Below are 461,373 nucleotides of genomic sequence, written 5' to 3' on the forward strand. Positions count from 1 at the left end.
GAAAGTTTGCCAGTAATAAGAGAGCAGTTTCTGGTAGGAGCTATTGAGGGAAGGATAAACAGTGAAAAGTGGAATGAACAGATTGATAAATTAAACATAGATCTAAAAAAAGAATATTTATCTGTAGCACTTATTCGTTCTGAAGGAAGCTTGAAATTAAAGGATATAAACAATAATATTAATGAAGATTCAGTGCTTACTAATATATCAATAAAAAAGACTGTAGATGAAAATATGCACAAATATTGTAGCTTCACAAGTTTTATTTATTCTGATATTGTGGTAGTAATAGGAGGATTATCTTCTAAAGATGAGATAGGTCATTTTATAAATGGTATAAATGAAGTATGCAAGGTTTATGAGCGTATCACAAATTTAAAAATATCAGCTGGAATTGGATATGTTTATAATGATCCATGCGAGATAAAATTTTCATATAGAACTGCCTTAAATGCATTAGAGTATAAGTTGATACTTGGATTAGGAAAGGCTATATATATTGATGATGTAGAACCAGATAATTCTATTGAGCTTCAATTTCACGATCAAGAAGAAAACTTAATGTTAAATGCAATAAAGATTTCAACAAAAGATGAAATAAAAGATGTTATTAATGGTTTATTTGATAAAGTTCAGCATTTACTTTTACCATTTAATAAGTATAGAATTTATATTATGGAGATAATGACTGCTTTACTGAAGCTTATACAAACTTATGAACTAGATATGGATTATATATTTGGTGAAAAATTTAATTGCTACGAACACTTAGACTCCTTTGGGTCAATAGATGAGGTAAAGGAATGGTTTATAAACAAGTCTATTACGGTAAACGTTTTGATTAAAAAAGAACGTGTAAATTCATCTATAGTACTTGTTGAGCAAGCAAAACAATATGTATTAGAAAACTACACAGATCCAGATTTATCTGTAGAACAAGTTTGTTCTAAACTTCATGTAAGTTCTACTTACTTTTCTACAATATTTAAACGTGAAACACAAAACAATTTTGTAAATTTTTTAACTACAGTACGTTTAGAACAAGCTGTAAAACTCTTAAATACAACAGATTATAAGACTTATGTTATAGCTGAAAAAGTAGGATATCCAGAGGCTAATTATTTTAGTTATGTATTTAAAAAGAAGTTTGGTGTATCACCTTCAAAATATAGAAAGAATTGAGTTTGATCTGTAATGATAAATTTTATAAAGAAAAAAGTTGAAAAAGTATTAGATAAAAGTAAAAATACAAGCATACAGCATATAATATCTATTTCCTTTACTGTAATATCAGTTGTAGGGATGATTATGGTTGTTGGGGCAGTTTATTTAAGATTTATAAACTCAGCAGAAAATATGGTATCTGAAAATAATAAAGCCATACTAGAACAAGTTAATTTAAACTTAGATAGTTACTTAAGAAATATGATGAAGGTATCGGATGCTAGTTATTATAGTGTTATTAAGAAAAAGGATTTAGCAGTAGACAGTATAAGTAAGGATATGGATCTATTATATGAATCAAATAAAGATTCTCTTATAAGTATAAGTGTGTTTACGGAGTATGGCGAGCTTATAGGAGCATCTCCAGTAGGGAAATTAAAAGACTCTGCTAATCCTACAAGAAGTGAATGGTTTTTAAAAGCTATAAGTAGAAAAGAAAACCTTCATTTTTCAACTTCACATGTTCAGAATTTATTTATAGATCCAGATTATAAATATCGTTGGGTTATTTCTTTAAGTAGAGCTGTAGAGCTTACTAACAATGGGAAAATAACTCCAGGTGTACTGCTTGTAGATATGAATTTTAGTGAAATAGAGCAAATATGTAAAAATGTTAACCTAGGAAAATCGGGTTACGTTTATTTAGTAGATGGAGAGGGAGAGATAATATATCATCCAAGACAACAATTGATATATTCAAACTTAATAAATGAGAATAATAGAATGGGATCTACATATGAAGACGGAACTAATATAGAAACCTTTAATGGGGAGAAAAGATTAGTTACAGTAAAAACAGTAGGATATACTGGGTGGAAAATCATAGGGGTCACTCCAATGGTTGATATAACCTCTGACTATAGACAAATAAGTTTATTTGCAATATTTATTATGTTTTTTGCGATATTTATTCTAGTGTTTCTCAATATGTTTGTTTCTTCTCGTATAGCAAATCCTATAAAAGCACTTGAAAAATCAGTAAAAAAGCTTGAGAATGGAGACAAAGATGTAGATATAGCAATAAGTGGATCTTACGAAATTCAGCATCTAGGGAAAGCTATAAAATCCATGGTAAATCAGTTACATGTACTTATGGACAATATAGTAAGAGAACAGGAGTCAAAAAGAAAAAGCGAGTTAAATGCCCTTCAAGCTCAGATTAATCCACATTTTTTATATAATACATTAGATTCTATTGTTTGGATGATAGAAAATGAAAATTATGATGGAGCTATTACAATGGTAACAGCTTTAGCAAGACTTTTTAGAATAAGCTTAAGTAAAGGTAAAAATATAATATCAGTAAAAGATGAAATTGAACATGCACGTAATTATTTAACAATACAAAACATAAGATATAAAAACAAATTCACATATAATATTGATATAGATGAAGAAACATTAAATTTATCAACTATTAAATTAATAATTCAACCTTTAATCGAAAATGCCATTTATCATGGTATGGAATTTATGGGTGGAGATGGAGAGATATTAATAAAAGCGTACTTGAAAGACGAAGATTTATATATTGATGTTATAGATAATGGACTTGGGATGGAGCAAGAAGTTGCAGATACTCTTCTTACAAGAAAAAATAATGGAAAGAAAAAGAGTTCAGGTATTGGATTAAAAAATGTTCATCAAAGAATACAGATATATTATGGTGTAGAATACGGACTTAAGATTTATAGTGAGCCTGATGAAGGGACAACAATTAGAATACATGTTCCTGCTATTGATTTCAGTGAAGCACAGAAGAGGGAGGAAGGTAAATAGTGAAAAGTAAAAAAACAGTTGCATTTATAATTTTATTTTTACTATTAATTATATCCTTTTCAGTACTTTTAGATGATACATTATCAAATCAAAAAAACAGAAAAATACATAATATTTCTTTGATAACAAGTGGAAAAAATAATGAAAGCTTAATGATAATGAAGCAGGGTGTAGAGCAAGCAGCATCAGAACTGAATATAGATGTAAGTTTCATAAATCTTTCGCAAGATAATAATATAGATGAGCAAAAAGAGTTAATTGATAGAGAAATAAAAAATGGAGCAGATGCTATAATATTATCTCCAGTAGATTATGAAAAGATGGCTAATACAGTAGAAGAAGCTATGAAAAAAGTACCTATTATTCTTATCGAGTCTAATGTTGATTTAGAGAAACCTCCGCCAATAATTTGGAATGATAATTATGAGCTTGGGGAACTTTTAGGAGAACAAATGATTGAGATGGGAGATATGGGGAAAAAGGTTGCAATTATAAAAAATAATTTAGAGTGCAAAAGCATAGCGGACAGGTACGAAGGATTTATGAGTGTTATGAATAAAATTAATAACACCTATCTGTTCTGGGAAATTCCAAATGAGAGTCAAGCAAATTACTATACTGAGATAAAGAATCTATTAGAGAACAATGATGTAGATGTAGTAGTAACTCTCAGTACAGGTATGTTAGAGTATGTTGCCGAAGTAAAAAAGGACTCTAATATAATAGATAATGAAAAAAGTTCAATAAAAGTCTATGGTACAGGAAGTACGAGTAAAATAATTTCAGCTTTAGAGGAAAAAAACATTAATGCAACAGCTACGCAGAATGAATTTAATATAGGATATCTTGGGGTAAAGGCTGCTGTAGATAAGTTAGAGGGTAAGAAGATAAGTAATAGCACTATATCTTCAACCATTGTTAATACAGATAATATGTATTCAAAGGAGAATCAAAGATTGCTATTTCCGCTTATTAGGTAAAAATAATGTCTTAAATATATGAGAATTTTGAGGTGTTTATAATGAAAATACTTAAAAAAATATCCTTATGCCTATTAACCGTTACAATTGGTACTTCATTATCAGCATGTAATTATAATAATAATGGAACTAATAAAGATAGTATTAAAAATATAAAAATAGGAGTTACATTATATAGGCAGGATGATGCTTTTATTTCTGCAATTACAAAAGAAATTGAAGATGTAGCTAAGGAAAAAGAGGGCGATAGCAATTATAAGATAACAATTAATGTTGTAGATGCTAAAGGAAGCTTGACGAATCAAAATAGTCAGGTAGAACGGTTTGTTTCTCAAAATTACGATGTTATATGTGTAAATATAGTAGATAGAACTGCTGCCTCTATGATGATTGACAAAGCTAAGTCTGCAAATATACCTATGATTTTCTTTAATCGTGAACCTGTGGAAGAAGACATGGAAAGATGGGATAAGCTATATTATGTAGGCGCAAAGGCAGAACAGTCTGGAGAAATACAAGGTAAAATAATTTTAGACGCCTATAAGAGTAACAAAAGTTTGGTGGACAAAAATGGAGATGGAAAAATTCAATATGTAGTACTTGAAGGGGAACCAGGGCATCAGGATACATTAATAAGAACAGAGCACTGTATAAAACCCTTGATAGAAAATGGTGTTGAATTAGAAAAATTATCTGATGAAATTGGTAACTGGCAATATGCCCAAGCAACTACAAAAATGAATCAATGGATTAAGGAATTTGGAGATAAGATAGAAGTTGTATTTAGCAATAATGATGAAATGGCTTTAGGTGCTTTAGAAGCATTAAATAATGACAATACAATAAAAAGACATCCCCTTGTTGTTGGAATTGATGGAATTCCTGAGTCATTAACCCAAGTTAAAAATGGGGCAATGATAGGAACTGCTATAAACGATTATAAATATCAAGCTAAGGTAATATTTAATATGGCTTATTTATTATCAACAAATGGAGATATAAATTCAGTAGAGGGATTAGAAAAAGGTAAATATGTAATGGCTGATTATTCAGAAGTTACAAAGGATAATGTAGATATATACATGAAAAGCAAATAAATTTAAATTAGAAATGTTATTAGCTTACTACTATAAATTAGTAGAGTAAGTTTATAGCATTTTTATTTTTGTTTAGATTTAATTTCTAATATTTAACTAAGAAATTCGATAAAAGTGTGAAGAATTTTGTATGGAGAGTAGAGAGAAAAGTCTATATAATAAGAAATGTAAACGAATAACAAACCAAAATCATATAAAATAATAAGATTTGATTACGGAGGGGTATTATGAAAAGGTTTAAAGGATTATTAACAATCGTTATGTCAGCTGTTGTAATTGCTGGTGCAATGGCAGGATGTAGTTCAAAAGGAAATGATTCTAGTTCAGGCGGAAAGAAAGATTCTAAAGTTTTAATCGGTTCTGCAATCTACAAATTTGATGATACTTTCATGACAGGGGTTCGTGGTGCTATGGAAGGTCAAGCTAAAGATAAAGGAACAGATATAGAATTAGTGGATTCACAAAATAAACAACCTACTCAAAATGAACAAGTAGATACATTTATTACTAAAGGGGTAACTGCTTTAGCAATAAATCCAGTTGATAGAACAGCTGCTGGTCCAATAATAGAAAAAGCAAAAGCTAAAAAGCTTCCTATAGTATTCTTAAATCGTGAACCAGAAAAAACAGATATGAATAGCTACGATAAAGTATGGTATGTTGGAGCTAAAGCAGAACAATCAGGAACTCAATCAGGAGAAATTCTAGTTGATTACTTTAAAGCTCATCCAGAAGCAGATAAAAATAAGGATGGAGTAATTCAATATGTAATGCTTCAAGGAGAACCAGGACATCAAGATGCTACTCTTCGTACAGAATACTCAATAAAAGCTATAGAAGCTGGCGGATTCAAAACTCAAAAACTTGCTGCTGATACAGCTATGTGGGACAAAGCTAAAGCAACTGACCTTATGAAAGCATTTATAACTGGTCAAGGTCTTGATAAGATAGAAGCAGTTTTAGCAAATAATGACGATATGGCTCTAGGTGCAATAGAAGCTTTAAAAGCTGAAGGATATAACAAAGGTGATGCTTCTAAATACATTCCAGTAGTTGGAGTTGATGCTACAGCACCTGCATTACAAGCTATGAAAGAAGGATCTCTTCTAGGAACAGTTCTTAATGATGCAGAAAACCAAGGTAAAGCTACAGTTAATATAGCTATAGCAGCTGCAGAAGGTAAAGAAATTAACGAAGCAAACATTGGCTACCCTGTAACTGATGGAAAATATGTATGGATTAACTATGTAAAAGTTACTCAAAACAACTATAAAGATTATATAAAATAATTTAAATTAATATAGAAAAGATGCTACCTAAAATAGCATCTTTTTTATATACTTATTTATTACCTAATAATTTAACTAATACAGCTTTTTGAGCATGAAGTCTATTTTCAGCTTCATCAAAGATTTCTTCTGAGTGTTTTTCAAAGGTTTCAGTAGATATCTCCTCATCTCTATGAGCTGGAAGACAATGAAGAACTAAAGATTTTGGATTAGTGTAAGACATTAAATCTTCATTAATTTGATAACCTTTAAAAGCTTCAACTCTTTCTTTAGCTTCAGCTTCTTGGCCCATACTAGCCCAAACATCAGTAATTACAATATCAGCAGATGTAACTGCTTCAACTGGAGAATCTGTAAGAATAAACTTAGCGTTAGTCTTTTCAGCTAATTCTTTTCCAAGCTCCAAGTAATAATTATCTGGAGTATATCCAGACGGAGATGCTATAGACACATCCATACCTAGAGTTAATGCACCTACTATTAAGGATTGAGCCATATTATTACCATCACCTATAAAAGCAAGCTTTAATCCATCAAAGCTCTTTTTATACTCCCTTATGGTCATTAAATCGGCTAAAACTTGACATGGATGTTCATCATCAGTAAGTCCGTTTATTATAGGAATATCAGAATATTTAGCTAAATCATCCACTTCTTTTTGTTCAAAGGTACGAATCATTATACCATCTAGATACCTAGATAAAACACGTGAGGTATCACAAACAGGTTCACCTCTTCCTATTTGTAAATCCTTTGAGCTTAGGAATAAAGCATTTCCTCCAAGTTGATACATACCAACTTCAAAGCTTACCCTAGTTCTTGTAGAAGCCTTTTGAAATATCATACCTAGGGTTTTCCCCTTTAAATGGTGATGTTCTATCCCGTGTTTATGTTCATATTTTAGTTGATCTGCTATATTTAATATATCTAAAATCTCTTCTTTTGAGAGATTTTCCATCTTTAATAAATCCTTTTTCATAATAACCCCCCTCATAAATTAAATGTTATTTATTATATCTACTAATATCTCTAATCCAATCTTTAAGTCTTCCTTAGAAATTACTAATGGTGGTAGAAGTCTAACAACGTTAGGCCCAGCAGTAAGAACTAAAAGACCTTTTTTCAAAGCTTCTTTTTGAACTTTAGCTGCTTCTCCATTTATCTCTATTCCAATCATTAGCCCTTTTCCTCTAACTTCAACTATATTAGAAGTAGAAGAGTTTTCTAAAAATTCTTTAATAAAGTTACCTTTATCAAGAACTTCATCCATAAATCCTTCACTAGATACTGCATTTAAAACTTCAATTGCTCCAGCAGTAGCTACAGGGTTTCCTCCAAAGGTTGAACCATGGTCGCTAAATGAGAAGGTGTCTTTTAGTTTTTCATTACAAAGAATACCACCTATAGGAAGGCCAGCACCTAAACCTTTTGCAATAGTTACAATATCAGGATTAACATCAAAATGATTGAAACCAAATAATTTACCAGTTCTAGCTATACCACATTGAATCTCATCGAATATAACTAAAATATCCTTTTCTTTAGCTATTTCAAATATTTTATCTATAAATTCTGGGTTTAAAGGTCTTATACCACCTTCACCTTGAATAGCTTCTATCATAATTGCGCAGACACTATTATCAACAGATTCTTCTAAAGCGGATAAATCATTAGCATCTACATATTTGAAACCTTCAGTAAATGGATAGAAATATTTATGGAACTTTTCTTGGCCAGTAGCTTTTAGGGTAGTAATAGTGCGTCCATGAAAGCTATTGTTTAAGGTGATTATAGTACTTCTTCCTTCACCATATTTATCGTAGCTATATTTTCTAGCAAGTTTTATAGCACCTTCATTAGCTTCAGCTCCAGAATTAGAGAAAAATACCTTGCTCATTCCAGATAGAGAAGTTATTTTTTTAGCTAATTTTAAAGTTGGTTCTGACATAAATATATTAGATACATGAGTTATCTTATTTAGTTGAGCAGTAACTGCATTTACCCAAGCCTCGTCTCCATAACCAAGAGAAGAAACACCTATACCAGATGTAAGATCTAGATATTCTTTTTCATCAGTATCAAAAAGTTTTACTCCCTTTCCATGAGAAAAAACTACAGGAAGGAAAGGGTAGGTGTTCATAAGATATTCTTTTGCCCCAATTAAATCATTCATTTCAACATCCTCCTAATAAATCATTGTTCCTATGCCATCTTTTGAGAATAACTCAAGTATAAGTGCATGTGGAACTCTTCCATCAATTATTTGAGCCTTTTTAACTCCCATTCTAACTGACTCTACACAACAGTTAACCTTAGGAATCATTCCTCCCTTTATAACATTATCCATATAAAGACGAGGGATTTCATGTAATCTTAATTCTGAAATCAAAGTTGATGGTTCTTTAGGATCAAGCATAACTCCAGGTACATCTGTAAGAAGAATTAAATTTTCAGCCTTTAAAGCAGAGGCTATTTTAGATGCACAAGTATCTGCATTAATATTATAAACTTTATTTTCCTCACCTGTAGCTATACTACCTATTACTGGAATATATCCGTTAGCTATAGAGTTTTTAATGATTTCAGTATTAATTTTTGTAATTTCACCTACATTACCAAGATCTACTTCTGAAGAGATTTTTTTAGCTTGAATCATGGAGCCATCCATACCAGATAGACCAATAGCTTTTCCACCAGAAGCTTCAATCAACTTTACTAAGTCTTTGTTTACTTTTCCTCCTAAAACCATTTGAACTATATCCATGGTTTCATCATCTGTGTATCTTAATCCATCTATAAAAACACTTTCTTTGTTTATTTTCTTTAGATAAGAGGAGATATGAGGACCGCCACCATGCACTACCACAACATTAATTCCTACATAGTTCATAAGAACTAAATCAGCTATAACTCCTTCACGAAGTTCATCACTAATCATGGCATTACCGCCATATTTAACAACAACAGTCTTTCCTTTATACTGCTGGATGTAAGGTAATGCTTGCACTAAAATATTGGCTCTTTCATTGTAATTCAACTCTAGGTTCCTCCTTTAGGATCTGTAATCTCCATTGATTTTTACATAGTCATAAGTTAAATCGCATCCCCAACAAGAAACAGAGTGGGAACCAGATTTCATATCAACTAATATTTTAATTTCTCTTTCTAATAGTATTTCTTTTGCTAGTTCCTCTGAGAAGTTTACAGGAAAAGCATTTTCACATACCTTTATAGTTCCTTTAGCACTTTCAAAGAAGATATCTATGTTTGATAAATCAACTGGAGCATCAGCATATCCAAGAGCACATAAAACCCTTCCCCAGTTAGCATCACTGCCGAATATAGCTGCTTTAACTAAGCTTGAAGATATAACTGATTTAGATAATTTTTCTCCAATTTCTTCACTAGAAACATTAGAAACAGTACATTCAATTAACTTTGTAGCACCTTCACCATCTTTAGCAATCAATTTAGCTAAAGTTATGTTTAAAGTTTTTAAAGCCTCTACAAATACTAGATAATCTTCATTTTCACTATCTATAAGAGTATTTTCAGCAAGACCGTTAGCTAATATAATAACCATATCATTTGTAGAAGAATCTCCATCTACAGATATTCTGTTGTAACTTATATTAACAGTATCTTTTAAAGCTTTGTCTAATAGAGCAGAGCTTATATTAGCATCTGTAGTTATAAAAGATAACATGGTTGCCATATTAGGATGAATCATCCCAGAGCCCTTTGCCATTGCACCTAAGGTAACTTCTTTACCTGATAACTCAAACTTAATTGAGAGTGACTTTGAGAAGGTATCAGTAGTCATTATAGCCTCAGCAGAAGATAGAGAACCTTCTGGGCTTAGTTCATCTATTAGAGAAGTCATAGAGTCTTCTATAGGCTTAACATTAAGCTGAACACCTATAACACCTGTAGAAGCAACTAATACATCTTCGGTTTGATAGTTTAAAGAGTTAGCCACAAGAGAACACATAGTTTCAGCAGCTATAAGACCTTTTTCCCCAGTACAGGTATTAGCGTTTCCGCTATTAATTATTACTGCTTGAGCCTTATTATCTATCAAATGATCTTTAGTAACTAAAAGTGGAGCACCTTTAACCTTATTTTTTGTGTAAACTCCAGCTGCATTACAGATTTTTTCTGAAACTAATAATGCAAGATCTTTTTTGTTTTTATCTTTTTTTATTCCAGCATGTATGCCAGAAGAAAGAAATCCTTTAGGAGAGGTTACCCCTCCTTCTATAATGTTTATATTCAATTAAATAACCCCCTTAGTCATATGCAGATGTCTAAAATGCTGGTGCTATAGTATTTAATCCTTCTTTTTCATCAAAACCTAAGAGGATATTCATATTCTGGATTCCTTGTCCAGCGGCACCTTTAATCATATTATCAATACAAGATATTAATATTAATTTATTGCTGTCTTCATCATAATGAAGAGATATTTGGCAGTAGTTAGATAATCTAACATTATTAATTTTAGATACTTCACCGAGTGGAAGTACATTCACAAAAGGTTCCGTGCTATAAAATTCACTAAATTCCTTGTGGATATCTACAAGATCTATTTTCTCCTTTGGAGTAGTATATATCGTAGATAATATACCTCTATTAATAGGTAGTAGGTGAGGTGTAAAAATTAACTTTACCTTTTTATCTAAAGAAGCAGAATTTAAAACTTCTTCAATTTCAGGTGTATGTCTATGATTAGCTATTTTATAAGCACTTAAGCTTTCATTACAGTCTGTAAAATGAGAGCTTTGACTAAGAGCTCTTCCCGCTCCAGACACACCAGATTTAGAATCAGCTATAATTCCATTTTCTTCGATTAGTCCTTTTGAGATAAGAGGAAGTAGTGCAAGCTCTATAGAAGTTGCATAACACCCTGGATTTGCAACAAGCTTTGTTTCTTTAATCTTAGCCCTATTAAGCTCAGGAAGTCCGTATACTTCGCTGCCATGTAATTCAGATAAATCAAAGCTTTTGCCATACCATTTCTTATATACACTTTCATCAGAAAGTCTAAAATCTGCCCCCATATCTATGCAGATTTTGTTTTTATCTAATACTTTTTTTGCTATATGTTCACTTAAGCCATGAGGAAGAGCAGCAAAAATAACATCACTTTTTTCTATTACCGCATCTTCATCTGTACATATAAGTGAAGTTATATTATAAAAGCTTGGGTATATGCTAGATATATCTTGCCCACTAAAGCTTACAGAGGATATTCCTGAGATTGTAACTTTCTTATGATTCATAAGAAGTCTTATTAGCTCAGCGCCTACATATCCTGTTCCCCCAATTATTCCGACCTTTACCAAAATAAATACCCCCTTTTTCGCCTTTGAAAAACTATACTATTTTATTACTATCTATGAAATTCTTTAAAGCTTCTAATTGAATCTTAACTGATTTAGAACTTGGTCCTCCAATAACCTTACGTTCTTCAACACAGGTTTCAAGAGAGATAGCATTATAGATGTCTTCTTCAAAGTAAGATGAAAATTCTTTTAAAGCTTCTAAAGAAAGCTCTTCTATATTTATTCCTTTATTAATGCAGTGAAGTACGATGGCCCCAACAACCTCATGTGCATTTCTAAAAGCAACACCTTTTTTAACTAAGTAATCAGCTACATCAGTAGCATTTGTGAATCCACCTAAGGCACCTTTTCTCATATTATCTTTTTTGATTCTCATGGTTTTTAACATTCCATTGAAAGTCTTTATAGATAAAAATACTGTGTCTAGTGCATCAAATAAAGCTTCCTTATCTTCTTGCATATCCTTATTATAAGCAAGAGGAATTCCCTTCATTAGAGTAAGAAGAGTGATTAAATCCCCATAAACCCTTCCAGTTTTACCCCTAACTAACTCAGCAACATCAGGATTTTTCTTTTGAGGCATTATAGAGCTTCCAGTAGAGTAGGCATCATCCAATTCAATGAAGCTAAACTCGTGAGTACACCATAATATAACTTCTTCAGAAAATCTTGAAAGATGCATCATTATCATAGAAAGAGCAGATAAAGTCTCTATAACATAGTCTCTATCAGAAACAGCATCTAAACTGTTTAAACTAATAGAGGCGAAGTCGAGTTCTTTTGCAACCATTTCTCTATCTATAGGATAAGTGGAAGTAGCAAGTGCACCACTTCCTAAAGGCATTTCATCCATTCTTTTTAAAGTATCTTTTATTCTACCTAAATCTCTTTTAAACATTTCACCATAAGCTAGTAAATGATGAGCAAAAGTTATAGGTTGAGCCTTTTGCATATGAGTATAGCCAGGCATTATAGTATCTATATTTTCTTCTGCTTTTATTAAAAGAGTTTCTTCAAATGATAGGATTACATTAATTAAGTTCTTTAGTTCCTTTTTTAAATATAATCTTGTATCTAAAGTAACCTGATCATTTCTGCTTCTTCCAGTATGAAGCTTCTTACCTTCATCCCCAATATAATAAGTAAGAGTTGCCTCTATAAAGGAGTGTATATCCTCAGAAGAAGGATCAATTTCAATAACACCATTTTCAATTCTTTTACTTATTTCAGTAAGACCTGAGATGATTTTTTCACCATCTTGTTTTGGGATGATGTCTTGTGCTATAAGCATTTTTACATGAGCTAAGCTTCCATCTATATCTTCCTTAAACATTCTTCCGTCTGTTCTAATAGAAGAGTTAAAGTCATTTACTAAGTTATCAACTGCCTTCTGGAATCTTCCACCCCAAAGTTTCATAATTATTTCACTCCATTCACTTTTGCGTCCATTTTTGCTTTAACTGTTACTGGTAATCCAAATAGATTTATGAATCCTGCTGAATCATTTTGATCATATACTGAATCTTCACCAAAAGTTGCATATTCTTCTGAATATAATGTATATGGAGAAGTAGAACCAGCAGAAACTATATTTCCTTTATATAACTTAAGCTTAACATCTCCAGTTACTGTTTCTTGAGTTTTATCAACAAATGAAGAAAGAGCTTCTCTAAGTGGAGTAAACCATTGACCGTTATAAACTAAGTCAGCAAATTTTAAAGCTATTTGTTCTTTATAATGTAATGTTTCTCTATCTAAACATAAATATTCTAATTCTTTGTGAGCATAGTAAAGAATTGATCCACCTGGAGTTTCATATACTCCTCTTGATTTCATTCCTACTAAACGATTTTCAACCATATCTATAATTCCAACGCCATTTTCTCCACCAACTTTGTTTAGAGCTTTTATTATAGATACGCCATCCATTTTTTCACCATTTACAGCTACAGGAATTCCTTTTTCAAAGCTAACAGTAACGTAAGTTGGTACATCAGGAGCTTTTTCAGGAGAAACTCCCATTTCTAATATTTCATCATATTTTGGTTCATTAGCTGGATCCTCAAGATCTAAACCTTCATGACTTAAATGCCATAAGTTTTTGTCTTTAGAATAGTTTGTTTCGTAAGTTATTTTTATAGGAACATTTTTTTCAATTGCATAAGCTATTTCTTCTTCTCTTGATTTAAGATCCCATATTCTCCAAGGAGCAACAACAGGAAGCTCTGGAGCAAAAGCTTTTATAGTAAGTTCAAAACGTACTTGGTCATTACCTTTACCAGTACATCCGTGAGCTATAGCATCTACTCCTTCAGCTTTAGCTATTTCAACCATTCTTTTTGCAATTACAGGTCTTGCAAAAGAAGTTCCAAGAAGATATTTTCCTTCATAAGTTGCACCAGCTTTTAAAGTTGGGAATATATAATCCTCAACAAATTCTTTTTGTAAGTTTTCTATATATATTTTAGAAGCACCAGTTTTGATTGCTTTTTCTTCTAAACCTTCAAGTTCATCATCACCTTGTCCTACATCTCCAACAACAGCTATTACTTCTTCACATCCATAAGTTTCCTTAAGCCATGGAATGATTATAGATGTATCCAATCCACCAGAATATGCTAATAAAACTTTATTGTACTTTTTCATTTTACAACCCCCGTAATTTCCATATTTAAGATATTTAATATTATAAGACTTGATGAATAAATATGCAATATTTATTTATAAAAATTAATTATTTTTATATTTATGCACAGAAGTATAGGTTTACAGATAATAATATACATTTAAATTCATAATTTTATTGATAAATAAACATAAGAAAAGTAGTATAAACTTGCATAAATAGAGGGAGATTTATTTAGAAAGAATTTATTAATATTTTTTATGAAAGATGAATAATGAGTAGGAAGAAAAGCAGACTACCCTATGTCAAAATGTCGTTATATTGTTGTGTCGTACTTAGAAGAAATTTAATGAAGACCTTAGAAGAAGAGCCTGTTGAAGAAAGCAAGAAAGCAAAATAAAAAAGATGGCCTAAGCCATCTTTCTTTAGAAATTATTTCATAGAATCAATTGATCCTAAAACTTCATCTATTTTAGATTCTACTGTGCTTTGTACAGCATTTCTTCCAGCTCCAAGATATGCTCTTGGATCAAATTCTTTTGGTTTATCTCCAAAAGTTTTTCTTACAGCAGCTGTGAAAGCTAATCTTAAATCTGTATCCATGTTTATTTTACATACAGCCATTCCAGAAGCTTTTCTTAACATATCAACTGGAATTCCTTTAGCTCCAGCTATGTCTCCACCATATTGGTTACAAGTTTCAACTGCTTTTGGATCAACAGCTGAAGCTCCGTGAAGAACTATTGGGAAACCTGGTAATTTAGCTTGGATTTCTTCTAATATATCAAATCTTAATTGTGGTTTGAAATCTAATGGGAATTTGAATGCTCCGTGAGATGTTCCTATAGCGATTGCTAATGAATCAACTCCAGTTCTGTTAACAAAGTCAACTGCTTGTTCTGGATCAGTGTAGATATGTTCTGCAGCAACTACATCATCTTCTACTCCTGCTAAAACTCCTAGTTCAGCTTCAACAACAACTCCTTTAGAGTGAGCGTATTCAACAACTTCTTTAGTTAGTCTAACATTTTCTTCATAGTCATAGTGAGAACCATCAAACATTACTGATGTAAATCCAGCATCTATAACTTCTTTAACAGCATCTAAACTTGGACCGTGGTCTAAGTGTAATGCAACATCTATACCAGTTTCTTCTATAGCAGCATCAACCATTGCTTTAAGGTATGCAGCTCCAGCATATTTTATAGCTCCTGTAGAACATTGAAGTATAACAGCAGAATTTTTAGCTTTAGCTCCTCTTAAAACTCCTTGAATGATTTCTAGGTTGTTGATATTGAAAGCACCTATTGCGTATCCGCCTTCGTAAGCTTTTTTGAACATTTCTTTTGTAGTAACTAATGCCATGATTTTACCACCTTTCATTTATTTACTGGAGAAATATTAATATCTCTCCAAGATATCATTTTTGTTAGTGGACTTGTTACGTCCCACTGGGACTAATCCCTTTATATTAATTATACTAAATGTACAAGCTATTTTCTATATGTAAATCAAAAAAAATGATATTTTTAGAAAATATTTTTAAGTCGTATCTCTTGAAGCTTTAACATTGTCTCAGCAGAAAACTTTATAAGGTGTATGGATGCAAGTGAATCTTCCTCATCTGTAGTCTCTATATATTGAGTTAATTTAATTGCTTCAGAGCTTATATTATCAAATTCTGTATGATTTATATATAAGGATAAAGGCGTAGAGCTTTGAGTTACAGAGTCTATAAGCTCAATGGCTTTAGTGTATCCACCTTCCCAATCTTCGTTATTAATTAATTCCTCTAAATTTTCACTAATATTTATTATTTCGATGCAGGCCTTATTTAATTTAATGTGTGAGTAAAACATAAAACTTATCAATGCTAAAAATAGTGCCAAGGATGTTAATATATTTTTCATGTATTCTCACCATCCAATTTTTCAAATTCTCCTTTTGCTTGGTATTGAAGTTTACCAGAGCTATCCATTATTATTATAAATACTTCGTCCATACTTAGATTTTTTGATGAAACTTTGTCTTGTAGCCATTTAACGTCTTTATGTAATTTTTTTAGAGAGTCTTTATTTACCTTTCCATTGTATAACAAAACTAAAGGTAAATGACGGTTTTCATTATTTTCTTTAGACATTATAGATAACTGACCATTGCTTTCTAATATGGCATATTTAATTGAAGAGATATCAAAATTTCCTGTTAATCTTAATTCTTCAAGAAGGTCTTCTATATGAATTCTTTGACTTTTTAATGCTTTTTCATTAATTTTACCATCTCTTATAAGAACAGAAGGATCCCCATCTATTAGTTTTCTCATGAATTTACTTCTTATTTGAAGTTCAGTAAAAAAGACTTCTAAAATAAGTAAGGTTATTATAGGAATTATTCCTAAAATTAAAGGTAATCTTACATCTTGCATCGGTACAGTAGCCAAATCAGAAATTACTATAGTTATTACAAGTTCGTAAGGCTGTAATTCTCCTATCTGCCTTTTTCCCATTAATCGAATAACTAAAACTACTAAAATATACAATATACAAGTTCTAATTAAAACTATAAACATAAAAAACACCTCCCAAATAATTTATCCAAATAAAGATAATTATATGTAGTAGTTATCAAGTTTAAGGTTTGTTATATAATAGTAATGAATAGTTAATTGTTTGGAGGGTTATGTGACATGAGTAAAATTCAATTAAATTTATGTAGTGGTCTTAAGGTAGAAGTTGATAGAGGAATAGAATTCACTGAAATTATAAATAAATATTATAAAGAGAGTAACTTACCTATAATGCTAGGGAGATTAAATAAAAAGTATATAGAGTTAAGTAGGAAAGTTGAGGAGTCTGGAGATTTTGAGGTTATTTATAACAATAATCCTATTGGAACAATGGCTTATGGAAGAACTGTAACTTTTTTATTTATAAAAGCAGCTTTAGATATTTTCCCAGAATCGAAAATAACTATGGAGCATTCAATTAGTAAGGGGATATTTGGGGAAATCCACAAAGAGGAAGTTTTAACGGAAGAGGATGTTAATAAGATTAAAATTAGAATGCAGGAACTAATTGATAGAAAAATTCCTATAAGTAAAAATAAATTTTTAAAGGAAGATGCTATAGAAATTTTTAAGGATTATGGAATGATTGACAAGGTAAAATTGCTTAATCATATGAATCTAGAAACAGTTAAGTTATATGAGCTAGATGGAAGATATGATTATTTCTATGGTCATATGGCAGTTAATACTAAAGAAATAAAGGTATTTGATGTTATTTATTATGATAAAGGTTTTATTCTAAGGTATCCAGATGATAAGAAACCATTAGAGATACAAGAGTTTAAGGAACATAAAAAGTTATCAAATATATTTTATGAAAATGAAACATGGCTTGATATTTTAGGTGTTGGAGAAGTAGGCTCTTTAAATGATAAGATTGAATCTAGTGAGATTATAGATATTATACAGGTTTCAGAGGCGCTTCATGAGAAGAAGATAGCTAATATAGCAGATATGATTTCAGAAAGAAAAGATGTAAAAGTTATTTTGATAGCAGGCCCAAGTTCTTCAGGAAAAACCACTTTTTCAAAGAGATTAGGAGTTCAATTAAGGGTAAATGGATTTATACCTACTCCAATATCTTTGGATGATTATTTTGTAGATAGAGAGAAAAACCCTATAGGGGAAGATGGAAAACCTGATTTTGAGTCCATAAATTCTTTAGATTTAGATTTATTTAATAAGCATTTAGAGTTACTATTAAAAGGTAAAAAAGTTGAGATACCTAGTTTTAACTTTGTTAAGGGGAAAAGAGAATGGCATGGGCATGAACTTGTATTACCTCAAAATGGTTTGTTAATAATAGAAGGTATACATGGATTAAATGATCAATTAACAGCTTCTATTTCAGATGTGAATAAATTTAAAATTTATATAAGTGCATTGACACAACTGAACCTAGATAATCATAATAGAATTGCAACCACAGATGTTAGAAAAATTAGAAGAATAGTTAGAGATTATCTAACTAGAGGGTATGGTGGAGAGGATACTCTTTTAATGTGGAACTCTATAAAAAGAGGAGAAGAAAAGAATATATTTGTATTCCAAGAAGATGCAGATGTTATGTTTAATTCAACCCTTGTATATGAGCTTTGTGTGCTTAGAAAGTATGCACTTTTTGAACTAGATAAGATAAAGGAAGAAAGTGATGTTTATTACGAGGCTCAAAGATTAAAGTCCTTTTTAGGATTCTTTAAAGATATAGATACAGAAATGGTTCCAGGTAATTCTATATTAAGAGAGTTTATAGGTGGAAGTTGTTTTTATAAATATTAGTTTAACAAAAAGATAAAAAGGTGGTAATTATGAAAAAGTATGGAGTGTTTGATATAATTGGGCCTATTATGATAGGGCCCTCTTCCTCCCATACGGCAGGAGCTGCTAGAATTGGGAGAATTGCAAGAGTTATAGCTGGGGAGGAATTAAAAGCTGTTAAGTTTATCCTTCATGGATCTTTTGGGAAAACTTATAAAGGTCATGGAACAGATAGAGCTCTTACTGCAGGTATACTAGGAATGAATCCTGGGGATATACGTCTAAGGGATGCTTTGGGTATAGCAGAGGATTTAGGTATAAAGATAGAGTTTGAAGAAGGGGATTTAGGAGATGTACACCCTAATACTGTAAAATGTATAATGAATGGAGTAAGTGGTAGTAACTATTCTATAACAGGCTGCTCAATAGGTGGGGGAAGTATAGTTATAAAAGCTATAAATGATCAAGAAGTTGATTTTACAGGAAGTTATCCTACCTTAATTGTAAATCATAAGGATGTACCAGGAGCAGTATCGAAGGTAACATCACTTTTGTATGAAGATACAATAAATATTGCTTTTATGAAGGTTTTTAGAAGCCAAAAGGGTAAGGAAGCAACTATGATATTTGAAGTTGATAATGAAATTTCAGATAAGGTTTTAAATGGAATAAAAAATATAGACTACATATCAAAAGTTATAAGGATAAATCCTATTAAGGAAGGAGAATAAAAATTGTTAGCAAAAACAGGTGAGGAGATTCTAAGTATATGCGCTGATAAGGGCATTTCACTAAGTGAATATGCTATTCTTTATGAAATGGAAACCTCAGAATTAACTAGAGAAGAAGTAATTAAAATGATGGAGAAAAGTTATGATGTCATGCTGGAAGCTTGCAGACAAGGAATGGAAGAAGAAGTTTTCTCTGTAAGTGGGTTAATTGGTGGAGATGGATATAAAATAAATAAATACTTAAATAGTGGAAAATCCCTTACAGGAAATGTTATTATAAAAGCAATGGCAAGAGCTATGTCCTGTGCAGAAGTAAATGCTTCTATGGGAAAAATAGTGGCATGTCCTACGGCTGGATCTTGTGGTATATTGCCAGCGGTTATTATTACAGCCGTAGAGCAGTTAGAGCTTGATTATGAAGGTGCTATAAAAGGATTGTTTGCAGCTTCTGCGTTAGGAATTATAATAGCTCAAAATGCAACTTTAGCAGGTGCAGAGGGTGGATGTCAGGCAGAGTGTGGTTCAGCCTCTGCTATGGGGGCTGCTGCTGTAGTAGAAATGATGGGGGGAACTCCAGAAATGAGCCTTAATGCTGCGGCTATAGTTTTTAAAAATATCATGGGACTAGTATGTGATCCAGTTGCTGGATTAGTAGAGGTTCCATGCGCAAAAAGAAATGTAGCGGGAGCTGTTAGTGCTCTATCAACAGCTGATTTAGTTATGGCAGGAGTAAACAGTAAGATTCCATTTGATGATGTTTTAAGTGCTATGTATGATGTTGGAAAAAATATGCCTAGTGAACTTAAGGAAACTGCTATGGGTGGAATAGCTATTACAAAAACAGGAAAAAAATTAAATGAACAAGTTTTCGGGAAATAAGCTTAAAGGTTTTAAGGAGATATGAAAATGAATTTTGTTGAAGAAGTTAAAAAATTTGATTTAATTAGAAATACTAAGGTTTATGAATTAGCTAAGCTTGAGGTTTTACTTAAGTTAGAGAAGGTTTATATATGGACTAAAGATGGGCATATAGCTGTTTTATCTTCAAATGCAGGAGAAAAATCTATATACATTTATACTGACAGAGAATTGATAACTTCAGATTATAGTAATTATGAAGAGTTTTCCTTATCTAAGTTTATAATTGTGCTTAAAAATAGAGACAATAATTTTAATAGTTGTTTTATTAATAAAGATACAGAAAGTTCTTCTATTTTATCAGAGAATATTCAATATCTTATAAATAGATATGAAGAGATATATACAAATACAAGTTTTAGAAATACTAATTCCTTAGAGCTTAAGGAAAGAACTTATATAGTTGCTAGAGAAGCTACTGATGAAAATAATATAGATGTTTTAATAAGAAACTCAGGTAATGATAAATACATATACATATATACTGAGGCTGATTTAGCTAAAAACAAGGTGCATATGGAACAATTAAGTGCGTCAAAACTTGTGGGACTAAATAAAGAAAAACTAGGGAAATTAATAACTAATCTTAATAGTAACGGTATTAATAAGGTTATAGTTAATTTTGGAACAAACAATGGTATGGTTGTTGGTATTGAAGAGATAATTAGTTCATTAGCTTAAAACAAGGTTACAGCAATTGCACTATAAATAATTAAATGGTATATTAGATATAGATTAAATTTTAATATTTAGCTAGGGGGGCTGGTGTTGCCAGCTGAGATAGAAAACAAGATTTTCTGACTCTTATAACCTGATCTGGGTAAATCCAGCGTAGGGAAGCATTAGTTTTGTACTAAAATTAGTGTAGCTCTTGCTACACTTTTATTTTTTCTTTTTTATTTATGTACAAAAATATGGCGGATATAAGTCTCCTTGGCTAATTTTTAGGGGGATTAACGATGGAAAAAAGAATTAATGTATCAAGCACTTCAAAAATAGCAATAAGTGGAGTATTAATAGCAATAGGTACAACAACAAGTACTTTATTAACGATTCCTGTACTAGGCGCTAAAATGGCTCCGGTTCAGCATTTTATAAATGTGGTTTCAGCAGTATTATTAGGTCCTTATTATGCAGTATTAAATGCTTTTTCAATATCCTTGCTTAGAAATGCCCTAGGAACAGGTACCTTATTAGCATTTCCAGGAAGTATGGTTGGAGCATTTCTAGCAGCATTAATGTATAAGTACTTTAAGAATATATATGCGTCAGCTTTAGGAGAAGTAGTAGGTACTGGTTTATTAGGTGCATTACTAGCTTACCCAATATATGCCTATATTTTAGGTAAACAAGCTGCATTGACCTTTTTTATAGTGCCTTTTTCGATTAGTTGCGTAGGAGGAGCTATAATAGCATTAATATTTTTAAATATACCTGCCATAAAAAATTTATTAATTAAAGGAAGGGAGTAAATATTATGTTTAAAGCCTTAACTATTGCAGGTTCTGATTCTTGTGGAGGAGCAGGTATTCAAGCTGATATAAAATCATTTTCGGCAAATGGCGTTTATGGAATGAGTGTAATTACGGCTATAACAGCTCAAAGCACTCAAGGAGTTTTTGGAATTCAAGATATAAGCCCAGAAATAATATCAAAGCAAATAGAGGTGCTTTTTGACGATATCTATATTGATGCTATAAAAATAGGAATGGTTTCAAAGATAGAATCTATAAAAGCTATAGCAGAGTCTTTTAGAAAAGTAGATAAACTACCAGTAATAGTATTGGATCCAGTTATGATTTCAAAAACTGGTTTTAAACTATTATCAGAGGATGCTAAGGATACTTTAATTAAAGAGCTGTTTCCTTTCGCTACATTAATAACACCTAACTTACCAGAGGCTGAAGAGATTTTAGGAGTTGAGATTAAGGATATGGATAGCATGAAGGAAGCTGCTACTAAATTATATGAATTAGGTCCCAAATATGTTTTGGTAAAAGGTGGTCACTTAGAAAGTGAAGCTGATGATTTATTATTTGATGGAAAGAACTTTACTGTATTTAAAGGTAGAAGAGTAAATACTATACATACACATGGAACAGGATGTACTTTATCTTCTGCTATTGCAGCAAATTTAGCTAAGGGTATGAATGTAGTTGAAGCTGTTGAAGAAGGAAAAAGATATATAACGGTTGCTATAGAAAATGGATTTGAGCTTGGAAAAGGTGTAGGACCAACTCATCATTTTTACGAATTATATGAAAAAAGTGGATTAAATAAAAAATAATTAATAAATGTACCTATAAATTTAGTATTATAGGTACATTTATTTTTTCTTAAATACTAATAATAAGTTATTATAGGAGGTGAATAGTATATGGAAACTTTAAAAAATTGGAGCAAGTGGAAAGATACTCTTGGCAAAGCTGTTGATTTAGGAGAAACTGTAGGAATGTCAGATGGAACAATAACTAATATTGCTGAAAAGGTTGGAACCTTTTTAGCAAATAATGTTGATCCAAAAACAGAGGAAGAAAGACTTCTTAAAGAGTTATGGGATTCTGCAGATTCAAATGACAAAGAAGTTTTAGCAAAACTTATAGTAAGAATTGCTGATAAATAATTTTTATATTTTAAAGAGCGTTACATATAAATTGTAATTGCTCTTTTTTTGTTGATAAGTTTAATAGGATTTTAATTAAAAATCTTAAAAGTCGATTTTTTTATTAAAATAAGGCAAAAATGATTTAATGAAGCACTGGGTGACGTGCTAAAGGATTAATGTTAAAATAAATCTAATGAAGTCTCTGAGAGACTTCTAAAGTATAGAGGTTAAGAATGAGTTTAGTGTTGGGTGAAGGTATGTTTGAGAAAAATAGGATAGAAGAAGTTTTAAATAAGGTTTATGGATATAATAGCTTTAGAACTGGGCAGTGGGAACTAATAAATAACATATTAAATGGAAGAGATACTTTTGGAATACTTCCAACGGGAGCTGGAAAGTCTATATGCTATCAGATTCCTGCGCTTATTTTTGAAGGTATAACCATAGTAATTTCTCCGCTAATATCTCTTATGAAAAATCAGGTGGACTCTTTAAGAGCCCTTGGAGTGGACAGCATTTATATAAACTCTTCTATGAGTATAGATGAAATTAGAAAAGTTGAGATAGATGTAACAAAAGGTAAATATAAAATAATATATATAGCTCCAGAAAGATTGTCTTCTAACTATACTATTAAATTATTTAATAGCCTAAAGATTTCTCAAGTTGTGATAGATGAAGCACACTGTGTATCACAATGGGGACATGATTTTCGAAAAAGTTACAAAGACATATCACCTTTTATTAAAAGTTTAAGTTCAGATCCTGTAATATCAGCTTTTACAGCAACTGCAACAAGAGAAGTTAGGGAAGATTCTGTTAATCTTTTAGAATTAAGGAATCCATATATTTATATAGGCAGTTTTAATAGAGAAAACTTAATTATAAATATATATAAAGAAATAGATAAATTAGAGTTTATAAAAGATTGTTTAAGAGATATAGATGAAAGTTCAATTATATATTGTTTAACTAAAAAAGAAGTTGATAGATTATACATATATTTAAAAGATTTAGGTTTCTCTGTTTGTAAATATCATGGTGGTATGAGTGATAGTGAAAGAAATAGGAATCAAGATGAGTTCCTGATGGACAATTATAATACTATGATAGCAACTAACGCATTTGGTATGGGGATAGATAAATCTAATATAAGGAATATAATACATTTTTCAATTCCTAAAAATATAGAAAGCTATTATCAAGAAATAGGACGAGGTGGAAGAGACGGTGAAAGATGCAATTGTAACTTACTATATTCTAGAGAGGATATTTATTCAGTAGAATATTTGATTAATACAACCAGCCTTATTAATAGGAGAGAGATTGAACTTAGAAAACTTAATGAGTTATTGTCTTTATGTGAATATGATGGATGCTACAAGTCTTTTATATTAAATTATTTTGGGGAAAAAGATATAAAAAGTTATTGTAATAGCTGTTCAAATTGTTTTAATAATGAGGAGCTAATAGACTTTACCCTTGAGGCTCAAAAGATACTTTCATGTGTATACAGAACTAAAGAAAGTTATGGTATATCTGTACTTGTAGATATTTTAAGAGGGGTTAGGGGACCTAAAATAGTCCAAAATCAGCTGATTAATATATCTACTTTTGGAATAATGAAGGAATATTCTAGTGGATATATAAAAGATATAATAAATAAACTACTTGAAGAGAAATATGTTTTATTAAAAGAAGGGACTTATTCAATTCTAAAGCTTAATGAGCAATCAGTAAAGATATTAAAGGGCGTTCAGAAAGTAATGCTTAAAATAGAAAAAAGAGAGCTTACTGTATGTCAGGATGAAGAATTGTTTAAAGTACTTAGACTATATAGAAAAGATAAGGCTAAGTTAGAAAATGTAAAGCCATACATATTATTTAGTGATAAAACATTAATTGAAATAGCTAATAGAAAACCAAAAAGTTTTGAACAACTACTAGAAATTCAAGGTATTGGGGAGCGGAAAATAAAAAACTATGGTAGAGATATTTTAAATATCGTTAATAGAAGAGAAGTTCATTAATTTAAGGGGAGTGAGTGGATGTTTGGTTTTGGAAAAAAGGAAATGATAGCGCTTATAAATTCATATTGGCCCAAAAGTCATAAATCGTCTAGAAATATGGAGAAAATCATTGAAGATTATAAGATAATAAAAGATCGAGAAAAAGAAGATTTCTATTTGACTGAACAAATTTATGAAGACTTATCGATTAGTGAAGTTTATAAACAGATTGATAGAACTAATAGTTCTCCAGGAGAGAGTATGCTTATGCATATGATTAATACTCCTACATTTAATAAAGAAGAGTTGTTTAAAAGAGATAAACTAATCGATTCAATAAAAAATAATAATAAATTAAGAGACGAGTTAAATTATTTATTTTTTGATTTAAATAGAGAAGGGAAAAGAGAACTTTTATCTTTTTTATTAGAGGATAAGAAGATAAATAAACTAAAAGAAATATTGTATTTTATAATTGGTAGTTTACCTGTGTTATTTTTAATATTAGGAGTTTTATTAAATCCTACTTACTTAGTTGGCATACCAGCAGTATATATATTTAATATATACATACATTATGAAGTTGAAGCTAAATATGAACTTGCAAATATACCTTATTTAAACAGCATGATGAAGACTATAAAAAAACTTTCCAATATAAAACATGAAGAGTTTAAGGAACTTAGAGAAGAAGCTGAAATAATATATAATAAAGTAAGAGATTTAAATAAAGAACTATTTTTTATGGTGAGAAATGATAGTATAGATTCCTTAGTTGACTTAGTATTTTTAATTTTTCTATTGCAGGAAAGACAGTATTATAAGTTTATAAAAAAACTTCCTAGATTTAGAGAGGGATTATATGAGGTTTATAAATTTATAGGAAAAGTAGACGCATATTGTTCCATAGCAGCGTTAAGAGAAGATTTAGAGTACTATTCAAAGCCTGTTTTTAAAGATAAAAAAGAAATTGTTATTGAAGACGGATATCATATATTGTTAGAGAAACCGATAGCTAATTCCATAAAAGTTGATAAAACAGGTGCTATAATAACAGGCAGTAATATGTCAGGAAAATCAACTTTTCTCAAAATGATTGCTCTTAACTGCTTGTTCGCACAAACTATTTATACATGTACAGCTAGAAGTTATGAAGGAGATTTATTTTATATTATGACTTCGCTTAATCCTAAAGAAGATATATTTAATAATACAAGCTATTATCTAGGAGAAGCGAAAGCTATTTTAAATATTATTGAGCAGCACAAACAAGGTAAAAATATAATTTGTTTTATTGATGAGATATTTAGAGGTACGAATCCATTAGATAGGATAAGCGCATCAAGGGCACTACTTAAGTATTTTCACAAAGAAGATATGTTATGTCTAATATCTACTCATGATATAGAAATAACTCAATCATTTGAAGGAATATATAACTTCTATCATTTTGAAGATGATGTAAGTAAGGAAAAAGGATTGATATTTGATTATAAAGTTAAAGCAGGTATTGGAACTAAAAGCAATGCAATAAAACTTTTAGAATATTTAGGTTATCCTGAGTATATAACTAATGAATCAAATAATACGTTGAGAGAATTAAGGAATAAACTTATTAAAAAGGAGAATATAAATGGATAAAGATTTAATTGTTGGATTTATTGGCACTGGGGTAATGGGAAGAAGTATGGCAAGTAATATTCTAAATGGAGGATATAAGCTTCTAGTTAATAATAGAACTAAAGAGAGTGCAGATACCTTGGTTGAAAAAGGCGCTGTATGGAAAGTGAGTATAGCTGATTTAGCTAAAGAGGCGGATGTTATTATTACTATAGTTGGATATCCAAATGATGTGGAAAATATTTATTTTAGAGAAGATGGAATATTAAATAATTGTAAAAAGGGTACTATAGTAATTGATATGACAACATCTAAACCAAGTTTAGCTCAAAGGATTTTTAATGAAGCTAAAGCAAAAGGAATATCTGCATTAGATGCTCCAGTTTCAGGCGGAGATGTAGGTGCAAGAGATGGAAAATTAACCATAATGGTAGGTGGCGAGAAAGAAGTTTTTGAAAAAGTTTCACCACTATTTAAGCTTATGGGAACTAGCGTAAACTTATTAGGGGCAGCAGGAGCAGGTCAACATACAAAGATGAGTAATCAGATAGCTATTGCATCTAATATGATAGGGGTTTGTGAAGCTATGGTTTATGCTAAAAGAGCAGGATTAGATCCGGAAAATGTTTTATTGACTATAGGTGGTGGAGCCGCTGCCAGTTGGTCATTAAGTAATTTAGCCCCAAGAATGATTAAAGGAGACTTTGAGCCAGGATTTTATGTTAAACATTTTGTTAAGGATATGAAGATAGCCTTAGAAGAGGCTGAAAATATGGGAATAAAGCTTTTAGGTCTTGAACTTGCAAAATCTTTATATGATGAATTAATGGAAGATAAAAAAGAAAATAAGGGTACTCAGGTTTTATATGAGTTACTAGATAAATAAATAAAACACCCTATAAACGTTAGTTTATAAGGTGTTTTTGTTTTGTACGATTATTTTATAAAATTTTTTTGTAATAAGATGTTTATATAGGTGAATATATTTAAACAAAGGAGGGGATGTCTTATGAACTTCAAAGAAATGATACAAAGTGATAGAGAAAAGCATAATAAGAAAAAGTTTCAGGGAACATTTCTAGATTATTTGGAATTGGTTAAAGAAAATCCAGATATAGCTAAATTGGCTCATAAAAGAATGTATGATATAATCCTAAATCAAGGGTTTGAGATTTTAAAGCCAGAAGATAATCCTAGGATAAAAAAGCTATATGGTAGTGAAGGGATAAAAAGATTCAACTTTTTTAAAGATAGCTTTTTTGGAATTGATAGGGTTGTTATGAAACTTATGAATTATTTAAATTCAGCATCAATGAAAGGCGAAGAAGCAAGGCAAGTATTGTATTTAGTAGGACCAGTAGGAGCTGGTAAGTCGTCTTTAGTTGAATCTTTAAAAAATGCTTTAGAAACAGCTGATCCAATATATGTTTTAGATGGATGTCCAATGCAAGAAGAACCACTTCATTTAATTCCTAAACATATTAGAGGGGATTTTGAAGACAATTTAGGAGTTCAAATTGAAGGGGATTTATGTCCTGTATGTAAGTATCGATTGATAAATGAATTTAAAGGTAAATATGAGGAGTTTCCTGTAGTAACTAAGGATTTTTCCATTAGAAGCAGAAAAGGTGTAGGGGTAGTACCACCAGTAGATCCAAATAATCAGGATACATCTATTTTAACGGGTTCAGTAGATATATCTAAAATGGATATGTATCCAGAAGATGACCCTAGAATATTCTCACTAAATGGAGCCTTTAATGTTGGGAATAGAGGTATGGTGGAATTTATAGAAGTATTCAAAAATGATGTTGAATATTTACACACAATTATAACAGCAACACAAGAAAAGTCTGTACCATCACCAGGAAAGGGCTCAATGATATATTTTGATGGACTTATAATAGCTCACTCAAATGAAGCAGAGTGGAATAAGTTTAAATCAGATCATACTAATGAAGCTATACTGGACAGAATTGTTAAGATTGAAGTTCCATACTGTTTAGAGCTTAATGAAGAGGTAAAGATATATGAAAAAATCTTAGGGAAGAGTAATTTTAAAGCCCATATTGCGCCACATACTATAGAAATGGCTGCTATGTTTGCTATATTATCTAGATTAACAGCCTCTGCTAAAGTTGATCCTATAACAAAACTAAAAATATATAATGGTGATGACATAGTAGAAAAAGGAAGTACCAAGAGAATTGATATAGGCGAACTTAGAGAAGAAGCGGGCCCTATGGAAGGTATGAAGGGAATATCAACAAGATTTATAGTTAAAGCTATCGATAATGCTTTATCTAATTCAGAGCATAACTGTATAAATCCATTATCAATTATGGAAAGTATGATTAAGTCTGTAAAAGAAATGGATGTTTCTCAAGAAGAGAAAAAGAGATTATTAGGTTATATTCAAGATAATATTAGAAAGGAATATAATAAAACATTAGAAAAAGAAATAACTAAGGCATTTATCCATTCATTTAGAGAACAGGCAGAAAGCTTGTTTAATAATTATATAGATAATGCCGAGGCTTATGTTAATAAGAGTAAACTTAAAGATTTGGCAACAGGAGAGGAATTAAATCCAGATGAAGGTTTCATGAGAAATATAGAAGAACAAATATCTATATCAGATGCTTCAGCTAAGGGATTTAGATCAGATGTAACTTCTTATATGTTCTATGTAGTGAGAAATGGTGGGAAAATAGATTATACTTCTTATGAGCCATTAAAAGAAGCTATAGAAAAGAAATTAATGGCATCAGTTAAAGACTTATCTAGAATAATAACCAAATCGAGGGTTAGAGATAGGGAGCAAGATGAGAAGTATAGTTCTATGGTTGAAGAAATGAAATCCAATGGATATTGTGCACATTGCTGTGATGTTGTACTAAAATACGCAGCAAACAACCTATGGAAGGACTGATATAATGTGTGCAATATTTAGAGATAATGCTGAGACACCAGTTGAACATGATAGAGCTATAGAAGATAGAAGAAGACATCGACAATTAGTTGAGAAATCTATAAAAGAGAATTTAGGGGATATTCTATCTGAAGAAAGTATTATAGGGGAAAGTAAAAATAAGAAATTTAAAATACCTATTAGAGGAATAAAAGAATATCAATTTATATATGGAAAAAACAACAAAGGTGTAGCAACAGGGAACGGACAGGAGAAAAGGGGACAAAAAGTAGGACAGGATGATGGTTCAGGTAAAGGGAAAAGCGGAAATGGAAAAGCAGGGAATGGTGAAGGGGAAGATGTATACGAAACAGAAATCACTTTAGAAGAACTCCTTGACTATATAATAGAAGATTTAGATTTGCCAAATCTTGATAGAAAGAAATATTCAGAAATAATTACAGAAAGTGCTGGAAGAAAAAGAGGATATCAAAGATATGGTATAAATCCTAGATTAGCTAAAAAAAAGACAGTTGTTTCTAAAATTGCTAGGCAGCAAGGGAAAAAAAGAGCACTAAGAGAATTAGGCGAGAATGGAGAAATGGAAAGATTTCCATTTAGGGAAGAGGATTTAAGATATTATAGAGTTAAGAAAAAACCTAAAAAAGAGAGTAATGCAGTATTGATATTCATAATGGATGTATCAGGATCTATGGATGTAGCTAAAAAATACTTAGCTAGAAGTTTCTTCTTTGTTCTTTCAAGATTTATAAGAAGAAAATATAATAATATTGCATTTGAATTTATCTCTCATACCACATCTGCTAAAAGAGTTAATGAATATGAATTTTTCCATAAAGCAGAATCAGGAGGAACTTATATTTCATCTGGACTTAACCTAGCGCTTCAGTTAATAAATGAAAAGTATCCACCAGATATGTGGAATATATACCCCTTTTATGCATCTGATGGTGATAACTGGAGTGAAGATAATGAGAGGGCTATAAAAGCAGTTAATGAATTAAGTGATATATCTAATATGGTTGGATATGCTGAATTATTGCCATCCACTTATTCTACAACTATGTATTATAGATTTGAAAAAGAGATAAATAGAAAAAACTTTTTATCTGTATTAGTAAAAGAGAAAAAAGATTTATGGCAGGCTTTAAAGCTTATGTTAAAGAAGGAGCTTAAGGAGGAATCTTATGGATTATAACTTAAGAGATTTAGAAAAATGGAATGAAATTATAGAAAAGAAAGCAAGTGAATTAGGATTAGATTATTATCCACAAGAATTTGATGTAATAGGTCATAATGATATGATTGGGTATGAGGCGTATGTTGGAATGCCATCTAGATACCCACATTGGAGTTTTGGAAAGTCCTATGAAAAGACAAAAACTTTATATTCATTAAACTTAACAGGGCTTGCATATGAGATGGTTATAAATTCTAATCCTTGCTTAGGATATCTTATGAGAGAAAATACTTTACTCCTTCAAATTCTGACCATGGCTCATGTATATGGTCATAATGACTTTTTTAAGAATAACAGATTGTTTAAAGATGGAACTAAGGCCAATTATACAATAGAAATGTTTAAAATAGATGCTGAAACCATAAGAGGGTTTATTAGTCATCCATCAATCGGATATGAAAAAGTGGAAAGAATAATAGATGCAGCTCATGCTATTAGATTTCAGATTTCTAGAGTTATAGGTGAGAAGACAGTTAGTAGGCAAGCAGCTCAAAAAGCCTTAATAGATGACTATAATAAAAAAGTTGAGAATAAAGGTATATTGGATTTAGATGTAAAAATAGATGTACCTAATATAAGTAAAATTCCATTAGAACCTGAAGATGACCTAATGGGATTTTTGATACAATATGGTGATCTACAAGAATGGGAAAGAACTATATTGAAAATAATCAAGAGAGAAACAGAGTATTTTATGCCACAGATAGAAACTAAGACAATGAATGAGGGATGGGCAAGTTTTTGGCATTACAATATACTAAAAGAACTAGATTTACCTCAAGGACTACACTTAGAATTTCTAAAAAGGCATAATGATGTTGTTGCACCTATGGTAGGTGGATTAAATCCATATTATATTGGATTTAAAATGTTTCAAGCAATAGATGAAGTTTATGGTAGAGACAAGATATTTGAAGTAAGAGCATTGGAAAGAGATGCATCCTTTATAAGAAGATATTTAACTGAAGATTTATGTAGAGAATTAAATCTGTTTGAATATGGGAAAAAAGGTTTTGATTATGTTATTGAGAATGTTCCAGATGAAATAGGTTGGAAGAGTATTAGGGATCTCTTAGCACATCATACTGGCGTAGGATCGATTCCATATATAAGAGTTTTAGATTACAATACTAAAGATGGAACATTGACCATAGAACATGTTTTTGATGGAAGAGAGCTTGAAATAAGTTATGCAAAAGAAACATTAAAATATATTCAAGAACTTTGGGGAAGAAAAGTTATTTTAAATACTAAAAGTAAAGATGATAATACTATAGTTATTACTTGTGATGAGGATAAAAAAATATCTATAAGATAAGGAAAAGACCATCTAGAATTTTCTAGATGGTCTTATTTAGATAGAAGTAACAATGGATAAACAAATGAATACTTTATTATATGAAGAAATAAAAAATACATATGATTAGGAAGTAAGGATTAAGGAGTGAGACAGAAGATGTATATAAATTACTTAAAGAAAAAAAACTTATATAATATTATGATATTTACATTTCCAATCATTACATTGTTTTTGAATTTAAATAACTATATTTTAAATATAATTATATTTTCTTTAGCCATAATACCATTAGCTATAAGACTCGGAAATATTACGTCAGACCTTTCAAGCACTATTGGAGAGAAAAAAGGAGGATTAATTGCAGCGACTATAGGGAATATGCCAGAAATAATGATGGGGGTATGGTCTATAAAAGTTGGACTTATATCTATGGCAAAGGCAGCTCTTATAGGATCTATAATTAATAACATGCTTTTGGTTTTAGGTATCTCGGTTATATTAGGTGGAGTTAAATATAAAGAGCAAAAATTTAATAAAAATATTGCAAAGACTAACTTTAATATGCTCCTTTTAGCAATGGCTTCTTTCACAATTATATTTTCAATTAGTAATTATACTAGCTTAAGCGAAACTACTTTAAATTCAATAGGTTTTAAAATTTCAATAATATTAATAGGTATATATCTTTTAGGATTAATATTTTCTTTATATACACATAAAAATTTATTTATATTAGGAGATATAGATGAAGAAATAGAAGAAGTTAAATGGCAAGATTCCTATAAGAATTTAGCATATATAGTAATCATTTCAGTTTTGTTGTATTTCATTTCAGAAAAGTTAATAACTAACATAAGTTTGTTTACAGAAGAAAAAAACATTTCGCCTGAGTTTATAGGAATAATACTTTTACCTATACTTGGGAATATAGGAGAGAATATCTCAGCAATAATGTGCGCGATAAAAAATAAAGTAAATGCATCACTAGAAATAGCTATAGGATCCTCGATACAAATAGCATTGTTTGCAACACCAGTGTTAATTACTTTTGGATATTTTTTAGGGATAAATATGAATATGATTTTTTCATCAATACAGATGGTAATGTTATTTATAGCGGTAATAATGAGCTATATAGTTTTTGTGGATGGAAAAACATATTGGTTTGAAGGATGTATACTAGTAGCTATATATGTCATTGTTACTATTTGCTATTTTTATGTTGCATGAAACAGATAGCTTAGTAATATAATTGAATGAAAGCAGTTGTAAGGGTGATGGTATGGGATATAATAAGATTATGAGCTCATATTATTCAGAGCTAACTAATTTAGTTTTTTTATTAGAAAAATACGTTAATTCATATAGATTACTTATAGGTGGAGCAGGCGAATTAAATGGAATTGCTCTAGCAAAAAAGAAAGAAGTAAAAGATGCATTAAAGAGAGTAGATAAAGTTGGAGATTTGATAGATGATTTAATAGATATTTTAGAATGTTGCCAAAATACTTATTTAAACTATGTTAGATTAAAAAGTGACGTATTAATAGTAAAAACTGAAAAGGACTTAATATTAACTGAAATAGATAATGAATTATTATTCCAAAATAACACAAGAGGAATTGGACCAGGGGAAAATATAAGAAGAAAGGGACCAGGAAGAATAGATATTGATGTAAATGTTGAAAACAATGACAGTTTTCCACTAGGATTTCTTGAAAATATTGGAGACAATACTTAAACATATAAAAAAATGTGTTTTTCAAAAGAAAAACACATTTTTTTATAACTTATTAAAGTTTTTTTAACTTAAAAGTACTAATCATCAGATAAGAAAGTGCTATCATAAAGATTATAGGAATAATTTGAGCACTAGGCGAATTAACAGTAATTAAATCAAATAATGCAATTACTGATCCAGCGATAGTTATAGGGATTCCTGTAAACACTCCATCAAAAGTAGATAAATTATATCTTGCTAATCTAAAAGCACCACAAATTGGGAATATAATAACTAACATGTATCCAATTAAGCCAACAGGACCTAAATTTTGAAAATCATACATTACAAAAGTTAAAAATGCAGGTGCAACACCAAATGAAACTAAATCAGCTAAAGAGTCTAATTCTTTACCTAATTCAGATGATACTTGAAGAAAACGAGCAATTCTTCCATCATATCTATCTACTAAGCCTGCAATTATAATGAATATAGCGGCAAAAGAATAATTATTATTATATGTAGCTAATAATGATAATACGCCAAAACCAAGATTAGCAAATGTAAATATGTTAGGTATACTGCTTTTTCTCATATGATCACTCCTAAAAATTTTAAAATATCAATACCATGGATATTATACTCTATAAAGTTAGAAAAATTAAGAGGTAAATCACTATAAAAGATAAATTTAAGACAAATATAAGGTTATTTACATAATTTGAAAGTGAATATATTAACACTTTGTAATACAATATAAATAAATGGATAAAATAAAAAGAATTATAAATTTTAAACATACAAAATATCTAATATTTGGATTTTTGAACTAGTATACTCGACAACATTTGGTAATAGTGTTATAATTCTTTTGATTCTATTGGAAATATAAGAGGAGGGAACTTCATGAAAAAGGTAAAATTTATTTATAATCCCTTTTCAGGAGAAAATATTATTCTTTCAGAATTAGACAAAGTAATTTCAATTCATCAAGAATTTGGATATCAGGTTTTGCCATTTAGAATAGAAAAAGGAGTAACTATAGAAGAAGCTTTAGATGAAATAGATGATTCCTATTACTATATATTGGTAGCTGGTGGAGATGGAACTGTCGATTCTCTAGTTAATGCAATGAAAAATAGAAATATAAATATTCCTATTGGAGTATTACCAGTAGGAACTGCAAATGACTTTGCAAAATTTTTAGGCATGCCTCATGATGTAAGCACTTGCGTAAGACAAATATTGTCATCTGAACCTAAAGGTGTAGATATTGGTCAAATAAATGATAAATATTTTGTCAATGTAGCAAGTACTGGATTATTTACAGATGTTTCTCAGAAAACAGATGTAAATCTAAAAAATACTATAGGCAAGTTAGCGTACTATTTAAAGGGGCTAGAGCAATTGCCTAATTTTAGAAAACTTAAAGTAAATTTAAAATCAAAAGAAGCTGAATATGATGGACATATGTACTTATTATTGGTATTTAATGGACAAACTGCTGGTAATTTCAAGCTTGCTACTAGGGCAGATGCTATGGATGGATTTTTAGATGTTATAATGTTTAAAGCTACTCCTATAAAAGAGTTAATACCACTTTTTATAAACGTGTTAAAAGGAGAACATTTAGATAACAATAATGTGCTTTATTTTAAGACTAATGATTTAATGGTTTATTCTGACGAAGATATAGTTACTGATATAGATGGTGAAAAAGGTCCTGATTTTCCTTTAAGGATAAGATGTATTAATGAAGGAATAAAAGTTTTAGGCATAAAATAGAAATTAATTTAATAATTATAAGTAGCATTAATAAGTGTTAGGGGTGTTTATGAGAAGAGAGTTCTTACACTATTTTATATTGTTACTTATAATTTTTTCATTTTGTGGCATATTAACGTCTTTAAAAAAATATTGTCCTAAAAAACTCAAGAATTATGTTTTAATAGCTAGTGTTTTAGGTATGGTTTCATTTGGAGTCCAATTTTATATGTCTTTGGCTGTAACGCAAGGGTATATAAATTATTTAAAACCATTAGTTTTTGTAAGTAATTTGGTGGATATATTTTTAATTCTGATAAGTCTTTACATTTTTTTAAGAAAAGAAGGATTAGAGTTTAAGTGGGCATATCTTTATATGTTTTTAATGAGCATAAGTTTTGTTATAGCCATGGTATTTATAAAATCTATTGTAAAAGTAGATAAAATATATGGATATAAGATAATATTAGCTAATGATTTCTTATATAGGATAGTTTTTATAGCAATATTAGTTATGTTATCAGTAGTCATGATAATTTATATGGGGTATAGATATACATTAAAGGTGCCGTTTATTTTATTACTATTTTCTACTCTAATAATGATTGTAGAAAATGTTGCATATATGGCAGAAATAAGTATATTTCCCTATCCATTAATATCAGAACTGATGATAGTTATTTTATTTCTTTATGCAATGTATAGAAGTCGAAAAATTAATTAAAAAAAACAGTATGATTTAATTATATAAAATAAGATCATACTGTTTTTTAGTTATCTTTTTATAGATTTCTTTTTTATAGGGTTTTTAGGTGGAACTGGTGGAATTAGATATTTTGGACCATTTCCTATTAAATCTTCTCTTCCAGCTTTTATTAAAGCATTTTTTACTAATTTATAATTTTTAGGAACCCTATATTGAATAAGAGCTCTTTGCATATCTTTTTCTTCTTGAGTTTTAGGTGTATAAACTTTCTTACCAGTTAATGGATTTACCCCTGTATAGTATATTGTTGTAGAAAGTGAGCCAGGAGTTGGGTAGAAATCTTGAATTTGTTCAGGGTTATATCCCATTTCTTTTACATAAAGAGCTAATTCTATAGCTGCATTTAAGTCAGAACCAGGATGAGAACTCATTAAATAAGGAACTAAAAATTGCTTTTTACCAATAGCTTTATTTATACTAAAATATTTATTAACGAACTTATCATAAACATCTCTGCCTGGCTTACCCATTTGAGTTAATACTCTTGGAGATACGTGTTCAGGAGCAACTTTTAGCTGACCACTTATATGATGTTCACATAATTCTTTGAAAAATTCACCATTTTTGTCTTCTATTAAATAATCATATCTTATTCCAGAACGAATAAATACCTTTTTCATTCCAGGTAATTTTCTAACTTTTCTTAGGACGCCTAAGTATTCTTTATGATCAACAATTAAATTTTTACATGGTTTAGGGAACATACATTGTTTGTTTTTACATGTTCCATGTTCTTCTTGAAGTTTACAGGACTTATGTCTAAAATTAGCAGTAGGTCCTCCAATATCATGGATATATCCTTTGAAGTCATCTAAAGTAGTAAGAAGTTTTGCTTCATCAACAATAGAGTCGCCACTTCTGTTTTGAATTATTCTTCCTTGGTGGAAAGTTAAGGCGCAAAAGGAGCAAGAACCATAACATCCTCTATGAGAAGTTATAGAGAACTTAACCTCAGTTATAGCAGGAATACCGCCTAAAGAGTCATACATTGGATGTGGTATTCTTGTAAAAGGAAGATTATATGTTAAATCCATCTCTTCTTGAGTTAAGGGAAGCTGAGGAGGATTTTGAACTAAATATCTATCCCCGTGAGGTTGAACTATAGTTTTTCCTCTAATTGGATCTTGTTCTAGAGATTCAAGTTTGTAACTTTCCCCATAAGCAGACTTATTACTAGCACAGTCTTCAAAAGAAGGTGTTTCAACATAATTTCTTAAGTTAGAAATATCCTTAGTTAAATAGCAGGTTCCTTTAACATCATTTATTTTAGAAATATCCATTCCATAGCTAAGTAGATCTGCTATTTGAATTATAGTTTTTTCTCCCATTCCGTATATAAGAAGATTAGCCTTAGAATCTAACAATATGCTTCTTCTAACCTTATTGTCCCAATAGTCATAATGAGCAAATCTTCTAAGTGAAGCCTCAATACCACCTATTACAATTGGTATATCCTTAAAAGCCTCTCTAATTCTATTACAATAAACAATTACAGCTCTATCAGGTCTATATCCAGATTTACCTCCAGGAGAATAAAAATCATCACTTCTTTTTCTTTTGGCAGCAGTATAATGATTAACCATAGAATCTATATTACCTGAATTAACTAAGAAACCATATTTAGGTCTACCTAATTTTTTAAAATCATCAGCATTATTCCATTTAGGTTGAGGGATTATCCCTACAGAGTAACCTTGGGATTCGAGGGTTCTTCCGATAATAGCAGTACCAAAAGAAGGGTGATCAACATAGGCATCTCCAGTAACTATAATAAAATCTAATTGTTTTATATTATTTTTCTTTAAATCTTCCGTAGAAACAGGTAAAAATTTCTTATGTAAATTCATTAATTAAACTACCTTTCGTTTTAAGTTTTATAATTAATATATAATAACACAACAAGTTAAAGTTTTTCAACTTTAAAGCAATGAAATGAAAAGTTTTTAGTTGCTTTTTTAGAAGAAAAGAATATAATAAAGTAGGGAATTAAATATTATATTTTTGTGAGGCTCCTACATAGACACACGCTACTGCCCAGAAACATCGAGAGATGCCAACGGGTCAGGAGGTATTATCGAAAGAAGGTATTACCTAATGTAGCTAGAGAATTAACTCTTAAGCTTTGTAGTGCTAAAACTCTGAATTAAAGTTAATATCTTTAATTGAATTTTAGAGCCTTTTAGGCTCTTTTTATTTTTTAAATTTTAAGGTGGTGAAAGAAAAGATGGAGGCTGGACCTCAAGGTGATACGTATAATAATTTGATGATTTTACAAAAGCTTGAAGGGATGGTTCTCTTAAATTTTCTTTAACTGAATCCATTCCTTCAAAAAGGAAAAACTAAATAAGGAGGAATGGATATGATAAAACTAAACGTATTTCTTTATAGTTCCATAATAGATAGAAAGGTTTATGATGAATTTGGAGATGTTTTAGGTGTACTAAAAGATGTTTATGTAACTGCTGAAGAGGGATATCCAAGAGCAATTGGTTATAGGGTAAAAAGAGGCAGTGTTATGTATGAATATGAATTCAGAACAATAGAATTTTATCTAAATGACTCTAACAAGGTTTTAATAAAAACTAAAGGAAGTAAGGAAATACTTCCTAGAAGTTATAGCTTTTTATTATCACAAAACTTGCTAGATAAAAGCATAGTGGATGTTAACGGTAAAAAGGTAGTTAGGGTTAATGACTTAAGAATTGCAGAGATAGCTGGAGAGTATAGAGTAATAGCTGTTGAAACTGGTTCTTCAGCCTTATATAGAAGAAAAGGATTAGAATCAGTAGCAAGGATTATTACAAAGTTTATGAAGAAAGAAATGGAAGATCAAGTTATCATGTGGGATGATGTTGAGTCTTTAGAATTAATTAAGGATTCTTTACAAATTTCTGTACCATATAAAAAACTGTCTACTCTACATCCAGCAGATTTAGCAGATATCTTAGAGACATTGGACTCTAAGAATAGAAGAAAGATATTTGAAACGTTAGATGAGGATTTAGTAGCGGATACATTAGAAGAAATGGAACCAGAATATAAGGGTACAGCAATTAAAGAACTCTCAGAGTTAAAACAAGCAGAGATTTTAGAGAATCTACCTAACGATGAAATAGCTGATATTTTAGATGAGTTAGATGATGAATCTAGAGAAAAAATTCTCTTCAACCTAGAAAAAGAAGATGCAGATGAGGTTAAAGAATTACTATCTTATGAAGATGAAACTGCAGGTAGTATAATGAATAAGGACTTTATTGCATTAAATATAGATATATCTGTAAAAGAAACTATTGAAATATTTAAGGAAACAGAACCGGATGAAGAAGTTATGTATTCAGTTTACATTATAGATAGCGAAGAAAGGCTTTTGGGGAGTGTTTCTTTAAAAGATTTAGTTATGAATGATTCTGATGTTAAATTAAAAGATATAATGAATGATAAAATTCAAACTGCAAATTATAAGGAATCTTTATCTGAACTTGTGGATAAGGTAACTAAATATGACCTTTTATCTATTCCAGTTTTGGACGAAGAAAATAGGTTGTTAGGAGTCGTATTGACTCACGATGTTGTAGATGAAATATTACTTCCAGCATGGAGAAAAAAATCAAAGAAAAATGTTTAATATATTAAAAGACTATGAACTTAACGATTTCATAGTCTTTTAAGTTTTATAAATATTAGAATAGTTTTTATAAAAACATATTGACTTTTAATTTTAATAGAATATAATTATATTATACAAACCATATCAGATTAGTGGGAATTTTAGCGATGATAAAGTAGAGTATCATAAATAGTTAGTTTAAGAGAGAAGACGGTGGTGGAAAGTCTTTACTAAAGTTTTTGAGAAGTGCACTTTTGAGCTGATACCTGAAATTTATAGTAGGGTTATCCGGGAGTCAGCCGTTATAATGACAAAACACGAGGGTGTTTAAAAGCTGAGGCATTATTGTCTAATTAGAGTGGAACCGCGGGATATCTCGTCTCTTTATTTTATAATTGAGATTGAGATTTTTTTTATTAGTAGTAAAATAAAAAGATATAAATATATATTAATATGGAGGGAAAATTATGATTTATAACAGTGCATTAGAATTAGTAGGAAATACACCTATACTAAAAGTAAATAGTTTAGTTGATGAAAATTCAGCAGAGGTTTATGTTAAATTAGAGAAATTTAACTTAGGGGGAAGTGTTAAGGACAGAGCTGCTTTAGGAATGATTGAAAAAGCAGAAGAACTAGGGTTAATAAAAGCTGGTGATACTTTGGTTGAACCAACCTCTGGTAATACAGGAATAGCCTTAGCTCTAATAGGAAAATTAAAAGGATATAAAGTAGTTATTACTATGCCTGAAACAATGAGTAAAGAAAGACGAGATCTTTTAAAAGCTTATGGTGCAGATTTAATATTAACAGAAGGCGCTAAAGGTATGAAAGGTGCTATAGCAAAAGCTACTGAATTAGTTGAAGAGTTTGGCTACTTTATGCCACAACAATTCTTAAATTTAGCGAACCCAGAAAAACACTATGCAACAACAGCAGAAGAAATATTGAAAGATCTACCAGAAATAAATGCATTTATTTCTGGAGTAGGAACTGGTGGAACAATTACTGGAGTAGGTAAAAATATTAAAAGCAAAAAAGCTGATGTTCAAATAATAGCAGTTGAACCAGCCAAGTCTCCAGTTTTAGCAGGTGGAAATCCAGGACCACATAAAATCCAAGGAATTGGAGCAGGATTTATTCCAGATATATATGATAGTTCAGTTGTGGATGAAATAATTTCAGTAACAGAAGAAGACGCATTTAAAACTGCAAAAGAATTTGCTGAAAAAGAAGGCGTGTTAATTGGAATTTCTGCTGGTGGAGCCTTATATGTAGCTTTACAAGTTGCTAAAAAACTTGGCAAAGGTAAAAAAGTATTAACAGTTGCTCCAGATGGAGGAGAAAAATATATTTCTATGGGTCTTTACGAATAAAAAATAGATTAAATTAAATATGTAAAAGCAAGAGAATGCTATAGATAATTGGCATTCTCTTTTTTTATATTAAAGTATTAAGTATATAATGTTATAATAAATTATTAGAGTTTGCAGTTTTTAAGTAGAAGTAGTAAGGAGAATAGAAAATGATATCAACAAGATTTGCAAAAATATTAAGAATTCTTCCAGAAGGGTTATTTATAGCTTTAGCAAAAAGAATTGCTTATGGATATATAAAAAAGTATGCTAATATACACATAATGGGACAGGAGAATATTGATAAAGTTAGTGGTTCAAAAATCTTTGTTTGCAATCATCTAAGTAACTCAGATGGACTAATTTTAAGTAAAATACTTAAAGATAAATATGATCCGTATTTTATTGCTGGGGTAAAACTGTCAAATGATCCAGTAACAAGTTTAGGAACTAAAATAGTAAAAACTATAAATATAAAGCCGAATTCAGCAGATAAGGAGGCTTTAACTAATATAATTAAAGTAGTTAAGGAAGGGGACAATATTTTTATATTTCCAGAAGGAACTAGAAGCAGAACAGGATCAATGATAGAGGCGAAAAAAGGTATAATTTTAATAGCAAAACTAACTAAAGCTCCAATAGTTCCTATAGGAATTTGGGGAAGTGAAAAACTTCTGCCTATTAATAAAGATGGGGATATGGCTAAAGAAAAATGGAATCATGCTGATGTACACATAAAAATTGGAGAAACTATAGTTATTCCAGAGAAAGAGAAAAATGAAGATAAACACCAATATGAAAATAGAATACTAAACTCTATAATGACAAGTATAGCTAAGCAGCTACCTAAAGAATATAGAGGGTTTTATTCATAAAAAAGAGGCGATGTAATGAAAAAGAAAACAAGAGAAATATTAGAGAAATTAAAAGAAGAATATCCAGATGCTTCATGTGAATTAAATTATAAGTCACCATTTCAACTTTTAGTAGCAACTATACTATCAGCTCAAACTACCGATAAAAAAGTGAATGAGGTAACAGAGAGTATGTTTGAAGAGTACCCTGACTTGGAGAGTTTTCTAAATTTAACTCAGGAAGAAATAGAAGAAAGAATAAAAAAGATAGGTTTGTATAGAAATAAAGCTAAAAATATATACATAATGTGTAGGCAGTTAAAAGAAACCTTTAATGGAGAAGTACCTAAAACTATGGAGCAAATAGTTTCTTTAGCTGGTGCAGGGAGAAAGACTGCAAATGTAGTTTTGTCTAATGCTTTTGGTGTTCCAGCTATAGCTGTAGATACACATGTGTTTAGGGTATCAAATAGAATAGGCCTAGCTAAAGCAAAAGATGTTCAAGAAACTGAAAATCAGTTAATGAAGGAGTTACCAAAAAAAGAATGGAGTTTAGCCCACCATCTTTTGATTTTTCATGGAAGACGTTGTTGTTATGCTAGAAAGCCTAATTGTTCTGAGTGTGCTATTAATGATAAATGTAATTATTATAAAGAAAATAAAAAGGTTGTGTTATAGGCACAACCTTTTTTATCTTTACTCAGTGAATTTTAAATAAAATTATAATGATTTGTCAGAATATACATAATTGTGATTATTTATGAAGAAAAACGATTAAAAAGACTTTATTTTGTAATAAAATAAAAGATTAATGCATACAAAAAATATAGGAAATAATGTAATAAAATACTATAATATAGACTATAAGGAAAAAAGCCTAAATATTTAAAGTCAAGTTTATATATAGGAAGGAACTGAGTATGATTACATTATTAAAAAGATTATTCCAATCGTATAAAGTGAGAAAAATATTTAAAAGTGTTTACAATATAAATGAATTAAATGATTCAATAGTTATTGAATTGGATAATAAGTTTCATATAAAATATGTCAATGACAAAGGTATTAATGTACTTGATAATACCTGTAAAGGGCATATTAGGGATGTATTTAAAAGGGGCAATTCTGAGCTTTTGACTTCTGATATAATAAAAAAAATTAAAAGTGATTTAGAGCAGTATCATATATGGAAAGGGAAGGCTTTAATTAAAAAAAAACATGAAAAGAATTCAAAGGGCTATAGTGGGATAATATATAAAATAGAGAAAGAAAATAAATATGTGGCTGTTTTTAAAGAGGATGGTATAACAATGAGTGATAGTTTTGATAACGAAGATCATGATTGTTTTATAAATGAAGCTAGGTATTCTAAGATATTTAACTTATGTACGGACTTAATATACATGGTTAAAGTTGAAGGATTAGAGATTGTAGATGCAAACTTAGCAACTTGTAGATTTTTAGAGGCTGAAAAGAAAAATGTACTAGGGAATACACTAAGTGATGTGTTTGATAAAGAATTTATGATTAATGAGAACTTAATGGAAAGTATAAAGAAAAATAGATCTCCTCAAAGACAAGCTATCTGTACAATAAATAATGGAGAAAAAGTGTACTTTGAAATTAACTACTCTCCAATCTGTGAAGATGATGGGAATGTCTCAGGAATTTTATGTTTAGCTAGAGATATAACGGAAAGAAATAAGATAGTAAAATTAGAAATGGAGAAAGAAAAAAGCAAGAGATTGTTAGAAGAAATAAAACAATATGATAAAATTAAGACTGAATTTTTTGCTAATATATCTCATGAGCTAAGAACCCCAATTAATGTGATTTTTTCTGCAATTCAGGTCATGGACATATATAAAAATAACCTTGATTATTCCAAAACTCAATTTATTAAGTATAGTAAAATGATGAAACAAAATTGCTATAGATTACTAAGAGTAGTAAATAATCTAATTGATATTACAAAAATTGATTCTGGTTACTTTAATGTTAATATAGGAAATTATGAAATAGTAAAAATATTAGAAGATATTACATTAGCAGTTGTAGAGCATGCATCATATAAAGGAATTAGTATAACATTTGATACGTTCACAGAAGAAAAAATGATTGCTTGTGATCCAGATAAAATAGAGAGGATAATGTTGAACCTTTTATCTAATGCTATTAAGTTCACAGATTTTGGTGGGAATATATATATTAATATTAAAGAAAAAAAGGATGGATATATTTATATACATGTAAGAGACAATGGTAGAGGGATACCTAAGGAAAAAGTTGATGTTATTTTTGAAAGATTTCTTCAAGTAGACAAATCTCTAGCAAGAGACCATGAGGGGACTGGTATAGGGCTATATTTAGTTAAGCTTTTGGTTGAGTTACAAGGTGGAAAAGTAGATGTTAAATCTGAACTGAATAAAGGAACCGAGTTTATAGTTATGTTACCAGATAGAAGAGGTAAAGATATAAAAGAAAATTTTCATAAAAAAAATATTGAAGAAAAGTATGAAAAAATAAATATGGAGTTTTCGGATATATATGATATAAATATAAATTGATTTTAATAAACTTCAAATTGCATAATTAAAGTGATATAATAAACAAAGATTTCAGTTATTATGCGGAGGGAAAATTATATGAAAGTTGGAGTTATAATGGGGGGAGTATCTTCAGAAAGAGATATTTCTTTAAAGAGTGGTAATTCGGTAGTTGAAAATTTAGATAGAAGTAAGTATGAAGTTGTTCCAATTGTCTTAGACAGTAAGGAAGATGTTATAGATAAGGTTAAAGGAATTGATTTTGCGTTACTTGCACTTCATGGAAAATTTGGTGAAGATGGAACAATACAAGGTGTTCTTGAGACTCTTGGAATCCCTTATTCAGGATGTGGACTTTTAAGCTCATCAGTTTGTATGGATAAGGATATGACTAAGAAGGTACTTAAAGCATGTGATATAAGAACTGCAAGATGGTATACTGTAATGTCAATTGATGAGATAGATTATAAGTTAATAGAAGAGTACACTTATCCTGTGGTTGTAAAACCTAATAGTGGAGGATCATCTGTAGCAACTTTTGTAGTTCATTCAAAAGATGAGATTGAAAATTGTGTAAGTGAAGCTCTTAAATGGGACAAAGAGGTAATGATAGAAGAGTACATTAATGGAGATGAAATAACTTGTCCAGTTATTGATGGAAAACTCTTGCCAATAATAGCTATTAAACCCAAGTCAGCATTTTTCGATTATACATCTAAGTACACAGATGGTGGAGCAGATGAATTTGTAATAGAGCTAGAGAAAGAACTGCATAAAGAAGTAGAAAAAATGGCTCTTGCAACCTATAAGGCTCTAAAATGCGCTGTTTACTCTAGAGTAGATATGATAATAAAAAATGGTATACCATACATTTTAGAGGTGAATACATTACCTGGAATGACTAAAAATTCATTAATTCCAAAAAGTGCAGCAGGGGTTAATATAAACTTCAGCGAGTTACTAGATATCATAATAGAAAAGTCTATTAAATTAAGAGGATAAGTTAAATTCTAAGGATAACAGAGTAAAATCTATTATCCTTTTCCTATTCTTTAGGAAAACTTAAGAATTTATTGTATATTTATAAAGATTTCAGAAGTAAAATATACACATAAGGCATATAAGGAGAGGATTTGAAATTTATGGATAAAGAAGTAGTGCTTATCGTGGATGATGAAAAAGAAATACGAGATTTAGTTGAGATATATTTAAAAGGTGAAGGATATATAACTATAAAAGCAGGAGATGGAGAAGAGGCTTTAGAGATTTTAGAAAAAAACAAGGTGGATTTAATAATTTTAGACATAATGATGCCAAAATTAGATGGAATAGAGATGTGTTTGAAAGTTAGAGAAACAAGAAACATTCCTATAATTATGCTGTCAGCAAAAACACAAGATATGGATAAGATATTAGGATTAAATACAGGTGCAGATGATTATGTGTCAAAACCATTTAATCCTTTAGAGTTAATTGCTAGAGTGAAGTCTCAATTAAGGAGATTTAAAAGATTAAACCAATCAAGTAATAATTCCAATCAGTCAATAGAAGCTGACAAAACTAATATATTAGAAGTTGATGAAGTTGTTATAAACCTGGAAAGTCATCAAGTTTTTTTAGCTAATGAGGAAATAAAATTTACTCCAATAGAATTTGATATTCTTGCATTACTTTCTAAGAACAAAGGAAAAGTATTTTCTATAGAAAATATTTATGAAAGTGTTTGGAATGAGCAATTCATACAATCGGATAATACTGTAATGGTTCATATAAGAAAAATACGAGAGAAACTTGAAGAAAATCCAAGAAAACCAAAGTATATAAAAACTGTTTGGGGAGTAGGTTATAAAATTGATAAATAAGATTAAGAGATTATTTAATTGGATATTAAATCTTAAAATAATGAAACCAATAAAGATAGCTTATAGAATCTTTAACAGCAAAATGGAGAAAAGCATAAGGTTTGAGTTGGTTGTTGTATTCGGAATATGTTTTTTGATAGCATTTTTTTCTTATGGTATATTAAATAAAAAACTTTCTAGAAATGTATCTTATCAGACAATAAAATATAACTATAGATATGATGAAGATTATTATAAGAGAATAGTTTCAGATCTAAAAAAGGATAATATTAATGTTGAAAACAAGGAAAAAGTAGATGATTTTCTTGATAATTATACTATGAGCAATGCAAGCTTGATCATATGTAACATAGACGGGAAGATTTATTACAAAACTAAGGACATAGTGTATGAGAGCATAAATTTAGAAAGTATATTTACGAATTCTATAGATAGCGTTAGTAGCGAAAAAGAGAAAACTTATATTTATCCGACCAAGACAAATAATGAAAATTTATTTATTATATTTCAAATTAAGGCAGAAATTGCGCAATCACCAATAAGCTATGAAGAGACTAACCCGTTTTTAGCTTTAATAGGATCAGTAATAATATTTGTGTTCGCATTTATGAGAATTACAAATAATAAAATGAAATACATAGAAGAAATATCAAAGGGATTAAAAGTTATAGCATCTGGTGATTTGAATTATAGAATAAATGAAAAAGGAAAAGATGAGCTTAGAAATTTAGCTCAAAATATTAACCATATGGCAGATGAGATAAATAGTAAAATAGAGAAAGAAAGACTAGTAGAAAAAACTAAAAATGAGCTCATTACAAATGTTTCTCATGACCTAAGAACACCACTAACTTCGATTATGGGATATTTAGGATTAGTTAAGGAGGAGAAATATAATAGTGAAGAGCAGAAAAGAGAATACTTAAATATAGCATTTTCAAAGGCAGAAAGGTTAAAGATACTAATAGAAGATTTATTTGAGTTCACTAAACTTACTAACGAAGAAATTAAACTTAATCTAACCGAAGTGAATATAGTTGAGTTTATATCACAATTAACTGATGAAATGTTACCACTATTTGAAGAAAAAGAATTAAAAGTTATCCAATCATATCCTCAAGAAAAAGCAATGGTTCTTTTAGATAGCGATAAAATGTTGAGAGTGTTTGAAAATTTATTAACTAATGCCATAAAATATTCATACAAAGATAGTGAGGTAAAAATTTCTTTATGGATGGTTAATAAAGAGGTCTTTATTTCTGTTAAAAATAGGGGAGACCATATGGATAGAAATAAATTAAAAAATGTATTTGATAGATTCTATAGGACTGACGAGTCAAGAAACTCTAATACCGGAGGAAGTGGTTTAGGATTAGCAATAGCTAAGAATATAGTTACCATGCATAGTGGGAAAATATGGGCAGAATCATTAGGTAATAATATAACTTTTGTGGTGAAATTAAATGTGAAATAGCTGTAACTATTTTACAATGCAGATTATATTATAGTAATAAAGTAATAAATGTGGAGGCAAAAGATGCAGGATAGAAATCCTCGTAGTCTTTTTGGACTTGATATTAATGAGTATACACAAGGTGTAAACTTTCAAGTTCTGGCTAGTACAGTTGATTTTTTGTACTTAAGGTCGTCGGGATCAGCTACAGGTAGATTTAGAGTAGATTTAAAGTTTTTACAGTTTGCAAAAGGTGCAAGGGAGTTTGGAATACCAGTAGGGGCTTATCATTACGGAGTACCATCTTATGATTTGACAACTGCTGATAATCAATGTGATGACTTTATAAATACTCTTCAACAAGGATTTGGAAATAAGGATTATGGTGATTTATTTCCAGTTTTAGATGTAGAAACGCCGCAAGATGATTCAATGACAACTGCAGCAATTGTAAATTGGATAGACAGATTTAGAAAGAGATTTGAAAGCAAAACTAATCGAAGACTTATGTTTTACACAGGGTTATTTTTTATAAATATTCATGATGACTTTAAAGTTAATGGAAGATATCCATTGAGTGATATGCCGCTATGGATAGCTATGTATAAAGAAATCCCTGGAAATCCTCCTTATCCAACAGATGCTGGTGGATGGAAGAGATGGAGAATATGGCAGTGGACAGAAACTGGAACTGTAAGAGGGGCTAATCCTCCTAGTGATTTAAACTGGGGACCTGATAATATAGCATACTTAATGCAACCAGCTGTGGTACAAGGTTTGTTTGCGAGCATGGATAGAAACAATATATATGTTACTTGGACTAAAAACAGAGAACCTGATTTAGCTGGATATAATATTTTTATTAATGGAGAATACTATACTACAGTGGATAAAAATACTACAAGATTGGTTATTCCAAGAAGAAATTTAAAGATATCTCAAAGTGAGCCTATAGAAATATCAATACATGCTTTCGATACAGATAGAGAAATATCTAAGAGAAGGGCAAGATTTACAATAAACCCTAATCAAAGAAAAGAGCTTTTGGATGAAGACAGAATTTATTTTAATGATTCAGATTTATTTTTTTAAGAAACAAGGTTTGCCATTAGGTAAACCTTGTTTTGTTATTGGAATAATAAATTAAGATTTTTGTAAAACTATTTTAGTTTAATGAAAAATAAATTTGTAGTATAATGTATTGACAGGGAGAAAGGAGAGATTAAATGGAGGAAAAGAAGAAAAAGAAAAGTTCTAAAAGTAAGGCAAGAAGAAATATACTTTTTACAGTAGCCACTGTAGTTATGTTAGGAGTTTTTGCTACCTCAGCATACGCTATAGCATCTAATAACAGGGTTAAACAGTGGGAAGATAAAATCTATCCTAACATTAAAGTTAATGGAGTTGATCTTTCAGGAAAAACTAAAGAAGAAGCAGTAGAAATGCTTAAAAATAGTTTTGAAGAAAAAATAAACTCCAAGAAAATAAATGTTAAAGTTAATGATAAGATTTTTACTTTAGGATACTCAGACATTAGTCCTGAATTTAATATAGAAGAAACAATAGATAAAGCTATTTCTATAGGTAAAGGTTCTAATTTTTTCAGTAAAAAATCTTGGATTGACGGCAAACACAATGAGGACTTATCATTAGAATTTAATTATGATGAAACCAAGTTAGAACCATTTAAAACTTCAATAAAAGATAGTGTTAAAGCAGGATCAAAAAATGCATCAATATCTATAAGTAATGGCAAAATATCAATTACTCCAGAAGTTGATGGTACAAAAGTAAATGAAGATGAACTTAATAATAAGTTAAAAGATGTTATAGATGGAAGTATAGATAAAGACATAGAAATAGTAGTTGCTACAGAGATAGATAAACCTTCTATTACTAAAGATCAGCTATCGAAAATAAATTCTAAGATTTCAACTGCACAGACAAATTTTTCTAGTTCAACTTCAGAAAGAGCTTCGAATGTTGAATTAGCAACAAAGTTTTGTAATGGCAAGCTTTTAATGCCAGGAGAAGTATTTAGTTACAATGAGGTTGTAGGAGAAAGAAGTGCTGCTAGAGGATTTAAAAATGCAGCTGTTTTTGTAGGAGATAGAGTTGAACAAGATGTAGGTGGTGGGATATGTCAAGTATCTACGACCTTATATAGAGCTGCTATGGAGGCGAATTTAAAATCCACAGAGAGATATAATCACTCTATGCTTCCAGGTTATTCACTTCCAGGTCTTGATGCAACTGTAGCTTGGGGACTTTTAGATTATAAATTTAAAAATTCATATGATTTTCCTGTATATATTGAATCATATACATCTAATAGAAATGTAATATTTAATATATATGGAAGCAAAGAAGGTATGGCTGGAAAGACATATAAATTAATTGCTGAGACTACAGAAACTTTACAACCTACTGTCACAACAAAAGAGGATGCAACTTTAAATGAAGGAACAACTCAATGGGAGAAGAGTCCAGTAGTAGGTTATAGAGCAAAAAGTTACTTAATAACTTATGAAAATGGAAAAGAAATAAATAGAGAAACTGTTTCAACAGACAAATATACTAAGGTTGATGGAGTAGTTATAAAAGGTACTAAAAAGGCAGTACAAAATAAAGTGCCTTCAACTGAAACTCCAGCAACTCAAACTACAAGTGGACAAAATTCTAATACGTAACAATAGAGAACAAAAAAAATCATCGGTTTAGAGCTGATGATTTTTTTGTTTTCTAAATGAGTATAATAAATTTGCACACTAAAAATATAAAAAATATTAATTTTATAGTAAATTAAGTGGATAACATATGAATTAATTATTATAATTTTAATAATGATGTAAAAAAGTATGGAGTAATTAAGGGAGGATTAAATATTGGATTATAAACTTGTATGTATAGATATGGATGGAACGCTCTTAAATAGTAATAAAAAGGTGACAGAAGAAACTAAAAAGGTATTGCTAGAAGCAAGAAATAAAGGTGTGAAAATAGCGATTTCTACAGGGAGAATATATAATAATGCCGCTTTTTATTCTAAATACATTGGATTGAATTCTCCTGTAATAGCAGCTAATGGAGCTATTATAAAAGATGTCAACGATAAAGAGATTTATAAAGGTGTAATAGGGTATGAAACTTGTAAGAAAGTCTTAGCGGTTCTAAAAAAGTATAAAATGAAACCTAATTTCCACACTCATAATTCTATTTTTTGTGGTGGAATTTTAGAAAAATTATTTATATATTTATTTATAACAAGAGGAATACCATCAGATTATAAAGTTAAATTATATTCTGTAAAAGATAATGAATGGGATAAAGTATTGCTTGATAATCAATCTGAAATTTTAAAGTGTATAAGCATACATACTAGCAAAGAGGTTGTTAAAAATGTAAGAGAAGAGTTAAAGCAAATTAAAGGAATAGAAGTATCAAGCTCTAATATGCTTAATCTAGAAATAAATGCTGAAGGTGTTTGTAAAGGCAAAGGTGTAGAAATTTTAGGCGAGAAGTTAGGTATAAAAAAAGAAGAGATAATAGCAATAGGCGATAATGAAAATGATTTAACAATGATAGAATATGCTGGATTGGGTGTAGCAATGGGAAATGCACCTCAATTTATAAAAGATAAGGCTGATTATATAACTTCTACTAACAACCAAGAAGGTGTATCAAAAGTTATAAGAAAATTTATATTAAAAGAAAATATATAATTCAATAGTAATACATACTACTACTGAGGTGATAAAAATGTTTATTCCAAGTAGAGTAATAATAGAAGAAAAGGCTCTAGAATATAAGCTAGGCGAGGAACTACTAAATAGATTTCGTAAAGAAGATAAAGAAATAATAATATCAAAAGGACGAGTAAGTGGAATTCCAGGTAATACGCCTAGAGAAATGTATGTAGAAGGTAAAAGCACACTGGTAGTAGGAGTAAGGAAAACATTAGAATTTCAAAGTTGTAAGCCTTCTGCTCATTATCAGTTACCCTTAGTAAGCGGGTGTATGGGAATGTGTGAGTATTGTTATTTAAATACTCAATTAGGTAAAAGACCATATACAAAAATTCATGTGAATTTAGATGAGATATTTGAGAAAGCACTAAAGTATGTTGAAGATAGGAAACCAGAGGTAACAATATTTGAAGGGGCAGCAACATCAGATCCAATACCGGTAGAACAATATACTGGAGCCTTGGAGAAGGCTATAGAGTTATTTGGAAGTAACGAATACACTAAGTTTAGATTTGTAACTAAATATGGGGATGTTGACTCTTTACTTAACCTAAAACACAATGGAAGAACTACAGTAAGATTCTCTATAAATACAGATAACATTATTAGGAAGTTTGAACATAAAACAAATGGAATAAATGAAAGAATAGAAGGAGCCTATAAAATTGCAAAGGCAAACTATCCGTTAGGATTTATTATAGCGCCTGTGTTTCTTTATGATAATTGGCAAGAGGATTATAAAGAACTTATAAACAAAATTGGGGAATTATTTAAAGGTCATCAAGTAAATTTTGAAATAATATCTCATAGATTCACAAAAAGAGCAAAAGAAAATATTTTAAGCGTTTACCCAAAAAGCTTGCTTCCTATGGATGAAGAAATAAGAAAATTTAAATATGGACAATTTGGATATGGTAAATATGTTTATACTAATGAAGAAATAAATAATATGAAAGGTTTCTTTTATGAAAATATTACGAAATATTTTGATGAGAAAAATATAAATTATATAATTTAGTGTTTTGACTAATATATTTCTATAGTGTAATATAAATTTAAGATGGATTAGCTTTACCATCTTATTTTCTTGAATAATAAAATTTTATTATTCAAAATGGAGGGACAAAAGAGTGAATCTTAACATAGTTTTGTATCAACCTGAAATACCGCAAAATACAGGAAATATAGCTAGAACTTGCGTACTTACTAATTCTAAATTACACTTAATAAAACCTATGGGCTTTTCTATAGATGAGAAAAGTGTAAGGCGGGCAGGATTAGACTATTGGAAAGATCTTGATTTAGAAGTGCATGAAAGTTTTGAAGACTTTATGGCTAAGTATGGACATAATACCATATATTTATCATCTACACATGCAGATAAGTATTATAATGAAATAAAGTTTCAAGCTGGAGATTTTATTATGTTTGGAAGGGAATCATCAGGGGTTCCTAAGGAGGTTCATGAAAGAGTACAAGGTATGAGAGTGCCTATGATAAATACTAGCACTAGAAGTCTTAATTTATCTAATACAGTTTGCGTAATAGCGTATGAAGCATTAAAACAGTTGGACTTTCCTCAGATGAAGTAAATTTCTTTTTGGAATTATAGATATTTATTTTGTAGAGTAATATATTAAGATGAGTGAGGGAGAGTAAATTATGAATAAAATAAAAATAGTTACTGATTCGACGGCGGATTTGCCTAATAATATTATTTTAGAGAAGAGTATTGAGTCATTGCCATTATTAATAAATTTTGGGGAAGAAAGTTATTTAGATGGAACTGAAATTACTAGAAATGTTTTATTCCAAAAAATAAGAGAAGGGAATGTATTTCCTACTACAGCTCAAGTTACACCTCAAAGATTTTATGAAACATATAAGAAGTTATTAGAAGATGGTTATAAAATTATATCTATTCATTTATCTTCAGATATGAGTGGGACTTATCAATCAGCATGTATTGCAAAAGAAATGTTAGATAGTGAAGATATAGTTGTAATAGACTCTAGAAATGTTACGGCAGGACTAGGATTATTAGTTTTAAAAGCTGCGGAATTAGTTGAACAAGGATTAGAAATACAAGATATAAAAAATGAAATTGAAAGAAGAATACCTCACGTAAGAAGTTCTTTAGCTTTTGAATCTTTAGAATATCTAGTTAAAGGTGGACGTTTATCTAAAACAGCAGGGACTATAGGAAGTGTTTTAGGCATTAAACTTATATTAGAAGTTAAAGACGGTAAAATGGCTGTTAAGGATAAGGTTAGAGGAAGTAAAAAGGCAGTTAAAATAATTCTTGAAGAGTTAGAAGAATACGGATATGAGTCTGGGGAACCAGTTATGATTTTAGATGCGGAAAATAAAGAGATTTACGGAGCGCTTAAAGAGAAGCTAATAGAGAAAAATATTAATTTTGTAGAAGCTGAGGTAGGATGTACAGTTGGTATACATTCTGGACCAGGAGCTGCAGGAATATTTTTCATTCCAAGAGGAAGTATTAATTAAAGAAAAGACTACTTAGATTAAATTGACTCTAAGTAGTCTTTTCCTTAACTATGATTTAAAAATAATTTAATATTTTTCGGATAAACTAACTCTAAAGGAGGTTTGGTTTAATGAAAAATAGGCGGTTAAGTTATTTTATAATTATAATTTTGATTTCTGGTAATTTATGTTCTTGCAATATAATTGAAAATACTTTTCTTAGAAAAACTACTAAAGTAGGCTTCTTATCAGATAAGGGAGTATTTAAAGAAAATAATTTTAATGAACAATCCTATAAAGGTGTATTAGAAGCGGTTCAGGATTTTAATATAAAAAGTGTATCAGTAGAAAATGATAGTAAAGAAACGATAGAAAAAAACTTAAGAAAACTTGCTAATAAGACTGATTTAATTATAGTAACAGGAGAAGACATGAACGTAGCATTAAATAAAATCTCAAAAGACTTCTCTGATAAGATTTTTGCAATAATTGATGGGAAAAGTGACAACGAAAATGTTAAAAGTGTAAAATTTAAAGAGCAAGAAGGTGCCTTTCTTGTAGGTGTATTAGCTGGAAGACTTACAAAAAGTAATAAAGTTGGTTTTATAGGTGGAGATATGGATGATGTTTTAGAAAGGTTTTATACAGGATATGCAGCTGGAGTAAATAACGTAAATAAAATCGCATCAGAATCTTTATTAAATGGAGAAACCGCAAGATATACAATGGATTTTAAGGATAAAGATAAAGCCTATAATATAGCTAAAGAACTTTATGAAGATGGATGCGATATAATTTTTCAAGCAGTAGGAGAAGCAGGTGAAGGCGTTTTTAAAGCTGCAATGGAAGAAAATAAATATGTTATAGGAGTGGATCAAGATCAAGCAGAAATATATAAGGAATATAGTTCGGTAATAATGTCATCTATGATAAAAAGAGTAGATAAGGCTACCTATGAAGTATGCAAGGAAGTAGCTACTGGAACATTTAAAAGTGGTAAAAACTACATCACAACTTTAGGGCTAAAAGATGGATATATAGATATTGCACCTTCAACAGAACAAAAGATTTCAAAAAACTTAATGAATGAAATAAATGATTATAAAAATAAGATAATAGAAGAAAAATTTATAGTGCCTGAAAAGACGATACAAATTAAAGAATATTTAATAAAATAATAAAAATGAGCAAATAAATTCCATTTACTGTAAACCTTTTATTAAAATTAATAATATTGTTGTCGTAGGTTGATTTTTTATAGTAATAACAGTTAAAATAGTTAATATATAAAGGAATTAAGGGTGATGGAATGAATATGAATTTTAATATGACTCTAACACAAGAGCAAAAGCTTATTATGACACAGCAGATGCAACTTTCAATTAAGCTCTTACAGATGTCATCAAGTGAATTATTAGAGTATATAAATAAAGAATTTGCAGAAAACCCAGTTATTGAAACCAATTATGAAAAGGATTTAGACGAAGTAAAAATACAGGATAGATATGATTATAAAGAGATGATAAAATACTTTGAGTCAGATAACTACGGATCCCAAAGTTATGGTAGCTATGATGAGGATGAGGTGTCACCTTTTACATTCATATCAGCTCAAAAGTCATTAAAGGACTTTTTAATTGAGCAGATTATAGACTTAAACATAGATGAATTTCATAAGAGTCTATGTATTTATATAGCAGAGAGTTTAGATAATAAAGGGTATTTAGATATTTCTACACAAGACATAAGTAAGGAATTAAAAGTTCCCTTAGATACTGTTGAAAAGGCTTTAAAAACTCTACAATCTTTGGAACCAGATGGGATTGGAGCTAGAGATTTAAAAGAATGTTTAACAATACAACTAGAGAAGCAATATTTTGATGATGAAAATCTTTTTGAAATAATAGAAAATCATTTAGAAGACATTGCAGATAATAGATATAATCAAATAGCTAAAGCTTTGAATATTACGCCTAAAGAAGCTCAAGAGTATGGGGACATTATAAAGGAATTAGAACCTAAACCATCAAGAGGCTTTTATACAGGGGATGATGTAAAGTTTATAATTCCTGATGCTACAATAAGAAAGATTGATGGAGAATACTTTATACTTATGAATGATGACGTTTTACCTAAGTTATCAATAAATTCTATGTATAAAGAAATATTGAATAATTCTAAGGATGCATTTGCAACAGACTACGTAAAACAAAAAATTAATGGTGCAATGTTTTTGATAAAAAGTATAGAGCAAAGAAAAAGCACATTATACAGAGTTTTAGAGAAAATTTTAGAGAAGCAAATGGATTACTTTGAAAAGGGAGAAAGTTACCTAAAACCAATGACATTAAAGGAAATAGCTGAAGAATTAGGTATTCATGAATCAACAGTTAGTAGAGCCATAAAAGAAAAGTTTATTTTAACATATAGAGGAACAGTTAAAATAAAAAATCTATTCACTACAGGGCTAACAGTAACAGATGGTGGAGAAGACACAAACATATTAAACATTAAAAATGAAATAAAAAGTCTTGTAGATAAAGAAAACAAAGAAAAACCTATATCTGATCAAGTTATTTGTAATGAACTTAATAACAAAGGGTATAATATATCTAGAAGAACCGTTGCAAAATACAGAGAAGAAATGGGAATTAAATCATCAAGTAAAAGAAAAAGATTTTAAAATAAATAGCAATAAAATACTATAGAGATATAATATTTTATTGCTATTTGAGTAATAATAATAATTTTTTAGAAAAATTTTCACAAAATCTCTTTCAAATTTAATTATAGTGTTTTATAATAATAGATGTGGGACATAAAAGTTTCAAGTGGGACATAGGCGTACCAAAGGAGTGTTGGAATTGCAAAACATTTTAAAGTTACTTAAAAGTATTGTCCCTGAATTAGTTGAAGTTCTAGAAAAAAGGTACAATATATTAAGAACTATATATTACTATCAGCCTATAGGGCGTAGAATTTTAGCCAACAAGCTAAATTTAAGTGAAAGAATAGTTAGGACAGAAGTGAATTTTTTAAAGGCACAAAATCTTATCCAGATAAACACTCCCGGAATGAGCGTTACAGTTGAGGGAGAAACAGTAGTGGAAGAGCTAAAAGATTTTCTCCATGAAATTAAGGGCTTAGCTGAACTAGAGGATGAGATATGTAAGATTCTTAAGCTTAAAAAAGTCATCATTGTCCCAGGTGATATAGAAGAAGATGCTTCTATAATTAAAGAATTAGGTAAAGCAGCAGCTAACTACGCAAGAGAAATAATAAGAAATAAAGACGTAGTGGCCATAACTGGAGGAAGTACAATAAAGGAAGTTGTACATAACTTCCCAAAAGTAAATAATCTAAGTGATGTCTTAGTAGTTCCAGCAAGAGGCGGAATGGGTAAAAAAGTTGAAACTCAAGCTAATACCTTAGCAGCGGAACTAGCACATAAACTAAACGGAAGCTATAAAATGCTTCATATTCCAGAGAATATTAGTGGAAATGCTCTAGACACTTTACTTAAAGAAAAAGAAATAAAAGACATTATTCAAAACATTCATAAAGCTGACGTTCTTATATATGGAATAGGAATAGCAGATGAAATGGCTGAAAAAAGAGGTTTATCACAAAAGGATAAGCAAAAATTAAAATCATTAAAAGCAGTAGGTGAAGCTTTTGGATGTTACTTTAATAAAGAAGGTGAAGTAGTTTTTGTATCTAATTCTATAGGTATAAATTACGATGTTGCCAAAAAGATAAAAACTCATATTTCAGTAGCTGGTGGAAATAATAAAGTTGAAGCTATACTTGCTACAGAGAATTGTAATGAATATGGGGTATTAGTAACAGATGAAGGTGCAGCGTTAGGACTGCTTGAATATTTTAGAGCTAATGAATAATACTCACTTAGCTTAAGCAAACTTAAATGGTATAAAATATTTTTTATAAATATTTTAAATAAATCTATATCTTTTAGGAGGAAATTTCAATGGCAAATGTTAAAGTAGCAATTAATGGATTTGGTCGTATTGGACGTCTTGCGTTCAGACAAATGTTCGGAGCAGAGGGATATGATGTTGTTGCAATCAACGACTTAACTGATCCTAAAATGTTAGCACACTTATTAAAATATGACTCATCTCAAGGTAGATACGAAGGAACAGTAGAAGCTAAAGAATCTTCTATCGTTGTAAATGGAAAAGAAATCGAAATATATGCAAAAGCTGATGCTTCTACACTTCCATGGGGAGAATTAGGAGTAGACGTAGTTCTTGAATGTACTGGATTCTATGTATCTAAAGCAAAATCTCAAGCACACTTAACTGCAGGTGCTAAGAAAGTTGTTATTTCAGCTCCAGCTGGTAATGACCTTCCAACAGTTGTATACAATGTAAACCATGATATATTAACTGCAGAAGATAACATAATTTCTGCTGCTTCATGTACAACTAACTGCTTAGCTCCAATGGCTAAAGCACTTAACGAATATGCAGAAATCCAAAGTGGTATAATGTCAACAATCCACGCTTACACTGGAGACCAAATGTTATTAGATGGTCCACACAGAGGTGGAGATTTCAGACGTGCTAGAGCTGGAGCTGTAAACATAGTTCCTAACTCAACTGGTGCTGCAAAAGCAATCGGATTAGTTATTCCAGAATTAAACGGAAAATTAATCGGTTCAGCACAAAGAGTTCCAGTTCCAACTGGTTCTACAACAATCTTAATATCAGTTGTTAAAGGAAAAGATGTTACAGTTGAAGGTGTTAATGCTGCAATGAAAGCTGCTACAACTGAATCTTTCGGATACACTGAAGATCAGTTAGTATCTTCTGATATAATCGGAATCAAATTTGGATCATTATTTGATGCAACTCAAACAATGGTTTCTAAAATAGGAGAAGATTTATATCAAGTTCAAACAGTTGCTTGGTATGACAACGAAAATTCATACACTAGCCAAATGGTTAGAACTATAAAACATTTCGCTAACTTCTTAAAATAATTTAAGTATTTAGTTTTAAGTTTTTAAAGTTAAAAATAAGTCTGGTTTTGTAGTATAAGGCTATAAACCAGACTGTTTTAAAATAAAGAATTATTATGAGGTGAAAAGAATGAGTTTTAATAAGAAAACTATTGAAGATATCCAAGTTAAAGGTAAAAGAGTATTAGTAAGATGCGATTTTAACGTTCCACTAAAAGATGGCGTTATAACTGATGAAAATAGATTAGTTGGAGCACTACCAACAATAAAATATTTAATAGAAAATGGTGCAAAAGTTATTCTTTGCTCACATTTAGGAAAAGACGCTTCTAAATCATTAGCACCAGTTGCTGTAAGATTAAGCGAAATGTTAGGAAAAGAAGTAGTATTTGCAAGAGATGAAGAAGTAGTAGGAGAAAATGCTAAAGCTGCTGTTGCAAAAATGAATGAAGGAGACGTTGTTCTTCTTGAAAACACAAGATGCAGAAAAGAAGAAACTAAAAACGTTGAAACTTTCTCAAAAGAATTAGCTTCATTAGCTGACGTATTTGTAAATGATGCATTCGGAACTGCACATAGAGCTCACTGCTCAACAGTTGGAGTTACTGAATTTGTACCAGTTTCAGCTTGTGGATACTTAATTCAAAAAGAATTAAAATTCTTAGGAGAAACAGTTAATGCTCCAGTTAGACCTTTTGTTGCTATATTAGGTGGAGCTAAGGTTTCAGATAAAATAGCTGTTATTAACAATCTTTTAGATAAAGTTAATACACTAATAATCGGTGGAGGAATGGCATATACATTCTTAAAAGCTCAAGGATATGAAATCGGAACATCTTTAGTAGAAGTTGATAGAGTTGAATATGCTAAAGAAATGATAGATAAAGCTGCTGCTAAGGGAGTTAATCTATTATTACCAGTAGATAACATAGTTGCAGATAAATTCTCAGCTGATGCTACACCAGTAGTAACTGAAGATCAAAATATTCCAGAAGGACATATGGGATTAGATATCGGACCTAAGACTGCAGCAATATATGCTGATGCTGTTAGAGAAGCTAAAACAGTTATCTGGAATGGACCAATGGGAGTTTTTGAATTTGAAAACTTTGCAAAAGGTACAGTTGAAGTAGCTAAAGCTATGGCTGAATCAGATGCTACAACAGTTATAGGTGGAGGAGACTCAGCTGCTGCTGTAAATATATTAGGATTCGGAGATAAGATGACTCACATATCTACAGGTGGTGGAGCATCATTAGAATTCTTAGAAGGTAAAGAATTACCAGGAATAGTTGCTTTAAACGATAAATAATTAAATATTTAGAGGTGAATAGAATGAGAAAAGCTATAATAGCAGGAAACTGGAAAATGCACTACACTCCAGCTGAGGCTGTAAAAGTTGTAGAAGAATTAAAACCATTAGTAAAGGATGCTACTTGTGATGTAGTAATCTGCCCAACTTTTGTTTGCTTAGATGCTGTATTAAAAGCAGTAGAAGGTTCAAACATCAAAGTTGCTGCACAAAACATGCACTTTGAAGAAAAAGGAGCATTCACAGGAGAAATAGCTCCAGGAATGTTAGAAGCTATGGGAGTTAGCTATGTTGTTTTAGGACACAGCGAAAGAAGAGAATACTTCAATGAAACTGATGAAGCTTTAAACAAAAAAGTTAAAGCTGCATTTGCTCACAACTTAACTCCAATTCTTTGTTGTGGAGAAACTTTAGAACAAAGAGAAAATGGAACAACTAATGCAGTAGTTGGAGCACAAATAAAAGCTGACTTAGAAGGTTTATCAGCTGATTTAGCAGAACAAGTTGTTATAGCTTACGAGCCAATCTGGGCTATAGGAACTGGTAAAACTGCTACAGATGAACAAGCAAACGAAACAATAAGTGCTGTAAGAGGCGTTGTTGCTGAAATGTTTGGAAAAGAAGTTGCTGATAAAGTTAGAATACAATACGGTGGATCAGTTAAACCAAATACAATAAAAGCTCAAATGGCTCAATCAGATATAGATGGTGCTTTAGTAGGTGGAGCTAGTTTAGTAGCTACAGATTTTGCAGCAATAGTAAACTACTAATCTGCAAATGAAAATAACAATGGCGACAATCAATCTTATGAAAGAGTGGTTGTTGCTATTGTTTTTTTAATATCAGTAGAATATAATTAATTTAGAAAAAATAAAGAGAATATTTGTTTCTTTTTATAATAATAAGTACTATTTTGGAGGTAGTTATGGCAAAGAAACCTGTTTTATTAATGATATTAGATGGTTTTGGAATCGCACCAAAGTCAGATGGAAATGCTGTTGAGATTGCTAATAAACCAAATTATGATAGATTGTTTAGCAAATATCCACATACTACTATACAAGCATCAGGATTAGATGTTGGACTTCCTAGTGGACAAATGGGAAACTCAGAAGTTGGACATTTAAATATTGGTGCAGGAAGAATAATTTATCAAGAATTAACAAGAATAACAAAAGAAATAGAAGAAGGTAACTTATTCAAAAATGAAGCTTTATTAAAAGCAATAGAAAATGCTAAGAAAAATGATTCTGCATTACATCTTTTAGGATTACTATCTGATGGTGGAGTTCATTCACATATAGATCATTTAAAAGGTCTTTTAAAATTAGCTAAAGATAATGGATTAACAAAAGTTTACCTACATGGATTTATGGATGGTAGAGATGTACCTCCATCATCAGGAAAAGTCTTTGTAGAAGAAATCGAAAGCTACATGAAAGAAAACTCTATTGGTAAAATAGCTACAATAAGCGGTAGATATTATGCTATGGATAGAGATAACAGATGGGAAAGAGTTCAATTAGCTTATGATGCTATGGTTAACGGTAAAGGTGAAACTGCAAAATCAGCAGTAGAAGCTATGGAAAACTCATATCATGATAACAAAACTGATGAATTTGTTTTACCAACTGTTGTATTAGAAGATGGCCACCCAACAGCTAGCATAAAAAATGGAGACTCAGTTATATTCTTTAACTTTAGACCAGATAGAGCTAGAGAAATAACTAGAGCTATAAATGATAAACAATTTGATGGATTCCAAAGAGAGACATTAGACCTTACATTTGTAACTATGACTCAATATGATAAAACTCTTGAAGGTGTAGATGTTGCGTATAGAGCTGATGGAATTAATAATACATTAGGTGAATATGTAAGCAATAAAGGATTAAATCAATTAAGAATTGCAGAAACTGAAAAGTATGCACACGTAACATTCTTCTTTAATGGTGGAGTAGAAAAGCCATATGAAGGTGAAGACAGAGCACTTATTGCATCACCTAAGGTTGCAACTTATGATTTAAAACCAGAAATGAGTGCTTATGAAGTAACAGATGAATTACTTAATAGATTAGATACTGATAAATATGATATGGTAATTCTAAACTTTGCAAATCCAGATATGGTAGGTCATACAGGGGTAATAGCAGCTGCTGAAAAAGCTGTTGAAACTGTAGATACATGCCTAGGTAAAATTGTGGATAAAGTTTTATCTAAAGATGGAACTGTATTTATAACTGCGGACCATGGAAACTCAGAAAAGATGATAGACTTTTCAACAGGAACACCATATACAGCACATACAACAAATCCAGTACCATACCTTTGGGTAAGTAATGAGTCAGAAGGAAAAGAGCTTAGAGAAGGCGGAAGACTTTCAGATATAGCTCCAACTATCCTTCAAGCAATGGGATTAGAAAAACCTTCAGAAATGACTGGAACAAGTTTAATAAAATAATATACAAAAAAGCCATTACGATTTAAAGTGATGGCTTTTTTATTTTTAAGCTCCCATCTAATCTCACTAACCTAATTTAATAAAAGCAGCACCCTATATAATATTTAAATACTAGGAATATTGCTACTATACTAATGAAAAAATAAAAATTTAAGCAGAAAGTGAATAAAGAGTAGGCAGAAAAAGTAGACTACCTATTGAATGTCGTAATGTCGTAATGTCGTAATGTCGTAATGTCGTAATGTCTGAATGTCTGCACTTATTTTTGGTAGAAGCGTCCCTCAGCTTCAGTCTAATCCTACTATATAGAATAAAAGGGAATCTAATGAAACTCTTGAAAAGAAGAGCTTCTACAGGGCAGAAGTTAAAAGGAATTTAATGAGGCTTGGGAAGAAGCCTCTACAGGGCAGGGGGGCGTAATGTCGCAATAGCATAATATCGCAATGTCCTAATGTCACAATATCTTAATATCACAATGTCGCAATACATTATGTTGAAATAAAAATGAATCTAATGAAGCTCTTGAAAAGAAGAGCTTCTACAGGATAGAAGTTAAAAGGAATTTAACGAGACTTGAGAACAAGTCTCTACAGTATATATGTTAAAAGGAATCTAATGGAGCTTGGAAAGAAGCTCCTACAGTATAGAAGTGTGTAAATGTATACTTATTAAAAACAAGGATATTAATAATAAAAATGTTAAAAAATATACTAAAAGATATTGAAAATTATTATCTATAGGTGTATTATTTAACTATTGAAAAGAATTTTCATTTGCATATAGATAAAAGGCTATGGATATTTATTTTAAATGAAAAGGGAGTGAACGGTATGCCAATTACAATGATAAAAGTAGGCGAAACAAATATTATAAAGAGAATCACAGGTAATGATGAGACTAGACGTCATCTAGAACATCTTGGTTTTGTTATAGGGGGAAATGTAACAGTGGTTAACGAGATGGCTGGAGATTTAATTGTTAATGTAAAAGATGCTCGTATAGCATTAAGTAAGTCTATGGCAAACAGAATAATGGTGTAATAAGTAGAATGTTTATATAGAAAGGGGATATATAATATGAAGACATTAAAAGATGTTAAGTGTGGTGAATCAGTTAAGGTTGTTAAGCTACATGGACAAGGCGCTATTAAGAGACGATTTATGGACATGGGTATTACTAAAGGAACTGAGGTTTATATAAGAAAAGTAGCTCCGCTTGGAGATCCTGTAGAAATAAATGTAAGAGGATATGAGCTTAGTTTAAGAAAAGAAGATGCATTAATGATTGAAGTAGATTAAGGACGCTAATTTTTAGTAATATATAAACTTTAAAGAATATACCAATAGGAGGGATATAAATGTCAATTAAAATTGCTCTTGCCGGAAATCCTAACAGTGGTAAAACCACAATGTTTAATAGTTTAACCGGTAGTTCACAACACGTAGGTAACTGGCCTGGGGTAACTGTAGAGAAAAAAGAAGGTAAACTTAAAGGATATAAAGATATAATTATACAAGATTTACCTGGAATATATTCACTTTCACCTTATACTTTAGAGGAAGTTGTTTCGAGAGAATATTTAGTTAATGAAAAACCAGACGCTATTATAAATATTATTGATGGTACTAATATAGAAAGAAATTTATACTTAACTACACAACTTAAAGAAATAGGTTTACCTATGGTTGTGGCAGTAAATATGATTGATGTCGTTAGAAAAAATGGCGACGTTATAGACATAAAAAAATTAAGCCAAGCTCTTGGCTGTGAAGTTATTGAAGCATCAGCTTTAAAAGGTATAGGATCAAAAGAAGTAGCAGAGAAAGCTATAGAACTTGCTAAAGCTAAAAAAACTACTCAAGTTGTTCATAAGTTCTCAAAGGATGTTGAAAGTTCAATAGAACAAATAGCTGAAATTATAAAAGTTCCATTAAATAATGAAAATGTTCATTGGACTGCTATAAAATTATTTGAGAGAGATGAAAAAGCTAAAGAAAAAGTAATACTTTCAAGTGAAGTTAAAAATAAAATCGAAGAGATTATAACAGCTTGTGAAGCTAAACTTGATGATGATAGTGAAAGTATTATAACTAGTGAGAGATATGATTATATAACTGAGGTTATAAAACAATCAGTTAATAAGAAAAATAAAACTAATCAAACAACTTCGGATAAAATTGATAAAATTGTAACAAATAGATGGCTTGCTTTACCTATATTTGCATTAGTAATGTTTGGAGTTTATTACGTATCTATATCTACGGTGGGAACATTAGCTACTGATTGGGTTAATGATGTATTGTTTGGAGATATTATACCAACAGCAGTAGGAAACTTCTTAACTTCAATTGGAACAGCGGAGTGGCTTAACTCATTAATATTAGATGGTATAATAGGTGGAGTTGGGGCTGTATTAGGTTTCGTACCTCAAATGATGGTACTATTTTTATGCCTAGCTATAGTAGAAGATTGTGGATATATGGCACGTATAGCCTTTATAATGGACCGTATATTCAAAAAGTTTGGACTATCAGGTAAGTCATTTATTCCAATACTTATTGGTACAGGTTGTGGTGTTCCAGGGATTATGGCATCACGTACAATTGAAAATGAAAAAGATAGAAGAATGACAATTATGACAACTACATTTATTCCATGTAGTGCTAAGTTACCTATAATAGCTCTTATAGCAGGAGCTTTATTCCCAGAATCAACTTGGGTTGGACCATCTGCTTATTTCTTAGGAATAGGAGCAATAATCACATCAGGTATTATGCTTAAGAAAACAAAACTTTTTGTTGGAGATCCAGCACCATTTGTTATGGAACTTCCTGCATATCATGTACCTGGAATTAAGAATCTTCTTATTCATACATGGGACAGATCAAAGGCGTTTATTAAGAAGGCAACTACTGTAATACTTCTTGCTACTGTTGGTGTATGGTTCTTAAGCTCATTTAGCTGGAGCATGGAAATGGTTGATACTACTGATTCTATACTTGCTAGTATAGGACGTGTTATAGCACCTATATTTGCACCACTTGGATGGGGTGAATGGCAAGCAGCTGTAGCAACATTTACTGGATTAATAGCAAAAGAAAATGTAGTAGGAACATTTGGTATTCTTTATGGATTTGCTGAAGTTGCTGAAGATGGTGCAGAGGTTTGGGGAAATCTTCAAGCTGCATTTACACCACTTGCTGCATACTCATTCCTTGTATTTAACTTAATTTGTGCTCCATGTTTTGCAGCTATAGGTGCATTACGTGGTGAAATGAAATCAGGAAAGTGGACAGCTTTTGCTCTTAGCTATCAAACAATATTTGCATATGTACTTGCATTAATTGTATTCCAAGTAGGATCATTTATTTCAGGCGGAAGCTTTGGAGTAGGAACTGCTGTAGGGTTTGCATTAATTGCAGGAATAATATATTTATTATTTAGAAAACCAAGTAAAGTTTCTTCAAAAATTATTGAAGGATCAATAGAAAAAAAGGCGGCGATGTAATATGGCTACATTTATAGTTGGAGCTGTTGTATTTGGCATCATAGGTTTTGCAGGATATAGAACTTATAAATCCTCTAAAAGTGGAGGAAGTTGTAGTGGATGCTCTGGTTGTAGTAAAGCATCTAGTTGTAAACACTAAAATATATTGTTTTAAAAGGTACAGGCTATATAAAAATAGTCTGTACCTTTTATTATTTAAACACTATAATTAGAATATTAAAAATTGTAGGAGAAGATATGGGAGAATTTATTAAACCACAAGAAAAATATTTTGAAAGCTTTATAAGTGCAATTAATGATAGCAAAAATAATAAAGAAGATAATGAACTAAATTATAGCGTTAGTAACTTTGAAACATTTATGGAAGAAGTTTTAAAGGTTTGGGAAAGTGAAGAATACTATTGGCTAGTAGATAGAGAAAGATTTTTAGGTGATGTGGTTTTAAGAAAAAAACCATCAGTAGAGCAGCTAGTGATTGGAGGGAATATAAGTTATTTTGTTTCTATATCTGAAAGAAACAAAGGGTATGGAAAGATGTTATTAGAATATGGAATAAAAAGAGCAAAGGAATTAGAGTTAGATAAAATAATAATAACTTGCTATGAAGATAATAAATACTCAAAGAGGCTTATAGAAGGTGCTGGGGGAGTTTTAGTAAATAGCTTTTTCTTAAAAAGTATGGATAACTTCCTTTTAAGATATTTATTACGATTGTCAAAATAAGGGGGTATTGCATAGTATAAATATAAAGCAATGTATTTGGGTATAAGTATGGATAAAAAATATGATGTCAGCTTAGATTTTGATGAAGAAGTTGAAAAGCTCTTTAGACAAGGCGAGTATTTGGACAGAGGACATAATGGAGTTGTGTATCTACTGCCTGGTAAAAAAATCATAAAGATATTTTATGATAAAAAAATCTGTTTAAAAGAAGCCTATACCTTAAAAAAGGCTAAAGGATCTAAATATTTTCCTAAAATGACGAAGTACGGAGATTACTATATAATAAGAGAAATGGTAGATGGAATCAGATTAGATAAATACATCAAAAAGGTAGGCTTAACTAAAGATATATCTAGGCAGTTATATGATTTGATTAAGGAGTTTAAAAGGCTAAAATTCACCAAACTGGACATAAGATGTAGAGATATATACGTTGATGATAAAGGGAACATAAGAGTAATTGATCCAAAAGATAATTACGTAAGAAGAAGAGAATATCCTAGACATTTAATGAAGGGGTTAGAAGGAGTAGATGCATTAGAAAGCTTTCTTGAAAATATAAAAGAGTTTGATAGAAATGTGGCCAAAATGTGGAAGAGTAAAATTGATAAATACTTTAAACTTAATATTAAATGATTAGTTAAAAAAGAAGCTGTTAAAAATCTGAGATAGCTTCTTTTTTATTTTTTTGTACTAATATAGAAAGTAGATAATATAATTTTTAGAAAGGATTAATAGAAAAATAAATGATAATTGATTTCAATTGGTTGAATTTATGTAAAATAAAAGGTATAATATAACTGTAAAGAGGAAAAATACTATTATTATAGTAATAATTAGTACTAAAAATGTTTTAAAATTAACATAGCTGTATTATTATTATTACAAAATGAAATAATAAAATGAGTATTTAAATTTAAGGAGGTAATTTCTTATGAAACAATACGTTGAGATTGTAGACGTAGTAGCTAGACAAATATTAGATTCAAGATGTTTTCCAACTGTAGAGGTTGAGGTAGTACTAGAAGATGGAACAGTAGGTAGAGCAGCAGTTCCTTCAGGAGCTTCAACTGGTATATATGAAGCAGTTGAGTTAAGAGATGGAGATAACAGCCAATACTTAGGTAAAGGTGTTTTAAAAGCAGTAGAAAATGTTAATGAAGAAATCGCTACAGAATTAATAGGAATGAATGTTTTTGATCAACCTTTAATAGATAAGGTATTAATAGATTTAGATGGTACAGACAATAAAGGTAAATTAGGAGCAAACGCTATATTAGGTGTTTCTTTAGCTGTAGCTAAAGCTGCTGCAAACTATCTTGGATTACCTTTATATCAATATATAGGTGGAGTAAATGCAAAAGTTCTTCCAGTTCCTATGATGAACATTATAAACGGTGGTAAACATGCTGATAACTCAGTTGATTTACAAGAATTTATGATAATGCCAGTTGGAGCTGCAAGCTTTAGCGACGCATTAAGAATATCTGCTGAAGTATATCATGCATTAAAGAAGATCTTAAATGATAAATCTTATGCTACTGGTGTGGGCGATGAAGGTGGATTTGCACCTAACCTAAAGAGCAACGAAGAAGCTTTAGAAGTTATTATAGAAGCTATACAAAAAGCTGGTTATGAACCAGGAAAAGATGTATTTATAGCTATAGATGCTGCATCTTCAGAATTCTATAAAGATGGTATGTATGTATTAGAAAACGAAGGAAAAACTTTAACAGCAGCAGAAATGGTTGATTTCTATGCTAAATGGGTAGAAAAATATCCAATAATATCTTTAGAAGATGGAATGGCAGAAGAAGATTGGGAAGGTTGGAAGCTACTAACTGATAGATTAGGAAGCAAGATTCAATTAGTTGGGGACGATTTATTTGTAACTAACACTAAGAGATTAGAAGATGGTATAAATAAAGGAGTTGCAAACTCAATTTTAATTAAACTTAACCAAATAGGAACTTTAACTGAAACATTAAACTCAATAGAAATGGCTAACAGAGCTGGCTACACAGCAGTAGTATCACACAGAAGTGGTGAAACAGAAGATGTTACAATAGCTGATTTAGTTGTAGCTGTTAATGCAGGACAAATAAAAACAGGAGCTCCAGCAAGATCTGAAAGAGTTGCTAAATACAATCAATTATTAAGAATTGAAGAAGAATTAGGAGAAGTTGCAGAATACAGAGGTAGAAAAGCATTCTTCAACGTAAAATAGTTTTTCTTAAAGGTAATGGGGTTAATCTCATTACCTTTTTTTAAGTCTAGGATTAACATTAATAATTATTGTAATAATGGAAGCATTATGTTATTATATATTAAGGTATTTTAAACGGAAAGTAGGAGGTGCTCAATGGAGACACTATTGATGGTATTAGAATCGCTATTAGGATTAGGAATAATTATAACGATATTACTTCAACCTAGCAAATCTGATGGATTAAGTGGATTAATTCAAGGTAGAAGCGAAACATTTTTTTCAAAGAATAAAGGTAGAACAAAAGAGGCAATGTTAGCCAGAATAACGGTTGTTTTAATGGCAGGATTTGCAGTTAATACCATAATTTTAAATTTAATAAAGTAATTAACTCAGCCATATTGGCTGAGTTTTGTTCTAATGTACATAATATAACAAATGATTACAAGAAAGGTGGGGGTAATATGGATAATTTAAAAATTAGTAAAAAGATAAGAATACTATCTATTGGTTCAATTATAATAACGCTTCTATTTGGGGGAATATCTACTGTTTTTTTGAAAGTTGCAGATAATAAAATAGATGACCTTTATAATAACAATGTAGTATTCTTACAAAAGTTAGTACAAATAAACAATAGCTCTAGAGATCTAAGAGTAGCACTTTCATCGGCGGGACAAAATTATAAGGATAAAAATGTTTTAACATCCCTGCAAGAAGACTATAAGAGAAAACTTAAACAACTAAATGATGAGATTAAAGATGTTACGGATAATAATTATGGTATAAAGGAAAGTTATATCGGATTATTGCAAACACGTTCACAAACATTAAATAACATAAATATTGATTTAAAAGATTATGTTACAAATGAGGACAAGGTTAAAAAAGATATAATAACGGCGACAGAATCCTTAGGCGCAATAGATGGTACTTTAGATATAATATCCAAAAGTAAAACCGAAGAAGTAGCAACTCTTAAAGCGAATAATAAAAAAGAAATGGGATTAATAATAAAAATAATAATTGGATTAGTTTTATTATTTGCAGCTTTAAATGTAGCGATTACGAGAGCGGTTACTCAAGGAATAGTTAAATCAATAAAAGAATTTGTAGAGTACATAAAAACTATATCCTCAGGAGATTATAGAAAAGAAATTCCAGAAAAATTAAAAACTAGAAAAGATGAAATTGGGACTATGTATTTAGCACTAGACGAGATGCAGAAAAACACTAAAGCAGTCCTTTCTAAGGTTAAAGAAAGTTCAGATGTAACAGTGGAAACATCTAGTTCAGTAAATAATCTAGTGAATAACCTTCATGACAAAGTTAAGGATATGAGCGAAACTACAGAGCACATAGCAGCAGGTATGGAAGAGACAGGTGCATCTACGGAAGAAATGAGTGCATCATCTCAAGAACTTGAAAAGGCCCTTGAAGGTATATCTGATAAGGCTAACCATTCACTTAATATAGTTCATGATATAACAAAGAGAGCAAATTCATTAAAAGAAAAATCCTTACTTTCAAAGGAAACAGCATCAGAGATAGGTAGAAAGCACCAAAATGACTTAACTTCTGCTATAGAAGATGCAAAATCAGTTGAGAAAGTTAAGATACTAACAGAATCTATATTAGAAATAACATCACAAACTAATCTTTTAGCCTTAAATGCAGCTATAGAAGCAGCTAGAGTAGGGGAAGCAGGAAAAGGTTTTGCAGTAGTTGCAGATGAAATAAGAAAACTTGCGGAAGATTCTCAAGAAGCTGTAGTAAAGATACAAAGTGTTACATCTGGAGTAACAGGTACAGTTAATAGATTAGTGGAAAGTTCAAAGGCTCTTATAGATTTCATAAACAATATAGTTATAAAAGATTATGAAACTTCTGTTGTAACGGGTGAGGATTACGCTAAAGATGCTGATTTCATGCAAGAGATAATAACAGATTTCTCTAGCACATCGGAAGAAATATTAGCTTCTATTAGAAATTTAAATGAAGTTATCACAAATATAGCTGAAGCTTCAAATCAAGGAACCATAGGAATAACTAATATCACAGAAACAACATCTTATTTATTACAAGATGCTAATGAAATATTAGAGATGGATGAAAAATCACAAAGTGCTAACGATAATTTAGTAAAAGAATTAGAAATGTTTAAAATATAAATAAAAAACCATTATAGCTACAGGTCGTACAAGCTATAATGGTTTTTTCTATTTTAAATCTTCTAGATTAAACGGAGTCTTTTGATATACACAATAATTCAGCCAGTTAGAAAAAATAATATTAGCTGATGCTCTCCAAGTAACGTAAGGAAGTTTTGATGGATCGTTATTAGGGAAATAGTTATCAGGAATATCTATATCTAAACCTTTGTTTACGTCACGTAAATATTCATCTCTTAGAGTAGACCTTTCATATTCTAGATGACCAGTTATAAATATCTTTCTTCCAGACTTTTCAGAAACTATAAATACACCAGATTCCTCAGATTCAGAAAGAATTTCTAACTCAGGAATTTTTGCTATATCTTCTCTTAATACTTCTGTATGCCTTGAATGAGGAGCATAGAAAATATCATCTAATCCTCTTAAAAGTTCATGATTATTTTTATATACTACATGAGGGTAAACCCCAAATACTTTATTACTTAGTTTATATTTTGGAACTCCATAGTGATAATATAATCCAGCTTGCGCTCCCCAACAAATATGCAGAGTTGAAAATACATTATGACTGCTCCATTCTAAAATTTCTTCAAGCTCATTCCAATAGTTTACTTCTTCAAATACCAAATGTTCAACTGGAGCTCCAGTTATAATTAATCCATCAAACTTTTGATCTTTTACATCTTCAAAATAATTATAGAATTTATCTAAATGTTGAGAGGAAGTATGGGAAGAAGTATGAGTACGAGTTTGAAGTAATGTTATATCTACTTGCAATGGTGAATTAGCTAAATGCCTAAGCAGTTGAGTTTCTGTTGAAATTTTTGTAGGCATTAGATTTAAAATAGCTATTTTAAGAGGTCTTATATCTTGAGACTCAGCTCTTGAATCACTCATTACAAATATATTTTCCTCTTTTAATATATTAAAAGCAGGTAAATCGCTAGGAATTTTTAAAGGCATTTCTTTGCACCCCCATTTTATTATTAAGCTGATGACTCAAGTACTCAGGTAGTCATGTACTTAAGTACTCAAGTAGTCAGGTTTTAATTTTTATTAGTTTTTAAATGAATGTATAGGAGCTGGTATCCTTCCACCTCTCTGAATGAAATCAAAAGAAGAAAATTTATTTGTAGGCATTACAGGAGCGTAACCAAGTAATCCACCAAAATGAACTATATCTCCAACTTTAGTTCCAGGAGCAGGGATAAGTCTAACGGCAGTTGTTTTATTATTTATAACCCCTATTGCAGATTCATCAGCAATCATTGCAGCTATAGTTGAAGCAGAAGTATCACCAGGAATTGCTATCATATCTAATCCAACTGAACAAATAGCAGTCATAGCTTCAAGTTTTTCAAGATTTAAAGAACCCTTCATAACTGCATCAATCATTCCAGCATCTTCAGAAACAGGAATAAATGCGCCACTTAATCCACCAACGTGGCCACAAGCCATAACTCCACCTTTTTTTACTGCATCATTTAAAAGTGCAAGAGCAGCTGTAGTTCCATGAGTACCAACAACTTCTAAGCCCATCTCTTCTAATATATGAGCAACAGAATCTCCTATAGCAGGTGTTGGAGCTAAAGATAAATCTACTATTCCAAATGGAACACCTAATCTATTTGAAGCTTCAAGAGCAACTAATTGGCCCATTCTTGTTATTTTAAAGGCTGTCTTTTTGATTGTTTCAGCAACCACATCAAAAGATTCACCTTTTACTTTTTCTAAAGCAATTTTAACAACTCCAGGACCACTTACACCTACATTAATTACTTTATCAGCTTCACCAACTCCGTGGAAAGCTCCAGCCATAAATGGATTATCCTCTACAGCGTTAGCAAATACAACAAGCTTAGCGCATCCTAAACCTTGAGTATCTTTAGTAAGTTCAGCAGTTTGTTTAATTATTTCTCCCATTTGTTTAACAGCATCCATGTTAATTCCACATTTACTTGAACCAACATTTACAGAGGAGCACACTTTTTTAGTTTTTGCTAAGGCTTCAGGTATTGATTTGATAAGTATTTCGTCTCCTTTGGTGTAGCCTTTATGTACAAGAGCAGAGAAGCCACCTATAAAATCTACTCCTAAAGTTTCAGCAGCCCTATCTAAGGTCTCAGCAAACTTAAGATAATTATCTGCATCAGTTGCACCACCTATGATTGAGATAGGAGTAACTGATATTCTTTTATTTACTATAGGAATACCAAACTCTGTTTCGATTTCATTACCAACCTTAACTAAATCTTTGGCAGAGCTAGTTATCTTATCATATATTTTAGAGCATGCTTTATCTATATCTGGATCTATGCAATCAAGTAAAGATATACCCATAGTTATGGTTCTTATATCTAACTTTTCTTCTTCAATCATTTTTATGGTTTCTAAAATATTATTAACGTTCATTAGTTACCCCCCAATTATAGTGTGTGCATGGAATTAAAAATTTCTTCTCTTTGGATTTTTACATTAACTCCTAGAGATTCACCTTTTAAAACTAAAGAATTTTTTATGTCTTCGAAAGATTTTTCGCTTTTTTCTAGGTCTAACATCATTATCATAGTAAAATATCCTTGCATTATTGTTTGGTTAACATCAAGAATATTTATATTTAATTCTTGAAGCTCATGACTTATTCCAGCTATAATTCCTACTTTATCTTGTCCTAGTACTGTTAAAATTGCTTTCATTGATATCTACTCCTATCTAAAATTTAATAAACAAAAAGGACCTTACCAATAAAGGGACGAAATAATCCGCGGTTCCACCCTTCTTAGCAAATGCCCAACTTAAAAGATAAATACTCCAAAGTTCCCTTCATAATATTAACCTAGTTGTTTCCACCAAACACAACTTCTCTGTAAGGATTATATTATTACTTTTCTTTTTCATCGCATAAATATTTAATTATATTGATTATTTTATATTGTATATGTAAAATTGTCAATTTGTAAAGAAATAAATTAATAATAAATATATTATTTAATAATTCAAAGAAATAAATTAGAAATAGTTAATTGTTATTTTAGGGTATTTCATGAAAGAAGTATCCTTTTTTTAAGTATTCTACATCGTATTTATTAGTAAGTTTAAATAGATAATCTTTAGCATTAGAAAACTTTTTTTCACTCATCATTTTTGTGAAATGATTTTTTTCCTGAGTTTTTGAGATGTCTTTAAAGTATCCCCATACATGATGTAAAGTATTTATATAGTTTCCTTCATCCAAAGGATTTTTTAAGGTTTCATCTATAAATTTATATAAAGACAATATATCTCCATTATCTTTTATTATTTTCCTACATGTTTTATAAGCTTCATAATTATATGCCATAACAACATATTTATATTTAGCCCATTCTTCTGTTATTGTGGATTTAGCATTAATCCCTTTAAGAGAATTTAGGGAATTTATAACCTTTATAGATGATATGTCTTTATCTTTTACCTCAAGCATTATATCAGGATCAAAGTCTTTTGATTCTTTAAAATATTCTAAAAAGTCCTCAATATTAATTGTTGTGGAGTGAGAGCCTATTTTTTTATTTTCAGCTTGCTGGGAATAATGAACTTTCATATTTCCATCTTCTTTTTTCCAAGTTTTATGTACTAATTTATAAATATCTTTGACACTTAAGTCATTACTACCATAACAAGTATTATGAAGATTATCATATACCACTGGAATATTTATTTTTTCACTTATTTCTAAAACGTCTTCTAAAGAATAATTTTTTTCATCATTTTCTATAATCATTCTTTTTTGTGCAGAAGAGGAGAGTCTTTTGAAATTTTCTATAAAGCGTTTTTTAGCAAGAGGCTTATCACCATAAACTCCACCTATATGTAAAATTAATTTATGAGTGTAGTCAAGATCTAAAGAATCTAAAAAATCTGTGTGATATTCAAAGTCTCGTATGGATTTATTTACTATATCTTCACTTGGAGAATTTATAATGGTATATTGACCAGGATGCATGGATACTCTAATAGAATTTTCTTTTATGTAATTTCCTATAGAGGTTAGCTCAGATTTAAATATGGATTTCCAAGGTAAATCATTAATTTCATGGCTTCCTAGAGGAATTATATCTGAAGATATTCTAAAAAGGTCAATATCTCTTTTTTTATTATATTCTAGTATTTTATGTAAATCTGAAAGATTACTTTCTATAATTTCTGAAGCTTTTTCATATGTAAAGTCTTTAAGTAATAGTCTTCTATTGGTTCTAAAGGGGATAGTTAAAGGGATACATGCATAGCCTATTTTCATAAAAAGTTTCTCCTTAATTTTATAAAGTAAATTTAGTATATATTTTAAACATAAAAGTATTCCTTATAAATTTTTTTAATAATATAATAATATAATATAACATTTTTTAAAGAGGTGATTTTTATGAAAAAAATAGTTTTAGCTGGAGGATGCTTTTGGGGAGTTGAAGAGTATTTTTCTAGAATTGATGGAGTTAAGGAAACTAAAGTAGGTTATGCTAATGGACATAAAGAAAATCCAACCTATGAGGAGGTATGTACAGGATTAACTGGTCATGCCGAGGCAATATACATAGAGTATGCACAAGAGGAAGTAACTTTAGATAAGATTTTAGAAAAATATTTTGGAATAATAGATCCAACTGTTTTAAATAGACAAGGGCCTGATATAGGTCATCAATATAGGACTGGAATATATTATATTGATAAAGAAGATTTAGCGGTTATAAATAAATATAAAGAAAAAGAACAGTTAAAATATGATAAACCAATAGTTACAGAGATAGAACCATTAAAATGTTTTTATGATGGAGAAGAATATCATCAAAGTTATTTAAAAAAGAATCCAGGTGGATATTGTCATATTAATTTAGACGCTTAAGATATGTAACATATAGCCTTTCTAAATTTTTAAGGCATAACAATTTTTTGCTAGGAGGAAGATATGAAAGGTATTGAATATGTAGAATCGGTATTAGATATAGTTAAAAAAAGAAATCCAGGGGAGATAGAATTTTTTGATGCAGTAAGAGAGGTATTAACTTCTTTAGCACCCGTATTTGATAAAAATCCTAATTTTATTGAAGCTGCTTTATTAGAAAGGATAACTGAACCAGAAAGATTAATATATTTTAGAGTTCCTTGGGTAGATGATACAGGAAAAGTTCATGTAAACAGAGGATACAGAGTTCAGTTTAATTCAGCTATAGGACCTTATAAAGGTGGTATTAGATTTCATCCTACAGTAAATCAAAGTATTATAAAGTTTTTAGGTTTTGAGCAGATTTTTAAAAACTCACTAACTGGGTTAGCTATAGGTGGAGGAAAAGGTGGAGCAGACTTTGATCCTAAGGGGAAATCAGATAATGAAATTATGAGGTTTTGCCAAGCTTTTATGTCAGAATTGTATAAGTATATAGGCTCAGATATGGATATACCAGCAGGAGATATAGGCGTTGGTGCTAGAGAAATAGGGTATATGTATGGATATTATAAAAAAATAAAAAGCATGAGTGATCAAGGTGTATTTACTGGAAAAGGTCTTACCTTTGGAGGAAGTTTAGTTAGAACACAAGCTACAGGATATGGGCTTGTATATTTCACAGAAGAAATGCTAAAGAATAAAGGACTAAGTTTTAAAGGGAAAAAAGTCATTGTTTCAGGATCTGGGAATGTAGCAATTTACGCTATGGAAAAAGCCATAGAACTAGGTGCTAAAATTGTAGCTTGTTCAGATTCTAGTGGATATATATATGATGAAAATGGTATTGATTTAAAGATACTTAAGGACATAAAAGAGATAAAAAGAGCAAGAATTAAGGAATATATAAAAGATAAACCAACAGCTAAGTTTGTAGATAATTATAAGGGGATTTGGAGTAATAAATGTGATATAGCTCTTCCTTGTGCAACTCAAGGTGAGATAGATGAACATGGAGCAAGTGAACTTATAAAAAATGGTGTTATTGCTGTTTCAGAAGGGGCTAATATGCCATCTACACTAGAAGCTATAGATTTATTTTTAGAAAATAATATATTATTTGGTCCATCGAAAGCTGCAAATGCTGGTGGAGTAGCTTGTTCAGCGCTAGAGATGTCTCAAAATAGTATTAGATATGCTTGGAGTTTTGAAGAAGTTGATGAAAGATTAAAAGAAATAATGAGCAATATATTTAATAACATAAAAAAAACTGCAAAAGAGTATGGTGAAGAAGATAATTTAATTATTGGAGCCAATATAGCAGGCTTTATAAAAGTGGCTAACGCCATGTTAGCACAAGGGGTAGTATAAAATTTTATGCTGTATCTTTAAGTTTAAAGATACAGCATTTTTTATTCGATAAAAAATCTTAAGAAATTTGTAGTGGAATTTAATAAAATTTTAGCCTATCCTTAAGAGAGAAGGAAGAATAAATTATTTCGTTTATAGAGAGGTATTGTTTTGAATAAATATATTTATATATATTTTTTTGTATTAAATTTAATAGGATTACTTATAATGTGGAAAGATAAAAGAGCAGCTATAAAAAAGAATTGGAGAACTAAAGAAAGTACTTTATTTTTAATAGCTATGTTTGGAGGAAGCTTAGGCATAATAGGCGGAATGAACTTCTTTAGACATAAAACTAAACATAAAAAGTTTACATATGGGATTCCCAGCATTCTTATTGTTCAAATACTAATATATATGTATTATATTAATTTTTAACTTATCAAAAATATAGAGCGTATTTTATTATTTTTGATTTAATCTGTATAAATTTTAAAAATATTATCATATTTTAATTAAATTGCAATAGTTTTTTAAGAAAAATATAAGAAAAATAATACATACTTGAGAGTAAGAGAGCACTTGATTTTTTTTATACTATGCAATATATTAGTAGGGGTACATAAATGGAATAGACAATTAATTTTTTTAATGAAAATAAAATTGGATGTACATGAATTTAAATATAATTTTAGGAGTGAGTAGGATGGAATACTACATTTCAGTCATTACTGGCATATTTCAAATATTTGTATTTTGTATTACTGGATACTATTTGATAATAGCGGTATTTGGTCTTTTTAGAAAAAATAAGGAGAAGGATTATACAGCAAATAAGAAATATGCGTTAATAGTTGCAGCTCACAATGAAGAAGTTGTTATTAGTAATTTGCTGGACAGCATGGGAAAGCTTAATTATCCAAAAGAGCTTTATGATGTATTTGTAATTGCAGATAACTGTACAGATAAAACAGCTGAAATTTCTAGAGCACATGGTGTTAAAGTTTTTGAAAGAAATGACAAAGAAAAAAGAGGTAAAGGTTACGCTCTTGAATGGATGTTTGATAAAATATTCAAAATGAAAGAGAACTATGATGCAGTTGCTATATTTGATGCGGATAATTTAGTTTCAACAGAGTTCTTAAGAGAAATAAATGCTAAGATGAATGAAGGTTTTAAAGTTGTCCAAGGCTATCTTGATTCAAAAAACCCAGAAGATTCATGGATTGCAAACTCTTATTCTATAGCATTTTGGTCACAAAATAGAATGTTCCAATTATCAAGAGAAAACTTAGGTTTATCTAACCAAATTGGTGGAACAGGTTTCGCAATAGACATAAATATCCTTAAGAAGCTTGGATGGGGTGCAACTTGTCTAACAGAGGATTTAGAATTTAGCTGTAAGCTTATTTTAAATAATGAAAGAGTTGGTTGGGCTCATGATGCAGTAATATATGATGAAAAACCACTTACTTTAAAGCAATCTTGGAATCAAAGAAAAAGATGGATGCAAGGATTTGCAGACGTTGCAACAAGATTTTTCACAAGGCTTGTTAAAAAAGCTATAAAAGATAAAGACTTTAGAGCTCTTGATTGTGCTTTATATGTTGCACAACCTTTTGTAGTTTTACTTTTAGGAATATCGCTAATACTATCTTTCTTGCAAGCAAATGTGGAAAGTGGATTGAATATATTTGAAATGAAGAGTCTATTTGGTAGTACAATATGGGGAATTTTCTTGATGGTACAATTTTTATTTACTCCATTTGTTTTATTTAAAGACAAAAAGGTTTCAGGGAAATTACTTGCAGTATTTGCAGCATATTCACTTAATGCGTTTATTTTTCCAGTATTATTAGATGGTGTTAAAAATATGTATATTATTACTGGAGTTCATGCGCTTTATACAATAGGATTTTTTATTATTTCTTTTGTATTGTTAGGCAAAAAGGGTTTCTTAGCTTTCTTTAGATACTTATTGTATGCCATTTACAGCTTAACTTGGATACCTATAACTATTCAAGGTATCTTAAATAAGAACAATAAAGAATGGAGTCATACAAAACACGTAAGACAAATAGGCATTTATGATGTTTAATTGATTATTAACCCAATGTAGATCATTGGGTTTTATTTTGCAAATAAATAAAATAACATAATTTTACAGAACATCCGTTTGACAAAGAGGAGAAAATTAGGTATATTTTTTACTATCTAGTGAACATATTATAAATAAACCAATAAAAAATTCGAATATCTTAAAGTGTAGATAATAATTTAAAATATAAATTTATGACTTAATGAGGAAGTACGGAGGGGAAGAATGAGTAAAGAAAGTAGTATGCATAAGTATGATGTGACCTCTTTAACATCTTTAGAGAAATTGGAACCGGTTAGAGTAAGACCAGGAATGTATATAGGTTCTACAGGAAGCAAAGGCTTGCACCATTGTGTATGGGAGATACTAGATAATGCTATTGATGAAATATCAAATGGATATGGTGATAAAGCTACTGTAGTTTTAAATAAAGATAAAAGCGTTACAATAATAGATAATGGGAGAGGTGTTCCTACAGGAATACATCCTATAAAAAAGAAGTCAGGTGTGGAGATGGTGTATACAGAGCTTCACACAGGAGGAAAGTTTGATAATGAAAACTATAAAACATCAGGAGGACTTCATGGAGTTGGTGCAGCTGTAGTAAATGCACTATCAAAATGGCTAGAAGTTGAAGTTAGTCAAAAGGGTAAAAAGTATCTTCAACGATTTGAATACACCTTTGACAAAGAATTAAAAAAGGATATGCCTGGAACTCCAGTTCATCCTTTAAAAGAAGTAGGAAAAAGTAATGTAACTGGCACTAAGGTAACTTTTTTACCAGATACAGAGGTTTTTACATCTACAGATTTTAAATTTGATGTAATAGATGAAAGATTAAAAGAATTAGCCTTCCAAAATAAAGGAATTAGATTAGAGTTTAGAGATGAAAGAAAAGATGAGGCTGTAGTAAAAGAATATTACTCTGAAAGAGGACTATTAGATTTTATAGAATACTTAAATGAGAGTAAAACTCCACTTCATCCATTACCAATAATATTCGATGGAGAAAGAAGTGCTCAAAGCATTAATATGTATGGAGAGATATGTATTCAGTTTACAGATTCTACAACAGAATATATAGCTAGCTATGTTAATAATATACCTACAACAGAAGCTGGTACTCATGAGACTGGATTTAAGACAGGAATGACTAGGGCCTTTAAGGAATGGGCTAAAAAACTTAATTTAGTTAAAGAAAAGGATAAGGATTTTGAAGGTGATGACCTAAGAGAAGGTATGACTGCAATTGTAAGAATAAAAATAACAAATCCTATATTCGAAGGACAAACAAAAACTAAGTTAGGTAATAATGAAGCTTATACCATGATGAATGATTTAGCTTATACTAAGCTTTGTGAATGGATAGAGGATAATAAAGAGATTGCAACCTCTATTATTAATAACGCTTTAGATGCGGCAGCTAGAAGAGAGAAAATAAAAAAGATTAATGAAGCTGAAAGAAAGAAAATAGGAAAAGGTACAGCTCCATTAGCAGGAAAAATAGCTGTATGTACAATGAGAGACAAAACTGTTAACGAGTTTATTGTAGTTGAGGGAGATTCAGCTGGTGGCTCTGCTAAGCAAGCAAGAGATAGAAGATTCCAGACTATTATGCCATCTAAAGGTAAAATAATGAATACAGAAAAGCAGAAACTAGAGAATGTTTTAGCTTCAGAAGAGCTTAAAATATTTAATACAGCAATAGGAACAGGAACTTTAGATAATTATAAAGAAGAAGATATGAAATATGATAAAATCATAATCATGAGCGATGCTGATGTAGATGGATATCATATTAGAACCTTGTGGATGACATACATTTATAGATATATGAGACCACTTATAGCAAACGGGCATTTATATTTAGCACAACCTCCATTATATAAAGTATATAAAAATACTAGAAGTGGAGAAGTTCATAAATATGCCTACTCAGATGAAGAACTAGAAAAAGCAAAAAAAGAAATAGGTAAAGGAGCTCTTATACAAAGATATAAAGGATTGGGTGAGATGAATCCAGAGCAATTATGGCAAACAACCTTAAATCCTGAATCTAGAACCCTTTTACAAGTTACTATAGATGATGCAGCAAAAGCTGAAAAAATGGTTTCATTGCTTATGGGTGATGTAGTTGAACCAAGAAAGAAATATATGTATAAGTACGGAGAGTTTTAAGAAAGGGTGACGGGAATGGCTAAAAAGAAGACAGAAATACCTCAAGATAATAATATAGTTAGAGTACCTTTAGAAGAAGCAATGCCAGATAATTACCTGCCATATGCTATAGAAGTAGCCAAAGACAGAGCTTTACCAGATGTTAGAGATGGTTTAAAGCCTGTACATAGAAGAATATTATATGGAGCATATTTATTAAAAGCATATCCAGATAGACCTTACTACAAATCAGCTAGAATAGTTGGAGATATATTAGGTAAATTCCATCCGCATGGAGATTCGTCTGTATATGATGCAATGGTAATACTTGCTCAGAACTTTACTACTAGAGAGCCATTGATTGATGGACAAGGAAACTGGGGTTCTATAGATGGTGACGGGGCAGCTGCAATGCGTTATACAGAAGCTAGGCTAGCACCAATTGCTATGGAAATGTTAAGAGATATTGATAAAGATGTTGTGGAAATGGTTCCTAACTATTCAGATAGTGAAATGGAACCAAGGGTATTGCCTGCAAAATATCCAAATCTTTTAGTAAATGGAACATTTGGTATAGCTGTAGGACTTGCAACCAATATACCACCACATAACTTAAAAGAAGTAATTGATGGAACTTTAGCCTATATCGATAATAATGAAATAACAACAAAGGAACTTATGAATTACATTAAAGGACCAGATCTTCCAACTGGAGGAGTTATCATAGGGAGAGAATCTATACAAACTGCCTATGAAACTGGAGAAGGAAAGGTAGTTCTAAGAGCTAAAACTTCTATTGAGAAGCTAGAGAATGGAAGAGTAGGAATTGTAATAACAGAATTCCCATTTAGAAGAAATAAGGCTAAATTACTTCAAACAATATCTGAAATGACCGGTGATAAGAGACATGCTAAAGCCTTAGAGGCTATAACAGATATTAGAGATGAATCAGATAGAACTGGTATTAGAGCAGTTGTAGAACTTAGAAAAACAGCAGACGAAGACGCAGCTGATAAAGTGCTAAAATATTTATTTAAGAAAACAGATCTTCAATGCAATATAAGCTTTAACATGGTTGCATTAGCAGATGGAAAACCAGAAACCTTAGGAGTTAAATCTATAATTACTCATTATGTTAATCACCAGAAAGAAGTAATAACTAGAAGAACAACAAAGGAACTAGAAAATGCAGAAAAGAGATTCCACATAGTTGAAGGGTTTATAAAAGCAATTAATGTTTTAGATGAGGTTATCGCAACAATAAGAGCTTCCAAGTCTAAAAAAGATGCAGGAATAAATCTTATAAATAAATTTGGATTTACAGAACCTCAAGCTGAAGCTATATTAGAATTGATGTTGTATAGATTAACAGGGCTAGAAATAAATATATTTGAAAAAGAATATAAAGAGCTTGAAAAAACAATAAAGAAATTAAAAAAGATTCTTGCAGAAGAAAAAGAATTATTAAAAGTAATTAAAGCAGAACTTTTAGAAGTATCAGAAAAGTTTGCAAATCCAAGAAGAACTCAAATTATCCATGATGAAAATGAAGGTAAAATAGATATAGAAGAGTTAATTGTGGTAGAGGATGTAGTTATAACACTTTCTAAGGATGGATTTATTAAAAGGATTCCTTTAAAAACCTATGCTAGAATTAATGCTGATCCAGAGGATATAGAGTATAGGGAAGGCGACTTCTTAACATATACTTTAAATGGTAATACCAGAGATTCATTAGGTGTATTTACGGACACTGGATACATGTATCAAATAAAAATAAATGCAATTCCAGATATGAAGTGGAAAGATAAAGGCGTTAGAATAGATGAAATCATAAAAACCATAAATTTAGATAAAGAAAACATAGTAGGAGCTTTTTCAATAGATAACTTTACACCTAATAATTTATTTAAGTTCATAACAACTAACGGTGGAATAAAAAAGAGCACTTTAGATAAATTTATAAGTGGATATACAAAACTTCAAGCTCTTAAATTAAAAGATGGAGATAAACTTTTAAATGTAACTCTTATAGAAGAAAATAAACAAGAAGAGTTTTTAAAAATTGAAACCAAAAACGGATTAGTTTTCACAGTTGAAGAACCTAAACTTGAAGCAGCTGAGAGAAATATTGTTCCTCAAGCACTGTGTTTACTTCCGGGAAAAGATGAGATAGTTAAAACTGAATATGTAAGTGAATATAATATTTTAGACTTTATTGTTGGAATAGATAAAAAAGGTAATATAAAAATAAATAAAGATGGTAAACTTCCAACATCACTAATGAAAACTCGCACTAATACAAATGAGGAGATATTAATTTTCTCAAGCCTTGGAAAAGTCTTTAAACTAAAAGCAGCACAGATTCAAGAGATAAATGAAATACATCTTGATAAATTAGTAGATTCCTTTGACAAAGGGGAGGAAATAATTAATATAGTATCTGTAAGTGAATATTATGAACAAGAATATGTATACTTCTTCTCTAAAAATGGATTAATTAAGAAAACTTCTTTAAAAGAATTTAAAGGAGATTATAATAATGTGCAAGGATACAAATTAAAAACGCCTAAAGATAGTATTGTATCAACCTCAATAGATGGGGAAAATCCTAATATACTTATAGTAACGAAAAAAGCTATGGGAATATTGTTTGAAGGTAATACAGTAAATGCCATGGGAAAACTAGCATCAGGAGTTACAGGGATATCCTTAAAAGATGAAGATGAGGTAGTAGCAGGAAAATGTTTATCAACCCTAATTGTAAATGGAGAAAAATGTGGGTATAATTATATTAAAAAGCTGATTATTACTTCAAAAAATAAGGAAAAGAAGGAAGTAGCCTTAGAAGAGTTAAAACTTCAAAACAGAGCAGGAAGAGGAAATAGCTTAATGCTCATAGTACTAGAAGATAGCGTTAAAGAGGTTGTTTTCAAATAAGAGGAGGTTTTTATGAAAAAACTTATAATTATGTTAGCTGATGGATTCGAAGAAATTGAGGCATTAACAGTTGTGGATGTTTTAAGAAGAGCAGATTTCGAATGTCATATGGTAGCATTAGGGGAATTAGAAGTTAGAGGATCTCACGACATTGTAGTAAAAGCAGACAAAAGTATTAAAGAAGGTAATTTCTTTGATTATGATGGAATTATCTTACCAGGAGGAATGCCTGGTGCTAAAAACTTAAGGGAAGATATTAAAGTTATAGAATTAGTTAAAGAGTTTTATGCCTCTGGTAAACTAGTTGCAGCTATCTGCGCTGCACCAATAGTTTTAGAAAAGGCTGGCATAGTTAGTGGTAGAAGTGTAACTTCATATCCAAGCTTTAAAGACGAATTAGAACATAGCTTATATAAAGAGGACTTAGTTGTTAGAGATGAGAATATTTTAACTAGTAGAGGTCCTGCAACAACATTAGCTTTTGCATATGAGATATTAAATTACTTCGGTGCAGAAGATAAGGCAGAAAACTTAAAAGAAGGCATGGTTTATAACTTGCTTAAAGAAAAAATATAGTCATAAAAGAAACTTTGCTAAAGCAAGGTTTCTTTTATTTAATAACAGGAGATATGTTATGGAAAGATTTAAATTAGATAATGGTGTTAGGGTAATATATAATCAAATACAAGGAGATATGACTTCATTTTGTATAGGCTTTGAAGCTGGTGCAAATAATGAGAGTGGTTATAATTATGGTGTAGCTCATGCATTAGAACATATGTTGTTTAAAGGAACTAAAAACAGAACTGAAGCAGAAATAAACATAAGTTTAGATAAGATATTTGCTTTTAATAATGCTATGACCAATTATCCTTATGCAATTTACTATGGAAGTTGTTCTTCCTATGATTTTAAAGAAGGATTTAGTATTTTTAGAGATATAATTATTGAGCCAAGCTTTAAAAAGGAAGGCTTCAAGGAAGAAATGGATGTAATACTTCAGGAGTGGAAAGAGTGGAAGGAAGATTTCGAGCAATATTGCGAAGATGAACTATTTTATAATTCCTATAATCAAAAAAGAATTAAAGAAATGATTATAGGAAAAGAAGAATCTATAAAAAATATTACCTTACAAGAACTTAAAAACTTTTATGAAGAATATTACGTAGGAGATAATTGCGTAATAACCATAATATCCTCACTAGGAATTGATGATATAAAATCTATATTAAAAAACTTCACTATTAAAAGTAGTAAATATAATAAGCCAAAGTTTCCAGAGGAAAGTAATAAGTCAGGAACCTATTATAAAGAGGTTCAAGGTTTTAATGGAGCTAAAATACAATATATTTTTAACATAAATGACTTAACTTACAAAGAGTTAGAAGCATTAAGCCTATATTCACTTTTTATAGGGGAAGGAATGAGTTCTTTACTTTTTGAAGAAGTTAGAACTAAAAATGGATATGCTTATGATATATCTTCATCTGTTAAAAAAGAAAAAGGGATAGAAGTTTTTTCTATAAATACGTCTACTTCAAAAGAAAATATTCATAAAACCATTTCCTCAATAAATGAGACCTTAAATAAATCTGTTGAAAACTTAGAAAAGCTGTCTCTAAAGGATATTGAGGTTTTGAAAAAAAGATTAATATTAAAAAGAGAGTTTTGGTTAGAACGTTCAGTTGAATTAGCAAAGTATATAACCACAAATGAGGTTATGTTTAATAACGGAGTAGAAAGTCTAAACTTTAAATATAACCTAGAAAGCATAAATCAGGTAGATGTTGTTAGTGTAGTTAAAAAGGTTCTTAATAAGCCGTCTATTGAGATTTTATACTAAAGGAGAAGAAATGAAAGAAAAATGGATAATGAGAGAGGGAAAAAAGATAGAAGATTCTACTTATAAGGAACTAGGTTTAAATCCTATTATGGGGAAGATTTTATCGAATAGAGGTATAACAACCAGTAAAGAGATTGATTTATTTATAAATGGTTCTATAGAGGAGCTTCAAGATGGGTTTATGATGAAAGATATGCACCTTGCCATTGATATAATAAAGAAGTATGTTCTTGAAAAGAAGCCTATACTGATTTATGGAGATTATGATTGTGATGGAGTAAGTTCCACATATATATTATTAAAAGGACTAAAAGAGTGTGGAGCTAAGGTCTCATACCATATACCTCACAGAGAAAATGAAGGTTATGGTATGAATGAAAAACGAATAGGTGAGCTATATAAAGAAGGTTACGAGATAATTTTAACCTGTGATAATGGTATATCAGCTTTTAATGAAGTTAAATATGCAAAAAGTCTTGGAATGAAAGTTGTAGTTACGGATCATCATGATATACCTTTTGTGGAGTTAGAAGATGGAAGAAATGAAGAAAAAATACCTCCAGCAGATGCTATAGTAAATCCTAAGCAAAAGGATTGTTCCTATCCCTTCAAAAGTCTTTGTGGGGCAGGAATTGCATATAAATTTATATTGTGTTTGTGTAAGGAACTAAGGATAGATACCTCTAGAGTTGAAGATTTAGTTGAAATTGCAGCAATAGCTACAGTTTGTGATGTTGTTGATTTAGTTAATGAAAATAGAATAATAGTAAAAGAAGGTTTAAAAAGATTAAATAACACTAAAAATTTAGGACTTAAATCATTAATTAAAGCAAATAATCTACAGGATAAAATATTAAATGAATATCATCTAGGTTTTGTTATAGGTCCTTGTATAAATGCCACAGGAAGATTAGAAACAGCAGATTTGGCATTAGAATTATTAATGTCAGACAGCGAAAAATCAAGTAATGAATTAGCACAGAGATTATTGACTCTTAATAGAGAAAGACAAGAGATGACCAATGTAAGTTTAGAAAAAGTTATAGATATTATTAGAGAAAATGGTTATGAAAAAGATAAGGTGCTTTTTGTATATGAGCCTAGTATACATGAAAGCTTAGCTGGAATTGTAGCTGGAAGAATAAGAGAGCGGTATAATGCTCCAGCTATAGTAATGACTTCAGGAAAAGAGATGCCTAAGGGATCTGGTAGAAGTATTGAAAAATATAATATGCACAAAGAGTTAACTAAGTGTAGCTACCTTATAGAAAAATTTGGTGGACATCCTATGGCAGCAGGATTATCTGTACGAGAAGAAAACTTACCTAAGCTTAGAGATGCTTTAATTAATAACTGTGAGTTAACCGAAGATGATATGCTTCCAGAAATAAGAATAGATATGCATCTTCCTTTTAGAAATTTAAATTATGAACTTATAGAAGAAATTGAAGCTTTAGCTCCTTTTGGAAAAGGAAATCCTAAACCCTTATTTGGAGAAAAGGATGTCTACTTAAAAAGAGTATGGTTTATAGGAAATGAGCGTAATTCAATCAGAGTTTCCTTCTCTTTTGACACTACAACTATAAATGGGATAGCATTTAATGTTGGAGATGAATTTAGAAAACTTTTAAATAAACACTTTGGAGAAGTTAAAGCATTAGAAATTGAAACTAGTAGTTATTGCAATATAAAGTGTGCTTTAGTTTATTATCCATCAATTAATGAATATAACGGAAACAAAACCATTCAAGCTAAAATTGAATCACTAAGATTTATAAAGTGAAACTTTTCAGGTGGAGTTTTATGCTCCAGCTGAATTTAGTTGAACTAATCCAGGAGCTAGCTATCGGATTAAGTAAAAAATAATTGAGACTTTATGCTAAACATTTAGTATAAAAGTCTCTTTTTATTTAGGTTAAGTTTAAAAAATCATAGGAACAGCGCTATTTGGGAGAGTGAAACAGCAGAATTGAGGAAAAGAGGAGCATCGTTACGCAAAAGCATAAAAACACAAAAGCAGTGCAAAAGCGGTGAATAGGAGCATTACAAAAGTGGTGAATAGGAGCAGTGGAACATAGGTAAGATTTTAAATAATGATATAGCAATAAAGAAAGAGGAGCCATTAAAGCTCCTCTAAAACTAATGTATGGTAGATTTTAAGTGTATAATTATATTAAAAATTTAATATAATTTTATAGCACTTATTATAAGTTTTGTTTAAGGAATTAAGATAATTCTCTTCGAGAATTATAAGTTTTGTTCGTACTTTTCTACCATTCTTTTAACCATTTCACCACCAATAGATCCTGCTTCTTTAGAAGTTAAGTCTCCATTGTAGTCTTTTAGTTGAACACCAAGTTCACCTGCTACTTCGTGTTTGAATTTTGATAATCCATTTCTTGCTTCTGGTACTAATTTTTTATATGCCATAATTGACACCTCCTAATAAATTTGATTGTGATTATATGTTGTCCTTATTGGTGAGAATTATATTATAAAAATAAAGGGTAAAGAGGAAAAGCTTTCAAAAACTTGTATTTAATATTGACTTTTTATTAAAAAAAGTTGAAAATTCATAGAGTGAAGTTTAAAAAAGGGGATGATTTATTTGTATAAAATAATAATGACAGGTGGAGGAACTGCAGGTCATGTAACTCCAAATTTAGCGCTAATACCTAAGCTTAAAGAGAAGGGCTTTCAAATAAAATATATAGGAAGTAAAGATGGAATAGAAAAAGAGATAATTACAAAAGAAAATATAGAATATTATTCTATAAGCTCAGGAAAGCTTAGAAGATATTTTGATTTAAAAAATTTCTCTGATCCATTTAAAGTGGTTAAAGGCTTATTTCAGGCGTTTATAATAATGACAAAAGAAAAACCAGATGTAGTTTTTTCAAAAGGTGGATTTGTTGCTGTACCTGTAGTTATGGCGGCAACCATGAAAGGAATACCAGTAATAGCTCATGAATCTGATATAACTCCTGGTCTTGCAAACAAATTAAGTGCACCTTTTTGCAATAAGCTTTGTGTAACGTTTCCAGAAAGTATTAAGTATATAAAAAAAGACAAGGGAATATTGACTGGATCTCCTATTAGAGAAGAAATTCTAGAAGGAAACAAAGAAAAAGGTAAAAAAATAGCAGGGTTTACAGATGATAAAGAAATTATATTAATTATGGGTGGAAGTTTAGGTTCTCAAATAATTAATAATGCTGTTAGAGGAAATCTATCAAAACTTCTGAATGAATTTAATATAATTCACATATGTGGCAAGGGAAATATAGATAAATCTCTAGAAAATTATAGAGGATATAGTCAGTTTGAGTATGTTTCTGATGAACTTCCTCATCTTATGAAGGCTTGTGATTATGTTATATCAAGAGCTGGATCAAACTCTATTTTTGAATTTTTAGCTTTAAGAAAACCAATGCTACTAATTCCTCTATCTAAAAAAGCAAGTAGAGGGGATCAAATACTTAATGCAAATTCATTTAAAAAGTCTGGATTCTGTTTAACCTTAGAAGAAGAGGAGTTAAATGAAACAACTCTTATTAACTCAATAAATGATTTAAAAAATAATAAGACTAAGCTAATATCCACTATAAAAAATAGTTCTATGGAAAGTGGAGTTAATAATGTAATTAAGGTCATATTGGGTAGTATTAAAAAATAATATAGTGGTTTATGTAGATAAGAAAGTAGATTTTATTTCCTGGGAAAAGTTTGTGAATTTAGTATAATAGGAATAATTAAAATATTAAGAAAATTAGAATAATCTAGAGATATACAATAAATTTTAGCTATAAAGACAAATTATCGAGCAATATAGAGTATATTGGAGAAATATCCGTAAATATAAGGCTAATACCCAAATACTTTTAATTATGAACTAATTTTTAACTTAACTGATAATATGAAACTTGCAAAATAAATCCTTTGTTATATAATATTTATGTAAGCTTTAAGAAGGCATAAATTAGCAAAATACAATCTTGTTAACATTTTAACAAACCAAGAGGTGATTAAGATGAAAAAAATTAGCATTATTTATTGGAGTAATGGTGGAAATGTTGAGGTTTTAGCTAATGCTATAAAAGAAGGTGCAGAGAAGCTAGGAGCAATAGTAAATATAAAACTAGTTTCAGAAGCTAACATATCAGATGTTATTGAAGCAGATGCAGTAGCTTTAGGAAGTCCTTCTATGGATAGTAATAGAATAGAACAAAAGGAAATGGAACCGTTTGTTAAAGAACTTAAACTAATACCTAATGATAATAAAAAAGTTGCTTTATTTGGATCATATGGTTGGGATGATGGAGAATTCATAAATGAATGGAATTTAAGAATGAAAGATTATGGATTCAATGTTATAGGAACACTAGCTGTAAAAGAATCGCCAGAAGATAGTGAGCTAAAAATTGCAATAGAATTAGGAAAAAAGCTTGCGGAAAACTAGTCTGTTTATATATATTTCAGAATTAATGTGTATTTTGAGGTATATTAAATAAATATCTAAGTTGAATAGAAAGAGGGGTCAACACGATGAGAAAAATGAAAACTATGGATGGTAATGCAGCAGCAGCTCATATAGCTTATGCATTTACCGAAGTTGCAGCGATTTACCCAATAACTCCTTCATCACCTATGGCAGAAAATGTTGATGAGTGGGTTGCCCAAGGAAGAAAGAATCTCTTTGGACAAACAGTTAAAGTTATGGAAATGCAATCAGAAGCAGGAGCTGCTGGAGCAGTTCACGGTTCACTACAAGCTGGTGCATTAACTACTACTTTCACTGCTTCTCAAGGTCTATTATTAATGATTCCTAATATGTATAAAATTGCAGGAGAATTACTTCCAGGAGTACTTCACGTATCAGCTAGAGCATTAGCTACATCAGCTCTTAACATATTTGGTGATCACCAAGACGTTATGGCAGCTAGACAAACTGGTTTTGCTATGCTTGCAGAAGGTTCAGTTCAAGAAGTTATGGATTTAGCAGCTGTTGCCCATTTAACAGCTATTAAAACAAGAGTACCATTCTTAAACTTCTTTGATGGATTCAGAACATCTCATGAAATTCAAAAAATTGAAGTTCTTGAATATGATGAATTATCTAAGTTAGTAGATTGGGAATGTGTAGACAGTTTTAAAAGAAGAGCTTTAAACCCTGATCATCCTGTAACAAGAGGTACAGCTCAAAATGCTGATATCTATTTCCAAGAAAGAGAAGTAGTTAACAACTACTACAACAACTTACCAGATACAGTTGAAAGCTACATGGCTGAAATAACTAAATTAACTGGTAGAGAATATCACTGTTTCGATTACTATGGTGCACCAGATGCTGATAGAGTTATCATAGCTATGGGTTCTGCAACAGATGTATGTGAAGAAACTATAGATTATTTAACAGCAAAAGGAGAAAAAGTTGGTTTAGTTAAAGTAAGACTATTCAGACCTTTCTCAAATGAAAGATTATTAGCTGTTATTCCAAAAACTGCTAAGAAGATAGCTGTTTTAGATAGAACTAAAGAACCAGGATCAGCTGGGGAACCATTATACTTAGACGTTAGAAATGCATTCTTTGGAAAAGAAGATGCACCTGTAGTTGTTGGTGGTAGATTTGGTTTAGGATCTAAAGATCCAAATCCAGCACATATTGCTGCAGTTTATGCAAACTTAGCAAAAGCTGAACCTAAAAATGGATTCACAATAGGAATTGTTGATGACGTTACTAACTTATCACTAGATGTAACTGAAGATATCGATGCTACACCAGTAGGAACTACAGCTTGTAAGTTCTGGGGATTAGGATCAGACGGTACAGTTGGTGCTAATAAGAGCGCTATTAAAATCATTGGAGATCATACAGAAATGTATGCACAAGCATATTTCTTCTATGATTCTAAAAAATCAGGTGGTATAACTGTATCTCACTTAAGATTTGGTAAAAAAGCAATTAAGTCACCATACTTAATAAACAAAGCTGACTTCGTTTCTTGTTCTAACCAATCATATGTTAATAAGTACAATGTACTTGATGGATTAAAACCAGGTGCAACTTTCTTATTAAACACTATATGGTCTCCAGAAGAATTAGAAACAAAATTACCAGCTTCATATAAGAAATTTATAGCTGAAAACAACATTAAGTTCTACACTATAAATGCTGTTAAAATAGCTCAAGAAATAGGTCTTGGTGGAAGATTCAACATGATAATGCAATCAGCTTTCTTTAAGCTTGCTAGCATAATACCAGTTGAAGATGCTGTTAAGTACTTAAAAGATGCTGTTGTTAAGTCATACGGCAAAAAAGGTGAAAAAGTTGTTAACATGAACTATGCTGCTATTGATAGAGGAATCGAATCAATCGTTGCTATAGATGTACCTGAAAGCTGGAAATCAGCTGTAGAAGCAGAAGCTGCTGTAACTGCTGTACCAGAATTCATAAAGAAAATAGTTGAACCAATGAACAGACAAGAAGGAGATAAACTTCCTGTATCTGCATTCTTAGGAATGGAAGATGGTACATTTGAAAATGGTACTGCTGCTTACGAAAAGAGAGGAATAGCTATAAACGTTCCTGAATGGCAAGCAGATAAATGTATTCAATGTAACCAATGTTCATATGTTTGTCCTCATGCTGTAATCAGACCATTCTTATTAAACGAAGAAGAAAAGAATGCAGTACCAGAAGGATTAAAATTAGTTCCAGCTAAGGCATTAAAGACAGAAACTCCATTATCATACACTATGGCTGTAAGCCCACTAGATTGTACTGGTTGTGGAAACTGTGCTCAAGTATGTCCAGCACCTGGAAAAGCATTATTAATGAAACCACAAGAATCTCAACATGTTGAGATCGAAAGATGGGATTTTGTAACTAAGAAAGTAGCTGCAAAACCAAACCCAATGAATAAATTAACATTAAAAGGAAGCCAATTTGAGCAACCATTACTTGAGTTCTCTGGTGCTTGTGCTGGTTGTGGAGAAACTCCATACGCTAAGCTTGTAACTCAATTATTTGGTGATAGAATGATGGTAGCTAATGCTACTGGATGTTCATCAATTTGGGGAGGATCTGCTCCTTCAACTCCATACACTAAGAATCATCAAGGATATGGTCCAGCTTGGTCTAACTCATTATTTGAAGATAATGCTGAGTTTGGATTAGGTATGTTCTTAGGAGTTAAAGCTCAAAGAGAAAGATTGGAAGAACAAGCTAAGAAAGCAATAGAAGCTGGTGTATCTGAAGAAGCTAAAGCTGCTTTAGAAGACTGGTTAACTAATGTTAACAGTGGAGAAGGAACTAGAACAAGATCAGAAAGAGTTGTTGCAGCTCTACAAGGTGAAACTAACGAATTCGCTAAAGAATTATTAAAGAATAAAGACTACTTAACTAAGAGATCTCAATGGATCTTTGGTGGAGACGGTTGGGCTTACGATATAGGATTTGGTGGATTAGACCATGTTATTGCATCAGGAGAAGATGTAAACATACTTGTATTTGATACAGAAGTTTACTCAAACACTGGTGGTCAATCATCTAAGTCAACTCCAACAGCTGCTATAGCTAAGTTTGCTGCATCTGGTAAGAGAACTAAGAAGAAAGATCTTGGAATGATAGCTATGAGCTATGGTTATGTATATGTTGCTCAAATTTCTATGGGAGCAGACAAGAACCAAACTCTTAAAGCTATAGCTGAAGCTGAAGCTTATCCAGGTCCATCATTAATCATAGCTTATGCTCCATGTATAAACCATGGATTAAAAGCTGGTATGGGTAATTCTCAATTAGAAGCTAAAAAAGCTGTTGATTGTGGATATTGGGGTATGTATAGATTTAACCCAACATTAAAAGATGCTGGTAAAAATCCATTTACCTTAGATTCTAAAGAACCTAAAGAAGACTTTAAAGAATTCTTAATGGGTGAAGTTAGATACTCATCTCTTGCTAAGGCATTCCCAGAAGCAGCTGATGCTTTATTTGAGAAAACTTACCAAGATGCTATGGAAAGATTAGAATCTTACAAGAAATTAGCTAATCAATAATAAATAATCAATAAAAGGGGTCTAGAGTTTCTAGATCTCTTTTTTTAATTTTTAAATGTTAAGAATATGTTAAGTAAGTAAATGGAATTTAACTTAAGAATGCAAAAAAATATGCACAAATACTAAAAAAAAGCATTTATATAGGCTAAAAAATAACAAATAGATAAATGTAAATGTTTTTTAACGCAAGAATAACAAACTTATACCAAGCTTAATATTCTTAATATAGATTTAACAATGGAGGATTATTATAAGATAGTATTACTATATACATAAGGAGAGGACAGATATCATGTTTAATTTTTCACCTAAAAATGATAAGTTTTATGATTTATTTATCGAGTTTACTAGTATTATAGAAGAGGCCTCAAATGAACTTACGTTATTGTCAAGAAACGTAGAGAATGCAGAAGATATAAGCTTAAGATTAAAGGATATAGAACATAAAGGTGATGACTTAGTTCATAAGATTTTAGAAGAACTAAATAATAGTTTTATAACTCCACTTGATAGAGAGGATATATTATTAATAGTTAAAAGACTAGATGATGTCGTTGATAATATAGAGGACATAGCTGGAAGATATCTTATGTACGATATAAAAACTAGTAGAGAAAAAAGCTATACTATAGTGGACCTTATAGATGAATCTTGCAAAAAGATGAAGGATTTATTTATAAAGTTACAAAACTTTAAAACTGATGACAGTATTTATAAGGTAATATCAGAATTAAATCTTTTAGAAACAAAAGGTGATTATGCATACAGAGATGGTATGAGAGAACTTTTTACAACAGAAGTAAATAATATTGAAATTATAGTTTGGAAAGATTTATATGAAAAGCTAGAAAAAACATTAGACTCCTGTGAAACCTTAGCTAATGTTGTTGAAGGAGTTGTAATGAAGCATGCTTAATTCTACTCAACTAATAACTATAATAATAGTTATATTAGCGTTAGCATTCGATTTTATAAATGGATTTCATGATACAGCTAATGCAATAGCTAGTTCAGTAACTACAAGAGCACTTTCTCCACAGAAGGCAATTTTAATGTCAGCAGGCTTAAATTTTATAGGAGCGCTTGTTAGCACAAAGGTTGCAACAACTATTGGTTCAGGAATAATACATGATGGTGGAGCACCTATAAAAGTAGTTTTAGCAGCCATTATTGCAGCTATCATATGGAATTTAATTACTTGGTATGTTGGTATTCCAAGTAGTTCTTCTCATGCTCTTATAGGAGGATTAATAGGAGCAGCTATAGCATTTTCAGGAAGTATACATACAGTAAATTGGGCTACTTTCTTTATTAAAGTAGTTTTGTGGTTATTTTTATCACCTGTTATAGGATTTATATTTGGATACATAGTCATGACCACGATAAACTGGATTTTTAGAAAAACTAAACCTGCAAAAGCTACAAGAGGATTTTTAAAAGCTCAGGTTTTATCAGCAGCTTTCCTTGCATTTAATCATGGAAGTAATGATGCTCAGAAATCAATGGGAATAATATCTTTAGCACTGTTTAGTGGTGGTGTGATAGGAAGTTTCCATGTTCCATTATGGGTTAAATTAGCCTGCGCAACTGCAATGGCATTAGGAACCTCTGTAGGTGGATGGAGAATTATTAAGACCATGGGAAGTGGGATGGCAAAATTAACTCCGGCTTCAGGGTTTTCAGCTGATTTAACAAGCTCAGCGGTAATATTTACTGCTACCATGATGGATGCACCAGTAAGTACTACACATATAGTATCTACCTCTATTATGGGAGTATCAGCAGCTAAAAGACTTTCAGCTGTAAGATGGGGAGTAGCAAAAAATATTGTTACAACTTGGGTGGTAACAATACCATCTTGTGCTCTAGTTGGAGCTATAGTTTCATTAATTGTAAATCACATATAAGATTATTTAACTCGGTAGAAATGCCGAGTTTTATTATACCTAAATAAAAAAACTCAGCCTAAGCTGAGTTTTTCATTTATCAGGAAGCTTTCTAAATTACCCATATAATTTAGAGCTTTAACATCTCTTCTATTTATAATAATTTTGAAGTTTGGATTTATGTTTAAAATTTCTTCAATCAATGAAAAAGTTTTTTCACCGCCATTGCCACCTTGAGTACAAAAAAGGCTAATTGAATTAATATCTTCTTTGTATTTATTAATAAAAGTTCTAATAGCTGGTGGTATGTGTGAAGCCCATACTGGAAATCCTAATATTATATGATTAAAGTGTTTTGGATTATTTGAAATAGGAGCAATTTTTGTTTCTTTTCCAGTTATAGCTTCATAACTATTAGTTAAAAAACTAAAAATTCCTTTTCTTTTTTTCCAATCTATAATTTCTTCAATGGGACAGTTTAATAAGTCCGATAGGTCTTGGGCTACTGATGCAGTATTTTTTGTCCTTGAGTAATAATAAATGATACTACTGGCACTTTCCATTTCTTTCCCCCTAAAATATTAACTTAAATACTATTATAACAGAGATTTTTAAGAAGTAAATGATATAATTAACTACTTAAGTTTTATATCCATGGAAAATTTAGTATAATTTAATAAAAGAAATTTAGGTGGTGGTTGAGATTTATAGAATAAATGTTGTATTGTTTAATGACTTTGAAACTTTAGATGTATTTGGACCAGTAGAGATTTTTGGATGTGTTAAAGAAGAGTTCAAAATGAATTTTATATCTATGGATTCAGGTATAATAACAAGTTCACAGGGTGTAAGAATCCAAACAGATAAATATGAGTATTCTACAAAATATAAAGAGATATTGTTTATTCCAGGGGGAGCTGGAACTAGAAAAGGTGTTGAGGACTATAAACTACTAAAATATATTAAAGATATATCACTTAACTCAAAATATATATTAACTGTTTGTACAGGTTCTGCATTATTAGCTAAGTCAGGCTTACTAGATGGAAGAGAAGCAACTTCTAATAAAAGATCTTTTAATTGGGTTAAGGAGCAAAGTGATAAAGTATTGTGGATAAAAGAGGCCAGATGGGTAAAGGATGGTAATATATATACATCTTCAGGAGTTTCAGCAGGTATAGATATGAGTTTAGGGTTTATAGGTGATATCTTAGGAAGAGATGTAGCTTTAAATATATGTAATAGAATTGAATATATATGGAATGAAGATCCTAAAAAAGATTTATTTAAAGTTGAATAATAGAGAAAAAATTAATGACTTAATTATAAATGTATGCTATATTATTTTATATGTAAAATATTTTGATTATCAAAGTTTATTAAAAGAAAAGTAAGTTGGAGGATTAAAATATGAGGATTGAACCTAAGTTTAGAGGTTTTATATGTACAGCAGCTCACCCGATTGGCTGTGAAGAAAATGTTAGAGAACAAATAGAGTATGTGAAATCAAAAGGTGAAATTGAAGGAGCTAAAAACGTACTAATAATAGGAGCTTCTACTGGATATGGATTAGCTTCAAGAATAGTTGCAACTTTTTCAACAGGTGCTAATACTTTAGGAATAAGTTTTGAAAAAGAAGCTAGTGAAAAAAGAACAGCAACACCTGGCTGGTATAACAATAAGGCATTTGAGAAATTTGCAAAAGAACAAGGTGGGTTTCACAAAAGTATAAATGGAGATGCTTTTTCAAATGAAATAAAAGCAGAAGCTATTGAAGAAATAAAAAATAATATGGGAAAAATAGATTTAGTTATATATTCATTAGCATCACCTAGAAGAAAAGATCCTGTATCAGGAGAAGTTTATTCTTCAGTATTAAAGACTATAGGAGAAGACTTTAAAAGTAAGACTTTAGACTTCCATAGTTTTAAGATAAGTGACGTAGAAGTAGAAAGAGCAACAGAAGAAGAAATTCAAGGAACTATTAAAGTTATGGGCGGAGAAGATTGGAAGCTATGGATGGAAGCTTTAAAAGAAGCTGATGTATTAAAAGAAGGAGTAAGGACATTAGCTTACTCTTATATAGGTTCTGAATTGACTTATCCAATGTATAATAACGGAACTATTGGAATGGCTAAAAAGGATTTAGATGAAAAAAGCAAAGAAATAAACCTTATGCTAAAAGATCTAAAAGGTGAAGCCTATGTGTCTGTAAACAAAGGATTAGTAACTCAAGCATCTTCAGCTATACCTGTAGTTTCACTTTATATATCTATAATGTTTAAGGTTATGAAGGAAAAAGGAATACATGAAGGTTGCATAGAGCAATGTTATAGATTATTCTCTGAAAGATTATATGGAGGAGAATTAGCTCTAGATGAAGCAGGTAGAATTAGAATAGATGATCTAGAAATGAGAGAAGATGTTCAACAGGAAATCAAAGATATATGGGATAAAATTAATAGTGAAAATGTAAAAGAGTACTCAGATGCAGAAGGCTTTAGAGAAGATTTTCTTAAACTGTTTGGATTTGGGTTTGAAAATATAGATTACACTAAAGATGTTGAGATATAAAATAAAAAAAGTTGATTTGTTCTTAAAAATAATATAACATAAAGTTAAAAGAGAATATAACTTCAGTTCGTATATGCATGGAAATATGGTCCAAGTGTCTCTACCGGGAGCCTTTAAACTACCCGACTACGAACGTTATTTTGGTGTTTTTAACTTATGCCTATGAACTGAAGTCTTTTTAGTTCATAGGTTCTTTTTATTTTAGGAGGAAAAGTAATGGAATTATTAAAAAACAAAATAAGAGAAGAAGGAAAAGTTTTACCAGGAAATATACTAAAGGTTGATTCCTTTTTAAATCATCAAATGGATGTGAAACTTTTTAATGAGATGGGAAAAGAGTTTAAAAAAAGAATGGAAGGTAAGAAGATAGATAAGATACTTACTATAGAGGCTTCAGGTATAGGTATAGCTACTATATTATCGCAACACTTTGACTATGTTCCTGTAGTATTTGCTAAAAAGATAGCATCAGCTAATATGGATAAAGAAGTATACCATTCTAGAGTTCAATCTTTCACTAAAAATAAAATTTATGATGTAGTTGTTAATAAAAGATTTATAAATAAAAAAGAAAGAATACTTATTATAGATGACTTCTTAGCTAATGGATGCGCTGCTTGTGGATTAATAGATGTTGTTAGACAAGCTGAGGCTGAACCAGTAGCAGTAGGTATAGTTATAGAAAAGGGCTTCCAACCTGGAAGATCTGAAATAGAAAAGCAAGGAGTTCCAGTGGAATCTTTAGCAATAATAGATAAGTTAGAAGAGGGACAAGTTTACTTTAAATAAAAAGGAGACTTGTTCTCTTTTTTATTTAAAGTTATTAGGTTAACAAAATTTGTTTATTTATATAAATGTGTACATGTAGTTATTTAAAAAAATATGAATAATATAGGGGATTTTATAACATAATAAATATAATTACTAGTAAATAAGAATTATTTTCTGTTAAATTAGTAATGCTAAATAAATATATATCAGCATTATTCCTTAGAATATGTGGATATATCTAAAAACAATTAAAATAGTGCCATTAATAATATGTTATCTCGTTAAATATTTATTTAACAAATCAATATAAAATACCTATGTTAAATAATTAATTAATAAAATATAGTTGATTTTATTAATGATATAGCATATAATTATATTAAGAAGTAACAGATGAATAATAATATTTAAAAGGAGTTGAGAGTATGAACGTAATAAAGTATATGATCTCTAGGGAGTTTAGAAACGGATACTCCAAAGACTTGAGAGATAAGGTTAACAGCGAATTAGATTCTAACGAAAAGATATATAAAAAAAGATAGCCAGTCTAGGCTATCTTTTTTTATTCATAATAATACTAAAAGGGTAAATACTAGAATAGAAAATATTCAAACTTTTAGGAGGTTAGTATGAAAGTTACAAATGTTGAGGAACTAATGGAAAAACTAAGATTAGTTAGGGAAGCACAAAGAAAATTCTCATCTTTTTCTCAGGAAAAGGTTGATGATATTTTTAGGGCAGCAGCTATTGCAGCAAACAATGCAAGAATTAAATTAGCGAAAGCGGCTGTAGAAGAAACTGGAATGGGTATTGTAGAGGATAAGGTTATAAAAAATCATTTTGCATCTGAATACATATACAATCAATACAAAGATATGCACACCTGTGGTATTTTAGAGCATGATGCTTCTTTTGGAATAACTAAGGTAGCTGAGCCTATAGGTGTTGTTGCGGCAATTGTACCAACTACAAATCCAACTTCAACAGCTATTTTTAAAGCATTGATTTCATTAAAAACTAGAAATGGAATAATCTTTTCCCCTCATCCAAGAGCTAAAAATGCAACTATACAAGCTGCAAAAATAGTTCTAGAAGCAGCTGTAAAGGCAGGAGCACCAGAGAATATAATTGGGTGGATAGATGAGCCTTCTGTAGAGCTCTCACAGCTTGTAATGAAGGAAGCAGATATAATATTAGCTACTGGAGGTCCAGCCATGGTAAAGGCAGCTTATTCCTCTGGAAAACCAGCTTTAGGAGTAGGTGCAGGTAATACACCAGCAATAATTGATGAAACAGCACACATCAAAATGGCTGTAAATTCAATATTATTATCTAAAACCTTTGATAATGGAGTTATATGTGCATCAGAACAATCAATTATAGTTATGGAATCAATTTATGATAAAGTAAAAGCAGAATTAAAGGAACGAGGAGCATACATATTAAAGGGAGAAGAAGTAGAAAAAGTAAGGAATATAATTTTAAATGATAAAGGTGGATTAAACTCAAACATAGTAGGTCAAAGTGCTTATAAGATAGCAGAAATAGCTGGAGTTAAAGTTCCAGAAGAAGCTAAGGTATTAGTTGGAGAAGTTGAATCTGTAGAAATGGAGGAGCCATTCTCTCATGAAAAGTTATCCCCAATACTAGCTATGTACAAAGTTCAAAATTTTGAAGAGGCATTAATAAAAGGGGCAAGACTTATAGAACTTGGAGGGTTTGGTCATACATCAGTTTTATATACAGATCAGTTAAGATCACAAGATAGAATAGAGAAGTTTGGAATAGCAATGAAAACTGCTAGAACCATAGTAAATATGCCAGCTTCACAGGGGGCCATAGGAGATATCTATAACTTTAAACTAGCGCCATCTCTAACTTTAGGCTGTGGTTCTTGGGGAGGAAACTCTGTTTCTGAAAATGTTGGACCTAAGCACCTATTAAATATAAAACATGTGGCTGAGAGGAGAGAAAATATGCTTTGGTTTAGAGTTCCAGATAAGATTTACTTTAAATATGGTTCTCTAGGAGTTGCATTAAGAGAACTTGGAGACATGGGTAAAAAAAGAGCCTTTATAGTTACTGATAAGGTGTTATATGATTTAGGATATACTACTAATCTAGTTAGGATATTAGAAGAAGGTAAAATAGATTATAAAATATTTTTTGATGTTGAGCCAGACCCAACTATAGCTACAGCTAAAAAAGGTGCTGAAGAGATGGAGAGATTTAAGCCAGATGTAATAATAGCCTTAGGTGGAGGTTCTCCAATGGATGCTGCTAAAATAATGTGGGTATTATATGAGCATCCATCAGTTAAATTTGAAGATTTAGCCATGAGGTTTATGGATATTAGAAAGAGGGTATATAAGTTCCCAACCATGGGTGAAAAAGCTTATTTTGTAGCCATTCCAACCTCAGCAGGAACAGGGTCAGAAGTAACTCCATTTGCAGTTATAACTGATGAAAAAACAGGAGTGAAATATCCTTTAGCAGATTATGAGTTAACACCAGATATGGCTATAATAGATGCAGAACTTATGATGAACATGCCAAGAGGACTTACTGCAGCTTCAGGAGTAGATGCCCTAACTCATGCTATAGAGGCTTATGTGTCTGTATTAGCATCAGAATATACCAATGGATTAGCATTAGAATCCATAAGGCTTATATTTAAGTACCTACCTTTAGCTTATAATGAAGGAAATGATAATGTAAAGGCAAGGGAAAAGATGGCACACGCAGCAACAATAGCTGGCATGGCATTCGCAAATTCCTTTTTAGGAATATGCCATTCAATGGCACATAAACTTGGATCTATGCACCATGTTCCACATGGAGTTGCCAATGCACTGTTAATAAATGAGGTAATTAGATTTAATGCTGTGGATGATCCAAGAAAACAAGCTGCTTTTCCACAATATAAATATCCAAACGTTAAATGGAGATATGGAGTAATAGCAGATTATCTAAACCTTGGAGGAAATACTCAAGAAGAGAAAATAGAGAGACTAATAGAAAAGATAGATGAATTAAAGGCTCAAGTTGGAATGCCAAAAACAATCTCAGAATTTGGAGTGTCAAAAGATAAATTCTACTCAAGCTTAGATGAAATGGTAGAGCAAGCTTTTGATGATCAATGTACAGGAGCTAATCCAAGATATCCACTTATGAGTGAAATAAAACAGATGTACATAAATGCATTTGAAGGAAAGAAATAATAGTTAAGGACAGCAATAAGGCTGTCCTTTAATTTAAAATTAAGCTGTGTATATCTTTTTCAAAAGGGTCTAAGCTGTTATATAAGTGATACCTTATTTCACCATTGTCATTAGTTCTAAATAACATAAGATATTTATTGGGATTTCCTAAACTTGGACATATATCTATGTTTTCAATATAAGGTAGGTTATAACATAGAGTTTCGTAGCTAGAGTCTAAGGGATTATAACTAATTATCTTTCCAGAGGAATCATAAGAACTAAAAACTATCTTAGTTCCAGCATAGGTTTTATAACCTGATGCAATAGGAGTTTTAGTACTTTCTATACTTAAAGAATCTGTAGGATTATCTGAAAAAAGCTTAAGGCTATAAAGGTTGTTTTCTTCTTTAGAAATACTTAATAAACCTCTTGAATAATTATCGCTAAATAGCTCTGAAGAATAATATATGTTTTCATGAAGTTTGGTTTCTTTTCCCAGGGGACTAAGAGTATAGCTTGTATTTAGGGGATAGCTATACAGGTTCATACTGCCACTTTCAGGTTTATTATAGTAAATAGTAGTATTATTTAAAGTATCAATAGAAACTATATTATGAATGTTTAATATAAAATTATTATCATCTTTTGGCGTAAGTATATATTCTATGTTAAAATCCTTAGAGTTTGATTTTAATATGTTAGGAGAAGATTCATAAACAAAAAAGTTATAATAAGATGTTGGATATAAATCTTTATAAGGTTCATTAAGGGATGACACATTAATATTTCCCGGACTAAAAGTTGGTATAGTTATAATGTGAGTTGAATTAAATAAGTAAACATTAGACATAGGAAAATTAGAAACTCTTATTTTGAAAGGTTTGTCATCGGATATATAACCTAGATTGTTATCTAAAATGTACGATGATTTATTAAAATCATAAACTCTAACATTAACATTCTCTTGATCTTCAGTTAAAATCAAAAGTTTTGGCTCTTCTTCTGAATTAATTAGTTTTGTATATACTTTTTTATTATCTATAGTAGAAAATAAAGAATCGCTATCTAAATATTCATAATTTAGTTGGTTTTGTTTCATTGTATTTGTAGTTATTAACGAAATAATAGAGATAATTAATAATAAGGGCAAAACAAATCTCTTCATAAATTCTCCTTAAGACTATGGTAAATATATGGTATAATAACATTATATACTAAAAAATAGAAATAAAAAAGGATGCTAATTTATGAGTAGATATGTAAAAGAGGGATTTGAAGAGTTAAAGGATAAGATATTAATTATTATTTGTATACCTCTGTTCGTAGATATATTAGGTTTGATATTATATGGAAAAATATTTAATGAAAAGTTTGAAAGTAATATAAACTTAATTAATTTTAAATTTGGTGTTATAGGAGTACCACCTTCTGCATCATATCTAATTGATGGATTTCCAAGTGAACTTGGTATATATTTATCAACTACTTTAAACACAGAGTTTCTTCTTACATATCTCATTTTTATACTCATAATGGCATTTATAATAAGTGGATACGGAAGTTTGTTGGTTAATTCTCAAAAGGCATCTATAAAAATGTTTTTTAAAGATGGATTTAAAAATTGGAATAAATTTTTTATAGTTTATTTTCCTAATTATATTATTGGGATATTATATACGATTGAAAGTCCATATAAGTGGTTAGCATTAGTAGTATCTTTTATATATAATATAGTTATATTTTACATAGTGCCAGTCCTTATACTAGATTATGAAAATATAGCTAAAAGCTATTCTAAATCTTTTAGAATGTTAATCAATAATTTAAGCAAAACCATAGGGTTGTTATTTGAAATGAGTGCATGCTTTTTAGTATTAAACATACCCGTATCAATTTTGGTGAATAGTTTTGGATACATAGGAGTATATATTTCAATAATTCCAATAATAACATTAGGAGTAATATCAAATAAAAGTTTTATTAAGATATATGAATTGCACAAGGGGGATATAAATGATAACTAAACTTAAAAGAATATTTGGCATATTAGGTGAATTTGAGAAGGGCAGACTTAAGGTTGAACGTATAGGTTTCTTCAAAGCTTTAGGGGTATTAGTTATTTGGCAGCTATTTGCAATGGTACCTGAGCTTATTTCAACAGGAATTTATGCAATAAAAAAAGAATACTACATGATACCTGTAAGTTTTATACTTCAATTTATATGTAATTTATTTTTTGTATATATAATTTTTAGAATTTTTACTCTGCCTAATACAGAAGAAGTAAGGAAGAAGGCAGTTAAAACAAAGAAAATGATACTTTTTAGTATTTTAATATTATTTGGATATAGAATTTTTTACGTTGGAACATTAGAGCATATAATGAATATACTTCCTATGCCACAGTTTATAGAAGACATATTTAATATGCTACAAATAGATGATATTCAAGCCTGGGGATTTTTACTTAGCAGCATATTTATAGCGCCTATAGTTGAAGAGGTTGTATGTAGAGGGATAATATTTAATGGTCTTAGAAAGCGTTACTCAGACCTATGGGCCATATTAATATCCTCATTTTTATTTGGGTTTATACACCTAAACTTACAACAAGGAATTAATGCTTTTATTATTGGTGTATTGTTCTCGTGGGTGTATGTTAAAACAAATTCACTATATCTTTGCATAGCGCTTCATGCTTTTAATAATTTCATTATAAATCCTATGTATTATGTAATAGGTGAAGATGCAAAGGGAGTTATTGTATCAATAATATTTGCTGTCTTTGGATTACTAATATCAGTTATAGGTATTAGATATTTTATAAAAGAAACAGAGAAAATGAAAGAAGAAGATTCCATAGAAATAATTGAATTTTAGATAAATCAAAAATCTTGTTATTTTAGCAAGATTTTTTTTGTTTGTAACCTTAGTTACCGAAAATATCTTTTATACCCTCTATAATAAAATTGTCGATAGGGACAAGTGATTAAGAAAAAAGAATAATTTATATAAATGGAGGAGTTTTAAAAGATGAGTATGTTTTGTTATCAATGTCAAGAAACAGCAGGATGCAGCGGATGTACAGTAAGAGGAGTTTGTGGTAAATCACCAGAACTTGCAGGTCTACAAGATCTACTAATATATACTACTAGAGGTTTATCAGAAATTACTACAAAAGCTAGAGAACAAGGGATAGAAGTATCTCAAGATGTAAATCATTATATAACAATTAACTTATTTACAACAATTACAAATGCTAACTTTGATAATGAAGTATTTTATGGCAGAGTTAGAGAAACTCTTAAGATAAAAAATGAATTATTAGCTAAATTAGCTAACAAAGAAGGTTTATCAGAAGCAGCACTATGGACAGCTGAAACTAACGAAGAGTTTGAAGCAAAAGCTCCTAGCATAGGTGTACTAGCAACTGAAAATGAAGATGTAAGAAGTTTAAGAGAACTTGTAACTTACGGATTAAAAGGTATGTCAGCATACATGAAACATGCTAACGCATTAAACTACAATAATGAAGAAATAGATGCTTTCCTACAAAAAGCCTTAAGCAAAACTTTAGATGATAGCTTAACAGCAGATGAGTTAGTAGCTTTAACTTTAGAAACTGGTAAAGTTGGAGTAGATGCAATGGCATTATTAGATGGTGCTAATACTGGAACTTATGGACATCCAGAATTAACAAAAGTTAATATAGGAGTTGGAACTAATCCTGGAATATTAATTTCTGGACATGATTTAAAAGATATAGAAGAATTATTAAAACAAACAGAAGGAACTGGAGTAGATGTTTATACTCACTCAGAAATGCTACCAGCTCACTACTACCCAGCATTCAAGAAGTATTCACACTTTGTAGGAAACTACGGAAATGCATGGTGGAAACAAAATACAGAATTTGAAAGCTTTAATGGACCAATCCTTATGACAACAAACTGTATAGTACCTCCAAAAGCTTCATACAAAGATAGATTATTTACAACTGGTGCTTCTGGATTTGAAGGATGTAAACACATAGAACCAGGTAAAGATGGAGCAGCTAAAGATTTCTCAGAAATAATTGAATTAGCTAAAAAATGTGCAGCACCAACAGAAATAGAAACTGGAGAAATAATTGGTGGATTTGCACATAACCAAGTATTTGCATTAGCAGATAAGGTTGTAGATGCAGTTAAATCAGGAGCTATAAAGAAATTCTTCGTAATGGCAGGTTGTGATGGAAGAGCTAAGTCAAGAAATTACTACACTGACTTTGCAAAAGCAATTCCAAGTGACACAGTAATCCTAACAGCTGGTTGTGCTAAATACAAATACAATAAGTTAGATTTAGGTGATATCGGAGGAATTCCAAGAGTATTAGATGCAGGTCAATGTAACGATTCTTACTCATTAGCATTAATCGCTCTAAAATTAAAAGAAGTATTTGAACTTGAAGATATAAATGAATTACCAATAGCATTCAACATTGCTTGGTATGAGCAAAAAGCTGTAATAGTATTATTAAGCTTATTATACTTAGGAGTGAAGAACATTCACTTAGGACCAACATTACCAGCATTCCTTTCTCCAAATGTAGCTAAAGTTTTAGTTGAAAACTTTGGAATCGGTGGAATAACAAACGTTGAAGATGATGTTAAAATGTTCATGGAAATGTAATTAATATAGAAGGAGCTATCGTAAGGTAGCTCTTTCTTTTATTTTATAGAAAAGCTAAACAGGCTAAAGATTAGGTTAAAATAAGATAAGGCCCAAGATAAGGTGCAAGACAGGGCCCAAGATGAGGCCTAAGAAGAAGCTAAAAGGAATTTGATGGAGCTGCACTACTGTTTTGTAGAGACTGTCATTTAGTCTCGCTAGATTCCTTTAAGAAGAAGCTCCTACAGTGCAGAAGCTAAAAGGAATCTAATGGAGCTGAGAAGAGCTCCTACAGTGCAGAAGTTAATAGGAATTTAATGAGACTTGGGAAGAAGTCTCTACAGTATAGCAGTGCAGAAATTCAGAAAATCAGAAACATAGAAATTTAGAAAATCAGAAATTTAGAAACGTACAAAATTAGAAAATTAGAAAATTAGAAAGATATTGAAAAGAAGAACCCCTATCATGTAGTGAAATTTAAAACAGGCTGAGTCTCCTTAATAATGAGTTATCATAAAGGAGGCACAGCCTATTTTATTAATAAATTTAATTCGGCTCTGAAGTCCAATTTTCAATATTATCATTAATATTAAAAACTAGTTTTTTATTTCTTATAAAGATTTTGTTCTCATCAGGATATATGGCAACATCATCTTTATCTCTGTTGCCTACATCGAGTATTTGTAGTATTTCAGAACTGTTATTAATAAATTGATGAGCAATATTTTTACCAGCGGGTTTTGAAATTACATCACCTGTTTTTACTGGAATTTCTTCTTCGTTTATTCTTAATAAACCTTTTCCACTCATTATAAGGAAGAATTCTTCTTGTCTTGAATGAGAATGATACATTGTGCTTTTTCCACCTGGTTTTACAAAATCTATATTTACATAAATCTTTTCGCTGCCAAGAGCATCACCTATTAATAGAGATTTCATTTTAGATTCAAAATTAGGGTCATCAATGTACTCATCAGGTATAGTATTGATATTAGATATTTTATACAAATTTACTCCTCCTATTATAAGCAATTTAGTTTTGAATAGGTTTTACATATACTAAATTTATTATATCATAGGAGGAGATTAAAAATATTTAAGTTATTTCTCCTTAACAGGTATCCAAACTTCACTTATATAATCTTCTGATTTAATGTCGCCTTCAGTGTAATATTCTATAGCAAAGGTTGGGATTAATTCATAGGAGGATTGAGGAAGCCATTCGCTATATACTCTTTTCCATAAATCTTGTATTGAGTTTGGCATTGCTCCCACACATTTAAAAACAGCCCAATCATAGCTTGGAACTTCAAGAATTTCAAAACCTTCTGGAATTTCGGAAGATTCATTGTAGAATTCTCCAATACCATACTTAAACTTCGTATCTCCAATATTTTCTTGTATACTTATACCTATTTCACCACATACAACCTTACCTAAGCCAGCTTTAAAATATTCATCCCAAAATAACGGAATATCAATTAGATTACTATCCATGTTGAATTTTTTTGACTTTATAACTAGCTTAAAAACATCTTTTTTGATTATTTTATAATCCATAACACTACCACCTATCAATTGAATTTTTATTATGAGACGATTAAAGGATTTTAGATTTTCACCTTTTCTTTTTGCTTGGTTAGGAGTTATTCCATGAAATCTTTTAAAAGCTTTTGAGAAACTTTCAGGTGTTTCATATCCATACTTTAATGCAATATCTATAATTTTTACATCTTCCTTAATTAATTCTTGGCCGGCTAAAGAAAGACGTCTATTGCGAATATATTCTCCTATTGTTAAGTCTGTTAAAAGGTTAAAGGTTCGTTGAAAATGAAATGATGAGATACAAACATGGGCTGCAATTTTGCTGCAGTCTATGTCTTCAGATAAGTTTTCTTCGATATAATCAATTGCATTATTTAAAGTTTGTATCCATTCCATTTAATCATCTCCTTGAAATAATCATATCATGAGGTATAATTGCAATCCTGTTTTTAAGTGCTTAGTTTTGTCCAGAATAATATCTAATTTTCAGATTTTAGTGTGAAGTTTTCTTCTTTATCATTCCATTTTACAGTGAAGTTAATTTGATCTGTATTTTTAAGAGGTAGACCAGTTCCACCACTAATGCCAAGTGGTTCAGCATAACCTTCATTATTTAGTGTTGCACCATTAGAACTGCCTTTTTGACTACCAGCGTCATACTCAAATGTAAGTTCATCAATGTTATTTATATCAGAGTTTTTATATTTAAGGGAAGGATAGATATTTTTATAACTATCATAATGAGAAACTCCATTTTCGTCCTCAAACCAATTTTCATAATATTTTACTTTAAAAGTTCCTTCCCAGTTTTCACTTTCACCAGTAAAATTTAGTATTTTTCCATCATTTAGATATTTAAAAACTGTGTCATCTATTAAGTTTAGGGTTTTAAGTAAACCATTAATTTCATCTTCTGCTTCAGGTGTTTTTAAAGTTTTGTATACTAAAAAAGAATTATTTGCTTTATAAGAAATATACTTAAGAGAAGGTATATAATCATTCTTAATATCTTTATCTACTATATTTTGACGTATTACAAAGGAATCAAAAATATATATTAAAAGTTTATCTGATGTATTATCTACATTATAAACAGTTGGTTTAATTCCACCTATATAATCTTCATCATCTATTGGTGAATTATCTTTACTTAATATTATACCTTGATCCTTAAAAGTTTTAACTATAGATTTTGAAGTTAAAAGTTTATTCTTAGAGTTTTCTCCTATTTTGTATCCAATTGTTCCGATAGCTATAAAAATAATTAATACTATAGCCACAACAGCTATACTCCACTTCTTAAGCCTTTTTATAAGTTGCTTAAATGTATTAGGATTAGGGAGAGTATCTTCAAAACTTCCTATTTCTATTTCTTCTTTTGAATACTCTTGGAGTAAGGAGTTACAGTCCTCACACTCATCTAAGTGAGTTTCAATTATTTCTTTTGTTTCATAACTTACATCATCTTCGATATATAGAGGGAGTAAATCTTCAATTAAATTACAAGGAATTTTATTCATTTATATTACCTCCTTCACTATAGATTTTTTTAAAAGCCACTCTTCCACGGTGTATATTTACTTTTACCCAAGACAGAGAGTGGTTAGTTATTGCAGCTATTTCTTCATAGGAAATGCCTTGCCAGTCCCTAAGCCAAAGCACTTCACGCTGATTTTTTGGTATTTGTTTTAGACAATTTTCAATCATCTCATATTGTTCTTTTTTGTTATATTCATCTTCAGGTGTACTTTTGTCAGGAATGTTATAAACTTCTTCACTAATAGAACTTGTCTTTAGGTTTGCTTTTTTATAATGTTGGCTGAAGACATTTCTAGCAATTTTATATATCCAAGTAGATACATGAGAATCACCTCTAAATCTGTGAAAAGATCTTACAATCTGAAAAAAAGTTTCCTGAGTAAGCTCCTCAGCCAAATGGAAATCTAAAGTTAATCCATACAAATATTTAAAAATAAACTTCTCATAAGATTCATAAAGCTCCCTTACCCTCTCCAAAAAATCACCCCCTAAACATATAGTGGAAAAGTCCGGGAAAAAGTTACACACCTTGTTGCTGTAGAGGCCGTTCCTCAGGCCTCATTAAATTCATTCTAATCTTAATTCTGTAGTGAACCACGCAGTGGTCACATTAGATTCCTTTTTAGATCATTCCTGTAGGAGCTTCTTCTCAAGCTCCATTAGATTCCTTTTAGCCATAATCATGTAGAAGTCTCGCAGAGACTTCATTAAATTCCTTTTAATTAATCCTGTAAAAGTACGAATATACTTGTCCAAATTCACTAATTAACCCATTTCAGCTATCTCTATTTTTCTATAAATTGAACCATACCTGCACCATAATTGTCAGTTGGTCTTGTCCAAAAACCAAATTTTTTATAAAACTCTTCTTTACCTTTAACAGACATCAAACCAACAACAGCTTCATTACAGGCATTTTCGTATATGTAGTTCATTATTTTTTCCATGATTGAAGCTCCAATCCCCTTTCTTTGGTGATCAGGATGAATTATCACATCTTGTATATAAAAGCAGGTGCTATTATCACCAACAACGCGTGCAGTACCTACTACATCTCCATTCAAAAGAATACAAACACCGTATAAGGAGTTATCCAAGCCTAGCTTTAGAGAATTTTCATTAATTTCTCCCCATCCAACTAAAGTTCTTAATTGATTTAATTCATTTACTGCAGGAAGTTTTTCTATTAATTGATAGTTTTTCATATTTACATCCCCTTTATTTAAAAGTAATAGATTATTTAAGAAATTATAGCATAAATAATTACAAATAGGAGGAAGATTATTGGGCTAGAAGCGTTTATCAGATTAAAGAAATTCAGTAGAACTTGACATAAAGAGCTAAATATAGGTGGATGAATACTTCTTTTTCCTATGGAGAACTATACTTAATAAAGGAAGTGAAGAGAATGAAATTATTAATATCTATGATTATTGCTTTCAATTTAATAACTAATAATAGTACATTAACTGAACCTAACACTACTAAATTTTCTAATCTCATAGATGTATACATATTAGCCTATGATACTATGCTTACAGGAATTAATGAACCTATATTGGATTACATTATATTATATTAGATATGGAGTCGATATACTTTAAGTATATTACTTATTAAGATAGACAGAAAGCTATACAATATTTTCAAAAGTACAATAAGCCAGTTTTAAATGCTTCAGTGGTTACTTTGCAACAAATTGGTTTAGCAGATTCTGTAGGAGAGCTTAAAATAAATGCTCACTTGTTAATGCTAACAAAAGTTGATTCAGTATCTTTAGGAAATTTAGTTATAGGGGGATACAAGTGGTTTAGTCCTAATTCATATACTCATTTTAGAGTAGGTATAGAAAAAGTAAATAATAAATGGAAAGTTACAAAGGTTGATATACTTAAATAATTTATCAGAAGAAAAATTTTATACATATTTAACTAATAAGCAAAACTAAAAAGCTACTATTAGATTTTTAGTTTTGCTTTATTTTTTTATTGGACTAGTCAATTCTTTAGGAATATATATAGATATATTCTTTTCTATATAGCTATATAACTATATATAGTGTTTATGCGGCTTTACAGGGTTTTATCAATAAAGGTGAACACTACATGGATAGGGTGAATACTATGTAGTGAGTAGTAATAATAATATTGATAAAGGTTGTGATAAGCAATAGTATCTTAAAGGAAGCTATAAGAGAGTAATTTCCTCGGCTGAAAGAAATTATTAGTGAAATTTAAGGGAATGCAGCTTTGAACTCTAAGCAGAAATTTTAGTAAGCAAAAGCAGGAGTGCCTGTTATAGCACTAGAGCATTAATGTGCTTTAAATGGAGATAAACTTATCACTTGATAGGTTTAAGAAGAGTGGAATCGTGGACTTACTGCCTCTTTAAGGTAGGAGGTCTTTTTTTATTTATTTATTAATGAATAACTGTGTCTAGAGAAGAGGCACAAGGTAAATTTTAATTTTATAGGAGGAAATCATATGAAAAAAGATTCTTTAGTTATACATGGGGGAGAGCCAATAGATAAATTTACTGGAGCTGTTAATGTTCCTGTATATCTATCATCAACTTTTAAACAACCAGAGTTTGGAGTTAGTTTGGGATATGAATATGCAAGAACCAATAACCCTACAAGAGAAGCTTTAGAAAAGTTAATTGCAGATTTAGAAGGTGGTAGTAGAGGATTTGGATTTTCTTCTGGTATGGCCGCCATATCAACCATCTTAAATCTTTTTAAATCAGGAGATAAAATACTTATAAATAATAATGTGTATGGAGGAACTTTTAGAGTAATAAGTAAGGTGTTTTCTAACTATAACCTAAATTATGATATTATAGAGGACTTTAATGAACTTGATTTTTCTACAGTAAGTGAGGAGGTTAAAGGAATATTTATTGAGACTCCCACAAATCCATTATTATCAATAACTGATATAGAAAAAATCTCAGAAGAAGCCCATAAGAAAAATATTTTAGTTATAGTAGATAATACCTTTATGAGTCCATATTTTCAAAATCCATTAAACCTAGGAGCAGATATAGTAATTCATTCAGCCACTAAGTATTTGGCAGGACATTCTGATATTGTAGCTGGACTTGCAGTTGTAAAAGATAAGGAGTTGGGTGAAAAAATAGGTTTTTTACAAAATGCTATTGGAGCTATATTATCTCCCTTTGATTCTTATATGTTAATAAGAGGAGTTAAAACCTTAAGCGTAAGATTAGAAAAACATGAGGAGAATGCTAAAAAAATATCTAGGTATTTAAATAATCATGAACTAATTGAAAAAGTTTATTATCCTGGACTAAAAGAACACTTAAATCATGAAATTCAAAAAAAACAGGCTAGTGGGTTTGGTGGAATAATTTCCTTTAAATTAAAAGAAGGTTGTGATTTTAAAAAGTTTATAAACTCATTAAACTTAATAACTTTTGGAGAAAGTTTAGGAGGAGTTGAGTCCCTTTTATGTCATCCAGCAACAATGACTCACGCATCGCTGCCTAAGGATCTAAGGGATAGGATTGGCATTGATGAAAGACTACTGAGACTTTCTGTTGGAATAGAAAATTCGGAAGATTTGATAGAGGAAATAGCAAGAGCTTTAATTATTAGCAAAGGAGAGGATTAATTTGAAATATGCTAATGGAATTAGAGAGTTAATTGGAAATACTCCTATTATAAAGCTGAATAACTTTGAGGTGAAAAGTGGGATAAATATATTTGGAAAATTAGAAGGACAAAATCCAGGAGGAAGTTGCAAAGATAGAATTGGCTTGTATATGGTAGAAAAAGCAGAAAGGCAAGGTAACTTAAAAAAAGGATCAACTATAATAGAAGCAACTGCAGGTAATACAGGGATAGGGATAGCCTTGGCAAGTTTAAATAAAGGTTATAGAGTTATATTTGTTATTCCTGAAAAGTTTTCTACAGAAAAGCAAACTTTATTAAAGGCATTAGGAGCAGAACTTATAATAACACCTAAAGAAAAGGGAATGATGGGGGCTTGTGATAAGGCAGAGGAGCTTTTAAAAACTATTCCAGATAGTATATCACTAAAGCAGTTTGAAAATGATGCTAATCCCTTGGCCCATTATGAAACTACGGGAAAAGAGATATACGAACAATTAGACGGGGAAATTGATTATATTGTTGCAGGTGCTGGAAGTGGAGGAACTATTACAGGAGTTTTAAAATATTTAAAGGAACGTAATTCTAAGATAAAAGGTGTACTTGGTGATCCATATGGGTCTACTATTGGTGGAGGAATTGAAGGCTGTTATAAAATAGAAGGGATAGGCAATAACTTTATACCTAAGACTATGGACTTAAGCTATATAGATATAGTAAAAAAGGTTAAGGATGAGGAAGCTTTTTATTATGTTAAAGAACTTGCTAGAAGAGAGGGGATTGTGGTTGGCTCCTCATCTGGTGCAGCAATGGCAGCTGCTATGGCTTTAAGTAAAGATATAGATAGTGGAAATATAGTTGTTATTTTCCCAGATAGAGGTGATAGATATTTTTCTAAAAATATATTTGATTAGATAATAAGTACTAGATTTACTAGAATATATGAAAAACTGTTGAAGGTAAAAGACTCAACAGTTTTTTTAATTTATATTTTCTCAGACAAACTAATTAAGCTTTTTGAAGAAGCATTTAATTCTTCAATAGATGCAGCAATTTGTTCAAGAGTTGCCACTTGATCTTCAAATATTAAGTTTGATTCATTTATATTGCTACTTATGTTATTTATAGATGAGCTGATACTTTTTAATACCTCATCAATTTGTTTTACTGATTCACTTGTTGAGGAAGATAATTTTCTGATTTCAGAGGCAACTACTGTAAATCCTTTTCCAAGTTCACCAGCACGAGCAGCTTCAATGGCAGCATTTATACCTAGCATATTTGTTTGAGTTGATATACCTTGTATAAATTTTAAAATATCATCAGTTTTTTTAGAAGATTCATCTGCTACTTGAACTTTTGTATAAATATCATTATTCATATTTAAAACATTCTGAACACCAGATGATAAGGCGCTGATTGCTTTAGATATCTCACTTAGAGAAATAGTTAGGTTTTGAGATAAGGAAAGTATCTCATTTCTATTAGCCAAACTTCTCCCCATAAGTATAGAACCAACAACTTCATTATATTCATTTTTTATTGGAATTGCATAGGATTTAAATGGAACTCCGTAGACTTCTTTAGGAACAATCTTCACAATTACCTCTCCTGACTTTATGGCATCATAAGCAGCTCCAGAGGATGGAATTTTGTCTCCTTCTTTTATTTTTAAAACTAAAGATTTAGAGTTTTGAACTTTTAGATATTTTTGGGTATCTGTTATACCAAAGGATACATCATCATCAAACATAAAAGGAAAATAGGGAAGAAGATTATAAAAGGAATCAATTATGTAGTTATCAGAAATTGAGTTATGCATATATTAGCCTCCTAAAATTATATGTATTAAAAAACGGGAAGTATAAAATTTACTTCCCGTTTGATTACTTTTAGTAATTTTCATCTAATAATCTAAAATATTTTTGATCATGAAGGCAAGCTGGGCATTTTTCTGGAGCTTTAGTTCCTTCAAATAAGAATCCACAGTTACCGCATTTCCAGATAACAACTTCATCTCTTTCAAAAACTTTATTAGTTTCAATATTCTCTAATAATTTTTTATATCTTTTTTCATGGAAGCTTTCAACCTTAGCTATATTTTCAAAAGCAGCAGCTATTTGTGGGAAACCTTCTTTTCTAGCTGTTTCAGCAGCTTGTGGATAAAGTTCAGTCCATTCTTCATTTTCACCCTCAGCAGCATATTTAAGGTTGTCTATAGTTTCGTCAGAAAGGGCCACTGGATAAGAAGCTGTGATTTCTATAGCTTCATCCTTAAATTCTTCTTTTAAAAATTTGTAGAATCTTTTAGCATGTTCTTTTTCTTGCTCTGCAGTTTCTAAGAATATTTCAGCTACTTGTAAGTATCCTTGTTTCTTAGCAACACTTGAATAATAAGTGTATCTTGTTCTTGCTTGAGATTCACCTGCAAAAGAAGCAAGTAGGTTTTTTGCTGTTTCAGTTCCTCTTAATGATGGCATAAAAATTCCTCCTCTTAAATAAATGGTATATTTTATCACATTAATTATTGTAACATAATAAATGGTAAATTTCAAAGAGCAATTATCTTTTAATAATGCTTCTAAAGACTGCTTTTAGGGTTTCATATTAACCTATTTTATTTTATAATTAGTCTGATATAAAATAAATAAAGGAGTAAAAATGAAAAAGAGATTAAACAAAAGCCAAAAACTAAAAATAACACTGTTTATAATATATTGCATATTTATGATTTATTCCTTTTTTATAAATTTAAATAAGTTAATAAGTATACTTATGTTTATATTATTTAGTGGAATTTATGTACTATATAAGAAAAGAAGAGAAGATAATCTTAAGAATTCTACAATTAAGAAGATAGATAACATGTCAGGTGAGGAGTTTGAAGAGTTTTTACAAGTTGTTTTTAAGAATAAGGGCTATAAAACAATGTTAACACCAATAACAGGAGATTATGGAGCGGATTTATTAGTTAAAAAGAGGGGAGTTAAAACTGTAATTCAAGCTAAAAGATGGAAAAATACAGTTGGTGTGGAAGCTGTACAACAAGTAGTTGCATCAATAAAGTATTACAAAGCAACTGATGCAATGGTTATTACTAATAACTATTATAGCCAAAATGCAATTAATCTTGCAAAAGTTAATAATGTTAGGTTATGGGATAGGGGAGATGTTATAAAATTAATAAAAAATGGAGAGTGTCCTAAATGTGGGGCAGATTTATTAGTAAGAAAAGGACCATATAGTGAGTTTTTAGGATGTACAAATTATCCTAGATGTAAATATACAGAAAAAATTAATTAAGGAGAGAAAAAATGGAAGTGAAAGTTTTTTTAATAGGAAGAACAGAGCCAATAATATATAAAGCTGATAGAATTGATGTTTTAGATTTTGAACTTAATGGAATTAAATATAAGCAGATAAGATGTTTTAAAGGAGGATTTAGCAAAAGTGAACTGTTAAAATCAGAGCTTATTAAAGAAATAAAGTAGTTTATAAGCAAATTTTAGTAAAAAAGTTACCAAAAAGTAATATCTTAAGAAAGTTTTAATAAATTTCTTCGGTAAAAGTATGAAATCTCTAGTAGAATAAAATTACAGGAATTGTTAAGAGGTGAGAGAATGAGAAAAAAAGTGTCGATATTATTTATGTTTCTATTTATTTTTTCTATATTAATACCTTACAAAGCTGTAAAGGCTGCAAAAGGTGCAGAGGAAGTAATAACAGTTAAACCTACATTTGGAGTTGATGGCGTTTATAAATCATACAGAGAGATGCCTATAACTTTAGAAGTGGAAAGTTTAGGGAAAGACATACAGGGAGAGCTAGACGTTATTTACCCGATACAAGATGGAAGAGGAATGGATATTTCTCAAGAAATTAGTATTGCTTCTGGTGATAAAAAGACGTTAGTTTTAAGTATTCCAGTATGGGATAGCCTAAATAAGATAGTGGTAAGAATAAATCAAAATGATAAAGTTATATATGAACAAGAGTTTCAATTAGGCAATAGTAGAAGAATTTCAGAAAATAAGCTTATAGTAGGAGCTTTATCTGAAGATAGCGAAAGTTTGTCCTACATGAACTCATTAAGTCTAAGTCAGAGTCAAAATAATGCTTCTAAAGTTAGTGGGATTAATTTTGAGACTACAGTTATGGCGGTTCCAGTGGATTTTTTGAAGGAAAATTCTAAGATATTAGATATTTATGATGTAATAGTAATTGATAACTTTGATACTTCTAAATTATCTAAGGGACAGATTACCGCAATAAAGCAATGGGTAGAAAAAGGAAAATTACTTATTGTAGGAACTGGAGTATATAGTAACAAAACATTATCCATGTTCAAGGACGGTTATCTAGGAGTAAGTACAGATACGCTAAAAACTATAAATGGTTATCAACTTTTACCTTTTACTATAAAAAATGGGGAAAAAATTGTTGATGATCAAGGATATTTTCAAAAAGAAACTAAAAACTCTGGAGCTATAGTAATTTCCTCATATGCTTTAGGTTCAGAACCATTTAAAACTCAAATAGGTAAAAGTAGTATTACTAAAGTTCTTGAAGACTCAGTAAGTTCAGCTATGTTAGAGGCAAATTATCAATATGGAGAGATGGATCATAGAGTTCAAACCATGGTTGGTAACGTAGTTGATATTAAGTTGCCTAATCTAAAAGTACTCTTTGGTTTATTGATACTTTATGCATTAATAGTCGGACCAATAATGTTTATAATATTTAAGAAATTAAAAAAGAGTAGTGGATTATGGATTGCTATTCCAGTTATGGGATTAGTATTTACGGTGATTATATCATTGGTAGGAGGAACTACGAGACTTAGAAATCCTATAATGAACATAAAAAACTTTATACAAGTAGATGATGCTGGAGAAGGTAAACTGAACTCTGTAGTTGGAATTATGTTTCCTTATAAAGGTGATTTATCCGTTGAAGAACCGGAAAACTCTAAACTTGATAATTTACTTATGAATCAATGGTATGGACAGGGAGATCAGGATTCGTTTAAGAAAAATATAGCTCAAAAAGTATCTTATGTTGATGGCAAAAGAATATATAAAAATAATGGTATGTCTCCATTTTCACCAGCTTATTTTTCACTAGCAGGAGAAAATAAGAAAATAGGTAAAATAGATAGTAATATTTATTTTAGAGAAGGGAAAATAGAAGGGAACCTAAAAAACACTTTAGACTTTGAACTTGAAAGCAGCTATTTATTAACTGCTTCTGGAATTTATGATTTAGGGAATTTAGAGAAGGGGCAGTCTATAAATTTATCTGAAGTAAAAGTTAAATATAAGAATCTTAATGACTTTAATTCCGATATTAATAATTTTAGTGGTGCTCAAACACCAGAAGATATGGAAGAGAGATTAAGAAATAATATAAAATATTCAGATTTAGAATACTTTACTAATAAGTATCTAAAAATCTATGGAGGTAATAGTATAACCATAGGAAAGAACTACCTAATTGGATATATTGATGGAGTAATGGCTGAGAACTTAAATATCGGTGTAGCTAAAGTTGATAAAAAAGAGAAGACATTAGTAGCTATTCCCCTAAATTTAAGTTATGAGAATAATGGCGTTATAGAATATCCATTTGGATTAATTGCTCCAGAACTTAATTCTAAAAGTACTGTACGTGGATTTGATAGTTATAACGGGTATATTTATGAAAATGGAGATGCTTATCTCGATTACACTGTAGAAAAGAATTTAAATGTTGAAACCATATATTTTATGCAAGATACTAGTTCAAATAATAATTATGGAGGAAATCTTCAAAAAATAAGTAAATTTGAAGTTTATAATTATAAAACTAATTCTTATGAGGAACTTAATATAGATTTAGGAAAAGTAGAAATAAAGGGAGACTCTTATTCAAAAGATGGTAAAATAATGACTAAGGCAACTGTAAATGATGCTAATAATGGACCAGTAGCTACACCTCAAATAGCAGTTAAGGGGAGGGCTAAATAATGTTAGAAATTAAAGATTTAGAAAAATCATATGGTAAATTCAAAGCTCTAAATAGTCTTAGTATGGAGATAAATAGAGGAGAAATATTTGGATTTGTTGGACCTAATGGAGCAGGAAAAACAACTACAATGAAGATAATATCAGGACTTTTATACCCAGATAGTGGTGAGGTTTTTTTAGATGGTGTGGATGCAGTAAAAAATAATAAGTTATTAAAAGATAAGATTGGATATATGCCTGATTTCTTTGGAGTTTATGATAATTTATCAGCAATAGAATATTTAGAGTTTTATGCTTCTATTTATGGAATATTAGGTGATAAAGGAAGAAAGCTTGGTTATGACTTACTAGAATTAGTTAACTTAAGTGATAAAAGTGATTCAAATGTAAATGGTCTTTCTAGAGGAATGAAGCAAAGGCTTTGCTTAGCAAGGTGTCTTGTTCATAATCCAGATTTATTAATATTAGATGAACCAGCCTCAGGAATGGACCCAAGAGCTCGTTTTGAAATGAAAAATATTCTAAAAAATCTTAAAGATATGGGGAAAACAATATTAATATCATCTCATATACTACCTGAATTAGCTGAGTTATGTACTAATTTAGCAATTGTAGAAAGAGGCAGGGTAATAGTTCAAGGAACTGTAGATGAAATTATGGTTAATATGAATCATGCTAGGCCAATAAAGGTAAGAGTACTTACTAAGGTAGAAGAAGCCTTAAGAGTTTTAGGAGAAATACCAGGATTAGATAAACCAATATTAAATGAAAAAGAATTGGTATTTGGATTTAGTGGTAGTGAAGAAGAATCTCATGGTATATTAAGGACGTTAATTGAAAAGAAAATAGATGTAGTTTCATTTACCCAAGGTAGTGGAAATTTAGAAGAAGTATTTATGAAAATTACTGAAATGAGTGGAGGAGGAGAAAAAAATGAAAATTAATCCAGTGTGGAGAAAAGAACTAATGCTGTCTATGAGAAGCATTAGGTTTCCGTTGACTCTATCCATTTCAATAGGTGTTTTAAGTGGGTTACTTATACTAGTTTTTGATGGTATTTTATCAAGTGTAAGATATGGAGGGAATTTAAGTGGGCTTGTAGGGCTTTATTTTACAGTTACTTTAATAGAATTCATATTGATAGGTATGATTAGTCCTACACTTACAGCTTCAGCTATATGTGGAGAAAGAGAAAGAGGTACATTAGATATATTATTATCTACTAAAATGTCACCTTTATCCATAATATTAGGTAAACTGTTGGCGTCTTTAAGCAAAGTAGTATTACTTATAATTGCATCTACGCCTGTATTTGCGATAACTCTATCTTTAGGTGGAGTTAGTATAATAAATATAATTCAAATGATACTTTTATATATAATGACAGCTATATTTTGTGGTAGTGTTGGATTATTTTTTTCATCAGTACTAAAAAGCACAAAATCTTCTACAGCAGCATCTTATGGATTATTGATATTTTTAGCTATAGGAACCTTGATTATAACTGTTTTATACTATTCGATTAAATCAAGAGCTGCTAGTATGACAGGACAAATGTTTGAACCTAATATACCTTTTTGGTTATATCTAAATCCTGGACTTGGATATGGATCGGTAGTTTATAACCAGTTAGGAGTAGGAGCAACAAGTATAATAAATGGATTAAACCAATTTAAAGCTATAGGAAACGCTTGGATATATAATATAGCTGTTGAAGTTGTGTTAACTATATTACTTTTATGGGGTGCGGCAGTTAAGCTAAATCCATTAAAGAAAAGGAGAAAGAAAAAATAATGGAAGATAAAGAAAGGCAGATATTAGGGTATATAAAAAAAGCAGGCAAAAGAATTAAAGTACAAATACTTATAGATAAGACTTTACTTGGAATTTTTGTAGGCGCTCTTTTAGGAGCAGTTCTAACTTTATTATCCCTTTTTACGCCTTTTTATGAAGGTATCTTCTTAGGTATATTTTTTCTGACATCAGGTTTAGTAGGAGGGCTAGTTATAGCCCTTTTTACATTTCCTAATATAAAAAAGCAGGCATTGATATTAGATTCAAAGGGGCTAAATGAAAGAGTTACTACTTCTTTAGAACTTATGGGTCAAGATGAGGGATACGCTAGGCTTCAAAAAGAGGATACAATAGAGGCACTTAAAAAATTAGATATTAAAAAAATATTTCCTATAAAAGTTAATAAAAAAATGATAACTTACCTATTAATTGTGTTAACTTTATTTTCTTTAGGTGTATTTTTACCTACAAGTGCAAAGAGTCAAGGCAGGGAATTATGGAATTTAAAAAAAGAACAAAAGGAATTAACTAAAAAAATAGAAGAAGAAAAAAAGAAGGTAGAAGAAAATAAAAAACTAACAGAAGAAGAAAAGACAAAACTTAAAGAGATTTTAGAAAAAAATAAGATGGAAATAGCTAAAGCTCAAAATAAGGAAGAGCTTAAAAAAGCTATGGAAAGAATAGATAAAAAATTATCTCAAGAAAAAAAGGAAAGTAAAAATGAAGAGGTTAAAAAAAGTCTAGACTCCATAAGAAACTCTTTAAATCCTAAAGCAGAAGAAGAGCGAAAAAAGAATAATGAAAAAGATTTAGAAGCATTAAAAGAAGCTTTAAATAAAAATAAAGATACAAAAGAACTTGCAAAGGCGTTAGAAAGTAAAAACCAAGAGGATATAGATAATGAACTAAACAAATTAAGTGATGCACTTAAAAACATGGGGGATTTAGAAAGAGGAGAAATTTCTAATACCTTAGGTGAAGCTAGTTCAGAAGTATCTGATGAAGATTTGAAAGAGTTACTAGAAAATTTATCGAATGAAGCTAGACAAGGACAGCTAAGTGATAAAAACAAAAAGGCTACTGCAAAAGCTATTAAAGATGCTCAGGATGGAAGCTTATCTGAATCTAATGGTTCTTCAGAAGGTGAAGGAGCAGGTAGTGGGAACGGACAGGGAAATGGTCAAGGAAACGGTTCGGGATCAGGTCAAGGGTCAGGAAGTGGTTCTGGAGCTGGTCAGGGCTCAGGATCAGGTCAAGGATGGAATTATGGAAGTAAAAATGGGAATCAGGGAGATTCATCGGATAAATCTGGAGAGCAGGTATATATACCAGGCAGAAATGAAGGAGGAGATGAAAATCTCACTGGAGAAAAAGGTCAAACAGGAAACTCTCAAACAGGATATTCTAATAATGGAATTAATGAAAGAGGTGGATCTGTTAACTTAGATAGTATAATAGGGGATTATTCTAAGGAAGCAATAGAAGGATTAGAAGGAAATTCTATACCTGATTATTTAAAAGACATAATAAAAGAGTATTTTAAAGAATTACAGTAGTGGAGGGTAAATATGGACGTAGATAACATAAAAGGTGTATTAGAAAAAATAGAGGAATGTAAAAGAGAAATAGGTAAGGGAATAGTTGGCCAAAAAGATATAATAGATGGAGTTTTAATGGGGATATTTGCAGGCGGAAATATCCTTTTAGAAGGAGTACCTGGACTTGGAAAAACCCAGTTAGTTAAGACTTTATCTAAAGTTTTAAATCTTTCTTTCTCAAGAATACAGTTTACTCCTGATTTGATGCCAGCAGATGTTGTTGGAACAAATATCATAGTTAATGAAGAAGGAGTAAATAAATTCAAATTTGAAAAAGGACCTGTTTTTACAAATCTTTTATTGGCAGATGAAATAAATAGAGCAACTCCTAAAACTCAGTCTGCGCTATTAGAAGCTATGCAGGAGAGGACAGTAACTGTTGGTAATAATACCTATAAACTTTCAGAGCCATTTATGGTTTTAGCAACTCAAAATCCTATAGAAATGGAGGGGACTTATCCTCTACCAGAAGCACAGTTAGATAGATTTTTATTTAAACTGCAAGTGAAGTTTCCAAACCTTGATGAGCTTATGCAAATAATGGATATAACAGTAACAAACAAAAAAGTGGAGCTAAATGAGATAATATCTGGTGAAGATATATTAAATATAAGAAGTTTAGTTAAGGATTTACCTATGGCAGAAGGGGTTAAGGAGTATGCTCTAAAGCTTGTACTTGCTACTCATCCAGAGTTAGAGGATTCTCCTGAAATAACTAAAAAATATGTAGCTATAGGTTCAAGTCCAAGAGGAGCTCAAGGGATTTTTAATGCATCTAAAGTTAGAGCTTTGATGGAAGGGCGATATAATGTAAGTTTTGATGATATTAAAAACGTAGCTTATCCAATTTTAAGACATAGAATACTCCTTAACTTTGAAGGGGTTTCAGAAGGTATAACTCCAGATTATATAATAGATAAAATTATAGAAGAAATTAAGGTCATATAGTTATGGAGGAGAAAATTTTTGACAAAGATTTTTTTAATCAGCTTAAAAATTTAAAGATTATCATGAAAACTCCTATTAATTCTGCTTATGCAGGTGGAAGAAGGTCAAAAGAAAAAGGAGTTAGTGTAGAGTTTTCTGATTTTAGAGAATATAGCCCAGGTGATGACTTTAGAAGAGTGGATTGGAATGCCTATGGAAGGTTTAATAAGTTATATCTTAAGATATTTATGGAGGAGAGAGAAGCCTTATTTAATATTTTTATAGATACAAGTAAATCTATGCACTTTGGTGCTCTTAATAAGGGGATTTTTTCTTTAAGACTAGCAGGAGCTATAAGTCATATTGTATTAAATGGAAATGATAGAGTAAAATTATTTCCTTTTAATAGTGAAGAAAATAAAGAAGGTATAACTATTTCTGGAAGAGCAGGTATAAACAGAATACTTAAATACTTAGAAGCTATAGAATTTAATGGGACTACTAATTTAGGTAGAAATATTAAAACTATGCCTATTAAGGGAAAAGGTATAAGTGTAATTTTATCTGATTTTTATAATTTAGAGGAATTAAAAGAAACTTTGATTTTTTTAAAACATAAGGGGCAGGAAATAATATTAGTTCAAGTATTGAGTCAAGAGGAGCTTGAGCCTACTTTAAGAGGGGATTTAAAGCTAAATGATATAGAAGAAGATAATAAAATGGATATAAGTCTCTATGGAAAAGCAATGGAAATATATAAAGATAAACTTGATGAGTTTATTACGGATATAAAAACCTTGAGTAGAAAATATGGAGCAACTTATATTTTAGCTAATACCAAAGATAATTTAGAAAAAATAATATTCAAAGAATTTACCTCTAGGGGAATAATTAATAGAAAATAAGGAGGAGAATATGAGCTTTGTAAGACTATGGCCATTGTTATTTTCTCTAAGTATAGCAGGCGTTATATTATTATACATGCTAAAACAGAAGAGAAAAAATGAAGATGTTCCCTCCTTAGTTCTTTGGAGGGAAGTATTTAGAGATGTAAAAGCAAAAACCCCTTGGGAAAAGCTAAGAAAAAATATTCTTATGTTTTTGCAAATTTTAATATTAATTTTTTTAATATTTTCTTTTTTAGAGCCACTAACCCTTTTTGGAGGTAGAGAATTTAGGAATCTAATTTTAGTATTTGATACTACTGGTAGTATGAAAGGGAAAATAGGAGAGCTAACAAAGTTTGAACGAGGAAGAGAAGAGATAAAGAAGCTTATTAATTCAACTAAAGAAGGCGCAAATATCACTATAATAACCTCAGGAAAAGAAAGTAAAGTTGAACTTTCAAATGGAAGAGATAAAAATGAAATTATAAAGAAAATAGATGATCTTAAAGTTACAGATAGCTCAGGTAATATAGAAGATTCATTATCTTTAGTAAGAAGCCTAAGTAATTCTGGAGAAGGTAGTGAGGCTATATTCATAACCGATAAAGAATTTTCTTTAGAGGATGTTAAAGGCAGTATATATAATTTAGCCAGGAAAGGGAAAAATGCATCCATTGATTTAGTAAGCTATAAGTTAGAAAAAGATAATATTTCTGTTGTTGCTAGGATTAGTAATAGGGGAGCTGAGAGTTATGAGGGAGACTTCTCACTTTATGGAGATGATAAAATTCTTGAAGTAAAGTCTTTAAACTTATCTTCAGGAGAAAGTGTCAATGTTTCATTTAAGGTTGCGGACAGAAATATATCTATATTTAAGGGAGAACTATCAGAAAAAGACGATCTCATGGAGGACAATGTATATTATTCATTGGTTAGAACAGAGAAAAGTCAAAAGATATTATTGCTTTCAGAAAAGAATATTTTCATGGAAAAAGCATTAGCTACTGTCCAAGGAATAGAGGTATTTAAAGTTAATTCTTTAGATAATTACAATGAAAAAGATGAATATGATATTTATATATTTGATGGAATTGTTCCTGATTCACTACCTGCAAAAGGAAATTTAATATTTATAAATACTCCTACAAATGATTTGTTTACAGTAGGAGAAGATATTGAGGGTGGAGAAGGTAAGGTAACAGAAAGTAACACTATAACAGAGAATATAAAAAATATTAAGTTTGGGGTAAGAAGCTTTAAGGATATAGAAAAAGCAAGTTATTTAAAAAGTTTTTTAAACATAGGGGAAAAAGAAGCAGCCTTTTATGGTGAAAAGGATGGAAGAAAATTAATAGTACTTCCATTTAAGTTAAATGATAGTGATATAGTATTAAAACCACAGTTTCCTATTATGGTTCATAATATGATTAATTACTTGAGCCTTAGTGGGATATTAGAAAAAGGAGATTATATAGCAGGGGAAGAAGTTGAGCTTACTCCTAATATTAACGGAGAGGATATAAGAATATATACTCCTGACAACGAGGAAAAAGTAATGGCACTAAGATTTCCTATGAAAAATTATGATGGTACATTAAATACTGGAATATATACAGTAAAACAAAAGGTACTAGAAGAGGAAAAAGAAGAAATTTTAGCTGTAAACTTCCCTTCTCAACTAGAGTCTGATATGAAGGAAGAGGGGGTAACATCTGAAGGTGAAGAAGAATTTAAAATTAAAGGTGGAAGAAATTTGACACCTATACTTATTATTCTATCCATTATAATTCTTATGATAGAATGGTATATCTACGGGAAAAGGAGCTGAGGTAATTAATTATGAGTATAGAGTTTTTAGCACCGTTATATCTTTTATTAATACCTTTGTGTCTAATTTTCGTTATATATTTTAGTAAAAACATAGGAGAGACAAAGGATAGAAAACTTTTAATTGTTATAACAAGATGTTTAGTTGTAGTATTTTTAATATTATCTTTAGTTAATATTAGAATAAGTAAGATTACAAAGGATACTGCTACAGTTTTTCTTTTAGATTTATCTTATTCTAACGAAGAATTTAAAGATAGTGGAGAAACTTTTATAAAAGATGCACTTAAGGAAATGGGAACAAGAGATTATTCTGGAGTAGTTGTTTTTGGAGAAGATGCTAAGGTTGAAAAATTTATTTCAAATAGTAGAGGTATAAATTCAATAGAGTCAAAACCTAAGGCTGTTGCAACTAATATTCAAAATGCAATAAATACCTCACTTTCCCTTTTCCCATCAGATAAGGGAAAAAGAATTGTTCTTATAACTGATGGAGAAGAAAACCTAGGAGAGCTAGAGAAGACCGTTCCATCAATAATAGAACAAAACATAGATATGAAAGTATTTAAGGTTGAAAAAGCTGTAAAAAATGAGGTTTATGTAGATGCTTTAAAACTTCCTGAGAAAATAACTATGGGTGATGAATTTTCTATAGGAGTTAACATATACTCGAATATTCAAACTAAATCTAAGGTGTTTTTATATGCTGGAAGAAATCTTAAAGGAGAAACAGAAGTAAATCTTCAAAAAGGTAACAATAGCTTTGTATTTAAAGATGTGCAAACCACAGGTGGTTTTAAAAATTATAGAGTAGTAATACAACCAGAGGAAGATACGGAGCTTAAAAACAATGAATATATAGGTTTTACTAATGTTGTATCAAAAGAAAAAGTATTTATAGCTGAAGGAACTAAAGGAGAAGCTGATAATTTAGTTAATATGTTATCGTCTTTAGGTTATAGTTATGATAGAGGGTTAGCCAGTGAAGCTCCAAGTGACTTAAAAGAGATGTTAGAGTATAAAGGTATAATATCTGTTAACTCACATGTGGACGACATTCCGAAAGGATTTAAAAACTCCCTAGAAACATATGTTAAGGAGTATGGGGGAGCTTTTATAACCACAGGTGGAGAGAATTCCTATGCATTAGGAGGTTACATGGACACTCCACTAGAGAATGTTCTTCCTGTATACATGGATATGAGAGGAAAAAGGGAAATCCCGAAGATGAGTATAACTCTTGTCATAGATCACTCTGGTAGTATGAGTGGAGGAAATGGTCAAGTTTCTAAGCTTACTCTTGCAAAAGAAGCAGCTCAAAAGGCTGTTGACACTATTAGAGAAGGGGATGAAATAAACGTTATAGCCTTTGATGATAAATATGAGTGGGTAGTTAAAGGTGGTAGTGGATCTAATAAAGAAGAAGTTAAAGAAAAGATAAGTGGAATTCAAATACAAGGTGGAACAAGTATATATCCAGCATTAAAGGAAGCTTATGAATATGAAAAAACAGCTGATGCGAAAATAAAACATATTATATTATTAACAGATGGGCAAGACGGATTTAGAGAGTATACAGATATATTAAGTGGACTTGAAGAAAATAAGATAACTTTGTCAACTGTATCTGTTGGGGAAGATGCAGATAAAAATCTGCTTCAAAGATTAGCAGATGTAGGTAAAGGAAGAAGTTACCATACTGATATTTATACAGATATACCTAGAATATTTGCCAAGGAAATATTTATGGCAGCAAGGGTATATGTTAATAATAGAGAATTTACTCCAAAACTTGTAAGCTCTCATGAGGTTGTAGATGGAGTCTTTAATGATAATACAGCTCCCAATCTTCTTGGGTATATAGGAACATCACAGAAGGAGCAAGCAACGGTAATTCTCAATTCTGATGAAGATGATCCAATTTTAGCTCTATGGCAATATGGACTTGGAAGAACTATAGCATGGACTCCAGATGTTTCAGGTAAATGGGATGGAAATTATACTAGTTGGGAAGGGTACAAAAAGCTCTGGAATAATATTCTTAACTGGAGCCTTGAAGATTACTCTTCTGAAGGTGGAAACTTAAATATAGCTGTAAGTGGAAATGAAGCTAAAATTGAGTATAAAACTAAAGAGCTTCCTGATAGTAGCAAGGTAACAGGAATATATACAAAAGAAGATGGTACTCAAGGAGAGTTTGAACTTGAGATTAAGGCGCCAGGAGTATATGAAAAGACTGTTAACTTAGATGAAACTGGATTTTATTCAATAAGTGTTAGAGAAGAGCTTGATGGAAAAATAAATGCCACTAAAAATGGAGTTATAGCTCTTCAATATCCAATCGAATACAAACTTGTTGAAGATAGTAGTGTATTGGAGAGATATGTTGATGAAACATCGGGAACATTTATAAAACTTCCTAAAGAAGTATTTACAGGAGAAGTTAAAAAGGTAATGGGAGGAGTAAATTTATCATTGCCATTATCAATATTAGCGATGTTGTTATTACTATTTGAAATAGCTTATAGAAGACTAGACTTCAATATAAATATTAATTTTTTTAAAAAGTTTATAAATAAAAAATCAACAAAAAACACACCGTTGGTAAAGAAGGAAGTTAAGATAAAAGAAGAGGTTTCTAAGGAATTGCCCCCAGAACCAAAAAAGAAAGCAATTCCTAAAAAGGAAAAAAGTAAAGAGAAAGATAAAAAGGATGTTCTTGATACATCCTTATTATTAAAGAAAAAACAAGATAGAAACAATAATAAATTTTAAAAATAACAGCAGATAGGATTACAAGACCTATCTGCTGTTATTTTAAGATAATTTAAAAGTATTAACTCGATTAATCATTTCTTGAGTTATTTCAGTTAGTTTTTGTGAGGATAAAGCAACTTCATAAGAAGACTTATTCATCTCACTAATTGAAGCTGATATTTCTTCAGCTGAGGCAGAATTTTCTTCAGATATTGATGAAGCTGAGTCTACATTCGTAATTATTGAGTTTCTTTCTGTATCTATTATAGAAGCTTGATTGGCTATGCTTTTAATTTCAGGTAGCATATTTGAAAAAGAATTAATTATAGACTTAAAAGAATCAGTTGATTTTTTTACTATAGTTAATTGTTCCTTTAAAGTTGAATTAACATTGTTTGTTGTATTAATTACTAAATCCGCTTCATTAGAAACTGAACCAACTAAGTCATTAATATTTTTAGAAGAAGTTTTAGTTTGTTCAGCAAGTTTTCGAATTTCATCAGCTACCACTGCAAACCCTCTTCCTGCCTCACCTGCTCTTGCGGATTCTATCATAGCATTTAGTGATAAAAGATTAGTTTGATCTGCTATATCTTGGATAATGTCTGTTATGTTGTTTATTTGACTAATATCATTACCTAAAGTAAGAATTTTTTTGGAAACCTCATTAAATTCAAAAGTAATTTTATGAATTGAATTAAGTAAAATACTTAGATCTTCGTTACTGAGTGAAATCTCTTTGTTTATTACAGAGGCCTTTTCATCTACATTATGAATAGAAGTTAAAATAGAATTCATATTGTTTGAAAAATTATTTAAAAGTTCTGAGGTATTCATAAGCTCCTGAGATTGATTAGTTGCACCATCTGCAACCCCTTCTATTGCTGAAGAAACCTGTTCTGCTGAAGAGTTCATTTCTTCAGAGATAGCTGATAGAGAACTGCTTTGGTCAAAAACCTCACTTGAGATAGCTTTTATTTTATTTAACATTTGAGATATTTCTTCTATTGATTTGTGAAGTTCTCTACTAATTAACCCAAACTCATTATTAGAGTGTGTATCAAATTGAACTGTAAAATCTCCACTAGATAAAATCTTTACTTTTTCATATATATTTTTAGACATATGTTGTACTAGTTTTCTAAAAACTACTGTTGTTAAATATCCAATGATTACAATTATTACAAGTAAAATTAAATAAGCGTTTGAAGTTGTTTTATATGTACTTTCTCCGTTTTTGTTAAGTTCGTCAGCTGAATTAATTTCATAGTTTTTAAGGTTTTTAATATTTTCAAGTATGTTATCTTCGGCTGATGTAATTTGAGTAATTTCATCTTGATTTAATTCTTTAGAGTTTTTTAATTTATTAATTGAATTATTGATTGATAAAAAATAACTATCTATTGATTGAGTTAAGCCTACATATAATTTATTTTCTGTTTCATCCATTTTAATATTTTTTGAGAAAGTATCCATATTTTTAGTTATATTGGATTGAAGAGTATAAATTTCCGATTCTCTAACAATAGTATAATTGCTTAAGATTTCTTTTGATGCTATCTTAGCTTTTAAAATGGAACTTTCAATATTTTGTATGGAGGTAATAGGAATTAGATTGTTGTTATATATTTCATTTTGATATTTATTAATTTTTTGAATATTAGTGTATCCTATAAATCCTATAATAAGTATAAAAATTACAGCAATTGTTGAGATACTTCTTAAAATGGTTTTTATGCTAAGGATTTCTAAAGAGTTGTAAAATTTATTTTCTTTAGTTTCAATAAGGTGGCTTGTACTGTTTTTAGATCTTTTAAATTTATCTTTTTTATTAGATATTTTATGCTTATCTCTCATTTTTTCTCCTTAATTTATATTGTGAATATTTCCATTTTTTATATAAAGTAAAACTGGTAATAAATCCAAATTATATCAACAGTATAATTAAATAAATATCTTTATGTCAAGCTTCATTAAGATATTTAATCTAGTTTTAATGAAGTTATAAAGTTTAAGTGAAAAACTAACTGAATAAAATATGTATTAGTGTAGAAACTACATTTTAGATACTTGATGGAGGTGAGATTATGGCTAAAAAGGATCAACAATCTTCATGGAATAGTAAGAGGTTTGAAACACCTAAAAAGAACACTGTAGAACCAGTTCCGGAAATTCAAAACAAAAGAAATAAACACTAAAATAAAAACTGGGAACTATTCTCAGTTTTTTTATGTTATAATAGAAGTTAATGAAAGGAAGAGTGAAATGTCAGGAATAAATTTAGAAAATATAATATTAGTAGTAGTTGCAATTATATTATTATATATAGCTGTAAAATTTATTAAAGGAATTATAAAATTTATTATATTAGTTATACTTATATTGACTCTAGGGGTTAGCGCATACAATATACTAATTACTAAAAAATCTATAAGCTATGAAATCAATAGATATAAGGTGGACTATGGATATTTTAAAAATATAACTTCAATCTCTAAAGAATCAATAAATCTTGTAAATGATATCAAAGAAGGAAGAAACGTTAAAGAAAATACAGATAGATTAGTAGAAATTAAAAGTGAGGTCGGAAAATTAGAACATAGCAGTGAAATAAGCCTTATAAATGACAGATATTTAGATGCATTAGATACAGCTATAATAGTTGGAAAAGGTTATGAGACAGCTAACAATGTAAAAGAACAAACTAAAAAATTAGATGAGGTTACAAAATCTCTTGACTTAAGTTTGAAAGATATATTAAATTAATACTTGATTAAAAGCAGATATGAATGTATAATTAACGAAAAGTAATAGTTTTGAGATAGAGGCGCGATGTTTAATAGTATCATTATGGAGGTAAGCACTGAGAAGTAATGAGAAAGGAACCATCGCCGAAGTATGTAACCTACGCTTTAAGGGTTATATTGCTGGTCTTGCATAAAATATATGTAAGATTGTCACAATTTTTTGTGGAGAGCTATCCAATGGATTTTATTCTTATTTTTGTATGAGTAAGAAGCCTTGGATTTTTTCCAAGGCTTTATTTATTTTAAATTTAATTTAATGCTTTAGGAGGGTAATATATTATGTCATTAAGAGGAGTATTTGTTCCATTAATCACGCCATTTAAAAATGATGAGGTGGATTTTAATTCTTATAAAAAAATGGTGGACAACTATTTAACAAAAGGAATTCATGGATTCATACCACTTGGAACTACTGGTGAAAGTCCAGTAATATCAGATAGAGAATATGAAGAGATAGTTGAAAAAATTATGGAATATGTAGATGGAAAAGTTCCTGTTTATGTAGGATTAGGTGGAAATAATACTAAAAAATTAGTTGAAAAACTTAAGGTCGTTGAAAAATATAAAGTTGATGGAATATTATCAGTATCTCCATATTATTCGAGACCAGATCAAAGAGGTATATACGAGCATTTTAGGACTATATCTGAAGCAACTTATTTAGATATAATCTTATATAATATACCATATAGAACAGGAAGAAATATCGAAAATGAAACTATTCACAAGTTAGCAGAACTTAAAAATATAGTAGCTATTAAAGACTCTTGTGGGGATATGAAACAAAGTACAGATTTATTATTAGAGCCACCTAAAGATTTATCTATATTAACAGGAGAAGATGCTTCTTTCTTCTCAACTCTTGCGTTAGGTGGAGATGGAGGAATATTAGCTTCTTCACATATGAGAACAGAAGAGTTTGTTAAAGTATATAATAATATTAAAAACAATGATCATTTAGCTGCTTTAGAAACGTGGAAAGAATTATATAGTTTTGTTCCACTTTTATTTAAGGAACCAAACCCAACACCTTTAAAATATTGCTTATATAAATTAGGTCTAATAGAGTCGTCAGAAGTGAGACTTCCACTACTTGAAATAACAGATGAACTTAAAAAAGAATTAGATAAAGTTTTTAAATTTTAATAAAGGCTACAAAACTAGTTGATGATTAGTTTTGTAGCTTTTTTGTTAAAAAAATACATACTTAATATATTATCTCTTAATTACCTGTAAAAAAGTATTATGAATAACTTTAAAAAGCTCACAATAATTGTAGGAGGTGAAGTAATGAAAAAATTAATTTCTTTAATTATGAGTGCTATGCTTTTAGGTTTGCCTTTATATGGATGTAATAAAGCTAATAATCCTAATGATGTTACAGAAGAGACAACACCAGAGACTATAGAAAATTCAACTAATGAAAATGCAACTGAAGTACCTGGAACACCAGATTCTAATCTACCTGCTCCTGGAGTGACAGGAGATGGCACAACAGCACCAGGAACAGGAACAACTACGCCAGGAACTGGTACAGCAACACCAGGAACCGGTACAACACAACCATCAACAAATAACAATACGCAAACTCCAGCTGCTGGGGACACTAATAAGGATGTAAATCAAGCATCAGGAGATCTTGTAACAGACATATTAAACAGCACTAATGCAGAGAGACAAAAACAAGGGCTTCAACCATTAAAGTTAAATAGTGAGGTATCTAAGCTTGCAGCAATGAAATCCAAGGATATGCATGACAAAAATTATTTTTCACATACATCTCCAACCTATGGAGATCCAGGAAAAATGTTAACTGATAATGGTTTAAGATATTCTGCAATGGGAGAGAATATATATACGTCAACAGGAATGACTCCTACTGGTGCATATACAGTTAATCAATGGATGAACTCACCAGGACATAGAGCTAATATACTTTCTAATAATTATGATGAAATAGGTATAGGAGTCTACTATAATAATGGAAAGTATTACGCTACACAAATATTTTATAAAGCTTAATTATAAAGCTTAATTTTTGGAGGTTTTTTTATCTATGAAAGAAGGAACAATAAAATGGTTTAATTCAGAAAAAGGTTTTGGATTTATTGAAATTGAGGGTGGAAAAGATGTATTTGTACATTTTTCTGCAATTAAAGGAGATGGCTACAAAACTCTTCAAGAAGGTCAAAGAGTAAGTTTTGACGTGGTGGAAGGAAACAGAGGACCACAAGCTGAGAATGTATCTATAATGTAAAAATGCAACAAAAAAGCTGTTAGTAACCTAACAGCTTTTTTGTTGCATTTAATTATACACTGAACTACATAAAAGAGTATTAGCTTCTTCTTCAGTTAGACCTTTAGCTAAAGATATTTCGCTAAGTAAAAGTTTTTTTGCACTGTTTAACATTTGTTTTTCACTGCTATTAAGTGCTTTCCCTTTTTCTAAAATCATTAAATCATGGATAACTTCTGAACTTTGAATAAGATCACCAGATTTAATTTTGGTCATATTAATAGTGTATCTTTCTTTGTATGTAAGAGATTCGTTTGTATATAAATCAACACTACGAAGATTTGAAAGTACAGTTTCTAAGGTGTTAGAATCAGTTACAAAGCGTATCCCTATAGCAGATATTTTCTCGGATGGTATCATAATTTGCATATTATTAAGTAAGTTTATTATATAATAGTTCTGTTTTTCTCCGAATAAGTCCTTTTCTTCTATAGCAGTTACAGTACCAGCACCTTGCATTGGATAAACAATATTATCACCAATCTTAAACAAATAATCACGCTCCAATTGTATAATTTATATATAGTATACCACATATCGATAAAAATAACAAATTTATAGAATAACATAGACTTTATAGAGGTGTCAATATAAAAATACAGAAAAATAGTGATAAGGTAATGAGTTTTAAGTTATGGTATAATAATTCTAATTTAGTTGGGGAGGAAAACATATGAGTACTATAATTTATACAAAATTTGATGATTTTAAATTAAGATTTGCAGAAGAAAAGGATACAGAAATAATATTAGGTTTTATTAAAGAACTAGCGGAGTATGAAAATTTATTAAATGAAGTTTTGGCTACAGAGGAGATATTAAAGAAATCTATTTTTGAAAGAAAAGTAGCTGAGGTTGTTATTGGAGAATATCAGGGGAAAGTAGTTGGGTTCATATTGTTTTTCTATAACTTCTCTACGTTTATTGGAAAACCAGGAATATACTTAGAAGATTTATATATACAACCACATATGAGGGGAAAAGGCTTTGGAAAAGTATTTTTAAGCTTTTTAGCAAAGTTAGCAGTAGAAAGAGATTGTGGTAGACTTGAATGGTCTTGTCTTGATTGGAATGAACCTTCTATTAAGTTTTATAAAAGCTTAGGAGCTATTCCGATGGATGAGTGGACAGTTTATAGATTGCATAAAGATTCTCTTAATTCTTTGGCTGAAAAGTTTTAGTAATTAAATGTCCGAACATTCGAATATTCGAATGTTCGGACATTTAGCGTAATAAGAGTTTTATTTAGTAAGTTTAAATTATTTTCTTATAATTCCTAAATATTAAGTTAAAACTAAATAAAGTAAATATAGAACACTGGTACAGAGTTTTTGAGATAGAGCATTCTTGGGAAATATTATGATAATTATGCTATAATATATTAAAGTTTAAATATTAGCAAAGTGAAAAAATAACATATATTAAAAAAACTACTTTTTAAGTAGTTTTTTATTACATAGGAGATAGGATGAAAAATAATCTGGTAAAAATAAAGTTTACTCCTGTTAGGATATTAGCAATTGGATTTGGATTAATAATATTAAGTGGAGCAATGCTACTTACCCTTCCAATAGCATCAGCTTTAGGAGAAAAGACTCCGTTTATAGATGCATTATTTATGTCAGCCTCTGCTGTATGTGTAACTGGATTAACTACACTTGATACAGGAGTATATTGGAGCTATTTTGGTAAGACGGTTATAATAGTACTTATTCAGATAGGCGGCTTAGGTTTTATGTCTTTTGCTACCTTAATTGCCGTAATGTTAGGGAAAAAAATAACATTAAGAGAGCGCTTGGTTATGCAGGAGGCTATGAGCTCTTTTGGACTTCAAGGATTAATTAAACTTGCACGGTATATAATAATTTTTACATTTGTAATAGAAGGTATAGGAGCAACACTTTTAGCTACAAGATTTATACCTGAATTTGGTTTTAAAAAAGGTGTTTACTATAGTATATTTCATGCTATAGCAGCTTTTTGTAACTCAGGAGTAGATTTATTGGGTGATTTTAAAAGTTTGATGCCTTATTATGATGATATTACAATAATATTGACTATAAGTGCTCTTATAATTGTTGGAGGACTTGGATTCCCTGTATGGCATGAGATATATGTTAATAAGAGATTAAAAAGAATGTCTTTACATAGTAAGGTAGCTTTACTTACTACTGTGACTCTTATTGTTTTAGGAACTATTCTAATATTTTTATTTGAATACAATAATTTAGGTACTATGGGAAGTATGAATATTAAAGACAAACTACTGTCATCATTTTTCTCATCTGTAAGCTTAAGAACTGCTGGATATAGTTCCATTTCTGTTAGAGATATGACTATGGCTGGGATATTTTTAACAACTATTTTGATGTTTATTGGAGGATCGCCAGGATCAACTGCCGGAGGAATAAAAACTACAACATTAGCAACTATATTATTTACTATAGTTAGCTTTATCAAAGGAAAAGACGATACTGAAATTTTTAAGAAAAGAGTAGCTAAAGATTCTGTTCATAAAGCTTTTATAGTTTCTATATTAGGTTTTATATTAGTAACTGTTGTAACCATGATACTTTCCTTGACAGAAAAGGGTGTTTCTTTTCAATATCTGCTTTATGAAGCTACTTCAGCATTTGGAACTACTGGATTAACTTTAGGATTAACTACAGAATTATCCTTTATAGGCAAGTGTATTATATTGATTAGTATGTATTTAGGAAGACTTGGACCAATAATGGTGGTTTTATCAGTTGCTAGAAACACAAAAGCAAACCCTATAAAATATCCTGAGGATAAAATATTGATTGGGTAACATGGTTTCCTCTTAATTGTAATGAATAGTAGATTTTGATATAATTTTGATTGGATAGGGTTTATAAATGACGTTATTATAGAGGAATTATAAAGGGGGATTAATATAGTGGAGTATGAAAATAATTGTAGAAATGATGACTATATTAATATAGAAAATTTCTCTAGAAAAATAGGAGAAAAGATTGGCATAGGAACCTCTATAGTTAAGGACTATATATTGGCTAAAGTAAGTATAGGTTTAGCTTCTAGTAGTGATGCAAGAGTTAAGATAGATGAAATATATAATAAAGATAACGATAAATATTATGGTGCTTCAATAAAATCTTCAACTATAAATTATATTTTGATGAATCAAGGTGATTTAGAAGAAGAGATATATGCAAGAAAAGTTCTTGGTATTTTATTAATAGCTGAATATGATTTTAATCTAAGAAACAGCATTATAAAGATTTTAAGGATTTACTATCCAGAAGTTTTTAATTCGGTTAAAAAGGTAGACAAGAAGAAATTAGTTAACAAGTATTCAAAAATGGATAAGATAACCAGAGAAATTGAGGCTAAATTAGATTCAGCAGTATATTTTTATATTACCATATATAAGTCACCAAATTGGTTAGATGAGGGCTTTATAACAGCTATTATAGATGACATAATGGATTTTGAGTTTGAGGACTTTATTTCAGTAGATATTCAAGAAGAAATAAGAGTTAAAAGCAGTGATATTTATAAAATCAAAGAAGAATTTTACAAAAAATATGGTCCGATTAATGACTATAAGGATTTTATAGCTTTTATTAATAAATATGATGAAGAAAAGTTAAGCATGTTAAAGAATATATTTAAAGCAAATAAATTAGATATGGATTATTTATTTAAGAATGATGAGTTTAACATTGATAAAATAATTTTAGCTTACATAGAAGCAGATAAAGCAGTATTTAAGTTAGAAGATATTTTTATAAATAGTGTTATAATGCAGCTTTTAATTGATAAATATAAAGAAGCTAAGGAGATTTATTTTAATAGCAATGAGGAGACAGTAAATTTCAAGTTAAAAGATTTAAAAAGTGTAGTAAATGAGGTTAGGGATAAAAACAGAAATTTAAATCTTGAGGTTAAAGATCTTGAAGAATATAAAAAGCAAACAGAAAATATATTACATAATGAAAGAAATAAATTAATCAAAGAACATAATATAGAAATAAATTATCTTAAAAATAGAATAAAAGATCTAGAAAATAATCTATATGAAGAACAAAAGTATAAAATGGAATTGAATGCTTTAAGAGAGTACGTATTTGAAAAAGATAATAACTATGTGCCACAAGAAGAGGATAAAAGTCTAGTTGATTATATAAATGGTAAAAAGATTATAATTATTGGTGGAGCTAAAGAGTGGAGAAGAAAATTTAGAGAAAAGTATCCAGAAATAAGAAGTCTTAATGGATTTAATGAGAACTTTGATGTTACAGTTTTAGGTATGGTTGATTATGTATTCTTTTTTACTGGACATATGAGTCATGCGACTTACTATAAAGCTATAAACTACATAAGATTAAATCAGATCCCTTTTGGTTATATAGGTAAAACTAATTTGGATTTAGTTGAACTTGAACTTATAGATGGACTAGAAAAATATAAAGCTTAGAGGAGAACCTTATGGTAAATGAGTTTAATGTAGAAAAATTCCTAGGTATATATCCAACTATAGAAGAGGAAATAAAAGAGTATGATATTGATATAAATATTTTAAAAGATATATATGAGGATTATGTTTTATATGTAGATACCTATGAAACACAATCAGAGTTTATATCAACCATTCTTAGAACCCATTCTAAAGTTCATTCTGTTAAGTCCAGGGTAAAAAGACCATATAGGCTAATAGAAAAGATTATAAGGAAAACACCTGAGAGAAGAGAGGTATATGGGGAGCGTTTTAGATTTTCTCTAGAAAATTATAGAGATGAAATAAATGACCTTATAGGTATTCGAGCTATTCATATTTTTAAACAGGATTGGGAGAGTATTCATGAATTTATATTAAATACTTGGAAAGTGGTTGAAATTACAGCTAATGTAAGAGATGGTGACGATACTAGGCGATTTGAAGAGCTTGATATACAGATTAAGTCAAGAAAATCAGGATATAGGTCAGTGCATTATTTAATAGAATTTTATCCAACCAGTCAGAAGGTTATAGCAGAAATACAGGTTAGAACAATTTTTGAAGAAGGTTATGGAGAAATAGATCATCAGCTTAGATATTCTCATAATAAAATACCAGAGGTATTAGAGTCTAATTTATTATTATTTAATAGAATATCAGGAAGTGCAGATGAAATGGCATCATTGATACATCTTCTTAATAAAAATCTTTGTGATATGGAAAATAAGTATAAAGAAATAATAGAACAAAAAGATGAAGAGATAAAAAGACTAAAAGAGAATATCATATAAATATTAAACCTAGATGCATTGGTTCATCTAGGTTTTCTAAGTTGTAAAGGTTCTGAAATGATTTGTAACGGTTTTGTTGGTAACGATATAGAAGGTGCTTGTGGTAAAATTTATGATATTGAATGTTTTCTATAAACAAGGAGGGAATATTATGGATGCTAGAATAATAATTGTTTTAGTGATGAATTTTATAATTTCTTTAATCGGTACTTTAGCTTATTCGGTGAGACTTGTTGGGGTTAGAACTGGTAAGATAGCAATATCTTTTGCTTTATTTAACGTACTTATGCTTGTATCTAGATTGGCAGTTACTATACAAAATCCTATATTATCAAAGTTTGTAGAAACAGGTGCTGAAAATATAAATATAGTCAATTCCTTTAATTTAATTATAATAATTTCAGGAGTAGCTTCTATAGTGGGCGCTTTTCTTATTCCATCTTTTCAAAGAATATTAGGAAAAGGGGTAGAATCTTTTTCAGAGCAAAGATCCTTTCAAAAATTAATTATGCATAGCTTTTCTAAATCTGGAATAAAATATGTTAAAAATTCTATAGCTATTCCAGTAAAAGAAAGCATTACGTCTATAGATTTTAGAAAATTCCCAAAGAGAATAATAGTACTTAATATAATAATTGTAGCTGCGTCTACGGTAGGGGCACTTGCACCTATATATGCAGGAAGCTTACAACCAGACTTAGGGAAAACATGCATGTCTTTATCAGCATTAATAAATGGGGTAGCTACAATATTAATGACGTTAGTAACAGATCCACAGTTATCTATGATGACTGATGATGTTATGGAAGGAAAGTGTACTGAAGAGGATTTTAGAACTTGTGTTATTGGTATGGTTGGAAGTAAAGCAATAGGAACCTTTTTAGCGTTATTTCTATTAATACCAGCTTCTTATATAATAATTTTTGTAGCTAAGATAATATAAATTTGGATTTGAGGTAGTAGAATGAAATTTTGTATAGTCTCAGATATACATGGAAATCTCATGGCTTTAGAGTATATAATTAATTATGCCGACAAAGAAAATATTAAAACCATTCTTAATTTAGGAGATATCTTTGGAGGGGAAAACGATAAAGAAGTTTTCTTAAAAATAATAAATGATAAAAAATTTATAAATATAAGAGGGAATCATGATGACAATATATCAGAGTATATTAATGATAATTCTCTCAAAGAATACATACTTAGGTATAAAAATATTCCTCTAAAACGAGTAGTAACTCTTGGGGATAGAAATTTTCTTATGGTACATTCAAGAGAAACTTCAAACAGAGATATTCCTATTATTTATAATGGAGGTTCCATAGAGGAGTTTATAGATGATTATTCTGAGGAGGTTGATTATGTTTTGATGGGACATACTCATCTTCAAATGTTGTTAACTTATTATGGGAAAAAGACTATAATAAATCCAGGATCTTTGGGATTATCTTACGATAACTCAATATCTTTTTGTGTAGGATATGTAACTGATGATGAAGTGAGTTTTGATTTTAAGAAAATTAATTTAAACTCTTAGAATTTTTTAACAAAAAATTACTCATACTAAAAGTGAAATATTTAGTAGAAGGAGTGATTTTTTTGAAAAAAATATTTATATCAGTTATTATAGCAGGGATGGCAATATCTAAACCTGTATTTGCGACAGAACTTAATGTTTTGACGAGAAGTGAAATAACAATACAAGCTGATGAAGGACAAGATAAATTTAAGGAATTTAAAGAGGCAAATAAGGCTGACTTTGAAGAGGTATTAAGTGAAAAAAGAGCAATTAGGAAAGAAATGCAACAGCTTTATGAAAAAAGACTAGGAATGAAAAAAGAATCTAAAGATGAAATGCGAACTTTTATAAAAGATATAAAAGATAGAGTTGACAAAGGTGAATTAACTAAAGAAGAAGGAATTCAGATAATTAAAGATAAGAGAATCAGTGATCAAGAGTATTTAAAGAATTTTAGCGAAGAAGGCAAAAAAGAGCTAAAAGCTATAGATGAAAAGATTAATGAACATTCTCAAGAGGTAAAAAAATTAAAAAAGGAATTAGAATCAAGTATAGAGGAAAAAGACTCAAAGAAAATGGAGTCAGCTAAGAAAAAGTATATTGATGCTATGAAAGACCATAATAAACTTCTAAAGCAAAAATTGGAGGTTATAAAGAAGTATTCAAAGAAATAGAAATGTTAAAAGAGGGAGAGGTTAATATTGAATATTAGAGAGAAAATCAAAAAGTTACCTAAAGTTGAACTTCATCTTCATTTAGATGGAAGTGTTAGAGAAGAGACTGTTTGGGAGTTATTAAATAAACAGGGAGAAAACACTAATTATAAATCATTTGAAGAGTTTTCAAAAATATTAAGTGTTGATGGTAAATGTGAATCACTTAAAGAATACTTAAAGGCCTTTGATTATCCAATTATGGTAATGCAAAATAAAGAAAATTTAAAAAGAATCTCTAGGGAACTTATAGTGGATTTAAGTAAAGAAGGCGTAGTATATGGGGAGATACGATTTGCACCTATATTACACACCTCTAAAGGATTAACAATCGAAGAGGTTATAGAGGCTGCCATCGATGGAATAAAAGAAGGCGAGAAGTTATATGGAGTAAAGAGTAATTTAATTTTATGTGCAATGAGAGGATTTCCTTTAGAAGATAATATAAATGTTATTAGAAAAGGGGCAATATATTTAAACAAAGGTGTAGTTTCAGCAGATTTAGCTGGAAATGAGCATGACTTTCCTCCAGAGGAAAGTAAAGAGGTTTTTGATTTAGCTAAGTCATTAGGTTATCATATAACAATTCATGCAGGTGAAACTGGGAGAGAAGAGAATATAATTAAATCTATAGATATAACACATGCTGAACGTATAGGTCATGGAATGTATGCTTACAAAAATCCTAAGATATATGATGTACTTAAGGAGAAAAATATTACCCTTGAAATGTGTCCTACTAGTAACCTAAACACCAGTGCTGTTGATAGACTTGAGGATCACCCTATAAGGAAGTATTTTGATGAAGGAATTAAAGTAACTGTAAACACTGACAATATGACAGTATCAAGAATTACTTTAGAGGAAGAACTATATAATTTAAATGAAAAACTAGGATTTTCATATGAAGAGATTGTAGAATTAATGCAAAATGCTATTGAAGCATCTTTTTGTGACGAAGAAACTAAAAAGTGGATAAAAAATAAATTTTAAAAACCTAATATTAGTAGTATAAATGAATGAAGAATAGATGATACTATCAGGGAAATTAAAAACAGAGTTTTGCCATAACCCTTTATAAGTATCCTCAAAAAACTCCTATATTATAGGGGTTTTTTATTTATGGATTTTAAGATAATATATTAATATAAGAAAATCAAAGAATAGGAGAAGAATTATGGAAGAACTTAAAAGCACAGAAAATATAGAAGAATCTTTAGGATTTATGGTTTATTCATGTAAAGAACAATTACAGGATGAAAAAGATATTATAGCTAATTTGTCAAATATATCAGCTATAATTAAATTCTATTTAGATAGATGTAACTGGGCAGGATTTTATTTAATGAAGGATGGAGAATTGGTTTTAGGGCCATTTCAAGGATTACCAGCTTGCATTAGAATACCTTTAGGAAAAGGTGTGTGTGGTAATGCTGCAGCTGAAAAAAAGGTTCTTAGAGTAGATAATGTTCATGAATTTCCAGGACATATAGCTTGTGATGGGGCGTCTAATTCTGAGATAGTAATACCTATAATAAAAGATGGAGAAGTTTATGGTGTTTTAGATATAGATAGCCCAGAATTTTCTAGGTTTACAGAAGTTGAGGAAAAGTATCTAACTGAAATTGTTAAGTATATAGAAGCCTCAATATAATAATTAAAACCACCCTAAAATAAGGGTGGTTTTAATTAGACAAAGGAGGTGTAATGTCTAATTCAGCTTTAATTAAAATGAAATCAATTCAGGTATATTGCCTAGAAGAATTATCACTAAATAATTCTAAAGAGGATAGATTAATAGTAATTTTATATAATCCAGTATCTTTCAAATAATCCTTTAAAGGTTCCCCATTAATATCCTTTAAAAGAAACGTTGCATTTGAAGGAATTGGTATATAAAATTGCTATTAATTACTGCAAAATGATCTCAAGTAAGTGCACTTACAATAATATAATATTGAATAATTGAATGTATTGTTACAATTATTTGAAAAAATAAGTAGGTATTTAGGAGGAAATTTATGAATAGGGAAGAAATATTTAATAGAGATGTTTTTATACTTATAAGTATTGTGAATATGAAACTTAGAGATTCTTATGGAAGCTTAGAGGATTATTGTTATGAGGAGGAAGTTGATAGGGATGCTCTTGTAGAAAGGTTTAGTGAAGAGGGGTATGTTTATAACAGTGAAACTAATTCATTTACAAAAGCTTAGTTGGTAATTATAATTAAAATATATTATTGGCGTTATTTACTATATGATAGGAGTGAGTGAGATGAAACCAATAGGTAAAGGGAGAATTGCTGTAGTACTAGTAGCAACTGCGGCTTTAGTAGCAAGTATAATAAAAGATAAAAAAGATAAATAAAAATATAATTAGAATAGAGGGCGTACTATTATCCACGTGGAGGGAGCATTTTGAAAAGTAGGGTTGTAATTATTAGGGGAATAATAGCAATAGGCGTTATATTAGCTATAAATATTTATGCAAGATACAGTACATATGGGAATGTTATAAGTAATGTTTTATTAGTAGGGATAAGTGCGTTCTATTTAAAACTATATCTTGAAAAAGAGGCGTTTAAAAGTAAAAATGAGGTTTTAGAATCTGAACAAAAAACGTTAAAAGATAAGGAATCGGCACTAGATGAAATTGAACGTAGACATAAATTAGCTATAGAAGGTTCAATAGATACTATTAAAGAAAAAGAATTGAAGATAAGGTATATGAGTTATTATGATTCCGTAACGGGATTATATAACAGACATTATTTAAAAAAATCGATAAATAAATACATTGAGATTCACAAAAAGGAAAAAAATAGAGCGGCATTGATTTTTATAGATTTAGACAATTTTAAGTATATAAATGATTCTTTTGGACATGAGTATGGAGATGTACTTTTAAAAACATTGTCTGATAAATTAAAAAAAACTATTAATGAAAAAGATTTGTTAGGTAGATTTGGCGGCGATGAATTTATAATATTTTTACCTAATATTGAAAAGATATCACAAGTTGAGGATGTATTAAAAGGGGTAACGAATGTATTTAAGTATCCCAAAAACATATTAGGAAACTATATATATACTTCAGGAAGTGTAGGTATATCAATGTTTCCAGACGATGCAGCTGACTTTGCTACGCTTCTAAAAAATGCTGATGCAGCTATGTATAGAGCTAAGAGCAATGGTAAAGATACATATCAATTTTTTAATGATCAGATTGCAAATGAGATAATAAGACTATATGAAATAGAAGAAGGGCTTAGGGAAGCTTTGGATAATAATGAGCTTTATGTGGAGTTCCAACCCAAGGTTGTGTTAACAGACAACAAAATTATGGGATTTGAAGCTTTAGCTAGATGGAAAAATAAGAGGTTAGGATTTGTCTCGCCAGCTGAATTTATTCCTATAGCTGAAAATAATAGGATGATATTAAAAATAGGAAGTTTTGTTTTAGAAGAAATCTTTATTAAGTGTAAGCAGTTTATAGAATTAGGACATGATAATTTTAAAATAGCTGTAAACTTATCGGAAGTACAATTAAGAGAAGGGGACATTGTTGAAGAATTTAAACAACTAATTGCTCAATATGATATATCTCCTAAATTTATAGAAATAGAGATAACCGAGAGTATGTTAATGAAGTCATTTGATAATAATATAAAAATACTTATGGCTTTAAAAGATTTAGATGTTAGTATAGCACTAGATGATTTTGGAACTGGTTATTCTTCTTTAAATTATCTAACTAAGCTGCCTATAGATATATTAAAAATAGATAGAAGTTTTTTATTAGATATAATGGAGAATAGTAAAAGTAAATTTGTAGTAGAAAATATAATCCAGCTTTCACATAAATTGGGAATAGAAGTTGTAGCTGAAGGGGTGGAAGTAAAGGAACAAGTTGATTATCTAAGAAGTATATTCTGTGATTTTGTTCAAGGATATTATTTTTCTAGACCACAAAGCTTTGAAAATGCAGCTATTATGATGAAAGATAGATATATAGCTGTTTAGTTTATTAAATAATATAGTTAAGGATGTTTACTAAAAAATTAGCTATAGTAATTGTATAGCTAGAAAGTAAATATCCTTTTTATTAGTTCTGGAGGACAGGTTTTGAATAAAAATATAGATTTAACAAAAGGAAAAATATTAAGTGTATTATTGAAGTTAGCACTACCTATAATGGGGACATCATTTATTCAGATGTTTTATAATATGGTAGATATGTTATGGATAGGAAGGCTTGGAAGTGGAGCAGTAGCAGCTATAGGAACGGCAGGTTTTTTTAGTTGGTTTGGAGGATCTTTTATTTTAATATCTAAGGTTGGTGCAGAAGTTGGAGTTGCTCAATCTGTTGGACTAAAGGATGATGAAGGTGTTAAGAAATACATATCAAATAGTATAATAATCAACATCATACTTGCTTTTGTATATGGAATAGTATTGATTGTTTTTAGAAACCCAATAATAGACTTCTTTGATTTAGGAGATGAAGGAATAGTAAGGGATGCAATTATATATTTAGTTATTATAGCATTAGGAACTGCTTTTAACTTTATAAACCCTATATTTACCTCTATATTTAATGGGACTGGAGATTCAAAAACACCATTTATAATAAATACAGTAGGATTAGTGTTTAACATAGTATTTGACCCTGTATTGATATTTGGCTTTGGACCATTTCCTGCTTTAGGTGTAGCAGGAGCTGCAATAGCTACAGTACTTGCACAAGTTGTGGTAACATTAATATTTATATATTATATATTTAAGATGAATCACTATTATTTCAGATTTAATTATTTTAAATATTGGGATAAAGAGTATGTATATAAGATTAGTAAAATGGGATTTCCAGTGGCTGTTCAAAATGGACTTTTTTCATTTTTCTCTATGATATTAGCAAAAGTAATAGCTGGCTTTGGGCCTACTCCTATTGCGGTTCAGAAGGTAGGATCCCAAATAGAAGCAATTTCATGGATGACAGCTGGAGGGTTTTCTACAGCAATAGGAACTTTTATAGGGCAAAATTATGGAGCAAAGAAGTGGGATAGAATAAAAAAAGGTTATATAGCGGTTATGGGAATGGCAATAATAACAGGTTTAGCAGCAACAATATTATTAGTGTTTTTAGGAGGGGAGATTTTTTCATTATTTCTACCTAATGAAGATGCTATAAGACTAGGGCAAACCTATCTAAAAATATTAGGTTACTCTCAGTTGTTTATGTGCGTAGAAATAACTGCTGCAGGAGCCTTTAATGGGTTTGGGAAAACTACAATTCCATCTGTAGTAAGTATTGTTTTTACAGCTCTTAGAATTCCATTAGCATTATTTTTATCTAAATCAACAGCGTTAGGGTTAGATGGAGTATGGTGGAGTATTAGTTTAAGTTCTTTTGTTAAAGGTATATTAGTAACTTTTCTTTTTTGGCTTTTAATTCTAAGACCTGTTATAAATAATCAAATATTAAAATATAAATAATTATTGACAACAATTTGTATATAGTATAATATTATATAAAATAAAGATATATAATAATCCTGTGATAAGGAAGAGTAGTTTTAGATGTATGGTTCTAGAGAGTTGAGAATGGTGGGATCTCAATACCAAAGTTTATTATGAATGGGCCTTTGAGGAATAAAGTGAAATCTTTTTGGAGAGTAGCCTAATCGTAAATCCCACGTTATAGGGATAAAGATATGTTAGTATCTTTAAGAGTGGCGTATTTACGCAATTTAGGTGGCACCACGGATTATAGTCTCCGTCCTATTATTTTATAATAGGACGGAGTTTTTATTTTACCTTAAAATAGTAAGTTTATTTCTTTAATAAGGGGGCAGAACCATGAAATGAAAGGCAGCTTTAGAAAATCCATAGAAAATATATGAAAAAATATAAAAACTTAGGGGGCAATTTATTATGAAAACAAAAAAATTAGTATTAAACTCAATATTATTAGCTATAGGACTTATGTTACATCAATTTACACCAGCATTAGGTTTTCCAATGCAACCAGATTTTGCGCTTGCAACATTATTTATCATTATGATTTTAAATAAAGATTATAAAACTGTTTTAATAGCAGGAATAGTTACAGGAATATTCACAGCAATGACAACTAAGTTCCCAGGTGGACAAATTCCTAATATAATAGATAAAATAGTCACTGTTACTATAGTTTATGGAATTTTATATATAATAAGAGAGAGATTGAATAAGAACGTTGTTTTAGGAATAATACTTCCTATAGGAACTTTAATAAGTGGAACAATATTTTTGGGGTCTGCATCCATACTAGTAGGTCTACCAGGAGGAGCATCATTTGGGGTATTGTTTATGGGCGTTGTTTTACCAGCTGTTATAATTAATTTAATTGCAGGTTTTGCATTGTTTAAAGTATTTGAAACATCTTTAAGAAGAAGTGGTCTTACAAGAGATTTTAATATATAGTTAATAAGTCATGGGGAAATTTTCTCATGACTTTTTTATTTTTGAAAAGCAATTTTTGTTTGTAACCTATGTTACTGATAAAAATTTGAGAATGAATTATACTATGATTAAAGAAGTCAAGGAAAGAGGTTGAATAGAATGAGTTTATTTTTAGGAAAAGTTCATTTTTGGTTATTTAATAAAATAGTTTGGTTTGAAGGTCTAGAAAAAGAAGTAGAAAAGGTAATAGAAGAAAAAAAACTTCCTTTAAATAGTTGGAGAGAAGATATATATAACAAATATGGAAAACCAACAGAAGATAAACCTTTAGAAGATATGATAGATACATCTAATATTCATGGTTGGTTACAAGGGAAAATAGCTTCAGCAGAAGGAAGACAGGCAGCCTTTATTACTAAAGGAGTAAATGAATTAGGGAAAGGGTTCCTAGATTCCATAAAAGAAACGTATAAAGAGCAAGGTAATAAAGCAGCTAAAGAATATTTAGAAAGTGGGGCTAGTGTAGAAGACCCAGCAGAAATATTTACAGCATTAAATAACTATATTTTAGATGGAATGCCTTGTGATAGAGCTAATGAAATACTAGAAAACTCAGAAGTAAAACTATCATGGGAAACAACTCTAGATGTTCATGAAGATTATTGGAATGCAGAAGGCGGAAATATGCTATGGTTTTATGATGCAAGAGATTTCTGGATAGAAGCTTTTGTAAGTGGATTAAATGAAGCTTTTGGATTTAGAAAGACAGCTGATAATGTAAGAGAAATTTATAGAAGATAGGTGATAAGTATGAATGCAATTGATATTATGGTAGATGAACATAAAAATATCAAAAAGATGCTTGTTATAACAAGAAAGTATTGTAGCATGCTTTTAAATAATGAAGATTTTGATTTAGATGTATTCAATGAAATAATAGATTTCATTAGAAACTATGCAGATAAACATCATCATGGAAAAGAAGAAGAAATGTTATTTAATAAGATGGAAGAAGAATGTGTGGAAGCTATTAAAAAAACAATTAGATATGGTATGTTAGTAGAGCATGATATGGGAAGAATGTATGTTAGAGATTTAGAAGAGGCACTTAAGAGATACAAAGATGGTGACAAAGATGCTAAACTTGATATAATAGCTAATGCTATATCATACACACATCTTTTACAAAGGCATATTGATAAAGAGGATAACATATTATATAAATACGCTATAAACAATTTATCTAAGGATACTTTAGATAAATTAGATAAAGAATCTTTAGAGTTTGAAGAAAATGCTAAAAAGAATGGCACACAGGATAAATATATTAAGTTAATTGAAAAATTATCTTAAAAAAGGTAGATTAAAAGATCAATAAATCTTTTAATCTACCTTTAATTTATTAGATATATATTCTCATAAAATACATATTTAATAAAAAATATTCTGGATTAATTTTTTTGTTAATAGCATCAATACTATGTTGTGTTATTAGAGGCTCTCGTCTAGTTGAGAAAGATGTAATTATAGCCGAATGGAAAACATGTCCGTTTTTGTGTTGGAAAAATACTAAATCCCCAATTTCTATTGAATCATCATTAATAAGTACTCCTTTAGGACCTTGGTGTAAATACTCTAAATTCTCTCTTAAAAGCCAAAATAGACTGTGTGCAGTAGACCACGAAACTGAATAATTATTATCAGATTTATAGTACCAATAAGGAGAAATATATCTCATAGGAGCACCAGCAAAATGAATTATTTGAGATATAAAATTGGAACAATCATTTCCACCTGTGCTTTTAGAACCTAAATAAACATATTTATCATTTGGAATTAAAGCATATTTATATGCGTAATCTACCATTTTATTTCTATTTAATTCCTTCATTTAAATAACACTCAATTTATTGATTTATTTAATTATATGGAACTGTTCTTTAGTTTGTTCATCTATAGTTTTGAAAGTATATCCCTTTTCCTTATAGTATTTGATAATATAAGGAAGTGCTTTTACTGTATTTTTATGTTTATTACTACAATGAAGTAATAAAATTATTGAATCTTTTTCACTAATTGAATTTTTAAATATTTTATTTGGTTCAAGATTATAATTAGCACCATCTCCACTATCTTGAGTCCAGTCATAAATTTTTAAGTTTTCTTCATGTAATAATTCAACCATAGAATTATTAATTTTGTAGCTAATATTGTTGCAACCAAAAGGAAATCTTAATATATTTGTTTCTAAACCTATTAAGTCCTTGATTTCAGTCTGAGTTTTTTTCATTTCTGATAAAAAAGAAGCTTTACTTAAATAGAGATTTTCTCTTTTATGAGTATAAGAGTGTAAACCTATACTATGACCATCATTGTTCATACGTATGAGGGTTTCTTTATTGTCTTTAATTTGTTCTCCGATAACAAAGAAGGTAGCTTTAACATTTTCTTCTTTTAAAATGTCTAAGATATCATTCGATAGTTTAGTAGGGCCATCATCAAATGTTAAGTATATGGTTTTTTGAGGATTTTCTTTGGATAAATCTTCTGCAAATACTATATTAGAATTTAAAAGTAGAGCAACTATGAATAATATTAGAAACTTTATTTTTGACATCTCAATTACCTCCATTTCATTTTTATAGTATGTACTATTGAGTAAAAAATATTAAATATTAAAATTAGTAAATAAAACTATAAGAAGTTTTAATATTAATTTATAATAAAACAATATAAACACTTTAGAAATTATAAAAAGAAACGAAATATTAATTAGAGTAATAAAGAATAAATGCAATTGGTGGTGCTTACGTGGGTAGAATTAATTTTAGAAGTGCATTTATAGGTTTTTGTATATTATTTTCTATTATAATAACTTATATTTATAAAAATAGTATGTTTAATAGCATATTAATGATAGTGATTTTAGGAATTGTATTTTTTGAAATAAATAAATTGTTAGTGAAAAAAACTTATAATTTAAATAATGAGAAAGATCAGTATTATTATAGGTTTAAGACAACCCTAGATTCTTTAAATGCAATGTTAATAGAGGTTTATGAATCAAATAAAGTATTATATATTTCAGAAATTATAAAGAAAGAATGGCTTATTAGTGAGGATATAAATTATAAAACTTTATTATCAATGTTTTCAAATGAGTATAAAGAAGCTTTGCAGTATGTTTTAGATGATTATATTTTATATAAAAAACAAGAAGAATTTAGCTTGTTTAGTGAGTTATATACTAAAGATAACAAAAAGAAATATTTATCCATAAAAGGCAAAGGTCAAAAGAATAGTCATGGTGAATATCATATAAGTGTGGTTATTTTTGATATAACCCATGAAAAAGAGCAAGAAACCAAGATAGAATATATAAAACTACATGATGAAATAACGGGTTTACCGAATAGACATCATTTCAAGCAAAAAGCTAACAGCATTATTATGGAAATAAAAGATACTTACGAAAATATAGCATTAATATTTATAGATATAGATAATTTTAAGTACATTAATGATGCATTTGGAAGTGAAATTGGAAATAAAGTACTAAGAAAAATAGGAAGTTTATTAAAGGAAAATGGAGATGCTGATAGTTTTGTATCCCGTTATGCTGGAGATGAATTTATAATATTAAAAAGAAATATTTTAGACTTAAATCTATTAAATACTTATTTAAAAAAATTAATAGAGGATTTAGGGAATTGCATAAGAGTTGGCGATAAAGAGATTTATACAACTATTAGCATGGGAGTGGCATTATATCCTAAAGATGGTGAGGATTTAGAAACCTTATTAAAGCGAGTAGATGTGGCTATGTATAGTGCTAAAAATGAAGGTAAAAACACATATAGATATTTCAATATGGACATACTTAACTCTATAAATAGGCAATATTTAATTGAAAAAGGTTTGAGAAATGCAATAAAAAATAAAGAATTGTATTTAGTAATGCAACCTAAAGTTAGAAGTAATGATGAGAGTATAGAAGGTTTTGAATGTTTAGTAAGATGGAATAGCGAAGAATTAGGAGTAGTTTCTCCAGCAGAGTTTATACCAATAGCTGAAAGTTCCAGTATAATTATTGAATTAGGGAAGTATATTATAAAAGAAGCCATGGAAAGATGCAGAACCATGATAAATGAAACCAATAAAAAATTTAAGCTATCAATAAATTTATCAGAAGTTCAATTAAGAGACGAGTCATTATTAGAATTCATAAATCTTGAAGCTAGTAAATGGGATATAGATCCTTCGTATATAGAATTTGAAATAACAGAAACGGTATTAATTCAATCGGCTGAAAGAAATGTAACTATTCTCGAGAGATTAAAAGAAAGAGGTTTCTCTATAGCTCTAGATGATTTTGGAACAGGATATTCCTCATTAAATTATTTAAATATACTGCCTATAGATATCTTGAAGATAGATAGATCTTTTATAGTAGGTATTGGAGTAGATAAAAAAAGCGAATATATCATAAGAACCATAATAAATCTTTCTCACGATTTAGAAATAAAGGTAGTCGCAGAAGGAGTAGAAACAAAAGAACAGTTAGAATTCCTTAAAGATTGCAAATGTGATATTATACAAGGATATTTTTTCTCTAAACCACAAATGTATAATAAAGCTCTGTTTATGCTAAGAGAAGGTGTAGTTGGGGTAGCTGAATAAATAAGTACCATGTAGATAAAGGTTTTTAAAAACCATGAAATGTGATATAATAATTATATAAATAATAAGAAAAGGATGATCTATATGGGAAGAGGTTTTAGTAATATTGTCTATATAATACTAACTATAGTTGTAATATTAGGAGTAATAAACATTGTAGCTTTCTTACTTCCATACATAATCATTATTATAGCTGTTTTATGGTTATATAGACTTATAAAAGGAAAGAAATATAGTAAGAGAGAAAGAAATTCAAGTAACTATAGATATAATAGTAATCAAGCTGACGATATTCAACATAATGAAGATGGGGATGTTGTTGACGTAGAGTATGAAGAAATAAACAAATAATTAAATAAAAAAATGCTGTACTTTTATATAGTACGGCATTTTTTTATCGCCAATTTTAGACACCAAAGCTGTAGTTTAATCATAATATGTAGGGAAAGTAAACCTAAGGAGGAATTAAAATGAGTCACAATCATCAAGACGGATACTATAATATATACGATGGATATAGTCCATGTGAGGAAACAGTTAATAGCTGTGAGGACACAAATGATACAATACCAAATCCATGCCCAGTTCCACCAACAAGAAGAGGAACTATAACTGTATTTTCTAAACTTGGAACTCAAGATGGAGAACCTTTAGAAGGCGTTAAAGTAAATCTTTATAGGCTTGGAGATTGCCCTAAATTAGTTCAATGTGAAGTAACAGATTGTCAAGGGAAAGTAGTTTTTAATAATTTAGAAGAAGGATCATATAGAGTTATCCAAATAATTGATAGAAACTATTTCCAAAAACCATGCTATATTCCTTGGAATGAAGTAAATATAGATGGAAATACAAGAAATTCAACTATTACAGTAGTAAATAGACTTAACCCATCAGTAATAAATAGACACAGATGTAATTGTAATAATAACTGTGATGACGGTTTAGGATGGCTAGCATTAATACTTTTATTTGGCTTCTGTGGATTTGGCTTCTTCTGGTAATAATTTTATACTATATTGAAATAAGCGCAGTTTTAAACTGTGCTTATTTTATTGAATAAAAAGCTTTTTTAATATACAATTTTATATGTATTTTAATGAAAAGAGGTATATGATATGGAAAATAATATTGATGTATATATTAAGCTAGGAGAGAATGGGGTTATACCTAAGTATGGGTCTATTAATGCAGCAGGGTGTGATTTATATGCAGCTAGTGATTTGGTAATAAGACCAGGAGAAATTAAGGTGTTATCACTAGATTTTATTATGGCAATACCAGAGGATTGTGAAGCTCAAGTTAGACCTAGAAGCGGTTTATCATTAAAAACAACACTTAGGATTCCTAACTCACCTGGAACTATAGATGCTGATTATAGAGATAATGTTGGGGTAATAATAGAAAATAACTATAGTATAGAAAACTTGCCTTATGAAATAATGAAATCTCCTGAATTAATAGAGGTTTTAGAGAAAGAATATAGAGAAGTAAGTTTATCAGAGATAGTTAAGAGTGATAGTAATTGTAGTATTTTAAGTAACAAAATTTATTTAGATAAAAATAATAATCCTTATGGAAGTATATACATAAAAAAAGGTGAAAGAATTGCTCAGATGATTTTCTGTAAATATAAGAGAGCAAATTTTATAGAGCATGAAAACCCTAAAGCTATAGGTGAAAATCGTGGTGGCGGTTTTGGACATACAGGAATATAAAGAAAGCAGGAATATATCCTGCTTTTCTAATCTTCTACAAGAGTTTCCCATTCCTCATAAAGAGAGGATATCTTATCTTGAGTTTCAGAAATTTCTTTATTGATTTTTACAATTTCATCACCATTAGAAAATACTTCAGGTAAACATTGCTTTTCCTGTAAAGCTAACAATAATTCCTCAGCGTGACTTATTTCTTTTTCAATGTTCTGCAGTCTTACTTTTATAGATTTAGACTCTTTTTCTATTTCCTTTTTCTTTTTTCTTTCTTCTCTTATTTGGGTTTTAGTTTTTCCTTGAGAATCTTCAAGTATAGACTCGAATCTATTAGGATTACTTTTCTTTTCGCTATAATAAGTATAGTTACCCAAATACTCCTTTATTCCATCTTCCTTCAACTCATAAATTTTAGTTATGACTTTATTTAAGAAATATCTGTCATGAGATATAACCATAAGAGTACCATCATAAGTTAAGATAGCATCTTCTAAGGCCTCTCTAGAAACTATGTCTAAATGATTGGTAGGTTCATCTAGAAGCAGGAAATTGTCCTTAGCTAGCATAAGTTTAAGTAAATTAATTCTACATTTTTCTCCACCACTTAAGAGATGGATTTTCTTAAAGGCATCCTCTCCTTTAAAAAGGAATGCAGCTAAAGCGCCTCTTACCTCTGAAGTAGTAAGCTGTGGAAATTCACTCCATACTTCATCTAGAATTGTATTATCAAGGTTAAGGTCGGATTGTTCTTGCTCATAATATCCGATCTCAACATTCCTACCTATTACTTTAACTCCAGTATCAGCTTTTATTTTCTCTAAGATTATCTTAAATAAAGTAGTTTTACCTCTTCCATTTTCTCCAATTAAGGCAACCTTATCTCCTCTTCTTAAATCCATTGAAAGGTTATTGAACAAAACCTTATCGCCATAAGCTTTTTTCAAGTTTTCTATATGAATTACATCATTACCACTTTTTACTTTAGTTTCAAAACTAATTTTAGAAGCTTCTTTTTCTTTTTCAGGAGCATCAAGTAGTTCGATTTTATCTAAAGCCTTTTCTCTACTTTCAGCAGCTCTTATGCTTTTTTCTCTATTAAAAGAACGAAATCTATCTATTATTTCTTTTTGTCTTTTAATTTCTGCTTGTTGAAGATTATAGGCTTTGGCTCTAGCTTCTTGATCTTTTTTTCTAAGTTCTAAAAACTTAGTATAGGATGCATTATAGCAATATATAGTGCCCTGAATTACTTCAAAGGTGGAAGCAGTTACTTTATCTAAAAAGAATCTATCATGGGATATAACTAAAATAGTACCTTTATATGTAGATAGGTATTCTTCTAACCATTCTATTGCATCCAAATCTAAATGATTTGTAGGTTCATCTAAGAGTAATATGTCTGGGCTTCTTAAAAGAAGTTTTACTAAAGCAATTCTGGTCTTTTGTCCCCCACTTAAAGTAGAAATATATTTATTAAAATCATTTTCTGTGAAGCCTAATCCTTTTAAAATTCTCGAGATTTCACCTTTATATGTATATCCACCCCTGTGAGAATAAATATCTTGTAGAGTTGTATAGTCATTAATTAATTTGTCATGATAAGAAGAGTTAGATTCATCATAGGGTTCTTTTAGCCTTTCTTCTAAGGTTAAAAGTCTTGCTTCTATATTTAATAATTCTTGAAAAACTGTTAAAGTCTCATCATAAATTGTGTTTTCTTCAGAAAGTTCTAGATGCTGAGAAAGATAACCAAGTGTTTTATTTTTATCTAAAAAGACATCACCTGAATCGGCAGAAAGTTGACCGGTTAAAATCTTAAATAGAGTAGACTTACCTTCACCATTTCCACCTATAATACCTATTTTATCTCCTTCATTTATAGAAAAACTTATTTTATTTAAAACAACCTTCGTTCCATAACTTTTTTCAAGATTTTTACAACCTAAAATAATCATAGTTAATACTCCTTTATGGAAAATAAAAATACTTATACCATTATACTATCCTCACATGATTTAATCAAACAACACAATATTAGTAGATAAAAAATTAAGCATCCAATAAAAAGAATATTGGGTGCTTAATTTATAAAAAACTTTATTATGTTCTTAGAAGTTTATTTCTATGTTTATTTTTCTTCAAAATAATTAATAAGTGATTTATTATGATGTTCTAATGTTATTGAAATTATTTTTTTAGTAAATAACTTAATCATATGATCAGGCATTTTATAGGATCTAAAATTAGAAATAATACTTTGATAGTCATTTTCTATTATATCAAAAACTGTATCAGCTTCTTTTGAGTTATCTTGACGGAAATCTAAGTCATCATCTTCATCTAAACTTCTTATTAATGAAAAAGTATTAGGAATATCAGTTACTATAGTATTTGGGGCAGAGCTTGAGAATACTTTGCCATTAAACTCTCCTATTAAATCTTTAGATTTTGTTATGGTAGAAGAAAACCCTTTGGAAAACATCATTAAACTTAATGGATCTCTAAACACTTCAAAAACAAGGTCATCACTCATATATTTATCTGCTGGAACCATTGTATACCTCCTTAGAAACTTATTTTATTATTAAAGATTATGAAATTAATTTATTTATTAGAACTTTTAATTCAACAAAAGTTTTTCATAAGAATATGATGTTTATAAGGAGGTAATGAGCATGTATCCTGAAGATAAAAGAATAAGAGAAACCTTTATTGGTATAGAGGAAACAGTAAAAATAAACAATGGAAAATTCACAAAATCAATAAATTTTGATAATGCAGCTACCACTCCTGCTTTTAAAAAAGTTCTAGAAAGTGTAAATAATTTTATACCTTATTACGGAAGCGTTTCTAGAGGGGAAGGGTTTAAATCAAAAGTAAGTACAGATATATATGAAAAGTCTCGAGAAAAAATTCTTGAATTATTTTCTTTATCAGGTAGGACAGATTATGAAGTAATATATGTAAAAAATGCAACAGAAGGACTAAATAAGTTATCAAATAGATTGATAACTTCCCCAAATGATTTAGTTATAAGCACTAGAATGGAACATCATTCAAATGATTTGCCATGGAGAGGAAAATGCAGATTAGATTATATTGAGGTGGATGAATACGGAAGATTATCAGTAGATGATATAGAAAAAAAGCTTAAAGAAAATGAAGGACAATTTAAATATTTAACTATTACTGGAGCATCAAATGTAACTGGATATGTAAATCCGGTTAATAAGATAGCTAAATTAGTTCACAAATACGGTGGAAAAATTATAGTTGATGGAGCTCAACTTATTCCGCATGAAAAAGTTAATATGGCAGGGTTAGAGCCTGGGGAAGAGATAGATTACTTGGTATTTTCAGCTCATAAGATGTATGCACCTTTTGGAATAGGCGTTATTGTAGCTTTGAAGGAAGGGTTTATACATGGAGAACCTGATTATAAGGGTGGCGGAACTGTAAATTTTGTAACTGATGATAATGTTATTTGGGGGGAAGGATCTAGTAGAGATGAAGCCGGAACTCCAAATCTTTTAGGTGTAATAGCTTTACTTGCTGCAATTGATGAAATTAATAAAATTAGTTACAGGACAATAGAAAAAAGAGAAGAGTGGCTAACAAGAGAACTATTAAGAGGATTAAATAATATTGGTAATATTGATATATATGGATATCCATATTATGATGGCAATAGATTAGGAATAGGGGCTTTTAATGTAAGAGGTTTATGGCATGGGCACGTAGCTAGTCTTTTATCTGAGCTTGGAGGAATTAGTGTCAGAAATGGATGTTTTTGCGCTCAGCCATATGTCCAAAGATTATTAAATATAGATAATGAAACTATTGAAGAACATTTTAGAAATCCTCATAGAATAAAGGAAGGTATGGTAAGAGTAAGCTTTGGAGTTTATAATACCTTAGATGAAGTATGGAGGTTTTTAAATACACTAGAGTATATTGCAAAAAATTATAGGTAAAGGTGATGGATTAATCCATCACCTTTTAAAGTGGCTTTATTTGTTAAAAGCTTTATACTTTGGAAGACTATTCTCAAAGTGTAAAGAAGGATTACCTGAAATCAAAGGATTTAAATAGTCTAGGGCTTTTTCAGTTACATGATTTCCAGCCTCATTAATCCATTCACTTGGGAAATACTTAACTTTATTAGCAACTTTAGTAGTCTCTATAGGGAAAGTTGAGTATTCGTAAGGAGCGTTAGACTCTCTTTTTATAGCAACCATCATACCTGTTAAGCCCTCTAGAGCATACTTTAATGCATCATAGCCTACTTGGTAAGCCTCGTCAATATCAAGGTCAGAAGCTGAATGCATAGAGCATCTTTGAAGTATTCCAAGCTCTAATGCTTTAACTCTAGTTGTAATACCAGCATCAACAATAGTTGATTTTAAGTAATTTCCTACACCACCTAACTGAGCATGTCCAAAGTTGTCATGTAAGCCAAGTGGGTTAATTTGAGCTAAAAAGTCACCTTGTTCATTTATTAAACCTTCGGATGCAACCACATAAACTCTGTTCTTTTCCTTAAAACGAGTGTTAACATCCTCTAAAAATTTTCCTACAACGAAAGGTTTTTCAGGTAAATATATAAAATCAGCAACTGAAGAACCATTCTCTTTAGCTAAAGCAGCAGAAGCAGCTAGCCAGCCAGTATCTCTTCCCATAGTTTCTAAAATGAATATTCCATTATTCATATAAACAGAAGCATCATAATTAGTTTCTAAAACTGTAGTAGATATAAACTTTGCAGCAGAACCAAATCCAGGGGTATGATCAGTATACATTAAATCATTATCTATAGTTTTAGGAATACCTATAAACTTTATATCTATGTTATATTCTTTTCCATATGCACTTAATTTAGAAATTGTGTCCATAGAATCATTTCCGCCTACATAGAAAAAGGCCTTTATATCTAATTCTTTAAATATTTCCATTAATTTTTCATATTCTTCAAGGGATTCTGTGTGACTTTTTAATTTATATCTACAAGAACCTAAGCCAGAAGATGGGGTGTACTTAAATATATCTAATTTACTTTGTGATACATCACTTAAGTTAATAAATTTTTTATTTAAGATACCTTCAATTCCATGTAGTCCTCCATAAACAGTATCAAATGCATTTAAATTATGGTTTGCTTCAACTAAACCTACAACACTAGAATTTATTACTGACGTTGGTCCGCCAGATTGTGCAATAATACAATTAGCCATTTTTTCCTCCCTATATTAAATGGTATATCACTCTAAATGTGCTATACTATTTCTTTTTAAATGTTATCCTATTATATGATATATGTATTATTATAATATGTCAAAGGAATTTTGTTGAAAAAACTCAGAATTTACATTGTTAATATAAGAAAAAGAGTTGAATGTGCTATACTATATAAATTTAATAGAAATTAAAAATATTAAAAATTTCGAGAATAATTATGTTAATGTGAAATATTATATAAAGATAGTATTAATGAGGAGATTAGACGGAAATGGAGAAGGTTTTAATTATTGCATTAGCTCTAGCAATGGATGCGTTTGGAGTTTCGCTTAGTATAGGTATAAATTGTGCAGTAAAAAGAAAAAATAAATTTTATTTTGCATTATCATTTGGAGTATTTCAGTTTTTATTATCATTAATCGGAGCTGTAGGGGGATACTTCTTCAATAATTATGTAGCAGACATACCTAATATATTAGGAGGAGGGGTTATCGCAATAGTTGGTGTTATGATGATAAAGGAGGGAATGGAAAGCAAGGATGAGTGTATTTTATTAAACCCTAAAATGTATATAATATTAGGACTGTCTGTAAGTATAGATGCATTGGTAGTAGGATTCACGGCACTACATGATATAATAAATCCTGTGCTTATACTTATGGATACACTAGTTATAGGTGGGGTAACATTAATACTTTGTCTCTTTTCTTTTTACTTATCTAGATATGCTAAAAGGATAAGCTTTGTAGCTAAATATGCAGATTATTTAGGTGGAATAATATTAATGTTTTTTGGAATGAAAATGATGTTTAATATGTAATCACAATAATAAAAACTTGAATACAATGACATATACTTATGATATAATAAAAAGAAAAGTAACAATAGAGGGAACGTATGAATTGGGAGAATTTATTAAAAGATAAAAAAATAAAAGTTACTAGAGCTAGAATAGATATTTTAAAAATACTACAAGAATGCCAAAAAAGTATGACAGCAGAACATATCTACTCTATATTTTGTGAGCATAATAAAGATGTAAACATATCGACTATATATAGAAGTCTAGAATTATTTGAGGAAAAAAATATTGTAGACAAAGTGTTCCTTCCAGAAGGTGTTAATGGTTTTTCATTAAAGAAGGATGATCACAAACATAGATTAAAATGTGAAGTTTGCAATAAGGAAATATTAGTTCATTGCCCATTTAAACAAATAGAAGAACTAATTAACTCTGAAGCGAATTTTAAGATAACAGATCATTCTATAACCCTAAAAGGAATATGTGAAGACTGTAATGATAAAAACAATAAAGGAAAACATAACTAAAGGCACAAAATTATTTTGTGCCTTTAACTATTATATAAGTACTTGTTGAGTATATATTGTATTTTTAAAATCATTTATAGTATAAAGATTAGCACAGCAGTCTTTAACGTTTATTATATGAGTAGAATAAGCTAAAGCTTTAGAAATATTATGTTCAACAGAAAGAATTGTAATCCCTTTTTCTTTATTCAAAGTTCTAAGTAGTTCATAAAGTTCTTGTTGAGTCTTAGCATCTAATCCTGAAGAAAGCTCATCTAGTGCAAGTAGTCCTGGATTACCTAATAAAGCTCTTCCTATAAAAATTCTTTGTTGCTGTCCTCCAGATAAGGAACCTATGAGACTATTTTTAAAAGAGGTCATATTAACATATCTTAAAACTTCATCTATGGCTTTATTATCTTTAATACCTAGAGTTTTAGCGTGAACTTTTAATAGTTCTTTTACAGTAATAGGGAAACTGCTATTAAAGCTGTCCATTCGCTGAGGAACATAACCTACAGAGTAATTAGAGGTAGTTATAATACCTTTAATAGGTTTTAGTAGTCCTAATACTAACTTGAGTAAAGTAGTTTTTGCACTACCGTTTTCACCTATTATAGATAAAAATCCACCTTGGGGAATATTAAGATTAACGTTATTTAATATATAAGGATCTTTTCCAGTATAAGAAAAGAAAAGTTCTTTAACTTCTAGCAAAATTTATCAGCTCCTGTATTTATAATTATATATTAAATTATATAACTAAATGCGAATTGTTTGCAACAATAAAAAGTTAATCCACAGAAGCAATATTTTCTAGTTTCCAATATTTTTTTTCGGTTTTAGATAAAGAGACTCGATAAGTTAAATATTTATGAGGTGATTTATCATCTAAACCTGAGGCAATAACAACAGCAGTTTTATCATCTGAATAAAGTACATTCATTTCCTTAACTCGTAGGAGCCTATTATCTTTAGAGTAAGAGGATGTCATATAGTAATCTATAGAATAATAGATGTCCTTGCATTTACTTCGTATATATAAAGCTTTAAATGTAACAAATAGAGTAATTAACATTATTGAAGTTATTAATATTTTTAATAATCTTCTTTGAAGTCTAATTTTTTTATATTTATGAAACTTATAAATCCTTTTTTTCTTTCTAAGTTTTTTTGAATATTTTCTTTGGACTTGAACCTGAGAATTTAACATAATATCCACCTCCTTTTAATATATTACCAAATAATGGAATAAAAATAAATGAATAAATCTTAAATATTCCAATAATTGTAAAATAAAAATACAGTTGTTGCATAGAAGTGGCAAAAAACAATATAATAGAATCATAACATTTGTGAAAGGTAGGTATTTGAAGATGGATTTTTCGGCATTAGTATTAATGGAAAAAGATAAAGATACAGGTCACCTTATAAAAGAGATAGGAAGTTATGCAGTTAATGAAGGTGCTGTGTATGTTAATAAACTATATGTAATAGATGGAGAAGTAAACTTATATTTTCAGGTAAATAAAGATGTAGAGGATTGGGAATACTCAGCAGTGTATGATCTTTTTGATGTTGAGGCTTTTGAAACCTTAGGATATGACATTGAAGAAGTTGATGATGAGTTTAATCCAACTTGGATGATATCATTTCCTTTTGATGAGGAGCATGAAGAAGTAAGAGCTATATTAAATGAATTGTGTACTTTAATTAAGGATAATATAGAAAAAGTTTTTGAAAATATCCAAGATAAAAAAGCAGAATATGAAGAATAATAACTAAGAGGTGAAGTTTATGAGTGAAACAAAAAAAGTTAAACTTAGAGAAGAAATTCCTAGTGAATATAAATGGAAAATAGAAAAGGTTTATGAAGACACCACAGCTTGGGAAAATGACTTCAAATCTTTAAAAGAAGAGGGCATTAGGCTTAAAGATTTTTCAGGGAAGTTAACTACGGGAGAAAAGATATTAGAATATTTAAAATTAAATGAAGTAATATCTAGAAAAGCAGAGAAATTATTAATTTATGCTCACTTAAGAAGTGATGAAAATACAGCTAATTCGGAGTTTCAAGTTTTAAAAGATAAGATAGATACATATCTTTCAGAACTTGGTAGCTATGGAGCTTTTTTTGTACCAGAGATATTAGAATTATCAGAAGAGTTTTTAATGGGAGAAATAAACAAAATCCCAGAACTAAAAGTATATGAGTTTTTATTTAAAGATATACTTAAGGAGAAACCACATACTCTTACAAAAGAAATGGAAGAGTTAATGGCTTCAGTTTCTGATTGTTTAGATGCGCCATATAATATCCACAATATGCTTACAAATGCAGATATGACCTTTGGAAACATAAAAGATGAGGATGGTCATGATGTTGAGTTAACAGAAGGTAACTATTCTTCTTTCGTTAGAAGTAAAAATAGAGGAGTAAGGGAAACTGCTTTTAAAACTCTATATACTTCATATAAAGGACTTCAAAATACTTTAGCAACAAGTTTAAGTGCATCATTAAAAAACTTTATATTTGGAGCTAAAACAAGAAACTATAAAAATTCTTTAGAATATGCTCTAAAACCTAACGATATTCCATTAGAGGTTTACCATAATGCAATAAATACAATTCATAAGAACTTACCATTACTTCATAGATATATAGGACTTAAAAAGAAGTTACTTGGATTAGATGAAATGCATATGTATGATTTATATGTTCCTGCTATAGAGGTTCCAAAGGAACACATAGAATATAAGGATGGAATAGATATAATATTAGAAGGATTAAAACCATTAGGTGAAGAATACTTAAGCATTTTTAAAGAAGGAATAAATAATGGCTGGATTGATGTATATGAGAATAAAGGAAAAAGAGGCGGAGCTTACTCTTGGGGTGCATATGATACAATGCCTTATGTACTTTTAAACTACAATTATGACATTAATGATGTATCAACTTTAGCTCATGAAATGGGTCACTCTATACATTCATATTATTCAAGAAAATATCAACCACACTTTTATTCCTCATATACAATTTTTTGTGCAGAGGTTGCTTCAACTACCAATGAAGCTTTATTAATACATCATCTTATAAATAAAGAAACTGATAAAAATAAAAAATTATATCTAATTAATCAAGAACTTGAGCAAATAAGAACAACAGTATTTAGACAATTGATGTTTGGAGAATTTGAGCTTATAACTCATGAAAGTATAGAAAAAGGAGAACCTTTATCTTCAGAAAGTCTTAATAAGATATGGTTAGATTTAAACAAAAAATATCACGGAGAGCATATGGTGGTTGACAATGAAATAGAAAGTGAATGGAGTAGAATTCCACACTTCTATACTGACTTCTACGTATATCAATATGCTACAGGTTATGCAGCGGCATCTGCTTTTGCTAATTCTATATTAGATGGAGAAAAGGATGCAGTAGAAAACTATATAGGTTTCTTAAAGAGCGGTGGTTCAGATTATCCAATTAATATACTTAAAAAAGCTGGGGTTGATATGACTACACCAGAACCTATAGATGCGACTATGGAAAGATTTAAAGAATTATTAGATATGCTTGAAAATGAAATTAAGTGAAACTTGATTTAGGTGTAGTTTGATCTCCATCTGAATCTTAGTTGAACTTATCTAGGATCGTGGCATTGTTAACTCACTCCTTAATAGAGGATGGGAGTGTTACAGTGGCTAGACATCAGATAAGTAATAATTTGGGTGCTGCATAATTTGCAGCACTTGTTTTTTATAAAAAATATCTATAAAATTAATTTAATGATAGAATGGGGTTAAGTAAAAACAGTCTATAAGAAGTTGAAAGGAATTTATTAGATGAAGAATTTTGAAAAAAGATTATTTGATACTTTAGTAAACCAATATAATTTCTACATAAAAGAGATTGAAAATGAACACTTAAAGTGGGTAGCAAAATTAAAAATTGATAATGGGGAACTTGCTGTAGGAGTAGTAGATAAAACTTATAAGGATTTAGAAATAGCTGTAGAGGAAGGTTTTTTTATTAGGGTTATATATGGAAGTTATGATGGAGAACCGTTAAAGCAAGGAGATGTATATTTTTCTCCAGAAGAAAAGAGAGTAGTAGCTGCTTGGAATAATGAGACTCCGTTTATACAGATGATAGATTCTATTTATAAAAAAACATCTCGAGATTCAGAAGATAAAAACTCTACTATAACCTTTGGGCTTATAGCAATTAATGTTATAGTGTTTTTAATATCAGCTTATTTTTCAAAAAGTATAGTTAATATAGATTATAGTGTTCTTTATATAATGGGGGCAAAATTTAATTATGCAATATTAAATTATGGAGAGTATTGGAGACTTATAACATCAGCTTTTTTACATGGAGGGATTGTACACATAGCTGTGAATATGTATTGTCTTTATTATGCTGGAAACCAAGTAAGTCGGGTATATGGTAATAAAAAGTATTTACTTATATACTTACTAAGTTCTGTAGGATCATCAGTTTTATCTATGGTTAACAGCCAGTCACTTTCGGTAGGGGCTTCTGGGGCTATTTTTGGATTGTTTGGTGCAAGTGCTGTTTTTGCGTTTAAAGAGAGAAGTAGAATAGGTAAAGGGCATCTAATAACCCTAATATCTATTATAGCTACCAATCTAGTAATAGGATTTATGCTTCCTAATATAGATAACTTAGGACATTTAGGAGGATTAATTGTTGGTGCTTTATTAGGATTTGCATTATATAAAAAGCAAACAAGGAATTAAAGAATTTAAGCACCAAAGAACTTAAGTTCCGAAGAATTAAAGAATTCTCCTAAGAAACATACAAAGACTTGGTAGAAAAGTAAAAAATGCAGAAGAACTCTCTTTACAAAAGTTCTTCTGCATTTTATTTAAGCCATAGCAACTAAATCATCATAGTAAATAGTTTCTTCTTTTAGTAGCATTCTAGCTATCTTATCAAGTTGATCCATGTTTTCATTAAGTAAAAGTTTTGTATCCTCGTAAAGCTCTTCTAAAAGGGTTTTAGCTTCTTCAATTACTACATTTCCATAGGAAGTAGAAAGTGAACCTAAAGAGGACATTTTTAATAAGCCTAAGTTTTGTCCCATTCCATACTCAGATATCATAGACATAACTATCTCAGTTGATGAATTTAAATCTCCATAGGCTCCTGTAGTAATATTATCTTTCCCAAAGATTAATTCTTCAGCAGCACGTCCAGCTAATAAAACCATTATTTTATTTTTTAAATTTGTAATAGTTTGATAAGCTTTATCCTTAGGAACTGTTAAGGTATATCCTCCAGCACCTTTTGTAGTCGGGATAATAGTAACCTTTGATATTTTATCTTCAGGTGTTTTTAATAAAGAACACAGAGCATGTCCAGCTTCGTGATAAGCTGTTATTTTTTTCTCTAAATCAGTTATATGAGATCTATTTTTTTTCTCGTAACCTGCAATTACTATATCGTAAGCTGAATTTATATGCTCATTAGTTAAAAATTCTGTTTCTTCCTTTGCTGCTAATATAGCTGCTTCGTTAGTTAAACTTTCAAGTTTAGCACCAGAAAAATAAGCTGTTTTTTCAGCTATATCTTTAATATTTAAATCTTTATAAGGTTTATTTTTTAGATGAAGATTAAGTATATGCTCTCTGGCAGTTATATCAGGAAGAGAGACTTCTATATGTCTATCAAATCTTCCAGGTCTTAATAGTGCAGGATCTAATATATCTAATCTGTTCGTTGCAGCAATAACTACAATACCTTCTTTTTCAGTAAATCCAGACATCTCAGTTAATAAGGCATTTAATGTTTGATCTCTTTCATCTGTACCAGAAGAGTTTTTAGAGCCATCTCTTTTTTTACCGATAGCATCAATCTCATCTATAAATATTAAAGCTTTTCCTTTATCCCTTGCCTTTTTAAATACAGAACGTACTCTTGAAGCGCCGACACCTACATACATTTGCATAAAGTCTGAACCACTCATAGCATAAAAGGGAACATTACTTTCTCCAGCAACTGCTTTTGCAAGTAGTGTTTTACCTGTTCCTGGTTCTCCATATAAAATGACTCCTTTAGGAATTCTAGCTCCATAACGTGCATATTTATCAGGGTTTTTTAGAAAATCTACTACATCTTGAAGACTTTCTTTAGCTTCGTCATTTCCAGCAACTTTTGAAAAATCATATTTTGTCTTCATATCAGTTGAAACATCTTCAGGAGAAAATGAAGATCCTATAGGTAATCTCTTAGTATTAACAGAATATAATACTATAAAAAGTATTGAAGCAACTAAAGTTAAAGCAGGGATAGTCTTAACCAAGGGGGTGCTACTTTGTCTTTTTACTATAACTCCGTTACTTAGAAGTTCTTCCTGAAAATCAGGGCTTTGAGGGTTAGTTGTTATATATTTTTCACCAGAGTTTAAAATTACAAGGATATTTTCTGTGTTATTTAATTCAACCTTTTGAATATTTCTGCTTTGAAAGTCTTCCTTAAAGTTTAAATAGGATTTTTTTTCATAAGAGTTAAAGCCTAAATCTACATATATAAGAGAAACTATAGAAAGTAAGGCTGTTATTAATGGTATTATAAGTATTTTCTTCTTTAGTTTATTCATAATTGCCCCCCAGTTTTTAGAATATTAACGATTATATACTTTAAATTATATATTTTTAATAGATATTGTCTAATGAATTACATAAGTTTTGGTAATGTAAGTTATGGATAATTGACCAAATATGAGTTATACTTAATTAAGTTAAAATGTGTAATTTTAGGGGGAACCATGAACATATCAGAAGTAAAAGTAAAACTTACAAAAGAGGATTTGTTAGATTTATTAAGAGAGGTAATTGATTTAAAAGGATTGATTATAAACTCAATAGAGCTAGATAATAAAATAGGAATAAAAGGTACATATAAAAAATTATTTAATATAAAATTTTCAATTTTCTTTAATATAGTGGAAGTAAGGGGGCAGGATTTAGTTATAAAGTTATCAGAATTAAAAGCTCTTGGTATTCCAGCAATAAAACCAATAAGAAAGTTGATCCTTAGAAAAATACTTACTGATTTTAAAAAGTTAGGAATTGAAGTTGAAAATGATACTGTAATTATACACTTAAATGAGTTAATTAAAGATTTTAAATTCTTAAGATTAGGTTCATTAAATATAGTTCAAGATAAAGATAGTCTAACAGTAAATTTATATAACTCAAAGATAGAAGTAAAGAAGTTAATGGATAAAAGTCCTATGGAGAAATCAGAAGTTATAGGGGAAATATCTGAAGTAAGAGAAGAAGTAAAAACTTTAGAAGAGGCTGATAAAATTGAAGAGAACGTGGAAGTTGTTTCTACTGAAGTTATCGTAGAAAAGACAAAGGATTACTATAGTGAGGGAAGAGATTATGTGGAAAATAAGATTCCTGAGAGGCTTAAGTCTGTTGAGGATTACATATTATTAGTTCCAGATATACTTGCATTAATAGTAAGGCTTATGAAAGACAACAGAATTAATAATCAAACAAAGATAGCAGTTGCAGCATCAATTGGTTATATTGTTGTTCCTAAAGATATTATTTTTGATAAAATACCTATAGTGGGAAGTATAGATGATATGGCTGTAGTATTATTTGCATTAAATAAGTTAATAAATGATGTTCCACTAGAGGTTATATTAGAAAATTGGGCAGGTAATGAAAAGAATATAATAGTTTTGAAAAATGCTTTAGAGTACGTAAAGAGATTTACTAAAGCAAATAACTTGGATAAATTATATTCAGTAGTTGAGGCTTTGACTTAGTAAGGAGGATAAAATGGGAAAGTTTTATGCTGTAGCACAAGGTAAGAGTAATTTACCTCTTATTCTTGAGAGCTGGGATGAATGTAAAAAGGAAGTTATAGGTTGTAAAGGGGCTATATATAAAAGTTTTGGAAATAGAAAAGAGGCAGAAAATTTCATAGCACTTCATCTAGGGGATAAGGTAGAGGGCGAAGAGCCTGAAAATGGAGTTTTTATATATGTTGATGGTAGCTTTATGGAAGCTAAAAACAATTATTCTTATGGATTAGTAGTTGTAAAAGATGGAGAAGTAATTCATAAGGATAAGGGTGTAGGTTATAAAAAAGAAGATATTTCTCTAAGAAATGTTGCAGGAGAAGTTATGGGTTCCATGAAGGCAGTTGAATATGCTATTAACAACGATTATAAGGAAATTACAATATGTTATGATTATCAAGGAATCGAATGTTGGGCTAAAGGAACTTGGCAGAGGAATAAGGATTTAACTAAATATTATCATGAATTTATGAAAAAAAATATGAACCTTATTAATGTGTCGTTCAAAAAAATCAAAGGTCACAGTGGCGATAAATATAATGATTTAGCAGATAAACTTGCAAAGGAAGCACTAGATAATACCAACAATTAATCCAAAATTTTCAGTGAGTATTAAATTTATTACTGCATATACTATAATCGACAAAAAAAAATAAAATATTACAGTGAGGTGTAGTAGTATGGGAAAATTTGTGAGCGGAATAACTACAGGGGCAATAGTAGGAGCAGCTTTCGGTATGATGGTCCTACCACAGCTAGATAGAAAAACACAAAAAGCTTTTAGAAAAGCTGGCAAAAAAGTCATGAATGCGGCAGGCGATACCTACGGAGACATGATGGGATGGATGAAATAGTTCGAGAGATTCTCTCGAACTTTTTTTTTGACAGAATTAAATTTTTTTAATAGAATTTTGTAGAAAATTTAAATTTTAACAGGTAATTTTTTTATAAAATATATTAAAAAATAAGGTTATATGGTATAATTTAAATAAATTTTTAGAATAAATTTAATATTTTCGTAATGCTATAGCAATGATATAAGAGAAGGAAGAGTGATTTATGGAAATTCTTTCATTAGGGGAAAAAATTAAAAGAAAAAGAAAAGAGTTAAATATGACTCTAAAAGATTTGGCAGGGGATAGAATAACTCCAGGACAGATATCTTTAGTTGAATCTGGGCGTTCAAATCCATCAATGGATCTTTTAGAATATTTAGCAGATGCTTTAAAAACCTCTGTAGAGTACTTAATGGAATCTGAGGAAACTCAAGCAGAGAAGATATGTATGTATTATGAGCAGGTAGCTGAAGCATATATACTATCTGGAGATTATTTTATGGGAGAGAAGTATATAGAAAATGGATTATACTATTCTGAAAAGTATAATCTTGAATATAGAAAAGCTAGAATATTGTTTTTAACAGGCAAAATTCATATGTTAAAAGATGAACTGGTTGCAGCTCAACAATACTTCTTGTCTTCTAATGTAATCTTTATAAAAAATAATAATTTTGAAGAGGTAGTTAAGACATTTCTTTGTTTAGGGAAAATAACACTAAAATTAAAAGCATACCATTCTACAAGCTCCTATTTAAAACAAGCAGAAAAAGTTTATATAGATAATAATATAGGTAATGATCAGCTACTTGGAGAAATATATTATTATATGGCAAATTCATTTTTTAAGACGGATAATGTTAAGCAGTCAATAGATTATGCTTTTTTAGCTAAGGAAAAATTTCAAAAGATATATAATAAAAAAGATTATGCTAGAACACTTTTATTGCTTTCAGATGAATATAGTGAAAGTGGAGACCTTATTAATGCTATTAAATATTCTAAAAAAGCTTTAGAAGTATATCAAGAGTTAGAAGACATATCCAGTATAGCAGAAATAGAAAATAGCTTGGGAAGGCTATTTTATGAATTCGAAAATATTGAAGAATCCTTTATTCATTATAACTTGGCTAAAGGCATCAGACTTAGTAATAATGATGAGAAACTTGTTAATACACTTCTTAACATATGCGAAAACTATTTAAAGATAAAAGATGTGGAGAAGTGTGAAGAGGGTATAAAAGAGATATATAAACATATTAGAGATGATGACCATGAGAATAGAATAGAATGTAATTTATTAGAGTATAGAATTAACTTAATTAAAGACATACAAAATGAAGCTGAAAACATACTTATAGATACATATAAATATGCAATTAGTAATGATTGCAATAAGAGAGCAGGACAAATTGCTATAATGTTAGGGAAATTCTATATGGATAGTAAAAGGGAAAAGGAAGCTGCTAAATATTTGGATTATGGGATTGATATATTTAATAGTATTGGGTTATTAAGAAATTAATGGCAGATGGGTGGTAAGTAATGGAGATACTTTCAACAGGAGAAAAAATAAAACGTGCTAGGATATATAAGGGGATTACCTTAAAGGAACTTTGCGGAGATAAAATATCTATATCAAAGATGAGTTGTATTGAGAATGAGAAGATAAAAGCAGAAATTGAAATCCTAGAATATGTTTCATCTAAACTCTTAATTGATGTAGATTATTTATTAAAAGATGTTAGGGAGCAGTTAATTTCTAATTTAGAATTATTGAAGGAAGGTCTTTTCTCAGATAAGGACATAGAAAGTAAGATAAAGTATAATCTGGATTTTGCTCAAGCATATAAATATTATGATCTTGCTTTTGATTTAATGCATTTATTATTTAATTATTATTTAGAAGAAGGTAAATATGAAAATATACAAATAATAGTATCCCAATATTATTTCCTTCATCAAAATAATAAAAGTTCTGAGAAAGTAATTGAGTATTATTATGATATGGCTAAATATTTCTTTAATAACAAAGAGTATATGGAAGCTTTATCATACTATTCAAGGCTTAAGGAAATTCTAAAAGAGAATGGATTAAGTGATAAGGGTGAATATGCATATGCACTTTACAGTGAGGGCTTATGCTACTATAAACTAAAAGATAATAATCAAGCTTTTGATAATATGAAAGAAGTAGTTCAATATATAGATTATGTTGAAGATAACATAAGTAAAGGGAAAATATATAATCTGCTGGCAACACTTTGTATTAAATTAAGAAAACCAGAAGCAGGAGAGTTTATAGAAAAAGCTTATGAATACCAAAAGGATAATCCAGTTTATTTAGCTTTGTCTAAAGGTAATTATGGAGAATGTTATTTCGAAATAGGTGAAAAAGAGAAGGCTAAAGCTGAGTTTAATGAAGGTTTAAATATTTTTCCTAAATTCAACAAGGTTAGATATGTTGAGTTTATGAATAATTTCATCAAGCTTTTTATAGAGAATGGTGAATATGATGAAGCTTATAAGGTTTCAGATGAATCTTTAAATTTAGCAATAGATTGTAATAATATAAGATTAATTGAGCAATCATACTACTTAAAGGGAAGTATTTTACAAAAGCAAGGTAAATATAAAGAAGCTGAAATGTACATGAATCTTTCTTTGGACTCATTATTTAAGTTTGGAAGTAAAGAGGAAAGATATAATAGATATATAGATATGGCAAATATGTATTATCATTTGGGTGATACGAGAGATGCATTAAAATATTTCTCATTAGCATTTTCATTAGAAAAAAATTTATAGAATATTTGAAAGGGAGCATATTAGGTGTACTGATTAGCTCCCTTTTGGGCAAGTATTAAAATATAAACGTTATAGAGAAGAGGAAGGAATTTGAATAAAAAGATGATGTTTTTAGTTGTGGCAGCAATGCTTATTGTGTATACATTACTGAACTATTACATAGGGATAAGAGGTTTAGAATTAGTAGGGATTTTTATTAAAGATATCAATAGGGTAATATATTGGGTTATATTTTACTTGTTTGCTTTTAGTTACATTGTTAGTAAGCTTTTAGAGAGATATATGCCTAATAAGATTTCAGGGGTGTTTAATTATTTAGGTTCCTATTATATGGCTGTACTTTTATATTCAATTATAATAATTGTAATAGTAGATTTATTTAGGCTAGTAAATTGGAAATTTCATATTTTAGGGGTAAATGATACCTTTAAAACCTATATGGGGATAGTAATAGTTTGTATATTAGCCTTTGTACTTATATATGGAACTTGGAGTGGATCAAGTACAGTAATAAATAAATATACCTTAAGTGTTGATAAAACTGCAGGTGATATGAAAAAGTTAAATATAATAATGGCTTCTGATATACATATAGGAAGTGTAGGCTATAGAAATAGAATGGAGAAATTAGTTGAATTAACTAATTCAGTTAAGCCCGATATTGTTTTATTAGCTGGAGATATTATAGATGATAGAGTAGAGCCCTTTATAGAAGGAAATGTTGGAGAATATTTTAAACAAATTGAAGCTCCATTAGGTATTTATGCGGTAACTGGTAATCACGAATATATAAGTGGAAAAGTTGACGAGTTTGTAAAAATTTTAGAAGAAAATGATGTTAAGGTTCTTAGAGATGATTACTTAGAGGTTAATGGAAGTTTTTATGTTGTTGGAAGAGATGATATTTCTGGTGGAAGTTATCAGGAAACAAAGAGAAAAGATTTAAGTAACATAACAAAGAATATAAATAAAGACTTACCTATAATAGTTATGGATCATCAGCCTAAGTATCTTCAAGAGGCTGTAGATGCAGGTGTAGATTTACAAGTATCAGGACATACTCACAGAGGACAGCTATCCCCTAGTAATCTAATAACTAAAAGATTATTTGAAATAGACTGGGGATATCTTAAAAAAGAAAATTTAAATGTTATAGTTTCATCAGGGTTTGGAACTTGGGGACCACCAATAAGGATTGGAAGTAGATCTGAATTAGTGAATATAATACTTGAATTTAAATAAAAAAAGCTTTAGCTGCATTAAGTGGCTAAAGCTTTTTTATAAAATATATAATTTAAGTCTAATTAATATCTTTTGCTAATTAAGTCAAAGGTTAATTGGAATAAACTTAACTTAGGACTAAATGAACTTAATTTAACTGATTTAAACATGTTTTTTAGTGTTTTCATAAATCCACACTCACTTTCTTACTTCTTGTCTATATTATATTTCTAATTATTATAAAAATCATTGATAGTTATGATGAATTATAGGTACAATTAAGGGGTCTTAAGTTATTTAGAATTAATAAAAAAACAAAAAAACACCTTATTTAAGGTGTTTCTGTACTTTTTTTATTAAAATAAGTTGAGCTCCATAACCTTTTAGTTTTGGTAATAGATTTAGGATTGTACTTTTATTGTTATATATAAAATTTATACCTGGAAAAGATGCTTTGTGAAGTATCTCACGTTCTTCCTTATTTAATCTATTTGGTTTTCCCATACCAAGCCAATAGTTATAAGAAGAACCTATTTTTTCATTAATCATATAAGTAGTAACTTGGTTAGCACTATTTATATTAACTATATTTAAAGAAATCTTTTTCTCAGTAGTATTTTTTATTCCTCTTCTTTTTTCTAGGGTTTCTGAGCTTATTAAATAATCAAGTTCTTCTCCATAATTATATAATAATATTTGGAATTCATCATCGCTTTTAGTCACTATATAACCATCACCTTTTTGAACTAAAACATCTCCAAGTTTACTTAGAAGATAAAAGGCATAATAAGACGGTTTTTTTATTCCCATATCATTAACTAAACCAGAAGAGCCAAAAAACACTTCGTTTGTAAGTATAACTTCTTTCTCTAAAACATCAAAAGCCCTTATAAAGTTCAGCGGAGTTTTGTAGTTTATCACTTGGTGAATAATGTAAGGTATCATATAAGCAGTATCATATATTTTATTTATTTCTAAATGATTGCCTTCATAATCATCACTAAAATAATCTAAACCAGCATCTTCTAAAATCTCAATTATAGAAGCTTTAAATGCTTTATCAAGAGAATTTTTAAACTGATATTTAGTATTAAAAAAATCTACAGTTTCGATTTCAGAGAAATATTCTATATAGCTTTTTAATGCGTTTATAAACTCTCCTTGCGATAAATCACCTTGATCTATAAGTATAAGTGCTTTAAGTTCTATATACTGCATAAATTCTAAAACTGTTTTAGTTTTATTCCAGTTGTAAAATTGACTGCCAGGGAAAATACCCATGTCTCTATCAAACAAATTAAATATTCTTCCATACTCAAAAGAGATTTCTTCTTGAAGTTCTTCTAAATTATCTTTATTTTCTTCTATAAGTAAATCAAAGGCATCTCCAACGTTTATTACCTCTTTAAACCTATGAGTCCATTCAGAAGACTCCTCATCCATATTTATATTGATTTTATGGATTTTATTTTCATAATTAAATCTATCGTAATCTTCTAAATAAGGGTATAGATATTTTAAAGAATCATTAATTTCTAATTGGGTAACTTTCTTAGCTTTTTCATAAGCTTTTTCATCTAACTTAAATCTCTTTCTGTATTGAAGAGGAGTTAGTTTATAGTAAAATTTAAAGTTTTTATTATAATATCTAGCATGAGAAAAACCCACCTCATCTGATATTTCAGAAATACTTAAATCGCTATCCAAAAGTAATTTTATTGATTCTTCTACTCTTGTAAGATTAAGAAGATCAGTAAAACTATAACCAGTAGCATTTTTTATCTCATGAGAGAGATAATCTGCACTTAAAAATTCCTTTTTAGCAATTTCCTGAAGACTTATCTTGTTATTATAATTATTGAAGATATATTTTGCTATTCTGTGATAACGCTCTAATTGTTCTTCATTTTCCCTAAGCTCTTCCTTTTCATATATTAAATAATGGAAGTTATTAATTAAGTGATACAACAAATCGATTAAGTTATCTTCAATTTCCTCATCATAATCTTCTCTTTTTTGAATTGCCTCGCAAAGAATTATTGATAAAAATATTCTAAAATCATCGTATTCTTCACTTTCTTGGGCACCTTCATCCGATGTATTTACATAGAAAAACATGTTTTCTATATCGCTATAGTACTTTTCAAAAAAGCTAGGGTCAATATGAAACATAAGAACCCTGTTATCTGGATCATCAGAATAAATTCTATGTGCCTCATCTATATTTATTATCTCAAGTTCTTTTTCTTCAATTTCATAAGTATCTGAATCTATAGTAATGTTTACTGTACCTTTAAGTACAAATATTATCTCTATAGCATTATGCCAGTGGATAGGATATTCCTTAATGGAACTGTAGGAAATAGAAACTGGCATATCTAAGGGATAACTAATGTGTTCTCTTCTCAAAATCTCACCTCATTCTCATATCTCCTAATATATATTATATCATATAATATATATTATAATAAAAAGAAAAAATACACTTTGACTTTCTTTGACCTTTGTATTATTATTTTATTAGAGTAAAAAATAAGAAAAAAGCTAAGAGGTGGTTATATGAATATTGATAAAATGACTAAAAGAGTGCAGCAAAGCTTAAATGATGCCCATGTAGCTGCTGTTAAATTTAATCATCAAAATTTAGATGTTATTCATCTATTTTATGCGCTTGTAAATGACAATGATGGATTAGTTCCTAACTTATTAGAAAAAATGAATGTAAATATCAATTTATTGAGAAATGAGTTAGAAAAAGTAATAGATAAAACGCCTAAAGTTTTAGGTAGTGGAGCGTCTACTTCAGGAGTATATGCAACAAGAAAAATAGAAGAGGTTCTTATTAAAGCAGAAGAATATGCTGATGAATTTAAGGATTCTTATATAAGTGTTGAGCATATTATGATTGGCATTATGCAGATAGAAGCTAAAGGACAAATAGGAGAAATTCTTAAGAATTTTAATATAGATAAAAATAGTTTTTTAAAGGTATTAAAAGAAATACGAGGAAGTCAAAGGGTAGAATCACAAGATCCAGAAGGAACTTATGATGCCTTATCAAAATATGGAACTAACTTAGTAGACTTAGCTAAAAAACATAAGTTAGATCCTGTAATAGGAAGAGATGAAGAAATAAGAAGAGCAGTAAGGATTTTATCTAGAAGAACAAAAAATAATCCTGTACTTATAGGCGAACCAGGTGTAGGTAAAACTGCCATAGTAGAAGGATTAGCAGATAGAATTGTTAAAGGAGATGTTCCAGAAGGATTAAAAGATAAAATAATATTCTCTCTAGATATGGGTGCATTAATTGCTGGAGCAAAATACAGAGGTGAATTCGAAGAAAGACTAAAAGCTGTCCTAAAAGAAGTTCAAACTTCTGAAGGAAGAATAATCTTATTTATAGATGAAATTCATACTATTGTAGGTGCAGGTAAAACAGAAGGGGCTATGGATGCTGGCAACTTGATTAAGCCTTTATTAGCAAGAGGAGAGCTTCATTGTATTGGAGCAACTACTTTTGATGAATATAGACAGTATATTGAAAAAGATAAGGCCTTAGAGAGAAGATTCCAACCTGTAATTATAGATGAACCTACAGTTGAAGATACTATTTCAATTCTTAGAGGATTAAAGGAAAGATTTGAAATACATCATGGAATTAGAATACATGATTCAGCTATAGTTGCAGCAGCTAAGCTATCTCATAGATATATCCAAGATAGATTTTTACCAGACAAAGCAATTGACTTAATAGATGAAGCTGGAGCTATGATAAGAAGTGAAATAGATTCTCTGCCAACAGAACTAGATATGATAAGAAGAAAGATATTTTTGTTAGAAACAGAAAAAGAGGCTTTAGGTAGAGAAAAAGATGCTGCGTCACAAGCTAGGGCAAAATCTATAGAAGATGAGCTTAAAGAATTAAAAAGTAAAAATGACGAAATGACTGCTAAATATGAAAAAGAAAAAGATCATATTACTGAAATAAGAAACTTAAAAAAAGAACTTGAGGATGTAAGAGGTAAAATTGAAAAATATGAAAGAGAATATGATTTAAATAAGGTAGCAGAATTACGATATGGATTAGTTCCGAATCTTGAAAAGAAAATAGAAGAAAAAGAAGCTCAGATGAAAGAAAACTATCAAGGTGCTTTATTAAAAGAAGAGGTTACTGAAAATGAGATTTCTGATATTGTTTCAAAGTGGACTGGAATACCTGTAACTAGATTAGTTGAAGGGGAAAAACAAAAGCTATTAAGACTTGAAGAGGAGCTTGGAACTAGAGTAGTAGGGCAAGAGGAAGCAATAAAATCAGTTACAAATGCAGTAATAAGAGCAAGGGCTGGTTTAAAAGATGAAAATAAGCCAATAGGTTCATTTATATTTTTAGGACCAACAGGTGTAGGTAAAACTGAGCTAGCTAAAACCTTAGCAAGAACTTTATTTGATTCTGAGGAGAATATAATAAGAATAGATATGTCAGAGTATATGGAGAAATATTCAGTATCTAGATTAATAGGAGCTCCTCCAGGATATGTAGGTTATGATGAAGGTGGACAGTTAACAGAAGCTGTAAGAAGAAAACCTTATTCAGTTATATTATTTGATGAAATAGAAAAGGCCCATGAGGAGGTATTTAATATATTTCTTCAAATTCTAGATGATGGAAGGCTTACAGATAATAAAGGAAAAACTGTAGATTTTAAAAACACCATAATAATAATGACATCTAATATAGGAAGTTCTTATATCCTTGAAAATGGAGAAAACATTGTAACTAAAGAAGCAAAAGAGAAAGTTATGATGGAAATGAAGGCTAGGTTTAAACCAGAGTTTTTAAATAGAGTAGATGATATAATAACATTTAATCCATTATCATCAGATAGCATAAAACATATAATAGATATCTTCTTAGAAAAGGTTAGAAACAAGTTAACTGAAAGAAATATAATTTTAGAAATTACTGATAAAGGAAAAGAGATTATAGCTAATGAAGGATATGATTCTATATATGGTGCTAGACCCCTAAAAAGATATATAGAAAATACTCTTGAAACTAATTTAGCTAGAAAGATAATAAGTGGAGAAGTATATGACGGAGTTAAGGTTGTTATTGATGGAGAAGATGATAATTTAAAGTTCACAGTAGTTTAAAGAAACAGGGTTAATTATTTTATTAAAATAATTAACCCTGTTTAAGTATGTCAGACATATAATAGAATTTTTTTGCTTTTTCCTCATTTTCTTGAAGTTCAGATATTCTCCCAATCAGATGATATATTTCCCAATTTTGATTATCTATAGTTAGCGCTTTATTTAAAACTTCTTCAGCTTTTGGGTAATCCTCTTCTTCTATGAGTTTTTTAGCCAATGTTATATAAGAATTTAAATCTTTTTTTAATGTATCTTTTCTTAATACTTCCTCTAAGACTGCCTTAACTCTTTTAGTTGTAAATGGTTTTTGTAAGTAAGCAGCAGCACCGTATTTAGTACACTCTACAGCGTTTTTAATAGTTCCAAAGGCAGTCATAACTATAATTGTCACAAAGCGATTATTTTTCTTTATTTGCTTTAATAACTCTGTTCCTGATACATTTGGTAGTTTAATATCTGTAAATATTAAATCTATATTTTCAGTGTTAAATATATTTAAAGCTTCTTCAGCATTTTTTGCCTCAAAAACAGTAAAACCCTCCATCTCCAAAAATGTTTTTAACATTTCTCTAATATTTTTTGTATCGTCTACTACTAAAATCTTTTTCATAAATTTCCTCCTGTAATTGGTATGTTTACCTCAAATATACTACCTTCTCCTAGTTTACTTTCACATGTAATAGTTCCATTATGCAATTCAACTATTTGCTTAGACAACGGAAGACCTAACCCAGTTCCATTAGAAAGTTCATTTTCTCTATAAAATTTATCAAATATTTTTGGTATACTTTCAGGACTAATTCCTATACCAAAGTCCTTTATTGTAAGAATTACAACCTTTTTTCTATATTTTAATTTTATAATAATCTCTCCATATTGAAGAGAATATTTAATTGCATTGGAAAGTAAGTTATTTATAACCCAAAAGAACTTTTCCCTATCAATATTTAATAGAGGAATATTTTTATCTTTTTCAAAAACTATCTTTATGTTTTTTGAAAGGGCAATAGTTATAAAGTTTCTTATAGAATTATTTATTATTTCAGATATGTCGGTTGCTTCTAAGTTTAAGTAATTTTGTTCATTTTCAAGTTCAGTTAATCTTAGAAGATTATCAATCATATCTAAAAGTTTCTGCGAGTCTTCTTGAAGTGTTTCAATTATTTTTCCGCTTTCTTCTTCGTTTTTTATGATACTATCTTCTTCTAACATGGAAGCTCCCATCATAATAGAAGTAAGCGGTGTTTTAAGTTCATGAGATAAAGTGCTTATAAAATCAAATTTAACATGGTCAAGTTTTTTGATTTTAGTTATATCTTGAAAATATATAATGATTCCGTTTAAATCAGAATTCATGCTTATAATTGTAGATATTGATATGTTAAAGACATATTTTTCTTCATCAAAACTCATGATCTTAGTTTTTCCTTGAACTCTTTCTTTTTTTGATTCATATATAAAATCATATAAATCTTTATTAGGGATAAAATTTAAAATGTGCTCTCCAAGTATATTTTGTTCCTCAATATTAAAATAATTTTCACATGAGTTATTTACTAAAATACATTTAAAATTACTATCTAATACTATTAAAGGGTTTGATATACTTTTAACAATTGAAAGAGATTTGTTTTTCTCTTCAACTAACTGACCTAAGGTTGAATTTTTAAATTCAACTATTTTATCGGACATATTTTTGAATTCCTTATATAATTCACCTATTTCATCTTCTGAATATACTTGTGATTCAAAGGAAAAGTTACCATCTTTAAAACTCTTTATAGCTTTATGCAAAGTGGATAAAGGAAGTAAAAGCTTATTTAAATATCTGTTTGATACTATTAGACTAAAAACAACTGTAAATAAACATATAAAAAGTAATAAATTAAATGACAAACGAATTTCTTCTTGTGCATGAGTCATTTTAATAGTGAGAGCGTTTTTATTTATATCATATAAATCTTTTAAATGATCTTTTAACTTTATGTAATTAACTTGTATTTTATCATAATAATCTGTTAAATGTACACTAACGATTTCAGAAGTTTCTTTAGAAAAAATATCATCACATGAATTTAAATAAATTCTATAACTATTATATATTTCTTTTGTTATTTCTGGCTCTCCAGTTTCTTTTGCTCTACTTATTTGAAATTCATAGCTATTAATAAAAGAATCCTCCATATTATAAAAATCCATTTTGTAGGAAGGATTTTGAGTAGCTATGTAATTTAATAAAGCTATATTTTGTTTTTCACTATAGTTTATCATATCGTTTATAGCAATTATGCTTTCAAAGTTATAAGTCATAAGTTCGTCCACAGATTTTCTTATATTAAATAATTTAAATATAGATAGAAAAATCATTAATCCATTTATTGCAATTAATGAAAATAAGAGAATTTTAAATTTATATTTTAAATTTTTCTTCAATATAACAGCTCCTTAAGGAAAGATTATTTCTATACTATTATAAGATAGAAAGATAAAATAAAAAAGGTGTTTTCCAATTGGAAAACACCTTAAAATTTATTATTGGATTGATTTTTCGTATTGTTCAACCATTCTCTTAACCATTTCTCCACCGATTGATCCGGCTTGTTTTGAAGTTAAGTCTCCGTTGTAGTCTTTTAATTGAACACCTAATTCACTTGCTACCTCATTTTTGAACTTAGAAAGTCCGTTTCTTGCCTCTGGTATTAAAGTTTTATTGTTTCTTGCCATAATAGTTTCCTCCTTTTATCCTTTATAGGATTTATAATTTTTTTGTTTTTGCTAAGCTTTATTTGCTTTGCACTATTATTGTGTGCACAGATTAAATAAATAATCTATATAACTAAAGGCAATGGAGGAAAAGTGTACATGTATACCCAAAAAACTGGAAAGTTCTTTTTAATTAATAATTTCTATTAATAATTTTTTGTTTTTAAATCTTTAAAGGAAGCTATTCCGTGTAGTGTATCAGCTTCTTTTATAGCTCTGACTATAGCTTTTTCCATAACTTTTGCAGCAAGTAAACCTACAACATTAATATCAGCTTCAATCTTATTTGTGCATAAAGAGAAGATTGTATCACCATCAAACATGGTGTGAGCTGGTCTTATAGCTCTACCAAAACCATTTTGAGCCATTGTAGCTATTTTATTAGCTTGAGCTTTATTTAATTTAGCATTTGTAACTATAGCTCCAATAGTAGTGTTACCTGAAAAAACATTTTTTTGATTATCATATTGTGAAATCATAATATTCTCTGTATTGTCTAAACTTAATTTATCATCAGCTAAAACCCCTGCTATAAAGGAGTTTTTTTCGTTATCTAAAATATCACCTAAAGCATTAACAGCGACTATTGCTCCTACTTGAAGCTCTCCAACTTGAAGAGCATAGGTTCCAAGCCCACCTTTCATAGAAAATGAAGGTCCTTTAATCTTACCTACAGTAGCACCCATACCGGCACCTATATTACCATTTATATCATCAAGATTATTTTCAGAATTTATACAAGCTTCATATCCCATATTTTTATCAGGACGAATATTAGAATTACCTATAACTAAATCAAAAAGTACAGCGCTGCAGACTATTGGAACTTTTGTAACACCTACATCAAACCCAATATTATTCTCCTCTAAATATTTCATCACACCAGCAGAAGCATCTAAACCAAAAGCACTGCCTCCAGATAAGACAACCCCATGAACCTTATCTACAAATTCAACAGGATTCAAAAGATCAGTTTCTCTAGTTCCAGGCGAGCCTCCACGTACATCTACACCACCAGAAGCACCTTCAGGACATATAATTACTGAACAACCAGTAGCAGCATCTTTATTGTGAGCGTGACCTAATTTAATACCATCTATATCATTAAATTTAATTTCAAACATATAAATCTCCTTATTACAAAGGCATCCAAGTATACATAACCTTGGATGCCATAAATTTTATATTAAGTTTATATTCTAATTTTTTTTAAGGTAGTTATTACAGGGATAGCTATTAATGCAGAAATTATAGCCTCTGGAATACCATTAATAACTCCTGTTGTTAATAATGCTTTTTCAACTGTATCAGGATTTATACCAATTGCCTCAGCAAATTTCGCTGCGTATAATATATAGGCTAGTCCTAAAACTAAGATAGTGTTAGTTAAAGTTCCAGCTAAAGCGGCAACACCTATACTAAGCTTAGGGAATTTCTTTTTAACTAAAGTATATACATAATAAGCAACTAAGCCGATTAATACTCTAGGTACTATTGCAATAATAGGATTCCAAAATAAAAATGATGTTGGAAGTGGATTTGCAAAAGCTTGATACATAGAAAATAATCCAAAACATAGTCCGACAGCAGCACCAACAAGTGGTCCTTCAATAATTGCACCTATTATTACTGGTATGTGCATGATAGTTGCTTTTACAGGTGGAATAGCTATAAAGCCAAGTCCTGTAAGTCCCATAAAGATAGTAATGCCCGTTAGCATTCCTGTTACTACAAGCTTTCTTACACTCATAGTAGTAGTTTTTCCTCTTTCCATTGATAAACCTCCGTTCTTATTCCTTTTATAGATATAATTCGGTTAAAGGAATTGAAATAAATTTAGTTCAGTTTCAAAATGAATACCGACAATTAAATTTTATCATCTTTATTCAGAAGTTCAAGAGAAAAATTGTTAAAAATTTATCTAAGTTATTATTTTTCTACTGAAACCTAGTAATTAACAGCTATAGAAGCAATAAAGAATATATATTCTGAAAATTTAAATATTATAAAATATCCTTGTTAAGTAATTGCTTTTTACATAAGGTTGGAATAAAATATTTAAGATGAATGATTTTAGTAGGTGAAAAGATGAAAGAAGAATTAGTTCCAATATATAAAAAAATAGCCTTAGACATTGCAAGTAAAATAGTAAGGGGAGAAATCCAAACAGATAAGAAAATTAGTGGGCGTTCTACCTTAGCTGGACTATACAATGTATCTCCAGAAACAATCAGAAGAGCAATAGCACTTTTGGAGGGAATGGAAGTAGTTAAAGCTAACCCAGGAAGTGGAATTCAAATATTATCAGTTACAAATGCAGAAAGGTTTATTTCTTCAAACCAAGATAGAAAGTACATATCATCAATAAGAGAAGATATAGTAGAAATAATAAATACAAGAAATGATTTAGATAGAAGATTAGAAGAAAACTTGAATGAAATATATGACTATTTAGAAAGATTTAAAAGTATATCTCCATTTTTACTTATTGAGATACCTATAAAGAATACATGTAAGTTTTTAGAAAAAAGTGTTAATGATAGTAGGTTTTGGCAAAACACTGGGGCAACAATAGTAGCCTATAGAAGAAATAAAGAAATAATAGTATCTCCTGGTCCAAATTACACCTTTATAGAAGGGGATATTATAGTAGTAATAGGAAAAGATGATGTTTTTGAAAAGGTAAATGAATTCCTGTATGAGTAAAAATAACATAGTGATGTAAGGCAAAAAAAGCTGTTAGATTTTATTGAAAAAATAAAATTTAACAGCTTTTTACATTTGGAAAGGGATATAGTGATTTGCAAAAGAAACAACTTTGTGATATCATAGAGTTGCTAGTTGGAGACAACTTACATTTACAAAAAAGTTGTCAGTTTAAAAGGGGGAAGAATATATGCTAGAATTTAAAAATGTTTCCAAAAGCTACGGGAAAACAAAAGTACTAAAGAATATAAATTTAACCATAAACACAGGCGAGTTGATGGTGCTAATTGGTCCTAGTGGATGTGGAAAAACAACTTTATTAAAGATGATTAATAAATTAATACCAACATCTGAAGGAGAAATATTGCTAAATAATACAGCAATTAAGGATATAGATACCATAGCTTTAAGAAGGAATATGGGGTACGTAATACAGCAAACTGGATTATTTCCTCATATGACAGTAGGTGAAAATATAGCTTTAGTTCCAAAGTTATTAAAATGGGATGAAGAGAAAATAAAAGCTAGAACCGAAGAGTTATTAAATTTGGTTGGATTAGAGCCACAAAAATACAGAGATAGATATCCAAGAGACTTGAGTGGTGGTCAGCAACAAAGAGTAGGAGTAGCTAGAGCCTTTGCAACAAATCCAGAAGTAATACTTATGGACGAACCATTTAGTGCACTTGACCCTATTACAAGAGCACAATTACAGGAAGAGCTTTTTAATATACAACAAGAGTTTAAAAAGACAATAGTGTTTGTTACTCATGATATGGATGAGGCAATAAAAATAGGAGATAGAATCTGCATAATGAAGGATGGAGACATACTGCAGTTAGATAAACCAGAAAATATTATTAAAAATCCAGCAGAAGGATTTGTAGAAGAGTTTATAGGAAAAAGCAGAATATGGAACAATCCTGAAATGATAAAAGCTACAGATATAATGATAGAAGAGCCTGTAGTATCTAATAAAGCAAGAACTCTATTCCAAGCGCTTGAGTTAATGAGAGGTAAAAAAGTAGATTCTCTACTACTAGTAAATAAAGAGAGAGAACTTGAAGGTATAATAACCATGAAATCCATAAGAATAAATCAAGATAAACAATTTGTGGAAGAAGTTATGGAAAAGGATATAATATCAGTATCTAAGGATGCCTCAATAATAGAGATATTAGAAACTATGAATGAAAAATCTATTGGGTATGTACCAGTAGTTGAAAATAAAAAGTTATTAGGATTAATAACTAAATCAACATTGGTATCAGTACTTTCGAATCAATATTTAGAGTAGGGGGAATATCTTATGAAGGCATTTATAGATTTTGTAATAAGTAGAAAAGATCAAATTATAAGTTTAGTAATTGAGCATATACAGCTTACTTTTATAGCAGTTCTTTTAGCTATAATAATCGGTGTACCATTAGGAATTTTTATAACTAGAAAGCGTTCTTTGGCAAAACCTATAATTGGATTTGCTAATTTAGTTCAAGCAGTACCAAGTTTAGCCCTATTAGGATTTTTAATTCCTATACTTGGAATTGGTTCTGAACCAGCTATATTAATGGTGCTACTATATTCACTTTTACCAATACTTAAAAACACCTATGCAGCAATAAATAACTTAAACAAAGATACTATGGAAGCTGCAAGAGCAATGGGAATGACAAAAACAGAAATGTTATTAAAGGTTGAATTACCACTATCACTTCCCTTAATAATGGCAGGTATAAGAATATCAGCAGTTACAGCTGTAGGGTTAATGACCATAGCAGCCTTCGTTGGAGGGGGAGGTCTTGGATACCTAGTATTCTCAGGTGTACAAACTGTTAATTCAAATATGATTTTAGCAGGTGCAATTCCAGCATGTATACTTGCTTTACTTATAGATTTCTTAATAGGTAAGATAGAAGATGTTGTTACTCCAGAAGGAATAGCTGTAGATAATACTATTAAAAATAGAAAGCTAACTAAAAAAATATTAGCTGTTACATGCGGAGTATTGACTTTAGTTATATTATTTAATTTTTCAAAAACAATGTTTGTAAATAAAGATAAAATTGTAATAGGTTCTAAAAACTTTAATGAGCAGTTAATATTAGGTAATATGGTAGCAACTCTTATTGAAGAAAATACAGATATAGAAGTAGAAAGAAAAATGAATTTGGGAGGTTCATCTATAGCATTTAATGCCTTAAAAGCTGGTGGAATTGATATGTATGTAGAATATACAGGAACAGCCTTAGTTAACATACTTGGGATGGAAAGTACAAGCGATAAGGATATAGCTTATAATACGGTTAAAGATGAATTTGAGAAGAACTATGGGTCAACTTGGCTTGAACCATTAGGTTTTAATAATACTTATACACTTGCAGTTAAACAAGAAACAGCAGATAAATATAATCTTAATTCCTTCTCTGATTTAGCTAAAGTAAGTGGTGAACTTAGGTTAGGTTCAACTATGGAATTCTTGAATAGAGAAGATGGATATTTAGGACTTCAAAAGACATATAACATGAACTTTAAAGATACAAAAGGAATAGATGGAGGTTTAAGATATACCTCTATACAATCAAATGAATCAGACGTAATAGATGCTTTCTCCACTGATGGATTACTGGAAGGCTTTAAGTTAAAAGTTTTAGAAGATGATAAAAACTTTTTCCCACCATATGATGCAGTTCCAGTTGTAAGAGAAGATACTTTAGAAAAATACCCAGAGCTAAAACCATTAATAAATAAGTTAGCAGGGGTGTTAACAGAGGAAAAAATGAGAAGTTTAAATTATAAAGTTGATGAAGAGAATATGGATCCAGATGCAGTTGCAAGAGAGTTCTTAAAAGAAAATAATTTAATTTAGATGAAAAGTTGTAGAACTAGTTATATAATAGTTCTGCAACTTTTTTTGCTTATTAAGCTATTGAATACAGCTAAAGAGCTTAGGTAATAATAAGAATAAAGAATATTAAATTAGTGAGAGGTAAATATGGACAATAAAGAAGTGTTTAATAAAATTGAAAAATATCTTTTGGAAGAAGAAAAACCATCAAATAGTCTTAATGAACTAATTGAATCTAAAGAAATAAATGACACATCATTTAGTATAATACGAGAACTAATGGATATACCTCAAGAACCTAAATATCATCCAGAGGGAAATGTGTGGAACCATGTTATGTTGGTTGTGGATGAGGCGGCTACACTTAGAAAAAAGAGTACAGATAAAAGAGCTTTTATGTGGGGAGCTTTGTTACATGATATAGGAAAGATTAAAACAACAGTCAAGAGAAAAGGGAGATGGACGTCTTATGATCATGATACAGTAGGGGCAGAGATGGTTATAAGATTATTAAGAGAAGTAGAGGATGACCAGGATTTTATAGATAAAGTTAGTAAGTTAGTAAAATATCATATGCATTATCTTTATGTTGAAAAAAATCTTCCTTTTGGGAACCCAAGAAAACTTGTTGAAGAAACTTCTGTAGAAGAAATTGCTTTATTATCCTATGCAGATAGATGCGGTAGAGGAAACCTATCAAGGAAAGATAGAGAAGAAACTAAAGAGGCTATAGACAGATTTAGAGACAAACTAAACAACATGTGGAGTTTATGTTAATATATTAAATTATAAAACAAGCATTTACATATAAAGTTATAAGATGTATAATGTACCAAAATAGAATAATTTTTTGCTAGGGGTGCCTTTTGGCTGAGAGGAATTGATATTCTAACTCTAAGAACCTGACGTGGTTAGTACCACCGTAGGGAAGCAGATTTATAAGTGTATACACATAGTATCTACTTTTAGAAAACTTTAGGCTTCCTTCGGGAAGTCTTTTTTTTATGATAATTTGACCAGTTGACAGGTCAAGTAGTCAACCGGTCAGGTTCAAGATATATAAATAAAGTTAGGGGAGGTGATAAAATGCAGGTTAATGGAAAAGAATACGCGCTTAAAGAGAGTAGAAGTTTAGTTGAATTACTTAGAGAGCTTAAGGTTGATCCAAATAGAATTGTAGTAGAAATTAATTATGAAATAGTTAATAGGGAAGACATTGAAGGCAGATTATTAAATGAAGATGATTCTATAGAAATAATTAGTTTTATGGGCGGAGGCTCAAAATAAAATTATTAAATGAGGAGTTTTAGAATGGATAAGTTAGTTATAGCAGGTAAAGAATTAGATAGCAGATTATTAATTGGAACAGGAAAATATTCATCAAACAAACTGATACCAGAAGTAGTTAAAGCATCAGGTGCAGAGGTTATTACATTAGCTATAAGAAGAGTAGATTTTGATAACAAAGAGGAAAACATACTAGAACATATTCCTAAAGATATGGTATTGCTTCCTAATACTTCAGGAGCAAGAAATGCTGAAGAGGCAATAAGAATAGCCAGGATAGCTAAGGCTATGGGATGTGGAAATTGGATAAAAATCGAAGTTATATCAGATTCAAAATATTTAATGCCAGACAACTTTGAAACCTTAAAGGCAACAGAAGTTTTAGCTAAAGAGGGATTTGTAGTTTTACCATACATGAATCCAGATATATATTTCGGAAAAATGATGATTGAAGCAGGAGCTGCAGCTGTAATGCCTCTAGGTGCACCAATAGGATCAAATAGAGGCATTAAAACAAAAGAAATAATAAAAATAATGATAGAAGAAATAAATGCCCCAATTATAGTAGATGCTGGTATAGGGAAGCCATCTCATGCAGCAGAAGCAATGGAAATGGGAGCGGCAGCTTGTTTAGTTAATACAGGAATAGCTTCATCAGATGATCCAGTACTTATGGGAGAAGCTTTTAAATTGGCTATAAAAGCAGGCAGATTATCCTACTTAGCTGGAGCTGGAAACGTATCAGATTTTGCAAAGGCATCATCTCCATTAACAGGATTTTTAAAGGTAGGCGATAGAAATGAATAACTATAGTAGTTATGAAGAGGTAGTAGATAGCTATAAAGATTTTGATTTTGATGAATACTTTTCTAAGGTGACTATAGAAGATGTTAGAAAAAGTATTTATAAAGATAATTTATCACCAAAGGATCTTTTAAATCTTCTTTCACCAAAGGCTGTAGAAGTTTTAGAAGAAATAGCTCAAAGAGCTAATAAATTGACTAAACAGTATTTTGGAGGGGCAGTTTTACTTTACACTCCTTTATATTTAGCTAACTACTGTGTTAATTTATGTGCTTACTGTGGATATAGTGCTAAAAACAAAATAAAAAGAAGAAAGCTAACTATGGAAGAAATAGAGGTTGAAGCTAAAGCGATATCAAGTCAAGGGTTTAAGCATATATTGATTCTTACTGGGGAAAGCGAGTACCATAATCCAACTGAATATATAGTAGAGGCTACAAAGAGTTTAAAGAAATACTTCCCGTCTGTATCTATAGAAATATATCCAATGAATGAAGAGAGTTACAGAAAAGTAGTGGAAGCAGGAGTAGATGGACTTACTGTTTATCAAGAGGTTTATAATAAAGAAATTTATAAAAAGGTGCATATAAAAGGACCTAAAAGTAATTACAGCTTTAGAATAGATGCTCCAGAAAGAGGGGCAAAAGCAGGCATGAGAACTTTAGGAATAGGTGCACTGCTTGGGCTAGAGGACTTTAGAAAAGAAGCGTTTTTTACAGGGTTACACGGAGATTATTTACTTAAAAAATATCCGGAGGTAGACATAGCTTATTCCTTTCCTAGGATAAGACCTTGTGTTGGAGGATATGATGATATTCTTCCTTTAAGTGATATGGACTTAGTACAAGCCATATTAGCCATGAGAATATTTAAACCTACAGCTTCTTTAAATATATCTACAAGAGAAAGTGGAGAACTAAGGGAACACTTAATACCTTTAGGGGTTAATAAGATATCAGCAGGAGTTTCTACTCATGTTGGAGGACATTCCTCTGATGTAGAAGTTGGGGAAGAACAGTTTGAGATATCGGATGGAAGATCTGCAGTAGAAATAAAAAATATGCTTATAAATAAAGGTTATCAGCCAATATTTAAGGATTGGGAAACTATATAAATATATTGAGAGAAGATGCTTAAATTATGAAAATATATTTAATAACTAATAGAAAACTCGTAAGTAATGAAGAGGAGTTCTTACAAGTAATTAAAGAATGTTCAGAAAATGGAGTAGATAATATAATACTAAGAGAAAAAGATTTAGGTTTTGATGATTTAGTTAAACTAGGGAATAAGGTTAAAGAAGTTATAGATGAAAATAAGACAAAACTTATCTTAAACTCAAATATAAAGGGTGGAATAAAACTTAAGGCTTACGGAATACAGCTACCATTTCAAGTGTTTATGGAGCAGGATAATAAGCTGATTTATAGTTTTAAAGAAGTAGGTGTTTCAGTTCATAGTTTAGAAGAGGCTATTGAAGCTGATAAAAAAGGGGCTAGTTATGTTTTGGTTTCTCATATATTTAACACTGAATGTAAAAAGGGATTAGAACCAAAAGGAGTAGACTTTATTAGTAAGGTTAAAAAAGAGGTTTCTTGTAAAGTTGTAGCTTTAGGAGGAATATTGCCAAGCAATGTTAAAGAAGTTAAAGACACAGGGTGTGAGGGAATAGCTGTAATGAGTACCTTGATGAGAAGTAAAGATATAAAAAGTACTTTAAAAGAATATAGAGTATAGATACAAAACAACCTGGAATTGTTAATAAAACTAACAATCCTAGGTTGTTTTGTTTAAGAATTCTAAATAAAATAGGCTGTGATTATTTTTTAATACCAAACATATTTCTTAAAAAATACACTTTCCTAAAAACTTCATAAGTAATCATTGTTAATATAAAGCTTCCTAAAATTATAAAAATAACTTGTGCAGAGATTGATGTAAATAATTTTAGTGAGTAATAACCTACTAATATTACATAAGATTGATGAAAAATATAAATAGGAAAAGAAGCTTTAGAAAAATACTTAGTAATGTTATTTGAGAAATTTAAATAATGTTTTCCCATACCGATAATTGCGAGTATTCCAATCCAAGCAATAATTCTAATAAAAACATCATGAAATATTCCAATATTAACCTTCCAAAGGTATATAATTAATAGATTTAATGTTGTTAATATAATAAAGCTTATAAATAAAATAAACCTATTGTTTTCAAGTTTTTCTTGAATAATATCCTCAGATAATACCATATACCCTAACATAAATAGAGCAAAAAATTCTCCTATACTTTTACCACCTATATCTAAGATTAGTGACATAAATAAAGGAAATATAAAGAGAGGAATCAATCTAATAACTGATAGATTAGTAATCTTCAATTTAATATTACTTTTATCATATTTAGTCACAATAGGAATAGCTAAAAGTGAAATGATGAATAAATAGAAAACAAACCATAAATGAGCAGGAGTAAAACCTCCAGTATATCCTGATAAATCATTTAGCTTTGTAAAAAACAATATATATTGATAAAAATAACTTCCTATATATCCATTATGAAATTTCTCAGCAAAAAAGGTTTGAATAGGAACTAGAAATAAAATTCCATAAAGAAGAGGATTTAATAATTTTGCTCTTCTTTCATTTATAAACTCTTTAGGAGTTCTTTTCTTAAGTGCATAGTTAGAACTTATTCCCGCTATAACAAATAATAAAGGCATAAACCAAGGAGAAGTACCTTGGATAAAGGCACTTAAAATAGATACACCAGAACTTTTAACATAAAAGTTCTCACCCCAATTATTATAAATCATGAAAGTGTGATAAGGAAAAAGTAATAGAATACTTATCCATCTTATATTATCTAAAAAGTATTTTCTCATGTATTTCCTCCTTGTTACTTATCTAAAAATCTTCCCATTATTATAGTGTTATGATATTTTCCATCCTTATGTATACGGTCATTTATAAGCGATCCTTCTCTAGTAAAACCAAATTTTTTATACATTTGAATTGCTTTTTCATTTGATTCAACAACAGTTAGAGTGATTTTCTTAACTTCTGAAGAGTCCATACATTTAAGCATATTTTCTATTAATATTTTACCTATCCCATAACTCCAGTAATCTTTTAATATACATATTCCAAACTCAGCTTTATGCTTAAACCTTGATAAGGTATTACCAGCGCATCTTAAAAATCCTACAATTTGTCCTTCAACTTCTGCAAGTAGAAATAAACTTGTATTAGAAGCGTTATCTTCATCAATTATTTTTTCAAAGTCATCTTTAGTAAGTAAGTTTTCACCCGCTTCTCTATCCAGGTATTCAGTTTCGCCATCTATTTTAACTCTTAAAGTTGATAGCTTTTCGGCGTCTGATTTACTTGGACAACGAAGAGTCCAGGTAAGATTCTTGTGAATAATTAATTTATTTTCTATAAACATTAGTAGCCCCCTAAATTATTAGAAAATGTTGTCGAGTTTATCAGAATAGAATGATATGGCTTTTTTATAATTTTTTATATTTTCATCAGAAGAAGTTTCAGCCAAGTTTTCTAATAAAATTCTCATAGCTTCTGAATGTTCATTTAAATTATATAAAGTCATAGAGTAAAAGATTTGAATACTTCTGTCATGAGGGAATTTATCTAAACCGATCTTAAGAATAGCTTTAGATTTTTCATACTCTCCTATAGTTCTATAGGTACTGCCTAAACCTAAAATTGCGCCTTGTAAATCTTCCCCATCAAGACCAAGTGATATGGCATTTTCGTAATATTTTACAGCTTCTTTTTCTAGTTCTAAAACATCGAAGCTCCAAGCACATTGATAATTTATAGTAGGATTATCTGGGTGTGAATTAACAAGAAGAATTAAAAGTTCATTTGACTCTTGAAGTTTACCTTGTCTTCTTAATTCAATTGCAATATCTAAATCTATCATATGCATCATACCTTTCTATGACTATAACTCAGCAAATATCTCATGAATATTTCCATCAGGATCTGCAAATAAAGCTGTTCTTTGATTCCAAGGCATATTTTCAGGCTCATGGATGGGTGTTGCGCCAAGAGAGATTAATTTCTTAAAAGACTCATCAACATCATTAGGATTATCACATGGAAACGCTAATTCAAAAGATTGGCCAGTAGCTTTCTCTTTATATTTGCTACTATGACTAAACATAACATCTCTAGTACAAATAGCAAATCTTGCACCTGGATTTTCAAATTCTACATAGCTATCAAGTTCATTTTTAATTTTAAAACCAAGAACTTCGTTGTAAAACTTTTTCATTTCTTTAAAATTATCTGCCCAAATTGTAATAAGATTAATTTCCGATTTCATAACAGACCTCCTTATACTAATTAATATACAAATTATATCATATATCAAAAGAATATAAGAATATATCTATATAAGAATATAACTATATATAGTTTTCATGCGGGTTAGAGCATATTTATCTAGTTTTTTAGTAAATCTGTTGAGAAAATTTTGGTAGAATGATATAAGTGGCTATGACAATTTCGTATATAGGGTAAAAGGAGGGGATAGTGTGGAGGATAAGGAAATAGTCCAAAAGATTATTGAAAAAGACCCTAAAGCTATAGAAGATTTAATAAATAAATATGGGAAACTAATTTTTGGTGTAATTAATAAGGTTCTAAACTCTTCTAATGAAAGATGGGAGATTGAAGAATGTTTTAATGATATTCTTATGACTTTGTGGAAGAATATGTATCTTTATAAAGAGGAAAAAGGTAAACTTATTAACTTTATTATTTCAGTTGCTAAGTTTAAAGCTATAGATTATAAAAGAAAGATTCAGAAAAAAATAATGTTATTGAACTTAAAGAAGAGATATTAAGGAAAGAAGAGTTTCAAGATGAGATTGATATAAATGATCAAGAGGGATTTTATAACTTAATAAAAGAGTTAAAGGAAAAGGATAAAGAGATATTTATAAGAAGATATCTTTTAGATGAATCTATGGAAAAGATATCAAAAGACTTAAATCTTTCTAAGGAATATATTTATAACAAGTTATCCAGAGGAAGAAAGAAAATCAAAGAAAGATTGGAGGGGATTTAGATGTTAGAAGCGGAACTAATAAATGAACTTAATGGAATAGAATATAGCAATGAAGAAATAGATGATTATTTAAATTGGGCAGAAATAAGTGAAGATGAGCTTAATAAAATAAGTGGAGATATACAGACTAAACTTGCTAGAAGAGCGCTTAGAGAATGTGGTGAATTTATTGAAAGCACTATGGAAAAAGATGAATATACAGAAGCTGTAATAAAGGGAACTGATAGAGATGCTATAGTGTACTCTGCTTTTTTAGGTATGTTTATGCCAGGAGCCTTCTTGCTTTCAGGTGACTATTCTTTTGGATATATTATGTTTATTACTAATAAAAGATTAATAGTAGTAAATTCTAATTACTTTAACAAAGCTTTGGGAACTAGAATTTATACAAGGGAAGAAATAAAAAATATAAGATTTAAAAGAGTTTTGGATAGATCAAAGAAAGGTTTGATTAAAAATTTCTTAAAGAATATAATTACAACTCCTGGAGGATTTGTTTCTGTGCTATTTAGTATAGGGGTATTCTCAGATAGATTTTTTAGTTTATATGATTTTGAAGTAGATTTTTATGCAAAGCTTGTTATTAAGTTGGCAGCTGTTATAGCTTTAATAATAAGTGGAATAGAACCAGACTTAGAAACCGAAGCTATAATTACTATGAAAGATGGAAAAAAATATGATTTTCTTGTAAGAAACGCAAATTATAAAGAGATTTTACGATACCTTAAAAAACTTTCTAACAATATAAGAATGTAGAATGTTTATAAATAAAAAACACTTGTATTCTATGAGGGGACAGGGTATAATTTTTTTAACGTAATTGTTATATCATGTAAACTTGGGGTGATTAAATGTTATTTAAAAGTACAAGAGGATTAGAAAGTAATTTATCCTCGTCAGAGGCTATATTAAAAGGAATTGCAAGGGATGGAGGGCTATTTGTTCCTGAGAGTTTTCCAGAGGTTTATTCAAAGTTAAAGGGGAAAACAAATTATAATTATGAAGAATTAGCTGAACTAATTATAGGGCAATATTTTACTGACATTTCGAGTGAAGATTTAAAAGAGGCTATTAAAGATGCGTATACTGGTAGATTTAATGTTGAAGTTAAAAATGGATTTTTAGAATTATATCATGGGCCAACTTCTGCTTTTAAGGATGCAGCACTTTTGTTTCTTCCTCAAATAATGAAAAGAGCTAAAAAAGTAATCAATTTTAGTAAGGATATAGTAATTTTAACTGCTACATCAGGAGATACTGGTAAAGCTGCTTTAGAAGGATTTAAGGATGTAGACGGGTTTAAAGTAGTTGTATATTATCCAAAAGATGGAGTCTCAGAGGTTCAAGAAAAGCAAATGAGAACTCAAAAAGGGGATAATGTTTATGTAGTAGCTATAGAAGGTAACTTTGATGATGCACAAAGAGGAGTAAAAACTATATTCAGTAATAGTGGATTAAAGGAAGAACTAGATATAAATAATATAGCACTTTCTTCTGCAAATTCTATAAATATAGGCAGACTAGTACCACAAATAGTTTATTACTTTTATGGGTATTTTAAACTTATAGAGCAGGGCGAGATAAAAGAAGGAGAAAAAATTAATGTAGTTGTACCTACAGGAAACTTCGGAAATATTTTAGCTGCTTACTATGGAAAACAGATGGGACTTCCTATAGATAAGTTTATATGTGCATCTAATGAAAATAACGTGTTAACTGACTTCTTTAAGGAAGGGATTTATGATAAAAATAGGGAACTTGTATTAACAGAATCTCCTTCAATGGATATTTTAGTGTCTTCAAATCTTGAGAGACTTTTGTTTGAAATAGCTGATAGAGATAGCAGCTTAGTTAAAAGCTTGATGGATTCGCTGCAGAAGGATGGAAAGTATTCTATAACTAATTCTATGGAAGAAAAGCTAAAAGATTTTTATGGAGATTTTTCTGATATAGAAGAGGTATATGAAGTTATAAAAGATGTTTATGAAAAAGAAAACTATCTAATGGACACACATACAGCAGTTGCTTATAGTGTTTATAAAAAATACGCACAAAAAACAGGTGACGATAAAAAAGTATTAATTGCATCAACTGCAAGTCCATTTAAGTTTAATAGAAGTATAATCAATGCATTAGGAATAGATGCTGGGAATAAGGATGATTTAGAATTATTAAATACTTTATCAGAAAAAACCTCACTAGAGATACCAATGGCTTTAAAGGAATTAAAAGACCTTCCTGTAGTGCATAACTTAGAGTGTGATGCTGATAAGATGGAAGATATCCTTAAGAAGATATTAAAAGTAGGTGAGTAGTATGGTTAGGGTTAAAGTACCTGCTACTTCTGCAAATCTTGGAGCTGGTTTTGATTGTATGGGATTAGCTTTTGAGCTTTTTAATGTGTTTGAATTTGAAGAGATTAAAGAAGGCTTGGAGTTTGAAGGTGTAAAAGAAGAGTATTGCAATAAAGATAACATCATATATGAAGCCATGATGTTATGTTTTAATAGAGCAGATTATAAGCCTACTGGACTTAAGATAAGTATTTTAGAAGAGAATATTCCGATTTCAAGAGGTCTTGGAAGCAGCTCTAGCTGTATAGTTGGGGGGCTTTTAGGAGCAAATGAACTTATGGGTTCTCCCTTTAACTTAGAGGAACTTTTTAATATGTCTGTAGAAATAGAAGGGCATCCAGATAATGTAGCGCCAGCTTTTTTTGGCGGAATTGTAGTTTCTTCTATGGAAGATGGTAAAGCTTATTATAATAAGGTGGATATAAAAGAGGGAATAGAATTTTTATCATTTATTCCAAGTTTTACTTTATCTACAGAGAAGGCAAGAAAAGCACTTCCAGCTACAATACCATTTAAGGATGGGGTTTATAATGTTGGAAAAGCTGCTCTTACTTTAAGTTGTTTCTATTTAGGCAATTATGATATGCTAAAGTATGCTTGTAAGGATAAACTTCATGAACCATATAGAAGCAAACTTATACCTAACTTTGAGGAGATAACTAAAGAAGTTTTGGATTTGGGAGCATTGTGTGTTTTTTTAAGCGGAGCAGGTCCAACTATTATGAGTATAGTTAAGAAAGAGGATAATACCGCTAAAGATAAAATAAAGGCTCATATGACTAAGTTTGAAAAAGAGTGGTCAGTTGTAACACTTAAGGAAAACAATATAGGGGCCGAAATAATTAAAGGGTGAGTTAAGATGAATAGTAATTATATACTTGTGGATAAAAGGGTTTTGCCAGAAGTATTTGAAAAGGTATTAAAGGCAAAGAGATTATTAAAAGATGGGAAAGTTAAGGAAATAACTGAGGCTGCTAAGGTAGTTGGAATTAGTAGAAGTGTATATTATAAATATAAGGATTATGTTTTTGAATTCGCAGAAAGCAGACATGGAAGAAAGTTTACCTTTAATATGATTATTTCTCATAAAAAAGGAGTTCTCTCAAGTTTATTGAATTTTTTAACTGAAAAAGGTGGAAATATACTAACAATAGATCAAGGAATTCCTATAAACAATCTAGCAAATGTAAGTATTACCATGGATATAACTTCTTTAGAAGGGGATGCAACAGACCTTTTAGAAGATTTATACTTGGTAGATGGCGTAGAAAAGGTAGATTTTGTCGCAATGGAATAAAGTTAAACTTATACCCACAAGGGGCACAATGTCTAGGGTCGTGCCACTGTTATCTCCCACTTTAATAGGGGTGGGAGAGTTACAGTGGCTAGACATCAGATAAATTTAAGAAGTAATTAAGAATTTAAGAAGATATATTTAAGAAAAGTACGATAAGATATAATCATAAACTTAAAACGGAGGACTATCAATGAAAAATATATTGAAAAATCATTGGGGAAAACTTCTTACAGCTATGATTATTATTGTACTTTCTTTTTATGGATTTATTTATAGAGAGAGTTTAGCTCAAGCAATAAACTTAATGAAAGATCCGAAAGCAATTAGTTTATATATAGAAAGTTATGGTCACTTTGGAGTGTTAATGTTTATTTTACTTCAAGTCACTCAAGTAGTTATATTCTTTATACCAGGGGAAGTCACCCAGGCAGCTGGAGGATATATTTTTGGAACATTTCTTGGAACACTATATTCTATTATAGGAATAAATTTAGGTTCAGCAGTATTATTTTTTGGAACAAGAAGGTTTGGGAATTCTTTAGTGGATAAAGTTGTACCTGAAAAGTTAAAACGACCATTTGAAAAGCTTTTAAATGCTAAGAAGATAAACTTAATAGTATTTTTAATATATTTAATTCCAGGAATACCTAAGGATAGTTCAGTATTTTTATGTGCTCTATCTAGAATCAGTTTTAAAGATTTTCTAATCTACTCAACACTTGGAAGAATGCCAGCATTAGTTATATCTTCTTTTTATGGAGCTAATATAGCTACAGGGAACATGCACATTATAATAATTTTATCCGTTATAATGGTAGTAGGTTTAGGAATATGTATGATGTTAAAGAAATTTTTTATGGAAAAACTAGCAAAAATAAGTTAAATAGATTAATTAAAAATCCATTATGATATATTCATAGTGGATTTTACCTATTTTAAATGAAACTTACCTTTGACATAATGATGGTTTTTAATTAATCTTGTATTAGAGTCTTTTTAAGGAAGAGAGTAATATAGAGAAAGGGTGATAGGAGTGAGTATATATTTTGATAACGCAGCAACTACTCCACCTACAGAAGAAGTTATAGAATCAGTAGTAGTAGGAATGAAAGAATATTATGGCAATCCATCTTCTCTTCATAAGTTAGGGTTAAATGCAGAAAGAATGTTATTAACTAGTAGAGAAGAGTTAGCTAAAACTATAAATGCAACTTCAGATGAAATATTTTTTACTTCAGGAGGAAGTGAAGGAAATAACTTTATATTAAAAGGAATTGGAAAATCAGGGAACAATATTATTACAACTAAATTTGAACATCCTTCAGTTTTAAATGCTTTAAATGAGCTAAGAGAACAGGGAATAATAGTTCATGAATTATCTCTTAATGAAAATGGTGAAGTTGATTTAGAAGAACTAAAAAGCTTTATAGATAAAAATACTGTATTAGTATCCATAATGCATGTTAATAATGAAATCGGAACTATTCAGCCTATTGAAGAAATAGGGAAAATAATTAAAGATAATTCTACTAGAGCAAAATTTCATGTAGACGGAGTTCAAAGTTATGGTAAAATAGCTATTGATGTTAAAAAAGCTAATATAGATTATTTAACTGTAAGTTCTCATAAATTTCATGGACCTAAGGGAGTAGGTTTTTGTTATATAAGAAAAGGCTTAAGACTAAAACCATTGATTTCAGGTGGTGGACAAGAGTCTGGTTTTAGAAGTGGAACTGAAAACTTACCTGGAGTAATGGGAATGGTTGTAGCAGCAAAGATGGCACAAGCCTCAATTAAAGAAAGTTATAAAAAGGTTTGGGAAATAAAAGAACATTTTATAGAAAAACTTAAAGGAATAGAAAATATAAAAATAAATTCTCCTCAAAAGGAAAACATAAGTCCATACATATTAAATGTTTCTTTTACTGGTATAAGAGGAGAGGTTCTTTTACATGCCCTTGAGGAAAATGGTATATTTGTATCCACAGGTTCTGCTTGTTCATCAAGAGGTGGCAAAGAGAGTCATGTATTAAAAGCTTTAGGTTTAGATTATAAAGACATAGATGGTGCTATAAGATTTTCTTTTTCAAGATTTAATACCATAGAAGAAGTGGATTTATCCAATGAAGCACTTAAGAAATCATTGTTATTTTTAAGGAGAGTTAGAAAATGAAAAAATTATTACTTATAAAAAGTGCCCCTGAGATATTTTTAAAGGGACTAAACAGAAATAAATTCGAGAGACTATTAAAAAAGAATATAGCTAAAAAACTTGAAGGAATAGAATATGAATTCATCACAGACATGGGAAGATGGTTCGTATATTCAGAAGATTTAGAAGAAGCTTGTAGTAGAGTTAGAAAAGTATTTGGAGTAACTCAGGTTTGTATAGTAACTCAAATAGAAAGAGATTATGAAGAAATTAAAAAACTTGCTTTAAGTAAGGTAATAGAAGCTAAAGCATCAAACTTCAAAATAGAAACTAATAGAGCTAATAAAGAATTCCCTAAAAATTCTATGGAAGTTTCAAGAGAAGTTGGAGGATATGTTTTAACTAACTATGAAGGTGAGCTTTCAGTTAAAATAAATGATCCTGAATGTTTAGTTAAGGTTGAGATAAGAGATAAGGCTTATCTATATACTAAGTTAGACATAGTAAAAGGAGAAGGTGGTCTTCCTTATGGAGTTAATGGAAGCACTATGCTTATGTTATCTGGTGGAATAGATTCACCTGTAGCTGGATATATGATGGCAAGAAGAGGGGTAGAACTTCACTGTGTATATTATCACTCTCACCCATATACTTCAGAAAGAGCTAAGGATAAGGTTAAGGATTTAGCAAAAGTATTAGCAAGTTATACAGAAAAAGTTAATCTATATGTAGTTCCATTTACAGAGATTCAAATGGGCATAATTGAGAAATGTAGAGAAGATGAGCTTACAATAATCATGAGGAGATTTATGATGAGAGTAGCTTGTGAATTGGCTGAACAAAAAGGAATTCAATCAGTATCTACTGGCGAAAGTATAGGTCAAGTAGCATCTCAAACTATGGAAGGTTTAATAGTTTCAACAGATGTAGCAGATAGACCAGTATTTAGACCATTAATATCAATGGATAAAGAAGACATAATGGATATATCAAGAAGAATAGGAACTTATGATATATCTATAAGACCATATGAAGACTGTTGTACAATATTTGTACCTAAACATCCTAAAACCAAACCACAAGTAGAGCCAATAAGAAAATCAGAAGAAGCTTTAGATATCGATGCTTTAGTTAAAGAAGCTGTAGATAATGTTGAGGTTTATAGATTCTAGAATTTAATATAAAAATAGAGTAGTCCTGCTTTTGCAGGACTATTTTTTGTTTTGTAATAACTATGAAAATAATGATTGAAATATACTTATTATAACTAGTTATTTGAATCTATTATCTCTTTCAAAGTAACATTTTCATTTATAAATCTAGAATCACTTTTTTGATTTTTTAGTTTAATAGCTTTTTTAGGACAGTTTTGAATACAAGCTAAACAATGTTGACAGTTACCATTAAATTTAGGTTTAGTGGAAACCGTTATGTTGTTAACTGGGCATACTTTTTCACAAATTTTGCAACTTATACAACTGTCATTAACTATAAATTTTTTATCAAAATTAGGGTCATATAATTTTTCATTAAGAGATCTTACAATTTCAGAAACCTTGGAGTGTTTTTTCAAGTAAATTTTATTTGAAGATACTTCTTCAATAATTTTATTAAGATTACCCTCGATATTTTTTTTGGATTGAGTTTTTATCTGTTTGTACATGTCAAATCCAGGAAGATAGTTATCTACCATTACCATTTCATTTACGTAAGAAAACTTTATTCCGTTTCTTTCACCTATTTTTAATAGATGTATTGTAGATGCTCCTGCATACATTCCGTAAGTAGCTATTCCAAAAAAATAATTACTCTTAAGTTTAGCTTTATCCAAAAATTCCTCAACTATTTTCGGTACGCCGCTATGATATACTGGAAAAACTATACCTATTTTATCATCCTCAAAATCAAGTTTATTTTCTTTTAATAGTTTTGGTATAGAGTAATAATCGGCTTCAAAGCTTTTTGCTACATATAAATTATTACCTGTTGCTGTAAAATAAAAAATTTTCATAAGCTCCTCCTCTTAGTAGTGTTACAATTGTAACGCTATATTGGATATAGTATAATATAAGAAAATAGCGAAAATCAATATCTTAAGATAGAAGTGTTACAAAAGAGAGGGATTTGTTTATGGGAAATAATAATGCACAAAACCTAATTACAAAAGAGAGTATTTTCACAGCTTTAATGATTTTAATGGAGAAAAAGAATTTCAAGGAAATATCAATAACAGAATTAACTAAAAAAGCTGGGGTATCACGAATGGCTTTTTATAGAAATTATAATAATTTAGAAGATATTATAACTGACTATTTAGATGAATTTTTTGAGGCGTCATATAAAGAGTTAGTTATATGCGAAAAAAATGATAATAATGAAATTCTAATAAGATTTTTTTCATATTTTAGAGAACATAAAAAATTAATCGACAACTTAATTAAAGCTAATTTAGCTAACTTAATACTAGAAAGATGTACTAACATATTCTATTCCTTATCCAAAGAAGTAGTATGTTCTAATCCTCATCCACAAGAAGTTCAAAAATTTATAATTGAATTTGTTTCAGGAGGACTATACAAAATTTTAATAGAATGGGCTAAAAGCGGAATGAAAGAATGTGATGAAAAAATGGGAAGTATTATACATTCATTAATGATTGGAGCTTCGGAAAAGACCATAATATCATACTAAGAGATAAGGAAAATAAGAATAAATATCTTATAGATTAATAGCTACTGGGATGATAAGCATAATACTTCAAATATTCTCAATATATTAATAAAATAATAGAGAGATACTAATATATATAGATTATTAGTCTTCATAAGGAGGATAATAGTATGAAAAGACGATTAGCGGTAATATCTTTAATAATTAGTATATCTATTTTATTATTTCAAAATAAGGCATGGGGTGTTGAAAAAACACCATATACTAAGTTAGGATTACCTTATAAATATACACCAGAAGAAGGATCTATAGAAGAATTATATAAAGATATAATAGCTACACTTATAGAACCATATATAACTAAAGAAATAGAAAAATATTATGGAAAAGCATATATGTACGATTTGTTTGATATGGAATTTTTAAAAATAGAAAGACCAAATGGATATAGAAGTTTTTCTTTTATTGTTACGGTTGAAGTAAGACCATTTATCGGAGCACATAATACCCTTGGTGTAGATGATATAATTATGAAAATAGAAGCTGGAGAAGTGAAAGTTGAAAAATTTAAACATATAAAAAGTTTTCCTATACCTGATTATTTAAAACAAGAAGTATCTTAATTTTAAGAACTTCTTTTTATTTTACAAAAATCTCAAGAACATATTGACAGAAAGTTGAATAAGATGTACTATAAATACATATTAACAAATTGATAATATCAAAAGGAAAATAAGTATTAAGATTTAGGAGGAATGCAAAATGATTTATTTTAATAATGAAAAAATAGATATAAAAAAGTTTCCTAATGGTGAGGCACTTATTCATAGTGGTGATTTAAATATAAAAGATAATAATGAGATTAAGGTTAAGTTTGAAAATAATGAAGATATAACTAATTTGATATTTTTAAAAGGACATTTAGATGAGTTAAGAGTAAAGTGTAGTTTAGTACTTCCCTATATGCCTTACAGCAGAATGGATAGAACTGAAGGTGTAACAGTATTTACTTTAAAGTATTTGTGTAAGTTAATTAATAGTTTAGATTTTGAAAATGTAACAATTTATGAACCTCATTCTGAAGTATCTGTTGCACTAATAGATAGAGTAAAAGTAGTAAATATGTCTAAGAAACTTACAGAGCAATTGATAGAAGAATTAAATGATGAAAATGTATATCTAGTTTATCCAGATGCAGGAGCCTCAAAGAGATATGCTCATCAGATAGCTTATGAAAAGATATTAACTGCAAATAAGGAACGTGATTTTAAAACAGGATTCATAAACAAGTTAGAAATCAATGGTGAGGTAAAAAGTAAAAACTTTAAGGCTATTATAGTGGATGATTTATGTTCAAAAGGAGGAACCTTTGAACTTACAGCTTCTAAGCTTAAAGAAATGGGTGCAGGAGAGATATATCTTGTAGTTACCCATTGCGAAGATACAATATTTGAAGGCAAGTTATTAGATAGCGATTTAATAACAGGAATATATACGACTAATAGTATTTTGAGTAAAGATCATAAAAAAATTAAGGTATATGAGATTTAAGGAGGAATTTAAGATGAAAAAATTATTAGTAGTTATTGATTATCAAAAGGATTTTGTGGATGGAACTTTAGGGTTTAAAAAGGCTGAAACTCTAGAATCAGGAATATATGATAAGGTTAAAAAGTATTTAGAAAATGGAGATAAGGTTTTATTTACCTATGACACTCATTATGATGAATATTTAGAAACTAGAGAAGGTAAAAACTTACCTGTAGTTCACTGTATTAAAGGAACTAATGGGCACGAGCTTTATGGAAGACTTAATGAATTTTTAGGGAAAGAAAATACCCTACATTATGAAAAAGAAGGTTTTGGTTTATCTCCAAAAGATGTGATTAGACTCTCAGAAGAATTAGGAGAGGAAATTAATGAGATAGAGCTTGTAGGTGTTGTAACTAATATATGTGTAATAAGTAATGTGGTAATGCTTCAATCACAATATAGAAATGCAGAGATTCTAATAGACGCAAGTCTTTGTGCAAGTTTTGATGATTCACTTCATGATAAAGCACTAGATGTAGCAGAAGGAATACACATAAAAGTAGTAAATAGGGGGAATTAAGCATGATAAGTCCATTTTTATTAACAGATTTTTACAAAACAATACATCATATGTGTTATGCAGAAGGAATGACGAAGCTAGTAAGTTACTGGACACCAAGAATGTCTAGAAAAGAAGATATGCACAAGGTAGTCATGTTTGGCCTTCAACCTTTTTTAAAGAAGTATTTAATTGAGTATTTTAATGATAATTTCTTTTCAAGAGATAAAGAAGAAGTTATATCAGAGTATAAGAGAGTAATATCCAAAACCATGGGGGATATAGCGTCTGATACAAAGCATATTGAAGCACTGCACGATTTAGGATATCTTCCTATACAAATTAAAGCTGTTGAAGAAGGCTTTAGGGTAAATATCAAAACCCCTATGATTGAGATAACTAATACTCATGAAGATTTTCCTTGGCTTGTAAATTATCTAGAAACTTTTATGAGTTGTAATATATGGCAGCCTATGACTAGTGCAACTATTGCCTATAGATATAGAGAGATAGTAGAGAAATATTTTGAACTAACTGTAGATAATGGGGAGGTTAAAAGAGCTTGTGGAGACTTTAGTATGAGAGGTTTCAGTTCAATAGAAAGTGCAGAAATAAGTGCCTCAGCTCACCTCTTATCTTTTGTAGGTACGGCTACAATACCTGCTATAACTTATTTAGAGGAGTATTATAATGCTAACTTAGATAAAGAGGTAATAGGAGTTGGAACGCCATCTACAGAGCATAGCGTAATGTGCAGCTATGGAGAAGATGAGTTCTCAGCTTATAAAAGATTAATAACTGAAGTTTTTCCAAAAGGACCGTTAAGCATAGTATCTGATACCTATGACTACTGGAGTGTTATAACCTCAATACTTCCAAGACTTAAAGAAGAAATTTTAAATAGGGATGGAAAGGTAATTATAAGAGGGGATAGCGGAGATCCAGTGAAAATAATCTGTGGAGACAAAAATGCAGAAAAAGGCAGTGATGAGTATAAAGGAACTGTGGAACTTCTATGGGATATATTTGGAGGAGAAGTTAATTCAAAGGGATATAAGGTTTTGAACCCTAAAATAGGAACCATATATGGTGACAGCATAACTGTAGAAAGATGTGAAGATATTTGCAAAGGCTTAGAAGAGAAGGGTTTTGCAGTAAATAATTGTACCTTTGGAATAGGTTCTTATACCTACCAGTATAACACACGAGATACCTTTGGATTTGCATTAAAAGCAACTCATGCAGTAATAAATAATGAAGAAAAATTCATTTTTAAGGCTCCTAAGACTGACAAAGACAACTTCAAAAAATCTCAAAAAGGTATGTGTTATGTTTATAAAGAAGGGGAAGATATTTTATATAAAGATGAATTAACTATAGAAAAGCAGGCCTCATATAAAGACAACTTGCTAGAACTTGTATTTAAGGATGGAAAGTTAATAAAAGATTATTCATTAGAGGAAATAAGAAATAGACTACATGGAAGTTTTTAAATAAGGAGGGGTAGAAGTATGAGAGAAAATTTTAAGGTTGAGAAGGTATGTGAAGAAATTAAAGAATGGATTAGAGACTATTTCGAAAAACAACCTAATGCTAAAGGTGCTATTATTGGAATCAGTGGAGGAAAAGACAGCACAATAACCTCAAAACTTTTAGTTGAAGCTTTAAGGAAGGAAAGAGTATTTGGTGTTTTAATGCCAAATGGGGAGCAAAAGGATATAGAAGATAGCTTGAAGATTGTAGATCTATTAGGAATTAATTATAAAGTAGTGGACATAGAGAAGGCATATAAGGGATTATTAGAAGGAATTGATGAAGCGAGCTTATCAAAAGATGGAAAAATAAATATTCCACCAAGACTTAGAATGACTACCTTGTATGCTATAGGCTCCTCCATGCATTATAGAGTATGTGGTACAGGAAATAAATCAGAAGGTTTCGTAGGATATACTACAAAGTGGGGAGATAATGCCTATGACTTTAATCCTATAGGTGACTTAACTACAGAGGAAGTAATGGCTATAGGTGATTATTTAGGATTGCCTTATGAGTTAGTCCATAAAACTCCAAGTGATGGATTGACAGGAGAATCTGATGAGGAAAAACTAGGTTTTACCTATAAACAAATTAATGATTATATAGAAAAAGGAACTAGCGGAGATAAAGAAGTAGATGATAAAATAAAAGCTAAACATGACTATAATAAGCATAAAGGAATTTTGCCGCCTAAATATGAGCTGCAATAGGTAGAGACTATGGAAGAGATTAAAAATAAGCAAGGATTAACAGAAGAAGAGTTTTTAAAAAAATATAAGGATGATATATATAAGAAGCCATCTTTTACAGTAGATATGCTTATATTTACTGTAATGGATAAAGAGAAAGAAAACTACAGAAAGCTTCCTGAAAAAGCTTTAAAAGTTCTACTAGTAAAAAGAGGAGATCATCCTTATATAGGTAAATGGGCTCTTCCAGGAGGCTTTGTAGGAATTGATGAGAGTTTGGATGAAGCTGCTTTGCGTGTATTAGAAGCAGAAACAGGAATAGAAGATATCTATATGGAACAACTATACACTTGGGGAGAAGTAAGTAGAGATCCAAGAACAAGAGTGGTAAGTTCTTCTTATATGGCACTAGTTGATAGCAAATCTTTAAATATTACAGCTGGTGAAGATGAAACAGACGCCAGTTGGTTTAACGTTAGTTATGATATATTAGAAGAAAAGAAAACGTCAGTAGAAAATGGATATATATACGAGCAATTAGTAGAAATAAAACTTTGGAATGAAGTAGAGACATTATCAGCTAAAATAAAAACTACAGAGAATCTAGAGGGAAAAATAAAAAGAGAACTTATTGAAAATGAAGGATTAGCCTTTGATCATGGAAAGTTTATAGAATATGCTGTTGAGAGATTAAGAAATAAAATAGAATATACCAGCCTAGCTTTTAATCTTATGCCAGAATTATTTACATTAACAGAACTTCAACAAGTTTATGAAATAATTCAAGGAAAAGAACTTTTAGCAGCTGCCTTTAGAAGAAAGATAGCAAACATGGTAGTTGAAACAAATGAATACACAAAAGATGCTGGACATAGACCTTCAAAACTATTTAGATATAATTCAGGGTGGAAAAGAGGATTCAACTAGGAATCCTCTTTTTATATGTAAGTGTTTATTTTAAGATATACCTTTTCTTCTAAATATGTAAACAGCATTGTCTTCTGATGGTGGAAGTATATATGAAGATAGTTTTTCGCTATATTCCATAGTAAAATTCTTTTGAAGGTTATATGTTTCGTGGTTACAGGAGTATACGGAATTTTTAGTGCCTACTACAATATAAAGATTAACAGAATCAGTTGTAAAGACATCTTTTTCAAAACTGTTTCCTGGCGGTGGCCATGAGCAGATTACTGTAGACGGATTATACTTATTTAAAGCTGATTTTGAATCAATTTTTTCAACAAAATCAGGATATTTAATGTAATGTTCCCAACTGTAGTTATCCGAAGCTATACAGTTTACTTTTGATTTGTTTGAAAATTTTGTTAAAGTACCATCTCCAGCAGCAATTTCAAGGCATGTACTATCTTTAATAATATCTGAAATAGCCTTTATAAATTGTTGAGAATAAAAACAGTAAATTCCCTTTTTATTAACAAGAGGCATAAGTATTTTCTTTTTTAGAATAAAAGGCCATACTAGTTTAAAAGAAGATAAGGATACTGGTTTTCTAACTAGATCTTTTTTAAAAAGAATTTTTTGAAGCAGTAACCCATCCCATAGATTGAAACGAACAGTACCAGAGTTTTCACCAGATTGTGCCATGAAATTAGCTTTTTCCAGAAGATTTATTGCAAGTCTAGCTTTAATGACATCTGGTAAAAAGCTATTGATAGTTTTAGTATTTCCATTAGATTTATTGATTTTATCAATTGCAAAACTGGCTTTATTTCTGTAAGAACTAATAATAGAGTTTATATTATTAATACTGCTATTACTGTGAATACTAGAAAAAGAGTTTATAACAGAATCATTTAAATCAGGATAAAGTTCAGCAAGCGTTTCAGAATCAACTTTGCCTTGAAGTATTTTTTGAACAGTCTCTTTTGTAAAATTCATCAATTCACCCCATTTATATTTATAACTTCTATTAATCTAATTTCATGGATAATTATAGCATATTATGAAGAGATATTCATAGTGAGATACCTTTACGTAGCTGAAAAAATAAAGTATATTATATAAGTAATTTTTCTTTGAATTTTAAGAGAATTACTTATATTTTTTATAAAGGATTAATGTGAACTCATGAGATTAGATAAATTTTTAGCGCAATCAGGTATTGGAAATAGTAAAACTGTAAGAGTATATATACAAGATGGAAAAGTAAAAGTTAATGGACAGATTGTTATAAAGCCCGCAATAACAATTAATGAAAATGAGGACATAGTTGAGTACCTTGATGAAAAAATTTCTTATATGGGAAAAGCCTATTATATGTTTAATAAACCTTCAGGGTGTGTTACTGCAAGAAGAGATGAGAAATATAAAACAGTATTTGACTTCTTCAAAGAGGAGAATATGAATGGTGTATCTCATGTTGGAAGATTAGATAAAGATACAGAGGGCTTATTATTACTTACAAATGACGGTGAGCTTAATAATAAGTTGATGAGTCCACTGAAACATGTTGATAAAAAATATTTCTTCATAGCATTAGGATTTTTAGATGAAGAGTGTATTGATAGATTAGAGCAAGGTGTATCTATAGGAGTTAATGAAGAGATAACAAAACCATCAAAGCTAGAAAAAGTAACCAATGGTATTTATAAAGATTTTGAGAATGAAAGTGAACTTATAAAAGTTTATAATGAGTCATCAAATTACTATAAACAGCCAGCCGTATCAGGATATCTCACAATCTCAGAAGGACGTAAGCATCAAGTAAAACGAATGCTTAAAGCAGTAGGATGTCATGTTATATATTTAAAAAGAATTTCAATCGGAGAGTTAGTGCTTGATGAATCCTTAGGAAAAGGAGAATATAGAAGTTTAGAAAAAGGTGAAATAAAAAAATTATTAGGGAAATTCGATGTGAGTTAGATTAATTATCTAGCTCACTTTTTTTTGCGAAGAACTAAGGAACTTTAGAAGCAAAAAATAAAGGAACTTTAGAAGTTAAGAAGTAAAGAACTTTACTGGCAAAGAACTTTAGATTCAAAGAACTAAAAAACTTTAATGCAAAAGTTCCATGTTTACAATAATAACGTTATTTAATTAATAAGATAATAGGGTTATTACAATATTATTTCTTGAATTAATCCTTTGTTTGTTGACAAATTTTTATAATCTAGTATAATTTAATCTAAATACTTCATCAATTTATCAGAATAAAGTGATGAAGCAAAGTGATTGGGGGCTATAATTGTGGCGGTGAAAAATTTCTTACCTGAGGGGTCTAGAGATTTAATCTCGGAGGACTGTTACAAGAAAGAGGAAATCAAGAGGTTTCTTGAGAAGAAAATGGAGATTTGGGGCTATGAACAGATAATAACACCTACCTTAGAGTATTATGATATCTTTAATTCTCATCCAGAAGGTTTTAAACAGGAAGACATGTATAAGTTCTTTGATAACAAAGGAAAAATTCTTGTCTTAAGACCAGATATGACTATTCCAATAGCAAGAGTTGTTAGTACAAAGTTAAAAGAATATAAGAGGCCTATTAGAATAAGATATACTTCAAATATTTATAGAGTCAATGAAGCTTTTGGGGGAAAAGCAAATGAAATAACTCACTGTGGGGCTGAGTTAATAGGAAAAGAAACTTTAGAGGGAGATTTAGAGGTTATATTTCTAGCTATAAATTCATTAAAGGCCTTAGGTCTTAAGGGTTTTAAGATTGAGCTTGGGCATATGGGGATAATAACTTCTATATTTGATGAGATAGATATATCTGAGGAACTTAAAGAGAAAATAGCAGTTTTAATAGAGAAAAAGAGACTTGGAGAGCTTGAGAATATATTAGAAGAAATAAGCTTAGAAGAATCTAAAAAAGAGTTTCTCAAAAAGCTTCCATGGCTATTTGGTAGCGAAGAGATACTAGAATCTATTAAAAAGCTAGATATATATGCACAGATAAAAGAGCCCGTAGAGTATTTAGAAAATCTTTTAGAAGGAATTAAAAAATTAAATCTAAAGGAGTATGTGTCTATAGACATGGGAATGATACCTAAAATAAATTACTATACAGGCATAATAATAAGAGGTTATGTACAAGGTGTCGGAAAATATGTGCTCCAAGGAGGACGATATGATAATTTAATCAAATCCTTTGGTGTTGATAATGGAGCAATAGGTTTTGCAATAGATATAGATTCCTTAGTGGATATTTACGAAATTAAAGAAAAACTTCTAGAGAAAAAAGTTTATTTCTATAATGAAAAGTTTTTACAAGCTTTAGAAAAGGCAGAGGAATTAACAACTGGTGGATATAAAGTTAGACTAATTCCTATAACTGGAGATATAGAAATAGGTGAAAATGAAATAGTGCTTTAATATGGAGGGGTATCGTGGCAATAAATATAGCTTTAACTAAGGGGAGATTAGAAAAGGAAAGTATCAAGATATTTGAGAAAGCAGATTTTGATGTATCAGCTTTAAAGGATAAAGGGAGAAAACTTATATTTAAAGATAACAAGATGGACTATAACTATTTTTTAGTTAAAAGTGCTGATGCTATAACCTATGTTGAACATGGAGTAGCCGATATAGGAATAGTTGGAAAAGATACTTTAATAGAGAGTAATTCTAATTATTACGAGATGTTAGATTTAAAGATAGGACAGTGTAAGTTTATAGTAGCATCACTTCCAGATTCAAAGTTATTTAAATCCTACAGTAATATAAAAATAGGGACAAAGTATCCGAATGTAGCTAAAAAATACTTTTATGAAAAAGGAATGGATGTTGAAATAATAAAAATTGAAGGTTCTGTAGAGCTGGCACCTATATTAGGGTTATGCGATGGAATCGTGGATATTATGGAAACAGGAACAACACTAAAAGAGAATGGGCTTATAGTAAAAGATGAAATATGTGATATCAGTGCAAGAGTTATAGTTAATAACACTGCCTTTAAATTAAAAGAAAAAGAAATAAAAGAATTTTTATTTAAGGTTAGTGAGGTAATATAGTAAAAAAAGAGGGGGCTATATATGTTAAGAATTTTTAGATTCAATGAGGAAAACAGAGACACAGTAATAAAAGAACTAAAAGATAGAGAAGGAAAAGAAGATAAAAAAATTCTTAATTCTGTGGAAGAAATTATAAGCAAGGTAAGGACTGAAAAGGATAAGGCACTTAAAGATTTAACTAAAAGCTTTGATGGGGTAGAGCTAGATGATTTAAAGGTATCTTATTCAGAAATTGAAGAAGCTTTTAGTTTAGTTGAAGAAGATTTTATAGAATCGCTTCAAAAAGCCAAAAAGAATATCTATAAATTTCATGAGATGCAAAAGGGAAATTCATGGATAAATACTGAAGCTAATGGAGTATATATGGGGCAAAGAATTATTCCATTAGATAAAGTAGGGGTTTATGTTCCAGGAGGAACAGCAGCTTATCCATCTTCTGTACTTATGAATACTATTCCTGCTAAAGTTGCAGGAGTAAATAAAATTATTATGACTACACCACCTTCTAAAAATGGAAAGGTAAATCCATATATTTTAGTTGCAGCTAAAATTGCAGAAGTAGATGAAATTTATAAGGTTGGTGGAGCTCAAGCTATAGCGGCTTTAGCTTATGGAACTGAAAGTATCGAAAAGGTGGATAAGATAGTAGGGCCAGGAAATATTTATGTAGCTACAGCTAAAAAACTGGTTTTTGGGAATGTAGATATAGATATGATAGCAGGGCCTTCTGAAATATTGGTTATAAGTGATGAAACTAGTAAAAAGGAATATATAGCAGCAGACTTATTGTCTCAAGCTGAACATGATGTTTTAGCATCTTCAATATTTCTAACAACCTCAGAAGAACTATTAAATGGTGTTTGTGAAGAAATGAGTAAGCAAACTGAGGAGCTTAGCAGAAAAGAGATTATAACAAAATCCATGAGTAAATACGGTATAGGAATACTTTGTGAAAGTATAGAGCAGTGTATAGAACTTTCAAATATAATATCGCCAGAGCATTTAGAACTTATGGTAGCTAATCCTATGGAGCTACTTGGAAAAGTTAAAAATGCTGGAAGTGTATTCTTAGGACAATATACTCCAGAACCAGTTGGGGATTATTTTGGAGGACCTAATCATGTATTGCCAACCTCAGGAACAGCAAGATTTTTTTCAGCTTTATCAACAGATAGCTTTATCAAAAAATCTTCATATATATATTATTCAAAGGAAGCCTTTTATGAGGCATCTAAAGACATAATTAATCTAGCTAGTAAGGAGGGGTTAACAGCCCATGCAAATTCAATAAAAGTGAGGTTGAAGTAATATGAAAAAGATAAATTCTTATAAATCAATGGATAGATCAAAACCAATAAGGCTTAATTCTAATGAAATATCTACTAATATGTATAGGGATTCCATATTCTCAATGACTTCAATATTATCAACTATTCAGTTTAACAGATACCCAGAGGATAATCCTTTAGCTTTAAAAAAGGCTTATGGAAAATATGCAGGTGTAAGTGAAAAGAACATAATAGTTGGTAATGGCTCTGACGAGATGATAAATCTTATGATTACTTCAACTATATCAAAGGGGAAAAAGCTATTAACCTTAGATCCTGATTTCTCTATGTTTGAGTTTTATACCTCCCTACAAGACGGAAAGCTTATAAAAATAGACATTAATAAGGCTGGGAAAGTAGATATAGGCAAGCTTATTAAAAAAGGTAAAGCTGAAGAAGTAAGTTTAATTATAGTATCTAATCCTAATAATCCTTCTGGAATAGTTTTATCTAATGAAGACATAATCAGAGTGTGTGAGGCTTTTGATGATATCCCTATAGTAATTGATGAAGCTTATTATGAGTTTTATGGAGAAACTATGATTGGATATATAAATAAATATAAGAATTTAATTATTACTAGAACCTTATCTAAAGCATGGGGGTTATCTTCTTTAAGAGTTGGATTTTTAATAGCCTCAGAAGAAAAAGTAAATGAACTTATAAAATATAAGGCACCATACAATGTTAATAGTATTTCTCAGGCTTTAGCTGTAATAGCTTTAGGCTACGTTGAGCTAGTTAGGCAAAATACTGCAACAGTTATTGAAGAGAGAGAAAATCTTATAGAAAAGCTAAAGAGAATAGAGAAAGAAAGTTGTATGGATATAGTTTTTTATCCATCTAAAGCAAATTTCATATTTGGAAGAACTTCTTATAAGGAAGCTCTTATAAATGGACTTAAAAATAAGAACATATTAATAAGAGATTTTGAAGATGATGATAGCTTTAGAATTACTATTGGAACTTATCAAGAAAACAAAAAGTTAGTGGAAGCCTTGGAAAGTATATTAATTTATCAAGGAGATTATGGATATGAAGTTGAGAGCATCTAATAAAGAAAGAAAAACCAAGGAAACAGAAATTAAAATAGAACTAAATTTAGATGGAAAAGGAAATGCAGAAATTAATACTGGAGTAGGTTTTTTTGATCATATGTTAACTTTACTTGTTTTTCATAGCTCTTTTGATTTAAGGGTTGAAGCTAAAGGAGATTTATATGTAGATGATCACCATTTAGTTGAGGATACAGGGATCTTACTTGGGCAGGCAATAAAGGAAGCTTTAGGAGATAAAAAGGGAATAAAAAGGTATGGAACATTTTTTCTGCCTATGGATGAAGCTTTAGCTATGGTGTCTTTAGATATATCAGGAAGAGGATTTTTACATTTTGAAGGTGAGTTTAATAGAGAAAGTATAGGAAATTTCTCAACTGAGATGGTTAAGGAGTTTTTTAGAGCTTTAGCTATAAATGGGGAAATAACGTTACATGGAAGAATTCTTTATGGGGAGAATGATCATCACAAGATTGAAGGTTTATTTAAAGCCTTAGGAAGAGCATTAAAAGAAGCAGTAACTATTGATGAAGATAATAAAGATAAGATTCCATCATCAAAGGGGACTCTCTAGGAGGAAGTTGTATGATAAGTATTATAGATTATGGCATGGGTAATCTTAAAAGTGTAGAAAATGCTTTTAAGTTTTTAGGAATAGAGGCAGTTATTACAAGAGATGAAAAAGAAATAAAGAATTCTAAAGGGATACTTCTTCCTGGAGTTGGGGCATTTCCAGATGCTATGAAAAATTTAAAAGAATATAATCTTGATAGCATAATTAAAGAGGAAGTAAAAAGAGGAAAACCCCTGCTTGGGGTATGTCTTGGTATGCAGCTTCTTTTTTCTAAGAGTTATGAAGGTGAAGAGTGTGAGGGGTTAGATTTAATTGCAGGAAGCATTAAAAAGCTTCAAGGAGATATAAAAATACCTCATATAGGATGGAATTCTTTAGAGTTTAAAAGGGAAGATAAACTTATAGATGGATTAAAAGAGGAGAGCTATGTGTATTTTGTTCACTCCTTTTTTGCTACCGAGATTAAGGAAGAAGATTTACTTGCCTATAGTATTTATGGAGATAATAAAATACCTGCCTTAGTTAATAGAGGCAATGTATATGGAGCACAATTTCACCCAGAAAAAAGTGGAGATGTGGGGCTTAAGATTCTAGAAAATTTTTGGGGGATGATTAAATGATAATATTACCTGCAATAGATATAAGAGGGGGCAAAGCTGTTAGATTATATCAAGGAGACTACGAAAAGGAAGAAGTTGTAGCTAAGGATATATACGAGCAAGCAAAAGAGTTTCAAAAGCTAGGGGCAACTCACCTTCATTTAGTGGATTTAGATGGTGCTAAACAAGGGGCAGGAATTAATGAAGAAATAATATTAAAACTTGCAAAAACCGTTGATATGTCCATTGAAGTTGGTGGAGGAATAAGAACTCTAGCTAGGATTGATAAGCTATTAGGAAATGGGATAGATAAGGTTATATTAGGTACAGCTGCTATGGAGCAAGAGGATTTAGTGAAAGCAGCATTAGCTAAATATGCAGAGCGTATTAGTGTAGGTGTAGATGCTAGAAATGGCAAGGTGTGTGGAAATGGATGGCTTAGTGAAAGTGATTTAGATTATATTGATTTCACTAAGAAAATGGCTGACCTTGGAGTTTATAATGTAATAGTTACTGATATAAGTAGAGATGGAACCCTTCAAGGGGCTAATATTGAGATGCTAAAAACTCTTAGTGAAAAGGTTGATATAAAAATAACTGCTTCTGGTGGAGTAAAAGATATTGAGGATATTAAGAAACTTAAAGAGGCAGGAATATATGCAGCTATAACAGGAAAAGCCATTTATTCAGGAGAACTTTCCTTAAAGGAAGCTTTAGAGGTAGGTGGAGAATATGCATACTAAAAGAATAATACCTTGCTTAGATGTAGCAGAAGGTAAGGTTGTTAAAGGTATAAACTTTAAAAGTTTAGTAAATGTAGGAGATCCTGTAGAGCTTGCAGATTATTACAGCAAGGAAGGGGCAGATGAATTAGTTTTCCTAGATATTAAAGCTACTCATGAAGGTAGAGGAATCATGGAAGACATGGTAAGGAGAACTGCTGAAAAAGTATTTATTCCTTTTACCGTAGGTGGTGGACTAGGTTCTTTAGAAGATATAAAGAGGATATTAAGAGCTGGAGCAGATAAGGTATCTCTTAACTCAGCAGCAGTAAAAAATAAAGAGTTAATAAAAGAAGGAGCCTACTACTTCGGTTCACAATGTATCGTTTTAGCTGTAGATGCTAAAAGAAGAGAAACAAAAGATGGCTGGAATGTTTATGTTCATGGAGGCAGAATTGACACAGGTATCGATGTTCTTAAATGGATAGAAGAAGGTGTTAACCTTGGAGTTGGTGAAATTCTCTTAACTTCTATGGATAGAGATGGTACTAAAGAAGGCTTTGACAATGAGCTTTTAGCCAAGGTTAATGATATAGTAAATGTTCCAGTAATAGCTTCTGGGGGCTGTGGAAGCTTAGAACACTTCTATGATACCTTTAATGAAGGGAAAGCAGATGCGGCCTTAGCAGCTTCTTTATTTCATTACGGGGAGCTGACTATAAATGAGGTTAAGGATTATTTAAGAGGAAGAGATATACCAATAAGGAAATAGAGGTTAGAGATATGTTTGATATTGAAAATTTAGATTTTAATAAAGGGAATTCTTTAATACCAGCTATAGTTCAGGACTTTAATACAAAAGAAGTTTTAATGCTTGCATATATGAACAAGGAGAGCCTTAAAAGAACTATAGAAGAAGGCACTACTTGGTTTTACTCTAGAAGCAGAAATGAATATTGGAATAAGGGAGCAACTTCTGGTAATATGCAATACGTTAAGGAAATGTATTATGACTGTGATGGAGATACAATACTTATTTTAGTAGAGCCAAAGGGACCAGCTTGCCATACAGGTAAAGTGAGCTGCTTTTTCAATAAAATTGAGAGGTAATTAATTATGGAGAATGTAATAGAGAATTTATATAAAATAATTTTAAGTAGAAAAGAAGAGGGAGAAGAGGGGTCTTATACTAAATATCTTTTTGATAAAGGGTTAGATAAAATATTAAAAAAGGTAGGGGAAGAAGCTACAGAAGTCATTATAGCAGCTAAGGGAGATAATAAAGAAGAACAGGTAGCTGAAATATGCGATTTAACCTATCATCTTTTAGTTTTAATGGCAGAGCTTAATATACCTATAGAAGAGGTTAGCGAGGAACTTAACAAAAGAGCTAAAAAGATAGGGAATTTAAAAGAAGAGAGAAAAGAGATAGAAAAATTATAAGGCTAAAGTAGAACAGATTAAGTATCAGTTCTACTTTAGCCTTTAAGCTTTATGGGCCTCAGTTGAAGCTTGTTTTTTAAATATTATAGTTTTATTTATAATAAATCCGAATATACCAGTGATCATTGCTGCAAAAAGTGCTGAGGCATTTGCACGTAACTCTCGTGGTATATGAAAGATGTGTATTTGAGTCAACTTAACTAAAATTATTGCATCTAAAAAACTTAAGACTGCTAGCAGGGAGATATAACTAAAATAGGATTTTGCACATGCCTTAGTCTTAAATGTAAATTTTCTATTTAGAAAATAACCTGTAGTTGAATAAATACTAAAAGAGATTAACTTAAAGAAATAGTTTATTTCCCCTAAGTAGTGGCCTGATACAGCCCAAAGAACATTCAATACTATTAAGTCTATTATTACGTTTGATGTACCAACTAAAGTGTATGTAATAAATTGAATAATTGAACTTAAATTATATGCTTTTTTGTCCAAAGTGGTCCCCCCATAAATTCTTTTAATTATTAATTATTTATGTAGTTTGTAAGGCCAATCGCTAAGCCCTTCATAAATATGATAAATTTTTTCATATTCTAATTCTTTTAAGGTTTCTATAGCTAAATGACTGCGTCTGCCTGTTCTACAATATATCAAAATAGGTTCTTCCTTACTAGAGGAAAAATCCTCTATATCAAATTCTAAGTCTTCATAAGATATATTATCAGCACCAGGAATATGACCATCTCTATACTCAGAAGAGCTTCTAACATCTAAAATTTTAAGGTTAGGATTTGAATCTATAAGTTTTTTTGTTTGGGTATATGTTAAGTTAATTATCTTGCTTTCCATTATATTTCTCCTCATTTATACAAATACAAAGATATTCTATCACAATAATTTTAGTTTGTACTGAAATTATTATAAATTTAAGAATATATACACCTTATTGCTGTAGAAGTTCTTAGAACTTCATTAAATTCGTTAAATTAACTAATATTCTGTAGAAGACTCCAAAGGAGGCTTCATCAAATTCACTCTATTATTTATTTTATGAGTGGTATAATTAGAAATATACAGAAAAATTGGAGGGGTTTATAGTTGTCGGAAAATATTAAAGAGTTTAAGCTTTTAAATAGTGAGCAAAAGCAAGTGGTTGAGAATTTAGAAGATAATATAGCCCTTCTTGCTCCAGCAGGTACAGGGAAAACAAATACCTTAGCTTTAAGGGTAGCAAATATAATTCATAATAATAAATGCAAACCAGAGGAGATTTTATGTCTGACATTCACTAATAAAGCTGCTAAAGAGATGAAAGATAGAATAAGCAAGCTTATAGATAATGACTTAGGGGATAGGGTAGAGGTTTTTACCTTTCATTCATTTTGCTTTAATTTATTAAAAAGTAGAGGAAGGAATCTACAGGAAATTTCTTTGGATTTCATAGTTTATGATGAAGAGGATTGCAAGGATATAATAAAAGAAATTCTTCCTAAAGAATTTAAATATGGAGAAAAAGAAATATATACTTTCATAAATCTTATCAAAGGATTGAAGGATTTTAATGAAAGTTATGAAGATACTCTAAACAGAGTAATTAATACCTCAGAGAAAGATGGCATAACAGAACTTCATAAGATATCATCATCAGGAAGATATTTTGATTATGAGCTTTTTAACTTCTGCAAGGAGTATGGAATAAAGCTATTAAGAAAGTATGATAAAAAGTTATTAGAATACCATGGAATGGACTTTAATGATTTAATAATAAATACAATAAATTTATTTCAAGTGGAAGATTTCTATGAAACTTTAAACTTAAGCTACAAATACATTCATATAGATGAGGTTCAAGATACTAATTTAAGAGAATATGGGGTACTACAAAAACTTTTTAAGGATAACAAGATTATGTTATGTGGAGATACTCTTCAAACCATATACAGATGGAGAGGAGCCACTGGAGGAGCTATATTTAGAAAGTTTATGAAAGAAGAAAAAGCTATACTTATAAAGCTAAAAACTAATTATAGAAGTACTGAAAGCCTGCTTTTAGGGGCAGCCTCCTTTGTTAAAAATGTACTTCCAAACCCTCAAGGATATGGATATGACTTAATCTCTAACAACGAGAATAAAGGGGAAAAGATAAAAATAACCTCCTATGGGACTCTTCAAAAAGAAGCTTTAGGGGTTTATGAAAAGATACTTTCATTAGGCGATATTAATTACTCTAAAGTAGCCATACTCACAAGAAATAATTATCAAAACCAAGAGTTATCAAATATATTAAGAAAAATAAAAGAGACTATGCCAAAGGAAAAACAATTAGAGTTTATGCTTGTAGATGAATTTAAATTCTTTAAAAGAAGTGAGATAAAAGATTTATTAGCTGTTTTTAAGTTTTTAGTTAATAGCTATGATAACAATTCTTTAAAAAGAATCGTAAAGAAGTTTGGGAAAGGTATAGGAAATATAACCATAGAAAGCCTTGAGAAAGGTGAAGAATTAAATATAGGAATAAGATTTATGGACTTAGTTCAAGAGGAAACCTTTAACTATGGGGAACCTTTTAGACTGCTAAATGATAGTATTAACAGCGGTAATGTAGTAGTTATGGATGTTGAAAGTACTGGAATAGATACCTCAAATGATGAAATTGTTCAAATAGCTGCTATAAAAATTAATCTTTTGGGTGCGGTTATTGAAAGTTTTGAGAGGTTTTTAATCCCTAAAAAGGAGCTTGGCTCTTCAGAAAAGGTTCATGGTTTTTCTAAAGAGTTTTTATTAGAAAATGGAGTAGAAAGTATTAAGGGCTTAGAGGAATTTGTTGATTTCTCTAAAGGCTGTGTAATAGTTGGTCACAATATTAACTATGATCTTACAATAATGAAATCGCAGATAGCTAGAGAAGGAGCCAGAGAGTTAGATATTACAGGAGTTTTTGATACTCTTGATATAGCTAGAAGATTTTATCCAGAGTTTGAAAATCACAAATTAGAGACCTTAAGTAAAAAGTTTAAGGTTGAAAACCCATCTACTCATAATGCTATGGATGATATTTTGGCAACAAAAGATATATTGATGGAGATGGTTAGACAAAAGATTATTCCAACCTCCTATGATAGAGCCAATTTTTATTCACCATATCTCAATAAGTTTAAAGAGATAAAAGATAATATAAATAACTTAAAAGAACTATCAGAAAAGCTTTCTCCAGAAGAACTTTTAGAAGAAGTTATAAACATGTTTAACGTATATGAACTGTATGACAAGATAAAGATTGAAAACATAAAAGAGCTATATGAAATAGTTAAGAATTTTTCAAGAGAGTTAAAAGGGAATATTAATGATAAACTAACTGAGATATTAAAGATAACAGCCCTATCTAATTCTGAACTTGACACTCTTATAGAAAAGTTTCCAAAGATACCTATACTAACAATTCATGGAGCTAAAGGTCTTGAGTTTGATTATGTTTTTATGCCTTATTTAACAGAAGGAAGTTTCCCATCTTTTAGAGCTATTAAAGAAGATAAATTACTTGAAGAAAAAAGCATCTTTTATGTAGGGTTAACTCGTGCTAAAAAAGAACTTTTCCTTAGTTATCACAAGTTAAATGGAAGTAAAATAAGAAATAGAAGTCAGTTTATAGACAATATAGATGTAACGTTTGTAGAACAGATAAATTAAAAGGCACTCAAAGAGTGCCTTTTATATTTTCATTATTCTATTTTCAAAATGTACTTCCTTAAGACCTATTGAATCTACAAATTCATGTGCTATTTTAAAGTTAATGCCTATTGCACTTTTCCCGTGGGCATCAGAGCCTAGGGTAACATACTTTCCGCCTAATTCTTTATACCTAGTGTATATTTTATGAAGGGAAGCATATCTTTTTTTATCAGCAATAGTTCTAGTATTAAGTTCTAAGATCTTACCTTTATTAAGAAGTTCAATAAATATTCTATCAATATACTCTTTATAGACTTCTAGATGTATTTCTTTATCTTCGTAAGGTGCATATCTGCAAGGATAATCTATATGTCCTAATGCATCGAAACAGTCAAAGTCTTTAACATCCTTTTCCATTGTCTCGAAGTATTTTAGATATAAAGCATGTTTATCTGAACCAACTTTAAAAAAGTCCAAAGACATATCGTGTCCATCAATGCTATGAACTGACCCTATAACAAAGTCAAAGTTATTAGAATTTACAAGGCGAGTATATTCTTGTAAAAAGTCTGAATTCATACCTATCTCTATACCAAGACCTAAAGTTGCAGAACGATAAGATTCATAGGTTTTAAAATAATTTTGAACATCTAATCTAAACATATCTGGATCAGGAAAATCTAAATCAAGGTGTTCTGTAAGTACGATACCAAGATTTTGTTTTTTACTTTCTTCAAGAACTTCTTCGATTTTCATAGTAGAATCACTAGAAAAAATAGTATGCATATGATTATCAAAAATCATCTTTATCCTCCTAAATTTTAAAGATATAAGTTATACCTAGATTATATCATAAAACTCAATGAGATTATATGAGGAAAATCCTCTTAAAAAGAGCATAAGAGCCTTGAGAGGGGACTCAAAACTCTTATTATAATAGGGAAGAATAAATCTTCTATTTCATTATACATAAATTACCTTATTAAATAATTACAAATAGCTTAAAAGTTATTAAAAAATACTTAAGAATATATTAAGTTCGTAAGGATTTGTGGTATTATTAGTTTCAAGAAAGAAATTATCAGTAAGAAAGGTTGCTAAAGAATATGTTATTATTTAAAATTGATGGAGTTAGTTTTTATAAAGAGGATTTTCAAGATGATTTTCATGAATATCAAGACATTATTCCTATAATAGAGGAATTTCAAGACGCATTAAACATAGAAAAAATAACTTGTGCAGATTTAAATGACTGCTGTGAAAAAACAAAAGAGAATTATTTTGCTCAGATACAAGGTTTTATTAATGAAGAAGATGAATTTTTACTTATAGATGAAGTTGAAGAAGGAAAAGAGCATTTAGACTTATTTGTTATAAGAATATATAAATGTATGAGCTGTAATAAATGGATGATTGACATCTTGGAGTAATTTAATTGGGGGGATGTTAGTGAAGGATAAATTTTTAAAACTTTTAGAAAAACTAGTAGTATACTTTAAGAAAAATATTAAGATTATAATACCTATTATTTTAATCATTTCCTTAGCTGTAGGTTATGGAATAGGGTATGTAAGAAGTACAAAAAGGTATTTTTTTAATAACCTAACAAAGGCAGTAAACAAAGAGGACACAAAAAGATTATCTAACCTTATCTCGTATAAAGGAGATAAAAACGATCTTATACCATTAGTTGAATATTTAAAAATTGATAATAATAAAAATAGTTTTCTACAATCTATTAAAAACAATGAAAAATATAATAACTTTACTTTAACTCAAGATAAAGGATTTTTATTTAATAAATATAAATTAGAAGTAAAGCCAGTAGAAATACATATTGGGGTTAATTATCCATCGGAAATCTACATAAACGATTTAGAGTCTGGTAAAGCTGATGAAAATAACAAGCTTAGTATAACTAAAGCTATTCCAGGTTTATATAAAATAGAAGGAAAAGCTGTAAATGAATATGGTGAAGTTAAGGCAGATAAGGAAGTTTCAATTTTTAAAGATACAGATGTGTCCTTAGAACTTGAAGGTAACTCTTTAACTATAAATTCTCCTTATTCTAATGGAAAAGTTTATATAAATGGTGAAGATATAGATAAAAAGGTAAGTGATATTAAAGATTTCAGCTTTTTTTCTTCCGATGAAAAAAACAAGGTATCTTTTGATTACGATTTTCCATGGGGAACTATAAAAAGTGAAGAAGTTTCTATAGGTAAGTATCCAGAGGTAGCCCCTAAAATTAATATAGTAAATGATAAACTTAAAGAAGATATAAATAGTACTATAAAAAGTTTTTATGACAGTGTATTAGCCTCTCTAAATAAGGAAGATATGAACCTTATTAAAGAAGTACCAGAGGATTTAAGATTTTCAATTTACTCTGATTTAACTAAAAAGTATTTTCTTCTTAAAAATACCTACACATTAAAAGACCTAGAAATAAATATGGAAGAAGATTCTTTTAAATACGGTGAAGGAAATAAATATACAGGTAAAGCCTTAGTTAAATTAAGTTATTCTACTTCAAAAAATATTGCAGGTTTAGTTTTTGGAGAAAATAAAGAAGAGAAATCTTTTATAACCGCCTGTGAGTATATTGATGGAAAATGGAAGATTGTTTCTTTAAACAAAAATTAATTAATATAAAAAATAAAAAATTATATAAATAGTAGTAAGAAATATTTTTGGAGATGTAAATATGAAAAAATCCTTAGGAATTTTAAGTATTTTCTTTATCTTAATAATATCCTTACTACTATTTTTTGTATTAAGTTATAGAGAGAGGCCAAGTAATATTAATAAGGAATTATGGAGTTATGGAAAAAAGGTTACTAAAAGTTTAAACAATTCTATTGAAGATTTAGCTAAAACTAATATACGTGATGATAGCGTTTTTTTAAATAATTCAAATAAAGCTAAATTCTTTTTAATAAAAGATGAACAAAAATTTAGAAAGTTGATTTTTAGGCAAGGAAAAGACTTAGTAGATGAGGGGAAAGTAGTTACTAGCGAAGAAAAAACACTTTATAAGGCGGTAATAGATTATTATATACAGATGGAGAAGGTTGATGAACTCATCAATGAACATGATGGTGTTGCATTAAAGAATTTGGCTGAAGAAAATAAGGACAACTCAACAGGGGAAGCTAAAAAAACAGAGATAATAAATGAACTTGTGGTATTAAATAATTACAATAAAGCTATAAAAAATATATATGGATATGATGAAGAAAGCAAAATTAACAAAATAATAAAAAAGTTAAAAGCTTTTAAAAGTTAATAATAGAGGATATGAAAAAATTCTATAATGATAAAAATTAACCATTCTAATGTGAATATTTTCAAAATAATCTTAAATATAATTAAAAATTCAGTTATATTGTTAAAAATAATTGATTTTACTGTTATAATGTTGAAAGAAGATATTTTATGGGGGTATGGAATGGTAAAGAAAAGTATAATAGTTATTATGAGTATCTTTTTTTCATTGACTTTATTTCCTGTAAATGAAGTTAAAGCAGAAAATTCAGATCAGATTAAGAATCAGATTGAAAATAATCAAGATAAGATAGATGGACTAAATAATCAAAAAAATAAACTTAATCAAGAAAAGAAAAGTAATGAAAGTGAATTAGATAAGCTTCAAGAAACAATTGATGAAAAAAATAAAGAGCTTTTATCATCACAACAAAATGTTTCTAAATATCAAAAAGAAATAGATGCCCTGCAAGCAGATATAAATTCTGTACAAGCTGAGCTTGATTATTTAGAGAAAGATATAAAAGACAAAGAACAAGAGATTATTAAAAAAGAAAAGGACAGGGAAGACAAAGAAGAGTTATTAGGAAAAAGATTAAGAAGCATATATAAGACTAGTTATGAAGAAGAACTTATAGTTATGTTATTAAACAGTCGAAGTTTTGGAGATTTTATTTCTAAAATGTCAATGGTATCAAGAGTTATAAAAACAGATAAAGGTATGATAGAAGAAGTAAAAAAAGCTAAAAAGGAAGTTGAAGAAGGAAAAGCTTCTTTAGAAAAGAAGGTTTCTTACTTAAACACTGAAAAAAATCAGATAGCACTTATGCAGGAGGATGTAAAAGCCTCACAAAAAAGTTACATAGAAGAGCAAAATAAAATTAATGCTCAAGTTAGCTCTTTAAAGACTTTAGAGTCGCAAAAACAAGGGATTATAAACAATATAGCTTCTAAAGAGCAACAGTTACAGGGTGAAATAGAGGATTTAAATTCTTACAATAAAGATTTACAAAATCAATTAGATCAAATATTTAAGGATATAAACAATAATAATAATTCAAACAATGGTGGACAATCTAACAATTCAGGTTCGGAAAGCTTTATAAGACCTTCTACAGGAAGAGTTACTAGTGTATATGGAGCAAGAGTAAATCCTGTTACAGGAGTAAATGGCTTTCATACAGGAATAGATTTAGGAGCACCAATGGGGGCACCTATAAAAGCATCAAAAAGTGGTAAAGTTGTTACTGCATCATACATATCAGGATACGGAAACACAGTTATATTAGATCATGGAAGTGGAATTCAAACACTATACGCTCATTCGAGTTCTTTGGCTGTATCAGTTGGACAAACAGTTAGTCAAGGACAGGTAATAGCTTATGTAGGTTCTACAGGTAATAGTACAGGACCACATTTACACTTTGAAATTAGAGTTAATGGACAACATCAAAATCCAACAAATTATCTTAGTTTTTAATAAGGTATCTCTTTAAAATAGTAAAATATATATAAATTTATTAAAAAGTTATTTATTACATAGAATTATATTATATAATCTATTACATAAGTAAAAAATAATGTTAAATTATATAGAATAGCTTTTTAAGGAGGAAAAAATGATAAGAATAGAAAAGCCATCTTTATTAAAAAATACACCAGAGTATGAAGATGCGGGAGATAATGTTGTTGTACTTTCTGCAAAGGAAAGAGAAGAACTTGGATATGATAGAGGTTGTTGTGCTAACGGTAATCCTTGTTGCAAGGATAAAAAATAACCTATAAATATTATAAAGAGAAGAATAAATAAGTACCTTACATAAATGTAAGGTTAAAAAGGGAAATGTAAGCCTAAGTTATGGCTGTACATTTCTTTTTTTATTACAATTAATGTATAGTCAAATCAATTAATTGGAGGAAGTTTTATGAAATTATTAGAGGTAAATAATTTAAAAAAGATATACACAACTAGATTTGGAGGTAACCAAGTTCAGGCTCTTAGCAATGTAACATTTTCTGTAGAAGAAGGTGAATATGTTGCTATAATGGGTGAATCTGGTTCTGGAAAAACTACTTTACTTAATATACTTGCATCCTTAGATAAACCTACCAGTGGAGAGATTTTACTTCAAGGTAAAAATGTAGTTTCTATTAAAGAAAGTGAAATAGTTGCATTTCGTAGGGAAAATTTAGGATTCGTATTTCAAGATTTTAACTTACTTGATACCTTTTCTTTAAAAGATAATATATTTCTACCACTTGTTTTATCAAGAAAGTCCTATGATGAAATGGAGAAAAGATTAACTCCAATTGCTGAGAAATTAGGCATAAAGGATATATTAAATAAATTCCCATATGAAGTATCTGGTGGACAAAAACAAAGAGCAGCAGTAGCTAGAGCTTTAATTACAAATCCGCAGCTTATTTTAGCAGATGAACCAACAGGGGCTCTTGATTCTAAAGCTACAGATCATCTTTTGAAGTTATTTTCTGACATCAATAAAGAAGGTCAAACAATACTTATGGTTACCCATAGTACAAAAGCTGCAAGTCATGCTGGAAGAGTTCTTTTTATTAAAGATGGGGAAGTATTTCATCAGCTTTATAAAGGTTCAATGTCAAATGAGGAGATGTTTGAAAAGATTTCAAATACCCTTACAGTTATTGCAACTGGAGGTGTGGTGAATGAATAAACTCTTTTACCCAAAACTTGCAGCTATAAATATAAAAAAGAATAGTAAAACCTATTTGCCTTTTATAATAACCTGCATATGCACTATCTCAATGTTTTATATAATGCATGCACTTTCAATGAATGAGGGTATAGAAAAAGGACCTGGAGCTTCTGCAGTAAAAAACACACTTCAATTTGGAACTATAGTAATAGGGATATTTTCAGCAATATTTCTTTTCTACACAAACAGTTTTCTAATAAAAAGGCGTAAAAAGGAGATTGGATTATATAATGTGTTAGGTCTAGAGAAAAAGCATATCTCTAAAATATTGTTTTTTGAGTTTATCTATACCTTACTTTTCAGCCTAATATTTGGACTGATTTCAGGTATTATATTAAATAAACTTATGTTTTTAGCATTACTAAAGATTCTGAATTTTAAGGTAGCTTTTGGATTCCAGTTATCAGTACAATCTATTTTATTTACGTTGACCGTTTTTGTAGGAATCTTTGTAGCTAATTTATTATTTAATTTGATTCAAATAAAAATTTTGAAACCTATAGAATTATTAAGAGGTAATGAGATTGGAGAAAAAGAACCTAAGACAAAATGGTTAATGACTTTAGTAGGATTAATAGCTCTTATTAGTGCATATGTAATTGCATTAACTATTAAATCTCCAGTTGCAGCTTTAGGAAGTTTCTTTATTGCCGTTATATTAGTTATGATAGGAACCTATGCACTTTTTACAGCAGGAAGTATAGCGGTTTTAAAAATACTTAGAAAAAATAAGAGATTTTACTATAAGACAACTAATTTTATTTCTGTTTCAGGCATGATGTATAGAATGAAGCAAAATGCAGTTGGTCTTGCGAACATTTGTATTTTAAGCACTTGTGTACTTGTGATGATATCAACAACCGTTTCTCTTTATTTAGGTGTGGATGATGCTATAAAAAATAGGTATCCTAGAGAGATAATGATAAGCAGTAACAAAATTACAGAGGATCAGGCTAAAAATATAAATGAAATAATAGATGCTGAATTAAAAAATACTAATATAAATTTAGATAAAAGATTTAATTATTGGAATAACGAATTTAATACTGAAAAAAATAACGAAAACTTTCAAGTTGTAAATAAATCTGGTTTTTCAAATGATTTACATGGTATAAATCTTATTTCTATTTCTGATTACAACAGAATAACAGGGGAAAACATAAGCCTTAAAGATGATGAAGCAGTTTTTTATTCAAATGTAGATGGTTTTGATAAAAACAGTATTACTATAGAAAATAAGGTTTTTAAAATAAAAAAAGCATTAGATAAACCTATAGAGGAATTTGAAAGTGACGGAGATGACTTAGGTAACAATTATTTTTTGTTCGTAAATAATATAGATTTACCCAATGTAGAAGGTAATAAATTTTATGATCTTGAAATGGATGTTAATGGTTCAGAAAATGATTTAGTTACACTAACTAATAAAATTAGAGAGGGCTTTAGTAAAAATGGAATTGATATTTTTGTTGATAGTGCAGCTGGAGTTAAAGAGGAGTTCTTTTCATTTTATGGAGGTATGTTGTTTATAGGTGTATTTTTAGGAGCATTATTTTTAATGGCAACAGTACTTATCATTTATTATAAACAAGTTTCAGAAGGATATGATGATAAAGAACGTTTTGATATAATGCAAAAAGTAGGAATGAGCAAAGCTGAGATTAAGAAAACTATTAGTAGACAAATACTTATGGTATTTTTTCTACCCCTCATTACAGCAATAATACACGTTGGTTTTGCATTCCCAATGATAACTAAGATTCTTAAAGTGCTAAACATTACAAATGTTAATCTATTTATGTGGCTTACATTAGCAACAATACTAGTGTTTGTTATAATTTATGGAATAGTATTCAGTTTAACTGCAAGAGCTTACTACAAAATTGTTGAATAAATAAGTTGTTCTTTGAAGATCTAAAGTTTAAATTATCGCTTTTATTTTGAAGTTTCTGAAGATTTTAGACTTCAGTTAATTACAATTACAAATATTAAATAAAAAAGAAGCTTAGCACTTATTAATGCTAAGCTTTATAATCTTTTATTATTCAACAACCTCATCAACTAATGAGATAGTTTCTAAATCTTTTGGTACAAAAACATTCCCTCTAAAGAAATAATTAGCCTCAGCAGAGTAGAATTCTTTTTTATTAGCTAAATTATCATCTTCTGTATGTATTAAGATTAGGTTTTTAACTCCTAACTTTTCAGAGATTTCAGCTGCATCTTTTACTGTAGAATGATGTTTTTCATATGGTGAGTAGATATCTTTTTGCTCATAAAGGCAAAAAGCTTCATGAATTAAATAGTCAGCATCATTACAATAATCGAATAAATCATCTTTATAACCTTCATCACCTAAAAAGACCACCTTTTTATTGTCTAAAGTCTTAAAAGCAAAACCAAATTGTTTTAGTTTTGAGCTGTTAATATTAAAGAAAGTTACATTAAAATCTAAAATATCTATATTAAACTTATCAGCTACTTCAATAAATTTAATTCTATTGTCAAAGAATTTAGTGTTTTTTTCGCTTAAAAGTATAGTACATAGTTGTTTTGCTGTTTCTAAAACCTCTTTATGTCCATAAACATTTAAGTTTCCTTCATAAACTTCGTTAGAAATTTCACTAGCTATAGCGCGAATAATCCAGCTTATTCCGTTAATATGGTCATTGTGAGAATGGGACAAAAACATATTATGAATTTTGTTTAAGGGTATTCTAGCCTTCTCTAAATTAGTTAATATAAGGTTTCCACCACCTGTATCAACTAAAAAATGCTCATTATTTTCATCTGATATAGTGAAACAAGTATTGAAACATTTCGTAACCATAGCACTACCTGTTCCTAAAAAATTTATTTTACACATAAAACCTCCGATAACCTTAAATAATAAAGTTATCAATAATTATATAACATAAATATAAAATTTACAAAATGTATTATTAATTTTATACACTATAAGGTATAATATATTTGTTGAAATAAAAACCTAGGAGGGAAGAAATTTGGGAAAACCTAGTATTTTTAGTAGAGAGTATGAAATAAAGATGAAAAGAAGACGTAGAAGAATATTTTCACTAATCTTTGTTTTAGTAATAATTGTAGGGATTTTTGCTTTTAGAAGCAATTTAAATACTTATATAACTAAGGCAAAAGATGGAATTTCCTCTATATTCAACAAAAAAGATGAAGCTAATGAAAATCAGTTAGCTACTTCAAAAGAAGAAGAAACAGAGGTTATAGAAGATAGCAATAAAGAAGAAAATATTACTGATCAAAAACCAGTTGATAATCCTCAGGATCAAGAACAAGCTGTAGAAATTAAGTTTGGGAATGGTGATACTGCAAAAGCTTTATATGAAGGGGAAGGAGATAATAAGCAATATAAGCTAGTTACAGGCCTTCAAAACAGTAATACAGCCTATGTAAGCCCTTCAGGAAAAAGTATAATAGCTACAGATATTACAACTCAAGATCTTAAGCTTATTGATATAAATGGAGCAGAAACAATAGTAACAAAAACTCAATATGTTTCTAAAGCTGGAGAAACCTTTAATAAAGATGACATAATAAAGAGGTATCAAGGATATAAATGGGCAAATGATGGAAGATTTATAGATGATTCTCATGTAGCTTATTTAAGTTATCTTCCATATTTTAAAACTGGTGATATAGATACATATGTATGGATATTAGATACTTCAAACGGTAATCATACTGCTATCTGGGGCTTAAAAGGAAAAAACATTTCCTTTGGGAATTTAACTGACAATAAATTAGAAGTAACAGTGGATGAAAAAAAATATCTATTGATGAATAACGGAAGCGTATCAAATCTGTAAATCATGGATATAATTAAAATACATATTGCTATTTGAAAATAGGATGGGTTAATCTCATCCCTTTGTTTTTGGAATTCTTATAGGGAAATTAAGGTTATATAGCTTTATTATAGCTTTATTTTAGAAACTTTTCCTAAAATATTTGATATATTAAAAGTTTGTATGTTATAATAACCTAGTTAAATAAGAACTATTTTCTAAAGGCGAAGAAATTAGGAGGAAAATGTAATGGAAGTTAAAATGGAAAAAATAGAAACAAACGTAGTTAAACTTGAGATAAAAGCTACTGCTGAGAAGTTTAACGAAGCTTTAAATAAAGCTTTTAAGAAAAATCAAAAGAAGTTTAATGTTCCTGGATTTAGAAAAGGCAAAGTGCCAATGGCAATAGTAAAAAAATATTATGGTATGGAAGCTTTATATGAAGATGCTATAAATATAGTTATAGATGAAACTTATTCAACAGCTTTAAACGATAATAATGTAAGACCAGTTGATTATCCAGAAATCGACGTATTAGAAGTCGGAGAAGGAAAAGAACTTGTTTATACCGCAAAAGTTACTGTATATCCAGAAGTTGAACTTGGAGAATATAAAGGCGTAGAAGTTGAAAAAGTAGCTTATGAAGTTTCTGAAGAAGAAGTTCAAAAGAGACTAACTTCAATGCAAGAAAAAAATGCTAGAGTTGAAACTAAAGAAGAAGGAACTGTTGAAAAAGGAAATATAGCAGTTATTGACTTCAAGGGATACATAGATGATGTTGCATTTGAAGGTGGAGAAGGAACTGATTACCCATTAGAAATAGGTTCAGGAAGCTTCATTGGAGATTTTGAAGATCAATTAGTTGGTTTAGCTATAGGAGAAAGCAAGGATGTTAATGTTAACTTCCCAGAAAACTATGGCAAAGAAGAATTAAATGGAAAACCAGCAAAATTTGAAGTAACTATTAAAGCTATTCAAGCTAAAGAAATGCCTGAATTAGATGATGAGTTTGCAAAAGAAGTATCTGAATTTGACACTATAGAAGAAGTTAAAGAAGATATAAGAAAGCAAATAGCTGATGCTAATGCAGATAGAGAAAAAAGAGAATTTGAAGAAGCTGTTATAAATAAAGCTGTAGATAATGCTAAAATCGATGTACCAGAAGTAATGGTAGAGAAAGAATTAGAATCTATGGTTAAAGATCTTGAAACAAGATTACAATATCAAGGATTAACTTTAGAGCAATATTATCAATTCACAGGTAATGATGAAGAAAAGATGAAATCTTACATGAAAGAAACTGCTGATAGAAAAGTTAAAACTGATTTAGTATTAGAAGCTATAGCTAAAGCAGAAAACTTTGAAGTATCAGAAGATGAATTAAAAGAAAAAGCTCAAGAAGTTGCTAAGATGTACTCAGCTGAAGATTCTGAAAAAATGGCTGATTTAATATTAAAAGCTCAAGAGTCAGTATTAAAGCATGATGTATTAGTAGAAAAAACAATAAAATTATTAGTTGAAAATGCTAAAGTAAAATAATAAAATAGTATATAAGATATAATTGCCAGAAACAATATTTCTGGCAATTATTTTCAATATAGTAATTAACAAATGATGAAAAGTTTTATATAATTTTAATATAATTACTTTTATATAAATTGGATATATTATAACTAAAAGGGTAATGTATATAGAAAGCGAGGGATTTAGAATGAGTTTAGTACCATATGTCATCGAACAAACAAGTAGAGGAGAAAGAAGCTACGATATCTTTTCTAGATTATTAAAGGATAGAATAATAATGCTTAGTGGAGAAGTAAACGACGTAACTTCAAACCTAGTTGTATCACAGTTATTATTCTTAGAAAGTGAAGATCCTGATAAAGATATATATTTATACATAAATAGCCCAGGTGGTTCTATTACCTCCGGTATGGCAATTTATGATACAATGCAATATATAAAATCTGACGTTTCAACTATATGTATAGGAATGGCTGCTTCCATGGGAGCATTCTTACTATCATCAGGAGCTAAGGGTAAAAGATTTGCACTTCCTAATAGTGAAATAATGATACATCAACCACTTGGTGGATTCCAAGGTCAGGCTACTGATATTGATATCCATGCAAGAAGAATTTTAAGAACAAAAGAAACTCTTAATAAAATATTAAGTGAAAATACAGGTAAGCCATTAGAAAAGATAAATGCAGATGTTGAAAGAGATTATTTCATGACTGCAGAAGAATCAATGGAATATGGTTTAATAGATAAGGTTATTAGAAAAATAGAAACTGCTAAAGAAAAATAATTGACTATTTTAGAGAGGTGTATTGGATGGCAAAATTTGATGATAAGAAGCAACTAAAGTGTTCCTTTTGTGGAAAAAATCAAGATCAAGTTAAAAGATTGATAGCTGGTCCAGGAGTTTATATCTGTGATGAATGTATAGAACTTTGTTCTGAAATAATTGCAGATGAATTTGAAGAACCTAAAATACTGACATCTACAGAATTACCTAAACCATTAGAAATTAAAAGTCATTTAGATGAATATGTAATAGGTCAAGAAGATGCTAAAAAATCACTTTCAGTTGCTGTCTATAACCATTATAAAAGAATTAATGCAAAAGAAAAGGAAACTGATGTAGAGCTTCAAAAGAGTAATATATTACTTTTAGGGCCTACTGGATCAGGTAAAACTCTTTTAGCTCAAACTCTTGCTAAATTTTTAAATGTTCCTTTTGCCATAGCAGACGCAACAACTTTAACTGAAGCTGGTTATGTAGGAGAAGATGTAGAAAACATTCTTTTAAAGCTTATTCAAAACGCCGATTATGATGTAGAAAGAGCAGAAAAAGGAATAATCTATATTGATGAGATTGATAAAATCGCTAGAAAATCAGAAAATCCTTCAATAACAAGAGATGTATCAGGAGAAGGTGTTCAACAGGCACTTTTAAAAATATTAGAAGGAACTACAGCTTCTGTACCACCACAAGGTGGCAGAAAGCATCCTCATCAAGAGTTTATACAAATAAATACATCTAATATTCTATTTATTTGTGGTGGAGCATTTGATGGTATAGATAAGCTTGTTGAAAAGAGAACAAGAAGAAGTTCTATAGGTTTTGGAGCAGAAATAACTTCAAAAACTAATAAGGACGTAGGTAAACTTCTAAAAGATGTAATGCCAGGAGATTTATTAAAGTTTGGATTAATTCCAGAGTTTGTAGGAAGACTTCCTATAGTTGTAACATTGGAGTCTTTAGATCACAGTGCATTAATAAGTATTTTAAGTAAACCTAAAAATGCTTTAGTTAAACAGTACAAAAAGCTATTTGAATATGATAATGTTGAATTAGAATTTGACGAAGAAGCTTTAAGAGCTATTGCAGATGAAGCAATAAAGAGAAGTACTGGAGCTAGAGGACTTAGAGCTATTATAGAGGATACTATGACAAACATAATGTATGAGATACCTTCAAGAGATGATATTGCTAAAGTTGTAATAACTAAAGAATCAATAATATCTAAAGAAGAGCCTACAATTATCATAGGGGAATCTAAAATTAAAGAAGCGAAAAGTAAAAAACTTAAAAAAGGTAAAGATGTAGAAACAGCTTAATGCTATATTAAAAGTCTCTTATATAGAGGCTTTTTTTATTTTCTTTTTTTAGAATTTGTTAACAAAATTTTAGAATAGGATTGTATAAGACAGTCAATAATAACAATGTAAAGAAGGGAGGGTAATTAATGGAAAGTATTAATGTGATGGTCTTTCTACAAATAATATTGATCCTTGTTTTATTTATGCATGTGGTTACAAATTCTAAAACTACTCGTAATCAAAGAGTGGTTATAGATAAAGAAAGTAAAAAGGAAATGGAGAACCTTAATAAGCTGAGAAATATAAAATTAAGTGAGCCACTTACTGAAAAAAGTAGACCTAAAGAATTTAAAGAAGTGATAGGTCAAGAAAAAGGAATAATGGCATTAAAAGCAGCGATATGTGGTCCTAATCCTCAGCATGTAATAATTTATGGTCCACCTGGAGTTGGTAAAACTGCAGCTGCAAGATTGGTATTAGAATATGCAAAAACTAAAGGAAATACTCCATTTAGCAATGAAGCTAAGTTTGTTGAAGTTGATGCTACTACAATAAGATTTGATGAAAGAGGGATAGCGGACCCTTTAATAGGCTCTGTACATGATCCTATATATCAGGGGGCAGGATCTATGGGTATTGCAGGGATACCTCAACCTAAACCAGGAGCTGTAACTAAGGCTCATGGAGGTATATTATTTTTAGATGAAATAGGTGAATTACACTCCACAGAGCTTAATAAATTATTGAAGGTTTTGGAGGATAGAAAGGTATTTCTAGATTCTTCGTATTATAGCGCAGAGGATCCTAATATGCCTGTGTATATTAAAGAAGTATTTGACAATGGGTTGCCAGCAGATTTTAGGTTAATTGGTGCAACCACTAGAAGTCCAGAGGAGATAGCGCCTGCAATTAGATCAAGGTGCGTAGAAATATTCTTTAGGGCTTTAGATGAGGAAGAGATACAAGTAATAGCTCAAAATGCTATTAATAAAATAAATCTAACTATAGATAAAGAAAGCTTAAATAAAATTTCAAGATACTGCACAAATGGAAGAGAAGTTGTTAATATTGTTCAGTTATGTTCGGGTTTAGCTATAAATGAAGATAGGAAAAACGTAACTGTTAAAGATGTAATGTGGGTAATTGAAAATGGGCAGTATACAGAACGCGGAGATAAAAGAATATATGATAAACCTCAAGTAGGAATTGTAAATGGGTTAGCTGTATATGGATCAAATTTAGGAACCTTGATGGAGATTGAGGCTACAGCTAAAAAGGTTGATAAGGAAAAAGGAAATGTTAAAATTACTGGTATAGTTGAAGAAGAGGAAATAAGCAGTAATAATAGAAAAATAAGAAGGAAGAGTAATGCTCATTGCTCTGTACAAAATGTATTAAGTATTTTAGAAAACATTTTTAAAATAGATTGTTCATCCTATCATATTCATGTTAATTTTCCGGGTGGTACTCCAGTAGATGGACCTTCAGCCGGAATAAGTATAACTTGTGCAGTTTATAGCGCTATTAATGGAATACCAATAGACAATAAGGTTGCTATGACTGGGGAAGTATCATTAATAGGCAAGGTTAAGCCTATAGGAGGAGTAAGTGCAAAAATATTAGCGGCTAAAAAATCTGGAGCTACAACTGTTATAATTCCAAAAGATAATTATGATGAAAGCTTAGAGAAAATAGAGGGCATAAAGATAGTTCCAGTAGAAAATATTAAAGAAGTTTTGGAAGTAGCTTTATTTAAAGATTATTCTCAAAAGAAAGATGATAATGTAAGTATTGAAGTATTATACGCAGAGGGTAATGAGAGCTTTTAGTTAAAAAGAAAAATCCATCTAGATTTTAGGTGGATTTTTTCTGCTTAGAGAACAAACATACTCTTAACAGATTGAAAATTGTTGAAAAATAAGAGGTTTATGTGTATAATTATTTAACTAGAGAAGTACAATCTTTAAAGGGAGGAAATTTAAATGAGTGAAAAGGTTAAACTTCTTCCTCTTATTCCACTTAGGGGCTTAACTGTATTCCCTAATATGGTGATTCATTTTGATGTTGGAAGAGAGAAGTCCATAGCTGCATTGGAAGAAGCTATGCTAAATAAACAAGAGATATTTTTAGTATCACAAAAGGATGCTAAGATAGATGATCCAGAGATTAGCGATGTATATAATGTTGGAACTATATCTATAGTAAAACAACTTTTGAAGTTGCCAGGAGATACCGTAAGAGTATTAGTTGAAGGTATAGAAAGAGGAAGATTAGTAGAGTTTATAAATAGGGATAAATATATTAAAGGAAATATAGAATCTATTTATGACAATAATGATGAGTATAAAGATAATGTGGAATTTCTTGCATCCTTAAGAAAACTAATGGATGATTTTAGTGAGTTTTTAGATTTGTCAAATAATAAGACGGCTGATGAAGTTTATGACATGGATGAAAGTGATGAGCCAGGTAGAGTTATAGATATAATTGCGTCCTATTTAATGTTAAAGCATAAAATTAAACAGGAGATATTAGAAGCTTTAGATATTAAAGAAAGAGTGGAAAAGCTTTTAGTAATAGTTAAAAATGAAATAGAAGTTTTAAAATTAGAAAAAAAAATTGGTTTTAAAGTTAAGAAGAAAATTGATAAACTTCAAAAGGAATATTATTTAAGAGAGCAGCTAAAGGTAATTAAAGAAGAACTAGGTGAAGATATTGAAGAAAAACTTGAGATAGAGAAATATGAGAATTTAATAAAAAAAGCAAAACTTCCAAAAGAAGTGAAAGAAAAAGCTACTTATGAGTTAAATAGATTAAAAAATTCATCTTCTTATTCTCAAGAAGGTTCAGTTATTAAAACTTATTTAGACTGGATATTAGAGTTGCCTTGGAACAAATCAACTAAAGATAATTTAGACTTAACTAAAGCTAGAGAGATATTAGAAGAAGATCATTATGGATTAAGTGATGTAAAAGAGAGAATAATAGAATATCTAGCTGTAAAGAAGATGAGCGACAGTTTAAGAGGGCCTATTTTATGTTTAGTAGGGCCACCAGGAGTTGGAAAGTCATCAATAGCTAAATCAGTAGCAAAATCTCTTAATAGAAACTTTATTAGAATATCATTAGGTGGAATAAGAGATGAGGCTGAGGTTAGAGGTCACAGAAAAACTTATGTTGGGGCTATTCCAGGAAGAATAATATATGGTATAAAAAATGCAAAATCAAAAAATCCATTAATATTATTAGATGAGATAGATAAGGTAAGTAGAGATTTTAAAGGGGACCCATCAGATGCCTTGTTAGAGGTTTTAGATCCAGAACAAAATTCTAATTTTAGAGATAATTATATTGAGTTAGATATGGACTTATCAAAAGTTATGTTTATTACTACAGCTAATTCTTTAGATTCTATTCCAAGACCATTATTAGATAGAATGGAGATAATAGAGGTTTCTGGGTATACATATGAAGAAAAGTTCAATATTGCTAAAAAATATCTATTACCAAAAGTTTTAAAAGAACATAATTTAGATGAGAATAAGCTTAAGATAAGTGAGTCTGTAATTAAAGATGTAATTGAATATTACACTAGAGAATCAGGAGTAAGAAATCTTGAAAGAAAGTTAGGAACTGTTGCTAGAAAAGCAGTTACTGACATAATGGAAAAAAACAAAAATAGTGTTTCTATTAACACAGGTAATTTAGAAAAATATTTAGGAAACAAGATTTTTACTTATGATAAGATTGGAAAAGACGATCAAGTTGGAGTGGTAACAGGTATGGCTTGGACTGCTTACGGTGGAGATACTCTTCCTGTAGAGGTTGTAGTTATGAAGGGTACTGGAAAACTGGAACTTACAGGTCAATTAGGAGATGTAATGAAGGAGTCTGCAAGGGCTGCTTATTCTTATGTTAGAGCTCATGCTAGTGAATATGATATAAATGAAGATTTCTATAAAGAAAAGGATATACATATACACGTTCCAGAAGGGGCTGTACCTAAAGATGGTCCTTCAGCAGGAGTTACATTGATAACTGCGCTTGTAAGTGCGTTATCTAACAAAAAGGTTAGGCACAATGTTGCAATGACAGGAGAGATAACATTAACTGGAAAAGTGCTTGCTATAGGCGGGCTAAAGGAAAAAGCTTTGGCAGCATTTAGAGCTGGAGTTGACACAGTAATTGTACCAAAGCAAAATGAGAAAGATGTTAATAAAATCCCTAAAACTATAAAGAGTAAATTAAAATTTATATTTGCGACTAAAGTGGAAGAGGTTTTAGAACATGCATTAATTGGAGTTGAATTAAATGAATATTAAACAATCTGAATTTATAATATCAGCAGTAAAAAGAGAACAATATCCTATAGATGGGATGCCGGAAGTAGCTTTTGTAGGAAGATCAAACGTAGGAAAGTCTTCAATTATAAACGCAATAACTAATAGAAAAAAGTTAGCGAAAACAAGTCAAACCCCAGGAAAAACTAGATTAATAAACTTTTTTCTTATAAATAAAGAATTTTATCTTGTGGATTTACCTGGTTATGGATATGCTAAGGTATCTAAGACGGAAAAAGCAAGTTGGGGTAAAACTATAGAGTTATATATCAATGATAGAGAAGAACTTAAAAGAGTTGTTTTATTAGTAGATTGTAGGCATAAACCAACGAGTGATGATATTACAATGCTTGAGTGGACTAAACATTTTGGATATGATTATGTTATAGTAGCAACTAAAAGCGATAAACTTTCTAATAATGATCTTAAGAAAAGTGAGAAGATAATAAAAGAAACCTTAAAATTAGGAAAAGAAGATAAGCTGTTTTTCTTTTCCTCACTTAATAAAAAAAGAAGAGATGAGTTAATAGATTTTGTGTTTGGTGGAATTGTAGAAGAATCAGAAGAGTAATAAAAATAAAAAATCCCATTCTAGGTTAAGACCTAGAATGGGATTTTTGTTGTATATAAATATATATTCCATATAATCTATAATATTCCAATATTTTGTAGCAACTTTTTGAATTCCAGAATAGTATATACTATAAAATCTTAATTATTTAAAAACGAGAGGAGGATTTTCCTGTGGAAATTAATGAAATTTTAAATGGATTAGGCGGACAAAAGGATAACTGTAACAATAATGGGTTCGGCGGAAGTTGGATCTGGTTAATTCTGTTGTTTATACTATTTGGTAGCGGCTGTGGTGGCGGATTTGGAGCTGGTGCCCCTGGCGGATATCAAGGATATGCTCCAGTAGGAGACACCTATACTTGTAAGTGTAAATGCAAAAAGAATAAGTGCTGCTGCGGAAGTATGCCAATGTATCAACCATATGCAGCTCAACAAGGTGCTGGCTGTGGATTTAATTCATGGTGGATAATAATATTATTAATATTCTTCTGTGGTTGTGGAAGAGGTTTCGGAAACAATGGCTGCGGATGCAATGATAATAATAACGTTTGTGTTTAATCTAAAAACATTATTCGATAAAAAAATAAAATAACTTGAATTTAGGAGGAAAAATATATGAGTAAATGTTGTTGTAAACCTGATCCATGTTGCGGACATCCAATGGGAGGTTATCCAATGGGCGGATACCCAATGGGAGGCGGATACCCAGGCGGATTCGGTGGATTCGGTGGATGTGGATTTGGTGGAAATGGAATATGGTGGATAATAATATTATTAATATTCTTCTGTGGTTGTGGAAGAGGAAACAATAATAATAACTTCTGCTAATATAAAGAATAACTTTAGAAGAAAAATAGTATAAAGATACAATTGAAAGGAGCGATTTGTATGAGTAAACATCGTCATTGTGATGAATATGAGTATTGCTATCAAACAGCAGTTAATCCTTATATGAGTGCTGGAGTAGCTCCATATGGTGGTGGTTGCGGATTTGGTGGAAATAATATTTGGTCACTTATAGTGTTATTAATTATACTTTGCAAACCAGAAGTATTGTGCAATGACAGAGCATTTATATTAATTTTATTGTTCTGGCTTTGTGGAGGTTCTGGAGTAGGAGCTGGAGCAGGAGCACCAGGTTTCGGATTTTAGTATAATAGTTGGAGGGCAAAGCCCTCCAAAAAAATATTCACATATAAAAATACATACATATAGATATCTAATTATACATATAAAAATACATATCTATCTAACAATATGTAGGAGGAAACTTAATGTCAAGAAGAAGACATCGAAATAGATCTGAGAATATACCTAATCCTCAAGCGCAGCCCAATAATATGAATCCTATGGGGAATCCTATGGGATTTAATCCAAATCAATTAATGGACCTGCTAGGTGGCAATTTTGATATGGGACAAATTGCAAGTTTATTGGCTGGAATGAGTGGAGAAGGCTTTAATATGAATAATTTTGCAAATCTTGCAAATATGTTTAATATGAATAATAGCGCACCTAATATGGGGAATATGGGAAATGCAAACGGTATGGGAAATATGGGCAACCTAGGAGGCCTTGGTAATATGGGCGGTCTAGGCAATTTAGGAAATTTAGCAGGACTTGGTGGTTTAGGTGGATTAGGAGATATAGGAAATATAATAAGCATGATGGGGTTAGGTAATATGGGAGGAAATAGCTCCAATAATTTTTCGGATAATTCAGTTTATAATGAAAATGTAAACTTCAGTGAAGCTAGTACTGAAGAAGTTACTGATGATGATAGAAATATGCAAATGATGAAAGCAATGAGAAGAATTGTGGATCCTGAAAGAGTAAAGTTTATAGATAGAGTTATTGATCTTTATGAAAAAGGAAAATTTTATGATTAATATGAAACATATTGAATAGAATATGACAAGAAGGTAATACTACAGTTATAAGGAGATTTATCTCCTTGTTATAGTAAGTTTAACTTATTATAACTAAACCCCCCATCCCCCTTTTTAGGCCGCTTTAGCGGCCTTTTATATTTATGAATAAGCTATGGATGATATATTATATTTATTATCTGAATATTTTAAAGAAATTCGTATACTTATAGATTCATTAGCTTTAGATTTTGATTTATCTGTCTTTTTAAAGTTAAGTTCCCACATAACTGATGATATGTTTCCATTATTATCCCAGTCAGTGTCTACAAAAAAGGCATCCTGTAAGTTATAGCTATAGAGTTCTTTTTCTAATTTCCACAATAAAGCAGTGTCATTTCTTGATATGGAGCTACTAAAGATATTAGGAAGCTCAGAAGGTTCATAAGGATTTTCTACAAGATCTGTAAATTTAATAACCTCATCTTTACCTGGAACAGGAGAGTTTTCATAGGTTATATCTTTAAAATTACTACCTATAAGCATATGACTTTCAAAAGAAAATACTCCATTAACAATAGATCCAGAAAATACTTTTGGTGTTTTATTATTTTTTGAATTAAGAATCCCTATAATGTTATTTTTGGAGAAATGAATATCATCAAAACCAGTACCATTCCATCTAAAAATATGTGAAATAGGTGTACCTTCTTGAGATGATTGAAGAAAAATTTCTGGAATACCATCTCGAGATATATCACGTATGAAAAGTCTCATTCCCCAATAAGGATATTCTTTTCCTAAGGAGCCTATTTGTTTGTCTGGAGACAACATGTAGCTTTTATCTTTAATATTTATACTAGCATAATACTTATCCTCTTTAGTCGTAATGTATAAAATGTCCTCATTTCCATCTCCATTAAAATCTTTTTTAACTCCTTTTTCTATATCCTTTTTTGCCATTACCATAGAAGTTTCATCATAAGATTTTTGTGAAAAGAGACTATATATAAACAAAAGCGATAAAAAAGTAAATATAAAAAAAAGTGCTATATATATATTTCTCTTAGTTAGAAAAATAACTTTAAACTTCATTAATAATCACCTCAATAGAATTATATGAAGGCGAAAGGATTTTATTCTAAATATAAATAGTATGAAGGAATTAATATTGAGCAAAATATTTATTAAAGGAGGCGTGATATATGAAGAAATATATTTGTTTTTTGCTTGTATTAATTTTAGGGTTTATGCCAGTAGCTTGCAAGAAAATTGACAAGAGTAGAGATAAAGAAGTTATTGTTTTAGTAGAGAATAATAGTATACCTATTATGGATAATTTAAATAAAATATTAGATAAATTTAAGGAAAGTAATAGTGAGATTAATCTACAGATAATAACCAAAGATAATATTAAGGATGCAATTAGTAATAAAGATTTGTCTCCAGATATATTGATAACTACTAGAAGTAGTTTTATAGAAATATTTAAGGAAAATGAATTACAAGCAATAGATGAGATAATAAAAGAGGAAAAGTATAATGAAAATTTTTATAATATAAATACATCAAGTGGAAGATTAAAGGATAAATATTATGGTATAGGTGCTTTTCCATACACAATAGATTTTTTATATAACCCTACGGTTCTCGAAAAACTTAATATAAAAATCCCAGAAAATTCAGCAGATATGTTAAATTTATTAAAAACTTTAAAGGATAAAAACATAAAAATCCCCTATATTCTACCTGAGGAGGTTAGTCTAGAGTTAGCATTATCATCCTATATAGCTAACTTTTTATTAGTATCATCTCAATTAAAAGATATTTATGGAGATAGTGAAGAAGATTATAAAAAGCTAGAATCTATGCAGCAGATGTTTTCTATAATGAATTCAATAGTTTCTAGTGAACAATTTAACCTAACTAACTTTTATAAAGGTTCAGAACATAACATAGAAGAACTTGAAAATGAAGAAATACCTATATTAATAGGTACATCATTTTTATCTAAAAACATAAAAAAAGTTAATTCAATAAAAAGTATATCAAATATTAATTTGACTGAAAACACAATGTTTTCCCCTGTAGGATTAGGTGCGATGATATCTCTTTATGCTGAAGGAGAAAATAAGGATTCTTCAAGAAAGTTATTGGGATATTTAGTTAAAGAAGATATGTATTCTGACTTATCAAAAGAAGGAATAATAGTTGCTAATAAAAACTTAGATATGAGTTTAGAAGGGGTAAGAGGAGCTATGGCAAAAAACATTGTTAACGCAAATGAAAATAATGTTTTCTACTTTTATAATATTCCTAAGAAATATTTATCAAGCCTAAAAGAAAAGTTAAAAGAAGTAATGAATGGCAAATATAACGGTAATGAATGGAATGATATTATTAAGTAAAAAAATAAAGCTACCTAAAAAGTAGCTTTATTTTTCTTGGCATTCTTCACAAACACCATAGAAATAAATTTTGTTTGAAAGTATTTTGTACTTTGAGTTTTGTTCAGCTTCAGTGTTTAGTGAACTAAAGTCTAAGGTATCTAAATCATCGACTCTACCACATTCAACACACTGAACATGAGGATGCTGTCCTAAAGTACCATCATACCTAAAATTGCCTTCGCCAACATTTATCTCTTGAACAAGACCAACCTCTACTAAAGTTTTTAATGCTTTGTATACGGTTGCCAGGCTCATAGTAGGATATTCAGTTTGAAGGGCTTTGTAGATTACTTCTGCTGAAGGATGTTCATGTGTACTTTTTAGGTACTTATAAACAGCAATTCTTTGAGGTGTTAGTTTAAGCTTTTTTTCTCTGAAAATAGAAGTTATATTATCCATGGTCACCATCCTTGAATTTAATTAATTATATTATATGATAATTATTATTTATTGTCAATTCTTATTTATTAATAATTTATTCATAAAGAGAAATAAATTTCAAATAATATAAAAAAATGCTTGTATTACTACGAAAAGTTTGATAAAATAAAAACATGGTTGTTAAACAATTAACAATCCTCATAAATCCATGTTCATTTTATTTCATTTAACTTTAAGAACAGTTTTACTGTTCTTTTTGTTTTACACACCTTATTGCTGTAGAGGCTTTTTCTCAAGCCTCGTTAAAGTCATTTAGTATTATTATTACTGTAGAAGCGCACTACTGACCTGTAGAAACTTTTGATTTTAAAAGTTTCATTAGAGTCATTTTGTTCTCAGCTTCATTAGAGTCATTTATTATCCTGTAGCACGTCACGTAGTGACTGCATTAGATTAATTAGTTATTATAGATAATCACATGCATTAGTAAAATCTACGACAACTAATTCTACTGGAAATTTTTTATACTCAATATAAAATAATAAAGTATATACGTATAAAAAACAACATAAAATTTAAAAATAATACAATATTTTTAAATGAGAAGTTTTGTACAAGGATAAAGTGAAATTACTGAAAATGTTAAATTTATAATAAATATGTTATAAATTAGAGTTATGCTTTATTTAGGTGTTGAAAGAAATATTTAACAATGGTAAACTATTCTATAAAGTGAAACTTAGCTTCAGAGGGAGGTTTAATCTCTCACTGAAGGTTAGTTGAACTAATCTAGGGGCGTGCCACTGTTATCTCCCACTTTAATAGAAAAGTAGAGAACCAAAATCTTTGATTTTGTGTGGTTCACTTTCTCCTTTAGGTCAGATGGGAGTGTTACAGTGGCTAGACATCAGATAATGAAAACAGGAGGTGTAAGTTATGGCAAAATACAAAGTTGGAGAAGAATTAATAATAGTCAATGATGAAAACGTAGAAAAAAAGAAATTAAAAGAATTAACTTATCTTAAAACAGATGAAGACTTTGCACAAATTTCTTGGGGACTTAAGATCATTGATGTAGAATACAACAATCCTAATGTAACTCTTACATATAGAAATGTTGATGGAGAGATAAATAAGGTATTTGCTGTTTGCAGAGATATAGAGAATTTTGATCAAGAAAAAGTTTTAGAGAAAGCCCTTCTTAAGGCCTTTCAAAATGAGATAATAAATATATCTGTGGTTAAAAATACAAATTTTAAAAAATAGATAAAAATAAAAATTAAATTATTTACTGGTAATATAATCAGTAAATAATTTAATAATTAAAATACATTATTTAAAGTGGAAACCTTTACGGGTATGGGGGTATGAATATGAGTCAGTGTCCATTTTGGTCAATAAATGGGGAGAAAATTAACTGTTATTCTGAATGTCCTATTCATGATGGACTAAAAGCAGATGAGATTTGTCCGTTTAAGGAATTAGTAGAAGTTAAAAATATATCCATGAGTGCTTTTGATAGGTTTAACTATGAAGAAGAATTTAATTCATTAGATTTACCTAAAATATCTGTGTATAAATAAAGAGGATGATTTATCATCCTCTTTATTTATACATATTTGAATATTTATGAAGTAATCCTTGTTTTAGTATCCATAAGTCTTCAGACAAGTCTACATAGTAGGTATGTGGATTTTCAAATCTTAGAACTTCCGGCCATAATTTAGCACTTTCACTAATTACTAAGTCTCTTATATCCATAACTGATGGAGAAGAGTAGCAGCTTTTACCTTTGTTAAAAATCTGAACTCTCATGTCTTTAAGATAATAATTAGTTATTTTTTTTCTTTTCCAAGTGTGGATAGGATTAAATAACTCTAAAGGTTCATTTTCATCAAGGTTTTCATTTCCTAAAGCAATTAGGTCAGCGATAGCCATATGACTGTTTTTATCAAAAACTCTATAAAGTTTTTTGAAACCTGGATTTGTAATTTTCTCTTCATTTTCACTAATCTTTATCTTAGGAATAATTTCTCCGTTTTCTTCAATAGCAACTAATTTATATACGCCACCAAATACAGGTTCACTTTTAGCTGTTATTAATCTTTCACCAACTCCAAATATATCTATAGTTGCTCCTTGCTTTAGAACATCACTAATTATGTATTCATCAAGAGAGTTAGAAACGATTATTTTACAATCAGGATATCCTGCATCATCAAGCATTTTTCTGCATTTTTTAGAAAGATAAGTTATATCACCTGAGTCAATTCTTATAGCTCGTGGTCTATAACCTTGAGGTGTAAGAATTTCATCAAATACTTTTATAGCATTAGGTATACCAGATTTAATTACATTATAAGTATCAACTAAGAAAACACAATTATCTGGGTAAGTTTTTGCCCAAGCTGCAAAAGCTTCATATTCTGTAGAAAATAGTTGTACCCAGCTATGGGCCATAGTACCAGAAGCTGGAATGTCAAACATTTGCTCTGCTATTGTACATGCTGTAGATGTGCATCCACCTATCATTGCTGCCCTTGCACCATATATAGCACCATCGTATCCTTGAGCACGTCTAGAACCTAATTCGATTACAGGCCTTCCACCAGCTTCTCTACATATTCTATTAGCTTTAGTAGCTATTAATGTTTGATGATTTATAGTTAGTAATATCATAGTTTCAATAAATTGTGCTTGGATTATTGGTCCCTTTACAGTAACTAAAGGTTCATTAGGAAATACAGGGTTTCCCTCAGGAACAGCCCATACATCACAAGTAAATTCAAAGTTTCTAAGATAATTTAAAAAATCTTGAGAAAATATATTTTTACTTTTTAGATATTCTATATCATCATCATTGAATCTTAAGTTACTAAGATATTCAATTAATTGTTCAACTCCAGCCATAATGCAGTATCCACCGCCATCTGGAACTCTTCTAAAAAACATATCAAAATATGCTACTTTATCATAGATATCATTACTAAAGTAACCATTACCCATAGTTAATTCATAAAAATCAGTAAGCATAGTAAGATTTCTATCATTTTTAACATCAAAAACTTTAGTCATATTAGTACCGTCCTCTACTAAAAAATAATATAAAATTATTGTAACCCTATAAGATAATTATTACAATATAGTTATTTAATAAATAACATGTCAATAATATAGATGATAAGGTAACTTGAGGTATTTTTATGTATAAATTAGATGAGTTTCAAATAAAGGCTGCAACTTCAGATGAACGAAATTTACTTGTGGTTGCAGCTCCGGGGTCAGGGAAAACCACTGTAATAGTAAATAGAGTAAGGTACTTAATTGAAGAAAAAGGGATAAGTGCAGGGAATATTATTGTGATTACTTTCACAAAATCTGCTGCTATAAATATGAAAGAAAGATATCTTAAAGAGAGTATAGATAAGAAAGCTCCCTTCTTTGGAACATTTCATGGATTGTTTTATAAACTATTAATAAGACACTTAGGAAAGATAGATATTATTTCATCAACAGATACTTATAGAATTATAGAAAAAAACTTAAAGATATATATAGATGATGTATCAGAGGACAAGGTGAAGGAAGTTTTAAATGCAATATCCCTGCATAAAACTTCTTTAGGAGAGGTACCTATTGATGATTCCATTATAGCAAGTTGTTTTGAGCAATATGAATTATATAAAAAGGAGAAAGATTTATTAGACTTTGACGACTTACAGATAAATATGTTTAAGATTTTGTCTGAGGATCAGAGTATATTAGATAAATATACTAAAATGTTTAAGTGTATTTTAGTAGACGAGTTTCAGGATTGCGATAGTTTGCAACTTAAAATATTGAAACTTTTAAATAAAAACAATAGTGTATTTTGTGTAGGTGATGAAGATCAGTGTATATATTCTTTTAGGGGATCTAGGCCAGAATGTATGGTTAATTTTCATGAAGAGTTTAATGGAAGTAAGGTATATCTTTCTTACAATTATAGAAGTTCAAAGAATATCGTTGATATTTCTAAAAGACTTATTGAAAACAATAAAAATAGAAATTTTAAAGAAATAATGAATTATAGAAAAAGTGATGGGGAAATTAGATTAATTAATCCATATAGTGAAAAATTTCAAGGAGAAGATATTGTTAATCGTATAGAAGAAAAATATACACATGGAATTCCTTTGTCAACAAATGTTGTGATTTATAGAACAAATGTTGAAGCAAGAAGTATAAGTGATGAGTTAATTAAAAGGAAAATTCCATTTAGATTTTTAGATAAGGAGTATAATTTTTTTGAACATTTTATATGTAAAGATATAATTGCGTATATGAAGTTAGCAGTAGATCCATATGATTTTAATAGCTTTAAAAAAATAATAAATAAACCTTTTAGATATATAAGCAAGCAAAATATAGATATAGTTGGAAATGATATAATTAAGGATAATGTATTTAGTAAACTTATCAATAAAGGAGACTTAAAAAGCTTTCAATTAAATAAAATAGATAGATTAAAAAGTGATATAGCATACTTAAACAAGGTTTCTATAATGACAGCCTTAGATTATGTGCTAAATGATTTAGAGTATAGGGAATATATAAGAGAGTATTCAGAAAAGTTTAAAATATCCTCAGATGATATAGAAATTATAATACAAGAGTTAAGAACTATACTTACAGAATTTAAAACAATAAGTCTATTTTTAGCTCATGTAGAGCTAGTAAAAGAAGAGCTTAGTTCCCTAAAGAGGACAACAAAAGAAGATGGGGTACTATTAAGTACTATTCATGGTGTTAAAGGGCTAGAGTTTGAAAGTGTGTATATTTTAAATTGCTGTGAAGAAATAATACCCCATGGAAATTCCAAAAATATTGAGGAAGAAAGAAGACTTTTTTATGTAGGGATAACAAGAGCTATAAATAATTTATATATTTATTCTCCTAAAACAATTAGGGGGAAATTTGTTAATAGTTCAGTATTTTTAAAAGAGTTAGACTATAAAGAAGAAATCAGGGATTATGGTTATAAAAAGGGGGATAAAATAAGGCACAAAGCTTATGGCAGTGGAATAGTTAAGGACATAAGTGGAGATACTATAGATATAGTTTTCGAAAATGGAGTCGAAAGGAAGTTCTCATTGATAGTCTTGGTGAAAAATGGTATTATAGGTTAGAATATGGATTGCTTGGGGGGTATATAAAAAAGGAGTGATTGTATGGTCTCATTTAAAAAAATGTGGGAAGATGTTAACTCATTAGTAATTGCAGGGAAATTTAATGATTTAGAAAACATTAAAAGTTATGAAGAAGGCTTCATTGTAAATAATGAAGGTGAAACTATGTTTTTGGATTCTCAAGACTTTATTGACTTTTGGTGTAAAATGCTTCTGTATAAAGAGATAGATATGTCTTCAAAACTTAATAACCAAAACGATAGTTTTAATCTGATATACATGTTAATAAGACAGTTACCATATATAGAAGATAATCAAGGAAAGTTAACCTTAATGTCTTCTTTTGTTGAAAAGCATTAACGTATATAATATAATTTTATTATGCTCATATTCATATGAATATGAGCTTTTATTATAAGGAGTAGATGCAGATATGGATATTAATGATTTTAATGGTGATGATTTAATTTTCGCATTAGATATAGGAACAAGAAGCGTTATAGGAACAGTTGGTGTAATTAGGGAAAATAAGTTTTATGTTATAGCAGAAGAGTACATAGAACATGATGAAAGAGCCATGATAGATGGACAAATACATGATATAACTTTAGTAGCTTCTAAAGTTATGCACATAAAAAGCAAACTTGAAAAATCTTTAGAAAAAGAGTTAAAGGAAGTTTTTATAGCAGCAGCTGGAAGATTTCTTAGAACCTTAGAGGTAAGTGTAGATCAAGAATTAGATTCTAGTGAAGAAATCACTAAGGATGTAATAAGAGGTTTGGAACTTCTTGGGGTAAGTAAGGCTCAAGAAGAGATTCAAAGAGAAAAACAAGGAAAGTTATATGCTGTTGGATATAGTATTAAAAACTATTATTTAAATGGATATAGTATATCCAATCTATTAGGACATAAGGGTGAACAAATAAAAGCAGAAGTAATAGCAACATTTTTACCGAAGTCAGTAATTGAATCCCTTTATGGAGTTATGAATAGAGTTGGATTAAAAATAATAAATATGACTTTAGAGCCTATAGCAGCTATGGAGGCTGTAATACCTCCAAACTTAAGATTATTAAACTTAGCATTAGTAGATATAGGAGCTGGAACGTCAGATATAGCAATATCATCGAATGAAACTATAGCTGCTTATGGCATGGTTCCTTTAGCTGGGGATGAAGTCACAGAAGCTATTGTACAAGCTCTTTTAGTAGATTTTAATATGGCAGAAAAAATTAAAAGAGAGATTTCTACTAAAGATAAAGTTGAATATTTGGATATCATAGGGCTTGAAAACACAGTATCTAAAGATGAGGTTTTAAATATAGTAAAACCAGTTGTAGAAAAAATATCAGAAGAAGTTTCTAGTAGAATTATTTCTTTAAATGGTGGTAAGTCTCCATCAGCAGTATTTTTAGTAGGAGGGGGAGCTCATACTCCACTAATGAAAGAATTATTAGCTAAAAAATTAAATCTTCAAGAGCAAAGAGTTGCTATAAGAGGAAGAGAAGCAGTCACTCAATGTGTTGTATTAGATAATAATATGGGGAGTGTAGGTGTAACTGTATTAGGAATAGCATTGGTAGGGGTTAAAAGTGCAGGACGAGATTATATAGATGTGGTACTTAACGATAAAGTCATAAGTTTATTTAACTCTCACAGTCACAAGGTCATGGATGTATTGATTCAAGCTGGAATTAGTCCTAAGGTTCTTATGGCCAAAAATGGGAAAAGCTTAAGATATACTTTAAATGGTATTAAAAGAGTAGCTTTTGGAGAATTAGGAGATAAAGCTAAAGTATACATAAATGGAAAAGAAGAGACATTAGACAGCAAAGTTAAAAATGGAGACAATATAGAGCTTATCTATGCAAAAGAAGGTAAAAATGCATCTGTCAAATGTATTAATTTAATTGAAGAAATCAATACCTTAAGCTTTAAAATAGACGATGAAAATAATAATCTGGAGCCTATGTTTATTAAAAATGGAGAAACTGTTTCTCCAACTGAATATGTGAAAGAGGAAGATGAAGTACAAGTAATTATTCCTAAAACTATAGGTGATATTAAAAAATATTTATTTGATAAAGAAATTAAATTATATAAAGAGAATATAGAATTGGGAAATGAGTACATAATAAAAGAGGGAGATAAATTAACTACAAAAGTTAAAAATGTTGAAGAAAGTGTTAATACAAGCGGAGAAGTTTTAAAAGTTAATATTAACGGAAAAGAAGTAGTTTTATCTGGAAGAAAAAGCTATGTGTTTGTGGATGTTTTTAACTATATTGAGTTTGATCTTTCTCATGCAAAAGGAACTATAAACTTAAAGTTAAATGGCAAAGCAGCAGCTTATACTGATGTATTAAAAAATGGGGATAATATAGAAGTATTTTGGAGTTAGTAGAAGGGGGCAAGTTATGATAGATTTTCTAGAAGAAGCAAAGGCAATAAAAAAAGAGCTATTGGCATGGAGAAGAGATTTTCACGAAAATCCAGAACTAGGATTTGAGGAATGGAGAACTTCTGGAGTAATTAAAGAGTTCCTTAAAAGTGAAGGAATTCCATATACAGAAGTTGCCAAAACTGGTATATGTGCAGTTATAAAAGGAGGACAAGAAGGTAAGACTATAGCATTAAGAGCAGATATAGATGGGTTACCTATTCAAGACAAAAAAAGTTGTGATTATAAATCAAAGGTTGAGGGGAAAATGCATGCATGTGGACATGATGCTCATACAACCATATTATTAGGTGCAGCTAAGCTTTTGAATAAGTATAAATCAGAATTAAAAGGGAATGTTAAGCTTTTATTTGAACCAGCAGAAGAGACTGTTGGGGGAGCGAGATTTATGATAGGTGAAGGTGTGCTAGAAAATCCCAAAGTAGATGGAATAATTGGACTTCATGTAAATGAGGCATTAAGTGCTGGTGAAATTAAAATAAAAAAAGGTGTTGTTAACGCTGCATCTAATCCATTTAGAATAAAGGTTAAAGGGAAGGGTGGTCATGGTGCAGAACCTCATAATGCAGTAGACCCTATAGTAATGGCATCCCATCTTGTTCTTGCACTTCAACCTTTAGTAAGTAGGGAGATTTCTCCTGTTAATCCAGCAGTTATAACTGTAGGTAGTATAAATGGTGGATACGCAGAAAATGTAATCCCTGACGAAGTTACATTAAAGGGAATAATAAGAACCATGACAACAGAAGATAGAGAATATGCGAAAAAAAGATTAGAAGAGATAACTAAAAGTATAACAACAGCTTTTAGAGGAGATTATGAAATAGAAATACAAGAAAGTTATCCTTGCCTTTATAATAATGATGATATGGTAGACTTAGTTTCAGAAGCCGCAGTTAAAATTATAGGTAAAGAAAATGTTAAAGAGCAGCTTGCTCCATTTATGGGAGTTGAGAGTTTTGCATATTTTGCTATGGAGAGAAATGCTGCCTTTTACTTTTTAGGAATAGGTAATAAAGAAAGAAATATAGTTAGTCCTATACATAATGCTCTATTCGATATAGATGAAGATTCTCTACCAATAGGAGTAGCTATTCAATGTCAAAGCGCATTTGATTATTTGACAAGAAAGTAATTTAATATTAATCTATTTAGATGGAGAAATATACATTTGGAGTTGATTGTGTGAAAATAGAAATAGGAACAAATGAAGCAGGGCAGAGATTAGATAAATTTTTAAGGAAATTACTAAAAGATGTGCCATTAAGCGTTATATTTAAAGCACTGAGAAAAGGTGACGTTAAAGTTAATGGGAAAAAGCAAAAAGAGAAGTATTCTTTAGAAGTAGGAGACTTAGTTGAAGTAAGGTACGTAACTACTGAAACGAAGAAAAAAGAACCTAACTTTCAAAAAGTTGATGCTTCAGGATTAAAGATTACATATGAAGATGAAAATCTTTTACTTGTTGAGAAATGGCCAGGAGTATTAGTACATTCTGATAAAAAAGATGGTCCTCCAACTTTAACAGATTATGTATTAAGCTATCTTAACGATAAAGGGGATTATCTTCCAGAAAAAGAGGTTACTTTTACGCCAGCTTCTTGTAATAGATTAGATAGAAATACATCTGGAATGGTGTTTTTTGGTAAAAACTTCGAGGCTTTGAAAAGTTTAAATGAACTTATAAGAGACAGGGAAGTTAAAAAATATTATACAGCCTTAGTAAAAGGTCGTATAAAAGATAGAGTTTATGAAGGGTACATATTAAAGAATCAAGAAAATAATGTATCTAAAGTATATAATGATAGAGTTCCAAACTCTAAAAAAATTGCTATGGAAGTTAAAACTATACAAAGTAATGGAGCTTTTTCATTAATTGAGATAGAGCTTATAACAGGAAGAAGTCATCAATTAAGAGCTCACTTAGCAGAACTTGGCAATCCTATAATAGGAGACGCAAAGTATGGGGAGAAAAAGCTAAATTCATTTTTTAATAATAAATTCGCACTAGATTATCAATTTTTATACGCATATAAAGTTATATTTAAAAATGTACCAGAGAAATTTAGCTATCTTAAAAATAAAACTATAGCAGAGGGACTTCCGCCAATGTTTAAGAAGATAAAGACGGATGTGTTTAAATTTTAGTATAAGATAGGGGTTTTCTTATGAAAGAACAATCAACAACTAAAGGCTTTGCCATATTATCTATAGCAGGGCTTTTAGTTAAGATTTTATCTGTATTATATATTCCTTTTTTAATTGGTCGTATAGGTGATGAAGCATATGGGATATATAATAAGACTTATGAGGTTTTTGTTTTTATATATGCAGTTTCTAACACTGGGATGCAGGTTGCCGTATGTAAAATAGTTGCAGAACTTAGAGCTTTAGGGAGAGAACGTGATGCAATAAGGGCTTTTAAGCTATCTAGAAGGATGCTCTTAATAATAGGAAGTATATTTACTATTATATTATTTGTTTTTGCCAGACCTATAGCTGAGTTAAGTAAAAGCCCTGGAGTAACTTATGGACTTATGGTATTGTCACCTACAATAGTTATAACATCTGTTCTTGTGAGTTATAGAGGATATTTTAATGGAAGAAACAGTATGGATTCTCTTGCAATATCTCAGGTGTTAGAGCAAATTATAAATGTAATTGTAAGTTTGACTTTTGCAACAATACTTATAAAAACGTCTGATGAGCTTGGAAGTGCTGGAGGAACTGTAGGTACTTCAGTAGGAGCGTTAGTAGCTTGTATATATCTAGTAATAATATTTAAAAGAAAAAGATTTATGGATGAAGCATCAAAACAACCCTATACAGGAAGAAGAATATCTGATAAAAAAATAATGAAAAGAATAATTAGATATGGTTTGCCTATAACTTTAAGTGCTGGATTAGCTAATTTTGGTTCAATGATAGACATGTTTAATGTAAGTGCTAGATTGCAGGCCATTGGATATTCACAAAGCAATCAAGATATTTTATATGGATTGTTAGGGAAATATAAGACTTTAGTAAATGTTCCACTTATTTTTATTATCTCTTTAGGAGCAGCATTACTTCCAGCTATTTCTAGGTCTGTAGTTTTAAAAGACAAGAAGGAGCTTAAAAGAAAAGTAAGTTTTGCATTTAGAATGACCTATGGTATAACAATTCCTGCTGCGTTTGGATTAGCAGTTCTTTATAATGAGATATATAAATCTTTTTATAATAATTTGACAGGTAGTATGCTTATGCTGTATGGTTCAGGGGTAGTTGTTTTAATGGCTTTAAATCAGATACAATCTACTATGCTTCAAGGAGTTAACAAATTTAGTTTCTTAATATTAAGTTTTGGGACAGGAATAATAGCTAAAATAATAGTTAACTATGTGTTAGTTGGAATTCCAAGCATAAATATATATGGAGCAATAGTTGGGGGATTTGCATGTTACTTATTCCCGGTTATTCTAAATCAAATGAAGTTACAAAAGACTATTAAAATCAAAATACCGCTTATAAGAACAGCAATTAAACCAACGGTTTCAGCTATAGGAATGTCAATAAGTATTATGATAACAAGATTATTACTTACTGCAATATTGCCAAGCTGGTTTATGGAGCGAAGAATATTTATGATTATTCTAACCTTCACTTATATAATGGTAGGGGTAGTTACCTATGCATATATGATGATATTTACAAAAGGCATAAGAAGAAAAGAAATAGAAGATATGTCACCAAGAATATATGGTAAAATACCTTCTTTCATGAGAAAACATTTAAAATAGAAAAGACTATAGTATTAGCTTTAAAAAGTTAGCACTATAGTCTTTTTTTGTTACTATAGGAAAGCCACACAAAAGGGATGCTGGCTACTGTCTAATCTTCTCCAAGTCGCCTGCTTGCAAATAGTAAAAATATAAATAAAGCACCTATGAGAGCCATAACAATTAGATTTTTAATAAGTATTGTATCTGTAGCAAAAAAATTAAGTAATAAACCGATGCTTAGGTATGCTAGAATTCCTATAAATATATAAATTAGTATGTTTATATAAGAAAATTCTAAGCTAATAACTTTATTTACTTCTCTTAAATTTATTGTCAATCCTATTGCAGAAGTTATAACAGCTGTAATAGCTATTCCATAAATATTTATAGAAGGTATAGATGTTAAAATAAATAAAGAGCTTATTTCAACTATTTCAATTATTAAAGAATTTCGAACTATTATACCTTGTTTCCCTAAACCATTTAATATCCCAAACATGCTTATGGCTGGGAATAAAATTGGGCTAGCAAATGACGCTGCTTTAATATAAGAACCAAGGTCATCTCTAGTAAAAAACATATACCCAAGAGAGTCCGGAATAAGCTGACAGAGTATAAAGGTACATAATCCTAAAAGAAAAGCAATTTTAATTACTTGTTTTATTCTATTAGAAGCATTGAAATAGTCTTTACTTCCCATGGTTTGTGATAAATCAGGAATTAAAAGTGAATTAATAGATGAAATAACTATTATGGGAAAAGTAACAATAACAAAGGCCATTCCATTAAATTTACCTATCATAGCTAATGCTTCAGAATAGGTAAGTCCAGAAGCCATAAGTCTCCGGGGTACTATCAATGTAGCTGTTGTGCTAAATATTGAAGTCAGAAAACTATTTAAAGCTAATGGAAGAGATATTACTAAGACATCAAACAATAGTTGAGGTCTTCTTTCTGTTTTTGTATATACCTTAGGCACATTCCTTAAGGTGTGTTTATAGTAAATAAAAAGAAGTATAAGGCTTTGTAATTCTCCAATACATAAAGAAAAATATGCAACAGTAACTAGTGCAGAAAGACTTTTAGCCTTTAGGAAATATATTAATGAAGCTAAGATAAATATTCTTAAAGCTTTTTCTAAAATATCAATGAAAGATGGTATAGAAATTTTTGAAACTCCAAAGAAATATCCTTTAAGTATGTTTGAAACTGCAATAAAAAACATCGCAGGACAAGTAACTCTTATAGCATTTATAGTTCTTGAATCATTTACCCCATAGGCACCTATATATGGAGCAAAGAAAAATACTACAATACTAATTATTGCTGCCCATATTAAATTAAAAAAGGCCACTGTTCTTAAAGTTTTAATTAAATTGCCATAATCATTTTTACTACTATAAAGTGCAGATATTTTTGAAATAGCAGCTATAATACCGGCAGTCATTAGACCTATAAAAAGATTATATATAGGCATAACAAGACCATATAAACCAACACCTTCTGGTCCTAAAACTTTTGATAAATATATTGAAAAAATAAAACCTAAAACTCCAGTTGCAATATTGGAGGAGGTTAGTATAAATGAATTTTTGTAAAATGAGTTGCTTTTCAAAAAGTATCCCTCCTTTGAACATTAATAATTACTATTCTGAATTATTGTTAAATATAACCATGATGAAAGCTTTTGTAATTATTATTACTTTACCTAAATATAAATAAATAGAGGTTGTATTAGGGGGAGTGAGTGTGAAGAAGTTTTTAGGTTTTGTGGCATTATCATGTGTTATTACAATAGGAGCGTTTATAGCATATAATTTATCTAAAGATAAAGTTAAGTTAGATGTAATGAAGGGATATGAATATGATATTAAAGCTAAAGGCTTAAATGGAGCTAAAGATATATCCATAGATGAGGACGGTAATGTATTAGTAGCCTTCGAAAATGAAGTTAGGACTATAAGATCTGATGGTAAAGAAAATAAAATTTTACTAAATCGTAATAGAAATATACAATCTATTATGTATAATAAAGGTAATATATTTTATATATCAGGGAATTCTCTATTTCAATATAATATTAAAACGGAAGAGGATAAGGAGTTATTATCAAACTTACCTAATTCAGGAGAGTACCAAAATAGTAAACTAGCAATAAATGAAGATAAGATATATATTTCCATAGGTGCCGCAACTAATTCTGGGGTAGCTGAAGATGGGAAAACCTATGATTTATCTCCAATAAAAATAACCTTAAAAGGAAAGAATTTTGATGGAGACAAAACAGGAGCTTTTGTTGAATATGGCACTAAAACTTCAGAGGGACAGGTTGTGAAAGCTGCTTATCCTGGTAATGCATCTATAATTACTTATAATATAAATAATAATAAAAGTGAGCTGTTTGCATGGGGAATAAGAAATATAAAAGGCTGGGATTTTTATTCTACCGGTGAGTTATTTGGAATAGTAGGAGGAATGGAAAACAGAGGCTTAAGACCTATAAAAAGTGACGTAGACTATATTTATAATATAAAAAAAGGATATTGGTACGGATGGCCAGACTATAGTGGTGGAGATCCAGTTAATTCTCCTAGATTTAATGAAGCTGAAAGTGAAAAAACTACATTTTTATTGGATAAACATCCTACAGTAAATCCAGAAGCACCTTTTTACCAAAGTGAGAGAATAGATAGCCTACAGGCTTTAACTATAGATAAACAGGGCGATTTTTCAAGTGAAAATGCAATACTTTTCTTTGATAAAAACGAAAAGAGGCTAGTTAGTTTAACTAAGGATAGAATTTCAAGTAGTTTGATTAATATTAAGGGGAATGGAGAGATTATTGATATAGAAAAATTCAGGGATAAAATTTTTATGCTAGAGAAAAATGAAGGAATAATATATGAAGTTTATAAAGAAAATAAATTAATAAACACATTTTCTCAAAGATTACTGATTTCAATAATAAGCATATTGCTGATTTTTATAATAACGATAATAATAAAGGTTAATTTAACTAAAGAGGTGAAATAAGATGGTAAAGAGAATAGAGAATGCATATGGGAAAATGCTTAGAGGTGTATTCTTTGCAGTAAATCCAATAAAGAAAATAGCAGTAAAAACTACATGCATAATCCATAAGTTTATAAATGTTCAGAGCATACAAATGTTGCACAATCATGGGGAAGTAGAAGCTTGGAAGTTTTACAAAAAAAATATAAAAGCGTTAAATGCAGGCGTTACATGGGCAGATGGAGATTTTAAGAGTAGTAATCACTTTTTTCACTACAAAAAGGAAAAAGGATTATATGGATTTTCTAATGCTTTAGCAGAGTGTGAGAAATATTATAAATTATCTTTAGATCACTTAAAAAAAGAAGAAATGGATAAGGCATTATTCTTTTTAGGGGCAGCTTGTCATTTGGTTCAAGACTCTACTGTACCACATCATGTTAATAATAAGTTATTAAAAAAACATAGGGAATTCGAATTATGGATAATATCTAGACTCTTTAATGATTATGATTTTACAGAAGAAAAAGGGATAATAGAGTATAAAACTGTAAGGGAATATATAAAAGAAAATGCTCTTTATGCCTATGGGGTTCATGAAGAATATAATAATATTTTAGAAAAAGAAGAAAGGTATTATAATATAGCATTGAAAATATTATCTAGAGCGCAACAAAGTACAGCAGGTTTTCTTTTAGATTATTATAATAAAAACTTTTTAGAGAAAAATTCTTCCAATTAAGGAGGGATTTTTTTTTATTTATAGAATACTAAATGGTATATAATGTAAAATGGGTGGGGTTTTATGAATAAAACAATAGTTTTAAATATGAATGATGTTAATTTTGAAGGAAATATATTAGATGTTGGAGGAGAAAATTACGGAATAATATATAATATTAAAAAGTTTTTAGATGATGAAGTAGCTGTAGATTATGTGGATGATTCTAAAGCTATGGGAACTTTTGAATACGATACTTGCGTATTATTTTTTTCTTTAGGCAAAATAAATACACAAAAAGAACGTGAGAATATGTTAAATGAAATATATCCCCTTATTAAAGAAGATGGTGAAATATTTTTATGGGATATGATAAAATATAAAAATCAAATATATAAAAATAAATTAAGAGTTATACTTCCAGGAGATAAGATTAAGGAGTTTATTTTAAGGGATATTAACTTCTTAAAGGAATGGGGAGAAGAAGACGGGAAAAAAACACTTGAAAAATACTTTGAAATACAAGAAACTAAAGTATGGGAAGATGTTTACTATATAAAGGCTAAGAAACGGAAAGGAAGTAATACAAATGAAGATACTATTGCTAGCAATAAACTCTCAATTCATCCACAGCAATCTAGCAGTGAGATACCTGAGGTCTTTTACACAGGACTTAAATTATGAGGCAGTAATAAAAGAAGTCACTATAAATGATAGAGTTGAAAATATATTAAAAGAAATAATTAAGGAAAAACCAAATGTTGTAGCTTTTTCAGCATATATATGGAATTTAGAGTATGTAGAGAGATTAACTGAACTTATAAAAAGAGTTGATGAAAATATAGAAATACTATATGGTGGGCCAGAAGTATCTTATGATAGCGAAGGTTTCTTTCAAAACAATCGAGTGGACTACATAATATCAGGAGAAGGGGAAGAAACTTATAGAGATTTTGTTTTATATAAATTAGGAGAGCTACATTTAAGTAAAATAAAAGGATTATATTTCAAAAAAGATGGAGAAGTTTATTTTAATGGGGAAAGAAAGCTTATGAATATGAATGACATAATATTTCCCTATTCTGATGAAGATAATCTTGAAGATAAAATGGTGTATTATGAGGCTAGTAGAGGATGTCCATTCTCTTGTAAATATTGCTTAAGTTCTACTATTCATGGCGTAAGATTTTTAGATACTGAAAGAGTTAAAAAAGAATTGCAATTTTTTATGGATAAAAAGGTTAGGTTAGTTAAATTTGTAGATAGAACATTTAACTGCAATCATAAATTTGTTATGGAGATTTGGAGTTTTTTAATTAATTCAGATACTAAGACAAGATTTCATTTTGAGGTATCAGCAGATATATTAAAAGATGATGAGATAAAGCTTTTAAACACAGCACCAAAAGGAAGATTTCAACTAGAGGTTGGAGTTCAAACCACTAATCCACAAATATTAAAAAATATAAATAGGACAATAACCTTTGAAGATATTAAGGAAAAGGTAGTTGAAATAAAAAAAGGAGATAATATTCATCAACATTTAGACCTAATAGCAGGACTATCTGGAGAAGATTATGAATCCTTTAAAAAATCCTTTAATGATGTATATAACCTTGGAGTTGAGATGGTGCAGTTAGGGTTTTTAAAACTTTTAAGAGGGTCAGATATGAGAATTGAAGCAGAAGAATGGGGTATTGAATATTCACCTTATCCTCCATATGAAGTTTTAAAGACATCATACATAAATTATTTTGAGTTATTAGAACTTAAAAAAATAGATGAGATGGTTGATAAGTACAATAATTCAGGAAAGTTTTCAAATATATTAAAATATCTAATACCTAAATTCGAAACACCGTTTGATTTCTTTAAAGAGCTCGGAAACTTTTTTGAGGAAAAAGGATATTTTAATAGAAATATAGGAAGTGTAGAATATTACAAGGTATTTTTAGATTTTTATAATGAAAAAATGCAAGATAAAGAAGAAAGAATTTTGAAAGAAATAATAAAGTATGATTATTTGTGTTTTAATAAAAAGAGATGGCTGCCTGATTTTCTTATAAGAGAAGTTAATAAAGATTTAGAAAAAAATATAAAGGAAGCTAAACGAAACAAAATAATTGAGTTAGATTATGATAGTTATCATGTAGAAAAGTTTAGTATAGATATAATTGGTTTTGTTAATAATGATGTAATAAAAGAAGAGGATTGTTATTTGATTTTTGATGAAAGAGATTTTAATAATTTTATAGACTTTACTAAAATTATTAAAGAGAAAGATTTAATATAATAAAAAAAGCTCTGTTTCTTATTTAGTAGGAACAGAGCTTTTTTGCGAAAATTCTTAATAAGATGAATTTTCAGTAAATTATATTAAAATACTTTGAATTTTTGTATAAACTACAATTTATATCGCAATTGCTTCAATATAGTATAAAGATCAGTTTTGGACAGAGCTGTTAAAAGTCATTATAATATACATAAATGTATATTATAAGCAGAGTTATAAAATCAAGGAGGTCAATAATTTGGAGTTTGTAATGAATAAAATTATTAGTATTGACAAAGATGCTGAAACTTATCGCCAAGGAATAGAGAAACTGTTGATAGAAAAAGAGTTGGAATTAGAAAAAAATATTAATGAACTTAGGCAAGAGTGGGCAATTGAAGAAAAGAAAATACGAGAGGATATAATGAAGGAGAAACTTGGGGTTGCAGAGGAAAAAGCAAAGTCAATTTCTAAAGAAAAAGAAGAATCTATAGAATTAATTAAAAATAAATATGCTGAGACCTCTGATCAAATAGTAAATGAAGTTTTTCTAAAAATAATTAATTCATTATGAGGCAATAATATGGGGAATATAGTTAAATTTAGTGCTGTAAATTCAAAGATAAAGACCTTAAAAGGAAAAATGTTAAAGAAGAATCAGTATTATCAGCTGCTTAATAGCAAAGGGTTTAAAGATGTATTAACCATTTTAAAAGAAAATACTTATTATGGAGAAGTGTTGAAACAGTATGATCTCGACAAAATAAATAGAGGGGAATTAGAAATAATTTTATATAGACATTATGTATCTATACATAATAAATTTATTAGTTACTTTAGTGGAGAATACAGAAAATTCATTAAGAATCTTTTTTTGAAGTGGGAAATAGAGGACTTAAAAATAATAATTAGAGGAAAGTATATAGGTAGATCTAAAGAGGAAATAGAGAGGACTTTGATAGCTAGAAGTTCTTTAAGCACTTTAGATTACTCATATCTATTAGATTCAAAAGACTTAAATGTGCTGATTGAACGATTAAAAGAGACTATTTATTATAAAAGTATAAAAAATCTTATAAAAGATATAGATATGAATGGATTATTTAGAATTGAAACTGAATTAGATTTTATTTATTTTTCTAATATAAGAAAAGAACTTAAACATTTAGATAAAGAAAATAGAGAAGTTATAAATGAAATAATAGGTCTAGAGGGTGATCTTTTAAATTTAAGCTGGATTTATAGAGGGAAAAAGTTCTTCAATTTAAGTTCAGAAGAGCTTTTTAATTATACTATTTATGATGGGTTTAAGCTTTCGAAAGAGAAGATTAAACTTTTATGTTATGCAAAAAATGGAGAGGAGTTTCATGATATTATAAAAAATACAAAATATGGGTATATTTACGAGCAAGATGAGACTAAAACTATTGAGAAAAGAGAAAGGGAGTATGAAAAAAGATATTATGGTAAGTACTTAAAAGAAAATAAGCAGAATTTTGGAATGCTTATGAGCTATTTAAACCTATACAGGATAGAAATGAAAGATATAGTTTCAATTGTAGAACAAAAGAGATACTATGGGGATAATAATGCTATGAATTATGTTTCAGTAAGCTTGTAATTTGGAGGTGAGGTTTTGGCTATTGAAAAAATGTACATGGCCAATTTAGTTGGAGCTTTTTCTGATTTTGATAAGTTAACTAAGCTTCTAGCGTTAAGTGGATTTATGCAACCTATAAGTGCTTTACAAGAGATAAATACATCAGACTTTTCTTTAAAGACTTCAGAAGATAATATAGAGGCTTTAATTGATGTAGGTTATATAAGGCCGTATATTTATGATAATGACATTGGAGTAAGTTATAAAAAAATTAACGAATTACTAGAGAAGCAAAAAGAATATGAAGTTTATAATAAACCAAGTAAAGATATAGAGTTCAATATAAATAAAGTTGAGGAGACTTTTGGGAATATATACACAACTTATGAGATATTAAAAAAGCAATTAGAAGATTTAATAGATAAAAAGCAATATCTAAAGCATACTCATGAGGTTGTTGAATTTTTGAAAGATTCATCTATAGTTATAGAAGATTTATATTCCATGAAGAATTTTAAAGTTGGATTATATAAGGTTAAAAATGAAAATATGATTAAACTTAAAGCTAACTATGAGAATATACCTTCAGTAATCCAAAGTATTTGTAAACAGAAAGATTTCACTATATTTATATCGTTTACTCCATTATTATTAGTGATTGAGGCAGAGAGAATTTTTAAATCTGCTAATTGTGAGGAAATAGAAATTCCTAATCATTATGAAGGTACACCTAGCGAAGTTTTAGAAATTATAAACAATGAGATGAATAGCGTAAACTCATCTATAAGAGATATAGAAACTGGACTAAAAGACTTTTTTAAGACAAATCATAAAATTATAGGGGTTTTAAAAAATAGTTACGAGCTTGAGCTTAAAGCAGGAGAAATAAAAAAAATGTCAGCTTGTACACAGGAGTTCTTTTATACTTCTGGATGGATACCTAAAAGCAATATAAAGGACTTGGAAAAACTTTTAGAAGGATTTGACGAAAAAATATTATTAATAATAAAAAATACAAATGAGCTTAACAATGAAAATATTATTCCACCTACAAAGTTAAAGAACAATAGATTTATAAGACCATTTCAAAGTATAGTAGGAATGTATAGTGTACCTAATTACAATGAGATAGATCCTACCTTATTTTTAGCTATAACTTATACATTGATGTTTGGGGCTATGTTTGGAGATGTAGGTCAGGGAATGGTGCTATTTATAGCAGGGATATATTTAAGAATTAAGCTAAAAAGAGTTAATTTGGGAGGGGTATTAGAAACCCTTGGGATCAGCTCCACTATATTTGGATTTTTGTATGGAAGCATATTTGGATCAGAGCATATTATTAATGCAGTACTAATAAGACCTATGGAAGAAATAAACGATATGTTAGTTGCAGCCATAATTTTTGGATGTGTCTTTTTGTTAATCGGGTTTGTACTTGGGATTATTAATAAATTAAAAATAAAAGATATAGAACATGGGATTTTTGGAAAAGAAGGATTGATGGGCTTTATTTTTTATGTTGGAGTACTTCTATTAGTAGCAGATAAATTATCAAATACAAATGTATTACCAACATTTACTGTTATTGTATTTTTAGTTTTGTGCTTGATAGTTATACTTTTAAAACAACCTTTAGCTAATAAGATTACTGGTAAAAAAGTGTTATTTAATGATGGTGCTAAAGATTATTTTATAGAAGCAAGTTTTGAAGTTATAGAAACATTATTATCAATGTTTTCTAATACTGTTTCATTTATAAGAGTAGGAGCTTTTGCTTTAAACCATGTTGGATTATTTGTAGCCTTTTCTGCTATGGCGGAAATGAGCAATAATGGAGTAGCTTCAATTTTAATATTAATAATTGGAAACATAATAATAATAGGACTTGAAGGTCTTATTGTATTTATTCAAGGATTAAGACTTCAATATTATGAACTTTTTAGTAAGTATTATAGTGGCGGAGGAATTCTTTTTGAACCTATAGAAGTTAGTTTTAAATAGTGAAAATTTATTATTAGAAGAGGTGTAATTAAATGATAATATTATTGATTTCAACGTTTTGCATAGTAATAGGAACAATAACATATGGAGTTGTTCAACAAGGAAAAGAAGAAATAACAGGAAAAGGCAAGGTTAAAAAAGCACTAAAGGTTAATTTAGGTGTATTTCTACCTATAATGACCTTTGCGTTAGTAATGAATATACCAACTATAGCTTCAGCAGCAGATGTGGCTACATACAATCCAGCAGCTGGATTAGGTTATATAGCAGCAGGATTATCAACTGGGCTTGCAACTATTGGGACTGGATATGCAGTTGGAGCTGTAGGGTCATCTGCTCTTGGAGCTGTATCTGAAGACCCAAAGATTTTAGGAAAGACTATGATATTTGTTGGATTAGCTGAAGGAATAGCAATATATGGGCTTATAATATCTATAATGATTTTATCAAGAATATAATACACCGCTATTCAGTAGAAGCTTAACTCAGCTTCATTAAAGAAAGTTTATTAAATGTTATTTATAAATAAATATTCGAGGTGTGTTATGAGAAGCTTTCTAATTAGTGATAATAGGGATACCCTAATAGGTATGAAGATGGCTGGAATTGATGGAGTAATTATTAGAGAGAGACAAGAGGTAATAGAAAAAATTGAAGAACTAAAGAAAACTGATGATATAGGAATAATAATAATTACAGAAAAAATCTCACTTATGGTTAATGATTACGTATATAAGTTAAAGTTATCTAAGGATAAACCGCTTATAATTGAAATTCCAGATAGACACGGATCTAATAAAGGACAAGACTCCATATTAAGATACATAAAGGAGTCAATAGGTCTTAAAATTTAGGGGGTATATTTATGACTACAATTGAGGATAAGATAAATTTATTTTCTAAAGTTATATATGATAAGGTCAATGATGAAAAGGAAGAAAAGCTTAAAGCTTTTGATGAGAAAGCTTTGGAAAAAATAACTTTAGAAAAGAAAAAAATAGATGAGCTTAGAAAAACTATTAAAATTAGCTTAGATAAGAAATACAATATTAAAGCTAATGAAATAATTGCAAAAGAGAAACTTAATAAACAAAAAGCCATATTAGCAATAAAGGAAGAATTAATCAATAATACCTTATCAGAGGTTAAGGCTAGGCTTTTATATTTTATTTCATCTAAAGAATATAAAAATTATTTTATTTCCTTGTTAGTAAGTATTTTTGATGAGCTAGAGGAAGGTAAATATAATCTTATTGTTCTAGATAGGGATTATAAAAGATTTGAGGAAGATATTAAATCTGCTATAAATAAATATTCTCATATAGATATAAAGGTTGAAACATCAAATGAGGAGTTTATAGGTGGGGTAATATTGAAAGACGAAAAAGAAACCTTCAAAATTGATAATAGTCTTTATTATAAGTTAGAAGAATGTAAAGAATTTATAGGTATAAAGGTTATGGAAAAGTTAGCGTAGGAGATGGTTTTATGGAAGGTAGAATAATAGGAGTCAATGGTCCTGTTATAAAAGCCGAGGGAATGAAAGGCTTTAAAATGAGAGAAATGGTCACTGTAGGATCAAAAAAATTAATTGGTGAAATAATTATTTTAGAAGAAGATTTTGCGACCATTCAAGTTTATGAAGAAACAGGCGGACTTAAAATAGGAGAAAAAGTGATTTCCACAGGTAATCCACTTTCATTAAAATTAGGACCTGGGTTATTGGGAAGTATTTTTGATGGAATAGAAAGACCATTAGAGAAAATAAATGAAGATTCTGATGGATTTATACCAGAAGGAATAGGTCTTATATCTATAGATGAAGAAAAACTTTGGGAAGTAAAGGTAACGGTTAATATTGGTGATGAGCTAGAAGCAGGTCAAGTGTATGCTGAAATTCAAGAAACACCTTCTATAACCCATAAGTTAATGGTTCCTCCAGATTTACAAGGAAAAGTTAAAGATATAAAACCAAATGGAAAATATAATATAGAAGAGGTAATAGTTACTCTAGAAAATAATGATGGTGTTCATGAACTTAAACTATACCAGCTTTGGCCAGTAAGAAAACCAAGACCTGTTAAAGAGAAGAAGACGATATTTAGACCCTTAATAACAGGTCAAAGAATAATTGATATGTTTTTTCCACTTGCAAAAGGTGGAACCTGTGCTATACCAGGTGGATTTGGAACTGGGAAAACAATGACTCAGCATCAATTAGCTAAATGGTCAGATGCAGATATAATAGTTTATATTGGATGCGGAGAACGTGGAAATGAAATGACTGAGGTATTAGAAGATTTTCCTAAGCTCATAGATCCTAGAACTAATCTTGCACTTATGAATAGAACTATTCTGATAGCTAATACATCTAATATGCCAGTTGCAGCTAGAGAAGCCAGCATTTATACTGGAATAACTTTAGCTGAGTACTTTAGAGACATGGGTTATCATGTAGCTATTATGGCAGATTCAACATCAAGATGGGCAGAAGCCTTAAGAGAGATTTCAGGAAGACTTGAGGAAATGCCAGCAGAGGAAGGATATCCAGCTTATTTACCTTCAAGAATAGCAGAATTTTATGAGAGAGCAGGATACGTTGATACATTAAATGAAGAAGAAGGATCAGTAACTGTAATTGGAGCGGTTTCACCAGCAGGAGGAGATTTCTCAGAGCCAGTTACTCAAAACACCAAACGATTTGTATCAGCCTTTTTAGGTCTTGATAAAAAACTTGCTTATGCAAGACATTATCCAGCTATTAATTGGTTAGCTAGCTATAGTGGATACTTGCCATTACTTAGAGAATGGTATGAAGAGAATGTAGCTGATGATATTTTTAACTTAAGAGCAGATATGCTTAAACTATTGTATGAAGAAGATAAACTTTTGGAAATAGTTAAGTTAGTCGGTGAAGATGTTCTTCCGGATGATCAAAGGCTTATTATAGAAGTTGCTAAAGCGTTAAAGGTAGGATTCCTTCAGCAAAATGCTTATAATGCAGTGGATACCTATGTACCACTAGATAAGCAATATAAAATGCTAAAGGTTATAAATAATTTTTATAAACAAGGGGTAAAAGCAGTTAAGCTTGGAATACCAATAGCTATAATAATGGACAGAGATCTAATAGAAAGAATATATAAGATGAAATATAATATTCCAAACGATAATTTAAATGAAATAGATGATCTAGAGAACGATATAGCAAATTATATGAATAATCTTATAGCAAAATATAGATAGGAGGAGGATGGAGTGAGGAAAGAGTATTTAACCTTAAATAGAGTTCAAGGACCTTTAATTGTATTATCTAATGTAAAAGATGTTGCATACGATGAAATTGTAGATATCATAGTTGATGGAAAAGATAAGAAGAAAGGCAAAGTAGTTCAAATTCATAAAGACAAGGCAATAATACAAGTATTTGAATCTACTATTGGTATGTCTGTAGATAATACTTCAGTTCATTTTAGAGGAGAATCACTTAAGATACCACTATCTAAGGATATATTAGGAAGAGAGTTTAATGGGGTAGGAGAATGCAGAGATAAGGGTGGAGAGATATATTCATCTAAGAAGTATGATGTTAATGGAAGACCTATGAATCCTGTAGCAAGAAAATATCCTAGGGACTATATTCAAACAGGAATATCATCTATTGATTGTTTATCAACCCTTATAAGAGGACAAAAGCTTCCCATTTTCTCTGGAAATGGTATGCAACATAATGAGCTTGCAGCGCAGATTGTTAAGCAAGCTAAGATTTCAGAAGAAAATGAGGATAATTTCTGCATTGTTTTTGGAGCCATGGGAATAAAATACGACGATGCTAACTTCTTTAAGAAAAATTTTGAAGAAGCTGGAGTTCTTGAAAAGGTTGTTATGTTCACTAATTTGGCAGACGATCCTATAGTAGAGAGGATAGTAACACCAAGATGTGCTTTAACTGCCGCTGAATATTTAGCTTTTGAAGAAGGTATGCATGTGCTTGTAATATTAACTGATATAACTAGCTATTGTGAAGCTTTAAGAGAGCTATCATCTTTAAGAGAAGAGGTTCCTAGTAGAAAAGGATATCCAGGATATTTATATTCAGATTTAGCATCTTTATATGAGAGAGCAGGTATGATGATAGGAAAACAAGGCAGTATAACTCAGATACCAATACTTACAATGCCAAATGATGATATAACTCATCCTATACCAGACCTTACTGGATTTATAACAGAGGGCCAGATAGTTTTAAGTAGGGGCATACAGCAAAGAGATATATATCCATCGGTTAATATACTTCCTTCTTTATCAAGACTTATGAAAGACGGTATAGGTGAAGGTTTTACTAGAGAGGATCATAGTGAGGTTTCTAATCAGATATTTGCAGCATATTCTAAGGTTCAGGATGTAATAGCCTTAGCTCAGGTTATAGGAGAAGAGGAACTTTCAGAACTTGATAAAAACTATATGGAGTTTGGAAGAGTATTTGAAAATAGATTTTTAAAACAAGATTATGATGAAAATAGAGAAATGGAAGAAACATTAGATTTAGCTTGGCAGGTATTAGGTATATTACCTAGAAAAGAATTAGATAGAGTTTCACCAGACATATTGAATAAATACTATAAAGCTATGGAGAGATGATATGGAAAATTTTGTGCCAACTAAAGCAAATCTAATGGCTGCTAAAAATTCTTTAGAGTTCTCTAAAAAGGGATTTGAATTACTAGATAAAAAAAGAAATGTTTTGATTAGAGAGATGATGTCATATGTAGCTACTGCGCATGAGTTACAAGAAAAAATAAATATAACTTTTGGAAAGGCATATGAAGCATTGATTGAAGCTAACATCATATCTGGTGTAGTAAATGTTGAAGATATTTCTATGACTGTAGAAGAAGCTAATGACTATGAATTATTATTTAAAAGTGTTATGGGAGTTGAAGTGCCTATAATAAATTTTGATAAAAAAGACATAGACCTTAAGTATAGTGTTTTTAGAACTGGTGCAGCTATAGATGAGGCTATGAGAGAATTCAATAATGTTAGGTATTTAACTTATGAATTAGCGGAAGTTGAAAATGCTGTATACAAATTAGCTATGGAGGTCAAAAAGACCCAAAAGAGAGCCAATGCGCTTCAGAATATACAAATTCCGAAATTCCAAGAGATAGTAAAGTTTGTTACAGAGGTTTTAGAAGAGAAAGATAGGGAAGATTTCTTTAGATTGAAAATTGTAAAAAAGAAACATAAAATAGAATATTAATAACTTATAAAGCATAGAAGAATTTAGACTTTCTATGCTTTTTTGTTTATATTGTAATAATTATTTTAATATTTTTAGGCTAAAAATGTGATATTATAGAAGTGAGTCGGAGGTGCTTTGTTAGAAAATAGTATTAAAGACTGTTTAAGTTGATTATATATGTATCTGTAGGATATAATTATGTATAGTTATAAGTTTTAAGGAGACGCATTTATGAAATACGTAATAGCACTAATAAGCACTTTTTTAATCGTGTATTTTATAATACCTTTTTTGATGAAATTATTTGTAAAATATGATTTTTTGGATAAGCCTACTCAGAGAAAAAATCATAGAGAGCCGATTCCTCTTTGTGGTGGAGTAGGTATGTTTATAGGTTTTTTTGTAGTTTATTTTGTAGCTATGGGAAGGAATATAAACAAGGAAAATATAAGTGTTTTTATTGGAGCATTAGCAATATTAATTATAGGACTAGTTGATGATTACTATAAAACAAGAGGAAAGGAATTTCCTATTTACCCAAGATTTTTGGTTCAAATATTAGCTGCTATATTAGTTTATAATAGCGGAATATCATTTTCTGGATTTACTAATCCAATAACAGGTCAATTTGTGCAACTTCATATAGCTTTACAATTTTTATTAACTGTAACCTGGCTATTTGGGGTAACAACAGTTATAAATTGGTCAGATGGAATGGATGGACTTGCAGGTAGTATTTCTACAATATCATCTGTAACGTTGTTTATTGTAGCTCTTGTTATGAATCAAAGTGATTCTGCTATTGTATGTATTATTTTAGTAGGAGCAATACTCGGGTTTTTAAATTATAATAGACATCCAGCAGTGGTTTTTATGGGAGATTCAGGAGCCAACTTTTTAGGTTTTATCTTAGGAATAATAGCCTTAGATGGAGCTTTTAAACAAGCTACTATAATGAGTCTTTTTATACCTATATTAGCATTAGGGGTACCCATATTTGATAATATATTTGTTATATTTAAAAGATATACAGAAGGGAAACCAGTATATCAAGCCGATAGAAGCCAAATTCATTTTAGATTACAAGAAAAAGGTCTTACCACAAATCAAGTTGTGGCATATATATGTGCCATAAGCTTTGTATTAAGTATGTTATCAATAGTATTATTATTTATTAAAATATAAAAGCGACTTGTTCGCTTTTTTATTTTAGAGATATAATATTTTAAAAGGGGTGATTTAATGAGTATAAATTTTAATGAAAAAATAAATCGATTAGATACTGGCAACATAAAATGGGATAATTATGGAGAAGAGTACATACCATTATGGGTAGCTGATATGGATTTTAAGTCTCCAGATGAAGTCTTAGAAGCTCTAGAGAAAAGAATTGCTCATGGAATATTTGGTTATACAAAGGAAGACAAAGAATTAACAGAAATAATAGTGGAGCATTTTAAAAAGCAATACGGTTATGAAATAGACAGCTCTTGGCTTGTATGGCTTCCGAGTGTTATGCCAGCAGTAAATGTTATATGCAGGATGATTGAAGGATCTATAATGATTAATACTCCTATGTATATGAATATAAGAAGTGCTCCTATTAATGCAGATAAGGAGATAATAGAGGTTCCTTTAAAGCATACACAAGGAACATATACCTTTGATTTTGAAGCCATGGAGAGGTTCATTAAAGCTGATACAAAATTATTTATATTGTGTAATCCTCATAATCCAGTAGGAAGAGTTTATACAAAAGAAGAATTAGATAAATTAATAGTTTTTGCTAAAAAACATAATTTAATAATTTGTTCAGATGAAATTCATTGCGAACTGGTTTATGAAAAGAAACACATTCCAATGGTTACATTAAAGGATGAATTTATCAATAGCATAACTTTAATGAGTCCAGGAAAAACATATAATCTTCCTGGAATACCTATTGCTTTTGGTGTGATTCCAGATAAGGATTTAAGAAACCAATTTTTGAAAGCTTCGGCAGGGGTGCTACCAAAACCAGGAGTATTAAACTATGAGGTGTGTAAGGCTGCTTATAGTAAAGGGGAATCTTGGAGACAAGAACTTTTAAAGCATTTAAAAGATAATATAGATTTTCTAAAAGAAGAAATTAATAAAAGAATGCCAGCTTTAAAAGTAGGAGAAGTTGAAGGAAGTTACTTAGCCTGGATTGATGCTAGAGAATTAGGAGTAGACGATCCGTATAAATTTTTCTTAAAGGAAGCAAAAGTGGTTTTCTCTGATGGAAGAGATTTTGGTGAAAGTGGATACCTAAGATTAAATTTTGCTTGCAGTAGAGAAGTCTTGGAAGAAGCCTTAGATAGGATGGAGAATGCTATAAATAAAAGATTTAAGTTATAAATAATAAATTATTTACACTTTAAATCATATAATGTATAATATAAAAAACACTTATCGAGAGAGGTGGAGGGGCTGGCCCTATGAAACCCAGCAACCCATAAGTTTTCATTTAGACTTACAGGGTGCTAATTCCTGCAACTATTTAGTTGGAAGATAAGGATATTGCTTGGGGAAGTCTATTTATGCCTAAAGGAAATATCCTTTAGGTTTTTTTATCTTTGTTTTAAATTTTAAGGGGGTTAACAAATGTTTATAAAGGATATTTTTAAAGAAAAAAAGGTAGTATTTTCGTTTGAAATATTTCCACCAAAAACAACATCATCATTGGATACTATATATAAAACTATAGAGGATTTAAAAGATTTAAAACCAGATTTTATATCGGTAACTTATGGTGCTGGGGGAAGTACTATAGATAATAAGACAACTTTACTATCATCATTAATAAAAAATAAATATGGAATAGAATCAGCGGCTCATTTAACCTGTATAGGTTCATCTAAAAAGGATATTGAGACAATACTAGAAGATTTAAAGAAAAATAATATTGAAAATATTTTAGCTTTAAGAGGTGATATTCCAGAGGATAAAACTTCAAATGGTGAGTTTTCATATGCATATGAATTAATATCTCATATAAAAGAATATGGGGATTTTGGAATAAGTGCAGCTTGTTATCCAGAAGGACATCTTGAATGTAGAGATTTGGATTTAGATATAGTTAGACTTAAACAAAAAGTGGAAAATGGGGCAGATCATTTAGTTTCACAACTTTTTTTTAACAATAATGTTTTTTATGATTTTTTAGAAAGATGTTATAAGAAATCCATAGATGTACCTATTGAAGCGGGTATAATGCCGGTAATAAATAAAAAGCAAATAGAGAGAATAACCGCTTTATGTGGAGCAGAATTACCAGAAAAATTTATTAAGATTATGAATAAATATGAGCATAATCCAGAGGCTCTAAGAGATGCTGGAATAGCTTATGCAGTAGAACAGATAGTTGATTTATTATCATCAGGTGTAAGAGGAATTCATTTATATACTATGAATAATCCTTTGGTTGCAAGAAGGATAACAGAAAGTGTGGGATCGATTATTACAAGTTTAAACAAGGATATAATTGTTTAAATAAAATCATTGCTCTTTGAGAAAAATATCTATGACTAAACATAGAAGGAGTGATTTTATGAACAGAGAAAATCAACAGGACGCATTTAAAGTTGCCAAAAAGATGATGATAGATGGTGAAGATTGGGATAAAATAATGCAAGAAACTAGACTTAGATTAAAGGATTTAAAAAGAATACAGCAAAATGAAATAGACCCACATTTCTAGGATTAAGTAAAAGAACCTATAGACTAAATAATTAGTTTGTAGGCTCTTTTTATATTATGGATTTTCTCCTTTAAGAAAATATTAAGAACATTACTATAAAAATATTAAGAAAATGAAGATATTATAAGTTTATAGAATAAAAGGAGTGAGTAGTAATGAAGAGCAAAGGGAAAGCATTAATATTTTCCATATTACCTGGAGGAGGACATTTCTATTTAGGTACCTATACTAGAGGAATTATTTTTCTTATAAGTTCAATAATATTTTCTATGAGTTTTAGAAACTATGGATACGGGCCATTTAATGCCTTTAACGGATTAAACAATTTATTTCATAACTTTGCCGTTTTAATTTGGATTTATTCAGCTATTGATGCATATGTTAGCGCTGATTATATTAATAATGGCGGAATTAATTTGGAAGATGAGAGGAGTTTTTCTACTAGAAATAAAAATCTTTTAGGAATTATCTTGGCCTTAGTACCAGGATTAGGACATCTTTATGAAGAGTATTCTGAAAAAGGATCTAAGCTATTAGTTATTTTCATTGTAACTGCGGCAATAGGTGGATTTTTTAATACTGGACTAATAAATGACTTGTTGCTTATTTTATCAATATATTCAGTTTTAGATTTGATGGCAATGAGAGAAGGGAAAAGCTTTGGTTTTAAGGTAGAAAACTCAAAAGAGTTTAAGACAATTATTAAAATCGCAGGAATTGCTTTAATAGCATTTGGTATATCTCAAGGCTTCCAAATAGCATCAACATATTTAGTTGATTATGGCTTTAACTATCTATTAAATATAGTTTCATTAGGAATGAAAGCTCTTATTTTAATAGTAATAGGTATGATTATATTATTTAAAACAAGAAAATAAGTTTTTTAAAACAGTACACGATAAATCTTAATCGTGTACTGTTTTTTTTATAATGGAATATTTTTAAATAATTTCAATTATAAAATTAATGCAAAAATTCGTAGCATATGCAATAATTATAGTATATAAACTGAAAGGGGAAAAACGATGGCAGTTAAAACAATCGTACAATTAGGTGATGAACATTTAAAAAAGATATCAGAGCCTGTGAAAGAAATTAATGAAGAAATATTAAACCTTGTTAAGGATTTAAAGGATACTTTAGCTACTGTTGAGGGAGTTGGACTTGCAGCACCTCAGATAGCTGTGAATAAAAGAGTTATATATATAGACTTAAGAGATGGCTCAGAGCCGATTGTATTAATAAATCCTGTTATAACTGAAAAAGAAGGCAGTGAGATGGATTATGAAGGCTGCTTAAGCTATGTAGGTTATGAAGGTATGGTTGAAAGACCTACTAGAGTTGTAGTTCAGGCTTTGAATGAAGACGGAGATTTAATGGAATATGAAGCAGAAGACTTTTTAGCTAGATGCTTCTGCCATGAAATAGATCATCTTGAAGGTATTATGTATACAGATAAAGCTACTGAGATCTTTGAACTTGAAGAAGAAGAGTACGAAGATGAAGAAGAATACGAAGAATAAAAAAGCGACATTGTCGCTTTTTTTATTGTATAGGAAAGTAAAGTTTATATTGTAGACATTTTAGAAGAATTTATATATAAAATGAGCTGAAGCCGCATAAACACTATATATAGTTATATATCTAGCTATCTATATAGAGAAATATATATCTAGATATATTCCTATTTCTTTATTGACATGTATTTTTTATAGAAGTATAATATCCTTTTAATGGGAAAAGAAGGTGATGTAATGCATAAAGATTTTAATGAAGAACAAGAGATTTTAAAACAAAAGATTCATAGAGTAGAGCGAGAAATAAAAAAAAGAGAAGATGAAGAAGAAAAGTTTAAGGATAAAATAGCACTTTTAAAAAAAGCAGCTAAGGGCAGTTATAACTTAGAACTAGAAAATACAAAAATAATATATGATATTGTAAATAAAAATCTTCAGAATTATAGAGAATCTATAGTTAATCCGTATTTTGGAAGGATTGATTTTAAAGAAGATAAAAAAATACCTGAGAGTCTTTATATAGGTAAACATGGAATATATAGTTCAGAGGATGGAGAAGAAATAGTAATAGACTGGAGAGCTCCTATATCAGATCTTTATTATAGTGGAACTGAAGGTGAAGCCTATTATAGATCACCTATTGGTGTAATAAGTGGAAAGCTATTACTAAAGAGAAAGTTTTTAATAAAAGACGGTGACCTTGAGAAAATTTTTGATGATGGAATAAATGAGATAATACTAAAGGGTGAAGAAGTAGATCAAGAAAACCAATTAGTGGATGAATTTTTGAAGATTAATCTAGAGGAAAGTGCCGGTAGCAAATTAAAAGAAGTTGTGGCAACGATTCAAAGAGAACAGAACGACATAATTAGAGCTCCACTAAACTTCCCTATAATTGTTCAAGGATCAGCTGGATCTGGGAAAACTACAATAGCTTTACATAGGTTAGCTTATTTGGTGTATAGATATAATGAAAAAATAACAGGAAAAGATATATTGGTTTTAGCACCTAATAAATTATTTTTAGATTATATATCTGAGATACTTCCAAACTTAGGAACTTATGATGTTAATCAAAAAACTTTTGCACTACTAGGTAAAGACTATTTAAACTTTAAAAGTAAAGTGTATTCAAGAGATGATAAGTTAAAGGAAATCCTTGAAGGTGATCAAGAGAAAAGTAAACTAATTAAAAATTCTAGTAAAGTAAAAGGCTCTTTAGTATTTAAGGTTATACTTGATAGACTTATAACCATTTGGGAAAGAGAGTCACAAAACCTGAAAGATATAAAGGTTCAAGGCTTTACATTATATAATGAAAAAGAAATAAAGAGATTATATTTTAAAGATTTAGTACACTTTCCAGTAAATAAAAGAATAGAAGAAATTTATAAGTATTTTAAAAAGAAATTAGATAATACACTTGTAAAAATATATGAACAGCTAGATTTATTCTATGATTTGAAGATAAATAAAATTAAAAAGAATAATGAGGACTCCAAAGAGAGAAGAGAAAGATTAATTAGCATATATAATCAAAGAGATGAGATAAAAAATAATCTTAAAAAAGAAGCTTTAGTGAAGCTTAAAGAATATTTTGATACATGGAACAGCTCTAGTGGAGAAGGACTATATTACAGACTTTTTGAAGATGAAGAAATATTTAATGAAGCTACTGGTGGGAAAATACCTAAAGTGTTAGCTGATTTTATGAAGGAAGAAGTTTTAAATAACAGAGATAAGAATATAATAGATGAAGATGATATAGCTCCACTTTTATATTTAAAATTTAAAACTGAAGGGGTTAAAGAGGAGAATAAGTTTAAACATATAGTAATAGATGAAGCACAGGACTACTCGCCACTTATGTTTATAGTATCAAAAATGCTGTCTATAGGAAGCTCTATGACAATAGTAGGAGACTTAGGACAAGGAATATATAGCTACAAAGGTATAGACAGCTGGGATGGGTTAATTAGAGATGTATTTGAAGGTGATTGCACTTATATATCATTAAGCCAAAGCTATAGAAGTACTATTGAAATAATAGATTTTGCTAATGAAGTTTTAAGTAAACAACAAAACGCTCCTAAACCAGCTAAGGCAGTTATAAGAAGAGGACCAAAACCTCAGTTAATAAAATTTAGTAATTTTAAAGAATTAGCATCTACTATAGACAATTTAGTAGAGGAAATAACTTCAACTAACAAAAAATCTATAGCTATAATTTGTAAAACCTTCAGAGACTGTAAAAAGCTTAGAGATAGAATAAAAGCCTACAGCAAAACTCAGTGGACTTTAGTAAAAGAAGGTGATAGTGAGTTAGATGTAACTAATATAATACTACCATCCTATCTAACTAAAGGCTTAGAATTTGATTGCACTATAATATATGATGTATCTAAGGATGTCTACAGAGATAGTGAAGAAGACAAAAAGCTATTGTATGTAGCATTAACTCGTGCACTTCACAATGAGTACGTTATTTATAATGATGAAGTCAGTGAATTAATAGAGTAATATTTTTAGAAATGGTTGTTAGTAGAGTAGCTCTATGATAGAATTAATGTGAATTTAATAGTAACTAAAAATTCCCCATTCAAGGGGAATTTTTTATGAAGAAAATATAATCAAAAAGTGGAAAGGTGAGTATAATGGAAGAAAAAGAAATAATGTCATTTAAAGATGAAGATGGAAATAAAGTAGACTTTGAGGCAATAGCACGAATATATTTAGAAGAACAAGAATATTTAATACTATCCCCATTAAATGGAGATGGAAATGAAGATGATGCATATATATTTAGAGTAGACTACGTAGATGAAAAGCAAGAATTAAACTTAGTAGAAGATGATGAGGAATTTCAAGCAGTTAAGAAAGAATATAAACAATTACTGTATTAAGGAGAGGGAAATATGGTAAAAAATGAAATTATTAAGGCGCTTAAAGAAAAGGGCGTAAGTGACATTGAGGAGATAAAATATAAAAGAGGTTATCTGTTGGTGAAATTCTTTTATGATTTTGATGACGATGAAATATCAGCAGCTAGAACTTATTCAAATGAAGAGGGAACATATGAATCAGAAACAGAGGAATGGTTTAAAGAGTTATATCTTCCTTACCTTTATGATATCTCATTAGACAATGTTGAAGAATATATAGAAGAGATAACAGAAGAGTATGAGGTTCAAGGGCAATTTGTAGCTTATGATGTGGATATAAATAACCCAACCTTTGGAGAATTTTTAGCTATATTTAGCGAAGATGAAGAAGATGTAGATATTGATGAGGTTGTAGAAGAATTAGATCTATAAAGATATGGATAAGCAAAAAAAGAAACTCAATTAATTGAGTTTCTTTTTTTATGCAGAGTTATGCTATGTACTTTAAATATGTCCTTTTTTTTAAACTTAGTTTATTCTTATAAGTTTTATAAAGTTGTTTTTGTTTTAAAGAAACTGACTTGTCCAAACTTTGACTTAAATTAAGAACTATTTTATTAGTAGGTAACAAAAACTTCAAAAAGAAGTTTAAAAGTGCTCTTTTAATTAAAATTTTTCTATTTAGTATATAACAACCCATACCCAACACCCCATTTATTAGTTGATACTTCAACAAATCTCTTAAGATAATTATAACAAATTCGGAAATTATGTAAAATCATTTCGTATGTCAATTAATTACAAAAAATATATATGTTTGGACAAGTATTTACAAAAAAGTATTTTATAGTGCGGCTGTTTGTTACATAATGTAACAAATTAACAAAAATAGGAAATTATTCAAAAATAATTATATGTCGAAATAGTTAAAATTGATGTATTAAAGTTAGCAACAACAGCTGTTATATGATATAATTTTCCTTGATAAATGTTGAATTTATTTGTAAAATAGTTTTAAGTTTATCTGATGTCTAGCCATTGTAACACTCCCATCTTATATTAAAGAGGGAGATAACAATGGCAGGACCCTAGACATTGTGCCCCATGTGGGCAAAGCACTCTATGAGTGTAAGTTCAACTAAACTTCAGTGGGAAATCGAAACTCCCTTTGAAGTAAGTTTCACTTTATATAAGGAAGAAGGTACATAATGGACATAGATGCATTAATAGCAAGAATCAATGAATTATATAAAAAAAGTAAAGAAGTAGGATTAACAGAAGAAGAAAAAGAAGAGCAAGCTAAATTAAGAAGAAGATATATAGATTCAGTGAAAAGTAATTTTAGGGCTCAATTAGAGACCGTTAAACCTAATAAACCGACAAATAAATATAGAAATTAATTAATTTAATGATGGGGGCGTTTAGAATGATTGTGACTGTTGAAAAGCTTATCAAGGACTTTAACCTTGAAGTGCTAGTAGAAGGGTGTGCGAATAAAGAAATAACTGTAAGCGATATTAATAGACCAGGATTACAACTAGCTGGATTCTATAATTATTTTGCTGCAGAAAGAATACAGGTTATAGGAAAAGCTGAGTGGAGCTTCCTAGAAGACATGGGTATTGAAATCAGAAAAAAAAGATTAAATAAATTTTTAAGTTTTGATTCAACTTGTATTATTATAACAAGGGACTTAGAACCACATGAAGAACTTATAAAAGCTGCGGAAAAAAGTAAAGTGTGGGTTTTAAGAAGTGATACTATAACAACAAAGTTTATAAGCAAGTTAACTATATATTTAGGTGATAAAATGGCACCTGAAACAAGACTTCATGGAGTATTAGTTGATGTATATGGAGTAGGAATATTAATAACAGGAGAAAGCGGAATAGGTAAAAGTGAAACAGCTCTAGAATTAATAAAAAGAGGGCATAGAATAGCTACTGACGATGCTGTTGATATAAGAGAAATAGATGGGGAACTTGTGGGTTCATCTCCTGAAATAACTTTTGGAATGCTTGAAGTTAGAGGAATGGGAATAATAGATATCTCTGCTTTATATGGACTAAGCTCAATAATTCCATCAAAAGACATAAAATTAGTAATACATTTTGAGCATTGGAAAGATGATGGAGATTACGATAGATTAGGTACTAACGCAGAATTTATGGATATACTAGGGGTTAATGTTAGAAGACTAGTAGTTCCAGTGAGACCAGGTAGAAATATTGCGGTTATAATAGAAGCGGCTGCTGCAAACTATAGATATTCATTGATGTCTAAAGTTACTCCAGTAGATATAATAGAAAGTAGAATGAATAAACTTTAATATTATAGCTAAAACATAGGCATACTATAATAAATATTATAGTAAAGGTGGGCCTATGATAATATATGATATTTCTAATAAATTTAAAGAAGTTGAGGAATGGGATAAAGAAAATAGCTTTTATTGGATAATACTACATGCAGAAGAGCTATATAATTTAGAACTTTTGCTGGATGAAGAGTGCATAGTTGAATGTATGGATTTTTCACAATCAGCACAAATTCATTACTATAATGATTATATATTCATGGTACTAAATGTACTGGATTTAAATAAGAAAGATGTTATCTCCAAGGAGCTTAACATCTTTCTTAGTCATAACTTCATTATTACTGTATATAAAGACAGGATAGCAGTTTTAGAAGAGATAATACAGGATATAAAAGCAAATAAAAATTGCTTTTCCTTAAAGAAAAAAGGAAGACCAGAAGTTGTTTTATATTATATATTAGATAGACTTATAATAAGAAACTACAACATTATGTCAGTAGTTGAAGAGATGGCTGATAAAGCAGAGATAGATATATTAAAATCTCCACGGTCAAATCAAATAGACACTTTAGTATTTTTAAGAAGGCAGACTTACAAAATAAGAAAAATATTAAATCCTTTAAGATATATAGGAGATGCCTTAATTGCTAATGAAAATGGAATAATAGATGATGAGTACATAGAATATTTCAAGAATATAAATAATAAGATAAGCAAGCTCATGAAGGTAATAGAAACTTTAGTTCAAGACTTAGCTATGGTTAGAGAAGCCTATGAAGCTGAAATATCTAATAAGACTAATGACCTTATGAAGGTATTTACTGTGGTTACAACTATATTTTTGCCGCTAGAATTATTAACGGCAATATTTTCTATGGGATTTAACTACATGCCCTTTAAAGATCACCCATACAGTTTTTTTGGAATATTAGCATTAATGTTAGCTATTGCCTTTGGTATGCTCTTATATTTTAAGAAACATAAAATGTTTTAAGGTAAATTTGAATATACTAAAAAATAGGTGTAAAATATAGTAGATATAAGGCAAGGAGGTATCAGTATGGAACAAAATTTAAGAAAAGAATATGCTTTAGCATGGGATAAATATGATGAAGAGGATCTTAAAAAGGTATTTTCAATAAGTGATAGATACAAGAACTTCATATCTAAATGTAAAACAGAGAGAGAATCAGTAGATGAACTTATAGTACTAGCTGAAAAAGAAGGCTACAGAAATGTTCAAGATATAATTAATAATGGAGAAACATTAAAAGCTGGAGATAAGGTTTACGCTAACAATATGGGTAAGACCTTAGCACTATTTTTAATAGGAAGTGAACCATTAGAAAAGGGACTAAGAATATTAGGGGCTCATGTAGACTCGCCAAGACTTGATTTAAAACAAAATCCATTATATGAAGATGGTGGTTTGGCTTTATTTGATACTCATTACTATGGTGGTGTTAAAAAGTATCAATGGGTAACTATTCCTTTAGCTATACATGGAGTTATAGTTAAAAAAGATGGAACTTTAGTTAAAGTTGAAATTGGTGAAGATGACAATGATCCAGTAGTAGGAATATCAGATCTTTTAATTCACTTAGCTGGAAAACAACTAGAGAAAAAGGCTAGAGAAGTTATAGAAGGCGAAGATTTAAATGTTTTAGTAGGTTCTATGCCTATTAAAAACAAAGAAGTAAAAGAGAGAGTTAAAGAAAATATATTAGTTCTTCTAAATGAAAAATATGGAATAGTAGAAGAAGATTTTGTATCCTCTGAATTAGAAATAGTACCAGCAGGAAAAGCAAGAGATTATGGTTTAGATAGAAGTATGGTTATGGGATATGGACATGACGATAGAATATGTGCTTATACAAGCTTTGAAGCCCTTCTAGAGCTTAAAGATACTGATAGGACATGTGTAGCTCTATTTGTAGATAAAGAGGAAATAGGGAGCGTAGGAGCCACAGGAATGAACTCTAAGTTCTTCGAAAACATATTAGCAGAGATTATGGATAGAAAAGGTGAATATTCAGAATTAAAGCTTAGAAGATGTTTAAATAATTCTCATATGCTTTCTTCTGATGTAACAGCAGCTCATGATCCTAATTTCCCAGGAGTATTAGAAAAAAACAATGCTGCATACTTCGGTAAAGGGGTTGTATTCTGTAAATATACTGGAGCTAGAGGAAAGTCAGGATCAAATGATGCAAACCCTGAATATATAGCTCGTATAAGAGAAATAATGGATAAAAATGAAGTAGTATGGCAAACAGCTGAACTTGGAAAAGTTGACCAAGGAGGCGGTGGAACAATTGCCTATATACTAGCTCAATACAATATGGAAGTAATAGACTGTGGTATAGCACTTCACAATATGCATGCACCATGGGAAGTTGCAAGTAAAGCTGATATATATGAAGCTGTAAAATGTTATAAAGCATTTTTAAAAGAAATATAATAAAAAAGAAACCTTGGGTTCCTGTCAACTGATAGGGATACAGGGTTTCTTTTTTTATTTATAAAGGATTACCTGGATAAATAAATTAAGTTACATCCATATTGGAATAATTTATAAATTTATGTAATATATACTTGACTTACATAGAAGCCCGATGTAATATTAATACATAGAATTTCTATGTAAGGATGTGATAAAATTGGTGTCAAAAGATCTTATGGCTGCTTCAGCTAAACCCCTTATTCTTTCGATTTTAGCAACTAAAGAAAGCTATGGATATGAAATAATAAAATCAGTTAAGGAACTATCAAAAGATGAAATAACTTGGAAAGATGGAACCCTGTATCCAGTTCTTAAAAAGTTGTGTGAAAGTAAACTCATTGAATCAGAATGGAAGTCCATAGATGGAAGAAAGAGAAAATACTATAAGATAACAAAGCTTGGGTTAGATACGTTAGAAGAAGAAAAATCTCAGTGGAAGGTAGTAAATAATACTCTAAATAGTTTATGGGGGAATTCGGCATGTTTGAATTAGAAAAAGCATTAAATCAGTGGAAAACAAAACTATATAAAAGCAATTCTTTTTGTGAATCGGATATATTAGAGTTAGAAGAACACCTGATAGATGAATTTAACTCTTTAATGAATACTACAAATTTGTCAGAAGAGGAGGCTTTTTTAGTTTCTTGTAGCCGTATTGGTTCAGTAGACTTATTAAGTGAAGAGTTTGAAAAAGTGAATCTAAGAAGTATTTGGTTTAGGAAAATATTTATGTTTTTTTGTGGCTATATTTTAATATCATTTCTACAAAAATTCATCCTTCTTTTTTCTATTATATTAACAGTGAACTTTAGCAAAATACAAACATTAAAGAATATAAAATTAGAACATTCTAATTTTATAATAAGTACAGTTATAACATTAGTATTCTTATTAATTGTGTTTACTTCAAAATTCACATTTATAACTAAATTGCATAATAAATTTAGTAAGCTGTTCTATAAAAATAAATGGATATTTATTTTTTGTGTACTTATGATAGCACTGTTAAGTAGCTTTTCCAATATTTTTTATGTTCCAACACTTCTTAATCATATAAGTGTTGAAGACTACGGTAGAATATCTTATGGAAGTAACATGTTTATAATAATATGGACAATACTAATAATTTTATCTACATCATTTTTATATCTAAAAGAACGTAAAAGAGTAGCAACATAAAAAAGAGGCTTAACGCCTCTTTTAAGTTTATTCTCCTAAATATGCACTTCTTATTTTATCATCATTTAGTAGCTCTTTAGCATTTCCTTCAAGAACTATTGAACCAGTTTCAAGAACGTAAGCTCTATCAGCTATTGAAAGTGCCATGTGAGCATTCTGCTCAACTAATAAAACAGTAGTACCAGCTTTGTTTATTTCCACAATGGTATCAAAAATTCCTTTAACAACTATAGGTGCTAGACCCATAGAAGGTTCATCTAGAAGTACCATTTCAGGTTTAGACATTAAAGCTCTTCCCATGGCTAACATTTGTTGTTCTCCACCAGAAAGTGTACCAGCTTTTTGTTTCATTCTTTCTTTTAATCTTGGGAATCTAGTAAAAACAGTTTCCATATCAGAATTAATTCCCTTTTTATCTTTTCTAAGATAAGCACCTAGTTCTAGGTTTTCTAAAACAGTAAGGTCAGGAAAAATCTTTCTTCCTTCAGGTACGTGTGATAAACCTAAAGAAAGAATCTTATGAGATGGTATAGTTTTTAAAGAAGTATCTTTAAAACTTATATCTCCTGATTTAAAAGGAACTAAGCCTGAGATGGCTCTTAGGGTTGATGTTTTACCAGCTCCATTAGCTCCTATTAGAGTAACTATTTCCCCTTTATTAACCTTTAAAGAAAGATCTTTTAAAGCATGAATTCCACCGTAATATACATTAAGACTATCTATTTTAAGCATTTTAAGCCCCCTCTCCAAGGTACGCTTCAATAACTTTAGGATTAGTTTTAATTTCCTCTGGTGTACCTTCTGCAATTTTTCTTCCGTAATCTAAAACAACTATTTTTTCACAGATACCCATAACTAATTTCATATCATGTTCAATTAGTAATACAGATAACTCAAATTTATTTTTAATCCAATTAATCATATTCATTAACTCTTGAGTTTCTTGAGGATTCATACCAGCTGCTGGTTCATCTAGTAATATTAGTTTTGGCTCAGCGGCTAGTGCTCTAGCAATCTCAAGACGTCTTTGCTCACCATAGGAAAGATTCTTTGAAAGCTCATAAGCTTTACTCTCTAAACCAAAGTGAGAAAGAATTTCAAGGGATTTTTCTTCAATTTCACGTTCTTCTTTTGTAAATCTAGGTGTTCTAATCATTGCATCAAAAATTGTGTATTTAACTCTATAGTTAAAACTTATTTTGATGTTATCTAAAACAGTAAGATTAGAAAAAAGTCTTATATTTTGAAAAGTTCTTGAAATTTTCTTTTTTGTAATGTTATAAGGTTTAGAACCTTGGATTTCTTCACCAAAATAAGAGATGGAACCTTCAGTAGGCGAATAAACTCCAGTAAGCATATTAAATACAGTTGTTTTACCAGCTCCATTTGGTCCTATTAAACCAACGACTTGTTTTTCACCTATATTTAAATCAAAATCCGAAACAGCTTTTAATCCTCCGAATTGTATAGATAAATTATCAACTTTTAACATGGTTTATTCCTCCTTCCCTTTTTGAGGTGATAGTTTTTTGAAAATATTAAATGATATTTCCTTTGTTCCAAGTAAACCTTCAGGTCTAAATATCATAAGTGCAATAAGTGCTACTGGATAGATTATATTTTTAAAATCCTGTAGAGATCTTAAAGCTTCTGGTAATGCTGTTAAGATAAATGTTGCTATAACAGAACCAGATAATGAACCCATTCCACCAAAAACTACAAAAGTTAAAACTTCAATTGATTTCATAAAGGTAAATGATTGTGGTTGAATGAAAGTGTAGTAGTGTGCATAAAGACCACCAGCAACACCCGCTATAAATGCAGCTATAATAAAGGCTAATAGCTTATATTTAAAAGTATTAATTCCCATAGCTTCAGCAGCTATTTCATTTTCCCTAACAGAAATCATTGCTCTTCCAGGAGAAGAGTGAATTATATTATAAATAACAAGTACGGATAAAACCATTATAATAAATGCCCAAGTGAAGTTAGTATTTCTAGGAATACCACTTAATCCTCTAGCACCGCCTATTAAATCAGTATTTGTAATTATACCTTTAATTATTTCTCCAAAAGCTAGGGTAGTTATGGCAAAATAGTCTCCTTTAAGCTTAAGCGTAGGAACACCTACTATTAATGCTAGAGCAGAAGCCAGTAAACCACCTAAAACTAAAACCAAAATAAAAGGTAAATGATAGGTTTTAGATAAATAAGCTGATAAATAAGCTCCTATAGCCATAAAACCTGCATGTCCAAGTGCTAATTGACCTGTGAAACCAACTACTAAGTTTAGAGAAACTGCTAATATAATATTTATAAAAGCTAAAACTAAGATACCACTATAATAAGAATTTATAACTTTTCCATTGATAAGTGTTGAAAGTACTAGGTAAACAGCTACAATAACAGCAAATGTTATTAAAGATTTAAACATTGATTTATTATTTTTCATATATTTCACCTACACTTTCTCGTTTGTTTTCTCTCCAAGTAAACCAGTTGGTTTAACAAGAAGGATGATTATTAGCAATGAAAATGCTATAGCATCTGATAATGATGTTGAGATGTATGCTTTAGTTAAAGTTTCTATAGATCCCATAAGTATTCCACCAAGAAGAGCCCCAGGTATACTTCCTATTCCACCAAGTACGGCAGCTACGAAAGCTTTAAGACCAGGCATCATTCCCATGTAAGGATCTATTGTTGGATATGTAATTGCAACTAATACACCAGCAATTCCAGCTAAAGCTGAACCAATAGCAAAAGTTAAGGATATTACCGTATTAACATTAATACCCATCAATGATGCAGCCTCCATATCTTGGGAGGCTGCTCTCATTGCTTTACCAACTTTTGTTTTATAGATAATGTATTGAAGAAGTAGAACAAGAAGTGCGGATACACCTAGCATTAACAAAATTTTTCCGTTTATGTGTAGGGGACCTATATCTATAGTCCCTACAGGGAATAAATCTGGAAATGGTTTAGGATTTGGACCTACTAAAAATCTCATTCCGTGTTCTAGGAGCAATGACATACCGATTGCTGTTATTAAAAGTGCTATTCTTGGCGAATTTCTAAGTGGTTTGTACGCAATTTTTTCAATTATAACACCTAAAAGTGCTGATGCTACCATAGAGACAACTAATGTTGGCACTAAGGATAAACCTAAGTTTGCTGAAGCATAAAATCCAGCAAAAGCCCCAATCATATAAATATCCCCATGTGCAAAGTTTATAAGTTTTATAATTCCATATACCATTGTGTAACCAATAGCAAGTAGAGCATACACGCTACCTAAAGCTAAGCCGTTAATTATCTGTTGTAAAAGCTCCATTATTCTACTCCTCCATTTTAAGTATTAAATATTAAGGATTAACCTTATCAACTAGTTCTTTTTTATCTCCATTTACTTTTATTATTGAAGCTCCTTTAACAGCAGATCTATCAGAACCAAAAGTTATATTACCAGTTACTCCATCAAGTTTAGTTTTTGCTAAAGCATCTTTTATAGCAACAGGATCAGTTCCAGCAGATTTTATAGCTTCAACTATAACTTTTGTTGAATCATAAGCTAAAGCAGCAAAAGCATCAGGTTCTGCATTGTATTTAGCTTTGTAAGCTTTAACAAAGTCTGCTACTACTGAAGCAGAATCTCCTGAGTAATAGTGATTTAGGTATAAAGCACCATTAACAGCTGTTCCACCAAGCTTAGTTAATTCTTCTGATTCCCATCCGTCTCCACCTAAAAGTTGAGATTGTATTCCCATGTCTCTAGCTTGTTTTGCTACAGTACCAACTTGAGTATAGTAGTCAGGTAAAACTAAAACATCTGAATTTGTTCCTTTGATTTTTGTTAATTGAGCATTAAAGTCTTTATCTCCTTCATTATAAGTAAGGAATTCTGTTACTTTACCGCCTTTGCTTTCAAATTCTTTTTTGAATGCATCAGCTATTCCTTTTGAGTAATCTGAATCTTTGTTATATAATACAGCAGCAGTTTTTTTGCTCAATTTAGAAGTAGCATAGTCTGCTAAAGCAACTCCTTGGAAAGAGTCAACAAAACATCCTCTAAATACAAACTCACCACCATTTTTTGTGATGTTAGGTTCTGTTGCTGTTGGTGTTAACATTGGAATTGATCTTGATGTAGCTTGAGGTGCTACTGCATTAGTTGCCCCAGAAGTTACTGCCCCTAATATTACAGGAACCTTGTCATTATCTACAAGTTTATTGAAAGCTTGTATAGCTTTATCTGGATTAGCTTCATCATCTTCAAATAGAAGACTTAATTTCTTTCCATCTACTCCGCCATCAGCATTTACTTGTTCTAAGTATAATTCAGCACCATTTTTAACTGATTGACCATAAGTTGATGCTGCGCCTGTTAATGGTCCTATAGCTCCTATGTTGATTGTGTCGCTGCTAGCTGAACTTTTGGAACAACCAGCTAATACTGATCCCATTACAGCTGTAGCCATTAAAGCTGATAATATTTTCTTTTTCATAAAGTGTGCCCCCTTAAAATATAAAAGTAATTAATAATTTATCAAATTTATTACTTTGAAGTAATTAAATAGTTAAAGATTCTAAAAAATCTTTAGTGATATAGTAACATAGAGTAGATGAAATTACAATATATGAATTTTAAATATTTTCATTAAATAATTAAAGAAAACACGAAAAATGTAAAAATATGTTTCAACATCTGGTGATTATGTGAATAAACTAATGTTGAGGAGTGATGATAAATGAATGATAGTTCAAGGTTCAAAAATTATGCACTATGGATATCTGTTTTTTCACTTATTCCATTGATATTAGAGGCTTTTGGTCTAAATATAATCCCAAAGAATTATAATGAAATAGTTACTGCTATTTTGTCAGTATTAGTAATGGCAGGAATTATTAATAATCCAAGTACTGAGAGTAAATGGTATCTAGATGATGAAAAGAAAAATGAGAATTCTGTAGAGGAAAAATAACTAAAAGAAGAGGACAGTCTTAGACTGCCCTCTTTTATTTACCTATATGCGATTAGAAACCTTTCTAATAATTCTTCAGGTATTTCTGTAATTCCTAAATCGCCATGTCGATCATCTCCAGCTAAATCGCCGTGAAAATCGCCACCGGCAGAGACTAATAGATTTTTTTCTCTGCATAATTTTAATAATCTTTTTGTATCATTTTTTTTATTTTGGAAATATATAGCTTCCAACCCATCAAAATTAAAACTTAAAAAGTCTTTTATTGGAGTTTTTCTTATTAAAATAGGATGAGCTAGAAATACTAAAGCATTATATTTTTTTAATAAAGCTATACCTTCTTCTACACTAACTTGTTTATTTTCAACATAAGCAGGACTGTCTTTTGAAATAAATTTATCAAAAATCTCAGCTTTAGTATAAGGATAGCCATTATCTATTATTGCCTCCGCAATATGAGGTCTAGCAATAACACCTTTTCCTCTTTTTAGAACATCTTCATAAGATATTTCAATATTAAAATAAGTCTTTAAGTTATTAACTATTTTTTCTCCTCTGGTTCTTCTATGTTCCTTTAAACCAAATAAAAAATCCTGAAGTTCCTTAGACTTATAGCTATCGTCTCTAAAAAAACCTAACATATGAATAGATTCATTATTGTGAATAGTAGAAAGCTCAATACCTGGAATAAAATCTATAGAAAACTCTTTAGATGCTGCAATTGCTTCTTCTAATCCAGCTGTAGTATCATGGTCAGTAAGTGCCATAAGAGTACTACCTTTTTCTTTAGCTCTTTTAACTAAATCCCTTGGAGACAACCTTCCATCTGATGCTTTAGAGTGAGTATGTAGATCAACTTTTACCATAACAATCTCCTTTCAGTTTAGAAAATATATTAATCCTATTGTAATATTATTTTTAGAAAAAACCAATTCTTCTGTAAAACTAATCTTCTTGCTATAATATAAGAATGACCAAGGAGGTATATATGTTTTTAATAATAGATAATTATGATTCTTTTACATTTAATTTGTCTAGGTATATAGAGGAACTAGATGAAGAAGTTAAAGTATATAGATGTAATAACATAACTGTAGATGAAATAAGAGACATTAATCCTTTAGGAATAATAATTTCACCAGGCCCTAAATCGCCTAAAGAGGCCAAAGAATCTTTGAAAATTATAAATGAATTCAAAAAAGATATACCTATACTGGGAGTATGTTTAGGGCATCAGTGTATAGGAGAAGTTTTTGGTGGAAAAATTGTTAAAGGCACTGAACCTGTACATGGGAAAATATCTAAAGTAACCCATAAAGAAAAGGGGATATTTAAAGGAATAAAAAACCCTATAAATGTTACTAGATATCACTCATTAATAATAGATAGAGAAACTATTCCGAAGGATCTTTATGTTACTGCAATCACTGATGACGGAGTTATAATGGGAATAGAACATAGGGAGTATCCTATATATGGGGTTCAATTTCATCCAGAGGCAGAATTAACAGAGTGTGGACATTTACTTTTAAAAAACTTTATAAATATTTGTAGAGAAAGGATAAAGCTTAATGGAGATATTAATTAAGGAAATAGAAACTTCTTTAAATGTAGCAGAAATATATGCACATTTTAATAGTAGAAATAATATAATGTTAGATTCCTCTAAAGAAGATAAGGAATTATCGAAGTTTTCATTTATTGGAGTAAATCCCTTTTTAATATTTAAATGGTTTGGTGAATTTGGAGAAATAATTAAAGATGAAGAAATAGAAAAATTTGAATCTGATCCTTTAGAAAAATTAAGAGAATTAACTGAAGCTTATAAGATAGAAACAGATAACAAAATCCCCTTAGTTTCAGGGACAATAGGATATATTTCTTATGATTATGGAAAAAGAATTGAAGGGATAGAGGGAGTAAGTAAAAAAAATATAGAAATTCCTGAAATTTATTTTGTTTTTTATGATAATATAATAGTCAAAGATTTGAGTAAAAATAAAACATTTGTAACTTCTAGAGGGATTTTAAAAGATAGAAAAATTAGTATAAAAGAAATAGAAGATAAAATACATAATATAACTAAGACTAAAGATGAGAAATTTAATTTTAATACAAATAAATTTACCTCTAATTTTTATAAAGAAGACTATTTAAAAGCTATCAGTAGGATGAAGGATTATATAGTAGACGGACATATTTATATAGCAAATATGACTCAAAACTTTTGCTGTGAAAACAGTGAAGATTCTTTATATATATATAGAAAATTAAGACACATTAATCCAGCTCCATTTTCAGCATATATGAACCTTGATGGATTTGAAGTAATATCATCTTCCCCAGAAAGATTTCTAAAGCTAAATAGAGGTAAGGTTGAAACAAAACCCATAAAGGGAACTAGAAAAAGAGGGAAAACCTTAGAAGAAGATGAAAAAAACAGGAGAGAACTTGAAAATTCAGAGAAAGATAAAGCTGAACTTTTAATGATTGTAGATTTAGAAAGAAATGATTTAAGTAAGGTGTGTAAACCTCATTCAGTTAAGGTTGAGGAATTATTTAAAATAGAGGAATATTCCACTGTTTTTCATTTAGTATCCAAAATAGTTGGAGAACTAAGAGAAAAGGAAGATGTTTTTTCATTACTAAAGGCAACATTTCCAGGAGGCTCTATTACAGGAGCACCTAAGCTTAGAGCTATGGAAATAATTCATGAGCTAGAAAAGCTAGAAAGAGGCTTATATACAGGATCAATTGGATATATTGACTTCAGAGGAAATAGCGATTTTAATATTGTAATAAGAACTATAATAAAACAAAAGGATAAAGCTTATTTTGGAGTAGGTGGAGGTATAACCTACGACTCTTTAGAAGAGTCAGAATATGAGGAGACTTTAGATAAAGGAAAGGCTCTAATGAAGGTATTATAAATGGATTGGATAAAGGTTTATAAAGGTGAATCTAAGATAGATATAGATGAAGGAATATTTTTTGGAAAAGGTGTATTTGAAACAATATTGATACTTGAAAAGCCAGTTTTGCTAAAAGAACATCTAAAAAGATTAAATACTTCTCTAAAAAAATTATCTATAGATAAAGAGATTAATTATAATGAAGTAGTAGACATAATTGAAAAAGATAATATAAAAAATAGGACTCTCAAGATAACAATTACGCCTAAAAATAATATAATTTCTTTAAGGGATATACCCTATAAAAAAGAGGATTATAATAAAGGTTTTTCCTTAGGCATATCAGAGATAATAAAGGACTTTAATGCTTTTTTGACTTCGATTAAATCTACCTGTTATTATGAAAACCTACATATAAGAGATGAGGGCTTAAAAAGGGGATTTAATGAAATGCTTCTTATAAATAATAAAGGGAAAATTACTGAGGGAACTTTGAGTAATATATTTTTTATAAAAGAAGAAAAAATCTTTACACCATCTCTTTCTTGTGGATTATTAGATGGGATTATGAGACAATGGTTAATAAATAATTATGATGTTCAAGAGGGACAGTTTAGAGCTCAGGATTTATTACTTGCAGAAGAAGTTTTTATAACTAACTCTTTAGTAGGAGTTATGTGGGTAAATAGAATTAAAGATAATAAATTTTATAAGGGAAAAATAACAAACAATATAATAGAAAGATATAAAACATTTTTGAAAGAAAATGGAGGGGCATAAATGATTGATAAAAACAAAATAGAAGAAGCTGTTAGGATGATGTTAGAGGCTATAGGAGAAGATGCTGATAGAGAGGGACTTAAGGAAACACCATTAAGAATAGCTAAGATGTATGAAGAAATATTTGATGGAATAGGTAAAACAGCTAAAGAGCATTTAGAGAAGACTTTTACAGTAGAAAGAGATGATTTAGTAATAGAAAAGGATATAACTTACTATTCTATGTGTGAGCATCATCTAGTTCCCTTCTTTGGAAAAGCTCATATAGCTTATATACCAAATGGTAAGGTTGCTGGATTATCTAAACTTGCAAGATGTGTAGAAATCTATTCTAAAAAACCACAACTACAAGAAAGACTGACATCTGAAGTTTGTGATGCACTTATGGAGTATTTAAAACCAAAGGGAGTTATGGTTTTGGTTGAGGGTGAACACATGTGTATGACTATGAGAGGTGTTAAAAAGCCAGGTACAAAGACAATAACCTATAGTTATAGAGGTGTTTTTGAAGAAGATGCAGAGCTTAGACGAGAAGTAAGAGAACTTATTAATGGATAGAGTTAATGAGATTTTAAATAATCCTATATATAAAGAGAATTTAACCAAGATTAAAGCTTTAGAAAAAGACAGGATTTTTTGTAAGCATGACTTAGAACATTTTATTAATGTGGCAAGGATATGTTACATAATTAATTTAGAGCGAAATTTAGGATTTTCTAAAGAAATAATATATACTATTGCCCTTTTGCATGACATAGGAAGAGGGGAGCAATATGAAAATGGAACTCCTCATGAAATAGCTTCTTATGAAATAGCTAAAGGGATAATTAAAGATATTAAATTTAGCTTAGAGGAGCATAGGTTAATAGAAGATGGAATTATAGGTCATAGAAAAAATGAAAAAGCATCTATTATAGGTAAACTTATGTATGAAGGTGATAAAGTTTCTAGAGAATGTTATAACTGTCCTTCAAAATCTCTATGTAACTGGAAAGAAGAAAAGAAGAATTTAAAGATTAAGTACTAGGAGTGAAATTAATGAAAATAGGTACTAAAGAATTTAACTTAGGTGAAAGAACTTTCATAATGGGGATATTGAATGTTACTCCAGATTCTTTTTCTGATGGAGGAAAGTTTAATACCTTAGCTAAAGCCTTAGAGCAGGTAAATAAGCTTGTAGAAGAGGGAGTAGACATAATCGACATAGGAGGAGAGTCTACTAGACCTGGATTTTTATACGTTGAAGAAGATGATGAGATAGCTAGAGTGGTACCTGTTATAAAAGCAATAAAAGAAAAATATGATATAGCTATATCTATTGATACATATAAGGCAAAAGTTGCAGAAGAAGCTGTTAAAGCAGGAGCAGATTTAATTAATGATGTTTGGGGATTTAAAAAAGACTTAAATATGGCTAAGGTTGCTGCTAAATACAATGTGCCATGTTGTCTTATGCACAATAAAAGTGAAAAAGAATATGACAATATAATAGAAGACATGCACCATGAACTTCAAGAAAGTATAAATATTGCTTTAGAGGCTGGAGTTAAAAAAGAAAATATAATTTTAGATCCAGGTATAGGTTTTGGAAAAACCTATGAGCATAATATAGAAGTTATGCACAATCTAGAGAAGTTTTTAGATTTAGGATATCCTATGCTTTTAGCTACTTCAAGAAAGTCAATGATAGGTTTAACCTTAGATTTACCTACAGAAGAACGAGTTGAAGGGACTATAGCAACTACTGTAGTTGGGATAATGAAGGGGTATGATTTTGTAAGAGTCCATGATGTAAAAGAAAATAAAAGAGCAGCACAAATGACTGATGCTATTATTAGAAGAAAAAGGTGAGTACGTGGATAAGATTTATATAAAAGATTTAGAGGTATTTGCATACCATGGAGTTTTTAAAGAGGAAAAAAAACTAGGGCAGAAATTTTTAATTTCTATTGAATTAGGATTAGATTTAAAAATCCCAGGAAAAACTGGAGATTTAGATACATCTGTACATTATGGAGAACTTTCTCATAAGGTAGAAGAGGAATTTAAAAAAGTAAGCTATGATTTAATTGAGACAGCTTGCAATAAGACTTGTGAATTTATACTATTAGAATATCCTATAGTAAAAGAAGCTAAGGTTTCAATAAAAAAACCTTGGGCACCTATACATAGAAGTCTAGATACTGTAAGTGTAGAAATAACTAGGGTAAGAAGAAAAGCAATAATTGCCTTAGGTTCAAATCTAGGTGATAAAAAAGACAATTTAGATAATGCAATTAAACAAATAGAAAAAAATGATTTTTGCAAGATAACTAAAACTTCAAGTTATATAGTAACAGAGCCTTGGGGGTATACAGACCAGGAAGAGTTCTTAAATGGAGCAATAGAAATAGAAACTATATTATCTCCAAGGGAACTTATGGAGCTACTTTTGGATATCGAAAAGGGATTAAAAAGAGAAAGAATTCTTAGATGGGGGCCTAGAAGTATAGACTTAGATATTATATTCATGGATGATATTATATCTAATGACGAGTATATTATATTACCTCATCCTAGAATGCATTTAAGAGAGTTTGTACTAGAACCTATAAATGAAATAAGTCCGTATTTTTTACATCCACTAAAAAACAAAAGAGTTTTTGAACTATTAGAGGATTTGAAAAAACAGGAAAGTTAAAAAGGTAGCTTTAGGGCTACCTTTTAGTTTTTCTTTGAAGTATTACTATTGTTTTTATCTAATATATAGTTACAGAAAGTAGTAAGTTTATTTCCAAGAGGAATAGACTCCTCTTTTAATACATCTTCCTTAAATACTCCATCCCAGGGAGCTATAGATACATACTGATCTTGGAATACTTTGATTTGATACTTAGTATTATCTATTGTAACATAAACTCTAAATAGGCATTTTTTACTGCTATCAATTGCTTCTTCAGTAAAATTATCATCTTTTATGGATTTAAGAAAAGCCTTAAAAGATTTCTTATCTTCGTCATCTACCGGCATTTGTTTATAATAATTTGAATCAAAGACAACTAAAGAAAAGTCTTCAGAACTATTTAAAGCATTATTTAATTCTTGAGTATAATAATCATTTGAGGGCTTAGATTTTAAGTTTATGTATTGCGAACTATTAAAACTACAGCCTGACAAAAAGAATAAACATATAAATAAAAATGTAACATAAAAAATCTTTCTCATATGAACTCCTTTTAGTGTACTTTATTATAATTTATTAATATATGTAACTTCTTAGAACCTTTTTACATTAAATACATAATATATTAATAAAGTGAATTATGGAGGAATCCATATATGAAGTATGGCTTGGATATTAAATCAGACTTTTTAAGAGAAAAAATTGAAAAAGCTTTAAGGAATGAAGGACATACAATTATATCTATGGATAAGCTTGAATACTACAATAAAGGAGATTTGTTAGTTAAAAAGGTACTGTTAGCTAATCAAACAAGAGTAGACTTCTATATTAAATTAGATATAAGTGAAGATGTAGAAAATAGATTGATTTTTTATGGAGATAGAAGTGTTAAATCTCTAGAATTATATGAAAGTTTACATGAAGAAAAAGAACTTTTTAATAGTGAAGATATAAAATATATTGAAGGTCTTAATTATTATCTTATAAAAAATATTAAGGGAAGTGTTGTATTTTTAGATATACACCTTAAAGAATTAGAACCTCAAAAAATAGCAGATTATGTTATTAAGGCACTGCTGTCGTTAAAGGACAGTTGATGTATAAAAGTCCGTAGTGAGCCTACGGACTTAGGATAAAATTAGCAAAGATCGTTTTTTTTAGATTTTGATAAATAGTTTTTGTCCTCGACATCACTTAAGGCTTTAGACATTGAGGTTAGAAATCCGACTGAAGCAAACAATAGATTTTTAAATTCACCTATAGGAGCAGAATTTAAGTTAGTGAAAGTGAACTCACTAATAATTAATATTAATGTTGTAATTAAGGCTACAAAACCAGCAACATAAATTCTAAATCTCCTGCTACCAATACTTTCTATAACTGAGTTATTACTTTGACCAAAGATATATCCAAAAATTGATAACATTATTGAACGAATAGCTTCATCCGAAGAATTGTTTATACTTTTAACGGAGAAAGTTGTTATTATCATATAAGATAAACTAGCGAAGCAAATCACCGTCAAAAATTTAGTTGATAAGCATAAAGAGCGCCAAACTCTTCTAAGATCTCTAATAGTTTTAAGCATAAAATCACCCTCTTAATGAATATAATATGTACAAGTACCAATTATGTTAAGAAATTGTGCATTAAACTTGTAATAATTTTATTTATATAAGTATAGGATTAAATGAAGCACTTTTTAAGGAGATTATATGGATATAATTATAACTTTAGGACCAAAAACCTTGGATGGGACTAGCATTAAAGACATTAAAAGTTATGGTGCTACTGCAGTTAGATATAATTTCTCGCACTTTGACGAGGAGCTATTTAATCAAAACATTAAAGAAATAAAGGAAGGTAACATAGATTTAAAGCTTATAGGTGACATACAAGGTAGCAAAATAAGGGTATGGAGAGGTTTAGAAGCTCCTATGAAATTAAAAGAAGGAGATCAAGTTAGATTTTGCTCACATGAGGTTTATGAAGACAACTTTAAAGATAAGGATAAATTAATTCCTCTAAATCTTAATTTAAATATGTTTAAAAAAATAAAATCAAAAGAAATTAGTTTAAAAGATGGAAGTATAATAATAAAAGTTCTAAAAATTCAAGAAGAATATGTAATTGGACAAGTAGTTAAAGGTGGATTAGTAAGAGGAGAAAAAAGCTGTAATATAAAAGGGTATATAAGAGAAAAAGGTGCATTAAATAATAAAGATAAAAAAGATATAGAGTACTGTATAGAAAATGAATTTGATACAATTGCCTTTTCATATATTGAAGATAAAGAAAGTCTTATAAAATATAAAAAATATATAAATAAAATGGCTATAGAGTTATCAAAAAAAACTCCTAAAATTTTCGCTAAAATTGAGACTATTAAAGGTGTAAAGAATATAAAAGAAATTAGTGAGGAGTCAGACGGAATTATAATAGGGAGAGGAGATTTGGTACCAGAGATAGGCATAGAAAATATCCCTATTGCACAAAGAATAATAATAAATTGTTGTAAGAATAAAGAATTAATTATAGCTACACATGTGTTTAATTCTATATCAACAGGGATAGGAATATCACCAGCTGAGGTTAATGATATATATTGGTTTATTAAAAGTGGCGTAAGTGGATTTATGCTTGCAAAAGAAACCACAATATCATCAAATCCTAGAAATGCCATAGAAAGTTTAAATAAATTAGTGAAAAAGTATATTAAAGAATAGATAAATAGCTTAAAATCCTTCATATTTAATTCAATAATTGGTATAATTTAATAAATTGTACGTAAAAATTTGATGAATTTGGAGGAAATATGCACAAGAAAAAACTTTTAATAATTATATATGCTTTGGTCATAGTAGCAACAATTTTTGGAGGCTACAAATATTTTGATAAATCAACAAAGGTAGATAAAGATAGTGTGTTAGGAACTAAACTTAATACTGGAGATAAAGATAAAACTAAAGAAGAGGACAAGGTGCAAGAAGATAAAAGTGTTGAACCTGTAAAGGTAGATGAGAAAAAAGAGGAACCAAAAGATAATACCAATTCAAATCAAAATAATACATCAACTACGAACACTAATAATACTAATTCCAACACTAATGTAAATAAGAATACCAATTCTAGTAACAGCAGCAGTAATGGCGGTACTAATAATAATAGTAATGGCGGATCTAGTTCCACAGGTGGAAATCAAACTGGTAGTAGTAACCCTGAAAATTCGGGCAATCCTACAAATGAAGAAACTCCACCAAGTACTGATCCAAAAAATGATGATAACAAGGAACCTGAGAACAAGCCACCAGTTGAAGAACCAAAAAACGAACCTCAAGATGGAGGAAATGAAAATAATAATGGGGTAGATAATAATCAAAACAATTCGCAGACACCTCCAGCTACTTCATAATTGGAAAATTATGTTCTTGCATTGGTAAAAAATCTGTGATAATATGTTAAAGTAACTTGCCGATGTGGCGGAATGGCAGACGCAGTGGACTCAAAATCCACCGGTGGCAACACCGTGCCGGTTCGACCCCGGCCATCGGCACCAGAAAGCTCTATTACAGGGATTAATCCAGTAATAGAGCTTTTTTTCATGCCTTTTTTAAGCTTTTCTTGCAAATAAAAATAGATTGATTTTATTTAATGAAGTCTGTCATTTGAAAGTTGAATAATGTTAAGTTGGGAAAATATGATATAATTGTTTTGCAATGTAAATGGGTGTTGAATAGTAATTTATAGAACAGCTTTGAAACAAAGATTATATTATCTGAATGGAGTATAAATATGGAAAAGAAATTCAATATTATGGATCATTATGATGAACAAGAGTTTTTGAATAACGTGCGTATAAACGGTTTGTTGAAATATAACATGGATAAAACAAAAGGAAAGCTAAAAGATCCAAATGTTGAGATAATGAAGGTTGCTCGTAATGAAAACGGCATTATTATAGGCGGTATAGCAGGTTCTACATATCTTTCATCACTTGAAATAGAAGTGCTATGGGTTAGCGAAGCTTATAGAGGGCAAAGCATCGCTTCTCAATTACTTAATGAAATAGAAAATGAAGCTAAAAAAGCTGGATGCCTATTGGCTCATCTTACAACTTACTCTTTCCAAGCTCCGTATTTTTATCAGAAAAATGGGTATGTTGTTTGTGGCGAAATTGAGGGGTTTCCAGATAATATTAAGTTACACATATTGAAGAAACTATTATAACTGTATGGGGTATTGTTTTGGATAAAAAAACTGGGCTATGTATATTAGGTGAGGTGAGGGGATTTGGAAAGATTAATTATTATAGGGGGGAATGGTTGTGGAAAAACTACATTTGCAAAGGAATTATCTGATAAATTAAATTTGCCTTTAATTCATCTTGATGTATTGTATTGGAGAGATAATTGGGAAACTGCGTCTCAAGATGAATTTGATGAGTTATTGGTGCAAGAAATTACAAAGCCTAAATGGATTATAGATGGAAATATTGGTCGCACTATACCATTTAGATTAAAATATTGCGATACTGTTATTTATATGGATTTTTCTAGACTAAAATGTGTTTATGGTGTAATAAAACGAGTGATAAAATGTTATGGTAAAAGTCGTACTGACATGGGTGGATATTGTCCTGAAAAGTTTAATATGAAGAAATTTGAGTTTTTAAAGTCTGTTTGGAATTTTAACAAAAATAACAGAAAGCGTTATTATGATATGCTACAAAGTGCAAATGATGTTAAGATAATTATATTAAAAAGCAGGAAGCAAGTAAGAGAGCTATTGCAACAATTATGAGAATAATACAATGAAATAAATTAATATTACTGTAAGTCAACTTAGTAACTTCTCTTTGAGTTAAATGAGCTGAATACTTAGCAGTTACTTTATTCTTAAAACTTTTATTTACATTTTTTTATTAAATTTATCTATGTATAAAAGTTAAAATAATTAATATGAAATTCAACCTGTTTTTATTGGGAAAATGCTCTGAAGCCGCATAAACACTATATATAGTTATATAGTTATATAGATATCTATAAAAAAATATATCTATCTATATTCTACAAATTCTAAAATTTACAAGTAATTTTATGCGTGAAGGAGCAACAAAGCTTTCATAAGCGGCTGATTGCTTTAGCAATTAGGAATTTTACTTATGACGATAAGTTAAGTTGTTCTTTACTTGAAGATGGATTAATAAAAGATTGTAGCCGTTTTAGGAATCTATTTTTATTTTAGAAAATTATATTTTTTTAAAGTTGTTGTTAACGTAAATTATATTTGAATATAAGAAGGCAATTGTAAAAAACTATAATAGTTGTCCAGTTTATAAATCAATGTAAGATAACAAAATACTGCAACAACTAAGGTTGTAAAAGTGGCGGTCAGAATGTCGGTCAAGAAGCTGACTTGTAGGAACTCACAATAAAGCGCATAAGTAAAAATAATAAGGTTACAAAAAATAGGTTGAAAAGGCTCTATTACTTGGCTTAACCCTTGTAATAGAGCCTTTTTACTTATACTTTTTTGCGTGGCAACACCACTGAATCTGATTTATTTGAATTAAGCGAGTGTTCTTCAATGATAATATTTTCTTCTTTCTGTATATATTCTGTATCCTTTGCTTTCTCATATACAACGATTCCATTAATTTTAATTGATAAGATGTTTGCCTCTAACATTACAATTCCCCCCAACTAAATGTGAAGTAATGTTCTAAATATCTATTTTTATAGAACATAGAAAGGTTGTTAAAAATTTAATAAACTTATATGGTTTTATATAATATTACATAAACATTTAACAAATGTAAATATATGGAGGAAAAATTAAGAAAATTATAATAAAAAAATCCAAATCTGAAGAATTGTAATTTTTTAGCAATACTTTTTCAGATTTAGATTGATAATAAATTATAACAGATAAATAATTACTCTGTAGGTTCTTTGGCGTTTTTAATTAGTGTTTCTACATCAAAACCAACAGCTTTAAGCTGATTTATAAGATTTTGTACCTCTTTATCTGATAATTTATGAGGGTGATTTTTAGATATTTCAATCTCTATTACCTTACCATCAACTTTAGATTTATATACGTTTGAATTTGATTCAACTTTGCGAACATCTGAATTACCTATAAGATAATCTAAATTAACGTTAAAATAGTTTGCAAAATCTTTTAATGCATCTATCTCTGGAATTCTTTTATTGTTTTCGTATTGAGAAACTGCTGATCTAGTAAAAGAGTAATGATATTTATTATTAAAGTCATTAATTAATTCTTCTTGCTTTAATTTTTTTTCTAATCTAAGTGTTTTAAATCTTTCTCCAAAAGTACTCAAAATATCACCTCCTATCATAATTGTAAAACAAGTTAACACTAATAGAAACTTTTGTAACGATAAGAATACATAATTTTGTAGAAATATTAATAAAAAATTATTGACTGTTTTATTTATGTTACATATAATTAACTCATAAAGTAACGGTAATAGCACATAAAAGGAGGTGCAAGTGTTGCAAATCTTACATTTATATCTTTAGGAGTATGAAAGACTGTACTCTTAAAGATATGAAAAAAATTTATAGAAAAAGGTAACACAAAAGATACATTTGATGTTTGGTATTAGTTTTTGTAAAAGATTCATTTAATATGAAAAGAAATGTATGGAGGAAATCACCAAGATATTATAAATCTAAATAAATTAAGGAGAAAATGATTTTGAATATTAAAATTCTACAAGATTATATAAAAAGGTGTACACATATGAAGATTACTCCAACATGGAAGGGCTTAAAAAATTTCAAGTGGTTTTATTTTTAAATGAAGGAGAGGGTTTTATGGCTGATAATAGGAAATATTACTATCTGAAACTAAAGGATAATTTTTTTGACAGTGAAGAAATAAAGATATTAGAAAGCTTACCCAATGGTATATATTACTCAAATCTCTTAATTAAATTATATTTAAAATCCTTAAAGTATGACGGGGCACTTAGATTTAATGATTTTATACCCTATGATGAGAATATGATAGCAACAATAACTAATTTAAATATAGATACTGTTAAAAGTGGACTTAACATATTAAATTCTATGAAGCTTATAGAAAGGCTAGATGATGGCACTATGTACATGATGAATATACAAAGCTTTATAGGAAAATCCAGTAGTGAGGCTGATAGAAAGAGACTTTATAGAGAAAGAATAGAAGAGGAAAAGACTTTAATAGGTCAAGGTAAAAGGGAAAATAGTGGACAAATGTCACAAAAAAGTCCTAAAGATGTCTCAGAAACCAATGGGACATTTTTGGACAAACATTCACCAGAGAGAGAGATAGAGAATAAAGATAAAGAGTTAGAGTTTAAAGAGAGAGATAGAGAAAAAGAAAGTTCCAATAATCATAATGAAGATATTGAAAGTCTCTCTCAAGGTCTATTAAGTTACTTTAGTGGTATAACAGGGGATACTGAAGAGATATCACTAACAGCAGTTAAGGTATCTATAGCTAAGTATGGAGTTGAACATGTAAAGATGGCTATGAACACTGCATTAAAAAGAAGTAAACCTACTATGAAATATATAAATGGGATACTTAGAAATTGGGAGAAAGAAGGGTATCCAGTTAAAGGGGAGGAGGATTTCAATGGAAGCATTAACGAGAATAATGAAACAGGTAAAGGAGAGAAGTACAACCTTAAAAAGCAATGGGGAAGAACACTCACTGAAAGAGAAAGAAATGAAATATGTGAAGAAATCTTATAAATGTGAAAAGTGTCGTGATACAGGTTGGATATTAGTTCCTCAAAGCAATAGTGCACCGATAGCAATTAGCTGCAAATGCAGAGAACTAGATAAGATAAAAAATGATTGGAAGAGATCAGGCATAAAGATAGAACAAAATAAGCTAACATTTTCGAATTTCTCTGTTTGGAATGAAAGCTCAAGAAAGGCTAGAGATATAGCACTAGCATATTATCAAGACTTTAGTTCCATAAGAACCTTTAGGAAAAACAGTATCCTCTTTTGTGGACAAGTTGGTGGAGGAAAAACACATCTATCAATTGCCTTAGCTTTAAACTTTTTAAAGAAAGGTATAAAGGTTGTGTATATGCCATATAGGGATAGCATTATGAAAATTAAGCAAAATATAATGGATGATGAATACTACCAGAAGATAATTTCTAAATATCAACTAGCAGAAGTACTCCTTATAGATGATTTATTTAAGGGAAAGATTAGTGAATCTGATATAAGCATAATCTTTGAGATTCTTAATTATAGATATCTAAATAACCTCCCTATGATAATTAGTACAGAATGTGTATTAGAGAAGCTTCTTAACATTGATGAAGCCATAGGTTCCAGAATATATGAGATGTGTAAGGGCTATATTATGGAGATTCAGAAGGAGAGCGGTAATAACTATAGGCTGAGGTAGGGGGAGTGAGTATGAGTTTAAGCAAGAGGAATCCTTCTTTTGTATGGGGATTTTTTGAACTGTTCTAAAGTTGTAATACCAAATCTAAAAAAATTCACTTAGGAAAACACTGAATATTAAACGTTTTTTCCTAAGTGATAAATTGAAATATAAACTCACACAGCTATATATATTTTATTTTTTAAATTGCCATAGCAATTTCATATGCATCCCAAATAGCTCCCATTAGGTTAGATACCTTTGTTGCATCTCCAATTAAATGTACATCTGCACCACAATCTTTTATTGCTTCATATAAAGATTTATCACTGATGTATCCAATACTTGCTATAATTGTGTCGGCATCTAATTCAACAGTGCTACCGTTTTCCTCAAACTGCACACCTTTTGATGTGATTGCAGTAACCTTTGTATTAGTATGAACACCAATTTTATGAGATATTACAAGATTTTGAAGCATAGTTTTATTGGCAGCATTTAAGCCTTTTACTTGTAAAATATCAGGAAGCATTTCAAGAATTTCAACTTGTTTGCCTTTATCTTTTGTTAGGCTATATGCAATTTCAACTCCAGTAAGTCCTCCACCTATAACAACAACTTTTTCTCCTATAGGTTTTGTTCCTAACAATGCTTCAACTGCAGTTATAATTTTTTCTGAATTTGCTCCATCCACATTTAGTTTTCTTGCAGTAGAACCAGTTGCTACGAAAATAGAATCTGGATTAGAGGCTTTGATGATATCATCATTTACTTCTGTATTCATATGAACTGTAACGCCAGTATCTTTAAGTTGTTTTACATACCATTGTATTAATTTTTTATCTTCTTCTTTAAAACTCATAGAAGCAGCAGGAATAAAAACTCCTCCAAGACTATTTGTACGTTCATATAAATCTACTTTATGGCCTCTAAGTGCGCTAACTCTTGCAGCTTCCATACCACTTATACCACCACCGACAACCATAACATTCTTTTTAACATCAGAAGGTTTAATTTCATATTTTCTTTCCATGTTAACTTGTGGATTAACTGCACATGAAGTATATTTTCCAGAGAAAAATCTCTCCAAACATCCTGCATGACATCCTATACAAGGTCTTATATCATCTAAATTATCATTTTGTACTTTATTTACCCATTCAGGGTCAGCAAGTAGAGCTCGTCCAATAGAAATAGCATCTATATTTCCACTTGCAACTGCCTCTGCTGATATTTCAGGATCATCCATTTTACCTGCACATATAACAGGAATATCAACAAATTGCTTTATATATTGAGCATCTGCCAAGTTACATGCTTTCGGCATATATACTGGAGGGTGTGCAAAATACCATGATTCATATGTTCCATTATCTACGTCTAAAGCATCGTAACCAGCATCTTGAAGAATTTTTGCTATTTTAGCACTCTCTTCTAAATCACGGCCAAATTCTTCAAACTTTTCTCCAGGAAGAGCACCTTTATCAATACCCAATCCTTTCATATAGCTTTTAACACTATATCTTATCAAAACAGGAAAATCTTTTCCGCATTTCTCCTTTATTGCTTTTACTGTTTCTGTAGCATAGCGAAGTCTATTCTCTAAGCTTCCTCCATATTGATCTGTACGACGATTAGTACATTCCATAGAAAATTGATCCATCAAATAACCTTCATGAAGGGCATGAACTTCTACCCCATCAAACCCTGCTTGTTTTACAGCATAAGCTCCATCAGCATAAGATTGTATAAGAAATTGAACTTCTTCTGTTGTTAATGCACGATGCATAGTTTCAGGATGCCAAACATTTGGATTTTCTGATGAAGAAATGGGGTCATTATCTAAAAAGAAACCATCTTTACGATTTCTACCGGCACCGTTTGCTATTTGAATTATAATTTTTGCACCATATTTATGGACTTCCTCTGTAAGCTTTTTGGAAGCTTCTATATAAGAATCACCTGCTGTTGCTAATGTAGCTCTCATTGAGTCAAGTTTATTCTGACATGCTATACCTGTTGTTACAATTAACCCTACACCACCTTTAGCACGTGCTACGTAAAAATCTACACCTTGTTGATTAAAACTTCCGTCAGGATTTTTTGAATGTGAGCCCATTGGAGCCATAGCTATTCTGTTTTTCACTTCCATTGTACCTATTTTCATAGGGTTAAATAATGCATTAATTTTACCTTTCATAAAAAGCACCTCTCTCTTATAAGTTAAAAAGAATTTTGTTACCGCGGTATACTTTCATTGTATACTGCGGTATACTTTATGTCAATATTTTAACAATGATAAATTTATATGTTTCACTAAATATGATATAATGGCATATATACATCGGAGGGATAAATATGATAGAGAATATAAAACATACGATTTTGGTTAAAGCTATTGAACTTTTTAAGAAAAATGGGTTTGATAATGTAACTATTAATGAGATATGTGAAAACTGCAGTATTACAAAGAGGACATTTTATTATCATTATGATTCAAAGAAAACTCTACTTTTAGATTATTTTTCTTTAGTAGATGAAGATATAGAAACCACTTTAAAGGATATAGATAATGAAAAAACATGGCTTGATAAATGCTGGAGAGTAAAACAAATTCATGCAAGCGGTATTGCAAATTTGAATGCAGATATATTAAAAAATTTAATTAAAATCGATATGGAACAACAAAATCATATGTTTAGCTTTAGTTTAAATGATTTTGACCCGAATTTGAAAAGATTGCGACAAATGGTTATTGAATACACTCGTAAAGCACAAGAAGCAGGAGAGATTGACGCAGATACTTCTGCTGAAGATTTATCATATTGTTTTGCATCTGCATTTTTGGGATTAGCTGTACACTGGAGTTCAACAGGAGGAAACTATGACCTGGTAGAAGCATCAAAAAAGTATTTTGATTTAATCTATAAAAAAAATTCAAGTACTAAATGATAGTTAGATTATAGCAGGATTTATGCTTTATATTAATTCGCTTACACAAGGAGGTCTAAATGCCTAGAACACGGAAAATAGCCTTCTAAAATAGAATGAAAATTTTAGGAGGTATAAATTATGAAATTTAATTTAATAGATATTGAGAATTGGAGTAGAAAGACATACTTTGAGCACTATCTAAATAATGTTAGATGTACTTACAGTATGACTGCAAATATAGAAATAACTGATTTGTTGCATGAAATTAAACTTAAAAATATTAAGTTGTATCCTACAATTATTTATATGATTTCAACTATAGTCAATAAACATGAGGAATTTCGCACCTGTTTTAATGAGAATAATGATTTAGGATTCTGGGATGAGTTAAATCCAAGCTATACTATTTTTCATAAGGAAGATGAGACATTCTCAAATATTTGGACGGAGTATAATGAAAAATTTTCATTGTTTTATAAGAGTTATCTTTGTGATATAAAGAAATATGGTGATATTAAGGAGTTTACTCCAAAGTTGAATGATTATAATAATGTATTCCCAATATCAAGCATTCCTTGGTTAAGCTTCACAGGATTTAACTTAAATGTGTATAATGATGGAACATATTTAACACCTATTTTTACAATAGGAAAGTATTTCAAACAAGATGAAAAAATATTTATTCCTATAGCAATACAAGTACATCATGCTGTTTGTGATGGCTATCATGTGAGTAGATTTATCAATGAGATGCAGGAATTAGCTATAAGTTCTCAAGATTGGTTAGAAATTAAATAAATATGATATAATTGATTAATATTTGCGAAAAAAGTGTGAATATAAGGAGGATTTAATATGGCAATTGGTACTTTTCTCATTACTGGATGGATTCTAAGTTGGTTTAAATTTGATGAAATAATTGTTCAAACATTCAAGGAGTTGTTTAATAAGGATATAACGAAGGCAACCTACTATTTTATATTTTTTTGTTTGGGTATTTTTGGTGAAATAGTTTTACTATTTCAAGGTGCTTATTATGAATATTTCTTACGTTAGATAAGATTACAACTTAAATTTATGCTATTTTACAGATTTCTATATTCTCCAATTGAATAAATAAGATAAACAAAAATGAGATACTTTATTATTCAGAAATGAATGTATGGTATCTCTTTTTATTCTACAATACAAAAATATATCTTAGCATTAGTTGACATATGTAAGAATTATAAATATATTAATTATTGATAGGAGTGAATGGAATGGATAGCAAAATAATTAATATTGTAAAAGAAATTAATCAATTAGAATATGCATGTAATAGCATGCTCACAAAAGAATATGAAAAATTACTAGATGACAATATTAGCAATAGTCAGATTATTGTATTAGGGCATATTCATGAAAATGAAAGTATTTCTACTAAAGAATTAGCAAATTTGATGAATATTTCTCCCAGTGCTATTAGCCAGACATTAAATAGACTTGAGAGTTCAAAGTACATAAAACGAACCATTAACCCTGATAATCGTAGAGAAATTATTGTTCAATTAGATATAAAGGGCGAAGAGTATATAGAAAATAGCAATAAATTAGAGCTAGAAATTATTGAACGTTTTTATTCAAAAATGAGTTGGGAAGACTTACTTAATTTAAAAAATATTATGGGAAAGTTCGCTGAAATAATAAAGGAAGAGCAAGAAAGTAAAGAATAATATACAATAAACTTTAGTATACAGAAAGTTTGTAGAAGGGATATTTTCATTTTTGAAAATATCTCTTTTTTAATGATTTAGAACTAATTTGTTAAAATCCTTATAGTTGACAATGATATTTAGTTAATGCATATTAATAATTAAGTAAACTTAATCATTTTTCTTTAATATTTTAAAAGAAAAGGGGGGAAAATGAATGCGTATTTTCGAAATATTACTTTTTGTTGCAAGTATTTGTTTATGGTTAAAAAGAATTTGGGGAGGGTTAGTACTTAAAAGCAAGGTATATTGGATATTATTTTTTAGTGTAGATATTATCCTATTTCTTCACATTATTATAGAGGGTGCACGTTGGCAGATGAGTTTTATCTATATTAGCTTAATAATAGGCTTAATTTTAGAGAGCGTGAGTATATAAAGGTCTTAATAGTACAAGCAATAGTTTAACACGTTCAGTAATTTTAACATTTATCTTAGGAATTTTTTCTTTAATATCAATTAGTATTTCAATTGTATTTCCTGTTTTCAAGTTAGTAGAGCCTACAGGGGTAAATTCTGTAGGAACTTCAAATGTTATATATACTGATCAATCCCGAAAAGTTTCTAATGGGGAACCTAGGAAGATAAATGTCCAAATATGGTATCCAGCTGAAATACAATCATCAATAAAAAAAGAAAAATATATTTCAAATTTAAGTGAATATTCAGCTGCTATTCATAAAGTGTATGGAGTACCAAAGCTGCTATTAAGCTATCTGAGTTTAATAGATTCACATGCATATAAAGACGCTCCATTTACAGAAAAAGTTGAAAAAGCATCTGTTATATTTTTTTCTCATGGAAATATGATGGGGCAACGATTTACGAATACATTTCAAGCTTTAGAACTTGCAAGCCATGGGTATATTGTTGTAGCAGTGGAACATCCAGAAACTGCTTTAATGTCAGTCTATTCAAATTCAGATTTTGTGACTTTTAAAGATACTTCTTCAGGATTACCAATGGAATATGAAGTTCAGAACAGAGTGTCTAAGCCTGTTATTGAGCAACAAACACTTGATATAGAATTTGTATTAAAACAAATTCAAGATATGAATGAAAAAAGTGACAATCCTACAATAATTGACAGAATGGATTTTGATAGACTAGGAATCATAGGACACTCACAAGGAGGAGCCACTGCAGTTGATGTAATGTATAAAAACAAGGGATTTAAAGCTGCAATAGATATGGATGGATATCTTTACGGAGAAGAAAGAATGGAAGCATTAGATAGACCATTACTAATAATGAACGGAAAATTTGAGTATGAGGAGTTAAAAGATTCAATAGAAATGTCAAATTCCGAGCAGGCAAGAAGAAAGATTGTCTTAGGTGATTTAGGAACTTCAATTGATATAAAAGAAGCAGGACATTTAAGTTTTACAGATATTCCTTTATATTCACCGATTATAAAAATCTTAAGTCCCAAGACAAAGCAAAATCATAAGATTATTAATGAATTGACATTGGTTTTCTTAAATAAGTATTTTAAAGAAGATATAAAAGATTTTAACTCTCTCCTAGATACATACCCAGAGATCTCGTTGGGTAAAAATTGAATTTAATTTTAATATAGATATGGAGTGAAAATGAATTTGTGGAAAAATATAGTATAATTAATTTATATATAATACTACGAATTTAAATAAGGAGATGAGTTTATGGGAATATACGAAATAGATTCTCAAAATATCCTGATGGTATCTAGACTTATGTCAAATATTAAGCCAGAGTGGTGGGATATTGAAGATGCTACGCAACAATTAAGTGAAGGCACAGGTTGGTATTTTGGCACAAGTAAGGATACTCCCAAAGGATGGATATTATGTAAATCCTATGAGGGTTATAAAACTGGTGAAATTGAATGTCTTGGATATGACAATAATGGAGTTTGTGAGATTGGGGAAGCATTACAACCTTTAATTGAAAAGTCAGAAGAATGGGCAAGAGAAAAAGGATTTGTTAACATGCGTTTTACAATAGGATCAAGTGGATTATCCTGTCATGGAAAAAACTTAAGGAAGCCTTGGGAAGAGTTAAGAGATATCCAAGCTATTGATAGAGAGGAATATAACTGGTTTCTATCAATGGGATACATACCATCTGGTGTACTACCTAACATCTATGGAGAAAAATATCATGGAATTCTATTAGTAAAAACTTTATAAGTTAAATATTGATAGTTCCTGGGATAAAAGAATAAGTTTAAAAATGCCGTAGTATTCAATGAATATGCGGCATTTTCTATTACAAAATAACTAACCTTCTAAAGATTTAGTATTACATAATATGTTAAAGATGATATGATTAAGCTATGATTATTATCTATATAATGGAGATGAGCATATGCAGATATATGAAATTTTAAAAGAACTTCGAGAGAGTATGGCTCTTGATTTTGATGAAAGAGCAATAGAATTTAAAAACTATATGGATATCCTTAAGTTAGAAGTAACTAATAATCCATCCAATATAGAAGCCTATTGTCTTATGGCAATGATAATTTGTGAGTTGAGAGAAGATAGCTATAAATCTATTAAAATATTAGAGCAATGTTATTTAGAAAATAAATCAAGTTTTTCAAATAAAGGTTTTGCCTTATGGGCCACTGATATGGCTTATTTTCTGCTTGAAGAGTGTACTGATAGGAGTGAAGAAGCTGAACTGTTACTTACAAAAGCTATTAACTGCGATTCAAATTATGCAAGTACTTATTACGCCTATGGAAAATTCTGCTTTATAAAAAAAGATTTCAATAATGCATCAAAGCTATTTCATAAAGCAGCTGAGATATCAGAAAAAAAGCCATATAAATATTGTGAAGCAGTTAGTTTATTAGCAAATTCTAGTCAAGAGGAGGGTATTGCGATATTAAAATCAATATATACCTATCCATTTGAAAGTGAAGAAATTGATGTGAAAATTGCACTAACACTAGGAAGAGCCTTGGCTTTAATTGGGGAAATTGATGAAGCAAAGAAGATAGCTCAAATATTATTGAAAACTAGTTATAAAGAGTTTGATATAGAAATTGATGAAATGGCTGATTTTATGTTTTTATTAAAAGACTACAATACTTGTATTGAACTATACAATAAATATCAATTTTTTGAAGATAATAGCTGGCTTAAAAAATATTTTTATTCTTTAAAGCAAATAGGACAAACAGATACAGCTCAAAAAAAGCTGAAAGAAATTACAAAAAAAATAGAGAAAGATATTATCGAAGAGAGAATGAATGTTGAGGATTGGGATGATTATACAGAATACGAAAGTTATATTTGTTCTGAAACTAAACGATTAAAAGATATACAAGAGGAATACGATAAGATTTTTACTCATTCAGTTAATATAGTACCAGATATATATTATGATATTTACTATGAATGCTATTATATTCACTGCCCAAGACATTATGTATAACAGAATTGGTAAGCAGTAGAAATGTTTTATGTTTAATTAAGTTTGTTCTTTAAAGATTTATACAAATCTAGCTTAACTAAATTTAATGGGAATTTATAAAATAAATGATATAATAATACTAAAATTAACTTGTAAATATAATACTTGGAGTAATAAAAAATATGAAGAAATTTTTGAAAGTTCTATTGTTTTTAATAGTAATTTTAAGTATAGGATTTGTTTACTATTCAAAAGTATATAAAATAAAAAATGATATAGAAGTAGTAAAAAATAGTTTAATGAAGTTTATAAATAGACCTACAATTATAACAAAGGATATTGATATTAAAGAAGAATTAAATATTGATAACAAAAAATATGTTTTATTTTTAATTAATAATAAACTAGGTGATGCTGAACTAACTAAAGGAATTAATAATAAATATAAAATTAATACTGTGGGGTATGGTAGTGGCTCATCAAGAGATGAAATAAGTAAAACTAATAAGGGGAAATACCTCATATTAAAGGGTAAAAACCTTGATAATATAATTGCTTACATAAAAGTATTGTTGGATGATAAAGAGTATAGAATTAGCGTTCCTGAAAAGGAGTATTATATGGTTTACTGTTCAGTACCTAATGAAACTGAAAGTACATTTTTAGATATTAATAATGTGAAATTTTATAATAAGAGTGACAATGACATTACAGATGATATATTGAAAGGTTAAATTTAATAACTGGTTTTTCTGATGGGGATCTAGTTGTAGTAAAATAGTAATACTAACTGATTAAATATAGAATTTCTTGAAAAGTAGTAGGATTTTATAAATCTTGCTACTTTTCTTTATTTTAAATTATTAAGAAATAAGTGATCTTTAAAAAGTTGAATAATATATTTTGGGAAAATATGATATAATTTGCTTGTAATTGTAAATATTAATATACAATGTTTAGCTATGAGAAAAGATATTCAGTTGGAACTATATAAAAAGTATTATATTAAATAAATCTTATTAGAAATAAATAAGATTTTCACTAAACTCTCGATATTCTACTTTTACTCTATTAATTCTACCTGCGGTGGGTTTAGATATATTAAGCCTAGAATTATAATTTTATTATAGTAAGGAGGTATAAATATGGATGCAAAAAAGATTGGGGTATTTATAGCGGATGCTAGAAAAAAGAAAAAACTTACACAGGCAGAGCTTGGGGAATATCTAAATGTAACTGACAAAGCAGTCTCAAAATGGGAATGTGGTAAGTGCCTACCAGATAGTTCATTATTCGATGAGATAGGTAAAGTATTGGAGGTTTCAATGAGTGAATTGTTAAAAGGTGAATATATTGAACAAGAAAATATAGTGATAGAAAGTAATAAAGCCATAAATCTGCTACTTAATGAAGTTCAAAAATTAAAGAGAAATGAATCGTTGGTTGGAGCTTTATGTGCACTATTAATATCATTTATAACAGCTATTTATTCTGCTATATGGAAACCAGGTGAAAAATTTTATCAACAATTTTTCTCCGGATTTATTGAAGCAATAAGTGGTACATGTCTTGTTTTAGGAATATTACTTATATTTTATACATGGGTTAAATATTCAGGGAAAAACAATATTAGGTAGTTATGGGAGGTTTAAAATGATTAAGATTAGGAATGAAGAAAAAACAGATTATGAGAAGGTTGAAGAAATCACAAGAAAAGCTTTTTGGAACTTATATGTCCCTGGGTGTGGTGAACATTATTTGGTTCATGTTATGAGATCCCACAAAGATTTTATTCCAGAGTTAGACTTTGTTATTGAAGTTGATAATGAAATAATTGGTAATGTCATGTATACAAAAACAAGGCTAGTTGATGAGTCTGGTGAAGAGAAAAATATTCTTACCTTTGGTCCAGTTTGTATTTTACCAGAATATCAGAGAAAGGGATATGGGAAAAAGCTATTAGAGTATTCCTTTGAAGAGGCCATAGCACTTGGTTATGATGTAATCGTAATATTCGGAAACCCAGGTAATTATGTAAGTCGTGGATTTAAAAGCTGTAAAAAGCACAATGTGTGTCTTGAGAATGGCACATATCCGTCCCCAATGATGGTAAAAGAACTAAAACCAGAAGCTTTAGATGGCAGGAAATATATTTACTATGAGAGTCCTGTATTTGAAATAGATGAAAAAGATGCAGTACGATTTGATGAAGGTTTGGAAAAGTGGGAGAAAAAATACCAGCTAAGTCAAGAAGAGTTTTATATACACAGTCATTCTATTATACAGTAATTTAACTCTAATGGGATAAGAATAAAATAGGAGGAGTAGTTATGAAAAGATCAATGATGCAAGCATATGTTACAAGAAGCGATGAGGCTGTGGCTCTTTATCAAAAGGCTTTTGATGCAGTTCTAATCAGTAGTTATCTAAATGAAGATGGAACATTTTTTCATTCAGAGCTAGATATTGAAGGGGAGATTTTAGCCGTAGCAGAACGAAATTCAGATATTGGTAAAGAAACGGTTACTGGCAATGTAATGCAGTTTTGTTTACATTATGGAGAAGGTAATGAAGAAAAGGTAAGGAAAGCTTATGAAGTGTTAAAAACTGATGCAACAATCTTGATGCCCCTTGCACCATGTGAATTCAGTTCACTTATGGCAGATTTCATTGATAAGTATGGTATTAGATGGTGCTTATTTGTATAATGCGACTTTTTAGGTAAAAAGGAAAAAATGAGCAAAATATGAAACTGAAAAGTTCTACTTTATATAATATATAATGTTTAAGTTTTTAAGATCAATTTTAAAGTGATGGAAACCTAGCTGATTGAATTAGTAAAAAGTGATGAGAAAAAATATTTGATGTAAACAGTTGCGATGTATTTTATTTATGATATAATAAAAACATAGAGTTTAGGATTGTTATTATTAAGTTAAGCAAGACCTGTTTCTAAGATTTATTCTTGAAACAGGTCTTTTTTGTTTTGAAAGGAGACGTTGAAATGAAAGTAGTAAGTCCTATTGATGGAGAAATGAAGTTGTTAAATGATGTAAATGATGAAGCTTTTGCAAGTAAAATGATGGGGGATGGTATAGCTGTAACTCCTAGTAATGGGATAGTATATGCACCTGTTAGTGGTGAAATAACAATGCTATTTCCGACAAATCATGCATTAGGAATTAAGACTAAAGAGGGGGTAGAGTTGCTAATACACATAGGTATTGATACTGTGGAACTTAATGGAAGAGGTTTTACTGGTTTAGTTAAACAAGGTGATGTTGTTGATATTGGAGATAAATTAATAGAATTTGATGTAGATTTAATGAAGAATTCAGGATATGAAAGTGATGTTATGATAATTATAACTAATACATCGGATTTTAATTCTATTAATTATATTTCAAAGGATACTCTTAAGCATGGTGATTATATTCTTGAAATAATGTAGGTGAGATATGTATATAAAACACATATTAAATAATAATGCAGTAGTTACATTAGATACAACTGGAAAAGAAGTTATTGTTAAAGGTAAAGGAATAGCTTTTAAGAAGGCAGTTGGAGATGAGATTGATGAAAGCAAGATAGAGAAAAAATTTGTTCTTGATAATAAAGAAACAAGTCGTAATTATCAAGAAATAATAATTAATATACCTAGCGACTGTATTGAAGTAAGTGAAGAAGTTATTGAAGTTATAAAACAAAATATTGATAAAAAGTTAAGTGACAAAATATATGTAACTTTAACTGATCATATTTCTAATTTACTAGAAAGAATATCTATGGGAATAACATTTAATAATATTTTATTATGGGATGTTAAACGTATGTATAAAGAAGAGTATAAGGCAGGCTTAAAGGCAGTTGAGATAATCAGAGAGAGATTTGATATAAAGGTATCAGATGATGAGGCCAGTTTTATAGCTTTGCATATTGTAAATGCTGAGATGAATGTAGAATTTGAGAAAGTTTTTGATATTACAGCAATGATTGATAGGGTATATTCTATTATAGAAGAAGAATTTAATTTAGAAGTAGATAAAGACAGCTTGGCATACAATAGATTTATTATTCATCTTAAGTTTTTTTTTGAAAGAATTGTCAATAAACAAAGTCTTGAAATAGATACCTCGGATAATCTCTTAAATATGATGAGAAAAGAATATCCAAAACAATACGACTGTGTTGAGAAAATTGTAGACTATATTTCCTCGAAATATTCAGAACCTATTGATGGAGAGCTTATATATTTAATGTTGCATGTAGTAAAACTAACTAGTTAAAAAGAGAGTTTTACTTATTATATAGTGTTATTAATGGAGGTGAGTTTTTTTTAACTGGATGGTTACGGTAAGGCCGGCTAGACCTTTATTTTATTAATTAAAATTATTAATTATAAGATGGAGGTAATTTGTATGAATTATGAATTATTAGCAAAAGAAATTATAAAGAAAATTGGGGGAAATGAAAATGTTAATAATGTTGCTCACTGTGCAACAAGGCTTAGGTTTAATTTAAGAGATAAAGAAATTGTAGATGCAGAAGAAGTTAAAAAAATTGAAGGTGTTATGGGAGTAGTCGATAAAGGGGGGCAATTTCAATTAATTATAGGGCCTCAAGTAAGCAGCTTATATGATGAAGTAATAAAACTAGTAGCTCATAAAGACGTTGTGGAAGTAAAAAAAGAAAAAATACAAGAAAAGAAATCTTTTAAGAACATTATAAACACTGTGTTTGACTATCTTGCAGGAAGTTTAACACCATTAATACCTATTCTTTTAGCTGCATCACTATGTAAAACTATTGCAGCTATTATTGGTCCAAGTTTGTTAGGGGTAGTATCAGATACCAGTGATATTTATACTCTATTTACTTTTGTAGGGGATGCAGGGTTCTACTTCCTACCAGTTTTTGTAGGATATACAGCTGCTAAAAAGTTTGAATGTAATCAAGCTATAGGTATGTTACTTGGTGGAATACTTATACACCCTACCTTTATAAATATGGCTCAAAATAAGGTTTCATTTAGTGTTTATGGAATCCCAACCATAATACAAGGATATTCAAGTACAATTATTCCAATGATGCTAATTGTTTGGGTTATGTCATATGTAGAAAAATTCTTTAAGAAATATTCTCCAGATGTATTAAAGGTATTTTTAATTCCTTTTGGAACATTAATTGTAATGTTACCTCTAGCATTATCTGTTCTTGGACCTTTGGGAGGATTTTTAGGAACTTATGTCTGTGAAGGAATATTAGCTATAAATAGAGTTGCGGGTCCATTAGGCGTAGCTATAATCGGAGGAACTTTTGCTATATTAGTGTTAACTGGAATGCATCCTCTATTATTTACTTACTTATTTGTTACATTTCCAACTATAGGCTATGATAACTTCTTATTGCCAGGAATATTATGTGCAAGCTGGGCAGGAACAGGAGTAGCTATAGCATGTATATTTAAATTTAAAAATAGAGAGAAAAAATCTTTAACTTTTGGATATATAACTACATGGTTTTTAGGAGGAGTAGGAGAACCTCTATTATATGGTATATCAGTTACTTACAAAACACCGTTATATGCTGGAGCTATTGCAGGTTTTGGTGCAGGATTAGTTGCAGGGTTTTTAAAGCTTACTGCATATGTATTAAATACATCTAATGGAGTTTATGGATTAGCGGCTTTTGTAGGAGGCTCGACATCAAATTATGTTGCATTAGTAATAACTGTTGCTGCATCTCTTATAATAGGTTTTGTAGTTATGTTATTTATGAAACTTGATGAAAATATAAATTAGGGGTGATAAAATGGAGTTTTTTAAATCAGAGAAATTAAGTAATAGATTATATCGTATTACTGAATTTAGTGGAGTATGCTGCTATCTGATAGTTGGAGATAATAAAGCCTGCCTTTTAGATACTTGTTGTGGTTATGGAAATATTAAAGAGTATGCTGAGACATTGACAGATAAACCTATATTTCTAATATTAACTCATGGGCACTATGATCATATGGGGGGAGCAGCTCTATTTGATGAAGTATATATGAATCTTGATGATATGCCTGTATTTAAGAATCATGGAGATATGAAGTTAAGGATCAAAGAAACAAAAGCATTTCCACAGACTGCTCATGTTAAAGAAAAGGATATTGTTCCAACGAGAGTTGAAGAAATCAAAGATATAAAAGATGGTGACATCTTTGACTTAGGAGGAATTACAATTAAGATGATTCTTGTGAAAGGACATACACCAGGAATGATGTGCCCTCTTATTCAAGAAGAAAAATCTATAATTTTTGGAGATGCTTGTGGAGTAGGTGTTTTATTATTTGATGAATATTCATCAAATGTATCAGAATATAAAAATAGTCTATTAAATTTAAAGAAATATGAACATTTATATAATACAGTATATCGTAATCATGGTACATTCTTCTCAAATAAAGATTTATTAGATAATGTTATAGAGTGTTGTGATTTAATTCTTGAAGGAAAAGATGATCGTGAACCGGTAGAGATTCACGGATATAAATTATTTGCAGCTAGAAAAACTAATAACGGGCATAGTAGAGCTGACGGAAAAGAAGGAAATATAATGTATGCTTTAGAAAAAGTAAAATAGACTTACAAAGCTCTTCAATGTTATACAAAAAGTTGGGAATACAAAAAAAAGGTTTAGCGAAATGCTAAACCTTTTTATATGGCAAGAAAAATATGAATACTATAAGTCAAAGTACCAAGGGGAGGTAAAGGAAGTTTAATTATTAACAAAAGGTTAACAAATAATGAACAAAAGGTAAAATATATATTTAAATTAAGAAAAGTTGTGTATGTAATATTTTACATATAAAATTAAGAGTGTATAAAACTGCTACACACTTAAGAAAAAGATAAAAATGATTTTGAACACTAGAATAAGTGTATCTATATAATTAATCAAATAGTGTACAAATAGATAATATAGTGTATTAAAAAGCTATGAAAAATGAGCATTTTAGCGTTGTTGACACACTAAAATTCATATAGTATCTTTTATCTATAGTATTAAGTGTATAGCTTCTTTGGGAGGTATTTTGATGAAGACAAATAGAGAAATAATTCTTCAATTCATGAAAGAGAATTCAGACTCAACCAATTATGAAATATCTAAAGGGGTATCTACACAATACTTATCTGAATGTTTAGTTATGCAGAGGACCAATATAAGCAGTATATTAAATACTTTGGTTAAAGAAGGGATTGTTGAAAAGATTAATGGTCGACCGGTTCTATATAAAATTAGAACAAAACACTCTCTCCAAAATGGAGAACAATCTTGCTTTAATCAATTAATTGGTTGTAACGGAAGTCTTAAGAATGCAGTTCAATTGGCCAAGGCTGCAATTCTTTATCCGCAACATAGCTTACATTCATTAATATTAGGACCATCAGGAGCGGGTAAAAGTTATTTTGCTAATTTAATGTACCATTTTGCAATTGAAAATAAAATCATAAAAGAGGATGCTCCATTTATTAAATTCAACTGTAACACTTATAATGACAATTCAAAACTTATGATTGAAGAGCTGTTTGGAAAAGATAGAGATAATTTTGTGGAACAGGCTAGAGGCGGAGTACTATTTATCGATAATATTGAGTTACTTCCTACCATTGGAAGAGATAATCTAGTCAGAATAGTTGAAAATAACAACAATATGAAAAATAATATCGATGTTATCATAATATGTGCAATGAATGACAACGTAAACAAAAATTTAATTGATACCTATAACAGTTATTTTTCAATTAAGATTCAAATGTCAAAATTAGAAGAAAGAACATTAAAAGAAAGACTTGAAATGATTGAAAGGTTCTTTTCTATAGAAGCTAAGAGGAGTAATAAAATTCTTAATATTAACTCGGAACTTATGATATGCTTATTACTTTATAATTGTGAAGCAAATATAAAACAATTAAAGAGAGATATTCAATTAGGGTGTGCTAATGCATATGTAAGAGAATTTAATACTGAAAAAAACAACATATGGATTTACATGTCAGACTTTCCGTATAATGTGAGGACTGGATTGTTAAATTTTAAAAATCATAAAAATGATATAAAAGAGCTGATATCTGATAATTATGAGTATAAGTTTTCTATAACAGAATCTACAATTACTTCTCTTAATGAAAAAAGCTCAACAGATCAAAAGAGTATGTATGATTGGATAGATGAGAAAGTAAAAGAGCTTAGACAAAGGGGAATTGAAGAACAAGATATAAATACAATAATAAGTATAGATATTGAAACTGAGTTTAAGGAGTACAGTAAAAGACTAACCAATCAAGTTATCAATGAAGATCAGCTATCAGAAATCGTAAATAGTCGTATTATAACAATGGTCAAAGAATTTTTAGAAAAGGCAACACAGAAATTCAATAAGGTATATCCTGTATCAATTTTTTATAGTTTGTGTCTGCATTTGAACTCAACTTTGAGCAGAAAAAATAGAGGACAAAGATTAAGCAACGAACAAATAATGGAGATTATAACAAGATATAATGATGAATATGGGTATTGTGTGAAGTTTATAAGTCTTTTGGAAAGAGAATTTAATGTGAGGCTTCCAATAGATGAAGTAGTATTTATAACAATGTTTATGACCAAAGATTCATTAGAAATAGAAAAAAGACATCCAGTAGTTTTAGTTGCACTTCATGGAGATTCAGCTGCAAGTTCAATTGTCAATGTAGTTAATTTTATGAGTAGTAATAAAACCTATGCTTATGATATGCCTTTAGATAAAAGTACTAATATAGCTTATGAAGAGTTGAAATCCTTAATAATAAAAATACATCAAGGAAAAGGAGTATTTGTCATATATGATATGGGATCATTTAAAACATTATTTGAAATGATTTCAGCAGAGACAGGAATAGAGATTAAGTTGTTACAAGTTCCTATTACTTTGATAGCACTGGATTGTACTAGGAAAGTTATGATGGATGGGAGTTTAGATGATATTCATAATAATTTAATGAACAGTTATACTTCTTTATTACCTATAAATCAAGAGAACTATTATAAAGTAAATAGTAAAAAAGTAATCCTGACTTTATGTATGAGTGGTAAAGGAGCTGCTATTCAGATAAAAAGCTATATTGAAAAACATATACAGCTTAATGATATTCAAGTTATTCCTTTATCAGGTATAGATAAAGATTTATTGATAGAAGAAGTTAATAATTTTAAAGAGAAATACGATATACTTTGCGTTATAGGAGGATATGATCCAGAGCTTTTAGGGATACGCTATCTACCAATCACAGATATTTTTCAAAATGAGGCAAGGGAGTTAAAGCAATTACTTAATTTAAATTCAAGCAATATTGAATTTAATGATAATTTTGATGCAATTTTTAATCATTTAAAAGAAGAGTTGGTATTGGTTGATATAGACAAGCTAAAGATACATTTGATTAAAATAATTGATGAAATAAATTATACGCAAGGGTGTAATTTTACTCAGGAGCAAAGGCTAGCATTAATGATACACATAGCTTGCTGTATAGAACGTATACACGAAAAAGCAATCATACCAGTAAAGGTTTTTAAGGATGATATAATTAGCAAAAACTATGACTTATATAAATGCATAAAGAAGAATCTTTCAATTATAGAAGAAGAGTTCAATGTGAAATTTGACGATAATGAATTTGCAAATTTAATATCTATAATTAAAATGTCTAATAAAGGTTAGATAATGAAAAAGAATTACCTTTAAACCGTACGTTATTATATTAAAGTAAGGAGAAATGAAATATGTCTAACATAATGGAAACCATGGAAAAAAAGGTTATGCCGCCAATGGCTAAATTAAATAAAAATAAAGTCATAAAAGCCCTTACAATGGGAATGATGTCCACAATGCCACTTACTCTTGGAACCTGCTTAATAGCAATAGCAGTAAATTTTCCGCTAAAGTCTTGGACTGATTTTCTTGCAAAAACTGGAGTAGATGTACACATGAATGCCGTTATTAATGGGACAACCCAGCTTATGGCATTATACATTGTATTTGCCATTGCATATAATTATGCAAAGTTAAAAGGACATGATGGCATGACAGCTAGTATGTTATCTTTAGGTTCATATATTATTCTAATGCCACAACAAGTTATGGTTGATAATGCACCAATACTTGCACTAACAAAAAACTATTTAGGAAGTACAGCTATTTTTGGTGGAATGATTATAGCCTTACTAGTAACACATTTATATTGTTATCTCGATAAAAAAGGTCTTGTAATTAAAATGCCTGATAGCGTACCTGAAATGGTATCTAAATCATTAAGTCCAACTTTTATAGCAATAATAGTTTTTATAGTTGTATTGTTTGTACGTATTGGTTTTGCTGCTACAACATATGGTAATGTATACGATTTTATTAATGGAACAATAGGATCACCAATAATGAAATTTGGAGCATCACCCTGGTCTGTTGTAATTGTATTTATGATTATTAATTTTTTATGGTTCTTTGGAATACATCCTAATACTATATTAAGTGTATATATGCCAGTACTTATAACGGCTGGTACAGCAAATATTGCTGCATTCCAATCAGGACAACCATTACCTTATTTTGCCTTCTCAGCAATAGCTGCATATATAGGACTTGGGGGAGCTGGGTCAACACTAGGATTAGCAATTTGTATGCTTACTGCAAAGTCAGAACGTTATAAAACAATGGGTAAACTAGCTATTGTACCTTCATTATTTAATATTAATGAACCATTGATATTTGGTGTACCTATAATGTTTAATCCAATTTACTTTATTCCAATGCTTTTATCTACACCAGTAGGTGCCTTAGTTGGTTTGATATTTATTAAGCTTGGAGCCCATGCTAAAATGAACCCATCAATTAGCCTACCTTGGACAATGCCATCACCAGTAGGGGCTGCTATTACAACCGGATTATTTGCATCTTTAGGTATCTGTTGTGCTATATTAGCTGTAACATTATTATATTTCCCATTCTTCAAATATGCAGATAGACAAGCTTTTAAAGAAGAGTCAATTGGTGAATAAGATTAGAGATTTAATAGTATCAGTAAATTAATAAAGGAGAGATGTAAGATGATTCATATTTTATTATGTTGTTCAGCAGGTATGTCAACTAGTATATTGGTAAAAAAAATGAGACAAGCAGCAGAAGAAAAGGGAATAGAAGCTGAAATATGGGCTATACCAGAGTCAGAATTAGAAAAAAATAAAGATAAAGCAGACATAGTATTGTTAGGACCTCAAATTCGTTATGCTCTTGAAAATGTAAGGGAATCAGTTGGACCTGATAAACCGGTAGATGTAATTGATATAAGGGACTATGGAACAATGAATGGCAAGAAGGTTTTAGAATTGGCTTTGTCTAAATTAGCTTAAGTTATAGAAAGGAGAGCATACCATGGAAGGTTTGGAGATGACTTGCTTTGAGATTATTTCAGCAGTAGGTTCTGCACGTTCTTGTTATGTAGAGGCAATACAAGCTGCAAAAAAGGGAGATTTCAATAAAGCAACTAATTTAATGAGTGAAGGTAAAAAATTATTTCAAGACGGACATAAGTTTCACAAAGTATTAATTGAAAATGAGTCATCTGGTAAAAAAGTAGAAGCTGGATTATTGCTAATTCATTCTGAGGATCAAATGATGAGTGCTGAAGTGCTAGAAATTATGGCACGTGAAATTATAGAACTCTATAGAAACAAATAGATACTTGGGGTGTTTTATTAACACCCCTTAACAATATATATAAGAAAAGATAGGAGGTAGAAATGATTAATGTGATTATTAATGCAGATGATTTTGGTATGTCAGAAGCATTTAACTATGGTGTTATTAAAGGATATAGAGATGGTGTTGTATCTTCAACAACATTGATGGTAAATATGGATGCAGCGGAACATGCAGTTTCCTTAGCTAAAGCTTTTCCAGATTTATTTATAGGACAGCATACAAATTTAGTATTAGGAAAACCCTGTTCTAATCCTAAAGATATTCCATCACTAGTAGATGAAAACGGATATTTTTGGAGTTCTTCTTACTACAGAAATGGTAGCAAAAGTTTTGTATATGAAGATGTAAAAAAAGAGACTATTTCGCAGATGGAAAGATTTAAAGAACTACTTGGCTATTATCCACAACATATAGAAGGACATTCAGTTTTTGGAGAAGTTGTAGAAAAGGCATTTAAAGATATAGCATTAGAATATAACATTCATGCTTCATTATTTTCTGAAAATTTACATGGATATAAGGAAACCGTAGGCCCAAGTGACTTTAAAACTATGATGAACATAATGTCAAAAGGACTTTCTGTTGAGAACATACTTAACGATGATTTGAATATTTTAAACTGTGATGGCAAGATTGTAGAGTTACACTTTCATCCAGGATATTTAGATCAATTTATTTTAGATAATTCTACTCTTACTACACCTAGGTGTAAGGATCTTGAGACCTTATGCCATGACAAAGTTATTAATTGGTTTAGGGAACATTCTATTAAGCTTATTAGCTTTGGAGAATTAAGACAATAAATAAAAAGTATATTTAAATATATCACTGATTTTATAAAGTAAGAAAAGGATAACGTCACTTAAAATCGAATTATAAAATTAAGTAAAAATGCAAAAGAAATTAAAGGAGTTGTTAATATGGCGCTAATTCAAGCTAATTTCATATCAAAATCTTTGTTTAGGACAGTTACTATTAATGTGATACTACCAGTTGATAGAATTTTATTACCAGGTATGGTTGAAAGAGAAGAGAAACCATTTAAAACATTATATTTACTACATGGAATATTTGGTAATTATACTGATTGGGTTTCTGGGACTAATATTCAGAGATGGGCAGAAGAAAAGGGGTTAGCTGTTGTTATGCCTTCAGGAGATAATGCATTTTATCTAGATAATCCGCTAGCTCAAAATAATTACGGAGAATTTATAGGAAAAGAGCTTGTTGAAGTAACTAGAAAAATGTTTCATTTATCTGATAAGAGAGAAGATACTTATATAGCAGGTCTTTCAATGGGGGGATATGGAGCTCTTAGAAATGGTTTAAAATACAACGATACTTTTGGTTCTATAGCAGCACTTTCCGCTGGGTTAATTCTTGATAATATTGATAAAAGAACAAATGACTCGGAGTTTTTTCTAGAGAGACGTAACTTTGTTGAACAATTTTTTGGGGATCTTACAAAAGTTGAAAATAGTGATAAAAACCCTAAGTGGATTTTAAAAGAGTTAATTGATAAGAAAGCCAATATACCTAATATATATATGGCATGTGGCGAACAGGATCATTTGATTGAAGCAAACAGAGATTTTAGAAATTATGTAGAAAAGCTTGGTCTTGATATAACTTATGAAGAAGGACCTGGGGGACATGAATGGGATTTCTGGAACAGATATATAAAGAAAGTGGTTGATTGGTTACCTTTAGAAAGTAGTGATGCAGGTATTAATAGTGGAAATATAGGAAGGTAAATATAATTTTAATATTTACGTGAGGAAAAAATGAATGTTAAAGACTTTTTATTATATCTACAATAGAGATATCACTCAACTATATGAAATAACAAATATAACCAAGGGGGATTCAAATGAAATATTTAGTACTAGATATAGGCGGAAGTTCTATTAAATATGCACTAATGAACAGGGAATCAGAGTTTTTAGAAAAGGGGAAGGTTAAAACGCCTAAAGATTCTTTAGAAACATTTGTTGAAGTCATTGGAGAAATTTATGATATATACAAAGATAAAATTGAAGGTATTGCAATAAGTATGCCAGGACGAATTGATAGTGATAGAGGATATACTTTTACTGGTGGAGCATTAACATATAATGATAAAAGAGATATGGTTGATATACTTAAAAAGAGATGTCCGACTTCTATAACTATAGAGAATGATGGGAAATGTGCTGCACTTGCAGAAGCTTCATTAGGTAATCTATCGGATTGTAATGATGGAATAGTAGTGATATTAGGAACAGGCATAGGTGGAGGAATAATAAAGGATAAAAAACTTCATAAAGGTGCTGATTTTATTGCAGGTGAGTTTAGTGTTATTATGACTAGCTCAAACACAAAAAAAAATCCAATGGAATCTATGTGGGCAAGAACCTGTGGAGTTAACGCACTTATAAACGAAGTAGCTTCAGTGAAAAATATATCTGAGGAAGAGATAAATGGTGAAAAAGTCTTTGAATATGCTAATTCAGGAGATAAAGAGGTATTAGAAATCTTAGATGAATATTGTTATAAAATAGTTGTGCAATTATTTAATTTACAATACATTTATAATCCAAAAAAAATAGCTATAGGAGGAGGAATAAGTGCACAAAATATTTTAATTGAATATATACAAAAAAATATACACGAATTAGCATCAATGATTCCAGTGGATTTTCCAGCACCTACTGTTGTGGCGTGTAAGTTTAGAAACGATTCAAACCTAATAGGTGCACTACAAAATTTTATTAGAAAAGTAATATCTGAAAGGAGATATAAATAATATGAGTTTTCCTAAAAAATTTTTATGGGGTGGGGCTACTGCCGCTAACCAATACGAAGGTGGATATTTAAGTGGTGGAAAAGGTCTAGCAGCTGCTGATACGGTTACTGACGGTGATATGAAGAATCCAAGAAAGATAGTTATTGAATTAGAAAACGGTGAAAGAAAGACAATATCAAGATTTGAAGATGTACCAGAAAATGCAAAAGCAGTAGTGGAGGAGAATAACTATTATCCTAGTCATGTAGCTACTGATTTTTATAATCATTATAAAGAAGATATTGCATTAATGGGCGAAATGGGATTCAAGACCTTTAGAATGTCTATAAATTGGACACGTATTTTCCCAAATGGGGATGATGAAATAGCAAATGAAGAAGGTTTGAAGTTTTATGATGAAGTTTTTGATGAATGTCATAAACAAGGAATCGAACCATTAGTAACTATAAATCATTTTGATTTACCCCTAAACCTTGCTATTAAGTATGAAGGCTGGTTACATAGAGGAACAATAGATTTCTTTGTAAAATATTGTGATACAATTTTTAGAAGATATAAAAATAAAGTTAAATATTGGCTTACCTTCAATGAGGTTAATTTTTTAAGAAGTTATCTAGAATTGGGTATTACTAATGCTTCTAATATACAAAAGCAACAACAAGCAATATATCATCTTTTATTAGCAAATGCTAAAATTGTTAAATTAGGACATGAAATCAATCCAGAATTTAATATAGGTCTTATGATAGCTAATATTTTATTCTATCCAGAGACCTGCAATCCTAAGGATTCTATAGCTGAAATGGAAATTTCAAGAGATTTTAAAGATTTCTATTATGATGTTCAATGTAGAGGATATTATCCTTCTTATAAATTAAAAGAATTAGAGAGACAAAAGGTTGTTTTAAAGAAAGAGTTAGGTGATGAGGATATCCTAAAAGAAGGAGTTGTAGACTTTATTTCTTTTAGTTATTATAATTCTTCAGTTATCTCTACTAAAAAGAACTCTGAAGGTTCATTTGGAAATCAGCTAGCTGGTGTAAAAAATCCATATCTAAAAGAATCAGAGTGGGGATGGCCAATAGATGCAGAAGGCTTAAGATTAGTTCTTAATAGGCTTTATGACAAATATCAATTACCATTAATGATAGTAGAAAATGGATTGGGAGCTTTAGATACAATCGAAGCTGATGGTTCAATTAATGATGATTATAGAATTGACTATTTAAAGGAACATATTAAACAAATCAAAAAAGCAGTTGAATATGATGGGGTTGAGGTTTGGGGATATACTCCTTGGGGATGTATAGATTTAGTCTCAGCTGGTACTGGAGAAATGAAAAAACGTTATGGTTTTGTTTATGTTGATATGGATGATAAGGGAAATGGAACATTAAAAAGAACAAAAAAGAAATCCTTTGAATGGTATAAAAAAGTCATTGAAACTAATGGTGAAGATTTAGAGTAATATAATCATTCATAGAAAAATAATTATAAATTTTAGACAGTTTTACTATATGAAGCACCTATCATTAATGATAGGTGCTTATAAATATTCTCTATTTGCTGATTATTGTAAATCAAACTTAGTAACTGCTCTTTGAGTTAACTGAGCTGTATACTTAGCAGTTAATGAACCATTTTTACTTAAGAAAACATCGTTAGCTATAATAGTATCCATTAAAGCTGATATCTCAGATTTAGTTATGTCACTCTTAACACCAGATACTGTCATGGAAACCTTGTCCCCAGTTTCAGTAACAAAAGTCATTGATAATGAATATTCCATAAATTCATCTCCTTTCTATAATAAAATAAATTGATTAAAAGTTAAACATTAGCGATTTTTGATGTTTCATTTAATAAGTAATCACGAGCAGGATTACTTAAAACACCTTTGATGGCTTCAGCTACATCAAATACATTTTCGGGAGCAGCATTAATCTTAACACCTGAGAAGTTTTTCTTCTTATAGACAACTTTGCCAGATCCATTAACACCATTCTCCACTTCAATAGCAAGAGAAGTAGAATTTAAAACCTTACTAACAGCCATAGATCTCACCTCCTTTAAATCTTTATACAAAGAATATATGTCAATCCTAAAATTATTGCTAAACTTTTCATAAAAAAATTTATGCAATTTTATCATCATTTCCATTATCTATAACAACTCCAAGTTTGGTTGAAATAATCGTATTTAGTTTGTTTATAGATGAGGTCAAACTGTTTAAGTTTTTCTCCAGTCTAATAAGTAGATATGCACTAATAGCAACAGGAAATCCTAGATTGGCTATTAGGGATATTAGTTCATTAACTTCCATAGAAAATCACCTCCTTATCTTTTTAACTATCTAAGAACACCTTGTTTCTGTATAGACTTCTTCACAAGCCTCATTAGATTCTTCTTAACACTTAACATATATGCAAAAATATAAAATATTCACATAGTTATTCTTTGTTTTCATAAAAAGTTAGATTATAAAAAACATTAATGGCCTCATCCAGTATGGTACATAAATAAACATTAACATCCGGATGTTTTGCTTTAAGTTCGTTTAATTTTCTTATAGTTGATTCTCTGTAGTTGTGGCAGCGTTTAAGGTTAAAAGGCTCACCATCAATAGGGGGAGCAGCACCGTTGGCAGTTGGTTTTCCATAACGGTTATCCATTGATTTTTTATTAGATTGTTTAGTAAAGAGAATATCTTTGGTGTTATTATTAAAATCTGTATTATTAGAATTATCTTCTTCAGTGGTATCATTACAAAAAGAAAAACTAGATACTTGTGTTCCAAGAGGTGCAACATCGAATCCACTTTCATCAAAATCTTCTTCAAAAGATAATTCATCTTCAACAACTGTTTTCTTAAAACTTTTCTTTTTCATACTCATACCTCCTCAACATTTTTTTATTTAACTTAGATATATGAAAAAGTTAAAATAATTAATGTAAAATTCCATCAATTTTTATTGGCAAAACCCTCTAAAGCCGCATAAACACTATATATAGTTATATATCTAGATAGACATATAGAAAAAAATATATCTATACAGAATGTAAAAAGCTAATGTTGATTATCTTTTAGGCAAATGTTTTAAAAGTAATAGAAAAGACACAGGAAGAGAGATAAACTTTCCAGTGTCTTTTTAGCTCCTAGAGGGAGCGTAGCTATACAATTTATTATGTGCTTAGAAGTAGGGATGCTCCCAAAAAAGTTGTAAATAAATCTATGGAATTTTATTTAGTTACATAGCTTAATATCCATAGTAATTCTAGTAACATAATCATCTACGCTTTTTACACAAATCTCATCTATTAGAAACTCTTCATAGGCAAAACCATTCATTTCCAGGTTGTTTCGCTTTAAAAAAGCAAGCATATTTTCATATGTTTTTCCTATCATTTCATAGTCTCCACGATGGTATGAGACGGCATAAAGTCCTTTAGATTTTATGGTTATCTTTGTATTAGGCTCTATGCTAGTGGTCTTTACATAAAAATAATCTACATCATCGTAAGATTGATTCAAAATTCTTTCTTTTGTCAAAATTTTTCCTGCAAAAGAGGTTTCCATTGAAGATGTATTGTATTCAAAATCAAGAAAATCCATTAACGATTTTATAGAGTCTTTTGTTTCATAATCAATTAACTCACTGAGGATGAGTTTTTCCTCATCTTGTTCCTCTATGAATATTTTAGTAAAATCAACCTGCAATCCCTGTAAAATATATGAAATACCACCTTGTAATGAGTATTTGACATAGTTTAGTCTTTCTATTTCTTTATCAATTTCATTAATTTTTGTTTTTGACAAATTAAGCATAAGTTCAGGTGTTCTCTCATCAAGGTATTTTTTTATTTGTTTTAACGGAACGTTTAACTCTTTAAAAATTGAGATTATAAAAAAAACTTTCACTTGATTATAAGAATAAAAACGATATCCATTTTTATCCTTTATAGCAGGTTGAAAGAGCTCAATATCATCATAGTGAAATAAAGTCCTTTTATTCACTCCACAAAGTTTTGCAAATTCACCTGTTGTAAAGTGTGGTTTAAAAAGTTTAGCCATAAATGCCTCCTTATACTATCTTGTTACGTTATATATAAACTTATAGCTAATTATAAAATGAATCAAGTTTTATATACCCCATATTATATAATAATTATCCCTAAATATGTATGCATTAATAGCAGAAATCTTAAGTTATCTATTAAAAACAGATAATAGTCGAATTTCACTTGACTATCTGGTTACGTAATACTGTATTATATGTTTTATGAAAATAAACGTGGTGATACTAAAATTACCGCACAAACTTAAAGGAGGATTATACATGATAAAATTGTTGCGATTTTTGCGCCCCTACAAAAGGCGAATTATAATGATGCTTATACTTTTATTTATACAAATGCTAGGAACTCTTTACATACCTACAGTAACTGCAGGTATTATTAATAATGGTATTGTTAGAGGGGATCTGGATTATGTTTGGAGAATGGGAGGAGTTATGTTACTTTTGGCTCTATTCACTGCTATTGTTTCAATTTTAGGAACTTACATGTCAACGAATGTTGCAACAGTAATGGGACGTGATGTTAGAGAAGAGTTATTTCGAAAAACACAAATTTTTTCTACAAATGACTTTAATAAATTTGGTGCAGCCTCATTAATAACACGGAGCACTAATGACGTAACTCAAGTCCAACAAAGTTTTTCTATTATTATTGAAATGCTCCTCCCTGCACCTATAATGACTGTTGTAGGCTTATTGTTAGCATTTTCTAAGAACCGTCTTTTAGCATTTACAATTATGGGTGTTATGCTAGTAGTTGTATTAATAACTATTCTAATCGGCAGAAAGGTTATACCAATTTTTGAAAAACTACAAATATTAATGGATAATATCAACCGTACAGTAAGAGATAATATTATCGGTGTCCGTGTTATCCGTGCATTTAATCGTACCGAGTATGAAAAAAATCGTACAGACCAAACTTTTTTAGAATATGCTAACACTGCAATTAAAGTAAATAAAATTTTTGCTGTTTTGATGCCAGTTATAATGGTAATGATGAATTTAACCACGTTGCTTATTGTTTGGCTGGGTGGACAACAGGTGGCTATGGGAAATATTGAAATTGGCGATATTATGGCTATTATTGAATATGCCATGCTAATTCTAATGTATTTAATAATGGGTATTGCAGTTTTCATTATGATTCCCCGTGCACAAACATGTGCTACAAGAATCAATGAAGTGCTAGACATGGAACCAGAATTTTCAAAGCAAGTGGCAGTTCAGAATAATCTTAATAACAGTAAAAGTAATGCAAAAGTTGAGTTTAGGAATGTTACATTCCGTTATGAGGGAGCAGATGAGGATGTTTTGCACGAGATAAGCTTTGTAGCGCCACCTGGAGGAACGACTGCTATTATAGGAAGTACAGGTTCAGGAAAATCTACGGTTGGAAGTTTATTGATGAGGCTTTATGATATACAATCAGGAGAAATATTAGTTGATGGAAAGAGTATTCGTGAGTATTCTGAAGAAAACTTGAGAGAAATGGTTGGATATGTTTCACAAAAAGCATTTTTGTTTAGTGGAACAATAGCAGATAATTTACGACATGGAAAAAAAGATGCCACAGTTGATGAAATGTATCGTGCAGCAAAAATTTCTCAGATAGATGATTTAATTTCTGGGTTAGAGAAAGGATTAGATTCTTCAGTTTCTCAAGGAGGAAGTAACTTTTCTGGTGGGCAGAAGCAAAGACTTTCTATCGCAAGGGCAATTATTAAAAAACCCCAAATTTATTTTTTTGATGATAGCTTTTCAGCTTTAGATTTTAAGACAGATGCAAGGCTTAGAGCGGCACTAAAAAAAGAAGTGATAAGCAGTGCTGTAATTATAGTAGCCCAGCGTATCAGCAGCATTATTGACGCTAATCAAATAATTGTTTTAGATGAAGGGCGTATTGTAGGTATAGGGACACATAAAGAATTGTTGGCTGATTGCTCGGTTTACCAGCAGATTGCAAAGTCACAATTAAGTGAGGAGGAATTGGCATGAGCGAAGAAAAAGATAGACTAGATGAAGTGAATAGTAAAGACAATATAGATATATTTGGAGATGGAATCTCAGCAGAGCGGGCAGAAGATGTTAAAGGCACGATGAAACGTTTTTTCAAGGATTTAATGAAGCAAAAGGCTAAAATATTAACTATTTTAATCTGTATAGTAGTAGCATCTATATTCAGTATAATAACTCCTAAACTGATTGGGAGGGCAATAGATCAAATTTTCAAAGGTATACAAAGTGCAACGTCTGAAAATAGAGTTTTCGAGTTAAATATTAGCACTATGGGAAATATAGTTTTTATAATTTTCATCCTATATGTTTTAAATGCGATGTTTAACTATTTACAGCAACATGCAATGGCAAGTATTTCGCAACAATTCTCTTTAGATATGCGAAAATCAATTAGTGGCAAGCTTAACCGACTCCCATTAAGTTATTATGATACCCATAAAAAGGGGGATATTTTAAGTCGTATTACTAGTGATATGGAAAAAGTTTCAGACACTTTGCAAGAAGGTTTGACCCAGATATTAACTTCCTTTGTAACAATTATTGGTGCCTTCGTTATGATGATGGTAATAAGCCCTGTACTGACACTAATTGCTTTCATATCTATTGTAGCAAGTATGGCTGTTGCAGCACTGATTTCTACCAAAACTCATGGTTATTATGCAAAAAATCAAGCTGCACTTGGGGAGTTAAACGCAAATATTGAAGAAGCTTTTACTGGTAACTTAGTAATTAAAGCCTTTAATCTCCAAGAACAAATGATTAAAACAAATGATGAGCTAAATGAAAAAATGCGTAAAGAGTCTAGTAAAGCACAATTTATTACTTATGTAATAAACCCTATTGTCCGTTTGATCGGACAGATGGGATATGTAGTAGTTGCTGTGAAGGGGGCACTTTCTGTTATTAGTGGAACTATTTCTATAGGTGATATTCAAGCGATTTTTCAATATATTAACCAAATCTCTGAGCCAGTCACGCAATTTGCATTTACCATGAATAGTTTACAGGGAGCTATAGCCTCAATAGAACGAGTATACAAAATTATAGATGAGAAGGAAGAGATTCAAGATGCCACTGATAAACAGAAAATACTACTGCCAAAAGGTAATATTAGATTTGAGCATGTGAGTTTCGGGTATAGCGAAGATAAAATATTGATGAATGATGTTAATATTAATGTCAAAGCGGGAAGTAAAATTGCTATTGTAGGACCTACAGGAGCTGGGAAAACAACCCTTGTCAACTTGCTTATGAGATTCTATGAGCTGAAAAGTGGGAAAATCACTATTGACGGTGTGAATATTAGTGAAATAAGTAGAAAAGAATTACGATCGATTCTTGGGATGGTTTTACAAGATACTTGGTTGTTTAATGGAACTATAGCAGAAAACATTGCATATGGACGAGAAGATGCTAGTGAAGATGAAATTAAGAAAGCAGCAAAAGCTGCTAGAATAGACCACTTTATTCGTACTCTTCCACAAGGGTATCAAACAGTTCTGGATGATGAGGTTACTGGTATGTCAGTTGGACAAAAGCAGTTAATTACAATTGCCAGAGCAATTCTGGCTGACCCAACAATTCTTATTTTAGATGAAGCAACCTCAAGCGTAGACACTCGAACAGAAATAGAAATTCAAAAAGCAATGAAAAACCTGATGAAAGGACGTACAAGCTTTGTAATTGCACATAGGCTTTCTACAATCCGAGATTCGGACTTAATTTTAGTGATGAAGGAAGGTACTATTATCGAGCAGGGTACTCATAATGACTTGATGTCACAAAGGGGCTTTTATGAAGAGCTGTACAATAGTCAATTTATGAGTAAAAGTTCTGTAAATATAAACGTAAATATCGTCTAATAAATATTAATAATTTGACTAATCCTCGACTGTATTTTCAGTCGAGGATTTTTGAATCTTTTTTGAAATTTCCTATAAGTTTAGGAATTCTTTGACATTTATAAATATCATAATTATGATGATAGTAATAGCTCGTACCTATTTCCTGCTTATCTTGTTTTTATCTGAGTCGCTAAAAAAAGTCATAGCGTTAGGAAAATCTTAATAATTTCTTATGCAGGAAATCATAAATAGCAAAAAAGATTTTGATACAATAATAAAATATCTTAGATATGCTTAAAAGGAGGACAATAGTTATGAATGATAAAATTCTCGTGGTAGATGATGAACATGATATAGCAGACCTTATTGAGGTCTATTTACAAAATGAAAATTATATCGTATATAAATATTATTCAGCTAAAGAAGCACTTGAATGTATAGAAAATACAGAGCTAGACATTGCTATTTTGGATATTATGATGCCTGATTTAAATGGGTTCGATATTTGTAGAAAAATACGTGAGAAGTTTACCTTTCCAGTTATAATGCTAACTGCAAAAGATGAAGAAACTGACAAGATTACTGGACTTACTCTAGGAGCAGATGATTATGTAACTAAGCCTTTTCGTCCGCTTGAATTAATTGCTAGAGTAAAGGCTCAGTTGCGTAGATATAAAAAGTATAATCCCCTAAAAGAAGAATTAGATACAAGTACAGTTCTAAGTTATTTTGATTTAGAAATTAATACTAAGACATATGAGTGTCTACTTGATGGAAATCCTATTTCACTAACACCAACAGAGTATTCTATACTTTGCATCCTACTACAGAATAAGGGGAATGTTGTTAGTTCAGAGGAGTTGTTTCATAAGATATGGCAAGATGAGTATTATAGCAAAAGCAATAATACTATCACAGTTCATATACGACATTTGCGTGAAAAAATGGGTGACACTATTGATGAACCTAAATATATAAAAACTATATGGGGAGTGGGGTATAAAATTTAATTGCCATTTAAGATGAAAAGAAAGAAGTTATGGCATGGAGGTGATAGCAATGATGAATACTGGTACAGAAAAGAAATTACGTGTGAAACTTTGTATAACTTTAATTATCTATATTTTAGCTGGGTATATTTTAGCAATATTATTTGATTATGGATTTAGTAGATTTTCAAATACATTTTTTCTTTGGATACACCTTAGAATTGAATTCATCTATTTTTTATATCTGGTTATAGGATTTTTCTATATTTATTATTATTATTGGAAGAAGCCTTGGGAATATTTGCAAGAAGTCATGAATGCAATTAAAATAATATATCAATCAAATGACAGAACTATTGAATTATCTGAACCACTTAAAGATGTTGAGAAGCAAATGAATCAAATAAAGTTGGCTGTTATGCTTAGTCAGAAAGCTGTAAGAGAGGCTGAAAGTAAAAAAGATGAATTAGTTATGTATTTAGCTCATGATATTCGAACACCTCTTACATCTGTAATAGGTTATCTAAGTTTGCTTGATGAAGCACCTGATATGCCAGTAGAGCAGAAAGCAAAATATGTTGGAATTGCTTTGGAGAAATCTATACGTTTAGAAAAGCTCATTAATGAATTTTTTGAAATTACTAGGTATAATACACAGCAAATTCAATTAACAAAAACAAGTGTAGATTTATATTATATGCTTGTACAGCTTATTGATGAATTTTATCCAACATTATCTTATAAAGGAAATTCTGCTGTGCTTAATGCAAATGAAGATTTAACTGTAAGTGCTGATGCTGAAAAACTAGCTAGAGTGTTTAATAATATGCTTAAAAATGCCATTGCCTACAGCTATCCTAATACAGAAATTCTGATTTATGTCTATAAGGAAGAAAATAAGATTAATATTAGATTTGAAAACCAAGGGGATACTATTCCACAAGATCAGCTTTCTAAGATATTTGAAAAATTTAACCGTTTAGATTCTGCTCGTGAATCCAATAGTGGTGGTGCAGGTCTTGGACTTTCTATAGCAAATGAAATTATTCGTCTGCATGGTGGAGAGATTTTATCTAAAAGTGAAAATAATAGGATTACTTTTACTATATCACTTCCTACTTAAAATTAGTAAAACATTAATAGGATATTAGGATTTTCTTAGGAATTTATCCTGTTAATATTAAAGTTTAAAATGTCCTTGTTCAGTAAAATAAAACTGAACAAGGACATTTGTTTTTGTATTATAAAAAAAGGGAGAAAGACATGGAGTTGATAGTTAAAAATCTAAAAAAGGAATTTAAGGATAAAATTGCAGTTGATGATGCTTGTTTAAATCTTACACCTGGTGTATGGGGTCTTCTTGGGGCTAACGGTGCTGGTAAAACTACTCTTATGAGAATTATTGCAGATATTCTAAAACCAACTAGTGGGAAAATACTTTTTGATGGTAAGGATATTCATTTAATGGGAGAAGAATATAGAAATATATTTGGGTTCCTACCACAAGATTTTGGCTTTTTTCAAGATTTTACAGTAAAGGACTATTTGGAGTATGTGGCTGCACTTAAAGATATTCCAGTTCGAGAAACGAAAAAAAAGATTGATGGCTTACTGCATACACTTACCTTGACGGAGGTGAAAAATAAAAAAATTATCAAGTTATCTGGTGGTATGAAACGTAGAGTGGGGATTGCACAAGCAATGTTGAATGACCCAAAACTTTTAATAATGGACGAACCAACAGCTGGGCTTGATCCTGGAGAGAGGGTGCGGTTTAGGAATTTTATTTCAGAGTTTTCCAATGACAGGATTGTACTTATTTCAACTCATATCGTATCTGATATTGAGTATATTGCCACTAAAAATGCCATTATGAAATCAGGAAAAATAATTGATGTAGGAACAACTAATGAATTGGTGAAGCAAGTTACAGGTAAGGTTTGGACTTGTATTGTACCTGCTGAAAAAATGCCAATGTATGAAATGCAACTTCGTATTATTAACCAACGCAGTGAGGGTAATAATAAGGTATCAATTCGTTATTTAGCAGATGAGGCAAAAACAAGCGATTCAGTAATGGCTCCACCTCGTTTGGAGGATTTGTATTTATGGCTATTTCCACAAGAAGATATCATTAAGGAGGGAGAGTAAATGAGTCGTATTTATCGTCTTGAAATAAAGCGTGTTTTAAAATCGCGTCGTTCTATAATTTTATTACTTATGGCATTAGTCATGTCTATGGTGATGGCTTGGCTTCCAGTATTGTATGAAGATATAAATCAGTATGATGACACTGGGAATAAGGTAGCAGCCTTAAATGGATTGAAAGCAATTAAATATAAAAAATCACTTCGCTCTGAAAATAACGGAGAAGTTACTTCGGAAAAGCTTAAAGAAGCTTTGAATATCTATCAAAAAGAGGTTTTACCATATGGAGAAGAAAGTCTTAATAGTGGTGAATTTCCTACAAATATTTATATAAAAAAGATATTTCCAGTTCAAAGTTTGTTAGGAAGGCTACCAGAAACCTATTCTAATTCTAAAACTGGTCAAGGAATAAGCTTAATGGATATTCATCCAGATAAATTGGATAGGTTTTATGATCAGACAGCCGAACATCTTAAAAATATAATGGAGATGGAGCAGAAGGAATATCCAAGGGCACAAGAACACGCAATAAAAAAATATACACAAATAAATAGACCTTTTAAGCTTTATTCTGGATATTCAAGAGACGCGTTTGATTATATTGTTCTGTTTATTTTTCTACTAGTTATTATTTGTATAGCTGCTGCAACGCCTACCTTTTCTAATGAATACCAAACAGGTTCAGATAGCATTTTACGTTGTACAAAATATGGACGTTCTCAATTAGGGATTGCAAAGATTATGTCAGCACTAACTATTTTCACGACAACATTCATTATATGTATTTCAATTCATTTGCTAATTTCAAATCTAGCATTTGGAACAGAGTGTATGAAAACATCAATGCAGATGCTATTTTCAGTTATAAGCCTGCCAGCACTCAATTTAGGTGAGCTTCAGATTACCTTGGCATTAGGCGGAATTATTTCCTTATTAGCAACTGTTAGTTTTACATTGTTTTTGTCAGCTAAATGCAAAGATTCACTTACTGTTATACTAATTGCCATTGTAACTTGCTTACTTCCTATATTCACCTATTCAGCTGGAGCTAATTGGTTTACTTTTATATTACCATCAGCAGGAGTAGGTACGCAAAATAGTCTGCTTTACCAGTTAACTAGCTTTAATTATCTGCATATTGGTCAGTTGAGTATTTGGACACCTTACGTCATAATAGCCGCAGCAATAATTGAAATTCCTGTATTTCTTTTTCTTGCTATACGTACTTATAACAAACATCAGGTTGCATAAATCAAGATTTTATAAAAAGTTCAGTAATAATTTTGGATTTTGCATATATACTGAGTGTACAGTTAAATGATTTGATGAGGTTTGGGAGGAAGCCTCTACAGGACAGAACTTAATGATTTGACTAATTTCTTCCTACGTCAGAAATTTTACAGTATTAAGGTGTATATCTTTTGCGTAGAGGTGAAATTAAGTTTTTGATTAACTTCTTACTGTCTAGAAGAAATTTTATAGGAGGTGTTAAGATGATAAAAGATAAGATAACTGTAAGTTCTAAAGAAGAGGGACAGAGCTTTGATAAGCTACAGATTGCTTTAGCTATTAAAAATTCTACTTATGATGATGAGTTAAGCTGCTCTTTACTTGAAAATGGAGTAATTAAAGAGTGTAGCCGTTGTAATCTAAAAGAGATTTGTGAAGGAATTGAAGAAGTTTCTAAGGATTATTATGATAGGACTACTAAGGTTGTAGGAACATTTAAATTTTAGAGATTTATATATGCCACTTAAAGGGAGGATATCCTTTTGAGTGGCATTTATTTTATTCTCAAATAATTTTGTAGGAAAATAATATGTTAAAATTTAGTTAGTAATATTTAATAAGTAGAAGAGTCCATTTATAGAAAGTGTATTGTACTTTGGTAGAAGAGAAAAGAAATTTATACTTAGTATATTATTCAGTATTAAAGTATCTTAAGGTAATGTTAAGGTTAGCCGTGTTTAACTGAAAGGTAGGGCAACTATAATTAACTTAAGGTTCGAAGGTATGATAAGACAAAAGAGAGAGGTGAAACCATGAATAAAAAGATTATGATTGTAGATGATGAGAAGGAAATTCGTGAGCTTCTGAGGTTATATATAGAAAAGGACGGATATTCTGTGATACAGGCTAAAAATGGCTTGGAGGCACTAAAACAGGCTAAATCCATGCAGGTTGACTTGGCTGTTATAGACATTATGATGCCAGAGCTTGATGGCTATAAGCTTATCAAAGGTTTGAGAGAGCATAGTAATATTCCTATTATTATTGTTAGTGCGAAAACAGAAAATCATGAAAAAATACTGGGGCTTGACCTTGGTGCTGATGATTATGTGACAAAGCCTTTTGATCCATTAGAAGTCATTGCTAGAATTAAAGCTCAACTACGCCGTTATAATGGGTGTGTGGCAGATTCTGAAGTAGATTTACTAATTGCAGGTGAGTTGCGTATGGATATTTATACTTGCAAACTTAACTTTGGCAGAGTAACGATTCCTCTTACTGCTACTGAATTTAACATTATGAAGCTATTTATGCAAAGTCCCGGACGTGTATATACCAAACAGCAGATTTATGAAGCTGCATGGCAGGAGGGAAGCATCGTAGACGATAATACGGTGATGGTTGCAATCAGCAAGCTACGAGGAAAACTTCCTGAAGAAGGAGCAGTATCTATCGGAACAGTCCGGGGATTGGGGTATCGTCTGGAGGTGTGTAAATGAAGAAAAAGCGTAGCTTCAGAAGCGTCATAATGCGCAGTTTTATAGTCTATAGCCTTGGAATTGCACTTACGCTTCTGGTATTGGAGATTTTATTCAGCCTTTTTACATTAAATAACGGGATGAATTTTTCGGAGCTAGCATCTTCCCCTCTTGCGGAGGAGACAAAAAAGCTGCAAATCACACTTTCGGTTTTCTGGAATCTTATCACAGCTGCAGTATATTTTATAGGGGTTGTTTTTTTGGGACGTGGAATTAGCAGAAAAATAATGGAACCTGTACAAAAAATGCAAGACGGATTTAATGAGGTTACAGCTGGTCACTTAGACACTACGCTGGACTTTGAAACAGAAATAGAGTTTGGAGAAATGCGAGATGCTTTCAATTTTATGGCGCGAAAGCTAAAGGATTCTGAAGAAAAGCGAATGATAATGGAAAATGAGAGAATGCGTCTTTTCTCCCATATTGCCCATGACTTAAAAACCCCCATGACAACTATTTATGGATACGCAGGGGCTTTAGCAAATGGTATGGTTGAGGATGTGGACAAACAGAGAGAATACAATTTGGCGATAAAAGCGAAATCTGCTCAGATGAACCAATTGATTGACCAATTACTTTCTTATTCCAAGATGGGAAATTCGGAATACCAGTTGAATTTAGCGAAGGTTGACCTTGTAGAGCTACTCCGAGTATCTTGCGCCACTTTGTTTGGTGAAATCGAAAACAAACAGATGAAGTTGGAGCTTCATCTGCCAGATAAGCCTATATTTTACATGGCAGATTCGTTAGAAATCCAGCGTGCCATTGGTAATCTACTGACTAATGCTATTCGCCATAACCCGGTGGGAAGCCAGTTGTCCATAAGAATTACTGAGGAGTACAATCGAATTGAGATACAAATTTCGGATAACGGAGCGGCTATCCCAGAGTCTATTTCTAAGAACCTGTTTGAGCCTTTTGTTTCAGGAAATGATTCAAGAAGTACCAATAGCGGAACAGGACTTGGACTTGCAATTGTAAAAAAGGTAATGGAACAGCACTCTGGAGAGGTTTTTGTATTGAATGCCCCCTCTCCTTATACAAAGATGTTTGTTTTGAGGTTCCCAAAAGTTTCAGAATGTAGAAAGGGGGAGGTATAAAGATGTATCAAAAAATAATTAAAAATGATATACGAAAAAGTAAGCTAATTACCGTGACAATTACAGCTTTTATTCTTGTTGCCTCCATGCTAACCGCTTTGGCTGCATCTATGACAGTAAATCTGTTTGGTGCTATAGATAATATGCTTGTTTCTGCAAAATCACTCCATTTCATGCAAATGCACACAGGAGACGTAGATAGGGGACAGTTGCAAAGTTTTGCAGAGGATAATGATAGGGTAGAGGATTATCAGGTGTTAGAGTTCCTTAACATCGAGGGTGCGGACATTGTAATAGGTGACGATTCCCTTGCTGGAAGTATACAGGACAACGGACTTTCTGTGCAGGGTAAGAAATTCGACTTCCTACTTAATTTAGATGGTGAAGTTATACATCCGAATGATGGAGAAATATATGTTCCAATATATTACATGAAAGAAGGAAACGTGGCACTTGGCGATAAGGTGAAAATACACGATATTTCCTTTACCGTAGCTGGTTTTTTAAGGGATTCTGTCATGAATGCTGCCCTTGTAAGTTCAAAGAGGTTTCTTGTGAGCCAAGCAGATTTTGAAAGAGTCCGAGAGTTTGGAAAGCTAGAATACCTTATTGAGTTTAGACTAGCAGAGGATGTTTCCTTCCCCGCTTTCGAAGCATCTTATATTAACGCTGGCCTTCCTGCAAACGGGCCTCCTGCTATCACTTACAAACAAGTAAAGATGATAAATGGTATTACAGACGGCATCATGATTGCTGTGCTGATGTTAATAAGTCACCTTGTTATTATTGTGACATTTTTGTGCATTCGCTTTACGCTACTGGCTAAAATTGAAGATGATTATAAGGAAATAGGTGTACTTAAGGCTATTGGTATACGTGTATCACTAATTAAAAAACTCTACCTTGCAAAATACGGAGCTATAGCGGGAGTAGCATGTGCGTTAGGTTTTTTGGTTTCTCTACCGCTTCAAACGCATTTTTTGAAAAATATTAGTTTATATATGGGAGAAAGTAGAAGCAAAATTTCTGGCTTACTCTGGGGACTTTTGGGGGCTACGGTAATTTTCGGAGTTGTCATGTTGTATGTGAACAGTGTATTAAAGCGCTTCCATAAAATATCCGCGGCGCAGGCGGTAAGGTTCGGAGCTCCAAAGGAAAAATCGAAATTTACAAGAACATTCCGTCTGAGCAATAACAGGATCTTCTCTAGAAATATTTTTCTTGGAATCAAGGATGTTCTATCAAGGAAAAAACTGTATGTTACTATGTTGATGGTGATGATAATTTCTTCATTCATTATGATTGTGCCACAAAATATCAGTAGTACTATTTCTGCGAAAAGCTTCATTACCTATATGGGTATGGGAATTTGTGATGCTAATATTGGGGTGATGAGGACACAGGTAGAGGATGTTGTGGGGAAGGCTAATGAAATTGCTGATGTACTTGTGGAAGATAAGAATGTTGAAAAGTATACTTTGTTTACTAGTAGGATGTTAGACAGGATAACAGACGATGGAACGACAGAGAAACTTAGGGTAGCATTTGGTGACTACTCTGTATTTCCTATCACCTATTCCAAAGGTCATGCTCCGCAATTAGAGTCAGAGATTGCCCTCTCAAATCTCAATGCTAAAGACCTTGAAAAAACTGTTGGGGATGAGATCGTTTTAATAGTTGATGGATTAGAAAAGCACCTGAAGGTGTGCGGGGTTTACTCTGATGTCACCAATGGTGGACGAACAGCACAAGCTATTTTTGATACAAATAGTGGAGATGTTTTGAGTGTAGGTATAGCGGTCACATTCCTAGACCGAAAGAGTGTAAATGAGTCAATAGAACAGTACAGAGGACAGTTCCCTTTCGCTAAGATTACAGGGATAGACGAAAGCATTAAGCAGATGCTTGGATCAATGCGGGACGCAGTCAAAATTGCTTCTACTGCAGCCATAGGAACAACTATCCTGATCGCACTACTAGTTACTATGCTATTTATAAGAATGATAGTGACCAAAGACCGTCATCCTATAGCAATACTGAAATCAATGGGATTTACTAGTAAGGATATTCGTGGACAGTATCTTACGCGCTCAATCACTGTGCTGATACTTGGATTAATCATAGGGACTATTATGGCTAATACATTAGGAGAGCTTGTTGGTGTGGCAATCGTTTCTTCTTTTGGAGCAACAACATTCCGTTTTGTAGTAAACCCTTGGTTTGTCTACCTGATTTCCCCACTACTAATTGCGTGTTGCATCATTACAGCAACAAGGCTAGGTATTTCAGGTATCCAGACATTAAAAGTTTCCGATTATATTAAGGAGGATTAATATTATGAATAGCATCATTGTAGGTAAAGATATCGTGAAAATTTTTGGCAAAGGTGGCGAGGAAATCAAGGCTCTGAATGAAGTAAACGTGGAAATAGCAAAAGGTGAGTTTGTTGCTGTGATGGGACCATCTGGTTCTGGTAAATCTACACTGCTGTTCGCTCTCAGTGGTATGGACGACATTACAGGTGGGTCGGTAAAATTTGACGATATAGAACTATCTAAACTTAGGGAAAACACACTTGCTGATGTTCGAAGAAGGAAAATGGGCTTTGTATTTCAGCAACCTACCATGTTAAAAAATTTAAATATTTTAGATAACATCATCCTTCCAGCAGAGTATAAGGGCAAAAAAGATAGTAGGAAACTTACACAAAAAGCGAAAGAACTGATGAAGAAAACAGGGATTTCAGGGCTTGAAAACAGGGATACCACAGAGGTTTCGGGAGGGCAACTCCAGCGAGCTGGAATTTGTAGAGCTTTGATGAATGATCCAGAGATTCTATTAGCTGACGAGCCTACAGGTGCACTCAACTCAAGGTCGGCGGAGGAAATCATGGAGCTTTTAGTGGATATCAACAAAGAAGGTACGGCTATATTGCTCGTGACCCACGACTCTAAAGTTGCAGCAAGGGCTGATAGGATTCTGTTTACGAAGGACGGTAATATAGTTTCCGAACTGTCGCTACAAAATTTTAGCGATAAGGATATAGATTTGAGAGGGAAAAAGGTACTTGCTGGAATGGCTGCTGTAGGTATTTAGTGTAATTGGCAAACTAAGAACATATTAAAAAGTAGATGCTTTAGGGCATCTATTTTTTTACCTCTATAGAAGTATTTGACATGAATACATTTTCTATGATAATATGATGTAAATTTGGTGAATTAAAGGAGGACATATATCTATGTATTCAGTACGTTTAAGATAAGAAGGCAATAAAAAAAGCGTTTAAAACATCCATGATGGTGGGCTTTTTTGTTGTGCTTATTTTACGTATTAGGACATAGATAGAGGGAGTGTAGTTATATTAAACTATGCGTTTTTCTTTGTGTCTTTTTAACGTTGATATGCAGACTAAAGATCCCACTGCGGACTTTAGCCTGCATTTTTTATTGCCTAAAACTTATAAGGAATCAACAATAAAAATGCAAGGAGAAATTTGATATGAAAACATGGTATTTTAGATATTGATAAAAGGAGAGTGTTCGTATGACAAATAATATCATTAAATTAGTAACAGAGAAATTATCCCTTTTGCCTTTTGCAGAAGGTGTTGTATTAGGTGGTTCACGTGCAAGAGGCACACATACAGAGGATTCTGACATAGATATTGGAATCTATTATAATTCAGAATTATTTGACCTGACTTCTATCAATCAACTTGCTACAGAGCTAGATGATGAGCATAGAAGTAACCTTGTTGTACCTCCAGGAGCTTGGGGTGAGTGGGTTAATGGAGGTGGATGGTTAGTCATAAATGGGTATCATGTTGACTTGATTTTGCGTGATAAAAAACGTGTAGTTCAAATAATTAAAGATACTGAACAAGGCATTGTTACTGCTAATTATCAGACAGGACATCCCCATGGATATATTAGTGCCATGTATCGTGGAGAATTGGCAATCAGTAAGTTGCAATACGCTAATGATGAAAATTTTTATGAATTAAAAAAGCAAGCAGAATGTTATCCAACAGCTCTTCAGAAAGGGTTATCTGAATTTTTTATGTTTGAGGCAGGTTTCTCTTTAATGATTGCCAAGAAAAATATAAATAAAGATGATATATCATATGTTTGTGGGCATAGTTTTCGAAGCATAGCTTCACTTAATCAAGTCTTATTTGCACTAAACAGGGAATACTGTATAAATGAGAAAAAGGCTGTTAAGATGATTGAAGATTTTAAGATCAAGCCAAGCAATTACAAGGAAAGTATCGATAAGATTATTTCCTTAATATCAACAGATATAGATTGTACAATAAAAGGAATTGATATTCTTCAAAAACTAGTAGATGAGGTTGAAGAACTGAAGGGAGTTAATATACAATGATGGGACCAGATAAGAAAAAGCTTTATCCAAATGAAAATATAAAGACAGTTTGCTATATAAGTAACCTGCCTAAAAGATCTAATGTTGAGATTGGGGAATACACGTATTATAGCGATAATAAAAAGTCTCCAGAGAAATTTTATGATAATATAGAGCATCATTACGAATTTTTAGGGGATAAACTGATAATAGGAAAGTTCTGTGCAATTGCAGAGGGAGCTAAGTTTATTATGAATGGTGCAAATCATAGAATGGATGGAATTACAACTTATCCTTTTAATATCTTTGGCTGCGGATGGGAAAAGGTGACACCTACAATAGATGAGCTTCCTTTTAAGGGTGACACAGTAATTGGAAATGATGTGTGGATAGGTCAAAATGTAACCATTATGCCTGGTGTTAAGGTTGGAGATGGAGCAATTATAGCAGCTAACTCAACTGTAGTAAGAGATGTCGAACCTTATACGATATATGGTGGAAATCCTGCTAAATTTATTAAAAAACGATTTAGTGATGAAAAAATAGAGTTTTTATTAAAACTTCAATGGTGGAATTGGGATGAAGAGAAGATATTTAATAATCTTGAAAATCTGACATCTGGAGTTGGGGTAGAGCAATTACTTTAAATTTACTATAAATCCTGCATTCTTTTGAGTGTAGGATTTATTTTTTATGCCAAAGGAGCTGGACACTAATTATTTAGTGCCCAGCTCTTTTTAAAGTATAACATTGAAATGTTGACGGTGTAGATTTTAATACTTTAGGTCCCATATAGTGCGTCTAACTTTAGATAAAGCTTCTTTTGATTTATCTTTATTCATAAACATCAAAATTACATAGAGTGAATCTAATATGCTCAATTGAGATATACGAGAAGATAAAGCTTCTGAATGAAATTCTATTTCTTCAGATATAGAAATAAAAACGATATCACCTATTTTAGCTAAAGGAGAAGATGCGTGGCTAGTGATGACAATTACTTTTGCACCAGCTTTTTTTGCTACTTCAGCAATTTTGATAGTTTCTTTTGATTTTCCTGTATGGGAAATACAAATTGCACAATCCTGTGATGTTAATAAAGATGCTTCCATAAGTTGAATATGATAATCAGTACTATGACGAACATGAGTTGGAGAACGTAAAAATTTATGATATGCATCTGCTGCAAGTATACCTGATCCACCCACACCAAAAAAGTATAGTAGATTTGAATTTGATATAATTTCAGCTGCTTTTTTCAGATCGTCTAATTGTAAGATTTTCTTAGTATTAGTTAGGGTTTTAATGTTTGAATCAAAGACCTTTTGTGCCATAGTTAACTCGTTATCATCAATTTCAATCTTTTCATGAATTGATGTAGTTGAAAAATTATTTTCTTCAACTAAGATAGCCATCTTAAACTCTCTAAATCCAGAATAACCTAGCTTTTTTGCAAATTGAAATAATGTAGAGACTGCAACATTGAGCTCAGCAGATAAATCGCTGATAGAATTTTGAGCCACAGAAATTGGATTTTCAAGTATATAATCTGCAATATTTTGTTCTTTGGAACTTAATCCACTATATAGTGATTTGATTTTAAGTCTAACAGATACATCCATGTTGGGCCTCCTTTGTTTAGATGATTTATTGTAACTTCAAAATAATAAAAAATTTTAGTTTTAATTTATATTATAAATATTATCATAGTTATAGCTACTTTATATGAATATCATATTATTTCTTAAATTGCAATAGTAGGTGAAAATAGAAATACGAGGTAAAAAATATTTAGAAAAATTTTTTTCTTAAAAAGCTTTACAGAAAAAAATTTTTTTGATAAAATAAAGCCATGAAATGGAGGGATTGTATGAAAATAGCTATTATAGGTCTTGGCAAGATGGGTTTAAACATAGCATGTAATTTAAAGTATCATAATTATGATGTTATAGGGTTTGATTTATCTGATCAAGCAAAAGAAAATGCTGAAAAGGCAGGTATAAAAACATTTGATGATTTAGAGGAAATGATTACTTCATTTACTGAAAAAAGAGTTATCTGGTCTATGCTACCTTCTGGAGAAATTACGGAAACTGTATTGAATCAATTGTTGAATTTACTTTCTCCAAATGACATTGTTATTGAAGGTGGAAATTCAAATTTTAAGGATTCAATACGACGTGCAAAAACTTTTAATGAGAAAGAAATATCTTATTTTGATTGTGGAACATCAGGTGGAACTTCTGGTGCACTAAGTGGTGCATGTACAATGATTGGTGGAGATCCTGAAGTGTTTAAACATATAGAACCAATTTTTAAGGACATTTCAGTTGAAAATGGGTACTTATATACTGGCCAATCTGGAAGTGGTCACTTTTTGAAAATGATTCATAATGGAATCGAATATGGAATGATGCAAGCAATCGGTGAAGGTTTCCAAATTGTTAAAGAAAGCGAATTTGATTATGATTTAGCTGCTGTTGCAAAGGTTTGGAACAACGGATCTGTTATTCGAAGTTGGCTTATGGAAATTGCTGAATCACAATTTAAAGCTAGTCTAAACTTAGAAGATTATAAGGGAGTAGTTGCTGCATCTGGAGAAGCAAAATGGACTATTGAAACTGCTTTGGATATGGGAATTGCAGTACCAACAATTGCTTTGAGTTTATTTATGCGTAATTTGTCTCAGGAAGATGATAGTTTTTCTGCAAAAGTGGTGTCTGCTTTAAGAAATGGATTTGGTGGGCATGCTGTTGTAAAGAAGGATAAGTAAAGATGAGAGAATATAAGATAGCAATTGTTAATTCAAGTAGTTTTGGAAAGATATTCCCTAAGCACATTAATCGTTTAAAGAAAATAGGATCTGTTGATTATTTTCAAGTTGATAATGAAATGCCTGGAAAAGAACTTGCAAAATTATTAATTGGATACAATATTATCATTGCAAGTGTAACCCCTTTTTTCACTAAAGAGTTTTTTGATTATAAAGATGAGCTTTTGCTGATTACACGTCATGGAATTGGATACAACAATATAAATATAGATGCGGCAAAAGAACATGATACTGTTGTTACAATAGTGCCTGCTTTAGTAGAGAGGGATGCAGTGGCAGAAAACAACATTACAAATCTACTAACTGTATTAAGAAAAACAGTAGAATCCAGTAATAGAGTTAAAGCTGATCGTTGGGAAGATCGAGCTAAATTTGTTGGACATACACTTTTCAATAAAACAGTAGGTGTTATTGGGGTTGGAAACACAGGAAGTTGTGTTGTAGAGACTGTTAGAAATGGTTTTCGATGTAATGTTTTGGCCTATGACCCATACAAGTCAGATTTATATCTACAGAGTTATGGGGCAAAAAAGGTTGAATTAGATGAATTGTTGAATTCCTCAGATATTATTTGTCTTTGTGCAAATTTAACTGAAGAAAGTTATCATATGATATCTAAAAACGAAATTGAGAAGATGAAAGACGGTGTTTATATATCGAATAGTGCAAGAGGAGCATTATTGGATGAAAATGCGGTTGTTGAGGGATTGAAATTTGGAAAAATTGCTGGTTTTGCCACAGATGTTTTAGAAGAAGAACCAGGTAGAAAGAGTCATCCGTATTTAGTTTTTGATAACGTTGTAATGACTCCTCATACATCAGCTTATACTATGGAATGTCTAGAGCAAATGGGGAATAAATGTGTAACGGATATTGAGCAAATAGTTTTAGGTATTTTACCGGAGAGGGCAATTCAGCCAGTAAGTAAATTTATTAGGGAATAGGGGGAGATCAAAATGTTGACAGATTTAAAGGTTAAAGTTGGTCCTGAATTCTATAGGTATCATGAAGGTGCAATTGATTTTATTCCGGAATTATTAAAAGAACATAAATCAAAGAACATCTTGATTGTACATGGAACAGTTTCTTGGGAAAAAACTAAACCTAAAATGAAGTTTTTAGAAACTTTAGAGCAAAATGTTTTATATCATCAATATACAGGTGAGTGTAGCTATTATGGTGCAGATTTAATATCACAAATCGTTGAGGAAAATGATATCGATTTTATTATTGGAGTTGGTGGCGGAAAACTTGTAGATTTAGTTGGATATGCTGCTCATATTTGTAATGTAAAATATGGTGTTGTTCCAACTTTGGTTAGTAATTGTGCACCATGGACACCTTTATCTGTTATGTATAAAGAAAGTGGAGAATCAGAAGGGAAAACAGAGCATTATATGAGACAAGCTGTTTTCTTAATAACAGATCCCTATTTAGTGATTGACTCTCCAGTACGTTACTTCATTGCAGGTTTGGCAGATACAATTGCAAAATGGTATGAATCAGATTCTATTTTAGCTCAAAAACATTTACAGAACGAACCCTTTTTGAATTTAGCAGGTTATACTGCAAAGTTATGTAATGAATCAATTGTTAAACACTCTGCTAAAGCAATGAAGGATATGGAGAATAAAGTAGTTTCGGAAGAATTTGTACATTTGTCTGAAATTGTTATAGCAGTTGCAGGTTTATGTGGAGGACTAGGAGATAAATATGCCCGTAATGCTGCAGCACATGCAATGCATGATGCAATAGCTAAATATATTCCAGAAAGTCATTCATATCTTCATGGAGAAATAGTAGCTTATGGGGTTTTATATCAATTAGCTTTAGAGGGGAGGTGGGCGACGATTGATTCTTTAATGCCTTTCTATTCAGATTTGAAACTGCCTGTATCTCTAAATCATATGAGATTGTATCCAGCAGATGAAAAGGTTATCGATGATATAGTTGGTTTTATTGATTCAAAAGAAAAAGTTCATTTGATTCCTATTTCAATTACACCGGAGATTTTGAAAAAAACAATTTTTGAGCTAGAAAAATATATAGAAAAGAGGTAGAAGAAGAGTAATGGAAACTTTAAGTGTATTACAGAGTTTTTTAATCGCTTTGTGGGTTGGAGCGGTTATGTCAAGATGGTTAGGTGGAGGAGCAACCTTAACACTTCGATTTTCACCTTTAATGACTGGTTTGATTGTTGGTATTGTTATGGGAGATGTTGGACAAGCAATGATTGTTACAGCAGCTTTACAGTTGATTTATATGGGGGTTTTCTCTCCAGGAGGATCCATGCCATCAGAACCATCTATTGCAGCAGCGATTGCTGTACCAGTTGCTTTATTAGGAAATTTACAGCCTGAAGCAGCTATTGCTGTTGCAGTTCCTGTTGGTTTGTTAGGAAGTTATTTATATCAATTCCGTTTCTTTATCAATACATTCTTAGGTAAATATACAGATAAAGCTGTAGAAGATTTAAATGATGGCGCTATTAAACGTTCAATCATTCTTTTACCTACAATTGCATCATTCGCCCTATTTGTTCCACTGGTATTTATAGCTTTATATTTTGGGGCACCAATGATTGCAGATGTAATAAATGCTTTAGAAGGAACTTTTGTATTCCATATTCTTGGAGTTGTTGGTGGCGGATTGGCTGCTATTGGTATTGCAACAACAGTTTATGTAATTGGGCGTAAAGATTACTTAGTATTCTTTTTCCTAGCATACTTCATGAGCGTTTCATTAAAGTCATTGAATATTACTATGGTAACTTATGCTGTGTTTGGTCTATTAATTGCTTTAATTTTCATCATGTCTCAAAAAGGAAAAAATGTTCCTATTACATCTACTGCTAAGGCTACGGAGACATTAGATGAAGATGATTACGATGACGGGTTTTAAAGGAGAGAAGATAAAATGAGTGAAAGTGTAAAAAGAGCTGCTGCAGCTCCAGAAGAGATTACAAAAAAAGATGTTACTAAAGCATATTTAAGATGGCATTTTGCAAATGAAATTCCACATTCATTTGAAAGATATCTTGCATCTTCTTTATTGTATGCAATGATGCCAATTTTAAGAAAACTATACAAAGATGATGAATCATTAAAAGCTGCTTATAAGAGACAACTATTATTTTTCAATACTCAGTTAAGCTGGGGTGGTGGAGTTATTACTGGTTTGATGGCTTCTATGGAATCAGAACGTGCAAGAGAAGAATATGAAAAATCAGAAATAATGATGAAAGACGATTTGATGTATAATACAAAAGCTGGTTTGATGGGTGCACTTGCAGGAATTGGTGATGCAATCGACTCAGGGACTGTACAATATATATTTATTGCAATAGCAGTTCCTTGGGCTCAGCAAGGTAGTGCATTAGGAGCATTATTCCCATTCGTTTGTTTTGCAATTTATCAGGTTTTATTAGGTATATTCTTTTCTCGCCAAGCATTCAATATGGGACGTAACGCAACAGGACTTATGGCAAGTGCAGGCATTCAGACTGCAATTGACACTTTATCCGTTTTAGGTATATATATGATGGGAATCTTAGCAGGTAACTACGTAAAAGTTAGTTCAACTTTGCAATTCACAATTTCAGGGAAACCATTCGTTATCCAAAGTATTTTAGATTCTATTATTCCAGGACTTTTACCATTAACAGTAGTTATGGGAGTTTATTGGTTCTACAATAAAAAGGGGTTAAAAGTTACCTCAGCATTATTATGGTTAACATTAATTTTAATTGTTTTAGCTGGAGTTGGAATTCTATAAAATAAAAAGGAGATTTGAAAAAATGGGTGTTATAAATTTAGCAAGAGTAGATGAACGTTTAATTCATGGACAAGTTATGATGACTCTTTCACAAAAGAGTGGAGTAAATTCAATCTTTGTAGTGGATGAAGTTGTAGCAAATGACAAATTCATGAGAGAGTTATATAAAAATGCAGGTAGTCGTACTGGACAAAAAACAATAGTAATTACTCCAGAGAAAGCTAAATTTTATTGGGATGAATATCAGTTCAAAGATTATAATTGTATCTTGTTAGCAAAAACTGTAAAGGTTATGTATGAGCTAGTTAAACATGGAGTACCAATGAAAGAGTTGAATATCGGTGGTATTGCACAAAAAGATGCAAATAAAGATTTATTAGTTACAAAATCTGTTTATATAAACAAAGAAGATGTGGATAGATTAGTAGAGATGAAAGAGAAATATGGAGTAGAGAATATCTATTTCCAAGCTACTCCTTCTGCTCCTAAAACAGAACTAAAAGATGTTGTTAGTAAATTTAAGTAATTTTTCCTAAAATAAAAACTGGAGGTTTATCATGGAGGATATTTTTAACGATAGATTAGCTAGGTACTCCTTTATGTATCGTTCACGGAATAGCGATAAAGAGAAAACTAGATTTCTGAAGGCACTTGTAACAGATATATCACAAGTGAGAAAAGATATTTCCGTAATCGAATATAGTAATCAAAAAAAATACAGTGCACGAAATGTGTATGTTGGAGATATCAAAAAGGCAGATCAAATCGTTTGTACTTATTATGATACACCTCCAGCTTATTTAGGAGATTATGTATTGTTTGATAGAAAAAAACAAGAAAAACAAACTACAAAAGCGGTTCTTTGTTCATCTCTCATTTGGGTATTCCTAGGTATTTTAGGAACACTTTTATACATGAGGTTGGTTTCTTCCCCATTTGTTTTATTTTCAGTGCAAACAGCATGTCTTGCACTGATATATGGTGGATATTTTATGATTTTATCAAAACTAACAAAAGGTGAGTTGAATCGAAAAAATTTAATTAGGAATACATCTTCAGTACTTTTTTTACTACAGATGTTAACAGAGAATAAAAATCAAAAAAAGGTGGCTTATGCGTTTATAGATGAAGGCTCTTATGGAAGTCGAGGATTAGACGTCTTAATGAGCTCTGTAAAAAAGAATGCAAAGATTTATTATTTAGATTCTATTGGAGCTGATGCCACTTTAAATGCAATGGGTAGACAATTTGAAAAAGAGGTTACTGAATCTAAAGGAGTACGTTATGTATCCCCTAAAGATCAAATCAATTATTTGTTTTGTGCAGATATGAATCAAAACAAAGAGTTTTATTTAGACAAATCAAAGTTAAATAAGAAAAATTTAAATTATGACCATTTTACTAAGGCACTAGAATTGTTAAATCAAGATATAAAAGGAGATTAATTTATGCTAGGAATTGTAATAGCCACACATGGTACTTTAAGCGACGGTATTAAAGATGCAGCTGAAGTTATTATGGGAAATACAGAAAATATCTTAACAGTAAATTTAAATGCTGGAGACGATGTTGAGAAACTTGGTAAGAAAATAAATAGCTCTATTTTAGAAGTAAATCAAGGCGATGGTGTTCTTGTATTGGTTGATTTAGTAAGCGCAAGCCCATATAATCAATCAGTTCTTGTTACAAATAAATTAGAGCAAGACCTAAAAGATAAGGTTTATATTATTGGTGGAGTTAACTTACCTATGTTATTGGAAATAATAAATCATCAAATTTTAGGAACACAAATAGAAATAGTTGCAAAATCAGCTGCAGAACAAGCAAAAGACTGTATTAGTTTATGGCATGCACCTGTAGATGTAGATATGGATGATAATGATGAAGATGATGATTTTTGATGGAGGAATAAAATGAAGTGGGGATTTAGATGGTATGGAGCGAAAGACTCTATTCCTTTAAAACATTTCAGGCAAGTTCCAGGGACAGATGGGGTTGTAGGAACCTTATTAAATAAGTTGCCTGGAGATGTTTGGGAAATAGATGAAATAAAAGAATTTAAAAATTCAATTGAAAAAGAAGGCCTGGAGCTACTTGGTATTGAAAGTGTTGCGGTTCATGATGCAATTAAAGCAAGGACAAAAGATTGTGATCATTATATTGATAATTACATTCAAACAATCAGAAATTTAGCAGCATGTGATATTCATTTAGTATGTTATAGTTTTAAGCCAATCTTTGGATGGGCTAAAACAAATTTAAAACATGAAAATCCAGATGGTAGTTATTCATTACTATTTGATCAAGCTGTCGTAGAAAACATGGATGCGAAAGATATGTTTAAACTTATAAACAGTCAATCGAATGGTTTTAAATTACCAGGATGGGAAGAAGAACGTCTAAAGAAGTTTAATGATTTGATGGAAATGTATGAAAATATTACAGAGGATGATTTATTTGACAACCTTGCGTATTTTCTAAAAAAAGTTATTCCCGTTTGTGAAGAGGTTGATGTAAAAATGGGGATTCATCCGGATGATCCACCATGGGAAATCTTTAATCTTCCAAGAGTAACAAAAAACTTAGAGGATTATAAAAGAATAATAAATATTATAGATTCTCCTTATAATGGAGTAACACTTTGCACAGGATCTTTAGGAGCAAATCCGGAAACAGATTTAGTCAAAGTAATACATGAATTAGGAAGTAGAATTCATTTTGTACACTTAAGAAATGTTGAATTTTTAGGAGAACAAAGATTTAGAGAATCTGCTCATTTGAGTATTGATGGATCATTTGATATGTATTCACTTATGAAGGCACTCGTAGATATTAATTTTGATGGTGTCATCCGTCCAGATCATGGTCGTTCAATTTGGGACGAAATAGCAATGCCAGGATATGGTTTATATGATCGTGCTTTAGGTTTTACTTATTTAAGAGGCTTACATGAAGCTGTTACAAAATCTCAAAAAGAAAATGGATTGGAGAAAGAGTAATGAGTGTAAATGTATATAAAAAATTAGGAGAAATAAAGTTATTACCTCTTTATACTGCTACTGATTTAAAATATTTAGATGATTTGGAAGAGATTCTTTTGCAAAATGATGTACCTTTTATAGAAGTAACATTTAGAAGCAATCTTGCTTTAGACGCAATTAATAAACTTTCACAATCTGGTAAGTTGATTGTTGGAGCAGGAACTGTGCGTACATTAGAAGAAGCTAAAAATGCAATTGAAAATGGAGCAAGCTTTATAGTTTCTCCAGCTGTGATTCCAGAGGTAATTGAATATTGTATTGAAAATAAAGTTCCAGTTTTCCCTGGAACAGCAACTCCAACTGATATTCAAAAAGTAGTTAGTTATGGACTTAATGTTGTAAAGTATTTTCCAGCGGATATTTATGGTGGTTTAAAGGCTATTAAAGCATTAAGTGGACCATTTTATGATGTTAAATTCTTGCCAACAGGGGGAATTAATGCAGATAACTTTATGGATTATGTTAGTAACGATTATATTTTAGCAGTTGGTGGATCTTTTATTATTTCTGAAAAGATGATCAAAGATGACGGTAAAGAAAAGACAAGCAACTTGTTAAAATCATTAGTTGATCAAATTAAAGCTTAGTGCAATATTGCACGGCTTTTTTTTTAAGGAGGATTATGTGAGAATGGAAAAACCTGAATTAGTTATATTTGATATGGATGGGTTAATGTTTGATACTGGACAACTAGCATATCGTGCATATATAGAAGGTGCTAAAAATTTTGATTTTACAGTGAATCATTCTGTATATTACTATTTGACTGGACGTAGAGAGGCCGAGATTCGAGAGGGAATGAAAAAATTATACGGAAAGGATGCTCCTGTATATGAATGGAGAGATAAAATCATTTTAAATAGAGAAAAAATTTTAAGTGATGAGAAACGTGTATACAAGAAAAAAGGTTTATTAGAACTGTTGGAATTTTTAAAGAAAAATTATTATAAAATAGCTTTGGCTTCTTCTAATAGCAGAGAGAAAATAAAACACTATTTTAAAATTGAAGATATGCCTGATGTATTTGATATCATTGTATCAGGAGATGAAGTCTATAATGGAAAACCAAATCCTGAAATATTTTTAAAGGCCTGTGAAAAAGCAAATGTTTTACCAGAACATTCTTTAGTATTAGAAGATTCTATAGTAGGTATTAAGGCTGCTTTGCAAGGAAATATTAAGCCTTTTCTAATTCCAGATGACATATCTAATTTACCAACACACAAAGGAAAACATCCGTTATTAATAAATCCTGAAGAGTCTCTTATTACGATACCAGAGAATGTAGAAACTTTTAAAAATTTATTAGAAGTTATAGATTATTTAAAATAATTAACGTGAAAACACACCTGTTTTTATTGATAAAATACCTTGAAATGCTCTGAAGCCGCATAAACACTATATATAGTTATATAGCTAGATAGATAAGAATATATCTAGTTATATTCCAGGGATTTAAATTTTAAATAATTTTATGCGTTAATCAGCGCTTTAATTGAAAAGAAAAATTAATTGAAGAAGTTGAAAAACTTATAAAGAAAATAGCTAAATATAAAGGTGTTAACAAAATAAAAGTTTGGAGGATTTTTGTTAAGGAAATTTATGATAGTAGAAGATGTTAGAGTTTGAATATAAATTATTTTTACAGGGAAGATGGTAAGTCATCTTGCATAAAAAATTGTAATTGTTCAATATATGCAAACACAGTTGGTTAGTAAGTTTCGTATTTCAGTTTTATAAATTTTGCTAGTGAGCAGACATGCTACTAAAGGATTAATTTAAGGTATAGAGTTTTCACTCTATGCCTAATTTTTTGTTTTGAGATTAATGGTGTTAGAGTTATTTTCTAAATATTAGCGGGTTTCAATAGACACTATATCTCTACTTCAATAAAATTCAATTTTACTCCTACTTAACTTAGCAATTTTTTGGATAATGACATATATATTCTGTGAGGAGGTTAATAAATTAAACAATGAATTTAATTGATCATAGGTGGAGGAATTTAATGAATTTCCTTCTGCGAAGTAAATTCTACAGAACTAAGGTGTATATCTTTTACAAGGAGGTTGATAGAGTAAGTGATGAATTTCTTTATTCGTAAAAGAATTTGATGAGGCTTGGGAAGAAGCCTCTACAGGGCAGAAGTGCACTGCAACTTGGTGGACGCTATTTTCAGCGTCAGTCTAATCTTTTGTTAGAAGTTAAAAGGAATCTAATGCAACCACTGCGTGGTATGCTACAGCAATAAAGTGTGTATCTTTTGTGAGGAGGTTGATAGATTGAGTAATGTATTAAAACTAGCCATTGATATTGGTCATAATTGCAGTTATGACCTAGGGGCATCTGGGATTAAGTCAGAGGATAAGTTAAATCTTGAGGTGGGTACTAAACTAATTGAGAAATGCTTAAGTGCGGGTATTGAGGTTATTAAATGTTTGTCTAGTAGTGCTTTAAGTCTTTATGACTCTTTAAACAAGAGAGTAGCTATAGCTAATAATCATAATGCAGATTTCTTTATATCTATTCATCACAATGCTTTTCCAGGAGCACAAGGATGTGAGATTCTTTGTTATCCAGGTAGTAAGGGGATAGATATTGCAAAGGTAATACTTCCAGAGATTGTTTCTTTAGGGTTTAGAGACAGAGGGGTAAAAATTAGGGATGATCTCTTTGTATTAAAAAATACTATAATGCCTGCAATTCTTATTGAATGTGCCTTTTGTGACAGTGAACATGATATGCAAATATATAACCCTGAAGCTATGGCGGCTGCAATTTTTAGAGGAATTAAAAAGGCTTTTAATATCCATAATGAAGAAAGCAATCAGGCAAAAGAAGAGGGGCTATATCATGTAGTAAAAAAAGGTGATAACTTATGGACATTATCAAAGATTTATTTCACAACGGTAAAAGACATCATAGCTTTAAACAATATTGAAAATCCAGATTTAATATATCCTGGTCAAAAAATAAGAGTTAAGTAAATAATCAAAAATTCTATTTAAAATGAAAGGAGGCGAGTCATATGACAGAATCAATTTTAACTTCATTAGCTTTAGTTGTAGAATATAAAAGCGGACTAGATAAAGAAGGAAAAGATGTCTACAAGAAGCAAAGATATTCAAAAATATCTGAAGATGCTACAGATGAAGCTTTATATGATGTAGGAAATGCCATAGGACAAGTAATAGATACACAGACCTATAGAGTTTCAAAAGAAAATAAATTTGAGCTAATAAGGTTGTAACCCTTATTGCTGTAGAAGCTTGGTATTCAAAGCTTCATTAGAGTCATTTTTAGCCCCATCAAACTCTATTTAAGATTTTGATGGGGCTAATTCTTTATAAAAATGACAGTGGTTGTCAGGGTTTTGTTGATATACTAATAATAAGAAAACAAAAGGAGTGAGTTAATCATAAATATAGAAGGTTTACTTAATGTAAGGACAAGGGAAGAGCTAAGAATTTGGTTGCAAGATAACAGTTCAATTGAAACAAGTTGTTGGGTAGTGGTTAGTATTGTGCCTAAAGCAGATACATTATTATATCTGGACGTAGTTGAAGAGGCTTTATGTTTTGGATGGATTGATGGAATTAAAAAGAAAAATTCAGAAAATCAGCTTGTTCAACGATTATCTCCTAGAAGTAAAAAAAGTTCATGGACAGAATTGAATAAAGAACGTGTAAGGCGTCTTGAGAAACTTGGACTTATGACTGATGAAGGAAGAAAGGTCTTACCTGATATGAGTAGTAATTCTTTTGTTATTGATAAGTTTATAGAGAAAAAGTTGAAAGAAGATGAGTTAGTATATAAAAATTTTATGAATTTCCCTGAGTTGTATAGAAGAGTACGAATAGATACAATACAACAGGTGAAAAACCAACAGGAGTTATTTATGAAGAGATTGGATAAGTTTATAGAAAATACTAAACAAGATAAGATGTACGGTTCATGGAATGATAATGGACGCCTTATTGACTAAGAGAGGCAAGTGAAAAACTAATCAACCAGAATAAACTCTAACAGATATAGCCCAGTTTTATATAATGTATGTAGAAATATGAAAACAGTTACTGTAAAATAGAAATAAGTGTAAGTAATTAATAAAAGTATTTTGGTTAGTTTAGGAGGGTGCTATTTTGTTCTTTATTTTATTTGAAAAAATATATACTAATCCATTTGTGGAAAAAGCATTCTATTTAGTATGTGGAGAAAAACTTATTACTGATGGATACTGTGATATGAATCGTTATATATCTGGTAAGATTAGCAAAGATTCAATGCTGCAAATATTAAAGAATATAGATTCTCCATTTATTGAATTATATAGGAGCAAATTCGTTGAAGCAAAGGATATTGAGAAAGCTCTTGATGAATTTATTAATTCTAAAGCTATGAAGAATTACGGAAATGCTGACTTTATGAAATTTGAGGAAGCGCAAGCTTTAATTAATTGGATTTACAAGTCAATAAACACAATTGATGAGCGTTTAGTAGCTACTAAGGAAATGATGAAGTCATTAAAAGAAAAGTACAAGCTGTCAAGTGAAGTAAATATTTCTCAAGGGATAGTATACCTAAATTCAATAGTTGAGTTAAATTTTTTGTCTTCCATTGAAGAATTTTTTAAATATATTAGAGAAATGTCACTACCAGGGAAAACATTATTTTATAGGGGACACGCGGAAGCTAATTATATCTTAATTCCTTCATTAATGCGTAGGCATAACTGGAGGATTAATGAAAGAAAAATGTACAATGAACTAATAATTAAGTGTCCAAGTAGTTTTGAAAAAATGAAATCTCATCTTGAATATCTTGTGGAAATGCAACATTATGGGTTGCCTACAAGGCTATTAGATATAACAACTAATCCTTTGGTTGCCTTATATTTTGCATGCGAAAACTATCAGGATTCTTTTGGAGAGATTGTAGTTTTTTCTGTTGATGATAACTCTATAAAATATCCCCAAAGTGATACTGTTTCTATATTAGCAAGTTTACCTATGTTTGACTATGCAAAACAACAAGAAATGTATGAGTGTGCAAGTGATAAAAATATGTCTCAAGAGCAGTTTAATACAAAAGTACATCCTTTATTACAGGAAGTGAAATCTGAAAAGCCTGCATTTAGAGATGAGATTGAAAAAAATGATTTGCTTAGTAGTGTAGTTGTATTGCCACTTAAAAATAATAATAGAGTACTTAAACAGGATGGAGCATTTATATTATGTGGTTTATCTAAGAATTATAAAGAGCTGGATTTAAATGAGTTACGATATAAAGATTCTAATAAAAAAAGACAAGTATTTATAATTAAGGAGAAGAAAAGTTTTATAGATATGTTGAATGCTTTTTCCATAAACAAATCGACTCTTTTTCCTGAAATTGATGATGTTGCTGATTTTATAAAGGGAAGATACTAATATGCGGAAGACAAGTTGTCTTCCGCATAATTACTTATTATTTAAGCTCAATATGCCTTAATTACCACTAACTGAAATCCCATTTTTAAGATTGAATTTCAATTTATTAATAATACTATTTTTCTTATTAACAACTTTTGAGTAGTTAAGATTGCTATGCAAGGAATACTGCTTTAAGGTATGCTTTTTTAGAAAAACATAGTCTACAAGATTCTTTTCAGTGTGACTAAGCTCACTAATTGCCTTTTTTAAGTTATCAATATCAATTTTTTTAATAACTTCATCTTCAATAAATTCCTTATCATTTGAAACTACATGTTCGAGATTATCAGTAAGAATTAATGTAGCTGCCCCATCAGTTTCGTTTCTTTTATTAGCTAATCTTATTAATAAGCCTACTGAGTTTTTTATTGAGATAGTAGCATAGGCAACAAACCTGTGTTTATCAGGGTTATATCTACTTAAGCAATTAAACAGACTGTTATAACATTCATTAACTATGTCTTCAAATTCAAAACCATGAATATAAGATTTTTTTGCTAGATTCAATATAAATGGTTTAAAATTTTCTGCTAATTCTTCCTTTGCTCTCATATCTCCTTTTATCGATAGTAACGCTAATCTTTCCACTTCATCAAAATTCAAATTTATCACCTCTTACTCATTTTTTAAGAGTAGGTTGATAGGGTAAGTAATGAATTAAAATAGGCATTAATATTAGTCATAATTGCAGTTATGACAGGGGTAAAGGAAGGAATCCTTCAAGTATTTTATCTATAGGAAAATTATACCATAAACCAATCTTGATAGGAATAGGTGTTCTAGATAGCTAACTATTTTTATATTTTAAGCTACTACTTTTTTATCGTTTTTGAATGTTTGTTAAATCTCCAAAAATAAACAAATTAGTTTATATGAAAACTAAATTTTGGTAATATTTTTATAGTAATCATTGACTATGGGGTTACCCCTTGATTTAAAATTGATTTGTTTTTAATAGAAACAATCAAACAAAGGGGGATAATGATGAAAAGTATAAAATCAAAATTAATAGTATTTGTGGGATCCCTGTTCATAGTTATATGCATAAGCATGGGAATAGTGGCCTTCTTAACAGCAAAAAGTTCTCTAGAATCTAATTTAGAGAAAACACTTCCTAATATTTCAGTAAGAACTGCTGCAAATATTGAAAGTAAAATAGAAGGTGAATTAAAATCACTTGAGTCAATAGCTGCTAGAGATGAAATAAGCAATCCTGACATATCTTTAGAAAAAAAATTATCAATTCTTTCAGAGGAATCTAAAAGGATTGGAAGCTTAAGGATGGGGGTTGTAGATAAAAATGGATCAGCTCATAACACAAGTGGTACAACCGCTGAGATAAAGGACAGAGAGTATTTTCAAAAAGCATTATTAGGGGAAGGGACTGTTTCAGATCCAATAATAAACAAAACTGATGAAAGCGTAATTATTATTTATGCAGTTCCGATTAAACATAATAATGAAGTAGTTGGAGTACTAATTGAAACTAGGGATGGAAATTATTTAAGTGAATTAACTAATGAAGTTAAGGTTGGCGAAACTGGGTATGCATTTATGATAAATAAAAAAGGCGTAACTATTGCTAATACTAATAGTGACTTAGTAGTTAAAATGAATAATGCTATAGAGAAAGCAGAGAAGGATGAAAGTTTACATAGTCTTGTAGAAATCTACAAAAAAATGATAGTCGGAGAGACTGGATTAGGTGAATATAAGTATAATGGGGTTAAAAAAATAATAGGATATGCTCCGGTAAATGGTGGGGAATGGTCCGTAGGCGTTACAGTAAATAAAAAAGAAATTTTATCAGAATTAGATGGATTGCTTGTACTTATATCACTATCAGCTGCTGTATTAGTACTAGTAGGTTTTATTATGATTTATATAATATCAAGTACTATAGCAAAAGGAATTAAATCAACTTCCAAACATTTAAAGCTATTATCAGAAGGGGATTTAAATAAAGAAGTATCTCCCAAGTATTTAAGGCTGAAAGATGAAATTGGAGATATGACAAATTCAATGAAAGTAATGCAAGAATCATTGGGATCAATGATTAAAAAGATAAAGAATAACTCTGAAAATATTAATTTTCGCTCTGAAAATCTAACAGCTATATCAGAGCAGATAGCAAATGTATCAGAAAATGTAACTGAAGCCATTTCTGATATCACTAAGGGGACAGGATCTCAATCAGAAGACTTAATGTTAATTGTAACAATACTTAATGAGTTTAGTGATAAATTATCTGAAATGGTTAAAGAGATTCAGGACGTAGACTCAAATTCAAAGCAGATAAATATTATGGCAAACAATAGTAGTAATGATATGAATGAATTAAATAAATCTGTGATAAATGTAAGTACTTCTTTTAAGAGTTTTTATGATAAAATAAAAATCTTAGGAGAAAATATTAAACAAATAAATGAAATAACTAATTTAATCAATAGTATATCAGAGCAAACAAACTTACTAGCATTAAATGCTGCTATTGAGGCTGCTAGAGCTGGAGTATCTGGAAAAGGTTTTTCGGTAGTAGCAGAAGAAATAAGAAAATTAGCAGAGCAATCAAAAGATTCAGCAGAAAATATAAGTAAATTAATAAGTATAATTTCAAAGAATTCAGATGTTATAGTAAAAGATTCAGTAACTATGGATGATGAATTAATGAAACAAGTTGAGATTATTGATAATTCAACAAAATCTTTTAAAGAAATTATATCTGCTGTGGGCGAAGTAATACCTAAAATTGATAGTATTAAAAGCTCTGCTGAAAATATAGAAGGCGATAAAAATGTTATATTAAGTAGGATAGATGGAATATCTTCAATTTCATTAGAAACTTCAGCATCATCTGAGGAGATATCAGCGTCATCAGAAGAAATGTATGCTTCAACTGAAGAAGTAGCCGAAGCTGCAAAAACTCTTAATAGTATGACTACTCAAATGATAGAAGAAGTAAATAGATTTAAGATTTAATGATAAAAGAAAAATAGAATTACTTGCTTATTAGCTAGGTAATTCTATTTTTCTTATTTAGCTTCAACTCGAGCCCATATTAAAATATAGTATATAGGGATTGTGTCTGCATTTTCAATAAAAAGCAATCTTCCAGAAGTATTATCTACAAATTCATATCCTTTTAATTTTGCATAAGAGGTAAGGGAAGATAAATCATCAGGAGAAATAGAGAATATATCCTTTACAGCAATGCAGGTTCTAATACATAGACCTTCATTAGTTATCTTAACATTATTACTACAACTTAAAGATAGATCATCGAAATATTTTTTTGTTATTCCTATACCTATAGTTGAAGAATATTTTTTGCTAAAGGTATCATCATTTAATTCCTCCTTGGATAATGATATAGATATATATGAAAATGGAAAACAATTAACCCACTCTTTTATAAAATTGAATTCTTTTATTGAAGAATCTTTGGTGATTATAGGTAATGAATATATTGTTGTACCATGAAATTCATCAACAGAATTTATTAATTTCATACCAAAACTTGAGTATTTTTTAGTTTCTTTTAAGCGGAACAATTCATCCTCAAGTCTCTTAATTTTATCTTCAAGTTCTGTTTCTTTGTCACATAGAAAATAGTTGAATTCATTTAAGGAGGTATTTTTAATAGTATGTCTTATTTCTGATAATGGCATATGTAAACTAGTTAGCTCTTTTGTAAGTAGAGTAATAAGTGCTTGTCTATTATCATATTTAAAATAACCGTTTAGTGATTGAGTTGGTGCAAGAATATTAATATCTTTATAGTGACGAATAGTGTCAATACTCAAACCTAGTAATTGTGCAAATTTTCCTATAGTATACATAGATAACTCCCTTCAATATTAATTGATGATTCGACATATAAGTACAAATTTAGAGTTTATAATAATTAATTATAATAATTAAATTATGTTTAGTATATAGATTATGGAAGAGAAAAATTTTTTTATGAATAATCTATTAATAAATATTGACTATTGTGTTACCCCATGGTTTACAATCAAGTTGTTAATTTTTAAACAATATTTACATACTAAGGGGGATAATATGAAAAAATTATTAGGAATTCTATTATGCGTATTAATGACAAGTACTATGGTTTCTTGTGGAAGTAAAGTAAAAGATGAAACTACAGATATTGTTATCGTAGGTGGTGGTGGTGCAGGAATGACAGCTGCTATAGAAGCAAAATCACAGGGAATGAATGTTATACTTGTAGAGAAGATGCCTGAAATGGGAGGAACTACTCTTCTTGCATCTACTGCATTTAATGCGGGAGGAAGTTCAGTACAATTAGGTGAAAAGAAGGAAGCGACTGATACAGACGCTACTTCATCAGCATCTGTTGATACAACTGTTGATGAGAGTGAAGTGTATACAGCTGATGATTATTATAAAAAGCTTTTAGGTAGCAAAAAGGAAGACGATCCTTCATTGAGATTATTAGCAGATTTATCAGGGAAGACTGCTGATTGGCTTATAGATATGGGGGCTGATTTATCTAAGGTTATAAATGGCTCTCAACATACAACTGAAGATGGCAGTGCTATGGGGAAAATGCTGGTTTCTGTATTACTAAAAAGAATGGATGAATTAAAGATAGATTACAGAACAAATAGTAAAGCAACTAAGGTTATAATGGATGGAGATAAGGCTGTAGGTGTTGAGATTGAAAGCGATAAAGGTAGCTACAAAATAAATGCAAAGGCTGTAATTCTTGCAACAGGAGGATTTGCATCTAACGCAGAAATGGTAGCAAAATATACTCCTCAGTGGGCTGGATATCCTTCGACTGCAAGTGAAGGAGCAACTGGAGATGGTATTACTATGGCTATGGAAGTAGGAGCTGGAATAGGCAATATGGATGTTACATCTCCACAAACTGTAGCATTTGATACTGGTAATGGTGCAGTGTCTTTGACAAATGTGCGTTACAATGGAGCTATATTAGTTAACAAAGAAGGAAAAAGATTTGTAAATGAATTAGCGAATACTACTGAACTTGGTGAAAAAATCACTAAGCAAACTACTGGATATGCATACTTAGTATTTGACCAAGTATCTGTAGATAATGCAGCTCTTATGCAAGAATATAAAGATAGTGGTTATTTTACAGAAGCTGATACTTTAGAAGAGCTAGCAGAAAAGCTTGGCTTAGATGATGGACAAACTTTAGTAGAAACGGTTAATACTTATCAAAAATATTTTGATGCAGGTAAAGATGAAGAGTTTGGTCGTAAAGAGTCTATGTTCAGTCGTATTGATACACCTAAATACTATGGAGCTAAAATTTCTCCTGCAAGCCAAATAACAAATGGTGGTGTATTAATTGATTCAGGTGCACATGCATTACGTGAAGATAAAACTGTTATTGAAGGGCTTTATATAGGAGGAGAAACTGCAAGTCAACTAGGACATGGATTAACAGTATCATTTGTAATAGGACGTCTAGCAGCTGAAACTGCCATAGCTGACATTAAAGACAGCAAATAGACTAAATTCAGAATCATTGATTAAATTATCTGTAATAGTTTTTTATATTAAAAAGTTAAATTATAGAGCTGTTGTATTAGTTAGTATAAAACTACTAATACTCAGCTCTTATTTTTTCAATTTAGAATTATTAATATCCCAAGGTTTAAATACTCTATAATCTTCTAAATGCTTCTTCTTTTTTAACGTTGTTATCTTCATAATATTTAAAGATATTTACAATATCATTTTTGTCTTTAGCGGATATAAATTTATTAAAAGCTTTAGGATTACAAAGTGTATTCATTGTAGTAAAAAGCATATTAAGATTTTTCTTAGTATCTATAATAGAAATCATAATTATTATATTTATTGGATCATTAGTCTTATGGCCAAACTTTACAGGCTTTTTTAGTCTTACAAAAGAAGCACCAAGCTTTTTTGCTCCATCTTTAGGAGAGGCATGGGCAATAGCAACTCCAGGTGCAAATACAAAGTAAGGACCATTGTCTATTACATTATTGACTACAGCTCTAATATAATTGGGTGTAATTATATCTTTCCATAGAAGGGGTTCTCCCGATAAAATTATTGCCTCTTTCCAATTTTCAACCTCTTTATCTAATATAATTAACTCGTCAGTTAAAAGAGAGGAAAAGGTTTTCTCTTTTAAAATAGTAGGTTTTATTTTTAGATTTTCGTATTTATCATTGGAGAAGCTATCTATCATAGATTCTTTATTTTTATCTATTTTTGTTATTGCTTTATATGGAGTTATTTTATTTAGGAAATCAGATACCAGTATATTGATATGAACAATATCATCATCAGATAAAATAGGGTTTACTTGAATCCAAGGGATAGATATACCGATTAATGGAATTGTACTAATAATTAGATCACAATTAAGCTGTCTTTTCTGCATATATTCTTTAAGTTTGTGTGAGGATATAATTTCTAAAATATTTAGTTTAAAATGTTTTGATAATCTTTCTGCTAAAAAATGAGATGTTCCAAAACCTACATGACAAACAATAATTACAGAAGGGATAATAAGACTTTGACGTATTTTTTCTAATGAAGCTTCTATATGCATTAATATATAAGAGCTCTCATCTTCGTTAATCCTCACATTGAGATTTTCTTCTAAGAAGTTAATATTGTCTCTTAATATTTTAAAATCTTTTGGATAAGTTGAAATAAGCTGATCTTTATAGGGATTTATTAAAGAATCTCCTTCTTTTATCCTATGGCAAACTCTAGCTATATGGGCTGTTAAAAATTCTTGAAGTTTGTATTCTTCTTGAAGATTTATATTAAAAGCTTGAGATAGGTTGTACAAGAAGCCGTTAACTATTATATAATAATTGATAAGTTCTTGATTAACAGGAGTATTGTTTTTATAAGTTATTTTATATCTTAATTTATCTGCGAGGTATAAAATGTCTCCTTTAGAGAACCCTCTATCATTCATAATTAGTCTTAATGCATACTCAGATATTTCACAGAATATATCATCTGAGTGAATATCTCCTACATAATCTTCTATAATTCTTTTTTTATCTAACCTATAGCATATTATGCAAAGAAGAATTAATATTTCATTGAAATCTATATCTGTCATTGCGATACAAAAATGAGGTTCAAGAATGTAAAGTGCATTTTCAGCCATTGATTTATAAAAATTGAAGTTAATTTGATGTTTTATATAATATAGACATATGTCACCAGAAGTATCTAAAGAGTTTGGATTGGAAAGCTCCTTTTCTTTTAAGAAGCTGTATATGACATTTCGTCTAGTACTTTCATCTATATCTAAAATATAACCATATCTCTTATTTTCAGAAAAGGATACACCATATTTATTTAATATATTTCTTGCTAAAGAAATGTCTTTTTTTATTGAGCTTCTGCTAGCAAATAGAGCATCTTCAAAATCTGCAATAGTTATGGGTTCATCTGATAATAAAAGCATTATAGATATTATTATCTGTCTTTCCTCAGAAGAAAGTCTATAATCGTAAAAATCACTTTTAGCTGCAATATTTAAAATTTCATTTATGTGAGCTTTTTCTCCTATGAAAGATACCTTACTATTATTTTTTATTAAGATATTCTGAAAGTCATTATCTATTAAAAAGTCCTCTATTATAGATATATGATTCCTGATAGTACGAACATTAACGTTAAAATAATCCCCAAGTTCTAATAAATGAAATTCCTTGTTTTTATTGTTTATTAAAAAAACCAATAGTTCATAAACTCTATTATTCATATGGAACTCCCCTCTATAACACTACCTTCTAAGATATAAGACTATTATAATATACTTTCAAATTTAGTTGAAACTGTTTGCAATATAATTTATTAACAAATGTCTTCCCGATTTTGAGAAAACTTTTAACCAGTTAAATAGTTTCAATATGTTCTATGAAATAGGTAAATTTATTGCCCTTTTATATATTTTTTATTGAACTTATAATTTAGGCATAGACAGATTGTGCTTTTGGTCATTGTGAAAGTTAATAATATAAGTTTATGATTTAAAAATAATTAGTGAAGGAGTAAATCATGGTAGAGAGAGAAATAACAGTAAAAAATAAAACAGGAATTCATTCTCGTCCAGCATCAGAACTAGTAAAAAAATGTTCTAATTTTAAAAGTAATGTTGTTATAAAAACTGATGATAAAAAAATTAATGCAAAGAGTATACTAAATGTTTTATCAGCAGGTATAGTTCAAGGAACAAAAATCACCCTCTGTACAGAAGGTGAAGATGAGGTTGAAGCATTAGAAGGCATTTCAAATTTTATTAATAACTTAATAGATTAATTATATTTATTTCTTTATGGAGGCGGTGTTATGGGGAAAGAAATAAATGAGATTCCTTGTCTTTACTGTGGCAAAAAAACTACTAGCAGAAAATTTATAATAAACCCTAAGGCAAAAGAGGAAATGCCTTGCTGTAGTAGTCAGTGTATGAATGAGGTTAAAAAATTTATTGAGTGGGATAAGTATAATAGAATGAAGTTGTATGTTATGTTGTTTATTTTTGTTGTTTTGAATTTGATTATTTTAGGATTTGATTGGAGTTTTAGGTGGAGAAATGCTCCAATTATATGTATAGCTATTTCTGTTTATTTTTACCCCTTAATTTTTACAAGGTATATAAGATATCAAAAACTAGGAATTAAAAAGACAATTAAGAGTGTGAAGGCAATAAGTATTTTTATAGTAGCATTTAATATTTTATTAATGCTATAGCTTATAGATTATAAAAAAGTATTAGAGGAGAAAAGTACATGAATTTATTAAATAAAAATTTAATTATTATGAATGCTGATGTATCTTCAGCTGAGGAGTGTATTAGATTAGCAGCAGGTTTATTCTATAAATATGGATATGTAAAGGAAGGCTATGGAGAAGCTGTTGTTGAAAGAGAACAGAATTACCCAACAGGGCTTCCAGGTAAAGGTGTTAATATTGCAATTCCTCATACTAATAATAAACTTGTAAACAAACCAGGTATTGCAGTAATTATTCCTAAGAGACCAGTGAAATTTACTATGATGGGAACAGATGATAATATCTTAGATTGTGAAATTATTATTCCTTTAGTGGTTTTTGATTCACATATGCAAATAAATATGTTAAAGAAAATGACAAAGATTATTCAGGATGAAAAATTACTTAAAATGATTTTAGATTCAAAAAATGAGGAAGAAGTAATAGCGTGTTTAATCTCTTTAGAAGAGAATTAAATAAAAAATAACATGTAAAGGGGAGTTTATTATGAGATCAGTAAAAATTTTATCAGTCTGCGGTTCAGGTACTGTTAGTTCGGCTATGCTTTCATCAAAACTCGAGGACGTTTTAGAGGAAAATGGATATTCTATGGAAGCAACAGAAGTTGCTCCAGGGGGAGTACCACTTGCTATTCAATCTGGTAAGTTTGATTTAATAGCATACACAAGTCCTGTAGAAGGTGATTATGGAATTCCAATATTAAATGCTACACAATTTTTAGTAGGTATTAATGAAGAGGATTTCATTGATAAATTATTAGAGATACTTAAAGAACTAAGTCTATAATTTAAAAAAATAATAATTTGTTAGGGGAGAATATAATGTCAATTTTTGATTTTTTGAAAACCTTTTTTGACACATTTGGTAACTATATAACAGTGCCAATAATTATTTTTGTAATTTGCTTATGTTTTAAAACTCCTGTAAAAAAAGCTTTTGCCTCAGCAGTATTGATAGGTGTTGGGTTAAAAGGTATGGCTTTTATTACTAGTGCATTTGGAAGTGTTCTTTCGGTATTAGTTAAACAAATTATTGATTATACTGGATTAAGCCTTCCAGCTCTTGATATAGGTTGGCAAGCTGTAGCATCGGTTGCTTATTCAACTAATATAGGGATGATGTTTATCGGAGTAGGACTTATTTTTCAAATTGTATTATGGCTTATAAAATGGACTGATATATTTATGCCTTCAGATTTATGGAACAATTATTCAATTATAGTATGGGGCTCTATGATATATCAGCTTACAAATAATTTAATTTTAGCTTTTGCAGTAATGCTTTTTATAAACTTAGTGACACTATTAATTTCGGAAGTAGTACAGAAACGTTGGTCTATATATTACAGATACCCTGGTTGTGCTATGACAGCTCCACATCATATGGGAGATGCACCAATGTATCTTGCTCTTAATATAATTCTTAGCAAATTAGGTATGGATAAAATAAAAGTAGATCCTGATACAATTCGTAAAAAAATTGGATTCTTAGGAGAACCAATGTATATAGGCATAATAGTTGGTCTTATTCTTGGAGTAGTTGGAAACTTTACTAATCTTGCTTCAATGGAAGCTTGGGGACAAATTGCTAATGTAACAATAACTTGTTCAGCAGTAATGGCTATATTCCCTAAGATAGCTGGTATATTTGCATCTGGTTTCACTGCTTTAACAGACTATTCGAGGAAGACCCTTAAAAAAAGCAAGTATGGTAAAGATAGAGAGTTTATAATTTCCGTAAACGATGCCTTGGGATATGGTGAAGCTGCAACACTTACTACTGGATTATTAGTTATTCCTTTTGCAGTATTGATAGCTTTCTTAATACCAGGAAATTTAGTTATTCCTGTTATGGTTTTACCTTCACTACCATATATGGTAGAGGTTCCAGTTTGTTTATCAAACGGAAATATAATGAAGTCATGGGTGATGGGATGTATAGTATTTACAGCAAAGATTCTTATGGCCTCTTATTGGGCGGCTACATTTACTCAAGTTGCTGCTAATGCAGGGTTTGAATCTGCTATAACAGCTTTAGCTGGAGGAACATTAATAATAGGATTTATAATGTCAAATTGCACTGCAGGAGTTATTACAATGGCATTTTTAACAATGAATCCTTTAATAATTGGTGTTGTAATAGCAGTTTATCTTGTATTGTACATCTTATTTAAGAAAAATAAGGTTTCAGTTCATCAATATCTTGAAAACTTGGCTCTAGGTACCAATGATTCAGAACAAACAGTAATTAGCTAGCTATAAAATGTGTTTTATTAATGATACTGTTTGATTTTTTAATAAAGACAAACAGTATCTTATTTTTAAGTTGATATTACTATAGGTGATAATGAAAGGAGAGTATATATGAAAATATTAGTTATAGGGGATCGTATTGTAAGCTGTGAGCTTTTAGTAGAAGCTTCAAAGAGTCTATCTATTAGTGAAGAAGTTATAATAAAGGAAATACTTTGGAGTAGCGATAGCAGACAAGATTTTCAAAAGAAAGCATTAAACATCGAAAAAAATGGTCCTGAGGCAGAAGAAATTCCACAAGAGCTATATAAAGAAATAGAAGATGCAGATATAGTATTAACACACTTTTGCCCAATTCCTAAAGCATTAATTGATAAGAGCAACAAATTAAAACTTATAGGAACTTGTCGTGGTGGTATGGAGCATATAGATATTGAGGCTGCTACTAAAAGAAACATACCAGTTATTCATTGTATTCGTAATGCTGAGGCAACATCAGATTTTGCTGTGGGATTAATGTTTGCGGAGACAAGGAATATTTCTAGAGCTCATTTAGCTATAAAAAATGGTAATTGGAGAAAAGATTATGTTAATAATAACTACACTACATCAATGAGAGATATGACTGTAGGTATTGTAGGATTGGGGCATATAGGTAGGTTAGTAGCTGAAAAATGTATAGGTATAGGAATGAAGGTTGTAGCTTATGATCCTTTTGTCACTCAAGAGAAGGTAGATGACATAGGACTTAATGTTAGTATGATATCTTGTGAAGAGCTATTTAAAAATTCAGATATTATTTCATTGCATCTAAGATTAACCCCTACTACAAAAAACTTCGTAAATGAAGATTTAATAAAATTGATGAAACCAACAGCTTATTTAATAAATACATCTAGAGCAGGTGTATTAGATAAAGATTCACTAGTAAAGGCACTAGAGAATAAGACAATTGGTGGTGCCGCTTTAGATGTTTTCTGGGAGGAGCCATTATCACTAGATGATCCTATGTTACAGCTTGATAATATAACGTTAACTCCTCACAATGCAGGGAATGTTGTAGATGCTTTACCAAAATCACCATTGTTATTAGCCAAAACTATAAATGCCTTTTGGGAAACAGGTAAAAGCGATATGGTAGTTAATTTAAATAAATTAAATAAACAGTTATAGAAAGGAAGTAGTTATTATGTTAATGGAAAAAGAGAGAAATGAAGTTGTTGAATATGGAAAATTAATGAGTTCATCTGGTCTTAGTAAAGGAACAAGCGGAAATATAAGTGTATATAATCCTGAAAATGGATATATGGCTATAAGTCCATCTGGTGTAGGCTATTTTGAAACTAAGCCTGAGGATGTTGTAATTATGGATTTGGAAGGAAACATAATTGATGGGGATAAGAAGCCATCTAGTGAGCATGATCTTCATAGCATATTTTATAAAGAAAAACCTGAATCAAGAGCTGTTGTTCATACTCATTCTACTTATTGTACAACCTTTGCATGTCTAAATCAGCCGATAAAAGCAGTTCACTATGTAATTGGAGGTGCAGGTTCATCTACTGTTCCTTGCGCTGAATATGCTACATTTGGTTCACCAGAGCTTGCCCGTAACGTAATTGATAGTTGCGGAAGTGGGAAGGCAGTACTTTTGGCAAATCATGGGCTTGTAACTTGTGGACCAAGTCTTAAAAAGGCCTTTGGTTTAGCAGTAAACATGGAGTTTGTAGCTGAAATGCAGTGGCGTGGAATGTCTGTTGGAAACCCTGTTGTTTTAGACGACAAGGAAATGGACCATGTTATGGAATGTTTCAAATCATATGGACAACCAGCAAAAAAAGTTGAAGAAAATAAAGAAGGAAATTGTTATTAAAAAGAGAGGGCGATATGTTAAGAGCTGTTTTATATAAAGAAGAGGATTTACGTATAGAGGAGTGTTCTATACCAGAGATAGGATCAGGAGATGTATTAATACAAAATAAGATTTCAACTACTTGTGGAACTGATGTCAAAATATTTAAGAGAGGTTATCCTCTATTAAAGCCACCTCATCCCTTTGGTCATGAATTCTCAGGAGTGATTGCTGCTGTAGGAAAAGATGTAAAGGGCTTTAAAGAAGGTGATAGAGTTGCTGTTCATAATACAGCACCTTGTAATCAATGTTATTTTTGTAAAAAAGGACTTCCGTCTATGTGTGAAGATATGTTATTTAACAGAGGTTCCTATGCAGAATATGTAAGAGTTCCAGAAAGAATAGTTAAGCAAAATATGTTTCTTTTGAATAAGTCTATTTCTCATAAAACAGCTTCTCTAATGGAACCTTTTGCTTGTGCTGTCTATGGAATAGATAATTGCCCTATTCATAGTGGAGATGTTGTAGTCGTTAATGGAGCTGGCCCAATAGGACTTATGTTCGCAAGATTGGCAGTTATGTCTGGTGCAAAAGTAATAGTAACAGATATTATGGATAATAGACTTGATCTAGCTTTAAAACTAGGAGTCTGGAAGACTGTAAATGTTGAAGGACTAGAAGAGAGTGTGGAAGCTGTAAAAGCTTTAACTGAAAACAGGAGGGGTGCAGATGTAGTCATTGAGGCTACTGGAATTATAGGTGTGTGGGAAAATAGTATTAAGATGGTTCGAAAGGGTGGTTTTGTATTACTTTTTGGTGGAACTAAGTCCAATAGTATTCTTAATATAGATTCTACCCTTCTTCATTACTCTCAGATAACTATAAAAGGAGTTTTTCACACTACTCCTCTTCATGTTATGACAGCCTTGGAGCTTCTTAATATGGGAATTATATCTAGTGAAGATTTCATTCAAAATGAATATAAGATTGAAGATCTAGAGGTAGCTATTAGAGAACATGCATCAGGAAAAGTAATAAAGAATTGTATTGTATATCCATAGATAAAGGAGATGATAATATTGTATTCTATAAAATTTGGTTGCGAAAAAATGTTTTGTGGTGAAAATGCAATTAAAGGATTACGGAATTTAGAATCACAGAGAAAAAAGGCCTATATAGTTATGAGTGGTACTATATTAAAGGATATAGGCTACTTAAAAATTGTTACAGATGTTTTAGAAGAAGCAGATTTTAAGTGGAAGATATACACTGATGTTGAAGCAGAACCAAGCTTTCAAAGCATTCTTCGTGGAGCTAATGATATGAAAGAGTTTGAGCCAGACTGGATTATTGGATTTGGAGGCGGTTCTGCTATGGATGCAGCAAAAGCAATGTGGGTATTTTATGAAAACCCAGAATATACGGAAATTGAAGATGTTATGCCTCCAAATGAAATAAAAAATCTTAGAGTAAAGGCTAAGATAGCATGCATACCTACATCAGCAGGAACTGGAAGTGAAGCAACAAGGGCTGCATTGATAAAAGATCCTATAAAGAAAAAAAAGTACTCTATACGTTGTATGAATGGAAGAATGGTTCCAGATGTTGCTATTCTTGATCCAATATTTACTGTATCAATGCCTAAAAGTCTTACAGCAGCATCAGGAATGGATGCTATAACGCATGCAATAGAGTCTTATGTTACTCCATTAGCTAATCCTTATTCTGATGCTATGGCACTAGCTTCTTTTATAAACGGATATAAAAATTTAGCAGAGTGTTATGAAAATGGAAGTAATATGGAGGCCAGAGGAAAGATGTTAGCTGCATCTTGCATGGGTGGAATTGCTTTTTCTAATTGTGCCTTGGGTCTTGTTCATAGTATAGCGCACACATTTGGGGCAGAGTATAATATACCTCATGGCTTAGCTAATGCTGTAGTTTTACCTTATGTCCTAGAGTTTAATTCTAGGAATAATGATACCAAGAAGAGATATGATGAGTTAGCATATTATGTAGGAACTAAATCTCTACTTGAGGGAATTTTAGAGCTAAGAAAAAGAATAGATATACCTGATAGTATGAAGGAGATAATTTCTAATGAGAGAGAGATTTTAGATAAACTAGAATTGTTAATTGACAAAGCTTTTTCCGATGTTTGCACACCATTTACGCCTGTAAAGCCTACTAGGGAAGAGATGAAGGAACTAATATTAAAGGTTTATTATGGGAAATAATATAGAATGTTAAAATGAGATAAGGGTGTTGCAAAATGATATTTTTAAATTATTTTGTTAACCCTTATTTTTTGGTATCTTTTAATATGTCTAAATAATAAAAACAACTAAATTTATTAGTTATAAGGAATAAAAGTATATCTTAATACAAATATTAATTTAGTGGAATAATTAAATTGGAGTTGATACAAATGATGGAAAAAGCTATGTTTACACAAACTGAATTATTAAATATATGTAGAGCTCAAGAGTATATTAATAATATGAAGAGAAATGGATATAATGTTGAGATTAGTGAGCTTGTAGATAAGGAAATAAGTAATAACATTGACAGGTTAAGCACTAGAGATAGAGAAGTTCTATTTAGTGAGATAGACAAAATAGTTAATGAAATTAAAGATTATAGCTTTGTTAATCCAGAAGCATATAAAGATTATGTTCAGGACATAACTTCTGTTAAAAATGATATACAAGCGAGCTACATTAATGATATGCAGGAATTAGTAAAGCAGCATCTAAGTGATTATGTAGGTTCATAATTATATAAAACAATATAATATAAAAATAGGATGTACTTAGTTAGGTATAGTATTTAAACTATAAGGTAACTTAGTACATCCTTTATTGTTTTTAATTTAATATTCTTCTTGCTCCAAAGAAGGTCCATATTGGTGATATATTAACTACACTACCAGTTCTAGGTGCGTGAATAATTTGTCCATCTCCTACATAGATACCAACATGTCCAGAGTTAGTAAATACTAGATCACCTGCCTGTAAATCAGCTCTAGCTACAGATGTTCCTTCTTTAATTTGAGTATAGGTTGTCCTAGATAAATTTATACCTAATTGACCGTATACATATTTTGTGAATCCAGAACAATCAAAAGATGAAGGTCCAGTAGCACCATAAACATAAGGTTTTCCTAAATGTTTTTTTGCTTCATTAACTATATCTTGTCCACTAACAGTAGCTGCATTTGCTTTAACTATAGCGATTGAGGTAGATGATACTATGAATATTAGAAACAGCATTAAAAACTTTTTAATAAATTTCATATTAATTCCCCCTCTTATAATATATTTATAAAGCATTATACTAACGTTTTCAATGAAGAATATATACAAGATAAGGAATAATCTTCTTATAGATAAAGAATTAACCTAAGATATTAGGGGGAGGAGAGATAGGTAATAAAGTTTAAATAAATTTTTTATATTGTAAAGATTAATACATTGATATAAGGATGTATTATGGTATAGAATTAAGTTATTGTGTTAATTTTAGAGGAGATGATATATTGAACTTTATTGAAAGAAATTTGACAAGTAACTCATTTAAAAAAGCATTGGCATTAGTTTTATTAATAGCTGCACTATTTTTGTTAAAAGATTTTATGTCATTGATACTTCTTACTCTAATCGAGGTGATACTGATACTGGATCTTTCAAAGACCTTGTATAAAAAAGCTAGGTTTAAAAGGATATTTACCAAAAGAATAGTTGATATAATATCATATTTTTTAGTAGTATTAGGTCTAATTGGTTTTTTAGTAGTTTTTATTCCTAATATAGCTAATCAAGTAAACTTATTAATAAATGGAATTAAAAATTATGATTTTAGTGAGTTTATATCAAAATTTGATAAGTATAATTTAGATATAAAAGAAGACACTTTGATGAAGGGATTATCCAGTATTAATGTACTTACTATGAAAGCTGTGGGATACATTAAAAATACAGGCTTTAATATAGGACTTTCAATATTATTATCTTTTATGTACATATTAGAACAACATAAACTTAAAGCATTTTTCCAAAGATTTGAGACTGGAAAAGGAAATTTTCTTTATACATATTATAAATCTTTAGCTAAAATTTTTATGAAATCATTTGTTGTTGTTATAGAAATGCAACTAGTAATTTCTTTAATAAATGCTATAATCTCAAGCATAATATTAACTCTACTTGGCTTTGAAAATGTCTTTATACTTGGACCAATGATGTTTATATTAGGACTCATGCCTGTAGTAGGAGTAATAGTTTCCTTTATTCCTTTAAGTATATGTGCATTACAGATTGGAGGAATATCTAAGCTGATATCTGTTGTGGTAATGATTATAGTACTACATGCTTTTGAGAGTTATGTTTTAAATCCAAAGATAATGTCTTCGGCTATACATTTACCTATATTCATAACATTCACTGTTCTTATATTATCAGAGCACTTTTTAGGGGCATGGGGTATGATAATAGGAATACCACTCTTTGTATTTATTTTGGAACTTGTAAATGGGGAAAGAGAAGAAATAGCATAAATGATATAAACTACTTAAAGTTGTACAATTTTACGACTTTAAGTAGTTTATTTTTTTATCAAAATTAGTGTAGCATCTTTTCAATTATTCAACTTTAATTTAAAGTTTAAATGTATTGTATAAAACTATAAAAATATATATAATTATGTCATAATATACATAATTTTCTGAAAAATATTTATGGGGGTGCTAAGAATGAAAATATCAAAAGAAAGTATTATAAGTGTTATCAAAAATACAGACAAGCTGCCAACAATTAAAGCAGAAATATCTGATTTAATAATAATGATAAACAAAGAAGAGGACATAAATATTACTGAACTTTCACTGAAAATAAATGAATGCGGAAATTTAAGAGAAGCTTTGCTTGTAAATATTAATTCTGGATATTTTAAGCTTCAAAGAAAAATTGAATCAATTAAAGATGCAGTTGTTTATTTAGGGATGAGAGCAGTAGAAAAATTAATAGTAGCATATTTAATAAAATCTCTTTTACCTACTAATTTAGGTAATTCTAAAGAGTTAAATAGTGAAATGTATTGGAAACATTGCTTGGGTACATCAATAGCTGCAAATTTAATAGCTGAAAAGCTTGGAATTGAAGATAAATATAGATATTTTGCCTATGGGCTAATTCATGATATTGGGTACACTGCATTAGATGTGTGTTTCCCTGAGATAGTTGATGAGGTATATGAGATTCAGAAAAAAGGAGTAAGCCAGGTTGTTGCTGAAAGAATGATAATGGGAGGATGTACTCATAGCGATATAGGGGAAGTGCTCTGTGAGAAATGGAATCTTCATGAGGATATAAAAACAGTAGTTAAACATCATCATACTCCTTTAGGAGCTGATAATTATAAATTAGAAGTAATGATATTAAGTGTTGCTGACGCTATAAGTACACTATATTATGAGAAACTAGTAAAAGTAAGTACTAACTTTTCATTAAGCCATAAAATAATTGATGAATTAGGATTAGATATGGAGTTTATAGAAGAGATTAGTAAAGTGCTCCCTAATAAAGTTGAAATGGTTAATAAACAATTAAACTTTGCAATTCTAAGTCTTTAAGTTATTGATAATAATTATCAATAAGAAGATTTTAAACATAAATACATAAAGTAATGGTTTAAATCAGTTTTAAACACATTTTATTAGGTTATATGAGATGTGATATTTTAAATCAGTAGTGATAAAATTAATATATAGAAAAGAGATAGTACATATTATTAACTGGTATAAAGAGAGGGATTAAGAATGAAAAAGATAGTATTATTAAGACATGGAGAAAGTGTTTGGAATAGAGAAAATAGATTTACTGGATGGTCTGATGTTGACTTATCAGATAAAGGTGTACAAGAAGCAATAAAAGCTGGACAAGTGCTTAAACAAGAAGGATATACATTTGATGTAGCTTTTTCTTCAGTATTAAAAAGATCAATAAAGACTTTGTGGTATGCATTAGATGAGTTAGATCTTTTATGGATTCCAGTTCAAAGATCATGGAGATTAAATGAAAGACATTATGGAGCTCTTCAAGGACTTAATAAAGCAGAAACAGCTAAAAAGTATGGGGACGAGCAGGTTCATAAGTGGAGAAGAGATTCAGCTGTCTACCCACCAGCATTAGATAAAAATGATGAAAGATATGCTGGACTAGAAAGTAAGTACAAGGATCTTAAAGAAGATGAAATACCATTAACAGAAAACTTAAATGATACAATAGATAGAGTAATACCATATTGGAATGATGTTATAGCTCCAACTATTAGATTAAACAAAAAAGTTATAATAGCAGCTCATGGAAATAGTTTAAGGGCTTTAGTTAAATACCTAGATAACTTATCTAATGAAGAAGTTACAAACTTAAACATTCCAACAGGAACTCCGCTAGTTTATGAACTAGATGATGATTTAAAACCAATTAGACATTATTACCTAGGAAATATTGAAGAGATTGAAAAATCAAAACTTGAAGTTGAGAATCAAGGCAAAGCACAATAATATATTAAGTCAGTAGAAGTAAATTATTATTTCTACTGGCTTTTTCCATTTATTATGAAAACAAATTCTGACTACGGTACATATATTAATAAAGAACGATACTTGCCCATGAAGTTACAAAGGAGGAAATATTAATGAGAATTGCCGTAAGAAGAGGATATCAAAGAACTGGAGAAGATTTAGGTGCCATAGGACTTTTAAGAGAGGTTGATATTGCAGAAGATTATCATATAGAACTAATGAAGCAGTTAAGAGCTTTAGGACATGAGGTTTTAGATGTAACTCCGCCAGAAGCTCATAGAAGCTTAGCTGATAGTATTGATTATGGGGTAGAAAAAGCTAATGCTTGGGGGGCAGATTTATATATCTCTTGCCAAACCAATAATTTCTATCATAGATTTAATGGAGCATTAGGATCAGAGGTTCTTTATTATAAGTGGAGCAATAAAGGGAAAATATATGCAGAGAATATTGAAAAACATTTGGTTAAAATTGGATTCAGGTCAAGAGGGGCTAAAGGTGATGCTAAATATTTAATAGAATTAGCTAAAACAGAAATGCCTGCAATTATTATCAAAGCATTTTTTGTAGAAGCCTCAGAAGATGTAGCTCTTTGGAGAAGTGTTGGAGCTAAAGGTGTAGCAGAAGCTATAGCTAAGGGATTAAAATAAATATAATACAGGTAGCAAATTTTGCTACCTGTATTTTTAGTACATAGAATCTAGATATGTTTTAAAGGTTTGAGTTTGTCCGTATTTTTCCTTAAAGATTTTTATGGACTCAGGTTTTATGTTATCTTCGTATGCATTAACTAAAAAATCTGCCTCAACCAATATTTGCAAATCAATACCATCTATCTTGTTATAACTATGATGATTTCCTATTAAATAACTAATCCTCTTAAGAATATCATCATCTAAATTTAAATCCCTAAGTAACTCTTGAGCAACAGGAGGCCCTTCTATTTCTTGATAGTTTCCAGCAGAACTACTATATTTTCTTTCGCTTTCTTTAATGCCTATATCATGTAAAATTGAAGAGATATCAAGTATTAACTGAGTTTTATCATCTAATCCTTCCATCTCTCCAATAGTTTTACTAAAAGTATAAACTTTTAGCGCATGATTTATCCTTCTAACATCTTTCTCAAAGTAAGCTATCATCTTTTGAACAACAATACTAGTTATATTTTTCATTCATATTACCTCACTTTCAAATTATTACTATTTTATCATTAACATATATTGGCTTCAAGCTATAAAGATAGTATTATACACATTTTTAGTACTTCCGAAGGAAAGGATATATAAGAAAATTTATGCATTATTATAAGATTAGAGGAGGAATTTTTAAATTTTGAAAAATTTATATTGTTTGAGTCATATTCATTTGATAGAATATATGTAGGTAATTAATAACCCGGCGGGACTAAAAAGTTCCCGTGTGAAGAATAGCCCTTTCGAGTAACCTTTAATTATAGGCTATAAATTCGTTTGTTAGGGAGGAGTAAAAAAAATGATGTATTCAAAAGAAGTTGAAGAAATGTGTGTAGTTGCCAAAGGCCCAAATCATGGCGCAGCACCAATTCCTGTAGAAGGAAGATGGGTACAAGCTAAAGAAGTAACAGATATATCGGCATTAACTCACGGAGTAGGCTGGTGTGCACCACAACAAGGAGCTTGTAAATTAACATTAAACGTTAAGGATGGAATTATTCAAGAAGCTTTAGTTGAAACAATAGGATGTTCAGGTATGACTCACTCAGCTGCAATGGCATCTGAAATATTACCAGGAAAAACTATATTAGAAGCATTAAACACAGACTTAGTTTGTGATGCTATTAATACAGCTATGAGAGAACTATTCCTTCAAATCGTATACGGAAGATCACAAAGCGCTTTCTCAGAAGGTGGACTTCCTATAGGAGCAGGTCTTGAAGATTTAGGAAAAGGATTAAGAAGCCAAGTTGGTACAATGTATGGTACTTTAGCAAAAGGACCAAGATACTTAGAAATGGCTGAAGGATACGTAACTAACGTTGCTTTAGATGCAGATGATCAAATCATAGGATACAAGTTTGTTAACTTAGGAAAAATGATGGAATCTATCGCTAAAGGAGCAGATGCTCAAGAAGCTTTAGAAAAAGCAACAGGTCAATATGGTAGATTCGATGAAGCTGCTAAAGTAATAGACCCAAGACATGCATAATAAAGTGGTTGAAGGAGGATTTTAAAATGGCATTATTTGAAAGTTATGAAAGAAGAATAGGACAAATAACTCCAGTTCTTGAAAAGTACGGTATTGCATCTCTAGAAGAAGCAAGAAAGATTTGTCAAGATCTTGGATTTGACCCATATACAATAGCAAAAGAAACTCAACCAATAGCATTTGAAAATGCTGGCTGGGCATATGTTTTAGGAGCAGCAATCGCTGTTAAAAAAGGAACTAAAAAAGCTGCTGACGCTTCTACTTGTATAGGAGAAGGTCTTCAAGCATTCTGTATCCCTGGTTCAGTTGCAGATGATAGAAAAGTTGGTTTAGGACATGGTAACTTAGGAGCTATGCTTTTAAGTGAAGAAACTAAATGTTTCGCTTTCCTAGCTGGTCATGAATCATTCGCAGCAGCAGAAGGTGCTATAAAAATAGCTGAAAAAGCTAACAAAGTTAGAAAAGAGCCATTAAGAGTTATATTAAACGGTCTTGGAAAAGATGCAGCTCAAATAATCTCAAGAATTAATGGATTTACTTATGTTCAAACTAAGTTTGACTATTACACTGGAGAATTAGCAATAGTTAACGAAATTGCTTACTCAAACGGACCAAGAGCTAAAGTTAGATGCTTTGGTGCAGATGATGTAAGAGAAGGTGTTGCTATAATGCACAATGAGGGAGTTGACGTATCTATAACTGGTAACTCAACTAACCCAACAAGATTCCAACATCCAGTTGCAGGAACATATAAGAAAGAAATGATAGATTTAGGAAAGAAATACTTCTCAGTTGCATCAGGTGGTGGTACTGGAAGAACTCTTCACCCAGATAACATGGCAGCAGGTCCAGCTTCTTATGGTATGACTGATACTATGGGAAGAATGCACTCAGATGCTCAATTTGCAGGATCTTCATCAGTTCCAGCTCACGTTGAAATGATGGGTCTTATAGGAATGGGTAACAATCCAATGGTAGGAGCTACTGTTGCAGTTGCTGTTGCTATAGAAGAAGCTTTAAACAAATAATTTAAGCTTTCTTTAATCGTAAATAAATCTAGAAATTGGCCCTGTGCTTAGGAATTGACCTAGGTATGGGGCTTTTTTAATTTATGAAATTATAGAAATAAAAGGAGATAATAACTGTGATTAACTCATCATTATTATCTCTTCATCTTTGTCAAATTTAACTCTTGTTTCACTATGACAAAAGGAATAACTATTTGTTCTAATTAATATAGTACTTACGTTAGCAGTTTATAATTGATATTTTCTAAAAACAGTAAGACCAAGAACAGTAACTATAATCATAATAAGAACCGAATTGATTACAATGCTTATCACCATATTTGATGAAAAGGAGGTTGAAGAAATTATCGTAGACATGCCATAAATTGAGTGTCGCATACCTAATTCAACTATTTTTATAAGGATTGAAGAAAAACCACTTAGATTTCTAATGATAGACCATAATGTTTCGCTAAAAAGCACATAACATAAACAAATAATTGTTGAAGCAGTATTATTTTTTATCAGCATAGAAAGTAGACAAAGAACTGATCCTAAGGAGGCGTATACTGCAATACCACAAATAACCGATAAAACATATCCACTTAGTATAATGTTACTTATCTGACCAGAGCTTAACAAAGCAATCAATTCAAACAGTAAGAAAAGGGCGGAAGATATGACTGATGAAATAATAGATTTTGATAGATATATACTGAAGCGGCTTTTATTGATAATCCATTTGTGCTGCCATGTTTTCCATTGATACTCTTGTCCAATCCATACAGAGATTAGAATGGCGATTAAAATACCAAGTCCCTTTTGATATTCTGTGCCCGCTCGAATAATATCTTCAATCTCCTTAAAGGTGGTTAGGTTTCCCAAAACAGAAATTCCTACTCGAATGTCTTGACGAATAGTCATCATCATAAAAAAGGGCACAATACTTGCAAATACTATAATGATATATAATAACTTGCTTTTTCCAAGTCTATAAAAGTCGCTTCTTAATACATTAATCATATGATTTATCCCCCGTTGTGTACTGCATATATAGCTTTTCTAAGGAAGTTCCATTTTGAAAAGCATCATGTATAGCTATTTCTTTTACAATTATGCCATCATGCAAAATACCAAGATGGGTGGCTATCTGCTCCAATTCACTTAAAATGTGGCTAGAAATTAGGATAGTAATTCCACTTTCATTTAAATGTAGCAATAATTTACGTAAATCTGCAATTCCATCGGGGTCAAGACCATTCGTAGGTTCATCTAAAATTAGAATATCCGGCATTTGTATTAATGCCATTGCGAGTTTCAATCGTTGAGTCATACCAAGAGAAAAGTTTTTTACGGGCTTGCAATTGATATCTGACAAACCAACAGTTTTTAGGACTTTCTCAATTTGGTTATTATCACTTAGACCAAGCAAATGAGCCTGCTCTTTCATGTTTTCAAGTGCACTCATATTAAGAAAAAGCGACGGATCATTAATGACAACTGCAAACTTATTATCACAACCGTTTACTTTCTTCACGAAAACTGTCCCATTAAAATCATTGATTAGACCGGTAAGAATACGAAGCAAGGTAGTTTTTCCGGAACCATTTTTCCCAACTAACGCATAAATAGCTCCCTGTTCTACATGAATAGAAACATCTCTAAAAATGGTGTTTGCTCCATACTGCATTTTGATATTTTTTGCTGTTAAAGCATAATCATTCAATTTATAGGCCTCCATTCAATAAGATTTTGGTACAGCTCGTATATCCATAAACAGATATAAAACTAGAGCAATTGCAGCAATTACAATAATTGTGATTAAGACTCCTTCTATTAAGGATTTCAGCATTCCTTTTTTCCACATGCGTGATAGTTTTTTTACCGCTTCCGCTTCATGTAGATTTTGGTCTTTGTTATTTATTAGAAGCACTTCGTCCATTGCTAGAAGCTCGTTCTTGCAGCTATCGCACTCAAGAACATGTTTCTCAATCGTTGCTCGGCTATCATCGCTACATACTCCGTCGTGATATAATGGAAGCAAGTCTTTTATAATTTCGCAAGATATTTTCATTTCATTACCTCCTGTAATTGTTTTTTTGCCCTATAAAAAATCAGTCGTGCCCAACTGTCAGTTTTCCCGAATAATTCTCCAATTTGAGAGAATGGCAGTTCTCCAAAGACCCGTAGAGTAAAAACCTCCTTGTATGGGTCTCTCAGCTTGTGCAACTCAATATGTAGCCGTTTTGATGTATCTTTGTTGATGTAACAAGCTTCCAAGTTGAATAATGTGTCAGGTATACCTGTATCTAAGTCTGATAATAGGGGCTTTTTCTTTTTATAAAGAGTAAAATAGGTATTTTTTGCTATTTGACAAAGCCAAACATATAATTTGCAAGAACCACTAAATTTATCTATGTGCCTCATTGCCTTAAAAAAAGTTTCTTGTGTAATTTCTTCTGCAATGGATTCATTCATACAAAGAGATAGCACATATTTATATACGCCTGAAAAATATTCAGAATATATTTCACTGAAATCTGTCACTGCCTCACCTCCTTACTCATAAGACTTACATTCAACAAAAACGTTTCAAACTTTTTTATTTTTTTGTATCAGTAATATACACTTAAACTATAAAGCCTTTAAGCGTTCTTCTGAGAAATATTTCTAAGTTATATGTGTAGTTCATGTTTATCCACATTATAATATAAATTATGTTTATCTTTCATTGAGATTTTAATATATCAATAAAAAAGAAGACAGAAAATATATTTCTGTCTTCAATGGGGAAATTGGTGTTTCTTATAAAAAAATTTCAACTTAAGTATATTAAATAATTAGAACTTAATCAATAATTAGGACACTAAAGTAGTTTTTAAGAACATTGAAATTTAAAATATTATGTTTTGTTATTAATACTATTAAAATTTCTAAAGTAATAAAATAAAAAGCTCCAAATTAATGGAGCTAATTTACCAATGAAAGGAGTTATCTTCTATGACTGAATTAAAACTATAATAGTTAATATATTATATGTATGCAATTAGCCATATTGTTACAAAAAAGTACATCTAGAAAGTCAAAAAATATTCGTTAGTTATAGTTAATTTTACTAAAGTATAATAAATCAAAAGATATTCCGTCAATAAGGTTTGCATCTTTTTGTATTTTTTCTAATTCATATCCATCTTTTCTCAGTATCTTACTAGATGCAATGTTGGCATCAGTTACTCTGGCATTAAGCTTATTAAGCTTAAGAGATTTAAAAGCAAAATCTGTAATTAAAGAAACAGTTTCATTCCCACAACCTTTGCCCCAGTGGTTTCTACTAAGAACATATCCAAGTTCTGCACTTTTTGTTGAGTTATTAAAATCAAATAACATAGCTGTTCCTATAATCTCTTTAGTTGTATTTAAAACAATAGAGGCATACAAATAGTCGCCAGATAATTCTTCTTTCATCATTTCTTTAATATGTTCTCTGGTGTCATCTAAGTTCTTCATTAAATTCCAACCTATAAATTTTTTAACTTCCTTATCTGATAAAAAGTTATGGATATCTTGAATATCATCTAAACTTATTGGTTTAAATGATATGTTAAGACCTTTTAGTTTATGAAATAAAATTGAATTCATTGTTGGGTCTCCTTTAGCATAATATGATAATTAATATCATAATTATAACAGGTTTTTATTAGAAGTAATTTGCAGCATAATAATATTTATATAATTTATGTGAAAAAAATGTTGCAAATTTCACAAAAAAGGTCTATTATAGGAAAAGTGAGGAAAAGATTGACTTGTTAATTATAAGGTCCCATGCTTTGCAAAGGTGCTTGGTGTGAGGACTTTTTTTATTAAGAAAAATGAGGAATGATGATAATGGAGTCACAAGGATTTAAAATTATTAAGTTAGCTACATATAACAAAAGACTAAATGACGAAGATAAATACGGAAGAATTATGACAGAGAAAGGTGAACTTGCAATTTTGCCTGCAGATGATATAAATTTTTTAGCTTACTGTGATTTTATAAAAGGTAAAGAGCCGAGAGGGAATCATTATCATAAAGAAAAGATTGAATATCTATATGTTTGTAAAGGAAGACTAAAGGTTTATATAAAGAAAGCAGAAGATTCAGAAGCAGAAGTGCAAACTTTTGAAGTACAGGGGGGAGATATAGTCTGTATTGAGACTGGATATACCCATGCTGTTGAGACTATAGAAGAGGGATATGGAATAGAATTCTCAAAAACAAAACAAGAAATAATAAAACAAGATTCATTTTATGAAAAAATTACAGAGATTTAGAAACATTTAATAGGAATTAAATATAATAATAAAAAGAGCCTTGTATTTAGGATTAGCCTAGGTACTTGGCTTTTTGTTTTGTAATTTATTGAAAAGCTCTGATTTAGTGATAATATTAATGTATAGAAATATTTAGAAAAAACTTGTTATTGATAGGGGGAGAAAAATGAACATAATATTGAAGCAACCACAATTATATAGGTTTTTAAGTTATTGTAACGAAAGTGATCTAGATAAAGAGGTATTGGACTGCGGAGCAGGAGGAGACTTACCACCACTTTCATTATTTTTGGAACATGGTTATAAAACTTATGGATTAGAAATAAGCGATGATCAATTACATAAATCTAATGAGTTTTCTAAGAAACATGGAATTAATTTAAATATATCAAAAGGAGATATGAGAAGCCTGCCTTTTGAGGATGAATCCTTAAGCTTTATCTATTCTTATAATTCTATTTTTCATATGACAAAAAAGGATATAGAAACATCCATAAATGAAATTAAGAGAGTTCTAAAGCCCGGTGGGTTATGTTGTTTAAATTTTCTCTCTATAAATGATGAATGGTATGGAGACGGAAAAGAACTTGGTAAAAATGAATTTCTTCAGATAGAAAGAGGAGAAGAGGTTATTCATACCTATTATGAAGTTAATGAAGGTGAAGGCCATTTTAATGACATGACAATACTTTATAAAGAAGATAGGGTTATTGAAAGGTTATATGAAGGAGAAATGATAAAACAAGCTTATATAGATTATATAGTAAAGAAAGAAGTGATTGAATGAGTACTGTTACAAACCTTTTTCCAGATGGAAAGAGAAAAGCATTGACTCTTAGCTACGATGATGGCGTAATTCAAGATAAAAAACTTGTAAGTATTTTCAACAAATATTCCTTAAAGGCGACCTTTAATCTAAATTCTGCTATACAAAGTGAGGAAATTTATTGGATTAAAGATGGAAAGACTATAAGTAGAATAAATATTGATGAAATTGATAAGCTTTATAGAGGCCATGAGATTGCTGTTCATAGTTTAACTCATCCTCATTTAGAAGAACTTCCAAAAGAAATGATTTTAAATGAAGTATTTGAAGATAGAAAAAACTTAGAAAAAATAACTAAGTATCCTGTAAGGGGGATGGCATATCCATTTGGCACTTACAATAAAAAAGTCCTTGATGTAATAGATAGCTGTGGAATTGAATATTCAAGAACTGTAAAGCAACATGAAAAATTTACTTTGCCAGATACTTTTCTAGAATGGCATCCAACTTGTCATCATACAAATCCAAGATTTTTAGAAATTACCAAAAACTTTTTGGAATCAGAAGATAAGTCTATGGAATTATTATATGTATGGGGACATAGTTATGAGTTTGACTTAAATGAGAATTGGGACTTAATTGAGGAATTTAGTAAACTAGTTAGTAATAATAACTCTATATGGTATGCAACTAATATTGAAATAATAGATTATTTAAAAGCTTTAGATGCTTTAAAGTATTCAGCAGATTGTTCAATTGTGTATAACCCTACAGCTATATCAGTTTGGATATGTGCTTATGGAATAGATATTGAGATTAAGTCAAGAGAAAAACTGTCTATATTACCAAATAAGCAATAGTTAAATAATAAATAAAAAAAACTATAAAAAACCTGTTGACTTTAACGCAACGTAAAGGTGTATAGTTAAATTGTCAGGAGGGAGCTTATGGAGTATACAGTGAATAAATTAGCTAAACTAGCAGGTGTTAGCACCAGAACATTAAGATATTATGATGAATTAGGTATTCTTAAGCCGGCAAGAATTAATTCTTCAGGATATCGTATATATGGTGAAGCTGAAGTAGATATGTTGCAACAAATACTATTTTTTAGAGAATTGGATGTAAGTTTAGATAATATAAAGCTAGTCATTACATCTAAAGACTTTGATAAAACTAAAGCACTGAAAGAACATCATGAGAAACTCCTAGAAAAAAGAAAACAGTTAGAAACACTTATCAAAAATGTTGAAAAAACTATTGATAAGGATGAAAGGAGAATCATTATGTCAGATAAAGAAAAATTTGAAGGCTTTAAACAAAAGCTAGTTGATGATAACGAAAAGAAATATGGTAAGGAAATAAGAGAAAAATACGGTGAAGATGTAGTTAATGAATCTAACAAAAGATTCAAAAATATGTCTAAAGAGCAGTATACAGAGTTTGAGGAATTAGGTCAGACTATATTAGATAAGCTTGAAGAGGCTTTTGAAACTGGAGATCCAGCAGGAGAAGCAGCTCAAGAAGTAGCTAAACTACATCGTAAATGGATTACCACTGCATGGAACAGATATTCAAAAGAAGCCCATGCAGGAGTAGCGCAAATGTATGTAGATGATGAGCGTTTTACAGCTTATTATGATAAAAACAAACCAGGTCTTGCAAAATTCTTAAGAGATGCAGTTGTAATTTATACAGATGCATTAGAAGAATAAAATAGAGCCATTGCAGAGATGCAATGGCTTTAAAGCATTTAAAGAGAAACTATTTTTGTGATTTCACTAGGATGATCTATAACATATTTTGGTGAATAACTTTCAAGTTCTTCACGTGTTCTAAATCCCCAAGTAACCCCAATAGTATCCATACCAGCTTTTATTCCAGTTTCCATATCAGTGCTGGTATCACCTATGTATAAGCATTCTTTAGGGGATATACCTAAAGATTCAGCTGTAATGATGGCTCCAATTGGATCGGGTTTTCTTCTAACCCCTTCTTTTTCACCAGATATCATATCAAAATAATCTTCACCAAAAACTCCATAGATATTATCGAGAGTTCTTTCATGTGGTTTGTTTGATAGTACAGCTATCTTTACCCCTTTTTCTTTTAAGGCATGAAGCATGTCCTTTATTCCATCATAGGGTTTAACCTCATGCATACAATGAATTTCAAAATACTCTGTATAAGTTATAAGAGCATCTTCATAGTTAATTAAATCTTTATCTCCAGAATAGATTAACGCTCTTTCAATCAACTTTTTATAACCATCTCCAACAAAAATCTTATATTTTTCCTCAGAGATTGGACCAAGTCCATATTTAGATAAAGTTAAATTAGAAGTATAGGAGATTGCCTTTATAGAATCAACTAAAGTACCATCTAAATCAAAAATACAACATTTATACATATCAAACCTCCTGCTAGCAAAAAATTAAAGTGATTATCATAAGTTTAGTATAGCATATAAAGAGAATGCAGTAGAAGTCATATAAAAGATTATAAAAATAATGGGAATATAAAGTTTTAAAATGTAACAAATTTCGCTTTTATTGTATATATTAGTATTATAAGTAGCTAGCAATTCTATAAAATGTATAGAATCTAGAATAAAGTAATGATTAGGTTTGCTGCCGGTATTGCCGGACGGATAATAGGTCTCGCAATCGTAAAAGCTTTTTTAAAAGATCTAGGGAAAGTTCGAAAGAACTTTCCTCTTTTTTATCTGTAAAATAGAGGAAATGTCAATAAAGTTAAATAATACAACAGTTTTAAAGCATAATAAATAATGAAAAGAAAATAAAAGACAAGGAGGGGGAAATGGAAAATATATTTAGACAAAAGAAAAAGAATAGAATTGTAGTTAAGGGATTGATTTATGGAATAATTATTTTAGCTGTAGCATTTTTTATTTATAATTTTACAAACCTTAAAGAAAAGATCATAACTAATTTTTCTGAAAAATTATACACTGATGGTATCAGTGAAAGTATAGAATCGGCATATCAAGATATGGGTATATTATCAGATAGCATGGCTGTAATGAACATGCTGAAGTCTGGAAATTTTAAAAGTTTGGAAAAAAAGGTTGCATATCTTACCTTTGATGACGGCCCATCAGTAACTGTAACTCCTAAAATTTTAGACATACTTAAGGAAAATAAAGTTAATGGTACTTTTTTTATAGTTGGTAATGAGTTAAATAAATCAGATAAGTCAAAAGAAATATTAAAAAGGATAGTAATAGAAGGGAATGCAATAGGGGCTCATACATATTCCCATAACTATAAAAAATTATATCCTGGTGGTAAAATTGATATCAATACATTTATAGGTGAAATAGAAAAAACTAATAATCTAATCACAGGGGAATTAGGAGAAAAATATAGAACCAGAGTAATTCGTTTTCCAGGAGGAAGCTACTCATGGAAGGGAATGGGTGAAACAGAAAAAATTCTAGCTCAAAAAGGTTATTCCTACATAGATTGGAATTGTATCGTGGGAGATGCTGAAGGAAAACCAAAAAATAAAGACGGACTCATAGATGTTTTTAATGAAACAAAAACAAAGGTTGCTAGAAATGGTAATCTAGTTGTTTTAATGCATGATACATATGGAAAAGAATCTACAGCAGAGGCACTACCAGAAATCATAAATAAGTTAAAAAAAGAGGGATACGAATTTCATACATTAATTTGAAAGTATATAAGAAGGCAGTAAAATCTAGAGTGATTTTGCTGCTTTTTTAATAATGGAGATTAAAATGGAAATTTGATTAAAATAAATAAAACCTTTTTGAAAAATTACTTGTCTAATAGTTGTAGCTACGATATAAAGGTAGAAGGAGTTTTGAGTTTAAGGAGCATAATAATGAATTTAGATGATAGAGTTAAACGAGCAATTAAGGGAGATGAAGAGTCCTTTGAGTATTTAATAAATACTTTTAAAGAGAATCTTTATAGGACAGCCTATAGTTATGTGAAAAATGAAGAGGATGCATTAGATGTTCTTCAAGAAACTATTTATAAAGCGTATATATCTATAGAAAAATTGAAGGAACCCAAATATTTTAAAACTTGGATAACAAGAATTTTGATAAACAATGCTTTAGATGTAATAAAAAAAGAGAAAAGAATTATTGAAATAGAAAAGGTAGTAAAAAAGGATGTAAATTATCATGAAAATCAAAAATTAGAAGAACGATTAGATATTATAAACTATGTAGACAAGCTTGAAGATAAATATAAGAATGTAATAATACTAAAGTATTTTCAGGATTTAACTATAGTAGAAATATCAGAAGTCCTAGAATATCCAGTAGGAACTGTAAAGACACATCTTAACGCTGCACTTAAGAAATTAAGAGTGTTTATGAGTAAGGAGGGTGCGTAAATGGATGATTTAAATAATATAAAAGAAATGATTAAGATACCGGAAGGAATAGATTTAGCAGTAAAAAAAGGATTTGAAAGAGGAAAAAAAGAGAAAAAAAGAAGAAAACATAAGAAGATATATAAGAGGATAGGAGCAATAGCTGCAACTTTAGCATTAGTAGTTATAGTCGGAATTAATAATCCAGAGATTGTTCAAGCTATACCAGGGGTAGGATCAATATTTAAACTTATTAATTATGATAGAATGGGAAGAAATCTATCGGAATACGAAAAATTTGCAACATCAATTAATAAGTCCGTTGAAAATAATGGAATTAAGGTTACAATAGATGAGATAGCCATTGATGATAATAGCTTGGTTATAACATCAACAATTGAAGGCGATGGACTTCAAGAAGAGCGAGGAATCATATCCCCTAACATAGAAATTAACGGAGAACATTTAGGAAGTTATGATAGTAAAGATAAAAAGGTTTCTGATAAAAAGCTTGTAAGTGTAATAACCTCAAATATATCGGAGTTTACTTTAGATAGAAGCGTTGATATTCATTTAAGGATGGGATCAATTGGTAATATCAGAGGGGATTGGGAGTTTAAATTTAACGTAACTAAAATGAATAATATTTCAAAATCCAAAACTATAAATCTAGATAAAAGTATAAAAACACCTAACAGCACATTAACACTTAATAAATTAACCATAAGTCCATTAGGAAACACCATAAATTATTCAGGTAAATATGATAGTACAAATAAAAGTCAGAGAGATGGAATTTATAGCTTTATTGTTATAGATGAGAATGGGAAAATTTTAGATGCTGGAGAGCTTGGGGGAGGTTTTGGTGAAGAAGAATATGAAGGAAAGATAGCGATATTTGATGATCTATCCACTGTTAAATCATTAACTGTAGTTCCGGTGTTTAAGGAATGGGGAATAAAGAGGCAAGATATTGATTATCTTGGTAGAACTATGTTGCAAACTACAATTAGTGATAATTCTACACAAGAGCTAATAACAATAAGGAGAGCAGCAACTAAAGAAGAAAAAGTTAAAGGATACGTTCCTAATGAGGTTATTTATTTATACAATATAGATAAAGAAAGAAGATTTACACCATTAAGTGAATTAAGAGATCAAATTATAAAGGTTAGTGATAATAATTCAGTTACAATAAAGAATATTGAAGCTACAGATGAATATACGAAATTAACCTTTAAGTTAGAAGGAAATGGCGCTTACGATTATAGTAACATTAATGAGGCTGTAATTTTGGATGAAGATTATAAAGATATTGGAAGAGCAGAAGATGGAGATAGAGCTGTTATGGAGAATCAAGCAGAAAAGATTGTTTCAATAAAACTACCAGCTGTTGATAAAAATAAAAAATATAAGATTGCAATACCTATGATTACAGAACCTGAAATTGATGATAGATATAGAATAGATATTGATCTAAGTAAATAGAAAAGAAGACCGTGTACTCAAACCTGTACACGGTCTTCTTCTTATATAAATAGCAATAAACTTACTGCCATAACTACCATACCAGCTACTAAGCCGTATATTGATAGATGATGTTCGCCATACTTTTGTGCTGAAGGAAGTAGTTCATCTAAAGATATAAATACCATTATTCCAGCAACTCCAGCAAAAATTATTCCAAATACAAAGTCATTTATAAATGGCATTAATACTAAATATCCAATCAATGCGCCTATAGGTTCAGAAAGTCCAGATAGGAAAGAGTAGAAGAAAGCTTTTTTTCTGTCCCCTGTTGCATAATATACTGGAACAGATACAGCTATTCCTTCTGGAATATTATGAATTGCTATGGCTACAGCTATTGGTATAGCTATAGATGGCTGTTGAAGAGCTGATATAAAGGTTGCAAGCCCTTCTGGAAAGTTATGAATACCAACAGCTAGAGCTGTGAATATTCCCATTCTTAATAATTTGGGGTCCGAGGTTTTGTCGTTTATATCCTCAACTGAATGAACTTCGTGAGGATTCTCTCCACTTGGGATAAGTTTGTCAATAAGTGCTATTATAAACATTCCCCCGAAAAATGCACCAACAGTAGCCCAGGAACCAGACTTTAATCCTAGTTCAGCTACAAGAGCATCTTTGGCCTTAAAAAATATTTCAATCATAGAAACATAAATCATAACTCCAGCTGAAAAACCAAGACTAATAGATAAAAATTTTGTGTTTGTCTTTTTTGTGAAAAAGGCTAACGCACTTCCTATGCCAGTACATAAACCAGCGAAGAGTGTTAATCCAAATGCAAATAAAACGTTATTCATGTATCGTCCTCCTTTATAATATATAATTTATTATAAATCTACTAAAAGATAATTGTTATTATTTAATAATGCATTTATAGCTTTAGTATATTATAAATCTTAAATTCAGTAAAGTTTTATAATTAAATTTATATGCTAAAATAACAGTAAAATGAAAAAAGTGAAACTTTATGCAGTATCAATAAGTCTTATAGAGGTAACATCGATGTTAATAAAAAAGTTATAGGAGAAAGCTATGGAAGGTGTGTCTGCAGTAAAACTAAAATTTTTAGATGAAAATAATGAAACTATTATAAAAAGGGCAATAGATGGAGACAAAGAAAGTTTTATTGAGCTTATAAAAAAATATAAAATCTATTTATATAAAATAGCGTATAGTTATGTAAAAAATGAGGAAGACGCTCTAGAGATAATACAAGAATGTACTTACAGAGCAATGCTTAATATAAAAAGTATTAAAAATATAGCATCTTTTAAATATTGGTTAACTAGAATTGTAATTAATTGTGCATTAGATTTTATAAAAAACAATAAAAAAATTTGTCCTTTAAATGATGAAATTGAGATTTCTTCGAGAAGAGAGGGTGTATCAATAGATGAAAAATTAGATTTATATAGAGCTATTGATATATTAAGAGATAATTATAAAACTGTAATAATATTAAAATATTTTAATGATATGACCATAGAAAGTATAGCAAATGTAATGAACATACCAGAGAATACAGTTAAAACTTATTTGAGAAGAGCAAAAGAAAATCTTAATAAGATTTTGAAGGAGGATTATCTAAATGAATAATAGTGAATTTTTTGATATAAATATATCTGATAAGTTAGAGGATTCTATTGATAAAGCAATAGCTAATGGTATAGAAAAAGCGGATAAAGAGTTACAAATTAGAAAAGTTAGAAGAAAAAGAAGATCAGTAGCATCGGTTGTAGCATTGCTTGTTATAGCATTTACCTTTGGAGTTTCAAATCAAGCATTAGCAGCAAAGATATTATTGATTAGCAATGTATTTAAGGAAATAGAAGAAAAAATACAGTTTCAAGGAGATTATTCAGGGTATGCCACATCTGTAGAAGAAGCTGTCTATGATAATGGGGTGAAGGTAACATTATCGGAAATAATGTGTGATGGGGAAGGGTTATATGTAACTTATAAAATTGAAAGTGACGAACCTTTTAAACATACTTCAAGAGGAGAGAATCCTTTGGATAATGCACAACTTATGACAAGTGAAGAGTACAATAAAGTAAGTTTTTCTGATAAGGAGTTAGATAATACAGGATTTGCTGGGTTAGAAGGCGAGTTTGTAGATGAAAATACTTTTATAGGAATGGAGAGATATTATTTAAAATCTTTAGATACAGAAATTCCTGATAACTTTGATTTTGAAGTTAAGTTAAAGTCTGTAGGCACAGCAGGTTTTAGTGAAAATGATAAAGGTCAAAATTTTTATGGAACTTGGGCATTTAAGGTACCAGTTAAGTTAGATAAAAGCATTAGCAGAAATATAGCTGTAAACTATAAAACTGACAAAGGATTATCTTTAGATTCTGTTTTTATTACACCAGTTAGTTTAAGAGTAAATACTACGAATCCTGAAAATTATCATTATGGTATATTGGTTTATGATGACAAAAATAATCAGCTTAGGGCAGATATGTCTAAAATTTATGATGATAATAAACAAATAAGCTATTTTAGTGCAGTACCTAAGGATTCAAAAACCTTAAGGGTAGTTATTTATAGAGATATATTAATTGAAAAGGAAACAACTCAAAATTCTGATGGAAGTTACTCAACTCTCTATGAAGATACGGGAGATAAAATTTTTGTAGATAAAACTATAGAAATTAAATAGATTGATATAAACTAAAGGCAAGTTGATAATAAATTTACTTGCCTTTAGTTATTTTGAGTTAAAGGATAAATAAAAAAATAATATAGGGATAATGAAAGACATGAAGCGATACCTATATTTTAATTTCTATTAATCCTCTTCATAAAACCTTAGGGTTTTAATTCCAAATGTCGAAAACACTGATCCAAAAAGTAGTAAAATTAAAATGTTTATATAAACTTCTTTGAAGGAAGAACCGTTACTTAGTTTATTGTAAGATTCCATGAGCCATTTGTTTGGTATGAAATTTGATATTGTCTGCAGCGCAGGAGACATACTACTTACGGGAATAAATGTACCTCCCACTGCACAAAAACATCCTGCCAATACAAAATTGATAATGCTTAAAGCTTGTGTGGTTTTTATTAAACTTGTTAGAGCGATATTTATACCGAGGGAGGCGATGAAAAAAGCCATTAAATTAATAAAAAAAACAGGAGACGAGATTCTGTAATCCATATGAAGTACATATTTAGACAAAACTAAAAATAAAAAAATTTGTATAGAACTTAGGAAAATGCTTGCTAAAATATGACCGAAAATTATATTATGGGATTTTACTCTAGCACAGAAAATTCTCATAAAGGTTTTAGAATTAATATCATCTATGAGAATATTTGTACAAGTTCCTGAAAACATAAATAAGGACATAAGTAGGAAACCAACTGAAGCAGAAAGTTTATAATTATCTTTACTATTTTCTTTAACAGTTAAATTTGTATCTATATTTTTAAATTCAGTAGGGTTATCTAGAGATTTAAAGTATGAATCTAGCAATAAATTAAGCTCATTTACATTTCCATTTTGTCTTTTACATAGTATCTTAGTCTTTTCATAGGGGTAAGACATTACAATACCTATTTCTATACTTTTATTATTTACGAATTTCTCTATATCTTCTTCATTAAGTATTTCGATTTTATATTTATTAGTGTCCTCTAATAAATTTATGACAGATGAAGTGTAGTCGCTATCAGTTATGGCTATTTTTATTAAAGTATCTTTGTTAAACATAAATGACGAGAGAACTCCTCCTAGTAGAGGAACTATTAGGATTAAGGATAGTGCTACTGGGTCTTTAAATAATCGTTTCATTATATTTAAGCATATTCTAATACTATTCATATGTTTTCTCCCTTTTGTATAATAGAATTCCAAGAACGTTAAATAATGTACCTAGTAACATAAGGACGATTAAATTTTGAGTTATGGAACTAAGGGGGTTTTCTTGCATTAAACTATAATAACTTTCATAAATCCACTTGTTTAAGGTGAATTTTGAAGTTGCATCAAAGTCTCCGCTTAGTGAAAAGCTATCACTAAAAAGAGCCAAGAAAAATAAAATAAAAGCACAGGTGCTAACTCCAACAGTTGAATTTTTAAATAATCCAGACATGAAAAAACCAAAAGATGCTGAAATATATACTGCAAAGATTGTTACTATAAAAATTCCAACCAAGCTGTTTCCATAGCTAATTTTAAATATGATAGAAGAAAAAAGCATATAAAAAACCGCTACAATTAAGGTTATTAAAAATTGGCCAATAATATTTCCTAAAATAACGGTGCTCTTTTTTACAGGGCAGGAATACATTCTCATAAAGGTTTTATTTTTTCTGTCAGAGATATTAAGTCCAACCATAATAATAGCAGTTATGAGAAGAAAGTACGCTAAGGTAGAGGAACATAGAAGCTGATTTATATTAGCAGTCTTATTTACACCTATAATCATTACCTCTGTATATTTTTGAGATATAGAGTCAGTTATGCTGTTAGCCGCACTATTTATATTTGAACTTACCAAAAAAGTTTCAAGTAAAGAGCCTACGAGTATGAGGATTACAAGAAACGGGTTTGTGAAAATTCGTTTTAAGTAATTGATTGATATATTAAAAACCTTCATGTTATCCTCCTAATCCCTTAAGTTTCTTCCAGTAAGAGAAAGAAATACACTTTCCAAATCAGGTTCTTTTAGTGTTAAGCTTTTTACTCTTACATCACTTTTTGATAGAATGAAAAGAGCATCTTGAAGTATACTTTGCCCTCTTGTTGAGATTACTTTTATAGTATTTTCGTTAATTGAGACATTTTTAACTCCAGGTAAATTTTTAAGATCTTCAATAGGATTATATCTTATATCAGTTGCTTCTATGTTTAAAATTTCATCTGTTTTTGAAAGTTTTTTTATTTCATTTTTCTCACCATAAGCTATGAGTTTTCCATGATCCATTATTCCAATCTTGTTACATAAAGCATCAACCTCCTCCATATAATGGCTAGTATAGATTATAGTTGAGCCTTGTCTATTAAGTTCTTTTACGGCTTCTAATATATGATTTCTTGATTGCGGGTCTATGCCTACAGTAGGTTCATCCATTATTACTATTTTAGGTTCATGTATAATGGCGCAGGCTATGTTAAGCCTTCTTTTCATACCACCTGAAAATGTTTTTGGTTTATCTTTAGCTTTATCTAAAAGTCCAACAAATTCAAGAGCTTTTTTTGCTTTTAGATTTAAATCCTCTCCTTTTAAATCATAAAGACTTCCAAAGAATTTTACATTATCTTGCGATGATAAGGATTCATAAATTGCTATATCTTGGGGAACAAGACCCATAAGTTGTTTTGCCTCTAAAGAGTCTTTACTAATATCCAATCCATTTATTAAAACATTTCCCCCATTAGCTTTAATAAGACCCATTAAAATATTTATAGTAGTGCTCTTGCCAGCTCCATTTGGACCAAGAAGTCCAAAGATTTCTCCTTCGTTTATATCTAAATTTAAACTATCCACAGCAAGTTTATTTTTATAGCGTTTAATTAAAGAGTGTATTTCTATTAGTGACACATTCTCTCCCCCAGTTTTTAAAATCTTTATAATAATAGTTTAAAAAATATAGCCACCTATTTCCACAACAGAAAGTCATGAAGATGGGTGACTTAGGTCATTTTTAACTAAAGTTTTTTAAATAAAAAATTGCTATTTGAGTTCTATCCCTTAATTTAAGTTTGCTTAGGATATCTGTTATCTTATTTTTAACAGTTCCTTCAGTCAAAAATATCTTTTTTGCTATCTCTCTATTGCTTAAACCATCTGAGATTAGTTTTATTATTTCTATTTCAGTTTCAGATAAGTTCAAGTTATAAATAAGTTTTTTCTTGTCAGCTTTAAGCATAGATGAAAGTTTTGTAGCTACTTCTGGATGTACTAGAAGATTTCCTTCATGAACTATCCTTATTGCTTTTATTATTTCATCAGCTTTGATGTTTTTAAGTAGATAACCTTTAGCACCATTTTTTAGAGCTTCAAAAATATATTCATCATCGTTAAAGGTTGTAAGTATGATGATTTTTATATCAGGTCTTACTTTAAGGATTTTTTTAGTTGAGAGTACTCCGTCACACACGGGCATTCTTATGTCCATTAAAACAACATGGATATTATTATTTTGGAGAACTTTTTCGTAAGCTTCATCTCCATTTTGGCATATAAACAAAACATTTATGTCATCTTCATAATCTAGAATCATTTTGAGGCTGTTGGTTATTAGCTCTTCATCATCAGCAATAAGTACATTTATAGACATAGTATAGTTACCTTCCTTTAACTTTTAATTGGAATTATAGTAGTAATTTCAAAACCTTTTTCAGTAGAAATGAAAAGTTCTCCATCTATGATTTTAACACGTTCTTCCATTCCCTTAATTCCCATACCTCTAACAAGAGTTTTACAGCTAATTCCATCATCTATTACTGTAAGTATAACCTGTTTTTCTTCGTACTTTAAAGTAATCCATATTTTTTTAGCTTTACCGTGTCTAGCAGAATTAGTTATAGCTTCTTTAGCATTTTTATAAAGGGCAACCTCCATACTTGGATAGAGTTTTACAGGAGTTCCTTTAATATCAAAACTTATATCAATATTAGACGAAAATATAAAGTCATCAATCATCTGTTTTATAGAAAGTACTCTATTTGAATATTCCCCAGGATTAATATTTTTTAAAGTATCACTTAGCATATCTACAGTGGAACTTAAAGTAGTTCTAGAGGATTCTATTATATCTAAACCTTTCTCTAAATCTTTTTTAGAAACTCTCATTCCAGCTTCGAGCTGAAAAAGCACGCCAGTTAGTTTATGACCAAGATTATCATGAATTTCACTTGTTATTCTAGCTCTTTCTTGAAGCGTTGATAAGGATTCAATCGTGGAGGAATAGTCTTCTAAAATCTTCTTAGTATTTTCAAGTTCATAACTATACCTTCTGTTTTCATCAAATAGAATTTCTGTTTCCTTAAAATCCTTATTAATATTCTTTTTGTTTATAGAAAAAATAGATAATGAAAGAATGATAAAGAGATTAAGTATAAAAATATCATGACCTTTTTCTTTAATAAAAAATAGTATAAAGGCAGAGGCGATAATAGATAAAATATAACCCTCACTTTTTAATAATGATAGTGAGTCTAATATTGTTATATAAAGCAAAAAATAAGTTATATAAGGATATTTAGAAGATAATAAAAACACTAGAGCTAAATCTGAAATAATTGAGACTAACAAGAGATTATTTCTATTTTTGGGTGTTAAAAATAGTAATCTAATTCTAGAATTAAGTATAAATATGAAGAAAATCATTATAAAATAAGGGGCATTTTGAATTTCATAAGATAATGCAGTGCCTATAGCTGTCAATGTATAAATTGATAATCTTGTAATGTTTTCAGATTTCATAAACTTACCTCAATCTTATCATTTGTTTAAATATACCATATATCCCAAAATAAAAACAATATTAAGAAAACTTTAAGATGAGAGACGACATTTAGGACATATAATTAATTTATAATAACTTAAATAAAGTTATATAAGGGGAGAATAAAAAATGAGTAATGAATTTAGTTTATCTGATTATGTTAGTAATGGTATAGAGAACATAATTAAGGGGATAATTAAAGCCTCTCTTAAAAATCCAAAGGAAACTGCTTTTGTGGTTAAATATGCATTAGCAAGTAAAGAGGCTAAAAAGAGAAGAGAAGCTTTTATAGAAAAAGGAGAGAATGTTCCAGCTTTCTTAATTTCAAGTATATCAAGCAACTGTAATTTATTTTGTAAGGGTTGTTATGCGAGAGAAAATAAATCTTGTGGTGAAGGCTTAGAGAATAAACAAATGAGTACAGAAAGATGGGCAAAATTATTTAAAGAAGCAAAAGAAATGGGAGTTTCATTTATATTACTTGCTGGTGGGGAGCCTTTAATGAGAAGAGAAGTTATAGAAAAGGCAGCTGAGATTAAGGAAATAATTTTCCCGGTGTTTACAAATGGAACTTTGTTTAGAGAAGATAATTTAAAGTTGTTTGATAAAAATAGAAATCTTGTACCTATCATAAGTATTGAAGGTGATAGGGAGCAGACTGATAATAGAAGAGGTCTTGGAGCTTACAATACTATAATGAAGGCTATGGATACCTTAAAGGATGCTGGGCTTCTGTACGGAGCCTCTGTTACTGTAACTACAGAGAATGTAAATACAGTAACTAGTAAGGAATTTTTTCAAAAATTATATGACAAAGGCTGTAGAGCTGTAGTTTTTGTTGAGTATGTTCCTGTAGCTGAGGAAAATAAGTATCTTGCTCCAACTGATTTAGAACGTGAGAAATTGGAAGTTAAACAGCAAGAGCTAAGAAAAGTATATCAAGATGCAGTATTTATATCTTTCCCAGGAGATGAGAAATATTCAGGTGGATGTTTAGCTGCTGGAAGAGGTTTCTTTCATATAAATGTGGATGGAGCAGCAGAACCATGTCCATTTTCACCTTATTCAGATATGAACCTAAAAGACTGTTCTTTAAGAGAAGCTTTAAAATCACCTTTATTTAGAAAGCTAAATGAGACAGGAATGCTTATAGGTGAACATGATGGTGGATGTCTATTATTTCAGAAAGAAAATGAAGTTAAAGAGATGCTTGGTGAATGTATTTAATTTTTTAGGAGGAAATATTAAATGTTTCATATACTGGTGTTTTAAGATAGTGAAAAATATAAAAAAACTGTCATACTAATGGCAGTTTTTTTGCCTACAATTAGCGAAGTAAAATTTTGATAGTAAATTGAGATAAAATTCGTATTTAATATATGAGAGCTCTTAAAAATATATAAGTTTGCGAAGATAAAAGTTGATTATTAAGGAGGGGTGGATATTGAAGGTTGATGAAACTAATTTTATAAATGAGCTTAAAAAGAAGAATCCAAAGTCCATGGAGTTCATAGTTGATATGTATGGAAATCTTATTTATAAAATAGTTTATAGTGTTTTATATAGAGATTACGGTATTGGTTCTGTAGAAGAATGTACAAATGATGTTTTTATGAAGATTTGGGAGAACATAGAATGCTTTGATGACACAAAAGGCACTTTCAAAACCTGGATTATGGCAATTTCTAAGTTTAAAGCTATTGATTATAGAAGAAAGCTCATGAAATATTCAGAGTGTACAGATATAGATGATTTAAATCTTTCTTCAAGTGAAGATATTGAGAAAGATTTTATATTAAAGGAGAGAAGAGATGAGATATTATCAATAATATATAGGATGAAGGAACCTGATAAATATATATTTCTCAAGAGATATTTTTTTAATGAAGATATTACTACAATAGCAGGTAGTTTAAGTTTAACTAAAGCTGCTATCGAAAATAGGTTATCAAGAGGGCGAAAGGCTTTAAGAGAAAAGCTTATAAATTTTAAGGAGAGGGTAATTTGAATGAGTGAAAAAAATATATATAAAGATCTTAATAATATAATTATTGATGAAAATGAGTTTGATAATATTAGTATGACTGATATGCAAAAATTTAGACTTAAACGAAGTGTAATGAAAAAAATTAGAACAAAGAAAGTTTCAATTTCTAAAATAATAGCAGCTAGTGTTGTAGGATTAATAGTTTTTATTGCAGTAGGATATGCAAATCCAGCTTTTGCAGTTCAAATACCTATATTGAATTCTATAGTTGAAATGTTTGGGAAAACAGGAGATTATATTAGTTACTCAAATGTAGTAAATAAAACAATTTCTTGTGACGGAAAATCTTTTACGATAGACAGTATTCTTTCCTATGACAATAGAATACTTATTGGATACACTGCTGAGAGTAATAAAAAAATAAATTCTTCTGATGCTTTATTTTTCCCTAAATTTAAAATTGATGGAAAAGAAATAAATGTTGGTTATTCAGGAGGAGTAAAGAACGTAACAGATAATAAAATTATTGGAACCACTGAAATAATATTGAATGATACATTACCTAATAACTTTAAATTTGATATGATGTTTGATAAATTTGATGATACCTCTGGAGATTGGAGTTTTAAATTTGATATTACTAAAGCTGAGTTAGATAAGGATGCTAAGATTTATGAGACAAATAAATCAGTAGCATTTAATGACCATAAGTTTGATATTGATAAAGTTACTTTAACACCATTAAATACTTTAATTTCAATTAGCAGCAACTCAGCAAATGAAATCCCAAGTTCATTTTTTGACTTTTGGATAGTTTTAGATGATAAAGGGAATGAGATTACACAGGTTGGGGGAAGTAGAGAGCCAGCTTCTAATGTTACAGTAGCTTATTCAAGCGTAGATAAAAATACAAGTTCTTTAACACTAATACCATTTAGAAGAAATAGTGGAGTAGGAGTGGAATCTTCAAAAACAGTAGATATTGATGAAAAACTACCGATGGAATTGTCAGAAGGTAAAGACAGTAAAGTAGTTATAAATAATGTTGATTTCTCAAATGACAAGGATAATGTAATAATAAAAGGTGTTATATATGGTAAATTACCTAATTACCAGGTTGTTTTTCTAGAGGGAGATAATCCTAAAGCAGATATTTCACTTTTAAATACTACTATTAAAAGAGTAGACACGGATAAATATGAGTTTACCAGAGAATATAGTGGTTTAAATAATGATAGAAATTATAAACTTATAGTTCCAAACATTGATAGCACAGTAGATTATGATTCTAGAGTTACAGTTGAATTAAAATAATTATATGGATATTTGCTGTTTAAAAGGATAAGGCCCAAGTTCCATCAACTTGGGTCTTCACAGATATCATTTAAGTGAATCTTCAATCTTTCTAATAAATAGCTCTGCTTTTTTTAAGTCCTTAACATTAGGGTGTCCCTGTGATAAATTACCCATAATGTAAAAAATCTTATTTTTACTAAACTCCCTTGCGTTAAAACTTCCCTTACATGCAAAGCTTCCTTGATTTATAGCTCCCTTTGACTTTAATAGTTTAATTAAAGAGTTGTTATAGAACTTCATTCCAACTCCACTGGTTGAAAACACAAAAATGTTTTTACCTTTTAAATTCATTTTATCTACAAGTTTAAAAAGCTTGGGTGATAGTTTTTCCATGTATACTCCAGAACCAAATCCAATCAGATTATATTTTTCTAAGTCAACATCTCGGAAATTTCTTGCATTTATTAAGTCTGAATTTATTTTCTCTGCGAACATTTTGGCAATTCTTTCGGTATTATTTTTATAATCGGAACAATATATAATTAGAGATTTCATAAAACATTCTCCTTTAATAGTTTTATTTTAGCTAACAAGATACGTTTTAATATAAAATTTTATATTAAAATACGTATTATATGGGTTAAGTAAAATAATGATTCTCGAACAAATATTATGATTCTTTAAGCGTAATTATTACCTTTATATCAATACATTAATCATTGAATTCTTTTTTCTTGTTAGATATGACTATCTTTCAGGGTTAAACACCTTAACATCTGAAAAGTCTGCTTTATTGAATTTATATACGCATAGAGAGAAGAAGATAAGGCCCATGATGATTATGATTAATATTCCTGTGAAGGGCCCAACTATGAAACCATGAATATCAAAAGAAACTCCTTCTTTTACAAGTTCAGCTGTTGATAGATCATTCATTTTTAAAGCTATATATCTGAATATAGAAGTTGTGTAGGTTAATGGATTTATGTATACAAAAGGTCTAAGGATTTTTGGCATAATAGTTGTTGGTATATAAGCACCTGACAAAAAGGTTAATGGTAATGTAAATGCGGTAATCATAACTTGGAAAGTAGTTGATTTCTTAGCAACGGTTGCTAAGAATAGGCCCATGGAACTGAAGGTTATCCCTACTAGGGTCATCACAGATATCATTTGAATGAACTGAGGTGCATCAAGTGTGAGGCCCATGAATAATGCAATTATGATAATCAAAAGACCTTGAATAACAGCTATGATGGTTGATGACAGTACTTGTCCTATAGAGATTTTCCATCTTTCTATAGGAGAGACTATGATTTCCTTCATGAACCCCATTGATATATCTTCTAATATATTAGTAGAGTTACTTAAAGCAGATTGAAAAACTGACATTATTATTATGCCTGATATCAAATAGTTAATAGGTTGACTGATATCAGCTGTTGTTGGTTTCATAACAAATGAGAAAACAAAAAGCATGAATAAAGGCATAACTATTGAGAATATAAGTTGAGTTTTATTTCTTGCGAAGTTTATTAAGTTTCTTTTTAAAATAGCAGTCATTCCACGCATTATGCTCTTATCTCCTTTCCTGTTATAGATAAAAATACATCGTTAAGGGTACCTTTAGTAGTTTCTAAATCTGTGATTATATCTTTAAAGTTAGATGTTAGTTCTAATATTTTCTTTAAGTTATTTGAGTATAAAGTGAACATGGTTTCCTCCTGCGAATACTTTATATGGTTCATTTTTAGATATTCAACAAAATCATATACTTTTGATACACCTATTTTAGTTACAAGTCCTGTGTGTTCTTTTTTTAGATTATTAGGTGTATCAAAAGCAACTATTTTACCATGATCCATGATAGCTACCTTGTCACATATCTCAGCTTCATCCATGTAATGAGTTGTTAAGAAGATGGTGATGTTTTTTTGTTTTTGAAGCTTGTATATGTATTCCCAGATGTTTGCTCTTGTTTGAGGGTCAAGACCTGTAGTAGGTTCATCTAGAAATAAAACTTTAGGGTAATGAACTAGTCCTCTTGCTATTTCTACTCTTCTTTTCATACCTCCAGAAAGGCTGTTTATAGGAGCTTTTCTCCAAGCTTCAAGGTCTACTAAGTTTAATACAAAGTTTATTCTATTTTGAATGTCTTCCTTTGGAACATTGTAAAATTCACAATGAAATTTTAAGTTCTCTTCTACAGTTAATTTATTATCTAAAGTTGAATCCTGAAATACTATTCCAATATCACGTCTAACATTTCCTTTCTCTTTAGATACCTCATTTCCATTTATGGTTAAGGTGCCTTCTGTTTTATTTACTATTGTGCAAAGTGTATTAATGGTTGTACTTTTTCCAGCGCCGTTTGGTCCTAAGAATGCAAATATACTTCCTTCTTCAACCTCAAAAGATATATTGTCTACAGCTTTAAATTCTCCAAATTGTTTTGTGAAATTTTTTACTTCAATAATATTTGCCATTAGATTTTTCCTCCTAGAATTTTTCTTACAGGCTTATATTAATGGACAGGTTTAAACTTCATTTAAAAGAGCTATAAAAAATTTATAAACAAATATAAATAATTTTTAAACAGAAATTTAGTTTATACTTTTTTTATAAATACGTTAAAATATGTTTAATAGTTATTTATAAAATAAGGTTAATGCTATTAAATTTAGGAGTATATAATGAAGAAAAAGTTGAAAAATTTGAAAAAATCTCTTGAGATAAAGTTCAATAGACATATTCAGTATCATAATGAAGAGGATCTTAGGAATATAAAAACTAATTTAGACTCTTTTGAGTTGTTTAGAGAATATCAAAAAGATGTTGAGGAACTTTCTAAAAAAGATTATCTAACTAATAGGGAACGACATGAGGAGAAACATAGGATTGAGAAGAATTTTAAGAAGAGTCTTGAAGGGCTATATAGAAACAATAGGGGATTTCAGTGGTATTATTCTAAAGTAAAGTATACCAGGTTTTTATTTTTAATAATTAACTTAGTTATATGTTATGTGTTATTTAGATATATAGGATTTAATGCTATAGGAGTTATCTATATGTCATTAATTTTACTTGGAGGAATTGGGCAAATATTATTTTTAGCTAGTATTGAGAAAAGAATTTTGATTCCACTTCAACATTTAAATGAGGGAGTTGTGGAGATAGCTAAAGGAAATTATGGAGTTAATGTTTATTGTGAGGAAAATAGTGAAGTTGATATGGTTATAAAATCCTTTAACGAAATGGCAAAAAGGCTTAAAGAGGGTGAAGAATTAAAAAAAGAGTACGAAGAAAACAGAAAACTTCTTATTGCAAATATTTCACATGATTTAAAAACACCTATAACCTCTATTCAAGGATATATTGAAACTATGGCCTATACCGAAGATTTACCGAAAGAAACCATAAAGAAATATAATCAGATAATATATAATAATGCTGGATATATGAACAAGTTAATAGATGACTTATTTTTGTTTTCAAAGCTTGATATGCAGAAGTTAGAGTTTAATTTTGAATTGATAAATATAAAAAACTTTATGGAGGATTTAATGGAAGAATTTCAGTTTGAACTGGAGGACAAAAATATAAACTTTACTTATAAAAATAAAATAACAGAAGAGTTGATAGTTAAAATAGATAGAAAAAGGATACATCAGGTTTTTAGAAATATTATTGGAAATGCAGTGAAATATGCGCCTACAGATGGAAGTAAAAATGATTCAAATAAAGAAACTAATATAGATGTAGAGTTATATGTTAATAATGGATTTATAAATATTGATATAAAGGATAATGGAGAGGGGATTCCAGAAGAAAAACTTCCATATATATTTGATAGATTTTATAGAATTGATTATGCTAGAACTAAAGACTTAATGAGCACTGGTTTAGGATTAGCTATATCTAAGGAATTAGTTGATGCTCATGGAGGAAGTATAAAGGCTGAGAGTAATATAAATGAAGGAACTTGTTTTACGATAACACTTCCCATAGAAGAAGGAGAGTAAGAGATGAGAGAAATTTTAATTATTGAAGATGATATAAATATAGCTGAAATGGAAAGAGATTATCTTCAGCTTAATGGATATAAATCAGAAATTATTACAGATGGAGCAAAGGGACTTAAACTAGCTTTAGAAGGTAGATATGACTTAATAATAGTGGATTTAATGCTTCCAAATGTAGATGGTTATGAAATAATAAAAGAAGTTAGAAAAAAGTATGAGATTCCTATAATAGTTGTATCTGCAAGAAGTGAGGATATAGATAAAATAAGAGGGCTTGACTTTGGGGTAGATGATTATTTTAGTCCAGCTGAACTTACAGCTAGAGTAAAATCTCACATAAATAGATATGAAAGACTTAAAGGAAATGATAAAAGTTCTTCTGAAATAATAAGCCATGGAGGACTAGAAATAAATACTTCATCTCATAGAGTTTTAGTTTATGGAAAAGAAATTCAGATGACTTCAAAAGAATATTCAGTTTTATTACTTTTAGCTTCAAATCCTAATGTGGTGTTTACCAAGGAGCATATCTTTGATAAAATCTGGGGAGATGAATTTTATGGTGATACTGCAACCATACCAGTACATATTCAAAGAATAAGAAAAAAGATTGAAAAAGACCCTTCTAATCCAGAATTTATTGAGACGTTATGGGGAACAGGATATAGATTCAAATTATAGAAGAAAAAGAATGTTGTGAATACTCGCAGCATTCTTTTTCTTATTTAAAAATTATCCATAAAAAGTTAAAAAATATTTGATAAAGCAGCCATCCTTATATATAATATAAGAACAACAGTTCACTTCTAAATTTTAAATGATTGGAGCGAATAATTAATATGAATAGAAACTGGAAAAAAGATATAATACTTTTTTTATCTAGCCAAACAATATCGCTTTTTGGTTCATCATTAGTTCAGTATGCTATTATGTGGTATGTTACTATGAATACTCAATCTGGAGTAATGATGACTGTATACATTATATGTGGATTTTTGCCTACATTTTTTCTATCTCCGTTTGCAGGAGTGTGGGCAGATAGATATGATCGTAAAAAACTGATTATACTAGCAGATTCCGCTATTGCACTTGCAACACTTATTTTAGCTATAGTATTTATGTCAGGATATAGAGAGATGTGGCTTCTTTTTGTTGTAGCAGCTATTAGAGCATTAGGAGCTGGGGTTCAAACACCTGCAGTTGGTGCATTTTTACCGCAGATAGTACCAGAAGATAAATTAACAAAAGCAAACGCAGCAAATGGAAGTATACAATCAATAATTATGCTTGTATCCCCAATGATAAGTGGAGCACTTTTAACTAAAGCTTCAATAGTAACTATTTTCTTTATTGATATAGTTACAGCTTTTATAGGAATATCTATTTTAGTTATATTCTTAAGAGTTGAGGCTCATAAAAAAGCATTAGAAAATTCTAATTTAAGTTATTTTGAAGACATGCAAAAGGGCATTAATTATATAAAGGGTCATCATTATGTAAGAAATTTCTTTATATTTTGTGCAGCTTTTTTCTTTCTGTTTACACCAGCAGCTTTTTTAACGCCTCTTCAGGTTACTAGGAGTTTTGGAAATGATGTGTGGAGATTAACAGCTATAGAAATAACTTTCTCAATAGGCATGATTTTAGGTGGAATTATTATGGCTTCATGGGGAGGCTTTAAAAACAGGGTATACTCTATGGCTTTTTCAAGCTTTGTTTCAGCAGGATGCACCATAGCCCTTGGAATAGTTCCAAGCTTTTATATATACTTAATGTTTATGGGTATCTTTGGAATAGTTATGCCTATGTTTAATACACCTTCTACAGTTTTACTACAAGAGAAAGTTGAACCTGATTATTTAGGAAGAGTTTTTGGAGTCTTTGGGATGATATCTAGTTCTATGATGCCTTTAGGAATGCTAGTCTTTGGCCCTATAGCAGATATGATTAGGATAGAATATTTACTTATAGGTACAGGTTCCTTGTTAGTTATATTAAGTTTTTTCCTTATAAAAAATAAAGCTTTAGTTGATAACGGGATTTAGTTTGTTCAAACTGCACTAAAATCTTGTTTAGAGGATTTATAGAATAGCTTAAAATAATATGCTATTATTGTGTAAACAAAGGTGTCTTTATTTTATTAATGGAGGCACTTTTTTATTATGGATGAAGTTTGGGAGGTCTTATGATGAATTTTAATTATAATTTACCTGTAAATTTACTGTTTGGAAGAGGAAGAAGTTCAGAGATTGGAATAGAGGTAGCCAAGTATGGTAAGAGAGCACTTATTGTAACTGGAAGAAGTAGTACTAAGAAAAGTGGATTACTTGATAAAGCTATATCTTTACTAAAGGAAGAAAATATAGAATATGAGATTTTTGATAAGGTGGAACAAAACCCTTTAACTACAACTGTATATGAGGGAGTAGATATAATAAAGGAAACATGTTGTGATGTTATCTTAGCTCTTGGTGGAGGAAGTATTATGGATGCAGCTAAGAGTATAGCTTTTTCCGCAAAAAATCCTGGGGATATATCTGAATATATATTTGGAATAAAGCAAGGAACAGAAGCTTTACCTACAGTTTTAGTACCAACTACATGTGGTACAGGCAGTGAAGGAAATAGTTTTTCAGTACTTACAAATCCAGAAACCAAGGATAAAAAATCACTTAGAACTAATGCAATAATTGCAAAAGCTTCAATTATAGATCCAGAACTTATGATGACTATGCCTAAAACTATACTTGCATCAGTTGGGTTTGATGCTCTTTGTCATAACATGGAGGCTTATGTTTCTAAGATTGGTCAACCACTAACAAGTATGCAGGCTTTTTATGGAATGAAGCTACTTTCTGAAAATTTAGTGAAGGCTTATAATGATCCTAGTGATTTAGATGCATTAGAAAAGGTAGCTTTGGCAAGTACTTTAGGTGGAATGGTAATTGGCATAGCAGGAGTAGTAGCACCTCATGGACTTGAACACCCAGTTAGTGGGCTTTATGATGTTGTCCATGGAAAAGGACTTGCGGCTTTAACACCTGTAATAGCCCAAGAGTCATGGGAAAGTGATGTAGAGAAGTATGGTGATATAGCGAAGTTATTAGGAGGAAATCATGCCAGTGAATGTTCTGAACTTATAAATAAGCTTTTAGAAGATCTTAATCTTAAGGTTACATTAGGTGAACTTGGAGTTAAAAAGGAAGATGTTACATGGATGGCTGATAATTGCATGAAGGTTTCAAAGCCAAGTATACTAAATCATCCTAAAGAATTTACTCTAGAAGAAATTAAAGATATTTATTATAGTGCACTTTAAACAAATTTTTAAAATATATTGTTCATACTGCACTAAAATATTGTCACTAAAGTAAATAGACTTAGAGATTGTAAATGTGATAATATACATGTATTGAAAGACAGATGTTTAATTAAAGGAATATAAATGAGTATATTTTAAATGCAAAGGTGCACTGAAATAAAAAATCAGTGCACCTTTTTTATTTGAACTGGAGGGGTGTAGAATGATGTATAACATTTTAGGATTATCTAAAAAATTTGGGGATTTGGAAGTTTTGAAGGATATAAGTTTGGATATACAAGAAGGGGAAGTAGTATGCATAATAGGTCCATCTGGATCAGGTAAAAGTACATTACTAAGATGTCTTAACTTACTTGAGATACCTAATGATGGGAAGCTATATTATAATGGCAACAATGTTCTTGATATGGGTATTGATAGCAGGAGCCTTAGAGAAGAGGTGGGCATGGTGTTTCAGAGATTTAATCTATTTCCTTTATACACAGTTTTAGAAAATATTATGCTTGCACCAGTTCTTACAAAAAGAAAAAGTAAGAAGGAAGCAAGAGCCTATGCCCTTGAACTTTTAGATAGAGTAGGTTTAAAGGATAAAGCAGAAGCATATCCTAAGACTTTATCAGGAGGACAACAGCAAAGAGTTGCTATAGCTAGAGCACTTGCCATGGAGCCTAAAATGCTTTTATTTGATGAACCAACTTCTGCTTTAGATCCAGAACTTGTTGGCGATGTATTGGATGTTATGAAAAGATTAGCTAAAGATGGAATGACAATGGTGGTTGTAACTCACGAAATGGGTTTTGCAAGAGATGTATCAGATAGGGTTATATTCATGGAAAAAGGCTATATAGTTGAGGAAGGAAAACCAAAAGACATTTTCACAGAACCAAAACACAAAAGAACCAAAGAGTTTTTATCAAGAGTATTAAGTGATTTTGCTTTAGAAGCTTAGGCTTTAAAAATAAACATAAAAAGGGGAATGTATATGAAAAGGGGATATAAAAAGTTATTAGTTATTCTTGCATTAATAAGTTCAGTTTCAGTAATGACAGGATGTGGCGGAAAGTCCACGGAAGCAAGTGGAGGAAATAAGGATACTCTAGCTACAATAAAAGAAAAAGGGGTTCTTACCGTAGCATCTTCAAATGATGCACCATTTGCTTTTATAGATGCAAAAACAAATGAGTTCAGTGGTATTGATGCTGAAATAATTAAAGAAATTGCGAAAAGACTTGGAATTAATAAAGTTGAAATGAAACAGATACCTTTTGAAAATCTTTTAGTTGAGTTAAATAATAAGTCTGTTGATATGGTAACTGATGGAATGTATGTTAAGGAAGAACGTAAGAAGTTAGCCTTATTTACAAACATATGGTACAAAGAAGGTGAAGCTATAGTTATACCTAAAGATTCTAAGGTTAGCAGTAAAGCTGATTTGAAAAATTTAGTTTTGGGTGGGCAAAAGGGAACAGCTTTCCTAGAAACAGCTCAAAAATGGCAACAAGCAGGTCAAGTAAAAGAAGTTAAGGTATTTGGTAGTCAATCTGAGCTTATGTTAGCTGTTAACACTGGAAAAATTGATGCATGTATAACAGATGGTATGGTTGCAGGATACACATTGTCACAAGATAGCAGCCTTAGCTTAAAAATCTTATCTCCATATGAAGCAGAAGCTTCAGGAATGGTAGCAGCTGCTGTTAGAAAAGATGATACAAGTTTAGCAGATGCAGTTAACGAAAAGCTTGATGAGATGAAAAAAGATGGAACAGTACTTAAATTACTTGAGAAGTATGGAATGAACAAAGATTATTTTGTTTCAATAGAAGATGGTCAGAGTAAATAATAAAAAAGAATCCTTTTGGATTCTTTTTTAGAAAGAGGAGGTAACTTATATGGATATTTTAGCTAACTTAGATTTTTATACTGCATTTAAGTATTTAGTACCTTCATTAATTGATGGTTTATGGATTGTGTTGCAGGCGACTATATTTGGTTTTTTACTGGCAATGATATTAGGATTATTTATAGCAATTGGGCGTATAAGTAAGTTTAAGATATTAAGAGGAATTTTAACTGTGGTTTTGGAGTTTATAAGAGGAACTCCCCTTTTAGTACAACTAGTATATATGTATTATGTTGTACCTTTATTGATATCAATGATTGTACAGTTTTGGAATCCTGGATATCAGTTTAGAATAAGTTCATTAACTGCAGGAATTTTGGGGCTTGGAATAAACTATGGATGTTATATATCAGAAGTAATAAGATCCTCAATTCTTGCAATAGAGATTGGACAAACTGAGGCAGCTTTAGCACTTGGTCTTACTAACACACAGTTATTAGTAAGAATAATAATTCCTCAAGCACTTAGAAATGTGGTTCCTGTATTCGGTAATTATTTGGTTATGATGTTAAAGGATACATCACTTTTAGCTTATGTTGCAGTTAGTGAACTACTTCTGCGAACTCAAAGTTATGCATCACAATCCTTCTTAACTATTGAGTCTTATACTCTTTTAGCAATAGCATACCTTATATTAAGTTTACCTCTTTCTCAATTAGTTAAATTATTAGAAAAAAAGATGCAAAAATTCAACTAAATTTATTAAAGAAATTACCTAAAAGGGTATTTTTATATGAAGATATGTGATAAAAATAGTATAAGTAAATGGTGATTTCTTAAAATAAATTATGAAATAGGGTGGATGTTGTGTCAATTTCTGTGAGAGATATACTTAAATTAGATTCATTAAAAACTCTTCAAATTGTTGGAGGGGAAACTGGACTTGAGAAGTGCGTAGAATGGATATATGTAGCGGAATGTTTTGAAAATCCACTGGAAGGAATTAAGTGGCTTCAAGGGGGAGAGATTATCTTTATAACTGGGGTTGGTATTAAGGATAATACTGAGATGTTATTAGATTTTATAAAAGGTATTGATGAAAGAAATGGAGCAGGACTTGTAGTAAATGTTGGCCCTTATATAAAAACTGTGCCAAGTGAAGCTATTGAACTTGCAAATAAACTAGGAATGCCTTTATTTGAACTTCCTTGGGAGGTAAAGCTAGTTGAGGTTTCAAGAGAAATAAGTAACGCAATTGTTTTATCTCGTATAGAAGAAAATTCTCTTACTCACTTTTTAAGCAATATACTTTTTGGAGATGGAGAATTAGAAGGGGATGCTATACAAAAGGCTGCCTATTTTGGGTACAATTTATCTGGGGAATGTTGTATATGTGTCATAGATATAGATGGATTTGAAAAGTATTTGAAGTTAAAAGATTTAGATGATGAAGTTAGTATATCTAAACTTAAAGTAACTTTTAGAAAATTGGTACAAGATGTATTAGAAAAACACGCACTAAAGGTTCCAATAATAGATAAGGATGATTCTGTTATCTTTTTTGCAAAGTCAGAAGAAAACTTTATGAAAAGAGTTGAGAAAGCTTTAATAGAAATTCAGCAGTTAATTCACAAACGTATTGATGGAATTACTGTAAGTGCAGGTATTGGGAATCCGTATAAGGATTTAAAAATGATGAAGCAATCATTAAATGAAGCTGAGATAGCTATTGATAGTTTAAAATGTGAAGGACTTAATAATACTATAATAAAATATAAAGATGCAGGGGTTTATTCTCTTTTATTTAATATTAAAAATAAACATGTTTTAGAAAATTACTTTAGAGATACTCTAGGAGCAATCAGCAGTAAGGAAAACAAAGATAAAGATTTAATTGAGATATTAGATACTTATTTAAATGAAAACTGTAATATAACAGTTACTGCAGAGAAGTTATTTCTGCATAGAAATACTCTTAAGTATAAGATTAAAAAAATAGAAGAATTATTAAATTGTGATTTGCACAACTTTAATGATTGTATGAAAGTGAGAATAGCACTAAACATACAAAAGATGCTTTAGTCAATATAGACAAAAAGCTTATGGAACTTGGACATATAAATATGAAAGTGAAAGTATTAGTATATAAATATAAGTTAAATTGAACCATTAGGGACAAGGGAGTCTTCATGTTAGATAACATGGGCTCTCATTTTTTTGATTATCATTGTTAGGAGGACTTATTTATGATAGAAGAATTAAACGTAAAAATAGTAACCGAGATACCAGGACCTAAATCAAAGGAGATCTTGGAGGAGAGAAAAAAGTATGTAGCTGATGGTGTATCTGTATCCACGGATATAGCTATTGAAGAAGCAAAGGGAGCTTTAATTAAGGATGTTGATGGAAATGTATTTTTAGATTTTGCAGCAGCTATTGGGGTTCAAAATGTTGGACATTGTGATGAAGAGGTAGTTGATGCTTTAAAAGATCAAATAGAGAAATATATACATCCAGGCTATAATGTAGTGACTTATGAGTCTTATGGAGCTTTGGCAAAGAAGTTAACTGAAATAACAGTTGGTGATTATGAGAAGAAGGTTATGTTTGCAAATAGTGGCGCAGAGGCAGTAGAAAATGCAATAAAACTTGCTAGAACCTATACTAAGAAAACTGGAATATTATCAGCTACAGGTTCTTTCCATGGACGTACCAACATGACTATGTCTATAACAAGTAAATACAAGCCATACAAAAATGGATTTGGTCCATTTGCACCAGAAACTTATAAGTTTGAGTTTCCTTATGCTTATAGAGCACCTTTTGGAGTTTCAGAAGAAGCTTATGTTGATGAATGTATAGATAGCTTAAAAACTATGCTAAAAACAACACTCTCTTCTGATATGATAGCTTGCCTTATAGTTGAACCCTTGCAAGGTGAAGGTGGTTTCGTAGTTCCGCAAGCAAGGTACATGAAGGAAGTTCAAAAAATCTGTAATGAAAATAATATAGTTTTTATAGTAGATGAGATTCAAGCTGGTTTTGGAAGAACAGGAAAAATGTTTGCCTATGAGCATTATGGAATAGAACCAGATTTAATAACTTTATCTAAATCCATTGCAGCAGGAATTCCTTTAAGTGCAGTAGTGGGAAAAAAGGACATAATGGATTCCGCTTGTGTTGGAGGTATAGGAGGAACTTATTCTGGAAGTCCTCTTGGGTGTATAGCTGCCCTTAAAGTTATAGAAAAAATAGAAAAAGAAAACCTATGTGAAAAGTCACAAAAACTTGGAGAATATATGCACAAAAGATTAAGTGACATGAGAGAGAAGTACGATGTAATTGGTGATGTTAGAGGACTTGGTTCCATGATGGCAATAGAACTTGTAAAAGATAAAGAAACAAAAGAACCAGCCTCAGCTTTAGTAAAAGAAATAATCGGAAAGTGTTATAAAAAAGGAGTTATATTTTTAAATGCAGGAATTTTAGGAAATGTAATTCGATTTTTACCGCCATTAGTTATGACAGATGAACAGGTTAAATATGGGATGGATGTTTTAGAAGAATCTATTTACGAATGTCTATAGTTTCATTGCCATCATTTTATATTGATAATTAAGAGAGTTAATAGTGAAAGAATTTCAACAATCACTATTAACTCTTTTATATTAACTATCTAGCCATTTTATAGATTTCTATCATATCTTCAGTATTTAAGGCTTTTACACCGCCAACAGTTCTAGTGTTTTGGAAACTGCATTTATAAGCGAGCTCTTCCATTTCATCTTCACAGATTTCAACACCAAGTTCACTTATGGAAGTAGGCATATTTATGGAATGATAATAGGCTTCCATAGCTTCAATACCAGCTAAAGCTGTCTTTTCTTGGTTAGAGAAATCATTAGGAACCCCAAGAACATTTACAGCAAATTGAGCAAAACGAGCTACATTATATTTATAAACATATCTTGCCCAGCTTCCCCAAACAGCCGCTAGTCCGGCACCATGAGCTACGTCAAACATTCCCCCAAGTTCATGTTCTAATTGATGGCAAGCCCAATCACCTATAGATCCGCAGCCTGTTAACCCATTATGTGAAAGACTTCCAGCCCACATAACCTCTGCACGTGCTTCATAGTTAGTTGGATCTTTCATAAGGATTTTAGAATTATTAATTACCGTTCTCATAAGAGCTTCACTTATACCATCAGTAAGTTCCATAGTTCCACCTTGAGTAAAGTAACGTTCCATGGTATGCATAAGAATATCTGTAGCACCACTAGCTGTTTGATATGGTGGAAGGGTATATGTTAACTCAGGATTCATTATTGCAAATTTTGGGCGACAGTAATCTGAGTTACAGCCTCTTTTAAGCCATCCTTCCTCATTAGTTATTACTGAAGAATTACTCATTTCACTACCTGCAGCAGACAAAGTAAGTATAGTTCCTATAGGAAGACAGCCTGTTGGCACAGCTTTTTTCATATAGAAATCCCACACGTCACAATCATTTGCCATACCATAACCAATTGCTTTTGCAGAGTCTATAACACTTCCTCCACCAATAGCTAAAATAAAATCAATATTTTCTTTTTTACATAAATCTATACCTTCATAAACCTTAGAAAGTCTAGGATTTGGAACTACTCCTCCAAGACTTACGTAATCGATTCCTGATTGGGTTAAAGAATCAAAAACTCTATCTAATAAACCAGATTTCTTGGCACTATTTCCTCCAAAGTGAACTAATACTTTTTTACAGTTTAGGGCGTTAATTAGTTCTCCGACTTTATCTTCGCCTTTTTTACCAAAAACAACTTGGGTAGGTGTGTAAAAATTAAAATCTTGCATATAAAACAACTCCTTTTAATATCTAATAAGTATAATACCATTTTAACATATAAAGTAAAGTTTGATTAAGATGGTTCATGAAAATTGATAACTATCATGAAAATAAAGAGCAGGTAAATAAAAAGTTACAATTTCCAGTAAATGTTGTTTTCAAAGATTAAAAGTAGTAAGATATTGTTATTAAACTTTAATAATATAGCATAAATGTATATGTGATATACTAATTGTGAATTAGGAGTGATTTTGTGAATAAGGAATTGCAGATAAATAAAGAAGATGTAATAAAAAATATAAGATATCTGAACTTATTAGCAGAACAATACCCAACTATAAATGCAGCAAGCACTGAAATAATTAACTTAAAGGCTATCTTAAACTTACCTAAAGGAACAGAACACTTTATTACAGATGTTCATGGTGAAAATGAGGCTCTGATGCATATATTAAAAAATGCCTCAGGAGTAATAAAGAGAAAATTAGATGATATATTTGGGGAAACCTTAAGGGAAAGTGATAAAAGAAGCTTAGCAACTTTAATATACTATCCTGAGCAGAAACTAGATATTATATTAGAGCAGGAAGAAAATGTTGATGATTGGTATAGAATAACTCTATATAGACTAGTTGAACTGTGTAGGAGAGTATCTTTAAAGTATACCCGTTCTAAGGTTAGAAAAGCACTTCCTAAAGAGTTTTCATATATAATAGAAGAGCTTTTACATGAACATCAAAATAAAGAAGATAAAGATGCCTACTATAAAGAAATCATAAAAACCATAATAGACATAGATAAGGCTAGGGATTTTATTATAGCACTTTCTAATCTTATACAAAGGCTTGTTATAGACAGGCTACATATAATAGGAGATATTTTTGATAGAGGACCAGGAGCTGATATTATATTAGATACCTTAGAGAAATATCATTCTGTTGATATTCAATGGGGAAATCATGATATTTTATGGATGGGAGCGGCTTCAGGCTCTAGGGCATGTGTTGCAAATGTTCTTAGAATATCAGCAAAATATGCGAATCTAGGCACTTTAGAAGATGGTTATGGCATTAATTTATTGCCACTTGCTACATTTGCAATTGAATATTACAAAGATGATCCATGCGAAAGATTTATACCAACATTTGAATGCAGCAGAGAATATAGCAATAAAGAAGCAGTACTTATCTCAAAGATGCATAAAGCTATAAGTGTAATCCAGTTTAAACTAGAAGGAGAAATTATAGAAAGAAGAAAAGAATTTAAGATGGAAGATAGACTTATTCTTAATAATATTAATTTCTCTAATGGTAAACTTGAACTTGAGGGAGAGGAATATGAGCTTATAGATAGCTTTTTTCCAACAATAGATAGGGACAACCCTTATAGACTTACTCTTGAGGAAGAGGAACTTATAAATAAACTTACTCATTCTTTTATAAATAGCGAAAAACTAAATAGACATATAAGATTTTTGTTTGCAAAAGGGAGTATGTATTTAAAATTCAATTGCAATCTATTATATCATGGATGTATACCTTTAGATGAAGAAGGATATTTTAAAGCAGTTAAAATAGATGGTGGAGTATACAAGGGAAAAGGTCTTTTAGATAAGTTTGATACCTTAGCTAGAGAAGGGTATTTTAATAAAGATGATAATGAAAGAAAATCCTATGGAATGGATATAATGTGGTACCTTTGGATTGGAGAAAATTCTCCTTTGTTTGGGAAAAATAAAATGGCTACCTTTGAGAGATATTTTCTTAAAGATAAGAAAACTCATAAAGAAGAGAAAAACTACTATTATAAATATAGAGATGAAGAATTTCTATGTGATAACATTGCAGCTGAGTTTTCTCTTAAAGAAGAAAACTATCATATCATAAATGGACATGTACCAGTTGAAGGAATAAAAGGGGAAAGCCCTATTAAAGCAAATGGAAAACTTCTTGTCATTGATGGTGGTTTTTCTAAAAGTTATCAAGAAAAGACAGGAATAGCTGGATACACTTTGATATATAACTCCTTTGGACTTTTATTAGTTTCGCATGAACCTTTTGAATCTACTGAAAAAGCTATCAAAGAAGAAACTGATATATTATCCTCTAGAGTTATTTTAGAAACTGCTAAACTAAGACAAAGAGTAAGAGATACAGATATAGGAGTCGAACTTAATGAACAGATAAGTGACTTAAACATGCTTTTATACGCATATAAAAATGGACTTATAAAAGAGAAAAGTAAATAAGTAATTAGGCCCATCACAGAATTTATTAAATAAGTTAGTGTGATGGGCCTAATTCTTAAGAAAAGGCCCATCAAATTATGATATCAAATCTTTTACCTTAAGTGCTGTTTCTAAAGAAATTATAGCCTCATCAATACTTAGCTTACTTGGTACATCTTTTTCTATACACTCAAGTACATGTTTGATTGCACTTTCGTAACAATCAACTTCAGAAAGTTCGATTTCTTGATGACAGTCATCAGTGAATAGCTTTAAAGATGTTTCTGTTCTATTATAATATCCGTTTTCTAGATATTCTAAGGTTCCATTTTCAAATACAGCTTCATAAGAGGTTGTAAAAGGATGATATTCTGGCATCATGGAAGAACATTGAATTTCAACAAAGGAGTTTTCATAGTTTATGATAGTTTCTACATGGGCCTTATCTTTATCTTTTTGAGATGCAGTTGATATGATATCATCTGATGGGCCTAATAACCAAGTAACAAAATCAAATTCATGTAACATCAATTTTGTTGTGATTTCATCTAAACCTAAAGAACCCCATAAAGGAGGTGTTTTTCTTTTTAAATGTAGAGCTTTTAATTCTCCATACTTATTTTCTTTTACAAGCTTATAAAGAATATCATAAGGCCCATCAAATTTTATAAACATGTCCACAAAGATTTTTTTGTTATACTTTTTAGAAGCTTGCTCCATCAAAATAGCATCTTCAAGTGTTAGTGCTACAGGGGTTTCACAAAATACATGTTTACCGTTTTTTAAAGCTTCTATAGTATAATCTTTGTGTAATGAACTTGGAATACATATATCTATTAATGAGATATCAGGGTCATCAAGAATATCATTGATGTTTGTTGTTGTCTTGATATTTATATCATTTTTTATATTTCTAAGTTTCACCTCATCTCTTCCCCATATTATAATTGAATCTATGTTTTTTAGTTTACTGTAAATTTTAGCATGATAAGCTCCAAAACCTGTTCCTAAAATACCTATTTTCATAAATAGTTCCCCTTTCAACTTCTGATATGATAAGTATAACAAGATATTGTTGACATCTTGTTGTCATGAATTTATAATTTATCTAATATATAGAGGTGATGTGCCATGAGATTACATAGAATGATTTCAATACTGCTTTTAGTGGAAGCAAAGGGAAAAATAAAAGCTAAAGAACTTGCAGATAAGTTAGAAACATCAGTTAGAACCATATATAGAGATATTGATTCCCTATGTGAAGCTGGAATTCCATTAACAACGGATACTGGGCCTAACGGAGGGATTCATTTTGTGGAAGGTTATACTGTTGGTATAAAGAATTTTGAGGCTTCTGAGCTTATAAACCTATATCTAAATGGTATGGGAATAAAACCAGATAGACAAAGTGATATGGCAATGAAGGTTAATAATGCGCTTTTAAAAATAAAAAAAGGCCTAACACCTGAAATCAATAAAGACATAAACAATATTTCTAAAAGGTTTTATGTTGATGATACTCCGTGGTGGGGAATTTTTAACAAGATAAACACTTTTGATGTTCTCATGGAAGCTATATGGAAGCTCAAGAAAATCAATATTAGCTATGAAAATAAAAAAAGAGGTTCATCAAACAGAGATATAAGACCTTATGGAATAGTTGTTAAACAGATGGACTGGTACATTATAGGTTATTGCGAAAAGAGTAATGAAATAAGAACTTTTAAATGTGATAGGATACTTGAATGTAGTCTTTTGGATGAGGAATTTGTTTTGCCAGGAAACTTTTCTTTAGAAGAGTATTGGACTAAGAGTAGTAAGGAATTTATAAACAGTAGATCTGAAGTTGAAATATATCCAGTTGTTATTAAAATAAAAAAAATTAACGATGATGTTTTAAAGAACTTTGAGATTTACAAAGTGGAAGAAGAGGGAGCGTATATAAAAGCTACCATAAATTTGTATAAATATGATTATGCAAAAGACTATATATTAGGACTTATAGGTTATGGAGAAGTGATCTCCCCTTTAGAACTAAGGATTTATGCAAAAAATGAATTAAGTAAACTAATTAATTCATATATGTTAAATCTTTGTTAAATCTTTGTTAAATGTGAGGAGGTTTTATATTAAATTATTAAGTTTGTCTATAATGATTCGATAAAATATATTAGATAGTAACTTTAATGATTTGAAAGAAGTTGCTATAAAACATTTTTAGACAAAAATTCCTTTTAAAAAAGATTTTTTGATTTAAAGTTACAGTGTTATAATATAATTAATACTATTTTGTAATTAGAAGAGAGGTTCAGGGGGTTAACATGGATATATTTTTATTTTTAGGTATTATTACAGGATTTTTAGCAATAGTAGTAGGAATGATTGTGAAAGGAACAGATGTTGCAGTATTATTAAATCCAGCAGCAGCAATAATAATTCTTGTTGGTACCTTTGCAGCAGTAATGAATTCTTTTCCTAAAAAAGATTTTCTTAAAATACCAAAGATAGTGAGTGCTTTATTTAGTGAAAAAGTACAATTAGATCCAATAGATATAGTTAAGCAGATAGTTACTATGGCTCAAGCTACTAGAAAAAATGGATTATTATCATTAGAGCAAGAAATAGAAAAGATGGACAATAAGTTCTTGAAAAAAGGATTAGGAATGGTAGTTGATGGGATAGATCCTGACTATATAAAAGAAGTTTTGGAGATTGAAATTGATTCTTTAGAAGAAAGACATCGTGTAGGCGCTTCTGTTTTTACAACTGCAGGAGGTTCTGCACCAACTCTTGGAGTTTTGGGTGCGGTTATTGGACTTATAGGTGCCCTTGCAAACATAAATGATGTAGAAAAACTTGTACATATGATTGCGGCAGCCTTTGTTGCAACGCTTTATGGTATCTTCTTTGGATATGTAATATTCCATCCATTTGCAACAAGACTTAAAAGAAAATCAGGCGATGAAGTAAATAAAATGTACATAATGCTTGAAGGAATTTTATCTATTCAATCAGGGGACAACCCCAAGAGTATAGAAATAAAGCTTTCTGGTATGCTTGAACCTAAGGATAGAGAGCGATACGAAAATCAAAGTAAAGGAGAATAAGGATGAGAAAGAAAAAGCATCATGAAGAAGAGCATGTTGATGAGACTTGGCTTATTCCTTATTCAGACATGATGACACTTCTACTTGCTTTATTTATAGTTATGTTTGCTATGAGTAAAGTAGATCAAGATAAATTCAAAAGCATTAGCCGAGGATTTAATTCTGTGTTTTCTGGTGGAAATGGAATAATGGACGGTAGTGGAAGTCCGGCTTCGATTGAAGAGATTGTTACCAATGAAACAATGGAAGAAAATCAAATGAATGATGTAAAGTCAATGATAGAAGAAGAGATAACATCAAGCGGATATGGAGACAAGGTTAAAGTAGACCTTAATAGTGCAGGGTTAAACATAATAATACAAGATGCTGTATTATTTAATTCAGGAGATGCATCTATACTTAAAGATGTAGAACCCTTACTTAATCAAGTTGCAAAGTCTCTTAAGACACTTAATAATGAAATTGAGATTGTAGGACATACAGATAATGTGCCTATAAAAAATAGCAAATACGATTCCAATTTAGATTTAAGTTCTTCACGTGCTATAAATGTACTTAATTATATGGTAAGTGTAGGTGGTTTAAATCCATCACATATGTCTACAAGGGCTTACGGCGAATATAAGCCGAAGTATGATAATTCAACTGAAGAAGGAAAAACTAAAAATAGAAGAGTAGAGATTTTTGTAGTTCGTAATTATCCTGTAGATAATGATAAAAGTACAACTACTAAAAATTAATAAGAGATATGTAAATCCCTCTGAGAAAAAACTCAGAGGGATTTTTTAACTATTTGATTATATTAGTTTTTATATTATGTTTATTAGCTTTTTCTTCAAGCGGTTTAGTTGGATATCCTACTGCTAAAGCACAAACAGGAAGAAAACCTTCAGGTAAAGCTAGTTCTTTTAAAAGTTCTTCATTAGTATTTATAGCCATTATAGCTCCCATTAAGTATACGCTTCCTAATCCTAAATCTGTACCAGCTAAACTCATGTTTTCAACTATACATGATCCATTTGCAAGTCCAATGCTTGGTGCTTTTTCATTAACTGTTGAGGATACAATAATTAATGTTGGAGCGCCATATAGTGGGTTAGCCTTTGGATTACCATAAAATGTAGCAGCAGCTTCAGTAACCTTAGCTAATAAATCTGAATTTTGAACAACTGTTAAGTTAAGAGAATCATAAGCTCCCATTCCAACTGGTGCAGCATATCCAGCAGTAAGTAGAGTTTGTAATTCATCTTCACTGATTTGTTCTGGTTTATAACTTCTAGTGGATTGACGAAGGGCAATTGCTTCAATAGTTTTCATAAATAAAATCTCCAATCAATATAATATATTTGCTCAAGTAAAAACTTGATATAGATTATTATAATCATGTGAATTTCTATAAACAAGTACTAATATTTTTAATGGTAAGTATCCTAAAAGATACTATATAGATTTTAAGACTAATGTGATATTATAAATGTATAATAAAATGAAGAGGAGATAAGAGAATGTTTAGACCGATTTAATGTACCAAAGAATTGCAATTATTTTTAAGCCTTTTTTATTGAAGGTCTTTTTGTCGTGTAATTTTGGAGGTGCATTAAAATTGAATAAAAGATTAAACATTTATCTTATGTACGGGATTATATTTCTACAAGGGTTTGTTTTCTATGGACCTGTGGCTGTGCTTTACAGGGAAAATAGGAATTTGTCCTTGTCTAATATATTTTTAATAGAATCTATATCATGGATTTTAGTTATTATTTTTGAGATTCCTTGGGGTTGGTTTGGTGACAGATTTGGTTATAAAAAGACCTTAATCATATCAAATCTAGTCTATCTTTTAAGTAAAGTGTTTTTTTATAATGCCTATTCTTTTGAAATGTTTTTATTTGAAAGAGTACTTTTAGCTTTAGCTTTGTCTGGTGTTTCTGGATGTGATTCCGCACTTATTTATTCTTCCATAAAGGAAGAAGAGGGGGAAAAAGTATTTGGAAGATATAACGCTTCATCAACAGCAGGGTATTTAATTGCTTCACTTTTATCACCATTTCTTATAAGGAAATCTATTGATAGTACAGCTTTTTGGACCATGATACCTTATGGATTAGCATTTCTTTTAACTTTATTTATAAAAGATGTTGAAGTTAAACATGAAACTAAACCAAAGTTTAAAGAAAGTTTATCAAAAGCTTTAAAAAAGAAAAATATCATAATTTTAGTGGTTTCTGCTGCCTTAATAGGGGAAGTAGTTCAAGCGGTAAGTGTATTTTTAAATCAATCTCAGTACTTAAAAAGTGGAATTGATATTAAATACTTTGGGTTAATTGGAGTTATAGTTCAGCTTGTGAGATTGAGTTCTGCTAGAGGGTATAAGCTAAGCGAAAGATTCGGAAAAAATCAAAGCATTAAACTTTTATATATGCTTATAACAGCTGGTTGCGTGGTGCTTCTTTTTACATCTAACGGAATATTAACTGTTGGTTCTATAATTTTAATATGCGGGAGTTATGCCATCCTATCACCACTAATATTGGATATTGAAAATAAAAATATAGATAATATCGATAGAGCTACTTTGTTATCCATATTTTCCATGTTTGGGGATTTAGTAGGAGCAGGTGGAAATGTATTTCTTGGAAAAGCAGCAGACATATCTATAGAAGCAGCCCTTGGGGTTTGTATTTTTATGTGTTTGTGTGGATATATATTGTTTATATTTAACCTTAAAAAATTGAATTAATACTTTTAAAATAAAGAAAGCTAAGTTTTTAGCTTTCTTTATTTAATGTACGTTAAGATAGACGAAAGTAATTAAGATATACTAAAAATCTGTACAATGGTAGGGTATATTTCAAAAAAAGAAAAGAATTACTATGATTATGTGGTAAATTAGTAGTATAGAAGAAAGTAAAGTGATTAAGGAGAATTTATATGTATAAAATGATAGTTAGTGATTTAGATGAAACTTTACTAAATGACAACCATGAAATTTGTGAAAGAAATAAGGAAGCTATAAAAAAGGCTACTGAAATGGGCGTAAAGTTTGTACCAGCTACAGGAAGAGGATACTGGGCTATCCAAAATGTATTAAGAGACTTAGATTTACTTCAAAAGAAAGATGAGTATGTTATTTCTTTTAATGGGTGTGCTTTAATTGAAAATTTCAGTAATGAAACTTTATTTTTTAATGGGCTTTCCTTTGAAAAAGCGGATGAATTATTTAAATATGGACTTGATAAAGATGTATGTATTCACATATATACCCCAGATACCGTTTATTTATATAACCTAAATGAAGATGAAAAAAATAGATTCATAAATCAAAACAATGACTTTGTTGAATTAAAGGAAGCTTCAATTGACTTCTTAAAGGATACTCCTATTGCTAAGATAATATATCAAAGTTTAGATATTCCATATCTTATGAGTATTGGCGAAGGGATGAAAGCTATAACAGATGGAGTTATAAGTGTAAGTTATTCTTCAAATAGATATTTAGAATTGAATAAATATGGGGTTAATAAGGGAGATGCTCTTATTCATTTGGCAGAAATGGTTGGAGTTAAAATAGAAGAAACCATAGCTGTTGGAGATAACTACAATGACATGTCTATGCTTAAGGTTGCAGGTTTAAGTGTTGCTGCGGGAAATGCAGTAGATGGAGTGAAAGAAGCTTGTGATTATGTATGTGAAAATGATAATAACCAAGGGGTGTTAGCTGAGGTTATAGAGAAGTTTATACTTAGGTAAGTTGATAGTTTATGTGAAAACTCAGTATATCTGAGTTTTTTACATCATTATTGTGTATAATATAAAAAGTATATATAATAAAATTAAAAATAATAGTTTTTTGAGATAAGGGGGTATTTGAATGAATGAATTATTAGAATTAAAAAGAAAGATTTTACTTTTAGAAAGTAAAAAGGATAAATTAAAATATTATGAAGAAGATTATATAAAACTTAAAGAAAAAGAGGAATTTCAAAAAGAGGCTTGGATTAAAGAGCAAAGAGATGTTGAAAAATTGGAAAAAGGATCTTCAGTTAGTTTTTTTCTAAAACTATTTGGAAAGTTAGAGGAGAAGATTGAAAAGGAAGAACTTGAAGCTTTAGATGCAAAACATAAATATGAGAGTACTCAATATGAGCTTAATAATGTAAAAGTTAGCATTTTAAACTTAAAAGATGAAATAAAAGATTACGATAAATTAGTAAAAGAATATGAAGCTTTATGGAAGCAAAAAGAAAGAGACCTTTTAAATTCTTCTTCCTTTAAAAAACAAGAATACGTAAACAGTACAGAAAAACTAGCTTCTCTTAAAGTGTTAGATAAAGAATTGAAGGAAGCTGTAAATGCAGGAGATTCTCTTATAAAAGTTCTTGAAGAAGCAAAAAAAGAATTTGAATCAGCTAAAAGCTGGGGAACTCTAGATATGTTTGGGGGAGGCGTAATGTCCTCAATGATAAAACGTGGGCATATAGAAAACGCAAACAGGGTATTAAATGAAGTTCAGTATCTAGTAAAATCATTCAAAAAGGAATTAAATGATGTAAATGTATCTTTAGATATGAAATATGTATCTGGAGATTTTAGTGATATGACTGATATCTTTTTTGATAATTTCTTTTCAGATATCATGGTACAAGATAAAATAAACAATGCACTTAACAATGTTAATAGAACCTTAAGAGTGGTTGAAAGAAATACAAAAGAACTAGTAAAGTCTATTGAAGTAAATAATACAGAAATGGATTTATTAAGTGATAGAATTAAAAGTATAGTGGAAGATTTTAAGGGTGATATTTAAACCGTACATTTAAGTTTGGGGTGTATAAAAGTGAAATATGTACATGCTATAAGAAACATCATATATATTCTTTTGTTATTTGCGGTTGTCCAATTAGTTGCAACTAAAAACTTTATGCCATGTAGTCTGACTAAAAATAATTCAATAAAAATAATCTTGTTTTTAGTTTCATTATTCTATTTACTTAGTGGACTCATTCTAATTAAAATAGATAGAAGCTATGAAAAAAGATTTGGATATATCTATGTTTTTTTATCTACGTGTATCATAGTGTCCATTGCTCTACTAAATGATGTTTCGATATTATTATTATTAGCAATTATATTAGTGGCATTAATAGAAGCTGTAATGAATAGAATCTACAAAGTTTAAAAGTAGGTTATCTCTAGATGATTTTCATATCATTTTATGAGATAGCCTACTTTTTTAGCAAAGCAGGAAATCAAATCCATAAAATATCTGTTATCATAATATTAGTAAATAAGCTTGCAAGTGACTTTTGCTTAAGGGAGGCCCATATGAACTATCTAGATATTCTTCAAGATAGCATTGATTATATTGAAGATAACTTGAAGTCTGAAATATCAGCTGAGGAATTATCTAAAAAAGCAGGATTTTCAATATTTCATTACTATCACTTATTTCAAAAAGGGATAGGTATACCTGTAAATAAGTATATCTTAAAAAGAAAACTTCATAGTGCAATATATGAAATAAGTTTGGGAAAGAAGAGTATACACAAGTGTTCTGTAGAAGCGTTTCTCAGCTTCATTAAAGTCATTTTTCAGGGGCCCATGAAGATATTAAAAATATCATGAACCTACCTATAGATTTCTATAAGAAATATGATGAGGAGTTTGGAAAACTATACCCATATTTAAATAGTCACATTATTCATAGAGATCCTAATCCAAGTAATATAATTATGAGAGATGATAAACTAGTAAGCTTCATAGACTTTGAATTATCAGAGAGAAACTTAAGAATTTTTGATCCATGTTATGCAGCAACCTCAATATTATCAGAAACTTATCCTGAAAAAACAGCTAAAGAATTAGAAGTTTGGTTTATCATATTTAAAGAAATTATAGAAGGATACAACAGCGTGTGTAACTTAACCAAGGAAGAAAAACAAGCAATTCCTTATGTTATTTACTCAATTCAAATTGTCTGCATAGGTTATTTTAGTAAATTCAATAAATATAAAAACTTGGCTGAAATTAATATAGAGATGCTAAAGTTTTTGTATGAGAATGAGGAGAAACTAATTATAAAATAGTTTATAAATTATACATTAAAGGTAAAAAGGTATAAAATTAAACTAATGAAAAAAGTTAGGAGCTTAAGAGTATGGAAACTACTATATATTATTTTACTGGAACAGGTAATGGGTTAAAAATAGCTAAGGATATAAAAGAAGAACTTCCTAAAGCTAAGCTTATAAGGATATGTAATAAGAACATGAAGATTAGAGAAGATATAAGTTCTGATATAATTGGTTTTATATTTCCGGTATATTATAGGGGCCTTCCTCATATGGTCAGAGATTTTATTGAAAATCTAATAGTGAATGATAGTGCATATATTTTTGGAATAGCAAGCTATGGAAGTTATGAAGCTATATCTTTTCATCAAATAGATGAGATATTAAAAAATAAAGGAACTAAACTTTCAGCAGGTTTTGGAATAGATATGCCAGGAAATATGTGGTTTATGTATTATCCACATCCTAAAAGTGATTTTATAGAGAGAATTGAGAATCAAAAAGATAAAACTATTAAGATAGTAGAAAAAATTAAAAATAAGGAAATAAATAAATTAAAAACGTTAGAAAACTATGAAGAAGAGTTAAAGATTTATGAGAATTTTAATCCAAAAGAAATGGATAAAGATTTTTGGAGCAAAGAAAATTGTAATGGATGCGGAACCTGTATTAAAGTATGTCCAGCTTCTAATATTGAGCTTAAAGATAAGAGACCAAAGTGGAGGCATGAATGTGAGTTTTGTTTAGCATGCATACATTGGTGTCCAAAGGAAGCGATAGAATTTAAAAAGGATTCTGGTAATAAAGAAAGATATCATAATACTTATATAAAAATAAAAGAAGTTATGAGTTGAAAAAAGTTTAAAGATAGAAAGTGTACATTATTATCCATGTAGCTTTCTATTTTTTTTGTAAATAATTAAAATAACTATATTTTTTGCAGAAATAATGATGAAATGCATTGCATAAATTCATAAATTGCGACATTATTGTGGAAACGATATGTTATATATGTGACAATAAAACCATGATAATATAGAAACATAAAGAGAAGCGCTTTTTTTCTATATAGAGGGAGGGAAAAAACATGGATAACTTAACTGCTAGAAATAAAGATCTTATAAAGATAATGTTAAACGAAGAGGAATATAAACCAATGAGTTATTATTCTAGTATTCTAAATGTTTCTCCAAGAACTTTATATAGTGATATTAATGCAATTAATTGCTATATAAATGAATTCAAAATGGAAGTTGATAGAAGACCTGGTCAAGGAATTAAGTTAATAGGGGATTTAAATGAAAAGATTGAATTACTACATTCTCTTAATTCTAGTAATGAAAAAGAACAAAGTTTTTCTACTAAAGAAAGACAATTAGAAATTGTAAAACTTCTTTTGCTAGAAGAGAAAACGATATCGTATCAAAAGTTATCTGATTATTTTTTAGTAAGTAAAACTTCTATAGCAAAAGATATGGAGTTAATCAGCTCATATGTAAGTGAAGAGACTGTTATAATACAGTCCAATAAAAAAGGGACAAAAATAATAGGAAGCGAAGTCCAAAAGCAATATTCATTAAAAAAGTATACAAATATATTAATGGAAGAAAATAATTGTTTTGGAGAAGAGGATTTTTTTAAGTCTGCACCAGCAGTATTGAAAAAAATTTATCCAGCTAAGATTGTAGATATTTCATTTAAATTAGGGAATGAAATTGAAACAAAGCTTAACATTTCTTTATCAGACTATTATCTTAAGTCCTTAATTATAACACTTATAATTTTGATATTTAGAATCTCTAAAAGAAATCACATATATTCAGAAAGAAATTTTGTTTTTGAAGAAATAAAAACCTTGGAAACTTATATAGTTGCAAAAAACATACTAGAAGTCATAGCTAAAGAACTAAATATCAGCTTTTCAGAAACAGATATAGATTATTTAAATAGACAACTTATGGCTCATGGATTAAAACCTAAATTGAAAAATGAAACTGAAACTAAACGTTATAAAAAAATTGTTAAAGACATGGTTAAAGAAATGAGTGAAGTAATGCATGTGGATTTAACTAGGGATGAGAAACTATTAGATGGAATCATGTTTCATCTAATCCCTATGGAGTACAGATTAAAGATGGGGATAAGGATTCAAAATCCGTTGCTAAGTGAGATAAAGAGCCAGTATTCAGTTACTTTTAGTGCTACATGGTACATCATGGCTAAGGTTGAGAGTGAATTAAATATAACTCTTACAGAAGATGAAGTAGCTTTTATCATGGTACATTTTCAAGCAGCGATAGACAGGAATACAAGAGTGAAAAAGATACTCATAGTATGTCCAACAGGAATAGGTTCATCAGAGCTTATTGCAAACAAGATAAAAAGATTTCTACCAGCTCAGGATATAGTTGAAGTAGTACCCATGAGAAAGATATATGAAAATGATATTGAAAATGTAGATCTCATAATTTCATCTGTTCATTTGGACATAACTAAGAAACCCATTATATATGTTTCACCACTAGTAACAAACATTGATTTGAAAAATATATCTAATTTTTATGCAGATATTTTCTACAAAGAGAATGATTTAGGTGAAAAGATAGAGCAATATAATTTCAAATACATTCCTCAGATATTGGATAAGGAAATGATTTTTGTTGATAAAGACTACAATTCAAAGGAAGAATGTTTATTTGAGATGATAAGGGCTATGGAAGAGAAGGACATAGTATATGAAGGTTTTAAGGAATCTATTTTAGAAAGAGAGAGGCTTGGAACGACTTCATTAGAATCAGGGGCAGCCATTCCTCATGCATCTCCTGAAACAGTGAAAGAAAGCAGAATAGCTATTATGACGCTAAGAAAGTTTATTCGCTGGGATAATAAATATGTAAATACAATCATCTTAATTTGTATAGCTAATAAAGACATGCACAAGGTTAAGAGCATATTATCAGAGATATACCAAATTGTAGAAACTAAAGACACTATTAGTCATTTATTAGTAGGAAAAAAAGAAAAAGAAATAATCGAACTTTTAGGAGGTGCTGCAAGTGATTAATAAAGATTTAATAATATTAGACTCATATTTAGAAACAAAAGAAGAAATAATCCAATTTTTAAGTGAAAAAGCTTATAACTTAGGATACACTACTAATTTAGATAATTTTATTGGAGCAGTAAGAAAGAGAGAAGAGGAATTTTCTACAGCTGTAGGATATGGAGTTAGTATCCCTCATGGAAAATCTGAGGCTGTCAATGAAGCATTTATTGCCTTTCTTAGATTAAAGAATCCTATATTGTGGGATGATGAGGGGCATGGACCAGTTAAACTTGTATTTTTACTTGGGGTTCCAGAAAGTAAAAAAGAAACTCTTCATTTAAAGATATTAGCTCAAATTAGCAGAAAACTTATGGATGAGGACTTTAGAAATAATCTTGTGGAAGAGAATGAAAATAAGGTTTATGAATTATTGATGCAAATTGAAGAAAATATAAAATAACTTTAAGGGAGGATTTAAAAATGAAAATAGTAGGAGTTACAGCATGCCCAACAGGAGTTGCACATACTTATATGGCGCAAGAGGCATTAGAAAAGGAATGTAGAAGAAGAGGATATGAAGTTAAAGTAGAAACTCAAGGAAGTATAGGAATAGAAAATGAATTATCACAAGAAGAAGTTGACGCAGCAGATGTTGTAATACTAGCGGTAGCTGTATTTATAGAAGGTGAAGAAAGATTTGAAGATAAATTAATCTTAAATGCAGATGTTAACGATTCTATTTCTTATCCAGGTAAGGTTATAGATGAAGCAGAAAAACTATTCAGAAATAATCAATAATAAAGGAGTAAGAGAAAATGAAATTTAAAGCAGTTTTAAAAGAAATTCAGAAATCTTTTTTAAGTGGTGTATCCTTCATGATGCCAGCTGTTGTAGCAGGTGGAATCATGCTTGCAATATCATTAGCTACTGGTGATAAGACTGAAACAGGGGTTGTTGTAACAAATCAACTGATGAAACAAATAAATGTTTTAGGTAAAGGCGCTTTTGCTATGATGATTCCTATTTTAGGTGGATATATATCTTATACAATTGCAGGTAAACCTGGACTCGCACCTGGTATGATACTTGGATATATAGCTAATAATCCAGTAAACGTAAACGGGGTTGACGTAAAATCAGGATTCTTAGGAGCTATGCTTCTTGGAGTTGGTGCTGGATATTTAGTTAAATGGATGAAAGGCTGGAAGGTAAGTAAAACCGTTAAGACTATTTTACCAATTTTAATTATACCGACAATATCCATCTTTGTACTTGGACTAATATATATTTATGTAATAGCAGGTCCTTTATCTATATTCATGAATGGGCTTACAAGTATTATGAGTAGCTTAAATGGAAGCAGTGCAATATTACTTGCTATATTTATTGGATTGTTTGGTGAAGTTGATATGGGTGGTCCTATAACAAAATCTGTATCTATGTTTACTTTAGCATTAATGAATGAAGGAATATATGAACCAAATGGAATGTTTAGAATAGCAGTTGCTGTACCACCTTTAGGAATATTTTTAGCAACTCGTTTCTTTAAAAATAAGTTTAATCAAGGAGATAAAGATACAGCTGTAGCAGCTGGTATCATGGGATTAATCGGAATTACTGAAGGAGCTATACCTTTTGCTGTAGCTGATATGAAACGTGTACTTCCATCAACAATGATAGGAACAGCGGTTGGATGTGTAGTAGGCGCTATAGGAAAGGTAAAATGTTATGTGCCACATGGTGGGTTTGTAGTTTTACCTGTAGTAGAAAATAAGCTTTGGTTTGTAGCTGCGATCATTATAGGATCTTGTGTTACTGCAGTATTACTAGGGATATTAAAACCTACTATAGAAGAGCCAGCAAAATAAAATAAGAATTTGGGAAGGTGAAGATATGAAAGAAAGTATAGTTAGATTTATAGAAGAAAATAAAATAATAGCTATTTGCAGAGGAATTTATGCACAAGACTTAGTTAATTTAGTTTCTGCATTAAGTGAAGGTGGAGTAAAATTAGTAGAAGTTACCTTCGACCAAGGAGATAAGGATTGTATCAATAAAACTTCTGAAGCTATTAAGCTATTAACTTCAACTTTTAAAGGAGAGGTTAAAATTGGAGCTGGAACAGTAGTTACTCTTGATCAAGTTTTTGCAGCAAAAAATGCAGGTGCTGAGTATATATTATCACCTAATGTGAATAAAGAAATAGTACAAGCTGCCAATCAATTAGGCATGGTTACTATACCAGGAGCCATGACACCAACTGAAATATTAGATGCACATTTTGCAGGAGCAGATTTTGTTAAGTTATTCCCAGCTGGAACACTAGGATTAACTTATGCTAAGGATCTACTTGGACCTATTAACAACGTTAAGTTTATTGCAACTGCAGGTGTAACTCCAGATAATCTAGGAGAGTTTTTAAAATTAGGTTTTGCAGGAGCAGGGATAAGCAGTTACCTTACAAATAAGAAGTTAGTAAATGAAAATAAGTTTGACATATTAAAGGAACACGCTAAGGAATTAGTAGCAATTTCAAAAGAATTATAAAAGGATGGTGAAGATATTATGAAATTTTTCTTAGATACAGCAAATGTAGATGAAATTAAAAGAATTAATGAATTAGGATTAGTAGATGGAGTTACAACAAATCCTACCATAATATCAAAAGAAGGTAGAGATTTTGAAGAGGTTATAAAAGAAATTTGTAGTATCGTAGATGGACCAGTTAGTGCGGAGGTAATATCTTTAGAAGCAGAAGGTATGGTAAAGGAAGCTAGAGTTTTAGCTAAATGGGCATCTAATGTAGTAGTAAAGGTTCCTATGACAGAAGAAGGTTTAAAAGCAGTAAATATATTATCTAAAGAAGGAATCAAAACAAATGTCACATTAATATTTACAGTAGCTCAAGGATTAATGGCAGCAAAAGCTGGAGCAACTTTTGTAAGTCCTTTTTTAGGCAGATTAGAAGATATAGGCACAGATAGCTTGGCTTTAATAAAAAAATTAAGAAAGGTATTGGACTTTTATGGATACAAATCAGAAATAATAGCTGCAAGCGTAAGAGGATTAAAACATGTAGAGGATGTTGCTGAAGTTGGAGCACATATAGCAACTATTCCAGGTAGTTTATTCCCTAAATTGTGGTCTCATCCACTAACTAATAATGGAATAGAGCAGTTCTTAAGTGATTGGGAAAACTTCAAGAATAAAAAATAAAGTATCTATCAAAACATAAGATTTATAAACATTAGTAAGAAAAATATGCCAAAATATTTATTTTCCATAACTTAAAGTATATAATTAAGTTAAGTACAGGAATACTAATGTTGAGTTTCAAAATGAAGAAGGAGGAATGAAAGTGTTCGATAATGTAGATCAATTAGCAGTAAATACAATACGTACTTTAAGTATGGATGCTATTCAAAAAGCAAATTCAGGTCATCCAGGATTACCAATGGGAGCAGCTCCTATGGCATATGCTCTTTGGAGCAAACATCTAAAGGTGAGTCCAAAATCTTCAAAGTGGGTAGATAGAGATCGCTTTATTTTATCAGCTGGACATGGATCAGCTATGCTTTATAGCTTGTTACATTTAGCTGGATTCGATGTAACTATAGATGACTTAAAAGAATTTAGACAATGGGGAAGTAAAACACCAGGACATCCAGAGGTTCATCACACTCATGGAGTTGAAGCTACTACGGGACCACTTGGTCAAGGGATAGCAATGGCTGTAGGTTTTGCTATGGCAGAAGCCCATTTATCAGCAGTTTATAATAAACATGAATATGAGGTGATAAATCATTACACATATGCTATTTGTGGTGATGGAGACTTGATGGAAGGTGTATCACAAGAAGCAACTAGTATGGCTGGACATATGAAACTTGGAAAACTTATCTTACTTTATGATTCAAATGATATATCTCTTGATGGGCCTACATCAAAGGCATTTACAGAAAATGTTGGAAAACGCTTTGAAGCTCAAGGTTGGCAATATATACTTGTTAAAGATGGAAATGATTTAGCTGCAATATCTAAAGCTATAGAAGAAGCTAAGTTAGAAAAAAATAAACCTACCATAATAGAAGTGAAAACTGTAATAGGTTTTGGGGCACCTAATCAAGGCACATCAAAAGTTCATGGTGCACCACTTGGAGCAGAAGGGGTACTTCATGCTAAGAAGAGCTATGAATGGGCCCATCAAGATTTTGAGGTTCCAGAGGAAGTAGCTAAGAGATTTAAAGAAACTATTGTGGCTTCAGGAGAAAATGAAGTAGAGAAGTGGAAAAATCTATTTGATGGATATAAAAAAGCTTATCCAGAACTTGCAGCTCAGTTTGAAGAGGCATTTTCAGAAGAACTTCCTAAAGGATGGGATAAAGATTTACCAGTATTCGAAGAAGGTTCAAGTGCAGCTTCTCGTGTAACTAGTAATCAAACTATTCAAACACTCGCAAAGAATATTCCTAACTTCTGGGGTGGTTCAGCAGATCTATCATCTTCTAATAATACTATGATAGCTGGACAAAAAGATTTTGAACCAGGTCAATATGAGGGGCGTAATATATGGTTTGGAGTTAGAGAATTTGCCATGGCAGCAGTTATGAATGGAATTGCATTACATGGTGGAACAAGAGTTTATGGAGGTACATTCTTTGTATTTGTAGATTATATAAAAGCAGCTATTAGACTAGCAGCGCTACAAAATCTTCCTGTAACTTATGTGTTAACTCATGACTCAATTGCAGTTGGAGAAGATGGGCCTACTCATGAACCTATAGAGCAACTATCAAGCTTACGTGGATTACCAAACTTAAATATAATTCGTCCAGCAGATGGTAATGAGGTAGTTGAGGCTTGGAAACTTGCAATAACTTCAAAAGATCATCCAACATTATTGGTACTTACTCGTCAAAACTTACCAGTAATTCATGGAACAAAGGAATTAGCACCTGACAATCTTAAAAAAGGTGCATATGTACTATCACCTCAAAAAGGAGCAAAACCTGAAGGTATATTAATAGCAACTGGATCAGAAGTTAACTTAGCAATAAATGCTCAAAAAGCTTTATTAGAAAAAGGTAAGGATGTTTCAGTAGTATCTATGCCAAGTATGAATTTATTTGAAAAGCAAGATAAAGCCTATAAAGAATCTGTACTCCCTAATGATGTTCGCAAACGTCTAGCTATAGAGATGGGAGCAAGCTTTGGTTGGGAAAGATATGTAGGACTTGATGGAACTACACTTACTATTGATCATTTTGGAGCAAGTGCACCAGGACCAAAGGTAATAGAAGAGTTTGGCTTTACTGTAGAAAATGTAGTTAAAAAATATTTAGAATTATAATATAAAAAGGATGTTGTGTAGAGCAACATCCTTTTATTTTTTAAAACTTTTCAGTTTTTGCATCATCAGTAATTAGATAGTGATTTTCATGAGACATAGTTGACAGGCTGATGTCACAGAAATATGATATTATGAAATTAATAAAGGAGGGAGAGAACGGTGAGGCTACATAGGTTACTAGGAATATTATCTATAATGTTATCTCGTGAAACTATTCCTGCAAAAGAACTATCAGAAAAGTTCAATGTATCAATTCGCACTATTTATAGAGATATTAAGGTAATAGAGGAATCAGGTATTCCACTATATACTGTTCCTGGAAATGGTGGAGGAATAGGAATTGTTCCAGAATACAAACTTAATAAAAGCGTGTTATCAAATGATGAAGTTAACTATCTTATGACAGGGATATCTGGATTGAAAACTATAACAGATACAGACAAACTTCAAATTTTGTTATCCAAGCTGTCTCCAGCTAATAATTACATAACGGATGATTCTGATATAATTATTGATTTCTCATCTTGGAATAAAAATACTACCGAAGTTTTAAAGAAAAAGATCGATATAATTCGTATTGCTATCATGAATAAAAACTATTTGAATATAAAGTATATCTCTTCTCGTAAAAAATCAAATCTAAAAATTGCACCGTCAAAGGTAGTTTTTAAAAACTCATCATGGTATTTATTTGGTAAAAGTTTAAGTCATAAAGAATTTAGGTTTTATAAAATCAGTCGTATAGTAAAAATAAATACAATAAACGAACAGTTTGTCGAAGAAAGTACTGAGATTCCTATTAACTGGAGTGATGATTTTGATGATTACAGTGGAGAAAAAATAATACTGGGTTTTGATAAATCTATGGAGTATCAAGTGATTGATATATTTGGTGAAGATGGTTATATGAAGGATGAAGATGATTGTATAATTGTTAAATTCAATTGCTCTAATAGAGACTGGGTAATACACTTTGCGTTAAGTTTTGGAAATAAAGCTAAAATTATTTATCCAACGGACTTAAAAGATAAGTATTTAGAGTATTTGAGAGAAATAATTAACAAAAATAATTGTTGACAGTATGATGTCAAAGGTAAGTAGTATGATATTAGAAAAAGAAGAGTAGATCTTATGTTAAATACTTATGTGGCAGAAATATTTAAACATAAATAATTTAGGAGAGGATATAAAGGAAATAAATATCTACAAATAAAAAGAAAGGCGGATGAACATGCAAGAATATAGTAATAAAGATGTTTTGATTAATGAAATAAAGAAAAGAGCTGATTTATTTATTAATGAATTTAATGGTATTGCAGAAAAGGATAAAGATACTAGATATGATGAGGTTGATAGAACTCCACAAGAGATGATAGCGTATCAACTTGGTTGGATGGGATTACTTCGTAGCTGGGATAGCGATGAGTTAGAAGGGAAAGAGGTTATTACTCCAACAACCGAATATAAATGGAACAAGTTGGGTGCCTTATATCAAAGTTTTTATGACAAATATAAGGATAACTCATTGACTGAGCTTTGTGAATTATTTACTGATGAAGTTGATTCGCTTACTGAATGGCTGAATGAATTTAGTGATGATGAGATATTCAAACCTGGAGGCAGAAAATGGGCTTCATCAACAAGTTCTAACTGGCCTGTATGGAAATGGGTTCATATTAACACTGTTGCTCCATTTAAATCTTTTCGTACTAAAATACGAAAATGGAATAAAATGTATTCTGAATAGTAAGTTTTCTTTACTTTACTTACTTTTTGAAATTAAGGCAAAGTTTAAATTAACAGCTGTATACTCTATATTTAAGAGCATACAGCTATTTTTTATATGAACTGATTTTATTATGAAGTATTATTAATAAACATAAAAAACTCTTGCTCATGACGTAACGTCGTATATTATAATTAACTTAAGGGGTGGTAGAAAATGGAGAATATTAAAATGATGACAGTAGGAGAACTTGCAAAAGAAGCTAATGTTTCTGTGAGAACTCTTCAGTATTACGATAAAATAGATATTTTGAAACCTTCAAGTTTTAGCGAAGGGGGAAGAAGATTATATAATAGTAAAGATATGGCGTTACTTCATCAGATAATTACCTTAAAATCGTTAGGGTTTTCTTTAAATGATATAAAGGATAGAATAATGCCTGTTAATAAGCCAAGTGATGCTACTAAAATACTAAATACTCAGGCAGAAATAATTAGAGATAAGATATCTAAGCTGCAAAAGCTAGAAGAATCTATAAACATGTTAAGTGATGAAATAAAAGAAACCAACAATATTGATTGGTCTAAATATGCGAAAATGATGAATCTGGTAAATGAAAATAATGAGTTTTATTGGGTGGTTAAACATTTAGATGAAAATACGCTAAATACTTTGGTTGAGGGTTATGAAAATAATAAAGCTGACACTTCTATAGATTGGTGGAGATCAGGTTGTGAAAAGGCTATTGAACTTGAAAGTAAGGGTATATCTCCAGAAAGTTTTGAAGGGCAGGAACTTGCCAAGGAGTGGTGGGGGAACATCATTAAGTTTACTAATGGTGATAGTGAGGTGTTTGGAAAGCTTATGGATTTTCGTGAAGATGTAGATAACTGGCCAGAAGATTTCAAGATACTTTTGAAAAAGGCAGATGCTTATATTAATAAAGCATTAGAATCGTATATTATAAAAAACAATGTAGAAATTCCAGAAGGAATAGGAGGGGAATAAAATGTGTGTAGCCTTAAAGGTTAATAATCTAAAGAAAAGCTATGGAAATTTTGAAGTTTTGAAGGGGATTGATTTTGAAGTAAATAAAGGGGAGATATTTGGAATACTTGGACCAAATGGAGCAGGAAAAACAACAACCTTAGAATGTATTGAGGGAATAAAGTCTTTTGATAGAGGAATTATTGAGGTTTTTGGTAAGGACATAAGGAAAGATAGTTCTTGTGAAAATCTAATAGGAGTTCAACTACAATCCACTTCACTGCAAGAAGATATAACTGTACTAGAAGCTATGAAGTTTTTTTGTAAGTGGAGGAAGTTAGAAACCAGATTTGATCTTTTAGATAAGTTTGGGCTTAAAGAACAGTACAAAAAACGTTATAGAAACCTATCTACTGGACAAAAAAGAAGACTTCATTTGGCTTTGGCTATAGCTAATAATCCAAAACTTCTAATATTAGATGAACCTACAGCTGGACTAGATGTTGAAGGAAGAGTAGCTCTTCATGAAGAGATAAGAAAGCTTAAGGAGGAAGGTGTAACTATAATATTAGCAAGTCATGATATGGCTGAGGTTGAAGCCTTATGTGATAGGCTTGTGATAATAGTTAAAGGTGAAGTTAGAGCCTTGGGCAATTCTAGAGATATAGTAACAGAAGGTCAAAAAGAAAAGAAGATAGTGGTTAGAACCATAAATAATTCACTTCTAAAGTATACTGGATTCAAAAATTCTAGTATTGTAGATAAAACAAAAGATAGCGTAACTTTATTATCAGAAAATTTAACTGAAGCAATTTCAGAGATTGTAGATATTGTTAAAGAAGAAAAAGATTTTCTAGTAGATTTAAAGGTTGAAAGTTTATCTTTAGAAGAAAGATTTATAGAGCTTGTAAATACAAAGAAAGAGGTGGTTTAATATGAGTGAGATATTATATAGTGTTTGGCTGCAATGTAAGTTAGATATTAGAAATAAAAATGTTCTAATTGTATATTATATTTTGCCCTTAATATTCTTTTTAATTATGGGTTCAGTGTTTACTACAATAGATCCAAATGCTAAAAGCAGAATAATACAGTCCATGAGTATAGTGGCGATTTCAATGGCAGCTTATCTTGGTACACCAGTACCAATAGTAGAAATATTCTCATCAGATATCAAGAAAACTTATAAGGTAGGAAACATTCCTCTATGGGTAATATTGTTAACATCCTTTCTATCGGCATTAGTTCATATACTAATAGTTTCAGCAATAATCTTTATAATTTCCCCTATAATTTTTAAAGCAGATATGCCAAATAATATATTGATGTATTTTTTGTTCTTAATTTTAGTAATCTCAGTTAGTTCTATAATAGGAATTTTAATAGGGCTAATATCAAAAAGTAATACTGTTATGACCATGTTTTCGCAATTTATATTTCTTCCATCAATGATTTTAAGTGGAACTATGTTTCCGAGAGAAATGCTTCCAAGTGTTATAGGAAAGATTTCAAATATACTTCCTGCAACTCATGGAATGAATATTTTAACTTCGCTAGGTGATGTGAATTTTAAATTAATATCCCCACTATTTTTAATAGGAGTTGTATCATTAGGAATTTTAGTTCTTGTTTATAGAAAAATACAGATAGATTAATAAAAATATAAGTAAAAATGGTTGTTACCGAAGTAACAACCATTTTTACGCGCGAAAAAACCATTGACCTATAATCTTGTCAGTGGTAAAATTGATATCTAAAGCAAATAAATATCTATATAAATTAACTATAACATATTTTAAAGAGAAAGTCAATAGTAAAATATAAAATTTTAGGAGAGGATTTTTATGGAAGAAAATAAACTTATGAAAATTTCTGACTCTGTAGTAACTAAACAGACTTTTATGGAGATTAAAGCCTTTAATGAAGAAACTATAGAATATGGATTAAAACTTTCCGATGAGGACATAAAAACCATATTAAGAACAAGAAGTGAGTCCTTAAGGAATAATGGTAGAGTTGAGTTTGGTGGAGCAATAATTAAAAATATCATAGAAGTATTTTGTGATTCACCATACATTTCTCAATATAACTATTTGGAAACTTTAGATGAGCTTATAGAAATTTTTTATTACTACAAAAATGAAACTTTAGATTTTATAGGTGATGATGAATTAATAGAAATCATGAAAAATTATTTTGACAATGAGTGTCAAGGATCTCTAGAACAGCTAAGAGATAAGTATTTAGATTCCATAGCTCACAATATTAAATATGGAGTAAAAGATTATTTGAAGATTGATGATAAAGAGGAGGATCAGGAGGAAGATGAACAACAAGATTATTAATAAAGAAGATCTACTTGAAAATCAACTAAATGATGAGCATTATCTTCAATCTCTGTTACAAGTTTTGCACTTAAACAGATTTTTAACCATAGAAGAGGTAGAGAATACCCAACTCCAGATTTTAAATATTTTAACTGAAACCTTAGGTTATTATACTAGAAATGAAAGTTCATCGGTGCGAGTTGAGGTTGCAGATAAAATCATGTTATCTATTTATTACACAATAGGCCTATCACTTAAAAAAGATGCCCATGTTAATGCTAAGCTAAGAGCAATGAAACAGCTTAAAATCAAGAAACTATTTAATGATGGAGAAGAAATAATCAAAGAAAAAGTAAAAGAATGTGGAAATCTATTAAAACAGGTGCAAGAAACAAGACTTAAAACTATAAATTATGCCTATGTAGATACTTTGGAGTATGGAATTCCCTTATTTTTTAAGGAGTATGATGTTAGGTTTGGGGCCCATGAAACTCAAGGGTCTATAGATTATCCTCTTGGATATGATGAAATGAAACTTGTTGGAGTTGAGTATATAGAAGATTACTTAAAGAAAATTGATATGGAAAATAAGTTTTGTTCTTATTTTAAACAAGAAGACATAGAAGCTTTACTAAAAGGCTTTAATGTTCAATCACATCATCTGCTTATCAATATCTTCACCCTTGTACTCACGAATTCACTCGGGTGTTCATTAGCTGGAAAAGAAATAACAAAATTAGATATCAGCGAAGGGGATAGAGTATATCTAAAGGATAAATTAGAAACATCTCATGATTTCAATAAAAGTATTTATGATGGAACAGAAAAGATAATCAAGAGTTTATCTATTGAAAATGAAAATATGATTGAATATATAAAAATAGTTATAGAAAAACTCATACCACATATAAAAATTAGTTTAGAGAATGATAGGTTAGAAATGATATTCCTTAGTTTAGATAAATCATCTGAAGATATCATTGAATATGAAGATGGGGAAAGCCTAGACAACAGCATATTTAAAGAAATAACAGAAGAAATCAGAGATTGTGAAGATGTGAAAGAAAAAATAGAGATAATCAGGGAAGAATTTCATAGCCTAAAGGATTTAGTTGATGTATTAGGTGCTGATTGCATTTTTGAAGATGAGTTTATAGAGCTTTTCAAGGTATTAGATGATTTTGAAATAGCTTTGCTTTTAAAAGAAATATCTAATGAGTATGATGAATATGATTATGGTACAGAAAGTGAAAAAGAGTGGCATGAAAAGCTACATCAATATCTAGATATGATGGATTCAAAAAGAAAAGAAGAAATAATAAAACTGTCTAAAGGGGTCAATGTTTAATAAGGTGGATTCATTTCTAGAGTTTTTTCATATAATACATGGAACTTTTAAATAGGGAGCTGATATATATGAAGAAATATGAAAGCCTTGAGGCTGCAGTGAAGGCTAGTGAAAATGAGGAGTTAGAAGACACGTTTTTAGTTGATGTCAATCTCAGTGAAGAAACAACACATAAAATATTAGAAATAATAAAGGTTCATAAAGACCCTGATATCGGTATGAGCAGTGTATTAAATGAGGCTATATGTAGCTACTATGATAATGAAATCAATAAGAAGAAAACTAAGAAAAATAAAAAAGATAAGGAAGTTAAAAAAATCAAAAAAATAGATCCTATAAATATTGATAATGATGGGGAAGAAGAGTATGAAGTGGGTGGAACTTGGTTTGATGGTGAGGTTGAATCTGGTGGAAGACTTGTAAGAGAGTATTTCTTTGATGGGTTAACAGAAAATACTGTAGAAAAGAAAAAAGATAGTAAAGAAGCTTCAACGGAGAATAAAGATAATCCCTTTGATGACGAAGTAAACTTAAATGCAAATTATGAAGATATGAGACTGTCTTTAATTAAGGAATATCTTTATGATACAGGAAATGAACTATATGATGAGACATCAAAACTTTCAAAAGAAGAGTTATTAAAAAATCTTGATATGATTGATGATGAACTAAGACCTAAGAACATAGGCCTTTTGATGTTTTCTGATAGTCCAGAAAAATTCATTCCAGGTTGTCAACTTGAATTAGTTCATTTTCTTGGAACAACTTGTGATGACTTTATAGAAAAGAAGTTTCATGGGCCTATACATGAGCAAATAAGAGCAGTTTTAAGTTATATAGAGAATAACTTAATAAAATTAAAAAATATAGATGGAGAGATATTTTTTAACTATCCGTTAAAGGCAATAAAAGAAGCCATAATAAATGCTTTTTATCATAGAAATTACGCACAAAATACCCCTATAGAAGTGAGGATAGATAAGGAAAAGATTGTAGTTGTAAGTTATCCTGGCCCAGATAAGTTTATAGAAAAAGAAGATATAGATAAAGGAGAAGTTACAGCTAGGATTTATAGAAATAGAAGAATAGGTGAGTATTTAGAAAGTTTGGGACTTGCAAATGGAAATGCTGTTGGATTAGCCAGAATGATAAAAGCCATGAAAGATAATAATTCATCAGAGCCTATATTTGAAACTGATGATAGCAGGGCATATTTCATAGTCAAATTATATGAAAACACTTGTTATTTTGATGATGAATATCAAGACTTATACATTGATGAAAAACAACAAAAAGATGTTTTAGTAAGCGTAATTGAAGACCAGATCTTAGAACTTTTGTCTGATGGGCCTTTATCAAAAAAAGAAATATCAGAATATCTAGGATATGAAAATGTACCAGGAAATATAAAAAGATCATTATGTAAGTTGTTAGAAAAGAAGCTTATAACCTATACGATACCTGAGAATGTAAGAAGTAAGGCGCAGAAGTATAGGATTACGAAATAAACATTTAAAAAATAATTATTGATATTTAAGAGCAAAAACTCTTGGGAAGCAGGAAGTCTTGTAGCTGCAATCCAAGAGTTTTTAGGCTGATATAATTAGTTATTCTGCTATTAAACCATATAAGGCTATGTCATACATTGTTTTTAAACCAGAATTAAAACTTATTTGATTTTGAGCTGTAAATTCAAAATCAAGAAGTTTTTTTAATGTTTCATTAAACATCAATTTAAGAATTACAGTATCTACATCTTTTAAAATTTTATTTTCTATTCCTTGTTCAACTAGCTCCATAAGTTTATCCCAAATAACGTTCATATACATATCAACTTTAGCGTTCAAGTTTGGATAATACTTTTGTAAATCATCTTTATGACGAAGTATATTGCCTATATTGTATACATCTGGAGTAGCTTGAAAACAGAGCTTGATTTTTTCCTTAATAGAAAGTTTTTCATCCTCAATTATAGCACTATCAGAATTAATTATTTCTAAGAAAAAAAAGTCAATAGTTTTCTCAATAATGTCGCTTTTATTTGAAAAAGAGGAGTAAATTGTGCGTTTGCTTGTGCCTAAATCTCTAGCTAAGTCTTCAGTTGTAAATTTACACCCCTTATTTCCAAATAATTTTAAGATTTTTAAAAACATATCGTTATTCATAACACTCATCCTACTTAAATATTTTTGACCATTCTATAAAGATGATAGGGTTCCTTTTCTATAAAATCCACAACTTCATAGCCTAGGTTTTTATATAATTTTAAAGCTTTGGTATTTTCCTTCTTTACAGTTAAAGAACATTTTTTATAATTGTTTAACCTAGCTTGATTTTCAGCAAAATCTATTAATTTTGAACCTATTCCATATCCACGACTTTCAGGTAAGGTAGCTATTGCACCAATATGATATTCATCATTTCTTCCTTCTTTTAAATCTACAATTGATAACGCTGCACCTAAATTTAAAATAGAATGTTTTATTAAATCCCATTTTCTTAATTTTAAAAGTTTATTGATTGTAGGTACAGCCAATTTATTCATTACAGAAACTGGATAACAAGTAACCATTCCAACTGTGTTAGTATCTATTTTAGCTTCAAAAGCATATTCATGACTAAATCTATTTGACTTCGATTTCCATAATGAGTTTAATGTGTGCTCAATAATAGAAGAATTTCTTGTACCAACCAATGTATGAGTCATATAGTCAAGAGCTATATGACTAAGTTTTCCGCCAACATTTGAATTTGGATTTCCTGGTGTTATTAGTATTTCAGACATAATTTATTTCCTCCTTGTTTTGTGGTACTAAAAAAGTTTTATTAGTACCATTGTACAATATTAAATTTTTTTGTCAATACATTAGTTAATGCATTGACAAAAAAAATCGTGGTATAAAATATGAGGAATAATTACTTTTTTATATAATATTTATCTTTGGTATAATAAAATAAAACTCTGTATATTTCCCTTTTTCACTTATAACTCCGTATTCAAAGTTATGAAGTTTCAAAATCTCACTGCATATAGCTAAGCCAAGACCCATTCCACCGCTTTTTTGACTTTTGTAATATCTTTCCCAGATATTAGATGCATACTTTTCATCAATGCCTTCTCCATAATCTTTTACAGATATTCTTATATTATCTTGTTCTTTAGTGGCTCTGAGTTCTATTTCTCCACTTTCATAGCTAAATTTTATTGCATTATCTATAAAATTATAAATTACCCTGTATAAATAATTGCTATCAGCATAAATATCCATATCAGATTCTAGTAACCTTATTTTTAGTGAGAGATTTTTATTTTGAAGATGAATCCTAAATGAGTTTTCAAAATCCTTTAGAAATTCACTTAAATTGATGTTTTCTTTTTTTAATATATCTATTCCCTTTTGTAGCTTTGAAAGCTGTAATATATCCATTACAAGCAGGTTTAACCTATCAACTTCTTTAATTATTTCTTTTAGATACTCCTTTTTATCTTTTTCTTCTAACATATCATCATAAATGGCTTCACTATAATTCCTTATAACACTTAGAGGTGTTTTAAAATCATGAGATACATTTGCAATAAAATCACGTTGCATAATATTTTTCTTTTCTATTGAATCTGCCATTATTTTAAGGCTATTAGATAAATCTTCAATTTCATCCTTAGTGTTTGTCTCTACATCAATATCAAAATTCCCTTGAGTTATGTCCAGTGCTGCTTTTTGAAGCTTAATTATAGGTCTAGTAATTCTTTTGCCTAAAACAGATACAACAGGTATTGAAATAATTAAGGCAATTAAAAATATGATAGATAAAATTATATATGTGGACGTCATATACTCAGTAGAAAACTTATTGTTTTGAAGAATAATTATATCTCCTATATCAGTGCTGTTTTTATAATATAGAAAATCTTGGTTCATTGGACTTGTGTATTTACCTTTTTCTTTTAAATCCTCAAAAGTAGTGTTTTTCATAATAGACATCATACCCATTTTTGAGGAAGAAAGAGTAGTTATCTCTCCATTTTTTACAAGGAATGCACTAGAAATTTGATATTCTGATACTATATCTGAATACTGATTTCCAGACTTAATTGCTTCATATATTTTATTTGAAGCTGTTTTGAGCTCTGAATACTGCATATTAACATAAAAATATGATAAAAAAATACTACTGGTTAAAAAACAAAATATAACTACTAAAACAATAATTCCACTGAAGTATCTTATGAGTCTTAATGTTAGTTTTCCCATAATGTTTCCTCCGATTATTCACTTTTAATCTGTAATTTATATCCCACACCCCATACTGTTTTTATATGTTTATTACAGTATTCAATCTTTTCTCTCAAATTCTTTATATGAGTATCCACAGTTCTGGTATCTCCCATAAAATCATAAGCCCAAACTTTTTGCAAAAGCTGCTCTCTTTTAAATACCTGCTCTGGATTTTTACATAGGAATAGTAAAAGATCAAATTCTTTTGGAGTTAAAGTTATTTCACTTCCATTTTCAGTGACTATTCTTTTCTCCTCTGAGATATCCATATCTTCGAATTTATAGCTTTCTTGTTTTTCAAAGGCATCTTTTCTTATTCTAAGTTTTGCCCTAAGTATAAGCTCTTTCATACTAATTGGCTTAACCATATAATCAATTGCACCAAGCTCTAACCCAAATATTCTATCTTCTTCTTCCCCTCTAGCTGTAGTTATAATTACAGGAGTGTCACCTATATTTTTAATTTTTCTTAAAAGCGACCAGCCATCTTTTTTAGGCATCATTATATCTAAGATTATTAAATCATAATCCCCTTCATCAATGGCTTCTTCACCTTTTTCACCATCATTCATAACTACTACATCATATCCTTCATTTTTCAAATAAAGCATCATAACTTCAGCAAGCTTTTTTTCATCTTCAATTATAAGAATTTTTCCATTCATATAAAGATTCCTCCTTTACTGCTTACTTCTAAAGATACATCCTTTTATAGTTACATTCTAGTGATATTCTTAAACTTTCACAATTCTATCACAATTATCTCATAATTTACTCAAAATATGTCTTTATTATATAGATATAGGGTTCACCTAAATAAACAAATTAAAAGGAGAGTTTTTTATGAAAATCAAAAATATTATATTAGCTTTATCAATAGTATCTGTAATTGGGGTAGGTACAACTGCATATGCAGCTACAACTAATTCCCCAGCTGAAAGTAATTTATATAACCAAAGCTGTTCAGGAGCTGGATTAGGAAGGGTTGCAAACCTACGTGGTAATGATATCTTAAGAAGTCTTTTAAACAGCAAAGGTGTTTCAGAGGTGGAAATTTCTTCAGCATTAAATTCAGGTAAAACTCTACATGATCTTTTAACTGAAAAAGGAGTTACTGATGAGGAAATTAAAGAATACATGGTAAATGAGAAAACAAAGGCTATAGACGAAGCTGTTTCTAGCGGTAAAGTTACAGAAGAGGAAGGCAATCAATTAAAAGAAAATATAAATGAGAATTCTTTAAATTGCACTACTCCTGGTGAAGGAAATGGCAATATGATGGGTACTGGCAATAGAGGGAATGGTTCTGGAAGAGGAATGGGAATGCATCGTTTATAACTTTAAAAGTGACAGTAAGTAGCTTTGTTTTATGTGGCTATATAAAAAGTACTCCCTATATGATAGAAACTAAAAGCTTTATCATATAGGGAGCATTTTATTCTGGAATTAAATTGTTTTGGAAAATATTGCATCTATTGATTAAACTAGTAATCAATATTAAAATATTAATCCCCAAAATGCCCTGAAGCCGCATAAACACTATATATAGTTATATAGATATATAGCAAAATATATAGCTATATATATTCCTCAGGAACTTATAACTACAGCATATTTCAGATAATATATTATTTTTATCTTTACAAAAAAAGTGCTCCAACTACGATAATCATCATAGTTGGAGCAAAAATTACTTCTAATATTTAATCTATTAATTATAAACTGTCTTAGTAAACCCTATCTCCATTAAAAATAGAGTTTTTAACTACAACATAATCAACATTTCTTATAGCATCAAGTTTATTTCCACCTGCATAAGATATAGAAGATTGAAGATCTTGTTGCATTTCTATTAGAGTATCTTTTAATGAACCTTTATATTCAACAAACATTTTTTTACCTTCAACGTTTTTCTTTTCACCTTTTTGGAATTCTGATGCTGAACCAAAGTATTCTTTATATAACTTTCCGTCTCTCTCCATAGTTACTCCAGGTGATTCTTCATGACCTGCAAATAATGAACCTATCATAACCATAGTTGCACCAAATCTAATTGATTTAGCTATATCACCATGAGTACGAATACCACCATCAGCTATAATTGGTTTGCTTGCAGCTTTTGAACACCAACGAAGTGCAGCTAATTGCCATCCACCAGTACCAAAACCGGTTTTTATTTTAGTTATACATACTTTACCTGGTCCTATTCCAACCTTAGTTGCATCAGCTCCAGCATTTTCAAGTTCTCTTACTGCTTCAGGAGTTCCTACATTTCCTGCAATAACAAAGCTTTTAGGTAAAAGAGCTTTGATGTGTTTGATCATATCTATTACTGCATTTGAATGACCATGAGCTATATCAATTGTTATAAATTCAGGGCAAAGTTTTTCATCTGCTAATTTTTCAACAAATTTATACTCTTCACTCTTAACTCCAACACTTATAGACGCAATTAAATTACGACCTTGCATTTCCTTAATAAAATCAACTCTTTTTTCAGGATTAAAACGATGCATAATATAAAAATAGCCGTTTTCAGCTAAATAAGTAGCTATATTTTCATCTATAATAGTCTGCATATTTGCTGGAACTACAGGAAGTTTAAAGGTATGTCCACCAAGAGTTACAGTGGTGTCACATTCTGAACGACTGTTAACTATGCATTTATTTGGTATCAGCTGTATATCTTCATAATCAAAAACATTTTCCATAAACAACACCTCAAAAAGTAAAAATTTAGACTTCTCACATGATTGTTAGTATGTGAAGAAATTTGTCTATCTATGTACTAAATATAGATTAGATATTAATCATATGTCAAGTTTATGTTAATGTGAGAAATTTAGTAGTAAAAACCTAAATCAAGCTATATAATTGATATGATGGGAAATAAAGGAGGAATGAGAATATGGTAACTTACAAAAATCTTTATGAAAACGATAATATTGAAATTGTAGAGTCTAAGGGAGACATAAAAGTTCTTGAATATAGAAAGGACTTAAGTGTAAATTTTCAAACTGCTATTAACTCTTATTATGCATCACAAATGAATATAAGAAGGAGACAAGTTCTTATTGAACTTAAAGGAAATTCTTATGTTATAAGTGCAGGGGCAATGCAATGGACAGCAGGAAATGTCACTATGGGTGCTGATGTAAAAGGGCTTGGTGATTTGTTTGGCAAAGCTCTATCTTCAAAGGTAACAAAAGAATCAGCAATTAAGCCTAAGTATAATGGAAATGGATTATTGATGTTAGAACCTACTTATAAACATATTCTTTTAGAAAATGTAGAGGATTGGGGCGGCATGGTTTTAGATGATGGATTATTTTTAGCTTGTGAATCTACTGTTCAACAAAAAGTAGTAACTAGAACTAATATATCGTCAGCATTGTTAGCAAAGGAAGGTTTATTTAATCTATGTCTTAAAGGAAGAGGAGTTGCAGTTTTAGAAAGTCCTGTTCCAAGAGATGAGCTTGTAGAGCTTATAGTTGAAAAAGATGAAGTTAAAATTGATGGAAACTATGCAGTAGCTTGGTCAGACACCTTAGATCTTAGAGTTGAAAAATCAGGTAAGAGTTTAATAGGTTCAGCTGTTTCTGGTGAAGGTTTAGTTAATGTGTATAGAGGCTCAGGAAGAATATTACTTGCACCTGTTGCTTATTAAAAAGCGAGAAAAATTAAAGATGAGTAAAGAAATAAGTTCTTTGCTCGGATGAATAAAAGATTAATATAGCTTGTATATCTCATTTGAGATATACAAGCTATATTTTTCGTCTATTGACAATAAGCTATTAAAAGGGTAATATATGACTATATAAAAATATTTAGTCATATATCATAAGGAGGCAATTTATTATGCCAAAAGGATTTACTGGAGATGAAAAGAAGATTATCAATGAAAAGCTAATAGGAGAGTGCAAAATAAATTGGCAAAAGTATGGATATAAGAAAACTAGCGTAGATATTCTTTGTCAAAACATTGGTATTTCAAAGGGCTCATTTTATAGTTTTTTTGATAGCAAAGAAGCATTATTTTATGAGGTGTTAAAAAATACATTAGAAAAACTTTATGCTACTGTAGAAGAAAAAATTTCTCAAAAGAAAAATAAATATGGAGTTGCTGATGCATTGAAAGAAATATATCTTGAATATAGTCAAAGTAGTTTCATGTATGATGTAAATAATCCTGATTTTTTAAGCTTTTATAATAAACTTAATACTGAGCAAAGAAGTGAGATGGAAGATAGAAGCCATATTGGTGCCAAATTCATGATTAACAAACCATTTCTTTCTTTAAAGGTTGAGGAAGACTTAGCCATTTCTCTTTTGTTTGCAATGTTATCTACAGTATCTCAAAAGGACAATATGTTGTGTGATGGCAAAAAAGTATTTGCGTTTATGATTGATAATTTAATAGATGATATTTTTGAATAGGAGGTTGTGTTTTGAAAAAATTTGATGTAAAGGAACATACTAAAAAATACTATGAAATTTCTAAAAAAGCTGGTAATGGAACTTTTCCAAACAAGAAAATAGCTAAAGCTGGATCAGTTGTAGGCCTTGGAATAGGTGGCATTTTATTAAGTGTTGGAATTATAGGGGTAGCTACAGGAACTGTTTATGGATTAGGTGCTTGCATAGCAGGGATAACTACAGGTGCATCTAATATATATAACCTAAAGCGTATTAAAAGAAATAGCTAAGGTTAGAAAAATATAGATTTAAATTAAATAATTAATAAAATAATATAACCTCTCATCTTTGAATTATTAAGATGAGAGGTTTCTTAATATATAATAAAACAATGTAAATAGATAAAATGATTAAAGGAGGATTAAAGTAATAATGAAAATTATGAATACATTAAGATACAAGTTACACTTTAATTGTGCAAATGTTAATCTGTTCAGTATTAATAGGAAAATCTATAATAAAATCAATGAAAGAAATCGATTTCTAAAGGAGGGGTATGAGAGTGAGAATATATCATATAATGAAAGATTTTCAAGAAAGTATAGAATTTCTATCAGTTGATTATTTCACTAAAAAGTATAAGGTTTCAAAAAGAACCATCCAAAATGATATTGCTTATCTCATACATATTTCATCAAAGAAAGGTTTTAAATTGCAGCAAAAAAGAGGGACAGGATATTTATTAGAGATATTAGATGAAAAGAAGCTTGATGATTTTATGAAATCAATAGATTATGATGAAGCCTTAGAAGTTAAAGATAGAATAAAAAGTATATTAGCCTATTTGTCCATGGAAATTGGATTTACAACTATGGACAAAATAGCTGAAGTATTTGAGGTAAGTAAATCCTTAGTTAAGAAGGATATTAAAGAAGTAGAGAAATTGGCTGAGGACTATGATCTTAAGCTTGTAAAAAAGTCACACTATGGAATTTATATAGATGGAAGTATGAAGCAAAAGAAAAATATAATTATAAAGTTTATTTTTGATGAAAATAAGCTGGTTATAGATGAGCTTGGAAAAATTATAGAGGATGAGACCTATAGAAAGATTGAAAATAAACTAATAACTGAACTAAAGAACAGTAATTTAAATATTAATTACAACGAATTAAGGCATATAACAGCTTGGCTTATGATTACCATCTACTCAAATGTAAAATTAAAAACTTCAATTCCACCCTTAAAAGAAGAGGAGGATGTTTATTTCAGAATATGCAGTTCAGTTATAAATAAAATATCAGAGATTTATAAGGTTGGATTTAAACATGAAGAAGCTTTAGAGTTTGTGGAGTTAATTAAAAGTAATGTAAGAGTTAGAGAACTTGAAAAAACTCTATCTACTAATAATTTAGAAAAGGATATTGATGATTTTTTAGAAAAGATTGATAAAGAATATCATAAGGATTTTAAAAGCGATGAAAATTTTAAACAGATGTTGTTAACCCATGTATCGCTATTAATTCAGAGGCTTAATAGAAAAAAGTCCTACAAAAATTCTCTTATAGATGAAATTTGCATTAAGTACCCAATGACTTTTAATATCGCAATTAAATTTTGCGATATGCTATCAGAAAATTATCATGTAGAAACCACTAGAGATGAGATGGGCTTTTTAGCTACCTACTTTGCTTTCCATATGGAGAAAGAAACTAACTCTAAGATGAATAGGTTTAGCAGAATTGCAGTGGTTTGCTCTAGTGGAGGAGGAAGTGCTTATATAATTAAGCTCAAGCTTGAAACTTTATTTGATAATGCAGAAATTAGAGCTTTTTCTTTCTTAGATATAGAAGAGATAGAGAAGTTTATGCCAGATCTTATATTTACAATAAAGGACTTAGATTTAGAACTTAATTTTAAAGCTCCTGTTATTTATATAAAAGAACTTTTGGATGATATGGATATACTTAGGATTAAACAAGTACTTAGCTTTGATCAATATGATAGGTTTTCTTTAGAAGAAAATAAGGACTTATATTATACCTCCCTTTATAAAAAAGATTATTTTGAAGTAATAGAAGGGTCTATAGAGTATAGAAAAGTTCTAGAAGATATGTCTGAAAAAATTGAAAACAGCGGTTATGGGGGAGAAAATTACAGCCAATATGTAATACAGAGAGAAGATTATTTAAGCACTATTTATCTAAATGGAGTAGCACTTCCTCATCCAATTCAAATGTGTGCCAAGAAAAATTTAGTATCTGTTGCAATATTAAAAGAGCCTTGTATATATGAAGGGAAAGAAGTCCGAATTATATTTATGATATCTTTAACGAAAGATGGATACGAGCTTTTAAAGGATGTTACTAAGAAGTTATATGAAATTATGAATAAAGATGATTTAGTAGATGAGTTATGTACTACAAAATCTTATGAGCAGTTTATGGCTGTTCTAAATACATGGAGATAGGAGAGGAGAAATGACAGTAGATTTATTAAAGGAACTCAGCAATGGGGATTCAATTGCATCAAATGAGAAGGAAGTAAGAGATATTTTAATAAGAGAGCTTAAAGCTTACAGTGATGAAATAAGCTTTGATGGGTTAGGAAGTGTAATTTTTCATAAAAAAGGAAATGGACCAAAGGTAATGTTTTGTGCTCATATGGATGAAGTAGGCTTTATGGTAAGAAGCATTTCAGATATTGGAATGATATATGTAATCCCTATTGGTGGAGTAAAAGATGAAGCAAAGAAGCTACAAAAGGTCAGAATTACTACCGCTGATGATAATAAGATTATTGGAATATTAAATTCAAGTATAGATGATAAAACAGGAAAAGTTAAGGAGTCCTACATAGACATAGGATGTGACAGTAAAGAAGAGGTTGAAAATTTAGGTGTAGATATAGGGGATATGGTTTGTTTTCACTCGAGTTGTGAGAATTTAAATTCTGAGGAACTTATTATGGGAAAAGCCATGGATGACAGAGCAGGTTGTTATGTTTTAGCAGAGGTTCTTAAGGCTATAGAAAATACACACCATGATTGTGATGTTTATATTGTTGGAACAAGTAGTGAAGAAGTAGGAATGAGAGGTGGAAAAACAGCTACTGAAAAGATTAAACCTAATATTGTTTTTGCAGTTGATGTAGCTAATGCTCCAGAGTTAGTAAGAGATCATAGAAATAAGAGAAAAATAGGACATGGACCTATGCTTGTTCATTATGATAAGGCAATGATTCCTAATAAAAACTTATTAGGGTTAGTGAAAAAGTTATGTAAGGAAAATAACATAGAATATCAAAGTGATATGTTCAGCGGTGGAGGAACAGATGCTGGTAATGCACATCTTCAAGGGGAAGGAATACCCTCTATGGTTATAGGAATTCCGCTAAGATTATGTCATGGACCTTATTCAATTGTTCATACAAAAGATATTAAAAATACCATAAGTTTAGTAGTTAAAATAATAGAAAATATAGATGAAGAAGTTTATAAAAATATATCTGAACATATAGGAGGAATATAAAATGAACGAGTTAGAACAACAAGTTGTAGAAATAATAAGTACCGCAGGTGAAAGTAAATCTAAGGCTTTTGAAGCATTGAAAAAAGTAAAAACTAAAGAGTTTGCAGCTGCTAGAAAGCTTCTTCAAGAATCGAGAGAAATTGATATAGAAGCGCATAAAATTCAATCTAAGCTAATTACAGCAGAAATGAGAGGAGGAGAAGATAAACCTGAAATAGGTCTTTTAATGGTTCATGCTCAGGATCATTATATGACAGCTCAATTAGCAAGGGATTTGATTGAAACATTAATCGAAGTTTTTGATAACGGGGAGGAATAATTATGAAAATTGTATTATGCTGTGCTGGTGGATTTTCAACCACAATGTTAATGGACAACATGAAAAAAACTGTAAAAAATAGTGCTAGATTAAAAGAAGAGGACTTCAGCTTTATAGCAATTCCAGTTGATTTGCTACAAAGTGAAGTTGAAGACTGTGATGTACTTTTAGTAGGACCTCAAATTGCTCATAAAATTGATTATATTAAACCTATTATTGAACCTAAAAATATTCCATATGTAGTAATTGACAAAGATACCTATGGAAAAATGGATGGAGCTACTACTTTAAAGTTAGCATTAATTGCCTATAAGAAAAATCAATTAAAATAGAGGAGAGCGAAAACTATGTTTGATAAATTTGAGAAGTTTATGAATAGATACCTGACACCTATTGCAAATAAAATGGATAAACAGCAACATCTAAATGCAATAAAGAAATCAATGGTAGCCATGACACCAATTTTAATAATAGGAAGTCTATTTGCAGTTATTCCGGCACTTCCTAATATGCTACCACAGGGGAATTTTATTTCAAATTTTATTACTTCAAATGCTGAGATAATTGACTTGCCAGTAACTTTATCTCTTGGACTTATGGGGCTATATGTGTGTTTAGCTATAGCCTATGCATTAGGGGAACATTACAAATTATATATTCCTGGATGTATTACTTTAGCTGGGTTTGGATTTTTGTTTTTAGTAATATCGTTTACAAATGATGGAGGAATGGTAACTAAATATTTAGGAGCAAAAGGACTATTTATTTCTATGGTATCAGCTATGCTGGCAGTGGAATTGTATAGATGGTGCACTGTTAAGAAATTTACTATAAAGATGCCGGAAGGAGTACCAGATTTTGTATCTAGATCCTTTGAAATGATTCCAACTACAATTATAGTAGTAGGTGTATTTATAACAATTCGTCA

458 protein-coding genes, 1 tRNA gene, 6 riboswitches and 3 other annotated features (2 of these 468 only partly in view) are annotated in these 461,373 nt (G+C 30.1%); of the genes, 358 read left to right on the forward strand and 101 right to left on the reverse strand.

Features of this window, described 5'->3' with window-relative positions:
* The 5 genes from P8F83_RS00530 to P8F83_RS00550 all read left to right on the forward strand — a co-directional run.
* Positions 1-1,182, forward strand: the 3' portion of a protein-coding gene (locus P8F83_RS00530) for a response regulator (RefSeq protein ID WP_326513009.1). Its footprint begins 429 nt before the window's first position; the window shows 1,182 of its 1,611 coding nt (coding positions 430-1,611); its start codon lies beyond the left edge, outside the window; the stop codon is at positions 1,180-1,182.
* A gap of 12 nt (positions 1,183-1,194) precedes the next feature.
* Positions 1,195-3,003 (forward strand): sensor histidine kinase, encoded by a 1,809-nt coding sequence (locus tag P8F83_RS00535; protein ID WP_238903867.1) that lies wholly within the window; start codon positions 1,195-1,197, stop codon positions 3,001-3,003.
* Positions 3,003-3,983 carry a substrate-binding domain-containing protein gene (locus tag P8F83_RS00540; protein WP_326513010.1) on the forward strand — a complete coding sequence of 327 codons (981 nt, stop codon included), beginning with the start codon at positions 3,003-3,005 and terminating at the stop codon, positions 3,981-3,983. Before P8F83_RS00535 ends, P8F83_RS00540 begins: the two co-directional genes overlap by 1 nt.
* Before the next feature lie 41 nt (positions 3,984-4,024).
* Positions 4,025-5,080 (forward strand): galactose ABC transporter substrate-binding protein, encoded by a 1,056-nt coding sequence (locus P8F83_RS00545; RefSeq protein WP_326513011.1) that lies wholly within the window; start codon positions 4,025-4,027, stop codon positions 5,078-5,080.
* A 227-nt stretch (positions 5,081-5,307) separates the two neighbouring features.
* Positions 5,308-6,369, forward strand: coding sequence for a galactose ABC transporter substrate-binding protein (locus P8F83_RS00550; RefSeq protein WP_326513012.1), 1,062 nt, complete (start codon positions 5,308-5,310; stop codon positions 6,367-6,369).
* A 52-nt stretch (positions 6,370-6,421) separates the two neighbouring features.
* On the opposite strand, the gene argF is transcribed toward P8F83_RS00550, so the two are convergent.
* Genes argF through P8F83_RS00585 form a run of 7 tightly spaced genes read right to left on the reverse strand, consistent with a single transcriptional unit; the run spans position 6,422 to position 14,360 of the window.
* Positions 6,422-7,348 (reverse strand): ornithine carbamoyltransferase, encoded by a 927-nt coding sequence (gene argF / locus P8F83_RS00555; RefSeq protein WP_326513013.1) that lies wholly within the window; start codon positions 7,346-7,348, stop codon positions 6,422-6,424.
* An 18-nt stretch (positions 7,349-7,366) separates the two neighbouring features.
* Entirely contained in the window at positions 7,367-8,542 is a 1,176-nt protein-coding gene (locus tag P8F83_RS00560; RefSeq protein ID WP_326513014.1) for an aspartate aminotransferase family protein, read from the reverse strand.
* A gap of 12 nt (positions 8,543-8,554) precedes the next feature.
* Positions 8,555-9,406: an acetylglutamate kinase gene (gene argB, locus P8F83_RS00565; RefSeq protein WP_073020763.1), complete on the reverse strand. Its 852-nt coding sequence runs from the start codon at positions 9,404-9,406 to the stop codon at positions 8,555-8,557.
* A 15-nt stretch (positions 9,407-9,421) separates the two neighbouring features.
* The gene (gene argJ, locus P8F83_RS00570; RefSeq protein ID WP_326513015.1) at positions 9,422-10,645 is read right to left on the reverse strand and encodes a bifunctional glutamate N-acetyltransferase/amino-acid acetyltransferase ArgJ; all 1,224 of its coding nucleotides are present in this window, start codon (positions 10,643-10,645) and stop codon (positions 9,422-9,424) included.
* A gap of 31 nt (positions 10,646-10,676) precedes the next feature.
* Positions 10,677-11,714: an N-acetyl-gamma-glutamyl-phosphate reductase gene (gene argC, locus P8F83_RS00575; RefSeq protein WP_326513016.1), complete on the reverse strand. Its 1,038-nt coding sequence runs from the start codon at positions 11,712-11,714 to the stop codon at positions 10,677-10,679.
* A 31-nt stretch (positions 11,715-11,745) separates the two neighbouring features.
* Positions 11,746-13,131: an argininosuccinate lyase gene (argH, locus tag P8F83_RS00580; protein WP_326513017.1), complete on the reverse strand. Its 1,386-nt coding sequence runs from the start codon at positions 13,129-13,131 to the stop codon at positions 11,746-11,748.
* 2 nt (positions 13,132-13,133) lie between these two features.
* A complete protein-coding gene (locus P8F83_RS00585) occupies positions 13,134-14,360 on the reverse strand; it encodes an argininosuccinate synthase (protein ID WP_021803081.1) in 1,227 nt (408 codons plus the stop codon).
* 254 nt (positions 14,361-14,614) lie between these two features.
* Between P8F83_RS00585 and P8F83_RS00590 the strand changes: the two genes are divergently transcribed.
* Positions 14,615-14,740: a hypothetical protein gene (locus P8F83_RS00590; RefSeq protein ID WP_326513018.1), complete on the forward strand. Its 126-nt coding sequence runs from the start codon at positions 14,615-14,617 to the stop codon at positions 14,738-14,740.
* Between the two features lie 32 nt (positions 14,741-14,772).
* Here P8F83_RS00590 and fba read toward each other — a convergent pair whose 3' ends face one another.
* The 3 genes from fba to P8F83_RS00605 form a co-directional block, all read right to left on the reverse strand.
* Entirely contained in the window at positions 14,773-15,705 is a 933-nt protein-coding gene (gene fba / locus P8F83_RS00595) for a class II fructose-1,6-bisphosphate aldolase (protein WP_286906754.1), read from the reverse strand.
* Positions 15,706-15,869: 164 nt separating this feature from the next.
* A complete protein-coding gene (locus P8F83_RS00600) occupies positions 15,870-16,250 on the reverse strand; it encodes a DUF4363 family protein (RefSeq protein WP_326513019.1) in 381 nt (126 codons plus the stop codon).
* Complete coding sequence (locus tag P8F83_RS00605; protein ID WP_238905625.1) at positions 16,247-16,909, reverse strand: DUF421 domain-containing protein; 663 nt, start codon at positions 16,907-16,909, stop codon at positions 16,247-16,249. Before P8F83_RS00605 ends, P8F83_RS00600 begins: the two co-directional genes overlap by 4 nt.
* Positions 16,910-17,026: 117 nt before the next feature.
* On the opposite strand from P8F83_RS00605, the gene P8F83_RS00610 reads away from it, so the two are divergent.
* The 15 genes from P8F83_RS00610 to P8F83_RS00680 all read left to right on the forward strand — a co-directional run bounded on the left by P8F83_RS00610 (position 17,027) and on the right by P8F83_RS00680 (position 33,760).
* Complete coding sequence (locus P8F83_RS00610) at positions 17,027-18,685, forward strand: nucleoside kinase (RefSeq protein ID WP_420022603.1); 1,659 nt, start codon at positions 17,027-17,029, stop codon at positions 18,683-18,685.
* Between the two features lie 29 nt (positions 18,686-18,714).
* Positions 18,715-19,395 carry an L-serine ammonia-lyase, iron-sulfur-dependent subunit beta gene (gene sdaAB, locus P8F83_RS00615; protein ID WP_238905621.1) on the forward strand — a complete coding sequence of 227 codons (681 nt, stop codon included), beginning with the start codon at positions 18,715-18,717 and terminating at the stop codon, positions 19,393-19,395.
* 3 nt (positions 19,396-19,398) lie between these two features.
* The gene (sdaAA, locus tag P8F83_RS00620) at positions 19,399-20,274 is read left to right on the forward strand and encodes an L-serine ammonia-lyase, iron-sulfur-dependent, subunit alpha (protein ID WP_326513020.1); all 876 of its coding nucleotides are present in this window, start codon (positions 19,399-19,401) and stop codon (positions 20,272-20,274) included.
* 27 nt (positions 20,275-20,301) lie between these two features.
* Positions 20,302-20,994 carry a hypothetical protein gene (locus P8F83_RS00625; protein WP_326513021.1) on the forward strand — a complete coding sequence of 231 codons (693 nt, stop codon included), beginning with the start codon at positions 20,302-20,304 and terminating at the stop codon, positions 20,992-20,994.
* A gap of 64 nt (positions 20,995-21,058) precedes the next feature.
* Positions 21,059-21,168: riboswitch (TPP riboswitch) on the forward strand.
* Between the two features lie 104 nt (positions 21,169-21,272).
* Positions 21,273-21,785, forward strand: coding sequence for an energy coupling factor transporter S component ThiW (thiW, locus tag P8F83_RS00630; RefSeq protein ID WP_021803073.1), 513 nt, complete (start codon positions 21,273-21,275; stop codon positions 21,783-21,785).
* Positions 21,786-21,790: 5 nt separating this feature from the next.
* On the forward strand, positions 21,791-22,600 hold the full coding sequence (thiD, locus tag P8F83_RS00635; protein ID WP_326513022.1) for a bifunctional hydroxymethylpyrimidine kinase/phosphomethylpyrimidine kinase: 810 nt from the start codon (positions 21,791-21,793) through the stop codon (positions 22,598-22,600).
* Positions 22,601-22,690: 90 nt separating this feature from the next.
* Entirely contained in the window at positions 22,691-22,936 is a 246-nt protein-coding gene (locus tag P8F83_RS00640; RefSeq protein ID WP_326513023.1) for a DUF3243 domain-containing protein, read from the forward strand.
* Between the two features lie 239 nt (positions 22,937-23,175).
* Positions 23,176-24,948, forward strand: a complete 1,773-nt coding sequence (gene recQ, locus P8F83_RS00645) for a DNA helicase RecQ (protein WP_326514808.1) — start codon at positions 23,176-23,178, stop codon at positions 24,946-24,948.
* Between the two features lie 18 nt (positions 24,949-24,966).
* Positions 24,967-26,568, forward strand: a complete 1,602-nt coding sequence (locus tag P8F83_RS00650) for a MutS-related protein (RefSeq protein WP_326513024.1) — start codon at positions 24,967-24,969, stop codon at positions 26,566-26,568.
* Positions 26,561-27,433, forward strand: coding sequence for an NAD(P)-dependent oxidoreductase (locus P8F83_RS00655; RefSeq protein WP_326513025.1), 873 nt, complete (start codon positions 26,561-26,563; stop codon positions 27,431-27,433). The genes P8F83_RS00650 and P8F83_RS00655 overlap by 8 nt, the downstream gene beginning before the upstream one ends.
* 123 nt (positions 27,434-27,556) lie before the next feature.
* Positions 27,557-29,479 carry a PrkA family serine protein kinase gene (locus P8F83_RS00660; RefSeq protein WP_326513026.1) on the forward strand — a complete coding sequence of 641 codons (1,923 nt, stop codon included), beginning with the start codon at positions 27,557-27,559 and terminating at the stop codon, positions 29,477-29,479.
* Positions 29,480-29,483: 4 nt separating this feature from the next.
* Positions 29,484-30,677, forward strand: coding sequence for a sporulation protein YhbH (yhbH, locus tag P8F83_RS00665; RefSeq protein ID WP_073020799.1), 1,194 nt, complete (start codon positions 29,484-29,486; stop codon positions 30,675-30,677).
* Positions 30,667-32,037, forward strand: a complete 1,371-nt coding sequence (locus P8F83_RS00670) for a SpoVR family protein (RefSeq protein ID WP_326513027.1) — start codon at positions 30,667-30,669, stop codon at positions 32,035-32,037. Before yhbH ends, P8F83_RS00670 begins: the two co-directional genes overlap by 11 nt.
* A gap of 138 nt (positions 32,038-32,175) precedes the next feature.
* Positions 32,176-33,249 carry a calcium/proton exchanger gene (gene cax / locus P8F83_RS00675; protein ID WP_326513028.1) on the forward strand — a complete coding sequence of 358 codons (1,074 nt, stop codon included), beginning with the start codon at positions 32,176-32,178 and terminating at the stop codon, positions 33,247-33,249.
* 52 nt (positions 33,250-33,301) lie between these two features.
* On the forward strand, positions 33,302-33,760 hold the full coding sequence (locus P8F83_RS00680) for a hypothetical protein (protein ID WP_326513029.1): 459 nt from the start codon (positions 33,302-33,304) through the stop codon (positions 33,758-33,760).
* Between the two features lie 52 nt (positions 33,761-33,812).
* On the opposite strand, the gene pssA is transcribed toward P8F83_RS00680, so the two are convergent.
* The gene (pssA, locus tag P8F83_RS00685; protein ID WP_326513030.1) at positions 33,813-34,334 is read right to left on the reverse strand and encodes a CDP-diacylglycerol--serine O-phosphatidyltransferase; all 522 of its coding nucleotides are present in this window, start codon (positions 34,332-34,334) and stop codon (positions 33,813-33,815) included.
* Between the two features lie 311 nt (positions 34,335-34,645).
* Here pssA and P8F83_RS00690 point away from each other — a divergent pair, with 311 nt between their 5' ends.
* Both P8F83_RS00690 and P8F83_RS00695 read left to right on the forward strand, forming a co-directional pair.
* Positions 34,646-35,524 carry a YegS/Rv2252/BmrU family lipid kinase gene (locus P8F83_RS00690; RefSeq protein ID WP_021803063.1) on the forward strand — a complete coding sequence of 293 codons (879 nt, stop codon included), beginning with the start codon at positions 34,646-34,648 and terminating at the stop codon, positions 35,522-35,524.
* Between the two features lie 79 nt (positions 35,525-35,603).
* Positions 35,604-36,227: a hypothetical protein gene (locus tag P8F83_RS00695; protein WP_326513031.1), complete on the forward strand. Its 624-nt coding sequence runs from the start codon at positions 35,604-35,606 to the stop codon at positions 36,225-36,227.
* Between the two features lie 50 nt (positions 36,228-36,277).
* Here P8F83_RS00695 and P8F83_RS00700 read toward each other — a convergent pair whose 3' ends face one another.
* Positions 36,278-38,116, reverse strand: a complete 1,839-nt coding sequence (locus P8F83_RS00700) for a YgiQ family radical SAM protein (RefSeq protein WP_326513032.1) — start codon at positions 38,114-38,116, stop codon at positions 36,278-36,280.
* A gap of 141 nt (positions 38,117-38,257) precedes the next feature.
* Positions 38,258-38,423: riboswitch (M-box (ykoK) riboswitch) on the forward strand.
* Positions 38,424-38,628: 205 nt separating this feature from the next.
* On the opposite strand from P8F83_RS00700, the gene P8F83_RS00705 reads away from it, so the two are divergent.
* The 30 genes from P8F83_RS00705 (at position 38,629) to P8F83_RS00850 (ending at position 71,547) form a co-directional block, all read left to right on the forward strand.
* A complete protein-coding gene (locus tag P8F83_RS00705) occupies positions 38,629-39,894 on the forward strand; it encodes a magnesium transporter (RefSeq protein ID WP_073020807.1) in 1,266 nt (421 codons plus the stop codon).
* Between the two features lie 140 nt (positions 39,895-40,034).
* Positions 40,035-40,263 (forward strand) — a binding site (T-box leader).
* An 80-nt stretch (positions 40,264-40,343) separates the two neighbouring features.
* Positions 40,344-41,252, forward strand: coding sequence for a cysteine synthase A (cysK, locus tag P8F83_RS00710; protein ID WP_315113998.1), 909 nt, complete (start codon positions 40,344-40,346; stop codon positions 41,250-41,252).
* Between the two features lie 149 nt (positions 41,253-41,401).
* Positions 41,402-42,106 (forward strand): lysophospholipid acyltransferase family protein, encoded by a 705-nt coding sequence (locus tag P8F83_RS00715; protein ID WP_326513033.1) that lies wholly within the window; start codon positions 41,402-41,404, stop codon positions 42,104-42,106.
* Positions 42,107-42,121: 15 nt separating this feature from the next.
* Positions 42,122-42,763, forward strand: a complete 642-nt coding sequence (gene nth / locus P8F83_RS00720) for an endonuclease III (RefSeq protein WP_326513034.1) — start codon at positions 42,122-42,124, stop codon at positions 42,761-42,763.
* Between the two features lie 242 nt (positions 42,764-43,005).
* A complete protein-coding gene (locus P8F83_RS00725; protein ID WP_326513035.1) occupies positions 43,006-44,652 on the forward strand; it encodes a sensor histidine kinase in 1,647 nt (548 codons plus the stop codon).
* Between the two features lie 78 nt (positions 44,653-44,730).
* Positions 44,731-45,633, forward strand: a complete 903-nt coding sequence (locus tag P8F83_RS00730; RefSeq protein WP_326513036.1) for a D-alanine--D-alanine ligase — start codon at positions 44,731-44,733, stop codon at positions 45,631-45,633.
* A 140-nt stretch (positions 45,634-45,773) separates the two neighbouring features.
* Positions 45,774-46,493: a response regulator transcription factor gene (locus tag P8F83_RS00735; protein WP_073020818.1), complete on the forward strand. Its 720-nt coding sequence runs from the start codon at positions 45,774-45,776 to the stop codon at positions 46,491-46,493.
* The gene (locus P8F83_RS00740) at positions 46,483-47,967 is read left to right on the forward strand and encodes a sensor histidine kinase (protein WP_326513037.1); all 1,485 of its coding nucleotides are present in this window, start codon (positions 46,483-46,485) and stop codon (positions 47,965-47,967) included. The genes P8F83_RS00735 and P8F83_RS00740 overlap by 11 nt, the downstream gene beginning before the upstream one ends.
* Before the next feature lie 63 nt (positions 47,968-48,030).
* Positions 48,031-49,038 carry a glycoside hydrolase family 25 protein gene (locus P8F83_RS00745; protein WP_073020823.1) on the forward strand — a complete coding sequence of 336 codons (1,008 nt, stop codon included), beginning with the start codon at positions 48,031-48,033 and terminating at the stop codon, positions 49,036-49,038.
* Positions 49,039-49,172: 134 nt separating this feature from the next.
* On the forward strand, positions 49,173-50,636 hold the full coding sequence (locus tag P8F83_RS00750) for a VanW family protein (protein ID WP_326513038.1): 1,464 nt from the start codon (positions 49,173-49,175) through the stop codon (positions 50,634-50,636).
* A 195-nt stretch (positions 50,637-50,831) separates the two neighbouring features.
* The gene (locus P8F83_RS00755; protein ID WP_326513039.1) at positions 50,832-51,668 is read left to right on the forward strand and encodes a Cof-type HAD-IIB family hydrolase; all 837 of its coding nucleotides are present in this window, start codon (positions 50,832-50,834) and stop codon (positions 51,666-51,668) included.
* Positions 51,669-51,705: 37 nt separating this feature from the next.
* Entirely contained in the window at positions 51,706-52,710 is a 1,005-nt protein-coding gene (gene splB, locus P8F83_RS00760) for a spore photoproduct lyase (RefSeq protein WP_326513040.1), read from the forward strand.
* A gap of 112 nt (positions 52,711-52,822) precedes the next feature.
* A complete protein-coding gene (locus P8F83_RS00765; RefSeq protein ID WP_073020831.1) occupies positions 52,823-53,284 on the forward strand; it encodes a tRNA (cytidine(34)-2'-O)-methyltransferase in 462 nt (153 codons plus the stop codon).
* 70 nt (positions 53,285-53,354) lie between these two features.
* Positions 53,355-54,203, forward strand: coding sequence for a DegV family protein (locus tag P8F83_RS00770; RefSeq protein ID WP_315113984.1), 849 nt, complete (start codon positions 53,355-53,357; stop codon positions 54,201-54,203).
* Positions 54,204-54,313: 110 nt separating this feature from the next.
* Complete coding sequence (locus P8F83_RS00775) at positions 54,314-55,360, forward strand: BMP family lipoprotein (protein ID WP_326513041.1); 1,047 nt, start codon at positions 54,314-54,316, stop codon at positions 55,358-55,360.
* Between the two features lie 137 nt (positions 55,361-55,497).
* A complete protein-coding gene (gene rpoN, locus P8F83_RS00780; protein ID WP_286906758.1) occupies positions 55,498-56,865 on the forward strand; it encodes an RNA polymerase factor sigma-54 in 1,368 nt (455 codons plus the stop codon).
* A gap of 181 nt (positions 56,866-57,046) precedes the next feature.
* Positions 57,047-58,081, forward strand: a complete 1,035-nt coding sequence (locus tag P8F83_RS00785) for a sugar-binding transcriptional regulator (protein WP_326513042.1) — start codon at positions 57,047-57,049, stop codon at positions 58,079-58,081.
* A gap of 89 nt (positions 58,082-58,170) precedes the next feature.
* Positions 58,171-59,187 carry a type I glyceraldehyde-3-phosphate dehydrogenase gene (gene gap / locus P8F83_RS00790; RefSeq protein WP_326513043.1) on the forward strand — a complete coding sequence of 339 codons (1,017 nt, stop codon included), beginning with the start codon at positions 58,171-58,173 and terminating at the stop codon, positions 59,185-59,187.
* A gap of 109 nt (positions 59,188-59,296) precedes the next feature.
* Positions 59,297-60,478, forward strand: coding sequence for a phosphoglycerate kinase (locus P8F83_RS00795; protein WP_021803041.1), 1,182 nt, complete (start codon positions 59,297-59,299; stop codon positions 60,476-60,478).
* A 23-nt stretch (positions 60,479-60,501) separates the two neighbouring features.
* The gene (gene tpiA, locus P8F83_RS00800; protein WP_326513044.1) at positions 60,502-61,248 is read left to right on the forward strand and encodes a triose-phosphate isomerase; all 747 of its coding nucleotides are present in this window, start codon (positions 60,502-60,504) and stop codon (positions 61,246-61,248) included.
* 155 nt (positions 61,249-61,403) lie between these two features.
* Entirely contained in the window at positions 61,404-62,939 is a 1,536-nt protein-coding gene (gene gpmI / locus P8F83_RS00805; RefSeq protein WP_326513045.1) for a 2,3-bisphosphoglycerate-independent phosphoglycerate mutase, read from the forward strand.
* Between the two features lie 830 nt (positions 62,940-63,769).
* The gene (locus P8F83_RS00810) at positions 63,770-63,979 is read left to right on the forward strand and encodes a FeoA family protein (RefSeq protein WP_021803039.1); all 210 of its coding nucleotides are present in this window, start codon (positions 63,770-63,772) and stop codon (positions 63,977-63,979) included.
* A gap of 36 nt (positions 63,980-64,015) precedes the next feature.
* Entirely contained in the window at positions 64,016-64,237 is a 222-nt protein-coding gene (locus P8F83_RS00815) for a FeoA family protein (protein ID WP_021803038.1), read from the forward strand.
* 59 nt (positions 64,238-64,296) lie between these two features.
* Positions 64,297-66,447, forward strand: coding sequence for a ferrous iron transport protein B (feoB, locus tag P8F83_RS00820; RefSeq protein ID WP_326513046.1), 2,151 nt, complete (start codon positions 64,297-64,299; stop codon positions 66,445-66,447).
* A 1-nt stretch (position 66,448) separates the two neighbouring features.
* Entirely contained in the window at positions 66,449-66,586 is a 138-nt protein-coding gene (locus P8F83_RS00825) for a FeoB-associated Cys-rich membrane protein (protein ID WP_286906685.1), read from the forward strand.
* 98 nt (positions 66,587-66,684) lie between these two features.
* Entirely contained in the window at positions 66,685-67,170 is a 486-nt protein-coding gene (locus tag P8F83_RS00830; RefSeq protein ID WP_326513047.1) for a GNAT family N-acetyltransferase, read from the forward strand.
* A 30-nt stretch (positions 67,171-67,200) separates the two neighbouring features.
* On the forward strand, positions 67,201-67,806 hold the full coding sequence (locus tag P8F83_RS00835) for a protein kinase (protein WP_238905534.1): 606 nt from the start codon (positions 67,201-67,203) through the stop codon (positions 67,804-67,806).
* A 298-nt stretch (positions 67,807-68,104) separates the two neighbouring features.
* Positions 68,105-69,397 (forward strand): phosphopyruvate hydratase, encoded by a 1,293-nt coding sequence (gene eno / locus P8F83_RS00840; protein WP_073020852.1) that lies wholly within the window; start codon positions 68,105-68,107, stop codon positions 69,395-69,397.
* 135 nt (positions 69,398-69,532) lie between these two features.
* Positions 69,533-69,763 carry a preprotein translocase subunit SecG gene (gene secG, locus P8F83_RS00845; RefSeq protein WP_315115383.1) on the forward strand — a complete coding sequence of 77 codons (231 nt, stop codon included), beginning with the start codon at positions 69,533-69,535 and terminating at the stop codon, positions 69,761-69,763.
* A gap of 77 nt (positions 69,764-69,840) precedes the next feature.
* Positions 69,841-71,547: a methyl-accepting chemotaxis protein gene (locus P8F83_RS00850; RefSeq protein WP_326513048.1), complete on the forward strand. Its 1,707-nt coding sequence runs from the start codon at positions 69,841-69,843 to the stop codon at positions 71,545-71,547.
* 48 nt (positions 71,548-71,595) lie between these two features.
* On the opposite strand, the gene metA is transcribed toward P8F83_RS00850, so the two are convergent.
* From metA to uvsE, 4 genes are all read right to left on the reverse strand, one after another.
* Positions 71,596-72,513 carry a homoserine O-acetyltransferase MetA gene (gene metA, locus P8F83_RS00855; protein ID WP_021803030.1) on the reverse strand — a complete coding sequence of 306 codons (918 nt, stop codon included), beginning with the start codon at positions 72,511-72,513 and terminating at the stop codon, positions 71,596-71,598.
* A gap of 93 nt (positions 72,514-72,606) precedes the next feature.
* Positions 72,607-73,962, reverse strand: coding sequence for a PFL family protein (locus P8F83_RS00860; protein WP_326513049.1), 1,356 nt, complete (start codon positions 73,960-73,962; stop codon positions 72,607-72,609).
* Positions 73,963-73,976: 14 nt separating this feature from the next.
* Positions 73,977-74,246 (reverse strand): ACT domain-containing protein, encoded by a 270-nt coding sequence (locus P8F83_RS00865; protein ID WP_073020863.1) that lies wholly within the window; start codon positions 74,244-74,246, stop codon positions 73,977-73,979.
* A gap of 49 nt (positions 74,247-74,295) precedes the next feature.
* Positions 74,296-74,457: a binding site (T-box leader), on the reverse strand.
* Positions 74,458-74,581: 124 nt separating this feature from the next.
* Positions 74,582-75,829 (reverse strand): UV DNA damage repair endonuclease UvsE, encoded by a 1,248-nt coding sequence (uvsE, locus tag P8F83_RS00870; RefSeq protein WP_326513050.1) that lies wholly within the window; start codon positions 75,827-75,829, stop codon positions 74,582-74,584.
* 123 nt (positions 75,830-75,952) lie between these two features.
* On the opposite strand from uvsE, the gene msrA reads away from it, so the two are divergent.
* From msrA to recJ, 9 genes are all read left to right on the forward strand, one after another.
* Positions 75,953-76,429 carry a peptide-methionine (S)-S-oxide reductase MsrA gene (gene msrA, locus P8F83_RS00875; RefSeq protein WP_326513051.1) on the forward strand — a complete coding sequence of 159 codons (477 nt, stop codon included), beginning with the start codon at positions 75,953-75,955 and terminating at the stop codon, positions 76,427-76,429.
* A gap of 63 nt (positions 76,430-76,492) precedes the next feature.
* The gene (gene gdhA / locus P8F83_RS00880) at positions 76,493-77,839 is read left to right on the forward strand and encodes an NADP-specific glutamate dehydrogenase (protein WP_326513052.1); all 1,347 of its coding nucleotides are present in this window, start codon (positions 76,493-76,495) and stop codon (positions 77,837-77,839) included.
* 150 nt (positions 77,840-77,989) lie between these two features.
* Complete coding sequence (locus tag P8F83_RS00885; RefSeq protein WP_286906670.1) at positions 77,990-78,256, forward strand: DUF1294 domain-containing protein; 267 nt, start codon at positions 77,990-77,992, stop codon at positions 78,254-78,256.
* Between the two features lie 268 nt (positions 78,257-78,524).
* A complete protein-coding gene (locus P8F83_RS00890; RefSeq protein ID WP_326513053.1) occupies positions 78,525-79,916 on the forward strand; it encodes a glycosyltransferase family 2 protein in 1,392 nt (463 codons plus the stop codon).
* 225 nt (positions 79,917-80,141) lie between these two features.
* A complete protein-coding gene (locus tag P8F83_RS00895) occupies positions 80,142-82,094 on the forward strand; it encodes a DNA gyrase/topoisomerase IV subunit B (protein ID WP_238905512.1) in 1,953 nt (650 codons plus the stop codon).
* 15 nt (positions 82,095-82,109) lie between these two features.
* Entirely contained in the window at positions 82,110-85,013 is a 2,904-nt protein-coding gene (locus P8F83_RS00900) for a DNA topoisomerase IV subunit A (protein WP_326513054.1), read from the forward strand.
* 12 nt (positions 85,014-85,025) lie between these two features.
* Complete coding sequence (locus P8F83_RS00905) at positions 85,026-85,589, forward strand: DJ-1 family glyoxalase III (protein ID WP_326513055.1); 564 nt, start codon at positions 85,026-85,028, stop codon at positions 85,587-85,589.
* Positions 85,590-85,647: 58 nt separating this feature from the next.
* Positions 85,648-86,856 carry a M16 family metallopeptidase gene (locus P8F83_RS00910; protein WP_326513056.1) on the forward strand — a complete coding sequence of 403 codons (1,209 nt, stop codon included), beginning with the start codon at positions 85,648-85,650 and terminating at the stop codon, positions 86,854-86,856.
* Between the two features lie 10 nt (positions 86,857-86,866).
* Positions 86,867-88,639 carry a single-stranded-DNA-specific exonuclease RecJ gene (gene recJ, locus P8F83_RS00915; protein ID WP_326513057.1) on the forward strand — a complete coding sequence of 591 codons (1,773 nt, stop codon included), beginning with the start codon at positions 86,867-86,869 and terminating at the stop codon, positions 88,637-88,639.
* 464 nt (positions 88,640-89,103) lie between these two features.
* On the opposite strand, the gene P8F83_RS00920 is transcribed toward recJ, so the two are convergent.
* Entirely contained in the window at positions 89,104-89,286 is a 183-nt protein-coding gene (locus P8F83_RS00920) for an alpha/beta-type small acid-soluble spore protein (RefSeq protein WP_073020884.1), read from the reverse strand.
* 172 nt (positions 89,287-89,458) lie between these two features.
* Here P8F83_RS00920 and P8F83_RS00925 point away from each other — a divergent pair, with 172 nt between their 5' ends.
* The 5 genes from P8F83_RS00925 to P8F83_RS00945 all read left to right on the forward strand — a co-directional run bounded on the left by P8F83_RS00925 (position 89,459) and on the right by P8F83_RS00945 (position 96,818).
* The gene (locus tag P8F83_RS00925; RefSeq protein ID WP_286906756.1) at positions 89,459-90,532 is read left to right on the forward strand and encodes an undecaprenyldiphospho-muramoylpentapeptide beta-N-acetylglucosaminyltransferase; all 1,074 of its coding nucleotides are present in this window, start codon (positions 89,459-89,461) and stop codon (positions 90,530-90,532) included.
* Positions 90,533-90,886: 354 nt separating this feature from the next.
* The gene (locus tag P8F83_RS00930) at positions 90,887-91,315 is read left to right on the forward strand and encodes a flavodoxin (RefSeq protein ID WP_286906653.1); all 429 of its coding nucleotides are present in this window, start codon (positions 90,887-90,889) and stop codon (positions 91,313-91,315) included.
* A gap of 86 nt (positions 91,316-91,401) precedes the next feature.
* The gene (gene nifJ / locus P8F83_RS00935; protein WP_286906651.1) at positions 91,402-94,911 is read left to right on the forward strand and encodes a pyruvate:ferredoxin (flavodoxin) oxidoreductase; all 3,510 of its coding nucleotides are present in this window, start codon (positions 91,402-91,404) and stop codon (positions 94,909-94,911) included.
* A gap of 292 nt (positions 94,912-95,203) precedes the next feature.
* The gene (locus P8F83_RS00940; RefSeq protein ID WP_286906650.1) at positions 95,204-95,827 is read left to right on the forward strand and encodes a DUF47 domain-containing protein; all 624 of its coding nucleotides are present in this window, start codon (positions 95,204-95,206) and stop codon (positions 95,825-95,827) included.
* The gene (locus tag P8F83_RS00945) at positions 95,820-96,818 is read left to right on the forward strand and encodes an inorganic phosphate transporter (protein ID WP_326513058.1); all 999 of its coding nucleotides are present in this window, start codon (positions 95,820-95,822) and stop codon (positions 96,816-96,818) included. The genes P8F83_RS00940 and P8F83_RS00945 overlap by 8 nt, the downstream gene beginning before the upstream one ends.
* A gap of 53 nt (positions 96,819-96,871) precedes the next feature.
* Here P8F83_RS00945 and P8F83_RS00950 read toward each other — a convergent pair whose 3' ends face one another.
* The gene (locus P8F83_RS00950; RefSeq protein ID WP_286906646.1) at positions 96,872-97,360 is read right to left on the reverse strand and encodes a flavodoxin family protein; all 489 of its coding nucleotides are present in this window, start codon (positions 97,358-97,360) and stop codon (positions 96,872-96,874) included.
* A 128-nt stretch (positions 97,361-97,488) separates the two neighbouring features.
* Between P8F83_RS00950 and P8F83_RS00955 the strand changes: the two genes are divergently transcribed.
* From P8F83_RS00955 to adhE, 4 genes are all read left to right on the forward strand, one after another.
* A complete protein-coding gene (locus P8F83_RS00955; RefSeq protein WP_326513059.1) occupies positions 97,489-98,097 on the forward strand; it encodes a DJ-1/PfpI family protein in 609 nt (202 codons plus the stop codon).
* 110 nt (positions 98,098-98,207) lie between these two features.
* Complete coding sequence (gene fabV, locus P8F83_RS00960) at positions 98,208-99,371, forward strand: enoyl-ACP reductase FabV (protein WP_326513060.1); 1,164 nt, start codon at positions 98,208-98,210, stop codon at positions 99,369-99,371.
* A gap of 47 nt (positions 99,372-99,418) precedes the next feature.
* Positions 99,419-99,520, forward strand: a riboswitch (purine riboswitch).
* Between the two features lie 67 nt (positions 99,521-99,587).
* Positions 99,588-100,160, forward strand: coding sequence for a xanthine phosphoribosyltransferase (locus tag P8F83_RS00965; RefSeq protein WP_021803010.1), 573 nt, complete (start codon positions 99,588-99,590; stop codon positions 100,158-100,160).
* 611 nt (positions 100,161-100,771) lie between these two features.
* Positions 100,772-103,363: a bifunctional acetaldehyde-CoA/alcohol dehydrogenase gene (adhE, locus tag P8F83_RS00970; RefSeq protein WP_286906556.1), complete on the forward strand. Its 2,592-nt coding sequence runs from the start codon at positions 100,772-100,774 to the stop codon at positions 103,361-103,363.
* A 28-nt stretch (positions 103,364-103,391) separates the two neighbouring features.
* Here adhE and P8F83_RS00975 read toward each other — a convergent pair whose 3' ends face one another.
* Positions 103,392-104,510 carry a hypothetical protein gene (locus P8F83_RS00975; protein WP_326513061.1) on the reverse strand — a complete coding sequence of 373 codons (1,119 nt, stop codon included), beginning with the start codon at positions 104,508-104,510 and terminating at the stop codon, positions 103,392-103,394.
* Between the two features lie 82 nt (positions 104,511-104,592).
* On the opposite strand from P8F83_RS00975, the gene P8F83_RS00980 reads away from it, so the two are divergent.
* The 3 genes from P8F83_RS00980 to hcp all read left to right on the forward strand — a co-directional run bounded on the left by P8F83_RS00980 (position 104,593) and on the right by hcp (position 108,016).
* Positions 104,593-105,369 (forward strand): hypothetical protein, encoded by a 777-nt coding sequence (locus tag P8F83_RS00980; RefSeq protein ID WP_326513062.1) that lies wholly within the window; start codon positions 104,593-104,595, stop codon positions 105,367-105,369.
* A complete protein-coding gene (locus P8F83_RS00985; RefSeq protein WP_326513063.1) occupies positions 105,359-106,225 on the forward strand; it encodes a CPBP family intramembrane glutamic endopeptidase in 867 nt (288 codons plus the stop codon). Before P8F83_RS00980 ends, P8F83_RS00985 begins: the two co-directional genes overlap by 11 nt.
* 159 nt (positions 106,226-106,384) lie before the next feature.
* Entirely contained in the window at positions 106,385-108,016 is a 1,632-nt protein-coding gene (gene hcp, locus P8F83_RS00990) for a hydroxylamine reductase (RefSeq protein WP_181603673.1), read from the forward strand.
* 525 nt (positions 108,017-108,541) lie between these two features.
* Here hcp and P8F83_RS00995 read toward each other — a convergent pair.
* The 5 genes from P8F83_RS00995 to P8F83_RS01015 form a co-directional block, all read right to left on the reverse strand.
* Positions 108,542-109,003 carry a cupin domain-containing protein gene (locus P8F83_RS00995; protein WP_326513064.1) on the reverse strand — a complete coding sequence of 154 codons (462 nt, stop codon included), beginning with the start codon at positions 109,001-109,003 and terminating at the stop codon, positions 108,542-108,544.
* A 93-nt stretch (positions 109,004-109,096) separates the two neighbouring features.
* The gene (locus tag P8F83_RS01000) at positions 109,097-109,936 is read right to left on the reverse strand and encodes an AraC family transcriptional regulator (protein ID WP_326513065.1); all 840 of its coding nucleotides are present in this window, start codon (positions 109,934-109,936) and stop codon (positions 109,097-109,099) included.
* 83 nt (positions 109,937-110,019) lie between these two features.
* Positions 110,020-111,060, reverse strand: a complete 1,041-nt coding sequence (locus tag P8F83_RS01005) for a zf-HC2 domain-containing protein (protein ID WP_326513066.1) — start codon at positions 111,058-111,060, stop codon at positions 110,020-110,022.
* Complete coding sequence (locus tag P8F83_RS01010) at positions 111,053-111,556, reverse strand: RNA polymerase sigma factor (RefSeq protein ID WP_326513067.1); 504 nt, start codon at positions 111,554-111,556, stop codon at positions 111,053-111,055. The genes P8F83_RS01005 and P8F83_RS01010 overlap by 8 nt, the downstream gene beginning before the upstream one ends.
* Before the next feature lie 308 nt (positions 111,557-111,864).
* Positions 111,865-112,284 carry a GNAT family N-acetyltransferase gene (locus tag P8F83_RS01015; protein ID WP_326513068.1) on the reverse strand — a complete coding sequence of 140 codons (420 nt, stop codon included), beginning with the start codon at positions 112,282-112,284 and terminating at the stop codon, positions 111,865-111,867.
* Between the two features lie 203 nt (positions 112,285-112,487).
* Between P8F83_RS01015 and P8F83_RS01020 the strand changes: the two genes are divergently transcribed.
* From P8F83_RS01020 to P8F83_RS01035, 4 genes are all read left to right on the forward strand, one after another.
* A complete protein-coding gene (locus tag P8F83_RS01020; RefSeq protein ID WP_326513069.1) occupies positions 112,488-112,661 on the forward strand; it encodes a hypothetical protein in 174 nt (57 codons plus the stop codon).
* A gap of 107 nt (positions 112,662-112,768) precedes the next feature.
* The gene (locus P8F83_RS01025) at positions 112,769-112,978 is read left to right on the forward strand and encodes a hypothetical protein (protein ID WP_326513070.1); all 210 of its coding nucleotides are present in this window, start codon (positions 112,769-112,771) and stop codon (positions 112,976-112,978) included.
* A gap of 584 nt (positions 112,979-113,562) precedes the next feature.
* On the forward strand, positions 113,563-114,711 hold the full coding sequence (locus P8F83_RS01030; RefSeq protein ID WP_326513071.1) for a trans-sulfuration enzyme family protein: 1,149 nt from the start codon (positions 113,563-113,565) through the stop codon (positions 114,709-114,711).
* A 1-nt stretch (position 114,712) separates the two neighbouring features.
* A complete protein-coding gene (locus P8F83_RS01035; protein ID WP_326513072.1) occupies positions 114,713-115,624 on the forward strand; it encodes a PLP-dependent cysteine synthase family protein in 912 nt (303 codons plus the stop codon).
* A 71-nt stretch (positions 115,625-115,695) separates the two neighbouring features.
* Here P8F83_RS01035 and P8F83_RS01040 read toward each other — a convergent pair whose 3' ends face one another.
* Complete coding sequence (locus P8F83_RS01040; RefSeq protein WP_326513073.1) at positions 115,696-116,532, reverse strand: methyl-accepting chemotaxis protein; 837 nt, start codon at positions 116,530-116,532, stop codon at positions 115,696-115,698.
* Between the two features lie 70 nt (positions 116,533-116,602).
* A complete protein-coding gene (rbr, locus tag P8F83_RS01045; protein ID WP_326513074.1) occupies positions 116,603-117,190 on the reverse strand; it encodes a rubrerythrin in 588 nt (195 codons plus the stop codon).
* A 181-nt stretch (positions 117,191-117,371) separates the two neighbouring features.
* Here rbr and P8F83_RS01050 point away from each other — a divergent pair, with 181 nt between their 5' ends.
* The 10 genes from P8F83_RS01050 to P8F83_RS01095 all read left to right on the forward strand — a co-directional run bounded on the left by P8F83_RS01050 (position 117,372) and on the right by P8F83_RS01095 (position 130,523).
* On the forward strand, positions 117,372-118,013 hold the full coding sequence (locus P8F83_RS01050; protein ID WP_326513075.1) for a restriction endonuclease: 642 nt from the start codon (positions 117,372-117,374) through the stop codon (positions 118,011-118,013).
* An 11-nt stretch (positions 118,014-118,024) separates the two neighbouring features.
* Positions 118,025-118,201: a hypothetical protein gene (locus tag P8F83_RS01055; protein ID WP_326513076.1), complete on the forward strand. Its 177-nt coding sequence runs from the start codon at positions 118,025-118,027 to the stop codon at positions 118,199-118,201.
* A gap of 129 nt (positions 118,202-118,330) precedes the next feature.
* Complete coding sequence (locus tag P8F83_RS01060) at positions 118,331-120,715, forward strand: hypothetical protein (protein WP_326513077.1); 2,385 nt, start codon at positions 118,331-118,333, stop codon at positions 120,713-120,715.
* Positions 120,715-121,659 carry an ABC transporter ATP-binding protein gene (locus P8F83_RS01065; protein ID WP_326513078.1) on the forward strand — a complete coding sequence of 315 codons (945 nt, stop codon included), beginning with the start codon at positions 120,715-120,717 and terminating at the stop codon, positions 121,657-121,659. The genes P8F83_RS01060 and P8F83_RS01065 overlap by 1 nt, the downstream gene beginning before the upstream one ends.
* Positions 121,649-122,509 (forward strand): ABC transporter permease, encoded by an 861-nt coding sequence (locus P8F83_RS01070; RefSeq protein WP_326513079.1) that lies wholly within the window; start codon positions 121,649-121,651, stop codon positions 122,507-122,509. The genes P8F83_RS01065 and P8F83_RS01070 overlap by 11 nt, the downstream gene beginning before the upstream one ends.
* Positions 122,509-124,065, forward strand: a complete 1,557-nt coding sequence (locus tag P8F83_RS01075; protein WP_326513080.1) for a pectinesterase — start codon at positions 122,509-122,511, stop codon at positions 124,063-124,065. Before P8F83_RS01070 ends, P8F83_RS01075 begins: the two co-directional genes overlap by 1 nt.
* A 12-nt stretch (positions 124,066-124,077) precedes the next feature.
* Positions 124,078-125,055 (forward strand): AAA family ATPase, encoded by a 978-nt coding sequence (locus P8F83_RS01080; protein WP_326513081.1) that lies wholly within the window; start codon positions 124,078-124,080, stop codon positions 125,053-125,055.
* A gap of 2 nt (positions 125,056-125,057) precedes the next feature.
* Positions 125,058-125,939 carry a DUF58 domain-containing protein gene (locus tag P8F83_RS01085; protein WP_326513082.1) on the forward strand — a complete coding sequence of 294 codons (882 nt, stop codon included), beginning with the start codon at positions 125,058-125,060 and terminating at the stop codon, positions 125,937-125,939.
* Positions 125,940-125,949: 10 nt separating this feature from the next.
* Positions 125,950-127,749, forward strand: a complete 1,800-nt coding sequence (locus P8F83_RS01090) for a vWA domain-containing protein (protein ID WP_326513083.1) — start codon at positions 125,950-125,952, stop codon at positions 127,747-127,749.
* Positions 127,750-127,760: 11 nt separating this feature from the next.
* Positions 127,761-130,523, forward strand: a complete 2,763-nt coding sequence (locus P8F83_RS01095; RefSeq protein WP_326513084.1) for a VWA domain-containing protein — start codon at positions 127,761-127,763, stop codon at positions 130,521-130,523.
* A gap of 42 nt (positions 130,524-130,565) precedes the next feature.
* Here the strand turns inward: P8F83_RS01095 and P8F83_RS01100 are convergent, their stop codons facing one another.
* Positions 130,566-132,362, reverse strand: a complete 1,797-nt coding sequence (locus P8F83_RS01100; RefSeq protein WP_326513085.1) for a methyl-accepting chemotaxis protein — start codon at positions 132,360-132,362, stop codon at positions 130,566-130,568.
* Positions 132,363-132,770: 408 nt separating this feature from the next.
* On the opposite strand from P8F83_RS01100, the gene P8F83_RS01105 reads away from it, so the two are divergent.
* From P8F83_RS01105 to P8F83_RS01120, 4 genes are all read left to right on the forward strand, one after another.
* On the forward strand, positions 132,771-133,271 hold the full coding sequence (locus tag P8F83_RS01105) for a hypothetical protein (protein WP_326513086.1): 501 nt from the start codon (positions 132,771-132,773) through the stop codon (positions 133,269-133,271).
* Between the two features lie 48 nt (positions 133,272-133,319).
* Positions 133,320-133,493, forward strand: a riboswitch (Lysine riboswitch).
* A gap of 98 nt (positions 133,494-133,591) precedes the next feature.
* Entirely contained in the window at positions 133,592-134,458 is an 867-nt protein-coding gene (dapA, locus tag P8F83_RS01110; protein ID WP_326513087.1) for a 4-hydroxy-tetrahydrodipicolinate synthase, read from the forward strand.
* Positions 134,459-134,602: 144 nt separating this feature from the next.
* Entirely contained in the window at positions 134,603-135,334 is a 732-nt protein-coding gene (locus P8F83_RS01115; RefSeq protein ID WP_326513088.1) for a CAP domain-containing protein, read from the forward strand.
* A 34-nt stretch (positions 135,335-135,368) separates the two neighbouring features.
* Entirely contained in the window at positions 135,369-135,569 is a 201-nt protein-coding gene (locus P8F83_RS01120) for a cold-shock protein (protein WP_021802977.1), read from the forward strand.
* Positions 135,570-135,617: 48 nt separating this feature from the next.
* Here P8F83_RS01120 and P8F83_RS01125 read toward each other — a convergent pair whose 3' ends face one another.
* The gene (locus tag P8F83_RS01125; RefSeq protein WP_207650354.1) at positions 135,618-136,100 is read right to left on the reverse strand and encodes a CarD family transcriptional regulator; all 483 of its coding nucleotides are present in this window, start codon (positions 136,098-136,100) and stop codon (positions 135,618-135,620) included.
* Positions 136,101-136,281: 181 nt separating this feature from the next.
* On the opposite strand from P8F83_RS01125, the gene P8F83_RS01130 reads away from it, so the two are divergent.
* The 16 genes from P8F83_RS01130 (at position 136,282) to P8F83_RS01205 (ending at position 150,915) form a co-directional block, all read left to right on the forward strand.
* The gene (locus tag P8F83_RS01130) at positions 136,282-136,788 is read left to right on the forward strand and encodes a GNAT family N-acetyltransferase (RefSeq protein ID WP_326513089.1); all 507 of its coding nucleotides are present in this window, start codon (positions 136,282-136,284) and stop codon (positions 136,786-136,788) included.
* A gap of 287 nt (positions 136,789-137,075) precedes the next feature.
* Positions 137,076-138,419: a TrkH family potassium uptake protein gene (locus P8F83_RS01135; RefSeq protein WP_326513090.1), complete on the forward strand. Its 1,344-nt coding sequence runs from the start codon at positions 137,076-137,078 to the stop codon at positions 138,417-138,419.
* A gap of 108 nt (positions 138,420-138,527) precedes the next feature.
* Complete coding sequence (locus tag P8F83_RS01140) at positions 138,528-140,069, forward strand: hypothetical protein (protein ID WP_326513091.1); 1,542 nt, start codon at positions 138,528-138,530, stop codon at positions 140,067-140,069.
* An 11-nt stretch (positions 140,070-140,080) separates the two neighbouring features.
* The gene (locus tag P8F83_RS01145) at positions 140,081-140,881 is read left to right on the forward strand and encodes a RelA/SpoT domain-containing protein (RefSeq protein WP_326513092.1); all 801 of its coding nucleotides are present in this window, start codon (positions 140,081-140,083) and stop codon (positions 140,879-140,881) included.
* 151 nt (positions 140,882-141,032) lie between these two features.
* On the forward strand, positions 141,033-141,824 hold the full coding sequence (locus P8F83_RS01150) for a lipid II flippase Amj family protein (protein ID WP_315112618.1): 792 nt from the start codon (positions 141,033-141,035) through the stop codon (positions 141,822-141,824).
* 21 nt (positions 141,825-141,845) lie between these two features.
* Complete coding sequence (locus P8F83_RS01155) at positions 141,846-142,421, forward strand: metallophosphoesterase family protein (protein WP_326513093.1); 576 nt, start codon at positions 141,846-141,848, stop codon at positions 142,419-142,421.
* Positions 142,422-142,483: 62 nt separating this feature from the next.
* Complete coding sequence (locus P8F83_RS01160) at positions 142,484-143,077, forward strand: hypothetical protein (RefSeq protein ID WP_326513094.1); 594 nt, start codon at positions 142,484-142,486, stop codon at positions 143,075-143,077.
* A 27-nt stretch (positions 143,078-143,104) separates the two neighbouring features.
* Positions 143,105-144,109: an adenosine deaminase gene (gene add, locus P8F83_RS01165; protein WP_326513095.1), complete on the forward strand. Its 1,005-nt coding sequence runs from the start codon at positions 143,105-143,107 to the stop codon at positions 144,107-144,109.
* A gap of 184 nt (positions 144,110-144,293) precedes the next feature.
* Positions 144,294-144,770, forward strand: a complete 477-nt coding sequence (locus P8F83_RS01170) for a GAF domain-containing protein (RefSeq protein WP_390888086.1) — start codon at positions 144,294-144,296, stop codon at positions 144,768-144,770.
* 53 nt (positions 144,771-144,823) lie between these two features.
* The gene (locus tag P8F83_RS01175) at positions 144,824-144,949 is read left to right on the forward strand and encodes a hypothetical protein (protein WP_278329445.1); all 126 of its coding nucleotides are present in this window, start codon (positions 144,824-144,826) and stop codon (positions 144,947-144,949) included.
* Positions 144,950-145,137: 188 nt separating this feature from the next.
* Complete coding sequence (locus tag P8F83_RS01180) at positions 145,138-145,332, forward strand: DUF4250 domain-containing protein (RefSeq protein WP_073020998.1); 195 nt, start codon at positions 145,138-145,140, stop codon at positions 145,330-145,332.
* Between the two features lie 204 nt (positions 145,333-145,536).
* The gene (locus P8F83_RS01185) at positions 145,537-147,141 is read left to right on the forward strand and encodes a putative bifunctional diguanylate cyclase/phosphodiesterase (RefSeq protein ID WP_326513096.1); all 1,605 of its coding nucleotides are present in this window, start codon (positions 145,537-145,539) and stop codon (positions 147,139-147,141) included.
* Between the two features lie 102 nt (positions 147,142-147,243).
* The gene (locus tag P8F83_RS01190) at positions 147,244-148,614 is read left to right on the forward strand and encodes an MATE family efflux transporter (protein WP_326513097.1); all 1,371 of its coding nucleotides are present in this window, start codon (positions 147,244-147,246) and stop codon (positions 148,612-148,614) included.
* A gap of 52 nt (positions 148,615-148,666) precedes the next feature.
* Positions 148,667-148,905: a binding site (T-box leader), on the forward strand.
* Positions 148,906-149,052: 147 nt separating this feature from the next.
* Positions 149,053-149,583: a tryptophan transporter gene (locus P8F83_RS01195; protein ID WP_238903157.1), complete on the forward strand. Its 531-nt coding sequence runs from the start codon at positions 149,053-149,055 to the stop codon at positions 149,581-149,583.
* Positions 149,584-149,721: 138 nt separating this feature from the next.
* A complete protein-coding gene (locus tag P8F83_RS01200) occupies positions 149,722-150,363 on the forward strand; it encodes a hypothetical protein (protein WP_326513098.1) in 642 nt (213 codons plus the stop codon).
* 9 nt (positions 150,364-150,372) lie between these two features.
* Entirely contained in the window at positions 150,373-150,915 is a 543-nt protein-coding gene (locus tag P8F83_RS01205; RefSeq protein ID WP_326513099.1) for a hemerythrin domain-containing protein, read from the forward strand.
* A 49-nt stretch (positions 150,916-150,964) separates the two neighbouring features.
* Here P8F83_RS01205 and P8F83_RS01210 read toward each other — a convergent pair whose 3' ends face one another.
* Positions 150,965-151,453 carry an amidase domain-containing protein gene (locus P8F83_RS01210; protein ID WP_326513100.1) on the reverse strand — a complete coding sequence of 163 codons (489 nt, stop codon included), beginning with the start codon at positions 151,451-151,453 and terminating at the stop codon, positions 150,965-150,967.
* A 24-nt stretch (positions 151,454-151,477) separates the two neighbouring features.
* Complete coding sequence (locus P8F83_RS01215; protein ID WP_326513101.1) at positions 151,478-152,179, reverse strand: polysaccharide deacetylase family protein; 702 nt, start codon at positions 152,177-152,179, stop codon at positions 151,478-151,480.
* 194 nt (positions 152,180-152,373) lie between these two features.
* Between P8F83_RS01215 and P8F83_RS01220 the strand changes: the two genes are divergently transcribed.
* The 4 genes from P8F83_RS01220 to P8F83_RS01235 all read left to right on the forward strand — a co-directional run bounded on the left by P8F83_RS01220 (position 152,374) and on the right by P8F83_RS01235 (position 155,957).
* Positions 152,374-154,242: a putative bifunctional diguanylate cyclase/phosphodiesterase gene (locus P8F83_RS01220; protein ID WP_326513102.1), complete on the forward strand. Its 1,869-nt coding sequence runs from the start codon at positions 152,374-152,376 to the stop codon at positions 154,240-154,242.
* Between the two features lie 84 nt (positions 154,243-154,326).
* On the forward strand, positions 154,327-154,593 hold the full coding sequence (locus P8F83_RS01225; protein WP_021802959.1) for a hypothetical protein: 267 nt from the start codon (positions 154,327-154,329) through the stop codon (positions 154,591-154,593).
* 119 nt (positions 154,594-154,712) lie between these two features.
* Positions 154,713-155,243: an MSCRAMM family protein gene (locus P8F83_RS01230; RefSeq protein ID WP_021802958.1), complete on the forward strand. Its 531-nt coding sequence runs from the start codon at positions 154,713-154,715 to the stop codon at positions 155,241-155,243.
* 114 nt (positions 155,244-155,357) lie between these two features.
* On the forward strand, positions 155,358-155,957 hold the full coding sequence (locus P8F83_RS01235; protein WP_326513103.1) for a dUTP diphosphatase: 600 nt from the start codon (positions 155,358-155,360) through the stop codon (positions 155,955-155,957).
* 26 nt (positions 155,958-155,983) lie between these two features.
* Here P8F83_RS01235 and P8F83_RS01240 read toward each other — a convergent pair whose 3' ends face one another.
* Positions 155,984-157,906 carry an ABC-F family ATP-binding cassette domain-containing protein gene (locus tag P8F83_RS01240; protein WP_326513104.1) on the reverse strand — a complete coding sequence of 641 codons (1,923 nt, stop codon included), beginning with the start codon at positions 157,904-157,906 and terminating at the stop codon, positions 155,984-155,986.
* A 173-nt stretch (positions 157,907-158,079) separates the two neighbouring features.
* Positions 158,080-158,505 carry a hypothetical protein gene (locus P8F83_RS01245; protein ID WP_326513105.1) on the reverse strand — a complete coding sequence of 142 codons (426 nt, stop codon included), beginning with the start codon at positions 158,503-158,505 and terminating at the stop codon, positions 158,080-158,082.
* Between the two features lie 121 nt (positions 158,506-158,626).
* Here P8F83_RS01245 and P8F83_RS01250 point away from each other — a divergent pair, with 121 nt between their 5' ends.
* Positions 158,627-159,925, forward strand: a complete 1,299-nt coding sequence (locus P8F83_RS01250) for an aminotransferase class V-fold PLP-dependent enzyme (protein WP_326513106.1) — start codon at positions 158,627-158,629, stop codon at positions 159,923-159,925.
* A 36-nt stretch (positions 159,926-159,961) separates the two neighbouring features.
* Here P8F83_RS01250 and P8F83_RS01255 read toward each other — a convergent pair whose 3' ends face one another.
* Positions 159,962-161,182: a 6-phosphofructokinase gene (locus P8F83_RS01255; RefSeq protein WP_326513107.1), complete on the reverse strand. Its 1,221-nt coding sequence runs from the start codon at positions 161,180-161,182 to the stop codon at positions 159,962-159,964.
* A gap of 275 nt (positions 161,183-161,457) precedes the next feature.
* On the opposite strand from P8F83_RS01255, the gene P8F83_RS01260 reads away from it, so the two are divergent.
* Together P8F83_RS01260 and P8F83_RS01265 are read left to right on the forward strand one after the other, a co-directional pair.
* Positions 161,458-162,006: a manganese efflux pump MntP gene (locus tag P8F83_RS01260; protein WP_326513108.1), complete on the forward strand. Its 549-nt coding sequence runs from the start codon at positions 161,458-161,460 to the stop codon at positions 162,004-162,006.
* A gap of 77 nt (positions 162,007-162,083) precedes the next feature.
* Positions 162,084-162,515: a Fur family transcriptional regulator gene (locus P8F83_RS01265; protein WP_315112569.1), complete on the forward strand. Its 432-nt coding sequence runs from the start codon at positions 162,084-162,086 to the stop codon at positions 162,513-162,515.
* A 30-nt stretch (positions 162,516-162,545) separates the two neighbouring features.
* On the opposite strand, the gene P8F83_RS01270 is transcribed toward P8F83_RS01265, so the two are convergent.
* Both P8F83_RS01270 and P8F83_RS01275 read right to left on the reverse strand, forming a co-directional pair.
* On the reverse strand, positions 162,546-163,211 hold the full coding sequence (locus tag P8F83_RS01270) for a metal ABC transporter ATP-binding protein (protein WP_326513109.1): 666 nt from the start codon (positions 163,209-163,211) through the stop codon (positions 162,546-162,548).
* A gap of 76 nt (positions 163,212-163,287) precedes the next feature.
* Positions 163,288-163,707: a hypothetical protein gene (locus P8F83_RS01275; RefSeq protein WP_073017956.1), complete on the reverse strand. Its 420-nt coding sequence runs from the start codon at positions 163,705-163,707 to the stop codon at positions 163,288-163,290.
* Positions 163,708-163,870: 163 nt separating this feature from the next.
* Here P8F83_RS01275 and P8F83_RS01280 point away from each other — a divergent pair, with 163 nt between their 5' ends.
* The 3 genes from P8F83_RS01280 to P8F83_RS01290 all read left to right on the forward strand — a co-directional run bounded on the left by P8F83_RS01280 (position 163,871) and on the right by P8F83_RS01290 (position 167,264).
* A complete protein-coding gene (locus tag P8F83_RS01280; protein ID WP_073017955.1) occupies positions 163,871-164,272 on the forward strand; it encodes a DUF6762 family protein in 402 nt (133 codons plus the stop codon).
* Positions 164,273-164,291: 19 nt separating this feature from the next.
* Positions 164,292-166,094 carry an oligoendopeptidase F gene (pepF, locus tag P8F83_RS01285; RefSeq protein ID WP_326513110.1) on the forward strand — a complete coding sequence of 601 codons (1,803 nt, stop codon included), beginning with the start codon at positions 164,292-164,294 and terminating at the stop codon, positions 166,092-166,094.
* A gap of 249 nt (positions 166,095-166,343) precedes the next feature.
* Positions 166,344-167,264: a rhomboid family intramembrane serine protease gene (locus P8F83_RS01290; RefSeq protein ID WP_326513111.1), complete on the forward strand. Its 921-nt coding sequence runs from the start codon at positions 166,344-166,346 to the stop codon at positions 167,262-167,264.
* A 128-nt stretch (positions 167,265-167,392) separates the two neighbouring features.
* Here the strand turns inward: P8F83_RS01290 and P8F83_RS01295 are convergent, their stop codons facing one another.
* Entirely contained in the window at positions 167,393-169,126 is a 1,734-nt protein-coding gene (locus tag P8F83_RS01295) for an ATP-dependent metallopeptidase FtsH/Yme1/Tma family protein (protein WP_326513112.1), read from the reverse strand.
* A gap of 168 nt (positions 169,127-169,294) precedes the next feature.
* Between P8F83_RS01295 and P8F83_RS01300 the strand changes: the two genes are divergently transcribed.
* From P8F83_RS01300 to P8F83_RS01325, 6 genes are all read left to right on the forward strand, one after another.
* Positions 169,295-170,311: a YkvA family protein gene (locus P8F83_RS01300; protein WP_326513113.1), complete on the forward strand. Its 1,017-nt coding sequence runs from the start codon at positions 169,295-169,297 to the stop codon at positions 170,309-170,311.
* Positions 170,312-170,324: 13 nt separating this feature from the next.
* Positions 170,325-170,939, forward strand: coding sequence for a ribonuclease H family protein (locus P8F83_RS01305; RefSeq protein ID WP_326513114.1), 615 nt, complete (start codon positions 170,325-170,327; stop codon positions 170,937-170,939).
* Positions 170,940-171,027: 88 nt separating this feature from the next.
* On the forward strand, positions 171,028-171,201 hold the full coding sequence (locus P8F83_RS01310) for a hypothetical protein (protein ID WP_021802943.1): 174 nt from the start codon (positions 171,028-171,030) through the stop codon (positions 171,199-171,201).
* 205 nt (positions 171,202-171,406) lie between these two features.
* Entirely contained in the window at positions 171,407-172,708 is a 1,302-nt protein-coding gene (locus P8F83_RS01315) for a helix-turn-helix transcriptional regulator (protein ID WP_326513115.1), read from the forward strand.
* A gap of 20 nt (positions 172,709-172,728) precedes the next feature.
* Positions 172,729-173,991, forward strand: coding sequence for a tetratricopeptide repeat protein (locus P8F83_RS01320; RefSeq protein ID WP_326513116.1), 1,263 nt, complete (start codon positions 172,729-172,731; stop codon positions 173,989-173,991).
* A 90-nt stretch (positions 173,992-174,081) separates the two neighbouring features.
* On the forward strand, positions 174,082-175,233 hold the full coding sequence (locus tag P8F83_RS01325) for a metallophosphoesterase (RefSeq protein ID WP_326513117.1): 1,152 nt from the start codon (positions 174,082-174,084) through the stop codon (positions 175,231-175,233).
* Positions 175,234-175,539: 306 nt separating this feature from the next.
* Here the strand turns inward: P8F83_RS01325 and P8F83_RS01330 are convergent, their stop codons facing one another.
* A complete protein-coding gene (locus P8F83_RS01330; RefSeq protein WP_326513118.1) occupies positions 175,540-177,621 on the reverse strand; it encodes a helix-turn-helix domain-containing protein in 2,082 nt (693 codons plus the stop codon).
* 150 nt (positions 177,622-177,771) lie between these two features.
* Here P8F83_RS01330 and clpB point away from each other — a divergent pair, with 150 nt between their 5' ends.
* Positions 177,772-180,369, forward strand: coding sequence for an ATP-dependent chaperone ClpB (gene clpB, locus P8F83_RS01335; protein WP_326513119.1), 2,598 nt, complete (start codon positions 177,772-177,774; stop codon positions 180,367-180,369).
* Between the two features lie 31 nt (positions 180,370-180,400).
* Here the strand turns inward: clpB and P8F83_RS01340 are convergent, their stop codons facing one another.
* The 5 genes from P8F83_RS01340 to P8F83_RS01360 form a co-directional block, all read right to left on the reverse strand.
* Complete coding sequence (locus P8F83_RS01340; protein WP_073017945.1) at positions 180,401-180,979, reverse strand: response regulator; 579 nt, start codon at positions 180,977-180,979, stop codon at positions 180,401-180,403.
* Entirely contained in the window at positions 180,976-182,802 is a 1,827-nt protein-coding gene (locus P8F83_RS01345; RefSeq protein WP_326513120.1) for a sensor histidine kinase, read from the reverse strand. The genes P8F83_RS01340 and P8F83_RS01345 overlap by 4 nt, the downstream gene beginning before the upstream one ends.
* A gap of 99 nt (positions 182,803-182,901) precedes the next feature.
* Positions 182,902-183,093, reverse strand: a complete 192-nt coding sequence (locus P8F83_RS01350) for an alpha/beta-type small acid-soluble spore protein (RefSeq protein WP_073017941.1) — start codon at positions 183,091-183,093, stop codon at positions 182,902-182,904.
* Positions 183,094-183,278: 185 nt separating this feature from the next.
* Positions 183,279-184,256, reverse strand: coding sequence for a P1 family peptidase (locus tag P8F83_RS01355; protein ID WP_326513121.1), 978 nt, complete (start codon positions 184,254-184,256; stop codon positions 183,279-183,281).
* Positions 184,257-184,324: 68 nt separating this feature from the next.
* Entirely contained in the window at positions 184,325-184,906 is a 582-nt protein-coding gene (locus tag P8F83_RS01360; RefSeq protein ID WP_326513122.1) for an ECF transporter S component, read from the reverse strand.
* Positions 184,907-185,199: 293 nt separating this feature from the next.
* Here P8F83_RS01360 and P8F83_RS01365 point away from each other — a divergent pair, with 293 nt between their 5' ends.
* From P8F83_RS01365 to P8F83_RS01400, 8 genes are all read left to right on the forward strand, one after another.
* Positions 185,200-185,838, forward strand: coding sequence for a GntR family transcriptional regulator (locus P8F83_RS01365; protein WP_326513123.1), 639 nt, complete (start codon positions 185,200-185,202; stop codon positions 185,836-185,838).
* Positions 185,839-186,028: 190 nt separating this feature from the next.
* Positions 186,029-187,135 carry an ABC transporter ATP-binding protein gene (locus tag P8F83_RS01370; protein ID WP_326513124.1) on the forward strand — a complete coding sequence of 369 codons (1,107 nt, stop codon included), beginning with the start codon at positions 186,029-186,031 and terminating at the stop codon, positions 187,133-187,135.
* Between the two features lie 12 nt (positions 187,136-187,147).
* Positions 187,148-188,704 (forward strand): ABC transporter permease/substrate-binding protein, encoded by a 1,557-nt coding sequence (locus P8F83_RS01375; protein ID WP_326513125.1) that lies wholly within the window; start codon positions 187,148-187,150, stop codon positions 188,702-188,704.
* 126 nt (positions 188,705-188,830) lie between these two features.
* Positions 188,831-189,460, forward strand: coding sequence for an HD domain-containing protein (locus tag P8F83_RS01380; RefSeq protein ID WP_326513126.1), 630 nt, complete (start codon positions 188,831-188,833; stop codon positions 189,458-189,460).
* 68 nt (positions 189,461-189,528) lie between these two features.
* A riboswitch (TPP riboswitch) is annotated at positions 189,529-189,629 on the forward strand.
* 140 nt (positions 189,630-189,769) lie between these two features.
* Positions 189,770-189,970, forward strand: a complete 201-nt coding sequence (gene thiS / locus P8F83_RS01385) for a sulfur carrier protein ThiS (RefSeq protein WP_326513127.1) — start codon at positions 189,770-189,772, stop codon at positions 189,968-189,970.
* Positions 189,971-189,994: 24 nt separating this feature from the next.
* Positions 189,995-190,777 (forward strand): thiazole synthase, encoded by a 783-nt coding sequence (locus P8F83_RS01390; RefSeq protein ID WP_326513128.1) that lies wholly within the window; start codon positions 189,995-189,997, stop codon positions 190,775-190,777.
* Entirely contained in the window at positions 190,770-191,888 is a 1,119-nt protein-coding gene (gene thiH / locus P8F83_RS01395) for a 2-iminoacetate synthase ThiH (RefSeq protein ID WP_326513129.1), read from the forward strand. Before P8F83_RS01390 ends, thiH begins: the two co-directional genes overlap by 8 nt.
* A gap of 26 nt (positions 191,889-191,914) precedes the next feature.
* Entirely contained in the window at positions 191,915-192,511 is a 597-nt protein-coding gene (locus P8F83_RS01400; protein WP_326513130.1) for a thiamine phosphate synthase, read from the forward strand.
* 82 nt (positions 192,512-192,593) lie between these two features.
* On the opposite strand, the gene P8F83_RS01405 is transcribed toward P8F83_RS01400, so the two are convergent.
* Genes P8F83_RS01405 through P8F83_RS01420 form a run of 4 tightly spaced genes read right to left on the reverse strand, consistent with a single transcriptional unit; the run spans position 192,594 to position 195,124 of the window.
* A complete protein-coding gene (locus tag P8F83_RS01405; RefSeq protein ID WP_326513131.1) occupies positions 192,594-193,658 on the reverse strand; it encodes an acyltransferase family protein in 1,065 nt (354 codons plus the stop codon).
* 14 nt (positions 193,659-193,672) lie between these two features.
* Positions 193,673-194,221 (reverse strand): GNAT family N-acetyltransferase, encoded by a 549-nt coding sequence (locus P8F83_RS01410; RefSeq protein WP_326513132.1) that lies wholly within the window; start codon positions 194,219-194,221, stop codon positions 193,673-193,675.
* 18 nt (positions 194,222-194,239) lie between these two features.
* Positions 194,240-194,719 carry a tetratricopeptide repeat protein gene (locus P8F83_RS01415; RefSeq protein ID WP_326513133.1) on the reverse strand — a complete coding sequence of 160 codons (480 nt, stop codon included), beginning with the start codon at positions 194,717-194,719 and terminating at the stop codon, positions 194,240-194,242.
* Positions 194,720-194,740: 21 nt separating this feature from the next.
* A complete protein-coding gene (locus P8F83_RS01420) occupies positions 194,741-195,124 on the reverse strand; it encodes a VOC family protein (protein WP_326513134.1) in 384 nt (127 codons plus the stop codon).
* Positions 195,125-195,335: 211 nt separating this feature from the next.
* Here P8F83_RS01420 and P8F83_RS01425 point away from each other — a divergent pair, with 211 nt between their 5' ends.
* The 9 genes from P8F83_RS01425 (at position 195,336) to thiI (ending at position 202,846) form a co-directional block, all read left to right on the forward strand.
* The gene (locus P8F83_RS01425) at positions 195,336-195,647 is read left to right on the forward strand and encodes a sigma factor (protein ID WP_326513135.1); all 312 of its coding nucleotides are present in this window, start codon (positions 195,336-195,338) and stop codon (positions 195,645-195,647) included.
* A gap of 59 nt (positions 195,648-195,706) precedes the next feature.
* Positions 195,707-195,871, forward strand: coding sequence for a sigma factor-like helix-turn-helix DNA-binding protein (locus P8F83_RS01430; RefSeq protein ID WP_326514809.1), 165 nt, complete (start codon positions 195,707-195,709; stop codon positions 195,869-195,871).
* On the forward strand, positions 195,872-196,627 hold the full coding sequence (locus tag P8F83_RS01435) for a hypothetical protein (protein ID WP_326513136.1): 756 nt from the start codon (positions 195,872-195,874) through the stop codon (positions 196,625-196,627).
* 95 nt (positions 196,628-196,722) lie between these two features.
* Positions 196,723-198,186, forward strand: coding sequence for a threonine synthase (thrC, locus tag P8F83_RS01440; RefSeq protein WP_326513137.1), 1,464 nt, complete (start codon positions 196,723-196,725; stop codon positions 198,184-198,186).
* Position 198,187: 1 nt separating this feature from the next.
* A complete protein-coding gene (gene thrB / locus P8F83_RS01445; protein ID WP_326513138.1) occupies positions 198,188-199,078 on the forward strand; it encodes a homoserine kinase in 891 nt (296 codons plus the stop codon).
* Between the two features lie 6 nt (positions 199,079-199,084).
* Complete coding sequence (locus tag P8F83_RS01450) at positions 199,085-199,522, forward strand: ACT domain-containing protein (RefSeq protein WP_326513139.1); 438 nt, start codon at positions 199,085-199,087, stop codon at positions 199,520-199,522.
* A 190-nt stretch (positions 199,523-199,712) separates the two neighbouring features.
* Positions 199,713-200,405 (forward strand): TVP38/TMEM64 family protein, encoded by a 693-nt coding sequence (locus tag P8F83_RS01455; protein WP_326513140.1) that lies wholly within the window; start codon positions 199,713-199,715, stop codon positions 200,403-200,405.
* A gap of 150 nt (positions 200,406-200,555) precedes the next feature.
* The gene (locus P8F83_RS01460; protein ID WP_326513141.1) at positions 200,556-201,695 is read left to right on the forward strand and encodes a cysteine desulfurase family protein; all 1,140 of its coding nucleotides are present in this window, start codon (positions 200,556-200,558) and stop codon (positions 201,693-201,695) included.
* A complete protein-coding gene (thiI, locus tag P8F83_RS01465) occupies positions 201,692-202,846 on the forward strand; it encodes a tRNA uracil 4-sulfurtransferase ThiI (protein WP_326513142.1) in 1,155 nt (384 codons plus the stop codon). Before P8F83_RS01460 ends, thiI begins: the two co-directional genes overlap by 4 nt.
* A 95-nt stretch (positions 202,847-202,941) precedes the next feature.
* Here the strand turns inward: thiI and P8F83_RS01470 are convergent, their stop codons facing one another.
* Positions 202,942-203,685: an EFR1 family ferrodoxin gene (locus P8F83_RS01470; protein WP_326513143.1), complete on the reverse strand. Its 744-nt coding sequence runs from the start codon at positions 203,683-203,685 to the stop codon at positions 202,942-202,944.
* Positions 203,686-203,804: 119 nt separating this feature from the next.
* Here P8F83_RS01470 and P8F83_RS01475 point away from each other — a divergent pair, with 119 nt between their 5' ends.
* The 7 genes from P8F83_RS01475 (at position 203,805) to P8F83_RS01505 (ending at position 209,588) form a co-directional block, all read left to right on the forward strand.
* Entirely contained in the window at positions 203,805-204,365 is a 561-nt protein-coding gene (locus tag P8F83_RS01475) for a TetR/AcrR family transcriptional regulator (protein WP_326513144.1), read from the forward strand.
* A gap of 149 nt (positions 204,366-204,514) precedes the next feature.
* Positions 204,515-204,967 carry a DUF3888 domain-containing protein gene (locus P8F83_RS01480; protein WP_326513145.1) on the forward strand — a complete coding sequence of 151 codons (453 nt, stop codon included), beginning with the start codon at positions 204,515-204,517 and terminating at the stop codon, positions 204,965-204,967.
* Between the two features lie 139 nt (positions 204,968-205,106).
* On the forward strand, positions 205,107-205,895 hold the full coding sequence (locus tag P8F83_RS01485; protein WP_326513146.1) for a ribose-phosphate pyrophosphokinase: 789 nt from the start codon (positions 205,107-205,109) through the stop codon (positions 205,893-205,895).
* Between the two features lie 13 nt (positions 205,896-205,908).
* Positions 205,909-206,457: a cysteine hydrolase family protein gene (locus tag P8F83_RS01490; protein ID WP_326513147.1), complete on the forward strand. Its 549-nt coding sequence runs from the start codon at positions 205,909-205,911 to the stop codon at positions 206,455-206,457.
* Between the two features lie 2 nt (positions 206,458-206,459).
* On the forward strand, positions 206,460-207,929 hold the full coding sequence (locus tag P8F83_RS01495; protein WP_326513148.1) for a nicotinate phosphoribosyltransferase: 1,470 nt from the start codon (positions 206,460-206,462) through the stop codon (positions 207,927-207,929).
* Positions 207,930-207,947: 18 nt separating this feature from the next.
* Complete coding sequence (nadE, locus tag P8F83_RS01500; RefSeq protein ID WP_326513149.1) at positions 207,948-208,682, forward strand: NAD(+) synthase; 735 nt, start codon at positions 207,948-207,950, stop codon at positions 208,680-208,682.
* 9 nt (positions 208,683-208,691) lie between these two features.
* Positions 208,692-209,588 carry an NUDIX hydrolase gene (locus P8F83_RS01505; RefSeq protein ID WP_326513150.1) on the forward strand — a complete coding sequence of 299 codons (897 nt, stop codon included), beginning with the start codon at positions 208,692-208,694 and terminating at the stop codon, positions 209,586-209,588.
* 30 nt (positions 209,589-209,618) lie between these two features.
* On the opposite strand, the gene P8F83_RS01510 is transcribed toward P8F83_RS01505, so the two are convergent.
* Positions 209,619-210,563: an SAM-dependent methyltransferase gene (locus P8F83_RS01510; RefSeq protein ID WP_326513151.1), complete on the reverse strand. Its 945-nt coding sequence runs from the start codon at positions 210,561-210,563 to the stop codon at positions 209,619-209,621.
* 189 nt (positions 210,564-210,752) lie between these two features.
* On the opposite strand from P8F83_RS01510, the gene P8F83_RS01515 reads away from it, so the two are divergent.
* The 11 genes from P8F83_RS01515 to hisE all read left to right on the forward strand — a co-directional run bounded on the left by P8F83_RS01515 (position 210,753) and on the right by hisE (position 219,361).
* Positions 210,753-211,547, forward strand: coding sequence for a pseudouridine synthase (locus P8F83_RS01515; RefSeq protein WP_326513152.1), 795 nt, complete (start codon positions 210,753-210,755; stop codon positions 211,545-211,547).
* A gap of 324 nt (positions 211,548-211,871) precedes the next feature.
* Positions 211,872-213,002 (forward strand): ATP phosphoribosyltransferase regulatory subunit, encoded by a 1,131-nt coding sequence (hisZ, locus tag P8F83_RS01520; protein WP_326513153.1) that lies wholly within the window; start codon positions 211,872-211,874, stop codon positions 213,000-213,002.
* 14 nt (positions 213,003-213,016) lie between these two features.
* A complete protein-coding gene (gene hisG / locus P8F83_RS01525) occupies positions 213,017-213,640 on the forward strand; it encodes an ATP phosphoribosyltransferase (protein WP_326513154.1) in 624 nt (207 codons plus the stop codon).
* A 21-nt stretch (positions 213,641-213,661) separates the two neighbouring features.
* On the forward strand, positions 213,662-214,948 hold the full coding sequence (gene hisD, locus P8F83_RS01530; RefSeq protein ID WP_326513155.1) for a histidinol dehydrogenase: 1,287 nt from the start codon (positions 213,662-213,664) through the stop codon (positions 214,946-214,948).
* Between the two features lies 1 nt (position 214,949).
* Positions 214,950-216,023 carry a histidinol-phosphate transaminase gene (hisC, locus tag P8F83_RS01535; protein WP_326513156.1) on the forward strand — a complete coding sequence of 358 codons (1,074 nt, stop codon included), beginning with the start codon at positions 214,950-214,952 and terminating at the stop codon, positions 216,021-216,023.
* The gene (hisB, locus tag P8F83_RS01540; protein ID WP_326513157.1) at positions 216,004-216,597 is read left to right on the forward strand and encodes an imidazoleglycerol-phosphate dehydratase HisB; all 594 of its coding nucleotides are present in this window, start codon (positions 216,004-216,006) and stop codon (positions 216,595-216,597) included. Before hisC ends, hisB begins: the two co-directional genes overlap by 20 nt.
* Before the next feature lie 11 nt (positions 216,598-216,608).
* A complete protein-coding gene (hisH, locus tag P8F83_RS01545; protein ID WP_326513158.1) occupies positions 216,609-217,217 on the forward strand; it encodes an imidazole glycerol phosphate synthase subunit HisH in 609 nt (202 codons plus the stop codon).
* Complete coding sequence (hisA, locus tag P8F83_RS01550) at positions 217,214-217,939, forward strand: 1-(5-phosphoribosyl)-5-[(5-phosphoribosylamino)methylideneamino]imidazole-4-carboxamide isomerase (protein WP_326513159.1); 726 nt, start codon at positions 217,214-217,216, stop codon at positions 217,937-217,939. Before hisH ends, hisA begins: the two co-directional genes overlap by 4 nt.
* Positions 217,929-218,690 (forward strand): imidazole glycerol phosphate synthase subunit HisF, encoded by a 762-nt coding sequence (gene hisF / locus P8F83_RS01555; RefSeq protein WP_326513160.1) that lies wholly within the window; start codon positions 217,929-217,931, stop codon positions 218,688-218,690. Before hisA ends, hisF begins: the two co-directional genes overlap by 11 nt.
* Positions 218,691-218,701: 11 nt before the next feature.
* Complete coding sequence (gene hisI, locus P8F83_RS01560; protein ID WP_073017857.1) at positions 218,702-219,028, forward strand: phosphoribosyl-AMP cyclohydrolase; 327 nt, start codon at positions 218,702-218,704, stop codon at positions 219,026-219,028.
* A gap of 6 nt (positions 219,029-219,034) precedes the next feature.
* Positions 219,035-219,361: a phosphoribosyl-ATP diphosphatase gene (gene hisE, locus P8F83_RS01565; protein ID WP_021802893.1), complete on the forward strand. Its 327-nt coding sequence runs from the start codon at positions 219,035-219,037 to the stop codon at positions 219,359-219,361.
* Positions 219,362-219,403: 42 nt separating this feature from the next.
* Here hisE and P8F83_RS01570 read toward each other — a convergent pair whose 3' ends face one another.
* Positions 219,404-219,856: a GtrA family protein gene (locus P8F83_RS01570; RefSeq protein WP_326513161.1), complete on the reverse strand. Its 453-nt coding sequence runs from the start codon at positions 219,854-219,856 to the stop codon at positions 219,404-219,406.
* Between the two features lie 33 nt (positions 219,857-219,889).
* A complete protein-coding gene (locus P8F83_RS01575) occupies positions 219,890-220,210 on the reverse strand; it encodes a rhodanese-like domain-containing protein (protein WP_326513162.1) in 321 nt (106 codons plus the stop codon).
* Between the two features lie 249 nt (positions 220,211-220,459).
* Between P8F83_RS01575 and P8F83_RS01580 the strand changes: the two genes are divergently transcribed.
* Positions 220,460-223,048: a 3'-5' exonuclease gene (locus tag P8F83_RS01580; RefSeq protein WP_326513163.1), complete on the forward strand. Its 2,589-nt coding sequence runs from the start codon at positions 220,460-220,462 to the stop codon at positions 223,046-223,048.
* Between the two features lie 21 nt (positions 223,049-223,069).
* Here P8F83_RS01580 and P8F83_RS01585 read toward each other — a convergent pair whose 3' ends face one another.
* The gene (locus P8F83_RS01585; RefSeq protein ID WP_326513164.1) at positions 223,070-223,834 is read right to left on the reverse strand and encodes a histidinol-phosphatase HisJ family protein; all 765 of its coding nucleotides are present in this window, start codon (positions 223,832-223,834) and stop codon (positions 223,070-223,072) included.
* A gap of 302 nt (positions 223,835-224,136) precedes the next feature.
* On the opposite strand from P8F83_RS01585, the gene P8F83_RS01590 reads away from it, so the two are divergent.
* The 7 genes from P8F83_RS01590 (at position 224,137) to P8F83_RS01620 (ending at position 230,926) form a co-directional block, all read left to right on the forward strand.
* The gene (locus tag P8F83_RS01590) at positions 224,137-224,460 is read left to right on the forward strand and encodes a hypothetical protein (protein ID WP_286905353.1); all 324 of its coding nucleotides are present in this window, start codon (positions 224,137-224,139) and stop codon (positions 224,458-224,460) included.
* Positions 224,461-224,479: 19 nt separating this feature from the next.
* Positions 224,480-225,676, forward strand: coding sequence for a TcaA 3rd/4th domain-containing protein (locus P8F83_RS01595; RefSeq protein WP_326513165.1), 1,197 nt, complete (start codon positions 224,480-224,482; stop codon positions 225,674-225,676).
* 61 nt (positions 225,677-225,737) lie between these two features.
* Entirely contained in the window at positions 225,738-226,319 is a 582-nt protein-coding gene (locus P8F83_RS01600; protein ID WP_238903044.1) for a hypothetical protein, read from the forward strand.
* Positions 226,320-226,481: 162 nt separating this feature from the next.
* Positions 226,482-227,777: a murein hydrolase activator EnvC family protein gene (locus tag P8F83_RS01605; RefSeq protein ID WP_326513166.1), complete on the forward strand. Its 1,296-nt coding sequence runs from the start codon at positions 226,482-226,484 to the stop codon at positions 227,775-227,777.
* A gap of 139 nt (positions 227,778-227,916) precedes the next feature.
* The gene (locus P8F83_RS01610) at positions 227,917-228,075 is read left to right on the forward strand and encodes a hypothetical protein (RefSeq protein WP_156337859.1); all 159 of its coding nucleotides are present in this window, start codon (positions 227,917-227,919) and stop codon (positions 228,073-228,075) included.
* 147 nt (positions 228,076-228,222) lie between these two features.
* On the forward strand, positions 228,223-228,990 hold the full coding sequence (locus P8F83_RS01615; protein WP_073016439.1) for an ABC transporter ATP-binding protein: 768 nt from the start codon (positions 228,223-228,225) through the stop codon (positions 228,988-228,990).
* Positions 228,983-230,926 carry an ABC transporter permease gene (locus tag P8F83_RS01620; RefSeq protein WP_326513167.1) on the forward strand — a complete coding sequence of 648 codons (1,944 nt, stop codon included), beginning with the start codon at positions 228,983-228,985 and terminating at the stop codon, positions 230,924-230,926. Before P8F83_RS01615 ends, P8F83_RS01620 begins: the two co-directional genes overlap by 8 nt.
* A 147-nt stretch (positions 230,927-231,073) precedes the next feature.
* On the opposite strand, the gene P8F83_RS01625 is transcribed toward P8F83_RS01620, so the two are convergent.
* Positions 231,074-231,898 (reverse strand): MBL fold metallo-hydrolase, encoded by an 825-nt coding sequence (locus tag P8F83_RS01625; RefSeq protein ID WP_326513168.1) that lies wholly within the window; start codon positions 231,896-231,898, stop codon positions 231,074-231,076.
* A 139-nt stretch (positions 231,899-232,037) separates the two neighbouring features.
* Here P8F83_RS01625 and P8F83_RS01630 point away from each other — a divergent pair, with 139 nt between their 5' ends.
* The 11 genes from P8F83_RS01630 to P8F83_RS01680 all read left to right on the forward strand — a co-directional run bounded on the left by P8F83_RS01630 (position 232,038) and on the right by P8F83_RS01680 (position 243,264).
* Positions 232,038-232,874, forward strand: coding sequence for a hypothetical protein (locus tag P8F83_RS01630; protein ID WP_326513169.1), 837 nt, complete (start codon positions 232,038-232,040; stop codon positions 232,872-232,874).
* Between the two features lie 228 nt (positions 232,875-233,102).
* Positions 233,103-234,392, forward strand: coding sequence for a trigger factor (tig, locus tag P8F83_RS01635; RefSeq protein WP_073017826.1), 1,290 nt, complete (start codon positions 233,103-233,105; stop codon positions 234,390-234,392).
* A 172-nt stretch (positions 234,393-234,564) separates the two neighbouring features.
* On the forward strand, positions 234,565-235,164 hold the full coding sequence (clpP, locus tag P8F83_RS01640) for an ATP-dependent Clp endopeptidase proteolytic subunit ClpP (RefSeq protein WP_021802881.1): 600 nt from the start codon (positions 234,565-234,567) through the stop codon (positions 235,162-235,164).
* A 26-nt stretch (positions 235,165-235,190) separates the two neighbouring features.
* Positions 235,191-236,480, forward strand: coding sequence for an ATP-dependent Clp protease ATP-binding subunit ClpX (gene clpX, locus P8F83_RS01645; RefSeq protein WP_021802880.1), 1,290 nt, complete (start codon positions 235,191-235,193; stop codon positions 236,478-236,480).
* A 128-nt stretch (positions 236,481-236,608) separates the two neighbouring features.
* Entirely contained in the window at positions 236,609-238,291 is a 1,683-nt protein-coding gene (gene lonB / locus P8F83_RS01650) for an ATP-dependent protease LonB (RefSeq protein WP_326513170.1), read from the forward strand.
* A gap of 153 nt (positions 238,292-238,444) precedes the next feature.
* On the forward strand, positions 238,445-240,784 hold the full coding sequence (gene lon / locus P8F83_RS01655; protein ID WP_326513171.1) for an endopeptidase La: 2,340 nt from the start codon (positions 238,445-238,447) through the stop codon (positions 240,782-240,784).
* Complete coding sequence (yihA, locus tag P8F83_RS01660) at positions 240,774-241,373, forward strand: ribosome biogenesis GTP-binding protein YihA/YsxC (RefSeq protein ID WP_073017818.1); 600 nt, start codon at positions 240,774-240,776, stop codon at positions 241,371-241,373. The genes lon and yihA overlap by 11 nt, the downstream gene beginning before the upstream one ends.
* A gap of 173 nt (positions 241,374-241,546) precedes the next feature.
* Positions 241,547-241,933, forward strand: coding sequence for a hypothetical protein (locus P8F83_RS01665; protein WP_073017816.1), 387 nt, complete (start codon positions 241,547-241,549; stop codon positions 241,931-241,933).
* A gap of 57 nt (positions 241,934-241,990) precedes the next feature.
* On the forward strand, positions 241,991-242,203 hold the full coding sequence (locus tag P8F83_RS01670) for a hypothetical protein (protein ID WP_326513172.1): 213 nt from the start codon (positions 241,991-241,993) through the stop codon (positions 242,201-242,203).
* 60 nt (positions 242,204-242,263) lie between these two features.
* On the forward strand, positions 242,264-242,527 hold the full coding sequence (locus P8F83_RS01675; protein WP_021802874.1) for a hypothetical protein: 264 nt from the start codon (positions 242,264-242,266) through the stop codon (positions 242,525-242,527).
* A gap of 122 nt (positions 242,528-242,649) precedes the next feature.
* A complete protein-coding gene (locus tag P8F83_RS01680; RefSeq protein ID WP_326513173.1) occupies positions 242,650-243,264 on the forward strand; it encodes a hypothetical protein in 615 nt (204 codons plus the stop codon).
* Positions 243,265-243,405: 141 nt separating this feature from the next.
* On the opposite strand, the gene P8F83_RS01685 is transcribed toward P8F83_RS01680, so the two are convergent.
* Positions 243,406-244,338, reverse strand: a complete 933-nt coding sequence (locus tag P8F83_RS01685; protein ID WP_326513174.1) for an FG-GAP repeat domain-containing protein — start codon at positions 244,336-244,338, stop codon at positions 243,406-243,408.
* Positions 244,339-244,448: 110 nt separating this feature from the next.
* On the opposite strand from P8F83_RS01685, the gene P8F83_RS01690 reads away from it, so the two are divergent.
* Positions 244,449-245,651, forward strand: a complete 1,203-nt coding sequence (locus P8F83_RS01690; RefSeq protein WP_326513175.1) for an ABC transporter substrate-binding protein — start codon at positions 244,449-244,451, stop codon at positions 245,649-245,651.
* 27 nt (positions 245,652-245,678) lie between these two features.
* On the opposite strand, the gene perR is transcribed toward P8F83_RS01690, so the two are convergent.
* On the reverse strand, positions 245,679-246,092 hold the full coding sequence (perR, locus tag P8F83_RS01695; protein WP_021802870.1) for a transcriptional regulator PerR: 414 nt from the start codon (positions 246,090-246,092) through the stop codon (positions 245,679-245,681).
* A 918-nt stretch (positions 246,093-247,010) separates the two neighbouring features.
* On the opposite strand from perR, the gene P8F83_RS01700 reads away from it, so the two are divergent.
* Positions 247,011-247,340 carry a hypothetical protein gene (locus tag P8F83_RS01700; RefSeq protein ID WP_021802869.1) on the forward strand — a complete coding sequence of 110 codons (330 nt, stop codon included), beginning with the start codon at positions 247,011-247,013 and terminating at the stop codon, positions 247,338-247,340.
* Positions 247,341-247,447: 107 nt separating this feature from the next.
* Complete coding sequence (locus P8F83_RS01705) at positions 247,448-247,657, forward strand: hypothetical protein (RefSeq protein WP_073017804.1); 210 nt, start codon at positions 247,448-247,450, stop codon at positions 247,655-247,657.
* Between the two features lie 22 nt (positions 247,658-247,679).
* On the opposite strand, the gene P8F83_RS01710 is transcribed toward P8F83_RS01705, so the two are convergent.
* On the reverse strand, positions 247,680-249,149 hold the full coding sequence (locus tag P8F83_RS01710) for a nicotinate phosphoribosyltransferase (RefSeq protein ID WP_315110111.1): 1,470 nt from the start codon (positions 249,147-249,149) through the stop codon (positions 247,680-247,682).
* 128 nt (positions 249,150-249,277) lie between these two features.
* On the opposite strand from P8F83_RS01710, the gene P8F83_RS01715 reads away from it, so the two are divergent.
* From P8F83_RS01715 to P8F83_RS01740, 6 genes are all read left to right on the forward strand, one after another.
* Entirely contained in the window at positions 249,278-251,242 is a 1,965-nt protein-coding gene (locus tag P8F83_RS01715) for an ATP-dependent helicase (RefSeq protein ID WP_326513176.1), read from the forward strand.
* A 60-nt stretch (positions 251,243-251,302) separates the two neighbouring features.
* Positions 251,303-251,602 (forward strand): hypothetical protein, encoded by a 300-nt coding sequence (locus P8F83_RS01720; protein ID WP_326513177.1) that lies wholly within the window; start codon positions 251,303-251,305, stop codon positions 251,600-251,602.
* A 73-nt stretch (positions 251,603-251,675) separates the two neighbouring features.
* On the forward strand, positions 251,676-253,643 hold the full coding sequence (locus tag P8F83_RS01725) for a cell division FtsA domain-containing protein (RefSeq protein WP_326513178.1): 1,968 nt from the start codon (positions 251,676-251,678) through the stop codon (positions 253,641-253,643).
* A gap of 16 nt (positions 253,644-253,659) precedes the next feature.
* Complete coding sequence (locus P8F83_RS01730) at positions 253,660-254,838, forward strand: M20 metallopeptidase family protein (protein ID WP_326513179.1); 1,179 nt, start codon at positions 253,660-253,662, stop codon at positions 254,836-254,838.
* A 50-nt stretch (positions 254,839-254,888) separates the two neighbouring features.
* Positions 254,889-255,851 carry an RluA family pseudouridine synthase gene (locus tag P8F83_RS01735; RefSeq protein ID WP_326513180.1) on the forward strand — a complete coding sequence of 321 codons (963 nt, stop codon included), beginning with the start codon at positions 254,889-254,891 and terminating at the stop codon, positions 255,849-255,851.
* 20 nt (positions 255,852-255,871) lie between these two features.
* Entirely contained in the window at positions 255,872-257,482 is a 1,611-nt protein-coding gene (locus P8F83_RS01740) for a putative polysaccharide biosynthesis protein (RefSeq protein ID WP_326513181.1), read from the forward strand.
* 91 nt (positions 257,483-257,573) lie between these two features.
* Here the strand turns inward: P8F83_RS01740 and spoVB are convergent, their stop codons facing one another.
* Positions 257,574-259,079 (reverse strand): stage V sporulation protein B, encoded by a 1,506-nt coding sequence (gene spoVB / locus P8F83_RS01745; RefSeq protein WP_315110104.1) that lies wholly within the window; start codon positions 259,077-259,079, stop codon positions 257,574-257,576.
* Between the two features lie 134 nt (positions 259,080-259,213).
* Here spoVB and P8F83_RS01750 point away from each other — a divergent pair, with 134 nt between their 5' ends.
* From P8F83_RS01750 to P8F83_RS01885, 28 genes are all read left to right on the forward strand, one after another.
* Positions 259,214-260,497 carry a PQQ-dependent sugar dehydrogenase family protein gene (locus P8F83_RS01750; protein ID WP_326513182.1) on the forward strand — a complete coding sequence of 428 codons (1,284 nt, stop codon included), beginning with the start codon at positions 259,214-259,216 and terminating at the stop codon, positions 260,495-260,497.
* 1 nt (position 260,498) lies between these two features.
* Entirely contained in the window at positions 260,499-261,218 is a 720-nt protein-coding gene (locus P8F83_RS01755) for a zinc dependent phospholipase C family protein (RefSeq protein ID WP_326513183.1), read from the forward strand.
* Positions 261,219-261,281: 63 nt separating this feature from the next.
* A complete protein-coding gene (locus P8F83_RS01760; protein ID WP_326513184.1) occupies positions 261,282-261,881 on the forward strand; it encodes a hypothetical protein in 600 nt (199 codons plus the stop codon).
* Positions 261,787-263,490, forward strand: coding sequence for a B12-binding domain-containing radical SAM protein (locus P8F83_RS01765; RefSeq protein ID WP_326513185.1), 1,704 nt, complete (start codon positions 261,787-261,789; stop codon positions 263,488-263,490). The genes P8F83_RS01760 and P8F83_RS01765 overlap by 95 nt, the downstream gene beginning before the upstream one ends.
* Positions 263,491-263,728: 238 nt before the next feature.
* Positions 263,729-264,043 carry a hypothetical protein gene (locus P8F83_RS01770; protein WP_326513186.1) on the forward strand — a complete coding sequence of 105 codons (315 nt, stop codon included), beginning with the start codon at positions 263,729-263,731 and terminating at the stop codon, positions 264,041-264,043.
* Between the two features lie 9 nt (positions 264,044-264,052).
* On the forward strand, positions 264,053-265,090 hold the full coding sequence (locus tag P8F83_RS01775; RefSeq protein ID WP_326513187.1) for a V-type ATPase subunit: 1,038 nt from the start codon (positions 264,053-264,055) through the stop codon (positions 265,088-265,090).
* A gap of 15 nt (positions 265,091-265,105) precedes the next feature.
* A complete protein-coding gene (locus P8F83_RS01780) occupies positions 265,106-267,073 on the forward strand; it encodes a V-type ATP synthase subunit I (protein WP_326513188.1) in 1,968 nt (655 codons plus the stop codon).
* Between the two features lie 32 nt (positions 267,074-267,105).
* Entirely contained in the window at positions 267,106-267,531 is a 426-nt protein-coding gene (locus tag P8F83_RS01785) for an ATP synthase subunit C (RefSeq protein ID WP_326513189.1), read from the forward strand.
* Between the two features lie 87 nt (positions 267,532-267,618).
* Entirely contained in the window at positions 267,619-267,927 is a 309-nt protein-coding gene (locus P8F83_RS01790; protein ID WP_021802851.1) for a V-type ATP synthase subunit F, read from the forward strand.
* A gap of 11 nt (positions 267,928-267,938) precedes the next feature.
* Positions 267,939-268,550: a V-type ATP synthase subunit E gene (locus P8F83_RS01795; protein WP_326513190.1), complete on the forward strand. Its 612-nt coding sequence runs from the start codon at positions 267,939-267,941 to the stop codon at positions 268,548-268,550.
* Positions 268,551-268,561: 11 nt separating this feature from the next.
* Positions 268,562-270,319 (forward strand): V-type ATP synthase subunit A, encoded by a 1,758-nt coding sequence (locus P8F83_RS01800; RefSeq protein WP_326513191.1) that lies wholly within the window; start codon positions 268,562-268,564, stop codon positions 270,317-270,319.
* 12 nt (positions 270,320-270,331) lie between these two features.
* Positions 270,332-271,714, forward strand: a complete 1,383-nt coding sequence (locus tag P8F83_RS01805) for a V-type ATP synthase subunit B (protein WP_073017766.1) — start codon at positions 270,332-270,334, stop codon at positions 271,712-271,714.
* Position 271,715: 1 nt separating this feature from the next.
* Positions 271,716-272,336, forward strand: a complete 621-nt coding sequence (locus P8F83_RS01810; protein WP_286905321.1) for a V-type ATP synthase subunit D — start codon at positions 271,716-271,718, stop codon at positions 272,334-272,336.
* 213 nt (positions 272,337-272,549) lie between these two features.
* Positions 272,550-273,503, forward strand: a complete 954-nt coding sequence (locus P8F83_RS01815) for an MraY family glycosyltransferase (protein ID WP_286905320.1) — start codon at positions 272,550-272,552, stop codon at positions 273,501-273,503.
* 57 nt (positions 273,504-273,560) lie between these two features.
* The gene (locus P8F83_RS01820) at positions 273,561-274,697 is read left to right on the forward strand and encodes a MalY/PatB family protein (RefSeq protein WP_326513192.1); all 1,137 of its coding nucleotides are present in this window, start codon (positions 273,561-273,563) and stop codon (positions 274,695-274,697) included.
* Between the two features lie 48 nt (positions 274,698-274,745).
* Positions 274,746-274,857, forward strand: a riboswitch (SAM riboswitch).
* Between the two features lie 86 nt (positions 274,858-274,943).
* Positions 274,944-275,831, forward strand: coding sequence for a methylenetetrahydrofolate reductase [NAD(P)H] (gene metF, locus P8F83_RS01825; protein ID WP_326513193.1), 888 nt, complete (start codon positions 274,944-274,946; stop codon positions 275,829-275,831).
* Positions 275,832-275,889: 58 nt separating this feature from the next.
* Positions 275,890-276,039, forward strand: coding sequence for a hypothetical protein (locus P8F83_RS01830; RefSeq protein WP_021802843.1), 150 nt, complete (start codon positions 275,890-275,892; stop codon positions 276,037-276,039).
* Between the two features lie 155 nt (positions 276,040-276,194).
* Positions 276,195-276,917, forward strand: a complete 723-nt coding sequence (locus tag P8F83_RS01835) for a hypothetical protein (protein WP_073017756.1) — start codon at positions 276,195-276,197, stop codon at positions 276,915-276,917.
* Positions 276,918-277,064: 147 nt separating this feature from the next.
* Positions 277,065-277,562 carry a peptide deformylase gene (gene def / locus P8F83_RS01840; RefSeq protein WP_326513194.1) on the forward strand — a complete coding sequence of 166 codons (498 nt, stop codon included), beginning with the start codon at positions 277,065-277,067 and terminating at the stop codon, positions 277,560-277,562.
* A 210-nt stretch (positions 277,563-277,772) separates the two neighbouring features.
* Complete coding sequence (gene helD / locus P8F83_RS01845; protein ID WP_326513195.1) at positions 277,773-280,076, forward strand: RNA polymerase recycling motor HelD; 2,304 nt, start codon at positions 277,773-277,775, stop codon at positions 280,074-280,076.
* Positions 280,077-280,210: 134 nt separating this feature from the next.
* Positions 280,211-280,459, forward strand: coding sequence for a DUF1292 domain-containing protein (locus P8F83_RS01850; protein WP_021802840.1), 249 nt, complete (start codon positions 280,211-280,213; stop codon positions 280,457-280,459).
* A 12-nt stretch (positions 280,460-280,471) separates the two neighbouring features.
* Positions 280,472-280,870 (forward strand): hypothetical protein, encoded by a 399-nt coding sequence (locus P8F83_RS01855; protein WP_326513196.1) that lies wholly within the window; start codon positions 280,472-280,474, stop codon positions 280,868-280,870.
* Between the two features lie 776 nt (positions 280,871-281,646).
* Positions 281,647-281,838 (forward strand): DUF896 domain-containing protein, encoded by a 192-nt coding sequence (locus tag P8F83_RS01860; protein WP_021802837.1) that lies wholly within the window; start codon positions 281,647-281,649, stop codon positions 281,836-281,838.
* A 26-nt stretch (positions 281,839-281,864) separates the two neighbouring features.
* Positions 281,865-282,767 carry an HPr(Ser) kinase/phosphatase gene (hprK, locus tag P8F83_RS01865; RefSeq protein ID WP_286905310.1) on the forward strand — a complete coding sequence of 301 codons (903 nt, stop codon included), beginning with the start codon at positions 281,865-281,867 and terminating at the stop codon, positions 282,765-282,767.
* Between the two features lie 55 nt (positions 282,768-282,822).
* Entirely contained in the window at positions 282,823-283,752 is a 930-nt protein-coding gene (locus P8F83_RS01870) for a magnesium transporter CorA family protein (RefSeq protein ID WP_238902991.1), read from the forward strand.
* A 66-nt stretch (positions 283,753-283,818) separates the two neighbouring features.
* Positions 283,819-285,219, forward strand: coding sequence for an aminopeptidase (locus tag P8F83_RS01875; protein ID WP_238902989.1), 1,401 nt, complete (start codon positions 283,819-283,821; stop codon positions 285,217-285,219).
* Between the two features lie 202 nt (positions 285,220-285,421).
* Positions 285,422-285,754: a PadR family transcriptional regulator gene (locus P8F83_RS01880; protein ID WP_238903204.1), complete on the forward strand. Its 333-nt coding sequence runs from the start codon at positions 285,422-285,424 to the stop codon at positions 285,752-285,754.
* Positions 285,742-286,440 carry a hypothetical protein gene (locus P8F83_RS01885; protein WP_326513197.1) on the forward strand — a complete coding sequence of 233 codons (699 nt, stop codon included), beginning with the start codon at positions 285,742-285,744 and terminating at the stop codon, positions 286,438-286,440. The genes P8F83_RS01880 and P8F83_RS01885 overlap by 13 nt, the downstream gene beginning before the upstream one ends.
* A 27-nt stretch (positions 286,441-286,467) precedes the next feature.
* Here the strand turns inward: P8F83_RS01885 and P8F83_RS01890 are convergent, their stop codons facing one another.
* Genes P8F83_RS01890 through P8F83_RS01910 form a run of 5 tightly spaced genes read right to left on the reverse strand, consistent with a single transcriptional unit; the run spans position 286,468 to position 290,948 of the window.
* The gene (locus P8F83_RS01890) at positions 286,468-287,172 is read right to left on the reverse strand and encodes an ABC transporter ATP-binding protein (RefSeq protein ID WP_021802831.1); all 705 of its coding nucleotides are present in this window, start codon (positions 287,170-287,172) and stop codon (positions 286,468-286,470) included.
* A 1-nt stretch (position 287,173) separates the two neighbouring features.
* Complete coding sequence (locus P8F83_RS01895) at positions 287,174-287,932, reverse strand: ABC transporter ATP-binding protein (RefSeq protein WP_073017737.1); 759 nt, start codon at positions 287,930-287,932, stop codon at positions 287,174-287,176.
* 3 nt (positions 287,933-287,935) lie between these two features.
* On the reverse strand, positions 287,936-288,892 hold the full coding sequence (locus tag P8F83_RS01900) for a branched-chain amino acid ABC transporter permease (RefSeq protein WP_326513198.1): 957 nt from the start codon (positions 288,890-288,892) through the stop codon (positions 287,936-287,938).
* A 9-nt stretch (positions 288,893-288,901) separates the two neighbouring features.
* Positions 288,902-289,777, reverse strand: a complete 876-nt coding sequence (locus P8F83_RS01905) for a branched-chain amino acid ABC transporter permease (RefSeq protein WP_021802828.1) — start codon at positions 289,775-289,777, stop codon at positions 288,902-288,904.
* 31 nt (positions 289,778-289,808) lie between these two features.
* Positions 289,809-290,948, reverse strand: a complete 1,140-nt coding sequence (locus P8F83_RS01910) for an ABC transporter substrate-binding protein (RefSeq protein WP_326513199.1) — start codon at positions 290,946-290,948, stop codon at positions 289,809-289,811.
* A gap of 243 nt (positions 290,949-291,191) precedes the next feature.
* On the opposite strand from P8F83_RS01910, the gene P8F83_RS01915 reads away from it, so the two are divergent.
* Positions 291,192-291,425, forward strand: a complete 234-nt coding sequence (locus P8F83_RS01915) for a phage holin (protein ID WP_315110081.1) — start codon at positions 291,192-291,194, stop codon at positions 291,423-291,425.
* 38 nt (positions 291,426-291,463) lie between these two features.
* Here the strand turns inward: P8F83_RS01915 and P8F83_RS01920 are convergent, their stop codons facing one another.
* Complete coding sequence (locus P8F83_RS01920) at positions 291,464-292,291, reverse strand: PHP domain-containing protein (RefSeq protein WP_326513200.1); 828 nt, start codon at positions 292,289-292,291, stop codon at positions 291,464-291,466.
* 122 nt (positions 292,292-292,413) lie between these two features.
* On the opposite strand from P8F83_RS01920, the gene P8F83_RS01925 reads away from it, so the two are divergent.
* From P8F83_RS01925 to folK, 7 genes are read left to right on the forward strand one after another with little or no spacing between them, the layout of a single operon-like run.
* Positions 292,414-293,013, forward strand: a complete 600-nt coding sequence (locus P8F83_RS01925) for an anthranilate synthase component II (RefSeq protein WP_326513201.1) — start codon at positions 292,414-292,416, stop codon at positions 293,011-293,013.
* Entirely contained in the window at positions 292,997-294,355 is a 1,359-nt protein-coding gene (pabB, locus tag P8F83_RS01930) for an aminodeoxychorismate synthase component I (RefSeq protein ID WP_326513202.1), read from the forward strand. Before P8F83_RS01925 ends, pabB begins: the two co-directional genes overlap by 17 nt.
* Positions 294,356-295,117 carry an aminotransferase class IV gene (locus P8F83_RS01935; RefSeq protein ID WP_326513203.1) on the forward strand — a complete coding sequence of 254 codons (762 nt, stop codon included), beginning with the start codon at positions 294,356-294,358 and terminating at the stop codon, positions 295,115-295,117.
* A gap of 3 nt (positions 295,118-295,120) precedes the next feature.
* A complete protein-coding gene (gene folE, locus P8F83_RS01940) occupies positions 295,121-295,675 on the forward strand; it encodes a GTP cyclohydrolase I FolE (RefSeq protein ID WP_337250874.1) in 555 nt (184 codons plus the stop codon).
* Positions 295,668-296,144, forward strand: coding sequence for an HD domain-containing protein (locus P8F83_RS01945; protein WP_326513205.1), 477 nt, complete (start codon positions 295,668-295,670; stop codon positions 296,142-296,144). Before folE ends, P8F83_RS01945 begins: the two co-directional genes overlap by 8 nt.
* Before the next feature lie 11 nt (positions 296,145-296,155).
* Positions 296,156-296,968: a dihydropteroate synthase gene (gene folP, locus P8F83_RS01950; RefSeq protein WP_326513206.1), complete on the forward strand. Its 813-nt coding sequence runs from the start codon at positions 296,156-296,158 to the stop codon at positions 296,966-296,968.
* A gap of 4 nt (positions 296,969-296,972) precedes the next feature.
* On the forward strand, positions 296,973-297,797 hold the full coding sequence (folK, locus tag P8F83_RS01955; protein ID WP_326514810.1) for a 2-amino-4-hydroxy-6-hydroxymethyldihydropteridine diphosphokinase: 825 nt from the start codon (positions 296,973-296,975) through the stop codon (positions 297,795-297,797).
* Positions 297,798-297,820: 23 nt separating this feature from the next.
* Here the strand turns inward: folK and P8F83_RS01960 are convergent, their stop codons facing one another.
* Positions 297,821-298,321 carry a DUF4883 family protein gene (locus tag P8F83_RS01960; protein ID WP_073017711.1) on the reverse strand — a complete coding sequence of 167 codons (501 nt, stop codon included), beginning with the start codon at positions 298,319-298,321 and terminating at the stop codon, positions 297,821-297,823.
* Positions 298,322-298,435: 114 nt separating this feature from the next.
* On the opposite strand from P8F83_RS01960, the gene P8F83_RS01965 reads away from it, so the two are divergent.
* On the forward strand, positions 298,436-298,876 hold the full coding sequence (locus P8F83_RS01965) for a hypothetical protein (protein ID WP_326513207.1): 441 nt from the start codon (positions 298,436-298,438) through the stop codon (positions 298,874-298,876).
* 41 nt (positions 298,877-298,917) lie between these two features.
* On the opposite strand, the gene P8F83_RS01970 is transcribed toward P8F83_RS01965, so the two are convergent.
* Positions 298,918-299,367, reverse strand: coding sequence for a hypothetical protein (locus P8F83_RS01970; RefSeq protein WP_073017706.1), 450 nt, complete (start codon positions 299,365-299,367; stop codon positions 298,918-298,920).
* A 127-nt stretch (positions 299,368-299,494) separates the two neighbouring features.
* On the opposite strand from P8F83_RS01970, the gene P8F83_RS01975 reads away from it, so the two are divergent.
* The 5 genes from P8F83_RS01975 to P8F83_RS01995 all read left to right on the forward strand — a co-directional run bounded on the left by P8F83_RS01975 (position 299,495) and on the right by P8F83_RS01995 (position 302,579).
* Complete coding sequence (locus tag P8F83_RS01975; protein WP_326513208.1) at positions 299,495-300,505, forward strand: pyruvate kinase; 1,011 nt, start codon at positions 299,495-299,497, stop codon at positions 300,503-300,505.
* Between the two features lie 89 nt (positions 300,506-300,594).
* Positions 300,595-301,191 carry a hypothetical protein gene (locus P8F83_RS01980; protein WP_326513209.1) on the forward strand — a complete coding sequence of 199 codons (597 nt, stop codon included), beginning with the start codon at positions 300,595-300,597 and terminating at the stop codon, positions 301,189-301,191.
* Positions 301,192-301,249: 58 nt separating this feature from the next.
* Positions 301,250-301,335, forward strand: a tRNA-Leu gene (locus P8F83_RS01985).
* Between the two features lie 236 nt (positions 301,336-301,571).
* On the forward strand, positions 301,572-302,006 hold the full coding sequence (locus tag P8F83_RS01990; RefSeq protein WP_326513210.1) for a GNAT family N-acetyltransferase: 435 nt from the start codon (positions 301,572-301,574) through the stop codon (positions 302,004-302,006).
* A 63-nt stretch (positions 302,007-302,069) separates the two neighbouring features.
* On the forward strand, positions 302,070-302,579 hold the full coding sequence (locus tag P8F83_RS01995) for an AAA family ATPase (RefSeq protein ID WP_326513211.1): 510 nt from the start codon (positions 302,070-302,072) through the stop codon (positions 302,577-302,579).
* Positions 302,580-303,301: 722 nt separating this feature from the next.
* Here the strand turns inward: P8F83_RS01995 and P8F83_RS02000 are convergent.
* Together P8F83_RS02000 and P8F83_RS02005 are read right to left on the reverse strand one after the other, a co-directional pair.
* Positions 303,302-303,466, reverse strand: coding sequence for a hypothetical protein (locus P8F83_RS02000; protein ID WP_326513212.1), 165 nt, complete (start codon positions 303,464-303,466; stop codon positions 303,302-303,304).
* 248 nt (positions 303,467-303,714) lie between these two features.
* Positions 303,715-304,125 (reverse strand): helix-turn-helix domain-containing protein, encoded by a 411-nt coding sequence (locus P8F83_RS02005; protein WP_326513213.1) that lies wholly within the window; start codon positions 304,123-304,125, stop codon positions 303,715-303,717.
* Between the two features lie 499 nt (positions 304,126-304,624).
* Here P8F83_RS02005 and P8F83_RS02010 point away from each other — a divergent pair, with 499 nt between their 5' ends.
* The gene (locus tag P8F83_RS02010) at positions 304,625-305,548 is read left to right on the forward strand and encodes a phage replisome organizer N-terminal domain-containing protein (protein WP_326513214.1); all 924 of its coding nucleotides are present in this window, start codon (positions 304,625-304,627) and stop codon (positions 305,546-305,548) included.
* A complete protein-coding gene (locus P8F83_RS02015) occupies positions 305,523-306,224 on the forward strand; it encodes an ATP-binding protein (protein WP_326513215.1) in 702 nt (233 codons plus the stop codon). Before P8F83_RS02010 ends, P8F83_RS02015 begins: the two co-directional genes overlap by 26 nt.
* Before the next feature lie 181 nt (positions 306,225-306,405).
* Here P8F83_RS02015 and P8F83_RS02020 read toward each other — a convergent pair whose 3' ends face one another.
* The gene (locus P8F83_RS02020; RefSeq protein WP_326513216.1) at positions 306,406-308,403 is read right to left on the reverse strand and encodes an oxidoreductase; all 1,998 of its coding nucleotides are present in this window, start codon (positions 308,401-308,403) and stop codon (positions 306,406-306,408) included.
* 158 nt (positions 308,404-308,561) lie between these two features.
* On the opposite strand from P8F83_RS02020, the gene P8F83_RS02025 reads away from it, so the two are divergent.
* From P8F83_RS02025 to P8F83_RS02140, 24 genes are all read left to right on the forward strand, one after another.
* A complete protein-coding gene (locus P8F83_RS02025) occupies positions 308,562-309,155 on the forward strand; it encodes a TetR/AcrR family transcriptional regulator (protein ID WP_326513217.1) in 594 nt (197 codons plus the stop codon).
* Positions 309,156-309,275: 120 nt separating this feature from the next.
* Entirely contained in the window at positions 309,276-309,935 is a 660-nt protein-coding gene (gene catA / locus P8F83_RS02030; protein ID WP_326513218.1) for a type A chloramphenicol O-acetyltransferase, read from the forward strand.
* 57 nt (positions 309,936-309,992) lie between these two features.
* The gene (locus P8F83_RS02035; RefSeq protein WP_326513219.1) at positions 309,993-310,193 is read left to right on the forward strand and encodes a hypothetical protein; all 201 of its coding nucleotides are present in this window, start codon (positions 309,993-309,995) and stop codon (positions 310,191-310,193) included.
* Positions 310,194-310,399: 206 nt separating this feature from the next.
* Positions 310,400-310,852 (forward strand): MarR family winged helix-turn-helix transcriptional regulator, encoded by a 453-nt coding sequence (locus tag P8F83_RS02040; protein ID WP_326513220.1) that lies wholly within the window; start codon positions 310,400-310,402, stop codon positions 310,850-310,852.
* A 196-nt stretch (positions 310,853-311,048) separates the two neighbouring features.
* On the forward strand, positions 311,049-311,270 hold the full coding sequence (locus P8F83_RS02045; protein WP_326513221.1) for a hypothetical protein: 222 nt from the start codon (positions 311,049-311,051) through the stop codon (positions 311,268-311,270).
* A gap of 157 nt (positions 311,271-311,427) precedes the next feature.
* Positions 311,428-312,453: an alpha/beta hydrolase family protein gene (locus P8F83_RS02050; RefSeq protein ID WP_326514811.1), complete on the forward strand. Its 1,026-nt coding sequence runs from the start codon at positions 311,428-311,430 to the stop codon at positions 312,451-312,453.
* Positions 312,454-312,555: 102 nt separating this feature from the next.
* Entirely contained in the window at positions 312,556-313,062 is a 507-nt protein-coding gene (locus P8F83_RS02055) for a hypothetical protein (RefSeq protein ID WP_326513222.1), read from the forward strand.
* Positions 313,063-313,240: 178 nt separating this feature from the next.
* On the forward strand, positions 313,241-314,317 hold the full coding sequence (locus P8F83_RS02060; RefSeq protein ID WP_326513223.1) for a tetratricopeptide repeat protein: 1,077 nt from the start codon (positions 313,241-313,243) through the stop codon (positions 314,315-314,317).
* A 161-nt stretch (positions 314,318-314,478) separates the two neighbouring features.
* Positions 314,479-315,030, forward strand: a complete 552-nt coding sequence (locus tag P8F83_RS02065; protein ID WP_326513224.1) for a hypothetical protein — start codon at positions 314,479-314,481, stop codon at positions 315,028-315,030.
* A 411-nt stretch (positions 315,031-315,441) separates the two neighbouring features.
* On the forward strand, positions 315,442-315,933 hold the full coding sequence (locus P8F83_RS02070) for a helix-turn-helix domain-containing protein (RefSeq protein ID WP_326513225.1): 492 nt from the start codon (positions 315,442-315,444) through the stop codon (positions 315,931-315,933).
* Between the two features lie 16 nt (positions 315,934-315,949).
* A complete protein-coding gene (locus P8F83_RS02075) occupies positions 315,950-316,585 on the forward strand; it encodes a GNAT family N-acetyltransferase (protein ID WP_326513226.1) in 636 nt (211 codons plus the stop codon).
* Between the two features lie 41 nt (positions 316,586-316,626).
* Positions 316,627-317,004, forward strand: a complete 378-nt coding sequence (locus tag P8F83_RS02080) for a VOC family protein (protein WP_326513227.1) — start codon at positions 316,627-316,629, stop codon at positions 317,002-317,004.
* A 296-nt stretch (positions 317,005-317,300) separates the two neighbouring features.
* Positions 317,301-317,747 (forward strand): PTS sugar transporter subunit IIA, encoded by a 447-nt coding sequence (locus P8F83_RS02085; RefSeq protein WP_326513228.1) that lies wholly within the window; start codon positions 317,301-317,303, stop codon positions 317,745-317,747.
* Between the two features lie 7 nt (positions 317,748-317,754).
* Entirely contained in the window at positions 317,755-318,582 is an 828-nt protein-coding gene (gene licT, locus P8F83_RS02090; protein ID WP_326513229.1) for a BglG family transcription antiterminator LicT, read from the forward strand.
* Between the two features lie 132 nt (positions 318,583-318,714).
* The gene (locus P8F83_RS02095; protein WP_326513230.1) at positions 318,715-320,097 is read left to right on the forward strand and encodes a PTS transporter subunit EIIC; all 1,383 of its coding nucleotides are present in this window, start codon (positions 318,715-318,717) and stop codon (positions 320,095-320,097) included.
* Positions 320,098-320,107: 10 nt separating this feature from the next.
* Positions 320,108-320,923, forward strand: a complete 816-nt coding sequence (locus tag P8F83_RS02100; RefSeq protein WP_326513231.1) for an MBL fold metallo-hydrolase — start codon at positions 320,108-320,110, stop codon at positions 320,921-320,923.
* A gap of 454 nt (positions 320,924-321,377) precedes the next feature.
* A complete protein-coding gene (locus P8F83_RS02105) occupies positions 321,378-324,041 on the forward strand; it encodes a PRD domain-containing protein (protein WP_326513232.1) in 2,664 nt (887 codons plus the stop codon).
* Positions 324,042-324,103: 62 nt separating this feature from the next.
* The gene (locus P8F83_RS02110) at positions 324,104-325,375 is read left to right on the forward strand and encodes a PTS sugar transporter subunit IIC (protein ID WP_326513233.1); all 1,272 of its coding nucleotides are present in this window, start codon (positions 324,104-324,106) and stop codon (positions 325,373-325,375) included.
* A 48-nt stretch (positions 325,376-325,423) separates the two neighbouring features.
* A complete protein-coding gene (locus P8F83_RS02115; RefSeq protein ID WP_326513234.1) occupies positions 325,424-325,726 on the forward strand; it encodes a PTS sugar transporter subunit IIB in 303 nt (100 codons plus the stop codon).
* Between the two features lie 22 nt (positions 325,727-325,748).
* On the forward strand, positions 325,749-326,054 hold the full coding sequence (locus tag P8F83_RS02120; protein ID WP_326513235.1) for a PTS sugar transporter subunit IIA: 306 nt from the start codon (positions 325,749-325,751) through the stop codon (positions 326,052-326,054).
* A gap of 62 nt (positions 326,055-326,116) precedes the next feature.
* Entirely contained in the window at positions 326,117-326,881 is a 765-nt protein-coding gene (locus tag P8F83_RS02125; protein ID WP_326513236.1) for a ChbG/HpnK family deacetylase, read from the forward strand.
* A 117-nt stretch (positions 326,882-326,998) separates the two neighbouring features.
* Positions 326,999-327,832 (forward strand): alpha/beta hydrolase, encoded by an 834-nt coding sequence (locus tag P8F83_RS02130; protein WP_326513237.1) that lies wholly within the window; start codon positions 326,999-327,001, stop codon positions 327,830-327,832.
* A gap of 116 nt (positions 327,833-327,948) precedes the next feature.
* On the forward strand, positions 327,949-328,863 hold the full coding sequence (locus P8F83_RS02135; RefSeq protein ID WP_326513238.1) for an ROK family protein: 915 nt from the start codon (positions 327,949-327,951) through the stop codon (positions 328,861-328,863).
* Between the two features lies 1 nt (position 328,864).
* The gene (locus P8F83_RS02140; protein ID WP_326513239.1) at positions 328,865-330,331 is read left to right on the forward strand and encodes a glycoside hydrolase family 1 protein; all 1,467 of its coding nucleotides are present in this window, start codon (positions 328,865-328,867) and stop codon (positions 330,329-330,331) included.
* 102 nt (positions 330,332-330,433) lie between these two features.
* Here P8F83_RS02140 and P8F83_RS02145 read toward each other — a convergent pair whose 3' ends face one another.
* The 5 genes from P8F83_RS02145 to P8F83_RS02165 all read right to left on the reverse strand — a co-directional run bounded on the left by P8F83_RS02145 (position 330,434) and on the right by P8F83_RS02165 (position 332,935).
* The gene (locus P8F83_RS02145) at positions 330,434-330,652 is read right to left on the reverse strand and encodes a DUF2922 domain-containing protein (protein ID WP_326513240.1); all 219 of its coding nucleotides are present in this window, start codon (positions 330,650-330,652) and stop codon (positions 330,434-330,436) included.
* Positions 330,653-330,693: 41 nt separating this feature from the next.
* Entirely contained in the window at positions 330,694-330,918 is a 225-nt protein-coding gene (locus P8F83_RS02150; protein ID WP_326513241.1) for a DUF1659 domain-containing protein, read from the reverse strand.
* 79 nt (positions 330,919-330,997) lie between these two features.
* Complete coding sequence (locus tag P8F83_RS02155; RefSeq protein WP_326513242.1) at positions 330,998-331,186, reverse strand: YvrJ family protein; 189 nt, start codon at positions 331,184-331,186, stop codon at positions 330,998-331,000.
* Between the two features lie 127 nt (positions 331,187-331,313).
* A complete protein-coding gene (locus P8F83_RS02160; protein WP_326513243.1) occupies positions 331,314-331,751 on the reverse strand; it encodes a hypothetical protein in 438 nt (145 codons plus the stop codon).
* Between the two features lie 356 nt (positions 331,752-332,107).
* On the reverse strand, positions 332,108-332,935 hold the full coding sequence (locus tag P8F83_RS02165) for a MerR family transcriptional regulator (RefSeq protein WP_326513244.1): 828 nt from the start codon (positions 332,933-332,935) through the stop codon (positions 332,108-332,110).
* Positions 332,936-333,200: 265 nt separating this feature from the next.
* On the opposite strand from P8F83_RS02165, the gene P8F83_RS02170 reads away from it, so the two are divergent.
* The 13 genes from P8F83_RS02170 to P8F83_RS02230 all read left to right on the forward strand — a co-directional run bounded on the left by P8F83_RS02170 (position 333,201) and on the right by P8F83_RS02230 (position 348,816).
* Positions 333,201-334,937 carry an ABC transporter ATP-binding protein gene (locus tag P8F83_RS02170; protein ID WP_326513245.1) on the forward strand — a complete coding sequence of 579 codons (1,737 nt, stop codon included), beginning with the start codon at positions 333,201-333,203 and terminating at the stop codon, positions 334,935-334,937.
* Positions 334,934-336,820, forward strand: coding sequence for an ABC transporter ATP-binding protein (locus P8F83_RS02175; RefSeq protein WP_326513246.1), 1,887 nt, complete (start codon positions 334,934-334,936; stop codon positions 336,818-336,820). Before P8F83_RS02170 ends, P8F83_RS02175 begins: the two co-directional genes overlap by 4 nt.
* A 296-nt stretch (positions 336,821-337,116) precedes the next feature.
* Complete coding sequence (gene vanR / locus P8F83_RS02180) at positions 337,117-337,812, forward strand: VanR-ABDEGLN family response regulator transcription factor (protein ID WP_326513247.1); 696 nt, start codon at positions 337,117-337,119, stop codon at positions 337,810-337,812.
* 49 nt (positions 337,813-337,861) lie between these two features.
* Positions 337,862-338,914: a sensor histidine kinase gene (locus tag P8F83_RS02185; RefSeq protein WP_337250868.1), complete on the forward strand. Its 1,053-nt coding sequence runs from the start codon at positions 337,862-337,864 to the stop codon at positions 338,912-338,914.
* 140 nt (positions 338,915-339,054) lie between these two features.
* A complete protein-coding gene (locus tag P8F83_RS02190; protein WP_326513248.1) occupies positions 339,055-339,942 on the forward strand; it encodes an ABC transporter ATP-binding protein in 888 nt (295 codons plus the stop codon).
* Entirely contained in the window at positions 339,943-341,190 is a 1,248-nt protein-coding gene (locus tag P8F83_RS02195) for an ABC transporter permease (RefSeq protein ID WP_326513249.1), read from the forward strand.
* A 242-nt stretch (positions 341,191-341,432) separates the two neighbouring features.
* Entirely contained in the window at positions 341,433-341,675 is a 243-nt protein-coding gene (locus tag P8F83_RS02200; protein ID WP_326513250.1) for a hypothetical protein, read from the forward strand.
* A 306-nt stretch (positions 341,676-341,981) separates the two neighbouring features.
* The gene (locus P8F83_RS02205) at positions 341,982-342,668 is read left to right on the forward strand and encodes a response regulator transcription factor (protein WP_326513251.1); all 687 of its coding nucleotides are present in this window, start codon (positions 341,982-341,984) and stop codon (positions 342,666-342,668) included.
* Complete coding sequence (locus P8F83_RS02210; RefSeq protein WP_326513252.1) at positions 342,665-343,807, forward strand: sensor histidine kinase; 1,143 nt, start codon at positions 342,665-342,667, stop codon at positions 343,805-343,807. The genes P8F83_RS02205 and P8F83_RS02210 overlap by 4 nt, the downstream gene beginning before the upstream one ends.
* A gap of 2 nt (positions 343,808-343,809) precedes the next feature.
* Positions 343,810-346,140, forward strand: coding sequence for an ABC transporter permease (locus P8F83_RS02215; protein ID WP_326513253.1), 2,331 nt, complete (start codon positions 343,810-343,812; stop codon positions 346,138-346,140).
* A 4-nt stretch (positions 346,141-346,144) separates the two neighbouring features.
* Positions 346,145-346,903: an ABC transporter ATP-binding protein gene (locus tag P8F83_RS02220; RefSeq protein WP_326513254.1), complete on the forward strand. Its 759-nt coding sequence runs from the start codon at positions 346,145-346,147 to the stop codon at positions 346,901-346,903.
* A 447-nt stretch (positions 346,904-347,350) separates the two neighbouring features.
* Positions 347,351-348,190 carry a nucleotidyltransferase domain-containing protein gene (locus tag P8F83_RS02225; RefSeq protein ID WP_326513255.1) on the forward strand — a complete coding sequence of 280 codons (840 nt, stop codon included), beginning with the start codon at positions 347,351-347,353 and terminating at the stop codon, positions 348,188-348,190.
* On the forward strand, positions 348,190-348,816 hold the full coding sequence (locus P8F83_RS02230) for a Vat family streptogramin A O-acetyltransferase (protein ID WP_420022615.1): 627 nt from the start codon (positions 348,190-348,192) through the stop codon (positions 348,814-348,816). The genes P8F83_RS02225 and P8F83_RS02230 overlap by 1 nt, the downstream gene beginning before the upstream one ends.
* 126 nt (positions 348,817-348,942) lie before the next feature.
* On the opposite strand, the gene P8F83_RS02235 is transcribed toward P8F83_RS02230, so the two are convergent.
* Positions 348,943-349,791: a MurR/RpiR family transcriptional regulator gene (locus P8F83_RS02235; RefSeq protein ID WP_326513257.1), complete on the reverse strand. Its 849-nt coding sequence runs from the start codon at positions 349,789-349,791 to the stop codon at positions 348,943-348,945.
* A gap of 248 nt (positions 349,792-350,039) precedes the next feature.
* Between P8F83_RS02235 and gnd the strand changes: the two genes are divergently transcribed.
* From gnd to P8F83_RS02310, 15 genes are all read left to right on the forward strand, one after another.
* Complete coding sequence (gnd, locus tag P8F83_RS02240) at positions 350,040-350,942, forward strand: phosphogluconate dehydrogenase (NAD(+)-dependent, decarboxylating) (RefSeq protein WP_326513258.1); 903 nt, start codon at positions 350,040-350,042, stop codon at positions 350,940-350,942.
* Positions 350,943-350,944: 2 nt separating this feature from the next.
* The gene (locus P8F83_RS02245; RefSeq protein WP_326513259.1) at positions 350,945-351,946 is read left to right on the forward strand and encodes a D-isomer specific 2-hydroxyacid dehydrogenase family protein; all 1,002 of its coding nucleotides are present in this window, start codon (positions 350,945-350,947) and stop codon (positions 351,944-351,946) included.
* 12 nt (positions 351,947-351,958) lie between these two features.
* Positions 351,959-353,062, forward strand: coding sequence for an iron-containing alcohol dehydrogenase family protein (locus P8F83_RS02250; RefSeq protein ID WP_326513260.1), 1,104 nt, complete (start codon positions 351,959-351,961; stop codon positions 353,060-353,062).
* 10 nt (positions 353,063-353,072) lie between these two features.
* Positions 353,073-353,903, forward strand: coding sequence for a PTS mannose/fructose/sorbose/N-acetylgalactosamine transporter subunit IIC (locus tag P8F83_RS02255; protein WP_326513261.1), 831 nt, complete (start codon positions 353,073-353,075; stop codon positions 353,901-353,903).
* 15 nt (positions 353,904-353,918) lie between these two features.
* Complete coding sequence (locus P8F83_RS02260) at positions 353,919-354,776, forward strand: PTS system mannose/fructose/sorbose family transporter subunit IID (protein ID WP_181602940.1); 858 nt, start codon at positions 353,919-353,921, stop codon at positions 354,774-354,776.
* Between the two features lie 22 nt (positions 354,777-354,798).
* Positions 354,799-355,302, forward strand: a complete 504-nt coding sequence (locus P8F83_RS02265; RefSeq protein WP_315110023.1) for a PTS sugar transporter subunit IIB — start codon at positions 354,799-354,801, stop codon at positions 355,300-355,302.
* 31 nt (positions 355,303-355,333) lie between these two features.
* Complete coding sequence (locus P8F83_RS02270) at positions 355,334-356,221, forward strand: hypothetical protein (protein WP_326513262.1); 888 nt, start codon at positions 355,334-355,336, stop codon at positions 356,219-356,221.
* 3 nt (positions 356,222-356,224) lie between these two features.
* Positions 356,225-356,677: a PTS sugar transporter subunit IIA gene (locus P8F83_RS02275; protein WP_238904957.1), complete on the forward strand. Its 453-nt coding sequence runs from the start codon at positions 356,225-356,227 to the stop codon at positions 356,675-356,677.
* 12 nt (positions 356,678-356,689) lie between these two features.
* Positions 356,690-357,775 (forward strand): mannonate dehydratase, encoded by a 1,086-nt coding sequence (gene uxuA, locus P8F83_RS02280; RefSeq protein ID WP_326513263.1) that lies wholly within the window; start codon positions 356,690-356,692, stop codon positions 357,773-357,775.
* Positions 357,775-358,404, forward strand: coding sequence for a bifunctional 4-hydroxy-2-oxoglutarate aldolase/2-dehydro-3-deoxy-phosphogluconate aldolase (locus P8F83_RS02285; protein ID WP_326513264.1), 630 nt, complete (start codon positions 357,775-357,777; stop codon positions 358,402-358,404). Before uxuA ends, P8F83_RS02285 begins: the two co-directional genes overlap by 1 nt.
* Positions 358,405-358,447: 43 nt before the next feature.
* Positions 358,448-359,149, forward strand: coding sequence for an HAD family hydrolase (locus P8F83_RS02290; protein ID WP_326514813.1), 702 nt, complete (start codon positions 358,448-358,450; stop codon positions 359,147-359,149).
* Between the two features lie 950 nt (positions 359,150-360,099).
* Complete coding sequence (locus tag P8F83_RS02295) at positions 360,100-360,804, forward strand: N-acetylmuramoyl-L-alanine amidase (protein WP_326513265.1); 705 nt, start codon at positions 360,100-360,102, stop codon at positions 360,802-360,804.
* Between the two features lie 41 nt (positions 360,805-360,845).
* Entirely contained in the window at positions 360,846-361,067 is a 222-nt protein-coding gene (locus tag P8F83_RS02300) for a DUF1659 domain-containing protein (RefSeq protein WP_286909234.1), read from the forward strand.
* A gap of 222 nt (positions 361,068-361,289) precedes the next feature.
* The gene (locus tag P8F83_RS02305) at positions 361,290-361,802 is read left to right on the forward strand and encodes a YdeI/OmpD-associated family protein (RefSeq protein WP_326513266.1); all 513 of its coding nucleotides are present in this window, start codon (positions 361,290-361,292) and stop codon (positions 361,800-361,802) included.
* A 157-nt stretch (positions 361,803-361,959) separates the two neighbouring features.
* Positions 361,960-363,246 (forward strand): FRG domain-containing protein, encoded by a 1,287-nt coding sequence (locus P8F83_RS02310; RefSeq protein ID WP_326513267.1) that lies wholly within the window; start codon positions 361,960-361,962, stop codon positions 363,244-363,246.
* 57 nt (positions 363,247-363,303) lie between these two features.
* Here P8F83_RS02310 and P8F83_RS02315 read toward each other — a convergent pair whose 3' ends face one another.
* Complete coding sequence (locus P8F83_RS02315) at positions 363,304-363,891, reverse strand: sigma-70 family RNA polymerase sigma factor (RefSeq protein ID WP_326513268.1); 588 nt, start codon at positions 363,889-363,891, stop codon at positions 363,304-363,306.
* Between the two features lie 381 nt (positions 363,892-364,272).
* Here P8F83_RS02315 and P8F83_RS02320 point away from each other — a divergent pair, with 381 nt between their 5' ends.
* Positions 364,273-366,267 (forward strand): methyl-accepting chemotaxis protein, encoded by a 1,995-nt coding sequence (locus tag P8F83_RS02320; protein WP_326513269.1) that lies wholly within the window; start codon positions 364,273-364,275, stop codon positions 366,265-366,267.
* 53 nt (positions 366,268-366,320) lie between these two features.
* Here P8F83_RS02320 and P8F83_RS02325 read toward each other — a convergent pair whose 3' ends face one another.
* Positions 366,321-367,127, reverse strand: a complete 807-nt coding sequence (locus P8F83_RS02325) for a MerR family transcriptional regulator (RefSeq protein WP_326513270.1) — start codon at positions 367,125-367,127, stop codon at positions 366,321-366,323.
* A 223-nt stretch (positions 367,128-367,350) separates the two neighbouring features.
* Here P8F83_RS02325 and P8F83_RS02330 point away from each other — a divergent pair, with 223 nt between their 5' ends.
* On the forward strand, positions 367,351-368,796 hold the full coding sequence (locus P8F83_RS02330; RefSeq protein WP_326513271.1) for an FAD-dependent oxidoreductase: 1,446 nt from the start codon (positions 367,351-367,353) through the stop codon (positions 368,794-368,796).
* A gap of 154 nt (positions 368,797-368,950) precedes the next feature.
* On the opposite strand, the gene P8F83_RS02335 is transcribed toward P8F83_RS02330, so the two are convergent.
* Positions 368,951-371,050 (reverse strand): BglG family transcription antiterminator, encoded by a 2,100-nt coding sequence (locus P8F83_RS02335; protein WP_326513272.1) that lies wholly within the window; start codon positions 371,048-371,050, stop codon positions 368,951-368,953.
* 296 nt (positions 371,051-371,346) lie between these two features.
* On the opposite strand from P8F83_RS02335, the gene P8F83_RS02340 reads away from it, so the two are divergent.
* The 10 genes from P8F83_RS02340 (at position 371,347) to P8F83_RS02385 (ending at position 378,961) form a co-directional block, all read left to right on the forward strand.
* On the forward strand, positions 371,347-371,607 hold the full coding sequence (locus tag P8F83_RS02340) for an HPr family phosphocarrier protein (RefSeq protein WP_326513273.1): 261 nt from the start codon (positions 371,347-371,349) through the stop codon (positions 371,605-371,607).
* Between the two features lie 30 nt (positions 371,608-371,637).
* Positions 371,638-372,039, forward strand: a complete 402-nt coding sequence (locus tag P8F83_RS02345) for a hypothetical protein (RefSeq protein ID WP_326513274.1) — start codon at positions 371,638-371,640, stop codon at positions 372,037-372,039.
* Between the two features lie 38 nt (positions 372,040-372,077).
* The gene (locus tag P8F83_RS02350; protein WP_326513275.1) at positions 372,078-372,536 is read left to right on the forward strand and encodes a PTS sugar transporter subunit IIA; all 459 of its coding nucleotides are present in this window, start codon (positions 372,078-372,080) and stop codon (positions 372,534-372,536) included.
* Between the two features lie 31 nt (positions 372,537-372,567).
* Positions 372,568-372,867, forward strand: a complete 300-nt coding sequence (locus P8F83_RS02355; protein WP_326513276.1) for a PTS sugar transporter subunit IIB — start codon at positions 372,568-372,570, stop codon at positions 372,865-372,867.
* Between the two features lie 35 nt (positions 372,868-372,902).
* Positions 372,903-374,336: a PTS galactitol transporter subunit IIC gene (locus P8F83_RS02360; protein WP_326513277.1), complete on the forward strand. Its 1,434-nt coding sequence runs from the start codon at positions 372,903-372,905 to the stop codon at positions 374,334-374,336.
* Positions 374,337-374,444: 108 nt separating this feature from the next.
* Positions 374,445-375,506 carry a 2-hydroxyacid dehydrogenase gene (locus tag P8F83_RS02365; RefSeq protein ID WP_326513278.1) on the forward strand — a complete coding sequence of 354 codons (1,062 nt, stop codon included), beginning with the start codon at positions 374,445-374,447 and terminating at the stop codon, positions 375,504-375,506.
* 16 nt (positions 375,507-375,522) lie between these two features.
* Positions 375,523-376,206, forward strand: coding sequence for an L-fuculose-phosphate aldolase (locus P8F83_RS02370; protein ID WP_326513279.1), 684 nt, complete (start codon positions 375,523-375,525; stop codon positions 376,204-376,206).
* A 14-nt stretch (positions 376,207-376,220) separates the two neighbouring features.
* Positions 376,221-377,246 carry an alcohol dehydrogenase catalytic domain-containing protein gene (locus P8F83_RS02375; RefSeq protein ID WP_326513280.1) on the forward strand — a complete coding sequence of 342 codons (1,026 nt, stop codon included), beginning with the start codon at positions 376,221-376,223 and terminating at the stop codon, positions 377,244-377,246.
* Positions 377,247-377,264: 18 nt separating this feature from the next.
* Positions 377,265-378,422: an iron-containing alcohol dehydrogenase gene (locus P8F83_RS02380; protein WP_337250869.1), complete on the forward strand. Its 1,158-nt coding sequence runs from the start codon at positions 377,265-377,267 to the stop codon at positions 378,420-378,422.
* A 191-nt stretch (positions 378,423-378,613) separates the two neighbouring features.
* Positions 378,614-378,961: a hypothetical protein gene (locus P8F83_RS02385; RefSeq protein WP_326513282.1), complete on the forward strand. Its 348-nt coding sequence runs from the start codon at positions 378,614-378,616 to the stop codon at positions 378,959-378,961.
* 91 nt (positions 378,962-379,052) lie between these two features.
* Here P8F83_RS02385 and P8F83_RS02390 read toward each other — a convergent pair whose 3' ends face one another.
* Complete coding sequence (locus P8F83_RS02390; RefSeq protein ID WP_390888108.1) at positions 379,053-379,481, reverse strand: C40 family peptidase; 429 nt, start codon at positions 379,479-379,481, stop codon at positions 379,053-379,055.
* Positions 379,482-379,723: 242 nt separating this feature from the next.
* Here P8F83_RS02390 and P8F83_RS02395 point away from each other — a divergent pair, with 242 nt between their 5' ends.
* The 4 genes from P8F83_RS02395 to P8F83_RS02410 all read left to right on the forward strand — a co-directional run bounded on the left by P8F83_RS02395 (position 379,724) and on the right by P8F83_RS02410 (position 383,418).
* The gene (locus P8F83_RS02395) at positions 379,724-380,740 is read left to right on the forward strand and encodes an AI-2E family transporter (protein ID WP_073017536.1); all 1,017 of its coding nucleotides are present in this window, start codon (positions 379,724-379,726) and stop codon (positions 380,738-380,740) included.
* A gap of 195 nt (positions 380,741-380,935) precedes the next feature.
* Positions 380,936-381,814: an HDOD domain-containing protein gene (locus P8F83_RS02400; RefSeq protein WP_326513283.1), complete on the forward strand. Its 879-nt coding sequence runs from the start codon at positions 380,936-380,938 to the stop codon at positions 381,812-381,814.
* A 186-nt stretch (positions 381,815-382,000) separates the two neighbouring features.
* Complete coding sequence (gene gpmA / locus P8F83_RS02405; protein WP_326513284.1) at positions 382,001-382,747, forward strand: 2,3-diphosphoglycerate-dependent phosphoglycerate mutase; 747 nt, start codon at positions 382,001-382,003, stop codon at positions 382,745-382,747.
* Positions 382,748-382,881: 134 nt separating this feature from the next.
* Positions 382,882-383,418: an N-acetylmuramoyl-L-alanine amidase gene (locus P8F83_RS02410; protein WP_326513285.1), complete on the forward strand. Its 537-nt coding sequence runs from the start codon at positions 382,882-382,884 to the stop codon at positions 383,416-383,418.
* A gap of 36 nt (positions 383,419-383,454) precedes the next feature.
* Here the strand turns inward: P8F83_RS02410 and P8F83_RS02415 are convergent, their stop codons facing one another.
* Entirely contained in the window at positions 383,455-383,943 is a 489-nt protein-coding gene (locus tag P8F83_RS02415) for an HD domain-containing protein (protein WP_326513286.1), read from the reverse strand.
* A gap of 319 nt (positions 383,944-384,262) precedes the next feature.
* Here P8F83_RS02415 and P8F83_RS02420 point away from each other — a divergent pair, with 319 nt between their 5' ends.
* Positions 384,263-384,955 carry an iron-sulfur cluster assembly scaffold protein gene (locus P8F83_RS02420; protein WP_021802716.1) on the forward strand — a complete coding sequence of 231 codons (693 nt, stop codon included), beginning with the start codon at positions 384,263-384,265 and terminating at the stop codon, positions 384,953-384,955.
* A gap of 26 nt (positions 384,956-384,981) precedes the next feature.
* Positions 384,982-385,983, forward strand: a complete 1,002-nt coding sequence (locus P8F83_RS02425) for a GGGtGRT protein (RefSeq protein WP_073017525.1) — start codon at positions 384,982-384,984, stop codon at positions 385,981-385,983.
* A 228-nt stretch (positions 385,984-386,211) separates the two neighbouring features.
* Here the strand turns inward: P8F83_RS02425 and P8F83_RS02430 are convergent, their stop codons facing one another.
* The 5 genes from P8F83_RS02430 to P8F83_RS02450 form a co-directional block, all read right to left on the reverse strand.
* Positions 386,212-386,985: an ABC transporter permease gene (locus tag P8F83_RS02430; protein ID WP_326513287.1), complete on the reverse strand. Its 774-nt coding sequence runs from the start codon at positions 386,983-386,985 to the stop codon at positions 386,212-386,214.
* Positions 386,978-387,688: an ATP-binding cassette domain-containing protein gene (locus P8F83_RS02435; protein ID WP_326513288.1), complete on the reverse strand. Its 711-nt coding sequence runs from the start codon at positions 387,686-387,688 to the stop codon at positions 386,978-386,980. Before P8F83_RS02435 ends, P8F83_RS02430 begins: the two co-directional genes overlap by 8 nt.
* 15 nt (positions 387,689-387,703) lie before the next feature.
* Entirely contained in the window at positions 387,704-388,036 is a 333-nt protein-coding gene (locus tag P8F83_RS02440) for a zf-HC2 domain-containing protein (RefSeq protein WP_326513289.1), read from the reverse strand.
* On the reverse strand, positions 388,033-388,509 hold the full coding sequence (locus P8F83_RS02445) for an RNA polymerase sigma factor (RefSeq protein ID WP_326513290.1): 477 nt from the start codon (positions 388,507-388,509) through the stop codon (positions 388,033-388,035). Before P8F83_RS02445 ends, P8F83_RS02440 begins: the two co-directional genes overlap by 4 nt.
* Positions 388,510-389,058: 549 nt before the next feature.
* A complete protein-coding gene (locus P8F83_RS02450; RefSeq protein WP_326513291.1) occupies positions 389,059-389,601 on the reverse strand; it encodes a GNAT family N-acetyltransferase in 543 nt (180 codons plus the stop codon).
* A gap of 240 nt (positions 389,602-389,841) precedes the next feature.
* On the opposite strand from P8F83_RS02450, the gene P8F83_RS02455 reads away from it, so the two are divergent.
* The 4 genes from P8F83_RS02455 to P8F83_RS02470 all read left to right on the forward strand — a co-directional run bounded on the left by P8F83_RS02455 (position 389,842) and on the right by P8F83_RS02470 (position 392,757).
* On the forward strand, positions 389,842-390,276 hold the full coding sequence (locus P8F83_RS02455) for a polysaccharide biosynthesis C-terminal domain-containing protein (protein WP_326513292.1): 435 nt from the start codon (positions 389,842-389,844) through the stop codon (positions 390,274-390,276).
* Between the two features lie 166 nt (positions 390,277-390,442).
* Positions 390,443-391,063 (forward strand): class I SAM-dependent methyltransferase, encoded by a 621-nt coding sequence (locus tag P8F83_RS02460; RefSeq protein WP_326513293.1) that lies wholly within the window; start codon positions 390,443-390,445, stop codon positions 391,061-391,063.
* Entirely contained in the window at positions 391,060-391,902 is an 843-nt protein-coding gene (locus P8F83_RS02465; RefSeq protein ID WP_326513294.1) for a polysaccharide deacetylase family protein, read from the forward strand. Before P8F83_RS02460 ends, P8F83_RS02465 begins: the two co-directional genes overlap by 4 nt.
* Positions 391,903-391,989: 87 nt before the next feature.
* On the forward strand, positions 391,990-392,757 hold the full coding sequence (locus P8F83_RS02470; protein ID WP_326513295.1) for a MerR family transcriptional regulator: 768 nt from the start codon (positions 391,990-391,992) through the stop codon (positions 392,755-392,757).
* 38 nt (positions 392,758-392,795) lie between these two features.
* Here the strand turns inward: P8F83_RS02470 and P8F83_RS02475 are convergent, their stop codons facing one another.
* Positions 392,796-393,452 (reverse strand): HAD family hydrolase, encoded by a 657-nt coding sequence (locus tag P8F83_RS02475; protein ID WP_326513296.1) that lies wholly within the window; start codon positions 393,450-393,452, stop codon positions 392,796-392,798.
* A gap of 410 nt (positions 393,453-393,862) precedes the next feature.
* On the opposite strand from P8F83_RS02475, the gene P8F83_RS02480 reads away from it, so the two are divergent.
* The 3 genes from P8F83_RS02480 (at position 393,863) to P8F83_RS02490 (ending at position 396,901) form a co-directional block, all read left to right on the forward strand.
* Positions 393,863-394,741: a polysaccharide deacetylase family protein gene (locus P8F83_RS02480; RefSeq protein WP_326513297.1), complete on the forward strand. Its 879-nt coding sequence runs from the start codon at positions 393,863-393,865 to the stop codon at positions 394,739-394,741.
* 171 nt (positions 394,742-394,912) lie between these two features.
* Complete coding sequence (locus P8F83_RS02485) at positions 394,913-395,434, forward strand: sigma-70 family RNA polymerase sigma factor (protein WP_326513298.1); 522 nt, start codon at positions 394,913-394,915, stop codon at positions 395,432-395,434.
* Positions 395,435-396,901: a DUF4179 domain-containing protein gene (locus P8F83_RS02490; RefSeq protein WP_326513299.1), complete on the forward strand. Its 1,467-nt coding sequence runs from the start codon at positions 395,435-395,437 to the stop codon at positions 396,899-396,901. It abuts the gene before it with no gap.
* Positions 396,902-396,942: 41 nt separating this feature from the next.
* On the opposite strand, the gene zupT is transcribed toward P8F83_RS02490, so the two are convergent.
* Positions 396,943-397,740, reverse strand: coding sequence for a zinc transporter ZupT (gene zupT / locus P8F83_RS02495; RefSeq protein WP_021802700.1), 798 nt, complete (start codon positions 397,738-397,740; stop codon positions 396,943-396,945).
* Positions 397,741-397,975: 235 nt separating this feature from the next.
* On the opposite strand from zupT, the gene P8F83_RS02500 reads away from it, so the two are divergent.
* Both P8F83_RS02500 and P8F83_RS02505 read left to right on the forward strand, forming a co-directional pair.
* Entirely contained in the window at positions 397,976-398,539 is a 564-nt protein-coding gene (locus P8F83_RS02500) for a sigma-70 family RNA polymerase sigma factor (protein ID WP_326513300.1), read from the forward strand.
* Entirely contained in the window at positions 398,532-399,608 is a 1,077-nt protein-coding gene (locus P8F83_RS02505; protein ID WP_326513301.1) for a DUF4179 domain-containing protein, read from the forward strand. Before P8F83_RS02500 ends, P8F83_RS02505 begins: the two co-directional genes overlap by 8 nt.
* 129 nt (positions 399,609-399,737) lie before the next feature.
* Here the strand turns inward: P8F83_RS02505 and P8F83_RS02510 are convergent, their stop codons facing one another.
* The 5 genes from P8F83_RS02510 to P8F83_RS02530 form a co-directional block, all read right to left on the reverse strand.
* Positions 399,738-400,772, reverse strand: coding sequence for an ABC transporter permease (locus P8F83_RS02510; protein WP_326513302.1), 1,035 nt, complete (start codon positions 400,770-400,772; stop codon positions 399,738-399,740).
* Entirely contained in the window at positions 400,765-401,550 is a 786-nt protein-coding gene (locus tag P8F83_RS02515) for an ABC transporter permease (protein WP_326513303.1), read from the reverse strand. The genes P8F83_RS02510 and P8F83_RS02515 overlap by 8 nt, the downstream gene beginning before the upstream one ends.
* 9 nt (positions 401,551-401,559) lie before the next feature.
* On the reverse strand, positions 401,560-402,495 hold the full coding sequence (locus P8F83_RS02520) for an ABC transporter ATP-binding protein (RefSeq protein WP_326513304.1): 936 nt from the start codon (positions 402,493-402,495) through the stop codon (positions 401,560-401,562).
* A gap of 103 nt (positions 402,496-402,598) precedes the next feature.
* On the reverse strand, positions 402,599-403,234 hold the full coding sequence (locus tag P8F83_RS02525) for a response regulator transcription factor (protein ID WP_326513305.1): 636 nt from the start codon (positions 403,232-403,234) through the stop codon (positions 402,599-402,601).
* A gap of 17 nt (positions 403,235-403,251) precedes the next feature.
* Positions 403,252-404,382 carry a sensor histidine kinase gene (locus P8F83_RS02530; protein WP_326513306.1) on the reverse strand — a complete coding sequence of 377 codons (1,131 nt, stop codon included), beginning with the start codon at positions 404,380-404,382 and terminating at the stop codon, positions 403,252-403,254.
* A gap of 151 nt (positions 404,383-404,533) precedes the next feature.
* On the opposite strand from P8F83_RS02530, the gene P8F83_RS02535 reads away from it, so the two are divergent.
* The 3 genes from P8F83_RS02535 (at position 404,534) to P8F83_RS02545 (ending at position 407,705) form a co-directional block, all read left to right on the forward strand.
* Positions 404,534-405,631, forward strand: coding sequence for a radical SAM/SPASM domain-containing protein (locus P8F83_RS02535; protein WP_326513307.1), 1,098 nt, complete (start codon positions 404,534-404,536; stop codon positions 405,629-405,631).
* A 217-nt stretch (positions 405,632-405,848) separates the two neighbouring features.
* Complete coding sequence (locus P8F83_RS02540) at positions 405,849-406,412, forward strand: sigma-70 family RNA polymerase sigma factor (protein WP_326513308.1); 564 nt, start codon at positions 405,849-405,851, stop codon at positions 406,410-406,412.
* Positions 406,413-407,705, forward strand: coding sequence for a DUF4179 domain-containing protein (locus P8F83_RS02545; protein WP_326513309.1), 1,293 nt, complete (start codon positions 406,413-406,415; stop codon positions 407,703-407,705).
* A gap of 66 nt (positions 407,706-407,771) precedes the next feature.
* On the opposite strand, the gene P8F83_RS02550 is transcribed toward P8F83_RS02545, so the two are convergent.
* The 3 genes from P8F83_RS02550 to P8F83_RS02560 form a co-directional block, all read right to left on the reverse strand.
* Positions 407,772-408,242: a flavodoxin domain-containing protein gene (locus tag P8F83_RS02550; RefSeq protein ID WP_326513310.1), complete on the reverse strand. Its 471-nt coding sequence runs from the start codon at positions 408,240-408,242 to the stop codon at positions 407,772-407,774.
* Between the two features lie 192 nt (positions 408,243-408,434).
* Entirely contained in the window at positions 408,435-409,259 is an 825-nt protein-coding gene (locus P8F83_RS02555; protein ID WP_326513311.1) for an ABC transporter permease, read from the reverse strand.
* Positions 409,259-410,173 (reverse strand): ABC transporter ATP-binding protein, encoded by a 915-nt coding sequence (locus tag P8F83_RS02560; protein WP_326513312.1) that lies wholly within the window; start codon positions 410,171-410,173, stop codon positions 409,259-409,261. The genes P8F83_RS02555 and P8F83_RS02560 overlap by 1 nt, the downstream gene beginning before the upstream one ends.
* 207 nt (positions 410,174-410,380) lie before the next feature.
* Here P8F83_RS02560 and P8F83_RS02565 point away from each other — a divergent pair, with 207 nt between their 5' ends.
* The 9 genes from P8F83_RS02565 (at position 410,381) to gabT (ending at position 420,458) form a co-directional block, all read left to right on the forward strand.
* Positions 410,381-411,709 carry a sensor histidine kinase gene (locus tag P8F83_RS02565; RefSeq protein WP_326513313.1) on the forward strand — a complete coding sequence of 443 codons (1,329 nt, stop codon included), beginning with the start codon at positions 410,381-410,383 and terminating at the stop codon, positions 411,707-411,709.
* Between the two features lie 3 nt (positions 411,710-411,712).
* Positions 411,713-412,390, forward strand: a complete 678-nt coding sequence (locus tag P8F83_RS02570) for a response regulator transcription factor (protein ID WP_326513314.1) — start codon at positions 411,713-411,715, stop codon at positions 412,388-412,390.
* Between the two features lie 158 nt (positions 412,391-412,548).
* Positions 412,549-413,754: an MFS transporter gene (locus P8F83_RS02575; protein ID WP_326513315.1), complete on the forward strand. Its 1,206-nt coding sequence runs from the start codon at positions 412,549-412,551 to the stop codon at positions 413,752-413,754.
* 143 nt (positions 413,755-413,897) lie between these two features.
* The gene (locus tag P8F83_RS02580) at positions 413,898-415,028 is read left to right on the forward strand and encodes an iron-containing alcohol dehydrogenase (protein WP_326513316.1); all 1,131 of its coding nucleotides are present in this window, start codon (positions 413,898-413,900) and stop codon (positions 415,026-415,028) included.
* 208 nt (positions 415,029-415,236) lie between these two features.
* Entirely contained in the window at positions 415,237-415,980 is a 744-nt protein-coding gene (locus P8F83_RS02585; RefSeq protein WP_326514814.1) for an amino acid ABC transporter ATP-binding protein, read from the forward strand.
* Positions 415,981-416,013: 33 nt separating this feature from the next.
* Complete coding sequence (locus P8F83_RS02590) at positions 416,014-416,871, forward strand: substrate-binding periplasmic protein (RefSeq protein ID WP_326513317.1); 858 nt, start codon at positions 416,014-416,016, stop codon at positions 416,869-416,871.
* Between the two features lie 49 nt (positions 416,872-416,920).
* On the forward strand, positions 416,921-417,628 hold the full coding sequence (locus P8F83_RS02595; RefSeq protein WP_238905069.1) for an amino acid ABC transporter permease: 708 nt from the start codon (positions 416,921-416,923) through the stop codon (positions 417,626-417,628).
* A 110-nt stretch (positions 417,629-417,738) separates the two neighbouring features.
* Entirely contained in the window at positions 417,739-418,953 is a 1,215-nt protein-coding gene (locus tag P8F83_RS02600) for a PucR family transcriptional regulator (protein WP_326513318.1), read from the forward strand.
* A gap of 164 nt (positions 418,954-419,117) precedes the next feature.
* Entirely contained in the window at positions 419,118-420,458 is a 1,341-nt protein-coding gene (gene gabT, locus P8F83_RS02605) for a 4-aminobutyrate--2-oxoglutarate transaminase (protein WP_326513319.1), read from the forward strand.
* Between the two features lie 85 nt (positions 420,459-420,543).
* Here the strand turns inward: gabT and P8F83_RS02610 are convergent, their stop codons facing one another.
* On the reverse strand, positions 420,544-421,722 hold the full coding sequence (locus P8F83_RS02610; RefSeq protein WP_326513320.1) for an iron-containing alcohol dehydrogenase: 1,179 nt from the start codon (positions 421,720-421,722) through the stop codon (positions 420,544-420,546).
* A 245-nt stretch (positions 421,723-421,967) separates the two neighbouring features.
* Here P8F83_RS02610 and P8F83_RS02615 point away from each other — a divergent pair, with 245 nt between their 5' ends.
* The gene (locus P8F83_RS02615; RefSeq protein WP_326513321.1) at positions 421,968-423,962 is read left to right on the forward strand and encodes a fructose-1,6-bisphosphatase; all 1,995 of its coding nucleotides are present in this window, start codon (positions 421,968-421,970) and stop codon (positions 423,960-423,962) included.
* A 75-nt stretch (positions 423,963-424,037) separates the two neighbouring features.
* Here the strand turns inward: P8F83_RS02615 and P8F83_RS02620 are convergent, their stop codons facing one another.
* Positions 424,038-424,967, reverse strand: coding sequence for a Gfo/Idh/MocA family protein (locus P8F83_RS02620; protein WP_326513322.1), 930 nt, complete (start codon positions 424,965-424,967; stop codon positions 424,038-424,040).
* Positions 424,968-425,072: 105 nt separating this feature from the next.
* Between P8F83_RS02620 and P8F83_RS02625 the strand changes: the two genes are divergently transcribed.
* The 3 genes from P8F83_RS02625 (at position 425,073) to P8F83_RS02635 (ending at position 427,788) form a co-directional block, all read left to right on the forward strand.
* The gene (locus P8F83_RS02625; RefSeq protein ID WP_326513323.1) at positions 425,073-426,041 is read left to right on the forward strand and encodes a helix-turn-helix transcriptional regulator; all 969 of its coding nucleotides are present in this window, start codon (positions 425,073-425,075) and stop codon (positions 426,039-426,041) included.
* 221 nt (positions 426,042-426,262) lie between these two features.
* On the forward strand, positions 426,263-427,048 hold the full coding sequence (motA, locus tag P8F83_RS02630; RefSeq protein ID WP_326513324.1) for a flagellar motor stator protein MotA: 786 nt from the start codon (positions 426,263-426,265) through the stop codon (positions 427,046-427,048).
* Positions 427,049-427,050: 2 nt separating this feature from the next.
* Positions 427,051-427,788 carry a flagellar motor protein MotB gene (locus P8F83_RS02635; protein ID WP_326513325.1) on the forward strand — a complete coding sequence of 246 codons (738 nt, stop codon included), beginning with the start codon at positions 427,051-427,053 and terminating at the stop codon, positions 427,786-427,788.
* A gap of 49 nt (positions 427,789-427,837) precedes the next feature.
* Here the strand turns inward: P8F83_RS02635 and P8F83_RS02640 are convergent, their stop codons facing one another.
* Positions 427,838-428,365 (reverse strand): nitroreductase family protein, encoded by a 528-nt coding sequence (locus P8F83_RS02640; protein ID WP_326513326.1) that lies wholly within the window; start codon positions 428,363-428,365, stop codon positions 427,838-427,840.
* Between the two features lie 286 nt (positions 428,366-428,651).
* On the opposite strand from P8F83_RS02640, the gene P8F83_RS02645 reads away from it, so the two are divergent.
* From P8F83_RS02645 to P8F83_RS02750, 22 genes are all read left to right on the forward strand, one after another.
* Positions 428,652-429,788, forward strand: a complete 1,137-nt coding sequence (locus tag P8F83_RS02645) for an MFS transporter (RefSeq protein WP_326513327.1) — start codon at positions 428,652-428,654, stop codon at positions 429,786-429,788.
* Positions 429,789-429,979: 191 nt separating this feature from the next.
* On the forward strand, positions 429,980-430,798 hold the full coding sequence (locus P8F83_RS02650; protein ID WP_326513328.1) for a Cof-type HAD-IIB family hydrolase: 819 nt from the start codon (positions 429,980-429,982) through the stop codon (positions 430,796-430,798).
* A 121-nt stretch (positions 430,799-430,919) separates the two neighbouring features.
* Positions 430,920-431,855, forward strand: coding sequence for a hypothetical protein (locus tag P8F83_RS02655; protein WP_326513329.1), 936 nt, complete (start codon positions 430,920-430,922; stop codon positions 431,853-431,855).
* Between the two features lie 30 nt (positions 431,856-431,885).
* Complete coding sequence (locus P8F83_RS02660; protein WP_326513330.1) at positions 431,886-432,227, forward strand: hypothetical protein; 342 nt, start codon at positions 431,886-431,888, stop codon at positions 432,225-432,227.
* 146 nt (positions 432,228-432,373) lie between these two features.
* Positions 432,374-432,673: an AraC family transcriptional regulator gene (locus P8F83_RS02665; protein ID WP_326513331.1), complete on the forward strand. Its 300-nt coding sequence runs from the start codon at positions 432,374-432,376 to the stop codon at positions 432,671-432,673.
* Entirely contained in the window at positions 432,670-433,134 is a 465-nt protein-coding gene (locus P8F83_RS02670) for a phosphotransferase (RefSeq protein ID WP_326513332.1), read from the forward strand. The genes P8F83_RS02665 and P8F83_RS02670 overlap by 4 nt, the downstream gene beginning before the upstream one ends.
* Before the next feature lie 71 nt (positions 433,135-433,205).
* Complete coding sequence (locus tag P8F83_RS02675) at positions 433,206-433,973, forward strand: EFR1 family ferrodoxin (RefSeq protein WP_326513333.1); 768 nt, start codon at positions 433,206-433,208, stop codon at positions 433,971-433,973.
* A 233-nt stretch (positions 433,974-434,206) separates the two neighbouring features.
* Positions 434,207-436,183 carry a BglG family transcription antiterminator gene (locus P8F83_RS02680; RefSeq protein WP_326513334.1) on the forward strand — a complete coding sequence of 659 codons (1,977 nt, stop codon included), beginning with the start codon at positions 434,207-434,209 and terminating at the stop codon, positions 436,181-436,183.
* On the forward strand, positions 436,176-436,625 hold the full coding sequence (locus P8F83_RS02685) for a PTS sugar transporter subunit IIA (RefSeq protein WP_326513335.1): 450 nt from the start codon (positions 436,176-436,178) through the stop codon (positions 436,623-436,625). Before P8F83_RS02680 ends, P8F83_RS02685 begins: the two co-directional genes overlap by 8 nt.
* A 20-nt stretch (positions 436,626-436,645) precedes the next feature.
* A complete protein-coding gene (locus tag P8F83_RS02690) occupies positions 436,646-436,963 on the forward strand; it encodes a PTS fructose transporter subunit IIB (RefSeq protein ID WP_073017443.1) in 318 nt (105 codons plus the stop codon).
* Between the two features lie 17 nt (positions 436,964-436,980).
* Complete coding sequence (locus P8F83_RS02695; protein ID WP_326513336.1) at positions 436,981-438,033, forward strand: PTS fructose transporter subunit IIC; 1,053 nt, start codon at positions 436,981-436,983, stop codon at positions 438,031-438,033.
* 25 nt (positions 438,034-438,058) lie between these two features.
* On the forward strand, positions 438,059-438,712 hold the full coding sequence (locus P8F83_RS02700) for a bifunctional 4-hydroxy-2-oxoglutarate aldolase/2-dehydro-3-deoxy-phosphogluconate aldolase (RefSeq protein WP_326513337.1): 654 nt from the start codon (positions 438,059-438,061) through the stop codon (positions 438,710-438,712).
* A gap of 18 nt (positions 438,713-438,730) precedes the next feature.
* Entirely contained in the window at positions 438,731-439,381 is a 651-nt protein-coding gene (gene fsa / locus P8F83_RS02705) for a fructose-6-phosphate aldolase (RefSeq protein WP_326513338.1), read from the forward strand.
* A 142-nt stretch (positions 439,382-439,523) separates the two neighbouring features.
* A complete protein-coding gene (gene tkt, locus P8F83_RS02710; protein WP_326513339.1) occupies positions 439,524-441,515 on the forward strand; it encodes a transketolase in 1,992 nt (663 codons plus the stop codon).
* A gap of 159 nt (positions 441,516-441,674) precedes the next feature.
* The gene (locus tag P8F83_RS02715; protein WP_326513340.1) at positions 441,675-442,592 is read left to right on the forward strand and encodes a helix-turn-helix transcriptional regulator; all 918 of its coding nucleotides are present in this window, start codon (positions 441,675-441,677) and stop codon (positions 442,590-442,592) included.
* A gap of 154 nt (positions 442,593-442,746) precedes the next feature.
* Positions 442,747-443,262: a ClbS/DfsB family four-helix bundle protein gene (locus tag P8F83_RS02720; protein ID WP_326513341.1), complete on the forward strand. Its 516-nt coding sequence runs from the start codon at positions 442,747-442,749 to the stop codon at positions 443,260-443,262.
* A gap of 195 nt (positions 443,263-443,457) precedes the next feature.
* Positions 443,458-444,249 (forward strand): MerR family transcriptional regulator, encoded by a 792-nt coding sequence (locus P8F83_RS02725; RefSeq protein ID WP_326513342.1) that lies wholly within the window; start codon positions 443,458-443,460, stop codon positions 444,247-444,249.
* Position 444,250: 1 nt separating this feature from the next.
* Positions 444,251-445,162: an ABC transporter ATP-binding protein gene (locus P8F83_RS02730; protein WP_326513343.1), complete on the forward strand. Its 912-nt coding sequence runs from the start codon at positions 444,251-444,253 to the stop codon at positions 445,160-445,162.
* 1 nt (position 445,163) lies between these two features.
* Entirely contained in the window at positions 445,164-445,883 is a 720-nt protein-coding gene (locus P8F83_RS02735) for an ABC transporter permease (RefSeq protein ID WP_326513344.1), read from the forward strand.
* 189 nt (positions 445,884-446,072) lie between these two features.
* Positions 446,073-446,573, forward strand: coding sequence for a DUF6323 family protein (locus P8F83_RS02740; RefSeq protein ID WP_315107804.1), 501 nt, complete (start codon positions 446,073-446,075; stop codon positions 446,571-446,573).
* The gene (locus P8F83_RS02745) at positions 446,554-447,903 is read left to right on the forward strand and encodes a DUF6179 domain-containing protein (protein ID WP_326513345.1); all 1,350 of its coding nucleotides are present in this window, start codon (positions 446,554-446,556) and stop codon (positions 447,901-447,903) included. Before P8F83_RS02740 ends, P8F83_RS02745 begins: the two co-directional genes overlap by 20 nt.
* Positions 447,904-447,971: 68 nt before the next feature.
* Positions 447,972-449,411 carry a Fic family protein gene (locus tag P8F83_RS02750; protein WP_326513346.1) on the forward strand — a complete coding sequence of 480 codons (1,440 nt, stop codon included), beginning with the start codon at positions 447,972-447,974 and terminating at the stop codon, positions 449,409-449,411.
* A 99-nt stretch (positions 449,412-449,510) separates the two neighbouring features.
* On the opposite strand, the gene P8F83_RS02755 is transcribed toward P8F83_RS02750, so the two are convergent.
* From P8F83_RS02755 to P8F83_RS02770, 4 genes are all read right to left on the reverse strand, one after another.
* Positions 449,511-450,068 (reverse strand): TetR/AcrR family transcriptional regulator, encoded by a 558-nt coding sequence (locus tag P8F83_RS02755; RefSeq protein WP_326513347.1) that lies wholly within the window; start codon positions 450,066-450,068, stop codon positions 449,511-449,513.
* Between the two features lie 14 nt (positions 450,069-450,082).
* A complete protein-coding gene (locus tag P8F83_RS02760) occupies positions 450,083-450,688 on the reverse strand; it encodes a GNAT family N-acetyltransferase (RefSeq protein ID WP_326513348.1) in 606 nt (201 codons plus the stop codon).
* 139 nt (positions 450,689-450,827) lie between these two features.
* Complete coding sequence (locus tag P8F83_RS02765; protein ID WP_326513349.1) at positions 450,828-452,156, reverse strand: sensor histidine kinase; 1,329 nt, start codon at positions 452,154-452,156, stop codon at positions 450,828-450,830.
* Between the two features lie 14 nt (positions 452,157-452,170).
* Positions 452,171-452,845, reverse strand: coding sequence for a response regulator transcription factor (locus P8F83_RS02770; protein WP_326513350.1), 675 nt, complete (start codon positions 452,843-452,845; stop codon positions 452,171-452,173).
* A gap of 178 nt (positions 452,846-453,023) precedes the next feature.
* Here P8F83_RS02770 and P8F83_RS02775 point away from each other — a divergent pair, with 178 nt between their 5' ends.
* Complete coding sequence (locus P8F83_RS02775) at positions 453,024-453,518, forward strand: hypothetical protein (protein ID WP_326513351.1); 495 nt, start codon at positions 453,024-453,026, stop codon at positions 453,516-453,518.
* A 389-nt stretch (positions 453,519-453,907) separates the two neighbouring features.
* On the opposite strand, the gene guaC is transcribed toward P8F83_RS02775, so the two are convergent.
* Positions 453,908-454,891, reverse strand: a complete 984-nt coding sequence (gene guaC / locus P8F83_RS02780) for a GMP reductase (protein ID WP_326513352.1) — start codon at positions 454,889-454,891, stop codon at positions 453,908-453,910.
* Positions 454,892-455,088: 197 nt separating this feature from the next.
* On the opposite strand from guaC, the gene P8F83_RS02785 reads away from it, so the two are divergent.
* The 8 genes from P8F83_RS02785 to P8F83_RS02820 form a co-directional block, all read left to right on the forward strand.
* Positions 455,089-455,847 carry an AIM24 family protein gene (locus P8F83_RS02785; protein ID WP_326513353.1) on the forward strand — a complete coding sequence of 253 codons (759 nt, stop codon included), beginning with the start codon at positions 455,089-455,091 and terminating at the stop codon, positions 455,845-455,847.
* A gap of 191 nt (positions 455,848-456,038) precedes the next feature.
* The gene (locus tag P8F83_RS02790; protein ID WP_326513354.1) at positions 456,039-456,617 is read left to right on the forward strand and encodes a TetR/AcrR family transcriptional regulator; all 579 of its coding nucleotides are present in this window, start codon (positions 456,039-456,041) and stop codon (positions 456,615-456,617) included.
* Between the two features lie 11 nt (positions 456,618-456,628).
* A complete protein-coding gene (locus tag P8F83_RS02795) occupies positions 456,629-456,886 on the forward strand; it encodes a hypothetical protein (RefSeq protein WP_286909463.1) in 258 nt (85 codons plus the stop codon).
* A gap of 272 nt (positions 456,887-457,158) precedes the next feature.
* Positions 457,159-459,066 (forward strand): BglG family transcription antiterminator, encoded by a 1,908-nt coding sequence (locus tag P8F83_RS02800; RefSeq protein ID WP_326513355.1) that lies wholly within the window; start codon positions 457,159-457,161, stop codon positions 459,064-459,066.
* Positions 459,067-459,076: 10 nt separating this feature from the next.
* Positions 459,077-460,126 (forward strand): aminopeptidase, encoded by a 1,050-nt coding sequence (gene ypdE / locus P8F83_RS02805; protein WP_326513356.1) that lies wholly within the window; start codon positions 459,077-459,079, stop codon positions 460,124-460,126.
* A gap of 1 nt (position 460,127) precedes the next feature.
* Positions 460,128-460,445: a PTS lactose/cellobiose transporter subunit IIA gene (locus tag P8F83_RS02810; protein ID WP_326513357.1), complete on the forward strand. Its 318-nt coding sequence runs from the start codon at positions 460,128-460,130 to the stop codon at positions 460,443-460,445.
* A 2-nt stretch (positions 460,446-460,447) separates the two neighbouring features.
* Positions 460,448-460,777 (forward strand): PTS sugar transporter subunit IIB, encoded by a 330-nt coding sequence (locus P8F83_RS02815; RefSeq protein ID WP_326513358.1) that lies wholly within the window; start codon positions 460,448-460,450, stop codon positions 460,775-460,777.
* Between the two features lie 15 nt (positions 460,778-460,792).
* On the forward strand, positions 460,793-461,373 hold the 5' portion of the coding sequence (locus tag P8F83_RS02820) for a PTS sugar transporter subunit IIC (RefSeq protein ID WP_326513359.1). It continues 730 nt past the right edge of the window; the window shows 581 of its 1,311 coding nt (coding positions 1-581); its start codon is at positions 460,793-460,795; the stop codon falls past the right edge of the window.

This window comes from Clostridium intestinale (assembly GCF_035905475.1).
In the GTDB taxonomy this organism is placed as follows: Bacteria; Bacillota; Clostridia; order Clostridiales; family Clostridiaceae; genus Clostridium_T; species Clostridium_T intestinale.

What these genes read in the sequence shown, in the direction of transcription:
- P8F83_RS00535 (WP_238903867.1), top strand. Translation starts at nt 1,195, where the DNA reads ATGATAAATTTTATAAAGAAAAAAGTTGAAAAAGTATTAGATAAAAGT.
- P8F83_RS00545 (WP_326513011.1), top strand. Translation starts at nt 4,025, where the DNA reads ATGAAAATACTTAAAAAAATATCCTTATGCCTATTAACCGTTACAATT.
- P8F83_RS00550 (WP_326513012.1), top strand. Translation starts at nt 5,308, where the DNA reads ATGAAAAGGTTTAAAGGATTATTAACAATCGTTATGTCAGCTGTTGTA.
- argF (WP_326513013.1), bottom strand. Translation starts at nt 7,348, where the DNA reads ATGAAAAAGGATTTATTAAAGATGGAAAATCTCTCAAAAGAAGAGATT.
- P8F83_RS00560 (WP_326513014.1), bottom strand. Translation starts at nt 8,542, where the DNA reads ATGAATGATTTAATTGGGGCAAAAGAATATCTTATGAACACCTACCCT.
- argH (WP_326513017.1), bottom strand. Translation starts at nt 13,131, where the DNA reads ATGAAACTTTGGGGTGGAAGATTCCAGAAGGCAGTTGATAACTTAGTA.
- P8F83_RS00585 (WP_021803081.1), bottom strand. Translation starts at nt 14,360, where the DNA reads ATGAAAAAGTACAATAAAGTTTTATTAGCATATTCTGGTGGATTGGAT.
- P8F83_RS00590 (WP_326513018.1), top strand. Translation starts at nt 14,615, where the DNA reads ATGAGTAGGAAGAAAAGCAGACTACCCTATGTCAAAATGTCGTTATAT.
- fba (WP_286906754.1), bottom strand. Translation starts at nt 15,705, where the DNA reads ATGGCATTAGTTACTACAAAAGAAATGTTCAAAAAAGCTTACGAAGGC.
- P8F83_RS00600 (WP_326513019.1), bottom strand. Translation starts at nt 16,250, where the DNA reads ATGAAAAATATATTAACATCCTTGGCACTATTTTTAGCATTGATAAGT.
- P8F83_RS00605 (WP_238905625.1), bottom strand. Translation starts at nt 16,909, where the DNA reads ATGTTTATAGTTTTAATTAGAACTTGTATATTGTATATTTTAGTAGTT.
- P8F83_RS00610 (WP_420022603.1), top strand. Translation starts at nt 17,027, where the DNA reads ATGAGTAAAATTCAATTAAATTTATGTAGTGGTCTTAAGGTAGAAGTT.
- sdaAB (WP_238905621.1), top strand. Translation starts at nt 18,715, where the DNA reads ATGAAAAAGTATGGAGTGTTTGATATAATTGGGCCTATTATGATAGGG.
- P8F83_RS00625 (WP_326513021.1), top strand. Translation starts at nt 20,302, where the DNA reads ATGAATTTTGTTGAAGAAGTTAAAAAATTTGATTTAATTAGAAATACT.
- thiW (WP_021803073.1), top strand. Translation starts at nt 21,273, where the DNA reads ATGGAAAAAAGAATTAATGTATCAAGCACTTCAAAAATAGCAATAAGT.
- thiD (WP_326513022.1), top strand. Translation starts at nt 21,791, where the DNA reads ATGTTTAAAGCCTTAACTATTGCAGGTTCTGATTCTTGTGGAGGAGCA.
- P8F83_RS00640 (WP_326513023.1), top strand. Translation starts at nt 22,691, where the DNA reads ATGGAAACTTTAAAAAATTGGAGCAAGTGGAAAGATACTCTTGGCAAA.
- recQ (WP_326514808.1), top strand. Translation starts at nt 23,176, where the DNA reads ATGTTTGAGAAAAATAGGATAGAAGAAGTTTTAAATAAGGTTTATGGA.
- P8F83_RS00650 (WP_326513024.1), top strand. Translation starts at nt 24,967, where the DNA reads ATGTTTGGTTTTGGAAAAAAGGAAATGATAGCGCTTATAAATTCATAT.
- P8F83_RS00655 (WP_326513025.1), top strand. Translation starts at nt 26,561, where the DNA reads ATGGATAAAGATTTAATTGTTGGATTTATTGGCACTGGGGTAATGGGA.
- P8F83_RS00660 (WP_326513026.1), top strand. Translation starts at nt 27,557, where the DNA reads ATGAACTTCAAAGAAATGATACAAAGTGATAGAGAAAAGCATAATAAG.
- yhbH (WP_073020799.1), top strand. Translation starts at nt 29,484, where the DNA reads ATGTGTGCAATATTTAGAGATAATGCTGAGACACCAGTTGAACATGAT.
- P8F83_RS00670 (WP_326513027.1), top strand. Translation starts at nt 30,667, where the DNA reads ATGGATTATAACTTAAGAGATTTAGAAAAATGGAATGAAATTATAGAA.
- cax (WP_326513028.1), top strand. Translation starts at nt 32,176, where the DNA reads ATGTATATAAATTACTTAAAGAAAAAAAACTTATATAATATTATGATA.
- P8F83_RS00680 (WP_326513029.1), top strand. Translation starts at nt 33,302, where the DNA reads ATGGGATATAATAAGATTATGAGCTCATATTATTCAGAGCTAACTAAT.
- pssA (WP_326513030.1), bottom strand. Translation starts at nt 34,334, where the DNA reads ATGAGAAAAAGCAGTATACCTAACATATTTACATTTGCTAATCTTGGT.
- P8F83_RS00690 (WP_021803063.1), top strand. Translation starts at nt 34,646, where the DNA reads ATGAAAAAGGTAAAATTTATTTATAATCCCTTTTCAGGAGAAAATATT.
- P8F83_RS00700 (WP_326513032.1), bottom strand. Translation starts at nt 38,116, where the DNA reads ATGAATTTACATAAGAAATTTTTACCTGTTTCTACGGAAGATTTAAAG.
- P8F83_RS00705 (WP_073020807.1), top strand. Translation starts at nt 38,629, where the DNA reads ATGATAAAACTAAACGTATTTCTTTATAGTTCCATAATAGATAGAAAG.
- cysK (WP_315113998.1), top strand. Translation starts at nt 40,344, where the DNA reads ATGATTTATAACAGTGCATTAGAATTAGTAGGAAATACACCTATACTA.
- P8F83_RS00715 (WP_326513033.1), top strand. Translation starts at nt 41,402, where the DNA reads ATGATATCAACAAGATTTGCAAAAATATTAAGAATTCTTCCAGAAGGG.
- nth (WP_326513034.1), top strand. Translation starts at nt 42,122, where the DNA reads ATGAAAAAGAAAACAAGAGAAATATTAGAGAAATTAAAAGAAGAATAT.
- P8F83_RS00725 (WP_326513035.1), top strand. Translation starts at nt 43,006, where the DNA reads ATGATTACATTATTAAAAAGATTATTCCAATCGTATAAAGTGAGAAAA.
- P8F83_RS00730 (WP_326513036.1), top strand. Translation starts at nt 44,731, where the DNA reads ATGAAAGTTGGAGTTATAATGGGGGGAGTATCTTCAGAAAGAGATATT.
- P8F83_RS00735 (WP_073020818.1), top strand. Translation starts at nt 45,774, where the DNA reads ATGGATAAAGAAGTAGTGCTTATCGTGGATGATGAAAAAGAAATACGA.
- P8F83_RS00745 (WP_073020823.1), top strand. Translation starts at nt 48,031, where the DNA reads ATGCAGGATAGAAATCCTCGTAGTCTTTTTGGACTTGATATTAATGAG.
- P8F83_RS00750 (WP_326513038.1), top strand. Translation starts at nt 49,173, where the DNA reads ATGGAGGAAAAGAAGAAAAAGAAAAGTTCTAAAAGTAAGGCAAGAAGA.
- splB (WP_326513040.1), top strand. Translation starts at nt 51,706, where the DNA reads ATGTTTATTCCAAGTAGAGTAATAATAGAAGAAAAGGCTCTAGAATAT.
- P8F83_RS00770 (WP_315113984.1), top strand. Translation starts at nt 53,355, where the DNA reads ATGAATAAAATAAAAATAGTTACTGATTCGACGGCGGATTTGCCTAAT.
- P8F83_RS00775 (WP_326513041.1), top strand. Translation starts at nt 54,314, where the DNA reads ATGAAAAATAGGCGGTTAAGTTATTTTATAATTATAATTTTGATTTCT.
- rpoN (WP_286906758.1), top strand. Translation starts at nt 55,498, where the DNA reads ATGAATTTTAATATGACTCTAACACAAGAGCAAAAGCTTATTATGACA.
- gap (WP_326513043.1), top strand. Translation starts at nt 58,171, where the DNA reads ATGGCAAATGTTAAAGTAGCAATTAATGGATTTGGTCGTATTGGACGT.
- P8F83_RS00795 (WP_021803041.1), top strand. Translation starts at nt 59,297, where the DNA reads ATGAGTTTTAATAAGAAAACTATTGAAGATATCCAAGTTAAAGGTAAA.
- tpiA (WP_326513044.1), top strand. Translation starts at nt 60,502, where the DNA reads ATGAGAAAAGCTATAATAGCAGGAAACTGGAAAATGCACTACACTCCA.
- gpmI (WP_326513045.1), top strand. Translation starts at nt 61,404, where the DNA reads ATGGCAAAGAAACCTGTTTTATTAATGATATTAGATGGTTTTGGAATC.
- P8F83_RS00810 (WP_021803039.1), top strand. Translation starts at nt 63,770, where the DNA reads ATGCCAATTACAATGATAAAAGTAGGCGAAACAAATATTATAAAGAGA.
- P8F83_RS00815 (WP_021803038.1), top strand. Translation starts at nt 64,016, where the DNA reads ATGAAGACATTAAAAGATGTTAAGTGTGGTGAATCAGTTAAGGTTGTT.
- feoB (WP_326513046.1), top strand. Translation starts at nt 64,297, where the DNA reads ATGTCAATTAAAATTGCTCTTGCCGGAAATCCTAACAGTGGTAAAACC.
- P8F83_RS00825 (WP_286906685.1), top strand. Translation starts at nt 66,449, where the DNA reads ATGGCTACATTTATAGTTGGAGCTGTTGTATTTGGCATCATAGGTTTT.
- P8F83_RS00830 (WP_326513047.1), top strand. Translation starts at nt 66,685, where the DNA reads ATGGGAGAATTTATTAAACCACAAGAAAAATATTTTGAAAGCTTTATA.
- P8F83_RS00835 (WP_238905534.1), top strand. Translation starts at nt 67,201, where the DNA reads ATGTATTTGGGTATAAGTATGGATAAAAAATATGATGTCAGCTTAGAT.
- eno (WP_073020852.1), top strand. Translation starts at nt 68,105, where the DNA reads ATGAAACAATACGTTGAGATTGTAGACGTAGTAGCTAGACAAATATTA.
- secG (WP_315115383.1), top strand. Translation starts at nt 69,533, where the DNA reads ATGGAGACACTATTGATGGTATTAGAATCGCTATTAGGATTAGGAATA.
- P8F83_RS00850 (WP_326513048.1), top strand. Translation starts at nt 69,841, where the DNA reads ATGGATAATTTAAAAATTAGTAAAAAGATAAGAATACTATCTATTGGT.
- metA (WP_021803030.1), bottom strand. Translation starts at nt 72,513, where the DNA reads ATGCCTTTAAAAATTCCTAGCGATTTACCTGCTTTTAATATATTAAAA.
- P8F83_RS00860 (WP_326513049.1), bottom strand. Translation starts at nt 73,962, where the DNA reads ATGAACGTTAATAATATTTTAGAAACCATAAAAATGATTGAAGAAGAA.
- P8F83_RS00865 (WP_073020863.1), bottom strand. Translation starts at nt 74,246, where the DNA reads ATGAAAGCAATTTTAACAGTACTAGGACAAGATAAAGTAGGAATTATA.
- uvsE (WP_326513050.1), bottom strand. Translation starts at nt 75,829, where the DNA reads ATGAAAATAGGCTATGCATGTATCCCTTTAACTATCCCCTTTAGAACC.
- msrA (WP_326513051.1), top strand. Translation starts at nt 75,953, where the DNA reads ATGAAAAAAATAGTTTTAGCTGGAGGATGCTTTTGGGGAGTTGAAGAG.
- gdhA (WP_326513052.1), top strand. Translation starts at nt 76,493, where the DNA reads ATGAAAGGTATTGAATATGTAGAATCGGTATTAGATATAGTTAAAAAA.
- P8F83_RS00890 (WP_326513053.1), top strand. Translation starts at nt 78,525, where the DNA reads ATGGAATACTACATTTCAGTCATTACTGGCATATTTCAAATATTTGTA.
- P8F83_RS00895 (WP_238905512.1), top strand. Translation starts at nt 80,142, where the DNA reads ATGAGTAAAGAAAGTAGTATGCATAAGTATGATGTGACCTCTTTAACA.
- P8F83_RS00900 (WP_326513054.1), top strand. Translation starts at nt 82,110, where the DNA reads ATGGCTAAAAAGAAGACAGAAATACCTCAAGATAATAATATAGTTAGA.
- P8F83_RS00905 (WP_326513055.1), top strand. Translation starts at nt 85,026, where the DNA reads ATGAAAAAACTTATAATTATGTTAGCTGATGGATTCGAAGAAATTGAG.
- P8F83_RS00910 (WP_326513056.1), top strand. Translation starts at nt 85,648, where the DNA reads ATGGAAAGATTTAAATTAGATAATGGTGTTAGGGTAATATATAATCAA.
- recJ (WP_326513057.1), top strand. Translation starts at nt 86,867, where the DNA reads ATGAAAGAAAAATGGATAATGAGAGAGGGAAAAAAGATAGAAGATTCT.
- P8F83_RS00920 (WP_073020884.1), bottom strand. Translation starts at nt 89,286, where the DNA reads ATGGCATATAAAAAATTAGTACCAGAAGCAAGAAATGGATTATCAAAA.
- P8F83_RS00930 (WP_286906653.1), top strand. Translation starts at nt 90,887, where the DNA reads ATGAAAAAAATTAGCATTATTTATTGGAGTAATGGTGGAAATGTTGAG.
- nifJ (WP_286906651.1), top strand. Translation starts at nt 91,402, where the DNA reads ATGAGAAAAATGAAAACTATGGATGGTAATGCAGCAGCAGCTCATATA.
- P8F83_RS00940 (WP_286906650.1), top strand. Translation starts at nt 95,204, where the DNA reads ATGTTTAATTTTTCACCTAAAAATGATAAGTTTTATGATTTATTTATC.
- P8F83_RS00945 (WP_326513058.1), top strand. Translation starts at nt 95,820, where the DNA reads ATGCTTAATTCTACTCAACTAATAACTATAATAATAGTTATATTAGCG.
- P8F83_RS00950 (WP_286906646.1), bottom strand. Translation starts at nt 97,360, where the DNA reads ATGGAAAGTGCCAGTAGTATCATTTATTATTACTCAAGGACAAAAAAT.
- fabV (WP_326513060.1), top strand. Translation starts at nt 98,208, where the DNA reads ATGAGGATTGAACCTAAGTTTAGAGGTTTTATATGTACAGCAGCTCAC.
- P8F83_RS00965 (WP_021803010.1), top strand. Translation starts at nt 99,588, where the DNA reads ATGGAATTATTAAAAAACAAAATAAGAGAAGAAGGAAAAGTTTTACCA.
- adhE (WP_286906556.1), top strand. Translation starts at nt 100,772, where the DNA reads ATGAAAGTTACAAATGTTGAGGAACTAATGGAAAAACTAAGATTAGTT.
- P8F83_RS00975 (WP_326513061.1), bottom strand. Translation starts at nt 104,510, where the DNA reads ATGAAGAGATTTGTTTTGCCCTTATTATTAATTATCTCTATTATTTCG.
- P8F83_RS00980 (WP_326513062.1), top strand. Translation starts at nt 104,593, where the DNA reads ATGAGTAGATATGTAAAAGAGGGATTTGAAGAGTTAAAGGATAAGATA.
- P8F83_RS00985 (WP_326513063.1), top strand. Translation starts at nt 105,359, where the DNA reads ATGATAACTAAACTTAAAAGAATATTTGGCATATTAGGTGAATTTGAG.
- hcp (WP_181603673.1), top strand. Translation starts at nt 106,385, where the DNA reads ATGTTTTGTTATCAATGTCAAGAAACAGCAGGATGCAGCGGATGTACA.
- P8F83_RS01000 (WP_326513065.1), bottom strand. Translation starts at nt 109,936, where the DNA reads ATGGAATGGATACAAACTTTAAATAATGCAATTGATTATATCGAAGAA.
- P8F83_RS01005 (WP_326513066.1), bottom strand. Translation starts at nt 111,060, where the DNA reads ATGAATAAAATTCCTTGTAATTTAATTGAAGATTTACTCCCTCTATAT.
- P8F83_RS01015 (WP_326513068.1), bottom strand. Translation starts at nt 112,284, where the DNA reads ATGAAAAACTATCAATTAATAGAAAAACTTCCTGCAGTAAATGAATTA.
- P8F83_RS01020 (WP_326513069.1), top strand. Translation starts at nt 112,488, where the DNA reads ATGAAATTATTAATATCTATGATTATTGCTTTCAATTTAATAACTAAT.
- P8F83_RS01030 (WP_326513071.1), top strand. Translation starts at nt 113,563, where the DNA reads ATGAAAAAAGATTCTTTAGTTATACATGGGGGAGAGCCAATAGATAAA.
- P8F83_RS01040 (WP_326513073.1), bottom strand. Translation starts at nt 116,532, where the DNA reads ATGCATAACTCAATTTCTGATAACTACATAATTGATTCCTTTTATAAT.
- rbr (WP_326513074.1), bottom strand. Translation starts at nt 117,190, where the DNA reads ATGCCATCATTAAGAGGAACTGAAACAGCAAAAAACCTACTTGCTTCT.
- P8F83_RS01050 (WP_326513075.1), top strand. Translation starts at nt 117,372, where the DNA reads ATGAAAAAGAGATTAAACAAAAGCCAAAAACTAAAAATAACACTGTTT.
- P8F83_RS01055 (WP_326513076.1), top strand. Translation starts at nt 118,025, where the DNA reads ATGGAAGTGAAAGTTTTTTTAATAGGAAGAACAGAGCCAATAATATAT.
- P8F83_RS01060 (WP_326513077.1), top strand. Translation starts at nt 118,331, where the DNA reads ATGAGAAAAAAAGTGTCGATATTATTTATGTTTCTATTTATTTTTTCT.
- P8F83_RS01065 (WP_326513078.1), top strand. Translation starts at nt 120,715, where the DNA reads ATGTTAGAAATTAAAGATTTAGAAAAATCATATGGTAAATTCAAAGCT.
- P8F83_RS01070 (WP_326513079.1), top strand. Translation starts at nt 121,649, where the DNA reads ATGAAAATTAATCCAGTGTGGAGAAAAGAACTAATGCTGTCTATGAGA.
- P8F83_RS01075 (WP_326513080.1), top strand. Translation starts at nt 122,509, where the DNA reads ATGGAAGATAAAGAAAGGCAGATATTAGGGTATATAAAAAAAGCAGGC.
- P8F83_RS01080 (WP_326513081.1), top strand. Translation starts at nt 124,078, where the DNA reads ATGGACGTAGATAACATAAAAGGTGTATTAGAAAAAATAGAGGAATGT.
- P8F83_RS01085 (WP_326513082.1), top strand. Translation starts at nt 125,058, where the DNA reads ATGGAGGAGAAAATTTTTGACAAAGATTTTTTTAATCAGCTTAAAAAT.
- P8F83_RS01090 (WP_326513083.1), top strand. Translation starts at nt 125,950, where the DNA reads ATGAGCTTTGTAAGACTATGGCCATTGTTATTTTCTCTAAGTATAGCA.
- P8F83_RS01095 (WP_326513084.1), top strand. Translation starts at nt 127,761, where the DNA reads ATGAGTATAGAGTTTTTAGCACCGTTATATCTTTTATTAATACCTTTG.
- P8F83_RS01100 (WP_326513085.1), bottom strand. Translation starts at nt 132,362, where the DNA reads ATGAGAGATAAGCATAAAATATCTAATAAAAAAGATAAATTTAAAAGA.
- P8F83_RS01105 (WP_326513086.1), top strand. Translation starts at nt 132,771, where the DNA reads ATGTCAGGAATAAATTTAGAAAATATAATATTAGTAGTAGTTGCAATT.
- dapA (WP_326513087.1), top strand. Translation starts at nt 133,592, where the DNA reads ATGTCATTAAGAGGAGTATTTGTTCCATTAATCACGCCATTTAAAAAT.
- P8F83_RS01115 (WP_326513088.1), top strand. Translation starts at nt 134,603, where the DNA reads ATGAAAAAATTAATTTCTTTAATTATGAGTGCTATGCTTTTAGGTTTG.
- P8F83_RS01120 (WP_021802977.1), top strand. Translation starts at nt 135,369, where the DNA reads ATGAAAGAAGGAACAATAAAATGGTTTAATTCAGAAAAAGGTTTTGGA.
- P8F83_RS01130 (WP_326513089.1), top strand. Translation starts at nt 136,282, where the DNA reads ATGAGTACTATAATTTATACAAAATTTGATGATTTTAAATTAAGATTT.
- P8F83_RS01135 (WP_326513090.1), top strand. Translation starts at nt 137,076, where the DNA reads ATGAAAAATAATCTGGTAAAAATAAAGTTTACTCCTGTTAGGATATTA.
- P8F83_RS01145 (WP_326513092.1), top strand. Translation starts at nt 140,081, where the DNA reads ATGGTAAATGAGTTTAATGTAGAAAAATTCCTAGGTATATATCCAACT.
- P8F83_RS01150 (WP_315112618.1), top strand. Translation starts at nt 141,033, where the DNA reads ATGGATGCTAGAATAATAATTGTTTTAGTGATGAATTTTATAATTTCT.
- P8F83_RS01155 (WP_326513093.1), top strand. Translation starts at nt 141,846, where the DNA reads ATGAAATTTTGTATAGTCTCAGATATACATGGAAATCTCATGGCTTTA.
- P8F83_RS01170 (WP_390888086.1), top strand. Translation starts at nt 144,294, where the DNA reads ATGGAAGAACTTAAAAGCACAGAAAATATAGAAGAATCTTTAGGATTT.
- P8F83_RS01175 (WP_278329445.1), top strand. Translation starts at nt 144,824, where the DNA reads ATGTCTAATTCAGCTTTAATTAAAATGAAATCAATTCAGGTATATTGC.
- P8F83_RS01180 (WP_073020998.1), top strand. Translation starts at nt 145,138, where the DNA reads ATGAATAGGGAAGAAATATTTAATAGAGATGTTTTTATACTTATAAGT.
- P8F83_RS01195 (WP_238903157.1), top strand. Translation starts at nt 149,053, where the DNA reads ATGAAAACAAAAAAATTAGTATTAAACTCAATATTATTAGCTATAGGA.
- P8F83_RS01200 (WP_326513098.1), top strand. Translation starts at nt 149,722, where the DNA reads ATGAGTTTATTTTTAGGAAAAGTTCATTTTTGGTTATTTAATAAAATA.
- P8F83_RS01205 (WP_326513099.1), top strand. Translation starts at nt 150,373, where the DNA reads ATGAATGCAATTGATATTATGGTAGATGAACATAAAAATATCAAAAAG.
- P8F83_RS01210 (WP_326513100.1), bottom strand. Translation starts at nt 151,453, where the DNA reads ATGAAGGAATTAAATAGAAATAAAATGGTAGATTACGCATATAAATAT.
- P8F83_RS01215 (WP_326513101.1), bottom strand. Translation starts at nt 152,179, where the DNA reads ATGTCAAAAATAAAGTTTCTAATATTATTCATAGTTGCTCTACTTTTA.
- P8F83_RS01225 (WP_021802959.1), top strand. Translation starts at nt 154,327, where the DNA reads ATGGGAAGAGGTTTTAGTAATATTGTCTATATAATACTAACTATAGTT.
- P8F83_RS01230 (WP_021802958.1), top strand. Translation starts at nt 154,713, where the DNA reads ATGAGTCACAATCATCAAGACGGATACTATAATATATACGATGGATAT.
- P8F83_RS01235 (WP_326513103.1), top strand. Translation starts at nt 155,358, where the DNA reads ATGGAAAATAATATTGATGTATATATTAAGCTAGGAGAGAATGGGGTT.
- P8F83_RS01240 (WP_326513104.1), bottom strand. Translation starts at nt 157,906, where the DNA reads ATGATTATTTTAGGTTGTAAAAATCTTGAAAAAAGTTATGGAACGAAG.
- P8F83_RS01245 (WP_326513105.1), bottom strand. Translation starts at nt 158,505, where the DNA reads ATGGTTCCAGCAGATAAATATATGAGTGATGACCTTGTTTTTGAAGTG.
- P8F83_RS01250 (WP_326513106.1), top strand. Translation starts at nt 158,627, where the DNA reads ATGTATCCTGAAGATAAAAGAATAAGAGAAACCTTTATTGGTATAGAG.
- P8F83_RS01255 (WP_326513107.1), bottom strand. Translation starts at nt 161,182, where the DNA reads ATGGCTAATTGTATTATTGCACAATCTGGCGGACCAACGTCAGTAATA.
- P8F83_RS01260 (WP_326513108.1), top strand. Translation starts at nt 161,458, where the DNA reads ATGGAGAAGGTTTTAATTATTGCATTAGCTCTAGCAATGGATGCGTTT.
- P8F83_RS01265 (WP_315112569.1), top strand. Translation starts at nt 162,084, where the DNA reads ATGAATTGGGAGAATTTATTAAAAGATAAAAAAATAAAAGTTACTAGA.
- P8F83_RS01275 (WP_073017956.1), bottom strand. Translation starts at nt 163,707, where the DNA reads ATGTTAAATTCTCAGGTTCAAGTCCAAAGAAAATATTCAAAAAAACTT.
- P8F83_RS01280 (WP_073017955.1), top strand. Translation starts at nt 163,871, where the DNA reads ATGGATTTTTCGGCATTAGTATTAATGGAAAAAGATAAAGATACAGGT.
- pepF (WP_326513110.1), top strand. Translation starts at nt 164,292, where the DNA reads ATGAGTGAAACAAAAAAAGTTAAACTTAGAGAAGAAATTCCTAGTGAA.
- P8F83_RS01290 (WP_326513111.1), top strand. Translation starts at nt 166,344, where the DNA reads ATGAAGAATTTTGAAAAAAGATTATTTGATACTTTAGTAAACCAATAT.
- P8F83_RS01295 (WP_326513112.1), bottom strand. Translation starts at nt 169,126, where the DNA reads ATGAATAAACTAAAGAAGAAAATACTTATAATACCATTAATAACAGCC.
- P8F83_RS01300 (WP_326513113.1), top strand. Translation starts at nt 169,295, where the DNA reads ATGAACATATCAGAAGTAAAAGTAAAACTTACAAAAGAGGATTTGTTA.
- P8F83_RS01305 (WP_326513114.1), top strand. Translation starts at nt 170,325, where the DNA reads ATGGGAAAGTTTTATGCTGTAGCACAAGGTAAGAGTAATTTACCTCTT.
- P8F83_RS01310 (WP_021802943.1), top strand. Translation starts at nt 171,028, where the DNA reads ATGGGAAAATTTGTGAGCGGAATAACTACAGGGGCAATAGTAGGAGCA.
- P8F83_RS01315 (WP_326513115.1), top strand. Translation starts at nt 171,407, where the DNA reads ATGGAAATTCTTTCATTAGGGGAAAAAATTAAAAGAAAAAGAAAAGAG.
- P8F83_RS01320 (WP_326513116.1), top strand. Translation starts at nt 172,729, where the DNA reads ATGGAGATACTTTCAACAGGAGAAAAAATAAAACGTGCTAGGATATAT.
- clpB (WP_326513119.1), top strand. Translation starts at nt 177,772, where the DNA reads ATGAATATTGATAAAATGACTAAAAGAGTGCAGCAAAGCTTAAATGAT.
- P8F83_RS01340 (WP_073017945.1), bottom strand. Translation starts at nt 180,979, where the DNA reads ATGAAAAAGATTTTAGTAGTAGACGATACAAAAAATATTAGAGAAATG.
- P8F83_RS01350 (WP_073017941.1), bottom strand. Translation starts at nt 183,093, where the DNA reads ATGGCAAGAAACAATAAAACTTTAATACCAGAGGCAAGAAACGGACTT.
- P8F83_RS01355 (WP_326513121.1), bottom strand. Translation starts at nt 184,256, where the DNA reads ATGTTTGAAATTAAATTTAATGATATAGATGGTATTAAATTAGGTCAC.
- P8F83_RS01360 (WP_326513122.1), bottom strand. Translation starts at nt 184,906, where the DNA reads ATGGAAAGAGGAAAAACTACTACTATGAGTGTAAGAAAGCTTGTAGTA.
- P8F83_RS01365 (WP_326513123.1), top strand. Translation starts at nt 185,200, where the DNA reads ATGATTTTAGTAGGTGAAAAGATGAAAGAAGAATTAGTTCCAATATAT.
- P8F83_RS01370 (WP_326513124.1), top strand. Translation starts at nt 186,029, where the DNA reads ATGCTAGAATTTAAAAATGTTTCCAAAAGCTACGGGAAAACAAAAGTA.
- P8F83_RS01375 (WP_326513125.1), top strand. Translation starts at nt 187,148, where the DNA reads ATGAAGGCATTTATAGATTTTGTAATAAGTAGAAAAGATCAAATTATA.
- P8F83_RS01380 (WP_326513126.1), top strand. Translation starts at nt 188,831, where the DNA reads ATGGACAATAAAGAAGTGTTTAATAAAATTGAAAAATATCTTTTGGAA.
- thiS (WP_326513127.1), top strand. Translation starts at nt 189,770, where the DNA reads ATGCAGGTTAATGGAAAAGAATACGCGCTTAAAGAGAGTAGAAGTTTA.
- P8F83_RS01390 (WP_326513128.1), top strand. Translation starts at nt 189,995, where the DNA reads ATGGATAAGTTAGTTATAGCAGGTAAAGAATTAGATAGCAGATTATTA.
- thiH (WP_326513129.1), top strand. Translation starts at nt 190,770, where the DNA reads ATGAATAACTATAGTAGTTATGAAGAGGTAGTAGATAGCTATAAAGAT.
- P8F83_RS01400 (WP_326513130.1), top strand. Translation starts at nt 191,915, where the DNA reads ATGAAAATATATTTAATAACTAATAGAAAACTCGTAAGTAATGAAGAG.
- P8F83_RS01405 (WP_326513131.1), bottom strand. Translation starts at nt 193,658, where the DNA reads ATGAGAAAATACTTTTTAGATAATATAAGATGGATAAGTATTCTATTA.
- P8F83_RS01410 (WP_326513132.1), bottom strand. Translation starts at nt 194,221, where the DNA reads ATGTTTATAGAAAATAAATTAATTATTCACAAGAATCTTACCTGGACT.
- P8F83_RS01415 (WP_326513133.1), bottom strand. Translation starts at nt 194,719, where the DNA reads ATGATAGATTTAGATATTGCAATTGAATTAAGAAGACAAGGTAAACTT.
- P8F83_RS01420 (WP_326513134.1), bottom strand. Translation starts at nt 195,124, where the DNA reads ATGAAATCGGAAATTAATCTTATTACAATTTGGGCAGATAATTTTAAA.
- P8F83_RS01435 (WP_326513136.1), top strand. Translation starts at nt 195,872, where the DNA reads ATGTTAGAAGCGGAACTAATAAATGAACTTAATGGAATAGAATATAGC.
- thrC (WP_326513137.1), top strand. Translation starts at nt 196,723, where the DNA reads ATGTTATTTAAAAGTACAAGAGGATTAGAAAGTAATTTATCCTCGTCA.
- thrB (WP_326513138.1), top strand. Translation starts at nt 198,188, where the DNA reads ATGGTTAGGGTTAAAGTACCTGCTACTTCTGCAAATCTTGGAGCTGGT.
- P8F83_RS01450 (WP_326513139.1), top strand. Translation starts at nt 199,085, where the DNA reads ATGAATAGTAATTATATACTTGTGGATAAAAGGGTTTTGCCAGAAGTA.
- P8F83_RS01455 (WP_326513140.1), top strand. Translation starts at nt 199,713, where the DNA reads ATGAAAAATATATTGAAAAATCATTGGGGAAAACTTCTTACAGCTATG.
- thiI (WP_326513142.1), top strand. Translation starts at nt 201,692, where the DNA reads ATGAAAAAATTATTACTTATAAAAAGTGCCCCTGAGATATTTTTAAAG.
- P8F83_RS01470 (WP_326513143.1), bottom strand. Translation starts at nt 203,685, where the DNA reads ATGAAAATTTTTTATTTTACAGCAACAGGTAATAATTTATATGTAGCA.
- P8F83_RS01475 (WP_326513144.1), top strand. Translation starts at nt 203,805, where the DNA reads ATGGGAAATAATAATGCACAAAACCTAATTACAAAAGAGAGTATTTTC.
- P8F83_RS01480 (WP_326513145.1), top strand. Translation starts at nt 204,515, where the DNA reads ATGAAAAGACGATTAGCGGTAATATCTTTAATAATTAGTATATCTATT.
- P8F83_RS01485 (WP_326513146.1), top strand. Translation starts at nt 205,107, where the DNA reads ATGATTTATTTTAATAATGAAAAAATAGATATAAAAAAGTTTCCTAAT.
- P8F83_RS01490 (WP_326513147.1), top strand. Translation starts at nt 205,909, where the DNA reads ATGAAAAAATTATTAGTAGTTATTGATTATCAAAAGGATTTTGTGGAT.
- P8F83_RS01495 (WP_326513148.1), top strand. Translation starts at nt 206,460, where the DNA reads ATGATAAGTCCATTTTTATTAACAGATTTTTACAAAACAATACATCAT.
- nadE (WP_326513149.1), top strand. Translation starts at nt 207,948, where the DNA reads ATGAGAGAAAATTTTAAGGTTGAGAAGGTATGTGAAGAAATTAAAGAA.
- P8F83_RS01505 (WP_326513150.1), top strand. Translation starts at nt 208,692, where the DNA reads ATGGAAGAGATTAAAAATAAGCAAGGATTAACAGAAGAAGAGTTTTTA.
- P8F83_RS01510 (WP_326513151.1), bottom strand. Translation starts at nt 210,563, where the DNA reads ATGAATTTTACAAAAGAGACTGTTCAAAAAATACTTCAAGGCAAAGTT.
- P8F83_RS01515 (WP_326513152.1), top strand. Translation starts at nt 210,753, where the DNA reads ATGAGATTAGATAAATTTTTAGCGCAATCAGGTATTGGAAATAGTAAA.
- hisD (WP_326513155.1), top strand. Translation starts at nt 213,662, where the DNA reads ATGTTAAGAATTTTTAGATTCAATGAGGAAAACAGAGACACAGTAATA.
- hisC (WP_326513156.1), top strand. Translation starts at nt 214,950, where the DNA reads ATGAAAAAGATAAATTCTTATAAATCAATGGATAGATCAAAACCAATA.
- hisB (WP_326513157.1), top strand. Translation starts at nt 216,004, where the DNA reads ATGAAGTTGAGAGCATCTAATAAAGAAAGAAAAACCAAGGAAACAGAA.
- hisH (WP_326513158.1), top strand. Translation starts at nt 216,609, where the DNA reads ATGATAAGTATTATAGATTATGGCATGGGTAATCTTAAAAGTGTAGAA.
- hisA (WP_326513159.1), top strand. Translation starts at nt 217,214, where the DNA reads ATGATAATATTACCTGCAATAGATATAAGAGGGGGCAAAGCTGTTAGA.
- hisF (WP_326513160.1), top strand. Translation starts at nt 217,929, where the DNA reads ATGCATACTAAAAGAATAATACCTTGCTTAGATGTAGCAGAAGGTAAG.
- hisI (WP_073017857.1), top strand. Translation starts at nt 218,702, where the DNA reads ATGTTTGATATTGAAAATTTAGATTTTAATAAAGGGAATTCTTTAATA.
- hisE (WP_021802893.1), top strand. Translation starts at nt 219,035, where the DNA reads ATGGAGAATGTAATAGAGAATTTATATAAAATAATTTTAAGTAGAAAA.
- P8F83_RS01575 (WP_326513162.1), bottom strand. Translation starts at nt 220,210, where the DNA reads ATGGAAAGCAAGATAATTAACTTAACATATACCCAAACAAAAAAACTT.
- P8F83_RS01585 (WP_326513164.1), bottom strand. Translation starts at nt 223,834, where the DNA reads ATGATTTTTGATAATCATATGCATACTATTTTTTCTAGTGATTCTACT.
- P8F83_RS01590 (WP_286905353.1), top strand. Translation starts at nt 224,137, where the DNA reads ATGTTATTATTTAAAATTGATGGAGTTAGTTTTTATAAAGAGGATTTT.
- P8F83_RS01600 (WP_238903044.1), top strand. Translation starts at nt 225,738, where the DNA reads ATGAAAAAATCCTTAGGAATTTTAAGTATTTTCTTTATCTTAATAATA.
- P8F83_RS01605 (WP_326513166.1), top strand. Translation starts at nt 226,482, where the DNA reads ATGGTAAAGAAAAGTATAATAGTTATTATGAGTATCTTTTTTTCATTG.
- P8F83_RS01610 (WP_156337859.1), top strand. Translation starts at nt 227,917, where the DNA reads ATGATAAGAATAGAAAAGCCATCTTTATTAAAAAATACACCAGAGTAT.
- P8F83_RS01615 (WP_073016439.1), top strand. Translation starts at nt 228,223, where the DNA reads ATGAAATTATTAGAGGTAAATAATTTAAAAAAGATATACACAACTAGA.
- P8F83_RS01620 (WP_326513167.1), top strand. Translation starts at nt 228,983, where the DNA reads ATGAATAAACTCTTTTACCCAAAACTTGCAGCTATAAATATAAAAAAG.
- P8F83_RS01625 (WP_326513168.1), bottom strand. Translation starts at nt 231,898, where the DNA reads ATGTGTAAAATAAATTTTTTAGGAACAGGTAGTGCTATGGTTACGAAA.
- tig (WP_073017826.1), top strand. Translation starts at nt 233,103, where the DNA reads ATGGAAGTTAAAATGGAAAAAATAGAAACAAACGTAGTTAAACTTGAG.
- clpP (WP_021802881.1), top strand. Translation starts at nt 234,565, where the DNA reads ATGAGTTTAGTACCATATGTCATCGAACAAACAAGTAGAGGAGAAAGA.
- clpX (WP_021802880.1), top strand. Translation starts at nt 235,191, where the DNA reads ATGGCAAAATTTGATGATAAGAAGCAACTAAAGTGTTCCTTTTGTGGA.
- lonB (WP_326513170.1), top strand. Translation starts at nt 236,609, where the DNA reads ATGGAAAGTATTAATGTGATGGTCTTTCTACAAATAATATTGATCCTT.
- lon (WP_326513171.1), top strand. Translation starts at nt 238,445, where the DNA reads ATGAGTGAAAAGGTTAAACTTCTTCCTCTTATTCCACTTAGGGGCTTA.
- yihA (WP_073017818.1), top strand. Translation starts at nt 240,774, where the DNA reads ATGAATATTAAACAATCTGAATTTATAATATCAGCAGTAAAAAGAGAA.
- P8F83_RS01670 (WP_326513172.1), top strand. Translation starts at nt 241,991, where the DNA reads ATGAGTAAATGTTGTTGTAAACCTGATCCATGTTGCGGACATCCAATG.
- P8F83_RS01675 (WP_021802874.1), top strand. Translation starts at nt 242,264, where the DNA reads ATGAGTAAACATCGTCATTGTGATGAATATGAGTATTGCTATCAAACA.
- P8F83_RS01680 (WP_326513173.1), top strand. Translation starts at nt 242,650, where the DNA reads ATGTCAAGAAGAAGACATCGAAATAGATCTGAGAATATACCTAATCCT.
- P8F83_RS01685 (WP_326513174.1), bottom strand. Translation starts at nt 244,338, where the DNA reads ATGAAGTTTAAAGTTATTTTTCTAACTAAGAGAAATATATATATAGCA.
- P8F83_RS01690 (WP_326513175.1), top strand. Translation starts at nt 244,449, where the DNA reads ATGAAGAAATATATTTGTTTTTTGCTTGTATTAATTTTAGGGTTTATG.
- perR (WP_021802870.1), bottom strand. Translation starts at nt 246,092, where the DNA reads ATGGATAATATAACTTCTATTTTCAGAGAAAAAAAGCTTAAACTAACA.
- P8F83_RS01700 (WP_021802869.1), top strand. Translation starts at nt 247,011, where the DNA reads ATGGCAAAATACAAAGTTGGAGAAGAATTAATAATAGTCAATGATGAA.
- P8F83_RS01705 (WP_073017804.1), top strand. Translation starts at nt 247,448, where the DNA reads ATGAGTCAGTGTCCATTTTGGTCAATAAATGGGGAGAAAATTAACTGT.
- P8F83_RS01710 (WP_315110111.1), bottom strand. Translation starts at nt 249,149, where the DNA reads ATGACTAAAGTTTTTGATGTTAAAAATGATAGAAATCTTACTATGCTT.
- P8F83_RS01715 (WP_326513176.1), top strand. Translation starts at nt 249,278, where the DNA reads ATGTATAAATTAGATGAGTTTCAAATAAAGGCTGCAACTTCAGATGAA.
- P8F83_RS01720 (WP_326513177.1), top strand. Translation starts at nt 251,303, where the DNA reads ATGTGGGAAGATGTTAACTCATTAGTAATTGCAGGGAAATTTAATGAT.
- P8F83_RS01725 (WP_326513178.1), top strand. Translation starts at nt 251,676, where the DNA reads ATGGATATTAATGATTTTAATGGTGATGATTTAATTTTCGCATTAGAT.
- P8F83_RS01730 (WP_326513179.1), top strand. Translation starts at nt 253,660, where the DNA reads ATGATAGATTTTCTAGAAGAAGCAAAGGCAATAAAAAAAGAGCTATTG.
- P8F83_RS01740 (WP_326513181.1), top strand. Translation starts at nt 255,872, where the DNA reads ATGAAAGAACAATCAACAACTAAAGGCTTTGCCATATTATCTATAGCA.
- P8F83_RS01755 (WP_326513183.1), top strand. Translation starts at nt 260,499, where the DNA reads ATGGTAAAGAGAATAGAGAATGCATATGGGAAAATGCTTAGAGGTGTA.
- P8F83_RS01760 (WP_326513184.1), top strand. Translation starts at nt 261,282, where the DNA reads ATGAATAAAACAATAGTTTTAAATATGAATGATGTTAATTTTGAAGGA.
- P8F83_RS01765 (WP_326513185.1), top strand. Translation starts at nt 261,787, where the DNA reads ATGAAGATACTATTGCTAGCAATAAACTCTCAATTCATCCACAGCAAT.
- P8F83_RS01775 (WP_326513187.1), top strand. Translation starts at nt 264,053, where the DNA reads ATGGGGAATATAGTTAAATTTAGTGCTGTAAATTCAAAGATAAAGACC.
- P8F83_RS01785 (WP_326513189.1), top strand. Translation starts at nt 267,106, where the DNA reads ATGATAATATTATTGATTTCAACGTTTTGCATAGTAATAGGAACAATA.
- P8F83_RS01790 (WP_021802851.1), top strand. Translation starts at nt 267,619, where the DNA reads ATGAGAAGCTTTCTAATTAGTGATAATAGGGATACCCTAATAGGTATG.
- P8F83_RS01795 (WP_326513190.1), top strand. Translation starts at nt 267,939, where the DNA reads ATGACTACAATTGAGGATAAGATAAATTTATTTTCTAAAGTTATATAT.
- P8F83_RS01800 (WP_326513191.1), top strand. Translation starts at nt 268,562, where the DNA reads ATGGAAGGTAGAATAATAGGAGTCAATGGTCCTGTTATAAAAGCCGAG.
- P8F83_RS01810 (WP_286905321.1), top strand. Translation starts at nt 271,716, where the DNA reads ATGGAAAATTTTGTGCCAACTAAAGCAAATCTAATGGCTGCTAAAAAT.
- P8F83_RS01815 (WP_286905320.1), top strand. Translation starts at nt 272,550, where the DNA reads ATGAAATACGTAATAGCACTAATAAGCACTTTTTTAATCGTGTATTTT.
- P8F83_RS01820 (WP_326513192.1), top strand. Translation starts at nt 273,561, where the DNA reads ATGAGTATAAATTTTAATGAAAAAATAAATCGATTAGATACTGGCAAC.
- metF (WP_326513193.1), top strand. Translation starts at nt 274,944, where the DNA reads ATGTTTATAAAGGATATTTTTAAAGAAAAAAAGGTAGTATTTTCGTTT.
- P8F83_RS01830 (WP_021802843.1), top strand. Translation starts at nt 275,890, where the DNA reads ATGAACAGAGAAAATCAACAGGACGCATTTAAAGTTGCCAAAAAGATG.
- P8F83_RS01835 (WP_073017756.1), top strand. Translation starts at nt 276,195, where the DNA reads ATGAAGAGCAAAGGGAAAGCATTAATATTTTCCATATTACCTGGAGGA.
- def (WP_326513194.1), top strand. Translation starts at nt 277,065, where the DNA reads ATGGCAGTTAAAACAATCGTACAATTAGGTGATGAACATTTAAAAAAG.
- helD (WP_326513195.1), top strand. Translation starts at nt 277,773, where the DNA reads ATGGGAAAAGAAGGTGATGTAATGCATAAAGATTTTAATGAAGAACAA.
- P8F83_RS01850 (WP_021802840.1), top strand. Translation starts at nt 280,211, where the DNA reads ATGGAAGAAAAAGAAATAATGTCATTTAAAGATGAAGATGGAAATAAA.
- P8F83_RS01855 (WP_326513196.1), top strand. Translation starts at nt 280,472, where the DNA reads ATGGTAAAAAATGAAATTATTAAGGCGCTTAAAGAAAAGGGCGTAAGT.
- P8F83_RS01860 (WP_021802837.1), top strand. Translation starts at nt 281,647, where the DNA reads ATGGACATAGATGCATTAATAGCAAGAATCAATGAATTATATAAAAAA.
- hprK (WP_286905310.1), top strand. Translation starts at nt 281,865, where the DNA reads ATGATTGTGACTGTTGAAAAGCTTATCAAGGACTTTAACCTTGAAGTG.
- P8F83_RS01870 (WP_238902991.1), top strand. Translation starts at nt 282,823, where the DNA reads ATGATAATATATGATATTTCTAATAAATTTAAAGAAGTTGAGGAATGG.
- P8F83_RS01875 (WP_238902989.1), top strand. Translation starts at nt 283,819, where the DNA reads ATGGAACAAAATTTAAGAAAAGAATATGCTTTAGCATGGGATAAATAT.
- P8F83_RS01885 (WP_326513197.1), top strand. Translation starts at nt 285,742, where the DNA reads ATGTTTGAATTAGAAAAAGCATTAAATCAGTGGAAAACAAAACTATAT.
- P8F83_RS01890 (WP_021802831.1), bottom strand. Translation starts at nt 287,172, where the DNA reads ATGCTTAAAATAGATAGTCTTAATGTATATTACGGTGGAATTCATGCT.
- P8F83_RS01895 (WP_073017737.1), bottom strand. Translation starts at nt 287,932, where the DNA reads ATGTTAAAAGTTGATAATTTATCTATACAATTCGGAGGATTAAAAGCT.
- P8F83_RS01900 (WP_326513198.1), bottom strand. Translation starts at nt 288,892, where the DNA reads ATGAAAAATAATAAATCAATGTTTAAATCTTTAATAACATTTGCTGTT.
- P8F83_RS01905 (WP_021802828.1), bottom strand. Translation starts at nt 289,777, where the DNA reads ATGGAGCTTTTACAACAGATAATTAACGGCTTAGCTTTAGGTAGCGTG.
- P8F83_RS01910 (WP_326513199.1), bottom strand. Translation starts at nt 290,948, where the DNA reads ATGAAAAAGAAAATATTATCAGCTTTAATGGCTACAGCTGTAATGGGA.
- P8F83_RS01915 (WP_315110081.1), top strand. Translation starts at nt 291,192, where the DNA reads ATGAATGATAGTTCAAGGTTCAAAAATTATGCACTATGGATATCTGTT.
- P8F83_RS01920 (WP_326513200.1), bottom strand. Translation starts at nt 292,291, where the DNA reads ATGGTAAAAGTTGATCTACATACTCACTCTAAAGCATCAGATGGAAGG.
- P8F83_RS01925 (WP_326513201.1), top strand. Translation starts at nt 292,414, where the DNA reads ATGTTTTTAATAATAGATAATTATGATTCTTTTACATTTAATTTGTCT.
- pabB (WP_326513202.1), top strand. Translation starts at nt 292,997, where the DNA reads ATGGAGATATTAATTAAGGAAATAGAAACTTCTTTAAATGTAGCAGAA.
- P8F83_RS01935 (WP_326513203.1), top strand. Translation starts at nt 294,356, where the DNA reads ATGGATTGGATAAAGGTTTATAAAGGTGAATCTAAGATAGATATAGAT.
- P8F83_RS01945 (WP_326513205.1), top strand. Translation starts at nt 295,668, where the DNA reads ATGGATAGAGTTAATGAGATTTTAAATAATCCTATATATAAAGAGAAT.
- folP (WP_326513206.1), top strand. Translation starts at nt 296,156, where the DNA reads ATGAAAATAGGTACTAAAGAATTTAACTTAGGTGAAAGAACTTTCATA.
- P8F83_RS01960 (WP_073017711.1), bottom strand. Translation starts at nt 298,321, where the DNA reads ATGAGAAAGATTTTTTATGTTACATTTTTATTTATATGTTTATTCTTT.
- P8F83_RS01965 (WP_326513207.1), top strand. Translation starts at nt 298,436, where the DNA reads ATGAAGTATGGCTTGGATATTAAATCAGACTTTTTAAGAGAAAAAATT.
- P8F83_RS01970 (WP_073017706.1), bottom strand. Translation starts at nt 299,367, where the DNA reads ATGCTTAAAACTATTAGAGATCTTAGAAGAGTTTGGCGCTCTTTATGC.
- P8F83_RS01975 (WP_326513208.1), top strand. Translation starts at nt 299,495, where the DNA reads ATGGATATAATTATAACTTTAGGACCAAAAACCTTGGATGGGACTAGC.
- P8F83_RS01980 (WP_326513209.1), top strand. Translation starts at nt 300,595, where the DNA reads ATGCACAAGAAAAAACTTTTAATAATTATATATGCTTTGGTCATAGTA.
- P8F83_RS01990 (WP_326513210.1), top strand. Translation starts at nt 301,572, where the DNA reads ATGGAAAAGAAATTCAATATTATGGATCATTATGATGAACAAGAGTTT.
- P8F83_RS02000 (WP_326513212.1), bottom strand. Translation starts at nt 303,466, where the DNA reads ATGTTAGAGGCAAACATCTTATCAATTAAAATTAATGGAATCGTTGTA.
- P8F83_RS02010 (WP_326513214.1), top strand. Translation starts at nt 304,625, where the DNA reads ATGGCTGATAATAGGAAATATTACTATCTGAAACTAAAGGATAATTTT.
- P8F83_RS02015 (WP_326513215.1), top strand. Translation starts at nt 305,523, where the DNA reads ATGAAATATGTGAAGAAATCTTATAAATGTGAAAAGTGTCGTGATACA.
- P8F83_RS02020 (WP_326513216.1), bottom strand. Translation starts at nt 308,403, where the DNA reads ATGAAAGGTAAAATTAATGCATTATTTAACCCTATGAAAATAGGTACA.
- P8F83_RS02025 (WP_326513217.1), top strand. Translation starts at nt 308,562, where the DNA reads ATGATAGAGAATATAAAACATACGATTTTGGTTAAAGCTATTGAACTT.
- catA (WP_326513218.1), top strand. Translation starts at nt 309,276, where the DNA reads ATGAAATTTAATTTAATAGATATTGAGAATTGGAGTAGAAAGACATAC.
- P8F83_RS02035 (WP_326513219.1), top strand. Translation starts at nt 309,993, where the DNA reads ATGGCAATTGGTACTTTTCTCATTACTGGATGGATTCTAAGTTGGTTT.
- P8F83_RS02040 (WP_326513220.1), top strand. Translation starts at nt 310,400, where the DNA reads ATGGATAGCAAAATAATTAATATTGTAAAAGAAATTAATCAATTAGAA.
- P8F83_RS02045 (WP_326513221.1), top strand. Translation starts at nt 311,049, where the DNA reads ATGCGTATTTTCGAAATATTACTTTTTGTTGCAAGTATTTGTTTATGG.
- P8F83_RS02055 (WP_326513222.1), top strand. Translation starts at nt 312,556, where the DNA reads ATGGGAATATACGAAATAGATTCTCAAAATATCCTGATGGTATCTAGA.
- P8F83_RS02060 (WP_326513223.1), top strand. Translation starts at nt 313,241, where the DNA reads ATGCAGATATATGAAATTTTAAAAGAACTTCGAGAGAGTATGGCTCTT.
- P8F83_RS02065 (WP_326513224.1), top strand. Translation starts at nt 314,479, where the DNA reads ATGAAGAAATTTTTGAAAGTTCTATTGTTTTTAATAGTAATTTTAAGT.
- P8F83_RS02070 (WP_326513225.1), top strand. Translation starts at nt 315,442, where the DNA reads ATGGATGCAAAAAAGATTGGGGTATTTATAGCGGATGCTAGAAAAAAG.
- P8F83_RS02075 (WP_326513226.1), top strand. Translation starts at nt 315,950, where the DNA reads ATGATTAAGATTAGGAATGAAGAAAAAACAGATTATGAGAAGGTTGAA.
- P8F83_RS02080 (WP_326513227.1), top strand. Translation starts at nt 316,627, where the DNA reads ATGAAAAGATCAATGATGCAAGCATATGTTACAAGAAGCGATGAGGCT.
- P8F83_RS02085 (WP_326513228.1), top strand. Translation starts at nt 317,301, where the DNA reads ATGAAAGTAGTAAGTCCTATTGATGGAGAAATGAAGTTGTTAAATGAT.
- licT (WP_326513229.1), top strand. Translation starts at nt 317,755, where the DNA reads ATGTATATAAAACACATATTAAATAATAATGCAGTAGTTACATTAGAT.
- P8F83_RS02095 (WP_326513230.1), top strand. Translation starts at nt 318,715, where the DNA reads ATGAATTATGAATTATTAGCAAAAGAAATTATAAAGAAAATTGGGGGA.
- P8F83_RS02100 (WP_326513231.1), top strand. Translation starts at nt 320,108, where the DNA reads ATGGAGTTTTTTAAATCAGAGAAATTAAGTAATAGATTATATCGTATT.
- P8F83_RS02105 (WP_326513232.1), top strand. Translation starts at nt 321,378, where the DNA reads ATGAAGACAAATAGAGAAATAATTCTTCAATTCATGAAAGAGAATTCA.
- P8F83_RS02110 (WP_326513233.1), top strand. Translation starts at nt 324,104, where the DNA reads ATGTCTAACATAATGGAAACCATGGAAAAAAAGGTTATGCCGCCAATG.
- P8F83_RS02115 (WP_326513234.1), top strand. Translation starts at nt 325,424, where the DNA reads ATGATTCATATTTTATTATGTTGTTCAGCAGGTATGTCAACTAGTATA.
- P8F83_RS02120 (WP_326513235.1), top strand. Translation starts at nt 325,749, where the DNA reads ATGGAAGGTTTGGAGATGACTTGCTTTGAGATTATTTCAGCAGTAGGT.
- P8F83_RS02125 (WP_326513236.1), top strand. Translation starts at nt 326,117, where the DNA reads ATGATTAATGTGATTATTAATGCAGATGATTTTGGTATGTCAGAAGCA.
- P8F83_RS02130 (WP_326513237.1), top strand. Translation starts at nt 326,999, where the DNA reads ATGGCGCTAATTCAAGCTAATTTCATATCAAAATCTTTGTTTAGGACA.
- P8F83_RS02135 (WP_326513238.1), top strand. Translation starts at nt 327,949, where the DNA reads ATGAAATATTTAGTACTAGATATAGGCGGAAGTTCTATTAAATATGCA.
- P8F83_RS02140 (WP_326513239.1), top strand. Translation starts at nt 328,865, where the DNA reads ATGAGTTTTCCTAAAAAATTTTTATGGGGTGGGGCTACTGCCGCTAAC.
- P8F83_RS02145 (WP_326513240.1), bottom strand. Translation starts at nt 330,652, where the DNA reads ATGGAATATTCATTATCAATGACTTTTGTTACTGAAACTGGGGACAAG.
- P8F83_RS02150 (WP_326513241.1), bottom strand. Translation starts at nt 330,918, where the DNA reads ATGGCTGTTAGTAAGGTTTTAAATTCTACTTCTCTTGCTATTGAAGTG.
- P8F83_RS02155 (WP_326513242.1), bottom strand. Translation starts at nt 331,186, where the DNA reads ATGGAAGTTAATGAACTAATATCCCTAATAGCCAATCTAGGATTTCCT.
- P8F83_RS02160 (WP_326513243.1), bottom strand. Translation starts at nt 331,751, where the DNA reads ATGAAAAAGAAAAGTTTTAAGAAAACAGTTGTTGAAGATGAATTATCT.
- P8F83_RS02165 (WP_326513244.1), bottom strand. Translation starts at nt 332,935, where the DNA reads ATGGCTAAACTTTTTAAACCACACTTTACAACAGGTGAATTTGCAAAA.
- P8F83_RS02170 (WP_326513245.1), top strand. Translation starts at nt 333,201, where the DNA reads ATGATAAAATTGTTGCGATTTTTGCGCCCCTACAAAAGGCGAATTATA.
- P8F83_RS02175 (WP_326513246.1), top strand. Translation starts at nt 334,934, where the DNA reads ATGAGCGAAGAAAAAGATAGACTAGATGAAGTGAATAGTAAAGACAAT.
- vanR (WP_326513247.1), top strand. Translation starts at nt 337,117, where the DNA reads ATGAATGATAAAATTCTCGTGGTAGATGATGAACATGATATAGCAGAC.
- P8F83_RS02185 (WP_337250868.1), top strand. Translation starts at nt 337,862, where the DNA reads ATGATGAATACTGGTACAGAAAAGAAATTACGTGTGAAACTTTGTATA.
- P8F83_RS02190 (WP_326513248.1), top strand. Translation starts at nt 339,055, where the DNA reads ATGGAGTTGATAGTTAAAAATCTAAAAAAGGAATTTAAGGATAAAATT.
- P8F83_RS02195 (WP_326513249.1), top strand. Translation starts at nt 339,943, where the DNA reads ATGAGTCGTATTTATCGTCTTGAAATAAAGCGTGTTTTAAAATCGCGT.
- P8F83_RS02200 (WP_326513250.1), top strand. Translation starts at nt 341,433, where the DNA reads ATGATAAAAGATAAGATAACTGTAAGTTCTAAAGAAGAGGGACAGAGC.
- P8F83_RS02205 (WP_326513251.1), top strand. Translation starts at nt 341,982, where the DNA reads ATGAATAAAAAGATTATGATTGTAGATGATGAGAAGGAAATTCGTGAG.
- P8F83_RS02210 (WP_326513252.1), top strand. Translation starts at nt 342,665, where the DNA reads ATGAAGAAAAAGCGTAGCTTCAGAAGCGTCATAATGCGCAGTTTTATA.
- P8F83_RS02215 (WP_326513253.1), top strand. Translation starts at nt 343,810, where the DNA reads ATGTATCAAAAAATAATTAAAAATGATATACGAAAAAGTAAGCTAATT.
- P8F83_RS02220 (WP_326513254.1), top strand. Translation starts at nt 346,145, where the DNA reads ATGAATAGCATCATTGTAGGTAAAGATATCGTGAAAATTTTTGGCAAA.
- P8F83_RS02225 (WP_326513255.1), top strand. Translation starts at nt 347,351, where the DNA reads ATGACAAATAATATCATTAAATTAGTAACAGAGAAATTATCCCTTTTG.
- P8F83_RS02230 (WP_420022615.1), top strand. Translation starts at nt 348,190, where the DNA reads ATGGGACCAGATAAGAAAAAGCTTTATCCAAATGAAAATATAAAGACA.
- P8F83_RS02235 (WP_326513257.1), bottom strand. Translation starts at nt 349,791, where the DNA reads ATGGATGTATCTGTTAGACTTAAAATCAAATCACTATATAGTGGATTA.
- gnd (WP_326513258.1), top strand. Translation starts at nt 350,040, where the DNA reads ATGAAAATAGCTATTATAGGTCTTGGCAAGATGGGTTTAAACATAGCA.
- P8F83_RS02245 (WP_326513259.1), top strand. Translation starts at nt 350,945, where the DNA reads ATGAGAGAATATAAGATAGCAATTGTTAATTCAAGTAGTTTTGGAAAG.
- P8F83_RS02250 (WP_326513260.1), top strand. Translation starts at nt 351,959, where the DNA reads ATGTTGACAGATTTAAAGGTTAAAGTTGGTCCTGAATTCTATAGGTAT.
- P8F83_RS02255 (WP_326513261.1), top strand. Translation starts at nt 353,073, where the DNA reads ATGGAAACTTTAAGTGTATTACAGAGTTTTTTAATCGCTTTGTGGGTT.
- P8F83_RS02260 (WP_181602940.1), top strand. Translation starts at nt 353,919, where the DNA reads ATGAGTGAAAGTGTAAAAAGAGCTGCTGCAGCTCCAGAAGAGATTACA.
- P8F83_RS02265 (WP_315110023.1), top strand. Translation starts at nt 354,799, where the DNA reads ATGGGTGTTATAAATTTAGCAAGAGTAGATGAACGTTTAATTCATGGA.
- P8F83_RS02270 (WP_326513262.1), top strand. Translation starts at nt 355,334, where the DNA reads ATGGAGGATATTTTTAACGATAGATTAGCTAGGTACTCCTTTATGTAT.
- P8F83_RS02275 (WP_238904957.1), top strand. Translation starts at nt 356,225, where the DNA reads ATGCTAGGAATTGTAATAGCCACACATGGTACTTTAAGCGACGGTATT.
- uxuA (WP_326513263.1), top strand. Translation starts at nt 356,690, where the DNA reads ATGAAGTGGGGATTTAGATGGTATGGAGCGAAAGACTCTATTCCTTTA.
- P8F83_RS02285 (WP_326513264.1), top strand. Translation starts at nt 357,775, where the DNA reads ATGAGTGTAAATGTATATAAAAAATTAGGAGAAATAAAGTTATTACCT.
- P8F83_RS02290 (WP_326514813.1), top strand. Translation starts at nt 358,448, where the DNA reads ATGGAAAAACCTGAATTAGTTATATTTGATATGGATGGGTTAATGTTT.
- P8F83_RS02300 (WP_286909234.1), top strand. Translation starts at nt 360,846, where the DNA reads ATGACAGAATCAATTTTAACTTCATTAGCTTTAGTTGTAGAATATAAA.
- P8F83_RS02320 (WP_326513269.1), top strand. Translation starts at nt 364,273, where the DNA reads ATGAAAAGTATAAAATCAAAATTAATAGTATTTGTGGGATCCCTGTTC.
- P8F83_RS02325 (WP_326513270.1), bottom strand. Translation starts at nt 367,127, where the DNA reads ATGTATACTATAGGAAAATTTGCACAATTACTAGGTTTGAGTATTGAC.
- P8F83_RS02330 (WP_326513271.1), top strand. Translation starts at nt 367,351, where the DNA reads ATGAAAAAATTATTAGGAATTCTATTATGCGTATTAATGACAAGTACT.
- P8F83_RS02335 (WP_326513272.1), bottom strand. Translation starts at nt 371,050, where the DNA reads ATGAATAATAGAGTTTATGAACTATTGGTTTTTTTAATAAACAATAAA.
- P8F83_RS02340 (WP_326513273.1), top strand. Translation starts at nt 371,347, where the DNA reads ATGGTAGAGAGAGAAATAACAGTAAAAAATAAAACAGGAATTCATTCT.
- P8F83_RS02345 (WP_326513274.1), top strand. Translation starts at nt 371,638, where the DNA reads ATGGGGAAAGAAATAAATGAGATTCCTTGTCTTTACTGTGGCAAAAAA.
- P8F83_RS02350 (WP_326513275.1), top strand. Translation starts at nt 372,078, where the DNA reads ATGAATTTATTAAATAAAAATTTAATTATTATGAATGCTGATGTATCT.
- P8F83_RS02355 (WP_326513276.1), top strand. Translation starts at nt 372,568, where the DNA reads ATGAGATCAGTAAAAATTTTATCAGTCTGCGGTTCAGGTACTGTTAGT.
- P8F83_RS02360 (WP_326513277.1), top strand. Translation starts at nt 372,903, where the DNA reads ATGTCAATTTTTGATTTTTTGAAAACCTTTTTTGACACATTTGGTAAC.
- P8F83_RS02365 (WP_326513278.1), top strand. Translation starts at nt 374,445, where the DNA reads ATGAAAATATTAGTTATAGGGGATCGTATTGTAAGCTGTGAGCTTTTA.
- P8F83_RS02370 (WP_326513279.1), top strand. Translation starts at nt 375,523, where the DNA reads ATGTTAATGGAAAAAGAGAGAAATGAAGTTGTTGAATATGGAAAATTA.
- P8F83_RS02375 (WP_326513280.1), top strand. Translation starts at nt 376,221, where the DNA reads ATGTTAAGAGCTGTTTTATATAAAGAAGAGGATTTACGTATAGAGGAG.
- P8F83_RS02385 (WP_326513282.1), top strand. Translation starts at nt 378,614, where the DNA reads ATGATGGAAAAAGCTATGTTTACACAAACTGAATTATTAAATATATGT.
- P8F83_RS02390 (WP_390888108.1), bottom strand. Translation starts at nt 379,481, where the DNA reads ATGAAATTTATTAAAAAGTTTTTAATGCTGTTTCTAATATTCATAGTA.
- P8F83_RS02400 (WP_326513283.1), top strand. Translation starts at nt 380,936, where the DNA reads ATGAAAATATCAAAAGAAAGTATTATAAGTGTTATCAAAAATACAGAC.
- gpmA (WP_326513284.1), top strand. Translation starts at nt 382,001, where the DNA reads ATGAAAAAGATAGTATTATTAAGACATGGAGAAAGTGTTTGGAATAGA.
- P8F83_RS02410 (WP_326513285.1), top strand. Translation starts at nt 382,882, where the DNA reads ATGAGAATTGCCGTAAGAAGAGGATATCAAAGAACTGGAGAAGATTTA.
- P8F83_RS02415 (WP_326513286.1), bottom strand. Translation starts at nt 383,943, where the DNA reads ATGAAAAATATAACTAGTATTGTTGTTCAAAAGATGATAGCTTACTTT.
- P8F83_RS02420 (WP_021802716.1), top strand. Translation starts at nt 384,263, where the DNA reads ATGATGTATTCAAAAGAAGTTGAAGAAATGTGTGTAGTTGCCAAAGGC.
- P8F83_RS02425 (WP_073017525.1), top strand. Translation starts at nt 384,982, where the DNA reads ATGGCATTATTTGAAAGTTATGAAAGAAGAATAGGACAAATAACTCCA.
- P8F83_RS02430 (WP_326513287.1), bottom strand. Translation starts at nt 386,985, where the DNA reads ATGATTAATGTATTAAGAAGCGACTTTTATAGACTTGGAAAAAGCAAG.
- P8F83_RS02440 (WP_326513289.1), bottom strand. Translation starts at nt 388,036, where the DNA reads ATGAAAATATCTTGCGAAATTATAAAAGACTTGCTTCCATTATATCAC.
- P8F83_RS02450 (WP_326513291.1), bottom strand. Translation starts at nt 389,601, where the DNA reads ATGAATTCAATTTTATTTCATAAACTAAAAGGTCTTAACATATCATTT.
- P8F83_RS02455 (WP_326513292.1), top strand. Translation starts at nt 389,842, where the DNA reads ATGATAATGGAGTCACAAGGATTTAAAATTATTAAGTTAGCTACATAT.
- P8F83_RS02460 (WP_326513293.1), top strand. Translation starts at nt 390,443, where the DNA reads ATGAACATAATATTGAAGCAACCACAATTATATAGGTTTTTAAGTTAT.
- P8F83_RS02465 (WP_326513294.1), top strand. Translation starts at nt 391,060, where the DNA reads ATGAGTACTGTTACAAACCTTTTTCCAGATGGAAAGAGAAAAGCATTG.
- P8F83_RS02470 (WP_326513295.1), top strand. Translation starts at nt 391,990, where the DNA reads ATGGAGTATACAGTGAATAAATTAGCTAAACTAGCAGGTGTTAGCACC.
- P8F83_RS02475 (WP_326513296.1), bottom strand. Translation starts at nt 393,452, where the DNA reads ATGTATAAATGTTGTATTTTTGATTTAGATGGTACTTTAGTTGATTCT.
- P8F83_RS02480 (WP_326513297.1), top strand. Translation starts at nt 393,863, where the DNA reads ATGGAAAATATATTTAGACAAAAGAAAAAGAATAGAATTGTAGTTAAG.
- P8F83_RS02485 (WP_326513298.1), top strand. Translation starts at nt 394,913, where the DNA reads ATGAATTTAGATGATAGAGTTAAACGAGCAATTAAGGGAGATGAAGAG.
- P8F83_RS02490 (WP_326513299.1), top strand. Translation starts at nt 395,435, where the DNA reads ATGGATGATTTAAATAATATAAAAGAAATGATTAAGATACCGGAAGGA.
- zupT (WP_021802700.1), bottom strand. Translation starts at nt 397,740, where the DNA reads ATGAATAACGTTTTATTTGCATTTGGATTAACACTCTTCGCTGGTTTA.
- P8F83_RS02500 (WP_326513300.1), top strand. Translation starts at nt 397,976, where the DNA reads ATGGAAGGTGTGTCTGCAGTAAAACTAAAATTTTTAGATGAAAATAAT.
- P8F83_RS02505 (WP_326513301.1), top strand. Translation starts at nt 398,532, where the DNA reads ATGAATAATAGTGAATTTTTTGATATAAATATATCTGATAAGTTAGAG.
- P8F83_RS02510 (WP_326513302.1), bottom strand. Translation starts at nt 400,772, where the DNA reads ATGAATAGTATTAGAATATGCTTAAATATAATGAAACGATTATTTAAA.
- P8F83_RS02515 (WP_326513303.1), bottom strand. Translation starts at nt 401,550, where the DNA reads ATGAAGGTTTTTAATATATCAATCAATTACTTAAAACGAATTTTCACA.
- P8F83_RS02525 (WP_326513305.1), bottom strand. Translation starts at nt 403,234, where the DNA reads ATGTCTATAAATGTACTTATTGCTGATGATGAAGAGCTAATAACCAAC.
- P8F83_RS02530 (WP_326513306.1), bottom strand. Translation starts at nt 404,382, where the DNA reads ATGAAATCTGAAAACATTACAAGATTATCAATTTATACATTGACAGCT.
- P8F83_RS02535 (WP_326513307.1), top strand. Translation starts at nt 404,534, where the DNA reads ATGAGTAATGAATTTAGTTTATCTGATTATGTTAGTAATGGTATAGAG.
- P8F83_RS02545 (WP_326513309.1), top strand. Translation starts at nt 406,413, where the DNA reads ATGAGTGAAAAAAATATATATAAAGATCTTAATAATATAATTATTGAT.
- P8F83_RS02550 (WP_326513310.1), bottom strand. Translation starts at nt 408,242, where the DNA reads ATGAAATCTCTAATTATATATTGTTCCGATTATAAAAATAATACCGAA.
- P8F83_RS02555 (WP_326513311.1), bottom strand. Translation starts at nt 409,259, where the DNA reads ATGCGTGGAATGACTGCTATTTTAAAAAGAAACTTAATAAACTTCGCA.
- P8F83_RS02560 (WP_326513312.1), bottom strand. Translation starts at nt 410,173, where the DNA reads ATGGCAAATATTATTGAAGTAAAAAATTTCACAAAACAATTTGGAGAA.
- P8F83_RS02565 (WP_326513313.1), top strand. Translation starts at nt 410,381, where the DNA reads ATGAAGAAAAAGTTGAAAAATTTGAAAAAATCTCTTGAGATAAAGTTC.
- P8F83_RS02570 (WP_326513314.1), top strand. Translation starts at nt 411,713, where the DNA reads ATGAGAGAAATTTTAATTATTGAAGATGATATAAATATAGCTGAAATG.
- P8F83_RS02575 (WP_326513315.1), top strand. Translation starts at nt 412,549, where the DNA reads ATGAATAGAAACTGGAAAAAAGATATAATACTTTTTTTATCTAGCCAA.
- P8F83_RS02580 (WP_326513316.1), top strand. Translation starts at nt 413,898, where the DNA reads ATGAATTTTAATTATAATTTACCTGTAAATTTACTGTTTGGAAGAGGA.
- P8F83_RS02585 (WP_326514814.1), top strand. Translation starts at nt 415,237, where the DNA reads ATGTATAACATTTTAGGATTATCTAAAAAATTTGGGGATTTGGAAGTT.
- P8F83_RS02590 (WP_326513317.1), top strand. Translation starts at nt 416,014, where the DNA reads ATGAAAAGGGGATATAAAAAGTTATTAGTTATTCTTGCATTAATAAGT.
- P8F83_RS02595 (WP_238905069.1), top strand. Translation starts at nt 416,921, where the DNA reads ATGGATATTTTAGCTAACTTAGATTTTTATACTGCATTTAAGTATTTA.
- gabT (WP_326513319.1), top strand. Translation starts at nt 419,118, where the DNA reads ATGATAGAAGAATTAAACGTAAAAATAGTAACCGAGATACCAGGACCT.
- P8F83_RS02610 (WP_326513320.1), bottom strand. Translation starts at nt 421,722, where the DNA reads ATGCAAGATTTTAATTTTTACACACCTACCCAAGTTGTTTTTGGTAAA.
- P8F83_RS02620 (WP_326513322.1), bottom strand. Translation starts at nt 424,967, where the DNA reads ATGAAAATAGGTATTTTAGGAACAGGTTTTGGAGCTTATCATGCTAAA.
- P8F83_RS02625 (WP_326513323.1), top strand. Translation starts at nt 425,073, where the DNA reads ATGAGATTACATAGAATGATTTCAATACTGCTTTTAGTGGAAGCAAAG.
- motA (WP_326513324.1), top strand. Translation starts at nt 426,263, where the DNA reads ATGGATATATTTTTATTTTTAGGTATTATTACAGGATTTTTAGCAATA.
- P8F83_RS02635 (WP_326513325.1), top strand. Translation starts at nt 427,051, where the DNA reads ATGAGAAAGAAAAAGCATCATGAAGAAGAGCATGTTGATGAGACTTGG.
- P8F83_RS02640 (WP_326513326.1), bottom strand. Translation starts at nt 428,365, where the DNA reads ATGAAAACTATTGAAGCAATTGCCCTTCGTCAATCCACTAGAAGTTAT.
- P8F83_RS02650 (WP_326513328.1), top strand. Translation starts at nt 429,980, where the DNA reads ATGTATAAAATGATAGTTAGTGATTTAGATGAAACTTTACTAAATGAC.
- P8F83_RS02655 (WP_326513329.1), top strand. Translation starts at nt 430,920, where the DNA reads ATGAATGAATTATTAGAATTAAAAAGAAAGATTTTACTTTTAGAAAGT.
- P8F83_RS02665 (WP_326513331.1), top strand. Translation starts at nt 432,374, where the DNA reads ATGAACTATCTAGATATTCTTCAAGATAGCATTGATTATATTGAAGAT.
- P8F83_RS02670 (WP_326513332.1), top strand. Translation starts at nt 432,670, where the DNA reads ATGAACCTACCTATAGATTTCTATAAGAAATATGATGAGGAGTTTGGA.
- P8F83_RS02675 (WP_326513333.1), top strand. Translation starts at nt 433,206, where the DNA reads ATGGAAACTACTATATATTATTTTACTGGAACAGGTAATGGGTTAAAA.
- P8F83_RS02680 (WP_326513334.1), top strand. Translation starts at nt 434,207, where the DNA reads ATGGATAACTTAACTGCTAGAAATAAAGATCTTATAAAGATAATGTTA.
- P8F83_RS02690 (WP_073017443.1), top strand. Translation starts at nt 436,646, where the DNA reads ATGAAAATAGTAGGAGTTACAGCATGCCCAACAGGAGTTGCACATACT.
- P8F83_RS02695 (WP_326513336.1), top strand. Translation starts at nt 436,981, where the DNA reads ATGAAATTTAAAGCAGTTTTAAAAGAAATTCAGAAATCTTTTTTAAGT.
- P8F83_RS02700 (WP_326513337.1), top strand. Translation starts at nt 438,059, where the DNA reads ATGAAAGAAAGTATAGTTAGATTTATAGAAGAAAATAAAATAATAGCT.
- fsa (WP_326513338.1), top strand. Translation starts at nt 438,731, where the DNA reads ATGAAATTTTTCTTAGATACAGCAAATGTAGATGAAATTAAAAGAATT.
- P8F83_RS02720 (WP_326513341.1), top strand. Translation starts at nt 442,747, where the DNA reads ATGCAAGAATATAGTAATAAAGATGTTTTGATTAATGAAATAAAGAAA.
- P8F83_RS02725 (WP_326513342.1), top strand. Translation starts at nt 443,458, where the DNA reads ATGGAGAATATTAAAATGATGACAGTAGGAGAACTTGCAAAAGAAGCT.
- P8F83_RS02730 (WP_326513343.1), top strand. Translation starts at nt 444,251, where the DNA reads ATGTGTGTAGCCTTAAAGGTTAATAATCTAAAGAAAAGCTATGGAAAT.
- P8F83_RS02735 (WP_326513344.1), top strand. Translation starts at nt 445,164, where the DNA reads ATGAGTGAGATATTATATAGTGTTTGGCTGCAATGTAAGTTAGATATT.
- P8F83_RS02740 (WP_315107804.1), top strand. Translation starts at nt 446,073, where the DNA reads ATGGAAGAAAATAAACTTATGAAAATTTCTGACTCTGTAGTAACTAAA.
- P8F83_RS02745 (WP_326513345.1), top strand. Translation starts at nt 446,554, where the DNA reads ATGAACAACAAGATTATTAATAAAGAAGATCTACTTGAAAATCAACTA.
- P8F83_RS02750 (WP_326513346.1), top strand. Translation starts at nt 447,972, where the DNA reads ATGAAGAAATATGAAAGCCTTGAGGCTGCAGTGAAGGCTAGTGAAAAT.
- P8F83_RS02755 (WP_326513347.1), bottom strand. Translation starts at nt 450,068, where the DNA reads ATGAATAACGATATGTTTTTAAAAATCTTAAAATTATTTGGAAATAAG.
- P8F83_RS02760 (WP_326513348.1), bottom strand. Translation starts at nt 450,688, where the DNA reads ATGTCTGAAATACTAATAACACCAGGAAATCCAAATTCAAATGTTGGC.
- P8F83_RS02765 (WP_326513349.1), bottom strand. Translation starts at nt 452,156, where the DNA reads ATGGGAAAACTAACATTAAGACTCATAAGATACTTCAGTGGAATTATT.
- P8F83_RS02770 (WP_326513350.1), bottom strand. Translation starts at nt 452,845, where the DNA reads ATGAATGGAAAAATTCTTATAATTGAAGATGAAAAAAAGCTTGCTGAA.
- P8F83_RS02775 (WP_326513351.1), top strand. Translation starts at nt 453,024, where the DNA reads ATGAAAATCAAAAATATTATATTAGCTTTATCAATAGTATCTGTAATT.
- guaC (WP_326513352.1), bottom strand. Translation starts at nt 454,891, where the DNA reads ATGGAAAATGTTTTTGATTATGAAGATATACAGCTGATACCAAATAAA.
- P8F83_RS02785 (WP_326513353.1), top strand. Translation starts at nt 455,089, where the DNA reads ATGGTAACTTACAAAAATCTTTATGAAAACGATAATATTGAAATTGTA.
- P8F83_RS02790 (WP_326513354.1), top strand. Translation starts at nt 456,039, where the DNA reads ATGCCAAAAGGATTTACTGGAGATGAAAAGAAGATTATCAATGAAAAG.
- ypdE (WP_326513356.1), top strand. Translation starts at nt 459,077, where the DNA reads ATGACAGTAGATTTATTAAAGGAACTCAGCAATGGGGATTCAATTGCA.
- P8F83_RS02810 (WP_326513357.1), top strand. Translation starts at nt 460,128, where the DNA reads ATGAACGAGTTAGAACAACAAGTTGTAGAAATAATAAGTACCGCAGGT.
- P8F83_RS02815 (WP_326513358.1), top strand. Translation starts at nt 460,448, where the DNA reads ATGAAAATTGTATTATGCTGTGCTGGTGGATTTTCAACCACAATGTTA.